The following is a 461,373-nucleotide window of genomic DNA, read 5'->3' as shown; positions in this document are numbered from 1 at the left end:
CCCCGCTGTGGGCGTGAAATCTGCAGCTCGGGGGCGACTCCGAGCTGCAGATTTCACGCCCACAGCATCGGGTGGGGCGCGCGGAGATCAGCGACGCCGGCGGAACGCGATCGGGTCCTCCGCGAACCGTGCGAACACGGCACGCTCCTCGGGCGAGATCCGGCGCGGACGACCCGAGGCGGCGTCGATCACCACGATCGTCGTCACGGCCCGGGTGTACGGCTCCCGCCCGGACGCCGGGCCGGTCCGCGGGAAACCGCCCTGGGCGCCGTCGTACACCTCGTAGCAGACCTCCAGGGACGCGCCCCCGATCGACCCGATCCACATCTCCACGCGCACGGGGTCGCGGGAGAAGCCGAGCGGACGCAGGTACTCGATCTGCTGACCAGCCACGAGCGTGTGCGAGGTGGCGTGCGGACCCGTGTCCAGGATCGCCGTCGGCCAGGGGTCCTCCGACTCGGGGTGCTGCCAGAACGCGGTGATGCGGGCGTCCTCCAGCAGGCGGAACATCGCGACGTTGTTGACGTGCTGGTAGGCGTCCAGGTCGGACCAGCGCAGCGAGACGGGCACGTGCAGACGAGTCATGGTCGGCATCGTCGCACGACGACGCACGCCGTCGCGGACCTCAGGCCGCGGCGACGGCCGCCGCCTCCCGGCAGGTCGCCAGCGCCTCCATCTCCGCGGCGACCGGCCGGCGCACCTCGACCTCGGCGACCTCGCTCACCGAGGCCCGCAGCCGACGGCGGACGCGTCCGGCCCGCCGTCGGGCACCGATCGCCGCCGCCCCCCGTGACACCAGCGCCAGCAGCAGACCGGCGAGGATCCCGCCCAGGGCCAGCACCGTCGGCCAGGGGACGTCGAAGGTCCCCCCGCCCCGGGCCGTGAGGTCCACCGTCACCACGGGCATCAGCAGGGGCGGCAGCTGGAAGTACAACAGCACCGCCGAGACGCCGAGCCAGAGCAGTCCCACGACGGCGGCGGCGAGCAGCAGCCACTGCAGCACGCCGACCACCCGCCACCACACCGGCCGCCGCTCGGCCTCCAGCCGCGTGCCCGCGACGGCCTGGTCCAGGGCGTCCGGGAGCCGCTCGATCGCCGTCGTCCCGCGGTCCCGTGCGGCCAGCACCCACGCGTCGGGGGCGCCGGCCGTGACCTGGTCCACGTAGGAGCGCACTGCGGTGGCCGTCGCGGCGCGCACGCTCGGGCGGGTCTGCGGCAAGGACGTCCGCGCCAGGTCGGGCCGGTCGGCCGGCACCCGCAGGTCGTCCCGCCGCAGCCCGAGGCGACGCAGCGGGTCCTTGCGGGCCCGGGCGATCCAGCGGGTCACGGGCCACCCGGTGGCGATCCGCGCGTCCCGCCGTGCCGCCGAGCGCACCGCCTCGACGACCGTCGTCGCTCCGGCCGCGTCCTCCAGGGCGTCCACCAGCGCACCCTGCGCGCGGTCCGCGGCCCGGGCGGGCGGCGCCTGCCCGCCGGCAGCGGCGACCCGGCGACCGACCGCCTGCAGGTCCCCGGTCAGCCGCGCGGCGGCCGCTTCGCGGCGCCGTGCCGCCTCGGCCAGCAGACCGCGCAGCTCGTCGACCCCCTGACCGGTGCGGGCCGAGACGCCCAGGACCCGGGCGCCGGCGAGGCCGTCGTCGGCCACGAGCCGACGCAGGTCGGCGAGCACGGCGTCGGTCTCGGCCGCGGACAGCCGGTCGACCTGGTTCAGCGCGACGACCACGACCTCGGCGCGGCCCGCCAGGGGGCGCAGGTACCGCTCGTGCAGCGCCGCGTCCGCGTACTTCTGCGGGTCGACGACCCACACCAGCAGGTCGGCCCGCTCCACGAGCCGCTCGGCGCGCACCCGGTGCTCGACCACGACCGAGTCGTGGTCGGGCAGGTCGAGCAGCACCAGGCCGGTCGAGATCCCCGCCGGCCGGCTGCGGCGCAGCACGCCCGACGGCGGGGCCTGCCCCGCGACGGGTTCCATCTCGTGACGGCGCGGCACGTCCAGCCAGTCGAGCAGCTCGTCCGCACCCTCGCCCCACACCGCCGCGAGGGCGTGCGCCGTCGTCGGGCGCTGCACGCCGGGCACCGCCAGGTCGGCGTCGGCGACGGCGTTGAGCACGCTGGACTTGCCCGATCCCGTCGCTCCGGCGAGCGCCGCGACGGTGTGCTCGGCGCTCAGTCCCCCGCGTTCGCGGGTGCGTTCCACCACGCCCCGTGCGGAGTCCACCAGCTCGCGGTCCAGCCGCCCCTGCCCGGCCTCGACGGCGCGCTCCAGCGCCGCGGTCCGGGTCGCCAGGTCGGGGGCCTTCATGGGCGGTCCTTCCGTCGCCACCGCTGCCAGAGGCGGGGCCGGGGCGGCTCGTCGGGTGCGGGGGTCTCGGTGTCCCGCCCGGCGAGGGAGCCCGCCACGCGGGGCACGCCGTCGGGGCCGGTGGGCGGTCGGAAGGTGCCGGCGCCGCGCAGCAGACCGCCGCTCCACGGCCGCGTGAGCCCGTCGGCGGGCCGTTCCCGGCCGGTCCGCTCGGTGCGTGCGGCGTCGGCGACCTCGCGCGCGGACTCCCGCAGGCGTTCGCCGTCGGCCCGGTCGGCACCCAGCGCGTCGAGCTGGGCGGTGTAGCGGGCCGACTGCCCCCGCAGCACCGTCTCCACGCGCGCGGTCAGCCGCTCCTTGGCCTGGGCCGCCAGGCGGCGTACCGCGTCGTCGCCGAACACGGCCTCGAGGATCTTCTGCGCGGCCACGGCGGTGCCGCCGGCGATGCCGATCTCGAGGCCGGTCAGGCCGGCGGTGGAGGCGAAGACGACCACCATGAGGCTCACGCCGAGCGCGTTGACGCCGAAGGACAGGGCGCGGGCGGTCCCGCGGCGGCCCTCGCCCTGCTCGCGCACGAGGGCCAGGACGTCGCCCTGCCAGCCACGGATGGCCTCGGCGACCTCTGCGCGCAGGTTCGGGGCGGTGCGGGACAGCTCGAGCCCGTCCAGGAGGGTGGAGCCGGCGACGTCGTCGCGCCAGTCGGCGTAGGTGCGCTCGGCCGCCTGCTCGGCCCCGTCCAGGACGACGGACTCCAGCCCGTGGGCGATGGCCTGCTCGACCTGCGGCGCCTCCTTCGGCCGGCCGCGGAAGAACCGGCCGACGGCGTCGCGCACCTTGCCGACGCCGGCCTCCAGCGAGCGGAAGAACTCCCCGGTGCCGATGAAGTCCTGCCACCGGGCCAGCACCTCCCCCCGCAGCAGGGCACCGTCGGAGGTCGCCGCCTCCACCTGGCGCAGCGCCTCGGCGTGGTGGCGCTCGACGGCGCCGCGCAGCCGCGCGTCGGCGGCCTGCTGGGCGTCGGCGGCGTCGGCCAGCGCCTGCGTGCGACGGACGAGGTCGTCGACCACGCCGTCGCGGGTGGCCGTGATGACGCGGGCCCGGGAGTCGGGGTCCCCGCCGACGCCGGACAGCCAGGTGGCGAGCTCGCCGACGGCGGACTCGGGCAGCAGGCCGTCGATCATGCGCTCGTCCCCCGCCCCGCCCGTCTCCGGCACGACGAAGAGGGCGGCGTCGGCCAGCCCGTGCTCGGTCATGAGGCGACGCAGGTCGCCGGCGACCTCCTCGGCCCCCGGGTCGACCCGGTCCAGGACGAGGGCGACCTGGGCCCGGCGCGACGCGGCGGTGGTGAGCAGCTCCCAGGGCACGGCGTCGGCGTAGCGGGCGGCCGTGGTGACGAAGAGCCACAGGTCCGCGGCGCCGAGCAGCTGGCCGGCGAGCTCGCGGTTGGCCTCCTCGACGGAGTCGACGTCGGGCGCGTCCAGCAGCGCGAGGCCCTGCGGCAGGTTGGCGCTGTGCACCAGACGCAGCGTGCGGGTGGGGCGGCCGTCGTCGTCACGCCCCGAGGACGGACCGGACACGTCACCGTGGGTCGCGACCCGGGCCAGCCCGGGCAGCACGCGTTCGGCGCCGAACCAGCGCGCGTCGAGGGGATGGTGGACGAGCACGGGCGAGCGGGTGGTGGGGCGCAGCACGCCCGGGCTGGTGACCTGCTCGCCGAGCAGGGAGTTGACGAGGGTCGACTTGCCCGCGCCCGTGGACCCGCCGACGACGACGAGCAGGGGTGCGCGCTCGGCGCGCAGCCGGGGCAGCAGGTAGTCGTCGAGCTGGGCGGTCGCGCGGGCGAGGTCCTCGCGGAAGTGGGTGGCTCCGGGGACGTCGAGCGGCAGGCGCAGCGCACCGAGCCGGGCGCGCAGCGACTCCAGGGCGTCGACGAGCACGGCCGTGGCCGCGTCCGTGGTGAGGGCGGCGGCGCTCGGCGAGACGGCGTGGTCGGCGTCGTCCGGGGTGCCGGTGGAGGTCATGTGCCCAGTCTGCCCACCGGGGGCGGTCTCAGCAGGGATCCGACCCCGCCGACGTGTCGCCGGCGGGGTCGGAGACCTCAGTCGCGGGTGAGGCGGCGGTAGGTCACGCGGTGCGGACGCGCGGCCTCGGCGCCGAGGCGCTCGACCTTGTTCTCCTCGTACGAGGCGAAGTTGCCCTCGAACCAGTACCAGTTCGCCGGGTCCTCCTCGGTGCCCTCGTAGGCCAGGATGTGCGTGGCCACGCGGTCGAGGAACCAGCGGTCGTGGGAGACCACGACGGCACAGCCCGGGAACTCCAGCAGCGCGTTCTCCAGCGAGCCCAGGGTCTCGACGTCGAGGTCGTTGGTGGGCTCGTCGAGCAGGAGCAGGTTGCCGCCCTGCTTGAGCGTCAGGGCCAGGTTGAGGCGGTTGCGCTCACCGCCGGAGAGCACACCGGCCTTCTTCTGCTGGTCGGCGCCCTTGAAGCCGAACGAGGCGACGTAGGCGCGCGAGGGGATCTCGACGTTGCCGACCTGGATGAAGTCCAGACCGTCCGAGACGACCTCCCACAGCGACTTGTCCGGGTCGATCCCGCCACGGGACTGGTCCACGTAGGAGATCTTCACCGAGTCGCCGACCTTGAGGTCGCCGCCGTCGAGCGGCTCCATGCCGACGATCGTCTTGAACAGCGTGGTCTTGCCGACGCCGTTCGGGCCGATGACGCCCACGATGCCGTTGCGCGGCAGCGTGAAGCTGAGCCCGTCGATGAGCTGGCGGTCGCCGAAGCCCTTCTGCAGCTTGTCGGCCTCCAGCACCAGGCTGCCCAGACGGGGGCCGGCCGGGATCTGGATCTCCTCGAAGTCGAGCTTCTTGGTGCGCTCGGCCTCGGCAGCCATCTCCTCGTAGCGGGCCAGACGCGCCTTGGACTTGGTCTGGCGGCCCTTGGCGTTCTGGCGCACCCACTCGAGCTCGTCCTTGAGGCGCTTGGACAGCTTGGCGTCCTTCTTGCCCTGCACCTCGAGACGGGCCTGCTTCTTCTCCAGGTACGTCGAGTAGTTGCCCTCGTAGGGGTAGAGGCGACCGCGGTCCACCTCGCAGATCCACTCGGCGACGTGGTCGAGGAAGTACCGGTCGTGGGTCACGGCCAGGACGGCGCCGGGGTAGGTCGCCAGGTGCTGCTCGAGCCACAGCACGGACTCGGCGTCCAGGTGGTTGGTGGGCTCGTCGAGCAGCAACAGGTCCGGCTTCTCGAGCAGCAGCTTGCACAGCGCCACGCGGCGGCGCTCACCGCCGGAGAGCACGGAGACCTCCGCGTCCGGCGGCGGGCAGCGCAGCGCGTCCATCGCCTGCTCGAGCTGGCTGTCCAGGTCCCAGGCGTCGGCGGCGTCGATGGCCTCCTGCAGCTCGCCCATCTCGGCCATGAGGGAGTCGAAGTCGGCGTCGGGCTCGGCCATGAGACCGGAGATCTCGTTGAACCGGTCGACCTTGGCCTTGATCTCGCCGACACCCTCCTCGACGTTGCCGAGGACGGTCTTGGACTCGTTCAGCGGCGGCTCCTGCTGCAGGATGCCGACCGTGTAGCCCGGGGAGAGCCGGGCCTCGCCGTTGGAGGGCTGGTCGAGTCCGGCCATGATCTTGAGGATCGTCGACTTGCCGGCACCGTTCGGGCCGACGACGCCGATCTTGGCGCCGGGCAAGAAGTTCAGCGACACGTCGTCGAGGATGACCTTGTCGCCGTGCGCCTTGCGCGCCTTGTACATGGAGTAGATGAACTCAGCCACTGGCTCGCTTCCACCGTTCGATCGCGCTTCGTCAGGGGTTCCGGCAGGCACGCCGCCTCGCGGCGTGCGGCCGGTGACCCAGCCTACGCGACGGCGGGCTCGTCGGCGGGCTCGGTCTGGTCGTCGGACCCCACGAGCGGGTCCCCGACGTCGTCCTCGCCGTCCGGCGTGCCGGCGTCCGCGGTCGCTCCTCCGTCACCGCGGGGTGCCGGCGGCAGGCCCCACGGGTCGGGCGTCGACGCCGAGCCCTGCGTCGGCCGCTCGGCGGGGGCGTCGTCGTGGACCACCTTGGTGAACCGCGTCAGCCCGCGCGTCGCGTCGGGGCCGACGGCGTCGGCGTCGACGATCAGCGCGAACCGGTCGCGCCCCTCCTTGTCGACCCACTCCTCGGTCGAGGCACGGCCCGTGACGACCACGGGCTGGCCCTGGGTGAGGGACTCGCAGATCGTCCGGGCCGCGCCGCGGAACGCCTTGACGGTGAACCACGTGGTCCGGCCGTCGCGCCACTCCCCCGTCGCCGCGTCCCGGAAGCGGCGGGTGCTGCCCACCCGGAAGCTCGTCCACGGCACCTGGTTGGCCGACAGGTGCAGCACCGGGGTGGTGCCGACGTAGCCGGTCACGGTCGTCCTCGCGTCGCTCATCGCGTCCTCCTGGGATCCTCGGGCCGGCGCGGTGCCGACCGTCGGACCCAGCCTCACGCGGTCGCGTCGGTACGGGCTCCGCTCTCGTCCCGGGCTGTGGACGACGTGGCGAGCTCGTCACCTGTGGGTAGCCGCACGCTGCCGGTCAGCGGCGCCGCCGACGGCAGCTCCCGAGCAGACAGCGCGTAGTCGCGCACCTGGCGGTGCTCGACGAGCACCCGCTGGGTGGGCTCGCCCAGCCGTGTCACCAGCACCTCGCGGATCGCCCGGCGGCCCTGGGTGCGCACCTCCTCGCGCCGCCGCGCCGCACGGCGGCGCCGCAGCACCACCCGCACCACGGCCAGCACCACGGCGGCGACCAGCAGCACCCCGCCGGCGACGGCCAGGACCGGACCCCACGGGTCCGCGATCCCGATCACGTCGCCGAGGGCGAGCCCGCCGACCACCCCGAGCACCACGCCGAGGGCCAGGCAGACCCAGGCCGTGCGCCGCAGCGCCCGCGAGTGCCGGGGTCCGCTCACGTCCAGGTCGACGCCGCGCAGCGCCGTCGTCACCGCGGCACGCAACTGGTCGGCGCTGGCGGCGGACTCCGCGAGCGAGCGCTGCCACCCCGGGCGCAGCGAGGCCCCGGCGCGGGTCAGCCAGCGCGCCCGGGCCAGGGCGATCGTGTCCCGGTCGGGCACCGGCAGCTCGGGCATGCCGTAGCCGTTGCGCACCCCGGCGCCGACCTGGTTGGCGACGGCGTCCAGCCCGGTCGCGCCCACCACCGGCTCCAGCTCACGGTCGACGGCGGCGTCGAGCTGCCACGGCACGTCCGCGGGCGTCTGCGTCAGGAGGGCCTTGCCGGCGGCGTCGAGCTCGGCGGCCGCCCGTCCGGCCGCGACCGAGCGCCGCGCGCAGGCCTCCTCGAGCACCTCGCGCACGCGGGCCACGCCCACGCCGGTCCGGGTCGAGACCGGCTGGACGAGCACGTCGTGGAGCCCGTCGTCGGCGAGCAGCCGTTCCAGGTCCTCCACGAGGTTCTCGCGCTGGGTGTCCGGCACGGTGTCGACCTGGTTGAGGACGACCACCATCGAGGACTCCGACCCGACCTGGTCACGCAGGTAGCCGGAGTGCAGGGCGTCGTCGGCGTACTTCTGGGGGTCCACGACCCACACGAGCAGGTCGACCAGGGGCAGCACCCGGTCCACGACCTCACGGTGGGCCGGCTCGACCGAGTCGTGGTCCGGCAGGTCGAGCAGCACGAGCCCCGCCATCGCCCCGGCGCCGTCGCCCTCGAGGACCTCGGAGTGGGTGATGCGCCGTTCCCGGTCGACGCCGATCCAGTCGAGCAGCGGTTCCGCGGCGTCGGACCAGGAGCAGGCCGTCACCCGCGCCGTCGTCGGACGCTTGACCCCGACGTCCGCGAAGGAGAGCCGGGAGATCTTGTTGAACAGGCTCGACTTGCCCGAGCCGGTGCCTCCCGCGAGCGCCACGACCGTGTGGTCGACCCCGAGGGCGAGACGCTGGCGCACCCCGTCGACGGCGGTCTGCACGCGCTGGGCGGTCACGGAGTCCAGGCGCGGCCCGGCCAGGGCGAGCGCCTCGGCGAGGTCCTCGGTGCGCGCCCGCAGGGTCGCGTCGTGCGAGGCGTTCATGTCAGTCTCCTCAGCTCGGCGAGCCGCAACCGCAGCGCCGTGGCCGCGTCGTCGGTCAGGTCGGGTGAGTCGAGGGCGTCCAGGACGGCGTCGACCTCGCGGTCGACGACGGCGGCGGCCCGGTCGGCGAGGTCGTCGCGCAGGGCGGCGACCTGCTCGTCGAGGGCGTCGCCGAGCACCCGGTCCAGCAGCCGGCGCGCGTCGTCGCTGCCGGCCGCGGCGGCGAGCACCAGCGTGGCCAGCCCCCGGTCGCCGAAGGCCCGCACGGCCGCGGTGACCGGCCCCGGGGCGTCCTCGGCGAGGAGAGCGGCGAGCCGCTCGTCCGCGGCGTCGGCCCAGGCGGTCACGGTGGCCGGCACGGCCGTCTCGCGGTCGGCGGCACGGTCGTCGGGGTCGGGCAGCACCGACGACCCGCCGGGAGGGGCGGACGGTCCGTCGAGAACCGCCCGCAGCCGGTCCGCGACCCGGGCCCCGGACGCGGTCAGCGTGTGCGCGGCGCCCTCGCGGACGTCCGCGCGCAGGACCTCGAGCGCGGCGGAGCGGGCGCGACCGGCCCGGCGCGAGCTGCGCACCTGGTCGCCGCGGAACCGGAGGCGCTCGATCTTGGCCGTGCCGGACAGCTCCCGCCAGCGCGCCTCGACGGCGGCACCGGCCACGACCCCGGCGCCCACCGCGTCGCGGGCGAGCTGCTCTGCGGCCGGCACCTCGGCCTCCACCGCCCGTCGCAGGACGGTGGCGGCACCCGCCTGGGCCTCGACGGCGTCGGCCAGGGAGGTCACCCAGCCGGGCAGCGCGTTCAGGGAGCCCTTGAGGGTGCGCACCACGACGGCGCGGGACCGCTCGGGGCCGGCGAGCATGGTCAGCCAGCGCTTGACCTGCGCGACGGGCTTGTCGTCCAGCAGACCCTCGTGCGGGCCGACGTCGGGCACCACGAACAACGGCGTGTCGACCATGCCGTGCGAGCGCAGGCGACCCATCAGGTCACCGCGGATGGTCACGAGATCCTCGTGCGGGACCCGGTTGAGCACCATCGCGACCGACGCCCCGCGCTCGGTCGCTCGCGCCAGGGCCTGCCAGGGCAGGGCGTCGCCGTAGCGCGAGGCGGTGGTGACGAAGAGCCACAGGTCGGCCGCTTCGAGCAGCTGCTGCGCGGTGGAGCGGTTCTCCTGGACGAACGAGTCGAGGTCTGGAGCGTCCAGCAGCGCCGTGCCCCGGGGCACGCCCGCGTGGTGCACGACGCGGGACAGCTCGGTGACCGGGCCCTCGGCGATGACGTCGGCGTCGGCCGGGTTGAAGGCGAGCACGGGCTCACGGGTCGTGGGGCGCAGCACGCCGGCGGCGGAGACCTCCTCGCCCAGCAGGGAGTTGTACAGCGTCGACTTGCCCGCACCGGTGGATCCCGCGACGACGACGATCGCCGGCGAGCTCAGCTCGGCCAGGCGGGGCAGCAGGTGCTCGTCGAGCTGGGCGAGCAGCCGGTCGCGGGAGCCCTCCGCCTCGGCGGCTCCGTCGATGGGCATCGGCAGCCGCACCGCCGCGACGTCACGTCGGAGGTCCTTGGCGACGTCGTAGACGGTGAGACCGATCTCCGTGTCCGCATCGACGTCGGACCGCCCACCGAGGAGCCGGCCCGTACGCATGGAGGTAGTCACGCGAACATCCTGGCGTGCCGGACGGTCGGTGCCAAACGCGCGCGCCGACCGCCGAGGGTTTCGACCCTGCGCACGGGCGGGTTCAGTCCCCCGTGCCGGAGCCGTCGGCCTTGTGGCCGGTCTCCCGCTCCCAGGCGTCGAGCTGCTGGGTCAGGGCGCGCGCCAGCTCGAAGACCTGCTGGGGCGGGATGCGCACGCGGGACACGACCCGGGCCGGCATGACCCGCCCGCCGGTCTCGGCGCCGGTGGCCTTGTCGACGGCGGCCTTGGCCGGGGACTTCGCCGCGACGAAGTCGAGGACGAACGACGCCGACGTGTGCCACACCGAGGCGAAGTCGGCGGGCACCCCCGTCTCGTGCTCGGTGGGCAGGTCGACCTGGAGCCGGAGCTCGCTGCTGGCCATGACGGTCCTCTCGCGACGGGAGCGGGTCCCCTCGACCGTACCGGGCGGGTCCCCCGTGCGTAGGGTGCGAGACTGAAGTCGAAGGGATCAGCGGAGGCCGACACGGGTGGCCAGGCTGCGGAACCCGGCGGCATCGAGCACTCTCGACCGCTGACCGTTCCTGCTCGGCTCGATCCTCAGGGTGACCGACGCGCCATGATCGCTCGGCCGGATGTAGTAGCACTCATCAGTCTCGGGACAGTAGATGCACACGATGTCGACCGCGGCCTTGTCCGCCGGCTTCGCATGGGTGCCTTGTCGATCGTTCCAGACCGACCGGAAGTGGACCGTGATGGCGCCCAAGCGTGCCGAGCGGTACTTCACTTGAAGCCGATGGAACGCGCCGTCCGCATATGCGACGAGATCGAAGGGTGCGTGCTCCGTCGCAGGGAAGAGCACTATGAAGCCCTGGCCGACGACGTCGGCGTGCGCCTTGGCGACGCCGAGGTCTCCTTTGTCCTTTGTGTGGTGCTGTGCCATCCCTCGAGACTAGTGGACACGTATTCCATCTGTCTGCGCTCTCGGTTAAACTCGCCTCGCTTGCCTCCGTAGCTCAGCTGGACAGAGCGGGTCACTTCTAATGACTAGGTCGCGGGTTCGAATCCTGCCGGGGGCGCACACCACGCCGTAGCCGGGGCCCGACGTATCAGGGCCCGACGCTCAGGGCTCGTGCAGAGCACGGGGCAGGAGTCGACCTCCTCCCCGGCCGCACCCCTCGTCGAACCGAGGAAAAGACCGTGCATCCATGGTGGTCGGCGCGGCATGCTCGAACCACACCGCGGTGACGTCGTCCGGCACCCGCCGGACGCACGGGTGGCCCACTGGCCCGGGCCGATCGACCCACGTCACGAAGGACAGCACGATGCACCCGATCGAGATGCACGCCGTCGCGCGTGCGATCCACACCGAACGCCTGGAGGACGCCGAGCGCGCCCGCCGGGCACGCCGACAACGGCGGTCCCCGGCCGCCCGGCTGTCCGTGAGCAGGGCGCGGCGCCGTGTCCACCGCTTCCTGCGGCGGCTGCGCGTCGAACGGCCCCTCGTCGGACGACCCGCATGACAGGGGTCGGCCGCACCACGGCCGCCCCGCCCCCGTCCCCGAGCGCCCCGGGCGCCCGACCTCCCCGCGGAGGCCAGGCACCCGGGGCGCTCGTCCGTGCGGGGCGCGCCGGCCGTCGGCGGCGGACCGTAGGGTGGTCCCCGTGAGCCCGAGCAACCCGAACGACCGCATCGTGTGGATCGACTGCGAGATGACCGGCCTCGACACCCGGGCCGACGCCCTGGTCGAGGTGGCCGCCGTGGTCACCGACTCCGAGCTCAACGTGCTCGGGGACGGCGTCGACGTCGTCATCCGCCCGCCCGCCGAGGCCCTGGAGCAGATGAACGACTTCGTGCGCGAGATGCACACCACGTCCGGGCTGATCACCGAGCTCGACGGCGGCACCACGCTGGCCGACGCCGAGGCCCGCGTGCTCGCCTACATCCGCGAGCACGTGCCCGAGGCCCGCAAGGCGCCGCTCGCCGGCAACTCCGTGGGGACCGACAAGATGTTCCTCGACCGGGACATGCCCGAGCTCGTCGGCCACCTGCACTACCGGATCGTCGACGTGTCCTCCGTCAAGGAGCTCGCCCGGCGCTGGTACCCGCGCGTCTACTTCGCCTCCCCGCCCAAGGACGGCGGCCACCGGGCCCTGGCGGACATCCTGGAGTCGATCGACGAGCTGCGCTACTACCGCGAGGCGCTGTTCGTGCCCCAGCCCGGCCCCGACACCAAGACAGCCCGCGAGGTCTCGGCCCGGATCAAGGAGACCTCGGTCACGAAGTCCAGCACGGTGTCCTGATCTCGCCGCAGACCATGTACACTTTTCGACGGCCGCAACGCTCCGTGCGTAGCAGTCATGGTGGCTATAGCTCAGTCGGTAGAGCGCCTGGTTGTGGTCCAGGAGGTCGCCGGTTCAAGCCCGGTTAGCCACCCCATCGAGACGGCCCCGACGCCCAGGCGTCGGGGCCGTCGTCGTCCGCGCGAGCGCGCGCCCGGCGCTCCTGGCTACGATCGTCCCGACGCACCGACGCGAGGGAGCCCGATCATGTCCGCACCGTCGTTCGCCGACCCCACGATCGAGACCCACGGTGAGCAGCACCTGGCCGTGGTCCGCGAGACCGTGGCGCTCGCCGACGTCCCCGCACTGTACGACCGGGCGTTCCCGCTGATCTTCGCCGCGCTCGGGCGGGCCGGTCTCGAACCCGTGGCCCCGCCGATGGGCATCAGCCACGGCATGCCGACCGAGACCCTCGACCTGTCGGTCGCCGTCCCGGTCGCCGAGCGCTTCACCGACGACGGCGAGGTCACCGGCGAGACCCGGCCGGCCGGCCGCGCGGCCACGATGCTCGTGCGCGGCGCGTACGACCGGATCGCCCCCGCCTACGAGCACCTCTTCGACTGGGTCGCCGCCCAGGGACTCGTCCCGACCGGGACCGCGTGGGAGCAGTACCTCACCGAGCCGTCGCCGGACGGGGACCCGCAGCAGAACGAGACGCTCCTCGGCGCCGACCTGGTGGACTGAGCGCGCCCGGCCAGCGCCGTTCTCGCTCGCACACCGGGCGCAGGTGTGATCGGCTGGGGCCTCGGACCCCACCGAACGCCCGGAGGCGAGCAGAACCGATGATCGAGTTCCGGTCGGTCACCAAGACCTACCCCGACGGCACCGACGCCGTGGCCGACTTCTCCCTGGTCGTGCCGGCGCACACCACCACGGTGCTGGTCGGCTCGTCCGGCAGCGGCAAGACCACGCTGCTGCGCATGATCAACCGCATGGTGGAGCCGACGTCCGGCACCATCGAGATCGACGGCGAGTCCATCGCCGACCGCGACCCCGTGCGGCTGCGCCGCAGCATCGGCTACGTGCTGCAGAACGGCGGGCTCCTGCCCCACCACCGGGTGGTCGACAACGTCGCCACCGTGCTGCGCCTGGAGGGCACCCCCAAGAACGAGGCGCGCCAGCAGGCCCTGGAGGTGCTCGACGTCGTCGGCCTGGACCGCCGACTGGCCGACCGCTACCCGAGCCAGCTCTCCGGCGGCCAGCAGCAGCGCGTCGGGGTGGCGCGCGCCCTGGCCGCCGACCCGAACATCCTGCTCATGGACGAGCCGTTCGGCGCCGTCGACCCGATCGTGCGCTCCGAGCTGCAGACCGAGACGCTGCGCCTGCAGCAGCAGCTGCACAAGACGATCGTGTTCGTCACCCACGACATCGACGAGGCGTTCCTGCTCGGCGACCAGGTCGTCATCCTGTCCACCGGCGCCCAGGTCGCCCAGATCGGCTCACCGAGCGAGATCATCGAGAACCCGGCCGACGACTTCGTCGCCAGCTTCATCGGCGCCGAGCGGGGCGCACGTGCGCTGCACACCAAGGAGACGGGCCACGGCACCGTGCTCGTGGACGGCACGGGACGCACCCAGGGCCGCCTCGTCGAGGGCGGTCAGGGCGCCGCATGACCTGGGTCGTCGAGAACCTCGACCTCATCGGTCGCCTCACCGTCGAGCACCTGCGCCAGAGCGCCCTGCCGATCGTGCTGGGGCTGGTGCTGTCGATCCCGGCCGGCTGGTTCGCGTTCCGCTTCCGCCTGACGCGGGGCCTGGTGCTCACCGCCGTCGGGCTGCTCTACACGATCCCGTCGCTGGCGCTGTTCGCGCTGCTGCCGCCGCTGCTCGGCATCAGCTTCCTGTCCGAGGTCAACCTGATCATCGCGCTGACGATCTACGCCGTGGCGATCATGACGCGGTTCGTCGCCGACGCCCTGGCCTCGGTCGAACCACAGGTGCGGCAGGCCGCCGACGCCGTCGGGTACGGCACGTGGCGCCGGTTCTGGCAGGTGGACCTGCCGCTGGCCGGACCCGTCGTCCTGGCCGGGCTGCGGGTGACCGCCGTGTCGACGATCTCGCTGTGCACGGTGGGGATCCTCATCGGGATCGACAACCTCGGCTACCTGTTCACGAACGGCTACCAGCGCCAGATCGTCCCCGAGATCCTCGCCGGGGTGGTCGCCGTCGTCGTCATCGCGCTGCTGGTCGACTGGCTGCTCGTGCTCGCCGGGCGGGTCCTGATGCCGTGGACCCGGAAGGGGGCCTGAGATGGAGCTCTTCGCCGAGGCCCTCGCCTGGATCTTCTCCTCCGACGCGCAGTCCGGGTCGCTGCCCCTATCCGAGGCGATCGCCACGCACCTGGCGTTCACGTTCGTCTCCGTGCTCATCGCCGCCGCGATCGCCGTCCCGGCCGGCTGGGTGGTCGGGCACACGGGCCGGGGCCGCGAGGCCGCCGTGGCGCTGTCCGGGGCCGCCCGCGCCGTCCCGTCCTTCGGCCTGGTGCTGCTGCTGGTCCTCGTCTTCGGGGTGACGCACAAGGTCGGCGCGTCCACCACCGCCTTCGTCCTGCTCGCGATCCCACCGATCCTGGCGGGCGCGTACTCCGGCGTCGAGGCCGTCGACCGGCGGGTGGTCGACGGCGCCCGCGCGGTCGGCATGACGCCCCGGCAGGTGCTGGGCAGGGTCGAGATCCCGCTGGGGCTGCCGCTGCTGATCGGCGGTCTGCGGTCGGCGACGCTGCAGGTCGTGGCCACCGTCACGCTGGCCGGATACGTCGGCAGCTGGGGCCTGGGCTTCTACATCGTCCAGGGCATCCAGATCCGCGACTTCGCGCAGATCCTGGGCGCGGCGCTGGTGATCGTGGTGCTCGCCGTGCTGCTCGACCTGCTCTTCGCGCTCCTCGAACGGGCCGTCGTCCCGCGGGGCGTCAGGGCGCGGCACGAGACGTCCTCCTGAACAGGACGAACCGGGCACCGCGTGCTTGACTGGGACGGCTCATGGCCGACCGACGGCACTGGGAGAGAGGGACACAGATGCGCACCACCCGACGCACCACCGCACTCGTGGCCGGAGCCGCAGCGGCTCTGCTGACCCTGACCGCCTGCGGAGGCGACGCCGACCCCCTGGCGCAGGACGCGGGCGACGACGGCGAGGAGATGTCCTCCGACACGATCGTCGTGGGCTCGCAGGCGTACTACTCGAACGAGATCATCGCCGAGATCTACGCCCAGGCCCTCGAGGCCGACGGGTTCACCGTCGAGCGCAACTACTCCATCGGGCAGCGCGACGCCTACATGCCCGCGCTGGAGGCCGGCGAGGTCCAGGTCTTCCCGGAGTACACCGGCAACCTGCTGCAGTACTACGACCCCGAGACGACCGCGACGACCGCGGACGACGTCTACGCCGAGCTCAGCGACGCCCTGCCGGACACCCTGGCCGTGCTCGACCAGTCCCCGGCCACCGACCAGGACTCCTACAACGTCACCGCCGAGTTCGCCGAGTCGAACGGGCTGACCACGATCGGCGACCTCGCCGACCTGGACGGCCTGACCCTCGGCGGCCCGGCCGAGCTGGAGGAGCGTCCCTACGGTCCGGAGGGGCTGGCCGACGTCTACGGCGCCGACGTCGCCTTCGAGGCCACCGGTGACACGACCGTGCAGGACCTTGTGGCCGGCACGGTGGACGTCGCGAACGTCTTCAGCGCCGACCCGCGCATCCAGACCGAAGACCTCGTCACCCTGGAGGACCCGGAGGGCCTGTTCCTCGCCTCCAACGTGGTGCCGCTGGTCAGCAGCGACGTCGCCGACCAGGTGGCCGACGTCATCAACCCGGTCAGCGCCGCCCTGACGCCCGAGGGCCTCGTCGACCTCAACGTCCAGTCCACCGAGGAGCAGCGCTCCAGCGAGGACATCGCCGCCGACTGGCTGAGCGAGAACGGCATCGGCTGACCACGAGTCCGAGGTCGGGCCCTTCCCCCTGCGCGGTCGCGCTCACGGGCGCTGCGCGCCCTCCGCTTCCGGTCTGACGACCGCGCAGGGGGAAGGGCCCGACCTTCGTGCGTCCTGCCTCAGCCGAGGCGGGCGACGATCGCGTCGGCGAGCCGTCCGACCGTTCCGGCATCACCGGCGTGCTTCAGCCACAGCGACGGCTCGGTGAGCTCGAGCTCGATGACCGTCGGGGTGTCGTCCTCGCCGCCGACCAGGTCGACGCGGGCGTAGAGGAAGGGCTCGGTCACCCCGAGGCGCTCGTGCGCGACGGCGATCGCCTGACGGGCGGCGTCGACCTGCGCCGCGGTCGGCTCCACCGGCTGCATCTGCTCCTTGCGGTACAGGCCCTGGGTCGGCCGGCTGGGCCCGGTGAGCAGCGCGTTCTTGCGCACGGCGTGCTGGACCTCGCCCTCGACGAAGATCAGGCAGGTCTCGCCCGCGGTGTCGACGCTGGTGATGTACGGCTGGATCATCACGGCGCGGCCGTCGTCGAGCAACGTCTTGGCGTGCTCGATGGCCAGGGCCCGCGACTCGGCGCTGACCGGCTGGTAGCGACCGGTGTCCTGCGCCCCGGCGGAGACGACCGGCTTGACCACGAAGTCGCCGAAGGCCGGCATCCGCGTGTGGATCGCGCGCTTGCCCAGGTGCCGCTCGGGGTCGAGCCAGATCGTGGGGATGACCGGCACCCCGGCCTCGTCGAGGGTCTGCAGGTAGGTCTTGTCCGTGTTCCAGGCGATGACGTCGGCGCTGTTGGCCAGGTGCGGCACCGAGCGCGCCCACTCGATGAACTCGTCGCGGCGCGGGGAGTAGTCGTACGTGGATCGCACCACGACGAGGTCGTAGGAGGACCAGTCGACGTCCGGGTCGTCCCACACCACGGGCTCGGCGGTGACGCCGCGCGCGGCCAGTGCGGGGACGATCGGACGGTCGTCCGCGTCCAGGTCGGGCAGGACGGAGCAGGTGGCGAGTCCGACTCGCTTCGTCGTGGTGGTCACGGGCCCCAGGCTAGCGGGGTTGTGCGTCGGCGGCGGGTCCGCCCGGTGGCCGGACCACCGCTCTCACAGGCCGAGCTCCTCCAGCAGCCGCAGCCACACCTCGCTGACCGTGGGGAACGGTGGCACGGCGTGCCACAGGGCGTCGAGCGGCACCTCGCCGACGACGGCGACGGTCGCGGCGTGCAGCAGCTCGGCGGCGTCGGGCCCGACGAACGTGGCGCCCACCAGGACGTCGCGCTCGGTGTCCACCAGGACCTGGGCCCGGCCGCCGTGGTCCGGCGAGGTGACGGCGGCCCCGGCCACCGAGGCGAGGTCGTAGGAGACGGCGCGCACGGGCAGCCCGGCGCGCCGGGCCTCGGCCTCGGTGGGCCCGACCCAGGCGACGTGCGGGCGGGCGAACACGGCCTGCGTCTGCGCGCCGTGGTCGGCCCGGGCCGCGTACCGGCTCCATCGCGCGCCCGAGGCCGCGACGATCGCCTCCCGGTCCCCGCCGGACCCGTACAGCGCGGCCACGACGTCGCCGGTGACCCGGGCCTGGTACTTGCCCTGGTGGGTGGTGCCCACGCGTCCGGTCACGTCGCCGCAGGCGAACAGCCACGGCTTGCCGACGACGTCCCGGCCGACCTTCTCCACGGCCGTCGTGTCGTCGATCGTCAGCGGCGCACCGGGCTCGAGCCCGACCGTGTCGAGACCGACGTCGCCGGTGCGGGGTCGGCGTCCGGTGGCCACCAACAGCTCGGCGGCGGTGACGATCTCCGCACCGTCGTCCCCGCCGACCGTGACGGTGACGGGACCGCCCGGGGCCGGGCGCTCCACGCGGCGCGCCGTGGTCCCGAGGCGCACGTCCACGCCGGCGTCGCGCAGCGCCTCGGCGACCATCTCCCCGGCGAAGGGTTCGGCCCCGGCGAGCAGCCCGCCCCGGGCGATCAGCGTCACCTGGGCGCCGAGGTCGGCATAGAGGGTGGCCATCTCCACCCCGACGACGCCGCCACCGAGGATCACCAGCGACGCGGGCACCGCCTCGACGGCGGTGGCCTCGCGCGAGGTCCACGGGTTGGCCTCGGCCAGACCCGGCAGGTCCGGGACGACCGCGGCGCTGCCGGTGGAGACCACGACGGCGCAGCGCGCGAGCAGGCGGTGCGTCTCGCCGGCCGCGTCGTCGTCGACGCCCGTGGCGGGCACGACCTCGACCGTGCGCTCCCCGGCTAGGCGGCCGTGGCCGCGCACCAGCGTGATGCCCACGGAGTCGAGCCACTCCTCCTGGCCGGAGTCGTCGCCCTCGCCGGTCATCTCGTCGCGGCGCGCCAGCACCGCGTCCACGTCCAGCGGTCCGGGGTCGCCCACGCCGGGCGCCTCGCGCGCCGCCTGCCGCGCGGCTCCGGGCGACAGCAGGGTCTTGGAGGGGATGCACGCCCAGTACGAGCACTCCCCGCCCACGAGCTCGGCCTCCACGACGGCGACGGACAGCCCGCCGCGCGCCGCGCGGTCGGCCGCGTTCTCCCCCACGGGGCCGGCACCGATGACGATCACGTCGTACGTCTGCTCCATCCGGGCATGGTGTCGCGTCACGGCCCGTTCTGCAGCGTGGGACGGCCCGCGCCCGCGTGGCGGTGTCCCACGACCGGGGCGCGGGCGACTTGTGCGGACCCGACAACCGCTTGTGGGATCCGTGCACGACGGCGGCACGGGGCTGGGTGACCGGACCGGCGCCCGGCGTACCGTGCGGGCAGCACAGTGGTACCCGTCCCCGCACCGCCCGCGACGAAGGAGCAGCGTGACCGAGACCGCCGCAACCCGCACCCCGGCCCGCTCGACCACCGCCGACGCCGCACGGGTGGCCACCTTCGCGGCACTGATCGCCGTCCTGGGCCTGCCCGGGTCGATCGCGCTGTTCGGCAACGCCGTCCCGGTGACGCTGCAGACCCTCGGGGTGATGCTCGCCGGGGCGATCCTGGGCGCCCGCCGCGGCGCGCTGGCGGTGCTGACGCTGCTCGCCCTGGTCGCGGCCGGGCTGCCGCTGCTCGCCGGCGGTCGGGGCGGTCTCGGCGTGTTCGTGGGACCGTCGGCCGGCTACCTGCTCGGGTTCGTGGCCGGCGCCTTCGTCGTCGGGCTGCTGGTCGAGCGGCAGCGGAGGGTGACGTTCCTGGGCGTGCTCCTCGCCGCGCTCGTCGGCGGCGTCGGCGTGGTGTACGCCGTCGGGATCCCCGTCCAGGCCGTGCTGACCGGTGTGCCCCTGGCCGAGACGGCCCTGCTGTCCCTCGCCTTCGTGCCCGGGGACCTGCTCAAGGCGCTGGCCTGCGCCGCGATCACCGCCGCCGTCGCGCGGGCCTACCCCGCCGCGGTGCGCCGCGGGGGCCGGGAGGGCTGAGTGCCGGTCGCCCACCACGTCCTGCAGCACGCGCACGGCCCCGCCGCGGACCGTGTCGCGGTGCGCTGCGGCGAGCGCAGCCGCACCTTCGCCGAGCTGGCCGCCGACCTCGTCGCGGGCGCCGAGCACCTGGCCGCGACCGGGACGTGCCCCGGGGACCTGGTCGCCCTGTCGCTCGCCGACCCCCTGGACACGCTCGTCGCGCTGCTCGCCGCGGACCGGGCCGGTGCCGTCGGGCTGGTCGGCGACCCGGCCTGGCCGGTGCACCAGCGGGCCGAGGTGCTGCACGCCCTGACCCCCGCCGTCGTCGTGCACGTGCCGCTGCCGCGCGGTCACGGTGCTCCTCCCCCGCCTCCCGGGCCGACCCCGGACGACGCCGCACCCGCGTGGGCGGGGTTCTCCTCGGGCAGCACGGGGCGTCCGCGCGCCGTGCTGCGCTCCCGCGGGTCCTGGACGGGCTCCTTCGAGCACGTCTCGCGCCTGACCGGCACTCGCGCCGGGGATACCGTCCTGGTCACGGGCCCCCTGGCCAGCTCGCTGCACTGCTTCGCGGCGGTGCACGCCCTGGCGGCCGGGGCGTCGGTGGAGCTCGCGCCGACCGTGTCGGCGACGACGGCGGCGCTCGCCGGGGCCGACCTGGCCCACCTGGTCCCCTCCCGGCTCGACGACGTCCTGGACGCCCTCGACGCGGGCGTGCCGTCCCGGCTGCGCACCGTCGTGGTGGGCGGCGCCGGCACGGACCCCGCCCAGCGGGCCCGGGCCCACGCCCACGGCGTGCAGGTCGTGGCGTACTACGGGGCGGTGGAGCTGAGCTTCGTCGCGATCGACACCGGGGACGGGCTGGTGCCGTTCCCCCAGGTCGAGGTGCAGGTCCGGCCGCAGCCGGGCACGAGCCTGGGCGAGGTGTGGGTGCGCTCGCCGTGGACGGCGAGCGGCTACCTGGCCGGGGCGACGGGGCCGCTGCGCACCCGGGACGGATGGAGCACCGTCGGTGACCTGGCCGACCTGCCCGACGGCGGCTCGGCGGCCGCCGGGGACCGCGCGCTGCGGCTGCGAGGCCGTGGCGACGGCGCGATCCTCACCGCCGGTGCCACCGTCGTGCCCGAGGACGTCGAGGCCGCGCTGCGACCCGTACCCGGGGTCCGTGACGTCGTGGTGGCCGGCGCCCCGCACCGCCGGTTCGGCGCCGTCGTCGTCGCCGTCGTCGAGGCCGACGACCACCCCGGGCTGCGCGCCCACCTGGAACGGGTCGCCCGGGCCACCCTCGCCCCGGCCCAGCGGCCCCGGCGCTGGTTCCGCGTCGACGCCCTGCCGCGCACCTCGAACGGCAAGGTGGCCCGTTCCGCGCTCGGTGCCGCCGTCGCGGGCCACGACCCGGCCGCGCAGGTCGGCGACCTCGCGGTGCTGCGGTGAGCGTGGTGGTGGCCGCCCGGCGCACGTGGACCGGCCGGCGCGGCGGCGGGCACGCCGGGGCCGACGAGGCCCGGCTGGCCGCCGCGGTCCTCAGCGCCGCCGCGCACGACGCCGCGCACGACGCAGCGCACGACGCAGCGCACGACGCGGCCGCCGGCCCGGTGGACGAGGTGGTGCTGGGCAACGCCGCGGGCCACGGTGGCAACGTGGCGCGCCGTGCGGCGCTGACCGCCGTCGGCCGGCACGTGCCCGGGATGAGCGTGGACCGGCAGTGCGCCTCCGGGCTCGCCGCCGTGGGCACGGCGGCCGCGCTGGTCGACGCCGGCCACGCCCGCGTCGTGCTGGCGGGCGGCGTCGAGAGCGCCACCCGGGCACCGGGGCGCGCGCACGGCACGCTCGGCTACGACCGCGCGTCCTTCACCGCCCCGCCGTGGGCGGACCCGGAGGCCGGCCGGGCCGCGGACCGGCTCGCCCAGGAGCGCGGCATCTCCCGCGCGCTGCAGCACCGCTACGCCGTGGCCTCGCACGAGCGGCTGCGCGCCGCGCACACGGCCGGGCGGTTCGCCACCGAGACCGTGGCCGTCGGGCCGCTGGACCGCGACGAGCACGCCCGGGCGCTGTCCCCGAGGCTGCTGGACCGGCTGCCGGGGGCCTTCTCCCCCGACGGCACGGTGACGGCGGCCTCGGCCGCACCGGCCGCGGACGGGGCGGCCGCCGTGGTCCTGGCGCCGGACGGCGCCCCGGGGCTGCGGGTCCGGACGGTGGCGACCGTGGCCGGCGACCCCGCGATGCCCCTGCTGACCCCCGTGTCCGCCGTGCGCGCGGCGTGCGCGCGCGGCGGGGTCCGGCTCGAGGACGTGGCCGCGCTGGAGCTCGTCGAGGCGTTCGCCGTGCAGGCGCTCGCGGTGGCCGGGGACCTCGGCGTGGACCCGCTGACCGATCCGCGCTGGAACGCCGACGGCGGGTCCCTGGCGGGCGGGCACCCGTTCGGGGCGAGCGGGGCGGTCGCCGTCGTCCGGCTGTTCTCCCGGCTGGTGCGCGGCGGCGCACCGGCGGGCACGCTCGGGCTCGCCACGGCGGCGGGGACCGGCGGGATCGGCGTCGCCGTGCTCGTGGAGGTGGTCCGGTGACCGGGATCGTGCTGGACGACGTGCACGTGCGCCGCGAGGGCCGGCACGTGCTGCGCGGGGTGTCGGTCCGGCTGACCGAGCACCGGGTGGCGGTGATCGGCGCGAACGGCTCGGGCAAGTCGACACTCGCGCGGCTGCTCAACGGCCTGGTGGCCCCGACGTCGGGCCGGGTGCTGGTCGACGGGCTGGACGTGGCCCGGCACGGCCGCGCCGTGCGCCGGCGGGTCGGGTTCGTGTTCACCGACCCGGACGCCCAGATCGTCATGCCGACCGTCGCCGAGGACGTCGCGTTCTCGCTGCGCGGCTCCGGGCTGTCCCGCGCCGAGGTCGGCGCCCGGGTGGCGGCCGAGCTGGAGCGGCACGGCCTGGCCGGGCACGCGGACCATCCGGCGCACCTGCTCTCCGGGGGCCAGAAGCAGCTCCTGGCGCTGTCCAGCGTGCTGGTGTCCCGCCCGGACGTCGTGGTGGCCGACGAACCGACGACCCTGCTGGACCTGCGCAACACCCGGTTCGTCGCGCAGCGGCTGGCGGCGCTGGAGCAGCGGGTGGTGCTGGTCACCCACGACCTGGACCTCGTGGGCGACTACGAACGGGTGCTGGTGGTCGACGAGGGCCGGGTCGTGGTCGACGACGTCCCGGCCGTGGCGGTGCCGGCCTACCGCGCGCTGATGGGAGCGCCGGTCCGATGACTGCCGGCCCGCCGCCCGCCATGGCACCCCCGAGGACCTCTACGTCCCCGGTGCACCGGCTCGGCGCGGGGACGAAGCTCGCCGGGCTGTGCGTGTGCTCGCTGGCGCTGCTCACCGTGGACGGACCGCGGGGAGCCGCCCTCGCCGTCGTCGGCGTCATGGCGGTGTTCGCCCTGGCCGGGCTGGGACCGCGGGCGCTCTGGGCCCAGATCAGGCCGCTGCGCTGGGTCGTGGTGTGCCTGCTGGCGGTGCAGTGGTGGGTACTGGGGCCCGTCGAGGCGGTGGTGCTGAGCACGCGGCTCGTGGCCCTCGTGGCCCTCGCCGGTCTCGTCACGGCCACCACCCCGACGGCGCAGGTCCTGGACGTCGTGGAGCGCGTGCTGCGGCCGGGGCGCCGGTGGGGCCTCGACCCGGAGCGTGCCGCGCTGGTGCTGGCCCTGACCCTGCGGTCCGTCCCCGTGCTCACCGACCTGGCCGCGCGGGTGCGGGACGCGCAGCGCGCCCGGGGCCGCGAGCGCGACGTGCGGGCCTTCGCGGTGCCGCTGGTGGTGGGGTCGCTGCGGCGGGCCGACGCCCTGGGCGAGGCCCTGGCGGCGCGCGGCCTGGACGACTGAGGTCAGAGCCGGACGTACTCCAGGTCGGTCACGCTGCGCCCGGCGTTCAGACCCTTGCGCTCGAAGCTGGTCATGACGCGACCCTCGAAGCGCGGGGCGCGCCGGCCGGGGCCGTGGGCGTTGCGGAAGCCCTCGGCGGCGTCGAGCACCTCGAGCATCACCTCGCCGTACTCGGCCCAGTCGGTGGCCAACCGCCACCGGCCACCGGGCTTGATCGCGCGGGCCGCCAGCTCGGCGAAGGCGGGGGTGACCAGCCGGCGCTTGTGGTGGCGCTTCTTGGGCCACGGGTCCGGGAAGAACACCCACAGCTCGTCGAGGCTCGCCTCGGGCAGGCCGTGCCCGAGCAGCTCGGCGGCGTCGACCTGCATGATCCGCAGGTTGTCGAGCTCGTGGCCCGGGTCGCCGCCGGCGACGGCCGGGTCGGCCCCGGCGTGCCCCGCGCGCACGATGGTCTGCGCGACGCCCGGACGGTAGACCTCGACGGCCAGGTGGTCGCGCTCGGGGTGCGTCGCCGCGGCGTGCACGACGCACTCGCCCAGGCCGGTCCCGATCTCCAGGACGAGGGGCGCGGTGCGGCCGAACTCCGCGGCGGGGTCGAGCTGCCAGTCCGGGTGCACCGACATGTCGCGGTGCTCGCGCGGGACCTCGATCAGGTAGCGGTGCCGGCGGGTGTCCCAGGCCCTCTGCTGGCCCGCGGTCAGGCGGGCGGTGCGGCGCACGTAGCTCAGCGGACGGCGGTGGTGTCGGGTGTCGACGGAGTCCTCGACCGGGGTGTCCTGCGGGACGTCCGGGTTCTCCTGCGGTGAGTTCGGCACCGGACCAGGGTAGTCGGGCCGGGGCCCGACGCCGTCATCCCGACGAGAGGCCGATGAGGGCCAGCAACGCCTCCCCGTAGGCGTCGGCGGCCTCCGGGGCGTCGAAGGTCCGGCGCTCGCCGAGCAGCTCCACCTCGACGGTGAAGACGTCGTCCTCGGCGTGCAGCGAGCGGAAGGTGCCGCCCAGCAGGTCGCGGAGCTGGTCCTCGCGCGGTAGCCACAGCGTGTCGTCGATGTCGACCGAGTCCAGGGCCCACTCGGTGGTCCCGTTGAAGCCGAGCACCGTGCCGGTGTCGAAGTGGTGCGTCTCGACGACCAGCGTGGAGATGGTGAAGACGTCCTCGCGGAGCTCCGGTGCGTCGATGTGGAACCGGTCGCCGTCGGCTGGCTTCCAGATCAGTCCCGCGTCGCGCAACCGGGTGGCGAGCTCGGTGGAGATCATCTCCCCATCCTGCACCCTGCGTCGCAGGACGGGCGCGCAAGACCTCGACCACTTCTGACAGCGACACGCCAGAACTTGTTCAATCGATGGACAAAGTGCTGCACCGCTCCTAGGCTGCCGACGACCGACGAACAGGCCCGCCTGTCGGGCCGTGACGAAGGAGTCATCGATGTCCGTCAGCCGACGACGTGCCGTCGCCGCAGGAACAGGCCTCACCCTGCTGGCGTCCGCACTCTCCCTCCCGGCCGCCTCGGCGGCACCCGACACCCCGGACCCCGCCGTGACCGGCCCGGTCCCCGCCACGACCGCCGTCGGGGACCCGGCCCACGGGTACCCCTTCCTCGCCACCGACGTCGACCTGGCCGACCACGGCTACGTCGAGCAGGAGTTCTTCCTCTCCGGCGAGGCGACCCGCTACGACGCCGACGGCACCTCCGACGCGGAGGTGATCAGCACCGGCCACGAGTACCGCACCCGGATGGTCGTGCGGCGCCCCACGGACCCGGGCGCGTTCAACGGCACCGTCATCACCGAGTGGTACAACGTCTCCAACCAGTGGGACCAGGAGGTCGACTGGTTCCAGACCCACGAGCACCTCCTGCGCGAGGGCTACGCCTGGGTCGGCGTCTCGGCGCAGCGGGCCGGGGTCCACTCCGGCACCGGACTGCGGTCGTGGAGCCCCGACCGGTACGGCTCCCTCGACCTGACCGACGGCGGCACGGTCACCGACGACACCCTGTCCTGGGACGTCTTCAGCCAGGCCGTCGGCGCCGTCCGCGAGCCCGCCGGCACCGCCCCGCTGGGCCCGCTGGAGGCGGAGACCGTGGTCGCCACCGGTCACTCCCAGTCGGCCGGGCGCCTGTGGTCGTACGTCAACTCCGTCGACCCGGGCGGCGACGTCGTCGACGCGGTCGTGCTGCACGGCGGCGGCGGGCCCCTCCGTGACGCGGTCGAGACCCCGGTGCTCAAGATCAACAGCGAGACCGACGTCGCGATCGACCTGCTGGGCGCGGCCCAGCGCCAGCCGGACAGCGACACGCTGCGCACCTGGGAGGTCGCCGGTGCCTCCCACGGCGACTGGAAGCTCATCACGGACTACGGCCGCCTGCGCATCCGTGACATCGGCACGGCCCCCGGCGGGTACCCGGGCACGCCGCAGACGTGCGACGAGCCGTCCGGCTCCCGCGTCCCGCAGCACATGGTCCAGGGCGCGGCGTACGACCACGTGGCGGACTGGGCGGCAGGTGGGGACGCTCCGCCGTCGGCGCCCGCCATCGACCTCCTCGCGGACGGCTCCGTGGACCGCGACGACCTCGGTCTCGGTCGGGGCGGCATCCGCCTGGCCGCGCAGGAGGTCCCGGTGCGGCTGAACTCGGGACTCAACACCGGCCCCGGCTTCTGCTTCATCGACGGGTCGTCCCGTCCGGTCGACGACGCGACGCTGGCCGCCTGGTACCCGGACGAGGAGGAGTACGTCGACGAGGTCGTGGCCGTCACCGGCGCCGCCGTCGAGGCGGGCTACGTCCCCGCGGACGTCGCGGCCGACCCGTCGTGGTACACCGACGTCGCCGAGCTCGTCCAGCACCGGGTCGAGTCCGGCCTCGTCCGCGAGCAGGTCGGCGCACGGATCGTCGACCGGATGCACCGCGCCCTGGAGGCGGCCGACGACGGCGACTGGAACGCCGCGGACCGATGGGTGCGCCAGGCGCACACGTTCGCCGACCGGCAGGTGCGCGACGACCTCGCGTCGGCGTCCGTGGCGCGCTCCACCGCGGCGGTGCGCGGCGTGCTGGCGCTGACCGTCGACGACTGAGGACGCCACCGGGAACGACGAAGGCCCCCGTCGCCGATGCGACGGGGGCCTCGTTGGTGCGCCATCAGGGACTCGAACCCCAAACCCGCTGATTAAGAGTCAGCTGCTCTGCCAATTGAGCTAATGGCGCGTCACGCCCGGCACGAGATCCTCGACGCCGACCGCGGTACGACGGTCCGGTCACGACGTGACCGGACCGTGCGTGGTGCGCCATCAGGGACTCGAACCCCAAACCCGCTGATTAAGAGTCAGCTGCTCTGCCAATTGAGCTAATGGCGCGTAGCGGTGTGAAACTCTACCAGCACCTCAGCGCGGCGCGGTACCTGGATCCGACCCGCCGGCGTGTGACCTCCGCGACAGCGGTGCAGGTCACAGGTACAGGCCCGTCGCGCCGCTCTCGTCGGACCGCTCGGCGACGGCGTGCACGTCCCGTTCGCGCAGCAGCACGTAGTCGGTCCCGCCGAGCTCGACCTCGGCGCGCTCCTCGGGATCGTAGAGCACGCGATCGCCGACCTCGACCTGGCGGACGTGCTCGCCCTTGGCGACGACCTTCGCCCACGCCAGGCGCTTCGGTCCCGTGGCGGTGGCGGGGATGACCAGACCGGCCGCGGACTGCCGCTCGGCCGAGTCCACCTCGGGGTCGACCAGGACGCGGTCGTGGAGCATGCGGATCGGCAGCGGCTCGGTGGCCTCGCCGCCCGTCGACGCGGGAGAAGGTGCTGCGGAACTCACGAGGGCCACGCTACGCGAGAACCGCCGTCGCCCCCGCATCGTCCGAACGCTCCCAGCACCCGGTCCGGCTAGGCTGAGCGCGGTCCCGTCCCCGCAGCACCAGGAGCTCCCGTGACCCGTCTCGCCGCCGGCGACACCGCGCCCGACTTCACCCTGCCGACCGCCGACGGGAGCACCGTCTCGCTGGCGACGCTGCGACAGAGCGCCGAGCGGGGCGTGGTCGTCTACTTCTACCCCGCGGCCATGACCCCGGGGTGCACGAAGGAGGCCTGCGACTTCCGCGACTCGCTGGACGCCCTGCAGGGCGCCGGGTACGCCGTCGTCGGCATCTCCCCCGACGAGCCCGAGAAGCTCGCCCGGTTCGTCGAGCGCGACGCGCTGACCTACCCCCTCGCCTCGGACCCGGAGCACGAGGTCCTCGAGGCCTACGGCGCGTGGGGCGAGAAGAAGAACTACGGCCGCACCTACGTCGGGGTGATCCGCTCGACCATCGTGGTCGGCGCCGACGGCACCGTCGAGCTCGCCCAGTACAACGTCAAGGCGACGGGGCACGTCGCCCGGCTGCGCACCCAGCTCGGGCTCGACGCCGCCTGAGCCGCCGGCCCCGTAAGATCGGGGTGGCCACGCGCGAGTGGCGGAACAGGCAGACGCGCTGGGTTTAGGTCTCAGTGTCCTCGGACGTGCGGGTTCGACTCCCGCCTCGCGCACCAGCACCATCCCGCGACGCGCGGGCCGTCCCGGCGTAGCGTCAGGGGTGACGGGACGCACGCCGCGCGGTCCGTCGGGGTGGTGAAAGGACCGACGCCATGTCCACGCTGAGCGAGTTCCTCAAGGCCCGGATCTCCGAGCTCCTGTCCCACGAGGGCAAGCACCGCGAGGAGCACGGCCACCCGCCGCTGACGCCGGAACGCGAGGCGGAGCTGCGCGAGCTGCACGCCCAGGCCGACCAGTACGAGCAGGGCCTGTTCGGCCCCGGCCAGGCGTCCTGGGTCGAGGGCCTGATGCGCGAACGCGCGGCCGACTTCTCCGACCACCCGGACTATCGCGACGAGTGGCGGCGCTGAACCCCCGGACGAGCCGCGCCCCAGCACACGTGGGCGTCACCGGTTGCACGTGTCACCACACTCCGTATCGTGTGGTGGTATCGCTCCCACGAGCTCGTCCGGAGTCGGCAACGGGGCCGACAGGGGGCTTCCGGACGGAAGCCGTGACGGAGCACATCAACCATGAGGTGACGCATGTCCACACCCTGGAACGACCCCGTACGCGCGCGCCGGACCGCAGCCCTGGCCACCCTCGCGATCCTGACCGGCGGCCTCGTGGCCACCGCCACCCCGGCCCACGCCGACGTCGTCGACGTGGGCGCCGGCAGCTACACGACCGACACCGTCGGCCCGACACCCCAGGGGTGCGCCGCCGTCGAGGCAGACCCCCGCGCGTTCGTCACGGACGACGCGCCCAGCACCCCGCTGCCCACCAACGACTGGTGGACCTCGCTGGCCTACAAGGTCTTCGACTGCTCGTTCAGCCCACCCCTGCACGCGCACCCGGCGAGCTATCTGCCCTCGGCCGGCGGCCTGGGCATCTCCTACACCACCGAGGCGACCGTCACCGGTGACCCCGCCGGGGTCTCGGAGTACCACTACGAGTACGCCGAGGACCTGCGCGCCGGCGTCGTCGGCCTGGACGCCCCCCACGTGGCCGTCGGGGGCTGGACGGACTGGACGGTCGACCCGGTCTGGGACGACGGCGAGCAGTCGCTGCGCGCCACCATCGGCCACGGGCTGCCGATCTCCTGGTTCGAGGCGACCGGCGGCGACGCCCTGCTGACGCTCGCCGGCTCGCCCGACGTCTGGCTGGACGAGCCGGGCCGCGTCGGCCTGAGCGTCGGCGGCGCCGACTACCTGGCCGTCCTGCCGTCCGACGTGTCCTGGACGACGAGCGGCACGTCGCTGACGGCCCCGGCCGCGACCTTCGCCGTCGCCCTGCTGCCCGACGTCGGACCCGCCGAGCGGGACGACCTCGTCCAGACCTACACCGACGCCGCCCGCTCCCCCGTGACCGGCACCCGGGCCGACTACGCCTACGACGCCGGCGCCGGCGTCGTGCGCACCACGTACCACCTGGAGACCACACCCTGGCCGGGGGCCGACGACGGCGGCACCGTCGCGGCGCTGTACCCGCACCAGAGCGCGTACCTCACCGGGGCGGAGGCCGCCGGGGCGACCTACACGTCGCCGCGTGGCGACATGGCCGTGCTCACCGGGACCGCGCAGTTCACCACGACCACCCCGTACACCGGCGTGCTGACCGAGCTGCCCGCGGTGGCGACGTCGTCGGGCGCCGAGCGCGACCGCCTCGAGGCGCTGCTGGACCAGCTCGGCGACCCCCTGGACCAGCAGAAGGCGGACACCTACTGGACCGGCAAGGCGCTCGGGCGAGCCACCCGCGTCGTGGAGATCGCCGACCAGCTCGGCCGCACGGCTCAGCGGGACGCCGCACTGGCCGACGTCCGCGCGGTGCTGACCGACTGGTTCACCGCCACCGCGGGCAAGACGGAGCAGGTCTTCGCCTACGACGACGGGTGGGGCACGCTCGTCGGGCACCCCGGCTCCTACGGCTCGGACACCGAGCTGAACGACCACCACTTCCACTACGGCTACTACATCGCGGCCGCCGCGACCCTGGCACGGTTCGACCCGCAGTGGACGGCCGACTACGGCGAGATGGTGGACCTGCTGATCCGGGACGCCAACGGGTACGACCGCGACGAGACCCGGTTCCCCTACCTGCGCGACTTCGACGTCTACGCCGGGCACGACTGGGCCTCGGGGCACGGCGCCTTCGCGGCGGGCAACAACCAGGAGTCGAGCTCGGAGGGCATGAACTTCGCCGGCGCCCTGGTCCAGTGGGGCGAGGCCACCGGGGACACCGCGGTGCGCGACGCCGGGGTGTACCTCTACGCGACGCAGGCCGCGGCGATCCAGCGGTACTGGTTCGACGTCGACGGCGCGGCCTACCCCGGGAGCTTCGGGCACCCCGTGGTCGGCATGGTCTGGGGCGACGGCGGGTCGTACGCCACGTGGTTCAGCGCCGAGGCGGAGAAGATCCAGGGCATCAACACCCTGCCGATCACCGGCTCCCACCTCTACCTCGGGACCTCGCCCGCCACGGTGCGTGCCGCGTACGACCACCTGGAGCGGGTCAACGGCGGCCCCCCGACCGTCTGGCAGGACATCCTGTGGCAGTACCTCGCGCTCGGCGACGCCGACCGCGCCCTGTCACTGCTGGAGTCGACGTCCTTCACCCCCGAGGAGGGCGAGACGCCCGCGCACACGTACCACTGGATCGCCAACCTGGCGGCGCTGGGGACTCTCGCGACGGACACCCGCGCCGACGACCCGCTGGCCGCGGCGTTCGACGGCGACCAGGGACGCACGTACGTCGCCTCCAACGTCACCGCCGCCGACCGGACGGTGACCTTCTCCGACGGCACCGTCGTCGACGTCCCGGCCGGCCAGGTGGTGGCCACGGGAGCGCACACCTTCGCCGGCGGCGACGCCACCGGTGGCCCGACGCCGAGCCCGACCCCGGAGCCGTCGGAGGAGCCCACACCGGAGCCCTCCGAGGATCCGTCGCCGACGCCGGACCCGACTCCGGAGCCCAGCCCCGAACCCAGTCCCGGGCCCAGCGAGGAACCGGGTGCAGGGCCGGTGCGCTACCTCGGCGACGACGGCTCCCTGCCCGCACTGGCCGGACCCGAGGGCACCGTCCAGCTCACCTCGGCCGGTGGCCAGAACCACGACGGCACCCCGCACCAGCCCGCCGTCTTCGAGGCCGCCGGACTCACCGGCACCCACACCGGCGAGACGACGTTCTCGCTCGCCGTCGACGCCGGCGACGACGTCGGCCAGGCCGTCCAGGCCCGCGTCAGCTACGACCTCACCGGCGACGGCACCTGGGACCGCATCGAGACCTACGGCTACTTCGCCACCGACCCCGTCCCCGGCGACGAGACCTACACCTCGCAGGGACGCCTCACGACGCAGGACGGCACCCTCGGCGACCTCGACGACGGCACCGTCCGCCTCGAGATCTGGAGCGCCCTGGGCACCGCCACCCCGACCGTGACCACCGGCCCCGACTCCACCCTCACCCTGCCGTTCGACGGCTGAGGGCCGAGGAACGACGAACGGCCGCCCCGGAGACCCGGGGCGGCCGTTCGTGGCGAGACGATGCTCAGTCCTGGTGCTGGCCGTCCTGCGCCGCGGCGATCTGCTCCCGGACGTCGTCCATGTCCAGGTCCTTGACCGCGTCGACGACCTGCTTCAGAGCGGGCGCGGGCAGGGCGCCGGCCTGGTTGAAGACCATGATGCCCTCGCGGAACGCCATGAGCGTCGGGATGGCGGTGACACCGGCGGCGGCGGCGATCTGCTGCTGCGCCTCGGTGTCGAGCTTGCCGTGCACGACGTCGGGGTTCTCCTCGCTCGACGCCTCGAAGACGGGCGCGAACTGGCGGCACGGGCCGCACCAGGAGGCCCAGAAGTCGACCAGCACGATGTCGTTGTCCTTGATCGCCTGCTCGAAGGTGGAGTCGGTGAGCTCGACGGTGGCCATGCGAAGTCCTCTCGTTGGGATGTCCTGCTACGGGTGCGAGCAATGAAACCCCTCGGGGTATTCCCGGACCGCGTGGTCGGACTCCGACCAGTGGATCACACCTGCACGAGCCCTCACCACCGTGCGGCTGGTACAAACGAGGGGTGACCGACACCGCCGAGTTCCCTCCCGACGACGACAACGGACACGAGCCCGGCCCGACCGGCTGGCTCACGCCCGAGGACCTCGCCTCCGTGCGTGCGCAGCTGCCCCTGGTGTACGTCGACGCCATCCCGGTCCGCGTCGACGACTCGGGCGACGTCGTCGCCGTGGGTCTGCTGCTGCGCGCCAGCCCGCTGGGCAACATGACCCGCGCCCTGGTGACGGGCCGGGTGCTGTACCACGAGCGCGTCCGCGACGCCCTGCTGCGCCACATCGAGAAGGACCTGGGTCCGGTGGCCCTCCCCCGGGTGCCTGCCTCCCCGCAGCCGTTCACGGTCGCTGAGTACTTCCCGACCCCGGGCATCACGCCGTTCCACGACCCGCGCCAGCACGCGATCTCGCTCGCCTACGTGGTGCCGGTGACGGGTGACTGCCGCCCGCAGCAGAACGCGCTCGACCTCGCCTGGCTCACGCCCGAGGAGGCGTGCAGCGACACGGTCCAGGCCGAGATGGTCAACGGCCAGGGGGCTCTCGTGCGCCAGGCGATGGCGCACGTCGGCCGTCTCGACTGACCGCGAGGTAGGCAACCTCCTGCCGAGGTAGGCAACCTCTCGGCGAGGTAGCGCGAGGAGCGAGTCGCCTCGCAGGGTCGACGCCTACCTCACGGACTACTTGCCTACCTCGCCGGTGAGTTGCCTACTCGATCGGTGCGGCTGCTCCTGCGATCGGTGTGCCGTTCGGGCGGCACATTCAGACCGGCGCGACGGTGTGCTGCGACCCGATCAGCTGGTACCAGCGTGCCAACCTCATCGGCAACCCGTCCGTGTTCTTCCTGGGTCGTCCCGGTCTGGGCAAGACGTCGGCGGTGATGCGCATGGCGGTCGGCCTGGCCGGCATGGGCGTCAGCCCACTGGTGCTCGGGGACACCCGGCCGGACTACATCCGGATGGTCGAGCAGCTCGGTGGTCAGGTGATCCCGCTCGGTCGCCACCGTGGCTCGCTGAATGTGCTCGATCCCGGGGAGGCCCCCCAGGCGGCGGCCCGACTGCGCTCGGCCGGGTACGACCAGGCCGCTGACGAGGTCCTGGCCGACGCCCAAGGACTGCGTCTGAACATGGTGCTGTCACTGATCACCGTGCTGCGCAAGAGCGAACCGACGGCACGCGAGAGCACAATCCTGTCGCGGGCCATCGACTGGCTTGACGAGCACCACGACGGCGTGCCGTTGATCCCGGACCTGCTGCAGGTGGTGCGTGCCGCGCCGCCCGAGCTGCGGGAGGCAGCGCTGGACCGCGGCACCACCTCGAAGTACCAGGCGATCACCGAAGAGCTCGAGGCCTCCCTCGTGGCGCTGTGCCCCGGTGGAAAGTTCGGCGACGTGTTCGCCCGACCGACCACGCAGCCGATGCGGCGTGACCGCGCCGTCGTCTACGACGTCTCGGCGATTCCGCAGTCCGATGCCGATCTGCGGGCGGTCGCCCTGCTGGCCTCCTGGTCGGCCGGCTTCGCCGTGGTCAAGACGGCCCAGACGCTGGCCGACTTCGATTTGGAGGCGCGTAGGCACTACTTCGTGATCCTCGACGAGCTGCACCAGGCGCTCAAGGCCGGCCCCGGCCTCGTCGATCGCGTCGACTACCTGACGCGGCTGAACCGCACCGTCGGCGTCGGCCTGGCGATGATCACCCACACCATGAAGGATCTGCGGTCCTTGCCCTACGAAGAGGACCGGCAGAAGGCCATGGGGTTCATCGAGCGGTCGGGCCTGGTCGTGTGCGGAGGCCTGCCGTTCAGCGAGATGCCGCTGCTGTCCTCCATCGTGTCGCTGTCGGGCGCCGAGCAGGATCTGCTCGGCGGCTGGCAGGACCCGCCGGCGTGGGACTCCAAGGAGGGCCAGCAAGCACCTCCACCCGGGCGCGGCAAGTTCCTGGTCAAGGTCGGCGGCAGGCCCGGCATCCCGGTCGACCTGGTGCTCACCGCGGCCGAGCGGTCCCTGCACATGAGTGCGGCGCGCTGGACGGATCAGTCTCGCACCGGCCGCATCGAGGAAGGAACGCCAGCATGAGCACCCCGAACAACCGCCGCCGAGACCCCGGCGGCCTGACCGGCGAGATGGCGCTGCTCTGGGTCGGCATCGTGCTGGTCGTGCTGGTCGTCGGATCGCTGTACTTCGCGATGCGGATCGGTCATCGCATCGCCGGTACCGGCGAGACCGTCCCGGCCAACCCCTTCGACGTGTTCTTCGGGATCCTCGACGGCGAGCTCGCGTGGCCGGGCACTCCCGGCTGGTGGGTGCTGGGTGTGGTGGCCTCCGTGATCCTGGTCCTGACCGTCGTGGCCACGGTCGCGATGACTCGGATGCGCCGTCGCCGCTCCCGGGTGGACCGCGCCGCGGCCTACATGGGCCGCGGCCGCGACGTCGCCGACCTGAGCCGCAAGAGCGCCGCCGCCAAGGCTCGCCGCCTGGGCGCCGGCGAGACCCCCGGGGTCCCGATCGGCCAGACCGTCGGCACGGGGCAGCCGCTGTTCGGCTCCTGGGAGGACATGCACATCGACATCTGGGGCCCGCGCACCGGCAAGACGACCTCCCGCGCGGTACCGGCGATCCTCGAGGCGCCAGGGTCGGTGCTGGTGACGTCGAACAAGCGCGACGTCGTCGACGCCACCCGCGACGTGCGCGCCGCGGCCGGGCCAGTGTGGGTCTTCGACCCGCAGGCGATCGCGCGCGAGGAACCGACGTGGTGGTGGAACCCGCTGTCCTACGTCACCGACGAGGTCCGCGCCGCCAAGCTCGCCGAGCACTTCGCCTCCGGGTCCCGCGACCCGGGCGCCAAGACCGACGCCTACTTCGACCCCGCCGGACAGGACCTGCTCGCCGGGCTGCTGCTGGCCGCGGCCCTGGACTCCCGACCGATCACCGACGTGTACTCCTGGCTGACCCGCCCCACCGACGAGACGGCCGTCGACATCCTGCGCGAGCACGGCTTCACCCTGACCTCGGACCAGGTCGCCGGCGTCGTGGCGGCCCCGGATAAGCAGCGCGGTGGCGTGTTCGGCACCGCCCAGCAGATGGCCTCGTGCCTGACGAACCGGCAGGTCGCCCGCTGGGTCACCCCGAACGGGCCGGCCGACGACCGCCCCCAGCTGCGGCCCGAGGACTTCGTGGGCGCCGAAGGCGGCACCCTGTACTCGCTGTCCAAGGAGGGGCGCGGCACCGCCGGACCCCTGGTCACCGCCCTGACCGTCGCCGTCGTCGAAGCCGCTGAAGAGCTCGCTGCCGCCTCCGCCGGCGGCCGGCTGGCCACGCCGCTGCTCGGCGTCCTGGACGAAGCCGCGAACGTGTGCCGGTGGCGCGAGCTGCCCAACCTGTACTCCCACTACGGCTCGCGCGGGATCGTGCTCATGACGATCTTGCAGTCCTGGTCCCAGGGCGTCGAGGTATGGGGAGAGTCCGGGATGAAGAAGCTGTGGAGCGCCTCCAACGTCAAGGTCTACGGCGGCGGCGTCTCCGAGACCGTCTTCCTCGAGGACCTGTCACGCATGATCGGCGACTACGACCGCCTGCAGTCCTCGACGTCGTCCGGTCGGGGACATCGCACCGTCTCCCAGCAGCTGCACCGTGAACGCATCCTCGACGTCGCCGACCTCGCCGCCCTGCCCAAGGGTCGCGCCGTGGTCCTGGCCTCCGGATCACGACCCACCCTGATCCGAACCAAGCCCTGGATGACCGGCCCGCACGCTGCCGCCGTGCAGGCGTCCCTCGACGCCCACGACCCGCAGGCCGCACGCACGATCCAGGAAGCGGAAGACTCGGTCGCCGAGGTGGAGGCCGGCGAACTCGAAAGGACCACGGCATGAGCGACTGGGGCGAAGACGACATCGGCACCCCGGACGACGTCGAGCCGGGCGACGAGGTTGGTGAGCCCGACGAGACCCCGCAGCTGTACTACGGGTCCGTCGACGAGTTCGTGCGCGACTACCTGCGCCACGTCTACCGGCGCCGCATCGACGGCCGCCACCGGTGCTGGGCCGGCCGCTGGTGGCAGCACCCTGAGGCCGTGATCCGGCTCGAAGCGCTCTGGCGGTCCTGGGAACACCTGCGCCTCGACCCCGCCACCGGCATGAGCGTGTGGTGGCGCGACCACGTCGACCATCACATGACCGTCCTGATGGATCCCGACGGTCCGTTCGCCACGGCGACCGAGGGCACCGAGAACGCCTCCAAGCGCGGCGAACCGTTGCCCTACATCGCTCCGCCGGCAGGCATGTTCCCCGACGTCCGTGAGCACCAACCGTGACGGACGTCTGGCCTGGATATGGGGTGTTGCTGGACCCAGCGTCGACGATCAGAACGCGTCGCGGATCGCGCGCTTTGCGCCAACCGAGTCCCATGAGCCCCCTTGACAGCGGCCTCGGAAACTGAGGTACGGTTTCGTTGCTACGAGCGACAATCGTCACGAACGAGAGGATTTGATTACCATCTTGAGAAGCAAAGTGGCTTCCAGCGTTACCCTAGTTGCGGCGGTTGCCGCGCTGGCCCTAGTGGGTCCTGCAAGTGCTGCTCCTGGCACAGACACACCAGACACTTAACAGCAGGCCGCGCCAGCGTCAGCGGTGATTGATCGCCCCGAGGTCGATGATGAGCAGTACTTCCGGGACATCATGGACCGCTACTCGGTACCGACCGCGACCCAAGATGAGTTGTTCGAGAAGCTTGATCGCGGCGTGGCATGGGATGCCAACGATCCCACCGCGGCGCCAGTCTCCGTCGAGACCAACGACGCCCTCGGTAAATCGGAGACCGTCAAGCGCTACGAGGATGGCTCCATCGCGGTCCTCTCCGTTCAGCAGCCGGCGGCGACGGATGGCATCATGCCAAGGCGGTGGCTCGGATGCGGGTACACCGTGCACCGGTCGACGTACAACACCGTCGACGACTGCTTTGTCGATTGGACCAGGGGCACGACGAAGATGAAGTTCGCCGTCGACGCCGAGATTTGGCACTCGGGGCGCGACAAGATTCTACGTGCGCACACTGGCAGCTACCGGTACGCCCAGGGGTGCGCTTCGGCATCGCTCAGCGTCAACCGCAAGACCGAGTCGACATCAGGCGCGCCGGCTCGGGCGTCGATGGTGATGGATGGAGATATCCTCTGCGCTGGTGGGGGGCGCTCGTACACGCTTGTCATTGAGGTGGGGAATGACAGGTTCAGCCACACGGCTGATTTCTAACTCTCACCATTGATTCGAGAATCCGGAGGATAGATGTTCATTTCGGCAGAGTATGACGCCCTCTGGACTCTCGCCGTGGCGGCCATCTTCTCCGCACTAGTTCTGATGGTCTGCGCGATCGCCACCTGGATCGCCCGAGGGGGCAGAGATGGGTTGGGATGGCTTACGCTGGCCGTCTTCGCACCGGTGGTTGGACCCATAATCTTCCTTCGCCGGGCGCGAACTGAGCGGTCGTAGCAACTGTCCGAACTACCGACCAGCCACTGACGAGTCGGGGGCCTCGTGGACGAGGGCCGCTCTCGGACGGCGGCTGTTGTACCCCGCTAGCGGTCGAACTACTGGGGCACAACGACCACCACGTCCGGCTGAGAGACGGAGCGGGCCCGCACCTTCCTTAGGTGCGGGCCCGCTCTTGTGCGTCTCGGGCACCAGACCCCAAGGTCGGGTGAGGGCTAGCGATGGAGGCCGGATCGTCACGGCGGTGGTCGAGTTCGTCTTCGATGACGGCCTCGAGCTCGGCCGCGCTGGGCAGCACGCCGCGGGCGTCTGCCGGCAGGCCTTGGTAGTCCGCGACGGCGACGGGCGCGCTGGTACTGGCCAACGCGTACCGCACCGTCGGGCCCGACTTGCCGGTGCACAGCAGGATCCCGATCGTGGGTGCGTGGATCTCGGGTCGACGGATCTGGTCGTCGACGATCGCGATGTAGGTGCCCAGTTGGCCGACGTGGGCGGGCTCGAAAGGCCCGATCTTGAGTTCGACCACGACGTAGCGCAGTTGCTCGACGTGGAAGAACAGCAGGTCGACGTAGAATTCGTCGACGCGGTCGCTGGCGTCGTCGGGCACGCTCAGGCGCACCTGGCGGCCGACGAATGCCATGCCGCGACCCAGTTCGAGCATCGTGTCTTGCAGCCGGTCCATCAGTGCCTGCTCGACATCGCGCTCGGCGACGCGTTCGACCATCGCCAGGTGCTCGAAGACGTAGGGGTCCCTGACCAGCTGCTGCGCCAGCTCGGAGTCCGGGGCTTCCAGGGCGTCGGTGAAGTTCGTCGGCGCTGCGCCGATGGCGCCGCGCAGGTCCGCCTTGATCTGGTGCTCGAGTAGCGCGCGCGACCAGCCGTCCTCGACCGCCCTCTCGGCGTACCAGTCGCGCTCTTCACGGGTCTTGAGCCGGTCGAGCAGCACCGTCACGTGCCCCCACGGCAATCGTCCAACGGGTTGTTGGACGAACTCCTCCTCCGTGGGCCAGGTCTCCGCGGCCCGCCGCATGTACAGCAGGTTCGACCGTGACCAGCCCCGCTGGTCAGGGAACTCGCGCTGCAGGTCGCCTGCCAAGGGCTTGTCAACTTCTCTGTGTAAGTGCGCAGTTCAGAGGTAGGGGTCGATGCGCTCGGGGTAGGCGAGCGCGAGTTGGGCCAGGGCCTGCTTCCAGTTCGTGGTGACCTGGCCCTCGACGAGCCTGCCGGAGGCCTTGCGCTTGCCGGCTGGCAGGCCGCGTTCCTTGGCCCGGGCGCGGGCGCGCTTGTCCTCGATGGTGCAGATCGCCAGCCACAACAGCTTGCGGACCGCGTCGTCGTTCGGGAAGTGGCCGCGGTTCTTGATGATCTTGCGTAGCTGGTCGTTCAGCGACTCGATCGAGTTCGTGGTGTAGATGACCCGGCGCAGCATCGGCGGGAACGCCAGGAACGGCGTGAACCGCTCCCAGGTGCGTGTAGTCAAGTGTTCTGGCCCCACTTGTCGTCATGAATCTTGGCCCCGGCTGGTGGGGCGGTGTTGGGAGGTGCGGAGCCGGTAGGACTCGGTGCCGGTTTGCAGGATGTGGGCGTTGAAGGTGATGCGGTCGACGATCGCGGCCACGAGGCGGGGGTCGGGGAAGACGGTGCCCCATTCGCTGAAGGGCAGGTTGGTCGCGATGTCGATGGAGGCTTTCTCTTCGCGTTCGGTCATGATCTGGAAGAGCAGTTCGGCGCCGCGGGGGTCGGCGTGGACGTAGCCGAGCTCGTCGAGCAGGAGGAGGTCGAGGCGGCCGTAGCGGGCCACGGTGCGGGCGAGTTGGCGGTCGTCGGCGGCTTCGACGAGTTCGTTGATGAGGTTCGCGCAGGTAACGCACGGCTTTGCCCGTCTGGCAGGCCGCGATGCCGAGTGCGATGAGCAGGTGGGTCTTGCCGGTTCCGGAGTCGCCGAGCAGGACGACGGGCTGGCCGGCCTCGAGGTAGGTGCCGGTGGCCAGGGCGGCCAGGGTCGCGCCGTCGATGGGTGAGCAGCTGGTGTCGAAGTCGGCGAGCCGTTTGGTGCGGGGGAACTTGGCTTCCTTGATCCGTCGTTGCCGGCGGCGTTCGGCTCGGGCGTCGACCTCGGCGGCAAGGACGTCGGCGAGGTAGGCCAGGTGGGACTGTTGTTCGCGCAGGGCGGCGTCTGCGAGGGGCTGCGCTTCGGTGCGCACGGTGGCCAGGTAGAGGTTGCGGGTGGCGACGTTGATCGCGGCCAGAGCGGCGTCGTTGCCGGTCATCGGTCGTTCCCGGCCAGCAGGGCGTCGTAGCTGTCCAAGGTGGGCGCGGGGCGGTCGTAGCGGGCCAGGGCATCGATCTTGGTGACGGTGGCGACCTGGGGTTCAGCGGCGCGGCGGGCGTCGATGATGATCGAGGCGGGGTCCAGGACGTTGCTGGCCAGGGCGGTGCGCATCGCGGCCAGCAGGGACAACAGTGGCGAGCCGGACGAAATCCCGGAGAGCGTGAACTGGGAAGACAGCCAAGTCTTGACAGAGACGACCGGCGGAGTGTCTCTTGAGGTCACCAGCGACAATCCTCCAGCGCACGTGACGATAAATTCTTTCGACGACATTGATTCCAAGGGGATCCCTGTCGGGAATCCTACAACCTTCGAATGCGGCGCATTTGTCGACAGTTGCGCGATCGATGCGGTCGACTCACGGAATGGGGTCCGGCTAACATTGCCGCATCAATTCGTTTCGAGCGATCGGATGATGCTGCAGATGACATGGCTAGAAACTGATGCGGGCGCGGTGAATGACAGGTGGGCCACGTGGAGCGCTACACTAGAACCATGAGTTCCACAGAGCCGGAGGCGCGAGATTCGAACAGCGCTGCATTCATGCATTTGCTGGCCGGTCGCCAAGCTGTAGATTCTCCTGGCCTCGCGGCGCGCAATGGTAGTCTGTTCGCCGCAGTCTGCCTGGCCCGCGGCGAACTAGTCCTCGGCCTCTTTGAGTATCAAGGCGGACGGATTCATTCCCTCGGTTCGGCCTCTACGGATCCACCGACAGAGGTCGGGGAGTACTGCGATGTTTCAATCTGTCGACTGCGACGGCAGCGATGGCGGCGCGCCGCAGCAGCGGCCTATGCAGGACTTGACTCGCGGGGATACGTGTTCGGCGTCGAAGTTAAGCCTGGGCGTGATTTGTGGCGCCTTGAGAGAGTCGACGACAGGGGCGCTTTTCCAGCGTAGGCCATCTGAGAGGTGTTCTCACCAGCGTGATCGTCGGATTCCTCGTTGAAGGCTCGCTCCAGCGCCGTGGCACCGGAGTGAGCCCGGTGCGGTCGATCCGCAGCTGGGCCGCCACCGGCTCGGCGAACCTGGACCAGTGGTGCTGCAGACTCGTTCGGATCACTTACCGTCCCCGCTGCTCGAAGTGGTGATGGCGTCGACCATCTCGCCGGCGACGATGTCGTGGTCCAGCACGGGGGCCAGGCGGTGGGTCAGGTGGGTCGTCGCATGGGCCAGGGTGGCCGGGTTCTGGCTCGCGACGGCGGCGGTGACATGCCGCAGGGCGGCGCTGCCCTCGATGCTGGTCAGGTCGTAGCTGGCCAGGGTGGCGTCGATGGCGACCTCGGCCAGGGTTCGGGCTTGGTGGACCAGTGCGGCCCGCAGGTCGGTGCGCCGGCCCTGCTGGATCAGGTCGGCCGGGTCGGTGTCGGGCTCGAGCTCGGCGACGCGCACGGTGGCGACCTCGTCGGGCGTGAGCAGCCCGACCAGGCGGCAGGTGGCCCGCTGGCCCGCGGTGTCGGCGTCGGTGGCCAGGATCAGCCGGCCCACGCTGTCGGGGTCGATGGCTCGCAGCGCCTCGAGGTGGCCGGTGGTGATGGCGGTGCCACACGCGGCCAGGGGCACGAGGTCGGCGCCGGTGCGGCGCACGGCCTCGGCGTCGAGGGCGCCCTCGACCAGTACCGGTGTTGCGCCGCGGCGTAGTCGCTGTGTGGTCTTGGCGTCCAGCCCGTACAGCGCCCGGCTCTTGTCGTAGACGGCCGTGCTGGTGGTGTTCAGGTACTCCGCCGGCGGCTCGTTTGCATCGTCGCTGGCCGAGTTGCCACGTGCGGTGAATCCGATGATCTGCCCTGCGTCATCGCAGATGGGCAGCATGATCCGGTCCCGGAAGGCATCGCCCACCGAGCCGTTGCCGGCGCGCACGGCCAGGCCGGCGTCGAGCAGCTCAGCCTCGGTGAAGCCTCGCTTGGTCAGCGTGGGCACCAGCCGCGCCCACCCGGCCGGGGCCTGGCCGGCGACCGTGCCGCGCAACCCGCGGGCGGCGAGGTAGTCGCTCACCCAGGCGTCGGCCTGGCCGGCGTGCCAGCGCCAGTAGTCCCAGGCCGCGGCGTTCGCGGCCAGGACCCGTGCCGTGGTGGTCATGGTCTCTACCCTCTCTGCTGCGCCTACGGTCAGGCCGCCCGGGCCACGCGAGCGATCTGGTCGGGTCGAAACCCGCTCCAGTGGTCCTGTCCGGTGCCGTCCTCGACGACGACCACGGGGGCCTCGCTGTAGCCGAGCTCTTCGGTCACGTACTCGTGCGCGGCCGGGTTCTCGGCCAGCTGGACCACGACCGGCGTGACTCCCTTGTCCTGCAGCTTGTCGATCGTCATGCGGCATCGGATGCACGACGGACCAGTGCTGTAGACGGTGACGGTGACCATGTCGCCCTCCTGCGTTCAGTGGTGGGGATCGTTCCTGATAGCGGAGCCAGTGCCGTCAGCAGCGGCCGGCGCGTCAACCCGCAGGGCGACAGGGGAAGAAGTTCTCGGTCGAAATAAGGAGCGCAGCGACGTGGCCGGGAAGTTGTGTCCCAGGCGGCGGGCCGTGGCCCGCTTGCGCGCCGGTCGCGGCGGCAATGATGAAGCGGCAGGAACGATCCGTGCCCTTGATTCCGCGCGGCTCCGTCCGCGCCCGCCGGCGCAAGGTCGAACGTCGTCGCGCGCTGGCCGGCGCGCACACCGTGGCGCTTGAGCACGCGGTTGACCGTGGATCGCGACCACGGGGTCTGCGCGGCGATCTGCCGTTCCGAGCCACCCTCACGAGCCAGCTCGAGGATCACGCGGTCACGCTCGGCGACCTCGTCCTGGGGCGCCGCAGCCGCGGCCTGCAGCGGCTGTGGGGTGTGTGCCGCGGCGATAGTCGGTGCCGTGGCCGGCCCGGTCACCTGCGCGCGGCCGGGGTCGCGTGCGTCGGCGCCCGCGGCGCGAACGGTCCCGCGCTGGACCGACCCGACGGCCAGGTCGTCGAGCCGCGCGCCGTGCCGGTCGGCTGACCTCGCCGGTGAGTTGCCTACCTCGCCGGTGGGTTGCCTACCTCGGCAGAAGGTTGCCTACCTCGCGGGACGGCTCAGGTCGAGCATCGGCCAGTCCGCCAGGTCCGCCCGCATGCGGCGGTCGTGGGTGGCGACGACGACGGCGGCGGACGTGCGCTGCAGCGCCAGCGTCAGCGCGTCCACCAGGTCCACGGACAGGTGGTTCGTCGGCTCGTCGAGGATCAGCAGGTGCGGGGCGTGCAGCAGCGCGAGCGCGACGTCGAACCGCCGCTGCTGCCCGACGCTCAGCTCGCGCAGCGGGCGGTCCAGCTCGTCCTCGGTGAGCAGCCCGAGCGCGGCGACCGGGACCAGGTGGTCCGGGTCCAGCTCCCCGCGGGACAACAGCTCCAGCGCCTCCGCCGCAGAGGCGTCGAACCCGGATCTCCCGGCGCTGCCGCCGTCCGCCGTCCTGCGCTCCTGGGCGACGACCCCGAACCTGACGCCGTCGCGCAGCGTCCGGGCTCCGCGGGCGAGCTCGGCCGTGCCGGCGAGCGCCGCCAGCGCCGTGGACTTCCCGGTGCCGTTCGACCCGACGACGAGCAGCCGGCCCGACGGCGGTACCGCCAACCTGGTGCCCGGCAGGTCCAGCATCGCGGTGCCGTCGGGCGCCTCGACCCGGGGCGAGCGCAGCTCGACCAGCGGTTCGCCGGGGTCCCACCCCGGTGACATCGCCGGCAGGTCCGGGAAGGCGAGCTCCAGGGGCGGCGGCGGGACGTCGAGCGCCTCGGCCTCGAGCTTCTCCACCAGCCGGTCGGCGGCCTTGACGTGGATGCGGGCACGGGTGCCGCGGCGGTGCTTCTGGGAGCCCTTGGGCGGACGCCACTCGTCGGAGAGCCCCTCGTAGGAGCGGTCGCGGCGGAACCACAGCTCCTCGGCACGTTCCTGCTCGACCCGGTAGCGCTGCTGCCAGCGAGCGAGCATCGCCGCCTTGCCGAGCCGGTAGGAGTGGTAGCCGGGCTGGCCGTAGAGCACGGGCCGCCCGTCCATGGAGGGGTCGAGGTCGTAGATCGCGGTAGCGACGTCGTCGAGCAGCTCTCGGTCGTGGGTGACGAGCACGACGCCGCCGCGCCAGGTCCGCAGCTGCTCGGTCAGGTACGCGACGCCGGAGTCGTCGAGGTGGTTCGTGGGTTCGTCCAGCAGCAGCAGGTCGGCTCGTTCGGCCAGCCGGCACGCCAGGCGCACCCGGTAGCGCTGCCCGACGGACAGCGTGTCGAGGCGGCGGTCGAGGTCGCGCACGGCACCGAGGCGGGTCAGGGCCTCGTCGACGCGGCGGTCGGCGTCCCACGCCGCCAGGTGCTCAACGCGGCCCAGCAGCTCGCCGAGCTCGCGCAGGTCTCCGCGCTCGTGGTCGAAGGCCTCGGCGGCACGCTGCAGCTCGCCCGCGAGGGCCCGCAGGTCGGCCAGCGTGGCCTCGACCAGGTCGCCGACGGTGCGGCCGGGTTCTTCGTGGAGCTCCTGGGTCACCAGGGCCACGGAGCCGTGGCGGCGCACCTCGCCGGTCTGGGTCGGCAGGTCGCCGGCCAGCAGGTGCAGCAGCGTCGACTTGCCCGACCCGTTCTCCCCCACGACGCCGAGGCGGACCCCGTCGGAGACGCGCAGGTCCACCCGGTCGAGCACGGGGTGCTCCGGGTAGGCGTAGGAGAGGTCGGTGGCGACGAGCTGCACCGCACCAGCCTAGGCACGGTCGACGTCGTGCCCGGACCACAGGTCGCCGCACTCGACGGCCAGCGCCCCGCGGGCGGCGAGGTAGCGCCCCGCCCCGGCGTCGCCGGTCAGCGTGGCGCGCACCTCGCCCCAGTGCGCCCGTCCCAGGAGCACCGGGTGGCCGGGACGCCCGGAGTAGACGGCGCGCGCCAGGGCGTCGTCGGGCGTCGCCGCCTCGCGTGCGGCCCGGTCGAGCACGCGTCGCACAGCCTCCGGCGGCGCGTCGGGGGTGTCGACCGGGGTCACGACCAGCACCTCGGCGTCGCCACGCGCAGCGGCGTCGAGACCGGCACGCAGCGTGGCGGCCAGCCCGTCGGCCCAGCTCGCGGCGGTGACCGCGCGGGCGGACGGCGGCACGAGCGCGGCGACCTCGGGCCCCCGAGCGCCCACGGCGACGAGCACCTCGTCGCACCCCGCGTCCTGCAGCATCGCGACCGCACGTCGCACCCACGGATCGCCCGACGTCGTGCGCGCCAGGCCCTTGGGGCCGCCGAACCGGGTGCCCGCGCCCGCGGCCAGCACCAGCCCGCAGACCCGCATGAGCCCTCCCTCGTCGACGTGTCATCGGAGCGTAGCCCGCGCGAAACATCCTCTCGGCACACTTAAGTCCATGCTTGAACTTGCCCGCGATCTCCTGCCGCTGGTCCGGTCGTCCGCGCCGGTCGCCGTGGTCACGGTGGCGCGCGTCGCCAGCAGCGCGCCGCGCGGCGTCGGCTCGGCGATGGCGGTCACCGGTGACGGCGCGGTGCTCGGGTCGATCTCGGGCGGCTGCGTGGAGAGCGAGGCGGTCGTGCTCGCCCACGCCGCCATCGCGACCGGCCGGGCGCAGACGGCCCGCTTCGGGTTCGACGACGCCACCGCCCACGCCGCGGGCCTCGCCTGCGGCGGCCAGGTGGACGTGGTCGCCCAGCGCCTCGAACCGACCGACACCCGCACGGTGCGGGCGCTGGAGGACGCCGCGGCGGACCGGCCCGCCAGGCTCGGCCTCGTGGTCTCCGGACCGGCGGCCGGACGCACCGTCGACGTCGAGGCCACCGTCGACGCCACCGCCGCGGCGACGCTCGCCGACCGCGCCAGCCGGCTGCTGCCCGGGGCGTACGGCGGCGAGGACCTGCTGGTGGTGCAGCACGCGCCCCGGGCCCGCCTCGTCCTGCTCGGCGCCGGTGAGCACGCCGCGGCCCTGTGCCACGTGGGCGCGGCGGCCGGGTTCGCGGTGACCGTGTGCGACCCGTGGGAGACCCTGGTGACACCCGCGCGGTTCCCCGCAGCGACGGAGCTCGTCACGGCGATCCCCCACGAGTACCTCGCCGGGCTCGACGAGCACGACACCGACGCCCGCACGGCCGTGTGCGTCCTCACCCACGACGAGCGCCTCGACGTCCCGGCGATCCGGCAGGCACTGTCGATGCCGGTGGGCTTCGTCGGCGCGATGGGGGCGCGCGCCACCGTGACGCGTCGTGCCGCCCGGCTGCGCGACGTCGGCGTCGCCGAGGTCGACCTCGCCCGCCTGCACTCCCCCCTCGGGCTCGACCTGGCCGGGTCCTCGCCCGAGGAGACCGCCCTGTCGGTCCTGGCCGAGATCGTCGCCTCGCGGCACGGGGGCTCCGGCCGCCCGCTGCGCGAGACGGCGGGCCGGATCCACCGCGGTCCGTCGACCGCACCCTCGTGCCGGGTCACCGGCCCGGACCGCACCGCCCTCGGAGGTACCCGCGCATGACCCGCACCATCGTCGAGAACGGCTACGTCGCCACGGTGGACGCCGCCGGCACCGAGCACGCCGTCGGGCACGTCGTGCTCGACGGCGGCGAGGTCGTGGCCGTCGGGGCCGGCCCGGCGCCGGAGCACCTGCGCGCCGGGGCCGAGGTCGTCGACGCCTCCGGCTGCCTGGTCACGCCGGGCCTGGTCAACACCCACCACCACCTGTACCAGTGGCTCACCCGCGGCTACGCCCAGGACTCGATCCTGTTCGACTGGCTCACCGCGCTGTACCCGCTGTGGTCGCGCATCGACGCCGACCTGACCGGGACGGGGGCGGCCGGGGCGATGGCGGTCCTGGCCCGCTCGGGCTGCACCACGGTCGGCGACCACCACTACGTCTTCCCGCAGGGGTCCGGCGACATCGTCGGCGCTCTGGTCGAGGCGGCCTCCCGTGTCGGCGTCCGCCTGCACGCCACCCGCGGGTCGATGGACCTCGGTGCCTCGCAGGGCGGGCTCCCGCCGGACTTCGCCGTCGAGACCACGGACGCGGCCCTCGCGGCGTCCGCCGAGGCCGTCGAGCGGTACCACGACCGCTCCCGCGAGGCGATGGTGCGCATCGCGATCGCGCCGTGCTCGCCGTTCTCGGTCACCCCGGACCTGCTGCGCGAGGCGGCCGTCCTCGCCCGCTCCCTCGACGTGCGCCTGCACACCCACGCCTCGGAGACCGCCGAGGAGGACGCCTACTGCCTCGAGCACTTCGGCACGACACCCACGCAGTACCTGGAGGACCAGGGCTGGCTGGGCCCCGACGTCTGGATGGCGCACGCCGTCCACCTCGACGACCCCGCGATCGAGCGGTACGCCGCCACCGGGACGGGCGTGGCGCACTGCCCGTCCTCGAACGGTCGCCTGGCCGCCGGGATCGCGCCCGTGCGCGCCATGCTCGACGCCGGGGTGGCGGTGGGTCTGGGTGTCGACGGCGCCGCCTCCAACGAGTCGGGCCAGCTCGGCGTCGAGATCCGCGAGTCCGTGCTCATGAACCGGCTGCGCACGGGGGCGGACTCGATGAGCGTGCGCGACGGGCTGCGCCTGGCGACGATCGGCGGTGCGCGCGTCCTGGGACGTCAGGACGAGATCGGCTCGCTCGAGGTCGGCAAGCTGGCCGACGTCGCCGTCTGGCGGGTCGACGGCGTGGAGCACGCCGGCATCCTCGACCCCGTCGCCGCCCTGGGGCTCGGCGCGCTGCCGCCGCTGAAGCGCCTCTACGTGGGCGGCCGCGCCGTCGTCGAGGACGCCGCGCTGGTCACGACCGACGAGCCGACGCTCGCCCACGAGGTGGCGCTCGCCTCGCGCGAGCTGGCCGAGCGGCTCTGATGGACGTCACCTCGGTCACCGGGTTCCGGACCGCCCGCACGCGCGAGGACCTCGCGCTGGACCCCGGGGAGGTCTTCCTCGGGGGCGGCACCTGGCTGATGAGCGAGCCGCAGCCGGGCACCACCGGGTTCGTCGACCTCACCACGCTCGGCTGGCCCGACCTGGAGATCCGCGCCGACGGGCTGCGCATCGCCGCGACCTGCACGATCGCCACGCTGCGGGGCTGGGCCGAGGGACGCGGGCCCGAGCCCGTGCCGGCCGACTGGTCGGCGGTCGCGATGATCCCGGACGCCGCGGACGCGCTGCTGGCCTCCTTCAAGATCTGGAACACCGCCACCGTCGGCGGCAACGTCTGCCGGGCCTTCCCCGCCGCCGCGATGGTCTCGCTCGCGGTGGCCCTCGACGGCGTCGCCGAGGTGTGGACGCCCGACGGCGGCAGCCACCGCCTGCCCGTCGCCGAGCTCGTGACCGGCGCCGGCGAGACCGCCCTGCGCCACGGCGAGGTGCTGCGCGCGATCGAGCTGCCCGCGAGCGCCCTGCGCTCCCGCGCCGGGCTGCACAAGATCGCGCTCGCCGAGCTCGGCCGGTCCGGCGCCGTCGTCTCGGGCCGCCGCGACGCCGACGGCACGTGCGTCGTCGCGGTGACGGCCGCCGTCGGGCGGCCCGCCGTGCTGCGGTTCGCCGCGCTGCCCGACGCCGCCGTGCTCGCTGCCGCCGTCGGCGACCTCGACGGCTACTACACCGACTCCCTCGGCGCGGCCGACTGGCGGCGCGGCGTGAGCATCGTGCTCGCCGAACGCCTGCGCGGCGAGCTCGCCGGCGACCCGGAGCAGGACCCGGAGGACCCCGCATGAAGCTGCACGTCAACGGCACCGGCCACGACACCGACCCCCGCCCCGGGCAGTGCCTGCGCACCCTGCTGCGCGAGCACGGCCACACCGAGGTCAAGAAGGGCTGCGACGCCGGGGACTGCGGGGCGTGCGCCGTCCTGCTGGACGGCGAGCCCGTGCACTCGTGCATCGTGCCCGCCCCGCGCGCCGAGGGCGCGCAGGTCACCACCGCCGCCGGGCTCGCCCCGGGCGACGATCTGCACCCCGTGCAGGAGGCGCTGGTCGAGGAGTTCGGCTTCCAGTGCGGGTTCTGCACGCCGGGCATGAGCGTCACCGCGTCCTGCCTGACGGCCGACGACCTGCCCGACCTCGACCGGCGGCTCAAGGGCTCGCTGTGCCGCTGCACCGGCTACCGCCCGATCCGCTCGGCGATCCGCCGGACCCTCGGCGAGAGCGACGCGCCGCCCTCGCCGGTCGACCCGGCCACGAGCGGGCCCGCGACCACGGGCGAACCCGGCACCGGGGACGACGACGGCACCCCGGCGGCCGGCGTCGGACGGTCGGTCTCGCCCGAGCCCGCGCGCCGCGTGGTCCAGGGCCTGGAGCCGTACACCTTCGACACCCCCGAGGCGACGGGCACGCTGGTGCTGCGCGTCCTCGGCTCGAAGCACGCGCACGCCCGGATCACCGCGATCGACACCGCCGCCGCCCGCGCGCTGCCCGGCGTCGTCACCGTCCTCACCCACGCCGACGCCCCCGCGACACGCTTCTCCACCGCCCGGCACGAGCACCGCACCGACGACCCCGACGACACCCGGGTGCTCGACGACACGGTCCGCTTCGTCGGCCAGCGCGTGGCCGCCGTCGTCGCCGAGACCGCCGAGATCGCCGACGCCGCGCTCGGCCTGATCGACGTGACCTACGAGCCCCTGCCGTTCGTCCTCGACGCCGAGGAAGCGCGGCGGCCGGACGCCCCGGCGGTCCACCCGGACCGGCCCGTCGCCGTCCAGGCCGACCCGGACCGCCCGAACGTGCTCGGCAGCCTGCACGCCGGCATCGGCGGCGACGTCGACGCGGCGCTCGCGGCGAGCGCCGTCACGGTCGGCGGGACCTGGCACACCGGACGGGTGGCGCACGCCCAGCTCGAGACCCACGGCGCGCTCGGCCGGCTCGACGACGACGGACGGCTCGTGATCCGCTCCAGCACCCAGGTGCCGTTCCTCACCCGGAACGAGCTCGCGCACGTCTTCGACCTGCCCCGGGACCGCGTCCGCGTGCACGCCGCTCGGGTCGGCGGCGGGTTCGGCGGCAAGCAGGAGATGTTCGTCGAGGACGTCGTGGCGCTCGCGGTGCTCACCACCGGCCGCCCGGTGTCCTACGAGTTCTCCCGCACCGACGAGTTCCGTCGTGCGGCGCTGCGCCACCCCTTCCGGGTGGAGGTCTCCCTCGGCGCGACGGCCGACGGGACGCTGACGGCGATGAAGGTCGACGTGCTGAGCAACACCGGCGCCTACGGCAACCACGGCATCGGGGTGCTGTTCCACTCGGTGGCCGAGTCGATCAATGTCTACCGCTGCGCGGTCAAGCGCGTCGACGCCGAGTCCGTCTACACCCACGCCGTGCCCTCCGGGGCGTTCCGCGGCTACGGGCTGGGCCAGGTGATCCTCGGCGTGGAGTCGGCGATGGACATGCTGGCGCAGCGGCTCGGGATCGACCCGTTCGAGCTGCGCCGTCGCAACGCGGTGCGCGACGGCGACCCGCTGCTGACCGTCGACGACGAGCCCGAGCCGGACCTGCGGTGGGGCAGCTACGGGCTGGACCAGTGCCTCGACCTCGCGCAGGACGCGCTGCGGCGCGGCAACGGCGTCGAGGCCCCGGCGGGCTGGCGCACCGGGGAGGGCATGGCGATCGCGTTCATCGCGGGGGCGGCGCCCGGCGGGCACCATGCGCACGCCGCGGCGTCGCTGCGCCCGGACGGCACGTTCGCGCTGTCGGTCGGGACGGCCGAGTTCGGCAACGGCACCAGCACGGTGCACCGGCAGATCGCGGCGTCGACCCTGGCGGCGACGCCGGACCGGATCGTGCTGCGCGCCGCGGACACCGACCTGGTGGACCACGACACCGGTGCGTTCGCCTCGGCGGGGACGGTGGTGGCGGGCAAGGCGCTGGCGCGGGCGTGCACCGCGCTGCGCGGCCTGATGATCGACGTCGCGCGGCAGGTGTCCGACGGCGACGCACCGGCGGGGGACGCGGCGCGGCCGGCCGAGCTCGTCGCCGAGGGCGTCCGCGTGGGCGACCGGCTCGTCGGGTTCGCCGAGATCGTGACCGCTGCCGGGGACCCCGAGAGCCGGGAGCTGACGACCCACGGCAGCGACGACGGCAAGGAGCGCAGCCTGGCCTTCAACGTGCACGCGGTGCGCGTCGCCGTCGAGGAGGAGACCGGGTCGGTGCGGGTGCTGCAGTCCGTGCAGGCCGCCGACGCCGGGTTCGTCATGAACCCGGCCCAGTGCCGCGGCCAGGTCGAGGGAGGTGCGGCCCAGGGTCTGGGCAGCGCGCTGTACGAGGAGGTGCTGGTCGACGACCGCGGCGCGGTGACCAACCCGGTGTTCCGCACCTACCGTGTCCCGCAGTCCGCCGATATCCCGGACACCGAGGTGTACTTCGCCGACACCGTCGACACGATCGGGCCGTTCGGCGCGAAGTCGATGAGCGAGTCGCCGTACAACCCGGTGGCGCCTGCCGTCGGCAACGCGATCGCCCGCGCGCTGGGACGGCGGCCGTTCCGTCAGCCGTTCACCCGCGAACGGGTGTGGCGGCTGGCGCAGGAGGCACCCGAGCCCCGGGTGAAGTGATGGCTTCACACCCCTGAAACGCCGCGACCCTCGGGGCGAAACCTCGGGTGGCTACGTTGCCGTTCGTTCCCATCGCACCAGGTCGAGCGGAGTCCCACCCCATGGCAGTCCACAGCAACCTCCCACGCCGCGCCCGGACGGGCGCCGTCGTCGCGGCCGTCGCCGCGAGCACCCTCGCACTCGCCGCCTGCGGCGGCGAGGACACCGCGAGCGGCTCCGGCGAGTCCGAGGACGCCTCGTACGGCGAGATCAGCGTCCAGTACTCCTGGATCAAGAACGAGGAGTTCGCCGGCGAGTTCTACGCCTACGAGAACGGCTACTACGACGAGGCCGGTTTCGACGAGGTCGTGGGCATCTCCGGCCCGGACACCGGCGTCGCCAAGCTCCTGTCCGGCTCCGTCGAGGTCGCCCTGAGCGACGCCGCCTCGATCGGCGCGGCCATCGCCGAGCAGGACGCGCCGCTGAAGATCATCGGCGCCACCTTCCAGAAGAACCCCTTCACGATCCTGTCGCTGGCCGACGGCGCCGACATCTCCTCCCCGGAGGACCTCGTCGGCAAGACGATCGGCGTGCAGGACTCCAACTCCTCGGTGTTCGCGGCGCTGCTGCAGGCCAACGGGATCGACGAGGGCGACGTGACCGTCGTGCCCGTCGACTTCGACCCGACGCCGCTGATGAACGAGGAGGTCGACGGGTTCATGGCCTACCTCACCAACGAGGCCCTGACCGTCGAGCTGGCCGGGTACGACGTCACCAACCTCGCCTACGCCGAGAACGGCGTGCCGTACGTGGCCGAGACGTTCAGCGTCACCGACCAGTACCTCGAGGAGAACCCCGACCTGCTCAAGGCGTTCCTCACCGCCGAGATCAAGGGCTGGACCGACGTCTTCACCGAGCCCGCGGAGGACACCGTGGCGCTCGTCGAGGAGTACTACAACGCGGCGGCGGCCGAGTCCGAGGACGGTCTCGAGGCCGTGTTCGGGGCCCTCGACCCGGTCAAGACCGAGATGGGCCTGGAGGCGGAGAAGGAGCTGATCTCCACCCCGGAGACCGAGGAGAACGGCCTGTTCACGATCTCCGACGAGCTCCAGCAGGAGACCGTCGACTCCCTGGCCGCGGCCGGCTGGGACGTGAGCGTGGACGACCTCTTCGACACCACGCTCATCGACGAGATCTACGCCGAGCAGCCCGAGCTCGTCGACTACCTGCCGTAGGGACCCATGAGCCACGACACCACGTCGGGTGCCCGCCCCTCGGGGCTGCCGCAGGAAGCTGCGGCAGCCCCGGGGGGCACCGGCATCCACATCGACGGACTGACCAAGACGTTCCACACCGGTCGCCGCAAGACGGTGACCGCGCTGCAGGACGCCCACCTGCACACCGACAAGGGCTCGTTCCTCGCTCTGCTGGGCCCCTCGGGCTGCGGCAAGTCGACGATCCTGCGGGTGCTGGCCGACCTCGAGCACCCCACCGCCGGTGAGGTGTTCGTCGACGGCAAGACGCCGGCCCAGCTGCGCCGCGACAGCGAGCTCGGCATCGCGTTCCAGGACCACGCCCTGCTGCCGTGGCGCAGCGTGCTCACCAACATCCGCCTCGTCTTCGAGGTCGCCGGCCGCAAGGTCGACAAGGCCTACGTCGAGGAGCTCATCGAGCTCGTCGGGCTGACCGGGTTCGAGAAGGCCAAGCCCGCCCAGCTCTCCGGCGGCATGCGCCAGCGCGTCTCGATCGCGCGCGCCCTGGCCCTCAAGCCGTCCGTGCTGCTCCTGGACGAGCCGTTCGGCGCGTTGGACGACATGACGCGCCAGAGCCTCAACCTGGAGCTGCTGCGCATCTGGACCGAGAAGCCGGCCACGACGCTGCTCGTCACCCACGGCATCTCCGAGGCGATCTTCCTGTCGGACCGGGTCGCGGTGATGTCGGCCCGCCCGGGACGCATGAAGGAGATCATCGAGGTCGACCTCCCGCGCCCGCGCACCCCCGAGATGATGCGCACCCCGGAGTTCCACGCGCTCGTGGACCGCGCCTCCGAGATCCTGTTCGGTGCGCACGGCGCCGCGGCGGAGGCCTGATGTCCCGGCGTACACGGATCCCCGGCTGGCTCGCGGGCGTCATCGGCGCGGTCGCGCTGGTGGGCGCCTGGTGGCTGTTCTCGGCCACGATCTTCCAGCCGCCGCCCGGCACCACCTTCACGCCGGTCCCCTCCCCGTGGGTGGTGTTCTCCACGATCGCCGACGACGGTCTGGCGGCCTACCGGGGCGTGTTCTCGGTGACGATCACCGAGGCGCTCATCGGCTTCGCCTGGGGCAACGGCATCGCCCTGCTGCTCGCCGCGACGGTGCTGCTCGCGCCCCGCATCGAGACGGTCGTGACCCAGATCGCCGTGGTCAGCTACTGCCTGCCGGTGGTGGCCGTCGGCGGCATCGCCATCGTGGTCCTCGGCGGGGCGCCGCGCCCGGGCGAGCCGAGCGCGACGGCGATCTTCCTCGCGGCCCTGGCGGTCTTCTTCACGACCGTGGTCGGCGCGCTGCTGGGGTTCAAGTCGGCCGACAAGGCGAGCCTCGACGTCGTGCGCGTCTACGGCGGGACCCGGTTCACGCAGCTGCGCAAGGTGCGGCTCATCGCCGCGACCCCCGCGATCCTCAACGCCTTGCAGATCGCCGTGCCGTCGGCGTTCCTCGGCGCGGTCCTCGGCGAGTACATGGGCGGGATCGACCAAGGCGTCGGCATCACCCTGATCCGCCTGCAGGGCGAGCTCGACTCGCCCCGCGTGTGGGCCGTCTTCCTGCTCACCGCCGCCGTCGCCCTGATCGGCTACGGCATCGTCGGCCTCCTCTCGCGCGTGGCCACCCCGTGGGTGGCAGGACGGAGCACGTCATGACCACCGTGTCCTGGCGCCCCGTGGGGCGCGCCGTCCTCAACGCGCTGCTGACCCTGGTGATCGTGCTGGCCCTGTGGTGGGCGGTCGTCAACCTCACCGGCATGTCCCCCTACGTCGCCAAGGGCCCGGCCGACGTCTGGGAGTTCCTCGTCTCCGGCGAGGAGGCCGTGGCGAACCGTGCGGACCTGACACCGCTGCTGACGCAGACCCTGCAGGACGCCGCACTCGGCTTCGTCGCCGGGATGGGCGTCGCCGGCGTCCTCGCCGTGGCGTTCTCGCTGTCGCGCACCGTCGAGGCCGGTGTCATGCCGCTGGCCCTGCTGCTGCGGGCGATCCCGCTGGTGTCGATCGCGCCGGTGATCATCCTCATCACGGGGCGCGGCACCCAGGCCTCGGTCGCCGTCATCGGCTCGATCGTCGTGCTGTTCCCGGCGCTGGCGTCGATCCTGTTCGGTCTCAACCGGGCGAGCGTGCAGAGCCTGGACCTGGTGCACGTCTACGGCGGCTCCCGCCTGACCACGATGCGCAAGGTCAACATCCCCGGCGCCCTGCCGTCGCTGTTCGCCGCGGCACGGGTCTCCGTCCCCGGTGCGGTCACGGGCGCGCTGCTCGCCGAGTGGCTGTCGACGGGCACGGGGATCGGCGGGTCGATCGTGAAGTTCACGGCGTCCGCCCGCTTCGACGACCTGTGGGCGTCGGTCGCGCTCATCACGATCGTCACGCTGCTGCTCTACAACGTGGTCCAGGTGATCGAGAACGTGGTGCTGAACCGCATGGCGATGACGTCCGCGCAGCGCTGAGACGGACGAAGGGACCGGCCGGGCGCGGGGGACGCCCGGCCGGCCCCGGCTGGGGGGGTCAGGCCCGGACGAGCACCTTCATGCGCTTGCCGGCACGCAGGTCGGCGATCGCCTCGGGGACCTCGTCGATCGAGACCTCGGAGACCCAGGCCTCGGACACCTCGTAGAGGCCCTTCGACATCGCCTCGATGACGGCGTCGAAGTCCGCGGGCAGCTGGCCGAGCGCACCGGTGATGGTGGTCTCTCCCATGACGAGGTGGGCCGTCGGGTGGATCTCCATCGTCCGCTCGTGGATCGCGACGACGAGCACGGTGCCGCCCGGGGTCAGCGAGGCCAGGCTCGACGTGACGGCCGGGCCGACGCCCGCGGCATCGTACGCGACGTCGACACCGTCGCCACCGGTGGCCTCGGCCACGCGGGCGGCGAGGTCCTCGGTCATCGGGTCGACGACGTTCGTGGCGCCGACGGCGGCGATCGCCGCGCGACGCTCGGCGCTGGGCTCGGAGACCACGATGTTCTCCACACCCCGGGCGCGCAGCGCGAAGAACAGGCCGATGCCGATCGGGCCGGCGCCGGCGATGAGGGCGCTCCTGCCCGCCTGGACGGGGGCCCGGTCGACGGCGTGCCAGGCGACGGCCATGGGCTCGACGAGCGCGCCGAGCTTGAGGTCGACGTTCTCCGGGAGCCGGTGGCACTTCGCGGCCTGGACGGTCGTGTACTCGGCCATGCCGCCACCGTGCGACGTCAGGCCGTGGAAGCCGATGGTGCGGCAGACGTTCGGGTTGCCGCGACGGCACGCGGTGCACTCGCCGCACGAGTAGACCGGCCAGACGGCGACCCGGTCGCCGACGGCCAGACCCTCGACGCCCTCGCCGACCTCGACGACGGTGCCGGAGAACTCGTGGCCGAGGATCTGGGGCGGGGTGGAGCCCGTCACCGGGTGCGGGTTCTCCAGGTCGAGCCCGGCACCGGCCGGGTCGAAGTACGCGTGGAGGTCGGAGCCGCAGATGCCCGAGTAGGCGTTGCGCAGCTTGACCTCCCCTCGCGCGGGACGGGGTTCGGTCACGTCCTCCACCCGGAGGTCTTCCTGGGCGTGGAGCACTGCAGCCTTCATGGCGGGTCACCTTTCTGCTGACGCCCTCGTCGGGTCAGCGCCACGAGGCTAACATCAATCTGACATGTGTCTGATACATCCGCCTGTGCCACGATGACGCCATGGATCCCCGCCAGGAGCGCACCCGCTCGAGCCTGCGATCGGCGGTCCTCGACCTGGCCGCGCACCGCCCTGTCGGCTCCCTGAGCGTCACGGAGGTCGCCCGCGCCGCCGGCATCACGCGCGACACCTTCTACCGGCACGCGGCGAGCCCGGTGGAGCTGCTGGCGACCGTGCTCGAGGAGGAGCTGCGCAGGATCGACCCCCCGACGCGCGGCGGCGCCGACGAGTTCGTCCGGGCCGAGACCCGGCTCCTGCAGCACGTCGCCGCCCGTCGCGAGATCTACCGCCGCGCCCTGGTCGAGGGCGCCGAGGGCCGGGTCCGGCAGGTCCTGCAGGCCGTCCTGGCCGCGCGCCTCGGCGAGTACCTGCAGGACCATCCCCAGGACGCCCCGGCCGTGCCGGACGGCCTGGGCGACGACGTCACGCGCGAGATCCTCGTCGCCTACTCCGCCGCCGGCACGGTCGAGGCGATCACCGCCTGGCTGCGCGCAGGCGGCGACGAGGACGACATCCCGGCCCTCGCCCGCACGATCGTCGCGGTCGGCCCGCCGTCGTGGAACCGCCCGGTGGGCCGGACACCCTGACCGACGCGCACGCTGACCGGCCGGCTCGCAACGGGTCGTGCTCCGCCCGGCCTCAGCCCCGGTCGGCCGCCAGCTGCAGCACCGACTCCGCCAGCGCGCGGGTGCCGTACGCGACGTCCCCGGCGGAGACCGCCTCGTCCGGGTGGTGGCTGATGCCGTCCGGGTTGCGCAGGAACAGCATCCCCACGTCGGTCACCGACCCGATCGCCATGGCGTCGTGCCCCGCGCGGCTGAAGATCGTCGCCGGGTCGTCGACGCCGCGGCCGAGGGTCGAGACGATGCCCTCGCGGACGACGTCCTGCAGCAGCGGCGCGCAGAACACGGCGGGCGCGCTGTGGACCTCGCGGGCGTGCCACCGCAGGCCGCGACGCCCCGTGATCACGTCGAGCTCACGCTCGATCGACGTCCACACGTCGTCCCGGGCGTCGTCGAACTCACCGCGCAGGTCGAGGCTGAGGCGCGCCTCACCCGGCACGATGTTCACCGCCCCCGGGTAGGCCTCGAGCTGCCCGACCGTGCCGATGATGTGGTGCTCGGCGCGGCAGACGCGCTCGATCGCCAGCGCCGCCTCGCTCGCCCCGAGGAGCGCGTCGCGACGACGGTCGTACGGGGTCCCGCCGGCGTGCCGGGCCTCCCCCTCGACGACGAGCTGGAACCGTCGGGCGGACGCGATCGAGGACACGACGGCGAGCGACTCCCCCCGCTCGTCGAGCTCGGGGCCCTGCTCGATGTGGGCCTCGAGGTAGCCGGCGAGCTCCTCGGGCCGCCGGGCCGCCTCCCCGACGCGACCGGGGTCGAGCCCGAACTCGGCGAAGGCCTCGCGCAGGGTGACGCCGTCGGCGTCGGTGAGGTCCCACCAGTCGGGGTCCCAGGTGCCCGCGACGGCCGAGGAGCCCAGCAGCGCCTTGCCGAACCGGGTGCCCTCCTCGTCCGAGAAGGCGACGACCTCCAGGGCGAACGGCAGCGGGGACCGCCACCCCGTCCCGTCGGGGCCCGGCACGCGCAGCATCCGCACGACCTCCAGACCCATGAGGACGCCGACGATCCCGTCGTAGCGCCCGGCGTCGGGCACGGTGTCCAGGTGGGACCCGAGCACGAGGGCGGGCGCGTCGAGGTCGGGCGCCCCGGACGCGGTCGAGCGTTCCAGCCGCCCGACCTGGTTGCCGGCGGCGTCGAGGCGCGTGGTCATGCCGATCTCGCGCATCCACTGCGCGGCCAGCCGGTTCACGCGGGCGTGCTCCGGGGAGAGGTAGACGCGCTCGATGCCCCCGGCCGTGGCGCTGATCCGGGCGAGCTCGTCGCAGCGGGCCATCACCCGGCGGGCGGCCGCGGCGACGGTGTCGGGGGCGGTCTGCAGCAGCGCTGCCATCACGCGCCTCGGTAGACGTCGGCGGCCGCCTCGGTCCCGCCCCCGGCGGGCACGGAGCACCCGAACCGGCGCAGCACGTCCTCGAGCGCGGCCAGCGTGGCCAGGACGGCGTCCTGCCGAGCGTTGTAGCCCATGGTGCCGATGCGCCACACCCGTCCGTGCAGCGGACCGAAGGAGGTCCCGATCTCGATCCCGTAGTCGGCCAGTAGCGCGGCACGGGCGGCATCGCCGGGGATCCCCTCGGGGATCTCGACGGCGACGACGTTGTGCATCTTGTGCGCGACGTCGCCGAAGACCTGCAGCCCGAGGCCGCGCACGCCCGCGAGCATCGCCTCGCCGGCGAGCCGGTGCCGCTCGACGACGGCGTCCCGCCCCTCGGCCAGGATCACGCGGGCGCACTCGCGCGCCGCGTACAGCATCGACGTGGCCTCGGTGTGGTGGTTGAGACGACGCGGCCCCCAGTAGTCCAGGATCATGCCGAGGTCGAAGTAGTTGGAGCGCACGAAGTCGGTCGCCTCGGGGTCGTCCGGCTCGCGGATCCCGGCCTCGATCCGCTTGCGCGACCGCACGACCTCCTCGGCGCGGGGCGACAGCGTGATCGGCGCCGACCCGGACGGCCCGCCGAGGCACTTCTGCAGACCGGCGGTGGCGGCGTCGAGCCCCCACGCGTCCGCCTCGAAGGCGTTGCCGCCCAGCGAGGCGGTGGCGTCGGAGTAGAACAGCACGCCGTGCTTCTCGCAGAGCGCCCCGACCTCGTCGAGCGGCTGGTTCATCGTGGTCGACGTGTCGCCCTGGACCAGGGCCAGCAGCGTGGGGCGCACCCGCTCGATCGCCTCGGCGATCATCGAGACGGGCACGACCTGCCCCCACGGCACCTCGATGGTGTGCACCTCGGCCATCGCCCGCTCGGCGATCTCGGCGAGCAGCAGGCCGAACCGGCCGAAGACCGGCACCAGCACCCGCTCCCCCGGGCGCACCAGCGAGACGATCGCCGCCTCGATCCCGGCGCGCGAGGTGCCGTCGACGAGCACGGTCGCCTCGTTCGTCGTGCCCCAGACCTGGCGGTACAGCTCCTGGGTCTCGGTCATCGACGCCGTCATGAAGGGGTCGTACTGGCCCACCAGCGGCGCCGACATCGCGCGCAGCACGCTGGGGTACGCCGACACGGGGCCGGGACCCATGAGCAGGCGGGCGGGCGGCTCGATCGGGCCGGGCAGGCCCGGTCGGGGCAGGCTCGAACCAGGCAGGGCGGCGGTCATGCGATCGTTCCTCCGGTCGTGGTGGGGCCGCCGTCGCCGGGCCCGAGGAGGCGGGCGAGCCGACGGGCCAGGCGGACGAGGGCGATGTCGGTGCCGGCGCGCGAGACGAGGCACACCCCGACGGGCGCGGGGCCGAGCAGCGACGGGACGGTGAGCAGGGGCGCGGACAGCGCCGGCAGCCCGGCGACCGCGGCGGGGGTGGTCAGGCGCAGCGTCGCGGCGCGGACGGCGTCGACCCGCTCGCCGCCGCTCGTGCGCAGCGGCGCCGGCCCGGGGACGGTGGGCAGGAGCAGGACCGCGTCCTCGACGAGGGCGTGCACGCGCGCGGCGAGGGGCGACAGCGCGGCCCGTGCGGCGGACTCCTGCTCGGCCGTCACCGCCGCCGCGGCCCGGAAGCGCTCGGCGACGGCGGGGCCGACGGCGTCGGGATGCCGGCGCAGCCACGCTCCGTGGTTGCGCCACGCCTCGGCACCCTGGACGGTCCGGAACGCCGTGAGGTACTCGTCGAGGTCCCCGACCTCGCCGGTGCCGACCGCCGGCGCCTCGGGGTGCCGTGCGAGCGTGTCGACGAGCTCCTCGAGGGCCGCCCGGGTGTCGGGCTCGGCCACGGCGAGCAGCTCGGTGGGCACCACGAACCGCCACGGCAGGTCGTGCCCGGACTCGCCGTAGACGTTCTCGGTCGACTCCGAGCCGTCGTAGCTCAGGCACCAGTCGGCGACCCGCTGCAGCGTGCCGCCGTCGCGCGTGAGCCAGCCGACCGTGTCGAAGGACTGCGCCAGCGGCAGCATCCCCTGCCGCGGCACCAGCCCGTGCGTCGTGCGCAGCCCCCACAGCCCCTGGTAGGAGGCGGGGACGCGGACGGAGCCCGCGGTGTCGGTGGCCAGTCCGACCTCGGCCTGGCCGGTCGCCACGGCGGAGGCCGGCCCGCTCGAGGAGCCACCCGGCAGCGCACCCGGCAGCGCACCGTTGGGCGGCGTGCCGTAGTGCACGTTGTCGCCCGCGACCGAGTAGGCGAGCTCGTCGGTACGGGCGATGCCGCGCAGCGAGGCGCCGCCGCGCAGCAGGTCGGAGACGGCCGGGGCCGTCGAGGTCTCGGCGCGACCGTCGTCGAGGAACGTGGGGTTCCCGGCGCCGATCCTGTACCCGGAGATCGCGAAGAGGTCCTTGACGGCCACGGTCAGCCCGGCCAGCGGCCCCTCCCACGCCCCCTGGTACATCGGGTCGCCGACCGTGCGCCAGACCCGCCGGTCCAGCGCCGTCGCGCGCGGGGTCACGTGCGCGGCGGTGATGAGCCACGTGCCGTCGACGCGCTGCCACACCTGCGTCTGCAGCCCGGTGCCGCCGGAGTCGTAGCGCGAGACGGAGACCAGCAGCGCCACGTCCGGGCCGAGCTCGCGGTGCTCGACGCGCTCGATCCGACGCGGGGGCACGCCGCCGCGGGTCCCGCGGAACGCGGAGATCGCCTCGTGGCCGACGAGCAGCCCGGCGGCGTCGCCGCGCAGGGTGGACTCCCCCGGCGCGAACGCGGCGTCGAGGTGGTCGAGGTCGTTCGCCACGACCGCCGCCTCGTAGCTCGTGAACGCCTCGAGCAGGTCGTCCGGCACCGTGTCGGCACCCCGGATGTCGCTCATGACTCGCTCCCGTCGCTCGGGTGCTCGGCACCGCCGGTGCCGGGCACCCCGTCGAAGTCGGACTCGCGGATGCGGGCGTGCACGCCGCACACGACGTCGACCACCTGCGAGACGTCGAAGTCGGTCGCCGCGCTGAGGTAGGCGTACGCGAGGTGCTCGTCGAGTCCCCACCGGGCCCGCACGAGCGCGATCGCGGCGCGCACGGCACGGCGCATCGCCTCGTCGAGGTCCTCGTCGAGCCCCGTGGGGACGAGGTAGCCGCCGGCCCGCGCCAGGGGCCCCGTCACCTCGCCGAAAGCCGCGAGCGCCTCGGCCCGCGGGACGACGTCGAACCGCAGGGTCGCGCGCAGCGAGGCCTCCAGCGCGGTGAGGGCCACCTCGCCGTCGCCCTGGGCGAAGTGCGGGTCGCCGACGTAGGCGAGCGCCCCGGCGACCTGCACCGGCAGGTACAGCTCGGCGCCCTCGACGAGCAGGTTGATGTCGATGTTGCCGCCGTGCGGGCCGGGCGGCACGGAGTGCGGGCGCTCGTCGCCCGGTACCGCGACGCCCATGATCCCGAGGAAGGGGGCGAGCGGGAACTCCACGACCCGCGGTCCGCCGTCGGTCACCGGGAGCGTGCCGACCGACCGGCCCGCCCGGTCGGCGACGGGGCAGAACACGCTGACGTTGTGCGCACCGCGCGGCAGCTCGCCGGCGAGCGCCCCCTTGCCGTGCCGGTTCGAGACCACGCCGTAGGGCACCCGGGGCCGGAGGCGCTCGACGGTGACCTTCAGGAGGTCGCCGGGCTCGGCCCCCTCGACCCGGACAGGGCCCGTGACGACGTGCGGGCCGTCGCGGTCGGGGTCGCGGGCGACCTCGGCGGTGATCGTGACGGCGTCCTCCAGGACGCTCTCGGGCGGCACACCGTGACTGCCGAAGTACGCCCGGGGGTCCGAGCCCTGGTCCTCGAGCAGGCCCTCGTGGCTCACGGTGTCGACGGTGACGGTCTCGCCGGACGCGATCGTCAGGACGGGGGCGTCGGCCGCGCACGGCAGGCGTCCCCACGACACGGTGCCGGGCGTGGCGGCGAGGTAGTGGTCGCCGGGCAGGTCGCCCCGTCCCGGCTGCAGGATCGGCGTGGTCATGCCGGCACCTCCGTCGGAGCGGCCAGCAGACGGCCCGCGGGGTCGCCGTCGACGACGCCGGTGCCGGCGCTGTCGACGGCGTACACCGGCCGGCCCCGCAGCCACGTGGCGCGGACCCGGCCGCGCAGCGCGCGCCCGTCGTACGCCGTGATCGGGTTCCTGTGCAGGAGAGCGGCGGCGTCGACGACGAACGGGTCGTCGACGCCGAAGACGGCCAGGTGCGCGGGCGCGCCGGGGGCGATCGTCCCCGGCCCGTCGAGGCCCGCGACGCCGGCGGGCCCGGTGGTGAACCACGGCAGCACGGTCTCGAGGGCGACGCCGCGGGCCCGGGCCTCGGTCCACACCGCCGACAGCCCGACCTGGAGCCCGGAGATCCCGCCCCAGGCGAGGCCGAAGTCCCCGTCCCCGGCGCGCTTGCGCTCGACGGTGGAGGGCGAGTGGTCGCTGACGACGGCGTCGACGGTCCCGTCGAGCAGACCCTCCCACAGCAGGTCCCGGTTCGCGGCGTCCCGGATCGGCGGGCAGCACTTGAACTCGGACGCCCCGTCGGGGACCTCCTCGGCCGTGATCGTCAGGTAGTGCGGGCACGTCTCGACGGTCAGGTCGACGCCGTCGGCCCGGGCCGCGCGGATCACCGGCAGGGACCCGGCGTCGCTGAGGTGCAGGACGTGGACCCGCGCGCCGTGGCGCCGCGCTGCCTCGACGACGGCCGTGACGGCGGCGGCCTCGCTGGCGGGCGGCCGCGACCGCAGGAACGCGTCGTAGCCGCGGCCGAGGGCCCCGCCGCCGTGCAGGAGCCCCGGGTCCTCGGCGTGCACGATGAGTCGCGAGCCGAGCCGGGCGACCTCCGCGGCCGCCGCGTCGAGCCCGTCGGCGTCGAGGTGGCCGAACTCGTCCACGCCGGACGGCGCCAGGAAGCACTTGAACCCGTACACCCCGGCCTCGTGCAGGGGGGCGAGGCGTCCGAGGTTCTCGGGCACCGCGCCGCCCCAGAACCCGACGTCGACACGCGCCGCGGGCGCGGCCACGGCCCGCTTGACCGCGAGCGCGTCGGCCGTGGTCGTCGGCGGCAGGGAGTTCAGCGGCATGTCCACGATGGTGGTGACGCCGCCGGCGGCCGCGGCGGCGGTCGCGGAGCCGAAGCCCTCCCACTCGGCGCGCCCCGGGTCGTTGACGTGCACGTGGGAGTCGACCAGTCCGGGCAGGAGCACGGCGTCGTCGGGGACCACGACGGTCTCGGCCCCGGGGACGGGCGCGTCGGCGTCGAGCACGTCGGCGATCCGGCCGTCCTCGACGACGACGGCGGCCGGCCGGAAGGCGCCGGCGACGAAGGCCCGCTCGGCGCGGAACACCTGCCGGGCGGCCGTCACAGGATCGACGGTGCGGTCGTGGCGGCGGTCGGGATCACGGGCATGCGTCCTCCAGGGCCGGGCGTGTCGGGCGCCGGACGCGAGACCGTCCGGTCCGGACCATCCTGGCGTGAAGTTATTGCTTAACGCCATCCCCCGCGTTTCGGCGTGGTTACGCCTCCTCCGCCTCGGCCGTGGCCGACGGCTCCACGGTCAGCCAGAGCGCCACCGCGACGACGTCGCCGTCGTTGACCACGCGGTGCGGCCGGCTGGCGGCGAAGGACAGCGAGTCGCCCGGTCCCAGCCGGACGGCCCCCTGCGCGAACTCGAAGACGAGCTCGCCGGACACGACGTGCCCGCTCTCGTACCCGGTGTGCACGAGCATGGAGCCGTCCTCGCTCGAGGAGGCCCCGGGCGGGTAGGTGGACTCGAACCAGGTCACGCCCGGCAGCGGCGCCGGGGACAGCCGGCGATAGGTGACCCCCTGCCCCAGCTGCGCCGGCGAGTCCGCCTCGCGCGTGGCGACCAGGACGCCGGGCAGCGGCTCGGAGACGTCGGTGACGTCGTCGTCCACGCGCGGGACGGACACCGCGACGTCGTCGAAGATCGCCGACACCGGTACGCCCAGGATGCCGACGAGCTCGACCAGACGCTGGACCGACGGCTTCATCACCCCGTTCTCGATCTGGGAGAGGGCGCTGGACGAGACGCCGAGCTCCTGCGCGACCGACGCCAGCGACCGACCGCTCGCGGTGCGCAGCCGACGCAGTCGGCCGCCGATGCGGGCGGGGAGCAGGGTCTCGTCCACGGTGTCTCCTGTCGGCGGGGGCTGCACGCATCGTAGGCCGCCCGCCGGAGCGCCGCCGCCACGTGGGCCTCGGCGCCGCGCGACGGCACCGCAGGTCACGTCGCCGTCATCGGTCCGAAACCGCACCGCAGCGTGCGGGACGTACGTTCCGGTGACGAGAGGAGCCTGCTGTGCACATCGACGAGTTCGACACCCTGGACGACGCGCCCGCCCGCGAGGTCGTGTCCGTCTGGGCCGCCGTCCCCCCCTGGGTCGACGCCGTGGTCGCCGGGCGACCGTACGGGTCCGTCCGGGCGCTGGCCGACCGCGCCACCGCGCTGACCCGCTCGTGGGACGGCGCCACGCTGGACGCGGCGCTGGCCCACCACCCGCGGATCGGCGAGAGGGCCGCGGGCGACGGCGCCGAGGCCGCGGCCTCGCGCCGGGAGCAGGCGAGCATGGCCGACGCCGGCGCGGACGTCGAGACGCGGATGGCCGCGGGCAACCGGGCCTACGAGGAGCGGTTCGGCCGCGTCTTCCTCGTGCGTGCCGCGGGGCGGTCGCCGCAGGAGATGCTCGCCGAGCTCGAGCGGCGCCTGGGCAACGACGAGGCCACCGAGACCGCCGAGGCCTGCGACCAGCTCGCGCAGATCGCGCTGCGGCGGCTGCACGACACGATCACCGAGGAGACGACCCGATGAGCCACCTGACGACCCACGTGCTGGACGCCGGCACGGGCGAACCGGCCACGGGGCTGCGACTCGAGCTGACCGACTCCCACGGGCAGCGCATCGACGACACGGACACCGACGACGACGGCCGCGCCGACCTCGGCCCGAACCTGCTGCCCTCGGGGACCTACACGCTCACCTTCGACACCGGCACGTACTTCGCCGAGCGGGAGGTCGAGACCTTCTACCCGTCGGTGGCGGTGACGTTCGTCGTGACGCCCGAGGGCGCGGGCAGGCACTACCACGTGCCGCTGCTGCTGAGCCCGTTCGCCTACTCGACCTACCGCGGGAGCTGAGCGATGAAGATCATCGTGATCGGGGCGGGCGTCGGCGGCACCAGCGCCGCCATCGCCCTGCAGCGGCTGGGGCACGAGGTCGTCGTCTACGACCGGATGCGGGAGAACAAGCCCGTGGGTGCCGCGCTCTCGCTGTGGTCGAACGGCGTCAAGGTGCTCAACTGGCTGGGCCTCGGCGACCAGGTCGCCGCGCTCGGCGGCGCCATGGACGACATGGCCTACCTCGACGGGCACACCGGCGAGACGCTGTGCCGGTTCAGCCTGGCGCCGGTCACCGAGCAGACGGGCCAGAAGCCGTACCCCGTGGCGCGCGCCGACCTGCAACGCCTGCTCATGGAGAGCTTCGGGACCGAGAAGATCCACCTGGGCAGGCGGCTGGTGTCCGTCGCCGACGACGGCGAGCAGGTCACCGCGACCTTCGCCGACGGGTCCACCGACACCGCCGACCTGCTCGTCGGGGCCGACGGCGCCCGGTCCGTGGTGCGCGACCACGTCACCGGCGCGCACGAGGGCGGCGAGCGCATCGAGCGCACGTACTCGGGCTACACGAACTTCAACGGCCTGGTCGCCGCCGACACCGCCGTCGGGCCGAAGAACCAGTGGACGACCTACGTCGCCGAGGGCAAGCGCGCCGCCGTCATGCCCGTGGCCGACGGGCGGTTCTACTTCTGGTTCGACGTGCCGCAGCCTGCCGGACTGCCGTACGACGCCTCGGACGGCGCGGCGCCGCTGCACGAGTCGTTCGGCCACTGGGCGCCCGGGGTCCGGACGCTGCTCGGGGCGATCGACCCGGACCGGTCCCTCAACCGGGTGGAGATCTGGGACATCGACCCGTTCCACACCTGGGTCCGCGGACGCGTCGCGATCCTCGGCGACGCCGCCCACAACACCGCCCCGGACATCGGGCAGGGCGCCTGCCTGGCCCTGGAGGACTCCTTCGCCCTGGCGATCAGCCTGGCGACGAACACGGTGAGCGTCGAGGACTCGCTGCGGCGCTACGAGCACAGCCGCACCGGGCGGGCCGCCGACCTCGTGGAGCGGGCCCGCGCGCGCGGCGCAGAGACGCACGGCGAGGACCCCGAGCGGACCGCCGCCTGGTACGCGAGCCTGCGGGGCACCGACGGCAGCGCCATCATCCGCGGCATCGTCGGCAACATCACCGGCAGCCCGGTCAACCTCGGCGCCGGCCCCCTCTGACGCCCGCGCTCCGGCGAGAACCTGTGTCGCCGAGCGGCGGCACGACGAAGGGACGGGGCTCCCTGCTCCGCGCGGTCGTCGGACCGGAAGCGGAGGGCGCGCAGCGCCCGTGAGCGCGATCGCGCGGAGCAGGGAGCCCCGTCCCACCGAGAGGACGAGCTACTCGGTCTCGGCCGCCGGCGACGTCACCCGCCTCGCCGGGTACCGCAGCTCCTCGACCATCTCCTGGACGTGCTCGGTCGGTGGTGTCGTCAGCTTGGAGACGACGATCGTCACGATGACGTTCACCAAGGCGCCGAGCGCGCCGATGCCCTCCGGCGAGATGCCGAACAGGTAGTCGTGGGACGACGTCCCGAACACCTCGAGGGTGTAGAGCATGTACGCCCCGGTGAACGCCAGGCCGGAGATCATGCCGGACGCCGCCCCGACGGCGTTGGCGCGCTTCCAGAAGATCCCCAGCACGAGGATCGGGAAGAACGTCGACGCCGCCAGCCCGAAGGCGAAGGCGACCACCTGGGCCACGTACGCCGGCGGGTTGATGCCGCCGTAGATCGCCACGAGCACCGCGGCACCCATCGCGATCCGCCCGACGAGCAGGCGGCGCGAGTCCGACGTCGGCTTCTTGACGACCCGGAAGTACAGGTCGTGCGACACCGAGGAGGAGATGACGAGCAGCAGGCCGGCCGCCGTCGACATCGCGGCGGCCAGGCCGCCGGCCGCGACCAGCCCGACGATCGGTGCCGGCAGCCCGGCGATCTCCGGGGTGGCGAGCACGAGGATGTCGTTGTTGACGATGAGGTCCGCCCCGGAGGCCGGGTCGTTGCTCAACGTCGTGATCGTCGACGCGGAGTCGGAGACCGTCACCAGCCCCGTGGCGGCCCAGTTGTTCACCCAGGCCGGCAAGGCGTCCACCGCCACCCCGTTGACCGACTGCATGAGGTTCAGCTTGGTGAACGCGCCCACGGCCGGAGCCGTGGTGTAGAGCAGGCCGATGAACACCAGCGCCCACAGCGCGCTGAACCGCGCACCGCGCACCGACTTGGTGGTGTAGAAGCGGATGATGACGTGCGGCAGACCCGCCGTGCCGATCATCAGCGACAGCGTCACCAGGAACACGTCGAGCTGGGGCCGCACGGCGAACGCCTCGGTGTACTGCTCGAGGCCGAACTCCTGGCTCAGCGCGTTCAGCTCGTCGAGGATCTGCCCGAACGTCACCTGCGGGACCGGGAAGCCGGTCATCTTCTGCGCGATCGTCCACGCGGGGATGAGGTAGGCGACGATCATCACCGTGTACTGGGCGACCTGGGTCCAGGTGATGCCCTTCATCCCGCCCAGCACCGCGTACAAGAAGATGACGCCCGCGGCCACGGCCACGCCGCCCTCGATGGTGAGGTTGAGGAACCGGCTGAACACGATGCCGCCGCCGCGCATCTGCCCCACCACGTAGGTGAACGACACGATGATCGCGGCGACCGCGGCGATGAGCCGCACGTACTCCGAGTACCGGTCGCCGACGAACTCGGGGACGGTGAACTTGCCCCACTTGCGCAGGTAGGGCGCGAGCAGCAGGGCCAGCAGCACGTACCCGCCGGTCCAGCCCATGAGGTAGACCGAGCCGTCGGAGCCGAGGAAGGCGATGAGGCCCGCCATGGAGATGAACGACGCGGCGGACATCCAGTCCGCGGCGACGGCGGCGCCGTTGGCCACGGCGGGGATGCCCTGGCCGGCGACGTAGAAGCCCTTGGTCTCCCGGACGCGGCTGCGCCAGGCGATGGTCAGGTAGGTCCCGAAGGACAGGCCCACGAAGACGAGGGTCCAGATCTGGATGTCGCTCACAGTCGGTTCCCCTCCTCGTCACGCTCGGCCACGCCGTACTCGTCGTCGAGCCTGTCCATGCGCAGCGTGTACACGAGGATCAGGACGATGAACGTGTAGATCGAGCCCTGCTGGGCGAACCACAGCCCCAGGGGGAAGCCGAAGACCTCGATGGTGTTGAGCTGCTCGATGAACAAGATCCCGCACACGAACGAGACCAGGAACCAGATGCTGAGCAGGACGATCATCAGCCGCAGGTTCTTCTTCCAGTACTCCTGACGCCACCCGTTGTGGGGCGGCGGCCCAGGATCCGGCGAGCTCCCTCGCTCGGTGTCGACCATCGGACGCTCCCTTCGTCGCGTTTCCCCCGGACGTCGTCGTCCGGGGCACGTCCGTCCTCGTACGCACCCGAGCGAATCGCACCCGTGAGCAGGGTCACAAGACCTTCACAGGCGGGCGGCGGGGTCCGTCCCGCGAACGGTCGGACGGCGGCACCGACCGGTCCCCCGCCGGTGCCGGCACCGTTCGGGCGGCCACGTCGACCGCCCGCGGGACGGTTCGCACCGCTCACCGACTCCCGGGCCGCACGGCGGCGCACGCGACCTACAGTCGGACCCATGGCCTCGACGACGAGCACCTCCCTGGGCAACCTGCTGCGCGCCGGCGGTCGGACGCCGGCCCGACGGACCCGGGTGTTCCACCCCGGCAGTCTCGGCATGCTGCTGGGGGCGCTGGCCGTGATCGTCGGCAGCCTGCTGCCGTGGGTCATCACGCCGGTCGGCACCCTGAGCGGCACGGCCGGCCCGGGCCTGTGGACGCTGTGCGCGGGGTTCGTCGCCGTCGCCGGGGCCGTCATCCCCCGCCGCTGGGTCGCGGTCTCGCACAGCCTCGTCGCCGGTGGCGCGGTCGCGTTCGTCGTGGCGTGGCAGCTGCTGCGCCTCGGTCAGGTCAGCGCGGCCACGGACTCCTGGGGCCAGGCCATGCCCGGCATCGGGCTGATCATGGCGGCCGGCGGCGCCGTCGTGCTCCTGGCCACCGGGGTCCGGCTGCTGCGCACGGCCCCCGCGCCGACGTCGTGACCGCCCCGGGACTCCGGCTTCCGCCCGGGGCCGCGGCTCCGTAGGCTTCTCCGTCATGGACGACGACGACGTCGGGACCCGGGACACGCCTGCGGAGGTGGACGCGGCCTTCCGCACGCTGCGCCGCGTCTCGGTCGGGTACTTCGTCGTGTTCCTGCTCGGCGTGGCGGCCTTCCCCGTGCTCACCCTCACGCTGGACTGGTGGTCGCAGGCCCGCCTGGTGGGCGGCATGAGCCCGGGCTTCCTCGTCGCCGCGTTCGGCCTCTACCTGTTCTTCGCCGTCCTGGGGATCGCGGCCGCACGGCTGTCCTCGGCCGTCGAGCACCGGATGCTGGGCGCGGCCGAGCAGGGGCCCGACGGCGCGGACGCGGCCGAGGAGGACACCCCTTGACGCTGTCCAGCGGCCTCACCCTGGCCGCCGTGCTGGCCCTGGTGACCGTCGTGGCGGTCGTGATGCGCCCGCGCGGGACCTCGACCGTCGACTTCTACCTCGCCGGCCAGCGCGTGGGGGTGGCGACCAACGCCTGGGCCATCTGCGGCGACTACTTCTCGGCCGCGTCCTTCCTCGGCGTCGCGGCCGCGGTGTACGCCACGGGTCTGGACGGCGCCTGGTACGCCGTCGGGTTCGCCGCCGGGTTCGTGCCCGTGCTGCTGTTCGTCGCCGCGCCGCTGCGCCGGTTCGGGGAGTTCTCCATCCCGGACTTCCTGGGCCGGCGTCTCGGCTCGGAGCGGGTCCGGCTCGTGGCGGTCGGGGTCGTCCAGCTCGTCATCCTGTCCTACCTGGTGCCGCAGACCGTCGGGTCGGGCATCACCTGGGAGCTGCTGGTCGGCCAGGGCGTGGCAGGTCTGAGCCCCTACGCCACCGGCATCGTGGTCTCCACCGCGGTGGTGGCCGCGCTGGTCTCGTTCGGCGGCATGCGCGGCACCACGTGGACGCAGGCGGTGCAGTTCCTGCTGCTGCTCGGCGCGCTGCTGTGGCTCGCCGCCACCGTGCTCGGCGAGGGGTTCCACTACGGCGACGCGGTCGAGCGGATCTCCACCGCCCCGCTGGGCAACCCGGCCCCCGACGGCGGCCTGGCCACCGAGCCGAACGCGCTCCACCCGGGCGAGCCGGCCGTGTTCGGCGAGCCCGGCGCCCGGTACGACGTGCTCGGCCAGCTCGCCCTCATCGTCACCCTGGCGATGGGCACCGCCGGGCTGCCGCACGTGATGAACCGCTACTTCACGTCCCCGACCGGGACGGCCGCGCGCACCACGACCGTGTGGGTGCTGTGCCTGGCCGGCGTCTTCTACGCCGTGGCGGTGATGCTGGGCACGGCGGCCCGCGAGCTGATCCCCCGCGCCGTGGCCGACAACGCGTGGCTCGAGGAGCTCACGGTCGACGGCGTGCTGACGGTCCCCGAGCACGCCCTGCCGGTGCTGGGACGCATCTACGGCGGCGACGCCGGTCTCGGCGTGGTCGCCGCCGGCGCACTCATCGCCGTGCTGTCGACCATCGCCGGCCTGCTGCTGGCCGCCGCGACCTCGTGGGGCCACGACGTCTACGAGCGGCACATCAACCCGCGTGCGACGCAGCGCCAGGCCGTGCTGGCCGGCCGGGTCACCACGCTGACCACGGCGTGCCTCGCGGCCGGCCTGGGGCTCCTGCTCAGTCCCACGACGTTCTCCGCCTCGACGCCGTCCATCGTGGCCACCATGGTCACCTGGGCGTTCGCCATCGCCGGGTCGGCGCTGACCCCCGTGTTCCTGCTGTCGATCTGGTGGCGCCGCACGACGGCGGCCGGCGCCGTGGCGGGGATGTCGACCGGCGTCGCGGTCGCCGTGGGGATGCTCGTCGCCGGGACCGTCGCCGACGGCTCCGTGTGGCCCGACCTGCTGCTCACCCCGACCCTGCTCGCCGCGCCGGTGACCACGGTCGTGACCGTGGTGGTGTCCCGGCGCACGGCTCCCCCGCCGGACGTCGAGCGGTCGTGGCTGATCATGCACGGCACCGCCGCGGACCGGCACGCCGTGGCACTGGCCCGCCTGGTCCTGGCCGAGACCCGGCGACGACGGCGGGAGGTGCGGCGTGCGCGGCGGTAGCTGGCTGCTGGCGGTCGTCCTCGCCGTCGCCTGGGGGCTGGTGTACCTGGTCACCCAGGTGCTGGTCACGCCCCCGCTGGACGTGCTGGCCACCGTCGCCGCCGGCCTCGTGGTGAGCACCGTCGTCGTGCTCGGCTACCCCTCGGCGCTGCGCGGCCCGCGCTCCGGGGCCACGGCCCGCACCCGCGCGTGGCGGCCCGCGTCCCGCCCGCAGGACCCGCGCGGGATGCGCGACGGGCTGACCATCGCCGCCGCCGGCCGGTCCGTGCCGCTGCGCCACGGCCTGACGCGCGACGCGGCCCGCCGCACCGCCCAGCTCATCCGCCCGCTGCTCGGCGGGGACGCCATCGCCATCACCGACACCGAGCAGGTGCTCGCGTTCGTCGGACCCGGCAGCGACCACCACAAGGTCGGCCAGGCGATGCAGACCCGCGTCTCGCGGCTCGCCCTCGGCAAGGGGCGCACCGTCGTCGTGCACGCCCGCGAGGGCATCGGCTGCCCGGAGCCGGACTGCCCGCTGCGTACCGCCGTCGTCGCCCCGCTGGCCGTGGCCGACCGGATCGTGGGCACGCTGAAGGTCTACCGAACCCAGGACGAGCCGGCCCCGCGCGTGCTCGTCGACGACATGGCCTCGATGCTGTCGCTGCACCTGGAGCTGGCCGAGATGGACCGCGAGCGCCACCTGGCCTCCGACGCCCAGCTCGACGCCCTGCGCGCCCAGATCAACCCGCACTTCCTGTTCAACATCCTCAACACCATCGCCTCGAAGTCGCGCACGGATCCCGAGGAGGCCCGCCAGCTCCTGCTGCGGCTCAGCGACTTCTTCCGCTACGCCGTGCGCCAGGACGGCCACTTCGCGGAGTTCAGCCAGGAGTACTTCTTCGTGCGCACGTACGTCTCCCTGGAGCAGGCGCGGTTCGGCGACCGCCTGCGGGTGCGCTACGACATCGACCCGCAGGTGCTGACCTCGCGGGTGCCGGTGCTGGTCATCCAGCCGCTGGTGGAGAACGCCGTCAAGCACGGGATCGCCGACTCCGTGGACGGCGGCACCGTGCACCTGCGCGCCCGCGTGGACCCGCTGACCCGCACGACCTCGATCCGGGTGAGCGACGACGGCGTCGGCATGCCGCCGGAGACGCTGCAGCGGCTGCTGGCCGGGCGCCGGCCCGACGGCGCCGGCCCGGGAGCACGGCACTCCGGGGTGGGCATGTGGAACATCTCCCAGCGCCTCGACGCGCTGTTCGGGGACCGGTACTCGTTCGACGTCGCCTCGCGGCCGGGCAAGGGCACGACCGTCGACCTGCGGATCCCGCTAAGGTGACGCCCGTGCGACCGAAGGCGCTCATCGTGGACGACGAGGCACCCGCCCGGGCCGAGCTGCGCTACCTGCTCGAGGAGGTCGGGCAGGTGCAGGTCGTGGGCGAGGCCACCAACGGCGAGGAGGCCCTGCTGCTGCTGGACTCCCTCGACTACGACCTGGTGCTGCTGGACGTGCGCATGCCCGGCGGGTCCGGCCTGGAGGTCGCCGCCGCGCTGCGCGACCGTCCGCACCCGCCCAAGGTCATCTTCACCACCGCGTTCCCCGACCACGCCGTGGACGCCTTCGACCTGGCGGCCGTGGACTACCTGCTCAAGCCGTTCGACGCGGAGCGGCTGCAGCGGGCGCTGGAGCGGGCGCTGCGGTCCGACGGCGCGGGGGCCGGCGAGCAGGCCGCGGAGCGCTCCGCGGACGAGGACAGCGCGACGAGCCCGCCCCCGCCCGGGCCCCGATCGCCGTCGACCGGGCCGGCGTCGTCCGGACAGCCGTCGTGGCCCGATGACGCCGAGACCCTGGTGCGCATCCCCGTGCAGAAGGACGGTCGCACCGTGCTGGTCGACGGCGACTCGATCGTGTACGCCAGCGCCGCCCGCGGCTACTCCTACCTCAAGCTGGCCGACGAGCGGCTGCTGGTGACGATGTCGCTCAACGAGCTCGAGCGGCGGCTGCGCGGGCACTTCTTCCGCGCCCACCGCTCCTACCTGGTCAACCTCGACCACGTGCGCGAGCTCGTGCCCGACTTCCAGGGCTCGCTCGTCGTGGTCATGGACGACCGGCAGCGCTCGCGGGTCGAGGTCTCGCGGCGTCACGCCCGCGAGCTGCGGCGCCGGTTCGGCATGTGACGCAGGCCGGACGGGGTGCCCGCCGGCGTACCCGGACGCCCGGTTAGGGTGAGGGCCATGACCACTCGCGCTGACGGCCGTACCCCTGACCAGCTCCGCCCCGTGACGATCACCCGCCACTGGAGCGAGAACGCCGAGGGCTCCGTGCTCATCGAGTTCGGCAAGACCCGCGTGCTGTGCACCGCGTCGCTCACCGAGGGCGTGCCGCGCTGGAAGAAGGGCTCCGGCGAGGGCTGGGTGACCGCCGAGTACGCGATGCTGCCGCGCGCCACCAACGAGCGCAGCCCCCGCGAGTCCGTCAAGGGCAAGATCGGCGGCCGCACCCACGAGATCTCGCGGCTCATCGGCCGGTCCCTGCGCGCCGTCGTCGACGTCTCCGCGCTCGGGGAGAACACGATCGTGCTGGACTGCGACGTGCTGCAGGCCGACGGCGGCACCCGCACCGCCGCAATCACCGGCGCCTACGTGGCGCTGGCGGACGCGGTCGCCTGGGGCACCCGCCAGGGCCTGATCACCGCCCGCGGCAAGACCGTGCTCACCGGGTCGGTGGCCGCCGTCAGCGTCGGCATCATCGACGGCACCCCGATGCTGGACCTGCCCTACGTCGAGGACGTCCGCGCCGAGACGGACATGAACGTCGTCACCACCGGCGACGGGGAGTTCGTCGAGATCCAGGGCACCGCCGAGGGCGTGCCGTTCGCGCGCCACGAGCTCGACGCGCTGCTCGACCTGGCCGTGGCGGGCACCACCGAGCTCGCGAAGGCCCAGCAGGCCGCGCTGGCCGAGGACGCCTGAGATGGCCGGCACCGCGGCGTCGGCCCCGCACGGCGCACGGCTCGTGCTGGCCACGCACAACCGCAAGAAGCTCGTCGAGCTGCTGGCGATCCTGCGCGCCGAGCCGGGACTCGACGCGCTGCCGGACGACGCCGTCGTCACCGCCGGGGACCTGGAGGCCCCCGAGCCCGTCGAGGACGGCGTGACGTTCGCCGAGAACGCGCTGATCAAGGCCCGCGCCCTGGCGGCCGCGACCGGCCTGCCTGCCGTCGCCGACGACTCGGGCCTGAGCGTCGACGTGCTCGGCGGGGCGCCGGGGATCTTCTCGGCCCGCTGGGCCGGGCGGCACGGCGACGACGTCGCGAACCTGGAGCTGCTGCTCGCCCAGCTCGGCGACGTCCGCGACGAGCACCGCGCGGCGGCGTTCGTGTGCGCGGCGGCGCTGGTCACCCCGGACGGGCGTGAGGAGGTCGCGCTCGGCGAGATGCCCGGCGTGCTGGTCCGTTCCCCGCGCGGTGAGGGTGGTTTCGGCTACGACCCGATCCTCGTGCCGGCCGAGCAGCCCGCGGGTCCGGACGGTTCACCGGGGACGCGCACGTCGGCCGAGCTGAGCCCGGAGGAGAAGAACGCGATCAGCCACCGCGGCAAGGCGTTGCGGTCGCTCGCGCCGGCGGTCGCCGCCGCGCTCTGACGGCCGGGCTCCCCCGGGACCGTTGTGGGCATGAAATCTGCAGCTCTCCGGTGCCGGCGAGCTGCAGATTTCATGCCCGCACCGGGTGTGCGGTGACGGGCCGGGTCAGGACGCGCCGGGTCAGGGCGCCGGGTCAGGAGGCGGCGCGGCGGCGCTGCGCGAGGGTGGCCAGCAGGCGCCAGCCGATCATCGTCAGCGCCAGGAAGCCCGCCGTGACCAGCGTGAACGTCCAGGCAAAGCCGCCGGTGAACAGCGGGCGCAGCAGCACGCCGAGCGCCACGGTGGCGAACCAGATCGCCACCCCCGTGGGCCAGGGCTGCGCCGGGGCACGCCAGGCGCGCGTCGCCAGCCAGCCGACGGCCAGGCCGATCACGAACGGCGCGGCGACGGCCACGAGGTGCCAGGCGGAGCCGGCCGAGGCGTGGCTCGCCGTCCCGACGAGAGTGAACACGAGGACGCAGACCAGGTCGCACACGACCGCGGGCCAGGCGGGAAGCTTCTGCACGGCGTCGAGGCTACCGGGCGCCGTTGTGGGCATGAAATATGCAGCCTCGAGACCGTCGAGAGCTGCAGATTTCATGCCCACGACGGGGGCAGCGCTGCCGCGGGCGCGTCAGAGGGTGTGCACGCCGTCCGCGACCGCGACCTCGATCGGACCGTCGAACTCCCCGCGCGCCTCGGCCAGCGTCTCAGCAGGGTCCGTCCACGCCGGCAGGTGCGTCAGCAGCAGCCGGCCCACCCCGGCCTCGGCCGCGACACGGCCCGCCCGGCGACCCGTCAGGTGGATGCCGCGCTGCACGCCGTCGTCGCGCCCCTCGAGGAACGCCGCCTCGCACAGCAGCAGGTCCGCGCCCCGCGCCCCCTCGACCAGTCCGGGGCACGCGTCGGTGTCGCCGGAGAAGACCAGGGTCGCGCTCTCCCCCGGACGCTCCGACGACGGCCCGGTCACCCGCACGCCGTAGGCCTCCACGGGGTGGTTCACGGTGAACGGCTCCAGCGTCAGCGGACCGACCTGCACCGCCGTCCCCGGCCGCCAGGTCCGGAAGACGTACTCGGTGGCCATGTCCTCGTCCGGCTCCAGGCCGTACATCGCCGCCGCACGCTCCTGCGTCCCCGACGGGCCGTGCACGGGCAGCTCGCGCGGCACCCCCGTGCGGGCGACGCCGCGCTCGGGGTGGTACTTGAGGTAGACGTACAGCCCGCTCAGGTCCGAGCAGTGGTCCGGGTGCAGGTGCGACAGGCCGATCGCGTCGACGTCCACCGGGTCGACGTGCCGCTGCAGCGGCCCCAGCGCGCCCGACCCCAGGTCCAGCACGACGTTCCAGGTCCGCTCGCCGTCGTCGGCCTGCACCAGGTAGCAGGACGCGGGCGAGTCCGGGCCCGGCAGCGAGCCGGACACACCGACGGTCACGAGTCTCATGCGATGCCCTCCCTGCACGATCGCTGCGGTGCCTCGCTCCGGCACACCTCGTCCCTCGCCGTCCCTCCGCGGGAGCTCCTCGCGCTCATGCGATGCCCTCCCTGCACGATCGCTGCGGTGCCTCGCTCCTCGCGCTCATGCGGCCTCCACCAGGTCGACCTCCGGTCCGAGGAACCGGCGGGCCAGGTCCGCGAACGGCGCCGGGCTCCCGGTCGCGGCGAACCGGTGCACGGGCTCCGCCGCCGCCGGCGACCGCTCGAGGTCGTGCGCCACGAGCTTGCGGTACACGTCCTGGGCGGTCTCCTCCGCCGAGGACACCAGGGTCACGTCCTGGCCCATCACGTACGAGATCGGGCCCGCCAGCAGCGGGTAGTGCGTGCAGCCCAGCACGAGGGTGTCCACGCCGGCCGCCTTGACCGGGTCGAGGTAGCGGTGCGCGATGTCGAGGACCTCCGGTCCCGACGTCGTGCCCTCCTCGACCAGCCGCACGAACTCCGGGCACGCCTGGCTGGTCACCTCGATCCCCGGGGTGACGGCGAACGCGTCGTCGTAGGCCAGGGACTCCACCGTGGCCTGCGTGCCGATCACGCCGATGCGTCCCGAGCGGGAGGCGACGACGGCGCGGCGCGCGGCCGGCAGGATCACCTCGACCACCGGGATGCCCCGGCGCACGGTGTACCGCTCCCGTGCGTCGCGCAGCGCGACCGCCGAGGCGGAGTTGCAGGCGATGACGAGCATCTTCACGCCGTCGTCGACCAGCCGGTCCATCACCGCGAGCGCCATCGCGCGCACGGCGGCGAGCGGCTTGGGCCCGTAGGGGCCGTTCGCCGTGTCGCCGATGTAGTGCAGCTGTTCGTGCGGGAGCTGGTCGAGGATCGAGCGGGCGACCGTGAGACCACCCACCCCGCTGTCGAAGATCCCGATCGGGGCGTCGTTCACGGCTGGCAGCCTAACGTCGCAGCGCGCTGAGCACCGGTTTCGTGAGCGGTGCCACGCGTGGCACGCGCCACAGCGCCGCCCCGCCGCCGCCGCTCACCCCGCGCTGCGACGGGCCCGCAGGTCGGCGAGGAGCTCGTCCATCAGCGACTCCTGGGCGAACCCGGCGGCGACGAACACCCCGCCCCAGTAGACCCGCTGCTCGGCGTCCATCGCCGCGCCCTCGTCGTCGTCCGGGTCGTCGTCGGCGGGGTCGAGGTCGTCCTCGTCCTGCTCGGGGCCGAGCCCGGCCAGGACCTCGGTGTGCAGGTGCTCGACGTCCGCGTCGTCGTCGAGCCCCAGCCGCTCGGCGAGCACGAGCCGGACGTCGGTCAGGGCGGCGGCGAAGTCCTGGGCGTCGTCGCGTGCGACCAGCACCTGGTCGCCGTCCCCGGCGTCCGTCACGGGTTCCGTGGAGGGGTCCACCGTCTCGGCGAAGGCGTGCAGCCGGGCGACCTTGCCCGCGGCCAGGTCGGTCTGGGTCAGGTGCCGGAACTCCGCGGCCGCCTCGGCGTCCTCGCGGTGGGCGTCCGGCAGCAGGCGCTGGACGGCCGGGTCCCGGGGCACCCGGGCGACGCCGGTGAACGCCACCTCGGCCTCCGTGGCGTCGTCGGGCAGCCCGGAGTCCGCGCTCAGGAGACCGGCGACGTCGCGGGCGACCCGGGCCAGCACCTCGCGCTCGACCGGCTCCCAGGTCGCGACGTACCCGGCCGGGGTGGACCGGAAGGGTGTCATGCGCCCTCCCCCGAGCCGCCGGGGGCGTCCGACTGCTGCATCGTGGCCCACAGCCCGAACCCGTGCATCGCCTGCACGTCGACCTCCATGCGCTCCTTGGGCCCGGTCGAGACGACGGCCCGCCCCTCGTGGTGGACCTGCAGCATCAGCCGGCGTGCCTTGGCCTCGGGATACCCGAAGTAGCTCTCGAAGACGTAGGACACGTAGCTCATGAGGTTGACCGGGTCGTTCCACACGATCGTGACCCACGGGTCGGCGAGGCGGGACACCTCCTCGGTGCTGGTGTCCTCCTGCGTCGCCGAGACCGTCATGGCACCACCCTACGGGGAGCGGCGACCGGGGGTCCGGACGCACGCGCCGCGCGGTTGGTCCTGCCCGATCCGGCCCCCGACCCGTACCGTAGGGGCATGACCGACGAGCGACGGGGCAACGGCGTCCCGGCGACGAGCCCGCTGACCGTCCCGCAGTCACTCCCCGCCGCACCTTTGCCGACACTGAGACCTTCCCTGGCCCTGCTCACCGACCGCTACGAGCTGACGATGCTCGCCGCCGCGCTCGCCGACGGCACCGCCCACCGGCACTGCGTGTTCGAGGTGTTCACCCGCCGCCTGCCCGCCGGACGCCGCTACGGCGTCCTGGCCGGGACCGGACGGGTGCTGGAGGCGCTGGCCGCGTTCCGGTTCGGCGACGCCGAGCTGGGCTTCCTCGAGCGCCACCGCGTGGTCGACGACCGCACCCTGGACTTCCTGCGCGGGTTCCGGTTCACCGGCACGATCACCGGGTACGCCGAGGGCGAGACGTTCTTCCCCGGCTCGCCTGTGCTGCAGGTGGAGGGCACCTTCGCCGAGGCGGTGCTGCTGGAGACCCTCGTGCTGTCCATCCTCAACCACGACTCGGCCGTCGCCTCGGCCGCGTCGCGCATGACCAGCGCGGCCGTGGACCGGCCCGTGATGGAGATGGGGTCGCGACGCACCCACGAGCAGGCCGCCGTCGCCGCCGCCCGGGCCGCCGTCGTCGGCGGGTTCGTCGGCACGTCGAACCTCGAGGCCGGCTACCGCTACGGGCTGGAGACCATCGGCACCGCCGCGCACGCCTTCACCATGCTGCACGACGACGAGGCGTCGGCCTTCGCCTCCCAGGTCGCCTGGCACGGGGTCGGGACCACGTTGCTGGTCGACACCTACGACGTGCGTCGCGGCGTCGAGCGGGCGATCGAGGCGGGCGGGACCGGGCTGGGCGCCGTCCGGCTCGACTCGGGCGACCTCGGCGCCATGGCCATCGAGGTGCGCGCTCAGCTCGACGAGCTCGGGGCGACCGGGACCAAGATCGTGGTGACCTCCGACCTCGACGAGCACGCCATCGCCGGCCTCGCCGCCGCTCCGGTGGACTCCTACGGCGTGGGGACCTCGCTGGTGACCGGTTCCGGTACACCGACGTGCGGCATGGTCTACAAGCTCGTCGCCCGCTCCGACGCCGCGGGGCGGATGCAGCCCGTGGCCAAGGCCTCCGCCCACAAGTCGGACCGGGGCGGGCGCAAGGCCGCCGCCCGACGCCTCGACGAGGACGGTCGCGCCCTCGAGGAGGTGCTCTACACCGGGCCCGACGAGGACGTGGTCGCGTGGGAGCCGCGAGCCGGGGGGTCCGGGGACGACGGCGGGCGGCTGCGCCCGCTGCACGTGCCGCTGGTGACCGACGGCGCGACGGACTCGCGATGGGTCGGCGCCTACGGGGTGCAGAACGCTGCCGAGCGGCACGCGTCCTCCCGCGGCGAGCTGCCGCGCGGGGCGCGCCGGCTCTCGGCCGGGGACCCGGCGATCCCCACCGTCGTCGAGTCGCTCGACTGAGCGTTCCGGCCTGACGGCGGGTGCCGGTGGACCGGCGGTCGCCCGGGCGCGACGCCCGGACGACCGCCGACGGTGCTCAGACGTCCGACTCGGCGGCGGCCGGGGTCGGTGCGGTGCCGGTGTCCGCACCGGCCGGGCGGTAGCCCCACATGACGAGCAGGTACAGGCACCCCCCGAGGACGGCGCCGATGACCCACGCGAACCCGCTGAGGACGGCCAGGGCGGGCACCCACACGGCGGCGACGGAGAACACGCCCGCGATGCCGATCGCGGCCAGGGCCCGGACGTTCCATCCCCGGCGGTAGTAGTAGCGGCTCTGCGGGTCCATGCTGAACAGGTCGGCGACCTTCAGGCTGCGCCGCTGGATGACGTAGTAGTCGGCGACGAGCACGCCGTAGAGCGGGGCGAGGATCGCCCCGAGCGTGTCGACGAAGGTCGGCAGCCCGATCTGGCTGATGGTCGCGACCCACAGGGCGCCCACGACGAACCCGACCGCCGCCGTGACGTAGCCGCCCCGGCGGAAGCTGATGCGCTGCGGTGCCAGGTTGGACAGGTCGTAGGCCGGCGGGATGAAGTTCGCGACGAGGTTGATCCCCACGGTGGCCACGACGAACGTCAGCGCCGCGACGATGGTGAGGAAGACGTTCCCCACGAGCCCGACGATGTCGGCGGGGTTGGTGAGCGGGTCCCCCTGGCCGTCCTGCAGCACGATGTACGCGCCCGCGGTGATGAAGAGGCTGAGGAACGTGAAGAACGTCAGGCTCACCGGCAGACCGAGGAAGTTGCCCCGCCGCATCGCCTTCTCGCTGCGCGAGAACCGGGCGAAGTCGCCGAAGTTGATCACGACGGCGGAGAAGTAGGCGATGATCGTGCCGATCACCCCGACGAAGGCGCCGACGGCCGCCCAGCCCTCGACCGAGTCGTTCGTGAAGATCGACCCGACGGCGGGGAGCAGCCGGTCACCGGCCTGGACCCAGATGGCGACGAGCAGCGTGATCATCACGAGGTAGACCGCGGGCCCCGCGAAGTTCAGGAACCGCTCGATCCAGGAGATCCCCCGGACGAACAGCACCACCTGCAGCGCGGCGACGACGACGTAGGAGACCCAGTCGACGAGGTCCATGCCGAGGAACACCGCCAGCTGCGGGTCCCCGAAGATCGCGTCGAGCGCGAGGGCGACGGCGGTGGACGCGAAGTACGTCTGCGCGCCGTACCAGAAGATCGCCACGATCCCGCGGACGAGGGCCGGGAACTGGGCTCCGCGCACCCCCATGCTGGACCGGGCCATCACGGCGTAGGGGATGCCGTACTTCACGCTCGGCTTCCCCGTGAGGTTCACGAGCCAGTTCACGAAGAACCCGGCGATGACGATGGCGGCGAACACCCACCACCCGTTGATGCCGGCGGTGATGAACAGGCTGGCGGCCAGCGTGTAGCCGGCGAGGCTCTGGACGTCGTTCGTCCAGACGTTGAAGATCTCGAACGCCCCCCAGCGCCGACGCTCCTGCGGCAGCGGGCCGAGGTCGTCGTTGTGCAGGGCCGGGTTCGGGTCGGGTCCGACGTGCGTGTCGAACTCCTCCGCGGGCAGGGTCGCGGTCATGGCAGTCTCCAGGGGCAGCGGGGCGGGAGCGGGATGCTCGTCGTCGACGACCTCGTGAGCACCTGGATTCAAGTTATGACTTAACCACGCACCGGCGGTTTCTCGCGGGTAACACCTCTGTGACAGTCGTGAGCCGCCCCCGGCTCACCGCTTGCCGACGAACCAGCCCCGCACCATCTCCACCCGGGAGTCGAGCTGGTCGGCCGTGGCCAGGGGCACCTCGGGACCGCCGCACCGGCGGCGCAGCTCGGCGTGCACCTTGCCGTGCGGGGTGCCGCTCTTGCGCGCCCACGCCGAGACCAGCTTCGACAGCTCCTTGCGCAGGGCGGCGGCCCGGCGGTGCTCCTGCTCGGACTGCTGCAGGGCCGCCTCACGGTCCGTGGCACCGCCGCGCCCCTGGGTCTGGGCCGCCTGGCGCTGACGCAGCAGCGTGGAGACCTGGTCCGCGTCCAGCAGGCCGGGGATGCCCAGGAAGTCCTGCTCGGCGTCGGACCCGAGCTCGCCACCGGTGCCGAACTCGCCGCCGTCGAACAGCACGCGGTCGAAGGAGGCCTGGGCGTCCAGCGCCTCGAAGGAGCCGGTCAGCTCGCCCGAGGCCTTCTCCTCCTTGTTCGCCGCGGCCAGCAGGGCGGCCTCGGGGTCGTACTCGATGCCCTGCTCCTCGGCGGTCTGGGGCCGGTCGAGGGCGTGGTCCCGCTCGGCCTCGAGCTCGTTGGCGAGCCCCAGCAGCAGCGGCACGCTGGGCAGGAACACCGAGGCGGTCTCGCCGCGCTTGCGGGCACGGACGAACCGGCCCACGGCCTGGGCGAAGAACAGCGGCGTCGAGGTGCTGGTGGCGTAGACGCCGACGGCGAGACGTGGCACGTCGACGCCCTCGGAGACCATGCGCACGGCGACCATCCAGCGCTGCGTCCCGGCCGCGAACTCGTCGATGCGCTCGCTCGCGCCGTCGTCGTCGCTGAGCACGACCGTCGGCGAGGTGCCCGTGATCCGGGCCAGGTGCCCGGCGTAGGCACGGGCGTCGGTCTGGTCGGAGGCGATGACCAGCCCGCCGGCGTCGGGCACGGCGCGACGCATCTCGGTCAGGCGCCGGTCGGCGGCCGCGAGCACCGACGGGATCCACTCGCCGCGCGGGTCCAGGGCGGTGCGCCAGGCCTGGGCGTGCATGTCCTTGGTCATGTCCTCGCCGAGGCGGGCGCTGACCTCGTCACCGGCCCGGGTGCGCCAGCGCATCTCGCCCGAGTACGTCATGAACAGCACCGGCCGCACCACGTGGTCGCGCAGCGCGTCGCCGTAGCCGTAGATGTAGTCGGCCTTGGAGCGCCGGATCCCCTCGGCGTCGGCCTCGTAGGTGACGAACGGGATCGAGGCGGTGTCCGACCGGAAGGGCGTGCCGGTCAGGGCGAGGCGTCGGGTCGCGTCCTCGAAGGCGTCCCGGATGGCGTCGCCCCAGCTCAGCGCGTCCCCGCCGTGGTGCACCTCGTCGAGGATCACCAGGGTGGGGGCGGCCTCGGTGCGGGCGCGGTGCAGCGCCGGCTTGGAGGCGACCTGGGCGTAGGTCAGCGCGACGCCGTCGTAGTGGGCGCCGTGCCGGCCCTGGGCGTTCTTGAACGACGGGTCGATGCGGATGCCGACCCGCGCCGCGGCGTCGGCCCACTGGTGCTTGAGGTGCTCCGTGGGCGCGACGACCGTCACGCGCCGGACGACGCCGGCGTCGAGCAGCTCGGTGGCCACGCGCAGCGCGAACGTCGTCTTGCCCGCGCCCGGAGTGGCGACGGCGAGGAAGTCGCGCGCCGACCTCTGGTGGTACAGCTCGAGGGCCTCGGCCTGCCAGGCGCGCAGGTTCGACGCCGTGCCCCACGGTGCGCGGCGCGGGTAGGCCGGGCTGAGGTGGGACGCGGCCGAGACCGACGGGGACTGCGGGAGCGGCTTGGTCGGTTCGGCAGCGGCGGCGAAGAGGTCGACGGACTCGGACTCGGGAACCGGCGAGCTCACGACTCGGAGTCGGAGTTTCCGTCGTCGCCGTCCTGCGGGTCGCGCAGGCCGTCGTAGATCTCCTTGCACACGGGGCACACGGGGAACTTCGACGGGTCACGACCGGGAACCCAGACCTTGCCGCAGAGCGCGATCACGGGCTTGCCGGACATCGCCGACTGCATGATCTTCTCCTTGCGCACGTAGTGCGCAAACCGCTCGTGGTCGCCCGGTTCGGCGGACTGCTCCCGCGTGTCCGGGCGCTCCAGCACGCTCGTCCCCGAGCCGGTGTCCTGCGAGGGGTCGGCGGGCGGGGTGGAGAGGGGCTCGCTCATGGGCTCCATCCTACGTGCCACCCACCGACACCCCGCCGAGAGAGGCGGCGCTGTGGCGAGGTAGGCAATCCTCCGGCGAGGTAGGCAACTCTGCGGCGAGGTAGGCCAGAGCCTCGAGAGCTTGCCTACCTGGCGGAGAACTCGCCTACCTCGCCGCAGAGTTGCCTACCTGGTGGGGAAGTTGCCTACCTGGTGGGGAAGTTGCCTACCTGGTGGGGAAGTTGCCTACCTCGCCGGGCGGGGGCTCGCTCAGAGGCCCTGCCAGTCCGGCTTGGAGGCGTACGTCTGGCGGTAGTAGTCGGCCAGCTGCAGACGCGAGGCGGCCGCCTCGTCCACCAGCACCGTGGCGTGCGGGTGTAACTGCATCACCGTCGCCGGCCATAGCGCCGAGACCGGGCCCTCGACGAGCTGGTGCACCGCCTCGGCCTTGTGCTTGCCCGTGGCCAGCAGCACCAGGTGACGAGCCTCCATGATCGTGCCGAGACCCTGAGTCAGACAGTGCGTGGGCACCCGCTCGACGTCACCGTCGAAGAACCGGGCGTTGTCCACCTGCGTCTGGCGCGTCAGCGTCTTGATCCGCGTGCGCGAGGCCAACGAGGACCCCGGCTCGTTGAACGCGATGTGCCCGTCGGTCCCGATCCCCAGCAGCTGCAGGTCCACTCCCCCGGCCGCCCGGATCGACTCCTCGTAGGCCGCGCACGCCGCCGGCAGGTCCGACGCCAGCCCGTCCGGGCCCCGGACCTGGTCGGCGGGCCAGTCCACCCGCTCGGCGATCTCGGTCGCGATGACGTTGCGGTACCGCTCCGGGTGATCGGCGGCCAGACCCACGTACTCGTCGAGCATGAACCCCCGCGCCTCGGCGAAGGACAGCCCCTCCTCGGCGTGACGGCGGGCCAGCTCGTCGTAGACCTTCAGCGGGCTCGAGCCCGTGGCCAGCCCCAGCACGGTCCGGGGACGACGACGCAGCAACGACTCGATCGCGTCGGCGGCCAGCGCCGCCAGCTCCTGCTCGGGAGCGATGACGACCTCCATGGAGGCCTCCTTCCTGTGTCGGTCACTCCTCCTCGACGGCCGGGCCGTCGAGGAGCGGGGTGATGAGCGCGTCGTACTCCCGGGCGACCGTCGCGACGTCGGCGCCGCGGGCGATCTCCTTGAACATGTCCTCGTACAGGCCGCGGGACTCGATCTCGGCCCATCCCGGCGCCGGCGGGGTGAGCTGGGAGGCCTCGGCCGTCTCCACCAGCGTGCGCCCGAACTTGTCGCCGGTCATCACGTCGGTGAGCTCGGTGTTCGCCGGGCCGAGGCCCGACTCGCCGAGCATCGTCTGGTACTCGTCGCCGTACACGATCCGCAGCAGGTCCTCGGACAGCTCGGCGTTGCGGGTCAGCGCCGAGACCGCCAGCACGGACCCGCCGGCGAACACGGGGGCGACCCCGCCGTCGACGCCGGGCAGCGGGAAGATGCCCCAGGTCTCGTCGTCGGCCATGCCGTCGCGGACCTCGGCGCCGTCGTCGTTGCGCACCCAGTCCCCGAGCTCCCACCGCGCCCAGGAGGGCGCCATCATCGCGGCGGCGGCCGGCTCGCCGGACTCGACGCCGTCGTTGAGGAACGCCCAGTAGCCGGTGTCGACCTCGGTCGCCGGCAGGTAGGAGGCGCTCTCGTACACGTCCTGCCAGGCCTCGAGCCCGGCGACGGTGTCCCGGTCGGACAGCGTCGAGACCCACGAGCCGCCCTGCTTGACCGCCAGCTCGCCGCCGTGGGCGAACACCCACGAGATGCCGTTGCGCCAGTCCTGGCCGCCGATGGCGAACCCGGCCCGGTTGCCGGTCGTCAGCTCGGCGACGGCGTCGCCGAACTCGTCGAGCGTGTCCGGCACCTCGACCCCGGCCTCGCGCCACACGTCCTTTCGGTAGAAGACGTAGCGCGAGCCGAAGTAGTACGGCAGGGCGTAGACGGTGCCGTCGACCGACCCGGCCTCGACGAACGACGGCAGCAGGTCGTCACCGCCCAGCTCGGCGTACAGCTCCGGGGAGACCGCCCGGAAGTCGCCCGCGTTGGTGAACGTCGGCGCCTGGGTGTTGCCGAGCTCGACGACGTCGGGGGTGGCGGCCGGGTCCTCCAGCGCCTCGTCGAGCTCGTCGACGAGGGTGGGCCACTGCTTCTCCTCGATGGTCAGCGTCGCACCGGGGTTGCGCGCCTCGAACGTCGTCTCGAGGTGGTCGCGCAGCTCGTCGCCGGTGTCCGAGCCCACGAGCCACAGGACGATGTCGTCCGAGCTCTCGGGCACGACCTCCTCGGGTCCGCAGGCGGTCAGGGAGGCGGCCAGGACGCCGGTGGCGACCGTCGCGGCCAAGGTCCGTCGGATGCGCACGGGTGGAGGGTTCCTCTCGGTCGTGTCGCACCGGCGGCGAGGGGTGGTGCCACCGGTGCGGGGTGCTGGTTCGGGGTGGAGCCGGGGTGCGGCTCAGCGCAGGTCGGGCACCCGCGCGGCATACCCGCGGCCGACGACGGCGGCACCGACGGCCCCGACCGGCACGCGGCCCGGGGCGAGCCGGACGCGGCCGGGCAGGTCGAGGCTGCGCAGGAACGCCGACGCCGCGGACTCGTCCTCGAGCGCCTCCTGCACCACGCGCAGCAGCGGCTCGCCGAGCTGGGAGACGCCCCCGCCGAGGACGACGTAGCGCACGTCGACGCTCAGGACGAGCATGCGCACGGCCGCGGCCACCGAGCGCGCGTACCGGTCGCGCACCGCGACGGCTGCGGGGTCTCCGGCGTCGGCGGCCTCGAAGAGCTCGACCGGCGCGGGGCGTCCCGTGGTCGTCGGCCAGGCGGCGGTGACTGCGGACCCCGAGGCGTACAGCTCGAGGCAGCCGCGCTGCCCGCAGGCGCACGGCGGACCCGACGGGTCGACCGGGACGTGCCCGATCTCCCCCGCCGCCCCGTGGCTGCCGCGGCGCAGCCGGCCGTCGAGCACGATGCCGGCCGCGAGCCCGGTGCCGAGGGCGAGGAAGGCCAGGTCGGTCGAGCCCGTCGTCGGCTCGTTCGTCTCGACGAGGTGGGCCGCCCCGACGGCGGCGACGTTCAGGTCGTTCTCGACGCCGACCCCGACGCCGCCGAGGCGCGCCGAGAGCAGGGTGGCGAGCTCGAGGGGCTCGCCGTCCAGGCCGAGGTTGACCGCGTGCCGCACCGTGCCCTCGTCGGCGTCGACGAGGCCGGGGATGCCGACGCCGACGCCGGTGATCTCCTCGACCGGGACCCCGGCCGCCCGGGCGACGCCCTCGACGGCGCGGACCGCGCCGTCGAGGACCCCGTGGTGGCCGCGCGAGGTGGCGAGCCGCGTCTGTGCCATGACGGTCCCGTCGGGGGCCAGCACGACGGCGAGCGTCTTGGTGCCGCCGATGTCCAGGCCCACGCTGAGACCGGGTGACGCCACCGGCGTCACCGTGCTGCTCTCGCCCACGTCAGCCCTTCACCGCACCCGAGACGAGGCCCGAGGTCATCCGTCCCTGCACGAACAGGAAGAAGATGATCACGGGGACCGCGATGAGCGTGGAGGCCGCCATGACCTCGGCCCAGTTGATGCCCCGGTTGGCCGACGCCGACAGGAAGCTGCGCAGCCAGATCGGCAGCGTCTGGGCCGACTCGGCCGGCAGGATCACCAGCGCGGTCGTGAACTCGTTCCACGCCTGCAGGAACGCGTAGACGCCGGAGGCGATGAGGCCGGGGGCCAGCAGGGGGAACGTGATCCGGATGAAGGCCTTCGGGCGGGAGAGGCCGTCGACCATCGCGGCCTCCTCCAGCTCGATCGGGACGCCGGCGACGAAGCCGCGCAGCATCCACACCGTGAACGGGACGAGCATCGCGACGTAGAGCACGGAGATGCCGATGACCTGGTTGAGCAGCCCGAGGCTGGACATCATCTGGTATTGGGCGATGAACAGGCCCTCGGCCGGCAGCATCTGGATGAACAGCACCGCGAGGATGAAGCTGGTGCGGCCGCGGAACCGCCAGCGGCTGATCGCCAGGGCGGCGAGGAACGCGAAGGCCAGCACGAGGGCGATCGTCAGGAAGGTGACCATCACGCTCATGCCGAGGGCGTTGAGGAACCCGGAGTCGGTCAGCACCGAGGACAGGTTCGTCAGCGTGAAGTGGACGGGGAAGAAGTTCGGGGTGTCGGCACCGAGGATCGCGTCCGGCGTGAGCGCCGAGTTCATCATCCAGTAGACCGGGAAGACCCACACCAGGGCCAGCAGCAGCCCGAGCCCGCTGAGGAGGATCTTGCCGGGGCGGACCCGACGGCGGCGCACCGGGCGCAGGCCGCTCGCGGGGGCCGTGGGGGCCGGGGTGTCCGTGTCCGTCACGACGGCGCTCATGCCGCGTCCTCCTTCATGAGATAGCGGACGTACGGCCCCGACAGGACCATCGTCAGCACCAGGACGAAGAGCGAGACGGCGGCGGCACCGGCGAAGTCCTGGCTGCCGACGCCGAGCTCGTAGATGTAGTTGCCGAGCAGGTTCGTCTCGGAGATCGGGGCGCCGGCGTCCTGCAGGAGCCGGATCTGGGCGAAGACGCGCAGGTCCCAGATGATCTGGAGCAGCAGCACGATCGCGATGACGGGCCGCACCAGCGGCATGATGATCCGCCACAGGATCTGGCGGGAGCCGGCGCCGTCGATGCGGGCGGCCTCGAGGACCTCCTCGGAGACCTGGGTGAGGCCGGCGTAGATGGACAGGGCCACGAACGGCACCGACATCCAGATGACGATGAAGGACGCCACCATGAAGAACGTCCACACGTTGCCGAGCCAGTTGTACCCGTCGAGGTTCTCCTGGCCGAGCTGGACGAACAGCCAGTTCACGACGCCGTTGCGGTCGTCGAAGAGCCAGCGGAAGACGGTCACGGCCGCGACCAGCGGCGTGGCCCAGGCGAGCAGCAGGGTGATCTGCATCGTGATGCGCACCCAGCCGTGCACGGACCGCATGAGCACGGCGAGGCCGAGCCCGATGCCGACGGTCAGCAGGGCGTTGACGAGGCAGAACGCGATGGACTTCGCGACGACGGACCAGACCTCGGTGTCGGTGAAGATCCGGGCGTAGTTGTCCAGCCCGACGAACTCCGGCGGAGCGCCGAACTGCTGCATGAGCCCGAACTCCTGCAGCGAGGTGACGATCTGCCAGTAGACGGGGTAGCCGAGGCCGACCAGGAGGGCGGCGACCGCAGGGATCAGCAGGAGATAAGGCGTGGCCGGCTTGCGCCGACGGCGGATCGCGATGCCGTCCGATGCCGTGCTCGCGCCGGTGGTCGTGGTCATGCGGTCCTCCTTCCCGGTCATGGGAGGGGCGGGGTGGCGGCCTGGTCGTGCGGCGCCACCCCGCCCTTCAGGGTGTTGCGTGCGGTGCGACGAGCTCGGTCGTCAGCCCGCCTGGCCGTTGAGCATCGGCGTGATCGTCTCGTCGTACTCGGCGGCGAGCTCGGCCACGTCACCACCCTCGGCGATCTTCTGGAAGAGCTCCTCGTAGACCGAGGCGCCCTCGACGGCGGCCCAGCCCGGCGCGGCCGGCGTGAGCTTGGAGCTCTCGGCGGTCTCGACGGTGATCTCGCCGAACTTGTCCGTCTCCATGATGGAGTTGAACTCGGTGTTGGCCGGCCCCAGACCGTTCTCGGCGAGCATGGTCTGGTACTCGTCCGAGTAGATGATGCGCATCAGGTTCTCGGACAGCTCGGGGTGCTGCGACTGGGCCGAGATGGCCATGTTCGAGCCACCGGCGAAGACCGGGGCCACGCCGCCGTCGACGCCCGGCAGGGCGAAGATGTCGAACTTCTCCGCGTCGGCCATGCCGTCGCGGACCTCTTCACCCTCGTCGTTCTCGGTGAGGTCACCGATCGACCAGCGGGCCCAGCCCGGCGCCATGATGGTCGCCGCGTCCGGGGCGCCGCCGTCGGCCGTGTCGTTGAGGAAGTCCCAGTAGGCCACGTCGCGGTCGGTGGCCGGCAGGTTCGAGGCGCCCTGGTAGACGTCCTGCCACTGCTCGAGACCGGCGATCGTGTTCTCGTCCGAGAGGGTCGAGACCCACTCCTCGCCCTCCTTGACGGCGAGCTCGCCGTCGTGGGCGAAGATCCAGGAGATGCCGTTGCGCCAGTCCTGGCCGCCGAGGGCGAAGCCGGACATGTCGTCGGTGCGGAGCTCCTTGACGGCCTCGCCGAACTCGTCGAGCGTGGTCGGGACCTCGAGACCGGCGTCCGACCAGATGTCGGCGCGGTAGAACATGTAGCGCGAGCCGAAGTAGTACGGCAGGGCGTAGACCGTGCCGTCGACCGTGCCGGCCTCGACGAAGGACTCGAGCAGGTTGTCCCCGCCCAGCTCCTCGTAGAGCTCCGGCGAGATCTCGCGGAACGCGCCGGCGTTGGTGAAGGTCGGGGCCTGGGTGTTGCCCAGCTCGACGACGTCGGGGGTGTTCTCGGCGTCGGGCAGCGCGGTGGTCAGCTTGGTGACCAGGTCGCCCCAGTCCTGCTCCTCGATCGTCAGCGTCGAGCCCTCGTTCTCGGCCTCGAACGTGTCGATGAGGTACTCGCGCAGCTCGTCCGGGGTGTCGCCACCGGCGACCCACATCGTCAGGTCGGCGGCCTCCGGCGCGGCGTCGGTGGTCTCCTCCGCGTCGCTGCCGCTCTCCGCACCGGCGTCGGTGGTGTCGCTGCTGCACGCGGTCAGCGCCAGGGCCAGGGTGATCGTCGACGCCGCGGTGGCGGCGACGAGTCGAGTTCTCTTCACGGGGTGGTTCCTTCCACTGGGTTGCAGGACGGCATCGTTCGCACCGCCCGTGGGGTGTCGTTCGGGTCGGTCAGGAGACACCGAGCTGCGCGCCGAGGACGAGCACGGCTGCCCCGGCCAGGACGACGTCGTCGTCGAGGGCGGCCATGCGCAGGTCCAGGCCGGCCGAGGTGGCCGGCATCGTGCGCTCGGTGATGGTGTCGCGAGCCGCTGCGCGCAGCGGCTCCGCGAGGAGCTCGGGCGGTCCGGAGAGGATGACCTCCCCGAGGTTGAGGGCGCTCACGACGGGCGCGAGGGCCTTGCCCAGGGTGCGTCCGACGTCGGCCAGCACGGCGTCGACCTCCGGTCGCTCGAGCCCGTCCACGGCCCGGCGCAGCGCCGGGGCGGACAGGATGGTCTCGAGGCAGCCGCGGCGGCCGCAGGCGCAGGGCTCGCCGCCGTCGTCGACGACGGTGACGTGCCCGAGCTCGCCGGCGGCGTCGCCGGACCCGTGCACGCGGGAGCCGTCGACCATGACCCCCGCGCCGACGCCCTTGCCCACGGTCAGCATGAGCATGGAGTCGCCGGCACCGCCGTAGGTGTACTCGGCCAGCGCCGCGGAGTTGGCGTCGTTGGCCACGTGCACCGGCAGGCCGAGCCGGTCGGTGAGCAGCTCGGCCAGCGGCAGGTCGTACCACTCGACGTTCGGCGCCTCGACCACGCGGCCGGAGGCGTCGACGACGCCGGGCGAGCCGACGCCGATGCCGATGACCGGGCGCGTGGCACCCGCGACGAGCCGCCGGGCGAACCGGGCGAGCAGGTCGACGAGGTCCTGGCCCCGCCGACCGTCGACCGGCAGCGACTGACGCTCGACGGCCTCCCCCGTCAGGGTGAGAACCGCGCCGCGCAGCACGGTGTCGTCGGAGAGGTCGAGACCGACGATCTGGTAGGCGTCGGTCCGCATCCCGACGAGGATCGCGGGCTTGCCGACGCGACGCCCCGGCTGGGTGCCGAGCTCCTCCACGAGCCCCTCGGCGAGCAGGACGCCGACGAGGTCGGAGACGGTCACCCGAGTCAGGCCGGTGGACCGCGCCAGGTCGGCCCGGGAGGTCGGACCCTCGTGGAAGAGCTGCTGGAGCACCAACGACCGGTTGTGCGCCCGAGCATGCTCGGGGAGCACCTTCGAGGTGGCTCGCAGGCCGCTGCCCAGTCCTCGTCGGCCGGTGCGCGTCGTCGTGGTCGTCATGTTTGTTAGTAGAGCGTCCTTACAGAGTCGCTGTCTATCGTATGCACTCCTTCGTTATTTGATCGTTACCGTGCGTTCATCCCAGGGGGTGGACACAGGTCACGGTCCTGGCACGGTCCCATCACGATCGATGCGGAACGGCAGATCACCGCTGGTCAGGGCCCTAGAGTCGTGGTCATGCCGACCCGAGCCCTCGGCCGCCGAGCCACCGCCCTGACCGTCGCCGCGATGCTGACGGTGGGCCTCGCGGCCTGCACCGGCTCCGACGACCGGGTCTCCGCCGGCGTCGACGCCGCCGTCACCGAGGAGTCGGACGGCCGCGCCGCCGCCGACGAGGCGGCCGCCGTCGCCGGGGAGACCGTGGTCGCTCCGGAGCGCGACTCGTCCGCGGTCGTCGACCGCGAGGTCGTCGTCACGGGCTGGATCGAGCTGACCTCGCCGGACCCGTCCCGCACGACGGCGGAGCTGACCCGGATGGTCGAGCAGGCGGGCGGACGTGTCGAGCAGCTCACGGAGTCGCCCGACCACGACGGCGAGCCCGGGGCGGCGTCGATGACCGTGCGGATCCCTGCCGCGCGCACGACCAGCGCCGTCGACGCGATCTCCGACCTCGCGACCGTCCAGCAGGTCGAGATCTCCCGGGACGACGTCACCAGCCAGGGCCAGAACCTCGACGCCCGCATCTCGGCACTGACCACCTCCACCGGCCGTCTGACCGAGCTGCTCTCCGAGGCCGGCTCGACCGAGGACCTGCTCGAGGTGGAGCGCGAGCTCGCGTCGCGTCAGGCCGAGCTCGACTCGCTCGTCGCGCAGCGCGAGGCGCTCAGCGACCGGGTGGCGATGTCCACCCTGCACATCCAGATCACGCCGCTCACGGCCCCGGTCACGGCGCCGTCGAGCGGGTTCACCGACGGTCTGGAGACCGGTTGGAGCGCCCTGGTCGCCTTCGTCCAGACGGTGGTCCTGGTCTTCGGCGTCCTGCTGCCGTGGCTCGTGCTGGCCGGCGCCGGGTTCCTCGTGTTCTGGATCGTGCGCCGGCGTCGGGCGTCCTCCGCCCCGCCGTCCGGCCCGGGGGGTGCCGACGACGGCGCCTCGCCCGAGGACCCGCACGATCCGGCACCGGTGGCGGGCTCTCCGGACCGCGAGCCCGAGCTGGTGCGCTGAACGACCCCGGGTTTCAGTTCACCGCAGGGCACGCACGACGACGGCCGGACGCGGCTCGGGCCGGACGCGGCTCAGGCCGGCCACGGACACGGCTCCCGGACACGGCAACGGCCGGAGGGAAAGCCCTCCGGCCGTTGCGTCCCGGTCGGTCGTGTCCGGGTCAGTCCGTGGTGCTACGGGAGTCCGTCTCCGCCTCCGTCGTCGTGGACGTGGCCGTCGGCGTGGCACCGGTCGAGGACGGACCCTCCTCCGTCGTCGACCCGACGGCCGGAATCCCCTCACCGGACGTCGCGGTCGACCGCGACCGAGCCGACGCGTTGTGCTGGGCCGCACGCTCCGCCGTCGCCCGCGCGCCCGCGGTGGCCCGGCCCATGAACCGCCATCGGGCCATCACGCCGGCGAACTGCGCCTCGACGGCGGTATGGCGCTCGGTCCGCAAGGACTTGTAGAGGCTGAACACCATGAGGAAGTTCAGGATGAAGATCGGTAGCCCGATCACCGTGATGACCTGTTGCAGCGCCGCCAGGCCGTCCCGACCCGTGACCCCGCCCAGGATGATCAGCGACGCGGCCAGCATGCCCTCGCTGACGCCCCAGAACACCCGCTGACGGGTCGGCCCGGACTCCGAGGTGCCGACGCACAGCATGTCGACCACGAGCGAGGCCGAGTCCGAGGACGTGGCGAAGAACAGCGCCACCACGATCACCGCGATGCCGGAGATCAACGTGGCCGCCGGATAGTTCTCGAAGAAGGTGAACATGGCCAGGGCGACGTTGTCCGCGACCGCCGCCGAGATCTCTCCCCCGCTGCCGCCGATGCCGTCGAGCTCCATCGCCGACCAGCCGAAGATGACGAACCACACCAGCGTGAACAGCGACGGGGCGACCAGGACGCCGCCGACGAACTGCCGGATCGTGCGCCCCTTCGAGATGCGGGCCAGGAACACGCCCATGAACGGCGCCCACGTGACGGTCCACGTCCAGTAGAAGACCGTCCAGCCGCCCTGCCAGCCCCATCCGTTCTCGTCGGTGAACTGCGCCATCGCGTCGTTCCAGAACGACAGGCCGATGAGGTCCTGCACGTAGACGCCGGCGCTCTCGGGGATCTGACGGAGCAGGAACAGCGTGTCGCCCATGATCAGCACGAAGACCATCAGCCCGACGGCCATGAGGATGTTGATGTTCGACAGGCGCCGCACGCCCTTGTCCAGCCCGGCCACGATCGAGCTCACCGCGACGATCGTCAGCACCGTGATGACGCCGACCTGCAGCAGGGTGCCGTTCTCGACGCTCGGGAACAACGCGTTGACGCCGGCGCCGACCTGCGACGTCCCGAGCCCGAGGGAGACCGCCAGCCCGAACAGGGTGCCCAGGACGGCGAAGATGTCGATCGTCTTGCCGATCGGCCCGTGGATGCGCTCCTTGAGGAACGGGTAGAACACGGAGCTGACCCGCAGCGGCAGCTTGTAGCGGTAGACGAAGTAGCCGAACGCCAGGCCCGGGAGCGTGAAGATCGCCCAGGTGTGCAGGCTCAGGTGGTACAGCGAGATCGACATCGCGTCGCTCGCCGCCTCGGCGGAGTACGCGGCGACGTCGTCGAAGGGCGGCGAGGAGAAGTGCGAGATGGGCTCGGCGACGCCCCAGAACATCAGCACCGTGCCGATGCCGCCGGCGAAGAGCATCGCGAACCACGACAGGTTCGAGTACTCGGGCCGCGAGTCGTTGTCGCCCAGCCGGAGGTTGCCGTACTTGCTCAGGGCGACATAGGCGAGGAACACCAGCCAGAACGACACCCCGAGGATGAAGAACCAGCCCAGGTTCGTGACGATCCACTCCCGTGCCACGCCGAAGGCGTCACCGATCTGCGTGGGGAAGATCAGCAGCAGGAGCAGGAAGAGGATCATGAGCCCGGCCGACGTGAAGAAGATCGTCGGGTTGGTCTGCAGGCCCAGCCTCCTCGCGAGCGTATCGAGCTTTCCTTCAGCCATGGCCGACCTCTCTTCGCACTCGAGCGGGTGATCCCCGTCACGCCGGGATCCAACCACCTTGGCGAAGCCGGACCGTGCTGTCCACCGCTGGCGCGAAGTCCGCGTGTCGCACCGCCGGCCGGAGCGGCCCCGGGCACGACGAAGGCCCACCTGACGCGATGTCAGGTGGGCCTTCGTCGTGACGAGTGGAGCTGCCGGGAATCGAACCCGGGTCCGGTGACGCTGTTCCAGGACTTCTCCGGGCGCAGTCTGCTTCGATTTTCTCGGCCCCCGCACTCACGCAGACAAGGTGCGGACGGGCCCAGTCACCTGCGAGTCCCCGCCGCCCCGGTGACGAGGGCGACGAGCAGTGGCTCTCTAGATGACGTGAGCTACCGGGTCGAGAGCGCTCCCGGGCTCACGGACTTCGGAGCTCGCTCAGGCGGCGAGGGCGAAGTCGGTGCGCTTGTTATCGGCACCTATGGGTTTGCAGGCAGCGTTGACGAGATGAGCCTGCCTCCTCGGCCCGCTTCCCCTGGAATCACGACCACCGTCGAAACCGATCAGCCCCTATGGATTTGTCAAGATCCGTGCCGGCCACGGCGTACCGCCGCCAGCGTGTCTCACTGTAGTGGATGAACAGCGCACGTCGCACAGATATTTCCGCCCGCCGCGCCGTCGTCGGACCACGCGGGCACGACCCCGCGGGTCGGGTCAGGTGAGCAGCTCCTGGCGCCGCATCGCGCGCTGCGCCTCGCGCATGTCCTGCTTCTCGCGCAGCGTCTGCCGCTTGTCGTACTCCTTCTTGCCGCGCGCCAGGGCGATCTCGACCTTGGCCCGGCCGTCCAGGAAGTACAGGCGCAGCGGGACGATCGTCTTGCCCTTCTCGCGGGACTTCACCCCGAGGCGGTCGATCTCCTCACGATGCAGCAGCAGCTTGCGCCGTCGCCGCGGTGCGTGGTTGTTCCAGGTGCCCTGGAAGTACTCGGGGATGTGCGCGTTCTCCAGCCAGGCCTCGTCGTGGTCGACGGCGACGTAGCTCTCGGCCAGCGACGCGCGTCCCATGCGCAGGGCCTTGACCTCGGTCCCGGACAGGACGATGCCGGCCTCGAGCACGTCCTCGATCACGTAGTCGTGACGGGCCTTCTTGTTGTTCGCCACGAGCTGGCGCGGGTCCGCGGACTGCTGCTTCTTCTTGGCGCCCTTGGCCTTGTTGGACACGGTCTCCTCCTCCCAGGTAGCGCGACAGTCCAGGATACGCACCCCCGGCGCCCGGACCAGCGCATTTTCGCTCAGGGCGGCACGCGGCCCGCCCCCGAGGTCAGTTGAGCCAGCCGCCCATCGGGTCGACGGTGCTGCCGTTGACCCACACCTCGAAGTGGAGGTGGCACGCGCCGGAGGACCCGGTGCTGCCGGAGTACCCGATGACCTGTCCCTTGGAGACCTTCTGGCCCACGGACACCACGTCGCGCGACAGGTGCAGGTAGCGGCTCATGACGCTGTCGCCGCGGTGCCTGCCGTGGTTGATCAGGACGTTGTTGCCCGGGCCGGAACCGTAGTACGCCTGCTCCACGTACCCGCTCTGGGAGGAGTAGATGGGCGTGCCGCAGTAGCTGCGGATGTCGGTGCCGGCGTGCAGCCGGGTGTAGCCGTACATCTCCAGGTACCGCATCCCGTAGCTGCTGGTGACGACCCGGTAGTTCGTGGGCCAGCCGAGGAACGGCCCCGAGGACGACGACCCGCCGCCGGAGCTGGAACCCCCGCCCCCGCCGGAGCTCGAGCCACCGCCGCCCGAGCTGGATCCGCCGCCCCCGCCGGAGCTGGAACCGCCGCCTCCGGAGCCACCACCGCCCCCGGAGCTGGAGCCGCCCCCACCGCCGCCGGAGTTCTGGTTCTGCTCGGCGCGCTGCTCGGCCCGGCGCTCGGCCTCGCGCTCGGCCTGCCGCCGGGCCTCGGCCTCACGGCGCTGGCGTTCCTCCTCCTCGCGGCGCTGGCGCTCCTCCTCGAGCCGGCGGTCGCGCTCGGCCTGCTGGGCGATGATGTCCTTGATCTCGGACTGGAGCTGGGCGCGCTCGTCCTCGTTCTCCTCCAGCTCGGCGATCGTCTCGTCCCGCTGGGAGGCGATCGACGCCTTGAGCCGCTGCTGCTCCTCGATCAGCCGCTCGACCTCGGCCTTGCGCTCCGCCGCCTGCTGCTCGGCCTCCTGAGCGGCGACGACGTTGGCGTCGGCCTCCGCCTTGAGGTCGGCGATGGTCTCGCGGATCGCGTCGAGACGGGCCTGCTGGTTGCGGGCGACGGTCTCCGCCTCCTGCAGCTCGGCCACCGACCGCGAGCGGCTGCGCGCCGCCGAGGACGTCACGGACACGTCGCGGAGGAACTCCTCGGTCGACTGCGCGCCGGTGACGAGCCCGATGGTGCTCACGTCGTCGCCGCGCCGGTACGCCTCGCGCGCCATGGCCGCGACGTCGCCCCGCGCCTCCTCAGCCTTGCCCTCTCCCGCGACGATCTGCTCCGAGACCGTCTTCTCCTCCTCCTCGGCGTCGGCCAGCCGGTCGGCGAGGACGGCGGCCTTGCGCCGCGCCTCGGCGAGGGCTGCCTGGGCCTCGGCGAGCTCGGCCTGGGCGACGGGCAGCCGGCCCTCGACCTCGTTGAGGTCGAGCACGGCCTGGGCGAACTCGGCGTTGGTGTCCTCCAGCTCGTGCTGCAGGTCCTGCCGCTCCTGCCGCTTCTGGCGCTGCTCCTCCTCGGCGGCCGCCCGCTGGTCGTCGAGCTCGTCGGCGACGACCGGCGCGGTCGGGCCGATCAGCAGCAGGGTCGCGAGCACCCCGGCGAGGGCGCGGCGCAGGCGGACGACGTCGGGCACGGCGGATCACACCCTCGTGTAGCGGTGGAGCGTCACGGCGGAGGACACGGCGGCGACCGCCACGGCCAGCCCCAGCAGCAGCGGGGCGATCGTGAGCACGTCGGCCGTGGTGACGTGCTCGACCCAGTCGACCGACTCCGCGAGCCAGTCGATCACCAGGTACTGCACGGCCGCCCACAGCCCGATCACGGCCAGCACGGCGCCGAGCAGCGCCGCGAGGGCGCCCTCGAGCATGAAGGGCAGCTGGACGAACAGCGTCGAGGCACCCACGAGCCGCATGATGCCGGTCTCCCGCTGCCGGGAGACGGCGGAAAGCCGGATGGTCGTGATGATGAGCAGGGCGGCGGCCACGAGCATGACGACCGCCAGGCCGACCGCGACGAGCGAGGAACGGTTCAGGGCCAGGAACAGCGGTTCGAAGATCGCGCGCTGGTCCTCGACCACCTCGACGCCGTCCCGCCCCGAGAGGACCTCGTCGACCACCTGGTACTGCTCGGGGTCGGCGAGCTGGAGACGGAAGGACGCCTGCATGTCTTCTTCGGTCAGCTGGGTGCCCTGGTAGCCGTCCGGGTACTGGGCGGAGAACGCCTCGAACGCGTCTTCCTTCGACTCGAAGTAGACCGTGGACACCACGTCGTCGAGCTCGGTGCTGATCGTGCGCTCGACGGTGCTGATCTGCTCCTCGGTCGCCTCTCCCCCGGCGCAGGTCGACGCCGTCGACCCCTCCGGGCAGAGGAAGACCGACACCTCGACCAGGTCGTACCAGTCGCCCTGGAGCTTGTCGATCTGCATCTGGAGCAGCGCCGCGGCCCCGACGAACGTCAGCGACACGAACGTGACGAGGACGACCGAGACCACCATCGTGGCGTTGCGGCGCAGTCCGCGGAAGACCTCGCCGAGGATGAACTGCAGGCGCACCGCTCAGGCCTCCTCGGCCCGGGACGCCATGGCACCCGACATCTCGCGGGAGTCCTCGTCGACCTCGACCGGCGGGGGGTCGACGCCCCGGGCGGCCGCCTGCTCGGCAGCGCGCTCGGCCGCGACGTCGCCCGGTTCCGGCCGCACGGAGATGCGGCGGGCGGGCACCCCGCGACCGGGGGCGTCGAGGACGGCGACGGGTCCGACCTGGGGCAGGATCTCCTCGCGACGGCCGTAGGCGGCCTCGACCTCGTCGCGCACGATGCGCCCGGTGGACAGCTCGACGACGCGTCGACGCATCTCGTTGACGATCTCGTCGTCGTGCGTCGCCATGACCACGGTGGTGCCGGTGCGGTTGATGCGGTCCAGCAGGCGCATGATGCCCTGCGAGGTGGTGGGGTCGAGGTTGCCGGTGGGCTCGTCGGCGAGCAAGATCTTGGGCCGGTTGACGAAGGCGCGCGCGATGGCGACGCGCTGCTGCTCCCCACCGGACAGCTCGTGCGGCCGGCGCTTCTCCTTGCCGTCCAGGCCCACCCACTCCAGCACCTCGGGCACGGTGGTGCGGATGTGGTGGCGGGGACGGCCGATGACCTGCAGGGCGAACGCGACGTTCTCGTAGACGGTCTTGTTCGGCAGCAGCCGGAAGTCCTGGAACACCATGCCGATGCCGCGGCGCAGGCCGGGCACCCGCCACGGCGAGAGGCGCGTCAGGTCACGGCCGGCGACGTAGACGCGCCCGCCGGTCGGGCGCTCCTCGCGCAGCACGAGGCGCAGGAACGTCGACTTCCCGGAGCCGGAGGCCCCCACGAGGAACACGAACTCGCCGCGTTCGACGTCGACGGAGACGTCGTCCAGCGCAGGGCGCGCCCCCCGCGCATAGACCTTCGAGACGTTCTCGAACCGGATCACGACGTACCTCCCCCTGGGCGGCGTCGTCGCACGCGTCGGCGACCGCCCGCTCCGAGACTCGCACGCCGCGACGGGCGCGGGGAGACAGACACGCGGCGTGTCGTGGTGACGCGTCGGTTGCTTGCCGCAATCGCCCGGGATTGACCGTTTTTCGCGGGTCGCTGCCGCGACGGTCGACGCTGCGCGCGACCCGGCGGCTCAGGAGAAGGTCAGTCGTCCGCCTGGTTGCGCCGCCACCGGATGCCGGCCTCGATGAAGTCGTCGATCGCGCCGTCGAACACGTTCTGGGTGTTGCCGGACTCGTGCTCGGTGCGCAGGTCCTTGACCATCTGGTACGGGTGCAGCACGTAGGAGCGCATCTGGTCGCCCCAGCTCGCCTTGATGTCGCCGGCGAGCTCCTTCTTCTTGGCGGCCTCCTCCTGCTGACGGATCAGCAGCAGGCGGGACTGCATGACGCGCAGCGCGGCGGCACGGTTCTGGATCTGCGACTTCTCGTTCTGCATCGACACCACGGTGCCGGTCGGGATGTGCGTCATGCGCACGGCCGAGTCGGTGGTGTTGACCGACTGACCACCGGGGCCCGAGGAGCGGAAGACGTCGATCTTCAGCTCGTTCTCGTCGATCTCGATGTGGTCCGTCTGCTCGATGAGCGGGATGACCTCGACCGCGGCGAACGACGTCTGGCGACGGCCCTGGTTGTCGAACGGCGAGATGCGCACCAGGCGGTGCGTGCCGGCCTCGACCGACAGGTGCCCGAACGCGTACGGGGTGTTCACCTCGAACGTGGCCGACTTCAGACCGGCCTCCTCGGCGTAGGAGGTGTCCATGACCTTGGCCGGGTAGCCGTGGCGCTCGGCCCAGCGCAGGTACATGCGCATGAGCATCTCGGCGAAGTCCGCGGCGTCGACGCCGCCGGCGCCGGCGCGGATCGTCACGACGGCCTCGCGGGCGTCGTACTCGCCGCTGAGCAAGGTGCGCACCTCGAGGGAGTCGAGCTCCTTGCGCAGCGCGGCGACCTCGGTCTCGGCCTCGGCGAGCGAGTCGGCGTCGTCCATCTCGTGGCCGAGCTCGACGAGCGTCTCGACGTCGTCGATGCGGCTGCTGAACTTCTTGACCCGGTCGAGCTCGTCCTGGGCGTGCGACAGGGCCGAGGTGACGCGCTGCGCATTCTCCTGGTCGTCCCAGAGGTCGGGAGCGGCCGCCTGCTCGGAGAGCTCGGCGATCTTCGCCTCCAGGGCAGAGGGGTCGCTCACCGACTCGATGGACTCGAGGGTGGAGCGGAGCCCCTTGATCTCGGCGGGGAAGTCGATAGTGGCCACGAGGAACCAGCCTACCTTTCGCTCACGCCTCTCCCGGCACCGGACGCTCGAACATCCGGGCCGTCGTGCGGGCGCTCGGCTGACCGGCGTCGACGTCGGCGCCCGCCGCGACGAGGACGTCGACGACGGCCGGGTCACCCTTGAACACCGCGCCGGCGAGCGGGGACTGGCCGCGCTCGTTGAGCCGGTCGACGTCGGCTCCCCGCTGCGCGAGGCCCCGGACCAGATCGGCGTGGCCGTGGTAGGCGGCGAGCATGAGCAGGGAGTTGCCGTGGACGTCGGCGAGGTCGACGGGGACGCCGTCGTCGACGAACTCCAGCAGCAGGTCCGCGCCGGCGCGGGCGAGGTCGAACATCTGGTCCAGGTCGACGGGCAGCCGGTCGTCGCTCATGGCTCGACAGTAGTGGACCGGCCGCTACATCCACCGGCCGCGCTTGAAGACGACGTACAGCACCACGGAGAAGGTCAGCATCAGGCCGACCGCCAGCGGGTAGCCGAACGCCCAGTGCAGCTCGGGCATGACCTCGAAGTTCATGCCGTAGACGGCGGCGACCAGGGTCGGGGCGAAGAGGATCGCGGCCCAGCCGGAGATCTTCTTCATGTCCTCGTTCTGGCGCTGCGCGACCAGCGTCGCGTTGACGTCGAGGATCTGCCCGAGCGCCTCGCGGTACTCCCGCACGCGCGCGTCGGCGCGGGTGAGGTGGTCCGAGACGTCCTGCAGGTAGGCCTGCAGCTCGGCGGCGACGGCGTACTTCGCGAAGCCCGCCCGCAGCGACTCGAGCACCTCGGTCAGCGACGTCGTCGCGTGCTGCATGTCGATCACCTCCTGGCTGAGGCGGTAGATGCGTTCGGCCACCGCGGCGTCCCCGCTGAAGACCTGCCGCTCGATCTGCTCCTTGTCGATCCCGACGCCCTGCAGCACGGGCGCGTACCCGTCGACGATCGCGTCCAGCAACCGGTAGGCGACCGCCTCCGGCCCGAGCCGGAGCAGGTGCTCGTCGGCGAGCAGGGTGCCCACCGTCCTGTCGGCGCGGACGGTCTCCTCGTCGAGTCCGGCGGCGGGTGTGCCGTCGATCCAGCGACCGTCCTGACACAGGACCGCCACGGCCCCCGGCCGCACGAGGACGTGGAACTCCCCCAGGACCACGTCCTCCTCGGCGTCGACGTACCAGGCCGACCGTACGACGAGGAACAGGATGTCCCCGTAGCGCTCGAGCTTCGGCCGCTGGTGGGCGTGCAGCAGGTCTTCGACGACCAGCGGGTGCAGGTCCCACGCCTCGGCCAGCTCCCGCACGGCGGGCTCCGTCGGGCGCGGGTAGAGGGACATGGTCATGCGGTCGTCCGCGGAGTCGGCGAACCGCAGGCCGTCGGCCACGCTCGCGCCCGGCGGCGCCGGCGACGGACGGCCGTCCTCGACGTACCGGGTCAGGTGCGGCACCTCGGCCGGCGCCGACGGCGGCGCGGCCGCGGCGCGTCGCCGCAGCAGGTCCCGACGGCGCGACGGCGTGGCACCGGTGTCCTCGTGCGTCATGCGACCCCTTCCCCTCGCGGGCAGCCTACGCAGCGACGTACGTCTCAGCAGCGCAGACACCGGCGTGGGCGCCGCCGCCCGGGCCGTCCGACCTGGTGAGGTGTGCGGATGCGTCGCACACTCACCGGCCTGATCGCCGTCCTGCTCGCCGCCGCCGTCACCGTCGTGGCCACCGACCTCGACGAGCGGCTGAACCTCGACCTCGGCCTCGGGGAGATGGTCTCCGAGGCGGCGGGCGCCGTCCTCGGCGACGGCGACCTTGCGACCGGCGACTCCGGCGACGACTCGTCCGCCGTCCCGGACGGGTCGGTGGACGTCGAGCAGGTCACCGCCCAGCTCGACGGGATCACCGTCAAGGGCAAGGCACCGCAGACCGGCTACGACCGCGACGAGTTCGACCACTGGACCGACCCGGACGGCAACGGCTGCGACGCCCGCAACGACATGCTCGCCCGCGACCTCGTCGAGGAGACGGTGGACGACGACGGCTGCACCGTCCTGACCGGCACGATGGAGACCGAGCCGTACACCGGGGAGACGGACCGCGCGTTCGAGCGCGGCAGCGACGACCTGGCGCTGTCCCTCGACGCCGAGCACCTCGTCGCCCTGCAGAACGCGTGGATCTCCGGCGCGCACGCCTGGAACGAGGACCGCCGCGAGGAGTTCGCCAACGACCCCGCCAACCTTCTCATGGTCGACCCCAGCGAGAACCGCGCCAAGGGCGCGGCGAACGCGGCCGAGTGGCTGCCGCCGAACAGGTCGTTCCGCTGCCAGTACGTCGCGGCGCAGATCGACATCAAGGCCGACTACGACCTCGCCGTCACGCAGCCCGAGAAGGACGCCATGACGCGCGTGCTCGAGTCGTGCTGACCCGCGCCGTGCGACCCCGAGCGATCGGAGAAGAATGGACACCGTGAGCGACGCACCGGACGGGACGACGGCCTCCAGGACGAGACGACGCGCCGCGGTGGCCGTGCTCGCGGCGCCGGCGGTCGCCGGCCTCACCGCCGCGGCCGGCGTGGTCGCCACCGGTGCGCACCGGCGGCTCGGCACCACCGAGGCAGAGACGCGCGTCTGGCTGCCCGGCGACGAACTGCTGGAAGGCGGCGTCGTCCAGGCCGACCGGGCGTGCACCATCGCGGCCCCACCGCCGGACGTCTGGCCGTGGATCGCCCAGCTCGGCCAGGACAAGGCCGGCTTCTACTCGTTCGAGGCGCTGGAGAACCTCGTCGGCTGCCGGATCACCGGCGCGACGACGATCCACCCCGAGTGGCAGGACGTCCAGGTCGGCGACGCCTTCCGTCTCCACCCGGACCTGGCGCTGCGGGTGGCCGAGGTCGTGCCCGGCAGCCACCTGGTGGTGACCTCCCAGAGGGCCGACGGCGCACCCGAGGGTCACGACTTCACCTGGGCGTTCCACCTCGAGTCGGTCTCCGTCGGGCCGGCGCCGGCCACCCGGCTGCACCTGCGCGAGCGGTACGAGTCGAAGCGCCCGGTCGACCGGGCCGTGTCCGAGGCCCTCAGCCTGGTCAGCGCCGCGATGAGCCGGCGCATGATGCGCCGGCTCGCCGAGCTGGCGGCCGCTCCCCCAGCTCGGACGTGACGGTCAGCCGCTCACCCCGGCACCGGCCCCATCGTTCCCACGGCGCTAGACGGTCGCGCCACGTTCGTCGAGCCACTCCGCGAGATCCTTCCACGCCCAGGCGTAGGCCTTGAGGATCGCGGCGACGTCATGCTCGGAGGCTCCGGCGGCCTGTGCCTCCTGGCACGCGAGGAAGGAACCTTGAGCGACCGCCGCCTGAATCCTCGGACGGGCGTTGCGCAGGGCATCCGTAGGGGTCATGACAGGCAGAGTAGGGGCGGCGTCCGACAACACGAGCGGACGCATATGCACGGCACGACGCCTCTATCCTCCGGTCGGGTGCCGCTGCCGCGCACTCACCACGGCGAGCAATGCCGTGCCGCAGTCCTTGCGCGCGACTGCATCTGCGGCCACCGACACCACCGGATTCCCGCCCTACCAGGCGGGCGCAGCTGGATTCCCGACGACAGCGACCCGGCGGCGCGTCCATCATGCAGTCACCGGCTGCCGGATGATCGTCCGCAACCGTTCAGGCGCGACCCGCCGCGGGTCGGACAGGTAGATCTCGTGGTGCCGTCCGGTCAGCTCCCGTCCCGAGGCCTCGACGAAGGAGTGCAGCGCGTCCACCGTCGGCGCCTCGGCGGAGTACGGCCCGACGTGGAGCACCTGGGCGGCCTCGCCGTCACCGAAGTGCTCCAGCCGGACGGGAGCCGGCAGGTCGCGTGCCGCCGTCGTGCGCTCGACGAGGTCGGCCGCCGGGACCGCCGCGACGTCGTCGGGCAGGCTGATCATCATCGTCCAGAGCCACGCCGAGCGCGGCAGCTCGCGGAACCGCTCGATCTCCTCGGCCCACCACAGGCCCTCCAGCGGCATCACCGTGTACGCGGTCCCGGTGGCCTCCTTGACGGCGGCACGCAGGGCGTAGGCCACCGGGTACAGGCTCGTCACCGCGGCCAGGTACGCCGGGCCACCCGGCGCTCCCGCGCCGTCGACCAGCAGGTAGGGCCGGGGCGGCACGGTCATGAGCTCCGGCTCGCGCGGCGCGGAGTACAGGGAGCGCCAGGTCTTCTTCGGGTCGACGGCGGTCACACCTCCAGAATCCCGTCCGGCGCCATGGGTCGCACGCCGTCGGTGGACAGGCCCGATCTGTCGGTTTCCTCGTACCGTGCCGCGGGGCCTGGGCGTCGGCCAGAACTCTCAGGCGGGGAACACGCCGCTGGAGAGGTACCGGTCGCCGCGGTCGCAGACCACGAAGACGATCGTCGCCCCCTCGACCTCCTCGGCCACCTGCAGGGCGGTCCAGCACGCGCCGGCCGCGGACACACCGCCGAAGATGCCCTCCTCGCGGGCCAGCCGGCGGGCCATCGCCTCGGCGTCGGTCTGGGTGACCTCCACGGTGCGGTCCACCGCCGACGGGTCGAAGATCCTCGGCACGTACTCCGGTGGCCAGGCGCGGATCCCGGGGATCCGCGAGCCCTCCGCGGGCTGGGCCCCGACGATCTGGACCTCGGGGTTGCGCGACTCCAGGAACCGCGAGACCCCGGTGATCGTGCCGGTGGTGCCCATCGCGGACACGAAGTGCGTGATCCGTCCGTCGGTCTGGCGCCACAACTCCGGGCCCGTGCCGACCTCGTGGGCACGGGGGTTGTCCGGGTTGCCGAACTGGTCCAGGACCCGGCCGCGGCCCTCCCGCTCCATCCGCGTCACGACGTCGCGGGCCTCTTCCATGCCGCCCTTCGCCGAGGTGAGCACCAGGTCGGCTCCGTACGCCTTCATCGTCTGGATCCGCTCGGTGGAGGCGTCCTCGGGCATCACGATGACGAGGGGGTAGCCGCTGATCGCCGCCGCCATCGCCAAGGCGATCCCGGTGTTGCCGGACGTGGCTTCCAGCAGGGTGTCGCCGGGGGCGATCTCCCCTCGCTCCTCGGCGCCCCGGATCATGCTGATCGCCGGCCGGTCCTTCACCGAGCCGGCCGGGTTGTTCCCCTCGAGCTTGGCGAGCAGCACGTTGCCGCGGCGTTCGTTCTCCGGCCCCGGCAGGCGCTGCAGACGCACCAGCGGGGTGCCGCCGATGACGTCCTCCATCGTGGGGTACGACGCGGGGTTGCTCACCCGCCGGAGTCTACGGCGACGGTCGCCGAAGACTCGCAGCCGACTGCTCGACCTCGCCGCAAGGATGAGGGAGCCTACGTCCACCACGGGGGCGTCGACGTGGCACGACGATCACGCGGCGACCGCGAACGGTGCGGCGCGTCCGTCCGCCCCGACGATCAGCACTGTCCGTGCACGGCGCCCCCTACCCCGCCCGTGCGGTCGCCGTGGCCGTCACGGTGACGCCCTCGCCGAAGGAGTCGGTGAACCACCGCACCAGCGGCGGGTGGGAGCTGCCGACGAGGCTGACCCGGGCGCTGCGACCGTCCGGCGTCACCGCCTCCGTCACCCGGACGCCGCGCAGGCCCGGGGCGGACGACGTCGGCTGTGCCGCCAGGTGCTCGACGACCGCCGCGCGCACGCCGGCGTCGGTCAGGGTCAGCACCCCGGAGGAGTCCGGCGCCGCGGCCCCGCCGTAGTAGGTCGCCTGCGACATCGAGTCCGCCCCGGCCACCGCGAGGGAGTCCGCCAGGTCGAACAGGTGCTTGCGGTCCAGGTGCACCGACGCCGCCGAGGCGACCATGCCGACCAGCATCAGACCCACCGCCACGAACCCGGCCGTGAGCAGCATGATGCGACCCTCCTCGCGCCGGGCCGTCACGGGCGGGCCGCCACGTGCTCCTCGACCGGTGCCACGTGCGCGGCCTCGACCGGGATGCTCAGCGGCACCCAGTCCTGCAGTGCCGCCGGCGCCAGGGGCAGCGGCACCTCGTAGCGCACCCGGACACCGACCGTCGCCCCCGGCGTCAGGCACGGGTTCTCCGAGCACTCCAGCTGCAGCAGGTCAGCGCCGTCGACGGCGAAGCCCTGGTCGGCGAGCGCCACCTCGGTCGCGGCGCGGGCATGGACGGCCCCCTGCGCCGCGGAGTCCGCCGTCACCACGGCCCGCGCGGCATCCCGGGCGGCGCCCTCGACCGCGAACCCGGCGGCGTGGAGCTGGCCCAGCGTCACCACCAGGTAGACGAGCGGGACGAGCAGCAGCACACCGACGCCCAGGAACTCGACGACCGCCGCTCCCTCCTCGCCGGACGACGCCGTCCTCGTGCGCGCGGGCCCTGTGGTCGTGGACGGTCCGGTCACGACGCCTCGTCCACGGCATGACCGTCGACGGTCATCGCGCCGGTGGGCCCCAGGATCCCCACGACGGGCAGCGGAGCGCTGACCGTCACCCGGATCAGGTCCAACCCGTCGCGGCTGGTCCGCCCGACGGCGATGTCACCGGCATACCGGTCGCTGAGCGCCGAGCTCAGCAGGTCGTGCGTGCGCTGCGCGCCGGCCGACAGGTCACGGTCGGTCCGCGCCGCGAGCCGGGCACCCTCGGCCGCCGCGTCGATCACCACGGCCCGCACGTGCAGCGCCAGCGCGACCTGGACGACGCCGAGGAAGAGCGTGACGAGCAACGCCGAGACGAGCGCGAACTCGACGACGGCCGATCCCCGTTCGTCCTCGGTACGGCGCGCGGTCGACGACTCGCGCGACGTCGGCCGGCGCCGCCTCACAGACCCGTGACGCTCTCGATCGCCTGGGTGAACGCGTCCTCGAGCAACGGTCCGGCCAACGCCCACAGCGCGACGACCAGGCCGGCCGTCATCAGCGTGACGAGGACCCAGCCGGGGACGTCACCCCGCTCGGGGTCATCGGCAGCAGGCCGATCGCGTACGGGCCCGTCGGTCTGAGGAGTGGTCATGTTCGTCCTTTCGTCGGTGTCACAGTCCGATCTGCAACGTGGCCAGCGAGGGGAAGACGGCGAAGACGACCGTGATCGGCAGGATGAGGAACACCACCGGGACCATCATGGCGACCTCCTTCTTGCCTCCGGCCTCCATGAGGGCGCGGCGCCCGGACTCCCGGACGTCCTGCGCCTGGGCCCGCAGGACGTCGGCGAGCGGGGTGCCGCGCTCGAGCGCGACGGCCACTCCCTCGGCGAACCGCGTCAGGGACGGCAGGCCCGTGCGGTCGGCCATGGCGGTGAGGGCCACGGTGATGGGCGCTCCCGCCCGGACGTCCGCGAGCATCGTCGCGAGCTCTCCGGACAGCTCGCCGCGCGCCGTGGCCGCGACGCGCTCGAGAGCCGGCACCGGCCCCTCGCCGGCGGTGACGGCCAGTGCGAGGAGCTCGGCGACGGTGGGGAACTCGGCGAGCATCCGTTCCTCGCGACGCCGGGCGGCGCCCGAGAGCCGCTGGTCGCACCCGACGAAACCGGTGGCGCCCGCCAGGAGCACCAGGGCGGCCAGCACCACGACGGAGGAGCCGCGGGTCGCGGCGAGCACGACGGACAGGAGCAGCCCGCCGGCCAGACCCAGCGTGGTCCAGACCAGCTGACGGGCACGGAACTGCTCGACCGTCTCGCGCAACCCGGCCCGGTCGAGCCGACGCTGGACGTCCTCCCGCGTGGAGCCGAGGCGTTCGAACCATCCGGCCGCGTCCGCGACCCACGGGGCGACGAGACGGTCGACGACCCCGAACGGCGAACGGGTCACCTGGTCGCGCAGCAGGCCGGAAGTGGCGTCGCGACGACGCAGCGCCGGGGCGAGGCGTTCGTCCAGCGAGATGCGGCGGCCGCGGACCCCGGCCAGCGCGAGCAGCAGCCCGACCCCGGCGAGGAGGCCCAGCAGGGCGCCGGTCACGGCGAGCGTCATCGCAGCACCCGCCCTTCTTCCGGCAGGCGTCCGATCCGTCGCATGACCCGGTAGGCCACCACCGAGCACCCGGCACCGGTGAGCAGCACGGCCACCCCGGCCGCGGAGTTGTACGCCTGTGCGGTCTCGGGTCGGCTGGCCAGGAGGGCCAGCACGACCCACGGGCCGGCGGCCGCCACCCGCGCACCGTTGACGGTCCAGGACTGGCGCGCCTCCAGCTCTCCGCGGGTCCGCAGGTCCTGGCGCAGAAAGCTCGACAGGCTGCGGAGCAGCCGTCCGAGGTCGGTGCCACCGACCTCGCGGGTCAGCCGGAGCGACTCGATGATCCGGTCGGCGACAGGGTCCGCGAGCCGGTCCTTGAGCAGGTCGAGGCACTCGCCGAACCGACCGGTCGCGCGGTGGTCCGCGGCGAACTGCGCGAACGGCTCGCGCAGGGCCTCGGGCCCACGCTCGCCGAGCTGGGCGACGGCCTCCGGGAGGGAGAGACCGGCCCGCACGCCCGAGGCGAGGTGGTCCACGACGTCCGGCCAGACCTCGCGCAGGTCCTCGCGTCGTCGACGGGCTCGCGTGCGGACCAGCGCCTCGGGTGCCACCGCAGCCATGACCGCGAAGCAGGCGGCGATGGCCGGTGACCGGGTCAGGGCCAGCCCCACGAGCAGCACGACGACCGCGATCCCTGCGCTGACCGCCCACAGTGCTCCCGGCGTGACCGTCGGCGCGCCGGCCTGGACGAGGAGGTCCTGCACAGCCTGGTACCGGCGACCGCGCCGTCGTCGGCGGTCGGGCCGCTCCCAGCAGGACCACCAGAGACAGAACAGCCCGGCCCCGCCGACGAGACCGACGACGACCCCCATCAGCGCTCACCGGCCAGCAGGGCGTGCACGTCGACACCGAGGCGTTCGTACTTCTCGACACCGGCCGGGAAGCCGTCCCCCCGGACGAGGTCGCCGCCGAAGCGGGCCGGGCGACGACGGAAGAGCTGCGCCGTCTCGACGCGTCCTTCCTCGACACGACCGGTGATCGCGACGATCTCGCGGCACTGCCGCACGCCGTCGGGCGTCACTCCGAGGTGGACCACGACGTCGAGCGCGGACGCGACCGTCGGGGTGACGAAGCGGTCCGAGATGTTCTCTCCGGCGAGCAACGGCAGCGTGCACATCTTCGTGACCGCCTCGCGCGCCGAGTTCGCATGCACGGTGCCCATCCCGGGAACACCCGCGTTCAGGGCGATGAGCATGTCGAGGCTCTCCGCCTCCCGCACCTCGCCGATGACGATCCGGTCCGGCCGCATCCGCAGGGCCTCCTTGACCAGGCGCCGCAGCGGGATCTCCCCGGTGCCCTCGAGGCTGGGCTGCCGGCACTGCATCGCGACGTGGTCGCGCACCGGCAGCCGCAGCTCGAAGACCTCCTCGCACGAGACGACGCGCTGACCGGCCGGGGTGGACCCGGCAAGCGCGTTGAGCATGGTGGTCTTGCCGGCCTGCGTGGCTCCGGCCACCAGGATGTTCGCGCCGGCCCGCACGGCCGCGTCGAGGAAGCCGGCAGCGTGCGCCGTCAGCGATCCGAGCCGCACCAGGTGGTCGAGATGGTGCGCCCGCACGACGTGCTTGCGGATGTTCACCGCCAGGTGCTCGCGCGTGACGTCGGGGATCACGACGTGCAGCCGCTCCCCGCCCGGGAGCGTGGCGTCCACGAACGGCGAGCTCAGGTCGAGCCGCCGACCGCTGGACTTCAGCATCCGCTCGACGAGGTCGCGGACCTGCTGAGCCGTGAGCAACGTCGTCGTCAGCTCGCTCACGCCACGCCGGGCGACGAACACCTGGGCCGGGTTGTTGATCCACACCTCCTCGATCTCCGGGTCGTCGAGGTAGGGCTGCAACGGCCCGAACCCGCCGAAGGCGTCGACGAGCGCCCGCGTGGTCCCGACCGCATCCACCAGGGGCGGCACGACACCGGCCGTCGCGCGGTCGCTGTAGTCGGCGACGGCCTCGGCCACCAGCCGGTCGAGGCCGTGCCGGTCGGTCACGGGATCGATGCCGCGCCGGCGCACGAGCTCACGGACCTCGCCCGTCAGCAGGCTCCCCGCCTCGTCGCGGGTCAGGACGTCGGTGTCCACCCGTAGTACCTCTCCGTCGGGACAATCGGGCTTTTCCACTCAAGCGTGACCGAGCGTAGCGAAACTCGCACCGACCGCGCCTCCGGTCATCCACCTTGTGGACAACGGGCCAGTGTGCACTACTCCGCGACGGCGAGGGTCAGCTCGTAGACGTCGATCGGCTGGCCGTCCACGACCATCTCGAGGACCAGCGGGCTCTCCCCCGGCGCCACGCCGGTGATGGTGAAGCGCCAGGCCGGCAGGAACGAGTGCCGCACCTCCGGGTCGACCTCGCTGAAGTCCCCCGGCGAGCGCGCCGGTCCGAGCGCGACGGGACCGACCACCGCGATCACCGTGCTGTCGTGGTCCGCGATCTCCCACGCCACGTCCGGGTGGAGGGCGTTCGCATGCAGGACCAGCTCGCTCTCCTCCCCGACGCCCAGGTCCACCTGCTCACCGTGGTTCAGCGCCTGGAGGTACTGCGGCTGGTAGGAGAACAGCTCCCCGCCGCAGCGGTTGGCCACGGCGGCGGTCCCAGCCGCGCAAGCGTCGTCGACCACGTCGACCGTGTACTCCGCGACGTCGACGCGTTCGCCGTCGACGACGAGCTCGAAACGCAGCGGCGTCCGGCCCACCTCGACCCCGACGAATCCGAAGACGGTCGTCGACAGGTGCGGGTCTCCCGGATCGTCCGACCCCGGAGGCGGCACCTCGTGCTCGCTCGTGGTCAGCCGCAGCACCGCCTCGTCCACCTCGACGAGCTCCCACGCCTGGCCCGGGCGGACGTTGTTGCCGTCGAGGCCGACCCAGAGCTCCTCCTCCGGCTCGACGGCGGCGAGCCACCCGTCGTCCCAGGCGGACAGGTCCACGGGCAGGTCGCGGTAGTCGGCACCGAGACATCCTCCGGTCAGGACGAGCGCCCCCGCGGTCAGCACGACACCGACAGTGCGTCGTCGGACCCCGGGATCCGTCGTCACCGCGCCCGCGCCTCGATCTCGCGCTGGAACGTCTCCAGCGCGTTGCGCACGTCCTTGTCCGAGTGCACGAACAGCGCGTCGAGCGCCTTCAACCACCGCGGCGCGTCCCAGGCATAGGTGAGACGAGTACCCGTGCCCTCCGGCTCGAAGGAGAGCATGTGGATCGGACCGGCCCCGGCGTGGTCGACGATCCGCTCACCGACCACGTACTCCTCCCGGGTCAGCCGCGTCACCTGATCCCTACCCAGCTCGCGATAGGTGATCGCGTACGAGGTCACCCCGCCGTCCGGGACCGTTCGACCGAGACGACCGAGGCGTGATGGTTCTCGGCCAACCCCGCCACGAAGTGCACCGGGTCCTCGAGATAGTCGAAGACGTCCGCCACGGGGGCATCGACGTGGATGTGCAGCGTGTGCTTCTCACCGGCCATGACGCGCCTTCTTCCCTGCTGACTCCACGCTAACGCCGCCCCGGGGCACTCACCCGATGACCAGCCGACGCCGGCGAACGGCTCAGCGCGCCGGGCCCCTGCATGTCACGAATCGATAACGTCCTGGCCTCCGGCTGTCATCGCGGACGGCTTGGTGGCGACCCACAGAGGGAGGGGGCAGGAAGCCTGCTCCGACGCGACCGAAAGGGCGTTCGACACCACAGCAGAACATCGAATGGCACACTGTTCGGCGCACGCAGCCGAACGGTGCGATTCTCTCTGCACCGCGACGGAAGATATTTCGTACCAGGCATTCTTCGAGCGCACCGGACGCCCGATAGCGTCCGGATCTCAGCGCCATCTGCGCCGATTACGCGTCCGACCTCGGCAAGTGCGCCGAGTACGCCATCAGTCCGCCGGCGGCATCCGCATTTCGAGGGGACTACCGCTGACGCAGCAGCAGGCATAGCACTGGTCAGACATTCCATGCACAGATCGCGACTCAGGAATGGAGGTCCTGCGGTGATGGAGGACGTCGTACCACTCGCCCTGGCTTCGCTCGTCGGTGGCGTCCTCGGGAGCATCTCGGCGCACGAGCATTTCGAACGGGCACGGATTCGCTCGCGCACGGCGATGCTGGCTCTCGTATCCGTCATCTTCCTGGTGGGTGCGACGTCGCCGCTCACCATCGCTCTGGTGGCAGGAGCCTTTCTGGGGATGACCATCGAGATGTTTGCCGGATCGAGCACACCCAGGAGTCGGGACGGGAGTGCCGACGGCAGTCATGACGCGAACGCCACGGCAGTGCAGGGGGAGGCACGGTCGACCCCGCGCCGCGGGCGCCTCGGTAGGGTCGAGCGCATGACGTCCACACCTCGGTGGCGCCAGGTCGCCGCCGCCACCGGCCTGCTGTCCGACGACGGGGCGATCGCGCAGACGATCTTCGCCGAGATGACCGTGCTGGCGAACCGCACCGGCGCGGTCAACCTCGGCCAGGGCTTCCCGGACGTCGACGGCCCGGACTGGATCAAGGAGGCAGCCAAGGCCGCCATCGACGCCGGCCGCAACCAGTACGCCCCCGGCGACGGCGTGCCCGAGCTGCGCCGCGCCATCGCCGACCACCAGCGCCGCCGGTACGGCCTCGACGTCGACCCGGACACCGAGGTGCTCGCCACCACCGGGGCGACCGAGGCACTCACCGCCGCGATCCTCGCCCTGACCGGCCCCGGCGACGAGGTCATCACCCTCGAGCCGTTCTACGACTCCCACGCCGCCGCCATCGCCATGGCCGGCGCCACCCACGTCCCCGTGCCGCTCACGGCCGACCTGCGCCTGGACGCCGAGGCCCTGCGCGCCGCGGCCACCGACCGCACGGCGCTGATCCTGGTCAACACCCCGCACAACCCGACCGGCACCGTCCTGACGCGTGCCGAGCTGGAGCAGGTCGCCGCCGTCGCCCGCGAGCGCGACACGGTCGTGCTGACCGACGAGGTCTACGAGCACCTGGTCTACGACGACGCCGAGCACGTGCCGATGGCGACGCTGCCCGGCATGGCCGAGCGGACCCTCACCGTGTCGAGCTCGGGCAAGACGTTCAGTCTGACGGGCTGGAAGGTCGGCTGGCTGCACGGTCCGGCCGAGCTGGTCACGGCGGTGCGCACGGTCAAGCAGTTCATGACCTACACCTCGGGCTCGGCGTTCCAGCCGGCGATCGCCCAGGCGCTCGGTGACGACGAGGCGCCCCGGGCCCTGGCGGCGTCGCTCGCCGAGCGCCGCGACCTGCTGTGCGCGGGCCTGGAGCGGGCCGGGTTCGACGTCGTCGTCCCGCAGGGCACCTACTTCGTGGTGGCCGACGGCGCGGCGCACGTCGAGCGGCTCGGTCTCGCCGACGGCCACGACCTGTGCCTGCGCCTGCCCGAGCTGGTCGGGGTGGTCGGGGTGCCGGTCTCGGCCTTCTGCCGGGCCGGGTCGACGGCGGCCGAGACGTTGCGCTCGCGCGTCCGGTTCACGTTCGTCAAGCGTCCCGAGGTGCTGCGCGACGGCGTGGAGCGGCTCGAGGGCCTGCGCTCGGCCGTGGCGCGCTGACGTCGCGACTCTCCTGCGCGAACCGGGTCAGCAGGCGGGACAGGTCGGTCACGTCCTGCTCGTCCCACCCGGCCACGACGGCGCCGAGCCGGGCGATCCGATACGTCTCGGCGCGCTCGGTCAGCGTCCGTCCGGCTTCCGTCGCCTCGACCCAGGACTCGCGGCCGTCGTGCGGTGACGCCGTCCGCGCCACGAGCCCGGCCTGCTCGGACCGGGTGACGAACCGGCTGGCGGTGGAGTGGGCCACGTCGAGCCGCGCGGCGAGGTCACGCACGCTCGCCGGCTCGTCGCGCAGCGCGTCGAGCACCAGCAGGGAGGACAGCTCGATCGCACGTCCGTCGTCGTCGACGACGGCGGGAGCCGCGGTGAACCGGCGCAGGTCCAGCAGCGCACGATCGAGGGCGACGAGGGCGGGTTCCGTCGACATATATGTATGCTACATACATCAGGAGGTGAGGGACGTGACGATCCTCGTCACCGGGGCGACCGGGACCGTGGGCTCCGCCGTCGTCCGCGAGCTGCGGGACGCCGGGGCCGACGTCCGGTGCGCCACGCGCGGCACCCCGACACGTCCCGACGAGGTCCGGTTCGACGTCACCGACCCGGCGACCTGGCCCGAGGCGTTCGCGGGCGTGGAGGCGATGTTCCTGGTGCGGCCACCCGCGATCGGCAACGTCCGTCGCGACCTCCTGCCCGCCGTGGCCGCGGCCCGGGACGCCGGCGTCGGGCACGTCGTCTTCCTGTCGCTGCAGGGTGCCGAGCGGAACAAGGTCGTCCCGCACGCGACCGTCGAGTCGTGGCTGCGCGAGTCCGGGCCGGACTGGACGTTCGTGCGCGCGTCGTTCTTCTGCCAGAACCTGTCCACGACCCACCGGACCGACATCCGCGACCGCGACGAGATCCTCGTACCCGCCGGCCGCGGCGCGACCGCCTTCGTCGACGCCGACGACGTGGCTGCCGTGGCCGCCGCCGCGCTGCAGGACCGCGCCGGCCATGCCGGCCGCGCGTGGACCGTGACCGGACCACGCGCCCTGACCTACGGCGAGGTGGCGCAGATCCTCGGTGCCGAGCTCGGCCGCACGATCGACTACCCGCGTCCCGGTCTGCTGCGCTACGCCCGTCACGCCCGCCGCACGCTCGGCATGCCGTGGCCGATGGTCGCCGTCACCGCCGCGATCTACACCACCGCGCGCCTGGGCCTGGCCGCCGGGCTCAGCGAGGACGTGCGCACCGTGCTGGGGCGCGCGCCCCGCGACCTGACCGACGTCGTGCACCGCGACCGCGACGCTTGGCTCCGCGCCCCGACGAAGGAGACCTGATGAGGATCGCCCTGATCGGCGCCACCGGCCGGACCGGCCGCCACGCCCTGACCTCCGCCCTCGGTCGCGACCACGACGTGACCGTGCTGGTCCGCGACCCGGCCCGGCTGCCGGGTGACCTTGCGACGACGGTCCGTACCGTCGTCGGCGACGCCACGGACCCGGACGCGTTGCGCGACCTGCTCGACGGCGCCGACGCCGTCGTCTCGGCGCTCGGGCCGACCGAGAAGCAGAGCGACCTGCACACCCGTACCGCCCGCGCCCTGGTCGAGATCATGTCCCCCTCCGGCCCGCGGCGGTTCGTCGGCGTCAGCGGTGCCGGGATCGACGTGCCCGGCGACGACAAGGCCGGCAAGGACAAGGTCATCAGCTGGCTGATCCGCACCCTCGGTGGCGCCGTCGTGCAGGACAAGCCTGCCGAGTACGCGGTGTGGGCCGGATCCGACCTGGACTGGACGCTGGTCCGCCCGCCGCGCCTCGTGGACGGCCCCGCGAGCGCCGGTCGGCTGGAGCACGACGCGCATCGCTCGACACGGTCGACGACGATCCGACGGGCCGACCTCGGCGCCTTCCTCGTCGACGTGGTCGAGCAGGACCTGTACCGGCGGCTCGCGCCGTTCGTCGCCACCGCGCACTGACCGGCACCTGCCGGCGCGGGCCGCCGACCCGGGAGGTCAGCGGCCCGTGACCAGCGAGACCGCCACGGCCAGCATGACCAGCGCGATGACGCCGTCGACCACCCGCCAGGCTCCCGGCCGCCGCAGCAGCGGCGCGAGCAGCCGCGCGCCGTACCCGAGGACGCTGAACCACACGAGGCTCGAGACCATGGCGCCCGCGCTGAACAGCCACCGGTCGTCGCCGTAGGTGGCCGCCACCGATCCCTGCAGCACCACGGTGTCGAGGTAGACGTGCGGGTTGAGCCAGGTCAGCGCGAGGGTCGTCAGCAGCACCGGGCGCAGCCGGCGCCCGGCGTCGTCGACGGTCGCCTCCCCCGCAGCGGTCAGCCCCTCCTCGCCGCGCCAGGCCCGCCGCGCCGCGAGCGCCCCGTACCCGAGCACGACGGCGGCCCCGGCCCACCGTGCGACGTCGACCACCGCGGGGTGCTGCTCGACGAGGGCCCCGAGGCCCGCTCCCCCGGCGGCGTACAGCACGGCGTCCGAGGCGGCGCAGACCAGCACGACGACGCCGACGTGCTCGCGACGCACCCCCTGGCGCAGCACGAACGCGTTCTGGGCGCCGATGGCCAGGATCAGGGACAGACCGAGCCCGAAGCCCGCGAGGAAGACCAGCACGTCGAGCACGCTACGAACACCCCGTGATGAAGTCCATCTACTGTTTCTGTGCCTGGTGAAGGGATACTTCAGGTATGCGATGGGAGTCCGGACAGCTCGCGGCCCTGGCGGCGGTCGTCAGCGAGGGGTCGTTCGACGCCGCCGCCCGCGTCCTGCACGTCACGCCGTCGGCGCTCAGCCAGCGTGTGCGCGCCCTGGAGAGCGCCGCGGGCGCCGTGCTGGTCCAGCGCACGCGTCCGGTGCGTCCCACCGGTCCGGGTCGGACCCTGCTGCGGCTCGCCCGGCAGGTCGAGCTGCTCGGCAGCGAGGCCGCCGCCGAGCTCGGCCCCGCCGACGACGGCGATCGCCCGGTGACCGTCCCGCTCGCGGTGAACGCGGACTCGCTGGCGACGTGGCTGGTGCCGGCGCTGGCCGCCGTCGACGGCGTCGTGTTCGACCTGCACCTGGCCGACCAGGACCGCACCGTCGACCTGCTGCCCGCCGGGGAGGTCATGGCGGCCGTGACGTCCCAGCGGACGCCGGTGCAGGGCTGCACCGCGGTGCCGCTCGGCGTCACGCGCTACCAGCCGCGGGCCGACCGGGAGTTCGCGGCCCGGTGGTTCCCGCACGGGCCGACGCCCGAGGCGCTGGACGCCGCGCCCATGGTCGTCTTCGCCCGCACCGACGACCTGCAGGACGCCTGGCTGCGGCGGGTCGCGAACGCCGCCGGCACCGCCGTGCCCGACCCGCCGCGCCACCACGTGCCCGCCACGGCCGACTTCCTCGCCGCCGTCCGGCACGGACTCGGCTGGGGCATGTGGGGGCCGCTCCCCCGCCCGGGCGCCCGGTTCGAGGTCCTGGAGGCCGGCGAACCGGACGTCGTCGCGCTGAGCGACGACACCGTGGACGTCCCGCTCCACCTGCAGCAGTGGCGGCTGCGCTCGACCGTGCTGGACCGGGTCACCGCGGCGATCCGCACGGCGGCGTCCCGGTCGCTGCCGCTCGCGCCCGCCTGACGGGACCGTCGGTCCGTTCGGACTCGGCCGGCCGGGGTCAGCCAGCCGGGGTCAGCCGGCCGGACTCAGCCGCAGACGCCGGGCAGCAGCGACGGACTCGGCGACGGGCTCGGACCGTCGCCGCCGTCGGCGCTCACCGAACCGCCCTGGCCGCCACCCCCGGAGCTGCTGCCGGCTTCCTCGCCCGCGTCCGGACCCTCCGCGTCGGCCGAGCCCTCGGCGCCGTCACCGTCACCGCCGTCCGGTCCGGCCTCGACCTGACCGTCCTGGGCGGACGCGCTGGGGCTCGGGGACGGCTCGCCGTGCAGCGGGACGTCGTCGGCGAACCTCTCCCACAGCTCGGCGGCCTCCCAGGTCCACACGACGCGGTTGGAGTCGGTGGGGGCGTCCGCCACGGGGACGGACTCGAAGACGATGCTCGACGGGTCGACGTTGCGCAGGCTCCACGCCAGCCCGGCCAGCGCGCTGGGGCTCGCCAGATCCGGGCTGGTGGACATCGCCTGCAGGGCGGCACGGACCATGCGGTACAGCTGCGGGGTGTCGGTGATGACGTTCTGGGCCAGGACCTCGCGGAGCATGGAGTCGACGAACGCCTGCTGCCGCTCGATGCGCTGCAGGTCGCTGCCGAGCTCGAGACCCATCCCCTCGCCCTTGCGGACGCGCAGGAACTGGATCGAGGTCTCGCCGTCGAGCACCTGCCGTCCCGCGGCGAGGTCGAGGTCGCTGTACCGGGAGTCGCCCACGACCGGCTCGGGCAGGCACATCGGCACGCCGCCGAGCGCGTCGACGATGTCGACCACGCCGGTCATCTTCACCACGACGTGGTCGTCGATCGTCAGGCCGGTCAGCGACTCGACGGTCAGGATCGTGCAGGCCGCGGCACCGGTGACGTCCTGCTCGGGGCCACCGCCCAGCGCGAACGCCATGTTGAACATCGCGTTGTTGTGCGGCGCCGTCGAGCTGCCGTCGGGCCGCGGGCAGGACGGGATGTCGACGAGCGAGTCGCGCGGGATCGAGACCGCCTCGATGCGTGACCGGTCGCCGCTGATGTGCACCAGCAGGGTCGTGTCCGAGTGGAACTCGTCGCCGGAGCCGGCGATCTCCGCGTTCTCGGCGTCGCGGAAGTCGGTGCCCATCACGAGGATGTTCCGGTCCTGGCCGGCGAAGGGGTCGCTCGGGTCGGCGGGCTCCTCGGAGCTCTCGGCCTGCGGCTGCGGGACCGGCCGGTCCCGGCCGATCAGCGCGTCGACGTCGGACACCTCGATCTGCGACTGCAGGTCGACGTAGGCGGCGATGGAGGCGGTGCCGACGAAGGCCAGCACACCGGTGAGCACGAGGGCGACCCAGCGCAGGACACGATGCCCGGCCTGGTGTCCCGCGTGCCGGGGACTGGATTCCTTCACTCGTCCACCTTAGACCGAGCGCTTGCCTCAGGCCGTCATGTGGGCCGGCGGCGGGTCTCAGGCGAGCTGGACCCAGCCTCCGCGGCGGAAGGCCGGCGTGGCGAACGCCAGGACGGCGATCGCGGCGGTCCATGCCGCGAGCATGACGGCGGTCATCGCGACCGCGTCACCGCCGAGCGCGCCGGCGAGCGGCGAGACGACGCCGGCGACCCCGGACTGCACCGCGCCGATGACCGCCGCAGCCGTACCGGCCCGCTCCCCGTGCCGGGACAGCGCGATGGCCGAGGCGTTGGCGGGGATGAGCCCGGTGAAGGCCAGCACGCACCACAGGGCGACGAGCAGCCCGACGAGGCCACCGGCCCCGGTGACGGCCACGACGACCAGGACGACGGCGAAGAGACCCTGCAGCACGAGCGCGGTGCGCAGGATCCGGATCGGGGCCACCCGCCGCACGAGCGCCGCGTTGAGCTGGGCGGACGCCACGAGCCCCACCCCGTTGAGCGCGAAGAGCAGGGAGAACTGGCCGTGGCTGAGCCCGTAGACCTCCTGGAAGACGAACGGCGACGTCACGACGTAGCTCATGAGCACCGCCATCCCGAGCCCGGGGAGCAGCGCGAGGGCCATGAAGTGCCGGTCGCGCAGGAGGTGGCCGTAGCCGCCGACGACGGATCGCGCGCCCCCCGTGGCCCGACGCTGGGCGGGGTGGGTCTCGGGGAGGAACTTCCACACGATGACGCCCATCGTCACGCCGATCAGGGCGAGGAAGCCGAACACCCAGCGCCAGGAGGCGACCTCGGCGACGGCGGAGCCGAAGGTCGGGGCGAGCAGCGGGGCGATCCCGATGATGAGCATGAGGCGGGAGAGGATCCGCGCGGCCTCGGCGCCGACGAACCGGTCGCGCACGATCGCCATGGCCGCGACGCCGCAGGCGGCGTTGAAGAACCCCTGGAGGAGCCGGAGCACGACGAGGACGCCCATACTCGGCGCGACGGCGCAGAGGAGGGAGATGACGACGTGCATGCCCAGCCCGATCATCAGGGGCTGCCGGCGTCCGTACCGGTCGGACAGCGGCCCGATGACGAGCTGGCCGGCGGCACCGCCGACGAGCATGATCGAGACCGACAGCGCCGCGAAGGACGAGCTGGACCCGAGGTCGGCCGCGACCTCGGGCAGCGAGGGCAGGTACATGTCGACCGTGAAGGCCGGGATCGCCGCCAGCGCACCGAGCATGACGACCCAGCGGAACGACGAACGGGCGCGCTGGGGCACGGCGGTCTTCTCGGGCATGGCCGCCATCGTATCGAAACGATACGACGAGTACGAGGGGCCGCGCGGTGAGGCGCCTCACCGCGCGGCGCCCGGAGCCGGCCGGTGCGCGGCTGTCACCGGGGCGCGGGACGATGAGGTCATGTGCGGCCGTTTCGCGTCCTTCACCGACGCCCAGGACCTCGCCGACGAGCTCGCCGTCGCCGAGATCGCCGAGGACGCCCGCCTGCTCGGGCCGCGCTGGAACGTCGCCCCGACCGACCCGGTGCGGATCGTCGTCGAGCGCCCCCGGCGCGAGCCCCTGCCCGACGGCGGCACCACGGCCGGGGAGATCACCCGCTCCCTGCAGGTCGCCCGGTGGGGCCTGGTGCCGTCCTGGGCGAAGGACCCCGGGATCGGTCCGCGCATGATCAACGCCCGCCGCGAGACCCTGCTCGACAAGTCCGCGTTCGCCAGGCCGCTGGCCGTCCGGCGCTGCCTCGTGCCCGCCGACGGCTACTACGAGTGGCGGAAGCTCGAGGTGCCGTCCGCGACCCGGAAGACCCCCAAGCAGGCGTACTGGATCCACCCCGCGGACGGCGGCGTCGCGGCCTTCGCCGGGCTGTACGAGTTCTGGCGCGACCGCAGCCGCGCCGACGACGACCCCGCACGGTGGCTGGTGTCCACCACCGTGATCACCACGGCCGCGTCCGACGGGCTCGAACGCATCCACGACCGCATGCCCGTGGCCCTGCCCCGCGCGGCGTGGGACGCCTGGCTGGACCCGTCGGTCGGCGCGCAGGACGCGAACGCCCTGCTCGAGGACGCCTCCGCGCCCATGAGCACCTACCCGGTCGGCGCACGGGTCGGCAACGTCCGCTTCGACGACGCCGGGCTCGTCGCGCCCGACCCCGACCCCCAGGACCCCGACCTCGTGCTGCTGTGAGCGCCGCAACCCGGACGGCGCCGCCGCACCCCCGGCACGGGACGTAGGTTGAGGCCATGACCGCGACCATCGACGACCTCCTCGCCGCGCTGCGGGCCGGGAAGACCATCACCGGCGGCTCACCCCTGCACGAGGTGATGCACCGAGCCAGCCAGGAGGCCATGCTCGTCACCGCCGAGCTCAACGGCCCGTACCAGCCGCCCGAGCGTGTCCGCGAGCTGCTCTCCCGACTGACCGGCGCACCCGTCGACGACTCCGTCACGCTGTTCCCGCCGTTCACCGCGGACTTCGGCCGCGGCATCCGCCTCGGCAAGCGGGTGTTCGTCAACTCCGGGTGCAGGTTCCAGGACCAGGGCGGTGTGACCATCGGGGACGACTGCCTCGTCGGGCACAACGCCGTCCTGGCGACCCTGAACCACGACCTCGACCCGAGCCGCCGGACCGACCTGCACCCCGCTCCCATCGTGCTGGGACGCAACGTCTGGGTCGGCGCGAACGTCACGATCCTGCCCGGGGTGACCGTGGGCGACGACGCGGTGATCGGTGCCGGCTCGCTCGTCACCAAGGACGTCCCCTCCGGCGTGGTCGTCGTCGGGTCCCCGGCGCGGGTCGTCCGCTCCGTGCAGCCCGGCTGAGACGGGCGCTACCCCGTGTAGGCCCGCTGCAGGCGGACCGGCGTGATCTCCCCCAGCCCCTGCACGTCCTGCGGGGGCTGGGCCGTCAGGGCGTACTTCGCCGACGAGCTGAGCAGCGCCGCCGTCGGCGGGTCGACGAGCACGGACGCCGGCTCGGCCAGCTCCGAGATGCGCGAGGCCAGGTTGACGTCCGGCCCGAACACGTCGCCGAAGCGGGACAGCACCCGGCCCCACACGAAGCCGACCCGCACCGGGATCTCCTCCTCGCTGGAGTGCGGGGCGGCCAGCCCGAGCGCGCACTCGGCCCCGGTGGCGACGTCGTCGGCCACGAACAGCACCGCGTCGCCGATCGTCTTGACCACGCGGCCGCCGGCCTCGGTGATGACGTCGCGGGCGCGGGACTCGAAGAGCTGGACGTACTCGGACAGCTCCTGCGAGCCGAGCCCGGCCGTGCGCTTCGTGAAGGACACGATGTCGGCGAACCCGATCGCGCGGCGGAGCGGCAGCTGGTCGCCGGGCAGCTCGGTGCCGTGCGAGCCGCCGAACTCGGTGGCGAACCGGCCCATCAGCGCCGCGAGCTGGCGGCGCCACGCGTGCTCGAGCTGGCGGGCCAGCACGTCCGCGAACCCCGGGATGCGGTCCAGCGCCGCCAGCCGGGCGCTGACGTCGTCCAGGTCGAACCGCCGCCCTAGATGCTCGACGAACGCCTCCACCTGCCACAGGGCGAGCCGGTCCGAGGTGTGCCCCAGCGAGCGCACCAGCGTCATCTGCGCCTGCTGGTCCAGCTCGCCGGCCGCGATGAGCTCGCCGATCTCCCGCAGCGACTCCAGGTCGGCCGCGGTGAACCGCGCCTCGGCGGGGTGCGTCACCGGCAGCCCCAGCCAGCGCCAGTAGTTCTCCACGAACTCCGGGGACAGCCCCGTCCCCTCCACGAGGTCGGCGAAGGTGTAGATGCGGGGACCGCCGAGGATCGCCTCGTCGGTCCGCCGCGCGGTGTCGGCACGTTCCTGAGCAGCGCGCTCGCGCGGTTCCTGAGGGGTCTGGCTGGTCACGGGGCCACTGTAACGGGGGTCACCTGGGCGGAACCTGGACGTCCGCGGCGCGAACCCGCCGCGCCGCCTCAGACGCGCCGCAGGTGGTGCACGTCGCCCGCGGTGACCACGCGCTCGCCGGTCGCGGTCGCCAGCACCAGGGCGCCGTCGTCGGCCACCCGGACGGCCTCGCCCTCGACGGACCCCGCTCCGCCAGCGAGCTCGGCGCGCACCGTCCGGCCGAGGGTCGCGCTGACCTCGGCGTACTCGCCGGCGAGACCCGCCTCGACCGCGTCCCCGCCGGCGGCCTCCCACCGGGCCACGAGCGTGAAGAGCTCACCGGTCAGGCCCACGAGCAGCTCCCCGCGGTCCAGGTCCCGGCCCGCGAGCGCCACGGAGGTCGCCGTCGGCACGGGCATCTCCTCGGCGCGCTGGTCCACGTTGAGCCCCACGCCGACCACGACGACGGGTGCGTCGTCGGCGTCCCCGGGATCGCCGGGTGCGGTGACGGGCGCGGCGTCGGGCACCACCTCGGCGAGCACGCCGGCGACCTTGCGGAACCGGCCCAGCCCCTCGACCGCCGTCGGGGCCGGGAGCAGCACGTCGTTGGGCCACTTGACCTGGGCCCGCACCCCCTCGGCGCGCAGGGTGCGTGCCAGCGCGAGCCCGGTCAGCAGCGGCATCCACCCGAGCTCGTCGGCGGCGACGTGCGGTCTCAGCAGGAACGAGACCGTCAGCGCGGCGCGGGCCGGCGTCTCCCACGCCCGGCCGGCGCGCCCACGCCCGGCCTGCTGGTGCTCGGCGACCAGCGCCGCCGGGATCTCGGCGCCGGCCCGCGCCCGGGCGACGAGGTCGGTGTTGGTCGAGGCGGCGGTCGCGACGACGTCGACCCTCGCCAGCGGTCCGGTGGGCTCGAGCAGGGCGGGCCGCAGGGCGGCGACGTCGAGAGGTGGGCGCGTCATGCCTCCATCGTGGTACCTCGCACCGGCCCCGCGGGACGGACGCGACGGGATTGTAGGAAACCTCCAAGAACGCCGGGGGCGACAGAGCCTGTCGCGCATCGCCCCGCAGGCCCCGGGCACCTAGGGTCACAGGGGTGAAGACCACTGCCGAGAAGCTCGCCGAGCTCGACCGACGCCGCGCGGCCGCGGTCACCGAGCCCGAGGAGAACGCCCGGACCAAGCAGCACGCGCGCGGCAAGAAGACCGCCCGCGAGCGCATCGACGACCTGCTCGACGAGGGCAGCTTCACCGAGCTGGACGCCCTCGCGATGCACCGCAGCCGCAACTTCGGCATGGACGCCAAGCGGCTGCCGGGTGACGGCGTCGTCGTCGGCCACGGCACCATCGACGGCCGCCAGGTCTGCGTGTTCTCCCAGGACTTCACCGTGTTCGGCGGGTCCCTCGGCGAGGTGCACGGCGAGAAGATCGCCAAGGTCCAGGACCTCGCGCTGCGCATCGGCGTGCCGATCATCGGCATCTCCGACGGCGGCGGCGCCCGCATCCAAGAAGGTGTGGCCGCGCTGACGCAGTTCGCCGAGATGTTCCGCCGCAACGTCGCGGCCTCCGGCGTCGTCCCGCAGATCTCGCTCATCCTCGGCCCGAGCGCCGGCGGAGCGGTCTACTCCCCCGCCCTGACCGACTTCGTCGTCATGGCGGACCAGACGTCGAACATGTTCATCACCGGCCCGGACGTCATCAAGACCGTCACCGGCGAGGACGTCGACTTCGAGACCCTGGGCGGCGGGCACACGCACAACGCCACCTCCGGCGTCGCTCACTACCTGGGCGCCGACGAGGACGACGCGATCGACTACGTGCGCCACCTGGTCGGCTACCTGCCGCAGAACAACCTCTCCGACGCCCCCACGTTCGCGCCCGAGGCGGAGACCGAGCTGGACGTCACCGCCGACGACGAGGTGCTGGACACGATCGTCCCCGACGGCGACAACCAGCCGTACGACATGCGCGCCGTCGTCGAGACCGTGCTCGACCCGGACTCGTTCCTCGAGGTACAGCCGCTGTACGCGCAGAACGTGCTCGTCGGGTTCGGGCACGTCGAGGGCCAGAGCGTCGGCATCGTCGCCAACCAGCCCCAGTCGATGGCCGGCACCCTGGACATCGCCGCCTCGGAGAAGGCCGCGCGGTTCGTGCGCACCTGCGACGCGTTCAACATCCCCGTGCTGACGTTCGTCGACGTGCCCGGGTTCCTGCCCGGCGTCGGCCAGGAGCACGACGGCATCATCCGCCGCGGCGCCAAGCTCATCTACGCCTACGCCGAGGCCACGGTCCCGCTGGTCACCGTCATCACGCGCAAGGCCTACGGCGGCGCGTACATCGTCATGGGCTCCAAGCAGCTCGGCGCGGACGTCAACCTGGCCTGGCCGACGGCGCAGGTCGCCGTCATGGGCGCCTCCGGTGCGGTGAACATCCTGCACCGCCGGGCACTGAAGGCCGCCGGCGAGGACGGTCAGGACGTCGAGGCGGAGCGCGGCCGGCTGACCGACGAGTACACCGAGGCCATCGTCAACCCGTGGGACGCGGCCGAGCGCGGCTACGTCGACGCGGTCATCCGGCCCTCCGAGACCCGCGTGCAGGTGGTCCGGTCACTGCGTGCCCTGCGCACCAAGCGCGCCAGCCTCCCGCCGAAGAAGCACGGCAACATCCCGCTGTGAGGCGGCCATGAACCGCCGACGTTCTGAGAAGATCGACCGATGAGCCACGAGGACGCCACCCACGGTCCGGCACCGCTGGGCGACGTGGACCCCGAGCCGATGCACCGCGCCGTGGAGACGCTCGCCGCGGCGCTGCACCAGTACGTCGACGCCGCCGTGGGGGTGCGGGCCGAGTTCGGGGCGACCGAGGCGGACGAGGACCCGCGCATCCTCGCGCTGGAGAACCGGGTCGGCACGCTCAACGCCTCGCTGTTCGACACGCTGCACGACGCGCTCGGCATGCACCCGGACCTGACGACGTCGGTGTGGGAGCCCGAGCCCGGCAGCCAGCCGGAGGAGAGCGGTGAGGAGGACCTGCCCGAGGGCACGATCTCCGCGGAGGTGTTCTACCTCGGGTTCGTGGTCGCGGACCCGCCGCCGGGAGCCTCGATGACGCTGAACGGCGTCATCGAGCTGCTGGACGAGGCCGGTCAGGACGCCGCGACACGGATGGCCGAGGGCGGGTACCAGGTGATGGAGTGGGCCGCCTCGCGCGGTCTGGCACCGGGTTTCGGCAACGACCCCGACGACGAGGAGGACGCATGACCCCGCAGGTACGCGTGGTGCGCGGAGCACCGGACGACCTGGAGGTGGCCGCGCTCGTGGCCGGGCTGGCGGCCGTCACCGCGGACGACGAGCTGCCCGACGACGTCGCGCCCGTGGACGAGTGGACCAACCACGCCCGCAACCTGCGCGGCAACGGGGCGGCCACGGCCCGCAGCTTCGGCGGCCGGGCCGGCCGCCACAACATGGACGCCTGGCGCTGGAGCTTCCGGTCGTGAGCGTGCGCTGGCAGCAGGTCGACTCCGTCGCCGACGTCGAGGCGCCGCTGGGCGACCTGCCCGACCCGGAGAAGCCCGGCTGGGTGCGCCGGTGGCTGTGGGCACCCGCGCTGGCGGCCTCGGTCGCCGTCTACGTCACCCAGCGGCTCGTCGAGAACCCCTCGGGCGAGCTCGAGATGTGGCTGATGCTCGCCCTGCTGGCCCTGCTCATGGTCACCGCGGTCGCGGCGCTGGTCCGCTACCGCGACGACCAGCACGTCGCCCGCGAGACCCGCGACGTCGAGGCGCTGCGGCGCGACGCCCGGGCCACGACGGGGTCGGTGACCGTCTCCGAGCGTCCCGTCGGCGACGGCGTCATGCTGCGGGGGCTGCTCACCTACCCCTGCGAGGACGACACGGCCGAGGACACATGGTCGCTGCTCGTGGCCGACGGCGACGCCCCGGGCCCCCGCCCCGGCGACCCGGCCGCCGTGTGGTGGGCCCCGGGCTCGGACACCGTCGTGGCGCGGTACCACCGCGGCTGGGCGGACGAGCTGCGCCGTCGGGCCTGAGCCTCCCTCCGTCACGATCGAGCGTCTCTGTTCCTCCGGAACCAGGCGCTGATTCGGGAGGAACAGAGACGCTCGACGCCTTCGGCACCCCGACCGACGCCCGCTAGCTTGTCGGGGTGCGCGATCTCGACCGGACCGGCTGCCCGAACGTCCGCGACCTGGGAAGTCTTCCCACGTCACTCTCCGCGACCGGGGCCACGCTCCCTGGTCGGATCGCCCGTGGGCCGCGGCAGCAGCTGCGCTCGACGTCGCCGACCTCGCCGCACTGCCCAAGGGGCGCGCTGTCGTCCTGGCCTCCGGATCACGTCCCACGCTGATCCGCACCCAGCCGTGGATGACCGGACCGCATGCCGCCGCGGTGCAGGCCTCCCTCGACGCCCACGACCCGCAGGCCGCGCGCACGATCCACGAAGCCGAAGAATCGGTCGCCGAGGTGGAGGCCGACGAGTTCGAACGGACCACGGCGTGAGCGACTGGGGCGAAGACGACATCGACACCCCGGATCGACGGCCCACCGTAGCGAGCGCCTGGTGGCGCGACCACGCCGACCACCAGATGCCCGCGCTCTTGGACCCAGACGGCCCATTCGCGCTGGCGACCGAAGGCAACGAGAACACCTGCACGCACGGCGAACCACTGCCCTACGTCGCGCCGCCAGGCGGCATGTTCCCCGACGTCCGTGAGGACCAGAGGTGACATGACGTCGCAGACCCCGGAACGCTGCGCAGAAGTGGTGGCCCTGCACACAGCAGGGCCACCACTCTCATGCCACGTCAGGATTCGTCAGTGCGCAGTTTCCCGCTACTCCGCTTTCGCAGGACCGCAGATATTGTTCCTGCGAAGACCAGTGCCCAGAAGATCTCCCAGGCCCATTCGGATCCGTCGGCTATGCGCGTCCCGTAAACGACGGCGACCGCCGTTGCGCAGACCAGCACCCCAAGGACGACGGCGAACACGCGACGGGTGGATATCATCCTGAGCGACACAAAGAATGCCACTCCGCAGACACTGGCGATGAGGTAGTCGATCACGTGCAGACCTCACCTTCGGTGAACTTGACCTCACCGGGGAGGCTCACCTCGAGATGAGGGGTGCCCAGTTCAGGATCTGAGATCTTGACAGTCCCGGGTCCGCTCGGGTTGGGGGAGCACGTGACCTCGGTCACGGCTCCGCCCGCTTGAGCGACCATGGGCTCGGCTCGCTTGGCGTGTCCCGCTTTCGCCGCTTCCGTTCTGGCGGGGAACGACAACGCTGCCCTGATCGGGTGCGACCTCGGCGATCTTCCGGGCCGGCTGATCGACATCGTCCAGTGGCTCGGCGACAGCCACAGTTGTCGACGCAATGAACGCAGCCGACGCGGCGCCCATGACGGCGCGTCGGATCCTCTTGAATTCCAGCTTGACTCCTCAGATCTGGCTTGAGTGTCTTCTAGCAGGCAACCCTAGTTCCCGGGCGGTGGCGTCGCGGCGCTGCGGGCTGTCGTACGTCGTGTGGGACTCATCCCGGGAAGCCGCTGCCGCTGCTTCGCGCTGTTCGGCCTCGACCGCTGCGCGCAGGCGCTCGTCCGGGTCGGGCTCGTGCTCGACCGCGGCACGGGTCACCGCGGCCGCGCGGTCCTGCCGGTCTGCTTCCTGCACGAGTTGCTGGGCTTCGGCGTTCTCAGCGGCGCCGCGCGTGCGCTCGGCGTCCGCTGCTGCCCCTGCGATTGAGCGTCTCTGTTCCTCCGGAACGAGGCGCTGATTCCGGAGGAACAGAGACGCTCGACGCCGTCGGATAGCCTCGGGCACGTGACCCACGACACCCCCGGCGCCCCGACCCCGAGCGCCACCACCAGCGCGCCCCGCACCCCCACCGCCCTCGACGCCGCGGCCGACGCCTACGTCCGCCGCTTCGCCGCCCTGGAACCGATCGCCGCGTCCTTCATGGGCCTGCCCGGGCACGACCACGAGCTGCCCGACCTGTCCCCCGCCGGTCACGAGGCGCGCGCGGACCTGGACCGGGCGCTGCTGCGCGAGCTGGACGAGCTCGAGGCCGCCGGCAAGACCCCCGTCGACGACGTCGACCGGGTCACGCTGGCCGCGATGCGCGAGCGCGTGGGCCTGTCCCTCGAGCTGCACGAGGCCGGTGAGCCCCAGGCGAGCCTGAACAACATCGAGTCGCCGGTCCAGCAGCTGCGCGACCTGTTCGACGTCGTCCCCACCGGGACCGTCGAGGCGTGGGAGAACATCGCCGCGCGCCTCAACGCCGTCCCGGAGGCGCTGGCCGGCTACACCGCGTCGCTGCGCCTCAGCGCCGAGCAGGGTCGCGTGGCAGCGATCCGTCAGGTGCGCGCCGCCACCTCCCAGGCCCGCGACCTCGCCGGTCCGGAGTCGACGTTCACCGCCCTGGTGCGGGGCGACGACGCCGCCCGCGTGCTGGACGACTCGGCCGCCTGCAGCCTCGTGCGGGCCGAGCTGGAGCGGGGTGCCGCCGCCGCGTGCGCGGCCTACGGCGAGCTGGCGGACTTCCTGGAGCACGGGCTGGCCCCGCAGGCGCCGGAGCAGGACGCCGTCGGCCGCGAGCGCTACGCCCTGTTCTCCCGCGAGTTCCTCGGCGCCGAGGTCGACCTTGACGAGACCTACGAGTGGGGTCTGGCCGAGCTGGCCCGCATCGTGGCCGAGCAGGAGGCCGTCGCGCGCGAGATCGCCGGCCCCGACGCCACCGTGTCCGACGCCGTGGCCGTGCTGGACGCCGACGCCGACCGGCAGCTGCACGGGACCGACGCGCTGCGCGCCTGGATGCAGACCACCGCCGACGCCGCGATCGAGGACCTGGCCGGCACCCACTTCGACATCGAGGGCCCGGTGCGCACGATCGAGTGTCGCATCGCCCCGACGCAGACCGGCGGGATCTACTACACGCCGCCGAGCGACGACTTCTCCCGCCCGGGCCGCATGTGGTGGTCCGTCCCGCCGGGGGTCACCGAGTTCACCACCTGGCGCGAGACGACGACGGTCTACCACGAGGGGGTCCCCGGCCATCACCTGCAGTGCGCCGCTGCAGTCTCGGCCAAGGACAGCCTGAACTCCTGGCGCCGGCTGGCCTGCTGGGTCTCCGGCCACGGCGAGGGGTGGGCGCTGTACGCCGAGCGCCTCATGGCCGACCTCGGTCACCTGGACGACCCGGGCGACCGGCTCGGGATGCTGGACGCCCAGCGCCTGCGGGCGGCCCGCGTCGTGATCGACCTCGGGGTGCACCTCGGCAAGCCGTGCCCCGAGGAGTGGGGCGGCGGCACGTGGGACGCCGACAAGGCCTGGGGATTCCTGACCTCGAACGCCGACATGGACGCCGAGTTCCTGCGCTTCGAGCTGGACCGGTACCTCGGCTGGCCGGGCCAGGCGCCGTCGTACAAGGTGGGCCAGCGGCTGTGGGAGCAGATCCGCGACGAGGCCCGCGCGACCGCGGAGGCGCACGGCGAGGAGTTCGACCTGCGCGCGTTCCACGCCCGCGCGCTGGGCCTCGGGTCGGTCGGGCTGGACGTGCTGCGCGAGGCGCTCGCCTGACGTGCAGGGTGTCGTCACCGGCTTCGCCATCATCGGCGTCGTCATCGTCGCCGGGTACGTGGCTGCGCGGCTGCGCATCGGCGGGCCGGGCGCCCGCGAGGCGCTGAACCGGGTCGGGTTCTTCATCGCGTCCCCGGCGCTGCTGTTCACGGTGGTGGCCGACGCCGACCTCGGTCGGCTGCTCGCGGCGCCGCTGCTGGTGCAGCTCACGGCGGCGTTGACCGCCGCGGCCGTGTTCGTCGTCGTGAATCGGCTGTGGTGGCGGCTGCGGGTCCCGGAGGCGACGATCGGTGCGCTCGGGTCCGGGTACGTCAACGCCGGCAACATCGGGCTGCCCGTGGCGATCTACGTGCTCGGCGACGCCACGGCGGTGGTGCCGGTGATCGGCCTGCAGCTGCTGATCGTCTCGCCGCTGGTGCTGCTCCTGCTGGACTCGGCCACGAGCCGGAAGGTCTCGCTCGGGTTCGTCGTCAGCCAGCCGGTGCGCAACCCGATCATCCTCGGCGCGCTGGCGGGCGCGGCCGTGTCCCTGACCGGGGTGACGGTGCCGGACATCGTCCTGGCGCCGCTGGAGATCCTCGGCGGGGCGGCGGTGCCGATGATCCTTCTGGCCTTCGGCATGTCGCTGCACGGGTCGCGGCCGTTGCGGGGCGAGGAGGGCCGGGCGCCCGTGGTCGTGGCCACCGTGCTCAAGGCGCTGGTCATGCCCGCGGTCGCGTTCGCCGTGGCCCGGTTCGGGTTCGGCCTGGACGACGCCGCGGTCGCCACGGCGGTGACGCTCGCCGCGCTGCCGACGGCGCAGAACATCTACAACTACGCCGCCCGGTTCCGCCGCGGCGAGGTGCTGGCCCGCGACACGGTGCTGATGACGACGCTCGCCTCGCCGGTGGTGATGATCGTCGCGGCCGCCCTGCTCACCTGATCCAGCACCCGTCGCCTGTTGTGGGCGTGAAATCTGCCACCCTGAAGCGTTTCACCACTGCAGATTTCATGCCCACAACGAGGGCAACGGGGTGGGGCGGGGGCGAGTAGGGTGCCGGACGTGACGCGACTCGTGCTGGCCAGCCAGTCCCCCGCCCGCCTGTCCACGCTGCGCAGCGCCGGGGTCGACCCCGGCGTACTGGTCAGCGGCGTGGACGAGGACGCGGTGCTGGCCGCCGCCCGCGAGCGCTACCCGGACCTGCCGCCGTCGGACGCCGTGCTGACGCTCGCGCAGGCCAAGGCCGAGGAGGTCGCCCACCGCCTCGAGGACGGCGACTCGGGCCACGACCAGGACGGCGCCACGCCCGCCGGTCTGGTGCTCGGCTGCGACTCGATGCTGGAGATCGACGGCGAGGTCGTCGGCAAGCCCGCCGACGCCGACGAGGCCCGCGAGCGCTGGCGGGCGATGCGCGGACGCTCCGGCGTGCTGCACAGCGGTCACTGGCTCGTCGACACCCGCGACCCGGACGACGGCGGCACCGGCGCGACGCTCGGCGCCACCAGCTCGACCACTGTCTGGTTCGCCGACCTCGACGACGACGAGATCGACGCCTACGTCGCCACCGGCGAGCCGCTGCACGTCGCGGGCGCCTTCACGATCGACGGACTCGGCGGCCCGTACGTCGACCGGCTGGAGGGCGACCACCACGGCGTGGTCGGGGTGTCGCTGCCGCTGCTGCGCGCGCTGCTGGCCGAGATCGAGGTGCCGTGGCGCACGCTGCGCGACGGCAACCGCACCGGCACGTCCACCAGCACCGCCTGAGCACCCCGCCCGCCTGACGAATCCGCCAACGCACGCCCCCGCTCCGGGGCGCCGGACCCCCGGTCCATGTGGGATGTGCACAAACGCCCGCGATCCGCGTTGGCACCCGGCACAGACTTCCGGACGGGGCCCGCACGGAGTACCGGCGCACGGGTCGGCGCGCGTTACCGTGAGCCGTGCCCTCCATCAGCAAGGTCTTCATCGCCAACCGTGGTGAGATCGCCGTCCGCATCGCCCGTGCCTGCGCCGACGCCGGCATCGCCTCCGTCGCGGTCTACGCCGACCCGGACCGGCAGGCGCTGCACGCCCGGCTCGCCGACGAGGCGTTCGCGTTGAACGGCGCTCGCGCCGCCGACACCTACCTGGACGTGGACAAGCTGCTCGACGTCGCCCGCCGCTCGGGCGCCGACGCCGTGCACCCCGGCTACGGGTTCCTGTCCGAGAACGCCGGGTTCGCCCAGGCCGTCATCGACGCCGGGCTGACCTGGATCGGCCCGCCGCCGTCGGCGATCGAGTCGCTCGGCGACAAGGTCAGCGCCCGGCACATCGCCCAGCGTGCCGGAGCCCCGCTGGTCCCCGGCACGAAGGACCCCGTCGCCGACGCCTCGGAGGTCCGCGCGTTCGCCGCCGAGCACGGTCTGCCGATCGCCATCAAGGCCGCCTACGGGGGCGGCGGCCGCGGCCTGAAGGTGGCGCGCACGCACGAGGAGATCGACGAGCTGTACGACTCCGCCGTGCGGGAGGCCGTCGCGGCCTTCGGCCGGGGCGAGTGCTTCGTCGAGCGCTACCTCGACCGGCCCCGGCACGTGGAGACGCAGTGCCTGGCCGACACGCACGGCAACGTCGTGGTGGTCTCCACCCGCGACTGCTCCCTCCAGCGCCGGCACCAGAAGCTCGTCGAGGAGGCCCCCGCGCCGTTCCTCACCGCCGAGCAGGAGGCCGAGCTGGACCGCGCCTCGAAGGCCATCCTGCGCGAGGCCGGGTACGTGGGCGCCGGCACCTGCGAGTTCCTCGTGGGCACCGACGGCACGCTGTCCTTCCTCGAGGTCAACACCCGCCTGCAGGTCGAGCACCCCGTGACCGAGGAGGTCACCGGCATCGACCTGGTGCGCGAGCAGCTGCGGATCGCCGACGGCGCCGAGCTCGGCTACGAGGCCACCACCGTGCGCGGCCACAGCCTGGAGTTCCGCATCAACGGCGAGGACCCGGCCGCCGGGTTCCTGCCCGCCCCGGGCACCGTGTCCACGCTGCGCTGGCCGTCCGGGCCGGGCGTGCGCGTCGACACGGGCGTCGTCGAGGGCGACAGCATCTCGGGCCTGTTCGACTCCATGATCGCCAAGCTGATCGTCACCGGCGCCACGCGCACGCAGGCCGTGCAGCGGGCCCGTCGGGCGCTGCGCGAGCTGGAGGTCGCCGGCATCCCCACGGTCGTGCCGTTCCACCGTGCCGTGCTGGAGGCGCCGGACTTCGTCCCGGCCGCCGGCGAGGACGCCGGGGCGGACGACTTCGCCGTGCACACCCGGTGGATCGAGACGGACTTCGCCGACGAGCTGGCCGCCCTGTCCCCCGCCGCACCGGCACCGGTCGCCGACGAGGAGGAGCCGGCCGAGGCGACCCCCGAGCGCGTCGTCGTCGAGGTCGGCGGGCGCCGTCTCGAGGTGGTGCTGCCGGCCGGTCTGGGCATGGCCGCGGGCCGGGCCCGCCGCGCCGACGCCGCCCGCCCGCGCCGGGCGCGCCGCAACGGGCGGGCCGCCGCCGCCGGGAACGCCGGCACCACCCTGGCCTCCCCCATGCAGGGCACCATCGTCAAGGTGGCCGTCACCGAGGGCGACGAGGTCGCCGAGGGCGACCTCGTCGTCGTGCTCGAGGCCATGAAGATGGAGCAGCCCATCACCGCCCACCGTGCCGGCACGGTGACCGCAATCAGCCTGGAGCCGGGCGCGGGCGTCTCGGCGGGCACGGCGATCTGCGAGATCTCCTGACCGGTGCGTCTGCCGCCCGGTGTCCCGCACCACCGTCACCCCGGTGACGGCTGGGTGACCTGCGGGGACCACCGGCACTGGGGCCTGCACGGCGCCGCCGGACTGTTCCTCGTGCGCCACGACGTCGCGGCGTCGTCCGAGGCGACCCACGTCGTGCTCCAGCACCGCGCCACGTGGTCGCACGAGGGCGGCACCTGGGGCATCCCGGGAGGCGCCGTCCAGCCGACCGAGTCCGCCGAGACGGGGGCGCTGCGCGAGGCCGCCGAGGAGGCCGGGATCGACCCGGCGATCGTGCGTGTGGTCGGCGAGCACGTGCTCGACCACGGCGTGTGGACCTACACGACCGTCGTCGGCCACGTCACCGCCGGCGTCGAGCTGGTCCCGGCGGCGACCGACCACGAGAGCATCGAGGTGGCCTGGGTCCCGGTGTCGGCCCTGGCCACGCTGCCGCTGCACCCCGCCTTCGCGCAGGCCGTACCGCGCCTGCTCACGATAGCCTCACGAGGATGAGCCCGACCGCGCGCGACCGGCACTCGCTGCTGCTCCTCGCGCTGGTCACCGTGATCGTCGCCGAGCTCGTTCGGGCCAGCGGCCCCCTGCTGGACCACGCCTTCGCGGCGGGGGTCACCACGGCCGCGCTGGCCGCGCTGGCGACCTATCTCGCCCCGGCCGTGCTCGTCGCCGCTCTCACCGCCGGCCGCCCCGTGTCGGGACGCACCGTGCTGGTGGCCGTGTCTCTCCTGGTGGCCGCCCGCGTCGGGCTGCAGGCTCTCGGAGCCCGGATCGCCGCCGTCCCGCCGGCCCCCGGGCTCGGCGAGCTGCGCTTCTACGGGGGGCTGGGCACCGTCGCGCTCGGGTTCGCCACGCTCGTCCTGGTGGCCGCGTTCGCCTCCGGGACGTCCGCGGAGCCGGCCGACGACGGCGCTCCACCGCCCGGGCCCGGGTCGCTCGTCGCCCGCGGCGTGACGCTGGGGCTGCTCGGCGCGGCGGCGGTCGCCGTGCTGCAGGGCACCTGGGACGCCGTGTGGCGGTCGGACGCCGCGAGCTGGGCGGTCACCGGGCTCCTGGGCGCCGGGGCGCTGGTCGTCGCGGTCCGGCTGCGCCGTCGCGGGCACCGGCCGGGGGCGCGCGGGCTCTGGCTGCTGGGCTCCTTCCTCGCGCTCGGCGTCCAGGCGTTCGCCAACCCCGCCTTCGTCGCCTCGACCACGGGACTGCCGCTCGCCGCGGCCTCAGGTGCCACCGCCGTGGCGGCGCTGGGGGTCGGCGTGGCGCTGTCGGTCCACCGGCCGGCGGTCGGCCCCTGGGCGGCCGCCGTGACGTTCGTCGGCGGCACCTGGCTGCTGTTCCTCACCGTGCCCCTCCTGGCGGACCCCGCCCCGGTCTGGTCGTGGGCCCTGCTCGTGGTGGCCACGGCGCTGCCGGCGGCCGGGGCGCGCACGCTCGCCGCGGCCTGGTCCCGGCCCACCCGGGTGCTGCGCGGCCGGCGGCTCGTGGGCGTCACCGCGGCCGCCGGGCTCGGTGCCGCCCTGCCGCTGCTGGTGTACCAGCTGCACTTCGAGGTCCCGCTGCCGGTGCCCGCGGGCCTGGTGCCCGTGGTCGCGGCCGCCGTCGTGGCGCTGCCCGCCCTCGTGGGGTCACGTCGGCTCGCCCGGCTGGCCCCCACCGCCGGACCGCTGCTGACGGGCGCCGTGGCGCTGCTCGCTGCGGCCGGCACGGTGACGGCCCTCGCGACCGGACCCGGCGCCGAGAGGGGGCCCGCGCAGGACGTCGCGGACGACGACGCGCTGACGGTGCTGTCGTGGAACGTGCACTACGGCGTCGGGCCGGGGCCGTCGGTGCGCCTGGGCGAGATGGCCGACGTCGTCGAGGACTCCGAGGCCGACGTCGTCGCCCTGCAGGAGGTGTCCCGCGGCTGGGTGCTCGGCGGCGGTGCCGACATGCTCTCGTTCCTCGCCGACGCGACCGGGATGGAGCACGCCTTCGTCCCCGCCGCGGACCGGCGCTTCGGCAACGCGCTGCTGTGGGACCCGGAGCGCGTCACGGCCTCCGACGTCGACCGGGTCGCGCTGCCGTTCGGCGACGGCCCGCAGGACCGCTCGGCGCTGGCCGCGACGTTCCGCCCGGCCGGCGGCGGGACCACGGCGGACGGCGTCCGCGTCGTGGCCACGCACCTGCAGCACCGCGAGGAGAACCGCACGACCCGGCTCGAGCAGCTCGACGCGCTCTTCGACGCCGAACCGGTCGACGGTCCGTACGTGCTGGCCGGCGACCTCAACGCCGAGCCCGGGTGGCCCGAGATCACCGCGCTCGAGGAGCGCGGCCTGGTCAGCGGGCAGGACGCCGTCGGCGACCCCGCCGCGCTGACCTCGCCCGCCGTGGACCCCCGCTACCGCGTGGACTGGGTCCTCGCCTCCGAGGACCTGACCTTCACCGCGTTCGAGGTGCTCGACGTGACGACCTCGGACCACCGGCCGCTCGTCGCCACCGTCGCCCCGGCGGGCTGAGCGGCAGCAGCACCGCCGGGACGAAGCGGCCGGTCAGACCGTGAGCTGGCCGTGCAGCACCCGGGCGGTCTCGCCGATCGTGCCGGTCAGCGACGGGTACACGGTGAAGGCGTCCGCCACGTCGTCGACCGTCAGCCGGTGCGAGACGGCCAGGGTGACGGGGAAGATCAGCTCGCTCGCGCGCGGGGCGACCACCACGCCGCCGAGCACGACACCGGCCTCCGGGTGGGCGAACAGCTTGACGAAGCCGTCGTGCACGCCGTGCATCTTCGCGCGCGGGTTGCGCGCCAGCGGCAGCGTCGTGGTGATGTAGCGCGACCCGCGCTCGCGCAACCGCGCCTCGGACTCCCCCACCGTGGCGATCTCCGGCGCGGTGAAGATGTTCGCCGCGACGTTGCCCAGGCGCAGCGGCGCGACGGCGTCACCCAGGGCGTGCGCCATGGCGACGCGGCCCTGCATCGCCGCCACCGAGGCCAGCGGCAGCACCCCGGTGCAGTCGCCGGCCGCGTAGACGCCGCGCACCGAGGTGCGCGAGACCCGGTCGACCTCGATGTGGCCCGACGACCGGACCTCGACGCCGGCCTCGGCCAGCCCGAGGTCCTCGGTGTTCGGCACGCCGCCGACGGCGATGAGCACGTGGGATCCCTCGACCACCCGGCCGTCCTCCAGCGTGACGGCCACGCCGTCCTCGGTCCGCTCGGCCGCGGCGGCCCGCGAGCGCGACATGACCGTCATGCCGCGGGACCGGAAGACCCCCTCGAGGAGCTCGGCGGCGTCCTCGTCCTCGCCGGGCAGCACGCGGTCGCGCGAGGACACCAGCACGACGTCGGAACCGAGCGCCTGGTAGGCGCCGGCGAACTCGGCGCCGGTGACGCCGGAGCCGACGACGATCAGCCGCTCGGGCAGCTCGTCGAGGTCGTAGAGCTGGGTCCAGGTCAGGATGCGCTCGCCGTCGGGCGCGGCGGTGGGCAGCGTGCGGGGCGTGGCCCCGGTGGCGATCAGCACGATGTCGGCGTCGAGCGTGCGCTCCGCTCCGCCGTCGGACGGCGTGACGACCACGCGGCTGGGGCCGTCGAGCCGGCCGGAGCCCTCGACGACAGCGACGCCCTCGCGCTCCAGGCGGGCGCGGATGTCGGCCGACTGCGCGGCGGCCAGGGCCAGCACACGGGTGTTGACCGCCTCCAGGTCGACGAGCGCGCGGCGTGCCTCCTGGTCGTCGCCGGGCGCGACCGGCGTCTTGCCGGAGCGGATGCCGAGCTCGGGCGCCGACTCGGCCAGGGTCAGCCACTCGGCGGTCGCGATGAGCGTCTTGGACGGGACGACGTCGGTCAGGACGGCGGCGCCGCCGAGCCCGTGCCGCTCGACGACCGTCACCTCGGCTCCGGCGCGGCGAGCCACGAGTGCGGCCTCGTAGCCTCCAGGGCCGCCGCCGATGACGACGACGGTGCGGTTGGGTCCGGCAGGGGCATTCTTCTCGGCCATCACGGGTGCCATTGTGTCAGCCCCGGCGGAGGGGCGCGGGCAGGGATACCCTCGGGTCCATGAGCACCACACCTGCTACGACGCCGGATCTCGACGACCCGGCGACCGACCCGTTCGACGTCGCGCGGGCCGCGGCCGACCACATCGCCGAGGTGACGGGAGTCAGCGGCCACGACGTCGCCCTCGTCCTCGGGTCCGGCTGGGGCGGGGCCGCCGAGCTCGTCGGCGACGTGGTCGCCGAGGTCCCCACGCACGAGATCCCGGGGTTCGCGCGGCCCTCCGTGGTCGGACACGCCGCGACGACGCGCTCCATCCGCGTCGAGCGGCCCGACGGCTCGACCCGCAACGCCCTGGTGATCGGCGGCCGCACGCACCTGTACGAGGGCCGCGGGGTCCGCCGGGTGGCGCACGGCGTCCGGACCGCGGCGGCGACGGGGTGCACGACGGCGGTGCTCACCAACGGCTGCGGCGGCCTGCACATGGCCTGGCGCCCCGGGCAGCCCGTGCTGATCAAGGACCACCTGAACCTCACCGCGACCTCCCCGCTGGAGGGGGCCACCTTCGTCGACCTCACCGAGGTGTACTCGGAGCGGCTGCGCGACGTGGCGCGGTCGGTCGACCCCGAGCTGCCGGAGGGCGTGTACGCCCAGTTCCCCGGCCCGCACTACGAGACCCCGGCCGAAGTCCGCATGGCCGGCGTGCTCGGCGCGGACCTGGTGGGGATGTCCACGACGCTGGAGGCGATCGCGGCGCGGCACACCGGCATGGAGGTGCTGGGGATCTCCCTGGTGACCAACCTCGCCGCCGGTGTCAGCCCGCACCCGCTGTCGCACGACGAGGTGCTGGAGGCCGGCCGGGCGGCCGGCCCGCGGATCAGCGACCTGCTGGCCCGCATCGTCCGCGAGATCTAGGGGGACCAGGATGACGGAGTCCTTGGACGAGCTGCTCGCCCGTGTCGAGCACTGGATCCGGCACGACGTCGACGACACGGACGTCGACGAGCTGACCCGGCTCGTCGGGTACGCGGCGGCCGACGGCGGCACCCGGCACCCGTCGGCGCTCGCGGAGCTGCGCGACCGGTTCGACGGCACGCTGGAGTTCGGCACGGCGGGGCTGCGCGGCACGATGGCGGCCGGCCCGAACCGGATGAACAGCGCCGTCGTCGTGCGCACCGCCGCCGGGCTCGGCTCCTACCTGCACGAGGCGCTCGGCGCCGGGGCGGGGCCGCGCGTGGTGGTCGGCTACGACGCCCGGCACCGGTCCGCGGACTTCGCGCGCCGGACCGCCGAGGTGCTGACGGCGGCCGGGGTCGAGGTCCTGCTGCTGCCGGCCGCGCTGCCCACCCCCGTGCTCGCGTTCGCCGTCCGGCGTCTGGAGGCCGACGCGGGCGTGATGGTCACCGCGAGCCACAACCCCGCGGCCGACAACGGCTACAAGGTCTACCTCGGCGGACGGGTGGTGACCGACGAGGGACAGGGCGCCCAGCTCGTCTCCCCGTACGACGAGCGCATCGCCGCCCACGTCGCGGCCGTCGGCCCGGCGGACGAGGTGCCGCGCCACGCCGAGGGGTGGACGGTGGTCGGCCGCGAGATCGTCGGCGACTACCTGGCCGCCCTGGCTCCGCTGCGCACGGCCGCCCCCGAGGCCGCCTCCCGGCTGACGATCGTGACGACGTCGCTGCACGGCGTGGGCGGGCCGCTGCTGGCACGGGCGCTGGCCGACGCCGGGTTCACCCGCGTCATCCCCGTCGAGGAGCAGGTCGCCCCGGACCCCGACTTCCCGTCGGTGGCCTTCCCGAACCCGGAGGAGGCCGGCGCGATGGACCTCGCGCTGGGGCTCGCGATCGACTGCGGCGCCGACCTCGTCATCGCCAACGACCCGGACGCCGACCGGTGCGCCGTCGCCGTGCTGGACGTCACCCAGGGAACCCACCAGGGGGTCGAGACGGCCCGGTCCAGCGGCTGGCGGATGCTGCACGGCGACGAGGTGGGCATCCTGCTCGGCAGCGAGGCCGTGGCCCGCGCGGTGGGCCGGCCCGGGGCGACGGTCGCCAGCTCGGTCGTGTCCTCGCGGGCGCTGTCCCGCATCGCCCGGGACGCGGGCGTGGAGCACGCCACGACGCTGACCGGGTTCAAGTGGATCTCCCGCGCCCCGGAGCTGGTCTTCGGCTACGAGGAGGCTCTCGGCTACTGCGTGGACCCGGAGAACGTGCGGGACAAGGACGGCATCAGCGCGGCCGTCGTGGTCGCCTCGCTCGCGGCCCGTCTCAAGGCGGCCGGCCGGACGCTCATCGACGACCTCGACGACGTCGCGCGGGCGCACGGGCTGTTCGTCACCGGGCAGCTCTCGGCCCGCTTCAGCGACCTGAGCGAGATCCCCGCGGCGATGTCCCGCCTGCGCTCGGACCCGCCGCGCGAGCTCGGGGGGGCGCCCGTGCGCGTGGTCGCCGACCTGGCGGACGGCTACGAGGGCCTGCCGCCCACGGACGGCGTGCTGCTGCTCGCCGAGGACGACACCCGCGTCGTCGTGCGCCCCTCGGGCACGGAGCCGAAGCTGAAGTGCTACCTGGAGGTCGTCACCCACGTGGCCCCGGACGCGACGCCGCTCGACGTCGGGACGGCCCGCGTCGCGGCGCGGGAGCGCCTGGGTGACCTGTCCAAGGAGATGAACGCGGCGCTCGGGTTCTGACCCGCTCCCCGTTCTCCGCTCCTCCCTCTCACGCCGAGATCGACGCACGGTGCGTCGAGATCGACGCACGGTGCGTCGATCTCGGCGCGGGTGCGTCGATCTCGCGGTCAGGGGGTGGCGAGGGCGGCGTCGTCCTGCTCGACGGCGGCGGTCCAGTCCTTCTTCGCGGCCCGCCAGGCCTCGTCGTCGTGGCCGCGCCGCCAGTACCCCGACGCCGAGAGCCGCTCGCGCGGGACGCCGAGCACGGAGCGGGCCCAGCGGCGCAGCGTCCGCACGCACCCCGCCTCGCCGTGCAGGAACGCGTGCGGGACGCCGTCGGGCAGCTCGCCGGCCGCGTGCAGCCGCTGCACGGTGTCCTCCAGGGTGGCGTCACCGCGGTGCACCCACGTGATCGTCACGTCCGCGGCGGAGTCGACCCCCTGCTCGTCCTCCGGTCCGGGGACCTCGACGACGGCGTGGGCCCGCGCGCCCGCGGGGAGCGCCTCGAGCGCCGCGGCGACGGCGGGCCAGGCCGAGTCGTCACCGACGAGGAGGTGCCACGGCGCCTCGGGGTCGGGGGCGTAGCCGCCACCGGGTCCGAGGAACGTGACCTGCTCCCCCGGTCGCGCGACCGCGGCCCAGGGGCCGCCGAGGCCCTCGTCGCCGTGGACCACGAAGTCGAGGTCCCACTCGGTGTCGCGGACCGCGCGGATCGTGTAGGTGCGCACCACGGGTCGGGCCCCCTCGACCGGCGGCGGGCCGACGACGAGCTTGACGTACCGGTCGGTGAACTCCGTCGGGTCGAGGCCCGGCAGGTCTCCGCCGGTCAGAGTGATCCGCACCATGTGCGGGGTCAGCCACCGCACGGCGCCGACGGTCGCGGACTTCGGGGTGCGCTTGCCGGCGGGCGGGCCGCTGCGGCGCTCGGTCGTCTCAGTCATCGTAGGTAAGCCTAACCTACCTTTGGCGCACGCCGTGGTCGGACGCCCGTCACGACCGCTGCAGCCGACGGACGCCCGTGACCGCCAGCCAGAACGCCACCACGACGACGGTCGGAGCCGACCCCGCACCGAACCGCGCCAGCAGCCGCGCAGGAACCACCCCACCACCATCACCACGGACAGATCGCCCGTCGGACCCGCCATCGGCGCGCACTCAGCCGCACCGACGCCGGGGCGAGCACCTGGACGGTGCCGTAGGTCTTGGAGACGCTCTCGACGTCGACCGGTGCATCGCTCACGGCGCCGAGGCTACCGAGCCCCGGCCCGCGGGCGGATCACCCGACGCGGCGGGTCAGTACCCGCCGTCGTCCGCCGCGCCCGCGGCCGCGGTCCCCTCGTCGAAGCCCGCGAGCACCGCGGCGGTGCCCGACAGCCCCAGGCGCGTCGCGCCCGCGGCGATCATCGCCTGGGCGTCGGCCAGGGTCCGGACGCCGCCCGAGGCCTTGATCCCCAGGCGACCGCCCACGGTGGCGGCCATGAGCTCGACGGCGTGCACCGAGGCGCCCCCGGTGGGGTGGAACCCGGTGGACGTCTTGACGAAGTCCGCGCCGGCGGCCTCGGCCGCGCGGCAGGCCGCGACGACCTCGGTGTCGGTCAGGGCCGCGGACTCGATGATGACCTTGAGGATCTTGTCGGACGGCACGGCGGCGCGCACGGCGGCGATGTCGTCCTGGACGACGTCGAAGCCTCCGGCCTTTGCCGCGCCGATGTCGATGACCATGTCGACCTCGTCGGCACCGTCCAGCACCGAGCGGGCGGCCTCGGCGGCCTTGATCTCGCTGGCGTGCTTGCCCGAGGGGAAGCCGCACACGGTCGCCACGGCGAGACGTCCGCCGGCGGCCTCGACCGCGTGGGCGACGAAGGTGGGCGAGACGCACACGGAGAAGACCCCGAGCGCGGCGCCCTCGGTCACCAGGGCGGAGACGTCGGCCGCCGTCGCCTCCGGCTTGAGCAGCGTGTGGTCGACGTAGCGGGCCAGTGCCGCGCGGTCGGTCGGGACGGCGGTGCCGGTGCCCGGCGTGCTGGTGTCGTCGCTCATCGCAGAGCCCCCTCGATCTTCTGGTAGCCGGGCAGGATCAGGTCGTCGACGAGGTCGCGGCGCTCGTCGTGGTGCAGGAACGCGCTCCACGCCGCCGTCATCGTGACGTCGGCGAGGTCGTCGATCGTCCAGCCCGCCTCCGAGACGAGCAGTCGCATCTCGTGCGACATCGACGTGCGCGACATCAGCCGGTTGTCGGTGTTGAGCGTGACCGCGAAGTCCAGCTCCTTGAGCCGGGTGATCGGGTGCTCGGCGATGGTGGACACGCCCGGCGCCGCCGCGGTCTGCAGGTTGGAGACCGGGCAGACCTCGAGAGCGATCTGGTGGTCCCGGACCCAGTGCGCCAGGCGGCCCAGCGTCGCGGAGCGGTCATGCTCCGAGAACGTGATGTCCTCCATGATCCGCACGCCGTGGCCCAGCCGGTCGGCCTGGCCGAGGTGCACCGCCTGCGCGATGGACTCCAGACCGGCGGCCTCGCCCGCGTGGATCGTCGTCGGGAAGTTCTGCTCGGCCAGGAAGCGCCACACCTCGGCGTGGCGGTCGGGGGCGAAGCCGTCCTCGGGACCGGCGATGTCGAACCCGACCACGCCCGCGTCGCGGTATGCCACGGCCAGCTCGGCGACCTCCATCCAGCGGTCGGTGTGGCGCATGGCGGTCACGAGCTGGCCGACCCGGATGGTGCGGCCCTGCTCGGCGGCCTCGCGCACACCGGCGTCGATGCCGTGCTGCACCGCCTCGACGGTGTCGGGCAGCGACATCCCGCGCTGCAGGTGCTGCTCGGGGGCCCAGCGCTGCTCGGCGTACACCACGCCGTCGGCCGCGAGGTCGAGCACGGCCTCGCGGGCGACGCGGGCCAGGGCCTCCGGCGTCTGCATGACGGCGATCGTGTGGTCGAAGGTCTCGAGGTACCGGGGCAGCGAGCCGGAGTCGGCGGCGTCGCGGAACCAGGTCGCCAGGGCGTCGGCGTCGCCGACGGGCAGCTCGTGACCGACGGCGTCGGCCAGCTCGAGCACGGTCTGCGGGCGCAGCCCGCCGTCGAGGTGGTCGTGCAGCAGGACCTTGGGCAGATCGCCGATGGCGTCGAGGAGGGCTTGCGTCATGGGCCCCAACCTACCTGCGCCGACGGGCCGTCGCCGGGCCCCGGGACCGGCTCGTGAGCGGGCTCACGCGGACAGGTCGTCGCCGGGTGCCTCCGGGTCGTCGGTCGGCACCTCGATGTCCTGCTCGACGACGTCGGCCTCGTTCGCCGACCCGTCCAGGTCGGGCCGCGGGAACCCCGGGTGGTACTCCTCGGCCTCGGACTCGTGCTGCGGCTGCTCGGGCGCGGACCCCGCCTCGTCGAGCAGGCTGGTGGTCTCCTCGGGCGTCTCCAGGCCGGCGTCGCGCCAGGCGTCGTTCGGCGTCGTGCTCATCTCTCCATGGTGACGCGCCGAGCGGCTCGACGCGAGCAGGGAGGTCAGTGCAGCCGGTCCAGCACGATCGGGGGCCGGGACACGGCGGTGCCGCCGGGCGCCACCGCCCAGCCGCCGTCGAGGGCGTCGAGCGCGCGCTCGAACCGCTCCGGGGTGTCGGTGTGCAGGGTGAGCACCGGCGCACCGGCGGCCACGTGCTCACCGGGCCGCGCATGGATCTCGACGCCGGCGCCCGCCTGCACGGGGTCCTCCTTGCGCGACCGTCCGGCACCGAGACGCCACGCGGCCACGCCGACGGCGTAGGCGTCGAGCTCGCTGACCACGCCGTCGCGGTCGGCGACCACCTGGTGCGTGTGCCGCGCGGTCGGCAGGGGTGCGTCCGGGTCCCCGCCCTGGGCGGCGATCATCCGCCGCCAGACGTCCATCGCCCGCCCGTCGGACAGGGCGCGGCGGACGTCGTCCTCGTCCGCCGGACGGCCGGCCGCGGCCAGCATCTCCACGGCGAGCGCGACGGTGAGGTCGACGACGTCGTCCGGTCCGCCGCCGTCGAGCACCTCGACCGACTCGCGCACCTCGAGGGCGTTGCCGGCCGTGCGACCGAGCGGGATCGACATGTCGGTCAGCAGCGCCACGGTACGGACCCCGGCGTCGGTGCCGAGCTCGACCATGGTGCGCGCGAGCTCGCGCGCCTGCTCGAGGTCCTTCATGAAGGCGCCGGACCCGACCTTGACGTCCAGCACGAGCGCACCGGTGCCCTCGGCGATCTTCTTGGACATGATCGAGCTCGCGATGAGCGGCACGGCCTCGACGGTGCCGGTGACGTCCCGCAGCGCGTAGAGCTTCTTGTCCGCCGGCGCGAGGCCCGCCCCGGCGGCGCAGACGACCGCGCCGACGTCGTCGAGCTGGGCGAGCATGTCCTCGTTGCTCAGCCCGGCACGCCAGCCGGGGATCGACTCCAGCTTGTCCAGCGTTCCCCCGGTGTGCCCGAGCCCGCGTCCGGACAGCTGCGGGACCGCGACCCCGAAGGCCGCCACCAGCGGTGCCAGCGGCAGGGTGATCTTGTCCCCCACGCCGCCTGTGGAGTGCTTGTCCGCCGTGGGGCGGGACAGCGAGGAGAAGTCCATGCGCTCGCCGGAGGAGATCATGGCGTGCGTCCACCGCGAGATCTCGCCCCGGCTCATGCCGTTGAGCAGGACCGCCATGGCCAGGGCCGACATCTGCTCCTCGGCCACCACGCCGCGGGTGTAGGCGTCGATCACCCAGTCGATCTGGGCGGACGACAGGTGGTGGCGGTCCCGCTTGGTGCGGATGACGTCGACGGCGTCGAACGGTTCGCTCATCGGTCCAGGTCCTCCGGTCCGAACGCCTGCGGCAGCAGGTCGGACATGGTGACGACGCCGCGGGGCGTCTCGACGATCAGGTCGGGGCCGCCGTGCTCCCACAGCAGCTGGCGGCAGCGGCCGCACGGGGTGATGACGCGGCCGCGACCGTCCACGCAGGTGAAGGCGGTCAGCCTGCCGCCGCCGCCCGTGACCAGCGCGGAGACCAGGGAGCACTCCGCGCACAGGGTGACGCCGTAGGCGGCGTTCTCCACGTTGCAGCCCACCAGCAGGCGCCCGTCGTCCGCGTAGGCGGCGGCGCCGACGGCGTACCCCGAGTAGGGCACGTAGGCGTGGCGGGTCACGTCCGTGGCGGCGGACCGCAGGGCGTCCCAGTCGACCGAGGACGGCACCGCGCTACTCCTTCGTGTACGGCGTGGCGAGCGCCGCCGGCGGCCGCGACCGGCCCACGAGCCCGGCGACGGCGAACAGCGTGACCACGTAGGGCAGCATCAGCATGAACTGGCTGGGCACCGGGGACCCGACGACGGAGAGCACGTTCTGCAGGTTGGTGGCGAACCCGAACAGCAGCCCGGCCAGGGCCGCCCGCACCGGGTTCCACTTGCCGAAGATCATGGCGGCCAGCGCGATGAAGCCGGCGCCGGCGGTCATCTCCCGGCCGAACTGGTTGATCGACACCACGGTGTAGAACGCACCGCCCATGCCACCGACGGCGCCGGCGATCAGCAGCGCGCGGTACCGGGTGCGCAGCACCTCGATGCCGACGGTGTCGGCCGCCCGCGGGTGCTCGCCGACGGCCCGCAGCCGCAGCCCCCAGCGGGTGCGGAAGAGCCCGTACCAGACGAGGAACACCACGACGGGCATCAGGTAGACCACGATCGTCTGGTCGAACAGCACCGGGCCGACGACCGGGATCCGCTCGAGGAACGGGATCGGGATCTGCTCGAAGCGGGTCGTGGAGTTCAGCGTCTCGGTGTTCGGCACGAGCACCAGCGAGTAGAAGAAGCTCGTCAGGCCGATCACCAGCACGTTGAGGACGACACCGACGATGATCTGGTTGACGCGGTAGGTGATGGTGAAGACCGCCAGGACGAGACCGACCAGGGCCGCGGCGATCATGGCCGCCAGCAGGCCCACCCACGGGCTGTTGGTCAGCGAGCCCGCCACGGCGGCCGTGAAGGCACCCGCGAGGAGCTGGCTCTCGATGGCGATGTTGATCGTGCCGGAGCGTTCGCCGATGACACCGCTCAGCGAGCCGTACACCAGCGGCACCGACAGGGCGATCGCCCCGCCGAGGAGCCCGACGACGGACAGGTCGCGCGGGCTGCCGGCGGCGGCCCAGGCCAGGAAGCCGACCAGCAGCGCGGCGGCGTACACGCCGGTGGCCCACAGCGGGGTCCTGCGCTGCGCGCGGGTGGCGACGACGGAGACGACGAGCAGCGCCGCGGCGACGGCGGCGCACACCCAGGCGGTCGCCATGCCGGGCAGCACGTAGACCGGCAGCTGGAAGAAGTCGGTCGGCGTCGACAGCGAGAACCGTGCGCTGCCCTCGCGCGGGGCGAGCAGGAGCAGCAGGGCGTACAGGGCGAGGACGACCGCCAGCGCGATCGAGGTCTTCCACGAGACGGTGGTGACGGTGCGGGGAGCGTCCGACGTCCCGGTGGGGGCGCCGTCGACGGTGGGCGCGCTCATGCCGCCGCCTCCTTCCTCGCGGCCTGCGACCGCTTCTTCCTCGGCTTGCCGCCCGGCTGCGGGAGCCGGAACACGGCCCGCACCAGCGGCGGCGCGGCGATGAACAGCACGATGAGGGACTGCACGACGAGCACGATCTCGATCGGGATGCCCTCGGCGGCCTGCATCGCCGAACCACCGGCCTTGAAGGCGCCGAACAGGATGCCGGCGCCGAGCACGCCGATCGGGTTGGAGTTGCCCAGCAGGGCGACGGTGATCGCGTCGAAGCCGATCCCGGCGTCGATGTCGGCGCCGAACCCGGTGGTCACGGTCCCCAGCACCTGGGTCACACCGGCCAGCCCGACCAGCGCACCGGCGACGAGCATGACCGAGACGGTGGACCGCGAGACGTCGATACCGGCGACGCGGGCGGCCCGCGGGTTCTCGCCGACGGCGCGGTAGGAGAACCCGACGGCCGACCGGTTGAGGATCCACCACACCACGGCGACGGCCACGAGGGCGAGGATGAAGCCCCAGTGCAGCGTGTACCGCTCCCCCAGCAGCGGCGGCAGCTGGGCGGACTCCGGCGTCGGCGGCGTCTTCGGGTTCGCCGAGCCGGGCGCCTGCATGAGCCCGGGCGTCGCCAGGAAGTACGACAGCAGGTACAGCGCGACGTAGTTGAGCATGATCGTCACGATGACCTCGTGAGCACCGGTGCGGGCCTTGAGCAGGCCGGCGATGCCGGCCCACAGGGCACCGGCCAGGATGCCCGCGACCAGGGCGAGGATCAGGTGGATCGGGAAGGGCAGGCCCGTCACGCCGAAGCCGACCCAGCCGGCCGCGGCGGCGGACATCAGCATCTGGCCCTGACCACCGATGTTCAGCAGGCCGGCGCGGAACGCGATCGCGACACCGAGACCCGCGGCGATCAGCGGCGTCGCGTTGTTCAGCGTCTGCGTCAGCGGCCGGATGCCGGCGGCGAACGTGTCGGCCCGGAAGTTGTAGACCGCGCCCTGGAACAGTGCCGAGTAGGCGCCGCCCACGGCCTCGCCGACCGCCGCGAAGGTGTCGGCGGGCCGGGTGAAGAAGTAGGCCGACGCTTCCTGGACGGCCTCGTCGGTGACGATGATCATCAGCGACCCGGCGATCACGGCCAGCAGGATCGCACCGAGCGAGACGGCCCAGCCGCCGGAGATGATCCGCCGGAAGGCGTCCTGCCAGCGCTGGTCGTCGGACTCCTGGTCGCCCTCCTCGCGGGCGCGGTCCTGCGCCAGCGCCTCGGCGAGCCCGGGGTCGGTGGAGGCGTCGACGTGCTCGATGTCCTCCTCGAGCCGGTTGTCGGACGAGTCGGCGGAGTGCCGGTCCGGGGTCTCGCTCACGCCGATCCCTCCTCGCGTGTCCGCTGCGGTGCCGGAGCGAGCGCCCGCAGCGAGCCTGCGAGCGCAGGGCGATCGCGACCAGCGAGCATTGCTCCGATTGCCTCGTACCTCGCCACCCCTGCGCGGGGGCTCCTCGCGCTCACGCGGCGTCTCCTTCGCTCTCGGGCGCGACGCCGGCCATCATCAGGCCGAGCACGTCGCGCGGGGTGTCGGCGGGCACGATGCCGACGACGCGACCGCGGTACATGACCATGATCCGGTCGGCCAGGGCCACCGCCTCGTCGAGCTCCGTCGACACCACGATGACCGGGATCCCCTGGTCGCGGGTCTCGACGATGCGCTTGTGGATGAACTCGATGGAACCGACGTCGACGCCGCGGGTGGGCTGGGCGGCCACGAGCAGGCGCAGGTCGCGGGACAGCTCGCGGGCGAGGACGACCTTCTGCTGGTTGCCGCCGGACAGGCGGCCGACGGGCAGGTCGATGCCGGTGGTGCGCACGTCGAACTCGTCGACCTTCTCGCGCGCGAACTCGTCGCGCAGGCCGAGCTGCAGCGAGCCCGCGCGGACGAACGGCGCGCCGTCGGTGCGGTCGAGGATGAGGTTCTCGGCGATCGTGAACTCGCCGACCAGACCGTCCGTGCTGCGGTCCTCGGGGACGAAGCCGACGCCGGCGTCCAGGACCTTGCGGACCGACCGCCCGCGCAGCTCCTCGCCGTCGAGACGGATCGAGCCCTGCAGGTCCGGGTGCAGACCGATCAACGCCTCGGTGAGCTCGGTCTGCCCGTTGCCCTGCACACCGGCGATGACGAGGATCTCGCCTCCGCGCACCGAGAAGCTGACGTCGTCGACGACGATCTGGCCGTCGGGGCGCGCGACGACGAGGTTCTCCACGGCCAGCTCGTTCTCGCCGTGGCGGGCCGCCTCCTTGTCGACCGTCAGCTGCACGGCGCGGCCGACCATGAGGGAGGCGAGCTCGTTGTCCGGGGCGGTCGGGTCGGCCTCGCCGACGACCTTGCCGTGCCGGACCACCGTGATGCGGTCCGCGACCTCGCGGACCTCACGGAGCTTGTGGGTGATGAAGACGATGGCCTTGCCCTCGTCCTTGAGCTGGCGCATGATCGCCATCAGCTCGTCGGTCTCCTGCGGCGTGAGCACCGCCGTGGGCTCGTCGAAGACGAGCACCTGCGCGTCCCGGCTCAGGGCCTTGATGATCTCGACGCGCTGCTGGACGCCGACCGGGAGCTCCTCGACGACCGCGTCCGGGTCCACGTGGAAGCCGAACCGGTCCGCGGTGCTGCGGACGGTCTCCCGCGCGGCGGACAGGTCCAGGATGCCCGGGCCCGACGTCGTCTCGTGGCCGAGCATGACGTTCTCGGCGACGGAGAACACCGGCACGAGCATGAAGTGCTGGTGCACCATGCCGATCCCCGCGTTCATCGCGTCGCCGGGGCCTTCGAAGTCCTGCACCTCGCCGTCGAGGAGGATCTCGCCCTCGTCGGCGTCGTACAGGCCGTACAGGACGTTCATCAGCGTGGACTTGCCCGCGCCGTTCTCGCCCAGCAGACAGTGGATCTCGCCCGGTTCGACCACCAGGTCGATGTGGTCGTTGGCCACCAGCGCGCCGAAACGCTTGGTGATCCCACGCAGCTCGAGCCTCATCGCGGTCCGTCCCGCCCTTCCCTCACGGTTCTGGTGGCCAGCCTAGGTCGCACGGCGTGGCGGGACACGGTGAGCGCACCGTGTCCCGCCACGCCGGCGGTCATCCCGTCAGCGGGTCACTCGTCCAGGTAGGAGGTGACCTCGAGCTCGCCGTCGATGATCTGCTGCTGCAGGTCCTCGACCTCGCTCATCAGCTCGGGGTCGACCTCGTCCTCGAACTCGTGCAGCGGGGCCAGGCCCACGCCCTCGTTCTCGAGGGTGCCGATGTACGGCTCCGGGTCGAACTCCTCGGTGGCCGCGGTCATGAGGGCGTCGTGCGTGGAGACGTCCATCTTCTTGAGGATGGAGGTCAGCACGTACGGCTGGGTGCTCGGGTCGGTCTCGTAGAAGTCCGCGTCGACGCCGACGAGGGCGACGTCACGGCCGGAGTCCTCGATGGCGGCGATCGCCGACTGGTAGATCGGACCGCCGACGGGCAGGATCACGTCGACACCCTGGTCCAGGATGTTCGTCGCCGTGGTCTTGGCGGTCTGGTTGGCCTCGAAGCCGCCGGTGAACGAGCCGTCCTCGCCGCCGGAGTAGCCGATGACCTCGACCTCGGCGTCGTTGGCCTCGTTGTAGTACTCGACGCCCTGCTTGAACCCGTCCATGAAGATCGTCACGGTCGGGAACGGCTGACCACCGAACGTGCCGACCTTGCCGGCCTCGGAGTAGCCGGCCGACAGGTAGCCCGCGAGGAACGCGGCCTCGGCCGTGTTGTACAGCAGCGGCTTGATGTTGTCGGCGTCCGCCTGACCGTCAAAGTCCGCGTCCGCGGCGTCGTCGACCAGGAAGTAGTCGATCTCGGGGTTGGCGTTCGCGGACTCGATGGTGTCCGCCGACAGGGCGAACCCGACCGAGACGATCGCGTCGCAGCTCTGGTCGACCAGCGACTGCAGGTTCGGCTGGAAGTCGGTCTCGGACTGCGACTGGACGTCGATGACGTCCTGGCCGAGCTCCTCGGCGGCAGCCTGGGTGCCCTCGTAGCTGAGCTGGTTGAAGCTCTTGTCGTCGAAGCCGCCCTGGTCGGAGACGATGCACGGCTGGTAGTCGACGGACTCGCTCTCCGCCATCTCCGTCTCGGTGGTCTCCTCGGTGGGGGTCTCCTCCGGGGCCGCGCCGCACGCCGCGAGAGTCAGTGCCGCCGCGCCGGCGAGGGCGGTGAACTTGATCGCACTCTTCACCTGTCGCTCCTGTCGATGAGGGTGGGTGAGCACGGGCGCTCGCCCGTCTCACGATCAGAGATGGACAGACTAACCACGCGCGGGCTCAGGACATGCCACGAGCACCTACCGTGGCCGAGTCGTTATCGAATGGGAACACCGTCGGAATGAGCCAGGTCACACCACGGCGGTCTCACCGGCAGGTTCTCATCCGAGAGCGACGCGCGCCAGCACACGGGCACCGATCGCGATCGCCCGTTCGTCGACCCGGAGGTCGCCCTGGTGGATGTCGTACCGACGCTCCCCCGGGATCGCCGTGCCCAGCCGCGCCATCGCCCCCGGCACCTTCGTCAGGTACCAGGCGAAGTCCTCCCCGCCGAGCGACTGCTCGGTGAGCACGACGCCGTCCTCGCCGAGCACGGACGCACCCGCCGCCTCGAGGGCGGCGGTGACGTCGGCGTCGTTGTCCACCGGCGGGACGCCCCGGACGTGGTGCACGCTCACCTCGACGTCGTACGGGGCGACGACCTGCTCGACGGCGTCGAGCAGCACCTGACCGGCCCGCTCCCAGGCCCGGACGTCCAGGCAGCGCAGCGTGCCCTTGGCCACGCCGGTGGCGGGGATGGCGTTGTGCGCGTTGCCCGCCTCGACCGCACCCCACGTCAGGTTGACCCCGGAGCGGGGGTCCAGCCGGCGCCCCAGGACCGCCGGGACCTGGGTGATGACCTGGCCGAGGGCGTAGACGACATCGCCCGTCAGGTGCGGCCGGGAGGTGTGACCGCCGCTCGAGGACAGGGTCACCGTGACCAGGTCCGAGGCGGAGGTGATCGGGCCGATGCGCGTCCCGAGCTGCCCGACGTCGAGCTTCGGCTCGGTGTGCACCGCCACGATCCGCGCGACGCCGTCGAGCACGCCCTGGGCGAGCACGTCGTGGGCGCCGCCCGGCATGATCTCCTCGGCCGGCTGGAAGATCAGCCGGACCCCGGACTCCAGCAGCCCCTCCTCGGCGAGCCGGGCCAGCGCCAGGCCGGCCCCGAGGACGACGGCCGCGTGCACGTCGTGGCCGCAGGCGTGCGCCACGCCCGGCACCGTCGAGGCGAAGTCGCACCCGCACAGGTCGTCCAGCGGCAGCGCGTCGATGTCGGCGCGCACCGCCGTCCGCCCCCGCCCCGGCACCTCGGGACCGATGTCGCACGTCAGCCCGGTGCCCTCCAGCAGCCGGGGCTGCAGCCCGGCCGCCCGCAGCCGCTCGGCCAGCACCGCCGTCGTGCGGAACTCCTCGCGCGCCGTCTCGGGATGGGCGTGCAGGTCGCGGCGCACCGCCACGAGCTCGTCCTCCAGCGTCGCGACGACCTCGTCCAGGCGCGCCCGGGTCGCGGCGCTCACAGCAGGTCCTCCCGCCCGTGGGCGCGGACGGCGTCGACCATGCTGCGCACCTGCTGGGCGCGGGCGCGGGTCGTGACCAGCACGGCGTCCGGGGTGTCGACCACCACGACGTCGTCGATCCCGAGCAGCGTCACGGTCCGGCCGCTCGCGGGCACCACGACGGACCCCGCGCTCTGGACTCGGACCACGTCGGCGCTGTCGCCGAGCACCTTCGACCCGGCGTCGTCGTCGGCCGGCAGCAGGGCGGCCAGGGAGTTGAAGTCCCCCACGTCGTCCCACCCGAACGGCCCGGGGACCATCGCGACCCCGCCGGCGGCCGCGACCGGCTCCGCCACGGCGTGGTCGATCGCGATCTTCTCCAGGCCGGGCCACGTCTCGGCCAGCACCCGGTCGCGGTCCGGGGTGTCCCAGGCGGCCGCGATGCGGCGCAGACCGTCGTGCAGCGCCGGGCGCTGCTCGGCGAGGTGACCGAGCAGCACGTCCGTCGCGGCGACGAAGATCCCCGCGTTCCAGCGGTACTCGCCCGAGGCGAGGTACGCCCGCGCCGTCTCGGCGTCCGGCTTCTCGGTGAATCCGCTGACGTGCACGGCGCTGGGCGCCCCCGCGATCCCCAGCGGGTCGGCGCCGTGGACGTACCCGAACGCCGTCGACGGGCGCGAGGCGGCGATGCCCACCGTCGTCACGTAGCCGGCCCGGGCGGCCTCCACGGCCTCGCGGACGGACCGCTCGAACTCCCGGGTGCCCGAGATCACCTGGTCGGCGGCGAAGGAGCCGAGGACGACCACCCCGTGACGCTGCTCCAGGACGGCCGCCGCCAGGCCGATCGCCGCCATGGAGTCCCGGGGGGACGGTTCGGCCAGCACCTGGTCCGCACCGAGCTCGGGCAGCTGGTGGCGCACGGCGTCCGCGTGCCGGGTTCCCGTGACCACGACGATGCCGTCACGGCCCGCCAGCGGTGCGAGACGGTCGGCGGTGCCCTGGAGCAGGCTGCGCCCGGAACCGCTGAGGTCGTGCAGGAACTTGGGGGCACCCGCCCGCGACACCGGCCACAACCGGGTCCCGGAACCTCCGGCGGGAATGACGGCACGGAATCCGGGGATGGCGGAAGAGGGCATGGACGCAGCATAGTGACGCCTGTCGAACCCGTGACGTGTCGCCTGTGGCGTCGATCACAGAATCCACGCGGGAATGCCGTTTTTCCGGCGGCCGTGACCCGATCGCGACCGGGTGTCACTACAGTGTCCTCACGTAACCCGCCCGCATCCGCCAATGGAGGCCCCCCGTGCCGACTGCCCCCGCTGGCACGCTCTACCGCGGCCGTGAAGGTATGTGGTCCTGGGTCGCGCACCGCGTGACCGGCGTGTCGATCTTCTTCTTCCTGCTCGTGCACGTGCTCGACACGTCGCTCGTGCGCGTCTCGCCCGAGGCGTACAACGCCGTCATCGGCACGTACCAGACCCCGATCATGGGGCTGGGCGAGGCCGGCCTCGTGGCCGCGATCGTCTTCCACGCGTTCAACGGTCTGCGCATCGCACTCGTCGACTTCTGGTCGAAGGGCCCCCGCTACCAGCGCGTCATGCTCTGGGTCGTCCTCGGTCTGCTCGTCGTGACGATGGCCGGATTCCTGCCCCGCCACCTGATGAACGTGTTCGGAGCCAGCTGATGACCACCCAGACCGACATCCCCACTCCGCGTTCCCCGTACGTGCGCCGCAAGACTACCCGGGGCAACTTCGAGCTGTACTCCTGGGTCTTCATGCGGGCCTCCGGCGTCGTCCTCGTGGTGCTCGTCTTCGGCCACCTCTTCGTGAACCTCATGGTCGGCGACGGCGTCAAGGCCATCGACTTCGCCTTCGTCGGCGGCAAGTGGTCGAGCCCGTTCTGGCAGATCTGGGACCTCCTGATGCTCTGGCTCGCCATGATCCACGGCACCAACGGCGTGCGGACGATCATCAACGACTACGCCCAGCGGGACCTCACCCGCGGCGTGCTCAAGAGCCTGCTGTACCTGGCGTTCACGATCACCGTGGTGCTCGGCACGCTGGTGATCTTCACCTTCGAGCCCTGCCCGCCCGGCGCACCGGCCGAGCTGCTCGCCTCGATCTGCACGGCCTGAGCCCGCGCACCCCCAGCCCGCTGAACCACCACCGTCCGCAGGAGGCATCGGAACCGATGCAGACCCACCAGTACGACGTCGTCATCGTCGGCGCAGGCGGCGCCGGCATGCGCGCGGCGCTCGAGGCGTCGAAGGGCGCCCGCACCGCGGTCATCTCCAAGCTGTACCCCACGCGTTCCCACACCGGCGCCGCCCAGGGCGGCATGTGCGCCGCCCTGGCGAACGTCGAGGAGGACAACTGGGAGTGGCACACCTTCGACACCATCAAGGGTGGCGACTACCTCGTCGACCAGGACGCCGCGGAGGTGATGGCCAAGGAGGCCATCGACGCCGTGCTGGACCTGGAGCGGATGGGTCTGCCGTTCAACCGCACGCCGGAGGGGCGGATCGACCAGCGCCGATTCGGCGGGCACACCCGCAACCACGGTGAGGCCGCCGTGCGCCGCGCCTGCTACGCCGCGGACCGCACCGGCCACATGATCCTGCAGACGCTGTACCAGAACTGCGTGAAGCAGGACGTCGAGTTCTACAACGAGTTCTACGTCCTGGACCTGCTCACCGACCACGACCTGACCACGGAGGACATCGAGGACGGCGCCGAGGTCAACGCCACCGGCGTGGTCGCCTACGACCTGGCCACCGGCGAGCTGCACGTCTTCCAGACCAAGGCGGTCGTGTTCGCCACCGGCGGCGCGGGCAAGATCTTCAAGACGACGTCGAACGCCCACACCCTCACCGGTGACGGCATGGCGCTGGCCTACCGCCGCGGCCTGCCGCTGGAGGACATGGAGTTCTTCCAGTTCCACCCGACGGGTCTGGCCGGCCTGGGCATCCTGCTGTCGGAGGCGGCCCGCGGCGAGGGCGGCATCCTGCGCAACGCCGACGGCGAGCGGTTCATGGAGCGCTACGCACCGACCATCAAGGACCTGGCGCCCCGCGACATCGTCGCCCGGTCGATGGCCAACGAGGTCCGCGAGGGTCGCGGCGCCGGCCCGAACAAGGACTACGTCCTGCTCGACCTGACGCACCTCGAGCCGGCGCACATCGACGCCAAGCTGCCGGACATCACCGAGTTCGCCCGCACCTACCTCGGCATCGAGCCGTACACCGAGCCGGTGCCCGTCTACCCCACCGCGCACTACGCGATGGGCGGCGTGCCCACGAACATCAAGGGCGAGGTCCTGCGCGACGGCCACAACGTCGTCAAGGGGCTGTACGCCGCCGGCGAGGTCGCCTGCGTCTCCGTGCACGGGTCCAACCGCCTCGGCACGAACTCCCTGCTCGACATCAACGTCTTCGGCAAGCGCGCCGGCCGCTCCGCCGCCGCGTACGCGCAGACCGTCGAGCAGCACCTGCCGATCGTCGAGGGGCCGACGGCCCGGGTCGAGGCGCAGCTGTCCGAGATGCGCGACCGCCCCGACGGCGAGCGCGTCGCCGACGTGCGCCAGGCGCTGCAGGAGACGATGGACGCCAACGCGCAGGTCTTCCGCACCGACGAGTCGCTGAACAAGGCCGCCGCCGACATCCGCGAGCTGCAGAAGCGGTACCGCAACGTGTCGGTCCAGGACAAGGGCTCGCTGTTCAACACGGACCTGCTGGAGGCGATCGAGCTGGGCTTCCTGCTCGACATCGCCGAGGTCACCGTCGTCGCCGCGCTCAACCGCCGCGAGTCCCGCGGCGGTCACTACCGCGAGGACTTCCCGGACCGGGACGACGACAACTACATGCTGCACACGATGGCGTACCGCCGTCCGACGTCGGCTCCCGACGCCGCCGACGGGCACGTCGCGGGCTACTTCGACCACGTCGAGGACTTCGGGGACTACAAGGTCGTCCTGGGGTCCAAGCCCGTCACCATGACGCGCTACGAGCCGATGGAGCGGAAGTACTGATGACTGCTGTTCTCGAGAACTCGACCGACACCTCCGGCTCCGAGGCGCAGGCCGGCGCCGTGTCGTCCTTCCAGGTGACCCTGAAGATCCGCCGGTACAACCCGGAGGTCGCCGCCGAGGCGTACTGGGAGGAGCACACGGTGACCGCGCACGGCACCGACCGTGTGCTGGACGCCCTGCACAAGATCAAGTGGGAGCTCGACGGCTCGCTGACGTTCCGGCGCTCCTGCGCCCACGGCGTGTGCGGCTCGGACGCGATGCGGATCAACGGCCGCAACCGTCTGGCCTGCAAGACGCTGCTCAAGGACATCAACCCGGACAAGCCGATCGTCGTCGAGGCCATCAAGGGCCTGCCGGTGCTCAAGGACCTCGTGGTCGACATGGAGCCGTTCTTCGCCTCCTACCGCGAGATCATGCCGTTCCTCATCACGTCGGGGAACGAGCCGAGCCGGGAGAACATCCAGTCCCAGGCCGACCGCGACCGGTTCGACGACACCACCAAGTGCATCCTGTGCGCGGCGTGCACGTCGTCCTGCCCGGTCTTCTGGACCGACGGCCAGTACTTCGGCCCGGCGGCGATCGTCAACGCGCACCGGTTCATCTTCGACTCCCGCGACCAGGGTGGCACCCAGCGCCTGGAGGTCCTCAACGACAAGGAGGGCGTGTGGCGCTGCCGCACGACCTTCAACTGCACCGAGGCCTGCCCGCGCGGCATCGAGGTCACCAAGGCGATCCAGGAGGTCAAGCGGGCGATGATCACCCGCGCCTTCTGACTCTCACGTCTCGGCGGGAGAGGGAGAGCCCCGCACGGTCGCGTTCACGGGCGCTGCGCGCCCTCCACTTCGGGGACGACGACCGTGCGGGGCTCTCCCTCTCCCGCTGTCGTCGTCTCACCCAGGGAGGCAATCCTCCGGCCAGGGCGGCGGCAGGTCCGGCGAGGTAGGCAACCCTCCGCCCAGGGAGGCAACCTTCCGGCGAAGTAGGCAACGTTCCGGCGAAGTAGGCAACGTTCCGGCGAGGTAGGCAACGTTCCGGCGAGGTAGCACTCCTGGCGGTGAGGTAGCGCGGGTCCGACGCCGCGCGCGATCAGGAGTAGATGCCGCGGCGTACGCCACGGACGACCGGACTGTACGGCTTGCCGCTGCCGGCTCCCTGGGCGACCAGCCGGTCGACCTCCTCCTGGTGGCGCATCGCCGCGAGCTCCGCCTCGGCGCGGGCGATCTCGTCCATCCGCGGCGGGTCGTACATCCAGGCGCAGACCATCAGCAGCATCCGGGACAGGAAGTTGGCCAGCAGCAGGATCGTCCCGATGGTCACGAACGAGCCGAGCACGACGTTGCTCGACACGCTCGAGGTCACCAGCGACGTCCCGGCGTAGCGCAGGGCACCCGAGGCCAGCCCTGCCAGGAGGCACCCGATCACGAGGTCGCGAGTGCGCCGGGGCCGTACCTGCCCGACCACCCGGACGATCAGGTACACCACGACGGCGTCGAGCACGACGGCGACCCCCAAGCTCCCGAAGCGGAGCAGCTGGCCGAGGGCCTGGGTTTCCCCGAACCAGTTCTCGAACTGCGTCTCCACCGTGGTGGCCAGGATGCTGGCGGCCGCCGTCACGACGATCATGGCGCCGAGGACGACGAAGCCGACGAGCTGCCAGACCTTGGCCATCACCGGGTTGACCCCGACCACGGGGGCGTCGAACATCGAGCGGATCGAGTGGCGCAGGGCACCCATGAAGCTGATCGCCGTCCACAGCAGCACCACGGTGGCGATGAAGGTCGCCACGTTCCAGATGTTGGTGACCACCAGGTCGTCGGGGTTCAGCTGGTTCTCACCGTCACCGATCAGGCCGGGTAGCCACAGCTCGATCTGGTCGGTCACCGCCGCCATCAGTTCGGGCCGGCTGCCCAGGGTCGCCGAGAACACGGAGAACCCGATCGTCAGGCTCGCACCGATGGCGAAGATCGCCGAGTAGGCGATCCCGCCGGAGAGCAGGTTCCCGCGGCGGGCCATGTACCACTGGACGGCACGGACCTCACGCCGGTCCTTGACCCAGCCGACCAGGCGGGTCGCCCGGTCCTTCCACCGATCGATGCGCTCCGACACGGTCTCGACCCTAGCGGCGGTCGGCGGAGTCGGCAGCGCACGACGTGCGACGACGCCCGGGTCGGCGGATCAGCGCATCCGGAGGTACTCGCGCCCGCCGCGCAGCTCGTAGGAGCGCTGCGGACGCCACACGCCGTCGTCGCCGTGCTCGTACTGCCAGATTGCCGACACGTCGAAGACGGCCTCGAAGTCGGCCATCTCCGTGAAGGCCCGGTCGAGGGCGTCGTCGGGGACCTCGTGGGCGATGGTGACGTGCGGGTGGTAGTTGAACCGCAGGTCCTGGGCGAGCACCCCGGACCTGGTCTGCTGCTCGAGCAGCTCGCACTCGGCGATGCCCTCGGCGAGCGAGACGAAGACGACCGGCGAGACGGGTCGGAACGTCCCGGTGCCGCGCAGGTGGACCCGGAAGGGCGGCATCTCGTCCGCGATCTTGCCGAGGTGCTCCCCCACCGACGGCATGTCGGCACGGTCCACGACCGTCGGTCCGATGACGGTGATGTGCGGCGGGATCACCTGGGCCAGCGGGTCGTCGAACTCCGCCCGGGCTTCCTGCAGGCGCGCGGCGTAGGGATCCGGCACCGCGATCGCGATACCGATCCGGAGCTGGTCAGGGCCTCGTGCCGGGATCCTCACCGGTGACCCCGGGGCAGCAGGCCGAAGCGGTCGAAGAGCCGGTCGCGCACGCCGCCGGCGATCTCCCGGGCCCGGGCGGCACCGTCGTCGAGCACCTTGTCCAGCTCGGCGGGGTCGGACAGGTAGGTGTTCGCCCGCTCCTGGAACGGCTCGAGGAAGGCCACGACGGCGTCGGCCAGGTCGACCTTGAGGTACCCGTAGCCGCGGCCGTCGTACTCGGCGGCGATGTCGTCGACCCCGCGGCCGGTGACGGCGGAGTAGATCGACAGCAGGTTGGAGATGCCGGGCTTGGCCTCGCGGTCGAAGTAGACGGCGTAGGAGTCGTCGGCGTCGGTGACGGCCGACTTGATCGCCTTGGCAGCCTTCTTCGGGTTCTCCAGCAGCCAGATGACCCCCTTGCCTCCCGCGTTCGACTTCGACATCTTCGCGGTCGGGTTCTGCAGGTCCTGGATCTTGGCGGTGGCGGTGACGATGTGGGCGTCGGGCACGACGGCGGTGCCCGCCCCGAAGCGGGCGTTGAGGCGCTCGGCCAGGTTCCGGGTCAGCTCGAGGTGCTGGCGCTGGTCCTCGCCGACCGGGACGAGGGCGGCGTCGTAGACGAGGATGTCGGCCGCCATCAGCACCGGATAGGTGAACAGCCCGACCGTGGTCCCCTCGGTCCCCTGCCGCGCCGACTTGTCCTTGAACTGGGTCATCCGACTGGCCTCGCCGAACCCGGTCTGGCAGCTCAGCAGCCAGGCGACCTCGGTGTGCTCCGGCACGTGCGACTGCACGAACAGGGCCGACCGGGCCGGGTCGACGCCGCCGGCCAGGTACTGCGCGGCCGTCGCGCGCGTCCGCTCCCGCAGCGCCGCGGGGTCCGGGTTGACGGTGAGCGCGTGCAGGTCCACCACGCAGTAGAGCGCCTGGTTGTCGTCCTGCAGGGCCACCCACTGCGTCAGGGCACCCAGGTAGTTGCCCAGGTGCAGCGACGAGTCGGTCGGCTGCATGCCGGACAGGATGCGAGGACGGGATCCGGACTGCGCGCCCGGTGCGGTGGGGAGGTCGGACATGGTCTTCATTCTGGCAGGTCTGGCGGGTGCGCCTGAATCACCCGGGATGTCGGACGTGTCGGTCTCGCGAGGGAGCGCGGTCGCTACGTGGCTTCGTCGTCGAACGGAGCCGGACCGGACGACGACGGCCCGCTCGGCGCTGCGGGCACCGCGGCGGACCCGGCACCCGCGACACCGGCCACCCCGGCGGCACCGCCACCGGCCGCGCGGGCGGTGCGGCCCGCGGCGCTGCGGTTCGCGGCGCCGCGCGTCGGCGCCGGGTCGTCGTCCAGCAACGCTTCCTTGACGATGCGCCGCGGGTCGTACTGCCGCGGGTCGAGCTTCTGCCAGTCCACGTCGCGGAGCTCGTCGCCGAGCTCGTCGTCGACCCGGCTCTTGGCGTCCCGCAGCAGCACCTTGCCCTGGCGGACCAGACCGCCGAGCTGTGCGGCGTAGCGGGGCAGGCGCTCGGGCCCGATGAGCACGAGCGCCAGCACGATGATGACGACGAGCTCGCCCCCGTTGATCCCGAAGACTCCCACGGCGAACAGCCTAGCCCGTGGCGCGGCGCGACCGGTACGGCGCCGGCGTCACTCGCTCGCCCGCTCCTGCAGCACGACGCGCACCTCGCGCTCCTCGCCGTCGCTGCGGACGCGCAGGGTGACGGCGTCACCCGGCTGACGTGCACGGATCGCCACGATGAGCTCGTTGCTGCGGGACACCGGGCGGCCGTCGATCGCCAGGATGACGTCACCGGCGCGGACCCCCGCCAGGTCCGCCGGACCGTCCGGCGTCACGGGCGGGATGCCCTGCTGGGCCTCGGACGACACCTGGACGCCCTCCCCGGAGTAGGAGGTGTCCAGCAGCACGCCGATCACGGGATAGGTCGCCTGACCGGTCTCGATGAGCTGCTCCGCCGTCGTGCGGGCCTGGTTGGCCGGAATGGCGAACCCGAGGCCGATGCTCCCGGTGGCCTGCGTGGCACCGGGCGGCTGGGCGATCGCGGAGTTGATGCCCACGACCTCGCCGTCGGCGTCGACGAGCGGCCCGCCGGAGTTGCCGGGGTTGATCGCGGCGTCGGTCTGGATGGCGTCGATGAACGCGGTCGTCGCCTGGTCCCCGGCCTGCACGGGACGGTGCAGCGCACTGACGATCCCGGCGGTGACCGTTGAGTCGAGGCCCAGCGGTGCGCCGACGGCCAGCACGGCGTCCCCGACCACGACGTCGTCCGAGTCGCCCAGCACGAGCGGCGTCAGCCCGTCGACGTCGATCTTGACCACGGCCAGGTCGTAGTCGGGGGTGCTCCCGACGACCTCGCCCGCGTGCTCGGAGCCGTCGGAGAGGACGACGACCACGTCGCCGCCCCCTCCGCCGGCGGTGACCACGTGGTCGTTGGTCAGGATGTAGCCGTCCTCGCGCAGCACGAAGCCCGAGCCCGAGGACCCGCGCCCCCCGGCACCGGAGATCTCCAGCGAGACCACCGACGGCAGCACCTCGGCCGCGATGGCCGCGTGCGAGTCCACCGGGCGGGAGTCGTCGGCGCCGTCGTCCTGCGACCCGGGGCTGACCGGCAGGTCGGCGCTGACGGGGGCCTCGTCCTGGGCGCCGCCGGCGATCCGGTCGCCGAGCACGCCACCGACCAGGCCGACCGCGAGCGCCAGGACCAGGATCACGGCCGTGCGTCCGGCGCCGAGCCGGGCCGGCCGCCGGGACGCCGGTGCGCCCCCGGCCGGGGTGCCCGCGGGCTGCGGCGCCGACGGCGGCACGGACGGCGGGGTGTCCGCAGCCGGGGCCGACGACGGCGCGGCGGCCGGGGCCGACGACGCGGGCGCGGGCTGCGCGGCCACCGGCGGTGCGGGGTCGGGCCGGCGGGCCGGGGGCTCCGGGGAGGCGAAGAGGTCGGGATCCTGGGGTGTCATGGAAGGGTGAGAGCTCCTGTCACGGTCGACCAGCCACGAGTGATCTGGGGCAGGACGCCCCCGTCGTAGTCACGTTCGGGGAAAGCAGCGACGACCTCGGACAGGACGTCGTCGGGGGCGTCCGTCGTGACCTCCACGACGACGTCGCCGGCCTGCCAGGCGACGTGCCAGGGGTCCTGGGACAGCACGACGACGTCACCGCGCCCGGCGACCTCGGTCCGCGCCGTCGACCCGGTCCCTGCCGCCAGCCGGCCCTGCTGCTGGCGGACGACCACGGGCCCGTCGGGGCCGGTCAGGTCGATCTCGCACGACGTCGGGCCGGTGCGCACGGCCACCACCTCGTACCCCGGCGGCAGCGACGACGGCGCCACGAACCCCGCACGGCCGAGCCCGGCCTCGGTCACCGTGTCGCCGGACGTGCCGCCCGCCCCTGCCAGGGTGGTCAGGGCGGCGACGCGCGAGGTGTCGGGTGTGACCACGGGTGCCTGGCCGAGCACGAACAGGGCACAGCCCAGCACACCTGCTCCCCCGGCACCCACGAGCGCGACCCGGCGGCGGCGCCGTCGTCGCTCCGCGCCCAGGACGTCGCCGGTCAGGGGCGGGTGCCACGCCTCGGGTGCGGCCCACCCGGTGTCCCGGTCGGGGGCCCGCAGGGGGTCGCCGTCGGCGGGCGGGATGGAGGCCGAGAGGTCCAGGAGCCGCTGGGTCAGCTCCGCCGTCGGGGTGACGTCCCCGGCGGCGGCGAGGTGCCGGCGCGCGGACCGTGCCGTCTCGAGCTCGGCGGCGCACAGCGAGCAGCACGCGACGTGCGCCAGGGCGCGCTCGGCCTCGGCCGGCGGCAGCTGGCCGTCGGCCAGCGCGCTGACGCGGTCGCCGAGGTGGGCGCTCATCGCCGCACGTCCTCGCGTCGGTGCTCCAGCGCGTCGCGCAGCTGGGCCCGCGCGCGGTGGATCCGTGAGCGCACCGTGCCGATCTTGATGCCCAGGGTGACCGCGATCTCCTCGTAGCTGAGACCTTCGATGTCGCATAGGACGACGGCGGCGCGGTACTCGGGTCGCAGGCCGTCGAGGGCGGCCTGGACGTCGTGGTCGAGGTTGCCGTGCTCGAAGCCGCGCTCGGGCCGGCCGCGGTCGTCGGTGGACTGGACCCGCGAGGCGTCCTCGCCCATGGCCTCGAAGCGGATCCGCTTCTTGCGGCGGACCTGGTCCAGGAAGAGGTTGGTCGTGATGCGGTGCAGCCAGCCCTCGAAGGTGCCGGGGGTGTAGCTGGACAGCGACCGGAACACCCGCAGGAACGTCTCTTGCGTCAGGTCCTCGGCGTCCTGCCGGTCACCGGTCAGACGGTAGGCGAGCCGGTACACGCGCGCGGAGTGCTCCCGGACGATCTCGTCCCAGGTCGGGGGCACCCACGAGGCGGTGTCGGACTCCACGGTCTTGGTCATCACGGTCATCGTCCCATGCGAACGTGTGAGCAACCTGAGAGGTTCCCACGTACGATCTGCCCAGCGATCAAGGGGGCCGTGTCATCTTCACCGAGGCGGAGGCCCAGGACGACCGCGGGGTCGCCTGGACGTTCAGCGAGTCGTTCCTCACTGAGGACGCCACGCTGCTGCGCGCCCGGGAACGGGCGGCCTCGCTGGGGTGCGCGACGGTCTCCCCCGGGACCGGGGCGCTGCTGCGGGTCGTCGCGGCGGCGGCGCAGGCGCGGACCGCGGTCGAGATCGGCAGCGACGCGGGCGTCACGGCCCTGTGGATGCTGCGCGGCATGCTGCCGGACGGCGTCCTGACCACCATCGACCCGGACGCGGCGCGGCAGCGCGCCGCGAAGACGGCGTTCGCGGACGAGGAGGTGGCGTCCTCGCGCACGCGGGTGATCACCCGCCCACCGCTGGACGTGCTGCCGCGACTGACGGACGGCGCCTACGACCTGGTGCTGGTCGCGGTCGACCCCCTCGTGCTGGCCTCGCACGTCGAGGCGGCGGTCCGGCTGCTGCGCGAGGGGGGCGTGCTGGGGATCGTCGACCCGGCGCTCAGCGGGCGGGTCGCCGACCCGACGCGGCTCGAGGCACCCACCGTGGCGGTCCGGGAGACGGCGCACGCCGTCCGCGCGGACGAACGCCTGGTGCCGGCGATGGTCCCGACCGGCGACGGGCTGCTGCTCGCGGTGCGCCGCGCACCGCGGCACCCGTCCGCCTGAACGACGAGGCGGGCGCGCGACGGGAGCCACACCCGTCCCACGCCCGCCTGTCACGGGAGTGCTGCAGACGTCGTCAGCCGACGACGCCCTGGAGGGCCTCGCCCAGCTCGCCGGCCTCGGTCGCGTTCAGCTCGACGACCAGCCGACCACCGCCCTCCAGCGGAACACGCATGACGATGCCGCGTCCCTCCTTGGTGACCTCGAGGGGCCCGTCGCCCGTCCGCGGCTTCATCGCAGCCATGTGTGGCTCTCCATTCCGTTGTCCGGTTCCTCCGCCCCCGCACCCGCACGGTGCCGGATGAGGTGCGTCTCACCATTCTACTGTCCGCCTCGGGCGACCAACGTCAGGCCAGGCCGCGACGCGCGACCCGTGGAGGCGCCTCGTCACGGACCGCCGCCACCATCTCCAGGGCGTGCCGCGTGGCCGCGACGTCGTGGCTGCGGAACACGCGGGCACCGTGCCAGGCGGCGAGCGCCGTGGCCGCGAGGGTGCCGGCCAGCCGGTCGTCGGGAGGCAGGTCGAGGGTCTCGCCGACGAAGTCCTTGCGGCTGAGCGCCATGAGCACCGGGTACCCGAGGGCGGTCAGCGCATCGGTCCGGCGCAGCAGGTGCAGCGAGTGCCAGGTGTTCTTGCCGAAGTCGTGCGTCGGGTCGACGAGCACGGACGACGGCGGCACGCCGCAGGCGACGGCACGGTCGGCGGCCGCACGCAGCGTGGCGAGCACGTCGCGGGTGACGCCGTCGCGCGGGTCGCCGCCGTCGGCTCCCTCCGGCGTCGGGTAGGACACGCGGTACGGGTCGGTGCGGGGCAGGGCTCCTCCGGTGTGGGAGCAGACGACGCCGACCCCGGCGGCGCCGGCGACCTCGACGAGACCCGGGTCGTGGCCGGCCCAGGTGTCGTTGATGAGGTCGGCACCGGCCTCGATCGCGGCCCGGGCCACCTCGGCGCGCCACGTGTCGACGCTGAGCAGCAGGTCGGGCAGCTCGGCCCGGACCTTCGCCACGAACGGCACGACCCGCTCGATCTCCTCGGACTCGCTCACCGCGGGCCCCGTACCGGCGCGCACCCCGCCGACGTCGAGGATCGCGGCCCCGTCGGTCCAGGCGGCGTGGGCGGCGTCCAGGGCCGCGCCGTCGTCGGCCAGCCGCGCCGGGGCGTAGAAGGAGTCGGTGGTGCGGTTGACGATCGCCATCACCACGGGGCGCAGCACGCCGTCGGCGTCCCGGCCGACCTCGCGGCCGCGCAGGACGAGCGGCGCCCCCGCCGGTGGGATCACGTGCGGAACTCGGCGGCCAGCGCCCGCCCGCGTTCGATGACGTGCGAGACGGCCTCCTCGGCCGTGTCGGTCACGTGCAGCAGGTCCAGGTCGGCCGGGTTGATCATGCCGCGGTCGACGACGGCGGTGCGCAGCCACTCGAGCAGCCCGCCCCAGTAGTCGCTGCCGACCAGCACGACGGGGAAGCCGGTGACCTTGTGCGTCTGGACGAGCGTGAGGGCCTCGAAGAGCTCGTCGAAGGTGCCGAAGCCACCCGGCAGGACGACGAACCCCTGGGCGTACTTGACGAACATCGTCTTGCGGGCGAAGAAGTAGCGGAAGCTCACGCCGCGGTTGACGTGCGGGTTCATCCCCTGCTCGAACGGCAGCTCGATCCCCAGCCCGATGGACGTGCCACCGGCCTCGGCCGCGCCCTTGTTGGCGGCCTCCATGATGCCGGGGCCCCCGCCGGTGATCACCGAGTACCCCGAGGAGACGAGCAGCTTGCCGATCTGCTCACCGAGCACGTAGTCCGGGTGGTCCGGGGCGGTGCGTGCCGAGCCGAACACCGAGACCGCCGGGCCGACCTCGGCCAGCGCCCCGAAACCCTCGACGAACTCGGCCTGGATACGCATCACGCGCCACGGGTCCGTGTGGACCCACTCGGTCCCCTCCCCCGGAGCCAGCAGCCGCTGGTCCGTGGTCGAGTCCGGGATCTGCGTGCCCCGCAGCAGGACCGGTCCCTTGCGGTATCCGCGGCCGGATTCCGGGACGCCGTCGTCGGTACGTTCGCTCATACCTCGAGCGTAGGCCGACCCGACCGGTGGTGGCAGCGGGTGAAGTCTGCGCCCCGGGGTGTGTGCCCGCGGCGACTATGGTTACGCTCCACTTGGATGTGACATTCGCCACCTCTGCCGATGGCGGCAGCCCGGACGGGTCAGACAGGAATCAGATGCGCACCAGGAGTTCCCACCGCACGGACGCCACCGCTCCCCGTTCCCGGTTCTCCGGCCCCGTCGCCGCTCTCGCCTCGGCGGCGCTCGCCCTGGGCTCCGTGGTCGCGCTGAGCACGCCGGCGTCCGCCGTCGACAGCTCCTTCGAGATCGACGGCAACCAGATCACCGAGGGCGGCATCGACTGGCAGACGGTCGGTCCGGACGTCGTGCCCGACCCGATCGGCAACCTCGACACGACGACGTTCGCCGGCTCCAACGTCGAGGACCCGATCAACCCCAACAACGGCTGGCCGAACTGGGGCACCGGCAACCCGGCCACCAACTCGGGCAAGTCCGACCTCGGCAACGTCCTGGTGTACAGCGAGATCGCCGAGGAGGGCGGGGACTACACCCAGTGGCTGCACCTCGGCTGGGACCGCGACGGCGACTCCGGCACGGTGAACTACTACGTCGAGCTCAACCAGGAGCCCAACCTCGACGCGATGAACCCCGACCGGAGCGTGGGTGACATCCGGATCGTCGTCGAGGAGGACGGCAACAGCGACCTCGCCTGCGTCGGCGTCGACACCTGGGACGGTGCGGACTGGACCGATCGGCAGGCGTGCACGGGCGACGTGGCAGCCGTGGCGGTCAACACCGGCCCGATCGTCGACTACTTCGACTCGCCCAACGCCGTGGCCGGGATCATCACCGCCGACCGGTTCGTCGAGGCGTCCCTGAACCTCACCGAGCTCGGCATCGGCGACGTCTGCCCGGCTGCCGGCTTCAGCACGCTGAACATGCGCACCCAGACCGGCGAGTCGCAGCTGTCCGCGCTCAAGGACCTCGCCGCCGGGGACATCGACGTGCCGAGCCTGTGCTCGGACCTGACGATCCTCAAGGAGGACGAGGGCGGCACCCCGCTGCCCGGCGCGACCTTCACGATCAGCCCGAACCCGGTCGACCCGGCCGGTGACGACCCGCTGGAGTTCACCACCGGCGAGGACGGCACCTTCACCTTCGACGATCTCGGCGAGGACGCCTGGGGGGTGGAGTACACGGTCAACGAGATCGCCGCCCCGGACGGCTACCTGCTGCCGCCCCCCGACGAGCGGTCGCAGACGATCACGATCGGCCCCGCGGAGTCGGCGTCGCTGACGTTCGTCGACCCGATGCCGTGGGAGCCGCTGGAGATCGACGTCACGGCCGAGCAGTTCGTCACCCGCACCTGGGAGAACGACAAGCAGGTCGACGGCGACGACGTCCTTCTGCTGCCGGCCGACCAGGAGTCCGTCGAGCTCGACTACGTCGTCGAGGTGTTCTGGAGCGACACGATGCTCGAGGAGGGCGGCCGTACCGTCACGGTCACGGTCGACAACCCCAACGAGGACCCCGTCACCGGCAACCTGAGCGTCGACCTCAACGGCGAGCTCTGCAGCTACGCCGGCACCGACCTCGACGCGTGGGAGAACGAGTTCGCCCCCGGTGAGACCGTCCTGGACGTCGTCTGCGACGACCCGCCGCTGAACGGCGAGGTCGACGCCACCGTCACCTGGGACCGCGGCGTCTACCCGCAGACCCAGGACGACGTCGACGACCCGGAGAACGCTCCCCAGGGCGAGGCGACCGACAGCACCCTGATCGTCACCACCGACAACGGGCTGCCGGCCGTGGACGTCTGGGACGACTTCACCAACCCCGACCTGCCTCCGACGTACCTCGGCACGGTCCAGGCCACCGAGGACGCGGGCTCCGAGGAGTTCCCGGTCTCCCAGGTGATCGAGGTCCCGCTGGGCGAGTGCATCGAGGTGGTCAACGACGGCTACATCGTCGAGGTGGAGGCCGGCGCCGACGGCGACCGCATCGATTCCGCCACCGAGGTCGTCGACATCTGCCGCGAGGAGGGGGCCGAACTGACCATCTCCAAGGTCGACGAGGACGAGCAGCCGTTGCCCGGTGCGACTTTCGAGATCAGCCCGAACCCGGTCGACCCGACCGGTGACGACCCGCTGACGTTCAGCACCGGGGAATCCGGCGAGTACACCTTTGAGGACGTCGTCTCCTTCGGCGAGTACACCGTCACCGAGACGATCGCCCCCGCGGGCTACTTCCTGCCGGCCGAGCGTAGCCAGGTGGTCACGCTGGCGCCGGGGTCCGACGAGACGCTCACCTTCGTCGACCCGCTGATCTGGGAGCCGCTGGACCTGGAGCTGTCGGCGGAACAGTTCGTCACCCGGACCTGGGCGAACGACAAGGAGGCGGACACGACCACGATCGACCTCCGTGCCGACGAACCCTCGGCCACGATCAACTACACGATCGAGGTCATGGAGAGCGACACCTTCCTCGACCCGGACGCCGACCCGGCCCGTGCGGTCACGGTCACGGTCGACAACCCCAACGCCGACCCCGTCACGGGCATGCTCACGGTCGAGCTCGACGGCGACTTCTGCTCTGACGAGGGCACCGACCTGGACGAGTGGGAGAACGAGTTCGCCGGCGGCGTGAACGAGTTCACGGTCGACTGCCCCAACCCGCCGCTCTTCGGCCAGATCGAGGCGACGGTCACCTGGGACCGCGGGGAGTACCCGCAGACCCAGGACGACGTCGACGACCCGGAGAACGCCCCGCCGGGTGAGGCGTCCGACGGCATCAGCCTCGAGGAGGTCACCACCGACAACGGCGTGACGTCGGTGGACGTCTACGACGAATTCACCAGCCCCGACGAGGCGCCGGAGTTCCTGCAGACGGTCACCTCGACCGGCTCGGCGGAGACCACGACCATCGAGTTCTCGCAGGAGTTCGAAGTTCCCCAGGGCGAATGCCTCGTCGTCGACAACACCGCGTACATCGTCGAGACCGGCGACGGCGCCGACGGTGACCGGATCGACGATGACAGCGCCTCGGTGACGATCTGCCGTGACGCCCCCGCCGAGCTGAGGATCGTCAAGGCCGCCCAGAAGATCACCGAGGACGAGGACGACGTCTACCTCCCCGGTGCCACCTTCGAGATCATGCCGAACCCGCTCGACCCGGAGAGCGAGGACCGCCTGGTCGTCGTGACCGGTGAGGACGGGACGTACACGATCGAGGAGATCGCCGACTTCGGCGAGTACACGGTCACCGAGACCGAGGCTCCCGAGGGCTACCTCCTGCCGGCGAACCCCACCCGGACGGTCGAGCTGCTCGAGGGCGAGACCACCGAGGTCTCCTTCGTCGACCCGCTGGTCTGGGAGCCGCTGAACATCGAGGTGATGGGCGAGGGTGAGCAGTTCGTCAGCCGCACCTTCACCGTCGACAAGGAGGCCGAGACGCACCCGACGACCCTGCCGGCCGACCAGGCCCAGACCACCGTCGAGTTCGTCGTGCAGGTCGTCCAGGGTCCGACGACCCTCGACGACGCCACTCTGCAGGCCTCGGTGGAGGTGTCCAACCCGAACGACAACCCGGTGATGGGTACCGTCGCCGCGACGTTCGAGGACGAGGCCTGCCTGATCGACGCCGAGGACGCCGACGAGGCGACGGACGGGCTCCAGTTCTTGTTCCCGTCCGGCGACAGCCTCATGACGCTCACGTGCGAGAACGTGAACGACTTCGAGGGCACCCTCGCGGCGACCGTCACCTGGGACCTCGCGGAGTACCCGCAGACCCAGGAGCAGCTCGACGGGCCGGAGAACGCCGGGGAGGGCAGCGCGTCCGACGCGATCGACATCGACCCGGCCGTCGTCGACAACGGCCCGACGTCGGTGGAGGTCTGGGACGACTTCTCCACCCCGGACCTCGCCCCGACGATGCTCGGGACCGTCGACGCGACGGAGCCCGGAGCGGTGACCGAGTTCCCGGTCAGCACGACGGTCACGGTCGGCCAGGGCGAGTGCCTGGACGTCACCAACGAGGCCTACCTCCTCGACGGGGACACCGAGCTCGACCGCGACTCGGCCTCCGTGGAGATCTGCCGCGACGTCCCGGTGACGCCCCCGCCGACGCCGCCGCTGCCGCAGACCGGTGCCGACACGGCGATGGCGGTCATCGCCACCCTGCTGCTCATCGGTACCGGCGCCGGGATGCTCTACCTCCGACGCCGTAGCCACGGCTGATCCGCTCCCACCGACGCCGGTGGCACCGTCCCGCGGGGTGGTGCCACCGGCGTCGTCGCCCATCCGGTGGTGCGATCGGTACCCGTCGTGTCGGGGTGCGGACACATGGTCGGGTCACGGACAGATCACGTTGTGACGGGAGCGGGTGATTTATGGGCGAAACCCTGTCCGATCTGTGAAGGACGCGGATAGGCTCCCCGCGGACGTGATGCTTTGTCGTGCCTGTTGAATCTGGGCCTACGACATATCGGACAGGGGATCTTGGATGCGCAGCAGGAAATCGACCCGCGACGCCGCGAACATTCGACCCAGAGGCCGGTTCTTCCGGCCTCTCGCCGCGTTCACGGCCACGACGCTCGCCCTCGGGTCCGTCGTCGCCCTGGGCACCAGTGCACAGGCCGTCGGCAGCGACTTCGAGATCGACCGCAACCAGGTCAACAACGGGGGCTTCGACTGGGAAGATCTCACTGTCGGTGACGACAACTTCGACGTCGTCCGCGATCCCGTCGGCAACGCCGACACCTCCACTTTCGGGGAGGGGACGAGCGAGAGCGACTACCCCGTCTGGCTAGAGGGTTCCGACGGCAACGCCTCGGGCAAGTCCGACATCGGCAACGTGCTGGTGTACTCCGACATCGAGGACGCCACGCTCGACCAGTGGCTCTTCCTCGCTTTCGACCGCGGAAGCGGGACGGGCACCGGCCGGTACTACATCGAGCTCAACCAGCTCGAGCAGAGCGGCATCGTCCCGACCCGCACGGACGGCGACCTGCGCATCTCCATCGGTGACCGTGGCATCCGAGGGCTGGCCTGCCAGACGGTCGACGTGTGGAGCGGCGGTGCCTGGACGACCGGACCCGACTGCTCCGGATTCGACGTCAGGGCCAACCTCGCGCCGATCGCAGACTTCTTCGACTCCCCCAACGTCAACGACAGCGGCAACATCCCGATCAACCGATTCGTCGAGATGAAGTTCAATCTCACGGAACTCGGCATCGGCGGGCTTTGCCCCAGCAATGGCTTCGCCGGCCTGCACATGCGGTCGCAGGAGGGCAACTTCAACGGCGACACGAGCGCCATCAAGGACTACGCCGTCGGAACGATCGACGTGCCGAGCCTGTGCTCGGACCTGACGATCATCAAGGAGAGCGAGGACGGCGTCCCGCTGCCGGGTGCGACCTTCGAGATCACCCCGAACCCGACGGGTGAAGGCCCCGACCCGCTGGAGTTCACCACCGGTGAGGACGGCACCTACACGTTCGAGACGATCGGTGAAGAGTTCTGGGGCACCGAGTTCACCGTCACCGAGACCGAGGCGCCGAGCAACTACCTCCTGCCCGCCGACCGCGACCAGACGATCACCATCGACGCCGGTGAGTCGGCCTCGCTGACCTTCGTCGACCCGACTCCGTGGGAGCCCCTGGAGATCGACGTCGACGGATCGGCCGAGCAGTTCATCACCCGGACGTGGACCAACGACAAGCAGGTCGACGGCGAGGACCAGATCGACCTGCCGGCCGACCAGTCGTCGGTGGAGCTCGAGTACACCATCGAGGTCTCCGAGAGCGCCGAAGAGGTCACCGACGAGTCCCGCGCCATCGAGGTCGTGGTGGACAATCCCAACGCGGAGAACGTCGTCGGCACGCTCGACGTCACGATCGACGGCCAGGCCTGCACCGTCGACGGAGCCGTGGACGTCGACCCGGTGACCGACGGGCTGCAGCTCGACTTCGGCCCGGACTTCACCGGCTTCGACGTCACCTGCCCGAACCCTCCCCTCGACGGCACCGTCGAGGCGACCGTGACCTGGGACCTGGGCGACTACCCGCAGACCCAGGACCACATCGACGACCCCGACAACGCGGGCACCGACTCCGCCGGCGACTCGGTCGAGATCACCGCCACCGTGACCGACGAGGGCGTGCAGTCCGTGGACGTCTATGACGACTTCGTCAACCCCGACCTCGAGCCCGAGCTCCTCGGGACGGTCGTGGCCACCGGGGCCGAGAACACCACCACGTTCGACGTCACCCAGGTGATCGACGTCGGCCTCGGCGAGTGCATCCAGGTCGTCAACGACGGCTACATCGTCGAGACCGGGGCCGGCGCCGACGGCGACCGGATCGACGAGGCCCAGGAGGTCGTGACCGTCTGCCGCGAGAACCCGGCGGACCTGACCATCCTCAAGGCGAACTCCGACGGTCTGCTCCTGCCGGGCGCGACCTTCACCATCAGCCCGAACCCGGTCGACCCGGCCGGTGACGACCCGCTGACGTTCAGCACCGGGGAGACCGGTGAGTACACCTTCTCCGACGTCGTCTACTTCGGTGAGTACACCGTCACCGAGACGGTCGCCCCCGAGGGCTACCTGCTCCCCGCCGACCGCGACCAGGTCGTCACGCTCGAGCCGGGCGCCGACGAGTCCCTCACCTTCGTCGACCCGCTGGCCTGGGAGCCGCTGGAGCTGGACCTGACCGCCTCGCAGTTCGTCACCCGGTCGTGGACGAACGACAAGTCCGCCGACCAGACCACCATCGACCTGCGGGCCGACGAGGAGTCGGCCACGATCAACTACACGATCGAGGTCATGGAGAGCGACACGGTCCTGGACGAGTCGGCCGACCCGTCCCGGTCGGTCAGCGTCACGGTCACCAACCCGAACGCGGGCGCCGTGACCGGGACGCTGGACGTCGACCTCGACGGCGCCGTCTGCACGCTCGAGGGCGACGACGCCGACGAGCTGTCGTACGAGTTCCCCTCCGGCGAGACCGTCCTGCAGCTCGACTGCCCGAACCCGCCGCTGTTCGGCGAGGTCGAGGCGACCGTGACCTGGGAGCTGGCGGACTACCCGCAGACCCAGGACCACATCGACAACCCAGGCGACGCCGGAACCGACTCGGCCACCGACACCCTCGACCTCGCCGATGCCACCACCGACAACGGACTGCTCTCGGTCGACGTCTGGGACGACTTCACCAACCCGGACTCGGAGCCCGAGTACCTCGGTACCGTCGACGCCACCGGCAGCGCCGACACCAGCACCTTCCAGTTCCCGAAGGATTTCACGGTCGCCCAGGGTGAGTGCCTCCAGGTCGACAACACCGCCTACGTGGTCGAGGAGGATGCCGGCGCCGACGGTGAGCGCATCGACGAGTCCAGCGCCTCGGTGACGATCTGCCGCGACGCCCCCGCCGAGCTGACCATCGTCAAGGTCGGCGAGGACGGGACCCCGATCCCGGGCGTCACGTTCGAGGTGAGCCCGAACCCACTCGACCCGGCCGCCGAGGAGCCCCTCACGGTCGTCACCGGCGAGGACGGGACCTACACCGTCGAGCAGGTCGCCGACTTCGGCGAGTACGACGTCACCGAGGTCTCGGTCCCGGCCGAGTCCGGCTATCTCATGCCTCCGCCGGGTGACCGCACGCAGACCGTCGAGCTCGTCGAGGGCGAGACCACCGAGGTCGAGTTCACCGACCCGCTGGCCTGGCAGCCGCTGACGGTCGACGTCTCGGGCGGGCAGTTCGTCACCCGGACGTGGACCAACGACAAGCAGGTCGACGGCAACGACACCGTCCTGCTGCCGGCCGACCAGGAGTCGGTCACGCTCGACTACACCATCGAGGTCGTCGAGAGCGACACGGTCCTGGACGAGTCCGAGGCCTCGCCCCGCTCGGTCACCGTCACGGTCACCAACCCGAACGCGGGCGCCGTGACCGGCACGGTGGACGTCGACCTCGACGGCACCGTCTGCACCCTCGAGGGCACCGACCTGGCCGGCTGGGAGAACGAGTTCGCCCCCGGTGCGACCGTGCTGACGGTCGACTGCCCCGACCCGCCGCTGTTCGGCGAGGTCGAGGCGACCGTGACCTGGGACCTCGCGGACTACCCGCAGACCCAGGACCACATCGACAACCCGGACGACGCCGGCACCGACTCGGCCTCCGACACCCTCGCCCTCGCCGAGGAGACCACCGACAACGGACTGCTCTCGGTCGACGTCTGGGACGACTTCGTCAACCCGGACTCGGAGCCCGAGTACCTCGGCACCGTCGACGCCACCGGCAGCGCGAACACCACCACGTTCGACGTCAGCCAGGAGATCGACGTCCCGCTCGGTGAGTGTGTGGAGGTCGTCAACGACGGCTACCTCGTCGAGGCCGAGGCGGGCGCCGACGGAGACCGGATCGACTCCGCCACCGAGGTCGTCGACGTGTGCCGCGAGGCGCCCGCCGACCTGACCGTCTTCAAGGTCGACGAGGACCAGCAGCCGCTGGCCGGTGCGACCTTCACCATCAGCCCGAACCCGGTCGACCCGGCCGGTGACGACCCGCTGACGTTCAGCACCGGGGAGACCGGTGAGTACACCTTCTCCGACGTCGTCTACTTCGGCGAGTACACCGTCACCGAGACGGTCGCCCCCGAGGGCTACCTGCTCCCCGCCGACCGCGACCAGGTCGTCACCCTGGCCACCGGGTCCGACGAGGCCCTCACCTTCGTCGACCCGCTGGCCTGGGAGCCGCTGACGGTCGAGGTCTCGGCCGAGCAGTTCGTCACCCGAACCTGGACCGACGACAAGCAGGCCGACGCCACCACGATCGACCTGCGGGCCGACGAGGAGTCGGCCACGATCAACTACACGATCGAGGTCATGGAGAGCGACACGGTCCTGGACGAGTCGGCCGACCCGTCCCGGTCGGTCGCCGTCACGGTCACCAACCCGAACGCGGGCGCCGTGACCGGCACGGTGGACGTCGACCTCGACGGCACCGTCTGCACCCTCGAGGGCACCGACCTGGACGGCTGGGAGAACGAGTTCCCCTCCGGCGACACCGTCCTGATGGTCGACTGCCCGAACCCGCCGCTGTTCGGCGAGGTCGAGGCGACCGTGACCTGGGACCTCGCGGAGTACCCGCAGACCCAGGACCACATCGACAACCCGGACGATGCCGGGACCGACTCGGCTACCGACACCCTCGACCTGGCCGAGGCCACCACCGACAACGGCCTGCGCTCGGTCGACGTCTGGGACGACATCACCAACCCCGACGCCGACCCGGAGCTCCTCGGCACCGTCGACGCCATCGACAGCGCCAACACGACGCCCTTCGATTTCTCGAAGGAGTTCGAGGTCGCCCAGGGTGAGTGCCTCCAGGTCGACAACACCGCCTTCCTGGTGGAGACCGGCGCCGGCGCCGACGGCGAGCGCATCGACGAGTCCAGCGCCTCGGTGACGATCTGCCGCGACGCCCCCGCCGAGCTGACCATCGTCAAGGTCGGCGAGGACGAGACGGAGCTCGAGGGAGCCACCTTCGAGATCACGCCGAACCCGCTCGACCCGGCCGCCGAGGAGCCCCTCACGGTCGTGACCGGCGAGGACGGCACGTACACCGTCGAGCAGATCGCCGACTTCGGGACCTACCTGGTCGAGGAGACCGTCGCGCCCGAGGGCTACCTGCTCCCGGCGGACCGCACCCGGTCCGTCGAGCTCGTCGAGGGCGAGACGACCGAGGTCGAGTTCATCGACCCGCTGGTCTGGGAGCCGCTGGACATCACGGTCGAGGGTGAGGGCACGCAGTACGTCAGCCGCACCTTCACGGTCGACAAGGAGCCGGGCACGCACCCGGTCACCCTGCCGGCCGACCAGGAGGAGACCACGGTCGAGTTCGTCGTGCAGGTGGTGGAGGGTCCGACGACCCTCGACGACGCCACGCTCTCGGCGGCCGTGACGGTGTCCAACCCGAACGACTACGCGATGACGGGCACCGTGGTGGCGACGTTCGAGGACTCCGCCTGCCTCGTCGACGCCGAGGACGCCGACGGGATCGCCGACGGCCTCCAGTACTCGTTCGGACCGGGCGAGACGGCGATGGCGCTCACCTGCGAGAACGTCGACGACTTCGTCGGCACCCTCGAGGCGACCGTGACCTGGGACCTGGCGGCCTACCCGCAGACGCAGGACCACATCGACACGCCCGCCGAGGCCGGTGAGGACGAGGCCACGGACTCCCTCGACATCGACCCGAGCGTGATGGACAACGGTCCGACGTCGGTGGAGGTCTGGGACGACTGGATCGTCCCGGACTACGCGCCCGTGCTGCTCGGGACGGTCGACGCCGATTCGGCCGGGGCCGTCACGGAGTTTCCGGTCGCCCAGAGCGTCTCGGTCGAGCAGGGCCGCTGCGTGCTGGTCACCAACGAGGCCTACCTCCTCGACGGGGCCCGCGAGCTCGACCGTGACGGCGCGTCCGTCCAGGTCTGCCGCGACGTCCCGGTGACGCCGCCGCAGCCGCCGCTGCCGCAGACCGGCACGAACACGGCCCTGGCCGCGATCGGTGCGCTGCTGCTCATCGGTACCGGTGCCGGGATGATGTTCGTCCGTCGCCGCACCCGGGGCTGAGTCCCCGACACCGACGACGCCGGTGGTACCGCCCCTCGGGGCGGTACCACCGGCGTCGTCGTGTCAGCAGGTCGTGGTGCGTCGCTCGCGTGCGGCTACGCGCCCACGAGCCAGGCCCGCAGGGCGTCCCGGCAGACGCCGAGCTCGGCGACCCGCACGCGCTCGTCGTCGGCGTGGGCCAGCAGCGCGTCGCCGGGGCCGAAGTTCACGGCGGGGATCCCGAGCTCGGCGAAGCGCGCCACGTCGGTCCAGCCGTACTTGGGCTTCGGCGCTCCCCCGGTCCGGTCCAGGACGGCGGCGACGAACTCGGCGGCGAGCGGGTCGTCGAGTCCGGGCCGGGCGGCCGGCGAGGCGTCGGTGACGACGACCTCGTAGCCGTCGAACAGCTCCCGCAGGTGCTGCTCGGCCTCCGCCAGCGTGCGCGACGGCGCGAAGCGGTAGTTGACCGTCACGGTGCAGGCGTCGGGCACGACGTTGCCGGCGATGCCGCCGCGGATGCCCACGGCGTTGAGGCCCTCGCGGTACAGCAGCCCGTCGACCTCGACCTGCACGGCCTCGTAGCCGGACAGGAGGGTCAGGATCGGGGCGGCCCCGTGGATGGCGTTCTCGCCCCGCCAGGACCGCGCCGAGTGTGCCGCCACGCCGCGGGTGGTCACGTCGACCCGGATCGTGCCCTGACAGCCTCCCTCGATGTCGGCGGACGTCGGTTCCCCGAGGACGGCGAAGTCCCCGGCCAGCAGGTCCGGGCGGTTCCGCGCGAGCCGCTTGAGCCCGCTCTTGGACTCCTCGACCTCCTCGTGGTCGTAGAACACGTAGGTCAGGTCCGCCACCGGCGCTGCACCAGGACGCCCGAGCTCCACGGCCAGCGCCAGCATGACGGCGACCCCGGCCTTCATGTCGACGGTTCCCCGGCCCCACAGCTCGCGGTCGTCACCCTCACCGGCCAGCCGCGTCGGCAGGTTGGGCGGGTCGGTCAGCGGCACCGTGTCGAGGTGGCCGGCGAGCACGACCCGGCGGTCGCGCCCGAGCGTGGTGCGGGCGACGACGGCGTCACCGTCGCGGTGCACCTCAAGGTGCGGCTGGTCGCCCAGCAGCGCCTCGACAGCGTCCGCGAGTGCGGCCTCGTCGCCCGAGACAGACTCGATGTCGCAGATCGCGGCGAGCAGGTCGACGAGATCGGAGCTCGGGAGCGTCGCGGGGTCCGTCAGGGTCGCGGGAAGTCGTGTCTGCGCTTCGGTCACCCCGTCATCGTGCCACCTCTCGCGGATAGGCTGGTGCCCATGACGACGCCCAGCACCTCTCCCCGTACCGCCTGGGGCCTCGGCCTCGCCACGGTCGCCGACGACGGCAGCACGCTCGACGTCTGGTACCCGTCGCCCGCGCTCGGCACGGCCCCGGACGACGTCGACGTCCCCGTCGACCTCGCCGCGCTCACGCGCCGTGACGACGCCCGCCGCGTCGACGTCTCGGTGGTGCGCACCGAGATCGACCTGGACGCCCCGCCGGCGGACACCGCGGACGCCTACCTGCGCCTGCACCTGATCTCCGCGCGGCTCGTCCAGCCGCACGGGCTCAACGTCGAGGGCATCTTCGGCAAGCTGACCAACGTCGTGTGGACGTCGCGCGGTCCCTGCGCGGTCGCCGACTTCGAGATGACGCGCCTGCGGCTGCGTGCCGCGACGGACGCCCCGGTCACGGTCTACGGCGTGGACAAGTTCCCCCGCATGGTCGACTACGTGGTGCCGACCGGCGTGCGCATCGCCGACGCCGACCGCGTCCGCCTCGGGGCGCACCTGTCCGAGGGGACGACGGTGATGCACGAGGGCTTCGTGAACTTCAACGCCGGCACCCTGGGGTCCTCCATGGTCGAGGGCCGCATCTCCGCGGGTGTCGTCGTGGGCGACGGGTCCGACGTCGGCGGCGGCGCCTCGATCATGGGCACGCTGTCCGGCGGGGGCAAGGAGGTCATCTCCCTCGGCGAGCGCTGCCTGCTCGGCGCCAACGCCGGTCTCGGCATCGCGCTCGGCGACGACTGCGTGGTCGAGGCCGGTCTGTACGTGACCGCCGGGACCAAGGTGACGGTCCTCGACGAGATGGGTGACGAGGGCGAGCCGCGCGTGGTCAAGGCCCGCGACCTGTCCGGCCGCGACGGTCTGCTCCTGCGCCGCAACTCCCGCACGGGTGCCGTCGAGGCGCTCACGCGCCAGGGTGTCGGCGTCGAGCTGAACGCCGCGCTGCACGCCAACTGATGGCCGCACGACGGCGCTCGGCCGCGCGATCGGCCGGCGCCGTCGGAGCGGTGCTCACCGTCGGCCTCGCGGCCGTCCTCGGGGTGCTGCTCCTGCTGTGGGCCCGCGACGACGGTCCCCGTGCCGCCGAGCGGTGCACCGCCCGTCTCGACGGCACGGACTGGCCGCTCACGACCGAGCAGGCGGAGAACTCCGCCCTGATCGTCGGCTCGACGATCCGTCGGGGCCTGCCCGCGCGGGCGGCGACCATCGGGGTGGCCACGGCGCTGCAGGAGTCCCGGCTGGTCAACATCGACTACGGCGACCGGGACTCGCTGGGCCTGTTCCAGCAGCGACCCTCGCAGGGCTGGGGCACCCCGGAGCAGGTCATGGACCCGGTGTACTCCACCAACGCCTTCTACGACGGTCTCGTCGAGGTCGAGGGCTGGCAGGACGCCGAGGTCACCGTCGCCGCGCAGGCGGTGCAGCGGTCGGCCTTCCCCGACGCGTACGCCCAGCACGAGACCCGCGCGCGGGCCTGGGCGTCGTCGTTGACGGGCCACTCCCCCGGCTCGGTCACCTGCGACGTGCCGCCGGCGGACCCGCAGGCCTCGCACGTCGCCGTGGCCGAGCGGATCGACCGCGACCTCGGGCTCGACGGCCGGACGGTCCGCGGCGACGGCGCGACGACGAGGATCGACGCGACGGCACTGCGCTACGACGACACGACCCGGTCGACCTGGGCGGTGGCCCACTGGGCGGTCGCGACGGCGGAGGCCACCGGAGCCGTCGAGGTCCGGGCCGACGGCCGGGTCTGGACCCGCGAGTCCGCCGCCTGGACGGCCCTCGGCCCCGACGAGAACGGCCTGCGCGACGGTGTCGTCCGCGTCCGGGTCGTCGAACCCACCGCCTGACCCCCTCCGGCTACCGCTTAACCCGCGCAGGCGAGAGGGGGCACGCCCCACGGCGTCGTCAGTCGCGAAGTGCAGGTCACGCGCCGGTCGCGCAGGCGAGAGGGGGCACGCCCCACGGCGTCGTCAGTCGCGAAGTGCAGGTCGCGCAGCGACCGTGAACGCGACGCCGTGGGGCGTGCCCCCTCTCGCGGGCTGATCAGCGCTGGTCGAGCGCCACGTAGTCCCGCTCGGTCGGCCCGGTGTAGATCTGCCGCGGACGGCCGATCTTCGTCTGCGGGTCCTTCATCATCTCGCGCCACTGGGCGATCCAGCCGGGCATCCGGCCCATCGCGAACAGCGGGGTGAACATGGCCGGCGAGAAGCCCATGGCCTTGTAGATGAGCCCCGTGTAGAAGTCGACGTTCGGGTAGAGCTTGCGCTCGACGAAGTAGTCGTCGTTGAGCGCGATGTCCTCGAGGCCCCGGGCGATGTCGAGCAGCTCGTCCTTGGCACCCAGCTCGTCGAGCACGGCGTCGGCGTGCTTCTTGACGATGGCGGCGCGCGGGTCGTAGCTCTTGTAGACCCGGTGGCCGAAGCCCATGAGCCGGACGCCGTCCTCCTTGTTCTTGACCTTCTTCATGAAGGTCTCGACGGAGTCCTCGCCGGAGCGGATGTTCTCCAGCATGAGCAGCACGGCCTCGTTGGCACCGCCGTGCGAGGGGCCGGACAGGGCGTTGATGCCGGCCGACACCGACGCGTACAGGGTCGCGTTGGACGAGCCGACGACGCGAACGGTCGACGTCGAGCAGTTCTGCTCGTGGTCGGCGTGCAGGATGAGCAGCTTGTCCATCGCCGAGACGAGCGTGGGGTTGGCCTGCCACTCCTCGTAGGGGCGGGCGAAGGTCATGCGCAGGAAGTCGTCGACGTAGCCGCGCGCCGCGTCCGGGTAGAGCAGCGGCTCGTCACGCATGGACCGGTGCACGTAGGAGGTGATGGTGCGGATCTTGGCGAGGATCAGGACCGTCGCGAGCTCGACCGCCTCGTCGTCGTGCGGGTCGAGCGACTCCGGGTAGTAGGTCGCCAGCGCGTTGACCGCCGAGGCCATGATCGCCATGGGGTGGCCGCCGCGCGGGAAGGTGCCGAGGAAGGTGCGGAACGCCTCGGGCACGAGGGTGTGCCGGTTGATCCGCTCGGTGAACGCCTCGAGCTCGGCGGGGGTCGGCAGCTCGCCGTGGATGAGCAGGTACGAGACCTCGAGGAACGACGAGGAGTCGGCGAGCTGCTCGATCGGGTAGCCGCGGTAGCGCAGGATCCCCTGGCCGCCGTCGATGTAGGTGATCGCGGACTCGCAGGAGGCGGTGTTGGTGAACCCGGGGTCGACGGTCACCATGCCGGTGTCCTTGAGCAAGGAGGACACGACGATCCCGTCGTTGCCTTCCGTCGCCGGCACCACGGGCAGTTCTCGGCTCGTGCCGTCGACGCTGAGCTCGACCGTGGCGGTCTGCTGGGTGGACGTCATGTCTTCCTTCCCTGACGGGCCCTCGGCCTCCGTCGTCGGAGGCTCCGGCACGTGAACTCGTGGCATGGTCACGGACTACCTGACGTGCCCGCCTGGGCGGTGTCACCACAGAGCAGCCTCGGCCTGCAGGTCAAACTACCCCCCTCATCCCATGCGGTTCCAATCGTCGCGTCAAGACGATGTGATCCGCGCCACAGCATCGGTCACGGCCTGGTCCGACGCGGTCAACGCCACGCGCACGTGCGACGCGCCGGCCGCCCCGTAGAACTCGCCGGGACCGACCAGGATGCCGAGCCGCGCGAACCGTCGGGCCAGGTCCCGCGACGTCGCGGCGTCCGCCGCGTCGGCCGGACGCGTCCACAGGTACAGACCGGCCGCGGAGTGGTCGACGGCGAAACCGCCCTGGTGCAGCGCCGGCAGCAGGGCGTCCCGACGCCGGCGGTACCGCTCGCGCTGGGCGTCCACGTGGGCGTCGTCGGACAGGGCGACCCGGAGCGCGGCCTGCACCGGCGCGGGCATGATCATCCCGAGGTGCTTGCGGGTGGAGACCAGGTCGGCGACCAGCCGCGGGTCCCCGGCGACGAAGGCGGCCCGGTACCCGGCGAGGTTCGACTGCTTGGAGACCGAGTAGGCGACGAGCAGGCCGTCGAGCGAGCCGTCCGTGACCCGCGGGTCGAGCAGGCTCGGCACCCGGCCGACCCCGTCCGCGCCGGCCCACGGCTCGTCCCAGGCGAGCTCGGCGTAGCACTCGTCGGACACGACGACGGCGCCGGTCTCGCGCGCCGCGGCCACCACGGCGCGCAGGTGCTCGACGTCGGCCACCGCACCGGTGGGGTTGGACGGCGAGTTGACCCACACCAGACGGACGTCCTCGCGCCCGGCCCAGGTGGCGACGTCGTCGGCCGGCAGCGCGGTGGCCCCCGCGAGCCGCGCCCCCACGTCGTAGGTGGGGTACGCGATCTCGGGGTGGACGACGACGTCGCCGGGGCCGAGCCGCAGCAGGGAGGGCAGCAGCCCGACCAGCTCCTTGGACCCGACCGTCGGCATGACGCCGTCCGGGTCGAGACCCGGCACGCCGCGGCGCCGCGCGAACCAGTCCACGACCGTCTCGCGCAGCGCGGCGGTGCCGTGCGTCGTCGGGTAGCCCGGAGCGTCGGCGGCGGCCGTCAGCGCGTCCTGGACGACCCGCGGGGTGGGGTCGACGGGCGTCCCGACGGACAGGTCCACCATCCCGCCGGGGTGCGCCGCGGCCGTCGCACGGACGTCACCGAGGGTGTCCCAGGGGTAGGGCAGGTCGCGCAGGTCGGCGAAACCCATCGGGGCCCGCGTCAGCCCTGCGGGGGCAGGGCGGCGATCATCGGGTCGTCCTTCTCGATGACGCCCATCTTGGCCGCGCCGCCCGGGGAGCCGATGTCGTCGAAGAACTCGACGTTCGCCCGGTAGTAGTCGGTCCACTCCTCGGGGACGTCGTCCTCGTAGTAGATGGCCTCGACCGGGCACACCGGCTCGCAGGCGCCGCAGTCCACGCACTCGTCCGGGTGGATGTACAGCGAGCGCGACCCCTCGTAGATGCAGTCCACGGGACACTCCTCGATGCACGCCTTGTCCTTGAGGTCGACGCACGGCTGAGCGATCACGTAGGTCACTGCAGTTCCCTTCCAGGGGATCGGCGGAGCGGCTGCTCCGGTCTTTCGGGGGCTCACTCTAGTATCGCTCACGTGAGAATCTCGCACGCCGCCGGCGGATCGTCCGCCTGGCGAGACTGGACGGCCGGGACCCGGGTCGTCGTGCGGCGTCGGCTCTCGGCCGAGGAGACCCGGCGCAGCGGGAAACGGTCCACGGACGTCATCGGCCTGGTGGTGACGTCCGACACGTCGGGCGTCACGCTCCGCCGTGACCCCGCGCGGCCGTCGGCGCCGGGTGCGGGGACCGAGGTCCGCATCGAGGCTGAGGAGATCGAGGCCACGCGGGTGCTGCCGCCGCGGCCCGAGCGCCGACCGCCCCGCAGGTCCGACTGACCCACGCCGCGGCCCGGGTCGGCGGCGTCGGGCCGACGGCGTCGGGCCGACGACGTCAGGGCGACGGCGTCAGGTGGATCGCCCGCCCGTCCAGACCGGTCACGACGGCGCCGCCGGTGCACCGCTCCACGAGCAGAGCGGGCCACCCCGCGCCCCGGGCCAGCGTCTCGGACGGCCCCGGCGCAGGGGCCGGGGAACCGGCTGCGGCACGACGCTCGACGCGCAGGTCGTCCGCGGCGTGGAAGAAGTCGTGCACCGAGGCGTTCGACTCCAGCCGGTGCACCACGAGCTCGAGGTCGCGCACCACCTTGCGGAGCGCGGGCGCCACCCAGGCCGCGTTCTCGGTCACCATCGCCTCCGTGCGGGCCGGGTCCGTCAGAGCGACCCGCGTGCCGTCCCGGAAGCTGCCCGCCGCCAGCAGACGCGCCACCGGCCCGACCGGCGCGCCGGCCACCGCGTTGAGGAGCTGGGTCGCCACGACGTGCGGCACGTGGCTGACCAGGGCGGCCGCCTCGTCGTGCACGTCGTCCGTGAGCACCACCGCGCGGCCCGCGCACACCCCCGTGACCCACGCGAGCACCGTGGCGACCCGGTCCGGGTCGACCGCCACGGCGTCGTCCACCGTCACCGCCCACACGACACCGTCGAGCAGCGCGACGTCGGAGGCGTCGAACCCGCTGTGCTCGGTCCCGGCCATGGGGTGCGCGCCGACGTACCGCGCGGCGAGGCCGGCCGCGGCGACCGCGGCCCGCACGGGGCTCTTGACGCTGCCGACGTCCGTGACGGTCGCCGTCGCCGGTGCGTGCGCGGCCACGTGCTCGGCCACCGTCGTCATCGCCCGCAGCGGCACGGCCAGCACCACGAGGTCGGCGGCGTCGACACAGCCCGCGACGTCGTCCGTCACCGCCAGTCCGGCCCGCCGGGCCGCCGCACGCGCGGACGGGGAGGCGTCGGTCGCCACGACGTCCGCCCCGCGCGCCGCGAGCAGGCGCGCCAGGGACCCGCCGATCAGGCCCAGCCCGACGACGGCGACCCGGCCGTGCGGCGGCGTCCGCGTCCCGGTCACCACAGCAGCCCCTGGTCCACGACCTCGTCCGGGTCGCCGGCGCGCACCGACCCCGTCGGGGCCTCGTCCGCCAGCGCACCGTCGAGACCGCCCTCCCCCGGCGCCGCGGGGTAGGCGCCGAGCACCTTCAGCGCGTCGCCGGCGGCCAGCAGGTCGCCGAACAGGTCGCGCACGGCCGGCTCCCACGGGGCGGCGTCGAGGGTCACGACGAACACGTACTGCCCCTCGCGCGCCTTGAGCGGCCGGGTGACCAGGCTCGACATGTTGACCCCGCGCACGGCGAAGGCGTCGGTGACGCGGGCCAGCACCCCCGGACCCGTGATGGTCGGCGTGACCGCCAGCATCGTGCGCCACGTCGCGCCGTCGTGCCCTGCCCCGAGCCGGTCGCGGGCACGGTCCCGGCGGTCCAGGACGAGGAACCGGGTCCGGGCGCCGGCGAAGTCCGCCACGGACTCCGCAAGGGTGTCCAGCCCGTACAGCTCGCCGCACAGGGGCGGCCCCAAGGCCACCTGGTGGTCCCGCACGTCCCGGCAGGCGGCCGCGTTCGACGCGGCGGGCACGGGCGTCAGGCCGCGCGCCGCGACGAAGCGGGCGCACTGCGCCAGGCCGTGCGGGTGCGCCGTCGCCTCGACGAGCTCGCCGTGGCCGGGACGCACGAACGCGTCGAAGGTGATGTCCAGGACGACCTCGTCCACGGCGACCACGTCCGCGCTGGCCAGGAGGGCGTCGACCGACGGCACGACGTAGCCCTCCACCGAGCTCTCGATCGCCACCACACCGACGGCGGCCTGCCCCGAGGCCACCGCGTCGTGCACGGCCGGCACGTCCGCGCAGGGCACGACGTCGGCCCCCGCGTCGGCGCGGTCCGTCCACCAGCGGGCGGCCTGGTGGGTGAAGGTGCCTTCCGGCCCCAGGTAGGCGACCCTCACGCGCCGACCCACCGGGGGGTGAGCGCCTCCGGTCCGGGCGCGAACCGGTCGCCCGGCAGGACCGCCAGCGTGCGGTGCGACACCGACCGGGCGTCCAGCTCGGCGACCAGGGCGTCGAGCACCGCCACGTCCGGGCAGCGGAAGGAGCTGAAGAACACGTGCGGACCGTAGGTCGAGGGGTGGCTGCGCAGGTGCTGCAGGTCCACCCCCGCGTCGGCGAGGAGGCCCAGCGTCTGGCGCAGGGAACCGCGGTGGTCGTCGCTCGGCCCGAACGCCAGCCAGACCTGGGCGGGGGCGGAGAACTGCGGCCAGGCGCCCCGCGCCTCGAGCAGCCCGTACCAGACCGGGGGCTGCTCGCCCAGGTGCTCGCTGCCGGGGACCTCGGTCCACCCGGCCGGCACCCGGGAGCGCTCCAGCACGAGCGAGCCCTGCTCCCCCGCCAGGGCCGCGCGCTCGGCCACGGGCGTCGCCGTCGGCACGAGGCGCGGGCTGACGCCCATGCTGCGCAGCACGTCGGCGCAGTCGCGCATGCCCGCCTCGTCGACCACGACCTGTCCGCCGACCACGCCCGGCGGCGCGACCCAGACCCACTGGGTCCCCACGGTGGCGGCGGCGGTGACGATCAGCCGCGGGTCGCCGTCGAGCAGCGCCTGCTCCAGGGCGGGCGAGGGCTGCTCCGGGTGACCGAGGTGCACGACGGCGGCCAGGTCGTCGATGCCGGCCACCGTCGCCAGCGCCTGGGGCATCGTGCCGAGGTCGAGCAGCTCGGTCGACTCGTCGGGGACCGCGGAGATCACCGCCGACCCCGCGGCCACGCCGGACCAGCCGGCGTCGTGCGCGGCGAGCGCGGCGTGCGCCGACGACTCGCGGGAGATCCGCCCGAGCATCAGTCGTCCCCGTCCTCGTCGTTCTCCTGCTCCGGCGGGGTGCAGGTCACCGCGTCGTCCGGCTTGTACCGCCAGAAGTCGGACTCGTCCTTGACCAGGTCGCCGTCGAGGTACACCTTGCGGTACACGGTGATGGCGAACCCGGGCTGCCCGCCCGGGTAGGGCTCGCAGTCGGGGCTGCTGGACATGTCGACCTCGGAGACCGGCTCGACCTCCTGCCTGCCGGAGTCGGAGGTCTCGACGTCGTAGTACTCCGTCGACCAGATCTTGACGTGCAGCCGCCCGCCGGAGACGTAGCTCTGCAGCAGCGCCCCGTACGGGGTGTCGTTGCGGAACTTCATGTCGATCGCGCCGACGTAGATCGTGGCCTCGCGCCCCGCCGGGTAGCGGCTGAACCAGTAGCTGTGCTGACGGTGCTCGACGTCGTCGAAGCCCGCGAAGAAGCCCGCGTTGTAGCTGGTGGTGGCCATCTGCGACAGCCCGCCGCCGACGGCGTCGACGTGCACGCCGTTGCTCACCACGCCGGCGGCGAAGTAGCCGTTGGAGACCTCGATGGGCGAGAGCGTGTCGATGAGGGAGAACGTCTCGTCCGGGCGCACCAGGGTGCCGTTGACCAGCTCGGCGCCGCGCACGAGGTTCCTGGTGCGCACGGGTTCGCTGGTCAGCGGCGTGGAGAACTCCGAGACGACCTCCTGCACGCCCAGCTCCTCCAGCGAGGCCCGCGTGTCCTCCGGGTCCTCCTCGACGAGCTCGACCTGCGTGGCACGTCCGGGAGACAGCGCGGCGCCGCCGACGGCGTAGGCGACCTGCTCGGGGTCGAGGGTGGTGCCCGCCTCCCCGCCGACGATGACCGGCTCGCCGCCGGAGAACTCGAAGTGGGCGTCGTTCGGCTCGCGCAGCAGGTCGTTCGTCCGCTCGACGATCGCGGACGTCAGCCGGTCGCCGTCGAACTGCGCCACCAGAGCGCCGTCCTGCGGCACGAACGACGTGGACCGGGCCAGCACGCGCGCCGGGAGCTCCGGGTTCTGGGTGTCGACCTCCACGGTCACCGGCCCCGAGACGACCTCCTCGGCCTCGGCCAGGGCGGCGTCGGTGTCCGCCTGGTCGATCGTCGGCTCGACCGGCTCGGTCGGCAGGTCGACGGGTCCGTCGGTCACCAGCCAGGCGGAGACGATCGCGTCGTCGGCGGCGTCCTGGACGACCTGCGTGCCCGCGGCCGCCTCGGTCGCCACGGCCTCGCCGTCGGCGAACCGGACCGTGCCGTCGACGGGCTCGGTCGCCAACGACTGGGCCACGCCGCCGACGGCGGTCCGCAGCGTGGGGCGGTCGACACCCACCACCGGGGGCACCTCGTCGCCGCCGACGAGGTGCTCCAGCAGCCGCGACGGGTCCAGGGTGAAACCGGTCAGGTCCTCCACCGTGCCGGCGGAGTCGAGGCTCAGCCCCGCCTCGGCCGGGTCGATCGTGCTCGTGGACTCGCCGGCGCGGACGGTGACCGGCTCGGCGGCGCGGGGGCCGAGGCCCTCGTCCAGGGCCGTCACGGCCTCGGCCGTGGGCAGGCCGCCGATGTCGACACCCGCCACGGTGGTGCCCTTCGGCACGCTGTCGGCGACCAGCCACTGCGCGCCCACGTACAGGCCCGCGAGGACGACGACCCCGGCCAGGGCGCCGAGCAGCACCTTCGGGGTGCGGCTCGGCGCACCATCACCCTGCAGGCCCTCCAGGGGGGTCGCGCCACCGTCCGACGGCGGGACCGCCGGGGACTGCTCGCCGGCCGGGCTCCCGGCGCCGGCGGCGGACGTCGCGGACACCGCCGGGATGGCCTCGGTCGGGGCGGCGGGGGGCGTGCTGGACGGTGCCCGCACGGTGGCCACGGAACGGGGCTGCTCCCAGGCGCGCACGCTGGGCTCGTAGGGGACGTCCGGGTCCTCCGGCGCGTCCTGCGCGGGCGCGTCCGGCGTCCCGGCGGACGGGGAGCCCGCGGTCCCGGCGGGCGAGGCGTCGCCGGCGTCCGGTTCCTCCCAGGCCCGCACCGCAGGCTCGTACGGGCTGTCCCCGGCGGCGGGGGCGTCGCCCGGCGACGAGGCCGAGTTCTGCGACGCGCGCACCTGGTCGTCACCCTCGGTCGGCTGGCCCATCGACACGCTCCGTGCTGGTCTCTCGTGGGGGCCCCACGACCCCCGGGACGTCCTGGACGCGGCGGACGCCACGCGAGTAGGCATCCTACTCGGCGCAGGTCACCCGGCGTCGGCGTCGTCCACGAACCACCGTCGCGGCAGGAACGCCGCGACGGCGAAGAGGAGCAGCCCCCCGTACGTCCACACGTACCCGACGGTGTCGGCCGGGACCAGGACGTCGCCGCCCGGGCCCTCGGCGGCGAGGAGCTGCACGGTCACCAGCCAGCCCGCACCGCAGGCGAGCAGCGTGCCGACGCCGGCCCACGCGCGGCAGAGCACGGCCGCGGAGAGCGTCAGGGCGAGCGCGAGCGCGAGGCCGAGCGGCAGGTCCCACCACGCCATGCGGTGACCGACGGTGCCGATGAGCCCGACGACCCCGCCGAGCAGCAGGCCGAGGACCAGTCGCCAGACGACCAGCAGCACCCCGCTGCGGCGCGGTGCACTCGGGGAGTGGTGGGGCGGGGTGGGGATCACCGGACAGACCTTACCGGCGCACGCGGGCGGTGGACGCGGCGAGCACGGGCGCGAGCTCGCCGTTGCTCAGGGCGTAGTGCGCCACGACGCCCGGCAGGGAGACGGCGGCGACGTGCTGGACCTGCGTGGCGTGGGCGGCCAGCGCGGCGAGCAGACGGTCCAGGACCGGCTCCACCGCGACCGAGACCACCTCGTCGCGGGCGAGCTCCGCGGGGTCCACGACGAGCGGCGGCGGGTCCGCGTCCGGGTCGGGCAGCGTCAGGTCCGCCGCGCGGGCCAGCCGCACCGCGTCCGGGGCGGTGGACAGCGCGGCGCGCGCGGCGCGCCACCGGTCGGCCGGGGCCACGACCTCCCAGCGCTCCGGGACCGTCCAGGGCTCCCCGACGACGTCGGCGGCCGGGTCGGCGGCGAGCTCGAGGGCCCGCACGGTCAGCTCGTAGGTGCGCACGTGGTCGGGGTGGCGGTACCCGCCGCCCGCCTCGTAGGTCACCACGACGGCCGGACGACGGTCGCGCAGCACCGCGGCGAGGCGGGACGCGGCGGCCTCGAGCGGCACCCGGCTCAGCGCCGCCGGTCCGGAGTCCGGCGCCGGACCGGCGATGCCGGGGGCCACCCAGGCCATGCCCGAGTCCTCGAAGCGGCCCGACGTGCTCGCGGGGGGCGTCACGGGCGGCACGGTGTCGAGGAACACGTGGTCGGGCACGCCGAGCGCCTCGAGCGCGGCCGCCAGCTCCCGCTCGCGGTGGACGGCGAGCGCCGGGCCGTCGCCCTCGAGGTGCGCGAGACCCGTCGGGTGCGCGACGGTGTCGATGACCTCGCCGCGCTCGCCGCGCGTGCACGTGACCACCGTCGCCGCCGCTCCGGCGGCCGTCCAGGCGGCCAGCAGCGCGCCGGTGGCCAGCGTCTCGTCGTCCGGGTGCGCGTGGACCGCGACCAGCGGCCCGACCGACGGGTCGGCCGGGCGGGCCGCCGCCGTCGAGGTCTCCCCCGCGTCCTGCATCGGCAGGGTCAGGCGCGCTTGGCCCGCGCCGCGGCCCGCGCACGCGCCGTGGCGTCGAGGTTGACCTTGCGGATGCGCACGATCTCCGGGGTGATCTCGACGCACTCGTCCTCGGCCGCGAACTCCAGCGACTCCTCGAGGGTGAGCTTCTTCGGCGGCACCAGGTTCTCGAAGCTGTCGGCGGTCGAGGACCGCATGTTCGTCAGCTTCTTCTCCTTGGTGATGTTGACGTCCATGTCCTCGTTGCGGGAGTTCTCGCCGACGATCATCCCTTCGTAGACCTCCTGGGTGGGGTCGACGAAGAACGTGCCGCGCTCCTGCAGGTTGATCATGGCGAACGGGGTGACCGAGCCGGCCCGGTCGGCGACCAGCGAACCGGTCAGCCGGGACTCGATGGGGCCGTGCCACGGCTCGTAGCCCTCGGCGTAGGACGAGGCGATGCCGGTGCCGCGGGTCTCGGTGAGGAACCGGGTCCGGAAACCGATGAGGCCACGGGCCGGGACGACGAACTCCATGCGCACCCAGCCGGTGCCGTGGTTCGCCATCGTCTCCATGCGGCCCTTGCGGGCGGCCATGAGCTGCGTGACGGCGCCGAGGTACTCCTCGGGCACGTCGATCGTCATGCGCTCCATCGGCTCGCAGGTCTTGCCGTCGACCTGCTTGGTGACGACCTGCGGCTTGCCGACGGTCAGCTCGAAGCCCTCGCGGCGCATCTGCTCGACGAGGATCGCCAGCGCGAGCTCGCCGCGGCCCTGGACCTCCCACGCGTCGGGGCGGTCGGTGGGCAGCACGCGCAGCGAGACGTTGCCGATGAGCTCGGCGTCCAGCCGGTCCTTGACCTGGCGGGCCGTGACCTTGTGGCCCTTGCCGCCCTTGCCGGCCAACGGGGAGGTGTTGATGCCGATCGTCATCGAGATCGCCGGGTCGTCGACGGTGATGCGCGGCAGCGGCCGCGGGTCGTCGGCGTCGGTGAGCGTCTCGCCGATCATGATGTCGGCGATGCCCGCCACGGCGACGATGTCGCCCGGCCCGGCGGACTCCGCGGGCACGCGGTCCAGCGCCTTGGTCTCGAGCAGCTCGGTGATCTTCACCTGGCTCAGGGTGCCGTCCTGGCGCGCCCACGCGACCGTCTGGCCCTTGCGCAGGGTGCCGTTGTGGACGCGCAGCAGCGCGAGACGGCCGAGGAACGGCGAGGCGTCCAGGTTGGTCACGTGCGCCTGCAGCGGCATCGTCTCGTCGTACGTCGGTGCCGGGACGGTCTGCAGCACGGTGGAGAACAGCGGCTCGAGGTCCTCGTTCGCCGGCAGCTCGCCGTCGGCGGGCTGCTCGGTGGAGGCGCGCCCGGCCTTGGCCGAGGCGTAGACCACGGGCACGTCGAGCACGGCGTCGACGTCGAGGTCGGGGACCTCGTCCGCCAGGTCGCTGGCGAGCCCCAGCAGCAGGTCGGTCGTCTCGGCGACGACCTCGGTGATCCGCGAGTCGGGCCGGTCGACCTTGTTGACCACGACGATGACGGGCAGCTTGGCGGCGAGCGCCTTGCGCAGCACGAAGCGGGTCTGCGGCAGCGGGCCCTCGGAGGCGTCCACGAGCAGCACGACACCGTCGACCATGGACAGGCCGCGCTCGACCTCGCCGCCGAAGTCGGCGTGGCCCGGCGTGTCGATCACGTTGATCGTCACGCCGTCGGCCTCGCCGACCTCGGCCGCCGACGGTCCGGCGTACCGGATCGCCGTGTTCTTGGCGAGGATCGTGATGCCCTTCTCCCGCTCCAGGTCACCGGAGTCCATGACGCGGTCGTCGACCTGCTGGTGCGCCGCGAAGGCGCCGGCCTGCCGCAGCATGGCGTCGACCAGGGTGGTCTTGCCGTGGTCGACGTGGGCGACGATCGCCACGTTGCGCAGGTCGGAGCGCACAGACATCAAGGGTTCTCTTTCCGTGGGAGGGGCGGCACCCGGGAACCCGGGGCCGGTCCATCCTACCCGGAGGTGTCCGTCTCCGGCCCGGGTGCTCGACGGCGCCAGCTCCGCGGACCCCGGCGACGTGCGGCGGCCGAGGTCCCGTTGCCGTCGGAGTCGGCGTCCGCCACGACCGGGACCTGCCCGGTCATCTCCGACAGCTGGGTGTTGACGTGCTCCGTCACGTGCTCGGTCACGTGCTCCGTGACGTGCTCGGTCACCTCCTGCTTGAACTCACGCCGCCGCAGCCGTCGCTCGGTGCGCACGATCGCCTTGTGCTCGGCGTCCAGCGCCTTCCACACCGAGACGGCCATGGCGACCAGCACCACCGAGAACGGCAGGGCCGTGAGGATCGACGCCGTCTGCAACGTCGCCAGACCCCCGGCGTAGAGCAGCGCCGCGGCGACACCACCCTCGAGGATCGCCCAGAACAGGCGGCTCCACAGCGGCGGGTTCTGGTCGCCGCCGTTGGCCAGCATGTCCACGACGAACGACCCCGAGTCCGAGGACGTCACGAAGAACACCACGACGAGGATCATGGCGATGACGGCCAGCCACGCACCGCCGCCCGGCAGGGTCTCGAACAACTGGAACATCGCGGTGTCGGAGTTCACGGACCCGGTCTCGGCGTCGAGCATCGACCCCGGCTCGATCATCTCCTGCCGCAGCGCGGTCCCGCCGAAGACGCTGAACCAGACGGTCGTGACCAGCATCGGGACGATGAGGGTGCCGAGGACGAACTCACGCACGGTCCGCCCGCGCGAGATGCGGGCGATGAACAGCCCGACGAAGGGCGCCCAGGAGATCCACCAGCCCCAGTAGAAGATCGTCCAGCTCGACTCCCAGGCGAGGCCGTCCGCCCCCTGGAAGGCGAGGGTGTCGAAGGTCATCTGCATGACGTTCTGGAGGTAGAAGCCGAGCGACTGGACCCACTCGCGCATCACGTAGAGCGAGGACCCCATGATCAGCACCGTGACCACCAGGACGCCCGCGAGCATCATGTTGCCGTTGGACAGCCACTTGATGCCGCGTTCGAGACCGGACGCCACCGAGAGCGCGGCGACCGCGGTGATGGCGGCGATGAGCCCCATCTGCAGCGCGACGGTCGACTCGGCGACGCCGAGGTACTCGAGCCCGGCCGACAGCTGCAGCACACCGAGGCCGAGCGAGGTGGCCACGCCGAACACCGTGCCGAAGATCGCCAGCACGTCGATGACGTTGCCGAGCCAGCCCTTGACGCGCTCCTCGCCCAGCAGCGGCTCGAGGGCCCACCGGATCGACACCGGCCGGCCCTTGCGGTGGATCGCGTAGGCCAGGGCCAGGCCGATGACGACGTAGATCGCCCAGGCGTGCACGCCCCAGTGCAGGTAGGTCTGGCCCATCGCCTGCCCGGCGATCGAGGCGTCGTCACCGGTGACGCCCGGCTTCGGGTCGGTGTAGTGCCACAGCGGCTCCGCGACGCCGTAGTAGACCAGCCCGATCCCCATGCCGGTGGCGAACAGCATCGCGAACCACACGGGCAGCTTGAAGTCGGGGGTCTCCTCGTCCTTGCCGAGGGTGATGTCGCCGAATCGGCTCAGGCCGACGTAGATCGCGAAGATCACGAAGGCCGCCACGATGAGCACGTAGTACCAGCCGAAGCCGTTGATGACCTTCGACTGTAGGGTGGACATGACCTCGGCGGTCGCGTCGGTGGCGAAGATCCCCAGCAGGACGAAGAGGAGGATCAGTCCGCCCGCTGGGTAGAAGACGGCTGGGGCGAGGGTTGATCGGCGCGTCGGCATGACTCACAGACTGTCGGGATCGGGCGGAAGGGGCAAACGCAGGACGCCGTGACCCGGGTGGGTCGACGGCGTCCTGCGGCGTCGCGATACGTGCGCGTCGTGTCGGGCGGGGCGGGTCCTGCGGGGTCAGCCGCCGGCGACGTTCCCCACCAGATGAGCACCCGGGATGGCCTCGAGGAGGTCACGGGTGTACTGCTGGCGCGGGTTGTCGAAGACCTCGTCGGTGGTGGCCTGCTCGACCACCTTGCCGTTCTGCATGACCACCACGTCGTCGGCGATCTGCCGGACGACGGCCAGGTCGTGGGTGATGAACAGGTAGCTCAGGCCCAGGTCGGTCTGCAGCTCGTCGAGCAGGTCGAGGATCTGCGCCTGGACGAGCACGTCGAGGGCGGAGACCGCCTCGTCGAGCACGACGACCTCGGGCTTGAGCGCCAGGGCACGCGCGATGGCGATGCGCTGGCGCTGGCCGCCGGAGAGCTCGTTCGGGAAGCGGCGCATCGCCGACTGCGGCAGCGAGACCATGTCCAGCAGCTCGCGGACCCGCTTCTCGCGCGACTTCTTCGACCCCACGTTGTGCAGCTTGAGGGGTTCCTCGATGGAGCGGTAGATCGAGAACATCGGGTCCAGCGACCCGTACGGGTTCTGGAAGACCGGCTGGATCCGCCGTCGGAAGGCGAACGCCTGCTTCGGGTTGAGCGTCGACACGTCGGTGCCGTCGAACTCCACGGTGCCCGACGTCGGCTCCAGCAGCCCCAGCACCATGTTGGCGGCCGTGGACTTGCCCGAGCCGGACTCGCCGACCAGGGCGAGCGTCCGCCCGCGCCCGAGGGTGAACGAGACGTCGTCGACCGCCGTGAAGTCCGTGGACGACCCGGGGCGGGCCCCGCGGATCTGGAACACCTTGGTCAGGTGCTCGACCTTGACCGCCTCGTTCGAGGCCGGCGGCTTCTCGCCCAGGTGGTGCGCGTGCAGCTCGGCGGACTCCTGCCCGGACACGTGCGCCGTCTGGATCCGGCGCGAGGCCAGCGACGGCGCCGAGGCGACCAGACGCTTCGTGTACGGGTGCTGCGGGTCGGCGAGGATCTGCTGGGCCGGACCGGACTCGACGACCTGCCCCTTGAACATCACCACGAGGTGCTCGGCCCGCTCGGCGGCGAGCCCGAGGTCGTGGGTGATGAACAGCACGGCGGTGCCGAGGTCCCGGGTCATGTCACCCAGGTGGTCCAGGATCTGGCGCTGCACGGTCACGTCGAGGGCCGAGGTGGGCTCGTCGGCGATGAGCAGCTGCGGCCGCGAGGCCAGACCGATGCCGATGAGCGCGCGCTGACGCATGCCGCCCGAGAACTCGTGCGGGTACTGGCGCGCCCGGCGCTCGGCGTCGGGCAGACCGGCCTCGGCGAGCACGTCCGCCACGCGGGTGCGCAGCTCGGCCTTGGAGCCCTTGAACCCGTTGGCCTTCAGCGCCTCGGTCACCTGGGTGCCGATGCGCCAGACCGGGTTGAGGTTCGACATCGGGTCCTGCGGCACCATGCCGATCGCGCGGCCCCGCAGGGCCTCGGTCTCGGCCCGGGGCGCGCCGACGAGCTCGCGGCCGTCGAACATGATGGACCCGCCGGTCACCTTTCCGGTCCCGGGCAGCAGGTCGATGATCGAGGCGGCCGTCGTCGACTTGCCCGATCCGGACTCGCCGACGATGGCCACGTTCTGGCCCGGGTACACGGTGAGGTTCGCGCCGCGCACGGCGTGCACCTCGCCGACCCCGGTGGTGAAGGAGATCTGCAGGTCGCGGATCTCCAGGAGGGGCTTGTTCGGGTCGGCGACGGCGGGGGCGGACTCGGGCGTCGCGTTGCCGTCGCTCACGGGGAACTGTGTCGTCATCGCTTCCGCGCCTTCGGGTCGAGGGCGTCGCGCACCACGTCGCCCATCATCATGAAGCCGAGCACTGTCACGGCCAGGCCGCCTGCCGGGTAGAGCAGGATCTCGGGGTCGGTCCGGATCGCGCCCTGGGCGGCGCTGATGTCGCCGCCCCACGAGACCACGTCCGGCGGCAGGCCGATGCCGAGGAAGCTCAGCGTCGCCTCGGCGACGATGAACTGGCCCAGGGCCACGGTCGCGTAGACGATGATCGGCGCCGCCGAGTTGGGCAGCACGTGCCGCACCAGGATCTGCCCGCGGCCCATGCCGAGGGACTTCGCCGCGGTGACGAACTCGTTGTTCTTCACCGAGAGCACGGTGCCGCGCGTGATGCGGGCGATCTGGGTCCAGCCGAAGACCGCCAGCACGAAGGCGACCAGGAAACTCGTGCGGTTGGTCGCGATCGACATGATGACGATGGCGCCGAGCACCAGCGGGATGGCGAAGAAGATGTCGGTGATCCGGCTGAGGATCGTGTCGAACCACTTGCCGTAGTACCCGGCGATCGCGCCGATCGTCGTACCGAGGATCACGACCATCGAGGTCGCCAGCACGCCGACGACGACGGAGGCCCGGGCGCCGTACATCGTCCGGGAGTAGATGTCGCAGCCCTGGCGGTCGAACCCGAACGGGTGGCCGGCCTGCGGGCCCTCGAGCGCGCGGGCCAGGTCGCAGGCGCGCGGGTCGATCGAGGTGAACAGGCCGGGGAAGGCCGCCACCAGCACGACGATGACGATGACCGTCCCGGACACCCAGAACAGCGGGCGCCGGCGCATCTGGTGCCAGGCGTCGCGCCAGAGGCTGGTGGGCGTCTCGTCGGTCGCGACGGCGTCGACGGCGCCGAGGCCGCCCTCGTCGGCCGGCGCGGTGAAGTGTTCCTGGCCGGGGCGCGGGGCCGGGGTCGGGGTCGCCGACCGGCCCACGGGTTCGTAGCGGTTCTCAGGCATAGCGGATCCTCGGGTCGAGGGCGGCGTAGAGCAGGTCCACCAGGAGGTTCGCCCCGATGTAGACCAGCACCAGCACGGTGGTCAGCGACACGACGGTGATGCTCTCGCCGCGGATGATCGCGTCGTAGAGCGTGCCGCCGACGCCGTTGATGTTGAAGATGCCCTCGGTGATGATCGCCCCGCTCATCAGGGCGCCGATGTCGGCGCCGAGGAACGTCACCACGGGGATGAGGGAGTTGCGCAGCACGTGGCGTCCGGTGACCTGCGAGCGACGCAGACCGCGGGCGCGCGCCGTGCGGACGTAGTCGGCGGACAGGTTCTCCGCGACCGACGTGCGCGTCAGGCGCAGCACGTAGGCGAAGGACACCGCGGCGAGCACCATGGCCGGCATCAGCAGACTGACGAAGTCGGGATCTCGTCCCGCGGTGACGGGCAGCCAGCCGAGCCGGACGCCCACGACGATCTGCATGACGAAACCGACGACGAACGTCGGCACCGCGATGAAGAAGAGGCTGACGACCAGGGCGGTCGCGTCGAAGATGCCGCCCTTGCGCATCCCGGCGACCAGGCCGAAGCCGATGCCGAAGACCGCCTCGATGACCAGCGCCATGAGGGCGAGCTGGATCGTGACGGGGAACGCGTTGGCGATCACCTCGGTGATCTCGCGGCCGCGGAAGTCGACGCCGAAGTCGAGCGTCACCACGCCGCGCAGGAAGAGAAGGTACTGGATGATGAAGGGTTGGTCCAGGTTGTACTGGGCGCGGATCTGCTCCTGCACAGCTTCGGGCAGACCACGCTCACCACCCAGGCCGGCGATCGGGTCACCGGGCCGCAGGAACACCAGCGCGTACAGCAGCAGGGTGGCCCCCAGGAACACAGGGATCACCTGCAGCAGCCTGCGTCCGAGATACCAGAGCATGCGATTTATCTCCTCGTGTGCCCAGGGGGTCCCCCCAGGCTACGGGTTTCCTCGAACCGCGACCGTGCGGGGACGCGGACAGCGGTGGGGCGGGGGTGCTGTGGTGCGCACCCCCGCCCCCTCGCGACGAGTGGTCGACGTCAGACGGTACCCGACGCCGCGACCGCTCGGGAACGACGACGGACGGGGCACCCGCCGAGGCGGGTGCCCCGTCCGTGTCAGCGGATCACTCCTTGGTGATCTGGTACAGGATCGGGTCGCTGTCCCAGCCGAACTCGACGTTCTCGACGGTCTCCGCGTAGCCGCCGGTCGCGTTCTGGTACCACAGCGGGATGCCCGGGACGTCCTGGAACAGGATCTCCTGGGCCTCCTTGTAGAGCTCGGTCGCGGTGGCCGTGTCCTCGGCGGCGGCCGCCTCGGCGAGCAGGGCGTCGAACTCCTCGTTCGAGTAGTTCATGTCGTTCGAGCCGGCCCCGGTGCCGTAGATCGGGCCCAGGAAGTTGCTCATCGACGGCCAGTCGGCCTGCCAGCCACCGCGGAAGATGCCCTCGACGGACTCGTCGTCACGCGCGTTGAGGAACTCGTCGAAGGTGGTGTACGGCGCGAACTCGCAGCCGATGCCCAGGTCGGTGCGGATGGTGTTGCAGGCCGCGTCGATCCAGTCCTGGTGGTCCGAGTCGGCGTTGGACGCGATCTGCAGCGTGTAGTCGCCGATCGGGTCCATCTCCTCGGCCTGCTCCCACATCTCGGCAGCGCCCTCGGGGTCGTAGTCGAGGATCTCGGAGCCGGGGATGTCGTCGGAGAACCCGTCGATGACCGGCGAGGTGAAGTCGCTGGCCGGGGTGCGCGAACCGCTGTAGAGCGTCTCGGTGATCGTCTCGCGGTCGATCGCCATGGAGATGGCCTGGCGGCGCATGACGCCGGCCTCGCCCTGGAACTCGGGGAGCCACTCGGGCACGTTGACGACCTGGATGACGGCCGCCGGCTGGTTCACGGCGCGCTCACCGAGCTCGTCCTCGAAGGTCGCGAAGGCCGAGGACGGCACGTTCGGCAGCACGTCGAGGTTGCCGTCGAGCATGTCGTTGTACGCCGTGTCCTCCTCGACGTACGCGACCATCTCGAGCCCGCCGTTGGCCGGCTGGCGCGGACCCTCGTAGCCCTCGCGGGGCACGAGCGTGATGAGGCTGTCGTTCTCCCACGACTCGAGCTCGTACGGGCCGTTGCCGATCGGCTCCGAGCCGAAGCCCTCCGGGTCCTCGAAGAAGGCCTCGGGCATCGGGTTGAACGCCGAGTAACCGAGCCACAGCGGGAAGTCCGAGGCGGGCTGGGAGAGCTCGGCGGTGAAGGTCGTCTCGTCCACGACCTCGACGGCGATGTCGGACGGCTCCTCGAAGCTGAAGCCGGCGAAGCCGTTGAAGAAGTACTGCTGGTTCTGGGCGTTGTCCAGGTTCGCGACGTACTTCCACGCGTCGACGAAGCTCTGGGCCGTGACGGGGGTGCCGTCGGAGAAGGTCCAGCCGTCCTGGATCGTGATCGTCCAGTTCTGGTTGTCCTCGGACTCGATGGACTCGGCGACCTCGTTCTCGATCGCACCGTCCGCGTCGTAGTAGACGAGACCGGAGTAGATGTTCTTGACCACCAGACCGCCGTAGACCTCGTTGGTCATGCCGGGGGTCAGCGGGTTCTGGGGCTCGCCGCTGCTGATGGAGACGACGCCGGTGCTGTCGCCCTCCGCAGCCGCGGTCGAGTCGCCTTCGTCGGAGCTGCCAGAGCCGCCGCAAGCCGAGAGCAGCAGGGCCGAGGCCAGGGTGAAGGCCCCGATGCCTGCCATACGTCCGCGAGGTGTCACGTGTCCTCCTGAGTTGATGTGCACGCCGTCGGAGGGGTGCTCCGACGCGAGGGGTGCGGGCGCGGATCTGCGTCCGCAGCACAAGATGCGCCCAGGAGCCTAACCCCTCATCGTGTCCCCGGTCACCCTTCCTGGCGACCGATACCACGATCGTGACCCGATCGGAACCCGCTCGACATCTGAGAGCGGGTGAAAACGCTGTCCCGTGGCAGGACGGCGGGATCAGGCCTCGGCGGTCGCGCCGTCGTGCAGGTCCACCACCCGGTCCGCCCGCCGGACCAGCTCCGGGTCGTGCGTCGTGACGACGGCCGCGACCCCCGCGGTGTGCACCAGCTCGGCCAGCACGTCCATCACGCGCCGCCCGGTCGCCGTGTCGAGCTGACCGGTGGGTTCGTCCGCGAGCAGCACCCGGGGGGCCGCCACCAGGGCACGCGCGATGCCGACGCGCTGCTGCTGGCCGCCGGAGAGCTCGTAGGGCCGCTGGTCGGCGTGGTCGGCGAGTCCCACCCGGTCCAGGGCGTCCGCCACGCGCGCCGCCCGCTCGGCCGGGGGGACCCGGCGCAGCCGGAGCGGCACCTCGACGTTCTCCGCGGCGGACAGCACCGGCAGCAGACCGAAGGACTGGAAGACGTAGCCGACCTCGTCGCGCCGCAGCGCCAGCACCTCGTCCGGGTCCAGCGCCGTCAGCTCGCGGTCGTCCAGCCACACCCGGCCCGACGACGGCGCGTCCAGCCCGCCGAGCACGTTGAGCAGCGTGGTCTTGCCCGACCCCGACGGACCGCGCACCACGAGCAGCTCGCCCGCCGCGACCGCCACGGACACCCCGCGCAGGGCGTGCACCTCGCCGGCCCCGCGGCCGAACGTGCGGCGCACGTCCTCGGTCCGCAGGACCGGCGTCGTCCCCGGCGTCGTCACCGTCGTCGGCATCAGCTCTCCTCCCCCGTGGACCCGCGGGCGTCCTCGCGGGTGTCGCCACGGGTCTCGTCCTGCGTGTCGTCGCTGTCCCGCCGGACCTGGACGTGGTCCTCCTGCAGCCGCAGCCGGACCCGGTCGCGCAGGTCCAGGGCCTCGACGACGTCGTGCGGCAGCTGCAGGCGCCCGACCCGGTCCAGCACCGCGAACTCCTCCGCGACGTCGCGCCGCACGCCGTCGGCGTCCGTGGCGGTCCGGCGCAGCACCTCGGTGGAGGTGCGGCCGTCACGGATCTGCACGGTGCGGGCCACGTGCTCCGACACCGTCGGGTCGTGCGTGACGATGAGCGTCGTCGTGCCCGTGGCCGCGTTGACCGCGCGCAGCGCCTCCAGCACGTCCGCGCTGGTGGCCTCGTCGAGCTCGCCGGTCGGCTCGTCGGCGAGCAGCACGCGCGGGCGGTTCGCCACCGCGACGGCGATCGCGACCCGCTGCTGCTGCCCGCCGGACATCTCGGCCGGGTACCGGTCGGCGACGTCGGCCACCTGCAGCAGGTCGAGCAGCTCGTCGGTGCGCGCGGCCCGCTCGGTGCGGCGGCCGCCGCCCAGGTCGAGCACGAGGCGGACGTTCTCGGCCGCCGTGAGGTACGGCAGAAGGTTGCGGGAGGTCTGCTGCCAGACGAACCCGACCGTGCGGCGCTGGTAGACGACCCGGTCCCGGCGCCCCATCGTGAGCAGGTCCGTGCCCGCCACGACGGCCGACCCTCCGGTGGGGGTGTCCAGCCCGGACAGGATGCCCAGCAGCGTGGACTTCCCCGACCCGGAGGCACCCACGACGGCCACCAGGTCGCCGGCCTCGACCTCCAGGTCCAGGCCCTGCAGGGCCTGGACCTCCACGCCGTCGGTGGCGAAGATGCGCACCAGCCCGCGGCACAGGATCTCGCTCATACCTCGCTCCTCGTCATCAGTCCGTCACCGTCCGCCACGTCTCGGCACCCCGGCGCCGCCCCACCGACCCGGCCACCAGCGTGCCGGCGACCACCGCGACGAGCAGGCCCCCGGCGAGCGCCGCGGGCCCCCAGGGGTCGACCACCAGCGCGGGCGACGCCGCACCCCCGGTCAGCGGGGTCAGGTCGACGACCGCCAGCACGAGCGCCGGCACCAGCACGCCCACGACGCCGCCCGCCAGCAGCGCGGCGACCGCCCAGGGCCCGACCTCCCACGCCACCAGCCCGCGCTCGGCCCGGCGGGGCAGGCCGAGGGTGCGCAGCACGGCCAGCACGCGGGTGCGGGCCGGCGTGGCCAGGACGAGCATCAGCGTCACGGTCGCCACGCACAGCAGCGCCGAGAGCGCGACGGCGACGGTGAACGCCGTCGCCAGACCGGCGGCGGCCGGCGAGGACAGCAGCGCCTGCTCGCCCTCGCGCGGGTCGTCGACGACGGCGGTGGGCAGCAGCGCGCCGATCTCCGCCTCGACCGGGGCGGGGTCCGGAGCCTCGGCGTCGGCGGCGTCGGTCAGGCCGACCAGCGCGAGGCGCGCGGTCCCCGGTGCGATCCCCACCCGGTCCCCGGCCGCGGTCGCGTCGACCAGCAGGGCGCCCGACGACGGCGGCAGGCCGGGCAGGGCGTCGACGCGGTCCACGACGACGACCTCCGTGCGAGCGCCCCCGGGCCCGGACAGCACCTGTCCGTCGGTCACCTGCCCGGCCGCAAAGCCGACGGCGACGACAGGGAGTCGTCCGTCGTCGGTGGCCGCGAGCCGGTCCAGCCCGTCCGGCGCTCCCGGCACGTCCTGCTGCACCCGCGCGAGCTCGGCGGCGTCGGTGGTCCACGCGGTCACGGGACTGCCGCTGCCGACACGGCCGAGCGCGAACCGGCCGGCGTCGGCGACGGGCGCGACCGCGGCCACGCCGTCGATCCCGCGCAGGGAGTCGGCCGTCGGGCCGTCGACGACCGGACCAGCCACCCGCAGGTCTCCCCCGACCTCCGCCCAGGCCTCGTCGGTGACGCCCTGGCGCACCGTGCCGGACAGCACCACGGACGACAGGGCGACACCGACGGCGAGCACCAGCGCCACCGCGGGCAGCGGACCCCCGGCCGGGTCCCGGCGCACGCGCGCCGCCCCGAGGAACGGCACGAGTCCCGACCCCCGTGCGGCGAGGCGTTCCACCGCGCGCGCCACGGGCGGCACGAGCCGGAACGTGACCAGCGCGACCGCGACGCCGACCAGCAGCGGGGCCACGGCCAGGAGCGGGTCGACACCGCTGCCGGTGCCGGTCGGGCCCGTCGAGGAGCCCGTCGCGGCGACGACGCCCCGGTCCACCGCGAGCCACGACGTCCCGGCCGCGGCGAGGACGACGCCGGCCTCCACCCCGAGGCGCAGGTGCCGACGTCGGGCGGGGACGGCCCCGAGGTCCGCGCGGCCGGCCCGCAGCCCGGCGGCCGGGGTCACGGCGGCCAGCACGAGCGCCGGGCCGAGCCCGCACAGCACCGCCGCGCCGACCTGCACGGACGTCACGGTCCCGGGCACCACGGCGAGCCCGGCCGCGAACCCCAGCGCGGCCGCGGGCAGCCCGACGACCAGGCCCTCGAGCGCGACCACCCCGCGGACCCACGTCATCGACGCACCCCGCGCCCGTGCGAGCGCCAGCGTCGCGCGGCGCCGGTCGACGACCAGCCCCGCGGCAAGCACGAGAACGGCGGCCAGCGCGCCCAGCGGTCCGACGGCGAGCACCGTGACGATCGCGTCGACGCCGGCGCGCTGGCCCAGCGCGGTCTCCAGCACGTCGAGCAACCCCGTGGCCGGTTCCAGCACGGCGCTGTCGCCGTCGACGACGGTGGTGGTCGTGGCCGTCAGGCCGCGCAGCTGGGCGAGCAGCGCCGGCGCGTCCTGCGCGGCGACGCCAGAGGTGTCGACCGGGAACCAGACACGCGCCGACGGCGCGGGGACCCAGGAGCCGAGCGTGGCCGGGTCGGCGAAGACCCCCGCCGTGACGATCTTGCCGATGTTGGGGTCGAACACGATCTCTGGAGTCGTCGTGCGCGGGACGTGCGCCCAGTAGTCGGCGTCGGCGTCCTGCGGTTCCCAGAGGCCGACGACGTGCAGCGGCGGCAGCAGCGGCTCGTCGGTGGCGTGCACCGAGTCGAGGGCCCAGTCGAGCTCGGCGGCGACCGCGGTCGAGACCGCCACCTCCATCGCGGTGGGCTCGAACTCCACCACGCCGTCGGACCCGGGCAGCATCGCCGTCGGGTCGGCGGGGACGGGCGTGGCGGCCGGCCAGCGCCCCTCGACCACCTGGACCTGCGCCGACGCCGACGGGCCCGCCTGCAGCACGATGCCCGGCGCGGCGACGTCGTTGCCCTCGACCCGCTCCACCCCGGTGCGGTCCGCCGCGACGACCAGGTCGGGCTCGCCGAGGACGCCGGACAGCGGGGCCGGTCGCGCGGCGGCGAGGTCGCGCAGCCCGGCGAGGTAGCCGTCGAGGTCGGGCACCGGCGGGTCGACCTCCCCGTCGGCCGGACCCTCGCGGTGCACGCCGCCGTAGGCGTCGTAGTCCTCGCCGTAGCCGGGGAAGACGGGCGTCGTGGCGACGACGTCGGACGTCAGGGCGGACGTCTGCGCCGTGACGTGCGCGAGCTGGTCGGCGTGCACCGCGGCGACCGCCCGCGGCACCGTGGACAGGGTGCCGGCGGCGAGGACGGTCACCGCCGCCAGGGCCAGCACGGCGCCGGCCGCGGTGCGCAGGTGCCGGCGCACCAGGAGCATCAGGCTCATCGCACCTCCGCCCGGTAGGTCGTGTCGCGCGCCTGCGCGGCCACCCGGGAGGCGACCACGGCGCCGACCAGCAGCACACCGGCCACGGCCGCCAGGAGCAGCGGGACCAGCACCCCGGCGTCGACCACGAGGTCCGGCGTCGTCCCGCCCCGCACCACGGCGTGCGCGAGACCGGGCACGGTGACGGCCGCGAGGACCGCCCCGGCCAGGACGCCGGCGCCGAGACCGACGCCGCCGAGCACGACGAGCTCGCCGGCACGCCCCCTGCCCTGCTGCCGGGGGCCCACGCCCAGCGCGCGGAGCACGGCGACCTCGCCGCGTCGCGCGGCCAGGGTGGTCACGGCCACGACGGCGAGGCCGAGGACGGCGAGCACGGTCGCCCCGGCGGCCGCGAGGACGACGGCGAGCCGGACCGGTGCCCCGGCGTCGGACGCGGTGACGTCGGCGACGGTCCGGACCACGACGCCGGGGCTGCCGCCGCCGGCGACGGTGGCGTCCGTCGGACCGAGGAGCTGCGCCACGTCGTCGGCCAGGCGGTCGACGGCGGCGGCGTCGCCGGGATCGTCCGCCGCGACCCACGCCTCGGCGGGCCGGGGCAGCTGCCCCGTGGTGGCGAGCAGCGCGGCGTCCAGCGTCCCGAGATCGACCCAGGCGGACTCGGCCGTCGACTCCCCGGGCACCGCGTCGGTGGTCGCGGCGACCCGGAGGACCACCTCGGCACCGGCCACGGTGGCCTCCAGCTCGTCCCCCACGGCGGCGTCCCAGCGCTGCGCCGCCGCGTCGGTGACCACCGCCGGGACCACCGGGCGGGACGTCGCCCCCGGTCCGTCGGCGGCCAGCAGGCGCAGCCAGGTCCCGTCACGGGAACCGAGCGTCAGGTCGGCGCCGAGGGCGCCGTCGTCGGAGGAGCTCGGGGCGGTCCCTGCGGCGGCCCAGCGGGTCCCGGCGACGTCCACGGGGACCTGCGCGCCCTCGACGTCCGCGTCGAGTCCGGTCACCGCGACGGACACCTCGGTAGGCACCAGGACGCCGGGCAGGTCCAGCTCGAGCGCCGCGACCCGCAGCTCGGAGGCGTCGGCGAGGGTGGCGGGGACGGTGACGACCAGCTCGGTTCCGGCGGGTCCGTCCGTCAGGGTCAGCACGCCGGCGTCCACGACGGCCAGGGCTCCGTGCGCGTCGACGAGCCACACCGTGACGGCGACGTCCAGCGCCTGCTCGGACCGGTCGCGGGTCCCGAGGGGCAGGGCTGCGGGGTCGGCCACGGCGGTCCCCGTCAGGTCGATCGTGAGCCCCGTCGTCCCGGACGGCAGGACGGGCGCGGCGGCGAACGGCTCCGTGCCGCGCAGCGGGGCGACGGCCGCGGCGGCCTCGACGGGACGGACCGCGCCCGGCGCGGCGTCGGCCGGCATCGCGACGAGCCCGAGCGGGTCGCCCTGCACCGTCGCGCTCCGGGCCAGGACCGGCACGGCGCCCGCCGCCCCGTCCAGGTCCGCGAGCCGTGCCGTGCGGACCGGGAGTCGGTCGGGCGCCAGCCGTGCCCCGGCGCCGTCGGCGGCCCGGACGTCGGTGCCGAGCTGCTGGGTGGCCAGGTCGGCCCGTGCCTGCGGGGCGGTGCCCGCGTAGGCCGCGGCCAGCACGGCGGATCCCCCGGCGAGCACCAGCAGCACCACCGGCACGACGGCGACCCGCAGACCTCGGGAGACCTGGCGTGCGGCCAGCACGGCGGTCGCACCGCGACCCCCCGCGGCGAGCCGTGCTCCGGCCCGCGTGAGCGGACCCAGGAGCGCCAGCGCGAGCAGGCCCAGCGCGGCGAGCGCCAGCGCCGGCCCCGCGGCGGCGAGAGGGTCCCAGGTCGTGGCGCCGTCCGCCACGACCAGCGGCGACCCGAGGGAGCGCAGACGCCACATGCCGGCGACGGCGAGCAGCCCGACACCGGCGACGGTGCCGGCGGCCGCGGCGCGCTGCAGCCGTCCCGACCGGTCGGCGAGCCGACGGCGCGCGACGGCGCGTGCCCGGGAACCGGCCACGACGGTGAGCGCGGTCGTGCCGGCGACCACGGTGGCCAGGCACCCCGCGACCAGCACCGTCGGAGCCGGCGAGGCGGTGCCGGCGACGCTCAGGGCACCGGCGGCGGCCGCGGAACCCGCTGCGGCGGCGAGCAGGCACACGGCCGCCGCCTCTCCGAGCGCAGCGGCCGTCAGCCGGCCCGGGTCGGCGCCGCGGGCGACGAGGATCTCGGTCTCGCGCTCCCGCGCCTGGGCCAGCAGCCGGGCGACCTGCACCAGCGCCACCAGGGCCACCAGGACGAGCAGGGCGACCGGCACCGTGAGGACCGCCCGGGCAGCGGCCTGGGCCTCCTGCTCGGCGGCCGCGCGCTGCGCCAGGTCGCCCTCGACGGTCAGGCCGCGGACGGCCACCGCGTCGTCGGCGCGCAGCACACCGTGCAGGGCGTCGCCGCCCGCGGCGAACCCGGCGAGGTCGGCGGGCAGGACCTCCGTCACGACAGGAGTCAGCGTCCACTCCACGAACGGGGTGTCGTCGCCGTCGGGGCGTTCGGTGCGGTCGACGCGCAGCGGGGCGTCGCCGAACAGGTCGGCGACGGTGGAGCGCACCCGGGCGTCCTGGGCCGCCGGGTCCTCGGCGACCCGCGTGGTCACCTGCAGCGACGCCGTCGAGCCGTCACCGAGGGCCGTGCGGGCGGCGTCCGTCGTCGTGGCGGCGACCGCCCCCGCGGTCACCCCGCTCGTCGCCGCGATCGCGGCGACGAGCAGGGCGACCAGCGCGAGCAGGCCGCGGTGCGCGACGGCACGCCGCCACGCGGACCGCAGCATGGGGCCGTCAGGCCCCTTCGCGCAGGCGGATCTCGGAGACCTCGTCGCCCCACTCGGCGAGCAGCCGGTGCCGCTCCTCGCGACGCTCCTTCTGCTCGGTCGGGTCCGGCACGGGTGCTGCGGCGAGGAGTCGCTTGGTGTACTCCTCCTGCGGGGAGCGCAGCACGCGGTCGCGGGTCCCCTTCTCGACGATGCGGCCCTCCTGCATGACGACCACCTGGTGGGCGAGCATGTCGATGACGGCCAGGTCGTGGCTGACGAACAGGCACGCGAACCCGAACTCGCTCTGCAGGTCCAGGAACATCTCCAGCACGGCGGCCTGGACCGACACGTCGAGGGCCGACGTCGGCTCGTCGGCCACCATGAGCTCCGGCTCGAGGGTGAGCGCCCGCGCGATGGAGACGCGCTGGCGCTGACCACCGGACAGCTCGTGCGGGTACCGGTTGTAGTACGACCGGGGCAGCTCGACGGCGTCCAGCAGCTCCATGACCCGCTTCTGCCGCGAGGCCGCGTCGCCGATCTTGTGCACGGCCAGCGGCTCGTTGATGGCCTCGCCCACCGGGAAGCGCGGGTTGATCGAGGCCGCCGGGTCCTGGAACACGACGCCGATGCGCCGGCGCAGGTCCTTGAGCTGCTTCTTGCGCATCGCGCCGAAGTCCTCGCCGAGGATCCGGACCGACCCCGAGCGCGCCGGGATGAGGCCGAGGGCGCACTTGGCGATCGTGGACTTGCCCGACCCGGACTCGCCCACCAGTCCGACGATCTCGCCCGCACCGACGGTGAAGGAGACGTCGTCGACCGCGCGGAACGGCGGCTTGCCGAGCCGGTGGTACTCGATGACCAGCTGGTCCAGCTCGAGCGCCGGGGTCTCGGCGTCGGCACGCTCGGTCTCCACCGAACGGGCCACCGCGGCGTCGTCCTGGCCCCGGCCCTCGCCGAGGTGCGGCACCGCCTTGAGCAGCCGCTTGGTGTAGTCGTGCTGCGGGTCGGTCAGCACCTGGGCGGCGCTGCCGGTCTCGACGAGGTCGCCCTTGAACATCACCGCGACGCGGTCGGCCATGTCGGCCACCACGCCCATGTTGTGGGTGATGAGCAGGATGCCGGTGTCGAGCTTGTCCTTCAGCGAGCGCAGCAGGTCGAGGATGTCGGCCTGCACGGTGACGTCGAGGGCCGTGGTCGGCTCGTCGGCGATGATCACCTTGGGGTCGCAGGAGATCGCCATGGCGATGACGACGCGCTGGCGCTGACCGCCGGACAGCTCGTGCGGGTACTGCTTGAGGCGCCGCTCGGGCTCCGGGATACCGACCATGTCGAGCAGCTCGGCGGCCCGGGCCATCGCCTGCTTGCCGAAGGCGATGCCGTGCAGCTGCAGGGCCTCGGTGAGCTGGTCGCCGATGGTGAGCACCGGGTTGAGCGCGGTCATCGGCTCCTGGAACACCATGGCGATGTCGTTGCCGCGCATCTTGCGCAGCCCCGCCGGGTCCAGGTCGCCGACGACCTGGTCGCCGACCTGGACCCGTCCCGAGACGCGGGCGTTGCCCGGCAGCAGACCGAGCGCCGTCGTCGACGTCACGGACTTGCCGGACCCGGACTCGCCCACCAGGGCGACGACCTCACCGGGACGCACCTCCAGGGAGATGCCCTTGACGGCGTGGACGTCGCCGAACTCGGTGCCGAAGGTCACCTCGAGGTCGGTGAAGGACAGCACGGCGTCGCCGGGGGTGGTGGCGTCCGGCGCGGAGGAGAGATCGAGGGTGGTCATCAGGCCTTGGTCCTGTTCTGGCGGGGGTCGAACGCGTCGCGCAGACCGTCGCCGATGAAGTTCACGCTCAGGGCGATGGCGAGGATCATCAGCCCCGGCCACCAGAAGAGCCACGGACGCGTGGTGAACGCCGTCTGGTACTGCTGGATCAGCAGGCCCAGCGAGGTGTCCGGTGCCTGCACGCCGTACCCGAGGAAGCTGAGCGCCGTCTCGAGCAGGATCGCCGCCGAGATGGCCAGCGTCGCCGAGACGATGATCGTCCCGATGGCGTTGGGCAGGATGTGCTTGAAGATCGTCCGGCTGCTGCTCGTGCCGACGGCGTAGGCCGCCACGACGAACTCGCGCTCGCGCAGGGACAGCACCTCGCCGCGCACCAGGCGGGCGAGACCGGTCCAGGTGACGAGGCCCAGCATGAGGGTCAGTCCCCAGATGCCCCAGGAGCTGGCCATCTTGCCCAGCACCGCGGCGAGCACGAGCAGCGGGATGACGAGCAGCAGGTCCGTCATGCGCATGAGCACGGCCTCGACCCAGCCGCGGAAGTAGCCGGCCAGGGCCCCGACCAGCGTGCCGATGACGGTGGAGATGATCCCCACGCCGAACGCGATGATGAGGGACTTCTGGGTCCCGAGCATCACCAGGGCGAAGTAGTCCTTGCCGCCGGTGTCCTGACCGAACGGGTGCTCCCAGCTGGGGGCGCCGTCGCCGATCTTCGGGTACTGCAGCTCGGGCACCTTGTCCCACCAGCCGGGGATCGGACCGATGCCGATCGAGGTGAAGGCGACAAGGATCACGAGCGCCATGACCGCCATCGAGATGATGGCTCCCTTGTGGCGGAAGAACCGCATCCGCACGAGCTGGCCCTGGCTGTAGGACTTCTCCTCGGCCGGCGGATTCTTCAGGTCAGTCATGGTGCGCTCCGCGGGTGTGGTGCGTACGGGGTCCGGTCATGGGTCTCACCGCCGGATCCGTGGGTCGAGGTAGGCGTAGGCGATGTCGGCGAGCATGTTCATCAGCACCGCCGCCGTTCCCGTGACCAGGAAGAAGGCCATCACCGGGTCGGGGTCGACCCGGTCCAGGCCCTCCTGGAACATGGCGCCCATGCCCTTCCAGCCGAAGACGCGCTCGGTGATCACCGCGCCGCCGATGAGGCCCGCGAAGTCGAAGGCGACGATCGTGGTGATCGGGATCAGGGCGTTGCGGAACGCGTGCTTGGTGATGACCGCCCGCTCGGACAGGCCCTTGGAGCGCGCCGTGCGGACGTAGTCCTGGTTCATCACCTCGAGCATCGAGGACCGCGTGTACCGGGAGTACGAGGCGACCGAGACCAGGGTCAGCACGATCGTCGGCAGGATGAGCTGCATCCCGGAGTCCAGCACCGACTCCCAGAAGTCACCGCTGAAGTTCGGCGTCTGCGACCCGATCGTGGAGATCGGCCGCGACTTGAGCTCGAGGAAGCCGGCCCAGTGCGCCACCAGGATGTCGAAGACGATCACCCCGGAGGTGATGACACCGGTGACCGCGGAGATGAACATCGCCTGCTTGCGGGCGTAGCCGCCCCAGGCGGCGCCGATCGCGATCGACACGACGATCGCCAGCACGAACAGGCCGATCAGCTGCAGCCACGTGGGCTCCAGCAGGACCCCGGCGAAGACCAGGTAGCTGAGCGTCCCGACGACGGCGGTGGTCAGCGCCGCGTAGAGCACCCGTCGGTTGCCCAGCCCGGCCACGAGGGCGGTGACGAGCACGGCCGCACCCAGCGAGGTGAGCAGCACCATCGCGAGCCCGAAGAACGGGTTCCGGTACCAGTCGAGCACGTTCAGCACGTACAGCAGCACGGCGACGAAGGTGAAGGTGGCCGCCCCGGTGTAGAGGCGTCGGCGCCAGGGGCCGCCCAGCACGGCGGGGATGATCGCCGCCGCGACCAGGGCGAAGCCGAGGATCATCGGTGGTTCCATGTCGCCGCTGGCGATCCAGTCGTTGAAGCGGATCGCGCCGTACTCCTTGAGGAGCACCGCCGCCCAGAACACAGGCAGCGAGAAGAAGAGGAAGGCGAGGAACGTGACACCGTAGTCGAAGCCGGTGTACTGACGGATCGCGGAGACGATACCCGCGGCGATGCCGACGACGATCGCCAGCAGGGTCGCCAGCGTCACGAGTCGGAGCGTCGAGCCGGCGGCCTGCGCCGTCAGGTCGAGGACGTTGGCGCCGTTGACCGTCGTCCCCAGGTCGCAGCTGCCGGTGAAGCAGCCGCCGACGCCGGAGAGCCACTCCCAGTAGCGCTCGTACCACGGCAGGTCGAGGCCCATCTGCTCGGTGCGCAGGGCCATGAGGCTCTCGCGGTTCTCGGCGTTGGACTCGCGCAGATCTGCCAGGGGGTCGCCCGCGTTGATCGTCAGCACGAAGATGAGCAGCGACGCCGCCCACAGCACGAGGAACGAGATCCCCAGTCGTCGAAGGATGAACTTGAGCACGCTGTGCCCCTTTTCGGTCAAGGCAGGCGTGTGGGGGCAGGGAGGTCATCCCTGCCCCCACACGGTGCCTGTCAGGCGGTCAGGACGTCAGGAGGCGCGAGACCACTGCTCGGCGTTCCAGACGATCCCGTCCTGGGCCGCGGTGAAGCGGACGTTCTCCAGGTCGGCCGAGTGCGCGACGACACCCGGGTGAGCGAACAGCGGGATGCCGTACAGGGTGTCCCACAGCTCGGACTCGATCACCTTGGTCTGCTCCAGGTGGACGGACTCGTCGACCGTCGAGGCCAGGGTTTCCCAGGCCTCGTCGACCGTCTCGTTGGAGTACCCGCCGAAGTTCTGCGGGCGACCGGAGGCGTAGATGTTCTGGCCGGAGGCGATCTGACCGGAACCGGCCCAGGCGAACAGGGCGATCTCCCAGTCACCGGTCTCCAGCGCACCACCGGCGGCGAAGAACTCCGGGTCACCGGCGTCGACGATGTTGAAGCCCACCTGGTCGCAGGACGACTTGATGGCGGCGACCTCGTCGGCACGACGCGGGTTCGGCGCGGAGTAACCGATGCGGATCTCGGTGCCCTCCTCGAGACCGGCCTCGGCGAACTTCTCCGTGGCCATCTCCAGGTCGACCTCGTCGTAGCGGCCGTCGTAGGACTCGGCCGTGACCTCCTCGTACTTCTCGGTCTGGTACGGGAAGACCTCGCGGGCGTTCATGACGACCGCGTTCTCGTCGATCGGCGCGATCAGGTCGTCGACGATCTTCTGACGCGGCACGCAGTAGGCGAAGGCCTCGCGGGCGGCCAGGTTGTCGGCGAAGACCGAGCTGTCGCCGAAGTTGTAGTCCAGGTGCTCCCAGATCAGGGTCTGACCGGTGAGGACCTCGACGGACGAGCCGATCTGCTCGAGCTGCGGGATCGTGTCGACCGTGGCCTGCGGCTCGATGACGTCGAGGTCACCGTTCTGCAGCGCCTGCACGTGGGTGTCCGCGGCCGCGAAGCGGAAGGTGAGCTCCTTCGTCGCGGGCGGGGTGCCCCAGTAGTTCTCGTTCTCGGTCAGCGTGATGGACTGACCGGCGATCCAGCCGTCCTCCTTGAGCATGTACGGACCGGAGACCGGGACCAGCGCCGGGTCCGGCAGCTCGCCCGGCGTCGAGGACAGCCAGCCGGTGTTCCAGAACTCGGCGGCCGGCTCGAGGACCGACATGTCGAGCTCCTCGATGGCGGTGACGAGCTCCTCGACGGTGACGCCGGCCTGCTCGGCCACGACGTGCGCCGGGAAGGCCCCGGAGACGTTGAGCTGCCAGTCGGCGTAGACGCGCTCGTAGTCGTACTGGAACGACTTGGCGTCCGCCGAGTCCGCCTGCGGGCCCTCGGGGACGTAGTCGCCCAGGGTCAGGCCGCTGACGTTGTTGAACAGCGGCTCCTCCGAGGCGTCCTCGGTGATCGTGCCGTCGACCGTGACCGCCTGGGTCGCCCAGTCGAGCAGGTAGTCGGCGTAGGTGATCGGGGTGCCGTCGGACCACGTCGCGTCGTCGGCGAGGGTGTACTGCACCTGCAGCGGGTCCTCGGACACGGCCTCGAACGAGCCATACTCCTCGTCCTGGCAGACGGTGCCGTCGACGCCGAAGTACATGAAGCCGCCGATCATGCGGTCGTTCACGACAGAGTTGTACGTCGAGTAGGTGTCGGGCAGGTTGCCGTTGTAACCGGCCCACTGCACCTCACCGGCCGAGTACTGGATCTCGCCGTCGGCCGACTCGGTGACACCGGTGTCGACCTTGCACGAGTCCGTGATCTCTTCGGTGTCGGCGGTCTCTTCGGCCGCCGTGGTCTCCTCGGTCTCCGGCTGGTCGTCCGACGCCGGGCTCGAGCAGGCCGACAGCAGGAGAGCGCCGGTGGCGACGGCCGCGACGGCCGCGCTTGCACGCCTGATCTTCACTGGGGTTCCTCCTCATGGGAAGGGCCCCCCGCCAGGTTCGGCGGCCGCCCGGGTCACGAGTGGCCGACCTCACCGCCAGGGGGTCCGTGGTGTTCGCCACACCGTACCCAGCGAGCAGAAGGCGAAATTGCCACTTTCCGAGATTGACTGGTGATCGTTATGGATCTGAGACTGCCAAGAATCATTGGGAACGAACTGGGCGGTTGCGCCGAAACGGCGGAGAAACACCACCCGGAATTCCATCACACAATCGTCCTATTCCCGTGTTATGGAAAAGGGTCGTCACGCGGAGGGCGCTTTTCGGTCTCATTCTGATGACGACGCCATATTCGCGACCCTACGGTGGATCCGCGGCTCCCGCCGGGTGAATCTCGCCCCCCGGACACCGTCGTCCGGAGCAACCGGTCCTGTGGCCGACGAGCCGCGAGCGGGCGCGGACGCCGCCGCCTATCCTGGAGCTGCCTGAGAATCCGGGCGGACCCCACGACCTGACCCGGCCGCCGCGGTCTCCGTCGCGGCCGGAGAGGCGGCGACATGTCGGCAGGGACAGCGATCGACCTCGACGCGGAGGTCGAGGCGATCCGTCACCGCCGAGCGGCGGTCGGGATCGCCCTCGGCATGGTGGAGGACGGCGTGACGACACAGGTCGCGACGAGCGGCCTCGCCGACCTGGCCACCGGATCCACCGTCTCGGCGGACACCGCCTTCCGCGTCGCGTCGATCACCAAGACGTTCACCGGCGTCGCCGTCATGCAGCTCGTCGAGCGTGGCCTCGTCGACCTCGACGCCCCGGCGAACGACTACCTGCGGGGCTACCGGCTCGAGCCGCCGGCGCCGACGGACCGGCCGGTCACGGTGCGGCAGCTGCTGACCCACACCGCCGGGCTCCCCGAGACACTCTCGCTGCGTCACGCCGTCCGCCCCGACTTCGGGGAGAGCACACCGGCCGACGTCCCCGCGCCGTCCCTGCGCGACTACTACGGCGGTGTCCTGCACGGCGTGGCCGAACCCGGGACGCGGTTCTGCTACACCAACCACGGTCCCGCGACCCTCGGCCAGATCGTCGAGGACATCACCGGCGCCCCGCTGGCCGACCACCTCGCGGTGCACGTCTTCGCGCCGTGGGGCATGACCAGCACGGACCTCGACCAGTCCCGCCCCGGGGACCCGCGTCGCGCCACCGGCTACCGGCTGACGGCACGGGGGCCCCGCCCGGTGCCGGTGACGAACATGGCCACCGTCGGCGCGGCAGCCGCCTGGTCGACGCCGGTCGACATGCTGCGGTACGCCGAGGCGCTGGTCGGCGGCGGGGCGAACAGGCACGGCCGCGCGCTGGCGCCCACGACTGTCGCGGACATGGTCGCGCCGCACTACCAGCCCGACCCGCGGATCCCCGGGATGGGCCTCGCGTTCTTCCGCGGGCGCCTGGGCGACCACCCGACCGCCGAGCACCAGGGGATCATCCCCGGCTTCGACTCCGCCCTGGTCCTCGCCCCGGACTCACGGACCGCCGTCTTCGTGGTGGTGACCGGAGCGCGACTGGGCATGTTCTGGGTCCCCGACGAGGCCAACAGGCTGGTGCGCAGGCTCCTGGGCCTTCCGCCCGCCACGGCGCGGACCGACGTGGCGCAACGACCCGAGGTCTGGGACCGGGTCTGCGGCACCTACACGCTCCCCAGCACCCTCAGCGACCTGCGCCTGCGTTCGATCGTCGGCGCCGGGATCCAGGTGCTCGTCCGCCGGGGCCGCCTCGTGCTGCGGTGCCTCCACCCCGTCCCGTTCCTCTACCGCGGCGTCGAGCTGGTCCCCGACGACCCGGCGGACCCCTTCTCCTTCGCCATCGACCTGACGGCCGCCGGGCTCTCCCCCATCCGGGTCGTCTTCGCCCCCGATCCCGAGTCGGGCCGGACGGCGATGCACCTGGAGATCATGCCGCTGACGGCGTACCGACGTGGACGTGCCACGACGTGAACGTCCGCGCGCGACAACCAGCCGCTCACCGACACCCGGCGCCGGCTACTCCGACTCGTACTTGAACGACAGCTGGAGCCTGGTCCGGTAGACCAGCTCCCCGTCATCTCCCACGACGACGTCCTGCTGGGTCACCTCGGCCACTCTGACGTCGCGCAGCGATCCCTTCGCGGTCCTGATGGCGCCCGCCGCAGCGTCCTCCCAGGAGGAGGAGCTCGTCCCGATCACGTCGATCACCCGGTACACGCTCATGACAACCTCTCACCGTCAAGAGTTGGATCCGTCCAAGATCGTTGTCTCCTCGGACCTTTCCATGATGTCAGGTACCGCCCTGCACGCTGTGCGGGGACGGGGGGAAGCCGTCGCGGATGCCACGACCACCGGACGTGACGGCCACGAGGAGGTCGGCGGGACCCGTGCATCCCGACCGACCTGACACCGGATCAGCACGTCACGCGATCCGTCGACAGCGCTAGACGTTGAAGCGGAACTCCACGACGTCGCCGTCACGCATGACGTAGTCCTTGCCCTCGACACGCGCCTTGCCCGCGGCCTTGACGGCGGCGACGGACCCGGCCTCGACGAGGTCCTCGAAGGAGATGACCTCGGCCTTGATGAAGCCGCGCTCGAAGTCGGTGTGGATGACGCCGGCCGCCTGCGGGGCGGTCCATCCCTTGCGGATCGTCCACGCGCGGGCCTCCTTGGGGCCGGCGGTGAGGTACGTCTGCAGACCCAGCGTGTCGAAGCCGACATGGGCGAGCTGGTCCAGGCCGGACTCCTCCTGGCCGGTCTCGGCGAGCATCTCGGCGGCCTCGTCCGGCTCGAGCTCGACGAGCTCGGCCTCGAACTTGGCGTCCAGGAAGATCGCCTCGGCCGGGGCGACGAGCTCGCGCATCTTCGTCTGCATGGCCTCGTCCGCCAGCCCGGCGTCGTCGGTGTTGAAGACGTAGATGAACGGCTTGGCCGTCATGAGCTGCAGCGGGGCCACCTCGGTGAGATCGAGGCCGGCGGCGGCCGCGCCCTGGAAGAGGGTGGTGCCCTCCTCGAGGATCTCCTGGGCCTTCTTCGCCGCGGCGAACAGGACGGGGTCGCCCTTCTTGATCTTGACCTCCTTCTCCATGCGCGGCAGCGCCTTCTCGAGCGTCTGGAGGTCGGCCAGGATGAGCTCGGTGGAGATGGTCTCGATGTCGCCGGAGGCGTCGGTGGAACCCTCGACACGGATGACGTCACCGTCGTCGAACGCGCGGGTCACCTGGCAGATGGCGTCGGCCTCGCGGATGTTGGCCAGGAACTGGTTGCCCAGCCCCTCGCCCTCCGAGGCGCCCTTGACGATGCCGGCGATGTCCACGAACGACACCGTGGCCGGCAGCACGCGCTCCGAGGAGAAGATCTCCGCAAGCTTGCCCAGCCGCTCGTCCGGCAGCGGGACCACCCCGACGTTGGGCTCGATCGTCGCGAACGGGTAGTTCGCCGCGAGCGCGGAGTTCCGGGTCAGTGCGTTGAAGAGCGTGGACTTGCCGACGTTGGGCAGGCCGACGATGCCGATAGTGAGAGCCACGTCGCCCCATCCTACGCGCCGTGCGCGCCCGCCCCGCCCTCAGTCGACGGTGATCTCGCGGTGCCAGGACTCGGTGACGTACTTCGTGCGCCACCCGAGCTTCGTGTACAGCGACTCGGCACCCGTGGGGCTGTCGGCGTCCACCTCGAGGCCCACGCGGTTGCGGCCCCGGGAGGCGGCGTCGGCGATGACGGCGTGCAGCAGGGCGGTGGCCACCCCGCGGCCGCGAGCCTCGGCCAGCGCGCCGATGTAGTCGATGTAGGTCCCGCGCACCCCGGAGGCGTCGGGGGCCAGCTCCGAGCCCACCAGGGCACCGGCCGGGAACGGGTCGGCGTCAGGGTCCTCCGGGTCGTCTGCGCAGGCGAGCCACCAGTGGTCCCAGCGGTGGCCCGGGTCCTCGCGCAGCCGCTGCACGAACTCGGTGAAGTACTCCTGGTAGGAGTTGAAGTGGTCCGTGAAGGCGGTCTCGAGCACCTGGTGCACGGCGTTGAGGTCCTCGGCGACCGGCATGCCGTTCTCGTGCTGCGCGACCCGGCGGATCTCCACCCCCGGCTTCGGCTCGGGGAAGACCCCCGGCTCGGCCTCGTCCGGCGTGACCGGCCGCGTCATCTGCCACCACGTGCGCACGTGGGTGAACCCGGCGTCGGCGAGCCAGCCGCGCAGCCGCTCGTCCCCGGCGAAGGCACCGGCGTCGAGCTGCGTCGCGGACTCGCCGCGCAGCTGGGCCATCTCCCGCCCGACGGCGGCGAGCTCGTCGTAGCACCAGGCCGCCAGCCGGTCCTGGGTCTCGCGGGGCAGCGACCGGTCGATCTCGATGCCGAGCACGGTCCGGCCCGCCGCCCGGTCGTGCGCGTGGGCCCAGGCGCGGAGCTCGCCGTCGGCGTCCTGGACCGCGAGGTGCCGCCGGGTCCACGAGGCGGCGCCGGCGATCTCGTTCTCGATCTGGGCCGTGTCGGGGGTGTCGGAACCGGTGTGCGGAGCCGCCTGGAGCGCCCGCAGCGCGCCCAGCCGGGGCACGTCGGCAAGGTCCGGAACCACCACCGTCCAGCCCTCGGGCAGCGTCACGGAAGGTCGGTCGTTCTCGGGATTCACATCCCCCAGTCTCTCAGGTCGGGCCGACACGCCCGAGTGCGGGGGTCGTCAGGCGAACGACCTGACCTGCGCGAGCAGCTCCGGCAGGCGCCGCTCGTACACGCGGGCGCCCCACCGCACGCCGACCACGACGGCGGCCGTCGCGGTCGCGACCCCCACCCCGGCCGCGGCCAGGGACAGCGGCACACTCGCCAGGAGCACGGCCGCCACGGCCAGCGCCGTCGTCGGCAGCGTCAGCGCAGCGATGACGGCGAACGCGGCCATCTGCGCCACCACCGTCGCCGTCGTCGCGCCCTGGGGCGTGGAGAAGGCGCTCTGTCCCGGCTTGGGCACCGGGTACACCAGCCGGGCCGACGCCACGCTCGACGTCCCCAGCGCCGCCCCCAGCACGCCGAGCGCCAGCCCGAGCACGGCCGGCAGGGCGACCCAGCGGTCCGCCACGGCGGCGCCGACGACGGCGAGCGCGACGACCAGCGGGACGCCCACCACCAGCACGGGCAGGGCGCGACCCCACCGGTCGGCACGGCCCGGCACGCCGGAGGCCACGTGGAGCGCGAAGGCCGTGCTGTCGTAGCCGACGTCGTCGGACACGGCGAAGCCCAGCAGGAACGCCACGACCGGGGCCGCGAGCAGCAGCAGGCCCGCCCCGGCGCCGGTGGTCAGCCCGAGCACGACGGCGACGGCGGGGAGCAGCGGCACCAGCGCCAGCGTGGTGGCGTACCGCGGGTCGCGCACCCAGTAGGTGGCGCACCGTGCCGCCACCGCACCCGTCGGCGTGGCAGGCAGGCGGCCGAACCAGCCCAGACCCCTCGCGGTCCCGCCCGCGCGGCCGCCGCGAGGGGCGACCAGCGCCCGGGCCAGGGCGCGGTCCCAGACGACCACGAGCAGGACCAGGGCCCCGACCGCGATCCCGAGCCGTGCCGCGGCCAGCCCCCAGGCGCCGTCGTGCACGGCCCCCGGCAGCGCCCACGGGGCTCCCAGCGGGGTCCAGGCCAGGAGCTCGGCCGCCGGTGCGACGACGGCGGGCACCAGGTCGCCCGGTCCGGACACGGTCACCTCGCCGCCGTCGCCGCGCGTGGGGGACGTGACCCAGGCGAAGAACGGTCCGACCGCAAGCAGCGGCACGACGGCGGCGACCATGAGCACCTCGCGGTGGCGCCGCGAGTCCAGCAGCGGGGCGAGGAGCGTCGTGACGGCCCGCGCACCGAGCACGCACAGCGCCACCGCCACCGCGGCGCTCAGGAGCGCCGCGGCCACGGCGGCCGGGTCGGTCACCCAGGCGAAGGCGACGCCGACGGCGCCGAGCACCGTGACCAGGGCCGGTACGGAGACCAGCGCGGCGACGGCCAGGCCGGCCAGGAGCCGACGGCGCGGGATGGCCAGGGGCGCGAACCGCTGCGGGTCGAGCGTGGAGTCCAGGCCGAAGGCGAACAGCGGCACGACCCACCAGGCCACGACGACGGCGGACCCCGCCACGGTGAGGACCTGGCCGGTCACGACCGGGTCGGCCAGGCCGCCGGCGACCGCGGCCGTCACCGCGAGCGTCACCACCGACAGCCCGTACAGCGTCGCCACGACGAGCCCGACCGCCTGCCAGACGCTGCGGCGCAGCGTGTTGCCCAGGAGCGTCAGCCTGAGTCGGACGAGGTGCGCAACCACTCCAACCCTCCCGACTCCTGACGGCCGCCGACCAGGGCGACGAACCGGTCCTCCAGGCTCTGCCCGCCGCGCACCGCGTCGACGGTCCCGGCGTCGAGGACGTGCCCGCCGGCGATGATCGCGACGTGCGAGCACGTGCGCTGCACGAGGTCCATCACGTGGCTCGAGACGACGACGGTGCCGCCGCCGTCCACGTAGCGCTGCAGGATGGCGCGGATGTTGGCGGCGCTGACGGGATCGACGGCCTCGAAGGGCTCGTCGAGCACGAGCACCCGCGGCGCGTGGATCATCGCCCCGGCCAGCGCGATCTTCTTGGTCATGCCGGCCGAGTAGTCGACCACGAGCGTGTCGCGGTCCGCGAGCAGGTCCATCGCGCGCAGCAGGTCCTCGCCGCGCCGGGCCACCGTGTCCCGGTCGAGGCCGCGCAGCAGGCCGGAGTAGGTGAGCAGCTGGGCCCCGGTCAGCCGGTCGAACAACCGCACACCGTCCGGCAGGACGCCGAGGAGCGGCTTGGCCTCGTCCGGACGGGCCCACAGGTCGGTGCCGAGCACGTGCACCGTGCCGAAGTCCGGCCGCAGCAGGCCGGTGGCCATCGACAGCGCCGTCGTCTTGCCGGCGCCGTTGGGGCCCACGAGCCCGAAGAACGAGCCGGCCGGCACGTCCAGGTCGACGCCGGAGACGGCGATCTTGTCCCCGAAGCGTCTCCACAGGCCGCGCAGGCTGAGGGCTGCCGCCGGGTCCGGCGGGGCGGTGGGGTGCGTCACGCGCCCACCGTATCCGCCCGTCGGACCTGGTCACGGTGCGTCGGCCGGGTCGTGTCGGTGCCCCGTGGCAGCCTGGCAGGCATGGAGACGACGTCCGCCCTGCTGCTCTCGCTCGGCACCCTGGCCGTGGGGGTGCTCCTCGGCTGGCTCTGGCACGCGCTGCGCACCACGGGCCGGCACCGGTCCCAGGAGATGGAGTCGGTACGCCTGCACAGCGAGCTCGAGTCGGTCCGCCGGGAGAGCGCCCACCTGCGTGAGCAGGTCGAGGCCGCGCGGGACGACGGCGACCGCCGGGTCGCCGAGGCCCAGGAGCGCCACCAGCGCGAGACGAACGCGGTGCGCGAGCAGGCCGACCGGCAGCTCGCCGAGGTCAAGGGCGACCAGGAGCGCATGGCCCAGCAGTTCCGCTCCCTGGCCGGTGAGGCGCTGTCCTCGTCCAACAAGCAGTTCCTGGAGCTGGCCGAGCAGCGGCTCAAGCAGTCCACGGTCCGCCACGACGAGACGCTCGCCCAGCGCGAGGAGGCGTTCAAGGCGCTCGTCGACCCGATCGGGAAGAGCCTGGAGAAGGTCCGCACGGAGGTCGCCGAGCAGGAGAAGCGGCGCATCGAGTTCGACTCCCGCCTCACCGAGAACATGCGCAGCCTGGCCGACGTCTCCGGCGAGCTGCGCAAGGGCACGAGCGACCTGGTCACCGCGCTGCGGTCCTCCCAGGAGCGGGGCGCCTGGGGCGAGCTGCAGCTGCAGCGGGTCGTCGAGGCGGCGGGCATGATCGAGCAGGTCGACTTCGACGTCCAGGTGCACGCCACCAACGACGACGGCGAGACCCTGCGCCCGGACCTCGTGGTGAACCTCGCCGGCGGCAAGCACATCGTCGTCGACTCCAAGGTGGCCTTCCTCGGCTACCTGGAGGCCCAGCAGTCCGAGGACCCGGCGGTCCGCGACCAGCGGCTCGCGGCGCACGTGCGGCACATGCGCAAGCACGTCGACGACCTGGCGTCCAAGCGGTACTGGGACCTGTTCGACAACGCCCCGGAGTTCGTGGTCATGTTCGTGCCCGCCGAGTCGTTCCTGTCGGCGGCCCTCGAGCGGGACCCGGCCCTCATGGAGGACGCGGCCCGCAAGAACGTCATCCTGGCCAGCCCCGTGACGCTGCTGGCGCTGCTGCGCACGGTGGCCTACTCGTGGCGGCAGCAGGCCCTCGCGGACAACGCCCAGCGGGTGCTCAAGGTCGGCAAGGAGCTGCACTCGCGACTGGTGACCATGACCGACCACGTCACCAAGATGGGCAAGTCGCTCGACGGGGCCACCAAGAACTACAACAAGATGATCGGGTCGCTCGAGCGCAACGTGCTCACCTCGGCGCGCCGCATGGTCGAGCTCGACGTGGTCGACGCCAAGGACGAGATCGACGAGATGAAGGGCCTCGAGGAGACGACCCGCCCCATCACCAAGCCCGAGCTGCTGGCCGCCGACGAGGGCGGGGTCGTCGGGATCGGCCAGGTGAGCATCGACGACGACCGGTCCGCGGTGGAGACGCTGGTCGACTCCGACCGCCGGGCGCTGCAGCGCGCCCAGGAGACGTCGACGCAGGACGACGAGTCCGCCGCGGGCTGAGACCCCGACGGTTCCGGGTTCGCGGCGCTCGGGCCGGGCCGGCCCGAGCGCCAGGGCTCGGGCCGGGCCCTCCGACCGGGGTCAGGCCGGCTGGATCGGGAGCTGGCGGGCGTCGCGCGGCGGACGCAGCTCGCGCGGCAGCGAGAACACCAGGTCCTCGGTCGCGGTGCGCACCTCCTCCGCCTCGCCGTAGCCCCGCTCGTCGAGCTGGCGCAGCACGTCGTCGACGAGGATCTCCGGCACGGACGCCCCGGACGTCACGCCGACCGTGCTCACGCCCTCGAACCAGGCGTCCTGGATCTCGGTGGCGCGGTCCACCCGGTAGGCCGTCGTCGCGCCGGCGTCGAGGGCGACCTCGACCAGCCGCACGGAGTTCGACGAGTTCGCCGACCCCACGACGATGACCAGGTCGCACTCCGGCGAGAGCTTCTTGACCGCCACCTGGCGGTTCTGGGTCGCGTAGCAGATGTCGTCGCTGGGCGGGTCGGCCAGGCTCGGGAACCGCTCGCGCAGGCGGCGCACCGTCTCCATCGTCTCGTCGACGGACAGCGTGGTCTGCGACAGCCACACGACGTTGTCAGGGTCCGGGACCTCGACGACGTCCGCCTCCTCGGGCGAGTTCACCACGATGGTGTGCTCCGGCGCCTCGCCGGCGGTGCCCTCGACCTCCTCGTGGCCGTCGTGGCCGATGAGCAGGATCGTCTTGTCCGCCTTGGCGAACCGCACCGCCTCCTTGTGGACCTTGGTCACCAGCGGGCAGGTGGCATCGATGGTCTGCAGGTCCCGCGAGGCGGCGGACTCGCGCACGGCCGGGGAGACGCCGTGGGCGGAGAACACCACGCGCGCCCCGCGCGGGACCTCGTCGGCCTCCTCGACGAAGATCGCGCCGCGTTCGCTCAGCGTCTCCACCACGTGCTTGTTGTGCACGATCTCCTTGCGGACGTACACGGGGGCGCCGTAGTTCTCCAGCGCCTTCTCGACGGCGACCACGGCACGGTCGACGCCGGCGCAGTAGCCGCGCGGCGCCGCGAGCAGCACGCGCTTGGTCGGGGTCGGTCGGACGGGGGCCGGTGCGGTCGCAGTCACGGTGCCAGTGTAGGAGCCCGGTGTGGAGGGTCGGTGACGGACGGCCCGACCCGTCGCGGTCGCTGTGGGTGCCGTGGGGCATGCTGGGTGCCGTGACCGACGCGACCGGACCCGACACTCCTGGCCACGACGTCCAGCCGCTGCCCGAGCGGGCCGCCGAGACGACGGCCGAGCGCCCCTGGCCCGTACGCCTGCTGTCGAGCAAGATCCGCGACTACGTCGCCCGCATGTCGCCCGTGTGGGTCGAGGGTCAGGTCATCGAGCACACCTACCGTCGCACCTCGGGGATGCAGTTCCTCACGCTGCGCGACACCGACGTCGAGGCCTCCCTGCCGGTGAACATGCTCACCCGCGCCTTCGACGGCCTCGACGCGCGGCCCGAGGTGGGCGACCACGTCGTGGTGCACGCCAAGCCGGAGTTCTGGATCAAGGCGGGCCGGATGTCGCTGCGAGCGGCGGCCATCCGGCAGGTCGGCGTGGGCGAGCTGCTCGCCCGGATCGAGCAGCTGCGCCGCGTGCTGGCCGCCGAGGGGCTGTTCGACGTCGGTCGCAAGCGTCCCCTGCCGTTCCTGCCGGCCGTCGTCGGCCTGGTCTGCGGGCGGGAGTCCAAGGCCGAGCACGACGTCGTGGTGAACGCCCGCGCCCGCTGGCCCCAGGTGCGCTTCGAGATCCGCGAGGTCGCCGTCCAGGGCGTCAACGCGGTGGCGGAGGTCTCGCAGGCGGTCTCCGAGCTGGACGCCGACCCGTCCGTCGAGGTGATCGTCCTGGCCCGTGGGGGCGGCTCCGTCGAGGACCTGCTGCCGTTCAGCAACGAGGCGCTGGTGCGCCGCGTCTCCGCGTGCACGACGCCGGTGGTCAGCGCGATCGGCCACGAGACCGACACCCCCCTGGTGGACCTGGTGGCCGACCACCGGGCGTCGACCCCGACGGACGCCGCCAAGTGCGTCGTCCCCGACGTCGCGGAGGAACGGCAGCGGGTCGCCCAGGCGCGCCAGCGCATGCGCGGCGCCGTCCAGGGACTGCTGCAGCGCGAGCAGCACGGCCTCGACGCCGTGCGCTCGCGCCCGGTGCTCGCCCGCCCGGAGACGATGGTCGAGGGCCGCGAGGCACAGGTCGCCGAGCGGCTCCGGCACGCCCGGCACCTGCTGCAGGCGGCTCTGCTGACGGCGTCCGGCGACGTCGGTCGGCTCGCCGCGCAGGTGCGTGCCCTGTCGCCCGCCTCCACGCTCGAGCGGGGCTACGCCGTCGTGCAGCGCGGCGACGGTGCGGTGGTACGGGCCGCGGACGAGGTCTTTCCCGGTGACGGCGTCCACGTACGGCTCGCCGCCGGCGCCCTGGACGCCGAGGTCACCTCGACCACGCCCTGACCCTGCGCCGCACCCGCCGACGTTGTGGGCATGAAATCTGCAGTCGCCACCGCCTGCTGACCTGCAGATTTCATGCCCACAACGAAAGGGTGGGTGCGGGGACGAGAGGTCAGCGGACGCGCTCGACGCGGTCCTCGTCCCACACCGGCTCGGGGGTCTCCCGGACCCGGCCGTCCGCACCGAAGACGAGGAACCGGTCGAACCCGCGGGCGAACCAGCGGTCGTGGGTGACCGCCAGGACGGTGCCCTCGAAGGCCTCCAGACCCTCCTGCAGCGCCTCGGCGCTGGCCAGGTCGAGGTTGTCCGTCGGCTCGTCGAGCAGCAGCGCCGTGCACCCTCCGAGCTCGAGCTGCAGGATCTGGAAGCGGGCCTGCTGGCCCCCGGACAGCCGGTCGAACGGGCGGTCCGCCGTCCCGTGGAGCTCGTAGCGGCGCAGCGCGGCCATGGCGGCCCCGCGGTCCCGGGCGTGGTCGGCCCAGAGGATCTCCACGAGGGTCCGCCCCGCGAGCTCGGGGTGGGCATGGGTCTGGGCGAAGTGCCCGGGCACCACCCGTGCCCCGAGCCGCCACCGGCCCGAGTGCGCGACGTCGTCACCGGCCAGGAGCCGCAGGAAGTGCGACTTGCCGGAGCCGTTGGACCCCAGCACGGCGACCCGCTCGCCGTAGAACACCTCCAGGTCGAACGGCTGCATGAGGCCGGTCAGGCCCAGCGCCTCGCAGGTGACGGCCCGGGTACCGGTCCGTCCCCCGCGCAGCCGCATCCGGACCTGCTGCTCGCGGGGAGGCTCCGGCGGCGGCCCGGCCTCGGTGAACTTGCGCAGCCGCGTCTGGGCCGCGCGGTACCGGGAGGCCATGTCGGGGCTGTTCGCGGCGGCCTGCCGCAGGGTGAGCACGAGCTTGGTGAGCTGCGCGTGCTTCTCGTCCCAGCGCCGGCGCAGCTCCTCGAACCGCGCGAACCGCTCCCGGCGTGCCGCGTGGAAGGTCGCGAACCCGCCGCCGTGCACCCACGCGTCCGATCCGTCCGTCCCGGGTTCGAGGGCGACGATGCGGTCCGCGACGCCGGCCAGCAGCTCGCGGTCGTGGGACACGAGCAGCACGGTCTGGCGCGTGGCCCGCAGCGCGTCCTCGAGCCACCGCTTGCCGGGCACGTCGAGGTAGTTGTCCGGCTCGTCGAGCAGCAGCACCTCGTCGGGCCCGCGCAGCAGCGCCTCGAGGACGAGGCGCTTCTGCTCGCCGCCCGACAGGGTGCGGACCTCGCGGTACTGCGCCCGGTCGAACGGCACGCCGAGCGCCGCCGTCGTGCACACGTCCCACAGCGTCTCGGCCTCGTAGCCGCGCACCTCAGCCCAGTCGGCCAGCGCCTGGGCGTACCGCATCTGCGCCGCCTCGTCGTCGACCGCCAGCAGGGCGTCCTCGGCGGTCTCGACGGCGCGGGCGGCCTGTCGGATCCGGTCCGGCGCGACGGAGGCCAGGAGCTGGCGCACGGTGGTGGCGTCGCGCACGGAGCCGACGAACTGCGACATCACGCCCAGGCCGCCGGAGGCCGTCACCATCCCGGCGTCGGGCCGGAGCGCACCGGTCAGGATGCGCAGCAGGGTGGTCTTCCCGGCGCCGTTGGGGCCGACGAGCGCCGTCGTGCTGCCCTCACCGACCCGGAAGGAGACGTCGTCGAGCAGCCCGCGTCCGTCCGGCAGCACGTAGGAGACGTGCGCCACCTCGAGGTGACCCATGGACCGATCGTCGGGGCCGGCCCGCGCGAGGGCAACCGAATTACGCGACCCGGGCGACCCGGGCGACGGTGCCCGGCCGTTGGACCGGTGGGCACGATGTCGGACCGGTGCGGTTCACTGGTGTCGTGACCGACGCAGACCTCACCCCCGCCCCGGCCGACGCCCCCGACGTCGGCACGCTGACGTACGAGCAGGCGCGCGACGAGCTGGTCCAGGTCGTCTCCCGGCTGGAGGCCGGCGGCGAGCCGCTGGAGACGTCGCTCGCCCTGTGGGAGCGCGGCGAGGCCCTGGCCGCCCGCTGCCAGGAGTGGCTCGACGGAGCGCGCGAGCGGCTCGCCGCCGCCCAGTCGGCCTCGAGCGCCGAGACCGCCGCACCGGACGGACAGGGCTGATGGCCGGCCACGTCCTCGCCGTCGGGGAGGCGCTGGTCGACGTCGTCCACCGACCCGACGGCACGAGCGCCGAGCACCCGGGCGGCTCGCTGGCCAACGTCGCGCTCACGCTCGGCCGCCTCGGACGGGACGCCCGGCTGGCCACCTGGCTCGGGCGGGACGAACGCGGCGACACCGTGCGGTCCTGGCTGGCCGCCTCGGGCGTGACGCTGGCGCCGGGCAGCGACGGCGCGGCGCGCACGTCCGTGGCGCAGGCAACGCTGGACGACGCCGGGACCGCCACCTACGCGTTCGACCTCGACTGGCAGGTACCCGTCGGGACGGCCGCGGACGCCGGGACGCTGGCCGTGCACACCGGCTCGATCGCGGCCGTGCTGGAGCCGGGCGCCGCCGACGTCCGCACCGTGGTCGAGGCCGCGCGCGCGACGTCGACCATCACCTACGACCCGAACGCCCGTCCCGTGCTCATGGGCGACGCGGCCGGGGCCCGTGCGCGCGTCGAGGAGCTCGTCCGGCTGGCCGACGTGGTCAAGGTCAGCGACGAGGACCTCGCCTGGCTCGCACCGGAGACGGCCGCCTTGGACGTCGCCCGCGCCTGGGTGCACGACCTCGGCGCGGCGCTGGTGGTCGTCACCTTCGGCGGGGAGGGCTCGACGGCGGTCACGGCGACGGGCGAGGTGCACGTGCCGTCCCGACCGGTCGAGGTCGTGGACACCGTCGGGGCCGGGGACTCGTTCATGGGCGCCCTGCTCGACGGCCTGTGGTCGGCCGACCTGCTCGGGGCCGACCGCCGCGAGGCACTGGCTACGATCGACCACGCCACGGTCGAGCGGCTGCTCTCGCGCTGCGCCGCCGTGGCGGCCGTGACCGTGTCGCGTGCGGGAGCGAACCCGCCGTGGAACGACGACCTGGAGGATGCATGACCCCGAAGGAAGCCTGGGCCGCGCTGCGGGCCGGCAACGAGCGCTTCGTCCACGACGAGCCGGCCGAGAGGTCGCAGATGTCGGTGCGTCGCGCCGAGCTGACCGCCGCGCAGCACCCGCACACCGTGGTGTTCGGCTGCTCCGACTCGCGGGTGGCGGCGGAGATCATCTTCGACCAGGGCCTCGGGGACGTGTTCGTGGTCCGCACGGCCGGGCACGTGGTGGACACCACGGTCCTGGGGTCGATCGAGTACGGAGTGGAGGTCCTGGGAGCGCCGCTGATCGTGGTCCTGGGGCACGACTCGTGCGGCGCGGTCGGCGCGACGGCGCACACGCTGCGCACCGGCGAGCAGCCGCCCGGGTTCGTCCGCTCCGTCGTCGACAAGGTGATCCCCTCGATCGCCGAGCTCTCCGGCTCGCCCGACGAGTCCGAGGACGAGGACGAGGCGGTCCTGGCCGACCGGCTGCGCACGGCGCACGTGCGGCACACCGTCACGACGCTGCGGGGCTACTCCCGCGCCCTCGACGCGGCCGTCACGGAGGGGCGCACGGCGATCGTCGGCGTCGAGTACGACCTCGCCGAGGGGTCCGCGCGGCTCGTCGAGGTCGCCGGTGACGTGGGCGAGGAACCGCTGCGCTGAGCGCGTGACTCCTCTCACACGCGGCGGCGGGGTCGGGTGCGGCACGATAGACGCATGACTTCCGACACCGCCGCCGGTGGCGCCGACGCGCCCGCGACCGAGTACCGCATCGAGCACGACACGATGGGCGAGGTCCGTGTCCCCGCCCACGCTCTCTACCGCGCCCAGACGCAGCGTGCGGTCGAGAACTTCCCCATCTCCGGCACGCCGCTGGAGCGCAGCCACATCGAGGCGCTCGCCCGGGTGAAGAAGGCCGCGGCGCTCACCAACGCCGAGCTCGGCGTGCTCGACCAGGACGTCGCGGACGCCATCGCCGCCGCCGCCGACCAGGTCGCCTCGGGCGAGCTGGACGGCCACTTCCCGGTGGACGTCTTCCAGACGGGGTCGGGCACCTCGTCGAACATGAACACCAACGAGGTGCTGGCCACGCTGGCCACGCGGTCCCTGGGCCGCGACGTGCACCCGAACGACCACGTCAACGCCTCGCAGTCCTCGAACGACGTCTTCCCGACGTCGGTGCACGTGGCCGCCACGGCCGGCGTCGTCCGCGACCTCGTCCCGGCCCTGCAGCACCTCGCCGAGGCGCTGTCGGCCAAGGCCGAGGAGTACGCCGAGGTCGTGAAGTCGGGCCGCACGCACCTGATGGACGCCACGCCGGTCACGCTCGGCCAGGAGTTCGGCGGGTACGCCGCCGCGGTGCGGTACGGCATCGAGCGCGTCGAGGCCGCGCTGCCCCGCGCCGCCGAGGTCCCTCTGGGCGGGACGGCCGTGGGCACGGGCATCAACACCCCGGCCGGCTTCCCGCAGCGCGTCATCGAGCTGCTGCGCGAGGACACGGGGCTGCCGCTGACCGAGGCCCGCGACCACTTCGAGGCCCAGTCCGCCCGGGACGGCCTCGTCGAGCTGTCCGGCGCGCTGCGCACCATCGCCGTGTCGGTCACCAAGATCTGCAACGACCTGCGCTGGATGGGGTCCGGCCCGAACACGGGTCTCGGCGAGATCGCCATCCCGGACCTGCAGCCGGGGTCGTCGATCATGCCGGGCAAGGTCAACCCGGTGATCCCCGAGGCCGTGCTCATGGTCGCGGCGCGCGTCGTCGGCAACGACGCGACCGTCGCGTGGGCCGGCGCCACGGGCACCTTCGAGCTCAACGTCCAGATCCCGGTGATCGCCCAGGGCGTGCTGGAGTCGATCCGTCTGCTGTCCAACGCCTCGCGCGTGCTGGCCGACAAGACGGTCGCCGGCCTGACGGCCAACGTCGACAGGGCCCGCGCCTTCGCCGAGTCCTCGCCGTCGATCGTCACGCCGCTCAACCGCGTGATCGGCTACGAGGCCGCGGCCAAGGTCGCCAAGAAGGCGGTGGCCGAGGGGATCACGGTCCGCGAGGCCGTGGTGGCGCTCGGGTTCGTCGAGCGGGGCGAGGTCACCGAGGCCCAGCTCGACGCAGCGCTCGACGTGCTGTCCATGACGCGCCCGCCGCAGGCCTGAGCCGCGCCCGGTGCCGCGGACGACGCCGCGGCACCGGGACGGCCCGGTCCGCGACGGCAACCCGGTCAGTAGTCCTGCGGGTCCAACCGACGCAGGACGACGGCCAGGAGCCGGGCCAGCTCGGCCCGCTCCGCCGCCGACAGGTCCGCGACGGCCGCCCGCTCGTGCTCGACCTGCCGCGGGAACAGCTCGTCGACCACCGCACGACCGCGGTCGGTCAGCGCCACCACGACACCGCGGCGATCGCGCTCGTGGACGGCGCGCTCCACCAGCCCGTCGCGCTCCAGCCGCCCGAGCCGCTTGGTGATCGACGCCCCGGGCGACCCCGTCATGGTGGTGATCTCCCCCGCGCGCAGCGGGCGATCGGCGCGCCGCAGCGCCGTCAGCACGTCCAGCTCGGCCCGCGAGACGTCGTGGGCCGCGAGCTCGCCGGCCAGCGCGGCCTCGAGCAGGCCCGCGATCCTGCGGATCCGCGCGCCGGTCTCCGCCGGCGCCGTGTCGACGTCCGGCAGCAGCTCGGCCCACCGGGCCCGCACCCTCTCGATGTAGTCCACCCGCCCAGGATAGGGACGACGCCGCAGTAGTTCCCTGGTGATTTACTCGTGAACTATCATGGCAGGACATGCGCCTCGCCTCCTCCCCCGTCGTCACCACCGCACGCGACGTCCTCGACACCCAGCACCTGCGCGCCGCACTGCGCGTCAGCCCCGCCGACGCCACGCTGGCCGCGGCCCTGCGCTGCGGCGCGGCCGTCGGGCTCGCCCTGGCCGTCTGCGCCGCGACCGGCCACCGTGACCTGGCCGGCTTCGCGGCGCTCGGAGCGCTGGCCTCCCTGTTCGGACGGTTCGACCCGTACCGCCGCCGGGCGGCCGTGCTCGCCCTGCTCGGCGGCCTCCTGACGACCGCCCTCGTGGCGACCTCCGCCCTGACCGCCGCCGGGGCGGCACCGGCCGTCACCCTGCTCGCCGTCGCCGCGATCGCCGGCGCCACGACCGTGCTCTGCCGGCTCGTCCGCACCGGGCCGCCCGGCGCCACGATCGTCGTGTTCGCCGCCGCGGGAGGGCTCGCCGGACCCCTCGGCTGGCCCGACGTGGCCGAGCGTGGCGGAGCGGCCCTCGTCGGTGCGGCGATCGCCTGGACCGTGGGCATGAGCGGCTACCTCGCGCGACCGTCGGCACCGGCCCGGCTGGCCGTGCGGCGGGCCGCGGACGCCGTGCGGCGGGCCGCCGGACCCTCCGTCGACACCGCCGGCGACCTGCGCCACGGCGACGCCGTACGCACCGCCCGCGCCGCGATCGACACGGCGCGGGCGGCCCTCGCCGACGACTCGTCGCACCGCCGGACGCGCGGGACCGCCCGGTCGCTGACCACCGAGCTCGACGCCGTGGAACGGGTGCTCGACGACACCGCCGGCGGTCCGGCACCGGACCGCCCGCGGCCCGCCCGGACGAGCCTGCGCGAGCAGGCCGTCCGCGAGGCGCGGTCCTCCTCGTGGCGGCTCACCGGCGTCCGCGTCGTCCTGGCGAGCCTGGGCGCCGGTCTGCTGGCGACGGCCGGCGGTCTGACCCACCCCGCCTGGGCCCAGATGGGGGCCACGGCGACGCTGCAGGGGACGACGGCGCAGCACGCGGTCGTCCGGGCTCTGCAGCGGGCGGCGGGGACCGCCGTCGGCGCGCTCGTCGCCTGGCTCCTGCTCGACGCCGACCTCGGCTTCGCCGCGACCTGCGTGCTCGTCGTGGCGCTGCAGGTCGTCACCGAGCTGGTCGTCGGCCGCCACTACGGGCTCGCGATGCTGACGATCACCCCGATGGCGCTCCTCATGACCTCGCTGGCCGCGCCCGCCGACGCCGGCGGGATCGCGCTGGCACGGGCCCTCGACACAGTCCTCGGCGCCGCCGTCGGGGTCGGCGCCGTGGTCCTGGTCCACCCGCGCCGTCGCCGTCGGGGCCCCGCCGGCGACGGCCCGGACCCCGACGGCTCGGTAGGACTCAGATCTCCAGGCCCTCGAGCATCTCGGTGACGAGCGCCGCCACCGGCGAGCGCTCGGACCGGGTCAAGGTGATGTGGGCGAACAGCGGGTGCCCCTTCATCGCCTCGATCACCGCGGCGACACCGTCGTGGCGCCCGACGCGGAGGTTGTCCCGCTGGGCGACGTCGTGGGTGAGCACGACCCGCGACCCCTGCCCGATCCGGGACAGGACCGTGAGCAGCACGTTGCGCTCGAGCGACTGGGCCTCGTCGACGATGACGAAGGCGTCGTGCAGGGACCGTCCGCGGATGTGCGTCAGCGGCAGCACCTCGAGCATCTCGCGGTCGATGACCTCGTCGACGACGTGCGGGGAGACCAGGGCACCGAGGGTGTCGTAGACGGCCTGGGCCCACGGGTTCATCTTCTCCGACTCGGACCCCGGCAGATAGCCCAGCTCCTGCCCGCCGACGGCGTACAGCGGACGGAAGACGAGGATCTTGCGGTGCTGCCGGCGCTCGAGCACCGCCTCGAGGCCCGCGCAGAGGGCCAGGGCCGACTTGCCCGTCCCGGCGCGCCCGCCCATCGAGACGATGCCGACGTCCGGGTCGTTGAGCAGGTCGATGGCGACCCGCTGCTCGGCGGAGCGGCCGTGCACCCCGAACACGTCCTGGTCGCCGCGCACCAGCCGGATCCGCTTGTCGGCCGTGACCCGGCCGAGCGCCGACCCGCCCCCGCCGTGGATGACCAGTCCGGTGTGGCACAGCAGCGGGGAGGCCTCGGCCATGACCTCCGGGGCGAGGGACGCGAGCTCGAGCTCGGTCCCGTCGTACAGGGCGGAGAGCTGGTCGTCGGTGACGGCGATCTCGCGCATCCCGGTCCACCCGGAGTCGACCGCGAGCTCGTGGCGGTACTCCTCGGCCCGCAGCCCGACGGCGGAGGCCTTCACCCGCATGGGCAGGTCCTTGGACACCACGGTGACGTCGCGGCCCTCGGCCGCGAGGTTCGCGGCCACCGCCAGGATGCGGGTGTCGTTGTCCCCGAGCCGGAACCCGGCGGGCAGCACCTCCGGGTCGCTGTGGTTCAGCTCGACCCGCAACGTCCCGCCGTCGTCACCGATGGGGATCGGGGCGTCCAGGCGACCGTGCGTGATCCGCAGGTCGTCGAGGGCCCGCAGGGCGCTGCGGGCGAAGTAGCCGAGCTCGGCGTGGTGCCGCTTGGCCTCGAGCTCGGTGACGACGACGACGGGCAGCACGACGTCGTGCTCGGCGAACCGGTGGATGGCGCGGGGGTCGGACAGCAGCACGGACGTGTCGACGACGAACGTCCGGGGGTGGGCGGTGGGATCGGTGTGGGCCACGATGTGCTCCCTCGTGCAGAGCGGAACGGCGGGTGGGGCGGGCGACCGGCCTCGCGCACGTCGTGCACCAGGACCGGGGCCGGCCCTCCTGCACGGAGCATGCACTCCATCGGTTGGCCTCCCGGGGACACCCTGGGTGGGTGTCCTGCCGGTCACGCTACGTCCCGTCGGCCGTGAGCAGGGTCACACCGGCGGCGTGGCGCGAAGGTGTCATCCAGAATTCACACGGCCGTGACCCGCGGGGCACGATGGAGCCGTGACGAGCTACGTGGTGCTGCTGCGCGGGGTCAACCTCGGCCCGCACCGCCGGGTCGCGGCGGCCGACCTGCGCGCCGCGGCCGCCGAGGCAGGTCTCCGCGACGCCCGCACGTACGCGACCAGCGGGAACCTCGTGGCGTCGTCGGGCACGGACGCCCCGGACGACGCCCCGGGCGTCGCCGCGGGGGTGGGCGCCGCGCTGGCCGCGACCCTGGGTGCGCCGGTGCCGCTGCTGGCGGTGTCCGCGGCCCGGCTGACGCACCTGGTCGCGGCGAACCCCTTCCCCGGACCCGCGCAGGACGACCCCTCCCACCTGCAGCTCCACCTCGGCCCCGACCCGGTGGACGCCGACGGCGTGGCACGGCTCGCGGCCGACCACGACGGCCCGGAACGGCTGGCGACGGCCGACGGCGCGCTGTTCGTGCACTACCCGGACGGCATCGGACGCAGCCGCCTGACGAGCGCGCGCCTGGACCGCGCCACCGGGACGTGGACCACGGGTCGCAACTGGCGCACGGTGCTCCGCCTCCGGGGGATGACCGACGACACGCCCTGACCACCGGGCGCGCGAACGGTGCGCGGGTAGCATGAGCCTCTGGCGAGCCGGGAAGTCTGGTCGGTGAAGTCGGCTGGAACGCCGGCCCGTGCCCATCGACGACCCAGGAGCATGCCCTGAGCCACGACACGACGACCCAGTCCTTCGGCACCCGCCTGGCGACCTTCCTCCGCCGGGAGACGACCGGTGGTGCCCTCCTCATCGGTGCCGCCGTGATCGCGCTGATCTTCGCCAACTCACCGTGGCGGGAGGCCTACGAGACGCTGTCCCAGACGGTGGTGGGCCCGGCGTACATCGGCCCCGTGTACATCCACCTCGACCTGACGCTGGCGAAGTGGGCCGCCGACGGCCTGCTCGCGATCTTCTTCTTCACGGTCGGCCTGGAGCTCAAGCACGAGTTCGTCGCCGGCTCGCTGCGCAGCCCCAAGCAGGCCGGCGTCCCGATGCTGGCCGCCGTGGGCGGAATGGCCCTGCCGGCGATCTTCTACGTCGTCGTGGTCCTCACGCTCGGCAGCTCGGAGGCCCTGCACGGCTGGGCCATCCCCACCGCCACCGACATCGCCTTCGCGCTCGCGATCCTGGCGGTCTTCGGCAAGGGCCTGCCCGTGGCGATCCGCACCTTCCTGCTCACGCTCGCGGTGGTCGACGACCTGCTGGCGATCATCATCATCGCGGTCTTCTACACCAGCGAGATCAACGGCGCCTGGCTGGGCGGCTCGCTCGTCGTCGTCGCGGTCTTCGCCTGGTACGTCCGCACCCGGTCGCCGAAGTGGTGGATCCTGGTCCCGCTGTTCGTCGTCGCCTGGGCGTTCATGCACGCCTCGGGGGTGCACGCCACGATCGCGGGTGTGCTCATGGGCTTCGCGGCCACGGCCCGTCCGATCCACGGCGAGCGCGAGACGCGGACGCACCACTACGAGCACGCGGTGAAGCCGTGGTCCCAGGGCCTCGCCCTGCCCGTCTTCGCCTTCTTCTCGGCCGGCGTGAACCTGGTCGACGGCGGCGGGCCGGCCGAGATCCTGGGCCAGCCGGTGGTGTACGCGATCGTCGCAGGCCTGGTGCTCGGCAAGCTCCTCGGCATCCTGGGCACGACCTGGCTGGTCACCCGCGTGACCCCGTTGCGGCTGGCCCAGGGCATCGGAGTACGCGACCTGCTGCCCGTCGCCTTCCTGGCGGGCATCGGGTTCACGGTCTCGCTCCTCATCGCCGAGCTGTCCTTCGAGGAGGGCTCGGAGTACACGCTGGGGGCCAAGGCCGCCATCCTCATCGCGTCCGTCGTCGCCGCCACGCTGGGCGCCCTCACCCTGCGGTGGGACGCCAAGCAGGAGCGCGGCCCGGACATGAACCGCGACGACCTGCCCGACGAGGTCACCACGGTCATCGGCGACGAGGAGGACCGCAGGGAGCACTGAGGCGGGCGCCGGCCGCGTCGTCCCGACCGCCCGGCCCGCCCCGTCGAAGGCCGTCGCCCACCACGGGCGGCGGCCTTCGTGCTGCCCGGGCGGCGGGCTGCACGACCGGTTCGTGACGGGATCGTGACCCGATCCCGGGGCCACCGTCTTGACATCCGGACGCGTCGCCCGACAAGATCCTCATACCTGAATCACCTGTCATGTTTGGCGGGTGAGAACCCAACGAAGGGCAGAGTCATGCGGGTCACGAAGAAGTCCCTCGCACTGGCCACCACTGCCGTCACGGTGTTGGCGCTCGCTGCGTGCGCACCGGCGGACGGCGGGGTCGGCGGCACCGACGACGGCGGCGAGAGCGCCGCGGCCGAACCCGTCGAGGTCGGCATCATCTACTCCAAGACCGGACCGCTCGCCGCCTACGGCGAGGCCTACCACCAGGGCTTCGAGGCCGGCCTCGACTACGCGACCGACGGCACCGGCGAGGTCGACGGGCAGCCGATCGAGGTCACCTACCTCGACGACGCCGGCGACCCGGACAAGGCCGTCAACCACGCCAAGGACATCATCGGCCAGGGCGTGCAGATCATGGGCGGCACCGTCTCCTCCGGCATCGCGCTCAAGCTCGCCGAGCAGGCCGAGCAGAACCAGGTGCTCTACGTCTCCGGCCCCGCCGCCGCCGACGCGATCACCGGCATCAACGACTACACGTTCCGCTCCGGCCGGCAGTCGCTGCAGGACGTCGCCACGGCCGGCACGTTCGTCGAGCCCGACGGCGCGAAGGTGCTCGTCTTCGCCCAGGACACCGCGTTCGGCCAGGGCAACCTCGCCGCCGTCGACGGCGTCCTCGGTGCCCAGGGCGCCGACGTCGACAGCATCCTCGTGCCCGAGGACGCCACCGAGTTCACGCCGTTCGCCCGTCAGGTGATCGACGCCGACCCCGACCTCGTCTTCGTCGCCTGGGCGGGCGCGTCGTCGGGCGCGATGTGGCAGGGCCTCGACCAGCAGGGCGTCCTCGACGCCACCACCGTGGTCACCGGCCTCGGCGACGCCGCCACCTACGACGCCTACGGCGACGCCGCGGCCAAGGTCGACTTCCTCAACCACTACTTCCCCGGCGCACCGGACAACGAGGTCAACGACGCCATGGTCACGGCGGTCGAGGAGGCCGGCGGGACGCCCGACCTGTTCACGCCCGACGGCTTCGTCGCGGCGCAGATGATCGTGCACGCGATCGCCGAGGGCGGCGACGACGTCGACGCCATGGTCGGCGCGCTGGAGGGCTGGACGTTCGACGGCCCCAAGGGCTCGACGACGATCCGCGAGACCGACCACGCGGTGCTGCAGCCGATGTACCAGGTCGGCCTGGTCGAGACCGACGGCTCCTGGATGCCCGAGCTCGTCGACGAGGTGCCCGCCGACGCGGTCGCCCCGCCGGAGGCCGACTGACGATGCCGCACCACCAGCCCGGCACGGACCGCACCGTGCCCGCCCTCGCCACCCACGGCCTCGGCCTGCAGATCGGTGGCGCGCAGATCCTGCACGACGTGACCCTCGAGGTCGCGCCGGGCGAGATGATCGGCGTCATCGGCCCCAACGGTGCCGGCAAGACGACGCTGTTCAACCTCGTCTCGGGGGTCCTGCGCCCCACGACGGGCACGGTCCGCATCGACGGCCGCGACGTCACCGGCGACCCGGTCGCCCGACGGGCCCGTGCCGGGCTGGGCCGCACCTTCCAGACCTCCAGCGTCTTCCCGCGTCTGGACGTGCTCGAGAACGTCCGGCTCGCCGCCCAGATGCACCTGGGCCGCAGCCTGTCGGTGCTGGCGTTCCCGCACCGGCGCGACGCCGCCACCCGGCGTGCCGTCGAGCACCTCGCCGAGGTGGGCCTGGAGCACCGCCTCGGCGTCGCCGCCGGCGACCTCTCCCACGGGGACAAGCGCAAGCTGGAGATCGCCGTCCTGCTGGCCACCGACCCGAGCGTCATCCTGCTCGACGAGCCCATGGCCGGGGTCTCCTCCTCGGACGTGCCCGGGCTCAGCGAGGTCATCCGCCGGCTGCACCGCAGCGGCCGCACCGTGCTCATGGTCGAGCACCACATGGACGTCGTCCTCGGGCTCGTGGACCGGGTCGCCGTCATGCACCACGGCGAGCTGCTCGCCTACGACACACCGGAGGCCGTGATGTCCGACCCCACCGTCCAGAGCGCCTACCTGGGAGACGTCGCGTGACCGAGCCGATCCTGCGCGTGACGAACCTGCGCGCCACCGTGGCCGGCCAGCAGGTCGTCGAGGACGTCACCTTCGACGTCCCCGCGACCGGCGTCACGGCCGTCCTCGGCCGCAACGGCGTCGGCAAGACGTCCACCCTCAAGGCGCTCCTCGGTCTCTACGCCCGCACCGGCGAGGTGACCCTCGCCGGCGAGCGCATCGACCGGCTGAGCACCGACCGCATCGTGCGCCGCGGCGTCGGCTACGTCCCGGAGGACCGCGAGGTCTTCGCGGGCCTGACCGTCGCGGAGAACCTGCGCCTGGCCGAACGGGACGCCGCCCCGCGCCGCGAGCTCGTGGCCGACCTGTTCCCCGACCTCGTCAAGCGCTCCGCGCAGCGCGCGGGCACGCTCTCCGGCGGTCAGCAGCAGATGGTCTCCCTGGCCCGGGCGCTGCTCAACGACAACCGCCTCCTCCTCGTCGACGAGCCGACCAAGGGCCTGGCGCCCAAGATCGTCGGGGAGGTCGCGACGGCGCTCGCCGAGGCAGCCGCGACCGCTCCTGTGCTCCTGGTCGAGCAGAACCTCGAGGTCATCGAACGGCTCGCCACCACCGTGGTCGTCATCGACGCCGGCCGCGTGGTCCACACCGGCGACGCCGCAGAGCTGCTCGACGACCCCGACCGCATCCAGCGCCTGCTGGGCGTGCACACCTCGGAGAACGCCGCATGAGCACGATCGTCCTGCTGCTGATCACCGGGCTCGGCCTCGGTGCGCTGTACTTCCTCGTCGCCTCCGGGCTGTCGCTCATCTACGGGCTGATGGGCGTGCTGAACTTCGCCCACGGATCGTTCCTCACCCTCGGCGCCTTCGCCGGGTGGGAGGTGGCCCGCCGGCTCGGCGCCGACAGCTGGGCCGTCTTCGGCCTCGCGCTCGTCGTCGGCGCCGGCGTCGGGGCCGCGTTCGCCGCCCTCACCGAGCTGCTGCTGGTCCGGCGCCTCTACGAACGCCACATCGAGCAGGTCCTGGTGACCGTCGGCCTCGCCCTGGCGACCGTCGCCCTGTTCGAGGGGGCCTGGGGCTCGGACCCCGAGTTCATCGAGGGTCCCGCCTGGCTGCGCGGCACCACCGACGTCGCCGGCGCCCCCGTCCCCAACGACCGGTTCCTCGCGATCGGCGCGGCCGTCCTCGTCCTCGTCGGCATCGTGCTGTTCCTGCGCTACACGCGCTTCGGCCTGATCATCCGGGCCGGCGTGGAGAACCGCGCCATGGTCACGGCGCTCGGCATCGACGTCCGCAAGGCGTTCACGCTGGTCTTCGCCGTCGGCGGCGCGGCCGCGGGCCTCGGCGGGGTGCTCGCCTCCCAGTACTTCGGGTACGTCTCGCCGCACCTGGGCGCCCAGCTGCTCATCTTCGCCTTCATCGTCACCGTCATCGGCGGGCTCGGGTCGCTGACCGGCGCCGCGGTCGCCGCCGTCCTCGTCGCGGTCCTGCAGCAGTTCGCCAACTACTACTGGGGCTACGGCGACCTCGTGGTCGTCCTGCTCCTGGCGCTCGTGCTGCTCGTCCGTCCCTCCGGCCTCCTCGGGAGGAGAGCATGACCACCACGCCGACCACCCAGCAGTCCTCGCCCCGGTCCGACGAGACCGCCCCGCTGCCCGCCGACGACGGTGGCACGGTGCCGGCACGACGCCGCTGGCTCCCGCCGGCCATCGGGCTCGGGCTCGTCGTCCTGCTCGCCTGCCTGCCGCTGCTCGCCATCTCCCTGCCCGGCGTGCTGCCCGGCCCCACCTACACCCCGGGCACCCTGCAGGTCCTCGCCCTGGCGCTCCTCGTCGGGGCCCTGGCCCTGAGCTACCACCTGCTGTTCGGCGTCGCCGGGCTGCTCAGCTTCGGGCACGCGCTGTACTTCGCCGTCGGGGTCTACGGGCTGGCGATCGTGCTGGACCGCACGGACCTGCCGCTGCTGCCGGCCGCCTGCGTCGTGCTCGTCGGCGGCATCGCCGTCGCGCACCTCGTGGGGGCGATCTCGCTGCGGGTCACCGGGATCTCGTTCGCGATGGTCACCCTCGCGTTCGCCCAGGCGGGCAACGTGCTGGTCCGTCGCAACCCGGCCGGTGCCACCGGCGGCGAGGAGGGCCTCGCCCTGGACACCGCGCACGTCCCCGACGCCCTCGTGGGCGTGGCGAACACGCGCAACCTCTACTGGCTCGCCCTGGCCGTCCTGGTCGTCGTCTACGCGATCGTGCTGTGGGTCGAGCGCTCCCGCGCCGGCCACGTGGCCGCGGCGACCCGCGAGAACGAGATGCGCGTGCGCGTCGTCGGCGGACGCCCCTACCTGGTCAAGCTGCTCGTCTTCGTCGTCGCGGCCACCCTGGCCACCGGGGTCGGCATGGCCTACCTGCTGCTGCAGTCCGGGGCCGTCCCGCGGGTGACGTCGGCCGACTTCACGCTCACCCTGCTCGTCATGGTCGTGCTCGGCGGAGTCGGGTCGCGGTGGGGCGCCGTCGTCGGCGGCGTGCTGTACACGCTGCTCGACCAGCGACTCGGTGCGCTGGCCTCCTCCGAGGCGATCGCCGGGCTGCCGTCCGTCCTGCGCGTGCCCCTGAGCGAACCGCTGTTCATCCTGGGAACGTTGTTCGTCCTCGTGGTGCTGTTCCTGCCCGGCGGGATCGCCGGCGCGGCGCAGCGGCTGGCCCACCGGTCCGGCCGGGACCGGCAGCGCGAGGCCGCACGGGAGACGATCGAGGAGTCGGCATGACGGGGCTGCACACGCTGGGGCGCTGGACGCGCGACCGGGCGACGTCGACACCGCACCGCGTCGCCGTCGACGACCGCGGGGTGACGCTCACCTACGCCGAGCTCGACGACCGGGCCACGCAGCTCGCCGGCGCGCTGCGCGCCGCGGGCTACGGCGTCGGCGACCGCGTCGCCACCGTCACCGGCAACAGCGCCGACCAGGTCGTGCTGTTCTTCGCCTGCGCCCAGGCAGGCCTCGTGCTCGCCCCGCTGTCGTGGCGCTCCTCCCCCCGCGAGCTCGCGGACCAGATCGACCGCGCGGACCCGGCCCTGGTCCTCGTCGAGCAGGAGTTCGCCACCCTGGCCGCGGCGGCGCTCGACCGGCTCGTCCTGCCGCCGCGGTCCACCGGGCTGGGCCGCTCCGGCGTCGAGGCCGCGGTGCCGCCGCCCTCGCGACGCCGGGACGAGGGCCCCGGCGAGCAGCGCGACGTGCAGGACGACGACCCGTTGCTGCTGCTGTTCACCTCGGGCACCGCGGGCCGGTCCAAGGGCGCCGTGCTGACCCACGCGAGCTGCTTCTGGACCAACCTGGCCTTCTCGCGCACGGTCGAGATGTCGCACGACGACGTCGTCCTCAGCGTCCTGCCGCAGTTCCACGCGGGCGGGTGGAACATCCAGCCCCTGCTGGCCTGGTGGAGCGGGGCCACCGTCGTGCTCGAGCGCACCTTCGAGCCCGAGCGGGTGCTCCGTCTGATCGCCGAACGGCACGTCACCACCATGATGGGCGTGCCCACCCAGTACCTGCTGCTGGCCGAGCACCCCGGCTTCGCCCGCACCGACCTGTCCTCGCTGCGCACCGCCGTCGTGGGCGGGGCGCCGATGCCGGAACCGCTGCTGCGCACGTGGCACCGCCGCGGCGTCGCCCTCACCCAGGGGTACGGCCTCACCGAGGCCGGACCCAACGTCCTGTGCCTGCCCGACGACGAGGCCCGCGAGCGCCCCGGGTCGGCCGGCAAGCCGTACCCGCACGTGGACGTCGCGATCGCCGACCCGGCCACCGGCGAGCACCTGGACGGCGCCGCCACCGGCGAGCTGCTGGTGCGGGGGCCGGGCCTGTTCGCCGGGTACTTCCGCGACCCGCAGGCCACGGCGGAGGCGTTCGCGGGCGGCTGGCTGCGCACCGGGGACCTGGTCGAGCGGGACGCCGACGGCTACCACCGGATCGTGGACCGCCTCAAGGACCTGTTCATCGTCGGCGGGGAGAACGTCAGCCCGGCCGAGGTCGAGGCGGTGCTGCACCGGCACCCCGGCGTCGCCGAGGCGGCCGTCGTCGGGGTGCCCGACGACCGGTGGGGCGAGGTCGGGCACGCCTTCGTCGTGCCCCGGGCCGGGTACGCCACGGACGCCGAGGAGCTGGAGGCGTACTGCCGCGCCGAGCTCGCGCACTTCAAGGTCCCGCAGCGGTTCGCGCTCGTCGACGCGCTGCCCCGCACGTCCCTGCACAAGATCCCCCGGCACGCCCTGCGTGCCCGCACCGAGGAGGCCCGATGAGCAACGCGCCGCGCACCGCCCGCGGGAACCGGACCCGCGCGAAGATCCTCGCCGCCGCCGAGCAGGTGTTCGCGGACCTGGGCTACCACGACGCCTCGATCGTGAAGATCACCGAGGCCGCCGGCGTCGCGATGGGCACCTTCTACCTGTACTTCGAGGGCAAGCACGCCGTCTTCGTCGAGCTCGTGGACGACCTCAACCAGCGCGTGCGCCAGGCCATGTACGAGGCGAGCTCCCAGGCGTCCAACCGCCTGGAGGCGGAGCGAGCCGGGTTCCGCGCCTTCTTCCGGTTCACCGCCGAGCACCCCGCGCTGTACCGGGTGGTGCGGCAGGCCGAGTTCGTCGCACCGGACGCGTTGCGCCGCCACTACCAGCGCATCGTCGAGGGGTACGTCACCGGACTGGACAAGGCGCGGGCGAACGGCGAGGTCGGCGACGTCGACCCCACCGTGGCCGCCTGGGCGCTGATGGGCATCGGCGAGATCGTCGGGATGCGCTGGGTGCTGTGGGGCGGGGCCGACGGCCCGGCCGACGGCGGCGGGCCGGGGCAGGACGACCGGCTCCCGGAGATCCCCGAGGACGTCTTCGCCCAGACCATGCAGTTCATCGAACGGGCGCTGGCGCCCCAGGAAGGACCGTCCGCATGAGCACCGAGACGTACCTGGACGGCCGCCGCGCCGTCGTCACCGGCGGCGGCAGCGGGATCGGCGCGGCCTGCGCGGCGGCGCTGGCCGCCCGCGGGGCCCACGTGGTCGTCGCGGACCGCGACGCCGAGGCGGCGAAGCGCGTCGCGGCCGACGTCGACGGGGAGGCCTGGGTGGTCGACCTGGCCGACACCGCCGCGCTGGACGACCTGACGCTCGACGCCGACGTGCTGGTCAACAACGCCGGCATCCAGCGGGTGAGCCCGATCGAGGAGTTCGACCCCGACGCGTTCCGGCTCATCCAGCGCATCATGCTCGAGGCGCCGTTCCTGCTGGTCCGGGCGGCCCTGCCGGGGATGTACGAGCGCGGCTGGGGCCGCATCGTCAACCTCTCCTCCGTGCACGGGCTGGTCGCCTCGCCGTTCAAGTCCGCCTACGTGGCGGCCAAGCACGGCCTCGAGGGCCTGTCGAAGGTCACCGCGCTGGAGGGCGGCCCGCACGGGGTCACCAGCAACTGCGTCAACCCGGGCTACGTGCGCACGCCGCTGGTCGAGAAGCAGATCGCCGACCAGGCCCGGGTGCACGGCATCGACGAGTCCGAGGTGCTGGAGAAGGTGCTGCTGACCGAGTCGGCGATCAAGCGGCTCACCGAGCCGGCGGAGGTCGGCGAGCTGGTCGCCTGGCTCGCGGGGCCGTCCGCCCGGATGGTCACGGGGGCCTCGTGGACCGTCGACGGCGGCTGGAGCGCCAAGTGACCGCCGCGCCGGACGCCGTCGCGCTGCGGCACGTCGTGCCCGGGCACCGCTACCGGACGCTCGACGTCCCGGTCGACGGCGGTGCGCTGCGGGTGGGCGTGTGGGACCCGGTCGACGCCGACGGCGTCGTCGCGCCCGACGCCCCGACCCTGCTGGCGGTGCACGGCATCACCGCCTCGCACCTGGCCTGGCCGCTGCTGGCCGGGGAGCTGCCCGGCGTGCGGGTCGTGGCGCCGGACCTGCGCGGCCGGGGGCGCAGCCGCGACCTGCCCGGTCCCTGCGGCATGACCCGGCACGCCGACGACGTCGCCGCGGTGGCCCGGGCCGTGGCCGACGGCCCGGTGCCGGTGCTCGGGCACTCCATGGGTGGCTTCGTCGCCGTGACCCTCGCCGACCGGCACCCCGACGTCGTGGCGGGCCTGCTGCTCGTCGACGGCGGCGTGCCCCTGCCCGAGCCGCCCGGGCTCGATCCCGCGGCCACACCGGCCGAGCGCCTGCGGGCCGTGCTCGGCCCGGCGGCCGACCGGCTGCGGCGCACGTTCCCCGACGCGGAGGCCTACCAGTCCTTCTGGTCGCAGCACCCGGCGTTCACCGCCGTGTGGGGGCCGGCCGTGCTGGACTACGTCGACTACGACCTCGTGGCCACGCCGGACGGCCTGCGCCCGGCGTCGAACCCGGAGGCGGTGGCCGCCGACGCCCTCGACCTGCACGACGGCGGGCCGGTCGCGGGCGCCCTGGCCCGCCTGGAGCGGCCGACGACGCTGCTGCGGGCTCCCCGCGGACTGCTGGACGAGCCGAGCCCGCTGTACGACCCCGCGCACATGGCACGCTGGACCCAGCGGGCCCCGGCGCTGCGGCCCCGCGACGTGCCGGACGTCAACCACTACACGATCATCATGGGCCGTGACGGCAGCGCCGCCGTCGCGGCGGAGACGCGCGCCCTGCTGGGCGCCCGCACCGAGGAGGTCCGATGAGCACACCCCTTCCCCCGGCCGCCGAGCCGACCGGGCTCGACAAGGTCGTCGGCAGCGCGGCCGAGGCCGTGGCCGACATCCCGGACGGCGCCTCGCTCGCCGTCGGCGGGTTCGGCCTGTGCGGCAACCCGATCGCCCTGATCGAGGCGCTGCTGGCCCAGGGCACGAGCGACCTGTCGGTCGTGAGCAACAACTGCGGCGTCGACGACTGGGGTCTCGGCGTCCTGCTGAACGCCGGACGCCTCCGCAAGATGACGTCGTCGTACGTCGGCGAGAACAAGGAGTTCGAGCGCCAGTTCCTCACCGGCGAGCTCGAGGTCGAGCTCACCCCGCAGGGCACGCTCGCCGAGAAGCTGCGCGCCGGCGGCGCGGGCATCGCCGCGTTCTACACGCGCACCGGCGTCGGCACGCAGGTGGCCGACGGCGGTCTGCCGCGCCGGTACGACGGCGCCGGCGGGATCGCGGTCGGCAGCCCCGCCAAGGAGATCCGCACCTTCCCCGTGGCGGCGGCCGACGGCGTCCACGACCAGGAGTTCGTCCTCGAGGAGGCGATCAGCACCGACTTCGCGCTGGTGCACGCCGCCAAGGGCGACCGGTTCGGCAACCTCGTCTTCCACCGCTCGGCGCGCAACTTCACGCCGCTGGCCGCGATGGCCGGCCGTGTCTGCGTGGCCCAGGTCGAGGAGCTGGTCGAGCCCGGCGAGATCGACCCCGACGACGTCCACCTGCCCGGGGTGTTCGTGCACCGCATGGTCGTCGTCGGCCCCGACATCGAGAAGCGGATCGAGCGCCGCACGGTGCGCGAGGACGCGTCCCCGGACGGCACCGCAGACTCCAGCAACGGCACGACCGCACGGAAGGAGGGCTGAGCGATGGCGCTCACCCGCGACGAGATGGCCGCCCGCGCCGCCCGCGAGCTGCTCGACGGCTGGTACGTGAACCTCGGCATCGGCCTGCCCACGCTGGTGCCGAACTACGTGCCGGCGGACAAGCACCTGGTGCTGCAGAGCGAGAACGGCATCCTGGGCGTCGGCCCGTTCCCCACCGAGGACGAGGTCGACCCCGACCTCATCAACGCCGGCAAGCAGACCGTGACCACGCTGCCCGGCGCGGCGATCTTCGACTCGGCGACGAGCTTCGCCATGATCCGGGCCGGCAAGATCGACGCCGCGATCCTCGGGGCGATGCAGGTCTCGGCCACGGGCGACCTCGCGAACTGGATGATCCCCGGCAAGATGATCAAGGGCCCCGGGGGCGCCATGGACCTCGTCCACGGTGCCGCCCGGCTCATCATCGTCATGGAGCACACCGCCCGGGACGGGTCGCCGAAGATCGTGCACGAGTGCTCGCTGCCGCTGACGGGCCGGGAGGTGGTGCACCGCATCATCACCGACCTCGCCGTCCTCGACGTCACCCCCGACGGCCTCGTGCTGCGCGAGCTCGCCCCCGGCGTGACCGAGGAGGAGGTCCGCGAGCGCACCGAGCCGGAGATCACCGTCGAGCTGGACGACTCCCCGCTGGCGGCGGCACCGCACGCCGTGCGCCCGCCGGCGGCCGTCGGGGGCACCGCGTGAGCGGGCGTCCGGTCCACCGCAGCGACGTCACCACGTCCCGGGGCACGTTCCACGTGCGCGACACCGGCCCGGGCGGTGCGGCGACTCTGCTGTGCGTGCACGGCAACTGCTCGTCGTCGGCCTTCTTCGCCCGCCTGCTCGCGGCGCTGCCCGACGACGTGCGCGGCGTGGCCGTGGACCTGCGCGGGTTCGGCGACAGCGAGCCGTTGCCGATCGACGCCACGCGCGGGATGCGCGACCTCGCCGACGACGTGGCAGCGGTGGTCGCGGCGCTGGGGCTGGACTCCCCCGGTGCTCCCCCGCTGACGGCGCTCGGCCACTCGGCCGGCGCCGGGGTGGTGCTGCAGCTCGCGATCGACGACGCCGTGCGGTTCGCGGCGCTGGTGCTCGAGGCGCCGATGTCCCCGTACGGGTTCGGGGGCACCCGGGACCTGGCGGGGACGCCGACGTCCCCGGACCACGCCGGGTCCGGCGGCGGCACCGCCAACCCGGACTTCGTGGCCGCCATCGCCGCGGGCGACCGCTCCCACGAGCCGGGGTCGCCCCGCGGCGTCCTGCGCGGGGTCTACGTCGCCGACCCCGCCACGATCGCCGACCAGGAGGAGGAGCTGCTGGACTCCGTGCTCAGCACCCGCACCGGGCCGGACCACTACCCGGGCGACCTGACGCCGTCGGACCGCTGGCCGTCCGTGGCGCCGGGGACCCGCGGCATGAACAACGCGATCTCCCCGCGCTACCTCGACCTGTCCGGGTTCGCCGCGGTCACCCCGCAGCCCCCGGTGCTGTGGGTCCGCGGCGACGCCGACGCGATCGTCTCGGACACCTCGGCGCTCGACCTGGCCCAGCTCGGGGCGCTGGGGGCCGTGCCCGGGTGGCCCGGGGTCCAGGCGTGCCCGCCGCAGCCGATGGTCGGCCAGACCCGGGCCGTGCTGGAGGACTACGCGGCCCGCGGCGGGGCGTACCGTGAAGTCGTGCTCTCCGGCGTGGGCCACTCGCCGCACCTGGAGAGCCCGGACGAGGTGCTCGCGCTCGTCGTGGACGCCGTGCGCGCCCCCGTCCGGACCATCGAGCCCGTGGCGGCCGCCGGCGATCCCGGCCCCGCCCTCGACGACGAGGAGCGAGCCTCATGACCAGCACGACCGACCTGCGACCCGACGACGTGGTCGTCGTCTCCGCCGCCCGGACCCCGCAGGGGCGCCTCGGCGGCTCCCTCGCCTCGCTCTCGGCGGTGCAGCTCGGCGCCGTGGCGGCCCGGGCCGCGCTGGAGCAGGCGGGTGCGCTCGCCGCCGACGTCGACACGGTGGTCTTCGGCCAGGTGCTCCAGGCCGGCGCGGGGCAGAACCCGGCCCGGCAGACCGCCGTCGCCGCCGGGGTGTCGATGACGGTGCCCGCGGTGACCGTCAACAAGGTGTGCCTGTCCGGGCTCACCGCCGTCGTCGACGGGGCCCGGCTGCTGCGCACCGGCGAGGCGTCCGTGGTGCTCGTCGGCGGCCAGGAGTCGATGACGAACGCCCCGCACCTGCTGCCGGGCGCCCGGGCGGGCTTCCGCTACGGAGACGCCACGCTCCTCGACGCCGTCTCCCGCGACGGGCTGTCCGACGCGTTCGACGGCCAGGCGATGGGCCTGAGCACCGAGGAGCACAACACGGGCTCGGTGCACGTGGACCGCACCGAGCAGGACGCGGTGGCGGCGGCCTCGCACCAGCGGGCCGCCCGCGCCGCCAAGGACGGTGTGTTCACCGCCGAGCTGGCGCCGGTGGAGGTGCCGCAGCGCAAGGGCGACCCCGTGGTGGTCTCCTCCGACGAGGGGGTGCGCGCGGACACCACGTCCGAGAGCCTGGCGCGGCTGCGCCCGGCGTTCTCCGCCGAGGGCACGATCACGGCGGGCAACGCCTCGCAGATCTCCGACGGCGCCGCCGCGCTGGTGCTGACCACGCGCTCGCGCGCCGAAGCGGTCGGCGTGCCGGTGCTGGCGACCGTGCGCTCGGCCGGGCAGGTGGCCGGGCCGGACACCTCCCTGCACTCCCAGCCGGCGAACGCCATCACCGCGGCGCTGAGCCGCGAGGGCTGGACGGCCGAGGACCTCGACCACGTCGAGATCAACGAGGCCTTCGCCGTCGTGTCCGCGGCGTCCGCCCGCGTGCTGGGGCTGCCGGCGGAGATCGTGAACCCGCACGGCGGCGGCATCTCGCTCGGGCACCCCATCGGGGCGTCCGGCGCACGCCTGGCCGTGCACGCCGCGCACGAGCTGGCCCGCCGCCGGGCCGACGGCGAGACCGGCGTCCGCGCCGCCGTCGCGCTGTGCGGGGGCGGCGGACAGGGCGAAGCGCTGCTGCTGGAGGCCTGACCCCGGCCCGCTGTGGGCATGAAATCTGCAGTCCTCCACCGATAGAGGACTGCAGATTTCATGCCCACAGCGGGTTGGCCGTCAGCGGGTTGGCCGTCGGCGGGTTGGCCGTCGGCGGGTTGGCCGTCGTCAGCGCACCAGGGACCGCAGCTGGCGCAGCGCCACGGACAGCGTGGCGATACCCGGATCCTCCACGCCGGACGCGGTCACCAGGGCGTCGAGCGCCCGGCCGGCGGCCGCGCCCCCGTCCTCGACCCAGGCGTCGATCCGCTCGACCGCGGAACCGGACTCCGTGGCCTCCAGCACCGAGGCGGTCAGGGCGATCGTGACCGCGTAGAGGTCGTCGCGCAGCGCGGCGCGCGCCATCGAGTCCCAGCGGTCGTCCTGCGGCAGCGCGGAGACCCGGGTGAGCATGTCCGGGACCCCGAGCCGGCCGGACAGCGCGAAGTACGTCTGCGCCACCTCGTCCAGGTCCCAGCCGCGGGTCTCCGCGAGCTCGGCGACGTCGAGCAGGGGCAGCGCCCCGAGCAGGCTCGCGCCGCGACGGGCGAGCTCCGGGCCGCACCCCGCCGCCTCCAGGGCCTCGACCTGCTCGGCGTACTGACGCAGCTCCTCGCCCTGGAACAGCTCGCCCAGCCGGGAGCCGTAGGTGCGCACGGGCCCGGCGAAGGCCTCGATCTCGGCCCCGACGTCGAGCCCGTCGGAGCGGTGGTGCACGAACCACCGCGCGGCGCGGTCGAGCAGCCGGCGGAACTCCAGGTACAGGTCGGTCTGCACCGCGGTGGCCACGACGTTGTCGGTCGCCTCGACGGCCTCCACGAAGCCCCGCAGGTCGAAGATCTCGCGGGCCGCGACGAAGGCGCGCGCGATCTGGTCGGTCGAGGCCCCCGTCTCGTCCGTGGCCCGGTAGGCGAAGGTGATGCCGCCGCGGTTGACCATCGAGTTCACCACGGCGTTCACGACGATCTCGCGCTGCAGCGGGTGGGCGGCCAGGTCCTCGCCGTACTCCTCACGCACCGGCGCCGGGAAGTACGCGGCCAGGGTGCGCTCGAACCACGGGTCGTCGGCGAGGTCGGTCGCGTTGAGGTCCTCCTTGAGCGCGAGCTTCGCGTAGGCCACCAGGACGGCGAACTCCGGCCGGGTCAGGCCCTGCTCCTGCTCGACGCGCCGGGTGATCTCGGCGACGTCGGGCAGCACCTCCAGCGCGCGGTCGAGCTCTCCGCGCTGCTCGAGCCAGTCCATGAGGCGGGCGTGCACCGGCAGCATGACCGCGGCGTTCGCCCGCGAGTTGCCCAGCAGCACGTTCTGCTCGTAGTTGTCGCGCAGCACCTGCTCCGCGACCTCGTCGGTCATCGACTGCAGCAGCTTGTTGCGGTCGGCCAGGTCCAGGCGGCCGTCGCGCATCACGGCACCGAGCAGGATCTTGATGTTGACCTCGTGGTCCGAGGTGCCCACCCCGGCGGAGTTGTCGATGGCGTCGGTGTTGATCTGCACCCCCGCCATGGCCGCCTCGATGCGGCCCCGCTGGCTCACGCCGAGGTTGCCGCCCTCCCCCACGACCCGCACCCGCAGGTCGCCGCCGTCGACGCGGATCGCGTCGTTGGCCCGGTCGCCGATCTCGTCGTGGGACTCCGCGGCGGCCTTGACGTAGGTGCCGATGCCGCCGTTCCAGAGCAGGTCCACGGGCGCCAGGAGCACGGCGCGCTTCAGCTCGGTCGGGGTGAGGGCGGTGACGCCCTCGGGGAGGCCCAGCGCCTCGGCGATCTGCGGGGTCACGCGGACCGACTTGGCCGACAGCGGGAACACGCCGCCGCCGGGCGAGATCAGGTCGGCGTCGTAGTCCGCCCAGGTGGACCCGGGCAGCTCGAACAGCCGCTGCCGCTCGGCGAACGACATGGCGGCGTCCGGGTCGGGGTCGACGAACACGTGCCGGTGGTCGAAGGCGGCCACGAGCCGGATGTGCTCCGAGAGCAGCATGCCGTTGCCGAAGACGTCGCCGGACATGTCCCCGACCCCGACGACCGTGAAGTCCTCGGACTGCGTGTCGTGGTCGAGCTCGCGGAAGTGCCGCTTCACGGACTCCCAGGCGCCGCGGGCCGTGATCCCCATGGCCTTGTGGTCGTACCCGTCCGACCCGCCGGAGGCGAAGGCGTCGTCGAGCCAGAACCCGTACTCGGCGGAGATCTCGTTGGCGATGTCGGAGAAGGACGCCGTGCCCTTGTCGGCGGCGACCACGAGGTAGGGGTCGTCGCCGTCGTGGCGCACGACCCGCTCGGGCGGCACCACCTCGGTACCGTCCCGGTTGTCGGTGAGGTCGAGCATCCCCCGGATGAACGTGCGGTAGGCGGCCCGGCCCTCGGCGAGCCACGCCTCGCGGTCGCCCGGGTCCGGCAGCTGCTTGGCGACGAACCCGCCCTTGGACCCGGTCGGCACGATCACCGCGTTCTTGACCATCTGCGCCTTGACCAGGCCCAACACCTCGGTGCGGAAGTCCTCGCGCCGGTCGCTCCAGCGCAGGCCGCCGCGGGCCACCGCCCCGAAACGCAGGTGGACACCCTCGACCTGCGGGGAGTAGACCCAGATCTCGGCCATGGGGTGCGGGCGGGGCAGGTCCGGCACCCGGGCACAGTCGAACTTCATCGACACCCACGGCGTCGGGGCTCCGTCGGCGTCCCGGGTGTAGAAGTTGGTGCGCAGCGTGGCACGCACGACCCCGAGAAACGCCCGCAGGATGCGGTCGTGGTCCAGGCTGGCGACGTCGTCGAGGGCCGCCAGCAGGGCGTCGGCGGCCCGGTCGACCTCGGCGTCGCGGTCGACGTCGAGGTCCGGGTCGAAGCGCAGCGCGAACAGCCGCACCAGGTCGGTGGCCAGGTGCGGGTGGGCGATGAGCGCCGCGTCGATGTACTCCATCGAGAACGCCGACCCCGTCTGGCGCAGGTACCGCCCGATCGCCCGCAGGACGACGATGTCGCGCCATGCCAGGCCGGCGTGCAGCACCAGCGCGTTGAGGGCGTCGCTCTCGGCCTCGCCGGACCACACCGCCCGGAAGGCCTCCTCGAGCGCCTCCGCGGCGCCGTCGGCCTCCCACAGCGCGGGGTCGGGGGCGGTGATGCCGAAGTCCGACAGGTACCGGGTGCCGCCGTCGGCGAGCCGGATCGTGTAGGGGCGCTCGTCGAGCACGTCGACACCCAGGTCGGTGAGCATCGGGAGCACGCGGGTCAGCCGCTGCTCCTGCAGGGAGGCGACCGTGAGCCGCCGCACGCCGTCGTCGGCGTCCTCCGGGGCGTACAGGTGCACCGCGATCGGGTCGTCCGGGCTCAGGGAGTCCAGGCGCCTGATGTCCCCCACCGCCGCCGCCGGCTCGACCTGCTCCTTGTAGGCCTCGGGGAAGGCGGAGCCGTAGCGCGCCAGGACCTCGGCGGCCTCCTCCTCGCCGTGCGTGTGGTGCAGGGCGTCGACCAGGGCGGCCGACCAGGTCCGCACGGCGTCCTCGAGCCCGCGCTGCAGCTCGTCCTCGTCGACGTCCGGGATCCCCGTGCCCCGGGGCAGGCGGACCACGAAGTGCAGCTGCGCCAGCGGCGAGTCGTCCACGCGGGTGGTGTGCTCGACGCGCTCGGCGGAGAAGGTCTGGTGCAGCAGCGCCTCGATCCGCAGCCGCACCGCCGTGGTGTAGCGGTCTCGCGGCAGGTAGACCAGGGCCGAGACGAAACGACCGAACTCGTCGGGACGCAGGAAGATCCGCGACCGGCGCCGCTCGCGCAGGCGGCTGACCTGGCTGGCGACGGCGTACAGGTGCTCCGGGGTGTCCTGGAAGAGCTCGTCGCGCGGGTACTGCTCCAGGACCTGCAGGAGGTCCTTGCCGGAGTGCGAGGTCGGGGCGAGCCCCGAGGCGGCGAGCACGGCGCGCGCCTTCGCGGCCACGATCGGCAGGGTCAGCACCGAGGAGGCGTAGGCGGCCGAGGTGAACATCCCCACGATGCGGCGCTCGCCGGTGACGTTGCCGGCGTGGTCGAAGGTCCGCACGCCGACGTAGTCGAGGTAGACGTCGCGGTGCACCGTCGCGCGCGAGTTGGCCTTCGTGATCGTCAGCAGCCGCGGCTCGCGGGCGGTGCGCCGGGCCTCGGGGCGCAGGTGCACGATGTCGGTCGTCGGCTTGCGCAGGATGCCCAGACCGGTGTGCGTCAGCGGACGCAGCACGTCCTCGCCGTCGCGCTCCTCCAGGACGTACTCGCGGTAGCCGAGGAACGTGAAGTGGTCCTCGGCGAGCCAGGTGAGGAACTCGATCGTGGGCGCGACCGTGTCCGGGTCGGCCGTGGGGGGCGGCTGGACGCGCAGGTCGGTGCAGATGTCGAGGCAGGCGCGGCGCATCGCCGCCCAGTCGTCGACGGACGCGTGGACGTCGGCGACGACGTCGCGCAGCCGCGCCTCGAGGGCGTCGCGGTCCTCGGCGTCGGTGATGCGGTCGGTCTCCAGGTGCATCCACGACTCGGCGCGTCCGCCGCGCGACGCGATCTCGAGCAGCCGGCCGGACTCGTCGCGCTGCGCCCCGACCACGGGGTGCTGCATGAGATGGACCGTGCCGCCGTGGCGGGCGACGGCCCCGTCGACCGAGTCGACCAGGAAGGGCGCGTCGTCGGTGCAGATGTCGACGACGGTGCGGCGCGACGTCCAGCCGTCCTCGCGCAGGGTGGGGGTGAACGCCCGCACCAGGGTCTCGCCGGGTTCGCGCTGTTCGGCGAACCGGCAGGTCGAGGCGACGGCACCGACGATGTCACGGGGCTCGCGCTCCGTGGCGTCCTCGTCGGTCCAGGCGCTCAGCAGATGGGTGGCACAGCGCCGCAGCTCGGCCGGGAGGTCGTCCACGGCATCCTGGATCTGCGGGCTCGGCACAGCGTCGTCGGTCATGAACCTCTTCGTTCTCCGTCGGGACCGTGACCCGGGTTGCGGGTCGTCCCGATGCTATCGCCGCGACGCCGCGTCGCAGGCTCAGCCGGCGGCCGGGGCGTGCCGCTCCAGGAACTCGTAGACCGCCGTCGTGTCCACGCCGGGGAACGCCCCGGACGGCATGGCCGCGAGCATCGAGGCGTGCGGGCGGGCGCTGGGCAGCGCGTGGCCGTCCCAACGCTCGGCCAGCGGCCGCGAGGGCTGGCGGCAGCAGGACTCGTCCGGGCAGCGCGAGGTGGACCGCGCCGTCGTCTCCCGGCCCAGGAACCACTTCACCTCCGCGTACGGCACGCCGACGCTGACGGAGAACCGGCCGTCGGGGGTGTCGGAGACCCGCGAGGTGCACCAGTACGTCCCGGTGGGGGTGTCGGTGTACTGGTAGTAGGGGCTGAGGCGGTCCTCGACGTCGAACACGACCCGGGCCGTCCACTGCTTGCACACGTGCTGGCCCTCGACGGTGCCGAGCGCGTCGGCGGGGAACCGCACCCCGTCGTTCTCGTAGGCCTTGTGGATCGCCCCGGACTCGTGGACCTTCATGAAGTGCACGCCGATACCGAGGTGGCGGGTGGCCAGGTTGGTGAACCGGTGCGCGGCCGTCTCGTAGGAGACGGCGAAGGCGTCGCGCAGGTCCTCGAGGGAGATCGCCCGGGCGTCCTTGGCCTCGCGCAGATGCTTGACCGCCTCGCGCTCGGGCAGAAGCAGCGCCGCGCACAGATAGTTGGCCTCGACCCGCTGGCGCAGGAACTCGCCGTAGTCGCGGGGCTCGGCGTGATCCAGCACGTGCGAGGCGAGCGCCTGGAGCAGCGCCGACCGGGCGTCGGAGCGGCCGCGGATGCCGTTGCTGGGCAGGTAGACCCGGTGGTGGCGCTGGTCGATGACGGCGCGGGTCGAGTGCGGCAGATCCGACTCGTAGTGGATCGTGAAGCCCAGGTGCTTGGCGATGTCGACGGCCGCGCGCTGCGGCACCGGACCGCGGGTGTGCCCGACGTCGTCCAGCAGCGTGCGGGCGACGATCTCCAGGTCCGGGAAGTAGTTGTCCTGCGCGCGCATGTCGGCGCGCAGCTCGGTGTTGGCCCGCCGCGCCTCCTCCGGGGTGAGCGCCCGCTCGGAGTGCAGCCGTTCCAGCTCGGCCTGCAGGGAGACGATCGCCTCGAGGGCGTCGGTCGGCAGCGACTTGCCGACCCGCACCGGTTTCACCCCGAGCGCGGAGAAGAGGGGCCCTCTTTGCACCCGCTCCAGCTCGATCTCCAGGGCGTCCCGGCGCGAGGGGGGCTCGGGCGAGAGCAGGTCGTCCACGCTCGTGCCCAGCGCCTTCGCCACTGCCTGCAGCCGCGCGATGGTCGGTTCGCGCTTTCCGTTCTCGAGCATGGAGATCTGCGACGGGGCACGTGAGACAGCGTCCCCGAGCTCACCGAGGGTCATGCCCCGCTGCAGGCGCAGGTGCCGGATGCGTCGCCCGATCGTCAGCGCGTCGGGCTCGGACTCGGCCGGGGGCGGCGCGGGGGGCGTCGCCGGCGGCCGTGACGTCGTCGTGAGGGCCATGCCCCAGAGTGACATGCGCCACTCCTTCTGCCAAGGAGAAGAACCCGGAAAGTTCTCCCCTGAATGGCTCGCCACGGGGGTTGCGCAGGCCGCAGAGTCGATATCGACAGGCACCGCGGCCACCGGAACAACACCGGCGGACCGCACGACGAAAGGCGACGACGATGACCGCGACCCTCGAGACCGAGACCCCGACCACCGGCACCCCGACCACGGCGCCGACCGCCCGTCCCGGCGACCAGGTCACCACCGCCGCGGCGCTCGCCGAGCAGTGGGCGACCGACCCGCGCTGGGCCGGCGTCACCCGGGACTACACGGCCGAGGACGTCGTCGCGCTGCGCGGTTCGGTGGGCGAGGAGCACACGCTGGCCCGGCGCGGGTCCGAGCTGCTGTGGGAGCTGCTGCACACCGAGGACTACGTCAACGCCCTCGGCGCGCTGACCGGCAACCAGGCCGTGCAGCAGGTCAAGGCCGGCCTCAAGGCCATCTACCTGTCCGGCTGGCAGGTGGCCGGCGACGCCAACCTCTCCGGGCAGACCTACCCCGACCAGTCGCTCTACCCGGCGAACTCGGTGCCCGCCGTCGTGCGGCGCATCAACAACGCGCTGCTGCGGGCAGACCAGATCGACGTCTCTGAAAACGCAGGGAACGGTCCCTCACGCAACTGGCTGGCCCCGATCGTGGCCGACGCCGAGGCCGGGTTCGGCGGGCCGCTCAACGCCTACGAGCTCATGAAGTCGATGATCTCCTCGGGTGCCTCCGGCGTGCACTGGGAGGACCAGCTCGCGTCCGAGAAGAAGTGCGGCCACCTCGGCGGCAAGGTGCTCATCCCCACCAAGCAGCACGTGCGCACCCTCAACGCCGCACGGCTCGCCGCCGACGTCTCCGACGTGCCGAGCGTCATCATCGCCCGCACGGACGCCGAGGCGGCCACCCTGATCACCTCCGACGTCGACGAGCGCGACCAGCAGTTCCTCACCGGGGAGCGCACCTCGGAGGGGTTCTACAAGGTCCGCAACGGCATCGAGCCCTGCATCGCCCGGGCCCACGCCTACGCCCCGTACGCCGACCTCATCTGGATGGAGACCGGCACCCCCGACCTCGACCTGGCCCGCCGGTTCGCCGAGTCGGTCAAGGCCGAGTTCCCCGACCAGATGCTGGCCTACAACTGCTCGCCGTCGTTCAACTGGAAGAAGCACCTCGACGACGACACCATCGCGACGTTCCAGCGCGAGCTCGGCGCCATGGGCTTCACGTTCCAGTTCATCACCCTGGCGGGCTTCCACGCCCTCAACCACTCCATGTTCGATCTGGCCCACGGTTACGCCCGTGAGCAGATGACGGCCTACGTGCAGCTGCAGGAGGCCGAGTTCGCCTCCGAGACCCGCGGCTACACCGCCACCAAGCACCAGCGGGAGGTGGGCACGGGGTACTTCGACCGCGTGTCGACGGCGCTCAACCCCGACGCCGCCACCCTCGCCCTCGCCGGCTCCACCGAGGCCGCTCAGTTCTGACTCACCCCCGTGCCGCGAACGTCCCGGTCGTGCGGGCATCCCGCCCGACACCCCGCACGACCGGGACGCCCGGCCCTCCCGATCAGGAGTACGTCATGACCACCATCGCCGACCCGCCCCGCACGCAGTCCCCCCGCTCGACCGGCTCGCCCGCCACGCCCCCGCGCGGCATCGCCCTGGCCGACTCGGCCACCGTGGCCGAGGGCACGATCGACGTCGTCGGCCCGATCGAGCCGGGCTTCGAGGAAATCCTCACCCCGCAGGCGCTGGAGTTCCTGGCGCTGCTGCACGACCACTTCGCCGACGCGCGGTGCGAGCTGCTGCTCACCCGCCAGCGGCGCACCCGGCAGATCGCCGACGGCGCCGACCCGGACTTCCTGCCCACCACCCGGCCCGTGCGGGACGACCCGTCCTGGCGCGTCGCCGGCTCGACCGGGGCGCCCGGACTGTCCGACCGCCGCGTCGAGATCACGGGGCCGACCGACCCGAAGATGACCATCAACGCCCTCAACTCGGGCGCGAAGGTCTGGCTGGCCGACGCCGAGGACGCCTCGAGCCCGACCTGGGCCAACGTCGTCGGCGGCCAGCTCTCGCTGCGCTCGGCGATCCGGGGCGAGCTGTCGTTCGACGGCCCGTCGCCCGACGGCGGTCGTACCCCCGGCAAGCACTACGCGCTGCGGACCTCGGAGCTGACCGAGATGCCGACGATCGTGTTCCGCCCGCGGGGCTGGCACCTGTTCGAGTCGCACCTGGCCTACACGGGCACGGACGGCTCCACCCAGCCGGCGTCCGGGTCGCTGGTCGACTTCGGTCTGTACTTCTTCCACAACGCCCGCGAGCTGATCTCCCGGGGCCGTGGACCGTACTTCTACCTGCCCAAGCTGGAGAGCCACCGCGAGGCCCGGCTGTGGAACGAGGTCTTCGAGCTGGCCCAGCACGCCCTGGACATCCCGCAGGGCACGATCCGGGCCACGGTGCTCATCGAGACCCTGCCGGCCGCGTTCGAGATGGAGGAGATCCTCTACGAGCTGCGCGACCACTGCGCCGGGCTGAACGCCGGGCGCTGGGACTACCTGTTCAGCGTCATCAAGTGCTTCCGCTCCCGCGGCGACTCCTACGTCCTGCCCGACCGGGCGCAGGTGACGATGACGGCCCCGTTCATGCGGGCGTACACCGAGCTGCTGGTCGCCACGTGCCACCGGCGCGGGGCGCACGCCATCGGCGGCATGAGCGCCTTCATCCCCGACCGTCGCAACCCGGAGACCACGGAACGTGCCTTCGCCCAGGTGAGCCGCGACAAACAGCGCGAGGCCGGCGACGGATTCGACGGCTCCTGGGTCGCGCACCCGGACCTCATCTGCATCGCCCGCGAGGCGTTCGACGAGGTGCTGGGCGAGCGGGAGAACCAGGTCGAGCGGCTGCGCGACGACGTCACGGTGGGCCAGGCCGAGCTGCTCGACGTCGCCTCCGCGCGGCGCGAGGGCGCGACCATCACCGAGTCCGGGCTGCGCACCAACATCTCCGTCGGCGTGCGGTACATCGCGTCCTGGCTGCGGGGCACCGGCGCCGCGGCGCTGGACAGTCTCATGGAGGACGCGGCGACGGCGGAGATCTCGCGGTCGCAGGTCTGGCAGTGGATGCACTCGGGGACCCGCACCGAGGACGGGGTCACCATCACCCGCGAGCTGTGCGAGTCCATGCTGCAGGAGTTCCTGCGGACGACGCCGCGGACCCCGGGTGACCGGCTCGACGAGTCCGTGACGATCTTCCGCGAGGTCGCGATGGGCGACGAGTTCCCGCCGTTCCTCACCACGAGCGCGTACGCGCGGTTCTTCGGCTGAGCGGCACCGCTCCGCCGACGTCGGCTCCGGCCACCCCTCCGGAGCCGACCTCGCGTCCCGGGCCGCTGCCCAGGGCGCCGAGCACAGCACGGCGGCCCGTCACCGACCGGTGACGGGCCGTCGTCGCGTGCTCGGCCGGCGCGCCTCACAACCGGCCGTCGTCGAACACGACCTCCACGGTCTCGTACCCCAGCCCGCCGAGCAGCGCCTCGAGCGTCTTACGCGTGTTCTCCTCGGCACGGCTCGTCAGACCGCTCGCCTCGGCCGCTTCGGTAAGCAGGCCCTCCGCCTTCAGCAGCGTCTCCTGCCGGCTGCCCACGTCGTCGGCGAAGAAGTCCTCGGCACGGTTGATCAGTCCCCGCGACTCCGAGAGCGCCCGGCTCTGCTCGAGATCGATCCGCGGCTCCGCCAGTGCCGGCTCCGGCAGCATGACCGTCGCCGTGGCCCCGTCCTCGGACACGACCACCGAGTCGTCGCCGAGCTCGCGGAAGTCCACGTACACCTCGACGGAGCCGTCCGCGAGGAAGATCGTGCGCTCCCCCATCAGCCAGTCCGGCACGTACTTCGTGTCCTGCTCCAGGTCGAGGACCACCTGGTAGCTGCCTTGAGCCGCGACGAAGCGAGCCAAGTTCTGGATGCTGACCAGCACGGGGCGTTCGGAGCGGTCGACTTCTTCGGTCTGGAAGGGGTTCAACGCCGCCGGGAGCGAGATCGCCTCGGAACGGACGGCACCCCACACGACGGCGCCCAGCAACACCAGCACGGCGACCATGCCCAGCAGAGTGCCCAGGAACGCGCGGACGAAGCCTCCGGCTCGGGAACGTGGTGGGTCTATCGCCACGACCGGCTCGATGTCGGCGACTGACGACTTCTCGGGCACCTGTTCTCCTGCCTGGCGGCTCGACTCGTGGTGCCAGATGCTCCCGGGTCCTCCGTCGTCGGTCCCGTCCCGGGCCGGTGCCCGTCAGTGCGTCTGGCGTCGTTCCCGGACAATCTAGGCCTTGTCGGTCGAGTGAATGCCTCTGCGACCGGGTGAAACGTGGTGCAGCGGTGGCCCTCTGATCGGGTGCTGGGCAGCGGATTTCACCCGCTTGCCCGGCCCGATCCCCGAGGCCGTGGGCGGTACGTTCGGCCGGGCAAAGGATCGGCGCGGACGCTGTCGGGCAGTGGCCGGCCGCACGTGCACGACGTCAGCGAGGCAGAGTGACGAACGACGACATGGTGCTCACCGACGAGTTCGAGCATGCCCTGGGCATCCTGGATGCCGGCGGCAGCCTGTTCCTGACGGGGCGCGCCGGGACGGGCAAGTCGACCCTGATCCGGCACTTCATGGCGACCACCGACCGGCGCCTCGTCGTCGCCGCGCCGACCGGCATCGCCGCGCTCAACGTCGACGGGTACACGCTGCACCGGCTGTTCGGGTTCGGCACCACGACCGGGCTCGACGACGTCCGTCACGGCGGCTACAAGCCGGGCCGGTTCGCGACGACGCTCGCGAACCTGCAGACGCTGATCGTCGACGAGGCGTCGATGGTGCGCGCCGACATGTTCGACATGATCGCCGCCGCGCTGGAGCGCTTCGGTCCGGCACCCGGGACGCCGTTCGGCGGCGTGCAGGTGGTCCTCGTCGGCGACCTGTTCCAGCTCCCGCCGGTGGTGCCCGACGGCGAGGCCGGCTACCTCGATCAGCACTACGACACGCCGTACTTCTTCTCCGCCGCGGCGTTCGATCGTGACAGATTCCCGACGGTCGCCCTGACCACGGTCTTCCGCCAGCTGGGCGACGACCGCATGACCGCGACCCTCAACGCGATCCGCGAGGGAGTCCTGCTCGAGCACACCCGCGCCGAGCTGAACGAACGCTCGGACGCGGAGTTCTCCCCGCCCGACGAGGAGTTCTGGCTGACCGTGGCGCCCACCAACCGGATCGTGGCCAAGCGCAACCGGGAGCACCTGGAGCGGCTGACCACCGAGGAGTTCACCGCGACAGCCCTCGAGTCGGGGGACCTGTCGCTCTTCGATCCGCCGGTGGAACGCCGGCTGCGGTACAAGGTCGGCGCGCAGGTCATGCTGCTCAGCAACGACCCGGCCGGCCGCTGGGCGAACGGCAGCATCGGCCGGATCCTCGACGTCGACCCGCCCGACGGCGCCGCGGTGGACGACGTGTCCGTCACCGTCGAGCTGCGCGGCGGCAGCGTGGTCGACGTCGAACCGCACACGTGGCAAGCCACGCGGCCCGTGGTCGAGGGCGGGTCGCTGCGGCACGAGGTGATCGGCACGTATACCCAGCTGCCGTTCAAGCTGGCCTGGGCGATCACGATCCACAAGAGCCAGGGGCAGACGCTCGACCGGCTCGTGGTGGACCTGACCGGCGGGGCGTTCGACTACGGCCAGGTGTACGTCGCGCTGAGCCGTTGCACGTCGTTGGACGGGCTCGTGCTGACCCGACCGGTGCTGGCCAAGGACCTCAGGACAGATCGTCGGGTCGTGCGCTTCCTGCATGCTGCGACGGCCTCGCAGCGCGAGCAGCGCTACTGCGCCGTCAGCGTGCTGGCCGTCGGGGACGAGGGTCGCCTCTCCCGGCCGCGGCCGATCGAGATCGGGGTCGCGTTCGACGACGGCACGTCCGTGAGCACGCTCGTCAACCCGCAGCGGGATCTCGGCAGCGCGCGAGCCGACCACGGCATCACCGTGGACGACGTCGTCCTGGCCCCCACGCTGGACGAGGCCTGGTCGGTGCTCGCACCACTGCTCGAAGGCTGCACACCGGTCGGCGTCGACACCGACGCGGCGTTGGGGCTCGTCGACTTCGAGCTCAAGCGGCTGGGCCGCGTCGAGCCGCTGCCGCTCGGCGTCGACCTGTCCGACGGCGAACTGACCTCCGAGGAACAACGGGCGCTCCGCACCGGGACCGCCGGCGATCGCGCCCGTGCCGCGCTGCGTGCCCACGAACGGCACGCGCTGCCTGCCGACGGCACGCCGTTCGGACGGCGCGACGACGACGCGGAGGCCACCAGCTACCTGCTGACGCGCGAGCCGGGCGCTCCCGCTCCGCGGCCTGCCGACTCACCGCACCTCGCCACGCTGCTCGACGTCAGCCAGGCGCTGAGCGCCGTCGTGCTCGACGACGGCGCGACGGCCGTTCCGACGGGAGCGCTCGCCGATCAGGCATCTTCCACGCTGCGGCGGGCCGTGGTCGACCGTCTGGCCGCTGTGGCCGAACGCTCCGCCGGGCTGCCTGTCGGCATCGTCAAGCGGTTGCGGCGGCTCGAGTCACTGCTCGACACGTCGTTCGTGGACGACGTCGTCGGCCCCTCAGGCGGCCCGGATGCGGTGGGCGAGCACTTCGGCCCGGGGGTGCGCGTCTGCTTCACCGGGGAGGCCCAGGGGCCGGACGGGTCCTCGTGGACCCGCGCCGACATGACCGACCTGGCGCTGGCCCGCGGCCTGGAACCCGTCAAGACCGTCACCAAGACCAAGTGCGACGTCCTGGTGGTCGCGGAAGCCGGCACGATGTCGGGCAAGGCACGCAAGGCGGCCGAGCTCGGTAAGCCGGTGCTGCCAGCGGAGGAGTTCTTCGCCTGGACTGGGCTCTGCGCAGGCTGAGCGTCGGCGCCGCCGACCGGTCACCCACAGGCCGCCCCGCACACCGCACGACCCCGCACCCTGTGGACAGTCCCCGCACGAGCCCCGCGACTCCGGCAGCGTCGGAGCATGGACACCACGACACCCCCGCAGCCCGTCCGCCCCGGTGACCTGGTCCTGACCGACGACGACCGGCTCGCCCTCGCCACCACCCTCTCCGCCGCGGCGCTGCCTCGATCACGCACGCTGTGCCTGACGTGGATCGATGCGGAGGACCGCGCCTCGGCCGTGGCGGTACCGGTCCGCGACGTCCCCGAGAAGCCCGACGTCGACGACGCCCGCCGCTTCGGCATGGTGATCGCCTCGGTCACGGAGCAGTCCGCCGCGGGCGGGAGCGTCGTCGCGGTCCTGTGCCGCCCCGGCGACGACACGATCACCGACGCCGACCGCGCCTGGAACGCGGCTCTGCGCGAGCAGGCGGCCACGCACGGGTTCCGGCTGCACGGCCTCTTCGTCGGCTCGGCGTCGGCGGTGCGCCCGCTCGCGATGGACGACGCCGGATGGCTAGCCTGACGGACCATGGCACCCCCTCGGAAGTCCGATCCCGCCGGCGAGGTCTTCGGCGACGTGGTGGCCGACCACGTCCGTCGCGTCGAGCAGCGCATCCCCCGGGCCCTCGCCGACGAGGACGACGCCGTGCACCGGCTGCGGACCGCCGTGCGTCGGCTGCGCACCGTCCTCGCGGTCTACCGGCCGGCGTTCGAGCGCGACCAGGTGAAGGACCTGCGCCGACGTCTCGCCGAGCTGGGCGACGTCCTCGGAGAGGCCCGCGACCTCGAGGTGCGGCGGGCGGACGTCGAGTCGGTCGGCGGCGCCGCGAGCGTCCCGCGCCAGGCCCGGGAACGGATCGTCGAGGACCTCGACCGTCAGCACGCAGCCGCCCACGCCCGGTTCGTGGAGTACGCCGGCAGCCCGACCATGGCGGTGACGACGGCGGAGCTGATCCGCTGGGTGCAGGAGCCCCCGCTCGGCAAGGCCGCCGACCGGAAGGCCGCCACGGTGGCACGCAAGCGCCTGCGCAAGGCGGTCCGCCGGGCCGAACGGGCAGCAGCCGAGCTGGATCTGGCCGCACTGACCGACGCCACGGCCGAGGACGTCGCCACGTCCGAGAACCTCGAGGACCTGCTGGCCCGCGCCCACGAGGTGCGCAAGGCCGGCCGACGCGTCTCCCAGGCGACCCGCGCGGTGACGCGCAGCCCCACCAGGGTGCTGGGATCGTCGGCCAAGGACCTCGGCGCCGCCGGCAAGACGATCCAGTCGACGCTCGGGGACCATCGCGACGCGATGCTGCTCGCGACCCTCGCGCGCGAGCACGCCGACCGGGCGGAGGCCGCCGGGGAGGACCGCGGGCCGTACGACCGGCTCGCCCGAGCGGCAGTCCGGCGGGCGCGCTCAGCCCTCGAGGCCGTCCCGGAGGCGCTCGAGCACCTGCTGTCGACGACGCCGTAGCGAACGGGTCACCAGACGTCGGCAGACGTCGTCATTTTCCGCCCGAAACCGGATCTTCCAGGCTCGGCCTCGACCGATCCTGGCCAAAGCTCTGGACTTCCGGGGCCGCCCACCATATTTTTTCCGTGACAGGCGCCACATCCCGGCCTGTCCGGAGGTCCTGCCCGGATCCCCGCCGCACCCGACACCGACCCATCGAGGAGCCGCCGAGAGCGCACCGGCCCCGCCGGCCCGTGCGCACCGCACCGGAAGGGAGCAGGACCGTGGCCGACGTGCTGGTCCTCAACGCCGGCTACGAGCCGCTGCACCGTGTGTCGGTCAAGCACGCCATCACGATGCTGGTGCGCGAGGTCGCGGTGGTCGAGGAGTCGGTCGACGGGATGTCCTTCGGTCCGTACCCGCTCCCCCGCGTCCTGCGGCTCGTGCGCTACGTCGCGATGCGGTGGCTGTACCGCGGCGGGCGACCCACCGTCACCAAGGACGGCGTGAAGCGGCGCGACGGCGCGTGCGCCTACTGCGGCGGGCCGGCCCAGACGGTCGACCACGTGGTGCCCCGGTCCCGCGGCGGCGACAGCTCGTGGCTGAACCTCGTCGCGGCCTGCCGCGCCTGCAACCACCGCAAGGCGAACCGGACACCGCTCGAGGCCGGGATGCCCCTGCGGCTCACACCGCGCATCCCGACCCCCGAGCACGGGATGGTCCGGCGACGCCCGCGCGCACGGCCGCTCGCCGCCTGACCGGTCAGGCCCACCGGCCGACCGGTCAGGCCCACCGGCCGACCGGTCAGGCCGACCGGTCAGGCCGGCCGGTCAGGCCGGCCGGCAGGGCTCAGATCCCGTGCGTCGGCTCCCAGCGACCGTCGGTCTCGGGTGCCGGCTCGGTGGCCGAGCCCGCGGTCAGCGGGTCGTCCTGCACCGTCGCCATGGCACCGGTGACCGGCTGCGGGACGGCGGGGCCGTCGGCGTCGAGCATCCGCGAGGCGACCACGGTGCTGCCGAAGTTGGCGTGGCAGTCGGTGCAGTACCACTCCGGCGTCGGCACCGGGACCTCGAACCCGCCGTAGACGACGTCCGGCTCGGCACTGACGACGTCGTCGGAGAAGGTCATGCCCCACACGATGCGCTTGGTCTTGCCGCGCACACCGCAGCCGGGGCACTGCGGTCGCAGCCGGTTGCGCTGCGCGATCACCGAGTGCTCGTGCATCAGCTCGTGGCAGTGCGCGCACAGCAGGTGAATGTCGCGGATGACCTGCTCCAGCGTGCGGCCGCCGGCCGTCGTCGTGCCCAGGCGCACGGCACCGTCGTCGTGCGCCTGCATCTCGCGCACGTCGACGAACTGCTCGCAGGTGGCGCAGCGCTCCTCGCGGCGCAGCGCCCACCCGGTCACGGCCCGGTGGCCGATGATGCGCAGCGCGTGCACGTCCGGGGCGGCGTCCCCGGCCCCGCAGTCGCCCGGGTCGATGGTGTGCACCGGACCGTCGTGGAACTGGTTCGCGACGCCGTCGAGCACGGCGCGAGCGTGCTCGGCGGGCAGCCAGCCCGAGGAGCCGATGTAGGAGTCGGCGCCGTCGAACAGGTCCGCCCACACGATGGGCCGGTCGGGGCCGAAGAGCTCGTCGGTGACCCAGGAGTCGCCGTCGGAGGACCCCATGAGCTCCACCGCCGCCACGACACCGGCGTCGCCCAGCACGGTCACGACGACGTCGCCGCGCTTGGGGCCGTCGGGCCCGCCGGGCAGGTGGTGCTCACGAGAACGCGTCGCGATGGCGACGGACTCGCGCAGCCAGTCGGTGGACCAGTTCAGGTACACGGACGGCACGAGCCACGCCGGGAGCGACGACACGGACGGGAGGGCCTCTGGTTCGGTGCTCACGGCATGCAACATAGCGGGTCGACGGCGCCGCGCGACACCCCGACCCGTGCTCTGCTCACTCCCGCCCGTACAGGCGCCGCAGCTCGACCTTGGCCTGCTCGAGGACCTCGCGCCGCTCGGGCGGCAGGGTGCGGCCCGCCCGGTTGAGGTAGAACGTCAGCATCGACATCGCCGAGGCGTACGGCGAGGTCTTGCGCCGTTCGCTGGCCTCGGCCGACCGGCGCAGCGACTCGGCGATCCGCGCCGGGTCGTCGAGCGTGAAGACGTCCTGCTCGAGGTCGAGGGCGTCGGAGTGCTCGGTGACGTCCTGCGACCACCGTGCGCCGTGGCCGCCGTCGTGCGCGGGTGCCATCCCTCGACGCTACCCCCGGGCCGGGCCCAGCGTCGCGAGCTCGGCGTCGGTGAGCAGCCGCGAGCGGATGAGGAACCGCACCCCCTCCGGCGCCTCCACGCTGAACCCGGCACCGCGGCCGGGCACGACGTCGATCGTCAGGTGGGTGTGGCTCCAGTACTCGAACTGCGCGCGGCTCATCCAGACCGGCACGACGAACTCCTCGCCGTCGTCGGAGAGCGAGAGGTCGCCCAGGTGGACGTCAGCGTCCGAGGTGAGGAAGTCGCCGGCCGGGTAGCACATGGGGCTCGACCCGTCGCAGCAGCCGCCGGACTGGTGGAACATCAGGTCGCCGTGACGACGCCGCAGCCGAGCCAGGAGCTCGGCTGCGGCGTCGGTGACGGCGACGCGGGCGGGTCGCTCGGACCCGTCGTCGTCGATCATCACGCCCCCTGCGGTCTAGAAGAACCCGTCCCGCACGCCGGAGTAGCTGACGAGCAGGTTCTTCGTCTGCTGGTAGTGGTCGAGCATCATCTTGTGGTTCTCGCGCCCGACGCCGGACCCCTTGTACCCGCCGAACGCCGCCGCCGCCGGGTAGGCGTGGTAGCAGTTCGTCCAGATCCGGCCGGCCTCGATGTCCCGCCCGGCCCGGTACGCCGTCGTGCCGTTGCGGGTCCACACCCCGGCGCCGAGCCCGTAGAGGGTGTCGTTGGCGGTCTTGATCGCGTCGTCGTAGTCGGCGAAGTCGGTCACCGAGACCACGGGCCCGAAGATCTCCTCCTGGAAGATGCGCATCGAGTTCTTGCCCTCGAACACCGTCGGCTGCACGTAGTAGCCGCCGGACAGGTCCCCGCCGAGGTCGGCGCGTGCGCCGCCCGTGAGGATCTTGGCGCCCTCGGCCTGGCCGATGTCGATGTAGGACAGGATCTTCTCGAGCTGGTCGTTGCTGGCCTGCGCCCCGACCATCGTCTCGGTGTCCAGGGGGTTGCCCTGGATCGCCGCCTCGGTGCGCTTGAGGGCGTCGCCGACGAACTGGTCGTAGATGTCGGACTGGATGAGCGCCCGCGACGGGCACGTGCAGACCTCGCCCTGGTTGAAGGCGAACATCGTGAAGCCCTCGAGGGCCTTGTCGTAGAAGTCGTCGTGCGCGGCCGCGACGTCGGAGAAGAACACGTTCGGGCTCTTGCCGCCGAGCTCGAGGGTCACCGGGATGATGTTGGCCGAGGCGTACTGCATGATCAGCCGGCCCGTCGTCGTCTCGCCGGTGAAGGCGATCTTGCGGATCCGCGACGACGACGCGAGCGGCTTGCCCGCCTCGGCCCCGAACCCGTTGACGACGTTGACGACGCCCGGCGGCAGCAGGTCGCCGATGATGTCCATCAGGTACAGGATCGAGGCCGGGGTCTGCTCGGCCGGCTTGAGCACGACGGCGTTGCCCGCCGCGAGGGCCGGGGCCAGCTTCCAGGTGGCCATGAGGATCGGGAAGTTCCACGGGATGATCTGCCCGACGACGCCGAGCGGCTCGTGGAAGTGGTAGGCGATGGTGTCGCCGTCGATCTCGGAGATCGAGCCCTCCTGGGCGCGGATCGCGCCGGCGAAGTACCGGAAGTGGTCGACGGCCAGCGGGATGTCGGCGCCGAGCGTCTCGCGCACGGCCTTGCCGTTCTCCCAGCTCTCGGCGACGGCGATCTTCTCGAGGTTGGCCTCGATACGGTCGGCGATGGCGTTGAGGACGTTGGCGCGCTCGGTGACGGACGTACGGCCCCAGGCGGGGGCGGCGCCGTGCGCGGCGTCCAGCGCGCGCTCGATGTCCTCGGCGTTGCCGCGGGCGACCTCGCAGAAGGTCTGCCCGGTGACGGGGGTGGGGTTCTCGAAGTACTCCCCGCTCGCCGGGGGGACGTACTCGCCGCCGATCCAGTGGTCGTACCGGCTGCGGAACTCCACGATCGACCCGGTCCGTCCCGGTGGGGTGTAGACGGTCATGGTGTGCTGCCTCCTCGCAGTGCGACGACGCCTCGTCGCGTCGTGGGCACGACGTTAGGCAGGCAGCGTTGCAGCGGCGTTGCAGCCCTGCGGGCGGTCGGCCGGCGGTCAGGCGTGCTCGGCGCAGCGCCGGTTCAACGCAGCGCGGCGTCGACGACGGCGAGGTGGGCCCGGGCTCGGGCCCACCGGGGTCCGCCGGGTTCCGAGCGGGCCACGAGCGCGCGCCAGGCCTCGACGTCGTCGGCGCCGTCGTCGGTCCGTGTCCAGGCGTCCAGCACGGCGGGATCGGCGGTGCCGAGCACGGCGGAGCGGAGCTCGGCGGACAGCTCGACCCGGATCCGTTCGACGCCGGGGGCGAAGGACCGCGGCAGCAGCGGTCCGGTGTAGGCGGCCACGGCGGCGGCGACGTCCCCGGCGGCCAGGCGCTCGCGCACGACGTCGACGTCGCGGCGCACGCCGGGGGCGAGCTGGTAGGGCCGCGACCCGGTCACGAGGCTCCCGGCGGCGCGGCGCAGGCGGGAGATCTCGGCGCGGACCGTCACCTCGGACAGCTCGCCGGGGTGCAGCAGCACGGCGAGCTCCTCGGCGGTCAGGCCCCGGGGGTGCTCGCCGAGCAGGGCCAGGATCTCGGCGTGCCGGCCGGAGAGGCGGTGCTCGCCGTCGGCCGCCTGCCACGCGGGGCTGCCGAGCAGCCGGACGGTGGGGCCGACGCCGCCGGCCGCCGCGCGGGCGGCGCCGTCGCGGGCGGCGAGCTCGCGCTCGAGGCTGGCCACGGTGGCACGTACGAGGGACAGGGCCACGTGCGAGCCGGCGGCACGTCCCCCGGTGACGTCGAGGACACCGAGGACGCGCCCGTCGGGGCCCTGGATCGGTGCGGCGGCGCAGTTGAGGCGCTGGACCGGGCGGGAGAAGTGCTCGGCGCCGAGCACCTGGACCGGCCGCCGGGTGGCCAGGGCCGTGCCGGGGGCGTTGGTGCCCACGTCCTCCTCGCGCCAGACGGCCCCGGCGACGAACCCCACGCTCTCCGCGGTCCCCCGCGTGCGGGTGTCGCCCTCGACCCACAGCAGGCGTCCGGTGTCGTCCGAGACGGCCACGACGAGCCCGTCGTCGCGGGCGGCCTCGCCGACGAGGTCGCGCACGGCAGGCATGAGGGCGGCCAGCGGGTGGGCGGCGCGGTAGGCCTCGAGCTCGTCGGCGGCGAGCCCGAGCGTGACGCGCGGGGTGTCGGGGTCGACGCCGCAGGACCGGCTGCGCCGCCACGACGCGGCGACCAACGGGTCCAGCCCGGCCGGGAGCGCGCCGGTGTCGAGGAACGTGTCGTAGGCGCTGCGCACGGACCGTCGGTCGCGGCGGACCGGGACGGCGGGCGAGAGCGCGCGGGCGAGGTCGCCGTGCGGTGTGGCGGGCCGATGCCCCATGGAGCCTCCGACGTCGTTGTCCGGTGGTGCAGACAGTGTAGATCGGCGGGAGGCGGCCGAGGCGGGCCACGCCGCACGTCGTCTCACATGCTGGTCCCACATGGTGGAACTGCGGTGTCCGGGCTGGTCGTCCGCGGCCTAGGGTGAGGCCCGGACCATCCCGGACCAGGAGGAATCATGCCCGCACCGCTCGACCCCACCCCGCGGCTCCAGGAGTACGCCCACCCGGAGCGCCTCGTCACCACCGAGTGGCTCGCCGAGCACCGCGACGACCCGGGCCTCGTGGTCGTCGAGTCCGACGAGGACGTGCTCCTGTACGAGACCGGCCACATCCCCGGCGCCGTGAAGGTCGACTGGCACACCGACCTGCTGCTGCCCGTCGAGCGCGACTACCTCGACGGCCCCGGCTTCGCCGAGCTCCTCGGCTCCAAGGGCATCGCCCGTGACACGACCATCGTGCTCTACGGCGACAAGAACAACTGGTGGGCCGCGTACACCGCCTGGGTCTTCACCCTCTTCGGCCACGCCGACGTCCGACTCCTCGACGGCGGCCGCAACCTGTGGGTGGCCGAGGGCCGCGAGCTCACCACCGACGCCCCGACCCCGACGCCGGCCGAGTACCCGGCCGTCGAGCGCGACGACGTCACCTTCCGCGCCTTCAAGGAGGACGTGCTCGCCCACCTGGGCCACGGCCCGCTCGTGGACATCCGCTCGCCGCAGGAGTTCACCGGCGAGCGGCTGCACATCCCCGACTACCCGGAGGAGGGCGTGCTGCGCGGCGGGCACATCCCCACCGCGCACAACGTGCCGTGGGCCACCGCCGTGTCCGAGGATGGCACGTACAAGCCCCGGGCCGAGCTCGAGGCGATCTACCAGGCGGGCGGCCTCGGGATCACCGACGAGGACAAGGTCATCACGTACTGCCGGATCGGCGAGCGGTCCAGCCACACGTGGTTCGCCCTGCACTTCCTGCTCGGCATCCCGGACGTGCGCAACTACGACGGCTCCTGGACCGAGTGGGGCAACGCGGTGCGCGTGCCGATCGTCGCGGGCGAGGAGTCCGGCGAGGCTCCCGCGGCCTGACCCTCCTCCCCCGGAGGCCCGCACTCCCCCGGCGCTCCCCCGGCGAGGTAGGCATCCTTCCCGCGAGGTAGGCAACCCCGGGCCGAGGTAGGCAACCCCGGGCCGAGGTAGGCAACCCCGGGCCGAGGTAGGCAACTTCTCGGCGAGGTAGGCGGCTCGCCTACCTCGCCGAGAAGTTGCCTACCTCGCGGGACCGTTGCCTACCTCGCGGGACCGTTGCCTACCTCGCGGGACCGTTGCCTACCTCGCGGGACCGTTGCCTACCTCGCGGACGCACGCTACGAGAGACTGGACCCATGACCGACGACGCCGCGCAGCCCACGCCCGAGCTCCCCGAGCAGCTCGCCGAGATCCGCGAGGACTTCCTCGCCCTGACCGAGTCCGAACGGCTGCAGCTCCTGCTCGAGTTCTCCCGCGAGCTGCCGGACCTGCCCGCCCGGTACGCCGACTCGCCCGCCCTGCTGGAGAAGGTCGAGGAGTGCCAGTCCCCCGTGCACGCCTTCGCCGAGGTCAGCGACGGCGTCGTGCACTTCCACGCCACCGCGCCCCCGGAGGCCCCCACGACGCGCGGGTTCGCCTCGATCCTCGCCCAGGGGCTGTCCGGGCTCACGCCCCGGCAGGTCCTGGACGTCCCCGAGGACTTCCCCCTGCAGCTCGGTCTGACCCGGGCTGTCTCCGCGCTGCGGCTCAACGGGATGACGGGCATGCTCACCCGCGCCAAGCGCCAGATCGTCGAGCAGCTCGCCGCCGCCTGACCCGGCGCGTCGCACACCGCCCGCCCCGGCGCCCCGCGACCGGCCCGCCGAGGACCGGACCCGTACCCTGAACCCCGTGAGCCTCGTCAGCGTCCTGCTCCTGCTCGCCGGGTTCGTGCTGCTCGTCGGCGGCGGCGAGGCCCTCGTCCGCGGGGCGGCGTCGCTGGCCCGCACCCTGGGCATGTCCGCCCTCGTCGTCGGCCTGACCGTCGTCTCCTTCGCGACCTCCAGCCCCGAGCTGGCCGTCAGCGCCGGTTCCGCCCTGACCGGCTCGCCCGGGCTCGCCGTCGGCAACGTCGTCGGCAGCAACATCGCCAACATCCTGCTCGTGCTCGGGGTCGCGGCGATCGTCGTCCCGCTGGCGGTCACGCACCGCCTGGTGCGTACGGACATCCCCGTGATGGTCGGGATGTCCGTCCTCGCGCTCGTGCTGTCCCTCGACGGGACGATCAGCACCACCGACGGCGTCCTCCTGCTCGGCCTGCTCGCCGCCTACCTGGCCGTGACCACGATCGTCGCCCGCCGCGCGCAGACCGACCTGCCGCGCGAGACCGCCGACGACGACTCCCTCGCCCGGTTCCGCACCAGCCGGGCCCGGTCGGTGGGGATCGACGTGGCGCTCGTGGCCGTCGGGGTGGCGCTGCTGGTCGTCGGCGCCCGCTTCCTCGTGGACGGGGCCACGCAGATCGCCTCCGCGTTCGGCGTGAGCGACCTGGTGATCGGCCTCACCGTCGTCGCGATCGGCACCTCCCTGCCCGAGCTCGCCACCAGCGTCATCGCCGTGCGCCGCGGCGAGCAGGAGATGGCCGTGGGCAACATCGTCGGCAGCAACATCTTCAACATCGGCGCGGTCCTCGGTCTGACCGCCGTCGTCGCGCCGGGCGGCATCGACGTCGCCCCGGCCGCCGTGAACCTCGACCTGCCGGTGATGATCGCCGTGGCGCTGGTCCTGCTCCCCGTCGCGTTCACCGGGCAGGCGGTCGTGCGCTGGGAGGGCGTGCTGTTCGTCGTCCTCTACGTGACCTACCTCGCCTACGTGCTGCTCGCCGCCACCGACCACGACGCCCAGGGCCCCTTCGGCGGCGCGATGTTCGGCTTCGTGCTCCCGGTCACCGGCGTGTGGCTCGTGGCGCTCGCGGCCTACGAGCTCGGACTGCGCCGCGGCCGCCGTCAGGTGTGACACAGTGGGCACATGACGGTGCTCGTGGCCTATCGCGCCTGCCCGCACGGCGAGGCAGCTGTCCGGACCGCGCTGGAGGAGTCGCGTCGACGCGACCTGCCGCTCCAGGTGCTCGTGCTCGACGAGCAGGATCCCGACGCCGGCCCCTCGGCCGCGCTCGCCGCCGTCCTCGGCGACGCCGCCGTGGAGATCGCCTACCGGGACGAGCACACCGAGCCCGCGGACGCGATACTGGACCGCGCGGACGACGTCGGGGCGAGCCTCGTCGTCGTGGGCTCGCGCAAGCGCTCCAGCCAGGGCACGTTCCTCATGGGCACGACGACGCAGCGCGTGCTGCTCGACGCCTCCGTGCCGGTCCTCGTGGTCAAGGACGCCTACGACTCCTGAGCGGGTCCGTCAGCGCACGACCAGCCGCCGCTCGTCGTCGCGCCACGCCTCGACGGGCACGGCGGGCACCTGGTCCACACCGCCGGCCTCGTCCACCCAGCGCTGCAGGTTCGGCGCGTGCTCGGCGTACCCGTCGCGCTCCACGTAGCGCACGACGGGCCCGGCGACGCACACCCCGTCGCCCCACACCCCGCCGTCCCGGCGGGCGAGCACGCGCAGGCCGTGGCGGAAGACCTCCCGGCCATCCACGCTCCCGCTGCCCGGCAGCAGGCGCTTGGCCCGGTTGATCAGCCGGAACAGCAGCCGGGGCCGCACGTCCAGGACGAGCTCCTCCTGGTGCGTGCACTGCGACGACCACAGCGCGTCGTCGACGACGACGCCGACCTTGCGCAGCTCGTCCACCATCCACTCCAGCGCGGCGTCGGACAGCCCGCACCGCGGTCCGCCGCCCCCCACGTCGCCGTGGCCGCCGACGAACCAGACCTGCTGGACGCGGCCCTCCGGGCTGTCGGCCGGGACCTCCCACAGGCACGGCGCGTAGGACAGCCGGCGCTCGTCGACCGCGAGGGCCTGCCGCGCCACCTCGACGTCGTCGCCGAGCCGGACGTCGTGGAACCGGTAGCGGCGCCGCGTGAGCCCGGGGACGCCGAGGGTGCCGACGGTGTCGAAGACGCCCAGGAACCGCACCGGCGTCCCGGCGTCGCCGCCGTGCGAGTGCTCGCGCCGGAAGGCGGCGCGCTTCTCCTCGCGGGCGAGGCGCGCGGCGTCGTCGTCGGCCGGCTCGCGGTACAGGCGCACGGCGTCGTGCAGCGCACCGGCCGCGAGCGCCTCGCGGGTCAGGAGGCCGACGGCCCCGACCATGCCGACCACGCTGCGCGCGGTGTAGGCGCCGCGGGAGTAGCCGAGGACGACGATCTCGTCGCCGGGCGCGTAGTTCATCGCCAGGAACCGGTAGCCCTCGACGACGTTCTGGGTCAGCCCCGAGCCGAACGCGCCCCCGAGGACCTTGTCGAGGAGGTACCCCTGCGAGCCCACCCCACCGAGGTACTCGACGATCTGGACGACACCGTCGGCGACCGGGCCGCGGTCCAGGACGCGGGCGATCTTCTCGACGTTGGACACGTACTGGTTCGCCGCGTGGTTCCAGGTCCCGTCGCAGCACAGGATCAGGCGCTTCATCGTCACCACTCCCCTCGCCTACCCAGAGCGTCGCGCGGCGGCGGGTGATACGCACGCGCTCGCGGCGCCCGGCCCGGGTGGGGCTCGGCGCCGGCGGTCGTCAGCGCAGGCGGCGCAGGAACTCCCGGGTGCGCTCGCGCTGCGGGTCGTCGAGGACCTGGGCGGGGGTGCCCCGCTCGTGCACGCGCCCCTCGTGCAGGAAAACCACCTCGTCGGCGACCTGGCGGGCGAAGTCCATCTCGTGGGTGGCCACCAGCATCGTGGTGCCCTCGGCGCGCAGGTCCCGCAGCAGGTCCAGCACCTCGCCGACCAGCTCGGGGTCGAGGGCGGAGGTGACCTCGTCGAGCAGCAGCAGCTCGGGGCCCCCGACGAGGGCCCGGGCGATCGCCGCCCGCTGCTGCTCCCCGCCGGAGAGCTGGTCCGGGTAGCCGTCCGCCTTGTCCGCCAGCCCGACCCGGGCCAGCATCGCCCGGCCCGCCTCCTCGGCGTCGGCCCGCGGCCGGCGGTGCACCAGGCGCGGGGCCAGCGTGACGTTGTCCAGGACGGTCAGGTGCGGGAACAGGTTGTACTGCTGGAAGACCATCGCGAGCCGGGCCCGCACGGCGTCGGCGTCCACCCACGGGTCGGCGACGTCGACGCCGTCGAGGAGCACCTGGCCGTCGTCGACGTCCTCGAGCAGGTCGACGACCCGCAGGAGCGTCGACTTGCCGGACCCGGAGGAGCCGACCAGCACCACGCACTGGTGCTCGGCCACGTCCAGGTCGATGCCGTCCAGCACGACGCGGCGACCCGCGCGTCGGCCCGGACCGGCGGGGAAGGACTTGCGCACCTCGCGCAGGCTGAGCAGCGGCGCCGCGGTCATCGGACCACCCCCGCCCCGCTGACGCCGCGCAGCGAGCCGCGCCAGCCCTGGCGCGCCGACCAGGCGTCCACGAGCCGGGTCAGCGGGATCGAGACCAGCAGGAACAGCGCGCCCGCGACCACGTACGGCGTGAAGTTGTAGTCGCCGGTGGTGGCGATCTGCGCGGCCCGGATCGCGTCCACGGCGCCGAGGATCGAGATCAGCCCGGAGTCCTTCTGCAGGGAGACCAGCATGCTCGCCACGGGCGCCGAGACGTTCCGGACCGCCTGCGGCAGCACGACCCGGCGCACCGTCTGGCCGCGGGTCAGGCCCAGCGACCGGGCGGCGGCCACCTGCGAGGGGTGCAACGCCTCGATCCCGGAGCGGAAGATCTCGGCGAGGTAGGCGGTGTAGGTGAGCACGATGGCCAGGCCCCCGAGGAACGCCGCGCTGACCGGCAGCCACTCCAGCCGCAGGGCCGGCAGCCCGAACCCGACCAGCAGCAGCACCAGCAGCACCGGCACGCCGCGGAAGACGTCGACGTAGAGCACCGTCAGCACCCGCACGGGGAACAGCGCGGGCAGCCGCGAGGTGCGCACGACGGCGAGGAGCAGCCCGACGGTCAGTCCGACGACGGAGGCCACGACCCACACGCGCAGGTTCAGCCAGAGCCCCTCGGCGACCTCGGGCAGGACCTCCCAGGCCCGCTCCGGGGAGAAGAACGCCTCCCGGGCCCGCTCCCAGCCGGGGGCCGTGGTGACGACGGCGACGACGGCGGCGAGCACGACGGCGGTCGCCACCGCGGCCACGAGCAGGGCACGGCGGTGCTGGGCCCGGCGGTAGTCCTGCCGGGCCCGGGCCCGCGCCGACGGCGGTCGGCCCTGGTTCGCGCCGCTCATGCCCGCCGCGCGGTCAGGACAGCTCGGGGATGTCGTCCGACTTCAGCCACTCGGTGCGCAGCTCGTCCAGGGTGCCGTCCGCCTCGAGGGCGTCGACGGCCTGCGAGACGCACCCGGTCAGCGCCGAGTCCTTGTCCAGCACGAGCCCGAGCTGCTCCGGCTCGCCGACGTCGGGCAGCGTGCCCACGACCTGCGTGTCCGGGAAGTACACGGTCGAGGCGGCCACGCCCTGGTCGACGTCCATGACCATCGCGTCGACGGTGCCGGAGGTCAGTGCGGTCATCCCGTCGCCCGCGGCGCTGAACGGGGTGATCTCCACCACGTCGCCCCAGGCGGCCTCGGCGGCGTCGAGGGAGGTCTGGGCGGCGGTCACGCCGATGCGGGCGCCCTCCAGGTCCGCCAGGCTCGACGCGTCGGCGTACTCGCCGTCGTCGGCCACGATGACGCCCTGGTGGCTGGTCAGGTACGGGCTGGAGAAGTCGACGGCCTCGGCGCGCTCCTCGGTGATGGTGGTCTGGTAGGCGGCCAGGTCGAAGGGCTTGATCGCCGGGGAGATGATCTGCTCGAACGTCACCGTCTCCCACACCACGTCGTCCTCGCCGTAGCCGAGCTCGTCGGCGACCGCGTAGACCAGGGCGGACTCGAAACCTTCCCCGCTGGTGGGCTCACCGACGTACCACGGCTCGAACGGCTCGCCCGCGCCGACGGTCAGGGTGCCGTCGGTCAGGGTGGGCAGCTCGCCGGCGGCGCAGGCGTCGGCCGTGGCCTCGGCCGAGGTCGCGCCGGCCTCCTCGGCGTCCGGGGCGTCGTCCGTCGAACAGGCGGCCAGCCCGAGCAGGACGACGGGGGCCAGCACGGCGACGGATGCGGGACGAGCTCGCACGAGGTTCCTCCAGAGATGGGGCGACGGCGCCGATCGCCGTCGATGACCGGCACGAGCCTATGCGCGGCGCACCGCACCGGGAACCGCCCGGCGCTGTGCGTCCGGTCACCCCGCTCAGTCGTGCACGTGCGCCGGCACCCCGGTCGAGGCGGTGATGTCCTCCTCGGCCTGGCCCAGCAGCGCGTCGGCCAGCCGGCGCAGCGCCCGGCCCGCCGCCACCTCGTCGCCGATGACCGGGATCTCCGTGTCGTGCGGGTCCTTGCGGGCGTGGCCCACGGACCGCAGGGGCACGTCGGAGTGCTCCCCGGGGCCGACGACGAGCACGGCCTCGGCCGTCGTGCTGCCGGAGGCCTCGACCAGGGACACCTGGATGGTCCACGTGACCGCCCGCGCGGTGCGCACCTCGTCGTCCTCGGCGGCGTCGCCGTCGTCGTGCTGCACGAGCGAGTCCGGGCCCGGGTAGACCAGCGACTCCTCGCCCGTGTCCGACCAACGCACCTGGTAGGGCGGCGAGCCGTCGTCGTGCGGGCAGTCCACGACGATCCCGTCCCGTACCGCACCGCCCACCACGCCGGACGCCGTGATGATCCTGTCCCCCACCGACGCCTTCATGCCGCTCGCCTCCGTCTCGCCGTCGAGCTCCGGAACCTGTCCTTCCATGGTGCGCCTCGCGGCGCGGGCACGCCAGGGGCGGCGGACGCCACGTCGCTCAGTGCGAGCGCAGGGCGTCGATCAGCTCGTCCTTGCGCATCGTGGAGCGCCCCTCGACGTCGAGCTCGGCCGCGCGCTCGCGCAGCTCGTCGACGGTCCAGTCCTCGTAGGCCGGGGCCTCGCCGCCCTCGCGGCCGACGTCGCTGCGACCGCGGTTCGCCGCCGCGTTGGCGATGCGGGCGGCCTTCTCCTTGCTGTTGCCCTCGTCGCGGAGCTTCTCGTACAGCTCCTCGTCCTTGACGCTGGGGCCCGGGTCTCGCTCGGGCATCGTTCCCTCCTCCGGTCGGGGCGACGCGGCCGGGCGGCGGCTCCACCACGTCACGCCCATCGTCGGACGCACGACGGCGCGCCGCACCTCGGGAGACCGGCGTGCGGCGTGCCGTCCTACGACGAGGCAGGCAGCGTCGCGAACAGCTCCCAGGCGACGAGCGGCGCATCGAGGTGCTCGGTCCCGCCGCCCATCATCCGTGGCAGCACGGTGACCGGGTTGGGCACACCGTGGCCGCCGCCCTCGACGGTGTAGAGCAGCACCGGCACCTCGGTCCCCGCACCGTAGGCGGTCAGCGTGACGGCACCGTCCCGGCCCGGCTCGCCGCCGACGAGGGTCTCCTCGCGCTGGTCCTCCACCCCGTTGACGGCCGCGAGCGCCGCGGCGGTGTCCGGGGCGGACCGGACGGATCCGAGATCCTGGCCGAGCATGCCGGCAGGTCCTCCGTCGTACGGGTTGACCGGGTCGCCCGTCCCCTCGACCAGAACGGTCGGGACGGGCTCCTCGATCGGCGCGCACCCCCAGTCGTCCGCGACGGGCAGGTTCGCCGCGTTGGCCTCGATCCCCGCGAACGTGCCCGGCGACTCGGCCGCCATCCGGAAGAGCATGTGTGCCCCGTTGGAGTAGCCGACGCCGAACGTGCGCGACGTGTCGAGCGCGTAGGTGGCCGCGACGTCGTCGACCAGGGCCTCGAGGAACGCGACGTCGTCGACGCCGTCCAGGCGGGCCGGGTAGGGCGTCGACGTACGGCAGCCGTGCCAGGTCTGCTCGTAGCCGTCGGGGTACACCACCACGAACCCCTCCTCGGCGGCGAGCTCGTCCAGCCGGTACCCGGTGACGGCACGCATGCCGTCGCCGTCGGCGCGGGACCCGTGCAGGACGACCACGAGCGGCGCCCCGGCCTCGAGGGTCTCGGGGACCACGGCGGTGTAGGTGCGTTCGCGGCCGTCGACCTCGAGGGAGCCTGTCGAGACGTCCGCGGCGAGGTCGGGCTCGACCGGGGTCGGGGCGTCGGCGAGGTAGAGGCCCGCCCCGCCGAGGAGGAGCAGGACGGCGACGAGCACGGCGACGACGACGGTCAGGGCACGGCCGAGACGTGATCTCTCGGGGAGCAGCGGCCGTCCCCGGTCCACCGCGAGCCAGGGAGCGAACGCCCACCACAGGATCGCGACCACCGAGGCACCCGCCACGATCCCGGCCAGTGCGTCGCTGAGCCAGTGCGCGTTGATGAGCGTGCGCTGCCACACCATGCCGGCCGCGAGCAGGACACCCACGACCCACCACCACCGGCGCGCGGCCACGGGCAGCAGGGCGGCGACGGCGACGACGAACGCGCCCATCGTCACCGAGTGACCCGAGGGGAAGGACCCGTGGTCGGTCGGGAACAAGGGACCGACGAGCCCGAGCGCCTCGTCCGCGACGGGGCGCTCCCTGTTGACCGTGTGCTTGACGAGCTGGGAGGCCACGACCGCCGACCCGACGATCGCCGCCCACCAGAACAGGGCGGTGCGCCAGCGGCGGACCAGCAACAGCAGAGCCGGCCACACCAGCAGGAGCACGACCGCGCCCACGCCCGCGCCGAGGTGCTGGAAGAGCATGGGCAGCGGCCCGTCGACCGCGGACACGGTCGAGGCGCCCACCGCCCGGCGCCAGGCGTCGTCGAGGGCCTGCGTGGGCGGGGTGTCACCGGCGAGGTACATCGTCAGGGCCAGCAGCAGGAAGAGCGTCGTCCCGACGAGGCCGAGCACCAGCGCTCGGCGGGGACGGGTCGCTGCACGCTCGGGCACGGCAGCGGGTCGGGCAGTCATCGTCGACCTCCGTCAGCGGTGGTTGAGGAGAGCAGGAAGCGTGGGTCCGGGGGCCGGCCGTGCGCGGCCGGCCCCCGGAGCCCTGTCAGGACGACGTCATCGCGGTCGACCGCGCCACGGTGTGCAGGATCGTGTGCACGCGCTCGCGCAGAGCCTGGCCGACGCCGACGGGGTCGGCCTCCACCGCCTCGGTGAGCGCCTCGACGGTCGCGTCCGGGAACACGGCGAGCATCCAGTCGTTGCCGGAGCGCGCCGCGAGCTCCGGGTCCATCCAGGCGCCCAGCACGGCGTCGGTCGAGACGAAGCCGTCGAAGCCCCACTCGCCGCGCAGCACCTCCTGCAGCAGGCCCTCGTGGCCGCCGGCCCAGCGGCCGCCCAGGTTGATGAACGAGCTCATGGCACCCGCCGGGTCGGCGTCCTTGACGGCGATCTCGAAGGGCTGCAGGTACAGCTCGCGCAGGGCCTGCTCCGAGACGGACACGTTGATGCCCGAGCGCGCGTTGACCTCCTGGTCGTTGAGGACGAAGTGCTTGATCGTGGTGAGCACGCCCCGGTCCTGCGAGCCCGAGACCATCGCCGCGGCCATCTTCCCCGTCAGCAGCGGGTCCTCCGAGAAGTACTCGAAGCCGCGCCCGCCCATCGCCGTGCGGTGCAGGTTCATGCCGGGCGAGTACCAGACGTCGATGCCGTAGGCGTTCGCCTCGGTGCCCACCGACTCGCCCAGCGCGTAGGCCATCTCGTCGTTCCAGGTCGACGCCACGACCACCTCGGTCGGGTAGGCCGCCGCCTCGAGCGGCGAGAAGAGCGAGTTGAGGCCGGCCGGGCTGTCCAGCATCGTGATCGACGGGACGCCCAGGCGCTCGATCGCGACCGACTGGTACGCACCGTACGAGAACAGGTCGATCTGCTCCTCCAGCGTGAGCTGGTCGAGGAACGCGTCCCACGCGGGGTCGTCGTGCTCGAGCCCCACCATGTCTGCGAGCACCAGGCCGTTGTCCGCGCCGGAGGTCGGCACGTCGCCCTCGACCGGGTCGATCTGCGGGTCCATGAGCGCGAGCTCCTGGTCCGAGACCGTCTCGGTGCCGTCCGGGGCGACGGGGTAGGTGCCCTCCCAGTCGTCGCGGGAGAGCGAGGCGAGGTCCCCCTCCACGTCGGCGAAGCGGTTCTCGTACGCCGTGCCGGTGTCGGCGTCCTCGGCGTACACGACGTCCTCGGCCACCTCGGTGGTGACGGAGGCGACCGGCGTGTGCACGTCGGTGCGCGCCGAGATCTCGTAGTCGCCGGCCTCCAGCACGTAGGCGCCGCCCGCGGCGGTGTCCCACGACGCCATGTCGCGCACGGCGAAGTCGACCGTCACGATCTCCGAGGCACCGGGCTCGAGCTCCGAGGTCTTGGCGTAGCCCGCGAGCTCGATCGCGGACTTCTCGATGCCGCCGGGGGTGTACGGCGCGGAGAAGTAGACCTGCACCACGTCCTTGCCCGCGACGTCACCGGTGTTGGTGACGGTGACGTCCACGGTCACGGTGTCCTCGGTGACGACCGGCTCGGCGACGTCCCACGCGAAGTCGGTGTAGCTCAGGCCGTACCCGAACGGGTACTGCACCGCCGCCGCGTATCCCTCCTCGTCGTCGAGGTACCGCGTCTCGTAGTAGCGGTAGCCGACGTAGATGCCCTCCTCGTAGTCGAGGAAGCCGCGCGAGACGTCAGTGTACGTGTAGTCGCCGAAGTTCTCGGTGGCGGGCGCCGAGGAGACGTCGTAGGCGTAGGTGTCGGTGAGGTGGCCGGACGGGTTCACCGCGCCGGTCAGCACCTTGGCGAGCGACGTCGCACCCTGCGGGCCGGGTGTGCCCATCCACACGGCGGCGGTGATCTCCGGGTACTCGTCGAGGAAGCCGAGCTCCATCTGGTTGCCGGAGTTCACGACGACGATCACGTCGTCCTGCACGGACGTCACCTTGTCGAGCAGGTCGCGCTGCGCGTCGGTGAGCCGGAGCTGCTCGGCGGTGAAGTCGGAGCCCTCCGAGCCGTCGTTGCCGACCACGACGATCGCCGTGTCGGAGAACTCCTGCGCCTGGGCCAGGACGTCGTCGGTGAGGTAGTCGGGCGCGGGCTCGTCGTCGTCGCCGCCGAGCACGCCCTGGGCGATCTGCACGAAGGCGTTGCCCGAGCCGTCGGTGTGCTCGGCTCCTGCCTCCTCCATGGCGGCGTAGAGCTCGGTGTTGTACTCGGCCCCCTGCGCCTCGAGCGCCTCGTAGAGCGTGGGCGCGCCGGCGGTGTTCGAGCCGCCGGAGCCGCCGCCCCCGAGGCGGAGGTTGAAGGAGGCGAACGAGAAGACGTTGACGCCGCCGTCGAGCGGCAGCGCGTCGCCGTCGTTCTTCAGCAGGACCATGCCCTCGTCGGAGACGGCCTCCGCGACGCCGACCGCGGCCTCACGCGCCGCGACCGCCTCGGCGGTGGTGTCGGTGAACTCGAGCGAGGCGACGCGGGCGAGGCCGGTCGCGTACGGCGCGGCCAGCGCTCCGACCCCGACCACGGCGACGGCGACGACGCCCCAGCCGACGGCACGGCGCGGACGGTGCTTGACCTTGCGGTAGACACGCTCGTGGCGCTTGGCCCGGCGCCGCTCGGCGCGGTTCATGTCGGCCCGGGCCTCGGCGCGTCCGGCCTTCGCGGCCTTCTTCGCCTCGCGCGCGGCGGCCGTGTCGGCGGCTCGGGCCGCCCGGCGCTCGGCGGCCGGCATGGCCTTGAGCTCGGCCCGGCGGGCCCGGCGCACCGCGCGCTCCTCCCGGACGCGCGCGACGGCCGCCTTCTTGATCTCGCTGCGTGTTGCCATGTCTCTCTCAGTTCTCGCGTGGTGCGCGCCCGCTCCGTCGACGAGCGCGCCAGGCCGACACCACCCGGCGCACGCCGGCGAGGAATCGACGGTTGACCATGAGCAGCAGGCCGTCGAGCATGTCGTCGTCGACCCTCCCGCCGCTCATGCGTGCGACCGACCGGAACGGCAGGTCGAGCACGAAGCGTGTGTTGTTCGCCGCGTGCGGTCGGCCCAGCGCCATGAGCAGCGCGCCGGTGCCGTCGATCGCGGCGTGGAGCAGGCTCGCGAAGCCGCCGCGCCCCCGGGCCTGGGCGATGATGTCGTCGCGGTTCAGCGGTCGGCCCGTCTCCCACCGCGACGGCGGCAGGGGCCGGCCGAGCAGCGCCTCGAACTCCGCGTCGTCGACGCGGGCGATCTGGCCGGTGAGATAGTGCGGCAGGTGGTCGGCGTCGGGGGTCGTCCAGTCCTCGCCCACCACCGCGAGCGGGGCCCGCAGACGCACGTCGCGCGACGACGCGCCGGCCAGGACGGTGTAGGTGCCTCCGACCGTGCGCCACCGGTGGGCCTCGGCGTCGTAGACGTCGAAGGCGTGCTGTGCGTAGACGATCTCGACGGTCTCGCTCTGCCCGGGCTCGAGCGGGACGGTGGCGTACCCGACGAGCTCGCGGGGGGCGCGGAGCTCGCCGGCCGCCGCCCCGGGTGCCTCGGCGTAGAGCTGGACCGTCTCGGTGCCGGCGCGGTCGCCGGTGTTCGTCACGGTGACGCGGGCCGACGTCGGACCGGCGACCAGGTCGGAGTGGTCGAACGTCGTGTAGCTCAACCCGTGCCCGAAGGGGTACCGGACGGGGGCGCCGACCTTGTCGAACCAGCGGTAGCCCAGGTAGATGCTCTCGCGGTGCTCCGAGGTGGCCTCGGTCAGTCCGAACGTCGCCGAGGACGGGATGTCCTCGCCGCGCAGCGGGTACGTCTCGGCGAGCCGCCCCGCGGGGTTCGCCACGCCGGTGAGCAGGTCCGCGACGGCACGGCCGCCGCCCTGACCGGGCAGGTAGGCGTGCAGGATCGCGTCGACGTCGTCGGCGAAGGGCAGCTCGACCGGCGCGCCGCCGGAGAGCACGACCACCACGCGCTTGCCGAGCGCCACGATCTCGCGCGTCAGGGCGAGCTGGTTCGCGGCGAGGCGCAGGTGGGTCCGGTCGACACCCTCCGCCTCGGCGGACTCGTCGAGGCCCAGGAACAGCAGCACGACGTCGGCACGGGCGGCCAGGCGCACGGCGCGGTCCCGACGGCGCCGTGACGGCTTGTCCCGGCGGGCGAAGCCGGGCTCGAAGCCGACGACGTCGAGGTCGGACGCCCGCAGCGCCTCGAGGGCGTCGTCGACCCGGGTGGGGTTGACGAGCGAGCTGCCGGCACCCTGGTAACGGGGCCGGGCGGCGAAGTCGCCGACGACGGCGACGCGGCCGGCGCCCGGACCGAGCGGCAGGGCGTCGCCCTCGTTGCGCAGGAGTACGAGCGAGCGCCGAGCCGCCTCGACGGCGAGCTCGTGGTGGGCGGCGCGGTCGACCGCCTCGTCGTCGACGCGCGCGCCCGCCGTGCGGTCGAGGAGGGTGAGCAGCTCGTCGACGCGCGCGTCGAGCACCGCCTCGTCCAGGCGCCCCGACTCGACGGCACGGACGATCTCGCGGTCGGTGACGCCGTCGGTCGAGGGCATCTCGAGCGCGTTGCCCGCGAGCAGACCCGCGACGCGGTCGTTGTTGCCGCCCCAGTCGGTCACGACGAGGCCGTCGAAGCCCCACGTGTCTCGCAGGACACCGGTCAGCAGCTCGCGGTGCTCGTTGGCGTAGGTGCCGTTGACCTTGTTGTACGAGCTCATCACGGTCCACGGACGACCCTCGGTGACGGCGATCCGGAATCCCTCGAGATAGAGCTCGTGCAGAGCACGCTCGTCGACGACCTCGTCGATGCTCATCCGGTGGGTCTCCTGGCTGTTCACCGCGAAGTGCTTGACGCACGCCGCGACGCCACGGGACTGGATGCCGCGGACCATCGCCGCCGCCAGGGTGCCCGCGAGCAGCGGGTCCTCGGAGAAGTACTCGAAGTTGCGCCCGGCCAGCGGGTTGCGCTTGATGTTCAGACCCGGGCCCAGCAGGACGCTGACGTCCTCGGCGGCGGCCTCGGCCCCCAGGGCCGTGCCGACACGCTCGACGAGACCGGGGTCCCAGCTGTTCGCCAGGGTCGCGGCCGGGGGGAAGCAGGTCGCCGGGATGCTGGCGTTCAGGCCCAGGTGGTCCGCGGCGCCGCCCTGCTTGCGCAGGCCGTGCGGCCCGTCGGTGAGCATGGCCGACGGCACCCCGAGCCGGTCGACCGCCGTCGTGTTCCAGAAGTTCGCACCGGAAGCGAGGGAGGCCTTCTCCGCGAGGGTCATCTCGGTACGCAGCTGCCGGAGGCCGGGGCCGCCGCGCGCGTGTCGACTGTCGGAGGAGGTCATGGCTCGATACCTTTGATCAAGTTCCACCATTCGGTGGATTTCTGTGACGACCATAGCAATGTCCACCGCTTGGTGGAAAATCGGAGTCCGCCGACAGGGCTCGGAAGGAGGCCCCGTGCCCGAGGAGAGCACCACGGGACGCGCGGAGGGGTACGCCACCGGACGCGCGACCAAGCAGTCGATCGTGGAGAGCGCGGCGACCGCGTTCTCCCAGACGGGCTTCTACGGCACGTCCTTGCGCGGCATCGCCCGCGAGGCGGGCGTCGACCACTCCACGCTCCTGCACCACTTCGGCACGAAGACCGCCCTGCTGCTGGCCGTCATCGAGTGGCACGACGCGCAGCAGATGCCGTCCGAGCTCCCGCAGGACCTCTCGGCCGAGTTCATCGCGGACGGCTTCGCCGCCACGGCCGCGCGCAACGCCGAGACACCGGGTCTGGTGCAGCTGCTGTCCGTGCTGACGGCCGAGGCCGGCGCCGAGGGCCACCCGGCCCGTGAGACGCTGCAACGCCGCCACGACGTCGTCACCGCCCTCATCGCGTGGACCATCCGGACCCAGCGCGAGTCGCTGGGCCTCACCCACGACCCCCTCACTCCCGAGGACCGCGCCGCCGTCATCGTCGCGACCTGGGACGGGCTGCAGATGTACGACGCCCTGCACCCCGGTCGCCTCGACGTGCCCGCGCTGGTCGGACGCTCGCTGCGCGACGCCTTCGGGCTCGACTGACCCTCGCCGCAGCGGGTGTATCGCGCCCTGGGACTGCCCGTGGCCCGACGACGTCGCTACGGTGACCAGCATGGACCTGCGGGAGCGGGGCACCCAGCTCGCGGCGCTCGACGAGCTGCTCGGCGACGCACGGACCGGACGGGGCGCCGTCGTGCTCGTGCCGGGCGAGGCCGGCGCGGGCAAGTCCGTGCTGCTGGCCGCGGCGGAACGCCGCACCCCGTGGGCCCGCTGGGCATGGGGACACTGCGACAGCCTGGCGACGCCCCGCCCCCTGGGGCCCCTGCACGACGTCGCCGACAGCCTCGGCGGCGACCTCGCCGCGGCGCTGCGGCGCGGCGCCTCACGCGACGAGCTGTTCGACGCCGCGATCGACGCGGTGACCGCCGCGGAGCCCGGAGCGCCCGTGGTGCTGGTCGTGGAGGACGTGCACTGGGCCGACGAGGCCACCGTCGACCTGGTCCGCTTCCTCGCACGCCGCCTGCGCGACCGCCCCGCCGTGCTGGTCCTGACCTACCGCGACGACGAGGGCTCCCGGTCGGCACGGACCGCGACCCTGGGAGAGATCGGCGCCCTGCCGCACGCGCACCGGGTCGACGTGCCACCGCTCAGCGCCTCGGCGGTGGCGGTCCTCGCCGCCGAGGCCGGACTGGACCCGACCGCCGTGTTCGAGCTCACCGGTGGCAACGCGTTCTTCGTCGCCGAGGTCGTGCGCTCGGGCCGCGCGAGGCTCCCGACCTCGGTCCGGGACGCCGTGCTGGCGCGGGCGGACCGCCTGGGCGCCGAGGCCCGGCGGACGCTGGACACCGCCGCCCTCGTCGGCCGCCGGGTCCCGCCGGACCTGCTGCTCACGGCCACGGACGCCGACCCGCGGGCGGTCGACGAGATGCTGACGTGCGCCGTCGTCCGCTCGGGACCCGACGGGTTCGCCTTCCGCCACGAGCTCGGCCGGCTCGCGGTGGCCGAGGCCCTGCCCGCGCACCGCGCCCGGGAGGTGCACGCCCGGATCCTGGCCGCCTACCAGGGCCGGCCCGAGGACGACGCGATCCGCGCCTTCCACGCCGAGGCGGCCGGGGACGCCCCCGCCACGCTGCGGCACGCGACGGCGGCCGCCGAGCTGGCCGACCGGCTCGGGTCCCACCGGGAGGCGCTCGCCCAGTACGAGCGCGCCCTGCGTGCCGCGCCGGCGGACGACCCGGCGCTGCGAGCACGGCTGCACGACGCCGTCGGGGTCCAGGCCGCGCACCTCGACGAGATCGACCGTGCCGTGCGGGGGCACGAGACGGCGCTCGGGCTGTGGCGCGCCGTCGGTGACCGGCGCCGCGAGGCGGTGACGCTGGCCCGGATCGGCTCGATGCGGTACCGGGAGGGCCGCGGGCGGTCCGCCACCGCGCTGCTCGAGGAGGCCGCGGAGCTGGTCGACGACGTCGACTCCGCGGAGACGGTGGACGTGCTCGCCTCGTTGGCCGCCCGCCGCATGCTGCAGGCGCGCAGCGCCGAGGCCGTGGAGCTGTGCCGCCGGGTGCTGCCGGCCGCGGAGCGGCTCGGCCTCGTCGAGGAGCAGGCGGAGGCCCTCAACACCCTCGGCTGCGCCCTCGCTCCCCTGGGCGGGGACTGGGAGACGCCGCTGCGCCGGTCCCTCGACCTCGCCGTCGAGCACGGTCTGGCGCCGGCCGCGGCCCGGGCGTCGGTCAACCTGCTCAACGAGCTCGTCGACGCCTCCCGGCACGCCGAGGCCGACCAGGTCTTCCAGGACGGCGACCGGTACTGCGCCCGGCACGACCTCGACTTCCTGCGATGGTGCCTGCGCCGCGAACGGTGCCGCGCCCTGACCCTCACGGGACGCTGGGACGAGGCGCGCGCCCTGTGCCGCCGGATGGTCGACGACTGCCCCTCACGGTGGAACCGGACGCACGTCACGGCGACCGCGGCGGTGCTGCAGGCGTACCTCGACCCGGCCGCCGCGGCCGCGATGCTCGAGGCGGCCCGGCCCGCCGTGCGCGAGATCGGCGAGACCCAGCTCCGGATGCCGCACGCCGTCGCGCGGGCGGAGACGTGCTGGCTCGCGGGCGACGTGGACGCCGCCCGGGCCGCGCTGAGCGAGGTCGCGCCGCTGCTGGACGGGGCCGGCCCCGGCGACACGGCCCGTTTCCTGCTCTGGTCGGATCGCCTGCGGCTGCCGCACCCTGCCGCCGCCGGCGCCCCGCCGGACCCGGTCGCGGCCGAGCTGGACGGCGATCACGCCGCCGCGGCCCGGGCCTGGGACGCCGCCGGGAGCCCCTACGGCGCCGCACTGGCGCTGTCCTGGTCCGACGACCCGCACCACCTGCGCGAGGCCGTCGACCGGTGGCGGCGGCTCGGGGCGACCGCCGGCGTCCGCGCGACGCGTCGCCGCGCTCGCGAGCTCGGGCACCGGTCGGTCCCCGCCGGGGCACGCCGGGCGACGCGCCGGCACCCGGCCGGCCTCACCGCACGCGAGAGCGAGGTCCTGCGGCTGCTCGCCGAGCACCGGACCAACGCCGAGATCGCCGACGAGCTGGTCCTCAGTGTGCGGACGGTCGAGCACCACGTGGCCTCGGTGCTGGCCAAGCTGGGCGTGCCGACCCGGCGGGACGCGGCCGCCCGGGCACGTCGGGGCGATCTGCTCACCGGGCTCGACGCGCCCACCGCACATCCCGGGTAGCGACCCCGGCACAAACATGGGTGGTGACCACCGATCCGCGCCGGGCCGGGACGCGGTGTGCTGGACGGACCGCCAGGGCGGCGGGCACGAGACGAAGGAGAGCACGATGGCTCTGTTCATGGACGTCCACACCCTCGGATCCGGCGTGACGATGGAGGACGTCGCCCAGGCGCACGTCGCCGACCTGCAGAAGCAGGGCGAGCACGACGTGCAGTACCTGCGGTACTGGGTCGACGAGTCGGCGGGCAAGATCTTCTGCCTGGCCGACGCCCCCTCGGCCGACGCCGCGGCCACGGTGCACCGGGAGGCGCACGGCCTGGTCGCCGACGAGATCTACCCGGTCCAGGAAGGCGTCTGACGGGCGGACCACCGGGCACGTCGTCGGCCCCCGACCGGAGAACCGGTCGGGGGCCGACGGCGCTCGGGACGCCCGCACGGCCCGGCGGGGCCGGGGTGTACCGCCGGTACCCGTCCCGTCACGGTCTGGGCCGGCCGGTCCCGCTCGGCGAACCTGGTCGGGCAGCCGCGGGGCCGAGGTCCCCGCCGCGCGGACCACCGTCGCCGACGCCCGAGGACATCATGACCACCACACCCGCAGCCCGACCGGCCACCGCCGTCGTCCAGCGCCGGCTCACCGACGGGAAGGCGTACGACCCGGCGGACACCACCCATCTCCGGATGAACTTCGCCTGCCCGCGCTCCCGTCTCGACGACGGCCTCGCCCGTCTGCGCCGGGCCGTGCAGGAGCTGCCGGACGTCCCGTCGGGCTGAGTACGGCGGCGGCGGTACTGCGACAATGCGGAGGTGCCCTCCACCGAGACACCGGTCCCGATGCCCGGCAGGCGCGAGCGGAACCGTGCGCAAAGGTCCCACCGGATGGAGCGAGCGGCGCTCGCCCTGGCGCTCGAGCACGGCCTGGACCAGGTGACCGTCGAGATGATCTGCGAGGCGGCCGAGGTCTCGCCCCGCACGTTCTACAACTACTTCGGCACCAAGGAGGCCGTGCTGCTCGGCCCGGCCCCCGCGCCTCCCGCCCCGAGCCTGCTCGAGGAGTTCCTGCACGCCGAGGGACCGCTGTTCGAGGACGTCGTCGCCGTGCTCGTCGCGGCCTTCCTGGCCGCCACGCACGACGCCGAGCTGATGACGCTCCGACGTCGGCTCTTCGACCGGGAGCCACGCCTCCAGGCGCTCCAGCACGCCCGCTGGGCCCCCCAGCGGCAGGTGCTGACCGACCACGTGGTCCGGCGACTCGCCGTGCAGCAGCCCGACCTCTCCCCCGACGCCGCCCGCGACGAGGCCCGGGTCGTCATGGGCGTGGCGACGAGCACCTACCCGATCCTCAGCCGGCTCTGGCTGGAGGGCGGGGAGGGAGCGCCCGACCCGCACCGCTACGTAGCCGCGGCCGTCGACGGCGTCCGGCGCGCCGTGACCGCGCGTCGGTGAGGTCATCGCTTCCCGACCGACGGCGGGCTGGTCAATAAATGCATACTCTGCAAAAGTGCACACTGTGCACTCAGAGTCGTCCGCCCCGAGCCCATCCTCCCGACCGGTCCCGCGCCGTCGGTCCCGACGGGGCGTCGTGCCGATGTTCGCCGGCCTCCTGACGGGCATGATGCTGTCCTCGCTGAGCCAGACGATCTTCGCGACAGCCCTGCCCACGATCGTCGGCGAGCTCCGCGGCGTGGACCAGATGCTGTGGGTGACGACGGCCTACATCCTGGCCGCGACGGTGGTGGTCCCCGTCTACGGCAAGCTCGGCGACCTGGTCGGTCGCAAGGGCCTGTTCGTCGCGGCGATCGGCATCTTCGTCGCGGGCTCGCTCGCGGGCGGGTTCGCCGGGTCCATGCCGGTGCTCGTGGCGGCCCGAGCCGTCCAGGGCCTCGGAGGCGGCGGTCTGATCGTCCTCGCCCAGGCGATCGTCGCCGAGGTGGTCCCGGCCCGTCAGCGCGGGAAGTACCTGGGGATCATGGGGGCCGGGTTCGCGGTGTCGTCGGTCGCGGGCCCGCTGCTCGGGGGCTGGTTCACCGAGGGTCCCGGATGGCGCTGGGGGCTGTGGGTCAACGTCCCCCTCGGCCTCGCGGCGATCGTGCTCGCGAGCGTGTTCCTCCAGCCGTCCGCGCGGCGCCCGGAACGCCCCCGCATCGACGTGGCCGGCATGACGCTGCTGGCCCTGACGACCACGGCGCTCGTGCTGATCACCTCGTTCGGCGGGCGGTCCGTGGAGTGGGTCTCGCTGCCGATCGGTGGTCTCGCCGCGCTCGCCGTGGTGGCGGGCGTCGCCTTCGTCCTCGTCGAGCGACGGGCCGTGGAACCGGTGATCCCGCTGCGGCTCTTCTCCGACCGCACCTTCTGCCTGGTGACGACGGCGGCGCTGCTGACCGGGGTCAGCATGTTCGGCGTGCTCGGCTACATGCCGACCTACCTGCAGATGGTCGGCGGCGTCGACGCCACCGAGGCGGGCCTGCTCACCACGCCGATGATGCTCCTGATGCTCGTCACGTCCACCGTGGCGGGCGCGCTGGTGTCGCGGACCGGGCGCTACCGGGCCTTCCCGGTGGCGGGTAGCGGCGTCATGGCCGTCGCTCTGCTGCTGCTCTCGACGCTCGAGCCGGGCACCTCGGTGCGGATCGCCTGCGGGTACCTCGCACTGTTCGGCGTGGGCCTCGGCCTGACCACCCAGATCCTGGTGCTGATCGTCCAGAACGCGTTCGCGCTGCGCATCGTCGGCACGGCCACGGCCGCGACCAACTACTTCCGGCAGGTCGGCGCCTCGATCGGGACCGCCGTCGTGGGCTCCCTCTTCACCGCCCGCCTGACGACGCTGCTCGCCGAACGCCTGCCGCCGGGGGCGACGACGGGACCGAGCGAGGCCGGCTCGTTCACCCCCGCCGCGGTCGCCGGGCTGCCCGGGCCGACGCGCGACGTCGTCACGACCTCCTACGCCGACGCGATGACCCCCGTGTTCCTCGTGCTGCTGCCGCTGGCTCTCGTCGCCGCGGTCCTGCTGCTGTTCGTGCGGGAGGCGCCGTTGCGCACCACCCTCGACGAGGAGGTCGGCGGGGGCGCGACCGGTCCGGACCGGGAGGGGGGTACTCGGGGGACCCCTCTGCGCAGCCTCTCCCACCGACGGGCCGAGCGGTGCTGAGGTGGTCCGGCACGACGACCGCGGCGAGAGGATCCCGAGCATGAGCACCGCACGACGGACGACCCGCACCCGGACGATCATGGCCGGGCTCGGCGTGACCCTGCTCAGCGCGTGCAGCCCACCGGACCCGTCCCCCGACGTCGAGGGGCGCGAGGCACCGAGCGCCACGGGGACGCACTCCCCCGCCGCGCCGGCACCGGGCGCCACCCCGTCGGGGTGGGAGGCCGTGCCCGACGGGTACTCGACGCCGGCCGAGCAGCGCGGCAGCCTCGTGGAGCTGACCTACACCACGACCCACACCGTCGCGCAGGACGGCGCCCAGGACAAGGACGCACTCGTCTACCTCCCGCCGGGCTACGACCCGGACGACGACGTCACCCGGTATCCCGTCCTCTACCTCATGCACGGGCTCGGAGGGGACCAGTACTCCTGGACGGGCCGTCCGGACCGGCCGACGCCGTTGCCGTCGATCTTCGACCACGCGATCACCGACGGGAGGATCGACCCCGTCATCGTCGTCACCCCGACGTACGACCCGAGCCCGGACTCCTTCGGCACGGCGGTCGCCGCGTTCCACCAGGAGCTGGTCGAGGACCTCGTGCCCGCCGTGGAGAGCACCTACCCCACCTTCGCGGAGACCGTCGACGCCGACGGCCTGCGTGCGTCGCGCGAGCACCGTGCGTTCGGCGGCTTCTCCATGGGGGGCGTGACGACGTGGTACCTGCTGGAGCACGCGCCGGACGTCTTCGCCGGCTTCCTGCCCATGGCCGGCGACAGCTGGAACGTCGTCATGTTCGGCGGGCTCGAACGGCCCGAGGAGACGGCCGCGAGCCTCGCCCGGGGCATCACCGGAGCCGGGTACGGGACCGAGGACCTCGACGTGCTCGCGGCCACGGGGTCGGGGGACTTCACGACCCCGAACATGGAGGCACAGATCCCCGCGATGGCCGAGCACCCGGAGGCCTTCGACCGCACCGACGACGGCTTCGAGGACGGCAACCTCGTGTACCACGTGGTCCCCGGCAACGCCCACGACTACCCCTGGGGGTACGAGTACGTCTACAACGGCCTGCGGATGCTGCCGGCGCTGCGGGACTGACGCCGCCGCCCCCCGCGCGGAGCCTTCCCCGCCGTCGGACGAGACGGCCACCGCGATGACGGGTACCAGCGGTAACTCCCTCGGCACGGTCCGGCGACCTAGCCTGGCCGTATGACGAGCCGTGACGACGTCCGCGAGTTCCTGTCGAGCCGACGCGCCAAGGTCAGCCCGGAGATGGTCGGCCTGCCCGCGGTCGGTCCACGGCGCGTGCCGGGCCTGCGGCGGGGCGAGGTCGCGACGGTGGCGGGCGTCAGCGTCGAGTACTACACGAAGCTCGAGCGCGGCGACCTGCGCGGGGTCTCCGACGAGGTCGTCGAGGCGATCGCCACCGCCCTGCGCCTCGACGCCGCCGAGCGGTCCCACCTGGTCGACCTCGCCCGGACCGCGAACGCCGGGACCCGGGCACGCCGCCGTCCGGCACCGCGCACCAGCCTGCGACCGAGCCTTCGCCACCTCGTGGACTCGATCACGACGGGGGCCGCCGTCCTGGGCAACCTGCGCGGCGACGCCGTGGCGACCAACGAGCTCGCCCGCGCGCTCTACGACCCCGTCTACCGGTCGCAGCCGGAGCCCCTGAGCTTCCCGCGGTTCACCTTCTTCGACCCGGCCGCGCGGGAGTTCTACCCGGACTGGGCCGAGATCGCCGACTCCTCGGTGGCGAGCCTCCGCACCATCGCCGGCCGCCACCCGTTCGACAAGGAGATCACCGACCTCGTCGGCGAGCTGTCGACGCGGTCCGAGGAGTTCCGCACCCGCTGGGCACGCCACGACGTGCGCCTGCACATCGAGGGGATCAAGCGGATGCGGCACCCGGTGGTCGGGCTGCTGGAGCTCGAGTACAACACCCTCGGCCTGCCCGGCGACGAGGGCCTCGGGATGACCGTGTACACCGCCGCCCCGGGGTCCGAGGCGCAGGAGAAGCTGGCCCTCCTCGCCAGCTGGTGGGCCTCGGAGAAGGCCGCGAGGACCCCCGGAGCCACGACGGCGTCGGAGCGCTGACGCCGCCACCACCGCCCGGGGTGCACCGGGCCCGCCGGTGCGCCCCGACGCATCGCCGCGACCACACCGACCGAAGGAGTGACGCATGATCCTGTCCGAGCACTACACGCTGTCCAACGGGGTCGAGATCCCGAAGCTGGGGCTGGGGACCTGGTTCATCAACAACCGGGACGTCGTCCGGGCCGTCCAGGACGCCGTCGACGTCGGCTACCGCCACATCGACACCGCTCAGGCCTACCGGAACGAGAAGGGCGTCGGCGAGGCGGTCCGCGCCAGCAACGTGCCGCGCGAGGACCTCTTCGTCACCACCAAGCTCGTTGCCGGCGCGAAGTCCTACCGCAAGGCCGTCGCCGGGATCGACCGCTCCCTGCGGACGCTGGGCCTGGACCACATCGACCTCATGATCATCCACAGCCCGCAGCCCTGGTCGTCCTTCCGGGGCGACAACCGGTACCTCGAGGAGAACCGCGAGGTGTGGCGCGCGCTGGAGGAGGCCTACGACGACGGCAAGCTCCGGGCGATCGGGGTGTCGAACTTCGACGAGCAGGACCTGGACAACATCCTCGGGACCGCCACGGTCGCGCCGATGGTCAACCAGGTCCTCGCCCACGTCAGCAACACCCCGCACGAGCTGATCGACTACTGCCAGAGCCGGGACGTCCTGGTCGAGGCCTACTCACCCGTGGCCCACGGCGAGCTGCTCACGAACGACCAGGTCGCCGAGATCGCCGCGCGGTACGACGTCTCGGTCCCGCAGCTCTCCATCCGCTACGACCTCCAGCTCGGGCTGCTGCCCCTGCCGAAGACCGCGAAGGTCGCGCACATGAGGAACAACGCGGACCTGGACTTCGTCATCTCCGACGAGGACATGGACACCCTCCGCCACGTCGACCGGATCGAGGACTACGGCGACGCGAGCGTCATGCCGGTCTACGGCGGCCAGATGAACCTGCGCTCGATGGCTCGCATGATCCGGCACTCGATGCGGCGCTGACCGCACGACGGGCACCGTCCGGACATGACGAAGGCCCCCGACCGAAGATCCGGTCGGGGGCCTTCCCGTGGTAGCGGGGGCAGTGTCTGGTCTCAGGACATCGGAATGGGGTGTCTCACGTCATCGGCATAGCGTGTCTCGGGTCATCGGCATGGGGCGTCGGGGCGATGCTCGATCGTGTCGAATCGCAGACTCGTGATCACCGCGGTCCTGGCCGGCGCATCGCAGAGCGAGGTAGCCCGCCGCTACGACGTCTCCCAGGGGTGGGTTTCACGACTCATGGCCCGCTACCGCGCCGAGGGCGAAGCAGCGTTCGAACCCCGTTCGCGGCGACCACACTCCTCCCCCCGCTCCACCTCCGAGCCCGTCAGGCAACAGATCCTGGCCCTGCGCAAGAGCCTTGCCGAACAAGGCCACGACGCAGGCGCCGAGACCATCGCCTGGCACCTGAACCACCACCACGACGTGATCGTCTCGCGGTCCACGATCCACCGGATCCTGACCCGACACGGCGCCGTGACCCCCGAGCCTGCCAAGCGCCCCCGCAGCTCCTACATCCGCTTCGCCGCCGACCAGCCCAACGAGACCTGGCAGTCCGACTTCACCCACTACCGCCTGACCCACCCGGGCGGCCGGCCCGGCAGCGACGTCGAGATCGTCACCTGGCTCGACGACCACTCTCGCTACGCCCTGCACATCACGGCTCACCGGCGCGTCACCGCCGCAATCGTGCTCGACACCTTCATCCAGGCCTGCGAACAGCACGAACACCCGGCATCAGTGCTGACGGACAACGGCATGGTCTACACCGTGCGATTCGCCGGCCGACCCGGAGGACGCAACCATCTCGAGCACGAGCTCTACCGCCAGGGCATCATCCAGAAGAACGGCCGCCCCAACCACCCCACCACCCAGGGCAAGGTCGAACGCTTCCAGCAGACGATGAAGAAGTGGCTGCGAGCCCAGCGCCACCAGCCGGCCACCCTTGCCCAGCTCCAGGCCCTGCTGGCGCAGTTCGCCGAGTACTACAACCACGCCCGACCCCACCGGGCCCTGCCCCACCGCTGCACACCCGCGACCGCCTACGCCGCCACACCCAGGGCCACGCCCCACCCCCACGCACGCACCGACAGCCACGACCGCCTCCGCCGCGACAAGATCGACAAGACAGGCTGCGTCACCCTGCGCATCGCCGGCAAGCTACGCCACATCGGCATCGGACGACCCCACGCCGGAACCCACGTCCTGCTCCTGATCCACGACCACGACGTGCGGGTCATCAACGCCGCGACCGGCGAGATCCTGCGCGAGCTCGCCATCGACCTCACCCGCGACTACCAGCCACGGGGCACCAACACCCGAAAATGACAAAGGCCCGAACCCACAAACGTGGGTTCGGGCCTTGCCGATGTCCTGAGACATCACATGGTAGCGGGGGCAGGATTTGAACCTGCGACCTCTGGGTTATGAGCCCAGCGAGCTACCGAACTGCTCCACCCCGCGGCGATGTCTTTAACTCTAGGACAGCGAATCGAGCGAAGTCCAATCGATCCGGGCGGATGGGACGCACGTCACAGCACGCCCCGTCCGCCCGGACCGGAGGACTCAGGGGTTCAGCTCACCCTCGGCCGCCAGCGCCTCCTCGAGCGCCGCCTGCAGACGCTCCTGCGCCTCGCCGTAGGCGGCCCAGTCGCCGTCCTGCAGCGCCTGGTTGCTGTCGGTGAGCGCCTCGTTGGCGTCCTGCAGCGCCGCGTCGAGCCGGGCCTGCGGCGACCCGTCGGTGGCGTCACCGGTGTCCTGCGTCTCGGTGGGCTCCGGCGTCGGCTCCGTCGTCTCCTCGGGAGTCGGCTCCGCCGTCGGCTCCACCGGCTCGCCGGTCTCCGGGTCCACCCGGTCGGTGGGCACCTCGGACTCGGCCTCGTCCGCGTCCCCGGCCTCGGCACCCGAGTCGCCGCCGAACACCTGGTCCAGCGCCTCGTCGAGCGTCTCGGCATAGCCGGTCTGGTCGCCGAAGGCCACCAGCACGCGACGCAGCAGCGGGAACTGCGTCCCCGAACCGGACTGGATGTAGACCGGCTGGACGTACAGCAGACCGCCGCCGACCGGCAGCGTCAGCTGGTTGCCGCGCACGACCTCCGAGTCGCCGCGACCCAGGATGTTCAGCTGCTCCGAGATCGTCGGGTTCGAGTTGAAGTTGTTCTGCACCTGACCGGGGCCGGGCACCGTCGAGTCACGCGGCAGCTCGAGCAGCCGGAGCGTGCCGTAGCCCTCGTCGACCTCCCCGTCGGTCGACCCGGCGTCGGCGTCCGCCGCCAGGTACCCGGTGAGGATCTCCCGGTCGGTGAAACCACCCGGGATGAAGGTGCTCGTCAGGGAGAACGCGGGGTCCTCCTCGCCCGGCATCTGCAGCGTCAGGTAGTACGGCGGCTGCTTGGAGGCCAGCGTGTCGTCACCGCCCACCGGGTCGTCCGGGGTCCGCCACTCGTCCGAGCCGGCGAAGAACTGCTGGGCCTCGGTGACGTGGTAGCGCTCGAGCAGGGTGCGCTGCACCTTGAACATGTCCTCGGGGTAGCGCACGTGCGACATCAGGTTGCCGGACATCTCCGAGATCGGGCGCACCGAGTCCGGGAAGACGTCGTTCCAGGCCTGCAGCAGCGGGTCCTCGTCGTCCCAGGCGTACAGCGTCACCGAGCCGTCGTAGGCGTCCACGGTGGCCTTCACCGAGTTGCGGATGTAGTTGACCTCGGGCGGCGCCTCGACCGGCAGGCCCTGGGCCGCCGCCGTCAGCGAGTCCGTCGTGGCCTCCTGCATCTGCGTACTCGCGGAGTACGGGTACGCGTCCGAGGTGGTGTACGCGTCCACGACCCACTTCACGCGGCCGTCGACGACGGCCGGGTAGACCTTGTTGTCCAGGGTCAGCCACGGGGCGACCTTCGCGACGCGCTCCTGCGGGTCGCGGTGGTACAGGATCTGCGAGACCTCGGTGACACGGTCGGAGAAGAAGATCTCCTCGTCGCCGAACCGCAGCGCGTAGAGCAGCCGCTGCATGAAGGTCCCGATGTCGGGACCGGCCGTGACCTCGTCGGTCGGGAAGCTGTACAGCTCCTGCTGACCACCCTCGGCGTCCGCCTGGTAGTCCAGCTCCCACGGGTCGGTGCCCTCGGGGGCGCCCACGATGGAGTACGGCGGGGCCTCGGGGCTGAAGTAGATGCGCGGCTCGTACCCGCCGGAGAACATGTCCGTCAGCGCGCCCTGGGTGGGGATGCCGCCCTCGAAGAACGCCGGCTGACCGTCCGGGCCGGGCTGGTTGCCGTAGGCCGCCACGACGCCGAACCCGTGGGTGTAGACCGTGCGGTCGTTGGTCCAGTTCCGGTCGGCCAGACCGCTGAGGTTCAGCTCGCGCACCGCGATGACGGTGTCGCGGGACTCGCCGTCGATGTCGTAGCGGTCGACGGCCAGGTTGTCCGTGAAGTTGTAGTACTGCTTGTTCTGCTGCAGCTGGCGGAACGAGGGGCTGACGACCTGCGGGTCGAGGAGCCGCACCTGGGTGGTCGTGCCCGCGTCGTCGCGCAGCTGGCCGGCCTCGGCCTCGGTGGTCGCCTCGTACTGCTGCGACTCGACCTCGTCGATGTCGAACGCGTCGAGGGTCGCGTCGATGTTGCGCTGGATGTACGGCGCCTCGAGCGACTGGGCGTTCGGGTCGACCTGGAACCGCTGCACGATGGCCGGGTAGATGGCCCCGATCGCGATCGCGGAGACGACCATGAGTCCCACGCCGATCGCCGGCAGCCGCCAGGTGTCCCGGAAGGCGGCGACCACGAAGAGGATCGCGACCAGCACGGCGACGCCCGTGAGGATCTCCTTGGACGGGATGACCGCGTGCACGTCGGTGTAGTTGGCGCCGTCGTACCGCTCGTGCCGGCTGGTGAGGATCGAGTACCGGTCCAGCCAGTAGTTCGCGGCGATGAGCAGCATGATCAGCGTGCCCAGCACGGCCAGGTGCACGCGCGCCGCGGTGGTGGTGCGCGGCGAGCCGTCGGTGATCGCGCCGATGCGGACGCCGCCGTAGAGGTAGTGGGTCACCACGGCCGCGATGGCCGAGATGACGAGCACCGCCATGAGGAAGCTGACCACGAAGCGCAGGGCGGGCAGCGTGAAGACGTAGAAGCCGACGTCGATGCCGAACTCGGGGTCCGCGCTGCCGAACGACTGCCCGTTGAGGGCCAGCAGGACGGTCTCCCACTGGGCCGACGCCGCGACACCGGCGAAGAAGCCGATGAGCACGGGGCCCGCGTACGTCACGACCTTGCGCAGCGGCTCGACCGCCTCGCGGTACTGGTCGAGGGTCGCCTGCTCGGGCGTCGACGGGGCGTAGACCGGACGCGTCCGGTAGCCGATCGCGAACGAGCTGTAGACGGCGGTCGCCATGAGCAGGAACCCGACGGTGAACAGCACGCCGCGGGAGATCCAGTGCGTCCAGACCACGTTGGCGTACCCGACCTGGGTGAACCACAGCACCTCGGTCCAGAAGTTGGTCAGGAAGAGCAGCACGACCACCAGGGCAGCCAGCACCACCAGGGTGATGAGCAGCGGGCTGCGACGTCGGGCCGGGGGCGGACCGTCTGGACGTCGGGGCGGAGCGAAGGACACGGTGCGGGCACCTCATTCGTGCTCGGGTCGGGACACGTGCGTCGGACATCGGGACAACGTCCCGGCGTCGTTCCAGGTTCCCACGTTTCCGACACGTCGGGCGACCACAACACTCACGAGTCGGTCACGATCGGCGCCGGCGCCGGATCCGCCCCGTCAGGCGCCCGCGGCGTCGGCCTCGCAGGTGGGCAGACCGGACGTCTCTCCGGCACCGATCGCCCCCATCGCGTCACGGGCCTCGGCGAGGGTGCTCACCGACACGACCCCGAGCCCGTCGGGGACGTGGCCGGCCACCTGGGGGCAGTTGTCCGACGGCGCGAGGAACCAGCCGGCCCCGTCCCGCAGCGCGCCGTACATCTTCTGCTCGATCCCCCCGATGGGCCCGATCCGCCCGTCGACGTCCACCGTGCCGGTCCCGGCCACCACGGCGCCCCCGAGCTCGTCCTCCGGGGTCAGCAGGTCCACGATCCCCAGGGCGAACATGCTGCCGGCGCTCGGGCCGCCGATGTCCTCGAGCTGGATCGTGACGTCCACCGGGAAGTCGTACTCGGGGTCGAGGAGCACGCCGAGCAGGGCCCGGTCGTCACCCTGGCCGGTGGTGACCGTGAGGTCGGCGGGCTCGCCCTCGCGCTCCACGCCCAGCACGACGTCGTCGCCCGGCGTCACGTCGTCGAGCGCGGCCAGCAGCTGCGGATAGGTGTCCACGGGCTTCCCGTCCAGGGCGACGATGACGTCGCCCTCCTCGACCACGCCCTCGGCCCCGGTGCCCTCGGCCGCGGCGACGACCGTCATCGTGGTGGGGACCTCGTAGCCGAGCTCGGTCAGCGCCGCGACCGACGCGGACTCCTGGGAGCTGAGCATCTGGGCCTGGCCCTGCTCCTGCTGCTCCTCGGAGGTGATCGGCTCGGGGAAGATCGCCTCGACGGGCTGCACCGACCGCTCCTGCGAGGTCCAGCCCCACAGCACGTCGCCGAAGAGCACGTCGCCGCCCGGTCCGCCGAAGACCGAGACCGTGGTCAGGCGCAGCTCGCCCGAGGCGGGGTAGGTCTCGGCGCCCGAGATCTCGATGAGGGGCACCTCCGTGGCGCTCTGCCCGTCACCGGCGTCCTGGGCCCCGAGGGTGTCCTCGGTCGGCCCCGGCGTGCGGATCGCGTACGGGGCGGGCGTCACCATGAGCACGGCCGCCAGGATCGCGGTGGCCAGCAGCGAGGCGACGAGCGTCACCGACCGCGGGCTCATCCGGCGGTGCGGCACGCCCTCGCGGGCGCGGGGCACGTCGATCGGGGCCAGGGCCTGCCCGTAGCTCGCGTACGGCTGATGACTGCGGTCCTCGAAGCTCACCGCTCCATCATCACCGATGTCCGGCGTGCGCCGTGAGCGAAAGCCGGAACCCGGGCAGCGCCCCCGACGTCGGACACGGATACCGTGAGCGTGCGGCGGACGCCGCACGCGGAAGGAGCCGAGGACATCCCATGAGCGACCTGCCCGACGACCACGACGACCGCGAGCAGATGCTGCGGGACGCACTGCGCGGCATCTTCGGCGACCGGACCGACGAGGTGCTGAGCCAGATGCGGGCGCAGGGGCTGGACCCTGCGGCCCTGATGGGCGGCGCCGCCCCCGACCCGGCGACCATGCAGCGGCTGATGTCCCAGCTCCAGCGGGTGTTCACCTCCTCCGAGGGCCCCGTGAACGCCGAGGTCGCGCACGACCTGGCGCGCCAGGTCGCGGTCGCCGAGGGCGACCCGTCCCTGACCGGCGGGCAGGCGAAGTCGGCGACGGAGGCCCTGCGCGTCGCCGAGCTGTGGCTCGACGCCGTCACCGATCTACCGCCGTCGGGCGGTCCGACCCGGGCCTGGAGCCGCAGCGAGTGGGTCGAGGCGACCCTGCCGGCCTGGCAGCGGCTGGTGGCGCCCGTCGCGTCCTCCGTCGCGGACGCGCTGGCCACGGTGCTGCGCGACCAGCTCGGCGACGAGGGCGCGGGGGCGCTGGGCATGCCCGGCATGCCCGTGTTCCCCGGGGGCGGGCTGGGCGACCTGGACCCGGCCTCGATGATGCGCGGGCTCGGGTCCGCGGTCTACGGCATGCAGGTCGGCCAGGCCGCGGGCACGCTGTCGCGCGAGGTCTTCGGCTCGACCGACGTCGGCCTCCCGCTGCTCGAGGACCACGCCACCGTGCTGCTGCCCACCAACGTGGCCGCCTTCGCCGAGGGGCTCGACACCCCCTACGACGAGGTGCAGCTCTACCTGGCGCTGCGCGAGGCGGCCCACGCCCGGCTGTTCGTCCACGTCCCCTGGCTCCGGGCGCACCTGCACGCCCTCGTGGAGCAGTACGCCCGCGGGATCACCATCGACCTCGACGCGCTCGAGGAGCAGGTGCGCGGCGTCGACATGTCCGACCCGGAGGCGCTGCGGGGCGCGCTGTCCGGCGACGTGTTCGGGCTGCACAACACCGACGAGCAGAAGGCGACGCTGCTGCGGCTGGAGACCGCGCTCGCGCTCGTCGAGGGCTGGGTCTCGGAGGTCGCGGCGACCGCGTCCCTGGCGCACCTGCCGCACTCGGTGCCGCTGCGCGAGATGATCCGGCGACGTCGCGCGGCGGGCGGCCCGGCCGAGCACACCTTCAAGTCGCTCGTCGGCCTGGAGCTGCGTCCGCGCCGTTCCCGGGACGCGGCCGCGCTCTTCGCGCACCTGCTGGCCACCGGCGGGCCCGAGTCCCGCGACGCCGTCTGGGACCACCCCGACCTGCTGCCGGGCACCGAGGACCTCGACGACCCGGCCGGCTACCTGGACCGTCGGCGGGAGCAGGCCGAGGAGCAGTCGGACGTGGACGCGGCCCTGGCGCAGATCTTCGGCGAGTCCGACGACGACCGGGGGCCGGACTCGGACGGCCGCGCGGAGGACTCCGGGTCCTGACCCGGGCCGGTCAGCCGGCCGACGACCCGGAGTCGGCGTCGTCGTCCGGGGCACCGTCCCCGGCGAAGGACACGCCCTCGAGGAACCCGCGCGCCCGCTCGGTGCGGGGATAGGACTCGAGCAGGCGCCAGAAGTCGGGGCCGTGGCCGGCGTGCAGCAGGTGTGCCAGCTCGTGCAGGAGCACGTAGTCGATGACCCACTCCGGCATCCCCTGCAGGCGGGTCGACAGCCTGATGGAACCGTCCACGAGCGTGCACGAGCCCCAGCGGCGCTCCTGGTTGGACACCCAGCGCACGCTGGTGGGCCGCGCCCGGCCGTCGAGGTACTTCACCGAGAGCTCGTGCGCCCGCTCGACGAGCTCGTCGTCGGACGGGCGGCGACGCCGCTCCTTGTCCTCGAGGCGAGCGAGCATCTTGGCCACCCACTCGCGCTCCTGGGCCTGGGAGAAGCGCGCGGGGATCGCGACGACGGTGCGGTCTCCGTCACGAAAAGCGCTCACCGTGGCGGTCCGACGGCGGCTCCGTCGGACCTCGACGGACGCCAACGTGTCCCGGGCCACCCCACGAGAATACCGGGAACACGTCAAGACTGTGTGACAGCACACACCCGAACCGCCCGATCCGGACCCGTCCACAGCACTGTGGACGGACGCGGCGGGCTCGCGCACCACCGTGCCAGGTTGTCGTCATGGCCTCTGCCGACACCTCCGCTCCCGCCCGCCGACTGCGGCTGCGCCGGGGGACGCCGGTCCTGGACCGCGGCTCCGGGACGCTCCAGCTCGGGTCGGACCACCGGTGGTCGCTGCTGGTCTCCGGGCTGTCCGACGCCGAGCGGACCTGGTTGCACGAGGCCGCCGCCGCGCGCCACGGCGACCTGGAGCACGGCGCCGCCCGGCACCGGGTCGCGCCGGAGCGACGCGCCCGGATCCTCAGGCTGCTGGCCGACGCCGGCTTCCTCGTCCCGCCGGCCGCCCCCGCCGCGTCGGTCCGGGCCGCGGCCGGCGGTGCGGCGGACGCGCCCGCGCTCGCCGCGCTCCGGGTCGACGGCGACGGGCTGCGCACCCTCGCCGGGCGGGCACGCTCCCGGGTGGCCGTGGTCGGGCTGGGGCGGCTCGGAGCGCTGCTCGCGGCACACCTCGCCACCGCCGGGGTCGGCACCGTGCTGCTCGACGACGACTCCCCCGTCCAACTCGTCGACCTGGGAGTCGGCGCCTACGACGAGGTCGACGTCGGGCACCGGCGCGCGTCGCGCCTGCGGCGCCGGCTGGCCGAGCAGCACCCCGGGACGCGCGTGGCGACGACGTGGCGTGACGAGGCTCCGCCCGACGCGGTGGTCGTCTGCACCGGTGCAGGCCGACCGGAGGACTTCGCCCGGCTGATGAGTCACGGCATCGCCCACCTGCCGGTCGTGGCCGGCGAGGCCGGTCTGGAGATCGGGCCGTTCGTGCGACCCGGCGGGACGGCCTGCATGGCCTGCCGGTTCCACCACGACGTGGACGCCGACCCCGACTGGCCGCGGCTCGTCGGCCAGCTCGCCGGATGGGCCCTGCCCGCCGGGCACGAGACGGTGCTGGCCACGACCGGGGCCGCCCTCGCCACCGGTCAGGTGCTCGCGCACCTCGACGGCGGTCGGCCCGCCGCGGCGGGCGCGGTGCTGCAGGTCGGGCTGCCGGACGCCCTGGCACGGGTCCGCCCGCTGTCGCCGCACCCGGACTGCGGGTGCACGGCGCCCGCGCCTCCCCCGGTCCGCCGGGTCCCGGCGACGCGGCCGGCGCACCCGTAGACGGAGGCGGCGCACCGGTCGGGGTGCGCCGCCTCAGGGGTCGACGACGAGCACGGCTCAGGCCGCCTGCTCGCTCTTGCGTGGCCGGCCCCGGCCCCGCTTGCGGGCCACGACGACACCGTCGACGAACACCTCGCCGCCCCAGACGCCCCAGGGTTCGTTGCGGTCGAGGGCGCCGGCCAGGCAGCCCGCCTGCAGCGGACAGGTCCGGCACAGGGCCTTGGCCCGCTCGACCTCGCTGGTGTGCTCCGCGAACCAGAGCTCGGGGTCGTTGGTCCGGCACGGCAGCAGCTCGGCGAACTGCCGGTCCAGCGCGGCCGCCTCGGCCGGGTCCTGGGTCACGGGTTGGTGGGGGGTCCACTGGCGGCTGCCGCCGGCGGGGGTCGCATCGACCAGCCGCTCGTCCAACAGCTGTGCGAGACGCACGATGTTCCTCCGTCAGGTCCTGGGTGTGGTGTGAACGTCGGTGTTCAGGACCTGCGGGTGGTCCCCTGGGGTGCAGGGGGCCGGTTCGTCCGGCCGACGATGGCCGTCTCCTGGTCAGGAATGACGAAGGCCGCGGGTCCCGGGTGGACTCCGCGGCCTGGACCGGTCAGTGGACCGGATGCCTCCAGGGAGCGGAGCCGGGTGCGAGATCGACGAGAGCAACGCCTGCTCCGCCGCGCGTGCGCAGACGCACAGCCGGAACGACAGTGATGAAGGCGTACTTCTCCCCCGTCGCGATGCCGGTCGCGCCGATGTTCTGCGTCATCGTGTTCATCTCGTGCCCACCTCCTCACTGGTCTCGGGCGCCCACCTCTCGGTGGTCACCGCAACGAACTCGGTCTCCACGAGCATAGACCGCCCCGGGGTGCTCGCCACATCTTTTTCGGAACTTTTCTCGGCAACGTCCTCCCGGCTGCCCGCGGGCCCTCCGCGGGTGCCGTCAGGAGGCCTCGGACGCCCCACGCACCAGGTCGAGCAGGGTCTCGCCGTAGCGGTCGATCTTGGCCGGTCCGATGCCGTTGATCCGCGCCAGCTGGGCGGTCGAGGACGGCCGCAGCTCGGCGATCGCGGCCAGCGTCGCGTCACCCAGGATCGTGAACGCGGGCTTGTCGACCTCGCGGGCCACGGACAGCCGCCACTCGCGCAGGGCGTCGAACAGCGCCACGTCGGCCTCCCCGGAGAGCTGGGACCGGGCCTGCCCGCGAGCGCCCCGCCCGGCACCCCCGCGCCGCCCGCGCCCGTCGTCGGGCCACAGACCGTCGAGGAACCGGGTGCGCTTGCGCGAGGCGCGTCCGCCGGGGTTGCGGGACCGGGCGTAGGAGATCTCCAGGTGCTCGCGCGCCCGGGTGATCCCGACGTACAGCAGCCGGCGCTCCTCCTCGACACCCTCGGGGGTCTCGGCCAGGGAGATCGGCATGAGTCCCTCGCTCATGCCCGCGAGGAACACCGCGTCCCACTCGAGCCCCTTGGCCGAGTGCAGCGAGGCCAGCGTGACGCCCTCGACCGTCGGTGCGTGCTGGGAGGCCGCCCGTTCGGCGAGCTCGTCGACCAGCATCGGCAGCGTCGCCGGCGCGTCCTCCGGCGCGGCGGCGGCCAGGTCGTCCGCGAGCGCCACCAGCGCCTGCATGGCCTCCCAGCGCTCGCGCGCCGCGCCCCGGGCGTGGGGCGGCTCGCCGGACCAGCCGGCCGAGACGAGCACGTCGCGCACCTGCTCCGGCATCGGCTGGTCGGGGTCGGCGGAGCGCGCGGCACCCCGCAGCAGCACGATGGCGTCGCGGACGTCCTTGCGGGTGAAGAAGCGTTCGCCGCCGCGCACCTGATAGCTGACGCCGGCCTCGGACAGCGCCGACTCGAAGGAGGCCGACTGCGCGTTGGTGCGGTACAGCACGGCGATCTCGCTGGGCCGCACGCCGTCGGCGACGAGCCGCGCGGCCCGCGCGGCGATGCCGGCCGCCTCGGCCTCGTCGTCGTCGTGGGTGGTGAAGGAGACCGCCGGCCCCGAGGGGCGCTGCGCCACGAGCTCCAGCGCCCCGGTGACCCGGCCGCGACGCAGCAGGTCGTTGGCCAGGGAGACCACCTGCGGGGTGGAGCGGTAGTCCCGGACGAGCTTGACGACCTGGGCGTCGCGGTACGTGCGCGTGAAGTCGAGCAGGTAGTGCGGCGTCGCACCGGTGAACGAGTAGATGGTCTGCGACGGGTCGCCCACCACGCACAGCTCGCGCCGGTCCCCCAACCACTGGTTCAGCAGGAAGTGCTGCAGCGGCGAGACGTCCTGGAACTCGTCGACGACGAAGTGGCGGTACTGGGAGCGCACCTGGTCGGCGACGTGCGGGTGCGAGCCGAGCATGTCGGCGAGCATCAGCAGCACGTCCTCGAAGTCGATGACCCCGCGCTCGGTCTTGACGTCCTCGTAGGCGCTGATGAGGCGCGCCACCGTCTGGTGGTCGTAGCCCGACGGCGGCGGTCGGTCGTCGGCCGCGGCGGCCCGCACGTAGTCCTCGGCGGTGACGAGCGACACCTTGGACCACTCGACCTCGCTGGACAGGTCGCGCACGGCGACGCGGTCGACGCTCGCCCCCACGCGCCGCGCGGCCTCGGCCACCGCCGGTGCCTTGTGCTCGAGGATCTGGGGCGGCGCGCCGCCGACGATGCGCGGCCAGAAGTAGCCGAGCTGGCGCAGGGCGGCCGCGTGGAACGTGCGCGCCTGCACGCCGTGGGCACCCAGGTCGCGCAGGCGGGTGCGCATCTCCCCCGCCGCCCGGGCGGTGAAGGTCACGGCGAGCACCGACGTCGGCGGGTAGGCCCCGGTGCGCACGCCGTAGGCGATCCGGTGGGTGATCGCCCGGGTCTTGCCCGTGCCGGCGCCCGCGAGCACGCAGACGGGACCGGTCAGCGCGAGCGCGACGTCGCGCTGCTCGGGGTCGAGGGCGTCCAGGATCGCGTCGGGATGAAGCGGGGCGCCCGGTGAGTTGGTCGTGAGGGACATCGTCTGCGATTGTCGCAGCCGATCCCGACACCGACCCCGGTTTCCCCAGGAGGACCACGATGACCCTCGCCCCGACGCTGCCCGAGCCCGGCACCATCACGATGTACTCCACGCCGTGGTGCGGCTACTGCCGGCGCCTGCGCACGCAGCTCGACTCCGAGGGCATCGGCTACACGGTGATCGACATCGAGGAGCAGCCCGAGACGGCCGCGTACGTCGAGCAGGTCAACGGCGGCAACCGCACCGTGCCGACGGTCGTCTACCCCGACGGGTCCGCCGCGACCAACCCGTCGCTGGCCGACGTGCGCTCCGCCCTGTCCTGATGCGTCCCGGAGCTGCCGGGGTCACCAGGTGCCCGGCAGCTCCGCGCCGTACCACTCTTCGATGAGGGCCCGGGCGATCGAGTGCCGCCCGGGCAGCAGCAGCTCGCGGGAGGCGGCCGCGTCGTACAGCTCGTCGCGCGCGAACCAGCGCGCGTCGGTGACCTCCTCGTCGTCGGTGCGCACCTCGGTCCCGATCGCCCGCGCCCGGAAGCCGAGCATGAGCGAGGCCGGGAACGGCCAGGCCTGCGAGCCCCGGTAGACCACGTCGCCGGGCTCGGTGCCGACGACGACGCCGGACTCCTCGGCCACCTCGCGACGCACCGTGTCCTCCAGCGCCTCGCCCGCCTCGACGAAGCCGGCCAGCGTCGAGAACCGTCCCGCCGGCCACGTGGCCGCGTGCCCGAGCAGCAGCCGGTCGGCGTCGTCCACGACGGCCATGATGACCGCGGGGTCGGTGCGCGGATAGGTCTCGCGCTCGTCCACCGGGCAGTGGCGCGCCCAGCCGCCCTGGACCACGAGGGTCGGTGTGCCGCAGCGACCGCAGCGTCGGTGCGTGGCGTGCCAGCCCGCCAGGGCCACGGCCTCCACCGACAGGCCGTGCACCAGGACCGTCGCGTCGTCGTCCTCCGCCAGCGCCTCGGCCTGGCCGGAGGTCAGCTCGCGCAGCCCCGACCACCCGTCGGCGCCCTCCGGCGGTGCGAGGCCCTCGTCGTCGGGCAGCAGCAGCGCCGCGTAGGACGCGCCGTGGTCCTCGCCGAGGTAGACCCAGGTCCCCTCGGGCAGCCCGCCCGGGGCGAGCAGCGCCGCGCGCGGCGACTCGTGGCCGACGACGGCGAGACGCTTGCGGTGCAGGACCAGCACCCGGGTGTCAGGTCCCCGCCGCAGCCGGTCGACGAGGTCGCTCTCGGAGCGCCGGTGCGCGGCGCGGTCGTGGCGGGTGCGGGAGAACGGCAGCTCCAGGGGGTTCACGCCTGCGACCGTACGCCAGGACACGCCAGCGGACGCACCGCTGCGGCGCCGGTACGGCCCATTACGGTGGGACCGTGCCCCGAAGTCCCCTCGCTCTCGCCGCGCTCGCCACGGCTGCCGTGCCCGGCCTCGACGCGCGGTCCGTGCACCCCGACGACGTGCCGGGCGACTACGACGTCGCCATCGTCACGACCGGGGACGGCGCGGAGTGGCTGGTCCGCGCACCGTCGACGACGCTCGCCGGCGCCGCCCTCGAGGCCGAGATCGAGCTGCTCGAGTCGCTGCACCTGTACGTCGAGGCGGGCGTGCTGCCCTTCACCGTGCCCCGCGTCGCCGGGTCGGCGCTGCTGCCCGAGGGCGGTCGCGCCGTCGTCCACCGGCGCCTGAGCGGCAGCCCCCTGGACGTCGCCGCGCTGCGCCCCGGGCCGGGGCTCGCCGCCGACCTGGGGCGCACGCTCGCCGCGGTGCACGAGCTGCCGGTGGCGGTCGTCGAGGCGTGCGGGCTGCCCTGCTACACAGCGGCCGAGTACCGCGAGCGCCGCCTGGTCGAGCTGGACGAGGCGGCCGCGACCCGGCGCGTGCCGACGCGGCTGCTGCGCCGGTGGGAGGCCGCGCTGGAGGACATCAGCCTGTGGCGGTTCCAGCCGGTCGTCGTGCACGGGGACCTCGCCCCCGACCAGGTGCTGGCCTCCGGGAACCGGGTGGGCAGCATCAGCGGGTGGTCGGAGGCGCGGGTCGCCGACCCGGCCGACGATCTCGCCTGGCTGCTCGCCGCGGCGCCGCCGGAGTGCGTGGACGCGATCATGGAGGCCTACCGGCTGCGCCGGACCGAGCTGGCGGACCCTCGCCTCGTCGACCGCGCCCTGCTCGTGGGCGAGCTGGCCCTGGCCCGGTGGCTCATGCACGGGGTGCGCCGCGGCCTGCCGGACGTCGTGGCCGACGCGGAGTCGATGCTCGCCGACCTCGACGAGGCCACCCGGGAGGACACCCCCGCGTGACGCTGTGGGCGTGAAATCTGCAGGTCCTCAGCGGTGCCTGCCTGCAGATTTCCCGCCCACAACGGTCAGGAGAGGGCGACCAGGAGGGCGAGCACGGCGAGCACCACGGTGACGGGTGTCATCAGGAGCCGCTCGGGACGGCTGCGGGAGATGGCGTTGGGCACGATCGACAGCGCGAACCACCCGACGACCACCCACATCGCCACGCGGGCGACGCCGTCGGGCAGCACGTCGATCATGCCCGCGCGGTCCAGCGCGACGACGGAGACCGCCGCGTAGACCAGCACGGCGACCAGGCTGCCGACGCGGAGCCGCGCCGGGAGCACCCGGTGGCGGCCGCCCCAGACGAAAGCACCCAGCGGGGCGCCGCAGGCGACCAGCACCTGGAACAGAGCGAGCAGTGCCAGGACGACGACGAGACCCACGGCTGCGACCACGGGAGCAGCCTAGGAGCCGCGGACGAGCGCTTCCAGCCCGGCCTCGTCGAGCAGCTCGGCGGGCCGCACCGTCGTCCCGGAGGTGACGTAGACGAACGCCGCGCCGACCTTCTCCACGGGCAGCCCCTTCCAGCGCGACCACGCCAGCCGGTACGCGGCGAGCTGGACCTCCCGCTGGGCGCGGTCGGCGGGGTCGGTGGGTTCGCGTCCCGTCTTCCAGTCCACGACGACGACGGCGGGCGGCTCGCCGGGTGCCGGCGGCGGTGCGTCGGGATCGACGAAGACGGCGTCCATGCGCGAGCGCACCATGACACCGCCGATGGGCGTCTCCACGTCCTGCTCGACGGCGACCGGGGTCCGCGCCGCCCAGGGCGTCTGCTCGAAGCGCCGGCGCAGCTCGTCCAGGGCGAGGTCCGTGGCGGTGTCCTGCTCGTCGGCACCGGGCAGGTCGTCGACGTCCACGAGGGAGGCCGCGGAGTAGAACTGCTCGACCCAGGCGTGGAACAGCGTCCCGCGGCGGGCGTGCACCGTGGGTTCGGCGGGCACCGGCCGGCGCAGCTGGCGCGCGAACTCGTCCCGGTCGCGGGACAGGCGCACCAGCCCGGAGGCCGAGACGTGCGCGGGCATCTCGACGGTGGGCTCGTCGTGCTCGGCCTGCTCGGCGAGCAGGATCCGGGACAGCTCGACGAGGTCGTGCCCGGCGACGTCGCGCAGCGCGCCGTCGTCCGGCACCGCGCCCTGCCGGGCCGCCTCGGTGACGCGGGCGGCGGTGGCACGCAGGACGTCGCGCGGGGAGACCTCCGGACCTGCGGTGTCCCGCGGCGCCGGCCACACGCCGGACCGCTCGAGGTCGTCCCGGGGGTTGCCGTCCGTGGCGTCGGGCAGCGCGTGCCAGCCGCTGGTGTCGACGAGGCCCTCGGCGGCGAGCTCGACCAGGAACGGCGAGACCTGGCGCGGCCGGGACCCCGTCCCCCACCAGTGCGCGGTGCAGAAGAGCTCGCGGCGGGCCCGGGTGAAGGCGACGTAGGCGAGCCGGCGCTCCTCGGCGAGCTGGTGGGCCCCGCAGTCCAGGACGAACTCGTCCCGGCGGGCGACGAGGTCCTTGGTGTCTTCCGCCTCGTCGAGGCGGAAGACGGGCAGGTCGTCCGCGTCGCCGCGCAGCGGGTAGGGCAGCTCGCCGAGGCCCGTAAGCCAGCCGGAGTCGGTGCGACCCTTCGACGTCTCGGCGATGGTCGGGAAGACGCCGTCGACCAGTCCGGGCACCGCCACGACGTCCCACTCCAGGCCCTTGGCGGCGTGCGCGGTGATGATCTGCACCGCGTCGGGGTCGGGCTCCCGCACGGGCATGTCCAGTCCGCGCTCCTGATCGTCGGCCACGCCCAGCCAGGCCAGGAACGCACCCAGCGTCGCCAGGTCGGCGGACTGCGCGAACCCGGCGGCGACGTCGCGGAACGCGTCCAGGTGCTCGCGGCCCCGGCGGCTCACCCCCTCGGCGGCCGTCGCACCGCCGGTGGCGACCAGCCCGTCGGCGAGGATCTCCGCGGTGGCGACCTCGACGTCGAGCCCGAGCGCCCGCTCGGCGACGACGACCAGCTCGGGCAGGGACAGGTACGTCAGGGAGCGCAGCCCGCGCAGCAGCCGGGACAGCGCGGCCAGCCGGGCATGCCCGTCGGGGGTGAGCACGCGGCCGTCCCGGGCGGCCCGGCCGGGTTCGGGCAGGTCGTCCAGGGCGTCGACGAGGGAGCGGTGGTCGACGACGTCGCCCTCCACGACCGTGGGGTCGTCCGTCTGCGGGCCCCCGAGCCCTTCGGACCCCTCGGATGCTGCGTCGGTGCGCGACGGGGAGGGCCGCGGGGCGTCGCGGCGCGCCAGGTCGGCGGCCCAGGATCCCAGCGCGTGCAGGTCGGCGGCCCCGAGGTTCACGCGCGGCCCGGTCAGCAGCCGCAGCAGCGAGTCGCCCCGCGAGGGGTCGTGGACGGCCTCCAGGAGCGCGACGACGTCGACCACCTCGGGCGTGCTCAGCAGGCCGCCCAGGCCGACCACCTCCACGGGCAGGCCGCGCCGGCGCAGCGCCGTCTCCAGGGCCGGGAACTGCGACCGCACGCGGCACAGCACCGCGGCGGTGACCCGGTCGGAGGCGTCCGGGCGGCTCGACCGACGCCAGCGGGCGGCCACGAAGTCCGCGACAGCCTCGGCCTCCTCCTCCAGGGTGGCGGCCACGTGGGCGGTCACGGACCCCGTGCCGGCGCCGGGGCGCAGGTCCAGCGGGGGCACCCGGACAACACCGGCCCCGTTCTCCTCGCGCAGCGGGCGGGACGCCACGTTGGCGGCCTGCAGGACGGCGTCGTCGTTCCGCCACGACGTGCTCAGGTAGCGCACGGCGGCCGTGCCGCCGTCGGCGTGCCGGAACCGGTCGGGGAACCGCGACAGCCCGGACGCGGAGGCCCCGCGCCAGCCGTAGATGGACTGGTGCGGGTCTCCCACGGCGGTCACGGGGTGGCCCCCGCCGAACAGGCCGGCGAGCAGCTCGACCTGCGCGTGGGAGGTGTCCTGGTACTCGTCGAGCAGCACGACGCGGTAGCGCGCGCGTTCGCCCGCGCCGACCGCGGGCACGGTGCGCGCGAGCTCGGCGGCGAACGCCACCTGGTCGCCGAAGTCGAGGGAGTCGGTGTGGCGCTTGCGACGCCGGTACTCGGCGACGAGGTCGAGCAGGCGGGCCCGTTCGGCCACCGAGCCGATGAGCGCCTCGACCTCCTTGGTGCGCTGCCGCTGGCGCGGACCGAGCGGCAGGTTCTCGAGACGCTCGACGACGTCCTCGAGCGCCGCGCGGGCCTCGTCGACGTCACGCAGGTGCTCCCCCAGCGCCCCGGACAGCGACAGCACGGCCCCGACCACGGTGCTGACCGCCTTCTCGGTGCCCAGGTCGCCGTCCCAGGACTCGACGATCTCCGCCGCGAGCTGCCACTGGTTCGCCTCGCCGAGCAGCCGCGACCCGGGCTCGACGCCGAGGCGCAGCCCGTGGTCACCCACCAGGGAGGCGGCGTACGCGTGATACGTGGCGACGGTCGGGCGGGCCAGCAGGTCCAGGTCGGACGACGACCCGCCCCGCGCCCGCGCGAGCTGCCCGAGGCGGGACTGCACCCGCGCGGACAGCTCGCCGGCCGCCTTGCGGGTGAAGGTCAGGCCCAGCACCTCCTCGGGCTCGACCAGCTCGTTGGCCAGGAGCCACACGACGCGGGCCGCCATCGTCTCGGTCTTGCCCGACCCGGCGCCGGCCACGACCAGCACCGGCTCCAGCGGCGCCTCGATGACGGCCACCTGCTCGTCGGTGGGGGCGGGACGCCCGAGCAGCCCGGCGATGTCCCGGGCCGACAGCCGCGGCGCCGCGGGCTGCGCGTCCTCGTCGTCCGGGCCGGCCAGCGCGGGGAAGCCGAGCTGCGTGCTGCGGTCCTGCTCCGGCAGGGCGGACCAGGCGGCGTCGTCGAGCAGCAGCTCCTCGTCGCGGCGCGGCCGGCCGGCGTCCGACGTCGTCACGAGATCACGCTCCGTCCCTCGGTCTGCACGGGGCAGCTGCGCCGCACGGGGCACATGGTGCACAGGTCGTTCTCCCGGGCGGTGAACGCCGAGGCGGCCATGGTGTCGGCGGCCTGCTCGACGAGCGCACGCGCCCAGCTCGACCCGTCGGGCTCGACCTCCAGGGCCGGCTGGGTGCGCAGGGTGGCACCGCGGGCGCCGTTGGCGACGTAGACGAGCCGCGCCCCCGCGCTGCGGACGCCGTCGGGGAGCTCCAGGGCACCGGACTCGACGGCGAGCTGGTACGCACCGAGCTGCGGGTTCTCCGCCGCCTTCGCCTGCGCGGGCATCGACCGGCCGGTCTTGAGGTCGGCGACGACCACGCCGTCGTCGTCGGGCTCGACCCGGTCGATCTTGCCGCGCAGGCGCGCACGGCCGACCGTCAGGTCGAACGCGGGCTCGACGAGCAGCGGCTCACCGTGCTCGGCGGTGTAGGCCGCCAGCCGCTCGATCATGGCCTCGGCGCGGCGCCGGAGCTGGCGGGTGGGCCATCCCTCGGGCAGCGCGAGCTCGGGCCAGCGGCGGTCGAGCTCGGCGCGCAGCACCGACAGCGACGCGGCGGGGTGCTCCTCGGCGATGCTGTGCACCAGCGTGCCGAGGCTCTGGTGCGTGGCGTCGGGCGCGGTGCCCCCCGCGGACTCGAAGGCCCAGCGCAGCGCGCAGGAGTCCACCGTGTCGACCTTGGAGGGCGAGACGGTCACCTCGTCCTCGGGTCCCCACAGGGGCGCGTCGCTGGAGGCGTGCGCGACGCCGTACCAGGTCCGCGGGTCGGCCTCGGCGATCCCCGCCTCCGCCAGCCGGGCCAGCAGCGCGGCCGCCGTCCCGGCGGAGGTGTCCGCGTCAGCGGCGCCCCCGTCGGCACCCTCGCCCTCGTCGGCACCCGCGCCGGCGCCGGTGCCCGCGTGGGCGTCGGCGGCGGGCTCCTCGCCCGTGTCGTCCCCCGCGGCGAGCCGCGCCGTGGCGGCCCGGACCAGCTCCGCCCGCGCGGCCGCGACGATCCCACGCAGGTCCAGCGGCGGGCCGACGCCGACGCGACGAGGGTCGGGACCCTCGCCGTCGTCGCCGCGGGGGTCGACGAGGTCGCAGAACACCGAGGGGCTGTCCTCGGCGTCCTCGACCGCCGTGACGAGCAGCCGGCGGCGGGCCCGCGAGGTGGCGACGGCGAAGGCGCGCAGCTCGTCGGCGAGCACCTGGGCCCGCGCCTCCTTGCCCACGCCGTGGGCGTCCGCGGACCGGCCGGCGAGCAGCTCCACCAGCGCCTGCGAGCCGAGCAGGGAGTCGCGCAGCCGCAGGTCGGGCCACACGCCGTCCTGGACGCCGGCGACCACGACGACGTCCCACTCCCGGCCCGCGGCCCCGGCCGGTGTCAACGCCTCGACCGACCGGGTCCCGGTCGCCGAGGCCGCGAGCGAGTCGGCCGGGAGGTCCTGGGAGGCGAGGTAGTCGACGAACGCCCCGACCGGCGCGCCGGGCATCCGCTCGACGTACGTCTCGGCCGCGCGGAACAGCGCGAGCGTGGCGTCCAGGTCCCGGTCGGCCCGCACACCGGCCGGACCGCCCGCGAGCGCCAGGTCGCGCCAGCGGTCCGCGAGGCCCGTGGCGGCCCACACGGCCCACAGCACGGTCTGGGCGGTCGCCCCCTCGACGGCGGCGGCGTCCCGGCCCGCGGCGAGCACCCGCGCCACGGCGAGGGGCCCGCGGCGCACGACGGCCGGCAGGGTCGCCGCACGGTCCGGGTCGCCGAGCACCTCGACCAGCAGCGCGTCCGACGAGCGCCCGCCCCCGCCCGAGAGCTCCTCGGCCCGCAGCGCGCGGCGCAGCCTCCGCAGCGCGACGACGTCCAGGCCGCCGACCGGTGAGGTGAGCAGCAGCGCCGCGGTCTCCGGGTCGAGCAGCGGCGGCGGTTCCGGGGAGCCCTCGGCCAGGATCCGGTCCAGGGGTCCCGGTCCGGCGCAGACCCGCAGGGCGGCGAGCAGCGGCACGACGGCGGGCTCGTCGCGCAGCGGAACGTCCGATCCGAGCAGGGCCACCGGCACCGAGGCCGCGACGAGGTCACGCCGCAGGGAGGCCAGCCGGTCGCCGCTGCGGGCGACCACGGCCATGCGCTCCCAGGGGGTGCCGTGCAGCAGGTGCTCCGCCCGGAGCTCACGGGCGATGTACGCGGCCTCCTGGGCGGCGCCGGCGAGCACGGCGACGTCGGCCCGCGCGGCGTCGTCCGGCCGGGTGTCGCCGTCCTCCGCTCGGGTGTCGCCGTCGTCCGGCCGGGCGGCCGCGCCACGGTGCAGGGCTCCCGAGACGGTCGCGACGCGGGACGTGACCGCGCGCGTGACGTCGCGCAGCCGCTCGGGCTGACGCCACGCGCTCCCCAGGACGACGGTGCGCGCGTCGAAGGCCCCGACCTCGCCCCGGCGCGCGGCGGCACGGCCGACCAGCCCGGGCACGGCACCGCGGAAGCCCTGCACCGCGACGTCCGGGTCGGCGAGGAGCGCGAGCCGGGCGCCGTCGTCGTGCAGCACGCCGAGCAGCCGCGCGGTGGCCACCGTGGCCTCCTGGTAGTCGTCAACCACGACGAGGTCCCAGCGCGGCGCGGGGGTGTCGGGGAGCTCGTCGCGCCAGGTGGCCAGCGCGTGCGCCGCCTCGTCGACGACGACGGCCGGGTCGTACCGCTCCCCGGCGTCCGGGGTGCCGAGGCGCAGCGCCATGACGTCCAGGTACTCCTCGTACAGGCGCGCCCCGAGCTCCCACTCGGGCCGCTCGTGGCGGCGGCCCAGCGCGGCGAGGTCGGCGGGGGCGAGCCCACGCTCGGCGGCCCGCATCAGCAGGTCGCGCAGCTCCTGGCGCAGCCCGCGCAGGCCCAGCGACTCCTCGGGCAGCCCGTCGGGCAGCGGCAGCGGGGTCCCCTCCCCCGCGAGCCGGCCCTCCAGGAGCTCGGCGAGCACGAGGTCCTGCTCGGGCCCCGAGACCAGGGTGGGCGCCGGTTCGCCCAGCGCCCCGGCCCGGGTGCGCAGCACCGAGAACGCCGCCGACGCCGCGGTGCGCACCATCGGCGCCCCGATCGTCCGGTCCGCACCGGCGGCCACCTCGTCGCGCAGGCGAGCCGCCGAACGCCGGGTCGCGGCGAGCACGAGGACGCGGGCCGGGTCCAGACCGTCACGGATCGCCCGCACGGCGATCTCGCGCGCGACCGTCGTCCGGCCCGTGCCCGGCGCGCCCACGACGAGGCAGGCGGGCGCCGTGAGCGCCTCGGCGACCGCGGCCTCCTGCGTCTCGTCCAGCACGACCGCGGCCCCGGCGTCCTGCGCGGGGGCCGGCGGCACCAGGCGGACCGCGGCGCGGGCAGCGCCGGTCGGGACGCCGGGCGAGGGGGCGGTGGCTGTCACGGGGACGATTCGACCACGACCCTCCGACACCCCGTCGGCGTTCACCCTGCGCGGACGGCGCCGCCGACCCACCCCCCGGGTGCATAGGATCAGGTCAGCCAGATCCACCCGGCGTCGCAGGCGCGACGCCGATCGCGAAGGAGACAACGTGGAGATCACGATCGGTGTGCAGAACCTGAACCGCGAGCTGGTGGTGGAGACCGACCAGAAGCCCGAGGAGGTCGCCGAGGCTGTCCGCGCGGCGCTCGAGGGTGGCAAGCCCTTCGAGGTCAAGGACACCAAGGGGCGCCAGATCCTCGTGCCGTCGTCCGTGCTCGGCTACGTGGAGATCGGCAGCGGCGAGCAGCGCCCGGTCGGGTTCGGCTCGCTCTGACGCCGCGGACCGCCTCCGGCGACGCGGCCGGGACGACGGCGGGACGGCGGCCGTCCCGCCGTCGTCGTCCCGCTAGGCCGCGAGCCGGAGCCGGTCCATGCGCCGCGTGTGCTCGGCGGTGAGCCGCGCGACGAGCCACGTGCGCGCGCCGTCGGGCTCGACCTCGTCGGCGCCGTGGGCGGCGGGGGCCCGTGCGGCAAGCTCGTCGAGACCCGGGTGCTGGTCCAGCAGCACCGTCACCAGGCTCAGCGCCTCGCCCACCACACGCCGCCCCCACAGGGCCAGGCGCGAGGCCAGCACCTCGTCGCCGGCCCCGAGACGGCCCAGCACCTCGATGGCCTCGGCGTCGGCCCCCGCCTCCGCGCCCGCTGCCGGACCGGGTGCGGGCCGGTCGAGCACCTCGCGCAGCTTCTTGCCGACGGGGTCCTCCACGCCGGCCGCCAGGGCGCGGCAGAAGTCCTGGGCGACCCCGTGCCCGACGACGCCCTTGAGCACGCCCTCGGCCCAGTCGTCGGTGCGGGTCCGGGTGTCGAACTCGGTCAGCGCGTCGGCGAAGGGGGCCATGACCTCGGCCGCCGAGCCCTCGACCACGGCCAGGACGGCCCGCTCGCGGTCGAGCGCACGGTCGGCGCCGTCGGCGAGTGCCTGGCGGACGGCCAGGTCGGGAGCGTCCACCGACCGGGTGGCGAGCAGCCCGAACTCGGCCAGCTCGGAGTAGGCGGCGAAACCCACCAGGTCGACGACGGCGGCGGGCACGGCGGAAGGGCGCTGGCTGCTCACCGGACCAGGATAGGTGTCCCCGTGTCGAACGCCTCACCCGCCGGCGGGGTGCGTCCGATACCATAGCCGAGTACCTCGGTTGCCCGGTCGTCTCGATGCTGACCTGACGCGCACACCGCGCGACGTACTTCCGCGATCGGCTGCCGACCACTCCGGCGCAGCGTGCGATCCGCGGCCCGACCGCGAGGTCCGTGGCGCCGACGACATGTGAAGGCACCAGTGACCACAGACACCACCGCCGAGAACGCCCCCACGGCGCCCGGCACCAGCGACCCCGACTACTCCACCCCGGCGGCGATCCAGGCGCAGGACGTCAGCTTCGCCGACTTCGGGGTCCGCCCCGAGATCGTCGAGGCCCTGCGGGACTCCGGCATCACCCACCCGTTCCCCATCCAGGCCATGACCCTGCCGGTCGCGCTCCAGGCGCACGACATCATCGGCCAGGCCAAGACCGGTACCGGCAAGACCCTCGGGTTCGGTGTGCCGCTGCTGCACCGCGTCGCCGCCCCGGGCGAGCCCGAGTACGACCTGCTGCCGGCCCCCGGCAAGCCGCAGGCGATCGTCGTCGCCCCGACCCGCGAGCTCGCCGTCCAGGTCGCCAAGGACCTCGAGTCGGCCTCGACCCGCCGCTCGGTCCGCATCGTCCAGATCTACGGCGGTCGCGCCTACGAGCCGCAGATCGAGACGCTGAACAGCGGCGTCGAGGTCGTCGTCGGCACGCCGGGGCGCATCGTCGACCTGATGAACCAGGGCCACCTGAACCTGTCCCGCGCCGCCACCGTCGTCCTCGACGAGGCCGACGAGATGCTCGACCTCGGGTTCCTGCCCGACGTCGAGAAGATCCTGGCGCGCACCCCCGCCGTGCGGCACACGATGCTGTTCTCGGCGACCATGCCCGGCCCCGTGGTCTCCATGGCCCGCCGGTACATGAAGCAGCCGACGCACATCCGCGCGGCCGACCCGGACGACGACGGCGCGACGGTGAAGAACACCCGCCAGGTCGTCTACCGCGCCCACGCGCTGGACAAGGTCGAGGTCCTGGCCCGGATCCTGCAGTCCGAGGGCCGCGGCCGCACCATCGTCTTCACCCGGACCAAGCGCACCGCCGCGAAGGTCTCCGACGAGCTGCGCACGCGCGGGTTCGCCGCCGGCGCCATCCACGGCGACCTCGGCCAGGGGGCCCGCGAGCAGGCGTTGCGTGCGCTGCGCCACGGCAACATCGACGTGCTGGTGGCCACCGACGTCGCCGCCCGCGGCATCGACGTCACCGACGTCACGCACGTGATCAACTACCAGTGCCCCGAGGACGAGCGCACCTACCTGCACCGCATCGGCCGCACCGGCCGTGCCGGCAACAAGGGCACCGCGATCACGTTCGTCGACTGGGACGACGTGCCCCGCTGGCAGCTCATCAACAAGGCGCTCGACCTCGGCTTCCCCGAGCCCGTCGAGACCTACTCCTCCTCGCCGCACCTGTACACCGACCTCTCGATCCCCGAGGGCACCAAGGGCCGGCTGCCGAAGGAGAAGCGCCGGCTCGGCGGCCTGGAGGCCGAGGAGCTCGAGGACCTCGGCGAGACCGGCAAGCGCTCGGGCGGCCAGGACCGTCAGGGCGGTCGCGGTGGTCAGGGTCGCGGCGGGCAGGGCGGCCAGGGTGGCCAGGGTGGTCGCGGCGGCTCCCGTGGCGGACGCTCCCGCGGCGGCAGTGGCGGCCGTGGTGGCCAGGGTCAGCGGTCCGACGGCGCTGCCCGCCCGGAGCAGTCCGGCCCCGCCGGCCAGGGCTCCGACCAGGCCGCGAACGGCGAGGGTGGTCAGCGCCGTCGTCGCCGTCGTCGTCGCCGCAGCGGTGCCGGCGAGGGCCAGGGCGGCAGCGCGCCGTCGGCCACCACCGACTGACGAGTCACCCGTGCGCCCGGCCGACGGCCGGGCGGACCGGTCCCCGGAGGGCGGGGCCGCGGTACTCCCGCGGCTCCGCCCTCTGTCGTACGCCGGTCGTACCGTGAGGGCATGCAGCTCACGTTCACCGCGCCCCTGTGGCAGTGGGACGCGCGCCAGGACGACGCCTGGTGGTTCGTGACGGTCCCGCCCGACGAGTCCGACCTGCTCGCCGAGGTGCCTCTGCCTCCCCGCGGCTTCGGGTCGATCCGCGTGCAGGTCACGGTGGGCACCACGACGTGGCGCACCTCCGTGTTCCCCTCGAAGGAGCAGTCCGGCTACGTCCTGCCGATGAAGAAGGCCGTGCGGCGCGCGGAGGGGCTCGCCCCCGGGGAGCCGGTCGAGGTCACGCTGACACCGCTCGACCTCTGACGTGCCCGTCCGCGCCGCCCGGGTCCGGCCCGTCACGCGGTGGCGATGAACTCCATGACGGCGTCCGCGATCTGCTGGACGGCGATGGCGGCCAGCAGGATGCCGGCGATCCGCGTGATGAGGGTGACCCCGGAGTCCTTGAGCACCCGGTGCAGCACCTCGGCGAACCGCATGGCCAGGTAGAGCGAGACGTGCACGAGCACGATGGCCAGCGCGATCGCGACCACCGACGGGACCCAGTCGTCCTCGGTGTTCGCCTGCTGGACGAAGACCATCGTCGCCACGATCGCGCCCGGCCCGGCGAGCAGCGGTGTCCCCAGCGGAACCAGCGCGACGTTCGCCCCCGGGGTCGCCGCCGTCGCCTCGCCGTTCTCGAAGTGCCCGGTCAGCAGCTGCATCGCCACGATGAGCAGCAGCAGACCGCCCGACGCCTGCAGGGCGGCCAGCGAGATGCCCATGTACGACAGCAGCTGCTGGCCGAACAGCGCGAAGGTCACGATGACGCCGAACGCGACCGTCACGGCCTGCAGCGCCGCCCGGCTGCGCTGCTTGGCCCCCATGGTGGAGGTCAGCGCCAGGAACACCGGGATGGTGCCGGGCGGGTCCATGATCACCCACAGCGTGACGAACGCCTGGGTGAAGAGGGTCAGCTCGATCACCTGGTCCACGGGCGCAGCACCTCCAGCGTTCCTCGGTCCTCGATCTCGGCCAGCACCGCGGGGTCGGTCCGGTGCTCACCCAGACGGTTGTGCTTGCCCGCCCCGTGGTAGTCGCTCGACCCGGTGACGAGCAGCCCCAGCTCGCGCGCGAGGTCGCGCATCCGCGCACGGTCGGGGTCCGTGTGGTCGCGGTGGTCGGCCTCCAGCCCGGCCAGCCCGGCCTGCGCCAGCTCGGCGATGGTGTCCTCGGTGACCACCCGGCCACGGGTGCCCGCACGCGGGTGCGCCATCACGGGCACACCGCCGGCGGCCAGCACCGCGCGCACGGCGTCGGCGGTGTCCGGCGCGTAGTGCGGCACGTAGTACGGGGCGCCGGGGTGCAGCATCGTCGCGAAGGCCTCGTCGCGGTGGGCGACCACGCCCGCCGCGACGAGGGCGTCGGCCAGGTGCGGACGCCCCACCGTGGCCCCGTCGTGGGTCTGCGCCACGACGTCGTCCCACGTCAGGGGGAAGTCCTCGGCCAGCCGCTCGGCCATGCGCCGGGCACGCTGCACGCGGTCGTCACGCGTCCGTTCCAGCTCGGACCGGAGCGTGGGGTGCTGCGGGTCGTGCAGGTAGGCGAGCAGGTGGACGCTGACGCCGCCGGCCGGGGTGTGCGCGCGCGTCGAGATCTCGACGCCGCGCACCAGCGCCACGTGCGTGTCCGGCACCGCGGCGGCCGCCTCGTCCCAGCCGGCGGTGGTGTCGTGGTCGGTGAGGGCGACGACGGTCACGCCGGCCGCGGCCGCGGCCTCCATGACACCTCGTGGCGTGTCCGTGCCGTCCGAGGCGCAGGAGTGGGTATGGAGGTCGATCACCCGCCAAGTGTAGGGACGCGCCGCCATGCCCTCACACGCTCTCCACGCGCTCCTCGGACCACCGGCGCACCGGCGGAGGAGGATGGGGAGCGTGACTGTTCCGCTGATGTCCCGCACCGACACGCCGACGCCGACCCAGCAGGTCGGCGTCGTGCTCGTGCACGGCATGCGCCAGGACGCCTCGGCCTGGCGGGACCAGGTGGCGCACCTCGAGGACCTCGGCCATGCCGCCGTCCCGGTCGACCTGCCCGGGCACGGCCGCCACCTGGCCGAGCGCTTCTCCTTCCGGCGCGCCTGGGAGCACCTGGACGACGCCGTCGCCTCGTTCCCGCAGGGCACCCCGGTGGTGCTGGTGGGCCAGTCGCTGGGCGGCTACGTGTCGCTGGGCTGGGCCGCCGACCGCGCGCACGACGTCACGCGGCCGCTGCTCGGCGTCGTGGCCTCCGGGTGCAGCACCGAGCCGCGCGGCAAGCCCGTCCGGCTGTACCGGGACGTGGCCGACGGCGTCGCCCGTGCCGGGCAGGCCGTCCGCCGTCGGCTGCCCGGGTCCGTCCCGACGACGGACGACCGGCCCGGATGGGACCTCGTCACCGACGCGCTCGGCGAGCTGGCCGGCCGGTCGGCGCTGGCGGACCTCGGCACGATGACGGTGCCGGTGTGGCTCGTCAACGGCTCGCGGTGCCATCTGCGCTGGCAGGAGCAGCGCTTCGCGCGGGCGGCCGACCGGGGGGCACTTGTCGTCGTCCCCGGGATCGGACACGACGTACATCTCGACGCACCCGACGAGTACAACCGGGTGCTGAGCCGCGCCCTGGCCGACTTCGCGCGCCGGTGACCCTGGCGGACCACGCGGGCGGCAGCCGGGCGCGGCGAGGTGCGAGACTGGCACCATGAGCGACACCACCCCGGTCGACCGGCCCGCGGACGAGCAGATCACCGAGCGCGGGAGCAACCGGTCCCAGCGCCCCACCTCGGAAGCCTTCAAGCAGTTCATCACCTCGCAGTGGGGTCCGCGGCAGGACCTCGGCGTCACGCCCGGCCGCGCCGCGCCGTTCACCGCGGCCCGCCGCGCGCGCCTCTCCGCGCGATTCCCCGGCACCCGGCTGGTCCTGCCGGCCGGGCCGCTGAAGCAGCGCTCGAACGACACCGACTACCGGTTCCGGCCGCACTCGGCGTTCGCGCACCTGACCGGGTTCGGCACCGACCAGGAGCCGGACGCCGTGCTCGTGCTGCACCCCACCGCCGAGGGCGAGGGTGACGGCGGGTCGCACCACCACGCCGTGCTGTACGTGCGCCCCCTGGCCCCGCGGGACACCGAGGAGTTCTACGCCGACGCCCGCTACGGCGAGTTCTGGGTGGGCGCCCGGCCCACCCTCGACGACGTCACCACCACCACCGGCGTCGAGGCGCGGCACGTCGACGAGCTGCGCGAGGCCCTCGCCAAGGACGTCGGCGCCGACGGCGTGCAGGTCCTCGTGATCGCGGAGGCCGACGACGAGATCACCGCCGTGATCGAGGCGATCCGCACCGAGGCCGGCACCGAGGAGTCCGCCTCCGACGACGCGCTGGCCGAGGCGGCCTCCGAGCTGCGCCTGGTCAAGGACGAGCTCGAGATCGAGCTCATGCGTGAGGCCGTGGACCGCACGATCGACGGGTTCGCGGAGGTCGTCCGGGCCCTGCCGCGCGCCGTCGAGCACCGCCGCGGCGAGCGCGTCATCGAGACCACGTTCGACGCGCACGCCCGGCTCGAGGGCAACACGGTCGGCTACGAGACCATCGCCGCGGCCGGCGAGCACGCCACCACGCTGCACTGGATCACCAACGACGGCGTCGTGCGATCCGGCGAGATGGTGCTGCTCGACGCCGGTGTCGAGATCGACGAGCTGTACACCGCCGACGTCACGCGCACGCTGCCCGTGGACGGCGAGTACACCGACGTCCAGCGCCGCATCTACACCGCCGTGCTCGACGCCGCCGACGCCGCGTTCGCCGTGGCGAAGCCCGGCGCGAAGTTCCGCGACATCCACGCCGCCGCGATGGAGGTCATCGCCGCCCGGCTCGAAGAGTGGGGGCTGCTGCCGGTGAGCGCCGAGGAGTCGCTGTCCCCCGAGGGCCAGCAGCACCGTCGCTGGATGGTGCACGGCACCTCGCACCACCTGGGTCTCGACGTGCACGACTGCGCACAGGCCCGCCGGGAGATGTACCTGGACGGCGTGCTCGAGCCGGGGATGGTGTTCACCATCGAGCCGGGGCTCTACTTCAAGGCCGACGACCTGGCCGTGCCCGAGGAGTACCGCGGCATCGGGGTGCGCATCGAGGACGACGTCCTGGTCACCGCCGACGGCAACGAGAACCTCTCCGCGGCGCTCCCCCGGCGCCCCGAGGACGTCGAGGCCTGGATGGCGCGCGTACGCGCCTGAGCTCCCCGCTGCCCTGAGCCCTGAGCCCTGAGCCCTGAGCCCTGAGCCCTGAGCAGTCTCTCCGTTCGGTCGTCCGGAACGGGTTCGGTCAACATGTCGACCGAACCCGTTCCGGACGACCGAACCGACCGGATTGGGTCGTCAGGTCGGCGCCGGAAGCACGGGATTCACCCGGAATCGCGCCGCCACCTCCGGAGGAAACCTCCGCGCGACGGCGCCCACGACCCGCGGTACGCCCGACGGCTGCGTCGCCAGCACCCGGACCGGGACCACTCCCGCCTCGCGCAGGTCGTCGGAGCGCTTCTTCTCCCGCAGCAGCTCCGCGGTGCCGGACCGCGCGTACTTGATGCGACCGTCGAACTCGACGTACACGCCGTGCTCGGGCCAGCCGAGGTCGCAGCGGTAGAGACGGACCCGGGTCCTGACGGGCGCCTGGGTGATCGGACGGGGCATCCCGGCGCGCAGGCACACGTAGCGTGTCCAGGTCTCCCAGGGGGACTCCGACCCGCCGTCGGCATGGTCGAGGACCCAGCGCGCACGTGCCCGGCCCTGGCGACGACGCGAACGCCGCAGCACATGGTGCGCCGCCGTCAGGTCCAGGGGTGGGTCCAGCCGCAGTGCGGAGTCGGCGACGACCAGTGCCTGCAGAGGATGCGACGTCAGGGCGCAGTCGACGACCGTCCGGGCCAGCGTCGTCACCTCGAGTCCCCGGAGGCGGAGCAGCTCCTCCGCAGGGACGGTGCCGAGATGCCACTGCACGTCTCGTGAGGCGTGGCCCGAGCGCCGGTACGGTCGCATCACGTGCACCCGCTCCGGGCGGTGCCAGAGCGAGCAGCCCAGCAGCACAGCAGCGGTCTCGTGGCTGAACACGGGGTCGCGCAGCTGACGCCGCAGCGCCAGGACGTGGTCCGTCAGGCCGATCTCGCCGTCGGCCCGCGCCCGATAGGCGCCGTAGCGGACCTTGACGACCTCGCCGGCCCGGACCGACCGGGTCAGTGCGGCCCGGTAGGTGTCGCCGGCCAGGGTGATCTCGTCGGAGGGGCTCATCCGGCCACGGTGCCGCGCCTGCCGGACATGCGGTGGCGCGAGCCGACAGGATCCGGCCCGTGGTGTGGACAGCCGGTGCTGTGGGTGGCCCGCACGGCGCACCGTTCGGTCGGGTGGAACGAGTTCGGTCAGGATCCTGACCGAACTCGTTGCGACGGACCGAACTCACCACGGCGGCGCGGCCGGATCCCGAACCGGCAGGTGGCGGCTCGGACGGCGCCCTGGCGGACGCGGAACCGGCGCTCAGCGCTCCGGCGGCGGCGCGTACGGGTCGTCGGGGTCCGAGGACGGCGGCGGGGCCGTCGGCGTGGAGGTCGACGACGGCGACTCCCCGCCCTGCGGCGGCACCGCGGGCGGCAGCTCGTCGGGGCCCGGCTGCGGCTGCGAGGGCCCCTCGCCGCCGGCGACGGCCGACGTCGACGATCCCGACCCGCCCGGGGTCGCGGCCGGACCTGGTTCCCCGCCGGGCCGCATCGCGCCGTAGCGCGGGGCGCCGTCGGGCATCGTCCATCGCGGGTCCGGGGACGACGGGGCCGCGGGAGCGGCCGGCCGCTCCCGGCGCCGGGGCTTGCCCAGCCCGCCCGGTGCGTTCTGCAGCATGGTCCGCGCCTCGGCCGCGTGCTCGGTGGCGCACAGCAGGGCGTACGTGGACGCCACGATCTGCGACTGCGACGTGAAGTCCCGCCGCCCGCCGGTGAAGGCGTAGGAGAGCACGGAGAACATCAGTCCGAACCCGGCGCCGAGCGCCAGCGCGACGAGCAGCACGCTGGTCTCGCCCGCGGCGAAGAACATCAGGAGCAGGCCCACGAAGAAGCCGAACCAGGCGCCGGACAGGGCGCCGGCCAGCGCCACCCGGCCGTACGTCAGCCGGCCGGTGACGCGCTCGACCATCCGCAGGTCGGTGCCCACGATGGTGACGTGCTGGACGGGGAACTTCTCGTCCGAGAGGTAGTCGACGGCCTTCTGCGCCTCGAGGTACGAGTCGTAGGCGGCGACCTCGTCCCCCTGAGGCGGCGTGGGGACCCGAGGCAGGGGATTCGAACGGCTCATGCTCATTCGCCCAGTATTTCGCACCCGGCGGCCCAGGGCCACACTCACCCCGCGAACCTCGTCTCAGAGGCCCTGCCAGTCGGGCTTGGAGGCGTACGTCTGGCGGTAGTAGTCGGCCAGCTGCAGACGCGAGGCGGCCGCCTCGTCCACCAGCACCGTGGCGTGCGGGTGTAACTGCATCACCGTCGCCGGCCACAGCGCCGAGACCGGGCCCTCGACGAGCTGGTGCACCGCCTCGGCCTTGTGCTTGCCCGTGGCCAGCAGCACCAGGTGCCGGGCCTGCATGATCGTGCCGAGACCCTGAGTCAAGCAGTGCGTGGGCACCCGCTCGACGTCACCGTCGAAGAACCGGGCGTTGTCCACCCGCGTCTGACGCGTCAGCGTCTTGATCCGCGTGCGCGAGGCCAACGAGGACCCCGGCTCGTTGAACGCGATGTGCCCGTCGGTCCCGATCCCCAGCAGCTGCAGGTCCACTCCCCCGGCCGCCCGGATCGACTCCTCGTAGGCCGCGCACGCCGCCGGCAGGTCCACCGCCAGCCCGTCCGGACCCCGGACCTGGTCGGCGGGCCAGTCCACCCGCTCGGCGATCTCGGTCGCGATGACGTTGCGGTACCGCTCCGGGTGGTCGGCGGCCAGACCCACGTACTCGTCGAGCATGAACCCCCGCGCCTCGGCGAAGGACAGCCCGTCCTCGGTGTGACGGCGAGCCAGCTCGTCGTAGACCTTCAGCGGGCTCGAGCCCGTGGCCAGCCCCAGCACGGTCCGGGGACGACGACGCAGCAACGACTCGATCGCGTCGGCGGCCAGCGCCGCCAGCTCCCGCTCGGGAGCGATGACGACCTCCATGGAGGCCTCCTTCCTGTGTCGGTCACTCCACCTCGACGGCCGGACCGTCGAGCGACACTGAGCTCTCGACGACGTCCGCGGCGATCTCGAGCAGATGTCGGTAGGACCGTCCGGTCGCACGGCTCATGCCGATCTCGCAGGCCCGGTTGCACGACGCATGTTCGGCACCGGCCAGACGCGACACCTCGGCAGCCTCCGCGGCCGTCGCCGCGGCAGTCAGCTCCGGGTGGAGCATGCCGCGATCACCGGCGAACCCGCAGCATCCCCAGTCGACGGGCACGTGGACGTCGCGCGCGACGGCACTCGCCAGCACACGCAGGTCACCGTCGAGCCCTGCACGGGTCGAGGAACAGGTCGGGTGCACCGTCACCGAGTCGACGCGACGATCGTCGTCGATGTCGAGGCGGGGCAGCACGTGCTCGACGGCGAACGTAACGGCGTCGACGACGCGAGCGGCTCTCGGGTCGCCCGAGGCACGCGCGGTCGCCATGACACCTGCTACACCCTCCGTGCACGAGGTGGCGTCGACCACGACGGGTAGGTCCCGCCCGGTCCATCGCCGTGCCGCCCGTCGAGCACGGTCGACGGCATCGAGGACGCGCTCGGCCATGACACGATGCCCGTCGTCGAAGCCCTTCGACGACCACGGCGTGCCGCAGCACAGCGCGTCGACGTCGTCGAGCGGCACGAGGCCGACGCCGGCAGCGCGGCACAGCACGGCGAGCGCGGTCTGGACGCCGCCGGACGCGGTGGCCGGAGCGAACATCGCACCCTGGCAGGAGGGCAGGAAGATCGCCGCCGGCTCGCCCGGCAGCCCCCTGCCCCCGTCGGTCCGGCTGCGAGGTCGGCCGCCTGCCGGCAAGTCAGGCGTCCACCACGGCACGTCGTCGGCTCCCGCGACGGCTCGTGCCGCGCGGTTCGGGACCTGGACGAACGGCGCCGGGAGCCGAGCAGCGGTGCTCAACGTGGCACGGGCGACCGTGGTCGCCGCGCCCCAGTGCGATGCTGCGGCGCTCCATGCACGCTGCTCGGACCGGCCACGCTGCTCCTGCCGCAGCCTCTTGACGAGGGCACCGGTGTCGATCTGGACGGGGCAGGACGTCGCACACATGCCGTCAGCCGCGCAGGTGTCCACGCCGTCGTAGCCGAACTGCTCGTCGAGCTCGGCGACCAGGGCGCCGTCGCCACGTGCCTCGGCCCGGGCACGGGCACGCCGCGCCACGATGCGTTGCCGTGGCGTGAGCGTCAGGTCCCGGCTCGGGCAGACCGGCTCGCAGTAGCCGCACTCGACGCACCGGTCGACCTCGGCGTCGACCGGCTCGACCGGCTTGAGGTCCGTGAGGTGTGCGCGCCGGTCCGTGGTGAGCACGACCCCGGGATTGAGGATCCCGGCCGGGTCGAAGGCACGTTTGACCCGCCACAGGACGTCCACCAGGGCGGGCGAGTACTGCCGCTCCACGAACGGTGCCATCGCACGGCCGGTGCCGTGCTCGGCCTTGAGGTTGCCCCCGTGCCGGAGCACCAGCTCGACGAGGTCGTCGGTGAACGCCGCCAGCCGCGACACGGCTGCCGGGTCCTCCGTGTCCTGCGTGAGCATGAAGTGCAGGTTTCCGTCCTTCGCGTGCCCGAAGACGACGGGGTCGACGTAGCCGTGCACGGCCAGCAGGTCACGGAGCTCGCGACAGGTATCCGCGAGCTCGGCGACGGGCACCACAATGTCCTCGAGCAGAGCCGTGGTACCCGGCGGCCGGGCCCCCGCGACGGTCGCGTAGAGCCCCTTGCGCACCTTCCAGAGCGCGCTTCGTTCGGCATCGTCACGGGTCAGGCGGAGCGGCAGGACCGTCGGGAGACCGTCGAGCACCCCCTCGGCGGCTCCGACGGTCTCGGCGAGCAGGTCCGCGTCGTCGGCGCGGTACTCGACCAGGATCGCCGCGTGCTCGTCGACAGGGAAGCCCGTGACCGACTCGGGGGCCCCCGGGGACCGCCGGGCGACGCGCAACGAGGTCGAGTCCATGAACTCCAGCGCTGCCGCCCCGGTGCCCACCAGCGCGGGCAGTGCGCGGGTCGCGTCATCGACCGACTCGAACACCAGCAGCCCTGTCGCGGCGGCCCCCTGGACCTGGACAGTGCGGAACACGGCCTCGGCCACGAAGCCGAGCGTCCCCTCGGAGCCGACCAGCAGGTGCGCCAGCAGGTCGACCGGGTCGCTGTAGTCGCAGAAGGCGTCGAGCGCGTAGCCCATCGTGTTCTTCATGGCGAACCGTCGACGGATCTCCTCCGCAACGACCGGGTCGGAACGCACCCGGTCGCGCAGGGTCTCCAGCTCCGCGCACAGCGCCGGCTCCTCGGCGCGCAGCCGGTCCGTCGCTCCGGGCGCCCCGGTATCCAGGACGGTTCCCGAGGCGAGCACCACGACCATCGACTCCAGGGTGCGATAGCTGTTGTGCTCCGTCCCCGCCGCCATCCCGGACGAGTTGTTGGCGATCACGCCGCCGATCGTGCACGCCGCCTCGCTGGCAGGGTCGGGACCGAGCGCGCGGCCGAACGGCGCGAGCCGGGCGTTCACCGTGCGCAGCGTGGCGCCGGGCTGGACGCGGACCCGTCGTCCGTCGTCGAGCACCTCCACTCGCCGGAACCCGCGTCGGGTGTCGACCAGGACGCCCGCTCCGGCGGCCTGCCCGGACAGGCTCGTGCCGCCGGATCTGAAGGTGACCGGCGTGGCGTGCGCACGGGCCGTCGTCATCGTCCGTGCCACGTCGCCGGCGTCCTCCGCCACGGCGACGACCTCCGGGACGAGCAGGTAGTGGGAGGCATCATGAGCCCGCGCGTGGCGATCGAGCGCCCTGGTCAGCACCCGCTCGGTGCCGAGCGTCCGGCTCAGGTCGTCGGTCAGTCCCATACGAATCCCTCCTGCGTCACGATCGTGCCTCGCGCCGCACGGCGCGCGAGGTGCATCGCTCCGTCGAGCGGGTCCCCGGCCGGCGGGCGGACGACGACGTCCGGACGGCGCTGCGCGACGCGTGCGGAGAACCCGGCGGACAGGTCGCCTCCCGCCCTGGCCAGGCCACCGGTGAGGGCGACCCGGGGCGTCGTCTCGGGATCGAGAGCGGCGAGGACGCTGTCGGCCGCCTCGCGGCCCGCCTCCGTCAGGAGCGCCCGGGCAGCCTCGTCCCCGGTCGCCGCCGCGGCGACGACGTCGGGGGCGAAGCCTGCCAGCACCGCCGCACGGTCGGCCCGCGGGTAGAGCTGGGCCGGCCAGGTGACCGGCTCGCCGAGTCGGCGGCGGCCGGCCGCGAGCAGGGCGGACCCGGCGTCGTCGACCCCGTCGTACGCTCGCAACGCTGCCTCCAGACCCCGACGTCCCAGCCAGGCGCCCCCGCCCCGGTCGCCGAGGAGATGACCCCAGCCGTCGACACGCCGCCACCGACCGTCCGCACCCCGGCCGATGGCGACCGCCCCGGTGCCGAGCGCCACGACGGCCCCCTCGGCTCCTGCCAGGGCGCCAAGGTGCGCGGCGACGGCGTCGATCGCGACGACGACGGGCGCGTCCAGCGCGGTGCGGACCTGCTCGGCGACCGCCGACGGGCTCTCGACCAGGGAGGCGAGCCCGGTGGCGCCGACCCCGACGCCGGTGACCTGCGACAGCTCGACGGGCCACCGCGTCGCAGCCTCCCGCAGGAGGTGCTGCAGCAGCCCAGGGACGGTCGCGCCCGTCTCCCCCACGGCGATCGGCGGACCGACGAGCTCCTCCCGGGGGCCGTCGTCGCCGCGGTTCAGCGCCACCCGGCTCCCGGACCCGCCGAGGTCGACACCCATCGTGATCACGAGCGTGCCTCCGGTGCGCGGCCGTACGCGGCCGTCAACGCGTCCCGGACCGAACCGGACCAGGTGCCGAGGAGCTCGCGCGACCGGTCGACACCGATCCCGCCGAGCGCCACGACGATCGCCGTCTTGAGCTCGCCGTCGGTGCGGTCCAGGAGCTCGCGGGCGGCGGTGTCGTCCAGTCCGGTCGCCTCGCGCAGGATGCGGACGGTCCGTTCCCGCAGCTTCGCGTTCGTCGCCACCACCGAGACCATGAGGTTCTTCCACGTGCGTCCGACCGCGATCATGAGCGCGGTGGAAAAGCCGTTCAGCACGAGCTTCTGCGCCGTGCCGGCCTTCAGCCGTGTCGAACCGGTGATCACCTCGGGGCCGGTCGGCAGCACGATGTTCGTGTCCGCCAGACCCTCCAGGGGGGCCTCCGGGTTGCTCGAGACCAGCACCGTGTACGCGCCGGCGGAACGCGCGGCCGCGAGCGCTCCACCGACGTACGGCGTCGAGCCGCTCGCCGCGAGCCCGATCGCGAGGTCGTCGGCGGTCAGGCCCGCCGCCTCCCGGCGTCCGTCCGCTTCGGAGTCCTCGGCGTTCTCCACGGCCTGCACGAGCGCTGCCTCGCCACCCGCGACGTGGCCCTCGACCCGTCCGGGCTCGAGGTTGAAGGTGGGCAGGAGCTCGCTGGCGTCGAGCACCCCGAGGCGTCCCGATGTCCCTGCGCCGAAGTAGTGGACGGTGCCGCCCCGCCGGAAGCGTTCCGCGGCGACGTCCACGACGTGGGCGAGGTCGGGCAGCACCTGCCCGACGGCGTCGACGGCGTGCCGGTCCTCGGCGTTGAGCAGACGCAGGACCTCCGCGGTGCTGAGATCGTCGAGCCCCTCGGACCGGGGGTTGCGGGACTCGGTGGGCGGGAGGGTGCGCGTCATCGCACGGTCTCCCGGTCACGCGCGGCGACGGCAGCGGCCGGGTGACGCAGCGACAGCAGCCCGCCGACGGCGAACGTCACCAGCACCCCGAGCAACGGGTACCACTGCCAGGCGACCCAGACCTCTCCCGTGACGAACTTCTCCATCACGAAGAAGAACGCGTTGACGGCGACCGCCACCACGAAGGCCACGTTGGCGTCGACCGCGTCGGCACGCTTGTTGACGATGCCGAACACGAAGGCACCGAGCAGCCCGCCGTAGGTGATGCCGGCGATCCCCAGCGCCAGGATGACGATGCTGCCTTCGTCGGACCGGAAGAACGCCGCGGGGACGATGAAGGCCAGGCCCCAACCGATCGTGGCCCAGCGCCCGACGCGGAGTCCCTGCGCGTCCGTGACGGGCGACTTCTTGAGCCGGCCGTAGACGTCCGTCACCGTCGACGAGGACAGCGCGGACAGCGAGGAGGACAGGGTCGACATCGCTGCTGCGAGGATGCCCGCGAGCAGCAGGCCCGAGACGCCCTGCGGCAGCCCCTCGATGATGAACAGCGGGAAGATCTCGTCGTCACGGGTCAGGCCGAGCTGCGCGGGGGTCTGCTGCTCGTAGTAGCCCCACAGGGCGAGGCCGACGACGAGGAAGACGGCGAACTGGACGAAGACCACGACCCCCGACCAGATGAGCGCCTTCTGCGCCTCGACCTTCGTCCGGCACGCCAGCAGTCGCTGGACCACGAGCTGGTCGGCGCCGTGGGAAGCCATCGCGAACACGGCACCGCCGACGAGCGAGGGCACGAACGACGACGCGTCCGAGATCGGGTTTCCGGAGAAGACGAACATCGAGAGCTTGCCGGCCTCCGCGGCGTCCGTGAACCAGCCGCCGCCGGTGGTGGCGGACACGACGACGATCGTGAGGACTCCCCCGAGCACGTAGAGGAACATCTGCGCGACATCGACCCACACCACGGCCTTGATGCCACCGATGAACGTGTAGAGGATCGTCACGACCGCGAGCACGACGATGATCGTGAAGTAGTTCGTCTCGATCCCCATCCCGTCGAGGATCAATTTCAGCGGGATCGCCGCGGCCAGCACGCGCACGCCGTCGGCCATCAGCCGAGTGACGAGGAAGGTGATGCCCGCCGTCGTCTGGGTGCTCTGGCCGAACCGCTTGCCCAGGTAGGCGTAGGCCGTGACCATCTCGCCGTCGTAGTAGCGCGGCAGCATGAAGAACGCCACGATGACGCGACCGATGATGTAGCCGATCGCCACCTGCAGGTAGGAGATGTCCCCGAGGAAGCTCATCACCGGGATCCCGACCACCGTCAGGGCGCTGGTCTCGGTGGCGACCACGGACAGGCAGACCGCCCACCACGGAAGGTTCCGGCCGCCGAGGAAGTAGTCCCGCAGCCCGGACTGCCGTCCGCTGAGCTTGAGACCGAGCCAGGCGGTCGCGGCGAGGTAGGCGATGATGACCAAGAGGTCGACTGTGTGCAGCACTCCGTGCTCCTTCGTCAGGGATGCGGTCAGGGAGGGGTCGGGCTCAGCGGGCGACGCGCAGTCGCACCGGGGGGCGGGGGATCGGGTCGGGCAACCGGAGCGGACCCGATCCGGGGGTCAGGCGCCCGGCGAGCGTGGCGTGCCGCGCACCGGTCACGGCCGGGGTGGTGGCGGGGACGCCGTGCCACGTCATCCATCCGAGGAGGGCCATGAGGCAGGCTTCCTTCGCACCTTCGGGCAGGCCGAGAGTCTCGTCCGTCGTCGAGAGCGGCACCCGGGGACCGAGCTCCTCGCGCAGCGCAGCCATCAGCGACGGGTTGCGCGTACCGCCGCCGGAGGCGACGACCGTCCGGACGTCGTGCTGGCGGCACGCGTCGGCCACCGTGCGGGCGGTGAGCCGGGTGAGCGTAGCGATCACGTCGAGATCCGACACGTCCCGGCGCCCGTCCAGGTACCGGTCGAGATAGCCGCCGTGGAAGAGCTCCTTGCCGGTCGACTTCGGGGTCGCGCGACCGTAGTAGGGCTCGGCGAGCAGGTCGTCGAGCAGCGCGGGGTCGACCTGCCCTCGGGCTGCCAGCGCTCCGTCACGGTCGTACCCGCGCCGATCCCCGGTGATGCGCCGGGCCATGAGGTCGATCAGCGCGTTCGCCGGTCCCGTGTCGAACGCGACCAGGTCACGGCCCGGGGCGACCACGGTGAGATTTGCGATGCCGCCGAGGTTGAGCAGCGCAGAGGGCTCCTCGGCCCCCGCAAGGAGCAGCCCGTCGAGGATCCCGGCGAGCGGAGCGCCTTGGCCGCCCGCGGTGACGTCGCGCGCACGGACGTCGGACAGCACGGGCGCTCCCGTCGTCTCGGCGACCCAGGCAGGCTGGCCGATCTGCCACGTGCCCGTGACCCGTCCGTCCACCACGTCGTGCCGGATCGTCTGTCCGTGCATCACGACGAGCTCGCACGAGAGCCCGGTCGTCCGGCACAGCTCGTCGACAGCCGCCGCACAGGCCTGGCCGAGCCGCGTGTCGACGCTGCTGACCAGGTCGAGCGGCACGTCGCCAGGCGCGATCAGGCGCAGGATGTCGAGCGCGAGCGCGTCGTCGAAGGCCACCTCACGCGTCGCCAGAACACGCATCACCAGCGCGTCGTCCGTCGTTTCCTCCGGGCCGATCTCGACCAGGGCCACGTCGAGCCCGTCCGCCGAGGTACCACCCATCGTCCCCGCGACGATCATGCCGATCCTCCGTCCCGGCCGACGCGCACCGGCAGCTCGGTGCGGATCTTGTAGCGGTCACCGCGGTAGACCGACCGGACGAACTCGACCACGTCACCGTCGGGATTCCAGGAGGTGCGCTCGAACTGCAGGGCCGGCGAGTGCACGGGCACGTCGAGGTCGCCGGCCTCCTGGTCGTCCAGCACGGTGGGCTCGATGGTCTGGACGCCGCGCGCGACGACCTGGCCGTAGCGGGAGTCCAGCAGCTCGTAGAAGGAGCCGCCCTCGAGGTCCTCCGCCACGAGCCCGGGCACGAGACTCCGGGGCACGTGCAGCTCCTCGAGGGCCATCGGCACGTCGTCGGCCAGCCGGAGACGGGTGATCTGCACGACCTCCTCCGCCGGGTCGATCTGCAGCCTGCGCCCGATGCGGACGCCGGCGCTGCCGACCTCGAAGGCCAGCACCCGAGAACCTGCCCGCAGCCCCCGCGCGCGCATGTCGGCAGTGAACGAGGTCGCCATCAGCCCCTGGTCCACCTTGGGTCCGAGGGCGAACACGCCCGCACCGTGCCGGCGCCGGACGACACCGCGCGCCACGAGCTCGTCGATGGCGCGCCGCAGGGTCATGCGCGAGACGCCGAGCTCAGGAGCGAGATCGCGCTCCGGCGGCAGCTGCTCTCCGGCAGCCATCTGTTCGAGGCGGTCGAGGATCTGGTCCCGGACGGCGTGGTACTTGGTCACCGGTTCATTCAGGCACACACTCACCCCATAAATCAAGACCACTGGACTAGTTTTCTCCCGATGGGTCCGGACGGTCGGTCGCGGTCCGTAGGATCGAGGCATGAGCACCACCGATCTCGAGGCCCGCGTCCGCGACGCCCTGTCCGGGGTCGTCGACCCGGAGATCCGCCGCCCCCTGACCGAGCTGGACATGATCCGCTCGATCGAGGTCGAGGCCGCGCAGGACCCCGCGGACGGCGCCCACGTCACCGTGGGGGTGGACCTCACCATCGCCGGGTGCCCGATGAAGAACACGCTCGTGACCGACGTGACGGCGGCGACCCGCGCGGTCGAGGGCGTCGGCCGGGTCGACGTCGACCTGGGCGTCATGACCCCCGAGCAGCGCCAGTCGCTGCGGTCCCGGCTCCGGGGCGGCAGCGGGGACCCGAGCATCCCGTTCGCGCAGCCGGACAGCCTGACGAAGGTCTACGCGGTGGCCTCGGGCAAGGGCGGGGTCGGCAAGTCGAGCGTCACGGCCAACCTCGCCGCGGCGATGGCGGCCGACGGGCTCACCGTCGGGGTCGTCGACGCCGACATCTACGGCTTCTCCATCCCCCGCATGCTCGGCGTCGACCGGCAGCCCACCCGGGTCGACTCCATGCTGCTGCCGCCGATCGCGCACGGCGTCAAGGTGGTGTCCATCGGCATGTTCGTGCCCCAGGGCCAGCCGGTCGTGTGGCGCGGGCCCATGCTGCACCGCGCGCTCGAGCAGTTCCTCTCCGACGTGTTCTGGGGCGACCTGGACGTGCTGCTGCTCGACCTGCCGCCCGGCACCGGCGACATCGCCATCTCGGTCGCCCAGCTCCTGCCCGGCAGCGAGATCCTCGTGGTCACGACCCCCCAGACGGCCGCCGCCGAGGTTGCCGAGCGGGCCGGGTCGGTGGCCACCCAGACCTCGCAGGGCGTGATCGGCGTCGTCGAGAACATGTCGTGGCTGGAGCAGCACGACGGCACGCGCCTCGAGGTCTTCGGCGCCGGCGGCGGGAGCACCGTCGCGCAGCGGCTCAGCACCGTCGTCGGGCAGGACGTCCCGCTGCTCGGCCAGGTGCCGCTCGACGTGGCCGTGCGCGAGGGTGGTGACGAGGGCACCCCGGTCGTCCTCAGCGACCCGGAGGCTCCCGGGGCCCGTGTGCTGCGCGACGTCGCCCGGCAGCTCGCCGGGCGGGAGCGTGGCCTGGCCGGCCGCCGGCTCGGGGTCACCCCGGTCGGCTGAGCCCCCGGGCGGTCCCGGTGACCGGTCCGCCGGTCGCCGGGTGTCCGCTCCGCGGACCGGTGGCCGGACGTCCCGCCGGGACAGCGTGCCGGTCCTCCATACTGGGGGCCATGACGTCTCCCGAGTGGCTCGAGTCCTGGTCCGCCGACGACGGCGCCGCACGCGTCCGCACCCTGTTCCGCGAGGTCTTCGGCAGCGACGCCGACCTCGACGGGGTCTGGTCCGCGCCGGGCCGCGTGAACCTGATCGGCGAGCACACCGACTACAACGCCGGCCTGGCCCTGCCGGTGGCTCTCCCCCACCGCACGTACGTGGCGCTGCGGGGCCGCCCGGACGACGTCGTGCGGCTCTCGTCCGCGCAGGCCCGGGGCGAGACCTGGGAGACCCGCCTGGCCGACGTCGCCCCCGGTGACACCAAGGGCTGGGGCGCCTACGTGGCCGGCGTGGCCTGGGCGCTGCGCGCCGCGGGGCACGACGTCGGAGGCTTCGACGCCGTCGTGGACTCCTGCGTCCCGTTCGGTGCCGGCCTGTCGTCCTCCGCGGCGCTCGAGTGCGCCGTCGCGGTGGCGCTCGACGCCGTGCACGGGCTCGGCCTCGCGGCCGACGACGCCGGTCGCGCCGACCTGGCCGCCGCGTGCGTGCGTGCCGAGAACGAGATCGCCGGGGCACCGACCGGCGGCATGGACCAGGCGGCGTCGCTGCGCTGCTCGACCGGCCACGCGCTCCTGCTCGACTGCCGGCCGGGCCTGTCCGCGCTGGAGTCGGCCGACGCCGTCCCGTTCGACCTCGCCGGGGCCGGTCTGACCCTGCTCGTGGTCGACACCCGCGCCGAGCACGCCCTGGTGGACGGCCAGTACGCCGCGCGACGCGCGTCCTGCGAGCGCGCCGCCGACACGCTCGGCGTCGGCTCGCTCCGGGAGATCTCCCCGGGCGATCTCGAGGAGCAGCTGACCCGGCTCGCGGAAGCCGACGACGGCGACGTGTTGCGCCGGCGGGTGCGTCACGTGGTCACCGAGATCGCCCGCACCGAGGACTTCGCGGCTCTCGTGCGCGACGGACGCGTCGACGAGGTCGGGCCGCTGATGAACGCCTCGCACGTCTCGTTGCGCGACGACTACGAGGTCTCGGCCCGCGAGCTGGACCTCGTCGTCGACACGGCGCTCGCCGCCGGCGCGCTCGGGGCCCGGATGACGGGTGGCGGCTTCGGCGGCTCGGCGATCGCGCTGGTGCGCGCCGATCAGGTCGACACGGTCGCGGCCGCCGTGCACGAGGCGTTCGTCGCCGCCGGTCTCACGGCTCCCGGGTTCCTGCTCGCGCCGCCGTCGTCCCCGGCGCACTGAGCACGCCCGGGGCGGCGGTCGGACCGCCTCGGCCGGACCGTGGCGGCCGAACCCGGCGGGAGGGACCGGCGCGTCAGGCCGGGGAGTCCTCCGCCGGCGACGGGCCCAGGTCGTCGGACGCCGGTGCCGCTCCCGGCGCAGGCTCGTCGTCGGGCCGACCGCTACGCAGCTGCTGCAGCGCGTCCTCGAAGAACTCCCCCACCTCGCGCCAGCGCACGGTGGCGTTGGCGAGATGCTCCTCGAGCCGGTCGATCTCGGCGTGCTGGGCCTCCTGCAGGCGCCGCTCGGCCAGCTCTCGACGCACCTCGGCCAGGCGGGCCTCCGCCTCGGCCACGACGCGGGCCAGCTCCTGCTCCAGCGCGGCGATGTCCTCGCTGCGCTCCGTCGAGGACCGGTCGGGCCGGTCGTGCGGCGTGGTCACAGGACGGCGGTCAGGGCGATGAGCGCCATCGGGACGCCGACGAACACACCGAGCACCCAACCGGCCGCCCAGAGCTTGTTCGTGGCGGCGACGTCGCCCAGCCACACGGCTCCGCGGAGCGGCACCTGACGCAGGAGCGGCAGACCGAAGATCACCAGCGCGGCGAAGACGTTGAACAGCACGTGCACGAACGCAGCCTGCAGCGCGAGCTCGCCCTCGGCACCGGTGAAGGCGAAGGCGGCGATGAGCGCGGTGATCGTGGTGCCGATGTTGGCGCCGACGGTGAACGGGTAGACCTGCTTCAAGGAGAAGGTCCCCGAACCGGCCAGCGGGATCATCAGGCTCGTCGTCGTCGAGGAGGACTGGACCATCATCGTCACGGCCGCGCCGCTGGCGACGCCGCTGATCGGGCCGCGGCCCACGGACGCGTGGAGCATCTCGGCGGCCTTGCCCACCATGAGCACCTTGAGCAGGCGTCCGAGCCAGTTGATGACGCCGAGGATCAGGCCGATGCCGAGGACGATCATGAGCACGCCGTGCCACGGGTCGGGCAGGAACGAGGTCCCGGCCTCGAGCAGGTTCGCCAGCGGCTCGGTGACCGTGTCCACGGCGGTGCCGACCGCGGAGAAGGCGGTCGCGACGAATCCGCCGTCACCGCCCGAGGTGGAGGCGGCGAGCCAGGAGGAAGCACGCTGCAGCAGGCCGAACGCCATCTCGAGCGGGAGGAAGATCGCGACGGCGAGCAGGTTGAAGAAGTCGTGCACGGTCGCCGCGGAGAAGGCCCGCCGGAAGCTCTCCCGGTCGCGCGCCATGCCCAGGCTGACCAGCGTGTTGGTCAGCGTGGTGCCGATGTTGGCGCCCATGAGCATCGGGATCGCGATCTCGATCGGGAGCCCGCCGGCCACGAGACCGACGGTGACCGAGGTCGTGGTCGAGCTCGACTGGGTGGCGGCGGTGAACAGCACGCCGACCATGAGGGCCACGAACGGGTTCGACGCGAACGCGAAGAGGTCCTCGGCCGCGCTGCCCGTCGACGCCTTGAACCCGGAGCCGATGAGCTCCACGGCCGTGATGAGCACGTAGACGCCGGCGACGACGCCGAGCCAGTTCGCGGTGCGCAGCGGCCGGCCGGTCAGCCCGAACCGTTCGAAAGGACTGCGCAGACGCTTCGGCTCGACCTGCGCGTCGTTCGCGGCGGTCAAGGACGTCTGGGGGACGACGTCGGTCATGTAGCGGCTCCCGTCAGGGTGGAGGCGGCTCCCCGCGGAGCCGCCTCACGTCATGGCACTCCTGAGAGAACCAGTCGTGGATGACGCCATCCCAGCCGTCAGGTAAACAGAAGATGAACACGCACGGTTTCGTGCATCACACGTTCACCTGACCTCGTCAGCCGAGGTCGTAGGTCGCCACCACCGGGGCGTGGTCGCTCCACCGCGCGTCGTAGGACGGCGCCCGGTCCACCTGCACCTTCACGGCCCGGTCCGCGAGCGGCGGGTTGGCGAGGTGGTAGTCGATCCGCCAGCCCCGGTCGTTGTCGAACGCCTGCCCCCGCCAGGTCCACCAGGTGTACGGCCCCGGCCCCTCGCCGCCGTGGGCGCGGCCCAGGTCCGTCCAGCCCGCCTCGAACCAGCGGTCGAGGTACGCCCGTTCGTCCGGCAGGAACCCCGAGCTCTTCAGGTTGCCCTTCCAGTTCGCGATGTCGACCTCGCGGTGGGCGATGTTCACGTCACCCGCCACCAGGACCGGGTCCGACCCCGCGGCGAGCGCGTCCAGCCGCCGGGAGACCTTGTCGAGATGGGCGTACTTCGCGGTCATCGTGTGCTCCTGGCCGGGCTTGGCGGACCCCGAGTGGAGGTAGGCCGAGACGACCGTGAGACGGCCCCCGTCACCGAGCTCGAGGTCGGCCTCGAGCCAGCGCCCGCTGTCGACGTCGGGCTCGGCGACGTCGTCCGCCTCGACGCCGTCGCGCACCGCGGCGAGGGGCAGCCGCGAGACCACCGCGACACCCGCCCGTCCCTTGAGCCGGCTCGGCACGTGCGCGACGTGGCGGTCGGCGAAGTGGGCCCGGACCAGCTCGTCGGGAGCACGGACCTCCTGCAGGAGCAGGACGTCCGGATCCCACCGGGCGATCCAGTCGTCGATGCCGCGGCGGACGGCGGCTCGGATCCCGTTGACGTTGGCGGTGGCGACAGTCAGCACGCGCGCCATCCCACCACACGTCGCCGACGCCGTCAGCGACGCGCCTCACTCACCGCGGTGGGCGGCCTCCAGCGTCGCGACGTCGATCTTGCCCATCTGCAGCATGGCCTGCACGGTGCGCTGGTTCGCGGCCGTGGTGTAGTCGCCGCACAGCTCCTCGAGCTGGCGGGGGATCACCTGCCAGCTCACGCCGAAGCGGTCCGTGCACCAGCCGCACGGCCCGGGCTTGCCGCCGTCGGCGGTCAGGAGGTCCCAGTAGTGGTCGACCTCCGCCTGGTCGTCGCAAAGCAGGTAGAGGCTGAACGCCTCGTCGAGCTGCAGCGCGGGTCCGGCGTTGAGCCCCACGACCTCGAGCCCGCAGACGGTGAACTCGACGATGAACGGAGCGCCCGCCGTCGCTCCCGGGATGCCCTCCGATGCCGTCAGCACACGGTCCACGCTGGAACCGGGGATGTGGTCGGCGTAGAACGCCGCCGCCTCGAGCGCCCGGTCGTTCCCGAACCACAGGTGCGGTCGCACGGTGATCATGTCGTCCCTCCTCGGCACGGCCCCGCGGGTCGGGGCATGCAGGGGGGACGACGACGCCGCACGGAACTCATCGCACCGGCCGGGGAACGACCTACCGGATGCGGAATTGTCTGGAGTGTCGCATCATCGCAGCGGGCCGTCCGCGGCGACCGCCCGTCCACCACCTCGCGACGTCGAAGGAGCATCTCCATGCGCACCACACGCCTCTGGGCCACCGCCGCCACGGCCGCGTTGGCCGTCGGCACCCTGACCGCCTGCGGCGGCGACTCCCCCGAGGAGAACACCGCCGACGCCTGCACCGACTGGGACACCTACACGGCGGCCCTCGGCGATCTCGTCGGCACGCTCGGGTCCGAACCGACCGTCGGCGAGGTCGAGGACGCCCGCGACGCCGTCGACGACGCCTGGGACGACCTGGAGGAGTCGCTGGGCGACGTGGCCGAGGACCGCGCCGAGGAGCTGGAGAACGCCTGGGACGAGCTGAGCGACGCCGTCGACGACCTGGACGACGACGCCACGCTGGGCGAGGCCGCGCAGCAGATCTCCGCCCAGGCTCAGGAGGTGCAGTCCGCGAACACGGACGTCACCGCCGAGCTCGGCTGCGAGTAGGACGCCGGACTCGACACGACGGGCGGCTCCCGCCCGTGTCGCGGTCGTCGATCCCGAAGCGGAGCGCCCCAGGGCGCGTGAACGCGATCGCGACACGGGCAGGAGTCACCACGTCGACGCCGACCGACCTCAACCGGCCTGACGCTCGGCGGTGTCGACGACGTTCGCCAGGAGCATCGCCCGAGTCATCGGGCCCACTCCCCCGGGGTTCGGCGAGTACCAGGCCGCCTGCTCGCGGGCCTCGGGCGCGATGTCGCCCACCACCCGCGACTTGCCGGTCTCGGGGTCGGTGCGCCGTGAGACGCCGACGTCGATGAGCACCGCACCCGGCTTGACCATGTCGGCGGTGACGATGCCCTCGACCCCCGCCGCCGCGATCACGACGTCGGCCCGGCGCACCAGGTCCGGTAGGTCACGGGTGCCGGTGTGCGTCAGCGTCACGGTGGCGTTGACGGACTTGCGGGTCAGCAGCAGCCCGATCGGGCGGCCCACCGTCACGCCGCGGCCGAGGACCACGACCTCCTTGCCCGCCCAGTCGACGCCGTGCCGCTCGACCAGCTCGACGATGCCGCGCGGCGTGCACGGCAGCGGGGAGGTGATGTCCCCGCTCACGCGCAGCACGAGCCGGCCCAGGTTCGTCGGGTGCAGCCCGTCGGCGTCCTTGGCCGGGTCGACGAGCTCGAGGACGCGGTTCGTGTCGATCCCCGGCGGGAGCGGGAGCTGGACGATGAAGCCGGTGCAGGCCGGGTCGTCGTTGAGGCGCGCGACGGCGGCCTCGATGTCGGCCTGCGTGGCGTCGGCCGGCAGGTCCTCGCGGAGGGACTCGATGCCGACCTCGGCGCAGTCGCGGTGCTTGCCGGCGACGTACCACTGGGAGCCGGGGTCGTCGCCCACGAGCAGCGTGCCCAGGCCCGGCGTGATCCCCTGCTCGCGCAGCGCGGCGACACGCCCGCGGAGCTCGTCCTTGATCGCGGCGGCGGTCGCCTTGCCGTCCAGCTTCTGCGCGGTCACTGGGACAGCCCCGGGTAGAGCGGGAAGTCCGCGGTGAGCTTCGCGACGCGGGCCTTGAGCGCCTCGGCGTCGGCCGCGGTGCCCTCGCGCAGGGCGGCGGCGATGATGTCGGCCACCTCGGTGAACTCGGCGTCGCCGAACCCGCGGGTCGCCAGCGCCGGGGTACCGATCCGCAGACCCGAGGTCACGCGCGGCGGGCGCGGGTCGAACGGGACCGCGTTGCGGTTCACCGTGATGCCGACCGAGTGCAGGAGGTCCTCGGCCTGCTGGCCGTCCATCGCGGAGTTCCGCAGGTCCACGAGCACCAGGTGGACGTCGGTGCCGCCGGTGAGCACCGACACCCCCGTCTCGGCGACGTCGGCCTGGGCGAGACGGTCGGCGATGATGCGCGCGCCGCGGCGGGTGCGCTCCTGACGCTCGACGAACGCGTCGGTGCCCGCGATCTTGAACGCCACCGCCTTGCCGGCGATGACGTGCATGAGCGGGCCGCCCTGCTGGCCGGGGAACACCGCGGAGTTGAGCTTCTTGGCGTGCTCGTCCGAGGACAGGATGAAACCGGAGCGCGGGCCGCCGATGGTCTTGTGCACGGTCGAGGAGACGACGTCGGCGTGCGGCACCGGCGACGGGTGCAGACCCGCGGCCACGAGGCCGGCGAAGTGGGCCATGTCGACCCAGAGCTTGGCGCCGACCTCGTCGGCGATCTCGCGGAAGGCCGCGAAGTCGAGCTCGCGCGGGTAGGCCGACCAGCCGGCGATGATGACGTCGGGGCGGTGCTCCAGGGCCCGCTTGCGCACCTCGTCCATCTCGATCCGGTAGGTCTGCGGGTCGACGCCGTACCCGGCGACGTCGTAGAGCTTGCCGGAGAAGTTGATCTTCATGCCGTGCGTGAGGTGGCCGCCGTGCGCCAGCTCGAGACCCATGATCTTGTCGCCGGGCTTGATGAGCGCGTGCAGGACGGCGGCGTTCGCCTGGGCGCCGGAGTGCGGCTGGACGTTGGCGTACTCGGCGCCGAACAGCGCCTTGGCCCGCTCGATCGCGAGGTTCTCCGCGATGTCGACCTGCTCGCAGCCGCCGTAGTAGCGGCGACCGGGGTAGCCCTCGGCGTACTTGTTCGTCAGCACCGAGCCCTGTGCCTGCAGCACGGCGCGGGGGACGAAGTTCTCCGACGCGATCATCTCGAGGGTGTCGCGCTGCCGGGCCAGCTCGCCGTCGAGGACGGCGGCGATCTCCGGGTCGACCTCGGCGAGAGGGGCGTCGAACGTGGGGTCGGGAGTGCTCATGGGGGCGTCTCCTGCTGTGTCGGCGGTTCCACGGTTGTCGTTACCGACCGGGCCCAGGCGACCGACCCGTCGTCAGCACAGCATGTCGCTCCCCGGTGGTGATCCACCTGCACGCCAGTCACGACGCCCCCGATCCTAGCAGCGCCGGACCGGCCCGTCGGGGCGTGGGCCGAACACACGGGGCCGGTCCGGCCCGGTCAGGGCTCCGGCACCGTCGTCGTCGCCACCGGCCAGCCGTCGTCCCAGCCGAGCCGCTGGATCGCGAGCCGATGGGCGCCGGCGTTGTCGCCGTCGTAGAAGTGGTAAGCGAGGTAGCCCTCCGAGAGGGACTGCCCTCCCGGGCCGATCAGGGAGTCGCGCGACCCGAGCACGAGCGTCCCGCCGCCGTCGGCCATGTCCACGCCGTCGGCGTCCACGAAGGGACCGGTGACGTCGCGGGAGCGCCCGACGTGGATCGAGTAGGTCGAGCTGACGCCGGAGCAGCACTTCCCCCACGAGACGAACAGGTAGTACCAGCCGTCCCGCTCGACGACGTACGGCGCCTCGATCGGGTTGTTCGTGACGCCGGGCCGGCTCGCCACCTGCACGGGGTCGGCGTCCTCCGCCGGCATCCCCGAGGGCCGGTCGAGGGGCAGCACGTGGATGCCCTCCCAGAAGGAGCCGTAGAACAACCACGGCGTGCCGTCGGCGTCCGTGATCACCCCGGGGTCGATGGCGTTGTAGGGGTCGCCGGCCTGCGAGCGCCAGACCGCGCCCTGGTGGGTCCAGCCGTAGTCCGGGTCCTCCGGGTCCAGCGTGGACCCGGTGGCCAGTCCGATGGCCGACGTGTTCGAGCCGAAGGTCGAGGCCGAGTAGTACAGGTACCAGGTGCCGTCGTGCTCGACGAGCTCCGGCGCCCAGAAGTGCTCGACACCGTCGATCGAGTCGCGGACCCACTGCGGGTCCTCGTCGGTCGACCAGGCCGTCCCGGCGGCCTCCCAGGTGGTCCCGCCGTCGTCGGACCGGTGGACCAGCGGGGCGCCCCGGGACTTGCCCGGGGCGCCGGTGGAGTAGACGAACCAGGGCTCGCCCTCGTCCCCGACGACGAGCGCCGGGTCGTGGGTGGCCAGGTCGCCCTCCAGGGCCAGCGGCTCGGGCTCGCTCGCCGTCTGCCAGGGCCGGAGCGCGGCGAGCGCGACCCCGGCACCGATCACGACGACGGCGACGAGGCCGACGACGGCGCGCCAGCGGCTCACGCCGCGGGCCCGAGCCTGACGATGCTCCACGACACCGGCGGCAGGACGGCGCCGAGCCGACCGTCGGCGACCTGCGCGGTCGCGTTGGGCCGGGGTGCGACCGACGAGTCGTCGTCGGCGGTGGCCGTCCAGGTGTGGTCGGGGTTGGACAGGGTGAGCGCCTCGACGACCCGCAGCCCCTCGAAGCCGCGCAGGTCGACGTCGAGCGTGACCTCGTCGGTGACCGACCGGTTCGTCGCCAGCACCACGACCTCCCCGGTCCCGGCGTCGTGGGTGGCCACGGCGTCGAGCACGGGGACCTCGCCGAAGCGGGCCGTGTCGGTCGTCGGCGCGTCGATCGCCAGACGCAGCACCTCGCCCGCCGCGTGCCGGGAGGTCAGGGCGAACGGGTGGAAGATCGTCTGCTTCCAGCTCCGGCCGCCCGGCTCGGTCATGATCGGCGCGATGACGTTGACGAGCTGGGCCTGCGAGGCCGCGTGCACGCGGTCGGTGTGCCGCAGCAGGCTGATGAGCAGGTTGCCCACCACGACGGCGTCGGCCACGTTGTACCGGTCCTCGAGGAGCACGGGTGCGACCGGCCAGTCGTCGCCCGACGGCGGACGGGACTCGGCGCGCTTCTGGTACCAGACGTTCCACTCGTCGAACGAGATGTGGATCCGCTTGGTGTGCTTGCCGGCTGCCCGCACGGCGTCGGCGGTGGCCGCGACGGAGTCGACGAAGTGGTCCATGTCGACGGCCGACGCGAGGAACGAGGCGAGGTCGCCGTCCTCCTCGTAGTAGTAGGCGTGCGCCGAGACGTGGTCGACGTGCTCGTACGCCTCGGTGAGCACCGTGTGCTCCCAGGCGCCGAAGGTGGGCATGCCGGAGTTGGACGACCCGCACACGACCAGCTCGAGGTCCGGGTCGATCATGCGCATGGCCCGCGCGGTCTCGGCGGCGAGGCGGCCGTACTCGGCGGCGGTCTTCGCGCCGATCTGCCACGGCCCGTCCATCTCGTTGCCCAGGCACCACATCGACACGCGGTACGGCTCCTCGGCGCCGTTCGCTCGACGGAGGTCGCTCCAGGCGGTGCCGCCGGGGACGTTGCAGTACTCGAGCAGGTCGAGCGCCTCCTGCACGCCGCGCGTGCCGAGGTTGACGGCCATCATGGGCTCGACGCCGGTGCGCTCGGCCCAGCGCATGAACTCGTCGACCCCGACCAGGTTGGGGTCGGTGGAGTGCCAGGCCAGGTCGAGACGGCGCGGGCGGTCCTCGACCGGGCCGATGCCGTCCTCCCAGCGGTAGCCGGAGACGAAGTTGCCGCCCGGGTAGCGGACGGTCGAGACGCCCAGCTCTCGGGTGAGCTCGACGACGTCGCCGCGGAACCCGTCGGCGTCGGCGGTCGGGTGCTCGGGGTCGTGGATCCCGGTGTAGACGGAACGGCCCAGGTGCTCGACGAACGAACCGAACGTGCGACGACGCACGGGTCCGACGACGAAGGCCGGGTCGACGGTGACGGATGCGGACAGCATGATTCCTCCCCCGCGGTGGGGACGACGATGGGTCCGGTGGGCACCGCGGGAGCGGTGCCCACCGGGGCGTGGGGTCGGGTCGACTACTTGATCGACCCGAGGGAGAGCCCGCCCTGCCAGTACTTCTGCAGGCCGAGGAACGCGGCGATCAGCGGGATGATCGACACCAGCGCACCGGTGACGATGAGGTTCCACACCTGCTCGCCGCCGGCACCGGCGTTCGACAGGGCCTGCCACTGGTTCAGGCCGACCGTCACCGGCAGCAGGTCGGTGTCGCGCAGCACGGCCAGCGGGAGGAAGAAGTTGTTCCAGCTGAACACCGTCGCGAGCAGCAGCACCGTCACCATGGCGGGACGCAGCAGCGGCAACGACACCCGGAAGAAGAGCCGCAGCTCCCCGGCGCCGTCCACGCGGCCCGCGTCGAGCATCTCGTCCGGGATCGCGTCCTGGGAGTAGACGCGGATCAGGTAGACGCCGATCGGGCTGAGCAGGGAGGGCAGGATGACCGCCCACATGGTGTTGATCAGGCCGATGTCGCTGAGCAGCACGAACGTGGGGATCGTCAGCGCCGTCAGCGGCACCATGACGGACCCGAGCAGCACGGTGAAGTAGGCACCACGCCCCCGGAACCGGTACTTGGCCAGGCCGTACCCGGCGAAGACCGCCAGCACGGTGGCGCCGACCCCGCCGGCGAAGGCGTAGACGAACGAGTTGCGCAGCCAGATCCAGTAGATCCCGCCCTGGTGCTCGAAGAGCCCGCGGATGTTCTCGACGAGGTTGAACTCGTCGTTGAACCACAGCGCCCCGCCGGACCCGACGAACAGCCCGCTGTTGGACTTGGTCGAGCCGACGATGAGGAACCACAGCGGGATGACGAAGTACAGCGCCATGATCAGCAGGAACGCGTGCGAACCGATCCGCCGGCTGTTCTTGGAGCTCGCGCGCCGGGTACGACGCGACGGGGCCTGGGTCGTCTCGAGGTCCGTAGTCATGACTTCAGTCCGCTCTGCTTGCGGGTCAGGTACAGGAAGAGGTACGACCCGATGAACACGAAGATGCCCAGTGCGAAGGCGATCGTGGACGCGTAGTTGAACTGGCTGTACGAGAACGCCAGCGAGTACGCGTACATGTTCGGCGTGTAGTCCGGCGGGATCGCGCCCTGCGCGACCGAGCGCAGCACCGTGGGCTCGGTGAAGAACTGCAGCGTGCCGATCAACGAGAAGATCACGACCATGACCATCGACGACGACACCATCGGCACCTTGATGCGCAGCGCGATCTGGGCGCCGTTCGCGCCGTCGATGCGGGCGGCCTCGTAGACCGAGGGGTCGATGGTCCGCAGGGCGGCGTAGATGATGATCATGTAGTAGCCGACCCACTGCCACGTCACGATGTTCACCAGCGAGGTGAAGATCATCGACGAGCTGAGGAAGTCGGGCGCCGCGAGGCCGAAAAGCCCGAAGAGGTCCTGGGCGGGCCCGAAGCGCGGGCTGTAGAGGAAGCCCCACATCAGGGCGCCGATGACCGCCGGGACGGCGTACGGAACGAAGATGAGCAGCCGCGAGGCCTTGCTGAGCTGCGTGGCGAGCGTGTCGAGCACCAGCGCGCACAGCAGCGCGACGCCGATCTGGATCGGGACCATCACGGCCACGAACCGTGCCACCAGCAGCAGCCCGTCGAGGAAGATCGGGTCGGTGAAGGCGCGGACGTAGTTGTCGATCCCGACGAAGACCGACTCACCGCCGGTGGCGATCCCCTTGTTGTGCAGGCTCATCCAGAACGCGTAGGAGAGCGGCACGATGAGGAACAGCACGAAGACGATGGTGAACGGGGTGGTGAAGATCCATCCCCACCACTGCCGCTTGCTGTCGATGGTGCTGGTGGACGAGCTCCTGCGGAGCTTGCCGCCGCGTGCACCCGCAGCCGCGGGTCCGGCAGTCTGGTCGACTGCCGTCGACGACGTTGTCATGGTTTCTCCCTGCGCGATCCTGCGTGAGAGGGAGGGCCGCCGGCCCGGTCGCCCGGACCGGCGGCCCTGCCATCACTTGACGGTGAAGCCCTGCTGCTGGGCGTAGGTCACCAGGGCGTCCTGGATGGTCTGCAGCGCGCCGGCGGCGTCGCCGCCGGACTCGACCATGTCGTACAGCGCCTGCGTCTGCTGGTCGTAGGCGTAGACCTGGAACGGGCTGAAGGAGAAGCCCTCGTAGCCGTTCGCGGCCTCGATGAAGACGTCCTTGTTGATCTGCTGCCCGCCGAAGAACTCGTACTCCTTCTCGACGAAGAAGTCCGACTCCAGCGCCTCGAGCCACTGCGGGAACAGCGCCGCCTCGTCGATGCCGAGCTCCCAGGCGTCCATCGTGCCGAACAGCTCGCTGGCGACGGTGTAGGACAGCTCGGGGTCGGCGGCCTGCTCGGTCACGGCGAAGGTCGAGCCGCCCCAGTTGACCTGGACCGGGTTCGCCGGGTCCCACTGCGGCAGCGGTGCCGCCTTCCACTCGGCGCCCGAGTCGGCGTCGGACAGACCCTGCAGGTAGCCCGGGCCCCACGCGGCGGCGAGGTAGACGGCGTAGGTGCCGTCGACCAGGCTCGTGTTGTAGTCGGAGGTGAAGGCGTCGTCGGTGGCGACCAGGTCGGACTCGATGAGGTCGTTCCAGTAGGACAGGACCTCCTCGGCCTCCGGCGTGGCGACGTCGATGCCGATCTCGGCCGGGTTCGCGTTGTCGTACTCGAACGGCGACCAGCCGTTCTGGGCGAACAGCGCGTAGTTCAGCGCATTGCCGTTGGTCGGGTAGTTCGTGATGTAGCCGTCGTAGCCGGCGTCCCGCAGGTCCTGGGCCGCCTGGGCGAACTCGTCCCACGTGGTGGGGGGCTCGACGCCGTACTCGTCGAAGATGTCGGCGCGGTACAGCATGCCCATCGGGCCGCCGTCCACGGGGACGGCGTAGACCGAGTCGCCGTTGGAGACGTCCGACCAGGAACCGGTGGTGAACTGGCTCTCCAGCTCGCCGGCACCGTACTCCGACAGGTCGACCAGCGAGTCGAGGATCGTGTAGGTCGGCAGGATCTCGGACTCGAGCATGATGACGTCGGGCGCACCGCTGCCGGCCTCGATGGTCGTCGAGAACTTGTTGTACTCGTCGGCGCCCTGACCGGCGTTCGTCCAGCAGACCTGGACGTCGTCGTGGGTCTCGTTGAAGAGGTCCACGACCGACTCGAAGGCGGGGTACCAGGCCCAGACGCTCACCTGGGGAGCGTCGGCGTTCAGGATCTCGTTCGTGCAGGTCGCGTCCTCGCCGCCGGCGGCGGACCCTGCGTCGGTCTGGCCGTCCTCGGACCCGCCGGACGAGCAGGCGGTGAGGATCGCACCGGCCGCCACGGTGGCCGCGACGGCTGCTGCTCCACGTCGCTGTGAGATGCGCATTCGAAGTTCCTCCTTGATGTGCGCGGGGGCCGCCTTGGCCTCCGGCGAAAGGTCACCGACCGCGGTGCCTTCTCTCCAACGTTGTAGATCGGAGTAGGACCATTTTTACACCGTTGTACATCCGGTCCGCAACCCCCTCGTGCCGTCGTGACCCGATCGTCACCGCACCACGGCGCGCGCCGTGCCGGCCGCGCGTGTCAGTGCACGTCCTGCCCCAGCAGGCACGACTCCCGGGCGACGATGCGGAAGTCCGCGACGACGCGTCGAGGCGCGACCGTGGATCCGGCGATGCGCTCCAGCAGCAGGTCCACGGCGGTGCCGGCGATCTGCTCCCGCCCGGGGTCGACCGTGCTCAGCAGCGGCTCGGAGTAGCGGGCGTCGTCGATGTCGTCGAAGCCGATGACCGCCACGTCGCGCGGCACCGCGACGCCCCGGGTGTGGAGCACGTGCAGCGCACCGAGCGCGAGGGCGTCGTTCATGGCGAAGACGCCGTCGAGCTGCACCCCGGCGTCGAGCAGCCGTGTCATGGCCTCGGCGCCGGTCGAGCGGTGCCAGAGCCCGGCGTCGGCGACCAGGTCGGGGTCGAAGGGTAGCCCCGCCTCGGCGAGCGCCTTGCGGTACCCGTCGAGGCGCAGCCGGGCGGACCCCATGGTCTCGCCGGGGTGCGCACCGACCGTCGCGATCCGGCGGCACCCGCGCTCGACGAGATGCAGGGTGGCCGCCCTGGCCGCCTCGACGTTGGCCATCGTGACGTGGTCGACCGGGCCGAACATGCGCTCGCCGAGGAGGACCATCGGGTAGTCGACCTGGAGCCGCTCGGTCTCCTCGGGCTCGAGGGCCAGCGGGGAGAACAGCAGCCCGTCGGTGAGCCGACGGTGGGGCGAGTCGAGCGCCTGGAGCTCGCGCTCCCGCTGCGCGCCCGTCTGCTCCAGCAGCACCACCACGCCGCGGGCCTCGGCGGCGCGCATGACGGAGTCCGCCAGCTCGGCGAAGTACGGCAGGGACAGCTCCGGCAGAGCCAGCCCGATCATGCCGGTGCGCCCCTGGCGCAGGTTGCGGGCGGTCGTGTTGAGCCGGTAGCCCAGCTCGTCGATCGCGTCCTGGACACGACGCCGCGTCTCGGGCCGGATGTGCGGGTACCCGTTGACGACGTTCGAGACGGTCTTGATCGAGACGCCGGCCCGTTGCGCCACGTCGTGCATGGTCACTGCCATGTGACTCTCCTCCTGGTCGACGCGCCACAGCGTAGGCCACTCGATGCCGGCTGGTGCGTCGCCCGATGACTGTGATTAACTCTACATCGTTGTAACCAAAGGCGGTACCACCCCGCTCCGTTCGCAGAGGAACAGACATGGCTGACGCCCGCATCACCCTCCACCCCGACTTCCGGCGGGGCACCGTCGACCGGCGCCTGTTCGGCTCGTTCGTCGAGCACCTCGGCCGCGCCGTCTACACCGGCATCTACGAGCCCGAGCACGCGCAGGCCGACGAGCACGGCTTCCGTCGCGACGTCGCGGACCTCATCACCGAGCTCGGCGTCCCGATGGTGCGCTACCCCGGGGGCAACTTCGTGTCCAACTACGTCTGGGAGGACGCCGTCGGCCCGGTGGAGGAGCGCAAGCCCTTCCTGGACCTGGCCTGGCGCACCGTCGAGCCCAACCTCGTGGGCACCGACGAGTTCCTGCAGTGGGCCGAGCGCGAGGGCATCGAGCCGATGATGGCCGTCAACCTCGGCACCCGGGGCGTCGACGCCGCCGCGGCCCTCCTCGAGTACTGCAACGGCGAGGCCGGCACCCGCTGGGCCGACCTGCGCATCGCCAACGGCCGCACCGAGCCCTACGGCGTGAAGCTCTGGTGCCTCGGCAACGAGATGGACGGCCCCTGGCAGATCGGCCACAAGGACGCCCACGAGTACGGCAAGCTCGCCGCCGAGGCCGGCAAGGCGATGAAGCTCGTGGACCCCTCCATCGAGCTCGTCGTCTGCGGGTCCAGCTCGATGCAGATGCCGACCTTCGGCGAGTGGGAGCGCGTCGTGCTGTCCTACACGTACGACATCGTCGACCACATCTCGATGCACGCGTACTACGAGGAGCACGGCGGCGACCGCCGGTCCTTCCTCGCGTCCGGCACGGCGATGGACCAGTTCATCGACCGCGTCGTCGCCTCGGCCGACGCCGTCGGGGCCGAGCGGCGGTCGGACAAGAAGATCACCATCTCCTTCGACGAGTGGAACGTCTGGTACCTCGAGACCCGGTTCCCCGGCGAGTCCAACCTGCCCATCCAGCGTGACGCCCCGCGCATCATCGAGGACGTCTACTCCGGGCTGGACGCCGTCGTCGTGGGCGACCTCCTGGTCACCCTGCTCAACCACGCCGACCGCGTCCCGGTCGCCGCGCTGGCGCAGCTCGTCAACGTCATCGCCCCGATCATGACCGAGCCCGGCGGGGAGGCGTGGCGTCAGCCCACCTTCCACCCGTTCGCCACCACCGCGCGGCTCGCCCAGGGCACCGCGCTGGACGTGCGCGTCGAGGCGCCGTCGTACGAGACCACGCGCCACGGCGCGGCCCCCACCGTCACGGCGGCCGCGACCGTCGGCGACGACGGCGCGCTGGGGCTGTTCCTCACGAACCGCACCGACCGAGTCGTCGAGGTCGACCTGGCGCACGTCGGCGCCGCGCTCGCGCTCACCGAGGGTCACCAGATGGTCGCCGACCACGAGCCGGCCGTGCACGGTCCCGAGCACGCCGCGAAGGTGGCCGAGACGTGCTGGTCCTCCGTCGACGTGGCGTCCGCCGTCACGGGCACCGCGGGCGGGACGACGACCGTGCGCCTCGCGCCGGAGTCCTGGACCGCGTTCTCGGGGACGTTCGCCCGCGCCTGACGGCACCGCGGGAACCGCACGAGATCGACCCTCCCGGATCGGGTCCCACCGCCTGGCGGTGGGACCCGATCCGGGAGGGTCGATCTGGTCGAGGCGACGGGACGATCAGGCGGGAGCGAGCTCCAGCTCCTCGTCGCGGCCGCGCTCGGCCTTCTGGTCCTCGTAGCGGCGCACGACGCGGCTGACCGTGGAACGGGAGGCCGAGACCTTCTCCGCGATCTCGCGCTGCGTCAGCCCCTCGGTGGCGAGCTCGACGATGAGCCGGTCGCGCTCCGCCGTCGGCGACGCGTCGGTGCCCTGCACCCCGCTCTCGTCCGACGCCCCGGGGTCGGGCGCCTCGGCCCCGTCCACCGGGTCCATGGTCGTCGTCTCGGTGGTCGACTCGCTGGTCGACTCGCTGGTCGACTCGCTGGTCGACTCGCTGGTCGACTCGCTGCTCGGCGCCGCCGCGTCGTCGGCCGCGTCCTGCGTGGTGGTCGTCGCCGAGGAGCCCTCGGCCGGCTCGTGCACCGAGGACCAGTCCGGCACGTCGGCGCTCGGCGCCGTCGGGGCGGCGGCGCGGTCGGCGAGGTCGAACACCTCGACGCGACGGGTGTGGCCCGTCTCCGGCAGCGGCTCGGTCCGCTTCGTGGTGCCGGCGGAGGCCTGCCCGGTCGTCGCCGGGCTGGGGACCGGAGCGGTCGCCTGCTCCTCGGGCGCGGCGGGAGCCTCGACCGGCACGGCGGGCTCGTGCATGGCGAAGGCCTGGCGGACGCGCGACTCGAACGCGGGCAGCTCCTCGAACGCCGTTGCGGGCTCGTAGGGCTGCTCGCCGGCGGCGTCGAACGGCGTCGCGGCCCGTGCCGGAGCAGGTCGTCCGTCCTCGGCGCCGGCCGGGGCGGGCGCCGCGGCAGGTGCAGGTGCGGGCTCGTCCGACCAGCCCGTGACACCACGAACCATGCCGCGCTTGACCGAGCTCGCCCCGATGGAGTCCAGCCGGCTGCCGTGGCGCTCGGCGGCCTCGAGGCGCTGGACCCAGACCTGCATCCGACGCTCGAAGTCCTCGACCGTGAGCAGCTTCAGGGCACGGTCGCGCGCCGCCCGCTGGCGCTGGTGCGCCGCCCGGACCTTCTGCGTCCCGCGGCGGTTGCCGCTGTTGTCGAGCCGCGCGTCGCGCCACTCCTCCAGCGCGGTGACGTACTGGTGCACCCGGTGCTCGCGTCGGCGCTCGTCGAGCGTGTGGCCCGTGACGAGGTGCCGCTCCCCCACGAGGGCCAGGTGCCACATCAGGGCGGCGACCAGCGGCGGCACGAACCGGAAGACCACCATGTACGGCGTCGACTCGTTGGGCACCGCGATCTCGTGCAGCGCGGCGAACACGCCGGACGTGCCGGACAGGATCCACGTCAGGGTCAGCAGCACGCCGTAGGGCCGGCCCTCGAGCGCGGCGTTGCGGGCCATGAGCGCGACGGCGACCAGGCTGACCTCGAGGAAGCCGGCGAGCGCATAGGCCTCGAGGGGCGCCATGTTGGCGACCTCGAGCCCGAACAGGACCATGCCGCTGTAGGCCAGCGCGGTCGCGATGAACGCGGCGATGACCACGGCCACCATGGGCAGGTGCCGACCGCGGTAGCGCACTCTCGGCGGGGCATCGCCTGCGGTCGAAGCGGGCATGTCCTGCTGAGTCACGTCTGCCTCCGAAATATCGTGATGAGGCTATATATCAGCAGTTGCAGCGCACGGAAGTCAACGTTCCGTCCGCGACCCGACTCGCCGCCGGGCGAGAGGACGTCACGTTCCGTCCGCAAACCTCTCACATCCCGTGCGAGAGACCGTCGATCTCGCGGCGTCGTCGTCCGAGGGGCGTCCGTCACCACGTCGAGCGCCTCTGCTCGTGCCACCTCCTCACCAGTTGTGGGCGTGAAATCTGCAACTCCGGAGCACTCCGGAACCGCAGATTTCACGCCCACAACGTCATGCGTGGCACGAGGCCGGGATCACTCCACGGGTGCGATGGCGTCGCGGAACGCCGGGAAGTTCTCCTCGTGTCTACTCCTCGATGAGCGTGACTCGGTGCGGGGCGGATTTCCGCTCCGCCACCGGTGCTCGGCGTCGAACACCGGTGTCGAGCAAGAGCGCGAACAGCTCGCCTGCGAGTGTTAGCGATCACATCCTGCGTCGTGACACCTCCTTGGTCGAGATGGCGGGAACACCCGGCCTCCGCCGCGGGACCGCGGCGGAGGCCGGGAAGACGGTCAGGTCTTGCGGAGGCTGAGCACCCGCTGCAGGACGACGAACACCAGCAGCAGCACGCCGATGAAGATCTTCGTCCACCAGGAGCTCAGCGTGCCCTCGAAGGTGATGATCGTCTGGATCAGGCCCAGCACCAGGACACCGAGCACCGACCCGAGGACGAAACCGGTGCCACCGGTGAGCAGGGTGCCGCCGATGACGACCGCGGCGATCGCGTCGAGCTCCATCGCGACACCGGTCAGCGAGTACCCGGACCGCGAGTACATCGCGAAGAGCAGACCGCCGAGACCGGCGCAGGTGCCGGAGATCACGTAGACCAGCACCTTGGTGCGCGCCACGGGCAGACCCATGAGCTGGGCCGACTGCTCGCCGCCGCCGATCGCGTACACCGTCCGCCCGAACTGCGTGTAGTGCAGCAGGTAGAAGGCGACCGCGATGACGACCAGCGCGATGATCACGCTCGTGGTCATCCGCCACTGGCCGCCGATCCAGGTGTCCCAGCCGGCGAGCGCCACGAACGCCTCGTCGGTGATCGGGATCGACTCCGGGGCGATGACGAAGCAGAGCCCGCGGGCGAAGAACATCCCGGCCAGCGTCGCGATGAACGGTTGCACCTCGAACACGTGCACCATCAGCCCGATGAGGAGCCCGATGATCGAGCCGATGAGCACCGCGCCGGGGAGGACGACCGCCACGGGGAGGCCGGCGTCCAGCAGGAACGCGGTCGAGACCGCCGACAGGGCCAGCACCGCCCCGACCGACAGGTCGATGCCGCCGGTCAGGATGACGAACGTCATGCCCACCGCGAGCACGATGAGGAACGAGTTGTTGATGAACAGGTTCGCCAGGACTCCGGTCGACAGGAAGTTCTCGTAGCGCACGCCGCCGATCGCGAGGATCAGGGCGAGCACCACGAAGGTGCCGAGCACCGGCAGGTACCGCCGGTCGACGCGCAGCCGTCGCGTGAGCGCCGGCAGCCGCGACCCGTTCCCTCCCGGCCCGTCGGGGCCGGACGGGGTCGCCGTCTTCTGGGGCGTCGTCGCGGTCATCAGGCCGCCACCTCCTCGGGCTTCGCCACGCGCTGCCGTTGGCGGGCGGCGAGTCTCTCGCGGACCCTGGGCGACTGCAGCAGGGTCACCGCGATCACCACGAGCGCCTTGAACAGCGGGGTGACCAGCGGGGAGATCCCCACGATCGTCACGGTCAGGGTCAGGGTCGTGATGATGAGCACGCCGACGAGCGTCCCGGACAGCGAGAACTTGCCGCCCTGGAGCGAGGTGCCGCCGATGACGACGGCGAGGATCGCGTCGAGCTCGATGAACAGGCCGGCGTTGTTGGCGTCGGCCGCCATGACGTTGGACGCCAGGATCAGTCCGGCCAGCCCGGAGAAGAGCCCGGACAGGGCGAACACCGTCCACACGATGGTGCGCGCCCTGACGCCGGCCAGCCGGCTCGCCGACGGGTTGATGCCGACGGACTCGACCAGCATGCCGAGGGCGGTGCGGCGGGTGATCAGCGCGACGACGACGTAGACGCCGTAGGCGATGAGCGCCGCCGCGGGCAGCCCGAGCCAGAACCCGGCGCCGAGCGTCTTGAAGGGCGCGCTGTTCACCGTGGTGATCTGCCCCTCGGTGATGAGCATCGCCACGCCGCGTCCCGCGGTCATGAGGATCAGGGTCGCGATGATCGGCTGGATGCCCACCACCGAGACCAGGAACCCGTTCCACACGCCGAGCAGCAGGCACAGGCCCAGGGCGATCGCGATGGCGACGAGCACCGTCGTCACCGAGCCCGGGTTCGGCGAGGTCGCGATGAAGCTCAGCGACAGCGCCCCGGCGATCGCGACCACCGCGCCGACGGAGAGGTCGATGCCGCGGGTGGCGATGACCAGGGTCATGCCCAGCGAGACCAGCAGCAGCGGCGCCGAGTTGCGCAGGATGTCGATCGGCGCGCCGAACAGGTGCCCGTCGAGGATCGACACGGCCAGGAAGTCGGGGCTGTACAGGGTGTTGGCCACCAGCAGCGCGATCAGCGCCACGACGGGCCAGAAGATGGTGTGGTGCGCGAGGCGCCGCAGCCCGCCCGGGCCTGCGGTGCGCGTCGACGCTCCCATGGTCGCAGGCATCAGTGCCCACCTCCGCTCGCGATGAGGGTGACGACGTCGTCGACGCCGACGTCCTCGGAGTTGACGATCTCGGCCACCTTCTGCCGGTCGCGCATGACGCCGATCCGGTGGCTCAGGCGCAGGACCTCCTCCAGCTCGGCCGAGATGAACACGACGGCCATGCCCTGGGAGGCGAGCTCGGCGACGAGCTTCTGGATCTCCGCCTTGGCCCCCACGTCGATCCCGCGGGTGGGCTCGTCGAGGATGAGCAGCTCGGGGGCGGTCGCCAGCCAGCGGGCGAGCAGCACCTTCTGCTGGTTGCCGCCCGAGAGGTTCCGCAGCAGCGCGTCCGGGTTCGCCGGGCGCACGTTGAGCGCCGCCATGTACTTGTTGACGATCTCGTCGACCTGCCGGCGCGGCAGCCGCCGCATCCAGCCGCGGCCGGCCTGCAGGCCGAGGACGATGTTCTCGCGGACCGTCAGGTCGCCGACGACTCCTTCGGCCTTGCGGTCCTCCGAGGAGAACGCGATGCCGCGGGAGATCGCCGAGCGCGGGTTCCGCAGCCGCGTCAGCACGTCCTTGATGCGGGTGGAGCCGGCGTCGGCGCGGTCGGCGCCGGCGAGCAGCCGCGCGACCTCCGTGCGCCCCGACCCCAGCAGCCCGGCGAGCCCGACGACCTCGCCGGCGTACACCTCGAGGTCGAACGGCTGGACGTCGCCCTTGCGGCCCAGACCGACGGCCTGGAGGAACGGGACGGTCCCCTGCTCGACGTCGACCGCGTGATCGGTGGAGACCTGCAGGTCGTCGAGCAGCTCCATCGAGCGCCCGATCATCGTCGAGACCAGCTCCAGCCGGTCGAGCTCGCTCGTGCGGTACTCGCCGACCCGCTGACCGTTGCGGAGCACGGTCATGCGGTCGGAGATCTCGTAGACCTGCTCGATGAAGTGCGAGACGAACAGGATCGCCACGCCCTGGTCCCGCAGCCGCCGCACGACGGCGAAGAGCTGGGCGACCTCGTCGGCGTCCAGGCTGGACGTCGGTTCGTCGAGGATCAGGACCTTGGCGTCGACGACCATGGCGCGGCTGATCGCGACCAGCTGCTGGATGGCGATCGAGTGCGAGCCCAGCGACGAGGCGGGGTCGAGGTCGAGACCCATGGTGGCCAGGTAGTCCGACGCGGCGCGCCGGGTGGCCCGCCAGTCGATCGCCCCGAGCCGGCGCGGCTCGTGGCCGAGCATGATGTTCTCGGCGACCGTGAGGTTCTCGCAGAGGTTGACCTCCTGGTACACCGTCGCGATCCCGGCGTCCTGCGCCTCGCCCGGTCCCGAGAAGCGGTGCGGGGCGCCGTCGACGACGATCTGGCCGGCGTCGATGCCGTAGACACCCGTGAGTGCCTTGATGAGGGTGGACTTCCCGGCCCCGTTCTCGCCCATCAGGGCGTGCACCTCACCGGGGAAGAGCCTGAAGTCGACCTGGTCGAGCGCCTTGACGCCCGGGAACTCGATGGAGATCCCGGACATCTCGACGACCGGCCGGTCCGCGCTCGTGGAGCTCGTCATCGTTGACCTTCCGTGGGACGCGGCGGGGTGCGGAGCTCCGCACCCCGCCGCGGGTCGATGCCCCGGGGCGCGGACCCGCCGCGCCCCGGGAGGGGTCGATCAGTACTCGCGGGAGGGCAGGGCCTCGACCGCGGCCTCCTGGTCGAAGGTCTTGTCCTCGACCACGATGCGCTTCTCGACCTCCTCGCCGGCGACGACCTTCTGGGCCACCTCGGCCAGGTCCGGTCCGAGCAGCGGGTTGCACTCGACGATGTAGTTGATCTTGCCGTCGGCCAGGGCCTGCATGCCGTCCTTGACCGCGTCGATCGTGATGATCTTGATGTCCTCGCCCGGCGTCATGCCGGCGGCCTCGATGGCCTCGATGGCACCCAGGCCCATGTCGTCGTTGTGGGCGAAGACGAGGTCGATCTCGTCGTACTTCTGCAGGAAGCCCTCCATGACCTGCTTGCCCTCGGTCCGGGTGAAGTTACCGGTCTGGGAGTCGATGACCTCGATGTCGCTGCCCGAGATCGCGTCGGCGAAGCCCTCCTTGCGGTCGATCGCCGGGGCGGAGCCGGTCGTGCCCTGCAGCTCGACCATCTGGTAGCCCTCGCCGTCGTACTGCTCGACGGCCCACTCGCCGGCCATCTCGCCCTCGAGGACGAAGTCGGAGCCGATGAAGGACTCGTAGAGGGTGTCGTCCTCGGTGTCGACGGCGCGGTCGGTCAGGATCACCGGGATGTCGGCCGCCTTGGCCTCCTCCAGCACCGGGCCCCAGCCCGTCTCGACGACCGGGGAGAACGAGATGACGTCCACGCCCTGGGCGATGTAGGACCGGATCGCCTGGATCTGGTTCTCCTGCTTCTGCTGGGCGTCCGAGAAGCTCAGGTCGAAGCCGTTGTCCGCGGTCAGCGTGTCCTGGATGGACTTGGTGTTCGCGGCGCGCCAGCCCGACTCGGCGCCGACCTGGGAGAAGCCGATCGAGATGAGCTCGTCGCCGGCCTCCTCCGTCTCGCCGCCGTCGTAGGACGTGGTCTCCTCGCCCTCGGCAGCAGGGGCCTGCTCGCTGCTGCACGCACCCAGGGCCAGCAGGGCCGTCGCCGACAGGGCTGCCACCGTGCCGCGCATCCACATCTTCCGTGCCATGTTCGTCCTCCTCTTCGAGACGCCGGGTGACCGGTGGGTCCGGCCTGCGGGTCAGCTCTGACCCTCCGACAAGGCATGCGTTGTGATCGCTAACATAGCGAAGATGTGACCGGTCACAAAGAGGGTTCCCTCGATCGGACGTCACGATCTCGTAACGCAACCGTCACGGACGACGGTCGGTCCCGCGCGCCCGCACGGGGACGCGATCAGGCGTCGTCGCCGGTCACGAGCCCGTCCAGCTCCGCCGCGATCATCTCCACGACCGTGTCCACCGTGACCCCGGGACCGTTGCTCAGTTCGCCGATCTTCTCCCGGTCCTTGAGGACCACGATGCGGTCGCTGAGCCGCACCACCTCTTCGAGCTGGGAGGAGATGAAGACGACGGCCACCCCCTCGCCCGCCAGCTTGGCGACGCGACGCTGGATGTCCAGCTTGGCCCCGATGTCGATGCCGCGGGTCGGCTCGTCCAGGATCAGCACGTGCGGCCGGGTGGCCAGCAGCCGGGCCAGCACCACCTTCTGCTGCGTGCCTCCCGACAGCTCGCCCGCCGGCCGGTCGAGGTCCTCGGGCGACAGGTGCAGCGCGTGGAGATAGGTGTCGACCACCGCCGCCTGCTCGGCGCGGGACAACGGGCGGGTCCAGCCGCGCAGCGCCTGCAGGGCCAGCACGATGTTCTCGCGGACCGTCAACGCCGCGACGATGCCTTCGTGGCGCAGGTTCTCGGTCGACACCGCGATCCGGTGCCGCAGGGCCGAGGCCGGACCCCGGAGCTGCACCGGGGCGCCGTCCAGCCAGAGCTCGCCCCGGTCGGCACGCTCGACGCCGCTCATCAGGCGGGCGAGCTCGGTGCGTCCCGACCCGCGCAGACCGGCGAACCCCACGACCTCTCCCCGGCTGAGGTCGACGTCGGTGGGCTCGAGCGTGCCGCGGCGCCCGATCGAGGCCGCCCGCAACGTCACGGGACCCGACTGCGCGTAGTGGTGCTCCAGGCGCTCGGAGTGCAGGGCCTGGAGCGCGTCGATGTCCTCGCCGATCATCTTCGAGATCAGCTCGGCCCGCTCCACCTGCGCCGTGTCGTACTCGGCCACCACCCGGCCGCCCCGCAGCACCGTCATCCGGTCGCTCACCTCGAGCACCTGCTCCAGGAAGTGGGAGACGAACAGCACCGCCACGCCCTGGTCGCACAGACGCCGGACGACGCCGAGCAGACGTGCGGCCTCGGCCTCGTCGAGACTCGACGTCGGCTCGTCGAGGACGAGCACCCGAGGCTCCAGGACGATCGCGCGGGCCACGGCCACGAGCTGCTTGGTCGCCGGCGACAGCGCCTCCAACGGCGTGCGCGGGTCGACGTCCTCGATCCCCAGCGTCGCCAGGGCGGCCGAGGCGCGCTCGCGGCTGCGCGACCAGCTGATGCCGAACCGTCCTCGCACCTCGTGGCCGATCATGATGTTCTCGGCCACCGACAGTTGCGGGCTCAGGTGCGACTCCTGGAAGACCGTCGCGATCCCCTCCGCCCGGCTGTCGGCGACGCTGGTCGGCGTCAGGGGCTCGCCGCCGACCAGGACGGTGCCCGCCACGATCGGCACGGTGCCCGTCAGCGCACCGATGAGGGTGGACTTGCCGGCACCGTTCTCCCCCATCAGCGCGTGCACCTCGCCGGCGTGCACCGTCAGGTCCGCCCCGTCGAGCACCCGCACCCCCGCGTAGTCCACGGTGATCCCGGACATCTCGACGACGGGGCGTGCCGTCGTCGGCGTGGACGCGTCCCGGGCGGCCATCAGCCGGCCTTCCTCGGCGGCGCGCTGGAGTCGCGCGCCACGATCTCGGCGGGGATGCGCGTCACGGCCGGGATCTCCCGCTCCTCGATCGCCGCACGCAGGACGTCGACGACGGAGACCCCGAGCGCGTCGAAGCCCTGTCGCACGGTGGTCAGCGGCGGGATGACGTGCCGTGCCAGCGGGATGTCGTCGAACCCGACCACGCTGAGGTCGTCCGGCACGGAGAAGCCCCGCTCGTGCAGCCCGTGGACGAGCCCGACCGCCATGTCGTCGTTCGCGACGAAGACCGCCGTGTACTCCGGGAGCTCGCGGATCCCGCGCGCGAAGTCGTAGGCGAAGTCCGCCGTCCAGTCCCCCACGACGATCGGTCGTTCACGGATCCCCCAGGACTTCGCCCGCGCGTGGAAGGCACGCTCGCGGGCGCGCGCGTCGAGCCAGTCGAGCGGGCCGGCCACGTGCAGGATGTCGCGGTGCCCGAGCGAGACGAGGTGGTCGACGGCGAGCACGGTGCCCGCCTGCTGGTCGACGGTCACCGTGAGGAACGTCGGGTCCTTGTCGGGTTTGACCACGAGGACGGGGACACCGACGGAGATGCGGCGCAGCGCCGCGATCGACGACGAGCGGGGAGCGACGACGCACAGCGCGTCGACGCCCAGCATGATCAGGTGGTCGACGGCCTCCTGGGGGGTGATCTCCTCCCCGGCCCGCAGCAGCACCGAGCTGACCTCGTAGCCCGAGGCCCGGGCGGCGGACTCCACGGCGTACAGCGTGCTGACCGGCCCGTGGGTCACCGCGCTCTCGACGAGGACGCCGATGCGGTGGCTGCGCTGGGTGGCGAGGGCGCGGGCCGTCATGCTCGGGCGGTAGCCGAGCTCCGCGATGGCTTCCTCGACGCGGCGCCGGGTGGCCTCGCGGATGTTCGGGTGGTCGTTGAGCACCCGCGACACGGTCATGTGCGACACGCCGGCGAGCTGGGCGACCTGCCGGATGTTCGGCTTGTCGACTCCGGGACTCACCATGCAGGGCCTCCATCGGTTCCCGCCGGACGACCGAGAGGCGGCGGTGCGTCGACAGGATACCGCCGTCGACCTTCCCCCCGACGCATCGAGCGTGCCGGGTTCCTCCTCCCGATCAGGTCATGAGGGAGAACCCGGCACGCTCGATGCCGGCGCAGGGGGTCAGAGCCCCTGGGCGAGCTTGTAGTAGACCTGGTTCCAGCGCACCTGGTCCGCGAAGCCGCGCCGCGTGGTGCTCTCGTCGATGACGAGCAGCTCGGTGCCCGAGATCTCGGCGAACATCTCGAACGCCTCGATACCGACGGCGGTCGACATCACGGTGTGGTGCGCACCGCCGGCGGTCAGCCAGGACTCGGCCGACGTCGCGAAGTCCGGACGCGGCTTCCACACGGCACGGGCCACCGGCAGGTTCGGCAGCTCCTGGGCCGGCGGGACGACGTCGACGACGTTGGCGGTCAGGCGGAAGCGGTCGCGCATGTCGGCCAGCGACACGACGACGGCGCCCTCGGTCGCGTCGGTGTCGAACACCATGCGCACCGGGTCCTCCTTGCCGCCGATGCCGAGCGGGTGGATCTCGACCCGGGGCTTCGCGGTCGTCAGGGTCGGGCAGATCTCGAGCATGTGCGCCCCGAGGATCAGCTCCGACCCCGGCGTGAGGTCGTAGGTGTAGTCCTCCATGAGGGAGGCGCCGCCCGGCAGCCCCTCGCCCATGACCTTCGCGGCGCGGACCAGGACGGCGGTCTTCCAGTCGCCCTCGGCGCCGAACCCGTAGCCCTTGGCCATGAGGCGCTGCACGGCGAGACCCGGCAGCTGGCGCAGCGCGCCCAGGTCCTCGAAGTTCGTCGTGAACGCCTTGGCCCCGCGCTCGACGAGGAACGCCTCCATGGCGAGCTCCTGGCGGGCCGCGTAGCGCAGCGACTCGTGCCGCTCTCCCCCGGCCTGCAGCTCGGCGGCCACGTCGTAGAGCTCGGCGTACTCGGCGACGAGCGCGTCGACGTCGGACTCGGCGACCGCCTCGACCGCGGCGACGAGGTCGTTGACGCCCCAGGTGCTGACGTTGACGCCGAACTGCAGCTCGGCCTCGGTCTTGTCGCCCTCGGTGACGCCGACGTTGCGCATGTTGTCGCCGAAGCGGACCAGCTTCAGCTCCTGGGTGGCCAGGCGGCCGGCCGCCGCGCGGACCCAGGTGCCGACGCGACGCTGCACGGCCGGGTCGGACACGTGACCCACCACGGTGGTCCGGGCGACGCCGAGGCGGGTCAGCATGTAGCCGTACTCGCGGTCGCCGTGCGCGGCCTGGTTGAGGTTCATGAAGTCCATGTCGATCTCCGACCAGGGGAGCTCGACGTTCGCCTGCGTGTGCAGGTGCAGCAGCGGCTTGCGCAGGGCGTCCAGGCCGGCGATCCACATCTTGGCCGGGCTGAAGGTGTGCATCCAGGTCACGACGCCGAGGACGCCGTCGTCGCTGTTCGCCTCCAGCATTGCGCGGCGGATGGCGGCGGAGTCCTTCAGGACCGGCTTCCACACGACCTTCGCGGGGACGTCGCCCGACGCGTCCAGCGCGGCGGCGACCTCCTGGGACTGCTGGGCGACCTGCTCCAGCGTCTCGGGACCGTACAGGTCCTGGCTGCCGGTGAGGAACCAGACCTCGCGGTCACCGTAGGGCTTGCTCATAGGGGCGTCCTTTCGAAGAGAATCACGAGCCGACGGCGCCGTCAGCGCTGGCCGTAGACGTTCTGGTAGCGGTCGTACAGGGAGTCGACGTACTGCTGCTCGATCGGCAGCGGCTCGCCGATCTGGCGGGAGACGTGCACGGCGCGCGCGACCTCCTCGCAGAGCACCGCGGCCTTGACGGCGGCCTTGGCGTCGCCGCCGATGGTGAACGGGCCGTGGTTCTTCATCAGCACGGCCTTGGAGCGGGACCCGCGCAGGGTCTCGACGATGCCGCGACCGATCGAGTCGTCGCCGATGATCGCGAACGGGCCGACGGGGATCGGGCCGCCGAACTCGTCGGCCATCATCGTCAGCACGCAGGGGATCTCCTCGCCCCGGGCGGCCCACGCCGTGGCGTAGGTCGAGTGCGTGTGCACCACGCCGCCGACCTCGGGCATGTGCGCGTACACGTAGGCGTGCGCGGCGGTGTCCGACGACGGCGCGCGGTCGCCCTCGACGAGGTTGCCCGCCAGGTCGCACACGACCATGGCCTCGGGGGTGATGTCGTCGTAGGAGACGCCGGAGGGCTTGATGACGAGGAGATCGCCCTCGCCGTCGGGCCCGGCCTCGGGGTCCCGCACCCGCTCCGAGACGTTGCCGGCCGTCCACACGACGAGCTCCCAGCGGGGCAGCTCGGCGTGCAGGGTGGCGACCTTCTGCTTGGCGGCGTCGACGGCGGTGCGCAGGTGAGCCGGCACCTCGGTCAGGGATGCGTCGTTCGACATGGGGTTCCGTTCCGTTCGGGGGTCGTCAGAGGGCTTCGGTGGCGGCCCGCTCGACGGCGAGCCCTGCGGAGTACCGGTCGAGGTAGGCGGCGAACCCGGCGACGTCCCCGGCGTCGGGCTGGGCGACGTCCACCGCCGCGTCGGCGAAGACGCGGTCGGTCAGGTAGCCGTCCAGGGTGAGGCCCGGCTGCTCGGCGGCGGCCCGGGTGAAGGCGGCGAGCACCGCGATCCCCCACGCGCCGCCCTCGGAGGCGGTCTGCGCGACGGCGACCGGGGCGTCGACGGCGGCGGCCAGGAAGCGCTGGGCGACCCCGGCGGTCCGGAACATGCCGCCGTGGGCGAACATGGTGTCGATGGCGACGCCCTCGCCGTGCAGCACCTTCATGCCGAGCGCCAGCGTGCCGAAGGCGCCGTAGATCTGGGTGCGCATCATGTTGGCCAGCGTCAGCCGGCTGTCCGGGGTGCGGACGACGAGCGGACGCCCCTCCTCGAGGCCGGTGATGGGCTCCCCGGCGAGGTAGTTGTAGGCCAGCAGCCCGCCGCCGTCGGCCTCGCCGTCCAGCGCGGCCGTGAAGAGCGCGCCGAAGACGTCGTCCGCCGCGCTCGGGTGACCCAGCGCCGCGGCGAACTCGGAGAACACCCCGGCCCAGGCGTCGAGCTCGCTCGCGCCGTTGTTGCAGTGCACCATCGCCACGAGGTCCCCGGCGGGGGTCGTGACCAGGTCCAGCTCGTGGTGCACGCTCGTCAGCGGCTTCTCGAGCACGACCATCGCGAAGATGGAGGTGCCGGCGCTGATGTTGCCGGTCCGCGGCGCGACGGCGTCGGTCGCGACCATGCCGGTGCCCGCGTCACCCTCGGGCGGGCACAGCACGATGCCCGGCTGCAGCTCGCCGCTGGGGTCCAGCAGCGCGGCGCCCTGAGGGGTCAGGTGCCCGGCGTCGGCGCCGGCGACCAGGACCTCGGGCAGGAGCCCCTCCACGTGCAGGCCGGGGCGCTTGGCCGCCACGAGGTGGCGGAACTGCTGCAGCAGGCGCTGGTCGTAGTCGCGGGTCGCGGGGTCGACCGGGAACATGCCCGAGGCGTCGCCGACGCCCAGGACGTGCCGGCCGGTCAGCACCCGGTGGACGTACCCGGCGAGCGTCGTGAACGAGGCGATCTGCGGCACGTGGGGCTCGTCGTCGAGGATCGCCTGGTACAGGTGCGCGATCGACCAGCGCAGCGGGATGTTGTAGCCGAACAGCTCGGACAGCTCCGCGGCCGCCGTGCCGGTGTTGGTGTTGCGCCAGGTGCGGAACGGCACCAGCAGCTCGTCGTCGGCGTCGAACGCGAGGTACCCGTGCATCATCGCCGAGACACCGAGCGCGCCGTAGGTCGTGGGACGCACGCCGTACCGCTGCTCGACGTCGGCCACCAGCGCCGCGTAGGCACCCTGCAGGCCGGCGTGGACGGCGTCCAGCGAGTAGGTCCACAGCCCGTCGGCCAGCTCGTTCTCCCAGGCGTGGGAGCCGCTGGCGAGCACGTCGTGGTCCGGCCCGATGAGGGCCGCCTTGATGTTGGTCGAGCCGAGCTCGATGCCGAGCGTGGTCCGCCCGGCCTGAATGGCGTCCCGGATGTCGGTCGCCTCGTCCTGCCGCGTCATCGCCGTGTCACTCCTCGCTGTCGTCCCTCAGATGTTAACGCTCACATGGGGTCCTGCTCAAATGTCCCGGCCAGGGCGCCCCGGCCGTCCGGTCAGGGGGGCGGAGGCGCCGTCGACGAGCGCACGACGAGCTCTGGCTCGATGCGCTGGACCGCCACGGGCTCCCCCTCCAGGGAGCTGAGCACCATCGCCACCGACCGGGCGCCGAGCTCGGCGAACGGCTGCCGCACGGTCGTCAGCGGCGGCACGAAGTACGCCGACCCCGCGACGTCGTCGAACCCCACCACGGAGACGTCGTCGGGGACCCGCAGCCCGCGCTCCCACAGCGCGCGCAGCACGCCGAGGGCGAGCTGGTCGTTGCCGGCGAAGACCGCCGTCGGTCCCTCGCCCGACCCGACCGCCTCGGCCAGGTCGCGGCCGGCCGCGTAGCCGTCCCCCGCGGACCAGGAGCACTCGCGCGGCCGGGCGGGCTGGATCCCCCGCGCCACCAGGGCCTCGCGCCAGCCGGCCCAGCGCTCACGGGCGTCGAACCAGTCCTGCGGCCCCGCGACGTGGACCACGTTCGCGTGGCCCAGGTCGAGCAGGTGCTCGGTGGCCAGGCGCGCACCGGCCCGCTGGTCGACGGCGACCGACATCGTCGACGACGCCGGCCCGTCCGACGTCGTCGCGCCCTCCAGCGCCGCCACCACGACCACCGGGACCGGTGCGCGGAACGACTCCACCGCGGAGGCCACCGCCGCGTGCGGGGCGATGACGACGATCCCGTCGACGCCCTGGGCCATGAAGTGCTCGAGCGCCTGGTGCATCGACGCGGTGTCGTAGCTGCGCAGCGTGGCGACCGAGACGAAGTAGCTCCGGTCCCGCGCCGCCTCCTCGACGGCGATGAGCGTGCTGGTCGGGCCGAAGAGCGCCGACCCCGTGGTCACGACACCGAGGGTCGCCGACCGTGACGTCACCAGGGCACGTGCCGCGCTGTTGCGGCGGTAGCCGAGCTCGTCGATCGCAGCCTGGACCCTCTCCCGCGTGGCCTCGCGCACGCTCGGGTGCTCGTTCAGCACCCGCGAGACGGTCTGGTGGGACACGCCGGCGAGCGCGGCCACGTCGGCCATGGACGGTCGGCGCACCGACCGTGCGGCCGCCGGGCCGTTCACGGCCGTTCGGCGGGCGGGCCTGCCGGCCGCTCGGCGGCGTTGCGCGCGTCGACCTCGTGCAGCACGCGGCGCAGGTAGGTGTAGGTCAGCTCGCCGGCGGCCTCGTCGTACTGCGCCTCGTAGCCGTGCTTGGTGTACATCGCCAGGTTCTGCTGGGAGTCCTTGCCGGTGAAGGCCCAGATCTCCGAGACGTCCTCGGGCAGGTGGTCCAGGATCGCGAACAGCAGGGTCGTCCCCAGCCCGCGTCCCTGCTGGTCCGGAGCGACCGCCAGCCGGCCGAGCGTGGCACGGCCGTCCTCGAGCTCGACGCGGATCGAGCCGACGAGGCGCTCGCCCGTCCAGGCACCGATGGTCACCACGTCGTCGCGCGCCATGTCCTCGCGCAGCTCGTGCAGCGTCTGCGTCAGCGGCGGGATGTTCGGGTCACCGTAGACCTGCGCCTCCGAGACGAACGCGGCACGGCGCAGCGTCAGCAGCTCGCCGGCGTGGGAGTCGTCGACGAGGGCGATGCGGGTCGGCGCCTCCGGGTGGGCGGACCCGTCCCCGGGGCGACCGGACGTGGCGGTGGTGTCGCTCATGGGTCCATCGTCGCAGAACTGGGCGACAATGGCGTGCGTGACCACGCAGCCGACACCTCCGCCCGCCGCGCCCGCCACCGCACCGCCCACCGAGTGGGTGCTGACGCTGTCCTGCCCCGACCGGCCGGGCATCGTCCACGCCGTCAGCGGGATGCTCGCCCAGCACGACGGCAACATCACCGAGTCCCAGCAGTTCGGCGACCCGAGCTCCGGACTGTTCTTCATGCGGGTGCAGGTCCAGTCGCACGCCTCGCGCGAGGAGCTGGAGAGCGCGCTGGCCGCGGTCGCCGGCCGGTTCGAGATGTCGTGGCGCCTCGACGTCGTCGGACGCCCCGTGCGCACGCTCGTCATGGTCTCCCGGGCGGCGCACTGCCTGGTCGACCTGCTCTACCGCGAGCGCGACCAGGGTCTGCCCATCGACGTCGTCGGGGTCGTGGGGAACCACCCCGACCTCGCGGACATCGCCGACTTCTACGGCAAGCCGTTCCACCACGTCCCGGTGACGGCGGCGACCAAGACCGAGGCCGAGGACCGGCTGCGGGCCCTGGTGACCGAGCTCGACGTCGAGCTGGTGGTGCTCGCCCGGTACATGCAGATCCTCTCGGACGAGCTGTGCCGCGACCTGGCCGGCCAGGTCATCAACATCCACCACTCGTTCCTGCCGTCGTTCAAGGGTGCGCGGCCCTACGCCCAGGCGCACGACCGCGGCGTGAAGCTCATCGGGGCGACCTCGCACTACGTGACCGGCGACCTGGACGAGGGACCGATCATCGAGCAGGACGTCGAGCGGGTCGACCACTCCCGGGCCGTGCGCGACCTCGTGGCCCTGGGCGAGGACGTCGAGCGGCGCACGCTCGCCCGCGCGGTGCGGTGGCACGCCGAGCACCGGGTGCTGCTCAACGGCCACCGCACGGTCGTCTTCCACTGACCGTCGGCGTCCGGGCGAGCGAGGGCCCGGGACGCGCGGGACCGAGGTGAGGACGCCTCGGAGGGGCGGTCGTCAGCCGCGAAGTGCAGGTCGCGCAGCGACCGTGAACGCGACCGCCCCTCCGAGGCGTCCTCGCCGACCGGGCCTCAGCCGACCGAGACCTCGACGAGCGTCTTCCACGGGTCGTCGAAACGGAGCGTCCGTCCGTCGTCGCGCACGGGGACGCGCGCGTGCCGCAACCGGTCGCGCAGCGCGTCGACGTCGTCCTGGCCCGGCACGGTGAGCGCCACCTGACCGAGCCCCAGGGACGCCGCCCGCGGCCCCGCCCCGGCGCTGTTCCACGTGTTGACCGCCAGGTGGTGGTGGTAGCCGCCGGCCGCGACGAACAGCGCACCGGGCAGGTCCGCCATGATCTCGAACCCGAGGGTGTCGACGTAGAACTGCCGGGCGGTCGGGACGTCGCCGACCTGCAGGTGGACGTGCCCCACCTGGGCGCCCTGCCCGGCGGCGCCGTCCAGCGCCGACTCGCTGAGGTGCTGCTGCAGGTAGGCGTTCGGGTCGAACCAGTCCGTCCCCATCGCCACCCGGCCGCCGGACCGCTGCCAGGTCTCGCGCGGCCGGTCCCAGTACAGCTCGATGCCGTTGTCCTCGGGGTCGGTGAAGTAGAACGCCCGGGAGACCCAGTGGTCGGCGTTCCCGACGAACCGGGACAGCGGGTGCCGGGCGGCGTGGGCCACCGCGGCCGCCAGCGCCTCCTCGGTGTCGAACAGGACGGCGGTGTGGAACAGGCCTGCCTGGTGCCGCGACGTCGCCGGCAGCCCCGGCGTGTGCTGCAGCACGACGACGGGCGTGCGCCCCCGCCCCAGGACGACGCGGTCGGGCGCTCCGAGCCCGGGCAGCTCGGTGAGCGCGATCGCCTCCCGGTAGTACGCGCTCATCGCGGCGAGGTCGCCGACGTGGAGCGTGACGGCTCCCATCGTGGTCTCGGGGGCGAGGAGATCCTCGGGACGACCGGTCGCGGGGTGCATGAACGGCTCCTGGGTGCTGGGGCGGGTCGGGCGTGAGGCGGTGCGGGGACTCAGAGCAGCGCGAACCCGGTGGTCCACGAGGTCTTCTCGCCGGCGGCCAGGGTCAGCTGCAGGAAGCCGAGCGCCTCGAGCTCTCGGGCTCGCGCGAGGGAGCCGGCGTCGACGACGCGCACGGCCGAGCCGTCGAAGGCCGCGGTGAAGGCGGTCTTGGCGTCGGCGTCGTCGCCCGCGACGAGCACGGTGGTCGGCACGTCGCCCACGGTGCCGGTGGCGAGGGTGGCGGCGAAGTTCGTGTTGAACGCCTTGAGCACGGAGGCACCGGGGAGCGCGGCGGCCAGCTCGGCGGCCAGCTCGGCGGCCGCCGAGGAGTCCGCAGGCACGACCAGGGAGTCGAAGGTCGAGAAGTCGAGCGGGTTGGTGATGTCGACGACGGTCCGGCCGGCGAGCTGGTCGCCGTAGGTGGCCACGACGTCTTCCAGCGCGGGGTACGGCAGGGCGAGGACCACGACGTCACCGGTCAGCGGCTCGCCGAAGGCGGTGGCGGTCACGGCCGGGTCGACGGCCTGCGCCGCGGAGACGTCGCGGGTCACGACCTGGACCGGCGTGCCGGCGGCGAGAGCGAGGCGGGCGATGGCGGCACCCATGTTCCCGGCGCCGATGATGCTGATGCTGCTCATGACTCTTCTCCTTCGGTGGGACGTCGACCCGATTGGTTGACGCTACAACAAAGATAGGACGCTATAGTTGTCGTGTCAACCATTATGGGAGGGAGACATCTCCATGGACGACGGTGCACCCCCGCGCTGGCTCGACGACGAGCAGATGCGCAGCTGGCTCCGCCTGCAGGCCGTGATCGGTCTGCTGCCCGCCCTGCTGGACCAGCAGCTGCGGCGCGACGCCCACCTGACCCACTTCGAGTACCTGACGCTGGCGATGCTGTCCGAGGCCCCGGACCGGTCGCTGCGCATGAGCGACCTCGCCCGGCTCACCAGCGCCACGCTGCCGAGGCTCTCGCACGTCGCGCGGCGGCTCGAGGAACGGGGCTACCTGGACCGCGGGCCCGCGCCCGACGACCGGCGGGCCACCGTCGCGCACCTGACCGAGGACGGGTGGGACAAGGTCGTCGCGAGCGCACCCGGCCACGCCCGCACGGTGCTGGAGACCGTCTACGACGACCTCGACCCCGAGGACCTGCGAGCCCTGACCCGTGTCCTCGACGCGATCCTGGCGCACGTCGACCCGCACGACACGTTCGGCCTCGCCGACCACGAGCGCCGCTGAGACGACGACGTCCCGGGGACCGGGCCGGCACCCCGCGGGGGTGCGGCACCGGACGCCCGGGACGACGTCGGTCGGTGTCAGCCGGCCGAGATCTCCTCCTCGGTCAGGTAGCCGCTGGCCACCAGGACCTCCTCGATGTCCCGGCGGTACACCGTCTCGATGTCCAGGGTGTAGGTGGGCACCACCTTGACGCGGTTGTCGTAGGTGGTGGTGTCGGTGACCTCCGGCTCCCCGCCCTCCAGGTACGCCAGGGCCGCGTCGACCGCACGGTCGGCGAGCACCCGGGTGTCCTTGAAGATCGTCGAGTGCTGCATGTCCTGACGCATCAGCTGCACCGAGCCGGCCTCGGCGTCCTGACCGGTGACGACGGGGAGCCCCTCGCCGAGGGTCGGACCGATCCCCCACAGCCCGAGGGCCGCGATGACCCCCCGGGAGATGCCGTCGTACGGGGAGAGCACCCCGTGCAGCTCGGTGCCGTCGTCGTAGTACTGGGACAGCAGGCTGCCCATCCGGTCACGGGCGGTGTCCTCCGACCAGCGGTAGGTCTCGGCGAACGCGACCTCGGTCTGGCCGGACGGCACCCGCAGCGTGCCGTCGTCGAGGTAGGGCCGCAACGTGTCCATCGCGCCCTCCCAGAAGATCAGCGCGTTGTTGTCGTCCAGCGACCCGGCGAACAGCTCGATGTTGTAGGGCCCGCCGTCGCCCGTGGGCGCCCCGTCGGCGTCGACGACACCGAGCCCCCGCAGCAGGGCCTGGGCCTGGGCGACCCCCACGCCGTAGTTGTCGAAGGTGACGTAGTGGTCGACGTGCTCGGAGTCCAGCAGGAGCCGGTCGTAGGCGATCACCGGGATCCCCGCCGCCTCGGCCGCGGCCAGCTGGTCCACGAGCCCGGCGCCGTCGACGGCCGCGACGATCAGCAGCTCCACGCCGTCGTCGATCATCTCCTGGACCTGGTCGGCCTGCCGGTACTGGGCGATGTCGTCCCCGGCGTACCGCAGGTCGACCTCGTACCCGGCCCCCTCCAGGCCGTCGGCCAGCGTCTCGCCGTCGGTGATCCATCGTTCGGAGGACTCGGTGGGCATCGCCACACCGATCGTCTCCGTCCCGTCGAGCACCCCGCAGCCCGACAGGGCGAGCACGCCCGTGCTGACCAGTGCGGCAGCCGCTGCTGCCACTCGTCGCGTCATCGCGTTCCTTTCGCTCGGCCCGCCCGTCCCTGGGCGGGCCCGTCTCGTTCCTCGTCGTCAAGAAACCACGCAGCGCGACGTCACGGTTCACGCACCGTCACGCGGTGGGCGACGGCGGCACCGCCGTCGGACCCGTCGGTGGCGCGGGCGGTCGCCCGGCCCCGGCGGGACAGTGTCAGGCCGCTCCGGTGATGGCGGCCAGGATGGACTCGTGCGACGCCGTGGCCGGGAAGGAGCCGTTGTTGCGCCCGTGGCGCAGCACCTCGATGCGGTCCGCGACGGCCCGGACGTCGTTGAGGTTGTGGCTGATGAGGATCACGCCCAGCCCCAGGTCGCGCAGGCGCTGGATGTGGGTCAGCACCTCACCGGTCTGCGCCACCGACAACGCCGCCGTGGGCTCGTCGAGCACCACGATGCGCGGGTCGCCGATGAGGGTGCGGGCGATCGCGACGGCCTGCCGCTGCCCCGCCGAGAGCTGACGGAGCGTGGTGCGCACCGAGGGGATCCGCACCGTCAGCCGTTGCAGCAGCCGGCGGGTCTCGACCTCCATCTCCCCCTCGTGCATCAGCCCGAGGCGGTTGCGCTGCTCGCGGCCGAGGAACACGTTGGCGGTGACGTCGAGGTTCTCGCAGACGGCCAGGTCCTGGAACACGCTGGCCACGCCGAGCTCGTTGGCCGCCGACGGCGAGGAGATGGTCACCGGCCGACCGGCGATCTCGATCTGCCCGGCGTCGGGGGACAGCACACCGGCCACGACCTGCGCCAGCGTCGACTTGCCGGCACCGTTGTCCCCGACGAGCGCGACCACCTCGTGGGCGTGCACCTCGAGGTCCACGCCCACCAGCGCCTCGACGGCACCGAAGTACTTGCTCACCTCGTGCAGGGCGAGCAGGGGCGTGCGGGACTGTGGCGGCCTCATCGTCCAGCCATCTCCTCGTCGGTGCGGTCATGTCGGTCGAACACGTCGGTGTGCTCGAGAGCGAGCGCGACGGCGCCCACCAGCTCGGCCCGCGTCCCCAGCGCGGAGGGGACGACCTCCGGGCCTCCGGCCTGGTTGAGCACCGTGCGCCGTTCGAGCGCCGCACGCAAGGGTGCCAGAAACGTCTCCCCCGTCGCTGCCAGCTCACCGCCGACGACGACGCCCTGGATGCCCAGACCCGTCGCCAGGGCGGCGACGACACCGCCGACACGTTCTCCCGCGTCGGCCACGATCTCCCGGCATCCCGGGTCGTCGTCGCCGGCCAGGCGCACGACGTCGCGCAGGGAGAGGTGGCCGTGACTGGTCTGCAGAGGCTCCAGCAGCGCCGGCAGGCCGACCACGGTGTTCAGGCAGCCCCGGCTGCCGCACAGGCAGATGCGTCCGGCCGGGTCGACCTGGACGTGCCCGATCTCCCCGGCCGTGCCGTCGACCCCGCGGTGCACCGTCCCGCCGATGACGAGTCCGGCCCCGACACCGTGCGCGACGCTGACGTAGATCATGTCGCGCCACGGTCGGCCCACGCCCATCGTCGACTCGGCGAGCGCACCGAGGTTCGCGTCGTTGTCGACGTACACGGGCCGGGCGAGCCGCTTCTCCAGCACCTGGCCGATCTGGACGGCGTCCCAGCCGCGCAGCACACCGCGGACGCTGAGCATCCCGGTCGTGGGATGGACCGGCGCCGGGACGCCGAGCCCGATGGTGAGCAGCTCGTCGAGGGTCGACCCGATGCGGTCGAGCAGGTCGACGACGAGGAGGGCGGCGCGGTCGAGGCTCGTGTCGGAGCGGTGGTCGGCGGGCAGGGGCAGGCTCTGCTCGGCGAGGATCTCGTGCGCGACGTCGGCGATCGCCACCCGCATCGTGCGGTACCCGACGACGACGCCGGCCACGAGGCCGACCCGGTGGGCGAGCGTGACGAGCTGGGCCCGCCGGCCGGACCGGACGGTGTTGCGGACCTCGACGACCTCGGCGGCCACGAGCTCCTTGACGATGGTCGACACCGTGGCCGCGGACAGCCCCGTGGCGCCCGTCAGCTCCACCTGGGTGAGACTCCCGTGCTTCTTGACCGCGTCGACCACTCGAGCACGGTTGGCCTCCCGCAGCGACGACTGCGTCCGCGCCATGGCCTGCCGTCCCTTCACGAGCGGTGAGTCTAGGCGTCGACGACGGGCGGCCGGGGGACCTCGCCCCCGACCGCCCGCCGTCGTGCCGGATCAGCGTGCCGAGGCGGCGCGCTTCTTGTTCCAGATGTCGAAGGCGACGGCGAGCAGGAGCACGAGGCCCTTGACCACCTGCTGCATCGACTGCGGCACACCCATGAGCTGCATGCCGTTGGACATGACCGCCATGATCAGACCACCGATCATCGCGCCCCCCACGCGGCCGATACCGCCGGTGGTGGAGGCACCACCGATGAAGCAGGCGGCGATCGCGTCGAGCTCGAACATGTTGCCGGCGCCCGGCTGGGCGGCGTTCATGCGCGAGGAGTACACGATGCCGGCCACGGAGGCCAGGACGCCCATGTTGACGAAGACCCAGAAGTTGATCCGGCGGACCTTCACACCGGACAGCTCGGCGGCGTGCCGGTTGCCGCCGACGGCGTAGATGTGCCGGCCGAAGACGGACTTCTGCGTCACCAGCGCGTAGACGATGATCAGCACCGCCAGGATGATGAGCACCAGCGGGAGCCCGCGGTAGGTGGACAGCTGGTAGCCGAACCACATGACCACGGCCGCGACGAGGACGATCTTCAGCACGAACAGGCCCAGGGTCTCGACCTGCTGCTGGTAGGCGATCTTGCCCTGGCGGCTGCGCCACTGGCTGACGGCGTAGCCGGCCACCGCGATGCCGAAGATGACCAGGGTGAAGACGTCGAAGCCCATCCCGCCGAGCAGACCGTTGAGGAACCCGTTGGCGATCTCGTAGTAGGTCCCGCCGAACGGCGAGAGCGAGACGTTGTCGAGCACCAGGTAGGTCAGGCCGCGGAAGAGCAGCATGCCGGCGAGCGACACGATGAACCCGGGGATGCCGACGTAGGCCACCCAGAATCCCTGCCAGATGCCGACCAGCAGGCCGACGACGAGGGCAGCGAGCACACCGACGTACCACGGCATGCCCATCCTGATGACGACCACCGCCGACACGGCCCCGGTGAGGGCCACCACCGATCCGACCGACAGGTCGATCTGTCCGGCGACGATCACCATCACCATCCCGATCGCGAGGATCAGGATGTAGGAGTACTGCAGGATGATGTTCGTCAGGTTGTTCGCGCTGAGGAAGTTGGGGTTCAGCGCGGCGAAGAGGATCACGAGCGCGGCGAACGCGATGAAGATGCCGCTCTCGCGCAGGTGCCGGGTCGCGAGGTCCCGGGCTCCGGCGATGACGTTCATGAGATCGATTCCTTCGTGGGCAGGGGCTGGTCGCGCTCGAGGGTCATGAGCTCCATGAGTCGTTCCTGGGTCGCCTCGGCGACCGGGAGCTCACCGGTGATCCGGCCGAAGGCCAGCGTGTACACGCGGTCGCAGATGCCGAGCAGCTCGGGCAGCTCCGAGGAGATGACGATGACCGCCTTCCCGGCGGCGACCATCTTGTTGATGATCGTGTAGATCTCGTACTTGGCGCCGACGTCGATGCCGCGCGTCGGTTCGTCGAGGATGAGCACGTCCGGGTCGGTGTACAGCCACTTGGACAGCACGACCTTCTGCTGGTTGCCGCCGGACAGCTTGCCGACGTTCGCCAGCACGTGGGGCGTCTTGACGTTGAGCGACTCGCGGTACTCCTCGGCGACCTTCAGCTCCTCGTTGGCGTTGACCCACCCGCCGGGCGCGAGCTGGCGCAACCCGGCCGAGGAGATGTTGTGCCGGATGTCGTCGAGCAGGTTGAGCCCGTACCGCTTGCGGTCCTCCGTCGCGTACGCAATCTTGTGGCGGATCGCCTCGGACACGTCCCGGACCTGGACGGCCCGGCCGTCCTTGTAGACGGTTCCACGGATGTTCCGCCCGTAGCTGTGCCCGAAGACGCTCATGGCGAGCTCGGTGCGGCCGGCACCCATGAGGCCGGCGATCCCGACGACCTCGCCGGCACGGACGTTGAAGGAGGCGTCGGAGATCACCTGGCGCCCGGCCTGGGTCGGGTGGTCCACGCTCCAGTTCTCGATCCGCAGCACCTCCTCGCCGATCTCCGGCGTGCGGTGCGGGTAGCGGTTCTCGAGGTCACGACCCACCATGCCGCGGATGATCCGGTCCTGCGTGGAGTCCGGCTCGGACATGTCGATCGTCTCGATCGTCTCGCCGTCGCGGATGATCGTCGTGCGGTCGGCGATGTCCGCGATCTCGTTGAGCTTGTGCGAGATGATGATGCAGGTGATGCCCTCGTCCCGCAGCGCTCGCAGCAGGTCGAGCAGGTGGGCCGAGTCCGTGTCGTTCAGGGCGGCGGTCGGCTCGTCGAGGATGAGCAGCCTGACCTTCTTCGACAGCGCCTTGGCGATCTCGATGAGCTGCTGCTTGCCCACGCCGAGCTGTTGCACGGGCGTCATGGGGTTCTCGTGCAGCCCGACCCGCTCGAGCAGCTCGGCGGCGCGGTGGTTGGCGTCGTTCCAGTCGATCAGCCCGAGGGGGCCGCGCTTCTCGTTGCCGAGGAAGATGTTCTCGGCCACGGAGAGGTACGGCACCAGGGCGAGCTCCTGGTGGATGATGACGATGCCCTGGTCCTCGGAGTCGTTGATCGACCCGAACCGCACCGTCTCGCCCTCGAAGACGATCTCGCCGTCGTAGCTGCCGTGGGGGTAGACCCCCGAGAGCACCTTCATCAGCGTCGACTTGCCGGCACCGTTCTCGCCGCAGATCGCGTGGATCTCCTGCTCGCCGACGTCGAGGTCGACTCCGGACAGCGCCTTGACGCCCGGGAACTCCTTGGTGATGGAGCGCATCTCCAGGATCGTGCTCATGTGCGCCCTCGTCCCTCCTTCTGGGTGTGCCCGCGGACCGGCGACGCCGACCGCGGTCCCTGGCCGGGCCCGCTCCCGCCACCGCGGTGGCGGGAGCGGGCCCGGTGGTCAGGATCGGATCACTCGGCCTGGCCGGCGTCGATCTCGTCCTGGGTCCAGTAGCCGCTGTCGACCAGCAGCTCGGTGATGTTGTCCGCGTAGACGGTGTCGACCTCGAGGAGGTAGGACGGGACGACCTTGACGCCGTTGTCGTACGTCTCGGTGTCGTTCGCCTCGGGCTCCTCGCCCGCGAGGAAGGCCTCGGTGGCGACCACGGCCTGGTCGGCCAGCTTGCGGGTGTCCTTGAAGATCGTGGACTGCTGCACGCCGTCCTGGATCAGCTTGACCGAGGCGATCTCGGCGTCCTGGCCGGTGACGACGGGCAGGCCGTCCTCGATGGTGTCGCCGAAGCCGGCGCCCTTGAGGGCGGTGATGATGCCGCGGGAGAGGCCGTCGTACGGGGACAGCACGCCGTGCAGCTCCGTGTCACCGGAGTACGTGGAGGTGATGAGGTCCTCCATGCGCTTCTGCGCGGTCTCCTGCTGCCAGCGCAGGATGGCGGCCTGGTCGAACTCGGTCTGGCCGGACGGGACCTCGAGCGCACCGCTGTCGAGGAACGGCTGGAGCGTGTCCATCGCGCCGTTCCAGAAGAAGGTCGCGTTGTTGTCGTCGGGCGAACCGGCGAAGAGCTCGACGTTGAACGGGCCCTCCTCGTCGGTCGGGTTGCCGTCCTGGTCGGTGAGACCCAGCCCGTACAGGAGAGCGGTCGCCTGGGCGACGCCGACCTTGTAGTTGTCGAACGAGACGTAGAAGTCCACGTGCTCGCTGCCGTTGATGAGGCGGTCGTAGGAGACCACCGGGATGTCTGCGGCGGCGGCGGCCTCGAGCTGGCTCGTCAGGGCCGTGCCGTCGATCGCGGCGATGATCAGCGCGTCGACGCCGCCGGTGATCATGGCGTCGATCTGCTGGGTCTGGGTGGGGATGTCGTCGCCCGCGAACTGCAGGTCGACGCCGTAGCCGGCCTCCTCGAGGCCCGACTGCACCGCGTTGCCGTCGGCGATCCACCGCTCCGACGTCTCGGTGGGCATCGCGACGCCGACGCTCAGGTCGCCGCCTTCGGCCGTGGAGTCCCCGCTGTCGCTGCTGCCGCTGTCGCTGCCCGCGCCTTCACCCGCGCAGGCGGTGAGGGTGAGCGCCAGCGCCGCACCCGCGGCGACCACGCCCATCTTCTTGCCGAGTCGCATCCTCGCGCTCCTTCTCGTCGTCGAGGGTCCCCCCGGCGGCGACCTTCACCACCGGTGCCCACGGAGGGCCGGACCGAAGCCACCGTCGCGGTGACCGAAGACCACTGTGCTGACTTCGGGACTCGAAGTCAATGCCGGAACGGCGCGAGAGAATCACGATCTGGTTACAAAGTGAGCGTTCACACCGCCGCCGCAGGGTCCGATTTGACCGGATAACGCTGTCCGTTGGGTTCGGTGCTCGAACTTATGCCGGGGTGTCACCCCCGAAGCCGCCCCAGATGATGGCACGCCACCCGGCCCCGGTGCCATGCTCAGACATGGACTCGGTGACGGTGTCCGGGCTGACGATCACGTACCGCCGGGCGGGGTCCGGTGCCCCGCTGGTGCTCCTGCACGGCGGTTTCGGGTTCGACAGCCGGTCCTGGGCCCCGCAGCTCGACACCCTGGCCGACGCCTACGACGTCGTCGCCTGGGACGCCCCGGGCGCCGGCGGCTCCGACGACCCGCCGGAGGACTTCACCCTCGGCGACTACGCCGACGTGCTCGCCGGCTTCGTCGCGGCTCTGGAACTGGGCCGACCCCACGTCCTGGGACTGTCGTTCGGCGGCGGGGTGGCGCTCGCCCTGGCGGCACGGCACCCGGACGTGCCGCGCTCCCTCGTCCTCGCCGGCGCCTACGCCGGCTGGTCGGGTTCGCTCCCGCCCGACGAGGTCGACCGCCGGCTCCGACGCGCCGCCGACGACGTGAACCGCGACCCGCACGAGTGGCTGCCGGAGTACCTGCCCGGCCTGCTGACCCCATCCGCACCGGACGCTCTGCGGAGGCGGACCCTCGACCTGATGTCCGGGGTCCACCCGCGCGCGAGCCTCACCATGCTCGAGGCCATGGCCGACGCCGACCTGCGTGACGCCCTCGGGAGCGTCCGCGTGCCCACGCTCGTGCTGCACGGCGAGCTCGACGTCCGCGCGCCGCTGCCCGTTGCCACCGCCCTCCACGAGGCGATCCCCGGCGCCCGCCTCGTCGTGCTCCCCGCGGCCGGTCACCTGAGCAACCTCGAGACTCCCGAGGCCTTCACACGCACGGTCCGGGCCTTCCTGGCCGGTGTCCGCGGCTGAACCCCGCCGGGGAGCACGACGGCGGGCGTGCCTGCTGCCAGGCTCGCCCGCCGTCCGTCCGGTCCCGCTGTCAGCCCTGCGGCTCGACCAGCACCGCGACGGTCCGCGCCGGCACCGTCACGCTCCCGGCGTCACCGTCCCAGGAGGTCTCCTGGACGACGGGGTCGACGCCGCCGGCCTGCACCGGCGAGAGCGCGAAGCCCCGTCCGGCGAGGTCCGGCAGGTCGATCGTGGCCGCCTCGGGCGAGGCGTTGAACACCACGAGCGCCCCGTCGAGCGCCGGGTCGACGTCGGCACCGACCGTGTCGTCGATCGCCATGACGATGACACCCGGGACGGCGTCCGGGCCCGAGCCGGGGAAGGAGACCTTCTCACCGATGAGCTCGGCCGACCCCAGCCGGAACAGCTGCGTCGACGAGCGCAGCTCGAGGAGCTCCCGCGCCTGGGCCGAGGCCGTGGCGATGTGCTCCGGCGTCGGCTTGAGCGCCGGGTCGGCCAGCAGCGGCGCCATGAGCGGCCACTTCTCCTCGTTGTCCGCGGCCATCGGCAGACCGCGGGCGAACCCGTTGTCCTGGCCCGACCAGTCGATGGCGTTGAACCAGTCGCCGGAATCGTAGGAGTTGCGGTCCAGCGACTTCGAGCGGAGCAGGTCCGTGCCGGCGTGCCAGAACGACGGCGTCTGGGCCAGTGCCGCCGTGCCGAGCGAGACGGTGTTCATCCGGACGCGGTCGTCCATGGACGTCGCCTGCGGCAGCTTGAGCGTGAGCAGGTCGAACAGCGTCTCGTTGTCGTGGGCGTCGACGTAGGTGACGACCTCCTCCGGGGACTCGGCGTACCCGGCCGGGGAGCCGCGGTAGTCGAGGTCCTCGCCCCGGGTCATCTCGCCGTCCGAGGTGAGGAACGTGTAGTCCCGCAGGTTGCCGGCCAGCCCCAGGCGGACCAGGTCCGTCTGGTGGGCGAGGTCGGCCGCCTCGTCGTCCCCGCCGTCGTTCACCGTGCCGGGCTCGCCGGTCCGGGCCTCCCGACCGTTCGGGTCGGTGAACAGCCCGGTGCCGAAGCCCTGGGTGAACGTCGACGGACCGTCGACGGGCGAGCCGCCGTGCACGGCGTCGCGGAGCCGGTCGCTGAACGTCCCGATCCCCGTGCCGCCGAGCTGGCCCTGCGTGGCCTGCGTGAACAGGGCGTTGTTGGCCACCTCGCCGAAGTTCCAGCCCTCGCCGTACAGGTAGACGGCCGAGCCGTCCACGCCGTCGGAGTCGACCGTCAGCGCGTCGAGCGCCTCGCGGACGGCGAGCATGTTCTCGCGCGAGTGGTGACCCATGAGGTCGAACCGGAAACCGTCGACCTTGTAGTCGCGGGCCCAGGTGACGACCGAGTCGACCATGAGCTGCTCGGCCATGGCGTGCTCGGTGGCGACGTTCTGGCAGCAGGTGCTGGTCTCGACGGCGCCCGTGGTCGCGTTCAGCCGGTGGTAGTAGCCCGGCACGACCTTGTCCAGCACCGACTTCTCGGCCTGGCCGCTCTGGGCGGTGTGGTTGAACACCTGGTCGAGGACCACCTGGAGCCCGGCCTCGTGCAGCGAGCCCACCATCGTGCGGAACTCGGCCACGCGGGCCCCGCCCTCACGGTCGACGGCGTAGGAGCCCTCCGGCGCGGTGAAGTGGTACGGGTCGTAGCCCCAGTTGAAGGCGTCCTGGCCCTGCACCTCGGCCACGGCGGCCTGCTGCTCCGTGGAGTCCGGGGCGAACCCGGACAGATCGCCGGTGGTCTTCTGGTCGGCCGGGTCCTCGGTGATCGAGGCGATGTCGAACGTCGGCAGCAGGTGCACCGTCGTCATGCCGGCCTCGGCCAGCTCACGCAGGTGGGTCATGCCGTCCGAGTCCGACTCGGCGAAGGCCAGGTAGGAGCCCCGCACCTTCTCGGGGACCGTGGAGTCCTCGACCGAGAAGTCCCGCACGTGCAGCTCGTAGATCGTCTGGTCGACGGGCCGCTCCACGACGGGCTGGGCGCTGGTGCGCCAGACCTTCGGCCGGAACTGCTTGTCGTCCAGCGACACGACGACCGAGTGCGTCGAGTCGGTGGTCAGCGCGACCGAGTACGGGTCGGTGACGACGTTCGTCTCCACCCTGCCCGGGGTGCCCCCGCCGCCCGGCACGTACACCTCGACGGCGAACTGGTAGCGCGCGCCGTACCAGGGGTACTCCTTGTCCTCGGCCTTGCCGTCCAGCGTCCACGAGCCGTCCGCGGTGCGGGCGGTGTCGAAGCGGTCGGGCTCCGCACCGAGGTCGCGGCCCGCGGGCCAGACCAGCAGGTCGACGTCCTTGGCCGTCGGCGACCAGAGCCCGAACAGGGCCCACTTGAGGTTCGGGTGCACCGTGACGCCGAACGGTCGGCTCGCCGCCTCCTTGGCGTACAGGTCGTCCAGGACGCCCGGCACCTGCACGCCGGTGGCGGCGGTGAGGGTGTCGCCGTCGGTGCGGGTCACCAGCAGCTGGCCGGTGAGCAGCTCCTCGACCGTCGCGCGGTCCAGCGCCTCGCCGTCCGACGTCGGCACGAGCGCCGTGTGGTCGGCGAGCGCCGGGAAGTCCTCGGTCACGCCGTCCGGCAGGTCGCCGGGCTCGAGCGTGTAGGAGGCCGCAACCGCAGGCAGCTCGCCGCCGTCCGGTCCGGTGACGGCTCCGGCGCCGCCGTCCGTCGAGGACGCCGCGACCTCGAGGCCGCCCTTCGGGGCGGTCCAGAGGGTCCAGGTGTCGCCGGTCCCGAGGTCTCCGGGGGCCAGCAGCAGGTCCTCACGCACCCAGTGCGCGGCCTGCTGGCCCAGACCCGCCAACGGCGGGTTCTCGGTGCCGATGGTCAGCTCGTGGGTGGCGATGTCGTAGGAGAACGTCACGGTCTCACTCTCCCCCACGGAGAAGGAGTAGTTCGCGCCGTCACGCGCCCCGTCGACCCCGTAGTTCTCGGCCCAGCTCATGCCGTGGGCCACCTTGACCTCGTAGGCACCGCCCGGCAGGGCGTCGGTGGACCAGGTGTAGACGCCGTCGCCGTCCGGGTCCTTGGCCCAGGTCGCGAGGCACTCGGGCTGCCAGTCGCCGGGGCAGCCGGCCTCGTCCTGGTAGGAGCCGGGCAGCGTGACGATCGGTCCCTGGGCGGTCGAGGAGAAGTCCGTACTCACCGGGTCCCAGTAGAAGGTGACCTCGCCGCCGTCGTGGCTGTACGTGGCGTTGGGGCCGTTCTGCTCGCCCCCGGCGCCGTAGTTGAGGTCCCACGACCCGTTGATCGCGACCTTGTACTCGTAGTCGCCGGCCGGCACGTCGAACGTGCCCTCGTACACGCCGTCGGCGCGCTCGGTGAGGCGGGCGTTCTCGCAGTCCGGCGTCCAGTCCCCGGCACAGCCCATCTCGCTGTTGTGGCTGCCGGGCACGGTCACCATGTCGATGTCGCTCGGGGGCTCCTCCTCGCCGGCCACGCCGGAGACGTCGACCCCCACGGAGGCGAACGTCGAGGCCGCGGCACGGTCGCCGTCGGCGTCGACGGTGACCGCGCGGTACTCGACCAGGGTGCCCTCGCGCAGGCCGGCCGTGGTGTGGAAGACCCGCGGGGTGGTGTCCTCGGCGGTGCCGAGCGGTTGCCAGTCGGTGGTGCCGACCTCGCGCCAGGCGAAGGAGGTCTCCGCCCAGGCGTCGTCGATCGCAGCGCGCACCGGGGCGTCACCGGACACGGCGGCACCGGCCGCCGGCACCTCGACGGCGATCTCACCGGCGGTGTCCGCACCGACCGTGCGGTCGGCGACCAGCACGACGGCGGAGGTCGCCGGGACCGTCACCGTCACCTCGCCCGCGGCGTCGGCCGTGACCTCGCCGGTCTCCCCGTACAGCGCGGTGTACGTGGCGCCCGGGGTAAGGGTGGTGAAGGTGGCCGTGCGCTCCTCGGAGGCGTTGTTCAGCGCGACGAGGTGCTCGATCTTCTCGTCCCGGTCGACGCGGCTGACGGCGTAGACACCATCCGTGCCGTCGTCCGCATCGCCGATGTAACGCTCGATCTGCGCACCCTGCCCCAGCGCCGGCGTGCTCTCGCGCAGCGCCGAGAGGTCGGCGATGAGCGAGTACAGCGGGGCGTCGGTGTCGTACCGGTCCTGGCTGCCGGCGGTCTCGCCGGTGACCAGCTCCTGGTTGGCGTAGGAGTCCACCTGGGTGGCGAACAGCGTCTGGCGGGCGTCCTTGTCGCCGCCGCTGCCGGCGAAGCCCTGCTCGTCGCCGTAGTAGACGACGGGCTGGCCGCGCGTGAGGTACATCAGCTCGTGGGCGAGCTCGTCACGTGCCAGCGGGTCGTCGGTGCTGTTCAGCATGTAGCCGACGCGGCCCATGTCGTGGTTGCCGAGGAAGGTCGGCAGCGCGGCGGCGGAGGTGTCCGGCGTCGTGTAGCGGTCGTCGCCGGCGAACAGCCCGGCGAGGCCCTGGGCGCTGTTGCCGCTGGCGTAGCTGGTGGCCGAGGCCTGGAAGGCGAAGTCGAGCACCGAGCTCATGTCGGTCTCGCGCACGTACGGCGAGAGGAGCTTCGGGTCGGCGTCGTACACCTCGCCGAACATGAAGAACTCGTCCTTGCCGGCGGCGTGGGCGTAGTCGAGGACCTCGGTGGTCCAGGTGTCCCAGAACTCGCGGTTGACGTGCTTGACGGTGTCGATGCGGAACCCGTCGATGCCGAGGTCGACCCAGTCCTGGTAGACCTCGACGAACCCGTTCACCACGGTCGGGTGCTCGGTCATGAGGTCGTCCAGGCCGGCGAAGTCGCCGTAGGTGACGGACTCCCCGCTCCAGGTCGAGTTGCCGCGGTTGTGGTACAGCGTCGAGTCGTTGAGCCAGGCCGGCACCTTGAGGTCGGCGTCGGCGTCGGCGACCACCGGCGTGTAGGGGAACGACGTCGCGGCGTCGAGCTCGGGGAAGTCGCCCGTGCCCGCGTAGTCGGCCGGGTCGAAGGTGTTCCCGGCGGCGTCGGTGTACGGCGAGGTGGCCTGGTCGATGTAGGAGTACTCGCCCTCGGCGTAGTCGACGACGTCGGCCGTGTGGTTGGTGATGATGTCGAAGTACACCTTGATGCCGCGCGAGTGGGCGTCGGCGATGAGCGCCTCGAGCTCCGCGTTGGTGCCCAGGTGCGGGTCGATCTGCGTGAAGTCCGTGATCCAGTACCCGTGGTAGCCGGCGCTGACGTCGTCGCCGCTGCCCTGGACGGGGCGGTTCGTGAACGACGGGGTCAGCCAGATGGCCGTCGTGCCCAGCCCCTCGATGTAGTCGAGGTTCTCGTGCAGACCGGCCAGGTCGCCGCCCTGGTAGAAGCCCTTGTTCGTCGGGTCGAACCCGGACACGAGCGGGTCGTCGCCGAGCCCGGCCGTGTCGTTGGAGGTGTCGCCGTTGGCGAACCGGTCGGTCATGACGAAGTAGAACTGCTCGTCGCCGCCGGCCTGGCGGGCCGGTGGCGCGACCAGCGCGTCGTCCGTGGCGGCGTCGTACTCCCCCGCGAGGCCGAGCGGGGTCAGCGCGGTCAGGTGCGTGGCGTCGTCGTAGGTGACGCGCAGGCGGGTGTCGCCGCCGAGCACGAGGGGGGCGTTGTCGCCGCCGCCGTCGCGGCCGTAGGCCTCGTCCCAGGAGTCGTCGATCGCGACCTTGTACTCGTAGGTGCCGGCGGGGACGTCGAACTCGGCCGCGTAGGTGCCGTCGCCGGCGGGCGCGAGCTCGGTGGCGTCGCACGCCGGGTCCCAGTCGGCGCCGCAGCCCAGCTCGGACTGCAGGTCACCGACGAGAGCGACGGACCGGTCGGCGGCGCTGGCCGCGGGAACACCCGCGAGCGCCAGCCCGCCGGCCACGGCGGGGACGGCCACGGCGAGCGCCGCCAGCGAGGCGACGGCGCGTCGTGGTGCTGCGTGAGGTGGCACCGCGTGTGGTGGCGCAGGGGGGCGGGTGGCACGGGCCATGGAGGACTCCTTCGTCGACCGGGCGCGTCGATCGCGACCTGCGGAGGACTGTACCGTTGCTGCAACCTTGCAGCAACGGTCAGACCCCTGGGCCCGCCGAGCATGGGCGGCGAGGCAGGTCAGCCGGCCAGGTGTCCCCAGCGACGCTCCAGCCCGGCCCACGGCCCCACCTCGACGACGCGTCCCTCCAGCAGCACGACGACGCGGTCGGCGCGGGCGAGCGCCGCGCGCTTCGAGGTCGAGCCGATCACCGTCAGCCCCTGCTCGCGCAGCGCCGTCCACAGCTCGACCTCCGTCGCCGCGTCCAGGGCGCTGGAGACGTCGTCGGCCAGCAGCACCTCCGAGCCGGTGGCCAGGGCCCGCGCCAGGGCGAGCCGCTGCACCTGGCCGCCCGAGAGCCGCACCCCACGGTGCCCCACCAGCGCGTCCGGACCGCCGGCGTCCGCCACGTCCGGCGCGAGCCGCGCGACGTCCACGGGTCCGACGACGTCGCGCGGGTGGTCCAGCGTCACGTTCTCCGCGAAGGTCCCCGACAGCACCCGCGGCACCTGCGCGACGTGGGCCACCCGGGCCGGACGCAGGAAGGTCTCGGGGTCCCGGACCGGCTCACCGTTCCACCGCACCTCGCCCCGGTGCCGCATCAGCCCGGTCACGGCGGCGAGCAGGCTCGACTTGCCCGACCCGACCGGGCCGAGCAGCAGCACGAGCTCGCCCCGCTCCACGGTCAGGTGGACGCCGGACACCCCGATCGTGCCGTCGTCGTGCACCGCCTCGAGGCCCTCGAGGTCCAGCCGCGCGAACGGCGCGGACGACGCCTCCGGCGGAGCGGGAGCCGGGGCGGTGCCCGCGGCCAGGTCGACGCCGTCCGGCAGCCGGGTCAGGTCCGCGCCGGCGGCGAACGCCTGGGTCGCGCGCAGCCACGCGCGGGTCCCCGGCGCCTCGGTGATCACCGCGCCCGCCACGACCCCGAAGTACGCGAACCCGCTCACGGCGGCGGTGACCAGCAGCGTCGTGGCGAGGTCCCACGTCCCGGCGAGCAGCAGCGCCCACGCGGTCACCACGCCCGCCTGCACCATGACCGTCGGGATACCGTCCAGGACGGCCTGCACCCGGTGCTCGCGCACGGCCGCCCCCACGCGCCCGGCGTCGACCTGGCGCAGGTGGTGGTGCACCGCCGGGATGCGGGCCGCGAGCTTGACGGTGCGCGCCGCGTCCAGGGCCGAGACCAGGGCCCGGCCGAACCCCGCCCGCGCCTCGGCGGACCGCGTCGCCGTCCGGCCGGCCACGGGACGACCCACCAGCGCGCACGCCGCCGTCACCGCCATGACGGCGAGCAGCACCAGACCCGCCAGCGCCGAGCCGCTGACGGCCCAGGTGACCAGGACGACGGCCAGACCGTTGAGCAGGTCGACCCAGCGGTCGACGTAGAGCACGAACCGGTCGCCGTCGAGCGCGCGGGCGACCACCTCGCCCGCCGGCGAGCGGCGCAGCCGGTGCCGTCGGGTCTGCCCCACCAGCACGCCGACGCGCACACGCAGCAGCATCTCGATCCACCACGACGGGTACAGCCGCACCGCGACCGCCAGGCACAGCGGCGCGGCGAGCAGCATGACCACCAGGGCGGCGGTCAGGGCGCTCGGCGAACCACCGGCCGCGACCGTCTCGACGACGCGGCCCCACAGGTAGCCCGCGAGCGCCCCCTGGGCCGCGAACAGGCTGCTGAACAGGAACAGCACCGCTCCCGCAGCACCCCAGCGCGGTCGCGTGACCAGGGCGTGCAGCACGCTGCGGGCCAGCCCGGGACCGGCTCCGGGATCGGTCAGCACGGGCGCGTCGCCGACCCGTCGCCGACCCCCGACGGCCCCCGACCGCAGCCCGGGGACCGTGCCGTCGTCGGCCACGCCCTCGCCGGCCACGCGGTCGTCGGGCGCCACGGCTCCGCCGTCGGCAGGGGCGCCGTCGACGAGCGCGTCGTCGCCGGCACCGCTGCCGGCCGCGAGCAGGTCGCGGAACGGGCCGTCCCGGTGGACCGAGTCCTCGTGCAGCCCCTGCTGCACCACCCGGCCGTGGTCGAGCACCACGACGCGGTGCGCGCGCCGCACGGTCCCGAGCCGGTGGGCGACGATCACACCGGTCCGGCCCGCGAGCAGCCGGTCGGCGGCCGCGACGACCCGGGCCTCGGTGTGCGGGTCCATGCGCGCGGTCGCCTCGTCCAGGACGACCAGGTGCACGTCCCGCACGAGCAGGCGGGCGAAGGCCACGAGCTGCTCCTCCCCCGCCGACAACGAGGTCCCGCCGGGTCCGAGGAGCGTGTCCAGCCCGTCGGGCAGCCCGGCCACCCAGTCGGCCAGCCCGAGCTCGCGCACGGCGGCGGTGACGTCGACGCGCGGCAGGTCGGCGAACAGCGTGATGTTCTGCGCGAGCGTGCCCGCGAGGATCTCGGTGCGCTGCGTGACCACGCCGACGCCCGCGCGCAGCCGCTCCAGGTCGGCGTCGCGCACGTCGACACCGCCGAGGAGGACGGTGCCGCGTGGCGGCTCGACCGCCCGGGACAGCAGGGAGGCCAGCGTCGTCTTGCCGGAGCCGGTCCGCCCCACGAACGCGACGGTCTGGCCGGCCGGCACGGACAGCGACACGTCCCGCAGCGCGAACGTGCCCTCGGTGTAGGCGAAGTGCAGCCCGCGCACCTCGATGTCGAGCGGACGGTCGGGCAGCGGCTCGCCGCCGGACGGCTCGGGCTCGGAGTCCAGGAGCTGGCGGATCCGCACCACGGCGCCCAGCCCCTCCTGCAGGTCCGGCAGGTGCTGGGCCAGCCGGTCCACCTGCCCGACGAACAGGGACGTCGCCAGGAACAGGGTGACCAGCCGGTCGACCGGCATGCCGCCGTCCACCGCGAGCGCCACCCCGGCCACGACGACTCCGGCCAGCAGGGCGTGCAGCAGCACGCCGACGCGCGCCAGCAGCCGCGTCTCGACCCGCACCACCGCGAGCAGGGTGCGGTGCACGCGCGCGGACATCTCCGCCAGCCGGCGCAGCGCGAACGCCTGGCCCCCGGCGGTGCGCAGGTCGTCCCGCGCGGCGACGCCCTCCTCGAGCACCGCCGCGTTGTCGGTCCAGGCGCGCTCCTCGACGACCTTGCGGCGGGCGATCTCGTCCAGCAGCGGCCGCACCGTCCACCAGGTCACCGCGCCGAGCAGGGGGAACAGCACCGCGGCCGGCCACCAGGTCGCCCCCGCCACCACCCAGATCGGGACGACGCCGACGACGGTGCGACCCATGCCCCAGAGCTGACGCCGCGCGAGCGCTCCGACGGCGTGGGTGTCGTCGTCGACCCGGTCGAGGATCTCCCCGACAGCCTGCTCGGTGAGGACCCCGAGCGGCTGGTGCAGGGCGGCACTGAGCAGGTCGCCGCGCAGGCGGCCCTCGGCGCGGTCGACGACGCCGGCCCAGGCCACCTGGCCGGCGGCGTCGAGCAGGGCCCCGCCCACCAGGCACAGCGCGAGCAGCGCGACACCCGCCGCCGTCGGGTCCTGGGCGAGACCGCCGGCGACCACCGTGCCGAGCGCCGTCCCGACCGTGCCGATCGCGAGCGCGACGAGGGCCGCGGCGCCGACGGGGCTCCGCAGGCGCCGCCAGTCGAGCCGCCGCGCCGGGTCCTCCGCGACCGCCGGCGGGCGCGCCGGGGGCGCGGGGACGTCGATCATGCTTCGAGGCTAGAGCGGCCGACGACGGCGCTCGACTCCTTTTCCTCGGGCCCCGGGCCCCCGGCGGTGCCGGTCAGACGAGTCCGAGCGACCGCACCGTGTCCCGCTCGGCGACGAGCTCGGCGACGCTGGCGTCGATGCGCTCGCGCGAGAACGCGTCGAGCTCGAGGTCCTCGACCACGTGCCAGGCGCCGTCCGACGACGTCACCGGGTAGGAGCACACCAGGCCCTCGGGCACGCCGTACTCGCCGTGGGAGACCAGACCCGCGCTGGTCCAGTCCCCGGCCGGGGTGCCGTGCACCCAGTCGTGGACGTGGTCGATGGCCGCGTTCGCCGCCGACGCGGCCGAGGACGCCCCGCGGGCGTCGATGATGGCCGCGCCGCGCTTGGCGACGGTGGGGATGAAGTCGTCGGTCAGCCACGCCGTGTCGGCCGTCAGCGTGCCGCCGGGGCTGCCGGCGACGTCGGCGTGGAACAGGTCGGGGTACTGCGTGGCCGAGTGGTTGCCCCAGATCGTCAGGCGGCGCACCTCGGACACCGGTACGCCGGCCTTGTGCGCGACCTGGGACAGCGCCCGGTTGTGGTCCAGCCGCGTCATCGCCGTGAAGCGGTCGTCCGGCACGTCCGGGGCGTGCGAGGACGCGATGAGGGCGTTGGTGTTGGCCGGGTTGCCGACCACGAGGACCCGCACGTCGTCGGCGGCACCGTCGTTGATCGCCGTGCCCTGCGGCCCGAAGATGCCGCCGTTGGCCTCGAGCAGGTCGGCCCGCTCCATACCGGGCCCGCGGGGACGGGCGCCGACCAGCAGCGCGACGTTGGTGCCGTCGAAGGCGCGGGTGGCGTCGTCGTCGATGTCGATGCCGGCCAGCAGCGGGAAGGCGCAGTCGTCGAGCTCCATGGCGGTGCCCTCGGCCGCCTTGACCCCCTGCGGGATCTCGAGAAGCTTGAGCCGCACGGGGGTGTCCGGTCCCAGCATCGCGCCCGAGGCGATGCGGAACAGCAGGGCGTACCCGATCTGACCGGCGGCTCCGGTCACGGTGACGTTCACAGGAGTCCTCATGGGCCCACTCTGGCGTACCCGGCCGTCGTCGTCATCCCCTCCGGACGTCGGATCCGACGAAACACCCGGACCGCGCGGTAGCGTGCACCCCGGACGGCACCGGTCGACCGCGCGACGTCCAGGTCGTGCTCAGGAACCGCTGCCAGCATCGCCGCCGCGTCCCCCGGTGGGCGCCGGCACACTTCACCGACGAGCAAAGGACACCCATGGCCGCGCAGACCGTGACACCGCACGACGTCGAGACGACGCCGCCACCGCCCCGGCTCTTCACCAGGATGGCGGCGGAGGCCTTCGGCACCTTCGTCCTGGTCCTCGGGATCGTCGGGACGGCGACGTTCAACGTCGCCAACGGCGGGCAGATCATGACCGTCGCCCTGGCCGGCGGGATCGCCCTCATCGCCGCCATCGCGGCCGTCGGTCACCTGTCCGGCGGCCACTTCAACCCGGCGGTGACCTTCGGCCTGACGCTGGCCGGCCGGTCCCGGTGGGTCGACCTCGCGCCCTACTGGCTCGCCCAGCTCGTCGGCGGCGCGGCCGCCGGCGCGCTGATGCTCCTCATCATCCCCGACGGCTACGGCGCGCTCGTCGGGTCGGCGTCGTCCGGCGAGGTGCTCGCCGCCACCGCCAACGGCTACGGCGACCACTCCCCGATGAACACGCTCACCCAGGGCGGGGCCACCTTCGACCTCGCGACCGCCGCGATCGTCGAGGTCCTCATCGCCGCGATCTTCGTCGGTGTGATCCTCGGCGTGACCAACGAGCGGGCCAAGATCACCTACCCGGCGGTGGTCATCGGGCTGACCCTGACCGCCCTGCACATCGTGTCCTGGCTGGTCACCAACACCGGGTTCAACCCGGCCCGGTCGCTCGCGTCGGTCGTCTCGCCCGACGCCTGGGGCGAGGGCAGCGTCGGCAGCCAGCTCTGGCTGTTCGTCGTGGCCCCGCTCGTGGGCGCCGCCCTCGCGGCCCTGTTCGCCCGGGCCTTCGCGCCGCTGCCGGCCGCGCCGACGGCGGCCGACGGCTGGGGCGAGCAGCCGGGCACCGCCCCGGCGACCGCCGAGGCGGCGACCGTCGCCGCCGTGGCCTCCGCCACCGCGGCCGCCGTGGTCGCCGAGGAGACCGAGGACTCCGCCGCCAGCGCCGAGGAGGCCGAGGACTCCGCCGAGGCCGAGACCGAGACGCAGGCCGACGAGGACGACAAGCCCACGACGACCTGATCGAGCCGCCCCGCCACGACGGGGCGGGAACCGACGAACGCCGGGTGCTGGTCCGCAGGGACCGCCACCCGGCGTTCGTGTGCGCGGGGTCTCAGACTCCCGGGGCCGTCAGGGCCAGCACGGCGATCACGGTCGCGGCCCCCCAGCACAGGAAGACGTCGAACCCGCGGCTGCGGATCGCCAGGCCGGCGGGTCCGCCCGGCGCCACCGCCCGCCAGGTGCCGGCCACCGCGAGGGTCCCGGCGATCGTCAACGAGCCCAGGCGCGCACCGACGAGCAGACCGAGCAGCACGGCCAGCAGGATCCCGGCGAGCACCACCAGGATCGCCGGCACCGGGTTGGGCGCGTCGCGGCGCTGCCGGGGGCCGGCGTCGAGGGAGTGCCAGGACGGCTGCGGGGTGTCGGGAACCACGGCGTCGAGACTACCTGGCGCGACCCACGCCGGAGCGCCCGGCGGTTAGGTTGGACCGGTGCCCGCGACGAACGACCTCCCCGCCCCTGCCCCCCTCCGGGACGACCCGCACCCGCGACCGCCGCGCTCCGTCGTCGTCGTGGGCGCGGGGCTGGCCGGCGCGCAGACGGCCGCGGCGCTGCGTGCCCACGGCTTCGACGGGCACCTGACCGTCCTCGGCGAGGAGGGGCTGCCGCCCTACGACCGGCCGCCGCTGTCGAAGGAGCTCGTGTCGCGCACCGAGCCGCTGTGGCTGCGCGACGACCTCGGCGTCGACCTGGACGCTCTCGCCGACGAGGTGCGCCTCGCCGACCCGGTCGTCGCCGTCGAGCCGGGCCCGACGCTCACGACGCGGTCCGGCGACCGCCTCGCCCCCGACGCCGTCGTGCTGGCCTGCGGGTCCCGACCGGTGCTGCCGCCCGGCTGGGACGCCGACGTGCTGCACACCGCCGCCGACGCCGACCGGCTGCGCGCCGACCTGCGGCCCGGCACGCGGCTCGTGATCGTCGGGGCGGGCTGGATCGGCGCGGAGGTCGCCGGGGTGGCGGCCGGGGCCGGCGCCGAGGTCACCGTGCTCGAGGCCGGCCCCGCGCCGCTGGCGCGACAGCTCGGCGCCGACGTCGGCGCCCACCTGGCGCCCTGGTACGCCGAGGCCGGCGCCCGCCTGCGTCTCGACGCCACCGCGGCCGCGGTCCGCCGCGACGGCGTCACCCTCACCTCCGGCGAGGAGGTCCCCGCCGACGTCGTCCTCGTGGCCGTCGGCGCCCGACCGGCCACGGCCTGGCTGCGCGGGACCCTGCCGGAGATGGTCTTCGACCCCGCCGGCGGGCTGCTCGTCGACGCCGGCGGTGCGGTCCCCGGGGCGGACGGCGTCTGGGCCGTCGGGGACGTGGCCTCCCGCCCGCACCCCGAGCTCGGCGTCGTGCCCGGGGGCCACTGGTCCGCGGCGCTGCACGACCCGGACGCGACGGCCCGGGCGATGCTGGGCCTGCCGGCCGAGCCGCCGCAGGCGCCCTACGTGTTCTCGCGCCAGCTCGGTCACGACCTGGCCCTCTTCGGGCTGCCCGAGGGGGCGCCGACGGCGTGGCGCGGCACCCCCGGCACGGGGTCGTGGGCGGCGTTCTGGACGGCGCCGACCGTGGGCGGCCCGGAGGACACCGCCGCCGGGCACGACGCGGGCGACGGGGTCGCCGTCGTCCGCGCCGTGCTGCTCGTCGACGCGCCCAAGGAGGTCGGCGCGGTCCGGCGGGCGATGAACCGCCCCGGCCCGCTCCGGATGGATCTCGAGCGGGCCGGGGACCCCGCGGTCAAGCTGCGCACCACCGTCGTCACCTGACCGTCTCGCGCGACGAGCGTGCCGGAATCTCCCCTACCTGGAGCCGATAGAGAACTTTCCGGCACGCTCGTGGCGCGAACGGGTCAGTGCGCGAAGTGGCGCGTCCCGGTCAGGTACATCGTGATCCCGGCGGCCTGCGCCGCCTCGACGACCTCGGTGTCCCGGATCGACCCGCCGGGCTGGACGACGGCGCGCACGCCGGCGTCGAGCAGCACCTGCAGGCCGTCGGCGAACGGGAAGAAGGCGTCCGAGGCCGCGACGGCGCCGCGGGCGCGCTCGGCCGGACCCGACCCGGCGTCGGCGAGGGTGTTGGCCCGCTCCACCGACAGCCGGCAGGAGTCCACGCGGTTGACCTGGCCCATGCCGATGCCCACGGCGGCGCCGTCGGCGGCGAGCAGGATCGCGTTCGACTTCGCGGCCCGCACGGCGCGCCAGGCGAAGGCGAGGTCGGCGAGCGTGGCCTCGTCGGCCGGCTCGCCGGCGGCCAGCGTCCAGGACGCCGGGTCGTCGCCGTCGGCCTGGAACCGGTCGACCGCCTGGACGAGCAGACCGCCGGAGACCGGCCGGGTCTCGACCGGCGCGTCCGGGGCGCCGTCGACGACGAGCAGGCGGATGTTCTTCTTCGCCTGCAGCACCTCGAGCGCCTCCGGCTCGAAGCCCGGGGCCACGACGACCTCGGTGAACACCGGTGCGATCTGCTCGGCCGCCGCCTTCGTGATCGTGCGGTTGGCGGCGATGACCCCGCCGAACGCGGAGACCGGGTCGGTGGCGTGCGCACGGGCGTGGGCCTGGGCGACGTCGGCCCCGACGGCGATGCCGCACGGGTTGGCGTGCTTGATGATCGCCACGGCCGGGTCGGTGTGGTCGTGCGCGGCCCGCCACGCGGCGTCGGCGTCGACGTAGTTGTTGTAGCTCATCGCCTTGCCGTGCAGCTGGGTGGCCTGCGCCAGCCCGGTCGCGCCGTCCGTGCGCGTGTAGAGCGCGGCGCCCTGGTGCGGGTTCTCGCCGTAGCGCAGCACGTCGGAGCGCTCGTAGGTCGCACCGACCACGTCGGGCATGCCCGAGGTCGCGGCCGCCTCGTCCGGGGCGTACGCGCTCGCGAACCAGGCCGACACGGCGACGTCGTAGGTGGCGGTGTGCGCGAACGCGGCGGCGGCGAGGCGCTTGCGCTCGGCGAACGTGAAGCCGCCCGCCTGCGCGGCGGCGGTGACGTCGTCGTACCGGGCGGGGTCGACGACGACGGCGACGCTCGGGTGGTTCTTCGCGGCGGCACGCACCATGGAGGGCCCGCCGATGTCGATCTGCTCGACGACGGCGTCCGGCGCGGCGCCGGAGGCGACGGTCTCGGCGAACGGGTACAGGTTCACCACGACGAGGTCGAACGTGTCGATCTCGAGCTCGCGGAGCTGGTCGAGGTGGTCGGCCTTGCGGGTGTCGGCGAGGATGCCGGCGTGCACGCGCGGGTGCAGGGTCTTGACCCGGCCCTCGAGGCACTCGGGGAAGCCGGTCAGCTCCTCGACGCGCGTGACGGGGACGCCGGCGTCGGCGATCCGCGCCGCCGTCGAGCCGGTGGAGACGAGCTCGACGCCGGCGCCGTGCAGCGCGGTGGCGAGCTCGACCAGGCCGGACTTGTCGTAGACGCTCAGCAGGGCGCGGCGGATCGGGTGGCGCGCGTCGTCGGCGAGCCGGAGGTCGGGGTTCGTGGGGATGCCGGACATCGGGGTGGTCTCCTCGGGGTCGGACCTTCGCGGAAACCCTGGCACCCAGGCGGGCGGCGCGCACGGTGTGGCTCGAACGCGGTGCGGCGGGCTGCCGGGTCGGATCGAGTCGGCCGCTCCCCGGTGGTGGCTCCACCTTCGCCAGTCACGGCCGGGGCCAATCCTACCGGCGCCACCCCGGAGCCACGGAATCGGCCGGCCGCCGCGGTCAGCGCGACAGGGTCGGCGCGGCAGGGTCAGCGCGGCGCGGCGACGACGTCGAACCCGAGCAGGCGCCACGCCCGGACGGCGTACTCCTCGCGCTCCCGGGCGGGTCGACGCGTGAGCGCGGAGGCGACCATCTCGATGCCGAGCAGCACGTCCTCGACGTCGGTGCCGGGCCGCACCTGCCCGCGGGCGAGGGCCTCGTCCAGACGGGAGCGCACGAGGTCGGCGAGCCGTTCGGTCAGGTCCAGCAGCCGGGGGTCGGGCCGGACCTCGGGGGAGCTGGCCGCGAGGTCGATGCTCACCACCGAGTCGATGGCGTGCCGGGTCACCAGCCCGAGCAGGTCCAGCAGCGAGGCGTCGGGGTCCTCGGCCAGCTCCTCGACCGTGCTCACCTGCTCCTCGAACAGCGCGAGCACGAGGGTGAGCCGGTCGGGGAAGTGCCGGTAGAGGCTCCCCTGCCCCACCCCGGCGCGGCGCGCGACGGCGTTGAGCGGAGCGTGAGCACCGTGCTCGGCGAAGATCTCGCGGGCCGCGGCGAGCAGAGCCGCCCGGTTGCGAGCGGCGGCCCGCGGCCCAGGGTTGGACCGCCGCCCGTTCTCACCCACCGAGGTACTCACGGGTGCTACTTTAGACGGAGACATCCGGACACTCTTGTCCGGTCAAGAACTCGGAGGGATCACCATGGCCGACCTCACGCTCCAGCACACCGTGCGCGAGTGGCTCGCCGACCCGGAGGGCAACGCGGCGCTCACCGAGATGCTCGCCGCCCAGGGGCAGTCCACCAAGGCGCTGGCACCCGTCAAGCGCATGAGCTTCGAGAAGCTCATCAAGGTCTCCCGGGGCAAGTTCTCCCGCGAGGTCGCCGAGCAGCTCGTCGAGCAGGTCCGGGCGGCCAAGGCGGCGGGCGGGGCGCCCGTCGCGACGGACACCGCTGCCGCGACCGAGGACGCGAGCGAGAGCGCCGGCACCGCGGCCCCGGAGCCCGCCGAGTTCGTCGAGGAGATCACGCCCGGCCGCTTCTCCGGGCAGACCGTCGTCGTGACCGGCGCGGCCTCCGGCATCGGCCGGGCGACCGCCTCCCGCGTCGCGCGCGAGGGCGGCCGGGTGATCGCCGTCGACATGACGCAGGCCGGCCTGGACGAGCTGGCGGCCGAGCTCGCCGACTCCCTGCCCGCCGGCGCCGAGGTCGTGCCGGTCACCGCCGACATCACCGACGACGCCGCGATCGCCGGGGTCGTCGCGGCGGCCGGGGACCGCATCCACGCCCTGGCGAACGTCGCGGGGATCATGGACCGCTTCGCGGCGGTGCACACCGTGGACGACGCCACGTGGGAGAAGGTCTTCGCCGTCAACGTCACCGGCACGATGAAGCTGATGCGCGCCGTCGTGCCGGGGATGCTGGCCGCGGCCGAAGGCCGCGTCGTCAACGTCGCCTCCGAGGCCGGCCTGCGCGGCTCGGCCTCCGGCGCCGCCTACACCGCCTCCAAGCACGCGGTGGTCGGCCTGACGAAGAACGCGGCATTCATGTACACCGGCACCGGCGTCCGGGTGAACGCGGTCGCCCCGGGCGGCGTGGCGACCGGGATGAGCCCCCAGGACGTCGACGAGTTCGGCATGGGACGCGTCCAGTCGGCGATGGGCATCATGGCCGACATCGCGATGCCGGAGCAGCTCGCGGCGTCGATCACGTTCCTGCTGTCCGCGGACTCGACGAACCTCAACGGCCAGATCCTGGCCTCCGACGGGGGCTGGTCCGCCGCCTGAGCCCACCGCCGGAGACCCACCGCCCGTTGTGGGCATGAAATCTGCAGCTCCCCGACGTCGGGGAGCTGCAGATTTCATGCCCACAACGGAGGGGCGGGGGTGCGGGACGCGTTCCCGGGGGCGGATCAGGCCTCGATCGCGTCGTCCGCCCAGGTCGCGGGCAGCCCGATCCGGCGCACGGGCCGGGCGCACCACACGGCGACCACCGCGGCGCCGAGCACCGCGGCGAGGACGACGAGCGTGGTCGGCAGCCCGGCCGCGGCCAGCAGGCCCCCGCCCACCAGGGGCGACAGCGGCATCGCCACCACGCCGGACAGCTCCATGACCGACGAGAACCGGCCCTGCATCTGCGGCGGGGTGATCGCGGCGGCGTACCCGGCCAGCCCGGCGTTCGCCGCCGGCACCCCGAGCACGCCGAGGCCGAGGGCCGCGACGAGGACCACGAACTCCTGGGTGGTGGCCATGACGACGGCGGACCCGGCCACCATCGCGAGCGAGACCGGCGTCACCACGCCCACGCGCACCCGCGCGACCAGCGCCGGGGCGATCACCGCGCCCACCAGCATCGAGGCCCCCGCCGTCCCGGACAGCAGGCCGATCTGCGCCGCGGGGGTGCCATCCGCGGTCAGGTCGAGCGTGATCGCCAGGAGGAGCGCGTTGATCGCCACGTTGATCACGGCGAACAGCCCCAGGCAGATGCGGAACAGGGGCACCGACCACACGTAGCGCAGCCCCTCGCGCAGGGCGGCAGCCGGGCGGGTCCGCCGCGCCTCGGCGGTGTCGGCGTTGAGCGGCTCGCGCACGAACCACGTGCACACCGCGGTGGCGAGGTGCCCGACGGCGCCGGCGACCAGCGGCGCCGCGTGCGCGATCCCGTAGAGCACGCCGCCGAGCGGGCCGGCGACCAGGGACGCTGCGGCGTCCCTGCCCTGGACCGCGGCGTAGGCGGACGAGAGCTGCTGCGCAGGGACGACGGAGCGGAAGGCGCCCGCAACGGCCGGGTCGACGAACGCCCCGGCCACCGACGAGACGAGCAGGACGCCCGCCAGGTGCACGGCGCCGAGGACCCCGGCCAGCGCGGCGAGCGCGGCGCCGAACCAGGCGAGCGCGGCCAGCGACGCCGACACGACGACGAGCCGGCGCCGGTCGACCCGGTCGGCCACGACGCCGGCCGGGAGCGTGGCGACCAACGCGCCGACGTGCCCGACGGCGGACACCACCCCGGCCTGCCAGACCGAGCCGGTGACCGCGTACGCGAGCAGCGGCACCGCGAACGCCGCGACGCCGGCACCGAACGCCTGGGCGGTGAGTCCCGACATCATCAGCAGGTAGGAGCGGTTGCGCAGCAGGCTGCGCGACCGCTGCCCCGCTGCCGGGTCGGTGGTCGGGGCGGTGGAGGTGGCCGTCATATCCGCAACACTAGTTGCGCACTAGTTGTTGCGCAATAGGTCTTGCGCACTGTCTCTTGCTAGCATCGCCGCCATGGAGGAGACGTTCCTGGTGCAGACCCCGGAGGCGCTCAAGGCGATCGCCCACCCCCTGCGCCAGCGGATCCTCCTGCAGCTCGTCGCGGCGGGCCACGGACGAGCGGCGGACCTGGCACGGTCCGTCGGCGAGCCCGCCAACTCCGTCAGCTTCCACCTGCGCACGCTGGCGAAGGCCGGGATGGTCGTCGAGGCGCCCGAGCTCGCGCGCGACAAGCGCGACCGCGTGTGGCGACCGGCCGCCGAGAGCTACCAGGTCGAACCGGGGACGCCCGGGACGGCGGCGGAGATCCTGCGGCCGACCCTCGACTGGGTCGAGCGGCTCTTCGCCGCGGCGAACGAGGCCGAGCCCGCCGACGACGAGTCGCGGCGACGCACCCTGGTCGTCAACAACGTCTTCCTGACCCCGGACGAGGCCCGGCAGATGAAGGACGAGCTCGTCACCCTCCACGAGAAGTGGGCCCGCCGCACCGTCGGCGCCGCCCGTGACGAGCCCGGGAGTGCGCGGGACGCCTACCAGGTCCTCCTGGCGCTCGGCCCCCGCGACGAGGCCTGACCGGCCGCCGAGGCGGGATCAGCCGATGTGCACGCGTCGGCCCTCGACGCGCAGCCCCTCGCGCGCGACGCGCCCGACGGTCTCCACGAGCAGCGACCGCTCGGCCACCTTGATGCGCTCGTGCAGCGCCGACTCGGTGTCGTCGTCCAGGACCGGCACGGCCGCCTGGGCGATGATCGGGCCGGTGTCCACGCCGTCGTCCACGACGTGCACCGTGCAGCCGGTCATCTTCACCCCGTAGTCGAGGGCGTCACGCACGCCGTGGGCGCCGGGGAACGCGGGCAGCAGCGCGGGGTGGGTGTTGACGACGCGGCCCGGGAAGCGCGCCAGGAAGTCCGGCGCGAGGATGCGCATGAAGCCGGCCAGCACCACCCAGTCGGGCCGGAAGACCTCGACGGCCTCCCCGATCCCGGCGTTCCAGGCGGCCCGGTCGGGGAAGTCGGCGGGAGACACCGCCACGCTGGCCACTCCCCCGTCGCGGGCGAGGTCCAGTGCCCCGGCGGCCGGCTTGTCGGAGACGACACCGACGACCCGGGCACCGTAGGCCTCGTCCTCGTGCGCCGCGAGCAGGGCGGCGAGGTTCGACCCACCGCCCGAGGCGAGCACGACGAGACGTGCGCCGGACGCGGGCGGAACAGGGTGGCCGGACGGTGTCTGCACGCGCCTACCCTACGTGCCGGACGACGCGGTCCCGTCATCCGAGACGGCGGACGCCGCGCGCTCGGACAGCCACGCGCGACCGGCGGCGCCGAGCACCACCAGGGCCGCCCCGCCGCCGATCTCGGCCGCGACCAGACCGCCCGTCACCCAGGCGTCGGCGCCGACCGCGGCGAGCCGGTCCGCACCCGCGGCACCCCCGGCGACCGCCTGCAGCGCGACGGTCACCGCACCGGCGGCGACGCCCGTGCCGACCAGGATCCAGGCCACGTCGCGGACCCGCACCAGGCTCGGCTCCAGCCGGCGCCAGGCGAACCACCCGGCGGCCGCACCGCAGGCCACGACGAGCACGGGTGACCACTGCGCGACCGGCGACGACCAGACCGGCCCGGGCAGCACGCCCAGCAGCGGCAGCCCCGGCAGCGGGCCCGCGGCCGTCGCGGCCGCCGAGAAGGTGCTGTCCGTCCCGACGGCGAACCCCGGGCCGGCGAGCCACGCCGTCGACCAGACGACCAGGTTGGGGACCAGCGCGGCCTGGGTGAGCAGGAGCACCAGCACCGCGAACCAGCTCCCGCCGAGTCCGGCGGCGACGTCCGCGGCGGTCCCGCGCCCGAGCACGACCCAGACCGTCGTCAGCAGGCCGCCGAGCGCGGTCAGCAGCGCCGCCCCGACGAGCCCGGCCCGCAGCCCGAGGCGGGCGGTGTCCGGCAGGTAGGGGTCCAGCCGGGGGGTGAGCCCGGCCAGCAACGGCCCGTCCGGGGCGGAGAACATGCCGAGGGCGGATCCCCCGCCGCCGACCACGAGGCCCCCGAGCGCGGCGGCGAGCACCTGGAGCGCGAGGTCGGTGACGGACAGGGACCCGGGCGTGCCGAGAGCGAGCAGCACCGTGGCGACCACCAGGGTCGCGGCGTAGGTGACGGTGCCGCCGATCCAGGCGGCCAGGGTCGGCACCGCGGATCGCTTCGCGGTGACGTGCGCCGTGAACACCGCCAGGGCCGTGAGCCCGAGGGGGACGACGGTCACCGTCGCGCCGGCCACCGCGAGCGGCACGCCGTGCCCGAGCAGCCACAGCCCGGTGGCCGCGGCGACACCGGCGCCGAGCCCGCCGTCGGACCCGGAGGCGCTCGGGGCGTCCAGGACGGCCGCGACCGCGAGCAGCGCGACGACGGCGTAGGACAGCCCGACGGCCTGCAGCGCGGCCCACACGCCGGACGAGGCCAGCGCGAAGCGGGCCCGGACGGAGCGGGGCCGGTCGGGCTCGACGACGGCGGCGGGGCGGCTGCTGGCGGTGGTGCTCACCGGCCCATCGTCGCCCGGGGACGCCGTCGTCCCGCCGCTCCCACGCCGGGGACGACGACGCCCGCCCGGCCCGGGGCGACCGGGCGGGGCGGGCGTCGTGCGGACGGGCTGGTCAGCCCTGCAGGACCTCGCGCATGAGGCGGGCGGTCTCGGACGGCGTCTTGCCGACCTTGACGCCGACGGCCTCGAGGGCCTCCTTCTTGGCCTGCGCGGTGCCGGAGGAGCCGGAGACGATGGCGCCGGCGTGGCCCATCGTCTTGCCCTCCGGGGCGGTGAAGCCCGCGACGTAGCCGACGACCGGCTTCGTCACGTGCTCGGCGATGTAGGCCGCGGCCCGCTCCTCGGCGTCGCCGCCGATCTCGCCGATCATGACGATCGCCTCGGTAGCGGGGTCGTTCTCGAACGCCTCGAGGGCGTCGATGTGCGTGGTGCCGATGACCGGGTCGCCGCCGATGCCGATGGCGGTGGAGAAGCCCAGGTCCCGCAGCTCGTACATCATCTGGTACGTCAGCGTGCCGGACTTCGAGACCAGGCCGATCGGGCCGGAGCCGGTGATGGTGTGCGGGGTGATGCCGGCCAGCGACTCGCCCGGGGTGATGATGCCGGGGCAGTTCGGCCCGATCATCCGGGTCTCCTTGCCCTCCAGGTAGGCGAACACCTCGGCGGTGTCCTGGACGGGCACGCCCTCGGTGATGACCACGAGCAGACCGATGCCGGCGTCGATGGCCTCGATGGACGCGTCCTTGGTGAACGCCGGCGGGACGAACACGACGGAGACGTTCGCGCCGGTCTCGGCCATGGCCTCCTTCACCGAGCCGAAGACCGGCAGGGTGACGGGGTTGCCGTCGGCGTCGGCGTGCTCGACGGTCTGGCCGGCCTTGCGGGCGTTGACGCCGCCGACGATGTTCGCGCCGGAGGAGAGCATCAGGGCGGTGTGCTTGGCACCCATGCCGCCGGTGATGCCCTGGACGATGATCTTGGAGTCGGAGTTCAGGTAGATCGACATGTCAGTGAGTCTTCGCTTTCCGGCGTCTCAGGCGGTCGCGGCGGCCTTGGCTGCTGCCGTCTCAGCGCCGCCGTCCATGGTCTCGGCAAGGGTCACGAGGGGGTGGTTCGCCTCGGTGAGGATCGCGCGCCCCTTCTCGACGTTGTTGCCGTCGAGACGGACGACGAGCGGCTTGGACGCCTCGTCGCCGAGGATCTCGAGCGCGCCGACGATGCCCTTGGCGACCTCGTCGCAGGCGGTGATGCCGCCGAAGACGTTGACGAAGACCGACTTGACCTGGTCGTCGTGCAGGATGACGTCGAGGCCGGCCGCCATGACCTGCGCGTTGGCGCCGCCGCCGATGTCGAGGAAGTTCGCGGGCTTGACGCCGCCGTGCGCCTCGCCGGCGTAGGCGACGACGTCGAGGGTCGACATGACCAGACCCGCGCCGTTGCCGATGATGCCGACCTCGCCGTCGAGCTTGACGTAGTTGAGGTCGTGCTCCTTGGCCTTCGCCTCCAGCGGGTCCGTCGTGGCGGAGTCCTCGAGCTCGGCGTGGTCCGGGTGCCGGAAGTCGGCGTTGGCGTCGAGGGTGACCTTGCCGTCCAGGGCGATGATGTCGCCCTGCTCCGTCTTGACCAGCGGGTTGACCTCGACGAGGGTCGCGTCCTCCTCGGAGAACACGGTCCACAGCTGCTGGATCGCCGCGGCGACCTTGTCCTTGACGTCGGCGGCGAAGCCGGCGGCCTCGACGATCTCGGCGGCCTTGGCGGCGTCGATGCCCACGGCCGGGTCGACGGCGACGCGGGCCAGCGCCTCGGGCCGCTCGACGGCGAGCTCCTCGATCTCCACGCCGCCCTCGACGGAGCACATGGCGAGGTAGTTGCGGTTGGCGCGGTCCAGGAGCACCGAGAAGTAGTACTCCTCGGCGATCTGCGCACCGGCGGCGATCATGACGCGGTGGACCGTGTGGCCCTTGATGTCCATGCCGAGGATCTCCTCGGCCTTCTGCGCGGCCTCCTCGGGGGAGCGCGCCAGCTTCACGCCGCCGGCCTTGCCGCGGCCGCCGATCTTGACCTGGGCCTTCACCACTACGACAGAGCTGCCGGTGCCGCCCATGAGTTCCTCAGCGCCTGCGCGAGCCTCCTCGGGCGTCGTCGCGACGACGCCCCCGAGCACGGGCACGCCGTGCTTCTCGAAGATGTCGCGAGCCTGGTATTCGAACAGGTCCACCCTGCTGCGTCCTTCCATCGGTTGTGCCCCTGGGTCGGCAGAGGCCGGCCGGAGAGATGTCTCGACGTCAAGACATCCGCGTTCCAGAGTAGTGCGCGGCCGTCAGGCCGCGGCACCCTCACGGCATTCTGCCCCCTGGACGTGACCGATTCCACAGACGGACGAGGGAATCGCTGTCCGGTTCGTCATGGCATCGCGGGCCATGTCCGTCCCGCCCCGGCCGGGCTCAGAGCTTGGTGACCGGGCTGAACCGCAGCAGCAGCCGCTTCGTGCCGTCCGCGCCGAAGTCGATCTTCGCCACCGCGTTCTGGCCCGCACCCTCCAGACCCACGACGGTGCCGACCCCGTAGGCGTCGTGGGAGACCTTGTCGCCCACCGACAGCGACGGGATGTCGGCGTCCTGGCGGGGCGTCGCCGACCCGAACCGGGGACCGGATCCCGTGCCCGTCCGGCCGATCGGCCCGGAGGCGCCGCCGGTGGTCGGACGCGACGCGCCCTCCCGACGTCCGACGCCGGACCCGGCGCGGGGCGCGCGGCCGGCACCGTAGGCACCGCCGCCCCAGCTCGACCCACCGCGCCGCAGCGTCTGGGTCGCGGACTCCGCGCGGCGCCAGTCGACCAGCTCGGTCGGGATCTCGTCGAGGAAGCGGCTCGGGGGGAACTCGTTGGCCATGCCGAACGCCGACCGGGTCCCGGCCCGCGACAGGTAGAGCCGCTCCCGGGCCCGGGTGATGCCCACGTAGGCCAGGCGGCGCTCCTCGGCGAGCTCGGCGTCGTCGTGCAGCGACCGCATGTGCGGGAAGGTGCCGTCCTCCATGCCGGTGAGGAACACCACCGGGAACTCCAGGCCCTTGGCGGTGTGCAGCGTCATCAGCGTCACGACGCCCGGGTCCTCGGCGGGCTCGTCGTCGTGGGTGTGCTCCGCCCCGCCGTCGGCGACGTCCTCGTCCGGGATCTGGTCGGCGTCGGCCACCAGCGACACCCGCTCCAGGAAGTCCGCCAGGTCGCCCTCGGGGTCCATCTCCGTGAACTCGGCGGCCACGGCGTGCAGCTCGGCGAGGTTCTCCACCCGCGTGGCGTCCTGCGGGTCGTCGCTGGCGCGCAGCTCGGCGAGGTACCCGGTGCGGTCGAGGACCGCGCCCAGGATCTCCGCCGGGGTCGAGCCGTCGTCGACCATCGCCTGCAGCTCGGCCATCATCGCCGCGAAGGTCCGCAACGGCTTGAGCGTGCGCGTGGTCATCGCGGGGATCTCGTCGACGCGCTGCAGGGCGGCGCCGAACGAGATCCGCTCGGCGGCGGCGAAGCCGGCCACCAGGGACTCGGCCTTGTCGCCGAGACCGCGCTTGGGCACGTTGAGGACCCGGCGCAGCGAGACGTCGTCGTCCGGGTTGGCCAGCGACCGCAGGTAGGCGACGGCGTCCTTGACCTCGCGGCGCTCGTAGAACCGCGTCCCGCCGACCACCTTGTACGGCAGGCCGACGCGGATCAGGACCTCCTCCAGCGCCCGCGACTGGGCGTTGGTGCGGTAGAAGATCGCCACGTCCCCCGGACGCACCCCGGTGCTGTCCCCGAGCCGGTCGATCTCCTCGGCGACGAACCGCGCCTCGTGGTGCTCGTCGTCGCCGACGTAGCCGACGATCTTCGCCCCGTCGCCGGCGTCGGTCCACAGGCGCTTCGGGCGCCGGCCGGTGTTGCGGGCGATGACCGCGTTCGCGGCCGACAGGATGCTCTGGGTCGAGCGGTAGTTCTGCTCCAGCAGGATCGTGGTCGCGTCCGGGTAGTCCTGCTCGAACTCGACGATGTTGCGGATCGTGGCGCCCCGGAAGGCGTAGATCGACTGGTCGGCGTCGCCCACGACGGTCAGCTCGGCCGGGTCCAGGCCCTGCTCCGCCCCGTCCGGACCGCCGGATCCTTCGGGCGCCCCGCCTGCGGGGCTCGCAAGCTCACTCCTCGCCGGGACGCCGACGAGCTCGCGGACCAGGACGTACTGCGCGTGGTTGGTGTCCTGGTACTCGTCGACCAGGACGTGCCGGAAGCGGCGTCGGTAGTGCTCGGCCACGTTCGGGAACGCCTGCAGCAGGTTGACGGTCGTCATGATGATGTCGTCGAAGTCCAGGGCGTTGGCCTGGGCCAGGCGCGCCTGGTAGCGGCGGTAGACGTCGGCGAGCACGGTGTCGAACGCCGGGACCGAGGAGTCGGCGATGCCGCCGCCGGCCAGCGCCCGCTCGCGCCATCCCTCCTCCGTCGCGTCGGCACCGGCCTGCTGGGCGTAGGCGTCCGGGTCGATGAGCTCGTTCTTCAGGTCGCTGATCTTGCGGGCCAGGGAGCGCGGCGGGTACTTCTTGACGTCCAGGTCGAGCTCGCGGCACACCAGGGTGATGAGCCGCTGGGAGTCGGCCGCGTCGTAGATCGAGAAGCTCGAGCGCAGGCCGAGCGTCGCGGCCTCGCGGCGCAGGATGCGCACGCAGGCCGAGTGGAAGGTGGACACCCACATCCGCCGGGCCGCCGGACCGACGAGCTGCTCGACGCGTTCGCGCATCTCGGCGGCTGCCTTGTTGGTGAAGGTGATCGCCAGGATCTGCCCCGGCCAGGCCCGCCGGGTCGCCAGCAGGTGGGCGATGCGATGGGTCAGCACCCGCGTCTTGCCCGACCCGGCACCGGCCACGATGAGCAGGGGCGACCCCGCGTGCACGACGGCGTCCCGCTGCGGCTCGTTGAGGCCCTGCAGCAGCTCCTCGCCCGCCTCGCCGCCGGCCCCCTCGGGCGCGTGGGGCTCCGTCGTCGGCGCGGTGACCCGGTCCGGCGCCCCGTCGTCGTCCCAGCGCGGGGCGGTCGTGGGCAGGCGCGCGGTGTCGCCGGCGGGTGCCGGATCCAGTCCGGGGAGCGAGAGGCTGTCGAAGAGCGAAGTCATGGCGGCACAAGCCTAGGCCGTCCGACCGACACCGACGGCGAGCCAGCGCGGCGCACCGTCGCTAGGGTCTGCCCATGGACAGTCCCGTGACCAGCGGCACCGACCACGCCGCGGCGCAGACGAGCCTGCAGGACCTGCTGGCCCACCCCCGTCGGCTGGTGAACCCCTCCACCGTGGGCGGGGCGGTGGCCCTCGCCGTCGGCCTCGTCCTCGTGCTGGTCCCGGCCCTGTCCCACGGCCTGACCGAGACCGTCGTCGGGATCGGGCTGCTGACCTCCGGTCTCAACGACCTGTGGACCACGATCCGGCGCGGCCACGTCAGCGCCGCCGGACGGGTGACCGCGGCCGTGCGGGGCCTCGCCTCGCTCCTGCTCGCGCTGGTGTTCCTGTTCTCGGCGACGGCCGCCCTGGCCTTCACGATCCTGCTCGGCGCGCTGTACCTGCTCTTCCGCAGCCTGCTCAACCTGCTCCTCGCGGCGTTCAGCCGGACGAAGCAGAAGCGCGCACCGCGGCTCGCCAGCGGCGGTGTCGGCCTCGCCTTCTCGGTCCTGATCCTGGCCGTCCCCGGTGCCTACATCGACTGGATCGCCGCGGCCGTCGGTCTCGTCGCGGTCTTCGGCGGCACGATCACGCTCGCCTACGGCTACCGCGTCGCCGCCGGCCGCCTCCCCGCGCCCGAGGGGCTCTACCCCTCCTTCACCGAGATCCTCTGGACGTGGGTCGAGCACGTGGACGTGGGTGCCGCGGGGCGGACGAAGCTCGCCGACCAGCTCTACCTCGAGCGCCCCGAGATGACCGCCAAGCAGATCGCCTGGTGGACGATGCTCGTCCTCAGCGTCTGCATCGCCACGCTGGCGGTGCTGCAGGACTCCACCGCCGTCGTCATCGGCGCCATGCTCGTGGCCCCGCTGATGACCCCGATCCTCGGGCTCGCGGCGGCACTGGTCAGCGGCTGGGCCTTCCGCGCCGTTCGTTCCTTCGCACTGATCCTGGCCGGGACCGCGGTCGCGATCCTCATCGCGTTCGTCATCGCGTCCTGGGTGCCGATCGTCGTGCCCTTCGACAGCAACAGCCAGATCACCTCGCGCGTGGACCCGACGCTGCTGGACATGCTGGTCGCGCTCGCGGCCGGTGCCGCCGGGGCGTTCGCCACCGTGGACCGCCGGGTCGCGGCGTCCCTGGGAGGCGTGGCGATCGCGGTCGCGCTGGTCCCGCCGCTGTCGGTGGTCGGCGTGGCGCTGTCCGACGGGCGCCTGCGCGACGCGCTGGGCGCCCTGCTGCTGTTCTCGACGAACTTCGTCTCCATCGTCCTCGCGGCCGCCGTCGTCTTCGTGCTCACCGGGGTCGCCGACCCGCGCCGGCTACGCCGCGGCGGCCGCAAGATCCTGCTGACCATGGCGCCGTTCGTCACCGCGGCGCTGGTGATCCTGCTGCCGCTGCTGCTGACCACCGACGGCCTGCTCAGCACGTCGGCCGACCAGCGCGCCGCCCAGTCCGCGGTCGACGAGTGGCTGCCCGACGACTCCCGGCTCACGCTGACGTCGGTCGCGATCACCGACGGCACCGCGACGGTGCAGCTGTCGGGCTCGCCGGACGACCTGCCGGACCTCACCGACCTGCAGACGTCCCTCGACGACGCGCTCGACGGCAGCTACGCCGTCGAGGTGGCCGTGACGCCGGTCGACGTCCAGCGGGTCCCCGCGGTCTCGCCGGACCCGTCACCGTCGGGGCGGCTCGACCTCGACCTGCCCTGAGGACCACCGGGCACGGGGTCTCGGGCCCCGGCACCGATGAGTCCGGCGGGTCCCCGTCGTCCACCCCTCGACGTCGCGCACAGGGCGCGGGGAGACGGAGGCGGAGACACGACGACACACCTGACCGGGGTCCACACCGTGGCCGTCCCGGTGGCCGATCACGACCGGGCGCTGGACTTCTACGCCGGCACGCTCGACTGCGAGGTGCTCTTCGACGAGGAGCTCCGCCCGGGGACGCGCTGGACCGAGGTGGCCCCGCCGGGCGCGACGACCTCGATCGCGCTGGTCGGCCCGCAGGGCGGCCGGCGGCCCGGGACCGACACCGGCATCCGGCTCGTCAGCACGGACGCCGTCGCCGACCACGCGACGCTCACCGCGGCAGGTGCCGACGTCGGCGAGCTGCTGCGCTGGGACGGGGTGCCACCGATGTTCGTCCTGCGCGACGTCGACGGCAACACCCTCGACGTCATGGAGCTGCCGGGCTGAGCACGCCCGGACGGCGCATCGGGGTGTGCGGGATGCCGTCCTCGAGGTACTCCGGCCCGTCCGGCGCGAACCCGAAGGTCGCGTACCAGCCGACCAGCGGCGACTGGGCCCCCAGCACCACGTCCTGGCCGGGCGCGGCCTGCGTGGCCGCCTCCACCGCCGCGCGCATGAGGACGCCGGACGCCCCGGTCCCCCGCACGTCCGGGTGGCACACGACCCGCCCGACGCGCTGCTCGGTGGTGTCGTCGAGCACGCGCGCCGTGCCCACCACACGCCCCGCGTCGAGCAGCACCACGTGCCGGGTGGCCGGTTCGAGGTCGCGCTCGTCGAGGTCCGGGTACGCGCAGTCCTGCTCGACGACGAACACGTCCAGGCGCAGCCGGCACAGCTCGAAGACGGTGCGCGGCTCGAGGTCGTCGAGGTGACGGGTGAGGATCTCCACGCCGCCATCGTCACACGGCCGGGTCGGCGTCAGGTCAGCACGAGCCCGACGACCCACACCACCGTCGCCAGCAGCCCGCCCACGAGCTGGATGCCGATGGTGATCGCGGTGGCCTGGAGGGCGGCCACGGTGGCCCGCCACGCCGCGGCCCGGTCCCGGCGCCGGAGGTACTCCACGAGCAGCACGGCGAGCGTGAAGAACAGGAACAGTCCGACCACGGGCACGACGAAGAACCCGACGATCCCGGCGACGCCGCCGACGGCGAGGGTCGACCAGGGCACGTCGGCGCGGCGCATGTGGCGGCCCGCCACGAGCCAGTTGCCCGTCTCGGCGGCGACGATCAGCAGCGCGGCGACGGCGAAGCAGGTCCACGCCGTCGGGCCGCCGGTCGCCCAGGCCCACACGAGCAGAGCACTCGCCACCAGGGCGTTGCCCGGCAGCACCTGGACGACGATCCCGACGAGCCCGACGGCGATCGCGAGGCCGACGAGGACCTCGCCCAGGACGCTCACGCGCGCCCCGGGCGCCGGTGCGACGGACCGGCCGGTCGGCGGCAGGTCACCAGAAGACGGCGACGACGATGTTGACGAGCACGAGCGCGCCGATCGAGTGCTTCAGCGCCGGGGCGACGGCTCCGGTGCCGTTGTCGCCCTTGCGACCCTGGCGCTTGGCGACGAAGGCCAGGATCGTGATGACCAGGGCGATCGTCAGCTTGACGCCGATCTTCGCCATCGACGGCCCGAAGTCTTCCCACAGGCCGCCCATCTCCGCGACGCCGACCATCAGGATGCCTGCGACGAGCGCGGTCGCCGCCCCGTGGAAAACGCCGCGGTACAGGCCCGGGCTGCGCAGCGAGGCGAGGTAGCCGCCGAGGACGATGGCCCAGCCGACGAAGTGCAGCACCGTGAAGATGTTGTAGAGGAACTCCATGGCAGGCAGCCTATCGAGGCGCGCGCTCCCGCAAGACCATCCTGACCGTGCGTCGTCTCACGCAGCGTCACCCGGATCCCACGATGCGGACCGGGGGTTTCGCGAGATGGTCACCGCGGGTTAGATTCGTCGCCATGACCACGGCCGCGCCCCTCCGCAGCACGACGACCCGTCGTGCCATGCCGGCGTGCCCGATGCACATGTGCATGTGCAGCTGTCAGTGCTGCTGTCGCTGATCGCGCCCCCTCTCAGCCCCCTCCGCACCTGCGGACCTGAGCACCGGCGCGCGCCGTCGGTCTCGGCCCACCCCCGCTGAGCCCCGTCGTCGCGCGTCCCGCCCCGAGGACCCGAGGAACTCCCCCCAGATGACGACGCAGACCAACCCTCCCGCGCCGCCGAACGCTGCCGGTCGCCCGGCGCGGCCCGCCCGCGCCCCGAAGCCGAACGGCCAGTGGAAGATCGACGGCACCACCCCGCTGAACCACAACGAGGAGTTCAAGCAGGCCGGCCCGCCGCTCGAGGTGCGCGAGCGCATCGAGTCGACCTACGCGCGCGACGGCTTCGACTCCATCGCCGACGACGACCTGCACGGCCGTTTCCGCTGGTGGGGCCTGTACACCCAGCGCAAGCCCGGCATCGACGGCGGCCGCACCGCCACCCTCGAGCCGCACGAGCTCGAGGACCGCTACTTCATGCTGCGCGTGCGCACCGACGGCGCCGAGCTGACGCCGGCCGCCCTGCGCGTCCTCGGCGAGATCTCGGACGAGTTCGGCCGCGGCACCGCGGACATCACCGACCGGCAGAACATCCAGTACCACTGGATCGAGATCGAGAGCATGCCGGAGATCTGGCGCCGCCTCGACACGGTCGGCCTGGAGACGACGACGGCGTGCGGCGACTCCCCGCGCGCCTTCCTCGGCAGCCCCGTCGCCGGGATCGCCACCGACGAGATCATCGACGCCACGCCCGTCATCGACGAGATCAAGCGGCGGCACATCGGCGACCCGGAGCTCGCGAACCTGCCGCGCAAGTTCAAGACGGCCATCTCCGGCCACCCGAGCCTCGACGTCGTGCACGAGATCAACGACATCTCCCTGGTGGGCGTGGAGCACCCCGAGCTCGGCGCCGGCTTCGACCTGTGGGTCGGCGGCGGGCTGTCCACCGCCCCGCGCCTCGGCGAGCGCCTCGGCGTCTTCGTCACCGCCGAGCAGGCACCCGACGTCTGGTACGGCGTCATCCGCATCTTCCGCGACTACGGGTACCGCCGGCTGCGGAACAAGGCTCGCCTGAAGTTCCTGCTCAAGGACTGGGGCGCCGAGCGGTTCAGGGGAGTTCTCGAGACCGAGTACCTCGGGTACGCGCTGCCCGACGGCCCGCCCCCGGCCCCGGCGACCCGCCCGGGCGACCACGTCGGCGTCCACGAGCAGAAGGACGGCGACTACTACGTGGGCGCCGCCCCCGTCGTCGGCCGTGTCGGCGGCGGCACGCTGACCGGCCTGGCCGACCTCGTCGAGTCCGTCGGCGCCCGGTCGGCCCGGCTGACCGCCCACCAGAAGGTCGTGGTCCTCGGCGTGCCCGCCGACCGGGTCGACGAGCTGGTCGACGGCCTCGAGCCGCTGGGCCTGACGGCGCGGCCCTCGTTGTTCCGCCGCAACACCATCGCGTGCACGGGCATCGAGTTCTGCAAGCTCGCCATCGTCGACACCAAGGACACCGCCGCCGGCGTCATCGCCGAGCTGGAGCAGCGCCTGGACGAGCACGCCGAGCAGCTCGACCGGCCGATCTCGCTCAACGTCAACGGCTGCCCCAACTCCTGCGCCCGCATCCAGACCGCCGACATCGGCCTCAAGGGCCAGATCATCACCGTCGACGGCGAGCAGATGGCGGGCTTCCAGGTGCACCTGGGCGGCAGCCTCGCGGGGCAGGGTCACGACGCCGGCGGTCTCGGCCGCACGGTGCGCGGCCTGAAGGTCCCGGCCACCGAGGTCGCCGACTACGTCGAGCGCGTGGTGCGCCGCTACGCGGCGGACCGCAGCGACGGCGAGTCGTTCGCCGAGTGGGCCCACCGGGCGGACGAGGAGGTGCTGCAGTGACGGCCGTACCGGTCTCCCTCGGGGTCGGCCCCACCTCGGCGGCCACCTCCACGGCTCCCGCCGGGGCCTCGTCCCTCGCCGACGCCGCCGCGGAAGCACGCCGCCGCGCCGCCGAGCGGGAGAAGTCCCGGGCCCGCCGCAACGCCCGCGTCGACGGTCGGGAGCGTCGCCGGCGCTCGGACGTCGAGCTGTCGCAGATCGCCGAGCGTGGTCGCCGCGAGCTCGGCGGGTCCGGACCGGGCTCCGCGGACGAGGCGACCGCCGAGGAGGTCATCGCCTGGGCGGTGGCCGAGTTCGGCGACTCCCTCGCGGTGGCGTCCTCGATGACGGACTCCGTGCTGGCCGCGCTGGTCAGCGCCCAGCTCCCCTGGGTGGACGTGCTGTTCGGCGAGACCGGCTACCACTTCGCGGAGACGATCGGGACGCGCGACGCCGTCGCGCACTCCCTCGACGTCACCGTGGTGGACGTGCGGCCGCTGCTCAGCGTCGCCGAGCAGGACGACGCCTACGGCCCGGACCTGTTCGCCCGCGACCCCGAGGCCTGCTGCCGCATGCGCAAGGTGGAGCCGATGCGCCGGGTGCTGTCCGGGTACGAGGCGTGGGCCACGGGCGTCCGGCGGGCGGACTCCGCCTCGCGCGCCACCGCCGAGCTCGTCTCGTGGGACGCGTCGAACAACCTGGTCAAGATCAACCCGATCGCCGGCTGGAGCGACGACCAGCTGGTCGGCTACGCGCTGCGCCACGGGCTGACCGTCAACCCGCTGCTCAACGACGGCTACCCGTCGATCGGCTGCGAGCCGTGCACCCGTCGCGTCGGTCCCGGCGAGGACGCCCGTGCCGGACGCTGGGCCGGGGCGGACAAGTCCGAGTGCGGTCTGCACATCTGAGCCGGCCTGCGCGAGGATCCGACCATGAGTGACCTGTACCCGCTGGGGCTGCGCGTGCGCGACCGGCTCGTCGTCGTCGTCGGCGGCGGGCCGGTCGCGGCCCGCCGCGTCCGCGGCCTGCTCGAGGCCGGGGCGCGCGTCCGGGTGGTGGCCCCCGTCCTCGACGACGAGCTGGCCGCCGCGGCCGCCGCCGGGACGGTGGAGCACGCGGCCCGCGCCTACCGGTCCGGCGACCTGGACGGCGCGTGGGTCGTGCACACCGCCACCGGCGTCGGGGACGTCGACCGGGCCGTGGCGGCCGACGCCGAGGCACAGCAGACCTTCTGCGTCGTCGCCGCCGACGCCGCGGCCGCCACGGCCTGGGTCCCCGCCTCGGCCGGGCTGCCCGGGCCCGAGGGCGACGTCGTCGTCTCCGTGCACGCCGGTCGTGACCCGCGCCGTGCCGCCCGGCTGCGCGACGGCGTCGCGGCGGCCCTGGACGCCGGGGAGCTGCCGCTGCGCCGCGTCCGGCCGACGGACGCACCGGGCCCCGGCCGGGTGGCCCTGGTCGGCGGCGGCCCCGGGGACCCCGGGCTGCTCACCGGACGCGGCCGACGCCTCCTGGCGAGCGCCGACGTCGTCGTCGTCGACCGGCTCGCCCCGCGCAGCGTCCTGACCACGCTCGCCGACGACGTCGAGGTGATCGACGTGGGCAAGACCGCCGGGAACCACCCGGTGCCGCAGGAGCGCATCAACGAGCTGCTCGTCGAGCACGCCCTCGCCGGCCGGCAGGTCGTCCGCCTCAAGGGCGGCGACCCGTACGTGCTGGGGCGCGGCGGCGAGGAGCTCGCCGCCTGCCGCGCGGCCGGGCTCGACGTCGAGGTGGTGCCGGGCGTGACCTCGGCCGTCTCCGTCCCCGCCGCGGCCGGGATCCCGGTGACGCACCGCGGGGTGGCGGCCGGGTTCAGCGTGCTGACCGCGCACGAGGCCGTCGCCTCCGTGCCCGGCGGTCCGGAGCACACCCTGGTGCTGCTCATGGGCGTCACCCGGCTCGCCACGACCACCCGGGCGCTGGTCGAGGCCGGCCGCCCGGCCGACACCCCCGTCGCGGTGGTCGAGGACGGCTTCGGACCGCGCCAGCGGACCACCGTCGGCACGCTGGCCGACATCGCCGAGCGGGCCGCCGCGGCCGAGGTCCGCCCGCCCGCCGTGACCGTCGTCGGCGACGTCGTCCGGCTGTCGCCGGCCTGGGCGGCTCACGTCACGGCCGCGGAGGGTGTGAGCGAGTCGTGACACGCGGTGACACGGTCGACACCGGGACGAACGATCCGACGCGTAGCGTGCCCACCATGGCAGCCCCGACGCTTCTCGCGATCTCCCACGGCACGTCCTCGGACGTCGGCGCGTCCGCCGTCGCCGGACTCGTCGACGCCGTGGCCGACCGGCTGGACGGCGAGGCCCCGGTCCGGGCCGGTTTCGTGGACGTCCAGCAGCCCGACGTCCCGACGTGCCTGGCCGACCTGCGCGAGACCTCCACGGTGCTCGTGCCGCTGCTGCTCTCGGCCGGCTTCCACGTGCACGTCGACCTGCGCGAGGACGTCGACGCAGCCCTCGCGGACGGTCAGCACGTCACGCTCGCCGGGGCGCTGGGCCCCGACACCCGGCTGGTGGACCTGCTCGAGCGCCGGCTCGCCGAGGCGGGGCTGACCGAGGGCGACGTCGTCGTCCTCGCCGCGGCCGGCTCGTCCGACGCCCGGGCGGTCGCCGACTGCGAGCGCACCGGGATCCTGCTCGCCGAGCGCACCGGGCACCCGGTCCGCGTCGGCTACCTCGCCAACGCCACCCCGCAGCTCGCCGACGTCGTCGGGTCCGTCCGCCTCGAGCACCCGGACGCCCGGATCGTCACCGCGAGCTACCTCATCGCGCCGGGCTACTTCCAGACGCTGGCCGAGCGCGCCGGTGGCGACCTCACGACGCCGCCGCTGCTGCCGGCCGACGCCCCGGCGCCCCCCGAGCTGGTCGAGATCGTGGTCGACCGGTACCGCGCCGCACGCTGAGGAGCCGCCGTCCCCGCCGCACCCCGGTGCTCAGAGCAGCCGCCGCGCCGCCGCCCACCGGGTGAGCTCGTTGCGGTTCGACAGCTGCAGCTTGCGCAGCACGGCCGAGACGTGGGTCTCCACGGTCTTGACGGAGATGAACAGGTCGCTCGCGACCTCGCGATAGGTGTAGCCGCGGGCGATGAGCCGCATGACCTGCTGCTCGCGCTTCGAGAGCCGGTCGAGCTCGTCGTCGGCCACCGCGACGTCGCCCGCCGCCGTGCCGAACGCGTCGAGCACGAACCCGGCCAGCCGTGGGGAGAACACGGCGTCCCCGCCGGCCACCCGCACCACGGCGGCCGACAGGTCGGACGCCGAGATGTTCTTGGTGACGTAGCCCCGCGCCCCCGAGCGGATCACCGCCACGACGTCCTCGGCGGCGTCGGACACCGACAGCGCGAGGAACCTCGTCCCGGCGAGCAGGTCGGCGCAGCGGCGCACCACCTCGGCACCGCCGCCGCCGTCGCCGCCGGGCAGATGGACGTCGAGCAGCACCACCGGGGGCCGGTGCTCGTGCACGACGGCGACCGCCTCGTCGACGTCCGCCGCCTCACCGACCACGCGCACCCGCCCGTCGAGGCTCGCGCGCACGCCGGTGCGGAACATGTGGTGGTCGTCGACGAGGACCACCGGAACCGGCGTCTCCGTGGCAGGGCTGGTCATGACCGGGCTCCTTCGGTCTCGGGGGCGGACGACGCCGAGTCGGGCGACGGGGTGGCGCGCGCGTCGGCCGTGCGCGGCACGAGCAGGTGCACCTCGGTGCCCCAGCCGGGCCGGCTGGTCACCTCGGCTGTCCCGCCGCGGCGCCGGACCCGGCCGAGGATCGACTCGCGCACGCCGAACCGGTCGGGCGCGACGTCGTCCACGTCGAACCCGTCGCCCCGGTCCCGCACGAACACCTCGACCGCGGCGTCGGTCACCTCCAGGTAGACGGTGACGGGCGCGGCACCGTGCACGACGGCGTTGACCAGGGCCTCGCGGGTGGCCTGCAGCAGCGCGGTCGTGGTCTCGGTCGGCGGGCAGTCGCCGACGGCGACGGTCTCGACCTCGGCGGCGCGGCCGTCCTCGACCTCCCCCACCAGGGAGCGCAGCTCGGCGGCCAGCGACGTGCCCTCGGCGGGCCGGTCGTCGTACAGCCACTCGCGCAGCTCGCGCTCCTGGGCCCGCGCCATCCGGGCCACCTCCTCGGGGTCTCGGGCCCGGGCGCGGATGAGGGACAGCGTCTGCAGCACCGAGTCGTGCAGGTGGGCGGCGATGTCCGCCCGTTCGGCCTCCCGCGCACGCGCGGCCCGCTCGTCCCCGAGCTCCCGGACCAGGCGCAGCCACCACGGGGCCAGCACCAGGGCCACGCCCACGAGCACGGCCAGCGAGGCCAGCGTGACGGTGAGCAGCTCACCGGGCGGAGTGCCCTGGACGAACAGCAGCAGCACGCCCGCGGTGACCAGCACGAGGCCGCCGGCCAGTCGCAGCAGCATCCCGGACCGCGACGTCGGCACGTCGCCCGCGCGGGCCCGCTGGACGGCGTCGAGCTGGCTCCAGGCCAGGACCGCACCGCCGCCCACGATGAGCAGGGGGAGCCAGGTCGAGGGCAGGTCCCAGCCGGCACGCACGGCGACCAGGACCAGCGCGCCGCCGAGCAGCAGGACGCCCACCAGCACGTCGCGGCGCGACAGCGCCTGGACGGTGCCCGTGCGCCGCAGCCGGGGCGCCAGCCGCGCGACGGCGGCGGGCCGGGCCGCCGCCGCGGCGTCGTGCGGGTCGCCCGCCGGCACCGTGACCCACCAGAAGCCGTACAGCACCAGACCCGTGCCGCCGGACAGGGCCAGCAGGACCATCACGAGCCGGACCACCCAGACGGGCGCTCCGAGGTGCGCGGCGACCCCGGCGCACACGCCGCCGACCCACCGTCCCTGGCGGGGGCGGCGCAGCGGCAGGCGGTCGGGGCCGGGGGACGTCACTCCCTGATCGTGGCACGTCAGGGTGCCGTCCCGCGCCGGATCCGGGGTCGCGGCAGGCCGAATCAGGGTTGGTTCAGGGGCACCCCCGATGCCCGGACGCACCGCGCGGGAGCAGCATGGAGACATGACCACGAACGAGACCCCACCACCCCCGGACGGCGGCACCGGCCCCGCCGGCGACCCCGGTCCGGGAGCCGCTCCCCCGCCGCCGCGCCCCGCCGGCGACGGCTTCTTCGACTCGTTGCGCCGGATGGGCGTGAGCCGGTCCGAGGACCGCTGGGTCGGCGGCGTCGCCGCCGGCGTGGCCGACCGGTTCGGCCTCGACCCGCTGTTGGTGCGCGGACTCCTCGTCCTCAGCTTCTTCGTCACCGGGGCCGGGCTCGTGCTCTACGGCGTCGCCTGGCTGCTGCTGCCCGAGCGCTCCGACGGGCGGATCCACCTGCAGGAGGCGATCCGCGGCACGTTCGACGTGGCCGTCCTGGGCGGCGCGCTGGCGGTCGTGCTGGGCATCGGCTGGGGCGGCGGGATCTGGCCCTGGTGGGGCGGGTTCCCCGAGTGGATCGCCGCGCTGTTCTGGATCGCCTTCTGGGTGGCCGTCGTCTGGCTGGTCGTCCGGCTGGTCCGGTCCCGGCAGCGGGAGCGCGCCGAGACCGTGGCACCGCCCGGGCCCTCGGCGGCCCCGGGGGCGCCCGGAGCGCCCGGAGCGCCGACCGCCGCGTCCGCGCCGACGGCCTCCGAGTCCACCGGGTTCGAGCCCGCGCCCCGGGTCCACTACGCGCCGGCGCCGCCGGCGGGACCGACCAGCCCGGCGCCGGCGGTCCCCACCGCCGGAGCCCCGTCGGGCCCGACGGGTCCGACGGGTCCGGCCGGGCCGACCGGTCCCGCGTGGTCCGGGCCGCCTCCCGCTCCGCGGCCTGTGGTCCGTCCGGCCGGCGCCGGGACCGTGGGGGTCGTGGTCGGGCTGTCCCTGCTGGTGGGTGCCGCCCTGCTCGCGGCCGACGTCGTCGCCGGGCTGACGGTCCCCGTGTGGGGGCTGTGGCTGGGGATCACCGTCGGCATCGTGGGAGCGGCCCTGGTCGTCACGGGCCTGCGCGGACGGCGCGGCGGCTGGCTGACCGCCTTCGCGGTCCTCGGCATCGTCGCGACCGCGCTGACGTGGCCCTTCGCCGACCGCAGCGCGTGGTGGGGCGAGTGGCCGTGGGACGACGGGGCGCAGGTCACGACCTCGTCCGGCACCGCCCTGAGCTCCGGGGTGGTCACGCCCCGGTCCGTGGCCGCGGCCGAGGACGGGATCCGCGTGCAGTTCGGCGAGGCCCGGGTGGACCTCACCGAGCTCGACCTCACCGACGTCGTGCCCGGGTCCCCCGTCGAGGTACCCATCGAGATGACCGCCGGACGCACGGTCGTCGAGATCCCGGCCGACACGGCCGTGACGGCGTCGGTCGACGTCAGCGCCGGCCGGTTCGTCTGGGACGTCGAGGGCGACTACCGCACCGTCGACGGCTTCAGCGGCGGGCCCGCCACCTACACGACCGACGAGGTGGACACCGCGGGCGGCGCCGTGCTGCTGCTCGACGTCGACGCCCGTGCCGGAGAGATCGTCATCGAGGAGGACCGATGAGCACCGAGCCGTACCGCACGCCGGGCGACGAGCCCGACACCACGCGGCAGGACCACCCGACCGTCGAGATCCCGCAGGACGTCGCAGCGACGGCCGCCGACGGCCCGCCGCACGCGGGGTCGCCCGCCACGGCGGACTCGGCCCCTCCGGCTGCCGGCGCCTCGACCGGCACGTCGACCGGCACGTCGACCGGCACGTCGACCGGCACGGCCCCGGTCCCCGGCGCGCCGACGGTGCGCACGGGGCCGCGCGGCAGCACCGTCGTGTGGGGCGTCGTCGTGATCGCCGTCGCCGTCGGGCTGCTCGCCCGGACGGCAGGGGCGAGCGTCGACGCCCAGCTGGCCGCGATCCTCCTGCTCGGCGCCGCCGGACTCGTGCTCGTGGTCGGCTCGGTCGTCGGCGCCGCACGACGGCGTCGCCGCACCCCGTCCTGACTCCGGACGCACGACGGGCCGGCACACCGCGCGGTGTGCCGGCCCGTCGTCGCTCAGCGGGTCCGGGACCCGGGGCTCAGGCGGTCGAGGTCGACGTGGGACCACCCGTGGGGGTGGAGACGACCGCCGCCGAGGAGCTGCCTCCCAGGCGACTGAACGCGTAGCCGACGAGGATGAACATCACGCCCAGGCCGATCACCAGGGCGCAGACGCCGAAGGCGACGACCGACGTGAACAGCGAGGCCCGCAGGAACGACGCGTTCATGACGGTGTCACGCGTCGGGTCCTCCCGGTCGAGCTGGGCGTAGGTCATCCCGCCCGAGGCCTCCATCGCGTGCTGGTTGATGATGTCGGCCTGGGCGTACGCGGTGAACGGTCCGGCGACCTCCTGGCCGGCCGCCATGCTGGCGTCCTCCGAGACGGTGATCTGCTCGTCGGACAGGGTCGACGAGACGATGAACCAGACGACGACGCCGGCGATGATCATGACGATGCCGGCGACGATGGACACGATCCCGATGCCGCGGACACCCTTGGCGGGTCGGACGGTGACAGAGCTGGACATGAGACTGCCTCTCGTAGCACTCGTGCGATGGTTGATGCCCCTGCTCGTCAACGTACCGCGACCGACCCGCGCGCGTCGCGGCGAAACCCTAGGTCACACGGCTGATCGGCCGGTCATTCACCCGCGATGGTGAACGTGGGCATGCCCCAGCCGAGACGGACCGCCAGCAGCCGCACGGTCAGGATCACCGCGATCGGCACCCAGAACACGACCGCCGGGTCGACGTCGAGCTCCAGCAGACCCAGGTGCACCGCCGCGCCGAGCAGCGCCGCGGTGGCGTAGAACTGGGCGTTGCTCAGCACCTCGGGCAGCTCGTTGGCCAGCACGTCGCGGAACACGCCACCGCCGACGCCGGCCACCACGCCGACGACCGCCGCCGAGACCGCGCTCGCCCCGGCGGACAGCGCCACGTTCGTGCCGATGACGACGAACAGGGCCATGCCGGCGGCGTCGGAGACCTCGATGACCTGCAGCCGTCGCAGCACGTCGAGCGTCCGGGTGCGCGCCAGCGGCACCACCAGCAGGGCCGTCGCGGCGCCGACGAGCAGGAACGTCGGCTCGGTGACCCAGAAGACGGGCGTCTCGCCGAGCAGGAGGTCCCGCAGGGTGCCGCCACCCACCGCCACGGTCGCGCCGAGCGCGACGACGCCGACGAGGTCCATCTGCTTGCGGCCGGCGGCGAAGGCACCGGAGATCGCGAAGGCGACGGTGCCGAGGTACTCCAGCACCCGCTGCACGACGCCCAGCGTCGCGGCGACCGTGTCGGACTCGGTCAGGACGGCCGTCGCGAGCTGCTCGGTCACTCCCACTCGATGGTGCCCGGGGGCTTGCTCGTCACGTCGAGGACCACCCGGTTCACCTCGCTGACCTCGTTGGTGATGCGCGTGGAGATGGTCGACAGCACGTCGTACGGCATGCGCGTCCAGTCGGCCGTCATGGCGTCCTCGCTGGAGACGGGACGCAGCACGACCGGGTGCCCGTAGGTCCGGCCGTCGCCCTGGACGCCCACCGAGCGCACGTCGGCCAGCAGCACCACCGGGCACTGCCAGATCTCGCCGTCGAGCCCGGCCTTCGTCAGCTCCTCGCGGGCGACGGCGTCGGCCCGGCGCAGGATCTCGAGCCGCTCGGCCGTCACCTCGCCGATGATGCGGATGCCCAGGCCCGGCCCCGGGAAGGGCTGCCGGGCGACGATCGGCTCCGGGACGCCGAGCTCGCGGCCGACGGCCCGCACCTCGTCCTTGAACAGGGTGCGCAGCGGCTCGACCAGGTCGAACTGCAGGTCGTCGGGCAGGCCGCCCACGTTGTGGTGGCTCTTGATGTTGGCCGCGCCCTCACCGCCGCCCGACTCGACCACGTCGGGGTAGAGGGTGCCCTGCACGAGGAACCGCACCTCGGAACCCTCGCCGTGCACGGCGTGCTCGTGCCCCTCGGCGACGATGTCGCGGGCGGCGTCCTCGAAGACGCGGATGAACTCGCGGCCGATGATCTTGCGCTTCGTCTCCGGGTCGCTGTGACCCTCCAGGGCCTCCAGGAAGCGCTTGCGCTCGTCGCGCACCACCAGGTTGACGCCCGTCGCGGCCACGAAGTCGCGCTCGACCTGCTCCACCTCGCCCTCGCGCAGGAGGCCGTGGTCGACGAACACGCAGGTGAGCTGGTCCCCCACCGCGCGCTGCACCAGCGCCGCGGCGACCGAGGAGTCCACGCCGCCGGACAGACCGCAGACCACCCGGGCGTCGCCCACCTGCGCGCGGATCGCGGCCACCTGGTCGGCGATGACGTTGTCGGGCGTCCAGTCGGGCGCCAGGCCGGCGCCCTCGTAGAGGAAGTGCTCCAGCACCGTCTGCCCGTGGGCCGAGTGCTTGACCTCGGGGTGCCACTGCACGCCGTACAGGCGGCGCCGGCGGTCCTCGAAGGCGGCGACCGGCGACCCGGACGACGTCGCGAGCACCTCGAAGCCCTCGGGCGCCGCGTGCACGGAGTCGCCGTGGCTCATCCACGTGGTCTGGGTGACGGGGGTGTCGGCGAGCAGCATCCCGGCCTCGCACACCTCCACCTCGGTGCCGCCGTACTCGCGGGTACCGGTCTGGGCGACCGTGCCGCCGAGCGCCTGCGCCATGGCCTGGAAGCCGTAGCAGATGCCCAGCACGGGCACCCCGGCGTCGAACAGTTCGGCGTCGACGAACGGCGCCCCCGTGGCGTACACGGAGGACGGGCCGCCCGAGAGGATGATCGCGGCGGGGTCGCGGGCGAGCATCTGCTCCGGCGTCCACGTGTGCGGCACGATCTCGGAGTAGACGTTGGCCTCGCGCACGCGGCGCGCGATGAGCTGGGCGTACTGGGCGCCGAAGTCGACGACCAGGACCGGGCGGGGCGCGGCCTGGGCGGATGCGGTGGCGGGAGCGGTGGCGGGAGACGTCACCGCCTCATCCTATCCGCCGGCACGTGCCCGCTGCCGCCACGACCCGTCACGCCCCGAGCCGCTCGCGCAGCTCGCGCGCGGCCCGCTCGGGGTCGGGGGCAGCGGTGATCGCCCGCACGACCACGACCCGCCGCGCCCCGGCCTCGACGACGGCGTCGAGTCGGTCGGCGTCGATGCCCCCGATGGCGAACCACGGCGTGGTCGGCGCGGTGGCGGCCACCTCGCGCAGCAGGCCGAGCCCGACGGCGGCCCGACCGGGCTTGGTCGGGGTCGTCCACAGGGGTCCGACGCAGAAGTAGTCGACGTCGGGGTCGGCCTCCGCGGCGGCCGCCTGCGCCGCCGAGTGCGTGGACCGCCCCAGGACCGGCCCCGGACCGAGCAGGGAGCGCACGGCCGGCACCGGCAGGTCGCCCTGGCCCATGTGCACCGCGGGAGCGTCGGTGAGCCGGGCCACGTCGGCACGGTCGTTGACCGCCCGCAGCGCGCCGTGCTCGGCGGCGACCCGCGCCACCAGAGCCTGGAGCTCGAGCTCGCGGGCGACGTCGAGGGACTTGTCGCGCAGCTGGACCGCGTCGACGCCGCCGCTCAGCGCGGCGTGCAGGAAGTCCTCCAGGTCGCCGCGGTCCTCGCGGGCGTCGGTGCACAGGTAGAGGCGGGCGTCGGCGAGGCGGCTGCGAGGAGCGGGAGTCGTCATCGTGAGCGAGTCTAGGGACGGTCGACGGGCGAGTAGGGTGACCGGAGCACGGGAGCCCGCAGGGGCTGAGAGGGCGCACGGCGCCGACCGTCGAACCTGATCTGGATCATGCCAGCGAAGGGAGCACCGTGGACCGTCACTCGTCGGCGCCGCACGGCGTCCGCGACCTCGTCGTGGTCGGCGGCGGCATCATCGGCCTGGCCGTGGCCTGGCGGGCCCTCGAGGGCGGCCTGAGCGTCACCGTCCTGGACCCGGACCCCGGCGACGGGTCCACGCACGCCGCCGCGGGCATGCTCGCGCCGGCCACCGAGGCCGAGTTCACCGAGGACGCCGCGCTGCACCTGCACCTGGCCGGGGCCGCACGCTGGCTCCCGTTCGCCGCCGACCTGGAGGCCGCCGCCGGCCGCGGCGTGGGGCTGCGCGAGTCCGGGACGCTGACGCTCGGCTACGACGAGACCGACGTCGCCCTGCTGCGCCGGGTCCTGGCCCTGCACGGCCGGCACGGGGTGGACTCCGAGGAGCTGACGATCGCCGAGGCGCGCCGGCGCGAACCGCTGCTCGGCCAGCGCGTGCGCGGAGCCGCCTGGGTCCCCGGCGACCACGCCGTCGACCCCCGGGCCGTGCACGCCGCGCTCTGGCGCGTCGTGGCCGCCCACTCCCGCGGCGCCGTCGTGCCGCGTGCCGCGGTCCGGCTCGAGCAGCAGGACGGCCGGGTCGTCGGGGCCGTCGACGACACCGGCGACCGGCACCGCGCCGGCTCGACCGTCGTCGCCGCCGGGTGGGCGTCCGCCCCGCTGCTGGCGGAGGTGCCCGGCGTGGCGGTCCCCGTGCGTCCGGTCAAGGGCCTCACGCTGCGGCTGCAGGCGGACCCCGAGCTGGCACCGCGCCACGTCGTGCGCGGTCTGGTCCAGGGCCGGCCCGTGTACGTCGTCGGACGCGAGCCCGCGACCGAGGGGCCGTGGGCCGGGCACTGCGAGCTGGTGATCGGCGCGACCTCCGAGGAGAACCCCGACGACCGTCGCGCACCCGCCGGCGGCGTGTTCGCCCTCCTGCGCGACGCGCGCGCCCTGCTGCCCGCGATCGACGAGGCCGCACTGGTCGAGGCCACCCCGCGGGCCCGGCCGTCCACGCCGGACAACCTGCCCCTGGTGGGCGCGACGCACGTGCCCGGACTGCACCTGGCCACCGGCCACTACCGCAACGGCATCCTGCTCGCGCCGCTGACCGCGGAGGTCGTCGTGGCCGGGCTGACCCGCTCCTGGTTCGCCGTCGACGTCGCCACGACGGACCCACCGGCCGTGCTCGCCGCCCTGCGGGCGACGGACCCCCGCCGGTTCCCGCCCCGCGCACCCGACCCCCGCACCCCCGACGGAGCCCCCCGATGAACCCCGCCCACCAGCACGTCGACCCCGCCGCCCTTACCGCGCCGGGTCCCACCGCACCCGCGAGCACCGCCCGGGTGAACGGCGAACTGTACGACCTCGGCCCGACGGGCGAGCTGCCCGTCACCGAGCTGGTGACCCGCCTCGTGCCCGGGCACGTCGTCGACGGGGTGGCCCGCGGGGTCGCCGTCGCCGTCGACGACGTCGTCGTGCCGCACGGCACGTGGCGGACCGCCGTCGTCCGCGCCGGGGACCGCGTCGAGATCGTCACCGCCGTCCAGGGCGGCTGAGGAGGAGCCATGACCACGACCGGAACGACCGACCTGCGCACGGACTTCGGCGCCCCGCTCGTCGTCGCGGGGACCGAGATCGCGTCCCCGCTGGTGATGGGGACGGGCGGTGCCGCCAACCTGCTGACGCTGGAGGAGGCCCTGGTCGCCTCCGGCACCGCCCTGACGACGGTGGCCATGCGCCGCGTCGCGCCGCGCGCCGGCGGCGAGGCGGCCCGGGACGCCGGGATCTGGGGTCTGCTCGAGCGCCTCGGCATCCGCGCCCTGCCGAACACGGCCGGCTGCTTCTCGGTGCGCGAGGCGGTGCTCACCGCGCAGCTCGCCCGGGAGGCCTGCGGCACGAGCTGGGTCAAGCTCGAGGTGATCGCCGACGACGTCACGCTCCTCCCGGACCCGGTCGGGCTCGTCGAGGCCGCCGAGGAGCTCGTCCGCGACGGGTTCGTCGTCCTGCCCTACACGAACGACGACCCGATCCTGGCGCGTCGCCTGGAGGACGTCGGCTGCGCAGCCGTGATGCCTCTCGGCGCGCCGATCGGGTCCGGGTTGGGCATCCTCAACCCGCGCAACATCGAGGCGATCGCCGATGCCGCGCACGTACCGGTGATCCTCGACGCCGGCATCGGCACCGCCTCGGACGCCGCGCTGGCGATGGAGCTCGGCTGCGCCGGCGTGCTCCTCGCCACCGCCGTCACCCGGGCCGAGGACCCGGTGCGCATGGCCCGCGCGATGCGGCTCGCCACCGAGGCGGGCCGGCTCGCGGCGGGCGCCGGCCGCATCCCGCGGCGCGAGGGTGCGCTGGCCAGCTCACCGGCGGAGGGCCGGCTGGACCTGTCGCTGTAGCGGCGGCTCAGCCGAGCAGCGCCGGCACCCCGCCGACGACGGAGCGCGCGTCGACGCCCTCCGCCCGGGCCACCCGCGCGACCCGGGTCGACCGGGGGCCGGCCGCGCACACCAGCAGCACCGGCCGGTCGGTGGGCAGGGCGTCCAGGGCGCCGCGCGCGACGTCGTCGGGCCCGCCGGCGGCCGTGCCCAGGAACGTCCCGCTGGGCACGAGCCGGGCGCCGTCCACGGGGCGGACCCGCGCCTCCCACTCCTCGCGCACGTCCACCAGGACCGCGGGCCGGTCGGCCGCGAGCAGGGTGCGGGCGTCGGCGGCGCTGACCTCCAGGTCGCCCGGGACCGCCGTGCGGCCGGGTCCCGGGACGGCCGGGGCCAGTCCGCAGAACGCGGCGTAGGCGTCGTCGCCGGCCAGCAGCTCGGTGACCGGCTCCCGGCCGGGGTCCGGGCGGACGACGAGCTCGCGCCAGTCGGCGGCGAGCGCGTCGTGCACGGCCAGGCGGCCGTGCAGCGGCTCCCCGACGCCGGTGACCAGCTTGACGGTCTCCGTGGCCATCGCCGAGCCGACGGTGCCGCACATCGCACCGAGCACGCCGCCGGTGGCGCAGTCCGGCACGACGCCGGGCGGCGGCGGCACCGGGAAGACGTCCCGGTAGGTGACGCCCCGGCGCACGCTCCGGGCGCCGTCGGCCGTCACGTACCGCGGGGCGCCCCAGAAGACGCTGACCTGGCCGTCGAACCGGTCGATGGACCCCCACACCACCGGGACGCCGAGGATCTCGGCCGCGTCGGAGACCAGGTAGCGGGTCGGGAAGTTGTCGGCGCCGTCGAGCACGACGTCGTACCCCCGCAGCACGTCCAGGACGTTGTCCGGGGCGAGGCGCAGCACGTGCTCCACCACCTCGACGTGCGGGTTGACCTCCGCGACCGTCGCCCGTGCCGAGACGGTCTTGGACCGGCCCAGGTCGGACTGGCCGTGCAGGACCTGACGCTGCAGGTTGGTGACGTCCACGGCGTCGTCGTCGACGATCCCGATCGTGCCCACGCCCGCCGCGGCGAGATAGAGCAGCGCCGGGCTGCCGAGCCCGCCGGCGCCGACGACCAGCACGCGCGCGGCCGCGAGCCGCCGCTGGCCGTCCGGGCCGATGCCGGGCAGCGCCAGGTGCCGGGCGTACCGGTCCAGCTCGGCGCCGGTGAGCTCGCGGGTCGGCTCGACGAGCGGGGCGAGCCGCCCGGGGGTGCCCTCCGTGCCGCCGTCGTGCACCGTCACGCCCCGTACCGCTGCGCGAGCGCCGCGAGCTTGGCGTCGGCGTCGGCGTGCACCCGCTTCTCCAGGACGAACGACATCACCGGGACGACGCCCGCGAACACCATCGTGGTCAGCCGGCCGAAGCCCCAGCGCATCTTGGCCCACAGGTCGAGCACCGTGACCAGGTAGACGACGTAGATCCACCCGTGCGCGAACGGGACCCAGCCCATGTAGTCGATGACGGCCTGCACCGGCACGAGGTACTTGAAGACCATCTCGACGCAGAGCACGAGCAACATCACACCGGTGATGATCGCCAGCACCCGGTAGCGGGCCAGGGCGCCGCGCGCCTTGCGGATAGCGGTCGCGGCCTGCTCGGTCGTCGCGGTCGGGGCGTTCTGCTCGGTGCTCACGGCACCAGGATAGGCGCGGAAAAACCGGTGCCGGACGTCCTCGGCGACGCTTACCCTGGTCGACCGTGCGCCCCCTTCCCCTGCCCGACCCGGGCACGCCTCCGCTGTCCTCCGCGGCGCGCCTGCTCACCTGGCAGGCGTGGCGTCAGCGCGACGTGCTCGTCAAGGCCGTCACCGCGGGCACCGTCTCCCTCCTGGGCGCCGCGTCCGCGCCGCTGCTGCTCGGACGCGCGGTCGACTCCGGGCTCGCCTCCGGGTTCGGCGGCGAGCTGTTCCTGTGGTGCGGCTGGATGCTCGTCGCGGCCGTGGCGATCGTCGTCTCCGGCGTGTTCAGCCACACCTACGACGTCGAGAACTGGCTGCGGGCGTCCTTCTCCTTCACCACGCTGGTCGGCACCAAGGCCACCCGCTCCGGGCACGCCGTCACGCAGAAGCTGCCCACCGGCGAGGTCGTCGCCGCCGTCGCCAACGACGCCCTGCGGGCCGGCGACATGTTCGCCATGTCCGGGCGGTTCGTCGGCGGGGTGCTCGCCTACGCCGCCGCCGCGGGCTACCTGCTCTGGCAGAACCTGGCGCTGGGGCTCGTGGTGGCGCTCGGCATCCCCGTCGTGGCCGCCGTGCTCGGGCTGCTCGTGCGCCCGCTGCAGCGGCGCCAGCAGACCCACCGCGAGTCGGTCGGCCGGCTGACGGCCCTCGGCTCCGACACGGTCTCCGGGCTGCGGATCCTGCGCGGCATCGGTGGCGAGGAGGTCTTCTCCGGTCGCTACGCCCGCCAGTCGCAGGAGGTGCGCCGCCGTGGTGTCCAGGTCGCCGGGGTCCAGTCCGTCCTCGACGGTCTGCAGGTGCTGCTGCCCGGCCTGCTCGGCGCCCTGGTGCTCTGGCTGGGCGCCCGCGCCGTCGTGCGCGGCGAGCTGACCTCCGGCGAGCTCGTGACCTACTACGGGTACACCGCGTTCCTCGCCTGGCCCGTGCAGATGGCCACCCAGATGCTGCAGGCGTCGACGAACGCCGTGGTGTCGGCCCGCAAGATCCTCGGCGTCCTGCGCGTGGACGAGGCGACGCCGCAGGCCGCCACGCCGTCCGCCGACCCGCCGTCGGGCAGCGACCTGGTCGACCACGCCTCCGGGCTGGTGCTGGCGCCCGGGGAGGTCGTGGCGCTCGTGTGCCCCGACCCCGACGTCTCCGCCGCCGTGGCCACGCGCCTCGGACGGTTCGACGACGCCGCCGAGGCCGGCACGCCCGTCAGCCTCGGCGGGGTGCCGCTCGCCGCGCTCGACAAGGAGGCGCTGCGTCACCGCGTGGTCGTCTCCGAGGCCACGCCGCACCTGTTCTCCGGCATCCTCGGCGAGCAGCTCGACGCCCGCGGCCGCGCGGGCGAGGCGGAGCTCACCGCGGCGATCCTCGCCGCCGACGCCCGCGACGTGCTCGACTCCGTGCCCGGCGGCCTGACCGGCGAGCTGCCCGAGAAGGGCCGGTCCCTGTCCGGCGGCCAGCGGCAGCGCGTCGCGCTGGCCCGCGCGCTGCTCACCGACCCCGAGATCCTCGTGCTCGTCGAGCCCACCAGCGCCGTCGACGCCCACACCGAGGCGCGGATCGCGGAACGCGTCGCCGCGGTGCGGCGCGGCCGGACCACCCTGGTCGTGACCGCCAGCCCCCTGGTGCTCGACCACGTCGACCGGGTGCGTCTGCTCTCGCCGGCGGGCCGCGTCGTCGCGACCGGGACCCACGCCGAGCTGCTCGCCCGCCGCGACGACGACGGCGCCCGCTACCGCGCCGTCGTCGGGCGCAGCATGGCCGAGCCCGACCCCGGGACCACGCTGGAAGGAGCCGCGCGATGAGCGCCACCACGACGCCGCCGGCGGACCGACCGGCACCGTCGGAGCCGTCGAGCCGGCTGCCGATCGCCGACCGGCACGAGGTGCGGCGCACCGTCGGTCGGCTCTTCCGCAGCCACCGGGGCCGGCTGGGCGTGATCGCCGTCCTGCACGCCCTCGCCGCCGTCGCCGGTCTCACCGGACCGTTCCTCATGGGCCGCTTCATCGACGAGGTCGCCGCCGGCACCACCCTGGCGCGCGTCGACCAGATCGCGCTGGTCCTCGTGTGCGCCGTCGTCGTGCAGGCCGTCGTGACGCGGTACGCCCAGCGGCTGTCCATGGTGTTCGGCGAGCAGGTCTTCGCCGAGCTGCGCGAGGAGTTCATGGCCCGGGTGACGCGGCTCCCGCTGTCGACGGTCGAGAAGGCCGGGACCGGGGACCTGGTCGCCCGGACCACCAACGACATCAACAAGCTGCAGCACGCCGTCCGCTTCGGCGTGCCGCGCGTGCTGGTGTGCGTCGTGACGATCGGGCTGACGCTGGTGGCGTCGTTCCTCACCGACCCCCTCACGGCGCTCGGCCTGCTCGTCGGCGTCCCGCTCATCGTCGTGGCCGTGCGTTGGTACCTGCGCCGGGCGACGCCGGGTTACCTGCGCGAGTCCGCCGCCTACGCGACGGTCAACGGCACCATCACCGAGGCCGTCGAGGGGGCGCGCACCACCGACGCCCTGTGGCTCGGCTCGCGGCTGCGGCGGCGGCTGCGCCGCGACCTGTCCGAGGCGTTCGCCGCCGAGAACTACACCCTCGGGCTGCGCCTGCGCCTGATCCCCGCGCTCGACACGGCCGTGGCCGTCGCCCCGATCGCGGCGATCGTCTGGGGCGCCTGGCTGGTCTCCCAGGACCTGACGACCGTCGGCGCCGTCGCGACCATCGCGTTCTACGCCCACCAGATGGGCGGGCCGGTGTTCGACCTCGTGTTCTGGCTGGACGAGCTGCAGGTCGCCGCGGTGGCGCTGGCCCGCGTGGTCGGCGTCGGCCTGGTCGGTCCGGACCGGGTCGCCTCGGGCGAGGTGCCGACGTCGGACGAGGTGCGCGCCCACGAGGTCCGGTACGCCTACCGCGAGGGTCGCGACGTGCTGCACGGCGTCTCGGTCGACCTGCGCCCCGGGGAACGGCTGGCAGTGGTCGGCCCGTCCGGGTCGGGCAAGTCCACGCTGGCGCGGATGCTCGCGGGCATCCACCCGCCCACGGGCGGCTCGGTGACCGTCGGGGGCGTGCCGCTGGTCGACCTGCCGCTGGAGGACCTGCGCGGGCAGGTGGCGCTGGTGACCCAGGAGCACCACGTGTTCGTCGGGACGCTGGCGGAGAACCTGCGGCTGGCCGACACGGGCGCGTCCGAGGCGGCGCTGTGGGAGGCGCTGGAGGCCGTCGACGCCCGCGGGTGGGCCTCCGCGCTGCCGGCCGGGCTGTCGACCGAGGTCGGCTCCGGCGGGCACCCGCTCTCCCCGGCGCAGGCCCAGCAGGTGGCGCTGGCCCGGCTGGTGCTGCTGGACCCGCACACGCTGGTGCTGGACGAGGCCACGTCCCTGCTCGACCCGCGGGCCGCCCGGCACCTCGAGCGGTCGCTGAACGCGGTGCTCACGGGACGCACCGTCGTGGCGATCGCCCACCGGCTGCACACCGCCCACGACGCCGACCGGGTGGCCGTCGTCGACGGCGGGCGGATCACCGAGATCGGGCCGCACGAGGAGCTGGTGTCCGCCGACGGCGAGTACGCCCGCCTGTGGCGGTCCTGGCAGGCCGAGTGACCCCCCGTTCGCGGATCGAGCGTGCCGCGATCTTCCCTACCTACACCGGCTGAGGAAGAACCCGGCACGCTCGACGTCGTAGGCAACGTCGTCACCGACCGGCCGGGGGCTCCACCCGTGCCGGCGGAGGAGCACCGAGACCTCGGTCGCCACCACTCCGGTCCGGGCATCGCGCCCCGTGTACCGCCGCAGGATGGTCCGGGTGGTGACCAGCCGGTTCTGTCGCTCGCGGTCCGCGAACAGAGCGTCCACCCGGTCGTGCACGTCCCGGCCGTCGATCTCGACGATGAGCAGGCCTCCGCCGGGCAGCACCCAGGCGAGGTCGAGCCGGTACCAGCGGTCGCCGGCCCATGCCCACAGCTGGACGGCGTCGGGCGGGAAGCCTGCGTCGGCGCACGACACCCGTGCCCACGACTCGGCCGGCGACTCGGCACGGGCATCCGACTCCACCCACCAGCTCCAGCTCAACCGAGCACCACGACGACCGACGGTGGTACTGCGGGCCCACTGCAGCTCGGCGTCGGACAAGAGCCTCTGACGTCGTGCCGAGTCGATCACCGCGACGGCGTCGATGTGGTTCAGGCTCGGGACGGCGAGGCCCGGCGCCTGAGGTACCGGCATGCACGGGATGCCCTGGACCTGCACCGGTTCTGAGACCAGGATCCGGCGGACACGGACGGGGCCCGCCGACTGCCGGGGCTGTGCCCGGGCGACCGCGACCTCCCACGGGATCTCGACGGGAGTGCCGCGCACCCCTTGGAGCACGATCGCGCCGAGGCCGACGGCCATGCCCGACGGCTGCGAGAGCGGACCGACGAGAGCGCTGCGGCGACGCCGCTGGTCGAGCCTTTCCGACAGCGACGCCGGTTCGGGCACGCCCACGTCGTAGACCCCGCGGACGACCCGCTCCCACTCCGTGGACTCCAGCCGACGGCTCACATGCCGAGACGTCATCCCGCCGTCGAGGCACTGCGCCCTCGACAGCAGCCCGGCCTGCCGGTGCGCGAGCGCGCGGAGCTGCGGTGGTACGGACCGGGCATGACGAGGCATGGCGCCCAGCAGAGCAGGAGCCGGCGGTCCCGCGCCGACGTCATCCACAGGCCCTCATCGGGCGTGCTGGGTTCTTCCCTACCTGCGACGGTTGAGGAAAGACCCAGCACGCTCGATGCGCGAGGAGGCGGGTCAGGAGGAGGGCAGGCCGGCGATGCCGGTGCCGATCGGGTCGTCGTCGCGACGCCCCTCACGATCTCCCGGACGCCTGTCGCGGCGGCGTTCACGGCGCCCGCCGGCCATCTCGTCGCGCACGAGCCGCACCCACAGGGCCACGGCGAACAGCCCGAAGACCCACCACTGCAGCGCGTAGAAGAAGTTCTGCAGGTCCACGTCCGTCCCGCCGTCGAGCACCGGCCGCGGCAGCGGCGCAGGGCCGCCCGACGCGGCCGACGGCTGCGCCGGGTCGGAGGACGTCAGCACGGCGTACGCCGCGTAGATCGGTCCGTCCCAGGTGTTCGCCAGCGCCGAGGACGCGATGTCCTGCGTCAGCGGCGGACCGTCGGCGTTGGCGGGCACCTCGCCGGTGCGGGCGGTCGACTCCGAGGCCTGCAGCCACCCGGTCACGCGCACCTCGCCGGCGGGCACCTCGAGCGCCTCGGCCCCCGGGTCGGGCGAGTCGACCCAGCCGCGCACCACCGGCAGCACCGGGGGCCCGGACAGGTCGGCCCAGGACGCCCCCGCGGTGCCGTCGTCGGACACCCGCAGCGGCGTGAGCACCAGGTAGCCCTCGACCCCGTCGAGGGAACGACCGGTCACGAGCATCTGGCCGTCGGGCTCGTAGGTGCCGGAGACCCAGGCCTCGCGCCCGACGAGCTCACCGGGCAACGCCGACTGGGGAGGAAGCAGCTCCCCGAGCGAGGCCGGTCCGGCCGCCGCCTGCTCGGCGGCCTCCTGCTCGGCGGCGAGGCTCGCGCGTTCGTAGGCGCGGTCGATCTGCCAGACGCCGAGGCGGCCGCACACGGCGGCGGCGAGCAGGAGGAGCAGCAGGACGACGAGCATGCGTGGCTGGCGGGCGACCGCCCAGAACGATCGTCGGGCGGGCAGGGCGTCGGGCACGGCACCACGGTATCCGCGGCACGCGCCGCACCGAGAATCCGGTATGGTAAGACCACAGGGTCACCAACCAGACGGACGTGACGAAACGGTCACGGCCGACGCCTCGTTCTCCCCCTGCACTTCGGCCCCGGGTGCGATGGAATGAGGTCACCAGCACGAGCCCTGACATCCCCAGCGGAGGAGCGGCAGATGAGCACGACGACCACGACCACCACGACCTGGGCGGAGACCGGAGTCGCCGAACTGTCGGACACCGACGTCGAGCGCATCGACCAGTGGTGGCGAGCGGCCAACTATCTCTCGGTCGGCCAGATCTACCTGCTCGACAACCCCCTCCTGCGCGAGACGCTGACGCGTGACCACGTCAAGCCCCGCCTCCTCGGTCACTGGGGCACGACGCCGGGGCTGAACTTCCTGTACGCGCACCTGAACCGCGCGATCCGCGAGCGCGAGCAGTCCACCATCTACGTCACCGGTCCCGGCCACGGCGGTCCCGGCCTCGTGGCCGCCTCGTACCTCGAGGGCACCTACTCCGAGACGTACTCCGACATCACCCGCGACGACGAAGGCATGCGCCGGCTCTTCCGGCAGTTCTCGTTCCCCGGCGGGATCCCCAGCCACGTCGCCCCGGAGACGCCCGGGTCGATCCACGAGGGCGGCGAGCTCGGGTACGCCCTGTCGCACGCCTACGGCGCCGCCTTCGACAACCCGGACCTGCTCGTCGCCGCCGTGGTCGGCGACGGCGAGGCGGAGACCGGCCCGCTGGCCACGAGCTGGCACTCCAACAAGTTCGTCAACGCGCGCACCGACGGCGTCGTGCTGCCGATCCTGCACCTCAACGGCTACAAGATCGCCAACCCGACGGTGCTCAGCCGCATCAGCGACGACGAGCTGCGCGACCTGATGATCGGCTACGGCCACACCCCGTACTTCTTCACCGGCGGGTTCGACGGCGAGGACCACGCGGCCGTGCACCGCCGGTTCGCCCAGCTCCTCGACGAGGTGATGGACCACATCGCCCGCATCAAGGCCGACGCCGCCGCCGGCAACGACGAGCGCCCGGCCTGGCCGATGATCGTCTTCCGCACCCCGAAGGGCTGGACCTGCCCGCCGGAGATCGACGGGAAGAAGACCGAGGACTCCTGGCGCGCGCACCAGGTACCGCTCGCCAGCGCCCGCGACACCCCCGAGCACCTCGAGGTGCTGCACCAGTGGCTGGAGTCCTACGGCCCGGGCGAGCTGTTCGACGACAGCGGCCGGCTCCGCGAGGAGATCGCCGCCCAGGCCCCGACCGGCGAGCTGCGCATGAGCGCCAACGCGCACGCCAACGGCGGGCTGCTGCTCAAGGACCTGCGGATGCCCGACTTCCGGGACTTCGCCGTCGACGTCCCTGAGCCCGGCGGCGCCGTGGCGGAGTCCACGCGCGTGCTCGGCACCTGGCTCAACGACGTCGTCCGCCGCAACCCGGACAACTTCCGCATCTTCGGTCCGGACGAGACGGCGTCGAACCGGCTGCAGGCCGTGTACGAGACGACCGACAAGCAGTGGAACGCCGACTTCTACGGCCCCGACGTCGACGAGCACATGGCGCGCGCCGGACGGGTCATGGAGATGCTGTCCGAGCACCAGTGCCAGGGCTGGCTGGAGGGCTACCTGCTCACCGGGCGCCACGGGCTGTTCACCAGCTACGAGGCGTTCATCCACATCGTCGACTCGATGTTCAACCAGCACGCCAAGTGGCTCAAGGTCACCAACCACATCCCGTGGCGGCGGCCCATCGCGAGCCTGAACTACCTGCTGTCCAGCCACGTCTGGCGCCAGGACCACAACGGCTTCAGCCACCAGGACCCGGGGTTCATCGACCACGTGGTCAACAAGAAGGCCGAGATCGTGCGGGTCTACCTGCCGCCGGACGCCAACACGCTGCTGAGCACCTACGACCACTGCCTGCGCAGCCGGCAGTACGTGAACGTGGTGGTGGCCGGCAAGCAGCCCGCCCCGCAGTTCCTGTCGATGGACGACGCGATCGCGCACTGCACCCGGGGCCTGGGCATCTGGGAGTGGGCCGGCACCGAGACGCCGGGCGAGGACCCCGACGTGGTGCTCGGCTGCGCCGGCGACGTCCCCACGCTCGAGGTGCTGGCGGCCGCGGACATCCTGCGCAACGAGCTGCCGGACCTCAAGGTCCGCGTGGTCAACGTCGTGGACCTCATGCGACTCCAGGACGAGACGGAGCACCCGCACGGCATGTCCGACAAGGACTTCGACGGCCTGTTCACGCCGGACCGGCCGGTGATCTTCAACTACCACGGCTACCCGTGGCTGATCCACCGACTCACCTACCGCCGGCGCAACCACCCGAACATCCACGTGCGCGGGTACAAGGAGGAGGGCACCACCACGACGCCCTTCGACATGGCGATGCTCAACGACATCGACCGGTACCACCTGGTGCTCGACGTGATCGACCGGGTCCCCGGGCTCGGCTCGAAGGTCGCGGGCCTGCGCCAGCGCATGGTGGACCAGCGCCTGGCGGCCCGCCAGTACACCCGCTCCCACGGCGAGGACATCCCCGAGGTGCGCGACTGGGTGTGGCCGGGTGCGCGCCGCGTGGTCGGCGAGGGCGCCTCCGGCATGGAGGACACCGGCGGCGACAACGAGTGACCGACGGCGCGTGACCCGGTGCGGCGGCGGGCCTGTGCCCGCCGCCGCACCGGACCGTCGCCGGCGTGACGCACCTGACGCCCTGAATCGGTGCAGCGCGCGTCCCGATGCGGTGGAATGGGGATGACCACCGCCCCGTGCAGAGGAACAGGCAGGCAGTGAGCACTCGGAGCATCTACATCGCCTCCCCCGAGGGGGACACCGGCAAGTCCACGGTCGCGCTGGGGGTGCTCGACCTCCTGGTCCGGCAGGTCCAGCGCGTCGGCGTCTTCCGCGCCGTCTCGCGGGTGCCGGAACGCCCCTCGGCGTCCGGCAACACCCTGCGGGACCACGTGCTGGAGCTCATGCTCGCGCACGACGGCGTCGACCTCAGCTACGCCGAGACCGTCGGGGTCACCTACGACGAGGTCCACGCCGACCCGGACGCCGCCCTGTCGCGCATCGTGGACCGCTACCACCGGGTCGCCGCGCAGTGCGACGCGGTGGTGGTCCTCGGCACCGACTACACCGACGTCTCGGGCGCCACGGAGCTCGCGTTCAACGCCCGCGTGGCCGCGAACCTCGACTCCCCCGTGCTGCTGGTGGTCTCCGGCCGCGACCGCGGCATCGAGGACGTCACCACCCTGACCCGCCTGAGCCTGGCCGAGCTGCGCGCCAACCACGCCCAGCCGCTGGGCGTCGTCGTGAACCGCGCCGAGGGAGCGGTCCGCACGGCCGACGCCGCGACCCGGGCGGACTTCTCCGGCGACCACCTGCCGACCTGGGTGATCGGCGAGGAGCCGTTCCTCGGCGCCCCGACGATCGCCCAGCTCGCCGACGCCGTGGACGGCACGCTGCTGCTGGGCGACCGCGACCTCATGGCCCGCGAGGCCACCGAGGTCATCGTCGGCGCGATGACGTTCGAGCACATGCTCGGCCACCTGAGCGACGGCGCCGTGGTCATCACACCGGGTGACCGCACCGACGTCGTCCTCGGCCTGCTGGCCGTGCAGGCGGCCGACCGGTTCCCGTCCCTGGCCGGCCTCATCCTCACCGGCGGGCTGCGCCCCACCGGCCGTTCCGGTCAGCTGGCGTCCGCGCTGCAGCCGCACGTGCCGATCATCGCCACGGCGATGGACACCTACGAGGTGGCCCGCGTGGCCTCGCGCACGCGCGGCATCATGTCCACCGAGGCCCAGCGCAAGCACGACCTCGCCCGCGCGATGTTCGAGCAGAGCGTCGACGCCGACGAGCTCCTGGCGCGCCTCGAGGTCGAGCGCACCCCCGTGGTGACGCCGCTGATGTTCGAGCACGAGCTCATCGAGCGGGCGCGGGGCGACCGCCGCCGCGTCGTCCTGCCCGAGGGTGACGACGACCGCATCCTGCGGGCCGCGTCCACGGTGCTGGCGCGCGGCATCGCCGACCTGGTGATCCTGGGCGACGAGGCCGCGATCCGACGCCGGGCCACCGAGCTGGGCCTGGACATCTCCGCCGCGCAGGTCATCTCGCCGACCGACCCGGAGCACGTGGAGCAGTTCGCCGCCGAGTACGCGGAGCTGCGCGCCCACAAGGGCATGACCCTCGAGCGGGCCCGCGAGATCGTCACGGACGTCTCCTACTTCGGCACGATGATGGTCCACCTGGGCCTGGCCGACGGCATGGTGTCCGGCGCGGCCCACACCACGGCCCACACGATCCGGCCGTCGTTCGAGATCATCAAGACGCAGCCCGGGACGTCGGTCGTGTCCTCGGTGTTCCTCATGTGCCTGCCCGACCGCGTGCTCGCCTACGGCGACTGCGCCGTCAACCCGGACCCGACGGCCGAGCAGCTCGCCGACATCGCTGCCTCCTCCGCCGCCACCGCGGCGCAGTTCGGCGTCGACCCGCGGGTGGCCATGCTGTCGTACTCGACGGGGACGTCGGGTTCCGGCGCGGACGTGGACAAGGTCCGCACCGCCACCGAGCTGGTGCACGAGCGCCACCCGGAGATGTCGGTGGAGGGCCCGATCCAGTACGACGCCGCGGTGGACGCCTCGGTGGCGGCCTCCAAGCTGCCCGACTCCGCGGTGGCCGGCAAGGCCAGCGTGTTCATCTTCCCGGACCTGAACACCGGCAACAACACCTACAAGGCGGTGCAGCGCTCCGCCGGGGCCGTGGCGATCGGCCCGGTCCTGCAGGGGCTGAACAAGCCGGTCAACGACCTCTCGCGCGGGGCGCTCGTGGCCGACATCGTCAACACGGTCGCGATCACCGCGATCCAGGCCCAGTCGACCTCGAACGGAGAGTCCGCATGAGCATCCTGCCCGCCTCGGAACGACCGAACCCCTACAGCGCGTACGGGGCGCACGGTTCGGTGCTGGTGCTCAACTCGGGCTCGTCGTCGCTGAAGTACCAGCTGGTCAACCCGGTGGGCGGCGAGGCGATCGCGGCCGGCACCGTCGAGCGCATCGGCGAGCCGAGCGGGATCGTGACGCACACCTTCGCGGGGAACAGGACGCGCCGCGAGCTGGAGGTCGCCGACCACGGCGCGGCGCTCCGGCTCGCCCTGGGGATGTTCGACGAGATCGGCCCGGCGCTGCACGGGGCCGGGATCTACGCCGTCGGGCACCGGGTGGTGCACGGCGGGGCGGAGTTCTCCGGCCCGGTGGTCGTCGACGACGACGTCATCGACCGGATCGAGTCGCTGGTGCCGCTCGCCCCGCTGCACAACCCGGCGAACGTCCAGGGCATCCGCGTCGCGCGCGAGCTGCTCGGCGACGTGCCGCACGTGGCGGTGTTCGACACGGCGTTCTTCCAGGCTCTGCCCGCGGAGGCGTACACGTACGCCATCGACCGCGAGGTCGCGCGCGAGCACGACGTGCGCCGCTACGGGTTCCACGGCACCAGCCACCAGTACGTGGCGGGCAAGGTCGCCCGCGTGCTGGGCCGGCGGGTCGAGGACCTCAACACCATCGTGCTGCACCTCGGCAACGGCGCGTCGGCCTCGGCGGTGCGCGGCGGCGTGCCGATCGACACGTCCATGGGTCTGACGCCGCTCGAGGGGCTCGTCATGGGCACCCGCTCGGGGGACATCGACCCCGCGGTGGTCTTCCACCTGGCCCGCAACGCGGGGATGGACATCGACGAGCTCGACACGCTGCTGAACAAGCGGTCCGGCGTGCTCGGCCTGTCCGGCGTCAACGACTTCCGCGAGCTGCACCGGCTCGTCGAGGAGGGCGACGAGGACGCCGCGCTGGCCCTCGACGTGTACGTCCACCGGCTGCGCAAGTACGTCGGCGCCTACACGGCGCTGCTGGGCCGGGTCGACGTCATCGCCTTCACCGCCGGCGTGGGCGAGAACGACGCGGTGGTGCGTGCCGCCGTCTGCGCCGACCTGGAGGCGCTGGGGATCGCCGTCGACGACGACCGCAACGCCGCCCGGGGCGAGGAGCGCATCATCTCCCCCGACTGGACGAAGACGCTGGTCATGGTCATCCCGACGATGGAGGAGCTGGCGATCGCCCGGCAGAGCGTCGAGGCCGTGGACCGGCTGCACCCGTCGGCGGCGGTCGCCACCGGCTGACGGCCGGTCCGACGGGCCCGCCAGGGCCCGCGACTCCGCGGAGCGTGGGTGCCCGTCCGGGGCACCCACGCTCCGCCGTGTCGTGGCTCAGGATCCGGCTCAGGCCATGCCCCGGGTCGCCCGACCCTGCGCCTCCGCTCCACGCCGCGCCTCGTCCCTCGGCCCCCACGCTCCGCTCCGCCTCCGGGTCAGGCGACGGCGAACACGATCCCGGCGATCGCGAAGCCCATCACGCCGATCCCGGTCTCCATGACGGTCCACGTGCGCAGCGTGGTGCGGACGTCCATGTCGAAGAACCGGCCCACCAGCCAGAAGCCGGAGTCGTTGACGTGGCTGAGCACGACGGACCCGGCCGCGACGGCGACGACGACGGCGGCGAGCTCGACCGCGCCGTAGCCCCCGGCCGCGACGGCGGGCGCGATCAGGCCGGCGGCCGTGGTCAGCGCCACGGTCGCCGAGCCCTGCGCCACGCGCAGCACGGCGGCGATGAGGAAGCCGGCCACGATGACCGGCAGCCCGAGGTCGCCGAGGACGTCCGCGAGGGCGTCCCCGATGCCGCTGGCCCGCAGCACGCCGCCGAACATCCCGCCGGCGCCGGTGATGAGGATGACCGAGGCGACCGGGCCGAGGGCGGAGTCGAGGGTCTTCTCCAGGGCGGTGCCGCCCACCCCCCGTCGGCGGCCGAGCGCCCAGGCGGCGACGAGGACCGTGATCAGCAGCGCGACCGGCGTCGACCCGACCAGGCGGGCGACCGCGACACCGGTCGAGTCCGCGTCCACCCAGCCGACGGACGCCGCGGTCTCCAGGCCGGTGTTGGCGAAGATCAGCACCAGGGGCAGCAGCAGGACCGTGACGACGGTGGCGAACCGCGGCGGGTTCGCGATCTGGGCCTCGTCGGCACGGCCCAGGATCTGGGGCACGGGCAGCTCGATGCGTCGGCCCGTGAAGTGTCCGAACAGGTAGGCGGTGAGGTACCAGGTGGGGATCGCCGCGAGCAGACCGACCAACAGGACGATCCCGACGTTCGCCCCGAGGAACTCCGCGGCGGCGACGGGTCCGGGGTGAGGCGGCACGTAGATGTGCATGACGGAGAACGCACCGGCGACGGGCAGCCCGTAGAGCAGCAGCGACCCGCCGAGCCGGCGGGCGACGGCGAACACGATGGGCAGCATGACCACGAGGCCCGCGTCGAAGAAGATCGGGAAGCCGAACATCAGGGACGCGACGCCGAGGGCGAGCGGTGCGCGCCGCTCGCCGAACCGGGCGATGAGCACGTCGGTCAGGACGGTGGCGCCGCCGCTGGTCTCGACGAGACGCCCCAGCATGGCGCCGAGTCCGACCAGCAGCGCGACGGCGGCGAGCGTCGAGCCGAACCCGTCGAGCAGCACGTCAATCACGCCGCCGGCCGGCAGTCCGGCGGCCACGGCGGTGAGCAGGCTGACCAGGACGAGCGCGACGAACGCGTGCAGCCTGACCTTGATGATGAGCACGAGCAGCAGGGCGACGGCGCCCGCGGCGATGCCGAGCAGCGGCCCGGCGGTGAGGGTCTGGGTCCAGTCGTCGGTGGTCATGGTGTCCTCGTCGACATCGGGGGTGGGAAAGGGAGGGTGGTGCGGTGGTGGACGCGTCAGCCGCGGTCGAGCAGGTCGGCGACGGCGTCGACGATCGTGTCGGGCGTCTCGGTGATGCTGAGCGTCAGGCCGTGCTCGTCGTCGGCCAGGGACTCGAGCGCGGCGAGCTGGGACGGCAGGAGCGATCGCGGCATGAAGTGCCCCGTCCGGCCCTCCATCCGTTCGGCGAGCAGCTCGGGCGGCCCGTCCAGGTGCACGAACAACACCTGGCCGTGCGCGGCACGCAGCACGTCGCGGTAGGCCCGCTTGAGGGCCGAGCAGGTGACGACACCCGGCCGGCCCGCGTCCGCCTCGGCGCTGAGCCAGTCACGGATCGTGGCCAGCCACGGGGCCCGGTCGGCGTCGGTCAACGGGGTGCCGGCGCTCATCTTGGCGATGTTCGCTGCGGGGTGGAACTGGTCGGCCTCGGCGTAGGTGACGCCGAGGCGTGCGGCGAGGAGCGTGGCGACGGTGGTCTTGCCGGAGCCGGCGACGCCCATGACGACGACGTGCGGGACGGCGGTGGGGTCGGGCGGGCGGTGCGCCGGGGTGGTGACGTCGGTGTCCATCGGATCGACTTCCGTGTCGGGGTGGATGCGTCCCACGAGCATGCCTCATAGGTATCACCTTTGACAACCCATTGGTGTCACCAATTGCCGGTGGCGCGGACGTCGGTAGGCTCGCCCCATGCCGTCCGCCGCCCTGCACAGCCCCGTGCTCGACGCCGTCGGCCGGTCCATCACCAGCGGGGACGTCCCGGCCGGCGCGGTCCTGACGCTCGAGTCGATCGGCGTCGAGCACGACGTCTCGCGCACCGTCGCCCGCGAGGTGATGCGGCTGCTCGAGGGCCTCGGCCTCGTCCGGTCCCGCCGCCGGGTCGGGCTCGTCGTGCTGCCCATGGAGGACTGGAACGTCCTGGACCCGCGGGTGATCCGCTGGCGGCTGGCCGGCCCCGGGCGCGACGCCCAGCTCCGCACGCTCACCGAGCTGCGCCACGCCGTCGAGCCGCTCGCGGCCGCCGGTGCGGCACGCCACGCCTCCGACGCCGAGCGCGCCGAGCTCGTCGACCTCGCGGCCCGCATGCGGGTGCTCGGGGTCCGGGGCGACCTCGAGGACTTCCTCGCGCTCGACATCCGGATGCACGAGCTGCTGCTGCGTACCAGCGGCAACGAGATGTTCGGCGCCCTGGCAGGCGTCGTCGCCGAGGTCCTGTCGGGTCGCACCCACCTGGGCCTCATGCCGGCCTCCCCCGCCCCGGAGGCGCTCGACCAGCACGAGGCGGTGGCCCGCGCGGTCGCCGCCGGGGACGCCCCGGCAGCCGAGGCGGCCATGGCCGCGATCGTGGGCGAGGTGCGTCGGTCGCTGGAGGCCACCCCGGACGAGGCCTCGTCGTGACGGTGCTCGTCGACCCGCCGACGTGGCCGGCGCACGGCCGTCGCTGGTCGCACCTCGTCTCGGACCGCTCCCTGCACGAGCTGCGGACGTTCGCCCGCGCGGCCGGCATCCCCGACCGCGCCCTCGACGTCGACCACTACGACGTGCCCGACGAGCGGTTCGAGGACCTGGTGGCGGCCGGGGCCGTGCCCGTCACCGGTCGCGAGCTCACCCGGCGGCTGGCCGCGTCCGGTCTGCGGGTGCCCGGCCGGGAACGGGCCCGGGCAAAGCCCGCCGCGCTGCGCGCCCGGTGGGCGCGGCTGTGGACGGCCGACGGCGGGACCCTCCCGGCGGGCGCCGTCGAGGTCGGCGAGGAGCTGATCGACCGCTGGGGCGAACCGCACCGGGTCTACCACGCGCGTCTGCACCTGGCCGACACCCTCGACGCCCTCGAGGAGCTGGCCCCCGAGGTCCCGGAGGTGGGCGGCCCGGCAGCACGACGCGCGGCGCTCGCCCTGTGGTTCCACGACGCGGTGCACGACGGCGCGACCCCGGCCGACGAGGAGCTCTCCGCCGCGCTGGCCCGCACGCTGCTGCCGCGGTGCCACGCCGCTGCGGCGGACCTCCCCGGACCCGCGGCCACGGACTCCCCCGGACGCGGGCTCGCGGACCCGGAGCAGGTGGAGGAGGTGGCCCGGCTGGTCCTGGTGACCGCCGACCACGACCCGGACCCCGCCGACCTGATCGGGGCCCTGGTCAGCGACGCGGACCTGGCGGTGCTCGGCGGTTCCCCGGCGCGGTACGCCCGCTACACGGCCCAGGTGCGGGCCGAGTACGGCCACGTCGACGACGCCGACTTCCGCGCCGGCCGCGCCGCCGTGCTCGAGCAGCTCCTGGCCCTGCACGCCGGACCGGGGCTGTTCCGGACGGAGCCGGGACGACGCCGCTGGGCCGATCGGGCCGGGGCGAACCTGCGCGACGAGCTCGCCACGCTGTCCGCGTGAGGCCCCGGACCGGCCGAGCCTCCCGGCCGGCCGGGCCCTGGACGGCGCCTCAGGGCAGCCGCAGCCGCCGCATCACCCGCAGCGCACCGGTGAGCACCCGGCTCGGCACGTCCCCGCCGAGCGCGTACAGCGAGTCCACCGAGAGCCCGACGTGGTGACCGCGCTGGGCGACGACGCTCTGCGCCTCGGTGACCGCCTCGACGGCCTCCCGGCCGTGCCGGCGCCCCAGCCCCGACGCCTTCATGCCGCCCATCGGCGCGGCGGCGGACCCCCAGGCCTGCAGGTACCCGTCGTTGACCACGACCGTGCCGGACTCCACCTTGGCGGCCAGCCGCCGGGCACGCGGGACGTCACGGGACCAGATCGAGGCGTTGAGGCCGAAGTGCGTGTCGTTCATGACCCGCAGCGCCTCGTCGTCCCCGCCCACGCGCGTGACCGCCACGACCGGGCCGAACGTCTCCTCGTGGTGGCAGACCGCGTCCTCGGGGACGTCGTCGAGCACGGTCGGGGCGTAGAAGTACGGCCCGACGTCGCTGCGGTGCACGCCGCCGACCAGCGCCCGGGCCCCCTTGGCCAGGGCGTCGTCGACGTGCGCGGAGACCCGTTCGAGCTGGACCGCGGAGACCAGCGAGCCGACGTCGGCCGAGTAGTCCAGCCCGGCGCCGAGCGTGAGCTCGCGCACCGCCGGGACGAACCGCGCGAGGAACTCGTCGGCGATCCGCTCGTGCAGGACGAGTCGCTCGATCGACATGCACAGCTGGCCGGCGTTCGTGAAGCACGCCCGCAGCACCCCGGGCACCGCGCGGTCCAGGTCGGCGTCGGCCGCGACGTACAGCGGGTTCTTGCCGCCGAGCTCGAGGGTGGCGCCGACGAGCCGCTCCCCCGCCCGGGCGGCGACCTTCCGCCCGGTGGCGGTGGAGCCCGTGAACGCGACGTGGTCGACGTGGTCGATCAGTGCGGCCCCCACGTCCCCGGCCCCGGCGACGACGGCGAACAGGTCGTCCGGCAGCCCTGCCTCGGCGAGCAGCTCGGACGCCCACAGCGCCGACAGCGTGGTCTGGGGGTCCGGTTTGACGACGACGGCGTTCCCGGCCAGCAGGGCGGGGATCGCCTCGGCCAGGGCGAGGGTCAGCGGGAAGTTCCACGGGGCGATGACGCCGACGACGCCGACCGGCCGGCGGTGCACCCGCACCCCGGTCAGCACCGACAGGGCGCCCGGCTCGCGCCGGTCGGCGAGGTAGCGCCGGGCCCGCGTGACGTAGTGGCGGCAGGTCTGCGCGACGTCGGCGACCTCCTCGAACGCGTTGCGCCGGGACTTGCCCGACTCCATCTGGATCAGGTCGAGGATCTCGGACTGCCGCTCCAGCACGAGGGCGCCGAGCCGGTCGAGCACGCGGGCGCGGTCGCGGACGGGCTGCGCGGCCCAGTCGTGCTGCGCCGCGCGGGCACGGCGGGTGGCCTCGACGACGTCCCCCGGCCCGGACAGCGGGATCGCCGCCAGCGGGGCGCCGGTGAAGGGGAGCGTGCTGCGGTGCGTCCCGCCGTCGTGCGAGGTCACGACCCGCCGGACCAGCGGGGCCACGATCTCGGGTTCGAGGACGTAGGTGGAGGCGGGCAGCTCCGGGTCGATGAGTTCCACCGGAGCGCCGTCGCTCTCGTGCGCGGTTGCCATGAGCGACAGCCTACGTGCGGGGGGTGACGAGCCGGTAAAGGCCAGGTCGGCAGCGCGTGACGTTCGCCGTCAGCCCGTCCCGTCGAGCGTGCGGCCGTCGGTGCGGAGCACCAGGAGTCGGCCCTCGTGCGCGCGACGCGGAACCCGTGCGGCCGGCGACCGGGTCGCCGTCGGCTCGCTCACCGCGGCTGGTACGGCGAGACCACGACCTCCACGCGCTGGAACTCCTTGAGGTCCGAGTAGCCCGTGGTGGCCATCGCGCGGCGCAGCGCGCCGACGAGGTTCGTCGTGCCGTCGGCGCGGCGCCCCGGGCCGAAGAGGATCTCCTCCAGCGTGCCGGCGGTGCCGACCTCCACGCGCTCGCCGCGCGGGAGCTGGGAGTGGTGGGCCTCAGGACCCCAGTGCCAGCCCTGGCCGGGCGCCTCGGAGGCGCGGGCGAGGGCCGCGCCGAGCATGACGGCGTCGGCGCCGCAGGCGATCGCCCGGACGATGTCGCCGGAGTGCCCCACACCGCCGTCGGCGATGACGTGCACGTAGCGACCGCCGGACTCGTCCAGGTAGTCGCGCCGGGCCGCGGCGACGTCGGAGACCGCCGTGGCCATCGGGGCGTGGATCCCGAGCCCGACGCGGGTGGTGTGCGCGGCACCGCCGCCGAACCCGACCAGCACGCCGGCCGCCCCGGTGCGCATCAGGTGCAGCGCGGCGGTGTAGGAGGCCGCCCCGCCGACGACCACGGGGACGTCCAGCTCGTAGATGAACCGCTTGAGGTTGAGCGGTTCGGCGTTGCTCGAGACGTGCTCGGCCGAGACCGTCGTGCCGCGGATGACGAACAGGTCGACCCCGGCGTCCAGGACGGTCTGGTAGTGCTCCTGGATGCGCTGCGGCGACAGCGCGCCGGCCACGGTGACGCCCGCGGCGCGGATCTCCTTGAGCCGCTGGGTGATGAGCTCGGACCGGATCGGCTCGGCGTAGATCTCCTGCATGCGGCGCGTCGCCTCGTCGGCGGGCAGCGCGCGGATCTCCGCGAGCAGCGGCTCCGGGGACTCGTAGCGGGTCCACAGGCCCTCGAGGTCGAGCACCCCCAGGCCGCCGTGGTTGCCCAGGGCGACCGCGGTGGCGGGGCTCATGACGGAGTCCATCGGCGCCGCCATGATCGGCAGGTCGAAGTGGTAGGCGTCGATCTGCCACCCGGTGGAGACGTCCTTCGGGTCGCGCGTCCGGCGGGAGGGGACCACCGCCACGTCGTCGAAGGAGAAGGCGCGACGCCCGCGCTTGCCACGTCCGATCTCGATCTCGTTGCTCACGCGGGCCAGCCTACCGGCCGTCGCGGGTCGCGGTCCCTGTCGGAGGCTCGTGGCATCGTCACCGACGAGAGGCCACGAGAGGGGATCGAGATGGACGACACCGGTTGGACGGGCGGACCGCTGCTCGGTTTCGACACCGAGACGACCGGCGTCGACGTGCACGACGACCGCATCGTGACCGCGGCGGTCGTGGTGCGCACGGCGACGTCGACGGAGGTGCGCACCTGGCTGATCGACCCGGGGGTGGAGATCCCCGCCGAGGCGGCGGCGATCCACGGCGTGACGACGGAGCACGCGCGGGCGCACGGCGTGGCCCCGGCCGGCGCTCTCGACGAGATCGCCGCGGTCCTCACCGCGCACCTGCGCGACGGCGTCCCGGTGGTGGCCTACAACGCCTCGTTCGACCTGACGCTGCTGGACGCCGAGCTGGCGCGCCACGGGCTGCCGACGGTGCCCGAGCGCCTCGGACGGCCGGTCTCCCCCGTGCTGGACCCGCTCGTCATCGACCGCTGGCAGGACCGCTACCGCCGCGGCAAGCGCCGCCTGGGCGACCTGTGCGAGCTGTACGGCGTGGTGGGCGACGGCGAGCTGCACAGCGCCGACGTCGACGTGCTGGCCACGCTTGACGTGCTGGACGCTCAGGTGCTGCGGTTCCCCGCGCTGCGCTCGGTGGCGCTCGACGCCCTGCACTCGGCCCAGCGCGACGCGCACCGTGCCTGGGCGGAGAGCTTCAACGCCTGGCGGGACCGCCAGGGGCTCCCCGGCCCGGGCGCGTCGACCACCTGGCCGACCACGCCGCGCGCCGCCGGCTGACCGGCGGCGCGGGCGCGGAGCGCGGGACGCGCCCGGGACGCGGGTCAGCCGACCGTGTAGTTCGGTGCCTCGACGGTCATCTTGATGTCGTGCGGGTGGGACTCCGCCAGCGAGGCCGACGTGATGCGCACGAACTGGCCCTTCTCCTGCAGCTCGGGCACGGTCCGCGCACCGACGTAGAACATCGTCTGATGCAGGCCGCCGACGAGCTGGTGCGCCACGGTGCCGAGGGTGCCCTTGTACGGCACCTGCCCCTCGACGCCCTCGGGCACGATCATGTCGTCGCTGGTGACCTCGGCCTGGAAGTAGCGGTCCTTGGAGTAGGACTTCTTGCCGCGCGAGGACATCGCCCCCATCGAGCCCATGCCGCGGTAGGCCTTGAACTGCTTGCCGTTGATGAGGATGGTGTCGCCCGGCGACTCCTCGGTGCCGGCGAGCATGGAGCCGAGCATGACGGCCTCGGCGCCGGCGACGATGGCCTTGCCGATCTCGCCCGAGTGCCGCATGCCGCCGTCGGCGATGACGGGCACGCCGGCCGGGCGGGCCGCGCGGGAGGCCTCGTAGATCGCGGTGATCTGCGGGACGCCCACGCCGGTGACGACGCGCGTGGTGCAGATCGACCCCGGGCCGACACCGACCTTGATGCCGTCCGCACCGGCGTCGACGAAGGCCTGGGCGCCCTCCTTGGTGGCCACGTTGCCGCCGATGACCTGCACGTGCCGGGTCGCCGGGTCGGACTTCAGCGTGCGCACCATCTCGATGAGCATGCGCACGTTGCCGTGGGCTGTGTCCGCGACGAGCACGTCCACCCCGGCGTCGACCAGCGTGGTGGCCCGCTGCCAGGCGTCACCGAAGTAGCCGATGGCGGCACCCACCATCAGGCGCCCCTGGGAGTCCTTGGAGGCCTGGGGGAACTGCTCGGACTTGACGAAGTCCTTGACGGTGATCAGGCCCGCGAGCCGGCCCTCGTCGTCGACGAGCGGGAGCCGCTCGAGCTTGTGCTTGCGCAGCAGGGCCGTGGCGTCCTCGCGCGAGATGCCGGAGTGGCCGGTGATCAGCGGCTGCGGCGTCATGACCTCGGACACCGTGGTGGTGGCCCACTCCGCCACCGGGGTGAACCGCAGGTCGCGGTTGGTGACGATCCCGACGAGCTTGCCGGCCGCGTCGAGCACCGGGAACCCGGAGACGCGGTACTCGCCGGCACGCTGGTCGAGCTGCTCGAGGGTGGCGTCCGGGCCGATGGTGACCGGGTTGGAGATGATGCCGGTCTGGGTCCGCTTCACCAGGTCGACCTGGTAGGCCTGGTCCTCGATGGACAGATTGCGGTGCAGCACGCCGAGGCCGCCCTGGCGGGCCATCGCGATCGCCATGCGCGACTCGGTCACGGTGTCCATCGCGGCGGAGACGAGCGGGGTCCGCAGCGAGATCTCCCGCGTCAGCCGCGAGGTGGTGTCGATGTCCGACGGCGCCAGGTCCGAGTAGCCGGGGAGCAGCAGGACGTCGTCGTAGGTCAGGCCGAGGAAGCCGAACGGATCGTGGGCGGGCGAGGTCGTCTCCGTCATGTCACGAGTCTACGGCGCGCGCACGAGGCCCCGTCAGCGTCGTCCGTCACACCCTTCCGGTCCCGCGGCCACCGGGCGGGTCACGCCCCGACGACCGCCAGCACCTCGTGCAGCAGCCCGGTGAAGGAGCGCACGCGCTGGACCTGGGGGGTCAGCGGCAGCTCGCTGGCGGCGTCGTCACGACGCAGCCCGACGAAGATCGGCAGCTCCGCGAAGCCCTCGTGCACGGCGTGCACGACGTCCAGGTCCGGACGCCGCTGCCCCGTCGCCAGGACCAGGGCGGCGGGACGCACCATGGTCACCAGCTCGAGCGACCGGCGGATGCTGGCCGGGCCGGTGACGATCCGAGCGGTCTTGCCCTTGGCGGTCAGCGCGGCGGCGAGCGCGTGCGCCGAGAGCGGCACGGTCTCGTCGGGCGCGGCGAAGATGAGCACGATGTTGCGCATCCGGCTGGGGTGGTTGGCCGGCGGGCCGCCGTTCTGGACCACCTGCTGCTCGAAGGCGTCGGTGAACGAGCGCAACGCCTGCAGCGCGGCCGTGGCCAGCACGATCTCGGGGACCGCGCCGGGACCGGCGAGGACGGTGCGCTCGGCGACACGGCTCCAGGCCGGCTCCATCAGGTGGGCCCACCACGCGGCGGGGTCGCCGTTCGGCGGGATGCGCACGAGGTCGTCGCACCGGGCCTGGTCGTAGGAGAGCGCGGCGTCGACGACGGCCGACACCTTGCCGGAGGCCTGCTGCGCGTGCGCCGAACCGTTGCTCTGGCCGGCACCCCGTGGGGCGCTCTGCCCGCCTCCGGGCAGGGCGCGCAGGTGGGCGCGGCCGGCGCGGCCGGCGTCGTCCGGGGACTCCTCGGCGGACTCGGTCGACGCGTCCTCGCCGGGCGGGCTCGGGGGCCCGGACCGGCGGGCCTCCTCGAGCTCGTCGACGTCGGCCTCCAGGGCGGCCTGGGCGGCGTCGACAGGGGCGACGCCCTCCAGCGTGAGGCGCCGCATGACGAGCAGTCGAGCCACGTCCTCGGGCGTGTAGCGCCGGTGCGAGCCGGCCGTCCGGTCGGACGGCCCGAGGCCGTAGCGGCGGTCCCACGTGCGCAGCGTGGCGGGCGCGACGCCGAGGCGCCGCGCGACGGCCGCGACCGCCAGCCCGGGGCCCGACGGACGCGACCCCCCAGCATCCTGGGCGGGTCGCGAAGGGGTCATGCCTCGATTCTGCCCACGGTGACCCGGGACCGCCACCGCGCCCGGCGGCGCGTCCGGTCGCCGTCGAGAAATCGACATCGAACCTGGCCATGGCGCGATAGCAAGCGGTTCACACCCTGGTCACACTGATTCATCCCGGGTGTCGCCGATCGCGTCGACCAGGGGGTTGAACAACTTCTGCCCAACTTGTAGGTTGTTCGCCATGACGGAGATTTCGCGGTTGCCAGGGCCGGTCATGGAGTTGTGGGAGTGGCAGTACCAGGGGTCGTGCCGCGACGCGGACGACACCCTGTTCTTCCATCCGGAGGGTGAGCGCGGGTCGACCCGTCGACGACGTGCGGAGGCCGCCAAGGCGATCTGCCGCAGCTGCCCGGTGATGATGGAGTGCCGCGAGCAGTCGCTGCGGGTCCGCGAGCCCTACGGCGTCTGGGGCGGGCTCAGCGAGGACGAGCGCTCGGCGATCCTCAGCGGCCGCGACCGCGAGCGCAAGAAGGTCGGCTGACCCTCGGCCCGACAGCCCCGGACCGGCGCGACCCCCTCGCCCGCGCCACCGTCCGAGCACGACAAGAGCCCCGCACCGATCTCGGTGCGGGGCTCTCGTGCGGGCGGGCCGGTCGTCCGACGACCGGGGTCGACGGACGGACCCGCCGCCTGCGTCAGGTCGTCAGCCGACCACGACGGCGAGGATGTCGCGCGCGGACAGGACCAGGTAGTCCTCCCCGGCGTACTTGACCTCGGTGCCGCCGAACTTGCTGTAGATGACCTTGTCGCCGACCTTCACGTCGACCGGGACGCGCTCGCCCTTGTCGTTGAAGCGGCCGTCGCCCACGGCCAGGACCTCGCCCTCCTGGGGCTTCTCCTTGGCGGTGTCCGGGATGACCAGGCCGGAAGCGGTCGTGGTCTCGGCCTCGACGGCCTTGACGACGATCCGGTCCTCGAGCGGCTTGATGGGGACCGACACGTCGGACCTCCTTGTTCGCGATGACTAGCGTTGACTGGGTCGCGCCCGGCCGCTGTCCGTCGTCGCGGGTGCCGGCACAGCGCGTGCGCTGGGACCAAATCTAGGCAGCCATTAGCACTCTGACAAGTCGAGTGCCAAAGACCGCGCCCCGCACCCGGCCTGAGACGATGGCCCGATGGACGCGGCCTCGCTCAGCAAGCTTCTCAGCCCCGAGGGCTGGACCCTGCTCAACGACCTCCCTCCCTACGACGAGTCGCAGGCGATGGCCCTGGCCACGCGGCTCCGCGCCGAGGGGGTCGACCCCGACCTCGCCGCGGCCGCCCTGACCCAGTCTCGCCTGCGCGCCCGCGCCCGAGCCAAGCTCGGTCCGTTCGCCGACGGGATGCTGTTCACCCCGGACGGCCTGGAGCAGGCGACCCGGCTGACCGTCGCCGCCCTGCACGCGCGCCGCTACCTGGCCGCCGGCGTGCACAAGGTCGCCGACCTGACCTGCGGCCTGGGCGCGGACGCGCTCGCCTTCGCCGGCGTGGGACTCGACGTGCTGGCCACCGACGTCGACGAGGTGACCGCCGCCCTGGCCACCGTCAACCTGCGCGCCTTCCCCGAGGCCGAGGTCCGGCACGGCGACGGGCTGGCGCTGGACCTGGTCGCCGAGGGCGTCGACGGCGTGTACGCCGACCCGGCCCGCCGCACGCGCGGCGGGAAGCGGGTCTTCGACCCGTCCGCGTGGGCGCCTCCCCTGGATGCCGTGTGGGCGCTGCGCGAGCAGGTGCCCGCCGTCGGCATCAAGGTCGGCCCCGGGATCGGCCACCAGGGGCTGCCCGAGGACGCCGAGACCCAGTGGGTCTCTCTCGACGGCGACGTGGTCGAGGCCGGGATCTGGTTCGGCCCGCTCGCCCCCGACGGCCCGGGACGCACCGCCCTGGTGCTGCGCACCGAGGACGGCGGCACCGCGGCGCGCGTCGTGCGCCCCGGGGCCGAGGGCGCCGACCTGAACCCCGACGTCGGGCCGGTCGGGAGCTACCTGTACGAGCCCGATGGTGCGGTCGTGCGCGCGGGGCTGGTGGCCCACGTCGCCGCCGAGCTGGGCGGGCGGCTCGTGGACCGCAGCATCGCCTACGTCACGACCGACACCCCCGCCGGTCCGCCGCCGTCGGGCACCGCGGCGCCCGCGACGGGCTACCGGGTGCTCGACGTCATGCCCTTCAACCTCAAGCGGCTCAAGTCCTACCTGCGCGAGCGCGGCGTGGGGCGCCTGACGGTGAAGAAGCGCGGCACGGCCGTCACCCCCGAGCAGCTGCGCGCCCAGCTCTCCCTGACCGGCGACGCCGAGGCCACGCTGGTCCTCACCCGGGTCGCGGGGCGTCAGCACGTGCTCGTCGTGGAGCCTCTGCCGAGGTAGACGCCCTTCAGCCGAGGTAGGCAACATCCCGCTGAGGTAGGCAACATCCCGCTGAGGTAGGCAACATCCCACCGAGGTAGGCGACGTCCGGCCGAGGTAGGCAACCGGACGCCTCGGGGCGCGCCGGGCACCCCGGCCGTGGAAGCATGGCGCCATGGTGCTGGAGTTCGAGACCTCCCGGCGGTCGAGCGTCGGCCTGGAGTGGGAGCTGGCCCTGGTGGACGCCGACTCCGGCATCCTGCGCCAGGTGGCCCCCGCCGTCATGGCCGAGCTGGGCCCGGACGCGCGGGCGCGGCACGTCAAGCCGGAGTTCCTGCGCAACACCGTCGAGATCGTCTCCGACGTGTGCGACACCGTCCCGGGAGCCATCGCGGACCTGGAGAACGGGGTCGCCCGCGTCCAGGAGGTCATCCGGCCGATGCGGGCGGAGCTCATGGGCTCCGGCACCCACCCCTTCGCGCCCTGGTCGCAGCAGCAGGTGACCGACAAGGAGCGGTACGCCACCGTTGTCGACCGCGCCCAGGTGTGGGGCCGTCAGCAGGTGGTCTACGGCGTGCACATGCACGTCGGGGTGGAGGACCGCGCCAAGGTGCTGCCGATCGTGCGCTCGCTCCTGGTCTACGTCGCCCACCTGCAGGCCCTGTCGGCGTCGTCGCCGTACTGGGACGCCGCGGACACCGGCTACGCCTCGATGCGTGCGCTCATCTTCCAGCAACTGCCCACGGCGGGGCTGCCCTACCAGTTCACCGAGTGGGCCGAGCTGGAGCGCTACACCGCCGACATGCTCAAGACCGGCGTCATCGACGACTTCACCGAGGTGCGCTGGGACATCCGGCCGGCCCCGCACTTCGGCACCGTCGAGGTGCGCATCTGCGACGGCACCTCCAACGTCGCCGAGCTGGCCTCCCTGGGCGCCCTGGTGCACTGCCTCGTCGAGCACTTCTCCACCCTGCTCGACGAGGGCCGCGCGCTGCCCACCATGCCGCGGTGGTACGTCCACGAGAACAAGTGGCGCGCGGCCCGGTACGGCATGGACGCGATCATCATCCTCGACGCCGACGGCAACGAGGAGCTGATCACCGACGCCCTGCCCCGGCTGCTCGAGGAGCTGGCCCCCGTGGCGGAACGGCTGGGGTGCGCGGCAGAGCTCGACGGCATCCGCGAGATCGTGCGCCTCGGCGCCTCCTACCAGCGCCAGCGCGCGGTGGCGGCGGCCCACGGCGGCGGGCAGCGGGGCCTGGAGGCCGTGGTCGGGGCGCTGGTGGCCGAGCTGCACGCCGGCCGGCCGCTCGACCCGTCCGTGCTCGGCCGCGGCGCCGCGACCTAGACCGTGATCGTCGTCAGCGGCATCGAGGAGTCCACCGCGATGTCCAGGTCCGACGGCGGCAGCCCGGCGCGCACGACGGCGGACCCGAGTGCCGCGATCATCGCCCCGTTGTCGGTGCAGTAGCGGATCGGCGGGATCCGCAGGTCGATGCCGGCCTCGGCGCAGCGCTCGGCCGCCATGTCGCGCAGCTGGCTGTTGGCGGAGAACCCGCCGCCGATGATGAGGGTGTCGACGTCGTGGGCGCGGCAGGCGGCGATGGTCTTGGCCGTGAGCACGTCCGCGACCGCCGCGGCGAAGGAGGCGGCGACGTCGGCCACGGGGACCTCCTTGCCGGCGTCCTGGCAGGACTCGACCCAGCGGGCCACGGCCGTCTTGAGCCCCGAGAAGCTGAAGTCGTAGGCGTGCCGGGCCTGGTCCTTGCGCGCCGTCAGCCCGCGCGGGAACCGGATGGCCTCCGGGTCGCCCTCGCGCGCGAGCCGGTCGATGTGCGGGCCGCCCGGGTAGGGCAGGCCCAGGAGGCGGCCGACCTTGTCGAAGGCCTCCCCGGCGGCGTCGTCGAGGGTGGAGCCGAGCTCGGTGACGTTCGTGGCGATGTCGTCGACGAGCAGCAGCGAGCTGTGCCCGCCGGAGACGACCAGCGCCATGGACCGCTCGGTGAAGGGACCGTCGACGAGCTGGTTCACCGCGGCGTGGCCGATGACGTGGTTGATCCCGTACAGCGGCTTGCCGAGCCCGATCGCGAGGGCCTTGGCCGCGCTGGCGCCGATCGTCAGCGGACCGACCAGGCCGGGGCCGGCGGTCACGGCGACCGCGTCGACCTCGGACAGGTCGACGTCGGCCTCGCTCAGCGCGCGGCGGATCGTGGGGGTCATCGCCTCGAGGTGGGCGCGGCTGGCCACCTCCGGGATGATCCCGCCGTAACGGGCGTGCTCGTCCATCGAGCTCGCCACCGCGTCGAACAGGAGCGTGTCGCCGCGCACCAGGGCGACACCCGTCTCGTCGCAGGACGTCTCGATGCCGAGGACCAGGGGTTCAGGCATGGGCCACATTCTGTCACCCGGTCCGGGTGGGTCGACGTCGAGTGGTGACCCGGCCCACAGCCCCGACCGGAATCGTGCGAACGCATGGACGGTTCCCCCGAGCATGACCGACACCGTGCTCGAGACCGCCCCCCTCGCCATCGACGAGACAGCGGCGGACCGGCTCTTCCGCCACGCCCGTTCGACGTCCCTGTGGACCGACGCCGAGATTCCCGACGCCCGGTTGGAGGCCGCCTGGGACCTCGCCAAGCTCGGCCCGACGGCGATGAATACGCTGCCGCTGCGGATGCTGATCGTGCGCACGCCCGAGGCGAAGCAGCGCCTGATCGAGCACATGGGCGGCGGCAACAAGGCGAAGGTCGACGCCGCCCCGGTGTCCCTCGTCCTGGCCGCCGACCCCGCCTTCCACGAGCACCTGGACGAGCTCTTCCCGGTCTACCCGGGCGTCCGCGAGCAGCTCGCCCCGGCGACCGCGGTCCGCGAGGAGATGGCACGCAAGAACGCGCTGCTGCAGGCCGGCTACCTCGTCGTCGCGCTGCGGGCCGCGGGTCTCGCCGCCGGCCCGATGGACGGCATGGAAACCGACGGGATCGACCGGGAGTTCTTCGCCGAGTCCGGCTGGCGGTCGCTGATGGTCGTCAACGTCGGCGAGGCCGACGGCGAGGGTGCGCCGCACCCTCGCAACAAGCGCCTCGACCTGGAGCAGGTCTCCCGCATCCTCTGAGTCTCGTCACCCCACGGCTCCCCCGTGTCGTTGTGGGCATGAAAAATGCGGTCTTGAACTGGTTCAAGACCGCATTTTTCATGCCCACAACGACACGCCCACGACGACGGGCCGACGGGCGCGGTGAGGCGGCGGACGGTCAGCCGGTGGCGACGGGTCGGCCCGGGTCGTTCGACCACTGCGACCACGACCCGGGGTACAACGCCGCCGTCACGCCGACCGAGGCCAGCGCCGCGACCTCGTGCGCGGCGGTGACGCCCGACCCGCAGTACACCCCGACCGGGGCGGACCTCGTCACGCCGAGGGCGGCGAACCGCGCTTCCAGCTCGTGCGGCGACCGGAACGTGCCGTCGTCGTCGAGGTTGCCCGTCGTGGGCGCCGAGACGGCACCGGGGATGTGCCCGGCCTGCGGGTCGACCGGCTCCACCTCGCCCCAGTAGCGCTCGGCGGCCCGCGCGTCGAGCAGCACGCCCGACGTCGCCAGGTCGGCCGCGTCGTCGGCGTCCAGCACGGGCATCCCGCCCGGGTGCACGACGACGTCGCCCGGCACGCGCGTGGTCAGGCCGACCTCGAGCGGGTGGCCCGCCCGCCGCCACGCCTCGAGACCGCCGTCGAGGATCCGCACCGCGTGGTGCCCGAACCAGCGCAGCAGCCACCAGGCGCGCGCCGCGGACGTCCCGCCGACGTCGTCGTACACCACGACCCGCGAGTCCGTCCCCACACCCCAGGAGCGGGCCGTGCGCTGGAACTCCGCGGCCGAGGGCAGCGGGTGACGACCGCTCGCCGGGGAGGGCACCGAGGCGAGCTCGGTCTCCAGGTCGACGTACACCGCCCCGGGCAGGTGCCCCTCCTCGTAGCGGTCCCGGCCGTCCGTCCGGCCCAGCGCCCAGCGCACGTCGAGCAGCACCGGGGCCCCGCCGAAGGGGTCCTCGAGCCCACCGAGCTGCAGGTCGGCGGCCAGCACGTCCGCGTCGACCAGGACCTCGCCCCGGTGCTCCGCCCCGGGCGGCGTCACGCGGCGCCGCCGGCGGGTCCGGACGAGGTGCGGGCCTCCGGAGCGGTGGACGCGGCCGCGGCCGACAGGTCCAGCCGCATCGTGTAGGCGTCCTTGTCCTCGGGCTGGTAGTAGCGCTTGCGCAGGCCGAGCTGCTCGAACCCGAACCGGCCGTACAGCGCCAGCGCGCGGTCGTTGTCGACGGCGACCTCGAGCAGCAGCGCGCTCGACCGCAGCTGCCGGGAGCGGTCCACCAGCGCCTGCAGGAGCTGTCGGCCCACGCCGCGGCCCTGGTACTCCCGCGCCGTGCCGATCGTCATGACCTGGGCGACGTCGCCGTCGAACCACAGGCCGGCGTAGCCCACCACGGGCCGCCGACCCGGGCCGAGACCCAACGCGTCGGGTCCGTCGAGCTCCGCGACGACGTACCAGCGTCCGAGCCCCGCCAGCTCGTCGGCGAGCATGCCGTAGGTCCAGGCGCCCGGACCGAAGAGCTCGTGCTCGAGCTGCAGGATGCGGTCGAAGTCGGCGCTGGCCAGCGGTCGCAGCCGCACGGACACCGGACGCTGCGTCATGCCCCGCTCCCGGCGGCACGCAGGATGCTCCGGTTCCCGGTGGGCTCCTGGACGTCCGGGCGCCGCAGGTACAGTGGCTCCGTCGGCTGCTCCACGCCCGCGGCGCGGCGGGCCAGCGCCAGCCGGGCGAGCACGGTCGCGTCCGGCAGGACGGGGGCGTCCTCCTCGGCCGGTAGGCGGTCCGGGTAGAGGCTGGTGCCCTCCCCCACGACGGCGAGCCGTGCGCCGTCCGCCGCGGGGGCGTCGAGGTGGGCGTCCGCGACGGCGGCGGCCGTGGCGACCTCGGGTCCGCTCAGCACCTCGACGACGGGGAGGCCGTGCGGCCCCTCGTGCGCGACGACGCGGTACCGAGCCCAGTAGACCTCCTTGCGCCGGGCGTCGGTCGCCACGAGGACCTCGTCGCCGGGGTCCAGTCCCAGGTCGGCGACGGCCTCGACGGCGAGCGCGTCGACGCTCGGGACGCCGAGGACCTCGATGCCCAGGGCGAGCGCCAGCGTGCGGGCCGTGACCAGGCCGACCCGCAGACCGGTGAACGGCGCGGGCCCGGTGCCACCGACGACGGCGGTCAGGTCGGTCCGCTCCAGCCCCGCAGCAGCCAGCACCTCGGCGATCAGCGGGGCGAGGGACTCGGCGTGCCGACGGCGCTCGTCGGCGGTGCGGACGGCGAGGCGGCCGCCGTCGTCGTCGACCAGGGCGACGGAGACGGCGGCGGACGTGTCGATCGCGAGAACTGCCACGGCACCAGCCTACGGCGAGCAGCCGCCCCGTCAGACCTTGCCCGGGCGCGGGCGCGGCACGAGCCGGGACAGGTCCACGCCCTGCCAGCGCGGGCCGACGGCGCGCACGGTCGCGCGCCGGACGCCGGCCTCGGGGTGCTCGGTGTCGACGTCGCCGCCGCGCGGGCGCTGCAGGTCGACCTCGAGCCGGTCGTCGGTGAGCGCCTCGGCCAGCCCGCGGCCCCACTCGACGACGGTGACGGACTCGTCCAGCGACGAGTCCAGGTCGAGGGCGTCCAGCTCCTCCAGGCCGCCGAGGCGGTAGGCGTCCACGTGCACCAGCGCCGGACCGGTGGTCCCGTCCTGCCGCGGCAGCGGCGGGTGCTCGCGCGCCACGATGAAGGTGGGGGACGCGACCTGGCCGCGCACGTTGAGCGCTCGGCCCAGCCCCTGGGTCAGGGTGGTCTTGCCCGCGCCGAGATCGCCGGTGAGGATCACCAGGTCCCCGGCCCGGAGGATCCCCGACAGCGCCCCGCCCAGCGCCCGCGCGTCCGCGGCCTCGGGCAGGTCCAGCTCGACCTGCGCGACGACGTCACTCACTGCTGTGCCTCTCCTTCGGTCGTGCGGTCCGTCGTGTTCGACCCGGCGGTGCCGACGTACGTCCGCGGCACCCGCGGAGCCAGACGCGTCACGATCTCATAGCTGATGGTCCCCGCGGCGTCGGCCCAGTCCTGGGCGTTCGGCAGCGGTGCCCCGTGCGCCACGCCGTCCGACGCGCCGAACAGGGTCACCACGTCGCCCGCTCGTTCGGCGGCCCCCGGCCCGAGGTCGAGGACGAACTGGTCCATGCAGACCCGGCCCGCCACGCGCAGCACCCGGCCGGAGCCGTCCGCGCCGACGGCGACCGGTCCGCCGGGACCGGCCGCGCCGCCCGAGCCGTGCCGCGGGACGCCGTCGCCGTAGCCCACCGGGACCAGGCCCACGGTCGTGTCCTGGGTCGTGGTGTACAGGTGGCCGTACGAGACGCCCTCGCCGGCGGCGACGTGCTTGACGTTCGCCAGCCGTGCCTCGAACGTCATCGCCGGGCGCAGCCCGTACCGGCCGGGTGGCCCGAGGAGCGGACCGGGCGAGTTGCCGTAGACCGAGATCCCGGGCCGGACCAGGTCGTAGTGCAGCCCCGACAGGGTGAGCGTGGCCGCGGAGTTCGCGAGGTGCCGCACCTCGGGCCGCAACCCGGCACCGGCCATCTCCTCCAGCGCGGCGTCGAAGGCCGCCGCCTGGCGGTCGATCGACGGGTGGCCGGGCTCGTCGGCGCAGGCCAGGTGCGAGAACACCCCGACGACGTGGATCTCCCCCGACGATTCCAGCCCGGCCGCCCGGAGGGCCACCCGCGGCAGGTCGCCCATCGCGACGCCGTTGCGCGACAGGCCGGTGTCGACCTTGACGTGCACCCGGGCGACCCGGCCGGCCGCCCGCGCACCGGCGGCGACCTCGTCCAGCGCCCAGGGGGCCGCCACGGTGACGTCGACGCCGGCCGCGATCAGCTCGGCGAACGGCGCCCCCGGCGTCAGGAGCCAGACGAGCACCGGCACGTCGGGGCCCAGTCCGGCACGCAGGGCGAGGGCTTCCTCGGCGGTCGCCACCCCGAGCCAGTGCGCCCCGCCCGCGAGCGCCGCCCGGGCCGCGGGGAGCATGCCGTGGCCGTAGCCGTCGGCCTTGACGACGGCCATCAGGTCGGCCGACGGCGCGTGGTCGCGCAGCGCGGAGACGTTGTCGCGGATCGCGTCGAGGTCGACGATCGCGCGGGCCGGGGTGCCGTCGTCGAAGGCGGGAGTCGTCACGGTCGCGATTCTCTCACCGGACCCGGCCCCACCGCTGTGGGCGTGAAATCTGCAGCTCTCGGGGGCCAGGAGCTGCAGATTTCACGCCCACAACACTCAGCGGGGGTGCCAGGCGGACAGGTTGCGCCGGGAGGTGAAGCGGCGTGACCGGCCGGTCAGCGGGTCGACGAAGGTGAGCGAGCGGGCCAGGAGCTGCAGCGGCGGGCCGTCGTCGGCGTCGTCGTCGGACCCGGCGCGCAGCACGGGCCAGAACGGGTCGTGCCGGATCGGCAGCCCGAGCGAGGCCATGTGCAGCCGGAGCTGGTGGGTCTTTCCGGTGTGCGGCTCGAGACGGTACAGGCCGAGCCCGCGGTCCGGGTCCCGGTCGACGAGGTCGATCCACGACTCCGCGTTGACCTCGCCGGGCACCTCCTCGGCCCGCACCGACCCGCGGCGCTTGACGATGCGCGACCGGACCGTCCGCGGGAAGGCGGTGCCGCCGTCGTCGGCCGCGGGGAGCGGGGCGACCGCCTCGTAGACCTTGTGCGCGCGGCGCTCCTGGAAGACGAGCTGGTACGGGCCCCGGACCTCGGGCCGGACCGTGAGCACGAGGACGCCGGCGGTCGGCCGGTCGAGGCGGTGCGCGGGGACGAGCTCCGGCAGGTCGAGCTGGCGCCGCAGGTGGGTCAGCACGGTGCGGGTGACCCACCGGCCGCGCGGCATCGTGGCGACCCGGTGCGGCTTGTCCACCACGAGCAGGTCCTCGTCGCGGTGCAGCACCTCGATCTCGGCCAGCGCCGGGACGTCGGGCTCGTCGGCCGGGGGGTCGCGGTAGAGGTAGACGAAGCCCCGCGGCCGGTACGGCGTGTCGTCCGTGACCCGGGTGCCGTCACCGGTGACGACCTCCCCCGCGGCGATCTTCTCGCGCAGGCGGGCCGCGTCGTGCGGGAAGCGGTCCAGCAGGTACTGGGCGGCCGTCGCGAACCGTGCCACGGAGGCCGCGTCGTGCGGCAGCACGAGCCGGGTGGGGTTCAGGCCGTCGCGCACCGGCAGGGGCGGGACGTGCTTGCGCGGGGACGGCATGGCTCCATTGTCGGGCCCCGCCACCCGTCGTCACGACTCCGTAAGGCGTCGCACCCTGGGTTCGCGGCCCGCGCGGACGCAGACTGGGGACATGCGAACCACACGAGGGGCGGCGACGGCCGCCGCGACCCTGGCCCTGCTGCTCGTGGCCGGCTGCGCCGCCGAGGAGACGCCGACCGGCGCCGGCTCGACCGCGGACACCACGACGGCCTCCGAGGAGCCGATGGACGACGAGACGCTGATGGACGACGAGACGTCGGGCTCCGACGACACGTCCGCGGACGAGAGCGCCGACAGGGCGGACGACGCGGACCTGCCCGCCGTCTACGACTTCTCCGCGACGACGCTCGAGGGCGGCACCTTCGCCGGCTCCGAGCTCGCCGACGCGCCCGCCGTGCTGTGGTTCTGGGCGCCGTGGTGCCCGACCTGCCGGGCCCAGATCCCCACGGTGACCGGCCTGGCGGAGACCTACGGCGAGGACGTCGCGGTCGTGGCCGTCGGCGGCCTCGACGACGCGGAGGCGATCAGCGACATGGCCGCGGACGACATCGCCGGACCCACCCACCTCGTCGACGACGCGGGCGAGGTCTGGCAGCACTTCGGCATGACGCAGCAGTCGACCTTCGTCGTGCTCGACGCCGACGGCGAGATCGTCCTCGAGGGGTCCGTGCCGGAGTCCGAGCTCGAGTCCGTCGTCGCCGACCTCGCGGGCTGACGTGGGCGAGGGGTTCGCGCTCGCCCTCGGGGCCGGCCTGGTGGCGGCGGTCAACCCGTGCGGGTTCGCGCTGCTGCCCGCCTACCTCGCCACCCTGGTGCGGCCCGACGACGGCCGGGCGTCCGCCGTCGGCCGCGCCCTGCGCTCGACGGCGGCGCTCACCCTCGGGTTCGTCGCCGTGTTCGGCACCTTCGGGCTCGTCGTGGCGCCGGTGGCCAGCTCGGTCCAGCGCTGGCTGCCCGTGTTCACCCTCGTGCTCGGCGTCGTGCTCGCCGCCGCCGGCGCGTGGGTGGTCGCCGGGCGGGAGCTGCCGGGACTGCGGGTGCTGCGCACCGGGACGGGTCGTCCCCTGACGGACCGCTGGTGGTCGGTGGTGGGGTTCGGCGCCTCGTACGCCC

Annotated in this window: 404 protein-coding genes, 6 tRNA genes, 1 other RNA gene, 2 pseudogenes and 2 riboswitches (1 of these 415 running past the window's edge); of the genes and pseudogenes, 167 read left to right on the top strand and 246 right to left on the bottom strand. The window is 73.2% G+C overall.

The features are described from left to right. Window positions 1-87: 87 nt before the first annotated feature. The 9 genes from PO879_RS05710 to PO879_RS05670 form a co-directional block, all read right to left on the bottom strand. On the bottom strand, window positions 88-585 hold the full coding sequence (locus tag PO879_RS05710; protein WP_278236957.1) for a thioesterase family protein: 498 nt from the start codon (window positions 583-585) through the stop codon (window positions 88-90). Window positions 586-625: 40 nt separating this feature from the next. Continuing rightward, window positions 626-2,302: a GTP-binding protein HSR1 gene (locus tag PO879_RS05705; protein ID WP_278236956.1), complete on the bottom strand. Its 1,677-nt coding sequence runs from the start codon at window positions 2,300-2,302 to the stop codon at window positions 626-628. Continuing rightward, window positions 2,299-4,323 (bottom strand): dynamin family protein, encoded by a 2,025-nt coding sequence (locus PO879_RS05700; RefSeq protein WP_278236955.1) that lies wholly within the window; start codon window positions 4,321-4,323, stop codon window positions 2,299-2,301. Before PO879_RS05700 ends, PO879_RS05705 begins: the two co-directional genes overlap by 4 nt. A 77-nt stretch (window positions 4,324-4,400) precedes the next feature. Then, the gene (gene ettA, locus PO879_RS05695) at window positions 4,401-6,083 is read right to left on the bottom strand and encodes an energy-dependent translational throttle protein EttA (RefSeq protein ID WP_278236954.1); all 1,683 of its coding nucleotides are present in this window, start codon (window positions 6,081-6,083) and stop codon (window positions 4,401-4,403) included. 83 nt (window positions 6,084-6,166) lie between these two features. After that, window positions 6,167-6,724: a single-stranded DNA-binding protein gene (locus PO879_RS05690; protein WP_278236953.1), complete on the bottom strand. Its 558-nt coding sequence runs from the start codon at window positions 6,722-6,724 to the stop codon at window positions 6,167-6,169. A gap of 53 nt (window positions 6,725-6,777) precedes the next feature. After that, window positions 6,778-8,361: a GTPase gene (locus tag PO879_RS05685; RefSeq protein ID WP_278236952.1), complete on the bottom strand. Its 1,584-nt coding sequence runs from the start codon at window positions 8,359-8,361 to the stop codon at window positions 6,778-6,780. Next, the gene (locus PO879_RS05680) at window positions 8,358-10,013 is read right to left on the bottom strand and encodes a GTPase (protein ID WP_278236951.1); all 1,656 of its coding nucleotides are present in this window, start codon (window positions 10,011-10,013) and stop codon (window positions 8,358-8,360) included. The genes PO879_RS05685 and PO879_RS05680 overlap by 4 nt, the downstream gene beginning before the upstream one ends. Before the next feature lie 82 nt (window positions 10,014-10,095). Next, entirely contained in the window at window positions 10,096-10,416 is a 321-nt protein-coding gene (locus PO879_RS05675) for a DUF3467 domain-containing protein (RefSeq protein WP_278236950.1), read from the bottom strand. A gap of 87 nt (window positions 10,417-10,503) precedes the next feature. Beyond that, window positions 10,504-10,935 (bottom strand): group I intron-associated PD-(D/E)XK endonuclease, encoded by a 432-nt coding sequence (locus PO879_RS05670; protein ID WP_278236949.1) that lies wholly within the window; start codon window positions 10,933-10,935, stop codon window positions 10,504-10,506. Window positions 10,936-10,997: 62 nt separating this feature from the next. Between PO879_RS05670 and PO879_RS05665 the strand changes: the two genes are divergently transcribed. The 9 genes from PO879_RS05665 (at window position 10,998) to PO879_RS05625 (ending at window position 16,263) form a co-directional block, all read left to right on the top strand. Further along, window positions 10,998-11,071: transfer RNA gene (locus PO879_RS05665), tRNA-Arg, on the top strand. Between the two features lie 246 nt (window positions 11,072-11,317). Further along, the gene (locus PO879_RS05660) at window positions 11,318-11,515 is read left to right on the top strand and encodes a hypothetical protein (protein ID WP_278236948.1); all 198 of its coding nucleotides are present in this window, start codon (window positions 11,318-11,320) and stop codon (window positions 11,513-11,515) included. A gap of 142 nt (window positions 11,516-11,657) precedes the next feature. Further along, window positions 11,658-12,296, top strand: coding sequence for an oligoribonuclease (gene orn / locus PO879_RS05655; protein ID WP_278236947.1), 639 nt, complete (start codon window positions 11,658-11,660; stop codon window positions 12,294-12,296). A gap of 60 nt (window positions 12,297-12,356) precedes the next feature. Continuing rightward, window positions 12,357-12,432 (top strand) — tRNA-His (locus tag PO879_RS05650). A 110-nt stretch (window positions 12,433-12,542) separates the two neighbouring features. Then, window positions 12,543-13,019, top strand: coding sequence for a GyrI-like domain-containing protein (locus PO879_RS05645; protein WP_278236946.1), 477 nt, complete (start codon window positions 12,543-12,545; stop codon window positions 13,017-13,019). A 98-nt stretch (window positions 13,020-13,117) separates the two neighbouring features. After that, the gene (locus PO879_RS05640) at window positions 13,118-13,948 is read left to right on the top strand and encodes an ATP-binding cassette domain-containing protein (protein ID WP_278236945.1); all 831 of its coding nucleotides are present in this window, start codon (window positions 13,118-13,120) and stop codon (window positions 13,946-13,948) included. Continuing rightward, complete coding sequence (locus tag PO879_RS05635) at window positions 13,945-14,583, top strand: ABC transporter permease subunit (RefSeq protein WP_278236944.1); 639 nt, start codon at window positions 13,945-13,947, stop codon at window positions 14,581-14,583. Before PO879_RS05640 ends, PO879_RS05635 begins: the two co-directional genes overlap by 4 nt. Before the next feature lies 1 nt (window position 14,584). Then, window positions 14,585-15,271, top strand: coding sequence for an ABC transporter permease subunit (locus PO879_RS05630; protein WP_278236943.1), 687 nt, complete (start codon window positions 14,585-14,587; stop codon window positions 15,269-15,271). A 77-nt stretch (window positions 15,272-15,348) separates the two neighbouring features. Continuing rightward, a complete protein-coding gene (locus PO879_RS05625; protein ID WP_278236942.1) occupies window positions 15,349-16,263 on the top strand; it encodes an ABC transporter substrate-binding protein in 915 nt (304 codons plus the stop codon). 119 nt (window positions 16,264-16,382) lie between these two features. Here the strand turns inward: PO879_RS05625 and PO879_RS05620 are convergent, their stop codons facing one another. Both PO879_RS05620 and PO879_RS05615 read right to left on the bottom strand, forming a co-directional pair. Continuing rightward, window positions 16,383-17,297: a hypothetical protein gene (locus PO879_RS05620; RefSeq protein WP_278236941.1), complete on the bottom strand. Its 915-nt coding sequence runs from the start codon at window positions 17,295-17,297 to the stop codon at window positions 16,383-16,385. Between the two features lie 63 nt (window positions 17,298-17,360). Beyond that, window positions 17,361-18,845: an NAD(P)/FAD-dependent oxidoreductase gene (locus PO879_RS05615; RefSeq protein WP_278236940.1), complete on the bottom strand. Its 1,485-nt coding sequence runs from the start codon at window positions 18,843-18,845 to the stop codon at window positions 17,361-17,363. Between the two features lie 226 nt (window positions 18,846-19,071). Between PO879_RS05615 and PO879_RS05610 the strand changes: the two genes are divergently transcribed. From PO879_RS05610 to PO879_RS05590, 5 genes are read left to right on the top strand one after another with little or no spacing between them, the layout of a single operon-like run. Beyond that, a complete protein-coding gene (locus tag PO879_RS05610; RefSeq protein ID WP_278236939.1) occupies window positions 19,072-19,665 on the top strand; it encodes a biotin transporter BioY in 594 nt (197 codons plus the stop codon). Beyond that, window positions 19,666-21,078, top strand: a complete 1,413-nt coding sequence (locus tag PO879_RS05605) for an AMP-binding protein (RefSeq protein ID WP_278236938.1) — start codon at window positions 19,666-19,668, stop codon at window positions 21,076-21,078. Further along, a complete protein-coding gene (locus tag PO879_RS05600; protein WP_278236937.1) occupies window positions 21,075-22,208 on the top strand; it encodes an acetyl-CoA C-acyltransferase in 1,134 nt (377 codons plus the stop codon). Before PO879_RS05605 ends, PO879_RS05600 begins: the two co-directional genes overlap by 4 nt. 5 nt (window positions 22,209-22,213) lie before the next feature. Beyond that, window positions 22,214-22,897, top strand: coding sequence for an ABC transporter ATP-binding protein (locus tag PO879_RS05595; RefSeq protein ID WP_278237460.1), 684 nt, complete (start codon window positions 22,214-22,216; stop codon window positions 22,895-22,897). A gap of 50 nt (window positions 22,898-22,947) precedes the next feature. After that, window positions 22,948-23,511: an energy-coupling factor transporter transmembrane component T gene (locus PO879_RS05590; RefSeq protein WP_278236936.1), complete on the top strand. Its 564-nt coding sequence runs from the start codon at window positions 22,948-22,950 to the stop codon at window positions 23,509-23,511. 2 nt (window positions 23,512-23,513) lie between these two features. Here the strand turns inward: PO879_RS05590 and trmB are convergent, their stop codons facing one another. Both trmB and PO879_RS05580 read right to left on the bottom strand, forming a co-directional pair. After that, the gene (gene trmB / locus PO879_RS05585; RefSeq protein WP_278236935.1) at window positions 23,514-24,326 is read right to left on the bottom strand and encodes a tRNA (guanosine(46)-N7)-methyltransferase TrmB; all 813 of its coding nucleotides are present in this window, start codon (window positions 24,324-24,326) and stop codon (window positions 23,514-23,516) included. Between the two features lie 34 nt (window positions 24,327-24,360). Beyond that, complete coding sequence (locus PO879_RS05580; protein ID WP_278236934.1) at window positions 24,361-24,768, bottom strand: pilus assembly protein CpaE; 408 nt, start codon at window positions 24,766-24,768, stop codon at window positions 24,361-24,363. Window positions 24,769-24,937: 169 nt separating this feature from the next. Between PO879_RS05580 and PO879_RS05575 the strand changes: the two genes are divergently transcribed. Then, window positions 24,938-26,581 (top strand): alpha/beta hydrolase domain-containing protein, encoded by a 1,644-nt coding sequence (locus PO879_RS05575; protein WP_278236933.1) that lies wholly within the window; start codon window positions 24,938-24,940, stop codon window positions 26,579-26,581. A gap of 54 nt (window positions 26,582-26,635) precedes the next feature. Here PO879_RS05575 and PO879_RS05570 read toward each other — a convergent pair. The 3 genes from PO879_RS05570 to PO879_RS05560 form a co-directional block, all read right to left on the bottom strand. Further along, window positions 26,636-26,711 (bottom strand) — tRNA-Lys (locus PO879_RS05570). A gap of 73 nt (window positions 26,712-26,784) precedes the next feature. Beyond that, a tRNA-Lys gene (locus PO879_RS05565) sits at window positions 26,785-26,860 on the bottom strand. Between the two features lie 90 nt (window positions 26,861-26,950). Continuing rightward, window positions 26,951-27,247, bottom strand: coding sequence for a co-chaperone GroES (locus PO879_RS05560; protein ID WP_278237459.1), 297 nt, complete (start codon window positions 27,245-27,247; stop codon window positions 26,951-26,953). A gap of 177 nt (window positions 27,248-27,424) precedes the next feature. Here PO879_RS05560 and bcp point away from each other — a divergent pair, with 177 nt between their 5' ends. The 4 genes from bcp (at window position 27,425) to PO879_RS05540 (ending at window position 31,488) form a co-directional block, all read left to right on the top strand. After that, complete coding sequence (bcp, locus tag PO879_RS05555) at window positions 27,425-27,907, top strand: thioredoxin-dependent thiol peroxidase (protein ID WP_278236932.1); 483 nt, start codon at window positions 27,425-27,427, stop codon at window positions 27,905-27,907. 31 nt (window positions 27,908-27,938) lie between these two features. After that, a tRNA-Leu gene (locus PO879_RS05550) sits at window positions 27,939-28,023 on the top strand. A gap of 96 nt (window positions 28,024-28,119) precedes the next feature. Then, a complete protein-coding gene (locus tag PO879_RS05545; protein ID WP_278236931.1) occupies window positions 28,120-28,377 on the top strand; it encodes a hypothetical protein in 258 nt (85 codons plus the stop codon). Between the two features lie 174 nt (window positions 28,378-28,551). After that, on the top strand, window positions 28,552-31,488 hold the full coding sequence (locus PO879_RS05540) for a glycosyl hydrolase (protein ID WP_278236930.1): 2,937 nt from the start codon (window positions 28,552-28,554) through the stop codon (window positions 31,486-31,488). Window positions 31,489-31,552: 64 nt separating this feature from the next. On the opposite strand, the gene trxA is transcribed toward PO879_RS05540, so the two are convergent. Then, window positions 31,553-31,930 (bottom strand): thioredoxin, encoded by a 378-nt coding sequence (gene trxA / locus PO879_RS05535; RefSeq protein WP_278236929.1) that lies wholly within the window; start codon window positions 31,928-31,930, stop codon window positions 31,553-31,555. A 143-nt stretch (window positions 31,931-32,073) separates the two neighbouring features. Here trxA and PO879_RS05530 point away from each other — a divergent pair, with 143 nt between their 5' ends. The 5 genes from PO879_RS05530 (at window position 32,074) to PO879_RS05510 (ending at window position 37,300) form a co-directional block, all read left to right on the top strand. Then, on the top strand, window positions 32,074-32,643 hold the full coding sequence (locus PO879_RS05530) for an NUDIX hydrolase family protein (RefSeq protein WP_278236928.1): 570 nt from the start codon (window positions 32,074-32,076) through the stop codon (window positions 32,641-32,643). 302 nt (window positions 32,644-32,945) lie between these two features. Further along, window positions 32,946-34,133, top strand: a complete 1,188-nt coding sequence (locus PO879_RS05525; protein ID WP_278236927.1) for a type IV secretory system conjugative DNA transfer family protein — start codon at window positions 32,946-32,948, stop codon at window positions 34,131-34,133. Further along, window positions 34,130-35,926: a type IV secretory system conjugative DNA transfer family protein gene (locus tag PO879_RS05520; RefSeq protein ID WP_278236926.1), complete on the top strand. Its 1,797-nt coding sequence runs from the start codon at window positions 34,130-34,132 to the stop codon at window positions 35,924-35,926. The genes PO879_RS05525 and PO879_RS05520 overlap by 4 nt, the downstream gene beginning before the upstream one ends. Then, window positions 35,923-36,366 carry a DUF4913 domain-containing protein gene (locus PO879_RS05515; RefSeq protein ID WP_278236925.1) on the top strand — a complete coding sequence of 148 codons (444 nt, stop codon included), beginning with the start codon at window positions 35,923-35,925 and terminating at the stop codon, window positions 36,364-36,366. Before PO879_RS05520 ends, PO879_RS05515 begins: the two co-directional genes overlap by 4 nt. 316 nt (window positions 36,367-36,682) lie before the next feature. After that, window positions 36,683-37,300 carry a hypothetical protein gene (locus PO879_RS05510; RefSeq protein WP_278236924.1) on the top strand — a complete coding sequence of 206 codons (618 nt, stop codon included), beginning with the start codon at window positions 36,683-36,685 and terminating at the stop codon, window positions 37,298-37,300. A gap of 394 nt (window positions 37,301-37,694) precedes the next feature. Here the strand turns inward: PO879_RS05510 and PO879_RS05505 are convergent, their stop codons facing one another. From PO879_RS05505 to PO879_RS05480, 6 genes and pseudogenes are all read right to left on the bottom strand, one after another. Then, window positions 37,695-38,633, bottom strand: a complete 939-nt coding sequence (locus PO879_RS05505) for a PDDEXK nuclease domain-containing protein (RefSeq protein ID WP_278236923.1) — start codon at window positions 38,631-38,633, stop codon at window positions 37,695-37,697. 33 nt (window positions 38,634-38,666) lie between these two features. Then, window positions 38,667-39,002 (bottom strand): annotated as a pseudogene (locus tag PO879_RS05500) (transposase); the annotation flags it as partial. A gap of 36 nt (window positions 39,003-39,038) precedes the next feature. Beyond that, window positions 39,039-39,807, bottom strand: a pseudogene (gene istB / locus PO879_RS05495) (IS21-like element helper ATPase IstB). Further along, window positions 39,804-39,998: a hypothetical protein gene (locus PO879_RS05490; protein WP_278236922.1), complete on the bottom strand. Its 195-nt coding sequence runs from the start codon at window positions 39,996-39,998 to the stop codon at window positions 39,804-39,806. Before PO879_RS05490 ends, istB begins: the two are co-directional and overlap by 4 nt. Window positions 39,999-40,922: 924 nt before the next feature. Beyond that, window positions 40,923-41,942, bottom strand: coding sequence for a toprim domain-containing protein (locus PO879_RS05485; RefSeq protein WP_278236921.1), 1,020 nt, complete (start codon window positions 41,940-41,942; stop codon window positions 40,923-40,925). 29 nt (window positions 41,943-41,971) lie between these two features. Beyond that, window positions 41,972-42,223: a glutaredoxin family protein gene (locus PO879_RS05480; RefSeq protein WP_278236920.1), complete on the bottom strand. Its 252-nt coding sequence runs from the start codon at window positions 42,221-42,223 to the stop codon at window positions 41,972-41,974. A gap of 218 nt (window positions 42,224-42,441) precedes the next feature. On the opposite strand from PO879_RS05480, the gene PO879_RS05475 reads away from it, so the two are divergent. Further along, entirely contained in the window at window positions 42,442-42,834 is a 393-nt protein-coding gene (locus PO879_RS05475; protein WP_278236919.1) for a hypothetical protein, read from the top strand. Window positions 42,835-42,891: 57 nt separating this feature from the next. On the opposite strand, the gene PO879_RS05470 is transcribed toward PO879_RS05475, so the two are convergent. Together PO879_RS05470 and PO879_RS05465 are read right to left on the bottom strand one after the other, a co-directional pair. After that, entirely contained in the window at window positions 42,892-44,538 is a 1,647-nt protein-coding gene (locus PO879_RS05470; RefSeq protein ID WP_278236918.1) for an ATP-binding cassette domain-containing protein, read from the bottom strand. 9 nt (window positions 44,539-44,547) lie between these two features. After that, entirely contained in the window at window positions 44,548-45,117 is a 570-nt protein-coding gene (locus PO879_RS05465) for a nucleotidyltransferase family protein (protein WP_278236917.1), read from the bottom strand. A gap of 70 nt (window positions 45,118-45,187) precedes the next feature. Here PO879_RS05465 and PO879_RS05460 point away from each other — a divergent pair, with 70 nt between their 5' ends. The 8 genes from PO879_RS05460 (at window position 45,188) to PO879_RS05425 (ending at window position 55,009) form a co-directional block, all read left to right on the top strand. Then, window positions 45,188-46,294, top strand: coding sequence for an XdhC/CoxI family protein (locus PO879_RS05460; protein ID WP_278236916.1), 1,107 nt, complete (start codon window positions 45,188-45,190; stop codon window positions 46,292-46,294). Continuing rightward, entirely contained in the window at window positions 46,291-47,649 is a 1,359-nt protein-coding gene (locus PO879_RS05455; RefSeq protein WP_278236915.1) for an 8-oxoguanine deaminase, read from the top strand. The genes PO879_RS05460 and PO879_RS05455 overlap by 4 nt, the downstream gene beginning before the upstream one ends. Further along, a complete protein-coding gene (locus PO879_RS05450; RefSeq protein ID WP_278236914.1) occupies window positions 47,649-48,503 on the top strand; it encodes an FAD binding domain-containing protein in 855 nt (284 codons plus the stop codon). The genes PO879_RS05455 and PO879_RS05450 overlap by 1 nt, the downstream gene beginning before the upstream one ends. Beyond that, a complete protein-coding gene (locus PO879_RS05445) occupies window positions 48,500-51,331 on the top strand; it encodes a molybdopterin cofactor-binding domain-containing protein (protein ID WP_278236913.1) in 2,832 nt (943 codons plus the stop codon). Before PO879_RS05450 ends, PO879_RS05445 begins: the two co-directional genes overlap by 4 nt. 101 nt (window positions 51,332-51,432) lie before the next feature. Beyond that, window positions 51,433-52,545 (top strand): ABC transporter substrate-binding protein, encoded by a 1,113-nt coding sequence (locus PO879_RS05440; RefSeq protein ID WP_278236912.1) that lies wholly within the window; start codon window positions 51,433-51,435, stop codon window positions 52,543-52,545. A gap of 45 nt (window positions 52,546-52,590) precedes the next feature. Beyond that, window positions 52,591-53,400: an ABC transporter ATP-binding protein gene (locus PO879_RS05435; RefSeq protein WP_278237458.1), complete on the top strand. Its 810-nt coding sequence runs from the start codon at window positions 52,591-52,593 to the stop codon at window positions 53,398-53,400. Continuing rightward, window positions 53,400-54,209, top strand: coding sequence for an ABC transporter permease subunit (locus PO879_RS05430; protein WP_278236911.1), 810 nt, complete (start codon window positions 53,400-53,402; stop codon window positions 54,207-54,209). The genes PO879_RS05435 and PO879_RS05430 overlap by 1 nt, the downstream gene beginning before the upstream one ends. Next, window positions 54,206-55,009, top strand: coding sequence for an ABC transporter permease subunit (locus tag PO879_RS05425; RefSeq protein ID WP_278236910.1), 804 nt, complete (start codon window positions 54,206-54,208; stop codon window positions 55,007-55,009). Before PO879_RS05430 ends, PO879_RS05425 begins: the two co-directional genes overlap by 4 nt. 58 nt (window positions 55,010-55,067) lie before the next feature. Here the strand turns inward: PO879_RS05425 and PO879_RS05420 are convergent, their stop codons facing one another. Beyond that, entirely contained in the window at window positions 55,068-56,123 is a 1,056-nt protein-coding gene (locus PO879_RS05420) for a 2,3-butanediol dehydrogenase (protein WP_278236909.1), read from the bottom strand. Between the two features lie 101 nt (window positions 56,124-56,224). Between PO879_RS05420 and PO879_RS05415 the strand changes: the two genes are divergently transcribed. Then, window positions 56,225-56,809 (top strand): TetR/AcrR family transcriptional regulator, encoded by a 585-nt coding sequence (locus tag PO879_RS05415; protein WP_278236908.1) that lies wholly within the window; start codon window positions 56,225-56,227, stop codon window positions 56,807-56,809. Window positions 56,810-56,861: 52 nt separating this feature from the next. On the opposite strand, the gene PO879_RS05410 is transcribed toward PO879_RS05415, so the two are convergent. The 6 genes from PO879_RS05410 to PO879_RS05385 form a co-directional block, all read right to left on the bottom strand. Further along, window positions 56,862-58,178 carry an allantoate amidohydrolase gene (locus PO879_RS05410; protein WP_278236907.1) on the bottom strand — a complete coding sequence of 439 codons (1,317 nt, stop codon included), beginning with the start codon at window positions 58,176-58,178 and terminating at the stop codon, window positions 56,862-56,864. After that, window positions 58,178-59,437, bottom strand: a complete 1,260-nt coding sequence (locus PO879_RS05405) for an alanine--glyoxylate aminotransferase family protein (RefSeq protein WP_278236906.1) — start codon at window positions 59,435-59,437, stop codon at window positions 58,178-58,180. The genes PO879_RS05410 and PO879_RS05405 overlap by 1 nt, the downstream gene beginning before the upstream one ends. Next, entirely contained in the window at window positions 59,434-61,068 is a 1,635-nt protein-coding gene (locus tag PO879_RS05400) for an AtzH-like domain-containing protein (RefSeq protein ID WP_278236905.1), read from the bottom strand. The genes PO879_RS05405 and PO879_RS05400 overlap by 4 nt, the downstream gene beginning before the upstream one ends. Next, window positions 61,065-62,192 (bottom strand): acetamidase/formamidase family protein, encoded by a 1,128-nt coding sequence (locus PO879_RS05395; protein WP_278236904.1) that lies wholly within the window; start codon window positions 62,190-62,192, stop codon window positions 61,065-61,067. Before PO879_RS05395 ends, PO879_RS05400 begins: the two co-directional genes overlap by 4 nt. Continuing rightward, the gene (gene allB / locus PO879_RS05390; RefSeq protein ID WP_278236903.1) at window positions 62,189-63,562 is read right to left on the bottom strand and encodes an allantoinase AllB; all 1,374 of its coding nucleotides are present in this window, start codon (window positions 63,560-63,562) and stop codon (window positions 62,189-62,191) included. Before allB ends, PO879_RS05395 begins: the two co-directional genes overlap by 4 nt. 151 nt (window positions 63,563-63,713) lie before the next feature. After that, entirely contained in the window at window positions 63,714-64,349 is a 636-nt protein-coding gene (locus PO879_RS05385) for a cupin domain-containing protein (protein WP_278236902.1), read from the bottom strand. A gap of 170 nt (window positions 64,350-64,519) precedes the next feature. Between PO879_RS05385 and uraD the strand changes: the two genes are divergently transcribed. The 3 genes from uraD to hpxO are packed head-to-tail and all read left to right on the top strand — an operon-like array spanning window position 64,520 to window position 66,552. Then, window positions 64,520-65,029: a 2-oxo-4-hydroxy-4-carboxy-5-ureidoimidazoline decarboxylase gene (uraD, locus tag PO879_RS05380; RefSeq protein ID WP_278236901.1), complete on the top strand. Its 510-nt coding sequence runs from the start codon at window positions 64,520-64,522 to the stop codon at window positions 65,027-65,029. Further along, window positions 65,026-65,355, top strand: coding sequence for a hydroxyisourate hydrolase (gene uraH / locus PO879_RS05375; protein ID WP_278236900.1), 330 nt, complete (start codon window positions 65,026-65,028; stop codon window positions 65,353-65,355). Before uraD ends, uraH begins: the two co-directional genes overlap by 4 nt. 3 nt (window positions 65,356-65,358) lie before the next feature. Continuing rightward, the gene (gene hpxO / locus PO879_RS05370) at window positions 65,359-66,552 is read left to right on the top strand and encodes an FAD-dependent urate hydroxylase HpxO (protein WP_278236899.1); all 1,194 of its coding nucleotides are present in this window, start codon (window positions 65,359-65,361) and stop codon (window positions 66,550-66,552) included. Window positions 66,553-66,711: 159 nt separating this feature from the next. Here the strand turns inward: hpxO and PO879_RS05365 are convergent, their stop codons facing one another. Both PO879_RS05365 and PO879_RS05360 read right to left on the bottom strand, forming a co-directional pair. Then, entirely contained in the window at window positions 66,712-68,388 is a 1,677-nt protein-coding gene (locus PO879_RS05365; RefSeq protein WP_278236898.1) for a sodium:solute symporter family protein, read from the bottom strand. After that, the gene (locus PO879_RS05360; RefSeq protein WP_278236897.1) at window positions 68,385-68,708 is read right to left on the bottom strand and encodes a DUF4212 domain-containing protein; all 324 of its coding nucleotides are present in this window, start codon (window positions 68,706-68,708) and stop codon (window positions 68,385-68,387) included. The genes PO879_RS05365 and PO879_RS05360 overlap by 4 nt, the downstream gene beginning before the upstream one ends. 276 nt (window positions 68,709-68,984) lie before the next feature. Between PO879_RS05360 and PO879_RS05355 the strand changes: the two genes are divergently transcribed. From PO879_RS05355 to rdgB, 7 genes are read left to right on the top strand one after another with little or no spacing between them, the layout of a single operon-like run. Beyond that, entirely contained in the window at window positions 68,985-69,446 is a 462-nt protein-coding gene (locus tag PO879_RS05355) for a hypothetical protein (RefSeq protein WP_278236896.1), read from the top strand. 55 nt (window positions 69,447-69,501) lie between these two features. Then, a complete protein-coding gene (locus PO879_RS05350; protein ID WP_278236895.1) occupies window positions 69,502-69,837 on the top strand; it encodes a hypothetical protein in 336 nt (111 codons plus the stop codon). Further along, a complete protein-coding gene (locus PO879_RS05345) occupies window positions 69,834-71,528 on the top strand; it encodes a cation acetate symporter (protein WP_278236894.1) in 1,695 nt (564 codons plus the stop codon). Before PO879_RS05350 ends, PO879_RS05345 begins: the two co-directional genes overlap by 4 nt. Next, window positions 71,515-72,849 (top strand): histidine kinase, encoded by a 1,335-nt coding sequence (locus tag PO879_RS05340; protein ID WP_278236893.1) that lies wholly within the window; start codon window positions 71,515-71,517, stop codon window positions 72,847-72,849. The genes PO879_RS05345 and PO879_RS05340 overlap by 14 nt, the downstream gene beginning before the upstream one ends. 5 nt (window positions 72,850-72,854) lie before the next feature. Beyond that, the gene (locus PO879_RS05335; protein ID WP_278236892.1) at window positions 72,855-73,688 is read left to right on the top strand and encodes a LytTR family DNA-binding domain-containing protein; all 834 of its coding nucleotides are present in this window, start codon (window positions 72,855-72,857) and stop codon (window positions 73,686-73,688) included. A 57-nt stretch (window positions 73,689-73,745) separates the two neighbouring features. Next, window positions 73,746-74,483 (top strand): ribonuclease PH, encoded by a 738-nt coding sequence (gene rph / locus PO879_RS05330; RefSeq protein ID WP_278236891.1) that lies wholly within the window; start codon window positions 73,746-73,748, stop codon window positions 74,481-74,483. Window position 74,484: 1 nt separating this feature from the next. After that, on the top strand, window positions 74,485-75,153 hold the full coding sequence (gene rdgB, locus PO879_RS05325; RefSeq protein WP_278236890.1) for an RdgB/HAM1 family non-canonical purine NTP pyrophosphatase: 669 nt from the start codon (window positions 74,485-74,487) through the stop codon (window positions 75,151-75,153). 133 nt (window positions 75,154-75,286) lie between these two features. Here rdgB and PO879_RS05320 read toward each other — a convergent pair whose 3' ends face one another. The 5 genes from PO879_RS05320 to clpS form a co-directional block, all read right to left on the bottom strand. Beyond that, window positions 75,287-75,658, bottom strand: coding sequence for a DUF3054 domain-containing protein (locus PO879_RS05320; RefSeq protein ID WP_278236889.1), 372 nt, complete (start codon window positions 75,656-75,658; stop codon window positions 75,287-75,289). 108 nt (window positions 75,659-75,766) lie between these two features. Beyond that, a complete protein-coding gene (locus tag PO879_RS05315) occupies window positions 75,767-76,573 on the bottom strand; it encodes an MBL fold metallo-hydrolase (RefSeq protein ID WP_278236888.1) in 807 nt (268 codons plus the stop codon). A gap of 135 nt (window positions 76,574-76,708) precedes the next feature. Beyond that, entirely contained in the window at window positions 76,709-77,512 is an 804-nt protein-coding gene (murI, locus tag PO879_RS05310; RefSeq protein WP_278236887.1) for a glutamate racemase, read from the bottom strand. 93 nt (window positions 77,513-77,605) lie between these two features. After that, window positions 77,606-78,283, bottom strand: a complete 678-nt coding sequence (locus tag PO879_RS05305; protein ID WP_278236886.1) for a DUF2017 family protein — start codon at window positions 78,281-78,283, stop codon at window positions 77,606-77,608. Further along, window positions 78,280-78,594 carry an ATP-dependent Clp protease adapter ClpS gene (clpS, locus tag PO879_RS05300; RefSeq protein WP_278236885.1) on the bottom strand — a complete coding sequence of 105 codons (315 nt, stop codon included), beginning with the start codon at window positions 78,592-78,594 and terminating at the stop codon, window positions 78,280-78,282. Before clpS ends, PO879_RS05305 begins: the two co-directional genes overlap by 4 nt. A gap of 96 nt (window positions 78,595-78,690) precedes the next feature. Here clpS and PO879_RS05295 point away from each other — a divergent pair, with 96 nt between their 5' ends. Beyond that, window positions 78,691-80,127, top strand: coding sequence for a nicotinate phosphoribosyltransferase (locus PO879_RS05295; protein ID WP_278236884.1), 1,437 nt, complete (start codon window positions 78,691-78,693; stop codon window positions 80,125-80,127). Window positions 80,128-80,203: 76 nt separating this feature from the next. On the opposite strand, the gene PO879_RS05290 is transcribed toward PO879_RS05295, so the two are convergent. From PO879_RS05290 to PO879_RS05245, 10 genes are all read right to left on the bottom strand, one after another. After that, window positions 80,204-81,727: an NCS1 family nucleobase:cation symporter-1 gene (locus tag PO879_RS05290; RefSeq protein ID WP_278236883.1), complete on the bottom strand. Its 1,524-nt coding sequence runs from the start codon at window positions 81,725-81,727 to the stop codon at window positions 80,204-80,206. Between the two features lie 144 nt (window positions 81,728-81,871). Further along, entirely contained in the window at window positions 81,872-83,722 is a 1,851-nt protein-coding gene (locus tag PO879_RS05285) for a DEAD/DEAH box helicase (protein ID WP_278236882.1), read from the bottom strand. Then, entirely contained in the window at window positions 83,719-84,036 is a 318-nt protein-coding gene (locus tag PO879_RS05280; protein ID WP_278236881.1) for a DUF3039 domain-containing protein, read from the bottom strand. The genes PO879_RS05285 and PO879_RS05280 overlap by 4 nt, the downstream gene beginning before the upstream one ends. A gap of 249 nt (window positions 84,037-84,285) precedes the next feature. Further along, a complete protein-coding gene (gene nagB, locus PO879_RS05275; RefSeq protein WP_278236880.1) occupies window positions 84,286-85,068 on the bottom strand; it encodes a glucosamine-6-phosphate deaminase in 783 nt (260 codons plus the stop codon). 22 nt (window positions 85,069-85,090) lie between these two features. Next, window positions 85,091-86,407 (bottom strand): extracellular solute-binding protein, encoded by a 1,317-nt coding sequence (locus PO879_RS05270; RefSeq protein ID WP_278236879.1) that lies wholly within the window; start codon window positions 86,405-86,407, stop codon window positions 85,091-85,093. Between the two features lie 93 nt (window positions 86,408-86,500). After that, window positions 86,501-87,496, bottom strand: coding sequence for an ROK family protein (locus PO879_RS05265; protein WP_278236878.1), 996 nt, complete (start codon window positions 87,494-87,496; stop codon window positions 86,501-86,503). Window position 87,497: 1 nt separating this feature from the next. Next, complete coding sequence (locus PO879_RS05260; RefSeq protein WP_278236877.1) at window positions 87,498-88,409, bottom strand: carbohydrate ABC transporter permease; 912 nt, start codon at window positions 88,407-88,409, stop codon at window positions 87,498-87,500. After that, window positions 88,406-89,347 (bottom strand): sugar ABC transporter permease, encoded by a 942-nt coding sequence (locus tag PO879_RS05255; protein ID WP_278236876.1) that lies wholly within the window; start codon window positions 89,345-89,347, stop codon window positions 88,406-88,408. The genes PO879_RS05260 and PO879_RS05255 overlap by 4 nt, the downstream gene beginning before the upstream one ends. Before the next feature lie 102 nt (window positions 89,348-89,449). Then, complete coding sequence (locus PO879_RS05250; protein WP_278236875.1) at window positions 89,450-90,805, bottom strand: extracellular solute-binding protein; 1,356 nt, start codon at window positions 90,803-90,805, stop codon at window positions 89,450-89,452. 70 nt (window positions 90,806-90,875) lie between these two features. Continuing rightward, the gene (locus tag PO879_RS05245) at window positions 90,876-92,030 is read right to left on the bottom strand and encodes an ROK family transcriptional regulator (protein ID WP_278236874.1); all 1,155 of its coding nucleotides are present in this window, start codon (window positions 92,028-92,030) and stop codon (window positions 90,876-90,878) included. 177 nt (window positions 92,031-92,207) lie between these two features. Here PO879_RS05245 and PO879_RS05240 point away from each other — a divergent pair, with 177 nt between their 5' ends. Then, window positions 92,208-93,194, top strand: coding sequence for a DUF4349 domain-containing protein (locus PO879_RS05240; protein ID WP_278236873.1), 987 nt, complete (start codon window positions 92,208-92,210; stop codon window positions 93,192-93,194). Between the two features lie 160 nt (window positions 93,195-93,354). Here the strand turns inward: PO879_RS05240 and PO879_RS05235 are convergent, their stop codons facing one another. The 9 genes from PO879_RS05235 to PO879_RS05195 form a co-directional block, all read right to left on the bottom strand. Next, complete coding sequence (locus PO879_RS05235; RefSeq protein WP_278236872.1) at window positions 93,355-95,181, bottom strand: BCCT family transporter; 1,827 nt, start codon at window positions 95,179-95,181, stop codon at window positions 93,355-93,357. Between the two features lie 183 nt (window positions 95,182-95,364). Then, window positions 95,365-95,731: a transfer-messenger RNA gene (ssrA, locus tag PO879_RS05230) on the bottom strand. Between the two features lie 143 nt (window positions 95,732-95,874). Next, a complete protein-coding gene (smpB, locus tag PO879_RS05225; protein WP_278236871.1) occupies window positions 95,875-96,381 on the bottom strand; it encodes an SsrA-binding protein SmpB in 507 nt (168 codons plus the stop codon). Window positions 96,382-96,481: 100 nt separating this feature from the next. Beyond that, the gene (locus PO879_RS05220) at window positions 96,482-98,023 is read right to left on the bottom strand and encodes a M23 family metallopeptidase (protein WP_278236870.1); all 1,542 of its coding nucleotides are present in this window, start codon (window positions 98,021-98,023) and stop codon (window positions 96,482-96,484) included. Window positions 98,024-98,029: 6 nt separating this feature from the next. Beyond that, complete coding sequence (ftsX, locus tag PO879_RS05215; protein ID WP_278236869.1) at window positions 98,030-98,941, bottom strand: permease-like cell division protein FtsX; 912 nt, start codon at window positions 98,939-98,941, stop codon at window positions 98,030-98,032. A 3-nt stretch (window positions 98,942-98,944) separates the two neighbouring features. Beyond that, a complete protein-coding gene (gene ftsE / locus PO879_RS05210; protein WP_278236868.1) occupies window positions 98,945-99,850 on the bottom strand; it encodes a cell division ATP-binding protein FtsE in 906 nt (301 codons plus the stop codon). Between the two features lie 209 nt (window positions 99,851-100,059). Further along, on the bottom strand, window positions 100,060-101,169 hold the full coding sequence (prfB, locus tag PO879_RS05205; protein ID WP_278236867.1) for a peptide chain release factor 2: 1,110 nt from the start codon (window positions 101,167-101,169) through the stop codon (window positions 100,060-100,062). A gap of 22 nt (window positions 101,170-101,191) precedes the next feature. After that, window positions 101,192-101,560: an ankyrin repeat domain-containing protein gene (locus PO879_RS05200; RefSeq protein WP_278236866.1), complete on the bottom strand. Its 369-nt coding sequence runs from the start codon at window positions 101,558-101,560 to the stop codon at window positions 101,192-101,194. Between the two features lie 24 nt (window positions 101,561-101,584). Continuing rightward, window positions 101,585-102,700, bottom strand: a complete 1,116-nt coding sequence (locus tag PO879_RS05195) for a magnesium and cobalt transport protein CorA (RefSeq protein WP_278236865.1) — start codon at window positions 102,698-102,700, stop codon at window positions 101,585-101,587. Window positions 102,701-102,808: 108 nt separating this feature from the next. On the opposite strand from PO879_RS05195, the gene PO879_RS05190 reads away from it, so the two are divergent. Together PO879_RS05190 and PO879_RS05185 are read left to right on the top strand one after the other, a co-directional pair. Next, the gene (locus PO879_RS05190; RefSeq protein ID WP_278236864.1) at window positions 102,809-103,570 is read left to right on the top strand and encodes an HNH endonuclease family protein; all 762 of its coding nucleotides are present in this window, start codon (window positions 102,809-102,811) and stop codon (window positions 103,568-103,570) included. 43 nt (window positions 103,571-103,613) lie between these two features. Continuing rightward, complete coding sequence (locus PO879_RS05185; RefSeq protein WP_278236863.1) at window positions 103,614-104,303, top strand: SRPBCC family protein; 690 nt, start codon at window positions 103,614-103,616, stop codon at window positions 104,301-104,303. A 45-nt stretch (window positions 104,304-104,348) separates the two neighbouring features. Here the strand turns inward: PO879_RS05185 and PO879_RS05180 are convergent, their stop codons facing one another. The 13 genes from PO879_RS05180 to PO879_RS05120 all read right to left on the bottom strand — a co-directional run bounded on the left by PO879_RS05180 (window position 104,349) and on the right by PO879_RS05120 (window position 112,574). After that, window positions 104,349-104,543, bottom strand: a complete 195-nt coding sequence (locus tag PO879_RS05180) for a hypothetical protein (RefSeq protein ID WP_278236862.1) — start codon at window positions 104,541-104,543, stop codon at window positions 104,349-104,351. Between the two features lie 228 nt (window positions 104,544-104,771). Then, window positions 104,772-105,371 carry a GyrI-like domain-containing protein gene (locus PO879_RS05175; protein WP_278236861.1) on the bottom strand — a complete coding sequence of 200 codons (600 nt, stop codon included), beginning with the start codon at window positions 105,369-105,371 and terminating at the stop codon, window positions 104,772-104,774. A gap of 108 nt (window positions 105,372-105,479) precedes the next feature. Continuing rightward, window positions 105,480-106,367 carry a cysteine synthase CysM gene (cysM, locus tag PO879_RS05170; RefSeq protein ID WP_347568623.1) on the bottom strand — a complete coding sequence of 296 codons (888 nt, stop codon included), beginning with the start codon at window positions 106,365-106,367 and terminating at the stop codon, window positions 105,480-105,482. Between the two features lie 211 nt (window positions 106,368-106,578). Continuing rightward, window positions 106,579-107,004, bottom strand: a complete 426-nt coding sequence (locus PO879_RS05165; protein WP_278236859.1) for a hypothetical protein — start codon at window positions 107,002-107,004, stop codon at window positions 106,579-106,581. Window positions 107,005-107,030: 26 nt separating this feature from the next. Next, on the bottom strand, window positions 107,031-107,513 hold the full coding sequence (locus PO879_RS05160) for a pilus assembly protein (RefSeq protein ID WP_278236858.1): 483 nt from the start codon (window positions 107,511-107,513) through the stop codon (window positions 107,031-107,033). Further along, window positions 107,510-107,932 carry a TadE/TadG family type IV pilus assembly protein gene (locus PO879_RS05155; RefSeq protein WP_278236857.1) on the bottom strand — a complete coding sequence of 141 codons (423 nt, stop codon included), beginning with the start codon at window positions 107,930-107,932 and terminating at the stop codon, window positions 107,510-107,512. The genes PO879_RS05160 and PO879_RS05155 overlap by 4 nt, the downstream gene beginning before the upstream one ends. Next, entirely contained in the window at window positions 107,929-108,120 is a 192-nt protein-coding gene (locus PO879_RS05150; protein ID WP_278236856.1) for a hypothetical protein, read from the bottom strand. Before PO879_RS05150 ends, PO879_RS05155 begins: the two co-directional genes overlap by 4 nt. A gap of 19 nt (window positions 108,121-108,139) precedes the next feature. After that, complete coding sequence (locus PO879_RS05145; protein WP_278236855.1) at window positions 108,140-109,072, bottom strand: type II secretion system F family protein; 933 nt, start codon at window positions 109,070-109,072, stop codon at window positions 108,140-108,142. Continuing rightward, window positions 109,069-109,926 carry a type II secretion system F family protein gene (locus PO879_RS05140; protein ID WP_278236854.1) on the bottom strand — a complete coding sequence of 286 codons (858 nt, stop codon included), beginning with the start codon at window positions 109,924-109,926 and terminating at the stop codon, window positions 109,069-109,071. The genes PO879_RS05145 and PO879_RS05140 overlap by 4 nt, the downstream gene beginning before the upstream one ends. After that, window positions 109,926-111,188 (bottom strand): ATPase, T2SS/T4P/T4SS family, encoded by a 1,263-nt coding sequence (locus tag PO879_RS05135; protein ID WP_278236853.1) that lies wholly within the window; start codon window positions 111,186-111,188, stop codon window positions 109,926-109,928. The genes PO879_RS05140 and PO879_RS05135 overlap by 1 nt, the downstream gene beginning before the upstream one ends. A 119-nt stretch (window positions 111,189-111,307) precedes the next feature. Continuing rightward, complete coding sequence (locus tag PO879_RS05130) at window positions 111,308-112,102, bottom strand: hypothetical protein (protein WP_278236852.1); 795 nt, start codon at window positions 112,100-112,102, stop codon at window positions 111,308-111,310. A gap of 38 nt (window positions 112,103-112,140) precedes the next feature. Continuing rightward, window positions 112,141-112,377: a hypothetical protein gene (locus tag PO879_RS05125; RefSeq protein ID WP_278236851.1), complete on the bottom strand. Its 237-nt coding sequence runs from the start codon at window positions 112,375-112,377 to the stop codon at window positions 112,141-112,143. 41 nt (window positions 112,378-112,418) lie between these two features. Then, window positions 112,419-112,574, bottom strand: a complete 156-nt coding sequence (locus tag PO879_RS05120; RefSeq protein ID WP_278236850.1) for a hypothetical protein — start codon at window positions 112,572-112,574, stop codon at window positions 112,419-112,421. Between the two features lie 861 nt (window positions 112,575-113,435). Here PO879_RS05120 and PO879_RS05115 point away from each other — a divergent pair. Beyond that, entirely contained in the window at window positions 113,436-114,659 is a 1,224-nt protein-coding gene (locus PO879_RS05115) for an aminotransferase class I/II-fold pyridoxal phosphate-dependent enzyme (protein WP_278236849.1), read from the top strand. Here PO879_RS05115 and PO879_RS05110 read toward each other — a convergent pair. Continuing rightward, window positions 114,589-115,086, bottom strand: a complete 498-nt coding sequence (locus tag PO879_RS05110) for a MarR family transcriptional regulator (protein ID WP_278236848.1) — start codon at window positions 115,084-115,086, stop codon at window positions 114,589-114,591. The two genes, PO879_RS05115 and PO879_RS05110, sit on opposite strands and share 71 nt — an antisense overlap. Before the next feature lie 34 nt (window positions 115,087-115,120). On the opposite strand from PO879_RS05110, the gene PO879_RS05105 reads away from it, so the two are divergent. Both PO879_RS05105 and PO879_RS05100 read left to right on the top strand, forming a co-directional pair. Continuing rightward, a complete protein-coding gene (locus tag PO879_RS05105) occupies window positions 115,121-115,978 on the top strand; it encodes an NmrA family NAD(P)-binding protein (protein WP_278236847.1) in 858 nt (285 codons plus the stop codon). Further along, a complete protein-coding gene (locus PO879_RS05100) occupies window positions 115,978-116,616 on the top strand; it encodes an NAD(P)H-binding protein (RefSeq protein WP_278236846.1) in 639 nt (212 codons plus the stop codon). The genes PO879_RS05105 and PO879_RS05100 overlap by 1 nt, the downstream gene beginning before the upstream one ends. Window positions 116,617-116,652: 36 nt before the next feature. On the opposite strand, the gene PO879_RS05095 is transcribed toward PO879_RS05100, so the two are convergent. Next, window positions 116,653-117,270, bottom strand: coding sequence for a LysE/ArgO family amino acid transporter (locus tag PO879_RS05095; RefSeq protein ID WP_278237457.1), 618 nt, complete (start codon window positions 117,268-117,270; stop codon window positions 116,653-116,655). Between the two features lie 74 nt (window positions 117,271-117,344). On the opposite strand from PO879_RS05095, the gene PO879_RS05090 reads away from it, so the two are divergent. Continuing rightward, on the top strand, window positions 117,345-118,265 hold the full coding sequence (locus PO879_RS05090) for a LysR family transcriptional regulator ArgP (RefSeq protein WP_278236845.1): 921 nt from the start codon (window positions 117,345-117,347) through the stop codon (window positions 118,263-118,265). A gap of 65 nt (window positions 118,266-118,330) precedes the next feature. On the opposite strand, the gene PO879_RS05085 is transcribed toward PO879_RS05090, so the two are convergent. Next, the gene (locus tag PO879_RS05085) at window positions 118,331-119,668 is read right to left on the bottom strand and encodes an LCP family protein (RefSeq protein ID WP_278236844.1); all 1,338 of its coding nucleotides are present in this window, start codon (window positions 119,666-119,668) and stop codon (window positions 118,331-118,333) included. 57 nt (window positions 119,669-119,725) lie between these two features. Beyond that, the gene (locus PO879_RS05080; protein ID WP_278236843.1) at window positions 119,726-120,955 is read right to left on the bottom strand and encodes a multidrug effflux MFS transporter; all 1,230 of its coding nucleotides are present in this window, start codon (window positions 120,953-120,955) and stop codon (window positions 119,726-119,728) included. Between the two features lie 121 nt (window positions 120,956-121,076). Here PO879_RS05080 and PO879_RS05075 point away from each other — a divergent pair, with 121 nt between their 5' ends. Both PO879_RS05075 and PO879_RS05070 read left to right on the top strand, forming a co-directional pair. Beyond that, window positions 121,077-121,859 carry an SOS response-associated peptidase gene (locus tag PO879_RS05075; protein WP_278236842.1) on the top strand — a complete coding sequence of 261 codons (783 nt, stop codon included), beginning with the start codon at window positions 121,077-121,079 and terminating at the stop codon, window positions 121,857-121,859. Window positions 121,860-121,915: 56 nt separating this feature from the next. Next, window positions 121,916-122,494 carry a DapH/DapD/GlmU-related protein gene (locus PO879_RS05070; RefSeq protein ID WP_278236841.1) on the top strand — a complete coding sequence of 193 codons (579 nt, stop codon included), beginning with the start codon at window positions 121,916-121,918 and terminating at the stop codon, window positions 122,492-122,494. Between the two features lie 8 nt (window positions 122,495-122,502). On the opposite strand, the gene PO879_RS05065 is transcribed toward PO879_RS05070, so the two are convergent. Together PO879_RS05065 and PO879_RS05060 are read right to left on the bottom strand one after the other, a co-directional pair. Then, window positions 122,503-123,546: an adenylate/guanylate cyclase domain-containing protein gene (locus tag PO879_RS05065; RefSeq protein ID WP_278236840.1), complete on the bottom strand. Its 1,044-nt coding sequence runs from the start codon at window positions 123,544-123,546 to the stop codon at window positions 122,503-122,505. Between the two features lie 68 nt (window positions 123,547-123,614). Further along, window positions 123,615-124,487 carry a biotin--[acetyl-CoA-carboxylase] ligase gene (locus PO879_RS05060; RefSeq protein WP_278236839.1) on the bottom strand — a complete coding sequence of 291 codons (873 nt, stop codon included), beginning with the start codon at window positions 124,485-124,487 and terminating at the stop codon, window positions 123,615-123,617. 134 nt (window positions 124,488-124,621) lie between these two features. Here PO879_RS05060 and PO879_RS05055 point away from each other — a divergent pair, with 134 nt between their 5' ends. The 6 genes from PO879_RS05055 to PO879_RS05030 all read left to right on the top strand — a co-directional run bounded on the left by PO879_RS05055 (window position 124,622) and on the right by PO879_RS05030 (window position 128,267). Beyond that, window positions 124,622-126,199 carry an acyl-CoA carboxylase subunit beta gene (locus tag PO879_RS05055; RefSeq protein WP_278236838.1) on the top strand — a complete coding sequence of 526 codons (1,578 nt, stop codon included), beginning with the start codon at window positions 124,622-124,624 and terminating at the stop codon, window positions 126,197-126,199. Between the two features lie 39 nt (window positions 126,200-126,238). After that, window positions 126,239-126,784: a hypothetical protein gene (locus PO879_RS05050; protein ID WP_278236837.1), complete on the top strand. Its 546-nt coding sequence runs from the start codon at window positions 126,239-126,241 to the stop codon at window positions 126,782-126,784. After that, the gene (locus tag PO879_RS05045; protein WP_278236836.1) at window positions 126,781-127,020 is read left to right on the top strand and encodes an acyl-CoA carboxylase epsilon subunit; all 240 of its coding nucleotides are present in this window, start codon (window positions 126,781-126,783) and stop codon (window positions 127,018-127,020) included. Before PO879_RS05050 ends, PO879_RS05045 begins: the two co-directional genes overlap by 4 nt. After that, window positions 127,017-127,571, top strand: coding sequence for a hypothetical protein (locus PO879_RS05040; protein ID WP_278236835.1), 555 nt, complete (start codon window positions 127,017-127,019; stop codon window positions 127,569-127,571). Before PO879_RS05045 ends, PO879_RS05040 begins: the two co-directional genes overlap by 4 nt. 334 nt (window positions 127,572-127,905) lie before the next feature. After that, window positions 127,906-128,040 (top strand): hypothetical protein, encoded by a 135-nt coding sequence (locus PO879_RS05035; RefSeq protein ID WP_278236834.1) that lies wholly within the window; start codon window positions 127,906-127,908, stop codon window positions 128,038-128,040. Further along, entirely contained in the window at window positions 128,037-128,267 is a 231-nt protein-coding gene (locus PO879_RS05030; RefSeq protein WP_278236833.1) for a DUF4913 domain-containing protein, read from the top strand. Before PO879_RS05035 ends, PO879_RS05030 begins: the two co-directional genes overlap by 4 nt. A 77-nt stretch (window positions 128,268-128,344) precedes the next feature. Here the strand turns inward: PO879_RS05030 and PO879_RS05025 are convergent, their stop codons facing one another. Beyond that, window positions 128,345-128,602, bottom strand: a complete 258-nt coding sequence (locus PO879_RS05025; protein WP_278236832.1) for a hypothetical protein — start codon at window positions 128,600-128,602, stop codon at window positions 128,345-128,347. Between the two features lie 459 nt (window positions 128,603-129,061). On the opposite strand from PO879_RS05025, the gene PO879_RS05020 reads away from it, so the two are divergent. The 7 genes from PO879_RS05020 (at window position 129,062) to PO879_RS04990 (ending at window position 137,343) form a co-directional block, all read left to right on the top strand. Next, window positions 129,062-129,280 carry a hypothetical protein gene (locus PO879_RS05020; protein WP_278236831.1) on the top strand — a complete coding sequence of 73 codons (219 nt, stop codon included), beginning with the start codon at window positions 129,062-129,064 and terminating at the stop codon, window positions 129,278-129,280. Window positions 129,281-129,358: 78 nt separating this feature from the next. Then, entirely contained in the window at window positions 129,359-131,113 is a 1,755-nt protein-coding gene (locus PO879_RS05015) for a DUF885 domain-containing protein (RefSeq protein ID WP_278236830.1), read from the top strand. 1 nt (window position 131,114) lies between these two features. Then, entirely contained in the window at window positions 131,115-132,035 is a 921-nt protein-coding gene (locus tag PO879_RS05010) for an AEC family transporter (RefSeq protein ID WP_278236829.1), read from the top strand. A 120-nt stretch (window positions 132,036-132,155) separates the two neighbouring features. Beyond that, entirely contained in the window at window positions 132,156-132,857 is a 702-nt protein-coding gene (locus PO879_RS05005) for a Maf family protein (RefSeq protein WP_278236828.1), read from the top strand. Between the two features lie 176 nt (window positions 132,858-133,033). Beyond that, window positions 133,034-134,839, top strand: a complete 1,806-nt coding sequence (locus PO879_RS05000) for a biotin carboxylase N-terminal domain-containing protein (RefSeq protein WP_278236827.1) — start codon at window positions 133,034-133,036, stop codon at window positions 134,837-134,839. 3 nt (window positions 134,840-134,842) lie between these two features. Further along, the gene (locus tag PO879_RS04995; protein ID WP_278236826.1) at window positions 134,843-135,349 is read left to right on the top strand and encodes an NUDIX hydrolase; all 507 of its coding nucleotides are present in this window, start codon (window positions 134,843-134,845) and stop codon (window positions 135,347-135,349) included. Beyond that, entirely contained in the window at window positions 135,346-137,343 is a 1,998-nt protein-coding gene (locus PO879_RS04990) for an endonuclease/exonuclease/phosphatase family protein (RefSeq protein ID WP_278236825.1), read from the top strand. Before PO879_RS04995 ends, PO879_RS04990 begins: the two co-directional genes overlap by 4 nt. Before the next feature lie 33 nt (window positions 137,344-137,376). Here the strand turns inward: PO879_RS04990 and PO879_RS04985 are convergent, their stop codons facing one another. Next, complete coding sequence (locus PO879_RS04985) at window positions 137,377-138,825, bottom strand: NAD(P)H-quinone dehydrogenase (RefSeq protein ID WP_278236824.1); 1,449 nt, start codon at window positions 138,823-138,825, stop codon at window positions 137,377-137,379. A gap of 59 nt (window positions 138,826-138,884) precedes the next feature. Between PO879_RS04985 and PO879_RS04980 the strand changes: the two genes are divergently transcribed. After that, a complete protein-coding gene (locus PO879_RS04980; RefSeq protein WP_278236823.1) occupies window positions 138,885-139,736 on the top strand; it encodes a purine-nucleoside phosphorylase in 852 nt (283 codons plus the stop codon). A gap of 10 nt (window positions 139,737-139,746) precedes the next feature. Next, the gene (locus PO879_RS04975) at window positions 139,747-141,513 is read left to right on the top strand and encodes a phospho-sugar mutase (protein WP_278236822.1); all 1,767 of its coding nucleotides are present in this window, start codon (window positions 139,747-139,749) and stop codon (window positions 141,511-141,513) included. Window positions 141,514-141,620: 107 nt separating this feature from the next. On the opposite strand, the gene PO879_RS04970 is transcribed toward PO879_RS04975, so the two are convergent. The 13 genes from PO879_RS04970 to PO879_RS04910 all read right to left on the bottom strand — a co-directional run bounded on the left by PO879_RS04970 (window position 141,621) and on the right by PO879_RS04910 (window position 154,697). Continuing rightward, complete coding sequence (locus PO879_RS04970) at window positions 141,621-142,433, bottom strand: siderophore-interacting protein (protein WP_278236821.1); 813 nt, start codon at window positions 142,431-142,433, stop codon at window positions 141,621-141,623. A 170-nt stretch (window positions 142,434-142,603) separates the two neighbouring features. After that, window positions 142,604-142,732 carry a hypothetical protein gene (locus PO879_RS04965; RefSeq protein WP_278236820.1) on the bottom strand — a complete coding sequence of 43 codons (129 nt, stop codon included), beginning with the start codon at window positions 142,730-142,732 and terminating at the stop codon, window positions 142,604-142,606. 53 nt (window positions 142,733-142,785) lie between these two features. Beyond that, on the bottom strand, window positions 142,786-143,532 hold the full coding sequence (deoC, locus tag PO879_RS04960; RefSeq protein WP_278236819.1) for a deoxyribose-phosphate aldolase: 747 nt from the start codon (window positions 143,530-143,532) through the stop codon (window positions 142,786-142,788). Next, window positions 143,529-144,632 carry an adenosine deaminase gene (locus PO879_RS04955; protein WP_278236818.1) on the bottom strand — a complete coding sequence of 368 codons (1,104 nt, stop codon included), beginning with the start codon at window positions 144,630-144,632 and terminating at the stop codon, window positions 143,529-143,531. The genes deoC and PO879_RS04955 overlap by 4 nt, the downstream gene beginning before the upstream one ends. Window positions 144,633-144,695: 63 nt before the next feature. Further along, entirely contained in the window at window positions 144,696-144,944 is a 249-nt protein-coding gene (locus PO879_RS04950) for a hypothetical protein (RefSeq protein ID WP_278236817.1), read from the bottom strand. Between the two features lie 44 nt (window positions 144,945-144,988). Beyond that, window positions 144,989-146,284 (bottom strand): thymidine phosphorylase, encoded by a 1,296-nt coding sequence (locus tag PO879_RS04945; protein WP_278236816.1) that lies wholly within the window; start codon window positions 146,282-146,284, stop codon window positions 144,989-144,991. After that, complete coding sequence (locus PO879_RS04940) at window positions 146,281-146,676, bottom strand: cytidine deaminase (protein ID WP_278236815.1); 396 nt, start codon at window positions 146,674-146,676, stop codon at window positions 146,281-146,283. The genes PO879_RS04945 and PO879_RS04940 overlap by 4 nt, the downstream gene beginning before the upstream one ends. Before the next feature lie 4 nt (window positions 146,677-146,680). Beyond that, window positions 146,681-147,976 (bottom strand): ABC transporter permease, encoded by a 1,296-nt coding sequence (locus tag PO879_RS04935; protein ID WP_278236814.1) that lies wholly within the window; start codon window positions 147,974-147,976, stop codon window positions 146,681-146,683. Next, window positions 147,973-149,229, bottom strand: coding sequence for an ABC transporter permease (locus PO879_RS04930; RefSeq protein WP_278237456.1), 1,257 nt, complete (start codon window positions 149,227-149,229; stop codon window positions 147,973-147,975). Before PO879_RS04930 ends, PO879_RS04935 begins: the two co-directional genes overlap by 4 nt. 244 nt (window positions 149,230-149,473) lie before the next feature. Then, window positions 149,474-150,994 (bottom strand): ABC transporter ATP-binding protein, encoded by a 1,521-nt coding sequence (locus PO879_RS04925; protein WP_278236813.1) that lies wholly within the window; start codon window positions 150,992-150,994, stop codon window positions 149,474-149,476. A gap of 116 nt (window positions 150,995-151,110) precedes the next feature. Continuing rightward, window positions 151,111-152,217 (bottom strand): BMP family ABC transporter substrate-binding protein, encoded by a 1,107-nt coding sequence (locus PO879_RS04920; RefSeq protein ID WP_278236812.1) that lies wholly within the window; start codon window positions 152,215-152,217, stop codon window positions 151,111-151,113. A gap of 186 nt (window positions 152,218-152,403) precedes the next feature. Beyond that, window positions 152,404-153,582: an amidohydrolase gene (locus PO879_RS04915; RefSeq protein WP_278236811.1), complete on the bottom strand. Its 1,179-nt coding sequence runs from the start codon at window positions 153,580-153,582 to the stop codon at window positions 152,404-152,406. Continuing rightward, on the bottom strand, window positions 153,579-154,697 hold the full coding sequence (locus tag PO879_RS04910; RefSeq protein ID WP_278236810.1) for a mannose-1-phosphate guanylyltransferase: 1,119 nt from the start codon (window positions 154,695-154,697) through the stop codon (window positions 153,579-153,581). Before PO879_RS04910 ends, PO879_RS04915 begins: the two co-directional genes overlap by 4 nt. A 167-nt stretch (window positions 154,698-154,864) precedes the next feature. Here PO879_RS04910 and sdhC point away from each other — a divergent pair, with 167 nt between their 5' ends. The 4 genes from sdhC to PO879_RS04890 are packed head-to-tail and all read left to right on the top strand — an operon-like array spanning window position 154,865 to window position 158,362. After that, a complete protein-coding gene (sdhC, locus tag PO879_RS04905) occupies window positions 154,865-155,245 on the top strand; it encodes a succinate dehydrogenase, cytochrome b556 subunit (protein ID WP_278236809.1) in 381 nt (126 codons plus the stop codon). Next, a complete protein-coding gene (locus PO879_RS04900; protein ID WP_278236808.1) occupies window positions 155,245-155,697 on the top strand; it encodes a succinate dehydrogenase hydrophobic membrane anchor subunit in 453 nt (150 codons plus the stop codon). Before sdhC ends, PO879_RS04900 begins: the two co-directional genes overlap by 1 nt. Window positions 155,698-155,753: 56 nt before the next feature. Beyond that, the gene (gene sdhA / locus PO879_RS04895; RefSeq protein WP_278236807.1) at window positions 155,754-157,589 is read left to right on the top strand and encodes a succinate dehydrogenase flavoprotein subunit; all 1,836 of its coding nucleotides are present in this window, start codon (window positions 155,754-155,756) and stop codon (window positions 157,587-157,589) included. Then, the gene (locus tag PO879_RS04890) at window positions 157,589-158,362 is read left to right on the top strand and encodes a succinate dehydrogenase iron-sulfur subunit (RefSeq protein WP_278236806.1); all 774 of its coding nucleotides are present in this window, start codon (window positions 157,589-157,591) and stop codon (window positions 158,360-158,362) included. Before sdhA ends, PO879_RS04890 begins: the two co-directional genes overlap by 1 nt. 313 nt (window positions 158,363-158,675) lie before the next feature. Here the strand turns inward: PO879_RS04890 and PO879_RS04885 are convergent, their stop codons facing one another. The 7 genes from PO879_RS04885 to sigE form a co-directional block, all read right to left on the bottom strand. Beyond that, the gene (locus tag PO879_RS04885) at window positions 158,676-159,695 is read right to left on the bottom strand and encodes a YhjD/YihY/BrkB family envelope integrity protein (protein WP_278236805.1); all 1,020 of its coding nucleotides are present in this window, start codon (window positions 159,693-159,695) and stop codon (window positions 158,676-158,678) included. Between the two features lie 69 nt (window positions 159,696-159,764). Continuing rightward, window positions 159,765-160,274, bottom strand: coding sequence for a 2'-5' RNA ligase family protein (locus PO879_RS04880; RefSeq protein WP_347568615.1), 510 nt, complete (start codon window positions 160,272-160,274; stop codon window positions 159,765-159,767). 50 nt (window positions 160,275-160,324) lie between these two features. Continuing rightward, the gene (gene trpS / locus PO879_RS04875; RefSeq protein WP_278236803.1) at window positions 160,325-161,380 is read right to left on the bottom strand and encodes a tryptophan--tRNA ligase; all 1,056 of its coding nucleotides are present in this window, start codon (window positions 161,378-161,380) and stop codon (window positions 160,325-160,327) included. Between the two features lie 83 nt (window positions 161,381-161,463). Further along, entirely contained in the window at window positions 161,464-161,901 is a 438-nt protein-coding gene (locus tag PO879_RS04870) for a twin-arginine translocase TatA/TatE family subunit (protein WP_278236802.1), read from the bottom strand. A 48-nt stretch (window positions 161,902-161,949) separates the two neighbouring features. Further along, entirely contained in the window at window positions 161,950-163,278 is a 1,329-nt protein-coding gene (locus tag PO879_RS04865; protein WP_278236801.1) for a trypsin-like peptidase domain-containing protein, read from the bottom strand. Continuing rightward, window positions 163,275-164,168, bottom strand: coding sequence for a zf-HC2 domain-containing protein (locus tag PO879_RS04860; RefSeq protein WP_278236800.1), 894 nt, complete (start codon window positions 164,166-164,168; stop codon window positions 163,275-163,277). The genes PO879_RS04865 and PO879_RS04860 overlap by 4 nt, the downstream gene beginning before the upstream one ends. Next, complete coding sequence (gene sigE, locus PO879_RS04855; RefSeq protein ID WP_278236799.1) at window positions 164,165-164,728, bottom strand: RNA polymerase sigma factor SigE; 564 nt, start codon at window positions 164,726-164,728, stop codon at window positions 164,165-164,167. The genes PO879_RS04860 and sigE overlap by 4 nt, the downstream gene beginning before the upstream one ends. Window positions 164,729-164,775: 47 nt before the next feature. On the opposite strand from sigE, the gene PO879_RS04850 reads away from it, so the two are divergent. After that, complete coding sequence (locus tag PO879_RS04850) at window positions 164,776-165,474, top strand: class I SAM-dependent methyltransferase (protein WP_347568622.1); 699 nt, start codon at window positions 164,776-164,778, stop codon at window positions 165,472-165,474. Window positions 165,475-165,547: 73 nt separating this feature from the next. Here PO879_RS04850 and PO879_RS04845 read toward each other — a convergent pair whose 3' ends face one another. From PO879_RS04845 to PO879_RS04835, 3 genes are all read right to left on the bottom strand, one after another. Further along, window positions 165,548-165,715: a DUF3117 domain-containing protein gene (locus PO879_RS04845; RefSeq protein WP_171247429.1), complete on the bottom strand. Its 168-nt coding sequence runs from the start codon at window positions 165,713-165,715 to the stop codon at window positions 165,548-165,550. Window positions 165,716-165,818: 103 nt separating this feature from the next. Then, window positions 165,819-166,751, bottom strand: coding sequence for a dihydropteroate synthase (folP, locus tag PO879_RS04840; RefSeq protein WP_278236798.1), 933 nt, complete (start codon window positions 166,749-166,751; stop codon window positions 165,819-165,821). Continuing rightward, the gene (locus PO879_RS04835) at window positions 166,748-167,527 is read right to left on the bottom strand and encodes a TIGR00730 family Rossman fold protein (protein WP_278236797.1); all 780 of its coding nucleotides are present in this window, start codon (window positions 167,525-167,527) and stop codon (window positions 166,748-166,750) included. The genes folP and PO879_RS04835 overlap by 4 nt, the downstream gene beginning before the upstream one ends. 155 nt (window positions 167,528-167,682) lie before the next feature. Here PO879_RS04835 and PO879_RS04830 point away from each other — a divergent pair, with 155 nt between their 5' ends. Both PO879_RS04830 and PO879_RS04825 read left to right on the top strand, forming a co-directional pair. Then, window positions 167,683-171,762, top strand: a complete 4,080-nt coding sequence (locus PO879_RS04830; RefSeq protein WP_278236796.1) for a prealbumin-like fold domain-containing protein — start codon at window positions 167,683-167,685, stop codon at window positions 171,760-171,762. 265 nt (window positions 171,763-172,027) lie between these two features. Then, the gene (locus tag PO879_RS04825; RefSeq protein ID WP_278236795.1) at window positions 172,028-178,159 is read left to right on the top strand and encodes a prealbumin-like fold domain-containing protein; all 6,132 of its coding nucleotides are present in this window, start codon (window positions 172,028-172,030) and stop codon (window positions 178,157-178,159) included. 95 nt (window positions 178,160-178,254) lie between these two features. Here the strand turns inward: PO879_RS04825 and dapE are convergent, their stop codons facing one another. Further along, window positions 178,255-179,367 (bottom strand): succinyl-diaminopimelate desuccinylase, encoded by a 1,113-nt coding sequence (gene dapE / locus PO879_RS04820; protein WP_278237454.1) that lies wholly within the window; start codon window positions 179,365-179,367, stop codon window positions 178,255-178,257. A gap of 72 nt (window positions 179,368-179,439) precedes the next feature. Here dapE and dapD point away from each other — a divergent pair, with 72 nt between their 5' ends. Continuing rightward, a complete protein-coding gene (gene dapD / locus PO879_RS04815; RefSeq protein WP_278236794.1) occupies window positions 179,440-180,408 on the top strand; it encodes a 2,3,4,5-tetrahydropyridine-2,6-dicarboxylate N-succinyltransferase in 969 nt (322 codons plus the stop codon). Next, window positions 180,408-181,301, top strand: coding sequence for a hypothetical protein (locus PO879_RS04810; protein WP_278236793.1), 894 nt, complete (start codon window positions 180,408-180,410; stop codon window positions 181,299-181,301). Before dapD ends, PO879_RS04810 begins: the two co-directional genes overlap by 1 nt. 196 nt (window positions 181,302-181,497) lie before the next feature. Here the strand turns inward: PO879_RS04810 and PO879_RS04805 are convergent, their stop codons facing one another. The 3 genes from PO879_RS04805 to fdxA form a co-directional block, all read right to left on the bottom strand. Then, window positions 181,498-182,799, bottom strand: a complete 1,302-nt coding sequence (locus tag PO879_RS04805; protein WP_278236792.1) for a citrate synthase — start codon at window positions 182,797-182,799, stop codon at window positions 181,498-181,500. Between the two features lie 171 nt (window positions 182,800-182,970). Next, a complete protein-coding gene (gene dapC / locus PO879_RS04800; protein WP_278236791.1) occupies window positions 182,971-184,116 on the bottom strand; it encodes a succinyldiaminopimelate transaminase in 1,146 nt (381 codons plus the stop codon). 11 nt (window positions 184,117-184,127) lie between these two features. Beyond that, window positions 184,128-184,445 carry a ferredoxin gene (gene fdxA / locus PO879_RS04795; protein ID WP_278236790.1) on the bottom strand — a complete coding sequence of 106 codons (318 nt, stop codon included), beginning with the start codon at window positions 184,443-184,445 and terminating at the stop codon, window positions 184,128-184,130. Window positions 184,446-184,517: 72 nt separating this feature from the next. Between fdxA and PO879_RS04790 the strand changes: the two genes are divergently transcribed. Beyond that, window positions 184,518-184,817, top strand: a complete 300-nt coding sequence (locus PO879_RS04790; RefSeq protein ID WP_278236789.1) for a hypothetical protein — start codon at window positions 184,518-184,520, stop codon at window positions 184,815-184,817. 55 nt (window positions 184,818-184,872) lie between these two features. Here the strand turns inward: PO879_RS04790 and PO879_RS04785 are convergent, their stop codons facing one another. The 20 genes from PO879_RS04785 to PO879_RS04690 form a co-directional block, all read right to left on the bottom strand. Next, complete coding sequence (locus PO879_RS04785) at window positions 184,873-185,883, bottom strand: prephenate dehydrogenase/arogenate dehydrogenase family protein (RefSeq protein ID WP_278236788.1); 1,011 nt, start codon at window positions 185,881-185,883, stop codon at window positions 184,873-184,875. Then, window positions 185,880-186,812, bottom strand: a complete 933-nt coding sequence (locus PO879_RS04780) for a prephenate dehydratase domain-containing protein (protein ID WP_278236787.1) — start codon at window positions 186,810-186,812, stop codon at window positions 185,880-185,882. The genes PO879_RS04785 and PO879_RS04780 overlap by 4 nt, the downstream gene beginning before the upstream one ends. Beyond that, window positions 186,809-187,699, bottom strand: a complete 891-nt coding sequence (locus PO879_RS04775) for a hypothetical protein (protein ID WP_278236786.1) — start codon at window positions 187,697-187,699, stop codon at window positions 186,809-186,811. The genes PO879_RS04780 and PO879_RS04775 overlap by 4 nt, the downstream gene beginning before the upstream one ends. Further along, window positions 187,699-189,837, bottom strand: coding sequence for a VanW family protein (locus PO879_RS04770; RefSeq protein WP_278236785.1), 2,139 nt, complete (start codon window positions 189,835-189,837; stop codon window positions 187,699-187,701). The genes PO879_RS04775 and PO879_RS04770 overlap by 1 nt, the downstream gene beginning before the upstream one ends. Before the next feature lie 99 nt (window positions 189,838-189,936). Next, window positions 189,937-190,350, bottom strand: a complete 414-nt coding sequence (locus PO879_RS04765) for a DUF6113 family protein (protein WP_278236784.1) — start codon at window positions 190,348-190,350, stop codon at window positions 189,937-189,939. Window positions 190,351-190,360: 10 nt separating this feature from the next. Next, window positions 190,361-191,350 (bottom strand): PIG-L family deacetylase, encoded by a 990-nt coding sequence (locus tag PO879_RS04760; protein ID WP_278236783.1) that lies wholly within the window; start codon window positions 191,348-191,350, stop codon window positions 190,361-190,363. A gap of 8 nt (window positions 191,351-191,358) precedes the next feature. Continuing rightward, window positions 191,359-193,269: a translational GTPase TypA gene (gene typA / locus PO879_RS04755; RefSeq protein WP_278236782.1), complete on the bottom strand. Its 1,911-nt coding sequence runs from the start codon at window positions 193,267-193,269 to the stop codon at window positions 191,359-191,361. Between the two features lie 56 nt (window positions 193,270-193,325). Beyond that, window positions 193,326-195,089, bottom strand: a complete 1,764-nt coding sequence (locus tag PO879_RS04750; RefSeq protein WP_278236781.1) for a BCCT family transporter — start codon at window positions 195,087-195,089, stop codon at window positions 193,326-193,328. 126 nt (window positions 195,090-195,215) lie between these two features. Continuing rightward, the gene (locus tag PO879_RS04745; RefSeq protein WP_278236780.1) at window positions 195,216-196,967 is read right to left on the bottom strand and encodes an ABC transporter ATP-binding protein; all 1,752 of its coding nucleotides are present in this window, start codon (window positions 196,965-196,967) and stop codon (window positions 195,216-195,218) included. Further along, window positions 196,964-197,950, bottom strand: coding sequence for an ABC transporter permease (locus PO879_RS04740; RefSeq protein ID WP_278236779.1), 987 nt, complete (start codon window positions 197,948-197,950; stop codon window positions 196,964-196,966). The genes PO879_RS04745 and PO879_RS04740 overlap by 4 nt, the downstream gene beginning before the upstream one ends. After that, complete coding sequence (locus PO879_RS04735; protein WP_278236778.1) at window positions 197,943-198,869, bottom strand: ABC transporter permease; 927 nt, start codon at window positions 198,867-198,869, stop codon at window positions 197,943-197,945. The genes PO879_RS04740 and PO879_RS04735 overlap by 8 nt, the downstream gene beginning before the upstream one ends. Window positions 198,870-199,095: 226 nt before the next feature. Then, window positions 199,096-200,700, bottom strand: coding sequence for an ABC transporter substrate-binding protein (locus PO879_RS04730; RefSeq protein WP_278236777.1), 1,605 nt, complete (start codon window positions 200,698-200,700; stop codon window positions 199,096-199,098). 240 nt (window positions 200,701-200,940) lie between these two features. After that, on the bottom strand, window positions 200,941-201,645 hold the full coding sequence (locus tag PO879_RS04725; RefSeq protein WP_278236776.1) for an ABC transporter ATP-binding protein: 705 nt from the start codon (window positions 201,643-201,645) through the stop codon (window positions 200,941-200,943). Continuing rightward, window positions 201,645-202,574, bottom strand: coding sequence for an ABC transporter ATP-binding protein (locus PO879_RS04720; RefSeq protein ID WP_278236775.1), 930 nt, complete (start codon window positions 202,572-202,574; stop codon window positions 201,645-201,647). Before PO879_RS04720 ends, PO879_RS04725 begins: the two co-directional genes overlap by 1 nt. A 16-nt stretch (window positions 202,575-202,590) precedes the next feature. After that, window positions 202,591-205,401 carry an FtsX-like permease family protein gene (locus tag PO879_RS04715; RefSeq protein ID WP_278236774.1) on the bottom strand — a complete coding sequence of 937 codons (2,811 nt, stop codon included), beginning with the start codon at window positions 205,399-205,401 and terminating at the stop codon, window positions 202,591-202,593. Further along, window positions 205,398-208,232 (bottom strand): FtsX-like permease family protein, encoded by a 2,835-nt coding sequence (locus PO879_RS04710; protein ID WP_278236773.1) that lies wholly within the window; start codon window positions 208,230-208,232, stop codon window positions 205,398-205,400. The genes PO879_RS04715 and PO879_RS04710 overlap by 4 nt, the downstream gene beginning before the upstream one ends. Window positions 208,233-208,239: 7 nt before the next feature. Further along, on the bottom strand, window positions 208,240-209,994 hold the full coding sequence (locus PO879_RS04705; protein ID WP_278236772.1) for an ABC transporter ATP-binding protein: 1,755 nt from the start codon (window positions 209,992-209,994) through the stop codon (window positions 208,240-208,242). Further along, a complete protein-coding gene (locus PO879_RS04700; RefSeq protein ID WP_278236771.1) occupies window positions 209,994-210,902 on the bottom strand; it encodes an ABC transporter permease in 909 nt (302 codons plus the stop codon). Before PO879_RS04700 ends, PO879_RS04705 begins: the two co-directional genes overlap by 1 nt. A gap of 45 nt (window positions 210,903-210,947) precedes the next feature. Continuing rightward, entirely contained in the window at window positions 210,948-212,465 is a 1,518-nt protein-coding gene (locus tag PO879_RS04695) for an ABC transporter permease (RefSeq protein WP_278236770.1), read from the bottom strand. An 87-nt stretch (window positions 212,466-212,552) separates the two neighbouring features. Next, window positions 212,553-214,397 carry an ABC transporter substrate-binding protein gene (locus PO879_RS04690; RefSeq protein WP_278236769.1) on the bottom strand — a complete coding sequence of 615 codons (1,845 nt, stop codon included), beginning with the start codon at window positions 214,395-214,397 and terminating at the stop codon, window positions 212,553-212,555. Window positions 214,398-214,931: 534 nt separating this feature from the next. Between PO879_RS04690 and PO879_RS04685 the strand changes: the two genes are divergently transcribed. Next, window positions 214,932-216,368, top strand: a complete 1,437-nt coding sequence (locus PO879_RS04685) for a serine hydrolase domain-containing protein (RefSeq protein ID WP_278236768.1) — start codon at window positions 214,932-214,934, stop codon at window positions 216,366-216,368. A 45-nt stretch (window positions 216,369-216,413) separates the two neighbouring features. Here PO879_RS04685 and PO879_RS04680 read toward each other — a convergent pair whose 3' ends face one another. The 5 genes from PO879_RS04680 to PO879_RS04660 all read right to left on the bottom strand — a co-directional run bounded on the left by PO879_RS04680 (window position 216,414) and on the right by PO879_RS04660 (window position 221,441). Then, the gene (locus tag PO879_RS04680) at window positions 216,414-216,605 is read right to left on the bottom strand and encodes a dodecin family protein (protein ID WP_278236767.1); all 192 of its coding nucleotides are present in this window, start codon (window positions 216,603-216,605) and stop codon (window positions 216,414-216,416) included. Window positions 216,606-216,840: 235 nt separating this feature from the next. Continuing rightward, window positions 216,841-217,926: a redox-regulated ATPase YchF gene (gene ychF / locus PO879_RS04675; RefSeq protein WP_278236766.1), complete on the bottom strand. Its 1,086-nt coding sequence runs from the start codon at window positions 217,924-217,926 to the stop codon at window positions 216,841-216,843. A gap of 39 nt (window positions 217,927-217,965) precedes the next feature. Continuing rightward, window positions 217,966-218,991, bottom strand: a complete 1,026-nt coding sequence (locus PO879_RS04670; protein WP_278236765.1) for a GNAT family N-acetyltransferase — start codon at window positions 218,989-218,991, stop codon at window positions 217,966-217,968. Between the two features lie 75 nt (window positions 218,992-219,066). Beyond that, complete coding sequence (locus PO879_RS04665; protein WP_278236764.1) at window positions 219,067-220,677, bottom strand: hypothetical protein; 1,611 nt, start codon at window positions 220,675-220,677, stop codon at window positions 219,067-219,069. Then, the gene (locus tag PO879_RS04660; protein ID WP_278236763.1) at window positions 220,647-221,441 is read right to left on the bottom strand and encodes an ABC transporter ATP-binding protein; all 795 of its coding nucleotides are present in this window, start codon (window positions 221,439-221,441) and stop codon (window positions 220,647-220,649) included. Before PO879_RS04660 ends, PO879_RS04665 begins: the two co-directional genes overlap by 31 nt. An 81-nt stretch (window positions 221,442-221,522) precedes the next feature. On the opposite strand from PO879_RS04660, the gene rmuC reads away from it, so the two are divergent. After that, complete coding sequence (gene rmuC / locus PO879_RS04655) at window positions 221,523-223,055, top strand: DNA recombination protein RmuC (protein ID WP_278236762.1); 1,533 nt, start codon at window positions 221,523-221,525, stop codon at window positions 223,053-223,055. Window positions 223,056-223,136: 81 nt separating this feature from the next. On the opposite strand, the gene PO879_RS04650 is transcribed toward rmuC, so the two are convergent. Further along, window positions 223,137-224,141, bottom strand: coding sequence for a 4-hydroxy-3-methylbut-2-enyl diphosphate reductase (locus PO879_RS04650; protein ID WP_278236761.1), 1,005 nt, complete (start codon window positions 224,139-224,141; stop codon window positions 223,137-223,139). 92 nt (window positions 224,142-224,233) lie between these two features. Here PO879_RS04650 and xseA point away from each other — a divergent pair, with 92 nt between their 5' ends. After that, window positions 224,234-225,508 (top strand): exodeoxyribonuclease VII large subunit, encoded by a 1,275-nt coding sequence (xseA, locus tag PO879_RS04645; protein WP_278236760.1) that lies wholly within the window; start codon window positions 224,234-224,236, stop codon window positions 225,506-225,508. A gap of 109 nt (window positions 225,509-225,617) precedes the next feature. Here the strand turns inward: xseA and PO879_RS04640 are convergent, their stop codons facing one another. Beyond that, the gene (locus PO879_RS04640; protein ID WP_278236759.1) at window positions 225,618-227,237 is read right to left on the bottom strand and encodes an ATP-binding cassette domain-containing protein; all 1,620 of its coding nucleotides are present in this window, start codon (window positions 227,235-227,237) and stop codon (window positions 225,618-225,620) included. 125 nt (window positions 227,238-227,362) lie between these two features. On the opposite strand from PO879_RS04640, the gene PO879_RS04635 reads away from it, so the two are divergent. The 4 genes from PO879_RS04635 to PO879_RS04620 are packed head-to-tail and all read left to right on the top strand — an operon-like array spanning window position 227,363 to window position 230,681. Further along, window positions 227,363-227,629, top strand: a complete 267-nt coding sequence (locus tag PO879_RS04635) for an exodeoxyribonuclease VII small subunit (protein WP_278236758.1) — start codon at window positions 227,363-227,365, stop codon at window positions 227,627-227,629. Next, complete coding sequence (locus PO879_RS04630; RefSeq protein WP_278236757.1) at window positions 227,629-228,552, top strand: carbohydrate kinase; 924 nt, start codon at window positions 227,629-227,631, stop codon at window positions 228,550-228,552. Before PO879_RS04635 ends, PO879_RS04630 begins: the two co-directional genes overlap by 1 nt. Beyond that, on the top strand, window positions 228,549-229,193 hold the full coding sequence (locus tag PO879_RS04625; RefSeq protein ID WP_278236756.1) for a carbonic anhydrase: 645 nt from the start codon (window positions 228,549-228,551) through the stop codon (window positions 229,191-229,193). Before PO879_RS04630 ends, PO879_RS04625 begins: the two co-directional genes overlap by 4 nt. Window positions 229,194-229,247: 54 nt before the next feature. Beyond that, a complete protein-coding gene (locus tag PO879_RS04620) occupies window positions 229,248-230,681 on the top strand; it encodes a class II fumarate hydratase (protein ID WP_278236755.1) in 1,434 nt (477 codons plus the stop codon). A gap of 65 nt (window positions 230,682-230,746) precedes the next feature. Here the strand turns inward: PO879_RS04620 and PO879_RS04615 are convergent, their stop codons facing one another. Beyond that, on the bottom strand, window positions 230,747-231,235 hold the full coding sequence (locus PO879_RS04615; RefSeq protein WP_278236754.1) for a MarR family transcriptional regulator: 489 nt from the start codon (window positions 231,233-231,235) through the stop codon (window positions 230,747-230,749). A 68-nt stretch (window positions 231,236-231,303) separates the two neighbouring features. On the opposite strand from PO879_RS04615, the gene PO879_RS04610 reads away from it, so the two are divergent. Then, a complete protein-coding gene (locus PO879_RS04610; RefSeq protein ID WP_278236753.1) occupies window positions 231,304-232,701 on the top strand; it encodes an FUSC family protein in 1,398 nt (465 codons plus the stop codon). Here PO879_RS04610 and PO879_RS04605 read toward each other — a convergent pair. Continuing rightward, window positions 232,670-234,007 (bottom strand): PhoH family protein, encoded by a 1,338-nt coding sequence (locus tag PO879_RS04605; protein WP_278236752.1) that lies wholly within the window; start codon window positions 234,005-234,007, stop codon window positions 232,670-232,672. The two genes, PO879_RS04610 and PO879_RS04605, sit on opposite strands and share 32 nt — an antisense overlap. A gap of 256 nt (window positions 234,008-234,263) precedes the next feature. On the opposite strand from PO879_RS04605, the gene PO879_RS04600 reads away from it, so the two are divergent. From PO879_RS04600 to PO879_RS04530, 15 genes are all read left to right on the top strand, one after another. After that, complete coding sequence (locus tag PO879_RS04600) at window positions 234,264-234,821, top strand: DUF1697 domain-containing protein (protein ID WP_278236751.1); 558 nt, start codon at window positions 234,264-234,266, stop codon at window positions 234,819-234,821. Between the two features lie 212 nt (window positions 234,822-235,033). After that, complete coding sequence (gene nhaA, locus PO879_RS04595) at window positions 235,034-236,233, top strand: Na+/H+ antiporter NhaA (protein ID WP_278236750.1); 1,200 nt, start codon at window positions 235,034-235,036, stop codon at window positions 236,231-236,233. Between the two features lie 237 nt (window positions 236,234-236,470). Further along, window positions 236,471-237,676, top strand: coding sequence for a substrate-binding domain-containing protein (locus PO879_RS04590; RefSeq protein ID WP_278236749.1), 1,206 nt, complete (start codon window positions 236,471-236,473; stop codon window positions 237,674-237,676). Window positions 237,677-237,678: 2 nt separating this feature from the next. After that, the gene (locus PO879_RS04585) at window positions 237,679-238,458 is read left to right on the top strand and encodes an ABC transporter ATP-binding protein (protein ID WP_278236748.1); all 780 of its coding nucleotides are present in this window, start codon (window positions 237,679-237,681) and stop codon (window positions 238,456-238,458) included. Then, window positions 238,455-239,168, top strand: a complete 714-nt coding sequence (locus tag PO879_RS04580; RefSeq protein WP_278236747.1) for an ATP-binding cassette domain-containing protein — start codon at window positions 238,455-238,457, stop codon at window positions 239,166-239,168. The genes PO879_RS04585 and PO879_RS04580 overlap by 4 nt, the downstream gene beginning before the upstream one ends. Then, the gene (locus PO879_RS04575; protein WP_278236746.1) at window positions 239,165-240,037 is read left to right on the top strand and encodes a branched-chain amino acid ABC transporter permease; all 873 of its coding nucleotides are present in this window, start codon (window positions 239,165-239,167) and stop codon (window positions 240,035-240,037) included. Before PO879_RS04580 ends, PO879_RS04575 begins: the two co-directional genes overlap by 4 nt. Further along, a complete protein-coding gene (locus PO879_RS04570) occupies window positions 240,034-241,197 on the top strand; it encodes a branched-chain amino acid ABC transporter permease (RefSeq protein ID WP_278236745.1) in 1,164 nt (387 codons plus the stop codon). Before PO879_RS04575 ends, PO879_RS04570 begins: the two co-directional genes overlap by 4 nt. Next, entirely contained in the window at window positions 241,194-242,726 is a 1,533-nt protein-coding gene (locus PO879_RS04565; protein WP_278236744.1) for an AMP-binding protein, read from the top strand. Before PO879_RS04570 ends, PO879_RS04565 begins: the two co-directional genes overlap by 4 nt. Beyond that, window positions 242,723-243,373 carry a TetR/AcrR family transcriptional regulator gene (locus PO879_RS04560; RefSeq protein ID WP_278236743.1) on the top strand — a complete coding sequence of 217 codons (651 nt, stop codon included), beginning with the start codon at window positions 242,723-242,725 and terminating at the stop codon, window positions 243,371-243,373. The genes PO879_RS04565 and PO879_RS04560 overlap by 4 nt, the downstream gene beginning before the upstream one ends. Further along, on the top strand, window positions 243,370-244,125 hold the full coding sequence (locus PO879_RS04555; RefSeq protein WP_278236742.1) for a 3-hydroxybutyrate dehydrogenase: 756 nt from the start codon (window positions 243,370-243,372) through the stop codon (window positions 244,123-244,125). The genes PO879_RS04560 and PO879_RS04555 overlap by 4 nt, the downstream gene beginning before the upstream one ends. Further along, window positions 244,122-245,099, top strand: coding sequence for an alpha/beta hydrolase (locus tag PO879_RS04550; RefSeq protein WP_278236741.1), 978 nt, complete (start codon window positions 244,122-244,124; stop codon window positions 245,097-245,099). Before PO879_RS04555 ends, PO879_RS04550 begins: the two co-directional genes overlap by 4 nt. Then, window positions 245,096-245,968: a CoA transferase subunit A gene (locus PO879_RS04545; RefSeq protein ID WP_278236740.1), complete on the top strand. Its 873-nt coding sequence runs from the start codon at window positions 245,096-245,098 to the stop codon at window positions 245,966-245,968. The genes PO879_RS04550 and PO879_RS04545 overlap by 4 nt, the downstream gene beginning before the upstream one ends. A 3-nt stretch (window positions 245,969-245,971) precedes the next feature. Beyond that, window positions 245,972-246,673 (top strand): 3-oxoacid CoA-transferase subunit B, encoded by a 702-nt coding sequence (locus PO879_RS04540; RefSeq protein WP_278236739.1) that lies wholly within the window; start codon window positions 245,972-245,974, stop codon window positions 246,671-246,673. Next, window positions 246,670-247,803 (top strand): alpha/beta hydrolase, encoded by a 1,134-nt coding sequence (locus PO879_RS04535; protein WP_278236738.1) that lies wholly within the window; start codon window positions 246,670-246,672, stop codon window positions 247,801-247,803. Before PO879_RS04540 ends, PO879_RS04535 begins: the two co-directional genes overlap by 4 nt. Next, window positions 247,800-249,020, top strand: coding sequence for an acetyl-CoA C-acetyltransferase (locus tag PO879_RS04530; RefSeq protein ID WP_278236737.1), 1,221 nt, complete (start codon window positions 247,800-247,802; stop codon window positions 249,018-249,020). The genes PO879_RS04535 and PO879_RS04530 overlap by 4 nt, the downstream gene beginning before the upstream one ends. A gap of 129 nt (window positions 249,021-249,149) precedes the next feature. Here the strand turns inward: PO879_RS04530 and PO879_RS04525 are convergent, their stop codons facing one another. Next, complete coding sequence (locus tag PO879_RS04525) at window positions 249,150-253,925, bottom strand: NAD-glutamate dehydrogenase (RefSeq protein ID WP_278236736.1); 4,776 nt, start codon at window positions 253,923-253,925, stop codon at window positions 249,150-249,152. An 81-nt stretch (window positions 253,926-254,006) separates the two neighbouring features. Beyond that, window positions 254,007-255,521, bottom strand: coding sequence for a helix-turn-helix transcriptional regulator (locus tag PO879_RS04520; RefSeq protein WP_278236735.1), 1,515 nt, complete (start codon window positions 255,519-255,521; stop codon window positions 254,007-254,009). 149 nt (window positions 255,522-255,670) lie between these two features. Here PO879_RS04520 and aceA point away from each other — a divergent pair, with 149 nt between their 5' ends. Together aceA and aceB are read left to right on the top strand one after the other, a co-directional pair. Beyond that, window positions 255,671-257,020, top strand: a complete 1,350-nt coding sequence (gene aceA / locus PO879_RS04515) for an isocitrate lyase (RefSeq protein WP_278236734.1) — start codon at window positions 255,671-255,673, stop codon at window positions 257,018-257,020. Between the two features lie 95 nt (window positions 257,021-257,115). After that, the gene (gene aceB, locus PO879_RS04510; protein ID WP_278236733.1) at window positions 257,116-258,861 is read left to right on the top strand and encodes a malate synthase A; all 1,746 of its coding nucleotides are present in this window, start codon (window positions 257,116-257,118) and stop codon (window positions 258,859-258,861) included. Window positions 258,862-259,006: 145 nt separating this feature from the next. On the opposite strand, the gene PO879_RS04505 is transcribed toward aceB, so the two are convergent. Next, the gene (locus PO879_RS04505; RefSeq protein ID WP_278236732.1) at window positions 259,007-259,633 is read right to left on the bottom strand and encodes a DUF4230 domain-containing protein; all 627 of its coding nucleotides are present in this window, start codon (window positions 259,631-259,633) and stop codon (window positions 259,007-259,009) included. Window positions 259,634-260,064: 431 nt separating this feature from the next. Between PO879_RS04505 and PO879_RS04500 the strand changes: the two genes are divergently transcribed. The 4 genes from PO879_RS04500 (at window position 260,065) to PO879_RS04485 (ending at window position 264,692) form a co-directional block, all read left to right on the top strand. After that, the gene (locus PO879_RS04500) at window positions 260,065-262,467 is read left to right on the top strand and encodes an AAA family ATPase (RefSeq protein WP_278236731.1); all 2,403 of its coding nucleotides are present in this window, start codon (window positions 260,065-260,067) and stop codon (window positions 262,465-262,467) included. Window positions 262,468-262,575: 108 nt separating this feature from the next. Next, window positions 262,576-263,019, top strand: a complete 444-nt coding sequence (locus PO879_RS04495) for a hypothetical protein (protein ID WP_278236730.1) — start codon at window positions 262,576-262,578, stop codon at window positions 263,017-263,019. 6 nt (window positions 263,020-263,025) lie between these two features. Next, window positions 263,026-263,955: a CHAD domain-containing protein gene (locus tag PO879_RS04490; protein ID WP_278236729.1), complete on the top strand. Its 930-nt coding sequence runs from the start codon at window positions 263,026-263,028 to the stop codon at window positions 263,953-263,955. Window positions 263,956-264,218: 263 nt separating this feature from the next. Further along, window positions 264,219-264,692 (top strand): HNH endonuclease, encoded by a 474-nt coding sequence (locus tag PO879_RS04485; protein ID WP_278236728.1) that lies wholly within the window; start codon window positions 264,219-264,221, stop codon window positions 264,690-264,692. Between the two features lie 91 nt (window positions 264,693-264,783). Here the strand turns inward: PO879_RS04485 and PO879_RS04480 are convergent, their stop codons facing one another. The 5 genes from PO879_RS04480 to PO879_RS04460 all read right to left on the bottom strand — a co-directional run bounded on the left by PO879_RS04480 (window position 264,784) and on the right by PO879_RS04460 (window position 269,559). Next, a complete protein-coding gene (locus PO879_RS04480; protein ID WP_278236727.1) occupies window positions 264,784-265,827 on the bottom strand; it encodes a hypothetical protein in 1,044 nt (347 codons plus the stop codon). A gap of 55 nt (window positions 265,828-265,882) precedes the next feature. After that, window positions 265,883-266,179: a DUF3175 domain-containing protein gene (locus PO879_RS04475; RefSeq protein WP_278236726.1), complete on the bottom strand. Its 297-nt coding sequence runs from the start codon at window positions 266,177-266,179 to the stop codon at window positions 265,883-265,885. A 9-nt stretch (window positions 266,180-266,188) separates the two neighbouring features. Further along, window positions 266,189-266,602, bottom strand: coding sequence for a DUF779 domain-containing protein (locus PO879_RS04470; protein ID WP_278236725.1), 414 nt, complete (start codon window positions 266,600-266,602; stop codon window positions 266,189-266,191). A gap of 15 nt (window positions 266,603-266,617) precedes the next feature. Continuing rightward, window positions 266,618-268,141 carry an aldehyde dehydrogenase family protein gene (locus PO879_RS04465; RefSeq protein WP_278236724.1) on the bottom strand — a complete coding sequence of 508 codons (1,524 nt, stop codon included), beginning with the start codon at window positions 268,139-268,141 and terminating at the stop codon, window positions 266,618-266,620. 134 nt (window positions 268,142-268,275) lie between these two features. After that, window positions 268,276-269,559: a GAF domain-containing protein gene (locus tag PO879_RS04460; protein WP_278236723.1), complete on the bottom strand. Its 1,284-nt coding sequence runs from the start codon at window positions 269,557-269,559 to the stop codon at window positions 268,276-268,278. Window positions 269,560-269,736: 177 nt separating this feature from the next. Here PO879_RS04460 and PO879_RS04455 point away from each other — a divergent pair, with 177 nt between their 5' ends. The 4 genes from PO879_RS04455 (at window position 269,737) to PO879_RS04440 (ending at window position 272,964) form a co-directional block, all read left to right on the top strand. After that, window positions 269,737-270,642, top strand: coding sequence for a sulfurtransferase (locus PO879_RS04455; protein WP_278236722.1), 906 nt, complete (start codon window positions 269,737-269,739; stop codon window positions 270,640-270,642). 296 nt (window positions 270,643-270,938) lie between these two features. After that, the gene (locus tag PO879_RS04450) at window positions 270,939-271,397 is read left to right on the top strand and encodes a SufE family protein (protein ID WP_278236721.1); all 459 of its coding nucleotides are present in this window, start codon (window positions 270,939-270,941) and stop codon (window positions 271,395-271,397) included. A gap of 76 nt (window positions 271,398-271,473) precedes the next feature. Further along, window positions 271,474-272,577, top strand: a complete 1,104-nt coding sequence (locus PO879_RS04445) for a calcium/sodium antiporter (RefSeq protein WP_278236720.1) — start codon at window positions 271,474-271,476, stop codon at window positions 272,575-272,577. A gap of 12 nt (window positions 272,578-272,589) precedes the next feature. Next, window positions 272,590-272,964, top strand: a complete 375-nt coding sequence (locus PO879_RS04440; protein WP_278236719.1) for a universal stress protein — start codon at window positions 272,590-272,592, stop codon at window positions 272,962-272,964. 9 nt (window positions 272,965-272,973) lie between these two features. Here PO879_RS04440 and PO879_RS04435 read toward each other — a convergent pair whose 3' ends face one another. The 9 genes from PO879_RS04435 to PO879_RS04395 all read right to left on the bottom strand — a co-directional run bounded on the left by PO879_RS04435 (window position 272,974) and on the right by PO879_RS04395 (window position 284,790). Continuing rightward, on the bottom strand, window positions 272,974-274,143 hold the full coding sequence (locus tag PO879_RS04435) for a DUF2235 domain-containing protein (RefSeq protein ID WP_278236718.1): 1,170 nt from the start codon (window positions 274,141-274,143) through the stop codon (window positions 272,974-272,976). Window positions 274,144-274,243: 100 nt separating this feature from the next. Continuing rightward, entirely contained in the window at window positions 274,244-275,005 is a 762-nt protein-coding gene (locus PO879_RS04430; RefSeq protein ID WP_278236717.1) for an amino acid ABC transporter ATP-binding protein, read from the bottom strand. Further along, window positions 275,002-275,883: an amino acid ABC transporter permease gene (locus tag PO879_RS04425; RefSeq protein ID WP_278236716.1), complete on the bottom strand. Its 882-nt coding sequence runs from the start codon at window positions 275,881-275,883 to the stop codon at window positions 275,002-275,004. The genes PO879_RS04430 and PO879_RS04425 overlap by 4 nt, the downstream gene beginning before the upstream one ends. 13 nt (window positions 275,884-275,896) lie before the next feature. Beyond that, window positions 275,897-276,766 carry a transporter substrate-binding domain-containing protein gene (locus PO879_RS04420; protein ID WP_278236715.1) on the bottom strand — a complete coding sequence of 290 codons (870 nt, stop codon included), beginning with the start codon at window positions 276,764-276,766 and terminating at the stop codon, window positions 275,897-275,899. Between the two features lie 114 nt (window positions 276,767-276,880). Further along, window positions 276,881-277,426: a dsRBD fold-containing protein gene (locus PO879_RS04415; RefSeq protein ID WP_278236714.1), complete on the bottom strand. Its 546-nt coding sequence runs from the start codon at window positions 277,424-277,426 to the stop codon at window positions 276,881-276,883. Between the two features lie 49 nt (window positions 277,427-277,475). After that, window positions 277,476-277,745: a Rho termination factor N-terminal domain-containing protein gene (locus tag PO879_RS04410; RefSeq protein ID WP_278236713.1), complete on the bottom strand. Its 270-nt coding sequence runs from the start codon at window positions 277,743-277,745 to the stop codon at window positions 277,476-277,478. A 116-nt stretch (window positions 277,746-277,861) separates the two neighbouring features. Then, window positions 277,862-279,553 (bottom strand): phosphatase PAP2 family protein, encoded by a 1,692-nt coding sequence (locus PO879_RS04405; protein ID WP_278236712.1) that lies wholly within the window; start codon window positions 279,551-279,553, stop codon window positions 277,862-277,864. Between the two features lie 85 nt (window positions 279,554-279,638). Further along, a complete protein-coding gene (locus PO879_RS04400) occupies window positions 279,639-282,386 on the bottom strand; it encodes a glycoside hydrolase family 3 protein (RefSeq protein WP_278236711.1) in 2,748 nt (915 codons plus the stop codon). A gap of 7 nt (window positions 282,387-282,393) precedes the next feature. After that, window positions 282,394-284,790, bottom strand: a complete 2,397-nt coding sequence (locus PO879_RS04395; protein WP_278236710.1) for a glycoside hydrolase family 3 C-terminal domain-containing protein — start codon at window positions 284,788-284,790, stop codon at window positions 282,394-282,396. Window positions 284,791-284,968: 178 nt separating this feature from the next. Here PO879_RS04395 and PO879_RS04390 point away from each other — a divergent pair, with 178 nt between their 5' ends. From PO879_RS04390 to PO879_RS04345, 10 genes are all read left to right on the top strand, one after another. Continuing rightward, window positions 284,969-285,580, top strand: a complete 612-nt coding sequence (locus PO879_RS04390; RefSeq protein WP_278236709.1) for a TetR/AcrR family transcriptional regulator — start codon at window positions 284,969-284,971, stop codon at window positions 285,578-285,580. A gap of 70 nt (window positions 285,581-285,650) precedes the next feature. Continuing rightward, entirely contained in the window at window positions 285,651-288,260 is a 2,610-nt protein-coding gene (locus PO879_RS04385; RefSeq protein ID WP_278236708.1) for an AAA family ATPase, read from the top strand. A gap of 106 nt (window positions 288,261-288,366) precedes the next feature. Beyond that, window positions 288,367-288,618, top strand: coding sequence for a DUF4242 domain-containing protein (locus tag PO879_RS04380; RefSeq protein ID WP_278236707.1), 252 nt, complete (start codon window positions 288,367-288,369; stop codon window positions 288,616-288,618). 221 nt (window positions 288,619-288,839) lie between these two features. Next, entirely contained in the window at window positions 288,840-289,031 is a 192-nt protein-coding gene (locus PO879_RS04375) for a hypothetical protein (RefSeq protein ID WP_278236706.1), read from the top strand. Between the two features lie 105 nt (window positions 289,032-289,136). Continuing rightward, the gene (locus PO879_RS04370) at window positions 289,137-289,703 is read left to right on the top strand and encodes a TetR/AcrR family transcriptional regulator (RefSeq protein ID WP_278236705.1); all 567 of its coding nucleotides are present in this window, start codon (window positions 289,137-289,139) and stop codon (window positions 289,701-289,703) included. A 55-nt stretch (window positions 289,704-289,758) separates the two neighbouring features. Next, complete coding sequence (locus PO879_RS04365) at window positions 289,759-291,405, top strand: MDR family MFS transporter (RefSeq protein WP_347568614.1); 1,647 nt, start codon at window positions 289,759-289,761, stop codon at window positions 291,403-291,405. Window positions 291,406-291,445: 40 nt separating this feature from the next. Continuing rightward, window positions 291,446-292,504, top strand: a complete 1,059-nt coding sequence (locus PO879_RS04360) for an alpha/beta hydrolase-fold protein (RefSeq protein WP_278236704.1) — start codon at window positions 291,446-291,448, stop codon at window positions 292,502-292,504. A 111-nt stretch (window positions 292,505-292,615) separates the two neighbouring features. Continuing rightward, window positions 292,616-293,503 carry a helix-turn-helix transcriptional regulator gene (locus tag PO879_RS04355; protein WP_278236703.1) on the top strand — a complete coding sequence of 296 codons (888 nt, stop codon included), beginning with the start codon at window positions 292,616-292,618 and terminating at the stop codon, window positions 293,501-293,503. Window positions 293,504-293,588: 85 nt separating this feature from the next. Beyond that, window positions 293,589-294,497 (top strand): aldo/keto reductase, encoded by a 909-nt coding sequence (locus PO879_RS04350; RefSeq protein WP_278236702.1) that lies wholly within the window; start codon window positions 293,589-293,591, stop codon window positions 294,495-294,497. 195 nt (window positions 294,498-294,692) lie between these two features. Continuing rightward, window positions 294,693-295,865 (top strand): IS481 family transposase, encoded by a 1,173-nt coding sequence (locus PO879_RS04345; protein ID WP_278236701.1) that lies wholly within the window; start codon window positions 294,693-294,695, stop codon window positions 295,863-295,865. Window positions 295,866-295,923: 58 nt separating this feature from the next. On the opposite strand, the gene PO879_RS04340 is transcribed toward PO879_RS04345, so the two are convergent. The 3 genes from PO879_RS04340 to PO879_RS04330 all read right to left on the bottom strand — a co-directional run bounded on the left by PO879_RS04340 (window position 295,924) and on the right by PO879_RS04330 (window position 300,488). Further along, window positions 295,924-296,000, bottom strand: a tRNA-Met gene (locus PO879_RS04340). A 102-nt stretch (window positions 296,001-296,102) separates the two neighbouring features. After that, on the bottom strand, window positions 296,103-299,147 hold the full coding sequence (locus tag PO879_RS04335; RefSeq protein WP_278236700.1) for a UPF0182 family protein: 3,045 nt from the start codon (window positions 299,145-299,147) through the stop codon (window positions 296,103-296,105). Between the two features lie 156 nt (window positions 299,148-299,303). Continuing rightward, on the bottom strand, window positions 299,304-300,488 hold the full coding sequence (locus tag PO879_RS04330; protein WP_278236699.1) for a PDZ domain-containing protein: 1,185 nt from the start codon (window positions 300,486-300,488) through the stop codon (window positions 299,304-299,306). A gap of 131 nt (window positions 300,489-300,619) precedes the next feature. On the opposite strand from PO879_RS04330, the gene PO879_RS04325 reads away from it, so the two are divergent. After that, window positions 300,620-302,062 (top strand): zinc-dependent metalloprotease, encoded by a 1,443-nt coding sequence (locus tag PO879_RS04325; protein ID WP_278236698.1) that lies wholly within the window; start codon window positions 300,620-300,622, stop codon window positions 302,060-302,062. A gap of 10 nt (window positions 302,063-302,072) precedes the next feature. Here PO879_RS04325 and PO879_RS04320 read toward each other — a convergent pair whose 3' ends face one another. Further along, entirely contained in the window at window positions 302,073-302,621 is a 549-nt protein-coding gene (locus tag PO879_RS04320; protein ID WP_278236697.1) for a M48 family metallopeptidase, read from the bottom strand. 128 nt (window positions 302,622-302,749) lie between these two features. Between PO879_RS04320 and PO879_RS04315 the strand changes: the two genes are divergently transcribed. Beyond that, window positions 302,750-303,844 carry a ThiF family adenylyltransferase gene (locus PO879_RS04315; RefSeq protein WP_278236696.1) on the top strand — a complete coding sequence of 365 codons (1,095 nt, stop codon included), beginning with the start codon at window positions 302,750-302,752 and terminating at the stop codon, window positions 303,842-303,844. Between the two features lie 57 nt (window positions 303,845-303,901). On the opposite strand, the gene PO879_RS04310 is transcribed toward PO879_RS04315, so the two are convergent. From PO879_RS04310 to PO879_RS04300, 3 genes are all read right to left on the bottom strand, one after another. Continuing rightward, window positions 303,902-304,186 (bottom strand): WhiB family transcriptional regulator, encoded by a 285-nt coding sequence (locus PO879_RS04310; protein ID WP_332902946.1) that lies wholly within the window; start codon window positions 304,184-304,186, stop codon window positions 303,902-303,904. 250 nt (window positions 304,187-304,436) lie between these two features. Continuing rightward, window positions 304,437-304,595: a hypothetical protein gene (locus tag PO879_RS04305; protein ID WP_278236694.1), complete on the bottom strand. Its 159-nt coding sequence runs from the start codon at window positions 304,593-304,595 to the stop codon at window positions 304,437-304,439. Window positions 304,596-304,769: 174 nt separating this feature from the next. Next, window positions 304,770-306,815 (bottom strand): ATP-dependent DNA helicase UvrD2, encoded by a 2,046-nt coding sequence (locus PO879_RS04300; protein WP_278236693.1) that lies wholly within the window; start codon window positions 306,813-306,815, stop codon window positions 304,770-304,772. Window positions 306,816-306,874: 59 nt separating this feature from the next. Between PO879_RS04300 and PO879_RS04295 the strand changes: the two genes are divergently transcribed. Continuing rightward, window positions 306,875-307,138, top strand: coding sequence for a mycoredoxin (locus PO879_RS04295; RefSeq protein WP_278236692.1), 264 nt, complete (start codon window positions 306,875-306,877; stop codon window positions 307,136-307,138). 21 nt (window positions 307,139-307,159) lie between these two features. Here the strand turns inward: PO879_RS04295 and nudC are convergent, their stop codons facing one another. After that, window positions 307,160-308,107 carry an NAD(+) diphosphatase gene (gene nudC, locus PO879_RS04290; protein WP_278236691.1) on the bottom strand — a complete coding sequence of 316 codons (948 nt, stop codon included), beginning with the start codon at window positions 308,105-308,107 and terminating at the stop codon, window positions 307,160-307,162. A 74-nt stretch (window positions 308,108-308,181) separates the two neighbouring features. Here nudC and PO879_RS04285 point away from each other — a divergent pair, with 74 nt between their 5' ends. After that, window positions 308,182-309,105: a macrolide 2'-phosphotransferase gene (locus tag PO879_RS04285; RefSeq protein ID WP_278236690.1), complete on the top strand. Its 924-nt coding sequence runs from the start codon at window positions 308,182-308,184 to the stop codon at window positions 309,103-309,105. Window positions 309,106-309,170: 65 nt separating this feature from the next. On the opposite strand, the gene PO879_RS04280 is transcribed toward PO879_RS04285, so the two are convergent. The 3 genes from PO879_RS04280 to PO879_RS04270 form a co-directional block, all read right to left on the bottom strand. After that, a complete protein-coding gene (locus tag PO879_RS04280) occupies window positions 309,171-309,542 on the bottom strand; it encodes a hypothetical protein (protein WP_278236689.1) in 372 nt (123 codons plus the stop codon). A gap of 9 nt (window positions 309,543-309,551) precedes the next feature. Further along, window positions 309,552-312,962 carry an ATP-dependent DNA helicase gene (locus PO879_RS04275; protein ID WP_278237452.1) on the bottom strand — a complete coding sequence of 1,137 codons (3,411 nt, stop codon included), beginning with the start codon at window positions 312,960-312,962 and terminating at the stop codon, window positions 309,552-309,554. Between the two features lie 110 nt (window positions 312,963-313,072). Continuing rightward, a complete protein-coding gene (locus PO879_RS04270) occupies window positions 313,073-316,495 on the bottom strand; it encodes an ATP-dependent DNA helicase (RefSeq protein WP_278236688.1) in 3,423 nt (1,140 codons plus the stop codon). Between the two features lie 148 nt (window positions 316,496-316,643). On the opposite strand from PO879_RS04270, the gene PO879_RS04265 reads away from it, so the two are divergent. After that, on the top strand, window positions 316,644-316,868 hold the full coding sequence (locus PO879_RS04265; RefSeq protein WP_278236687.1) for a DUF3107 domain-containing protein: 225 nt from the start codon (window positions 316,644-316,646) through the stop codon (window positions 316,866-316,868). A 72-nt stretch (window positions 316,869-316,940) separates the two neighbouring features. Here the strand turns inward: PO879_RS04265 and PO879_RS04260 are convergent, their stop codons facing one another. After that, on the bottom strand, window positions 316,941-317,648 hold the full coding sequence (locus PO879_RS04260; RefSeq protein ID WP_278236686.1) for a ferritin-like fold-containing protein: 708 nt from the start codon (window positions 317,646-317,648) through the stop codon (window positions 316,941-316,943). 297 nt (window positions 317,649-317,945) lie between these two features. On the opposite strand from PO879_RS04260, the gene PO879_RS04255 reads away from it, so the two are divergent. Together PO879_RS04255 and PO879_RS04250 are read left to right on the top strand one after the other, a co-directional pair. Then, window positions 317,946-319,544 (top strand): DEAD/DEAH box helicase, encoded by a 1,599-nt coding sequence (locus tag PO879_RS04255; protein ID WP_278237451.1) that lies wholly within the window; start codon window positions 317,946-317,948, stop codon window positions 319,542-319,544. A 111-nt stretch (window positions 319,545-319,655) separates the two neighbouring features. After that, complete coding sequence (locus PO879_RS04250; RefSeq protein ID WP_278236685.1) at window positions 319,656-319,955, top strand: DUF1905 domain-containing protein; 300 nt, start codon at window positions 319,656-319,658, stop codon at window positions 319,953-319,955. 32 nt (window positions 319,956-319,987) lie between these two features. Here the strand turns inward: PO879_RS04250 and PO879_RS04245 are convergent, their stop codons facing one another. Beyond that, complete coding sequence (locus PO879_RS04245) at window positions 319,988-320,623, bottom strand: MarC family protein (RefSeq protein WP_278236684.1); 636 nt, start codon at window positions 320,621-320,623, stop codon at window positions 319,988-319,990. Then, window positions 320,611-321,471 (bottom strand): PHP domain-containing protein, encoded by an 861-nt coding sequence (locus PO879_RS04240; protein ID WP_278236683.1) that lies wholly within the window; start codon window positions 321,469-321,471, stop codon window positions 320,611-320,613. Before PO879_RS04240 ends, PO879_RS04245 begins: the two co-directional genes overlap by 13 nt. Window positions 321,472-321,562: 91 nt before the next feature. On the opposite strand from PO879_RS04240, the gene PO879_RS04235 reads away from it, so the two are divergent. Both PO879_RS04235 and PO879_RS04230 read left to right on the top strand, forming a co-directional pair. Then, entirely contained in the window at window positions 321,563-322,306 is a 744-nt protein-coding gene (locus tag PO879_RS04235) for an alpha/beta fold hydrolase (protein ID WP_278236682.1), read from the top strand. 55 nt (window positions 322,307-322,361) lie between these two features. Beyond that, the gene (locus tag PO879_RS04230) at window positions 322,362-323,891 is read left to right on the top strand and encodes an aminopeptidase P family protein (RefSeq protein WP_278236681.1); all 1,530 of its coding nucleotides are present in this window, start codon (window positions 322,362-322,364) and stop codon (window positions 323,889-323,891) included. Between the two features lie 141 nt (window positions 323,892-324,032). On the opposite strand, the gene PO879_RS04225 is transcribed toward PO879_RS04230, so the two are convergent. The 9 genes from PO879_RS04225 to PO879_RS04185 form a co-directional block, all read right to left on the bottom strand. Then, entirely contained in the window at window positions 324,033-324,938 is a 906-nt protein-coding gene (locus PO879_RS04225; protein WP_278236680.1) for a hypothetical protein, read from the bottom strand. A 243-nt stretch (window positions 324,939-325,181) separates the two neighbouring features. Continuing rightward, the gene (locus PO879_RS04220; protein ID WP_278236679.1) at window positions 325,182-325,994 is read right to left on the bottom strand and encodes a general stress protein; all 813 of its coding nucleotides are present in this window, start codon (window positions 325,992-325,994) and stop codon (window positions 325,182-325,184) included. A 57-nt stretch (window positions 325,995-326,051) separates the two neighbouring features. Further along, complete coding sequence (gene nagB, locus PO879_RS04215; protein ID WP_278236678.1) at window positions 326,052-326,834, bottom strand: glucosamine-6-phosphate deaminase; 783 nt, start codon at window positions 326,832-326,834, stop codon at window positions 326,052-326,054. Between the two features lie 22 nt (window positions 326,835-326,856). Then, window positions 326,857-329,733 carry an FAD-binding and (Fe-S)-binding domain-containing protein gene (locus PO879_RS04210; RefSeq protein WP_278236677.1) on the bottom strand — a complete coding sequence of 959 codons (2,877 nt, stop codon included), beginning with the start codon at window positions 329,731-329,733 and terminating at the stop codon, window positions 326,857-326,859. Next, window positions 329,724-330,650, bottom strand: a complete 927-nt coding sequence (locus tag PO879_RS04205; protein ID WP_278237450.1) for a BadF/BadG/BcrA/BcrD ATPase family protein — start codon at window positions 330,648-330,650, stop codon at window positions 329,724-329,726. Before PO879_RS04205 ends, PO879_RS04210 begins: the two co-directional genes overlap by 10 nt. 5 nt (window positions 330,651-330,655) lie before the next feature. Beyond that, a complete protein-coding gene (gene murQ, locus PO879_RS04200; protein ID WP_278236676.1) occupies window positions 330,656-331,573 on the bottom strand; it encodes an N-acetylmuramic acid 6-phosphate etherase in 918 nt (305 codons plus the stop codon). Beyond that, window positions 331,570-333,069, bottom strand: coding sequence for a sodium:solute symporter (locus tag PO879_RS04195; RefSeq protein ID WP_278236675.1), 1,500 nt, complete (start codon window positions 333,067-333,069; stop codon window positions 331,570-331,572). Before PO879_RS04195 ends, murQ begins: the two co-directional genes overlap by 4 nt. Window positions 333,070-333,112: 43 nt before the next feature. Further along, entirely contained in the window at window positions 333,113-334,294 is a 1,182-nt protein-coding gene (locus PO879_RS04190; protein ID WP_278236674.1) for an anhydro-N-acetylmuramic acid kinase, read from the bottom strand. Further along, window positions 334,291-335,013: a GntR family transcriptional regulator gene (locus PO879_RS04185; RefSeq protein WP_278236673.1), complete on the bottom strand. Its 723-nt coding sequence runs from the start codon at window positions 335,011-335,013 to the stop codon at window positions 334,291-334,293. The genes PO879_RS04190 and PO879_RS04185 overlap by 4 nt, the downstream gene beginning before the upstream one ends. A 100-nt stretch (window positions 335,014-335,113) precedes the next feature. Between PO879_RS04185 and PO879_RS04180 the strand changes: the two genes are divergently transcribed. Next, the gene (locus PO879_RS04180; RefSeq protein ID WP_278236672.1) at window positions 335,114-336,265 is read left to right on the top strand and encodes an Mrp/NBP35 family ATP-binding protein; all 1,152 of its coding nucleotides are present in this window, start codon (window positions 335,114-335,116) and stop codon (window positions 336,263-336,265) included. Window positions 336,266-336,375: 110 nt separating this feature from the next. Further along, window positions 336,376-337,605: a galactokinase gene (gene galK, locus PO879_RS04175; RefSeq protein ID WP_278236671.1), complete on the top strand. Its 1,230-nt coding sequence runs from the start codon at window positions 336,376-336,378 to the stop codon at window positions 337,603-337,605. A gap of 73 nt (window positions 337,606-337,678) precedes the next feature. Here galK and PO879_RS04170 read toward each other — a convergent pair whose 3' ends face one another. From PO879_RS04170 to PO879_RS04155, 4 genes are all read right to left on the bottom strand, one after another. After that, window positions 337,679-338,026 carry a hypothetical protein gene (locus tag PO879_RS04170; RefSeq protein ID WP_278236670.1) on the bottom strand — a complete coding sequence of 116 codons (348 nt, stop codon included), beginning with the start codon at window positions 338,024-338,026 and terminating at the stop codon, window positions 337,679-337,681. Further along, on the bottom strand, window positions 338,023-339,255 hold the full coding sequence (locus tag PO879_RS04165; RefSeq protein WP_278236669.1) for a Na/Pi symporter: 1,233 nt from the start codon (window positions 339,253-339,255) through the stop codon (window positions 338,023-338,025). Before PO879_RS04165 ends, PO879_RS04170 begins: the two co-directional genes overlap by 4 nt. Window positions 339,256-339,412: 157 nt before the next feature. After that, entirely contained in the window at window positions 339,413-340,225 is an 813-nt protein-coding gene (locus PO879_RS04160; protein ID WP_278236668.1) for an exodeoxyribonuclease III, read from the bottom strand. A 45-nt stretch (window positions 340,226-340,270) separates the two neighbouring features. Then, window positions 340,271-340,753 carry a VOC family protein gene (locus PO879_RS04155; protein ID WP_278236667.1) on the bottom strand — a complete coding sequence of 161 codons (483 nt, stop codon included), beginning with the start codon at window positions 340,751-340,753 and terminating at the stop codon, window positions 340,271-340,273. A gap of 189 nt (window positions 340,754-340,942) precedes the next feature. Here PO879_RS04155 and PO879_RS04150 point away from each other — a divergent pair, with 189 nt between their 5' ends. Further along, a complete protein-coding gene (locus PO879_RS04150; protein ID WP_278236666.1) occupies window positions 340,943-341,362 on the top strand; it encodes a hypothetical protein in 420 nt (139 codons plus the stop codon). A 129-nt stretch (window positions 341,363-341,491) separates the two neighbouring features. Here the strand turns inward: PO879_RS04150 and PO879_RS04145 are convergent, their stop codons facing one another. The 8 genes from PO879_RS04145 to PO879_RS04110 all read right to left on the bottom strand — a co-directional run bounded on the left by PO879_RS04145 (window position 341,492) and on the right by PO879_RS04110 (window position 351,034). Further along, window positions 341,492-342,373 carry a bifunctional methylenetetrahydrofolate dehydrogenase/methenyltetrahydrofolate cyclohydrolase gene (locus PO879_RS04145; RefSeq protein WP_278236665.1) on the bottom strand — a complete coding sequence of 294 codons (882 nt, stop codon included), beginning with the start codon at window positions 342,371-342,373 and terminating at the stop codon, window positions 341,492-341,494. Next, window positions 342,370-343,653, bottom strand: coding sequence for a serine hydroxymethyltransferase (gene glyA / locus PO879_RS04140; RefSeq protein ID WP_278236664.1), 1,284 nt, complete (start codon window positions 343,651-343,653; stop codon window positions 342,370-342,372). The genes PO879_RS04145 and glyA overlap by 4 nt, the downstream gene beginning before the upstream one ends. 44 nt (window positions 343,654-343,697) lie before the next feature. Next, window positions 343,698-343,785, bottom strand: a riboswitch (ZMP/ZTP riboswitch). A gap of 65 nt (window positions 343,786-343,850) precedes the next feature. Further along, the gene (locus PO879_RS04135) at window positions 343,851-344,888 is read right to left on the bottom strand and encodes an arabinan endo-1,5-alpha-L-arabinosidase (RefSeq protein WP_278236663.1); all 1,038 of its coding nucleotides are present in this window, start codon (window positions 344,886-344,888) and stop codon (window positions 343,851-343,853) included. Further along, complete coding sequence (locus PO879_RS04130; protein WP_278236662.1) at window positions 344,885-346,399, bottom strand: alpha-N-arabinofuranosidase; 1,515 nt, start codon at window positions 346,397-346,399, stop codon at window positions 344,885-344,887. The genes PO879_RS04135 and PO879_RS04130 overlap by 4 nt, the downstream gene beginning before the upstream one ends. An 83-nt stretch (window positions 346,400-346,482) precedes the next feature. Continuing rightward, window positions 346,483-347,391, bottom strand: a complete 909-nt coding sequence (locus tag PO879_RS04125; protein WP_278236661.1) for a carbohydrate ABC transporter permease — start codon at window positions 347,389-347,391, stop codon at window positions 346,483-346,485. Next, window positions 347,388-348,368, bottom strand: coding sequence for a sugar ABC transporter permease (locus PO879_RS04120; RefSeq protein ID WP_278236660.1), 981 nt, complete (start codon window positions 348,366-348,368; stop codon window positions 347,388-347,390). Before PO879_RS04120 ends, PO879_RS04125 begins: the two co-directional genes overlap by 4 nt. 72 nt (window positions 348,369-348,440) lie before the next feature. Further along, a complete protein-coding gene (locus PO879_RS04115) occupies window positions 348,441-349,820 on the bottom strand; it encodes an extracellular solute-binding protein (protein ID WP_278236659.1) in 1,380 nt (459 codons plus the stop codon). Window positions 349,821-350,017: 197 nt separating this feature from the next. Continuing rightward, window positions 350,018-351,034, bottom strand: coding sequence for a LacI family DNA-binding transcriptional regulator (locus tag PO879_RS04110; RefSeq protein WP_278236658.1), 1,017 nt, complete (start codon window positions 351,032-351,034; stop codon window positions 350,018-350,020). A 137-nt stretch (window positions 351,035-351,171) separates the two neighbouring features. Between PO879_RS04110 and PO879_RS04105 the strand changes: the two genes are divergently transcribed. Next, entirely contained in the window at window positions 351,172-352,701 is a 1,530-nt protein-coding gene (locus PO879_RS04105) for an alpha-L-arabinofuranosidase C-terminal domain-containing protein (RefSeq protein WP_278236657.1), read from the top strand. Window positions 352,702-352,806: 105 nt separating this feature from the next. Here the strand turns inward: PO879_RS04105 and PO879_RS04100 are convergent, their stop codons facing one another. The 12 genes from PO879_RS04100 to PO879_RS04045 form a co-directional block, all read right to left on the bottom strand. Then, window positions 352,807-354,291: a helix-turn-helix domain-containing protein gene (locus PO879_RS04100; RefSeq protein WP_278236656.1), complete on the bottom strand. Its 1,485-nt coding sequence runs from the start codon at window positions 354,289-354,291 to the stop codon at window positions 352,807-352,809. Between the two features lie 644 nt (window positions 354,292-354,935). Beyond that, window positions 354,936-355,982 (bottom strand): galactofuranose ABC transporter, permease protein YjfF, encoded by a 1,047-nt coding sequence (gene yjfF / locus PO879_RS04095; RefSeq protein WP_278236655.1) that lies wholly within the window; start codon window positions 355,980-355,982, stop codon window positions 354,936-354,938. Then, complete coding sequence (locus PO879_RS04090) at window positions 355,982-357,058, bottom strand: ABC transporter permease (protein ID WP_278236654.1); 1,077 nt, start codon at window positions 357,056-357,058, stop codon at window positions 355,982-355,984. The genes yjfF and PO879_RS04090 overlap by 1 nt, the downstream gene beginning before the upstream one ends. Further along, a complete protein-coding gene (locus tag PO879_RS04085) occupies window positions 357,058-358,596 on the bottom strand; it encodes a sugar ABC transporter ATP-binding protein (protein ID WP_278236653.1) in 1,539 nt (512 codons plus the stop codon). The genes PO879_RS04090 and PO879_RS04085 overlap by 1 nt, the downstream gene beginning before the upstream one ends. 99 nt (window positions 358,597-358,695) lie before the next feature. Continuing rightward, window positions 358,696-359,721, bottom strand: coding sequence for an ABC transporter substrate-binding protein (locus PO879_RS04080; protein ID WP_278236652.1), 1,026 nt, complete (start codon window positions 359,719-359,721; stop codon window positions 358,696-358,698). A 206-nt stretch (window positions 359,722-359,927) separates the two neighbouring features. Continuing rightward, window positions 359,928-361,499: a sugar ABC transporter ATP-binding protein gene (locus PO879_RS04075; RefSeq protein ID WP_278236651.1), complete on the bottom strand. Its 1,572-nt coding sequence runs from the start codon at window positions 361,497-361,499 to the stop codon at window positions 359,928-359,930. Further along, on the bottom strand, window positions 361,499-362,518 hold the full coding sequence (locus PO879_RS04070) for a LacI family DNA-binding transcriptional regulator (RefSeq protein WP_278236650.1): 1,020 nt from the start codon (window positions 362,516-362,518) through the stop codon (window positions 361,499-361,501). Before PO879_RS04070 ends, PO879_RS04075 begins: the two co-directional genes overlap by 1 nt. A gap of 159 nt (window positions 362,519-362,677) precedes the next feature. Beyond that, complete coding sequence (gene araA, locus PO879_RS04065) at window positions 362,678-364,189, bottom strand: L-arabinose isomerase (protein ID WP_278236649.1); 1,512 nt, start codon at window positions 364,187-364,189, stop codon at window positions 362,678-362,680. Window positions 364,190-364,230: 41 nt separating this feature from the next. Next, window positions 364,231-364,953, bottom strand: a complete 723-nt coding sequence (locus tag PO879_RS04060) for an L-ribulose-5-phosphate 4-epimerase (protein WP_278236648.1) — start codon at window positions 364,951-364,953, stop codon at window positions 364,231-364,233. A 25-nt stretch (window positions 364,954-364,978) separates the two neighbouring features. Then, the gene (locus PO879_RS04055) at window positions 364,979-366,592 is read right to left on the bottom strand and encodes an FGGY-family carbohydrate kinase (protein WP_278236647.1); all 1,614 of its coding nucleotides are present in this window, start codon (window positions 366,590-366,592) and stop codon (window positions 364,979-364,981) included. Between the two features lie 92 nt (window positions 366,593-366,684). After that, window positions 366,685-367,701 carry a LacI family DNA-binding transcriptional regulator gene (locus tag PO879_RS04050; protein WP_278236646.1) on the bottom strand — a complete coding sequence of 339 codons (1,017 nt, stop codon included), beginning with the start codon at window positions 367,699-367,701 and terminating at the stop codon, window positions 366,685-366,687. Window positions 367,702-367,739: 38 nt separating this feature from the next. Then, window positions 367,740-368,321 carry a GNAT family N-acetyltransferase gene (locus PO879_RS04045; protein WP_278236645.1) on the bottom strand — a complete coding sequence of 194 codons (582 nt, stop codon included), beginning with the start codon at window positions 368,319-368,321 and terminating at the stop codon, window positions 367,740-367,742. 37 nt (window positions 368,322-368,358) lie between these two features. Between PO879_RS04045 and purU the strand changes: the two genes are divergently transcribed. Next, a complete protein-coding gene (purU, locus tag PO879_RS04040; protein WP_278236644.1) occupies window positions 368,359-369,249 on the top strand; it encodes a formyltetrahydrofolate deformylase in 891 nt (296 codons plus the stop codon). A gap of 146 nt (window positions 369,250-369,395) precedes the next feature. On the opposite strand, the gene PO879_RS04035 is transcribed toward purU, so the two are convergent. Then, window positions 369,396-370,277 carry a VOC family protein gene (locus PO879_RS04035; protein ID WP_278236643.1) on the bottom strand — a complete coding sequence of 294 codons (882 nt, stop codon included), beginning with the start codon at window positions 370,275-370,277 and terminating at the stop codon, window positions 369,396-369,398. Window positions 370,278-370,327: 50 nt separating this feature from the next. Beyond that, window positions 370,328-370,954: an NAD(P)-binding domain-containing protein gene (locus tag PO879_RS04030; RefSeq protein ID WP_278236642.1), complete on the bottom strand. Its 627-nt coding sequence runs from the start codon at window positions 370,952-370,954 to the stop codon at window positions 370,328-370,330. A 103-nt stretch (window positions 370,955-371,057) separates the two neighbouring features. Here PO879_RS04030 and PO879_RS04025 point away from each other — a divergent pair, with 103 nt between their 5' ends. Beyond that, on the top strand, window positions 371,058-371,558 hold the full coding sequence (locus PO879_RS04025) for a MarR family transcriptional regulator (RefSeq protein ID WP_278236641.1): 501 nt from the start codon (window positions 371,058-371,060) through the stop codon (window positions 371,556-371,558). Window positions 371,559-371,635: 77 nt separating this feature from the next. Here the strand turns inward: PO879_RS04025 and PO879_RS04020 are convergent, their stop codons facing one another. The 6 genes from PO879_RS04020 to chvE form a co-directional block, all read right to left on the bottom strand. Next, entirely contained in the window at window positions 371,636-372,745 is a 1,110-nt protein-coding gene (locus PO879_RS04020) for a sugar-binding protein (RefSeq protein WP_278236640.1), read from the bottom strand. A gap of 175 nt (window positions 372,746-372,920) precedes the next feature. Next, window positions 372,921-373,664: an ATP-binding cassette domain-containing protein gene (locus PO879_RS04015; protein ID WP_278236639.1), complete on the bottom strand. Its 744-nt coding sequence runs from the start codon at window positions 373,662-373,664 to the stop codon at window positions 372,921-372,923. Continuing rightward, window positions 373,661-374,863: an ROK family transcriptional regulator gene (locus tag PO879_RS04010; RefSeq protein ID WP_278236638.1), complete on the bottom strand. Its 1,203-nt coding sequence runs from the start codon at window positions 374,861-374,863 to the stop codon at window positions 373,661-373,663. The genes PO879_RS04015 and PO879_RS04010 overlap by 4 nt, the downstream gene beginning before the upstream one ends. Before the next feature lie 72 nt (window positions 374,864-374,935). Next, window positions 374,936-376,114 (bottom strand): multiple monosaccharide ABC transporter permease, encoded by a 1,179-nt coding sequence (gene mmsB, locus PO879_RS04005; protein ID WP_278236637.1) that lies wholly within the window; start codon window positions 376,112-376,114, stop codon window positions 374,936-374,938. Further along, a complete protein-coding gene (mmsA, locus tag PO879_RS04000; RefSeq protein ID WP_278236636.1) occupies window positions 376,111-377,670 on the bottom strand; it encodes a multiple monosaccharide ABC transporter ATP-binding protein in 1,560 nt (519 codons plus the stop codon). The genes mmsB and mmsA overlap by 4 nt, the downstream gene beginning before the upstream one ends. Before the next feature lie 119 nt (window positions 377,671-377,789). Next, window positions 377,790-378,953 carry a multiple monosaccharide ABC transporter substrate-binding protein gene (chvE, locus tag PO879_RS03995; protein WP_278236635.1) on the bottom strand — a complete coding sequence of 388 codons (1,164 nt, stop codon included), beginning with the start codon at window positions 378,951-378,953 and terminating at the stop codon, window positions 377,790-377,792. Window positions 378,954-379,270: 317 nt separating this feature from the next. Between chvE and PO879_RS03990 the strand changes: the two genes are divergently transcribed. Further along, entirely contained in the window at window positions 379,271-380,068 is a 798-nt protein-coding gene (locus PO879_RS03990; RefSeq protein WP_278236634.1) for an alpha/beta fold hydrolase, read from the top strand. Window positions 380,069-380,138: 70 nt separating this feature from the next. Here the strand turns inward: PO879_RS03990 and pulA are convergent, their stop codons facing one another. From pulA to PO879_RS03975, 3 genes are all read right to left on the bottom strand, one after another. Continuing rightward, window positions 380,139-385,994, bottom strand: coding sequence for a pullulanase-type alpha-1,6-glucosidase (pulA, locus tag PO879_RS03985; protein WP_278236633.1), 5,856 nt, complete (start codon window positions 385,992-385,994; stop codon window positions 380,139-380,141). A 158-nt stretch (window positions 385,995-386,152) separates the two neighbouring features. Then, window positions 386,153-389,737 carry an ABC transporter ATP-binding protein gene (locus PO879_RS03980; protein WP_278236632.1) on the bottom strand — a complete coding sequence of 1,195 codons (3,585 nt, stop codon included), beginning with the start codon at window positions 389,735-389,737 and terminating at the stop codon, window positions 386,153-386,155. Window positions 389,738-389,810: 73 nt separating this feature from the next. Further along, a complete protein-coding gene (locus PO879_RS03975) occupies window positions 389,811-390,797 on the bottom strand; it encodes a malate dehydrogenase (RefSeq protein ID WP_278236631.1) in 987 nt (328 codons plus the stop codon). A 206-nt stretch (window positions 390,798-391,003) separates the two neighbouring features. On the opposite strand from PO879_RS03975, the gene PO879_RS03970 reads away from it, so the two are divergent. After that, window positions 391,004-392,014: an aquaporin gene (locus PO879_RS03970; RefSeq protein WP_278236630.1), complete on the top strand. Its 1,011-nt coding sequence runs from the start codon at window positions 391,004-391,006 to the stop codon at window positions 392,012-392,014. Between the two features lie 91 nt (window positions 392,015-392,105). On the opposite strand, the gene PO879_RS03965 is transcribed toward PO879_RS03970, so the two are convergent. Beyond that, window positions 392,106-392,426 carry a DUF3017 domain-containing protein gene (locus tag PO879_RS03965; protein WP_278236629.1) on the bottom strand — a complete coding sequence of 107 codons (321 nt, stop codon included), beginning with the start codon at window positions 392,424-392,426 and terminating at the stop codon, window positions 392,106-392,108. Window positions 392,427-392,484: 58 nt separating this feature from the next. Here PO879_RS03965 and PO879_RS03960 point away from each other — a divergent pair, with 58 nt between their 5' ends. Beyond that, window positions 392,485-393,801, top strand: a complete 1,317-nt coding sequence (locus PO879_RS03960; protein ID WP_278236628.1) for an NAD(P)/FAD-dependent oxidoreductase — start codon at window positions 392,485-392,487, stop codon at window positions 393,799-393,801. Window positions 393,802-393,884: 83 nt separating this feature from the next. Here the strand turns inward: PO879_RS03960 and purH are convergent, their stop codons facing one another. Both purH and PO879_RS03950 read right to left on the bottom strand, forming a co-directional pair. Next, on the bottom strand, window positions 393,885-395,519 hold the full coding sequence (gene purH / locus PO879_RS03955; protein WP_278236627.1) for a bifunctional phosphoribosylaminoimidazolecarboxamide formyltransferase/IMP cyclohydrolase: 1,635 nt from the start codon (window positions 395,517-395,519) through the stop codon (window positions 393,885-393,887). A 236-nt stretch (window positions 395,520-395,755) separates the two neighbouring features. Further along, entirely contained in the window at window positions 395,756-396,343 is a 588-nt protein-coding gene (locus tag PO879_RS03950; RefSeq protein ID WP_278236626.1) for a TetR/AcrR family transcriptional regulator, read from the bottom strand. Between the two features lie 64 nt (window positions 396,344-396,407). Between PO879_RS03950 and PO879_RS03945 the strand changes: the two genes are divergently transcribed. Then, window positions 396,408-397,490 carry an SDR family NAD(P)-dependent oxidoreductase gene (locus PO879_RS03945; protein WP_278236625.1) on the top strand — a complete coding sequence of 361 codons (1,083 nt, stop codon included), beginning with the start codon at window positions 396,408-396,410 and terminating at the stop codon, window positions 397,488-397,490. 125 nt (window positions 397,491-397,615) lie between these two features. Here the strand turns inward: PO879_RS03945 and PO879_RS03940 are convergent, their stop codons facing one another. Further along, window positions 397,616-398,899 carry an MFS transporter gene (locus tag PO879_RS03940; protein WP_278236624.1) on the bottom strand — a complete coding sequence of 428 codons (1,284 nt, stop codon included), beginning with the start codon at window positions 398,897-398,899 and terminating at the stop codon, window positions 397,616-397,618. A gap of 73 nt (window positions 398,900-398,972) precedes the next feature. On the opposite strand from PO879_RS03940, the gene PO879_RS03935 reads away from it, so the two are divergent. After that, entirely contained in the window at window positions 398,973-399,530 is a 558-nt protein-coding gene (locus PO879_RS03935) for a helix-turn-helix domain-containing protein (protein WP_278236623.1), read from the top strand. A gap of 18 nt (window positions 399,531-399,548) precedes the next feature. Here PO879_RS03935 and purN read toward each other — a convergent pair whose 3' ends face one another. The 5 genes from purN to pcrA all read right to left on the bottom strand — a co-directional run bounded on the left by purN (window position 399,549) and on the right by pcrA (window position 406,615). Further along, window positions 399,549-400,190, bottom strand: a complete 642-nt coding sequence (gene purN / locus PO879_RS03930; RefSeq protein WP_278236622.1) for a phosphoribosylglycinamide formyltransferase — start codon at window positions 400,188-400,190, stop codon at window positions 399,549-399,551. A 9-nt stretch (window positions 400,191-400,199) separates the two neighbouring features. After that, window positions 400,200-401,486 (bottom strand): DUF6350 family protein, encoded by a 1,287-nt coding sequence (locus PO879_RS03925; RefSeq protein ID WP_278236621.1) that lies wholly within the window; start codon window positions 401,484-401,486, stop codon window positions 400,200-400,202. A gap of 112 nt (window positions 401,487-401,598) precedes the next feature. Beyond that, the gene (gene sucD / locus PO879_RS03920; protein ID WP_278236620.1) at window positions 401,599-402,492 is read right to left on the bottom strand and encodes a succinate--CoA ligase subunit alpha; all 894 of its coding nucleotides are present in this window, start codon (window positions 402,490-402,492) and stop codon (window positions 401,599-401,601) included. 27 nt (window positions 402,493-402,519) lie between these two features. After that, window positions 402,520-403,704 carry an ADP-forming succinate--CoA ligase subunit beta gene (sucC, locus tag PO879_RS03915; RefSeq protein ID WP_278236619.1) on the bottom strand — a complete coding sequence of 395 codons (1,185 nt, stop codon included), beginning with the start codon at window positions 403,702-403,704 and terminating at the stop codon, window positions 402,520-402,522. 226 nt (window positions 403,705-403,930) lie between these two features. Then, on the bottom strand, window positions 403,931-406,615 hold the full coding sequence (gene pcrA, locus PO879_RS03910) for a DNA helicase PcrA (protein WP_278236618.1): 2,685 nt from the start codon (window positions 406,613-406,615) through the stop codon (window positions 403,931-403,933). 74 nt (window positions 406,616-406,689) lie between these two features. Here pcrA and PO879_RS03905 point away from each other — a divergent pair, with 74 nt between their 5' ends. Further along, complete coding sequence (locus tag PO879_RS03905) at window positions 406,690-408,369, top strand: DUF389 domain-containing protein (RefSeq protein ID WP_278236617.1); 1,680 nt, start codon at window positions 406,690-406,692, stop codon at window positions 408,367-408,369. Between the two features lie 138 nt (window positions 408,370-408,507). Beyond that, window positions 408,508-408,855, top strand: a complete 348-nt coding sequence (locus PO879_RS03900; RefSeq protein ID WP_278236616.1) for a VOC family protein — start codon at window positions 408,508-408,510, stop codon at window positions 408,853-408,855. On the opposite strand, the gene PO879_RS03895 is transcribed toward PO879_RS03900, so the two are convergent. From PO879_RS03895 to PO879_RS03885, 3 genes are read right to left on the bottom strand one after another with little or no spacing between them, the layout of a single operon-like run. Then, window positions 408,836-409,297 carry a GNAT family N-acetyltransferase gene (locus tag PO879_RS03895; RefSeq protein ID WP_278236615.1) on the bottom strand — a complete coding sequence of 154 codons (462 nt, stop codon included), beginning with the start codon at window positions 409,295-409,297 and terminating at the stop codon, window positions 408,836-408,838. The genes PO879_RS03900 and PO879_RS03895 overlap by 20 nt on opposite strands. Before the next feature lie 29 nt (window positions 409,298-409,326). Further along, window positions 409,327-409,809 (bottom strand): DUF456 domain-containing protein, encoded by a 483-nt coding sequence (locus tag PO879_RS03890; RefSeq protein WP_278236614.1) that lies wholly within the window; start codon window positions 409,807-409,809, stop codon window positions 409,327-409,329. 46 nt (window positions 409,810-409,855) lie between these two features. Then, the gene (locus PO879_RS03885) at window positions 409,856-410,227 is read right to left on the bottom strand and encodes a hypothetical protein (RefSeq protein ID WP_278236613.1); all 372 of its coding nucleotides are present in this window, start codon (window positions 410,225-410,227) and stop codon (window positions 409,856-409,858) included. A gap of 365 nt (window positions 410,228-410,592) precedes the next feature. Between PO879_RS03885 and PO879_RS03880 the strand changes: the two genes are divergently transcribed. Genes PO879_RS03880 through PO879_RS03865 form a run of 4 tightly spaced genes read left to right on the top strand, consistent with a single transcriptional unit; the run spans window position 410,593 to window position 415,243 of the window. Next, entirely contained in the window at window positions 410,593-412,320 is a 1,728-nt protein-coding gene (locus PO879_RS03880) for a nitrite/sulfite reductase (RefSeq protein ID WP_278236612.1), read from the top strand. Next, window positions 412,317-413,207 carry a phosphoadenylyl-sulfate reductase gene (locus tag PO879_RS03875; protein ID WP_278236611.1) on the top strand — a complete coding sequence of 297 codons (891 nt, stop codon included), beginning with the start codon at window positions 412,317-412,319 and terminating at the stop codon, window positions 413,205-413,207. Before PO879_RS03880 ends, PO879_RS03875 begins: the two co-directional genes overlap by 4 nt. 24 nt (window positions 413,208-413,231) lie before the next feature. Continuing rightward, the gene (gene cobA / locus PO879_RS03870) at window positions 413,232-414,479 is read left to right on the top strand and encodes a uroporphyrinogen-III C-methyltransferase (protein ID WP_278236610.1); all 1,248 of its coding nucleotides are present in this window, start codon (window positions 413,232-413,234) and stop codon (window positions 414,477-414,479) included. A 56-nt stretch (window positions 414,480-414,535) separates the two neighbouring features. Next, window positions 414,536-415,243, top strand: coding sequence for a CbiX/SirB N-terminal domain-containing protein (locus tag PO879_RS03865; protein ID WP_278236609.1), 708 nt, complete (start codon window positions 414,536-414,538; stop codon window positions 415,241-415,243). A 30-nt stretch (window positions 415,244-415,273) separates the two neighbouring features. Here the strand turns inward: PO879_RS03865 and PO879_RS03860 are convergent, their stop codons facing one another. Together PO879_RS03860 and PO879_RS03855 are read right to left on the bottom strand one after the other, a co-directional pair. Next, window positions 415,274-415,945: a response regulator transcription factor gene (locus PO879_RS03860; RefSeq protein WP_278236608.1), complete on the bottom strand. Its 672-nt coding sequence runs from the start codon at window positions 415,943-415,945 to the stop codon at window positions 415,274-415,276. Further along, on the bottom strand, window positions 415,942-417,240 hold the full coding sequence (locus PO879_RS03855) for an ATP-binding protein (protein ID WP_278236607.1): 1,299 nt from the start codon (window positions 417,238-417,240) through the stop codon (window positions 415,942-415,944). The genes PO879_RS03860 and PO879_RS03855 overlap by 4 nt, the downstream gene beginning before the upstream one ends. Before the next feature lie 124 nt (window positions 417,241-417,364). On the opposite strand from PO879_RS03855, the gene PO879_RS03850 reads away from it, so the two are divergent. Beyond that, complete coding sequence (locus PO879_RS03850) at window positions 417,365-418,861, top strand: PspC domain-containing protein (RefSeq protein ID WP_278236606.1); 1,497 nt, start codon at window positions 417,365-417,367, stop codon at window positions 418,859-418,861. Further along, window positions 418,858-419,295, top strand: coding sequence for a hypothetical protein (locus PO879_RS03845; RefSeq protein ID WP_278236605.1), 438 nt, complete (start codon window positions 418,858-418,860; stop codon window positions 419,293-419,295). Before PO879_RS03850 ends, PO879_RS03845 begins: the two co-directional genes overlap by 4 nt. A gap of 76 nt (window positions 419,296-419,371) precedes the next feature. On the opposite strand, the gene PO879_RS03840 is transcribed toward PO879_RS03845, so the two are convergent. From PO879_RS03840 to thiE, 4 genes are all read right to left on the bottom strand, one after another. Then, the gene (locus PO879_RS03840; protein ID WP_278236604.1) at window positions 419,372-419,860 is read right to left on the bottom strand and encodes an aromatic ring-opening dioxygenase LigA; all 489 of its coding nucleotides are present in this window, start codon (window positions 419,858-419,860) and stop codon (window positions 419,372-419,374) included. 113 nt (window positions 419,861-419,973) lie between these two features. Next, window positions 419,974-420,663 carry a trimeric intracellular cation channel family protein gene (locus PO879_RS03835; RefSeq protein WP_278236603.1) on the bottom strand — a complete coding sequence of 230 codons (690 nt, stop codon included), beginning with the start codon at window positions 420,661-420,663 and terminating at the stop codon, window positions 419,974-419,976. Beyond that, on the bottom strand, window positions 420,660-422,279 hold the full coding sequence (gene guaA, locus PO879_RS03830; RefSeq protein WP_278236602.1) for a glutamine-hydrolyzing GMP synthase: 1,620 nt from the start codon (window positions 422,277-422,279) through the stop codon (window positions 420,660-420,662). The genes PO879_RS03835 and guaA overlap by 4 nt, the downstream gene beginning before the upstream one ends. Window positions 422,280-422,325: 46 nt before the next feature. Beyond that, window positions 422,326-422,973, bottom strand: a complete 648-nt coding sequence (gene thiE, locus PO879_RS03825) for a thiamine phosphate synthase (RefSeq protein ID WP_278236601.1) — start codon at window positions 422,971-422,973, stop codon at window positions 422,326-422,328. Between the two features lie 38 nt (window positions 422,974-423,011). Continuing rightward, window positions 423,012-423,113: riboswitch (TPP riboswitch) on the top strand. On the opposite strand from thiE, the gene thiO reads away from it, so the two are divergent. From thiO to PO879_RS03810, 3 genes are all read left to right on the top strand, one after another. Further along, complete coding sequence (thiO, locus tag PO879_RS03820) at window positions 423,102-424,358, top strand: glycine oxidase ThiO (RefSeq protein ID WP_278236600.1); 1,257 nt, start codon at window positions 423,102-423,104, stop codon at window positions 424,356-424,358. It overlaps the preceding riboswitch by 12 nt. Beyond that, window positions 424,355-424,645: a sulfur carrier protein ThiS gene (gene thiS / locus PO879_RS03815; protein WP_278236599.1), complete on the top strand. Its 291-nt coding sequence runs from the start codon at window positions 424,355-424,357 to the stop codon at window positions 424,643-424,645. Before thiO ends, thiS begins: the two co-directional genes overlap by 4 nt. Window positions 424,646-424,654: 9 nt before the next feature. Further along, window positions 424,655-425,485, top strand: a complete 831-nt coding sequence (locus PO879_RS03810; RefSeq protein ID WP_278236598.1) for a thiazole synthase — start codon at window positions 424,655-424,657, stop codon at window positions 425,483-425,485. Between the two features lie 7 nt (window positions 425,486-425,492). On the opposite strand, the gene PO879_RS03805 is transcribed toward PO879_RS03810, so the two are convergent. After that, complete coding sequence (locus PO879_RS03805; RefSeq protein ID WP_278236597.1) at window positions 425,493-426,752, bottom strand: ThiF family adenylyltransferase; 1,260 nt, start codon at window positions 426,750-426,752, stop codon at window positions 425,493-425,495. After that, a complete protein-coding gene (locus tag PO879_RS03800; RefSeq protein ID WP_278236596.1) occupies window positions 426,749-427,144 on the bottom strand; it encodes a DUF3817 domain-containing protein in 396 nt (131 codons plus the stop codon). Before PO879_RS03800 ends, PO879_RS03805 begins: the two co-directional genes overlap by 4 nt. A 65-nt stretch (window positions 427,145-427,209) precedes the next feature. On the opposite strand from PO879_RS03800, the gene PO879_RS03795 reads away from it, so the two are divergent. Together PO879_RS03795 and PO879_RS03790 are read left to right on the top strand one after the other, a co-directional pair. Then, a complete protein-coding gene (locus PO879_RS03795) occupies window positions 427,210-428,982 on the top strand; it encodes an ABC transporter ATP-binding protein (protein ID WP_278236595.1) in 1,773 nt (590 codons plus the stop codon). Then, window positions 428,979-430,766 carry an ABC transporter ATP-binding protein gene (locus PO879_RS03790; RefSeq protein WP_278236594.1) on the top strand — a complete coding sequence of 596 codons (1,788 nt, stop codon included), beginning with the start codon at window positions 428,979-428,981 and terminating at the stop codon, window positions 430,764-430,766. Before PO879_RS03795 ends, PO879_RS03790 begins: the two co-directional genes overlap by 4 nt. Before the next feature lie 36 nt (window positions 430,767-430,802). Here PO879_RS03790 and PO879_RS03785 read toward each other — a convergent pair whose 3' ends face one another. Together PO879_RS03785 and PO879_RS03780 are read right to left on the bottom strand one after the other, a co-directional pair. Further along, window positions 430,803-431,705, bottom strand: coding sequence for a hypothetical protein (locus PO879_RS03785; protein ID WP_278236593.1), 903 nt, complete (start codon window positions 431,703-431,705; stop codon window positions 430,803-430,805). Between the two features lie 243 nt (window positions 431,706-431,948). Beyond that, on the bottom strand, window positions 431,949-432,875 hold the full coding sequence (locus PO879_RS03780; RefSeq protein ID WP_278236592.1) for an SURF1 family protein: 927 nt from the start codon (window positions 432,873-432,875) through the stop codon (window positions 431,949-431,951). Between the two features lie 189 nt (window positions 432,876-433,064). Between PO879_RS03780 and PO879_RS03775 the strand changes: the two genes are divergently transcribed. From PO879_RS03775 to PO879_RS03765, 3 genes are all read left to right on the top strand, one after another. Further along, the gene (locus tag PO879_RS03775) at window positions 433,065-435,539 is read left to right on the top strand and encodes a phosphoketolase family protein (protein WP_278236591.1); all 2,475 of its coding nucleotides are present in this window, start codon (window positions 433,065-433,067) and stop codon (window positions 435,537-435,539) included. A 107-nt stretch (window positions 435,540-435,646) separates the two neighbouring features. Beyond that, window positions 435,647-437,812: a phosphate acetyltransferase gene (gene pta / locus PO879_RS03770; protein WP_278236590.1), complete on the top strand. Its 2,166-nt coding sequence runs from the start codon at window positions 435,647-435,649 to the stop codon at window positions 437,810-437,812. After that, window positions 437,809-439,080: an acetate kinase gene (locus tag PO879_RS03765; protein ID WP_278236589.1), complete on the top strand. Its 1,272-nt coding sequence runs from the start codon at window positions 437,809-437,811 to the stop codon at window positions 439,078-439,080. Before pta ends, PO879_RS03765 begins: the two co-directional genes overlap by 4 nt. Window positions 439,081-439,268: 188 nt before the next feature. Here the strand turns inward: PO879_RS03765 and PO879_RS03760 are convergent, their stop codons facing one another. Then, window positions 439,269-440,651, bottom strand: a complete 1,383-nt coding sequence (locus PO879_RS03760) for a GntP family permease (protein WP_278236588.1) — start codon at window positions 440,649-440,651, stop codon at window positions 439,269-439,271. 56 nt (window positions 440,652-440,707) lie between these two features. Then, window positions 440,708-441,259: a gluconokinase gene (locus PO879_RS03755; RefSeq protein ID WP_278236587.1), complete on the bottom strand. Its 552-nt coding sequence runs from the start codon at window positions 441,257-441,259 to the stop codon at window positions 440,708-440,710. A gap of 118 nt (window positions 441,260-441,377) precedes the next feature. Between PO879_RS03755 and PO879_RS03750 the strand changes: the two genes are divergently transcribed. Then, complete coding sequence (locus PO879_RS03750) at window positions 441,378-442,085, top strand: FCD domain-containing protein (RefSeq protein WP_278236586.1); 708 nt, start codon at window positions 441,378-441,380, stop codon at window positions 442,083-442,085. Continuing rightward, window positions 442,082-443,068 (top strand): DUF4031 domain-containing protein, encoded by a 987-nt coding sequence (locus PO879_RS03745; RefSeq protein ID WP_278236585.1) that lies wholly within the window; start codon window positions 442,082-442,084, stop codon window positions 443,066-443,068. The genes PO879_RS03750 and PO879_RS03745 overlap by 4 nt, the downstream gene beginning before the upstream one ends. Before the next feature lie 49 nt (window positions 443,069-443,117). Here the strand turns inward: PO879_RS03745 and PO879_RS03740 are convergent, their stop codons facing one another. Continuing rightward, entirely contained in the window at window positions 443,118-444,740 is a 1,623-nt protein-coding gene (locus PO879_RS03740; protein ID WP_278236584.1) for a succinic semialdehyde dehydrogenase, read from the bottom strand. Window positions 444,741-444,919: 179 nt separating this feature from the next. Continuing rightward, complete coding sequence (locus PO879_RS03735) at window positions 444,920-446,044, bottom strand: GuaB3 family IMP dehydrogenase-related protein (protein ID WP_278236583.1); 1,125 nt, start codon at window positions 446,042-446,044, stop codon at window positions 444,920-444,922. A 90-nt stretch (window positions 446,045-446,134) separates the two neighbouring features. Here PO879_RS03735 and PO879_RS03730 point away from each other — a divergent pair, with 90 nt between their 5' ends. After that, window positions 446,135-446,857 carry an exonuclease domain-containing protein gene (locus PO879_RS03730; protein ID WP_278236582.1) on the top strand — a complete coding sequence of 241 codons (723 nt, stop codon included), beginning with the start codon at window positions 446,135-446,137 and terminating at the stop codon, window positions 446,855-446,857. A 44-nt stretch (window positions 446,858-446,901) separates the two neighbouring features. On the opposite strand, the gene guaB is transcribed toward PO879_RS03730, so the two are convergent. After that, a complete protein-coding gene (gene guaB / locus PO879_RS03725) occupies window positions 446,902-448,419 on the bottom strand; it encodes an IMP dehydrogenase (RefSeq protein ID WP_278236581.1) in 1,518 nt (505 codons plus the stop codon). A gap of 80 nt (window positions 448,420-448,499) precedes the next feature. Next, window positions 448,500-449,618 carry a MerR family transcriptional regulator gene (locus PO879_RS03720; protein WP_278236580.1) on the bottom strand — a complete coding sequence of 373 codons (1,119 nt, stop codon included), beginning with the start codon at window positions 449,616-449,618 and terminating at the stop codon, window positions 448,500-448,502. A 202-nt stretch (window positions 449,619-449,820) separates the two neighbouring features. On the opposite strand from PO879_RS03720, the gene PO879_RS03715 reads away from it, so the two are divergent. Continuing rightward, window positions 449,821-450,120 carry a WhiB family transcriptional regulator gene (locus tag PO879_RS03715; protein WP_278236579.1) on the top strand — a complete coding sequence of 100 codons (300 nt, stop codon included), beginning with the start codon at window positions 449,821-449,823 and terminating at the stop codon, window positions 450,118-450,120. 162 nt (window positions 450,121-450,282) lie between these two features. On the opposite strand, the gene groES is transcribed toward PO879_RS03715, so the two are convergent. Next, window positions 450,283-450,579 carry a co-chaperone GroES gene (groES, locus tag PO879_RS03710; protein WP_172152756.1) on the bottom strand — a complete coding sequence of 99 codons (297 nt, stop codon included), beginning with the start codon at window positions 450,577-450,579 and terminating at the stop codon, window positions 450,283-450,285. Between the two features lie 175 nt (window positions 450,580-450,754). Here groES and PO879_RS03705 point away from each other — a divergent pair, with 175 nt between their 5' ends. Both PO879_RS03705 and PO879_RS03700 read left to right on the top strand, forming a co-directional pair. After that, window positions 450,755-451,981, top strand: coding sequence for a class I SAM-dependent methyltransferase (locus PO879_RS03705; RefSeq protein WP_278236578.1), 1,227 nt, complete (start codon window positions 450,755-450,757; stop codon window positions 451,979-451,981). Window positions 451,982-452,135: 154 nt separating this feature from the next. Next, window positions 452,136-453,308, top strand: coding sequence for a glutamate--cysteine ligase (locus PO879_RS03700; RefSeq protein ID WP_278236577.1), 1,173 nt, complete (start codon window positions 452,136-452,138; stop codon window positions 453,306-453,308). On the opposite strand, the gene tsaD is transcribed toward PO879_RS03700, so the two are convergent. Beyond that, window positions 453,305-454,348 (bottom strand): tRNA (adenosine(37)-N6)-threonylcarbamoyltransferase complex transferase subunit TsaD, encoded by a 1,044-nt coding sequence (gene tsaD / locus PO879_RS03695; protein ID WP_278236576.1) that lies wholly within the window; start codon window positions 454,346-454,348, stop codon window positions 453,305-453,307. The two genes, PO879_RS03700 and tsaD, sit on opposite strands and share 4 nt — an antisense overlap. A 103-nt stretch (window positions 454,349-454,451) precedes the next feature. Between tsaD and PO879_RS03690 the strand changes: the two genes are divergently transcribed. Continuing rightward, window positions 454,452-455,072 carry a malonic semialdehyde reductase gene (locus tag PO879_RS03690; RefSeq protein ID WP_278236575.1) on the top strand — a complete coding sequence of 207 codons (621 nt, stop codon included), beginning with the start codon at window positions 454,452-454,454 and terminating at the stop codon, window positions 455,070-455,072. 139 nt (window positions 455,073-455,211) lie between these two features. Here PO879_RS03690 and PO879_RS03685 read toward each other — a convergent pair whose 3' ends face one another. The 6 genes from PO879_RS03685 to PO879_RS03660 all read right to left on the bottom strand — a co-directional run bounded on the left by PO879_RS03685 (window position 455,212) and on the right by PO879_RS03660 (window position 460,260). After that, on the bottom strand, window positions 455,212-456,036 hold the full coding sequence (locus PO879_RS03685) for a sulfurtransferase (RefSeq protein ID WP_278237449.1): 825 nt from the start codon (window positions 456,034-456,036) through the stop codon (window positions 455,212-455,214). A gap of 47 nt (window positions 456,037-456,083) precedes the next feature. Next, complete coding sequence (gene rimI, locus PO879_RS03680) at window positions 456,084-456,641, bottom strand: ribosomal protein S18-alanine N-acetyltransferase (protein ID WP_278236574.1); 558 nt, start codon at window positions 456,639-456,641, stop codon at window positions 456,084-456,086. Further along, window positions 456,638-457,378, bottom strand: coding sequence for a tRNA (adenosine(37)-N6)-threonylcarbamoyltransferase complex dimerization subunit type 1 TsaB (gene tsaB / locus PO879_RS03675; RefSeq protein WP_278236573.1), 741 nt, complete (start codon window positions 457,376-457,378; stop codon window positions 456,638-456,640). The genes rimI and tsaB overlap by 4 nt, the downstream gene beginning before the upstream one ends. A 30-nt stretch (window positions 457,379-457,408) precedes the next feature. Beyond that, the gene (gene tsaE, locus PO879_RS03670) at window positions 457,409-457,957 is read right to left on the bottom strand and encodes a tRNA (adenosine(37)-N6)-threonylcarbamoyltransferase complex ATPase subunit type 1 TsaE (protein ID WP_278236572.1); all 549 of its coding nucleotides are present in this window, start codon (window positions 457,955-457,957) and stop codon (window positions 457,409-457,411) included. After that, window positions 457,954-459,198 carry an alanine racemase gene (alr, locus tag PO879_RS03665; RefSeq protein ID WP_278236571.1) on the bottom strand — a complete coding sequence of 415 codons (1,245 nt, stop codon included), beginning with the start codon at window positions 459,196-459,198 and terminating at the stop codon, window positions 457,954-457,956. Before alr ends, tsaE begins: the two co-directional genes overlap by 4 nt. Window positions 459,199-459,294: 96 nt before the next feature. Continuing rightward, window positions 459,295-460,260 carry a pseudouridine synthase gene (locus tag PO879_RS03660; RefSeq protein WP_278236570.1) on the bottom strand — a complete coding sequence of 322 codons (966 nt, stop codon included), beginning with the start codon at window positions 460,258-460,260 and terminating at the stop codon, window positions 459,295-459,297. Window positions 460,261-460,351: 91 nt separating this feature from the next. Here PO879_RS03660 and PO879_RS03655 point away from each other — a divergent pair, with 91 nt between their 5' ends. Continuing rightward, on the top strand, window positions 460,352-460,975 hold the full coding sequence (locus PO879_RS03655; RefSeq protein WP_278236569.1) for a redoxin family protein: 624 nt from the start codon (window positions 460,352-460,354) through the stop codon (window positions 460,973-460,975). Window position 460,976: 1 nt separating this feature from the next. Then, window positions 460,977-461,373: the beginning of a cytochrome c biogenesis protein CcdA gene (locus PO879_RS03650; protein ID WP_278236568.1), read on the top strand. It continues 443 nt past the right edge of the window; only the first 397 of its 840 coding nucleotides appear in the window; its start codon is at window positions 460,977-460,979; its stop codon lies off the right edge, out of view.

Origin of the sequence: Isoptericola sp. AK164 (assembly GCF_029643425.1) — a bacterium.
GTDB lineage: Bacteria > Actinomycetota > Actinomycetes > Actinomycetales > Cellulomonadaceae > Isoptericola > Isoptericola haloaureus.
The sequence above is the reverse complement of the archived record's forward strand: the minus strand, read 5'-3'. Positions and strand labels throughout refer to the sequence as shown.

Coding starts and splice junctions, on each gene's coding strand:
- PO879_RS04520 (WP_278236735.1), bottom strand. CDS start 255,521: ATGTCACTCTGGGGCATGGCCCTCACGACGACGTCACGGCCGCCGGCG.
- PO879_RS04950 (WP_278236817.1), bottom strand. CDS start 144,944: ATGAGCACGACGCCGAACGACGCCTGGCGCGACGCCGGCCTGGAGACG.
- PO879_RS04585 (WP_278236748.1), top strand. CDS start 237,679: ATGCCGCACCACCAGCCCGGCACGGACCGCACCGTGCCCGCCCTCGCC.
- PO879_RS05350 (WP_278236895.1), top strand. CDS start 69,502: ATGGACGACGACGACGTCGGGACCCGGGACACGCCTGCGGAGGTGGAC.
- PO879_RS04620 (WP_278236755.1), top strand. CDS start 229,248: ATGACTTCCGACACCGCCGCCGGTGGCGCCGACGCGCCCGCGACCGAG.
- yjfF (WP_278236655.1), bottom strand. CDS start 355,982: ATGACCGCGACGACGCCCCAGAAGACGGCGACCCCGTCCGGCCCCGAC.
- PO879_RS05150 (WP_278236856.1), bottom strand. CDS start 108,120: ATGACCACTCCTCAGACCGACGGGCCCGTACGCGATCGGCCTGCTGCC.
- PO879_RS03700 (WP_278236577.1), top strand. CDS start 452,136: ATGGTGCTGGAGTTCGAGACCTCCCGGCGGTCGAGCGTCGGCCTGGAG.
- PO879_RS04540 (WP_278236739.1), top strand. CDS start 245,972: ATGGCGCTCACCCGCGACGAGATGGCCGCCCGCGCCGCCCGCGAGCTG.
- PO879_RS05430 (WP_278236911.1), top strand. CDS start 53,400: ATGTCCCGGCGTACACGGATCCCCGGCTGGCTCGCGGGCGTCATCGGC.
- PO879_RS05540 (WP_278236930.1), top strand. CDS start 28,552: ATGTCCACACCCTGGAACGACCCCGTACGCGCGCGCCGGACCGCAGCC.
- PO879_RS04150 (WP_278236666.1), top strand. CDS start 340,943: ATGCGCACCACACGCCTCTGGGCCACCGCCGCCACGGCCGCGTTGGCC.
- PO879_RS05060 (WP_278236839.1), bottom strand. CDS start 124,487: ATGACGCGCCCACCTCTCGACGTCGCCGCCCTGCGGCCCGCCCTGCTC.
- PO879_RS04450 (WP_278236721.1), top strand. CDS start 270,939: ATGACCGACGACGCCGCGCAGCCCACGCCCGAGCTCCCCGAGCAGCTC.
- PO879_RS04640 (WP_278236759.1), bottom strand. CDS start 227,237: ATGGGTCACCTCGAGGTGGCGCACGTCTCCTACGTGCTGCCGGACGGA.
- PO879_RS05035 (WP_278236834.1), top strand. CDS start 127,906: ATGACCGGACCGCATGCCGCCGCGGTGCAGGCCTCCCTCGACGCCCAC.
- PO879_RS05140 (WP_278236854.1), bottom strand. CDS start 109,926: ATGGGGGTCGTCGTCGGTCTCGTCGGCGGGGCCGGGCTGTTCTGTCTC.
- PO879_RS03970 (WP_278236630.1), top strand. CDS start 391,004: ATGGCCGCGCAGACCGTGACACCGCACGACGTCGAGACGACGCCGCCA.
- PO879_RS05075 (WP_278236842.1), top strand. CDS start 121,077: ATGTGCGGCCGTTTCGCGTCCTTCACCGACGCCCAGGACCTCGCCGAC.
- PO879_RS05120 (WP_278236850.1), bottom strand. CDS start 112,574: ATGGCCGGTGAGAAGCACACGCTGCACATCCACGTCGATGCCCCCGTG.
- PO879_RS04155 (WP_278236667.1), bottom strand. CDS start 340,753: ATGATCACCGTGCGACCGCACCTGTGGTTCGGGAACGACCGGGCGCTC.
- PO879_RS03760 (WP_278236588.1), bottom strand. CDS start 440,651: ATGACCACCGACGACTGGACCCAGACCCTCACCGCCGGGCCGCTGCTC.
- PO879_RS04835 (WP_278236797.1), bottom strand. CDS start 167,527: ATGAGCGAACGTACCGACGACGGCGTCCCGGAATCCGGCCGCGGATAC.
- PO879_RS05260 (WP_278236877.1), bottom strand. CDS start 88,409: ATGAGCGCCGTCGTGACGGACACGGACACCCCGGCCCCCACGGCCCCC.
- PO879_RS04740 (WP_278236779.1), bottom strand. CDS start 197,950: ATGCCTGAGAACCGCTACGAACCCGTGGGCCGGTCGGCGACCCCGACC.
- PO879_RS04865 (WP_278236801.1), bottom strand. CDS start 163,278: ATGACACCCCAGGATCCCGACCTCTTCGCCTCCCCGGAGCCCCCGGCC.
- PO879_RS05280 (WP_278236881.1), bottom strand. CDS start 84,036: ATGAGCGAGCCCCTCTCCACCCCGCCCGCCGACCCCTCGCAGGACACC.
- PO879_RS04530 (WP_278236737.1), top strand. CDS start 247,800: ATGACCAGCACGACCGACCTGCGACCCGACGACGTGGTCGTCGTCTCC.
- nagB (WP_278236880.1), bottom strand. CDS start 85,068: ATGGAGGTCGTCATCGCTCCCGAGCAGGAGCTGGCGGCGCTGGCCGCC.
- PO879_RS05255 (WP_278236876.1), bottom strand. CDS start 89,347: ATGACCACGACCACCGGCGCGAGCACGGCATCGGACGGCATCGCGATC.
- PO879_RS04565 (WP_278236744.1), top strand. CDS start 241,194: ATGACGGGGCTGCACACGCTGGGGCGCTGGACGCGCGACCGGGCGACG.
- PO879_RS04925 (WP_278236813.1), bottom strand. CDS start 150,994: ATGAGGCTCGAGCTGCGTGGGATCACCAAGCGTTTCGGCGCGCTGGTG.
- PO879_RS05445 (WP_278236913.1), top strand. CDS start 48,500: ATGAAGCTGCACGTCAACGGCACCGGCCACGACACCGACCCCCGCCCC.
- PO879_RS04090 (WP_278236654.1), bottom strand. CDS start 357,058: ATGCCTGCGACCATGGGAGCGTCGACGCGCACCGCAGGCCCGGGCGGG.
- PO879_RS04115 (WP_278236659.1), bottom strand. CDS start 349,820: ATGCGCATCTCACAGCGACGTGGAGCAGCAGCCGTCGCGGCCACCGTG.
- PO879_RS04220 (WP_278236679.1), bottom strand. CDS start 325,994: ATGAGCATGAGCCGTTCGAATCCCCTGCCTCGGGTCCCCACGCCGCCT.
- PO879_RS05180 (WP_278236862.1), bottom strand. CDS start 104,543: ATGACCCCTACGGATGCCCTGCGCAACGCCCGTCCGAGGATTCAGGCG.
- PO879_RS03660 (WP_278236570.1), bottom strand. CDS start 460,260: ATGCCGTCCCCGCGCAAGCACGTCCCGCCCCTGCCGGTGCGCGACGGC.
- PO879_RS05235 (WP_278236872.1), bottom strand. CDS start 95,181: ATGGCTGAAGGAAAGCTCGATACGCTCGCGAGGAGGCTGGGCCTGCAG.
- PO879_RS05675 (WP_278236950.1), bottom strand. CDS start 10,416: ATGGCCAGCAGCGAGCTCCGGCTCCAGGTCGACCTGCCCACCGAGCAC.
- PO879_RS03845 (WP_278236605.1), top strand. CDS start 418,858: ATGAGCACCGAGCCGTACCGCACGCCGGGCGACGAGCCCGACACCACG.
- PO879_RS03720 (WP_278236580.1), bottom strand. CDS start 449,618: ATGACCCCTTCGCGACCCGCCCAGGATGCTGGGGGGTCGCGTCCGTCG.
- uraH (WP_278236900.1), top strand. CDS start 65,026: ATGAGCCACCTGACGACCCACGTGCTGGACGCCGGCACGGGCGAACCG.
- PO879_RS04315 (WP_278236696.1), top strand. CDS start 302,750: ATGGCCTCTGCCGACACCTCCGCTCCCGCCCGCCGACTGCGGCTGCGC.
- PO879_RS05045 (WP_278236836.1), top strand. CDS start 126,781: ATGACCCCGCAGGTACGCGTGGTGCGCGGAGCACCGGACGACCTGGAG.
- PO879_RS05100 (WP_278236846.1), top strand. CDS start 115,978: ATGAGGATCGCCCTGATCGGCGCCACCGGCCGGACCGGCCGCCACGCC.
- PO879_RS04380 (WP_278236707.1), top strand. CDS start 288,367: ATGGCTCTGTTCATGGACGTCCACACCCTCGGATCCGGCGTGACGATG.
- PO879_RS04555 (WP_278236742.1), top strand. CDS start 243,370: ATGAGCACCGAGACGTACCTGGACGGCCGCCGCGCCGTCGTCACCGGC.
- PO879_RS05630 (WP_278236943.1), top strand. CDS start 14,585: ATGGAGCTCTTCGCCGAGGCCCTCGCCTGGATCTTCTCCTCCGACGCG.
- PO879_RS05670 (WP_278236949.1), bottom strand. CDS start 10,935: ATGGCACAGCACCACACAAAGGACAAAGGAGACCTCGGCGTCGCCAAG.
- PO879_RS04385 (WP_278236708.1), top strand. CDS start 285,651: ATGGACCTGCGGGAGCGGGGCACCCAGCTCGCGGCGCTCGACGAGCTG.
- PO879_RS04350 (WP_278236702.1), top strand. CDS start 293,589: ATGATCCTGTCCGAGCACTACACGCTGTCCAACGGGGTCGAGATCCCG.
- pcrA (WP_278236618.1), bottom strand. CDS start 406,615: ATGACTTCGCTCTTCGACAGCCTCTCGCTCCCCGGACTGGATCCGGCA.
- trpS (WP_278236803.1), bottom strand. CDS start 161,380: ATGTCCGACCTCCCCACCGCACCGGGCGCGCAGTCCGGATCCCGTCCT.
- PO879_RS04300 (WP_278236693.1), bottom strand. CDS start 306,815: ATGTCCCTCACGACCAACTCACCGGGCGCCCCGCTTCATCCCGACGCG.
- PO879_RS04570 (WP_278236745.1), top strand. CDS start 240,034: ATGACCACCACGCCGACCACCCAGCAGTCCTCGCCCCGGTCCGACGAG.
- PO879_RS04630 (WP_278236757.1), top strand. CDS start 227,629: ATGGCCGGCCACGTCCTCGCCGTCGGGGAGGCGCTGGTCGACGTCGTC.
- PO879_RS04060 (WP_278236648.1), bottom strand. CDS start 364,953: ATGTCGAACGACGCATCCCTGACCGAGGTGCCGGCTCACCTGCGCACC.
- PO879_RS04050 (WP_278236646.1), bottom strand. CDS start 367,701: ATGGCCGACGTGGCCGCGCTCGCCGGCGTGTCCCACCAGACCGTCTCG.
- PO879_RS04375 (WP_278236706.1), top strand. CDS start 288,840: ATGACCACCACACCCGCAGCCCGACCGGCCACCGCCGTCGTCCAGCGC.
- PO879_RS04075 (WP_278236651.1), bottom strand. CDS start 361,499: ATGGCCGCCCGGGACGCGTCCACGCCGACGACGGCACGCCCCGTCGTC.
- PO879_RS05640 (WP_278236945.1), top strand. CDS start 13,118: ATGATCGAGTTCCGGTCGGTCACCAAGACCTACCCCGACGGCACCGAC.
- PO879_RS04125 (WP_278236661.1), bottom strand. CDS start 347,391: ATGACTACGGACCTCGAGACGACCCAGGCCCCGTCGCGTCGTACCCGG.
- PO879_RS04970 (WP_278236821.1), bottom strand. CDS start 142,433: ATGACTGAGACGACCGAGCGCCGCAGCGGCCCGCCCGCCGGCAAGCGC.
- PO879_RS05700 (WP_278236955.1), bottom strand. CDS start 4,323: ATGACCTCCACCGGCACCCCGGACGACGCCGACCACGCCGTCTCGCCG.
- sigE (WP_278236799.1), bottom strand. CDS start 164,728: ATGACCGTGATGACCAAGACCGTGGAGTCCGACACCGCCTCGTGGGTG.
- PO879_RS05295 (WP_278236884.1), top strand. CDS start 78,691: ATGACCGACGAGCGACGGGGCAACGGCGTCCCGGCGACGAGCCCGCTG.
- PO879_RS05645 (WP_278236946.1), top strand. CDS start 12,543: ATGTCCGCACCGTCGTTCGCCGACCCCACGATCGAGACCCACGGTGAG.
- PO879_RS04900 (WP_278236808.1), top strand. CDS start 155,245: ATGACCACCCAGACCGACATCCCCACTCCGCGTTCCCCGTACGTGCGC.
- PO879_RS05410 (WP_278236907.1), bottom strand. CDS start 58,178: ATGGCAGCGCTGCTGCAGACCGCCCCCGACACCGTCGCCGCGGCCGCC.
- tsaD (WP_278236576.1), bottom strand. CDS start 454,348: ATGCCTGAACCCCTGGTCCTCGGCATCGAGACGTCCTGCGACGAGACG.
- rimI (WP_278236574.1), bottom strand. CDS start 456,641: ATGACGCAGCGTCCGGTGTCCGTGCGGCTGCGACCGCTGGCCAGCGCC.
- typA (WP_278236782.1), bottom strand. CDS start 193,269: ATGTCTGTGCGCTCCGACCTGCGCAACGTGGCGATCGTCGCCCACGTC.
- PO879_RS03775 (WP_278236591.1), top strand. CDS start 433,065: ATGAGCACGACGACCACGACCACCACGACCTGGGCGGAGACCGGAGTC.
- PO879_RS05710 (WP_278236957.1), bottom strand. CDS start 585: ATGACTCGTCTGCACGTGCCCGTCTCGCTGCGCTGGTCCGACCTGGAC.
- PO879_RS04685 (WP_278236768.1), top strand. CDS start 214,932: ATGTCGGCAGGGACAGCGATCGACCTCGACGCGGAGGTCGAGGCGATC.
- cysM (WP_347568623.1), bottom strand. CDS start 106,367: ATGGAGGACGTCATCGGCGGCACCCCGCTGGTGCGTCTGCAGCGCCTG.
- PO879_RS04015 (WP_278236639.1), bottom strand. CDS start 373,664: ATGAGGCCGCCACAGTCCCGCACGCCCCTGCTCGCCCTGCACGAGGTG.
- PO879_RS05460 (WP_278236916.1), top strand. CDS start 45,188: ATGCTTGAACTTGCCCGCGATCTCCTGCCGCTGGTCCGGTCGTCCGCG.
- PO879_RS04105 (WP_278236657.1), top strand. CDS start 351,172: ATGGCTGACGCCCGCATCACCCTCCACCCCGACTTCCGGCGGGGCACC.
- PO879_RS05515 (WP_278236925.1), top strand. CDS start 35,923: ATGAGCGACTGGGGCGAAGACGACATCGGCACCCCGGACGACGTCGAG.
- PO879_RS04935 (WP_278236814.1), bottom strand. CDS start 147,976: ATGAGCGCGCCCACCGTCGACGGCGCCCCCACCGGGACGTCGGACGCT.
- PO879_RS05315 (WP_278236888.1), bottom strand. CDS start 76,573: ATGAGACTCGTGACCGTCGGTGTGTCCGGCTCGCTGCCGGGCCCGGAC.
- PO879_RS04810 (WP_278236793.1), top strand. CDS start 180,408: ATGGCCGCACGACGGCGCTCGGCCGCGCGATCGGCCGGCGCCGTCGGA.
- PO879_RS03975 (WP_278236631.1), bottom strand. CDS start 390,797: ATGAGGACTCCTGTGAACGTCACCGTGACCGGAGCCGCCGGTCAGATC.
- aceB (WP_278236733.1), top strand. CDS start 257,116: ATGACCACCATCGCCGACCCGCCCCGCACGCAGTCCCCCCGCTCGACC.
- PO879_RS04370 (WP_278236705.1), top strand. CDS start 289,137: ATGGAGCGAGCGGCGCTCGCCCTGGCGCTCGAGCACGGCCTGGACCAG.
- aceA (WP_278236734.1), top strand. CDS start 255,671: ATGACCGCGACCCTCGAGACCGAGACCCCGACCACCGGCACCCCGACC.
- PO879_RS03655 (WP_278236569.1), top strand. CDS start 460,352: ATGCGAACCACACGAGGGGCGGCGACGGCCGCCGCGACCCTGGCCCTG.
- murQ (WP_278236676.1), bottom strand. CDS start 331,573: ATGACGCGCACCCTCCCGCCCACCGAGTCCCGCAACCCCCGGTCCGAG.
- PO879_RS03860 (WP_278236608.1), bottom strand. CDS start 415,945: ATGACCAGCCCTGCCACGGAGACGCCGGTTCCGGTGGTCCTCGTCGAC.
- PO879_RS04730 (WP_278236777.1), bottom strand. CDS start 200,700: ATGGCAGGCATCGGGGCCTTCACCCTGGCCTCGGCCCTGCTGCTCTCG.
- galK (WP_278236671.1), top strand. CDS start 336,376: ATGACGTCTCCCGAGTGGCTCGAGTCCTGGTCCGCCGACGACGGCGCC.
- PO879_RS05575 (WP_278236933.1), top strand. CDS start 24,938: ATGTCCGTCAGCCGACGACGTGCCGTCGCCGCAGGAACAGGCCTCACC.
- PO879_RS05525 (WP_278236927.1), top strand. CDS start 32,946: ATGGCGGTCGGCCTGGCCGGCATGGGCGTCAGCCCACTGGTGCTCGGG.
- PO879_RS03880 (WP_278236612.1), top strand. CDS start 410,593: ATGACGACGCAGACCAACCCTCCCGCGCCGCCGAACGCTGCCGGTCGC.
- PO879_RS04545 (WP_278236740.1), top strand. CDS start 245,096: ATGAGCACACCCCTTCCCCCGGCCGCCGAGCCGACCGGGCTCGACAAG.
- PO879_RS04735 (WP_278236778.1), bottom strand. CDS start 198,869: ATGCTCTGGTATCTCGGACGCAGGCTGCTGCAGGTGATCCCTGTGTTC.
- PO879_RS04035 (WP_278236643.1), bottom strand. CDS start 370,277: ATGCACCCCGCGACCGGTCGTCCCGAGGATCTCCTCGCCCCCGAGACC.
- PO879_RS04030 (WP_278236642.1), bottom strand. CDS start 370,954: ATGAGCAGCATCAGCATCATCGGCGCCGGGAACATGGGTGCCGCCATC.
- mmsB (WP_278236637.1), bottom strand. CDS start 376,114: ATGAACGTCATCGCCGGAGCCCGGGACCTCGCGACCCGGCACCTGCGC.
- PO879_RS04360 (WP_278236704.1), top strand. CDS start 291,446: ATGAGCACCGCACGACGGACGACCCGCACCCGGACGATCATGGCCGGG.
- PO879_RS05635 (WP_278236944.1), top strand. CDS start 13,945: ATGACCTGGGTCGTCGAGAACCTCGACCTCATCGGTCGCCTCACCGTC.
- PO879_RS04750 (WP_278236781.1), bottom strand. CDS start 195,089: ATGCCGACGCGCCGATCAACCCTCGCCCCAGCCGTCTTCTACCCAGCG.
- PO879_RS03980 (WP_278236632.1), bottom strand. CDS start 389,737: ATGATCGACGTCCCCGCGCCCCCGGCGCGCCCGCCGGCGGTCGCGGAG.
- PO879_RS05425 (WP_278236910.1), top strand. CDS start 54,206: ATGACCACCGTGTCCTGGCGCCCCGTGGGGCGCGCCGTCCTCAACGCG.
- PO879_RS04190 (WP_278236674.1), bottom strand. CDS start 334,294: ATGATCGTCGCGGGGACGATGGGTGGTACCTCGGCGGACGGGCTCGAC.
- PO879_RS05405 (WP_278236906.1), bottom strand. CDS start 59,437: ATGACCGCCGCCCTGCCTGGTTCGAGCCTGCCCCGACCGGGCCTGCCC.
- PO879_RS04460 (WP_278236723.1), bottom strand. CDS start 269,559: ATGGGGCATCGGCCCGCCACACCGCACGGCGACCTCGCCCGCGCGCTC.
- PO879_RS04425 (WP_278236716.1), bottom strand. CDS start 275,883: ATGAGCGGCGCGAACCAGGGCCGACCGCCGTCGGCGCGGGCCCGGGCC.
- PO879_RS05290 (WP_278236883.1), bottom strand. CDS start 81,727: ATGACCGCGACCCTGCCCGCGGAGGAGTTCGACACGCACGTCGGACCC.
- PO879_RS05190 (WP_278236864.1), top strand. CDS start 102,809: ATGCGTCGCACACTCACCGGCCTGATCGCCGTCCTGCTCGCCGCCGCC.
- PO879_RS04610 (WP_278236753.1), top strand. CDS start 231,304: ATGCGCCTCGCCTCCTCCCCCGTCGTCACCACCGCACGCGACGTCCTC.
- PO879_RS04410 (WP_278236713.1), bottom strand. CDS start 277,745: ATGCCCGAGCGAGACCCGGGCCCCAGCGTCAAGGACGAGGAGCTGTAC.
- PO879_RS04830 (WP_278236796.1), top strand. CDS start 167,683: ATGCGCACCAGGAGTTCCCACCGCACGGACGCCACCGCTCCCCGTTCC.
- PO879_RS03990 (WP_278236634.1), top strand. CDS start 379,271: ATGGACTCGGTGACGGTGTCCGGGCTGACGATCACGTACCGCCGGGCG.
- PO879_RS04860 (WP_278236800.1), bottom strand. CDS start 164,168: ATGAGCGCCCACCTCGGCGACCGCGTCAGCGCGCTGGCCGACGGCCAG.
- PO879_RS04975 (WP_278236822.1), top strand. CDS start 139,747: ATGACGGAGTCCTTGGACGAGCTGCTCGCCCGTGTCGAGCACTGGATC.
- PO879_RS04415 (WP_278236714.1), bottom strand. CDS start 277,426: ATGGAAGGACAGGTTCCGGAGCTCGACGGCGAGACGGAGGCGAGCGGC.
- PO879_RS04055 (WP_278236647.1), bottom strand. CDS start 366,592: ATGACGCGGCAGGACGAGGCGACCGACATCCGGGACGCCATTCAGGCC.
- PO879_RS03935 (WP_278236623.1), top strand. CDS start 398,973: ATGGAGGAGACGTTCCTGGTGCAGACCCCGGAGGCGCTCAAGGCGATC.
- PO879_RS03865 (WP_278236609.1), top strand. CDS start 414,536: ATGGCAGCCCCGACGCTTCTCGCGATCTCCCACGGCACGTCCTCGGAC.
- sdhA (WP_278236807.1), top strand. CDS start 155,754: ATGCAGACCCACCAGTACGACGTCGTCATCGTCGGCGCAGGCGGCGCC.
- mmsA (WP_278236636.1), bottom strand. CDS start 377,670: ATGAGCACGATCCTGGAGATGCGCTCCATCACCAAGGAGTTCCCGGGC.
- PO879_RS04080 (WP_278236652.1), bottom strand. CDS start 359,721: ATGGCACGGAAGATGTGGATGCGCGGCACGGTGGCAGCCCTGTCGGCG.
- PO879_RS05400 (WP_278236905.1), bottom strand. CDS start 61,068: ATGAGCGACATCCGGGGTGCCGACACGGTGCCGGACGACCTGCTCGAG.
- thiS (WP_278236599.1), top strand. CDS start 424,355: ATGAACCCCGCCCACCAGCACGTCGACCCCGCCGCCCTTACCGCGCCG.
- PO879_RS05450 (WP_278236914.1), top strand. CDS start 47,649: ATGGACGTCACCTCGGTCACCGGGTTCCGGACCGCCCGCACGCGCGAG.
- PO879_RS03810 (WP_278236598.1), top strand. CDS start 424,655: ATGACCACGACCGGAACGACCGACCTGCGCACGGACTTCGGCGCCCCG.
- PO879_RS05415 (WP_278236908.1), top strand. CDS start 56,225: ATGGATCCCCGCCAGGAGCGCACCCGCTCGAGCCTGCGATCGGCGGTC.
- PO879_RS05660 (WP_278236948.1), top strand. CDS start 11,318: ATGCACCCGATCGAGATGCACGCCGTCGCGCGTGCGATCCACACCGAA.
- PO879_RS04845 (WP_171247429.1), bottom strand. CDS start 165,715: ATGGCTGCGATGAAGCCGCGGACGGGCGACGGGCCCCTCGAGGTCACC.
- PO879_RS04745 (WP_278236780.1), bottom strand. CDS start 196,967: ATGACGACACAGTTCCCCGTGAGCGACGGCAACGCGACGCCCGAGTCC.
- PO879_RS04435 (WP_278236718.1), bottom strand. CDS start 274,143: ATGAAGCGCCTGATCCTGTGCTGCGACGGGACCTGGAACCACGCGGCG.
- PO879_RS03730 (WP_278236582.1), top strand. CDS start 446,135: ATGGACGACACCGGTTGGACGGGCGGACCGCTGCTCGGTTTCGACACC.
- PO879_RS04395 (WP_278236710.1), bottom strand. CDS start 284,790: ATGACCCTCGCGGAGAAGGCCTCCCTCGCTTCCGGTGCGAACTTCTGG.
- PO879_RS05145 (WP_278236855.1), bottom strand. CDS start 109,072: ATGACGCTCGCCGTGACCGGCGCCCTGCTGGGCCTCCTCGCCGGGGTC.
- PO879_RS04045 (WP_278236645.1), bottom strand. CDS start 368,321: ATGAGCGACACCACCGCCACGTCCGGTCGCCCCGGGGACGGGTCCGCC.
- PO879_RS04505 (WP_278236732.1), bottom strand. CDS start 259,633: ATGGTCGCCGTGCTGGTGTTGCTGGGCGCCGTCGTGTGGGGTGCCGTC.
- PO879_RS04805 (WP_278236792.1), bottom strand. CDS start 182,799: ATGACGTCCACCCAGCAGACCGCCACGGTCGAGCTCAGCGTCGACGGC.
- thiE (WP_278236601.1), bottom strand. CDS start 422,973: ATGACGACTCCCGCTCCTCGCAGCCGCCTCGCCGACGCCCGCCTCTAC.
- PO879_RS04295 (WP_278236692.1), top strand. CDS start 306,875: ATGACCCTCGCCCCGACGCTGCCCGAGCCCGGCACCATCACGATGTAC.
- PO879_RS04205 (WP_278237450.1), bottom strand. CDS start 330,650: ATGGGTGTCGACCTCGGCGGGTCCGGGAGCCGGGTGGCGCTGAACCGC.
- PO879_RS04120 (WP_278236660.1), bottom strand. CDS start 348,368: ATGACAACGTCGTCGACGGCAGTCGACCAGACTGCCGGACCCGCGGCT.
- PO879_RS04400 (WP_278236711.1), bottom strand. CDS start 282,386: ATGGCAACACGCAGCGAGATCAAGAAGGCGGCCGTCGCGCGCGTCCGG.
- PO879_RS04625 (WP_278236756.1), top strand. CDS start 228,549: ATGACCCCGAAGGAAGCCTGGGCCGCGCTGCGGGCCGGCAACGAGCGC.
- PO879_RS04890 (WP_278236806.1), top strand. CDS start 157,589: ATGACTGCTGTTCTCGAGAACTCGACCGACACCTCCGGCTCCGAGGCG.
- PO879_RS05115 (WP_278236849.1), top strand. CDS start 113,436: ATGACGTCCACACCTCGGTGGCGCCAGGTCGCCGCCGCCACCGGCCTG.
- PO879_RS04325 (WP_278236698.1), top strand. CDS start 300,620: ATGAGCGACCTGCCCGACGACCACGACGACCGCGAGCAGATGCTGCGG.
- PO879_RS04700 (WP_278236771.1), bottom strand. CDS start 210,902: ATGACTGACCTGAAGAATCCGCCGGCCGAGGAGAAGTCCTACAGCCAG.
- trxA (WP_278236929.1), bottom strand. CDS start 31,930: ATGGCCACCGTCGAGCTCACCGACTCCACCTTCGAGCAGGCGATCAAG.
- PO879_RS04955 (WP_278236818.1), bottom strand. CDS start 144,632: ATGACGCAAGCCCTCCTCGACGCCATCGGCGATCTGCCCAAGGTCCTG.
- PO879_RS03705 (WP_278236578.1), top strand. CDS start 450,755: ATGGACGCGGCCTCGCTCAGCAAGCTTCTCAGCCCCGAGGGCTGGACC.
- PO879_RS04100 (WP_278236656.1), bottom strand. CDS start 354,291: ATGGTGGCCGTGGTCATCGCCGCGTTCATCGCGACCGCGCTGGCCTAC.
- PO879_RS04465 (WP_278236724.1), bottom strand. CDS start 268,141: ATGACCGTCTACACCCCACCGGGACGGACCGGGTCGATCGTGGAGTTC.
- PO879_RS05110 (WP_278236848.1), bottom strand. CDS start 115,086: ATGTCGACGGAACCCGCCCTCGTCGCCCTCGATCGTGCGCTGCTGGAC.
- PO879_RS04250 (WP_278236685.1), top strand. CDS start 319,656: ATGCAGCTCACGTTCACCGCGCCCCTGTGGCAGTGGGACGCGCGCCAG.
- PO879_RS05705 (WP_278236956.1), bottom strand. CDS start 2,302: ATGAAGGCCCCCGACCTGGCGACCCGGACCGCGGCGCTGGAGCGCGCC.
- rmuC (WP_278236762.1), top strand. CDS start 221,523: ATGGAGACGACGTCCGCCCTGCTGCTCTCGCTCGGCACCCTGGCCGTG.
- PO879_RS03790 (WP_278236594.1), top strand. CDS start 428,979: ATGAGCGCCACCACGACGCCGCCGGCGGACCGACCGGCACCGTCGGAG.
- dapD (WP_278236794.1), top strand. CDS start 179,440: ATGACGACGCCCAGCACCTCTCCCCGTACCGCCTGGGGCCTCGGCCTC.
- PO879_RS03740 (WP_278236584.1), bottom strand. CDS start 444,740: ATGGCAACCGCGCACGAGAGCGACGGCGCTCCGGTGGAACTCATCGAC.
- chvE (WP_278236635.1), bottom strand. CDS start 378,953: ATGCGACTCGGCAAGAAGATGGGCGTGGTCGCCGCGGGTGCGGCGCTG.
- PO879_RS04760 (WP_278236783.1), bottom strand. CDS start 191,350: ATGCAGGACGCGGGGGAGACCTCGACGGCGGCGGCCCGCCCGGCCGAC.
- PO879_RS04825 (WP_278236795.1), top strand. CDS start 172,028: ATGCGCAGCAGGAAATCGACCCGCGACGCCGCGAACATTCGACCCAGA.
- PO879_RS03945 (WP_278236625.1), top strand. CDS start 396,408: ATGGCCGACCTCACGCTCCAGCACACCGTGCGCGAGTGGCTCGCCGAC.
- sucD (WP_278236620.1), bottom strand. CDS start 402,492: ATGTCGATCTACCTGAACTCCGACTCCAAGATCATCGTCCAGGGCATC.
- PO879_RS04225 (WP_278236680.1), bottom strand. CDS start 324,938: ATGAGCCCCTCCGACGAGATCACCCTGGCCGGCGACACCTACCGGGCC.
- PO879_RS05615 (WP_278236940.1), bottom strand. CDS start 18,845: ATGGAGCAGACGTACGACGTGATCGTCATCGGTGCCGGCCCCGTGGGG.
- PO879_RS05305 (WP_278236886.1), bottom strand. CDS start 78,283: ATGACACCCTTCCGGTCCACCCCGGCCGGGTACGTCGCGACCTGGGAG.
- PO879_RS05395 (WP_278236904.1), bottom strand. CDS start 62,192: ATGACCACGCCGATCCTGCAGCCGGGACGGGGCGACCTGCCCGGCGAC.
- PO879_RS04590 (WP_278236749.1), top strand. CDS start 236,471: ATGCGGGTCACGAAGAAGTCCCTCGCACTGGCCACCACTGCCGTCACG.
- PO879_RS04025 (WP_278236641.1), top strand. CDS start 371,058: ATGGACGACGGTGCACCCCCGCGCTGGCTCGACGACGAGCAGATGCGC.
- PO879_RS04355 (WP_278236703.1), top strand. CDS start 292,616: ATGACGAGCCGTGACGACGTCCGCGAGTTCCTGTCGAGCCGACGCGCC.
- PO879_RS03850 (WP_278236606.1), top strand. CDS start 417,365: ATGACCACGAACGAGACCCCACCACCCCCGGACGGCGGCACCGGCCCC.
- PO879_RS05195 (WP_278236865.1), bottom strand. CDS start 102,700: ATGACGCACGAGGACACCGGTGCCACGCCGTCGCGCCGTCGGGACCTG.
- PO879_RS04440 (WP_278236719.1), top strand. CDS start 272,590: ATGACGGTGCTCGTGGCCTATCGCGCCTGCCCGCACGGCGAGGCAGCT.
- cobA (WP_278236610.1), top strand. CDS start 413,232: ATGAGTGACCTGTACCCGCTGGGGCTGCGCGTGCGCGACCGGCTCGTC.
- PO879_RS05560 (WP_278237459.1), bottom strand. CDS start 27,247: ATGCTCCACGACCGCGTCCTGGTCGACCCCGAGGTGGACTCGGCCGAG.
- PO879_RS04180 (WP_278236672.1), top strand. CDS start 335,114: ATGAGCACCACCGATCTCGAGGCCCGCGTCCGCGACGCCCTGTCCGGG.
- PO879_RS04110 (WP_278236658.1), bottom strand. CDS start 351,034: ATGGCAGTGACCATGCACGACGTGGCGCAACGGGCCGGCGTCTCGATC.
- PO879_RS03905 (WP_278236617.1), top strand. CDS start 406,690: ATGGACAGTCCCGTGACCAGCGGCACCGACCACGCCGCGGCGCAGACG.
- PO879_RS04405 (WP_278236712.1), bottom strand. CDS start 279,553: ATGACTGCCCGACCCGCTGCCGTGCCCGAGCGTGCAGCGACCCGTCCC.
- PO879_RS05050 (WP_278236837.1), top strand. CDS start 126,239: ATGAGCCACGAGGACGCCACCCACGGTCCGGCACCGCTGGGCGACGTG.
- guaB (WP_278236581.1), bottom strand. CDS start 448,419: ATGACGGAGACGACCTCGCCCGCCCACGATCCGTTCGGCTTCCTCGGC.
- PO879_RS04470 (WP_278236725.1), bottom strand. CDS start 266,602: ATGATCGACGACGACGGGTCCGAGCGACCCGCCCGCGTCGCCGTCACC.
- PO879_RS05420 (WP_278236909.1), bottom strand. CDS start 56,123: ATGAAGGCTGCAGTGCTCCACGCCCAGGAAGACCTCCGGGTGGAGGAC.
- PO879_RS05580 (WP_278236934.1), bottom strand. CDS start 24,768: ATGATCTCCACCGAGCTCGCCACCCGGTTGCGCGACGCGGGACTGATC.
- clpS (WP_278236885.1), bottom strand. CDS start 78,594: ATGACGGTCTCGGCGACGCAGGAGGACACCAGCACCGAGGAGGTGTCC.
- PO879_RS04020 (WP_278236640.1), bottom strand. CDS start 372,745: ATGACGCGACGAGTGGCAGCAGCGGCTGCCGCACTGGTCAGCACGGGC.
- PO879_RS05685 (WP_278236952.1), bottom strand. CDS start 8,361: ATGAACGCCTCGCACGACGCGACCCTGCGGGCGCGCACCGAGGACCTC.
- hpxO (WP_278236899.1), top strand. CDS start 65,359: ATGAAGATCATCGTGATCGGGGCGGGCGTCGGCGGCACCAGCGCCGCC.
- PO879_RS05480 (WP_278236920.1), bottom strand. CDS start 42,223: ATGGTCACCGTCACCGTCTACAGCACTGGTCCGTCGTGCATCCGATGC.
- PO879_RS04475 (WP_278236726.1), bottom strand. CDS start 266,179: ATGGCACCCGCGCACGACGGCGGCCACGGCGCACGGTGGTCGCAGGAC.
- PO879_RS05070 (WP_278236841.1), top strand. CDS start 121,916: ATGACCGCGACCATCGACGACCTCCTCGCCGCGCTGCGGGCCGGGAAG.
- PO879_RS04490 (WP_278236729.1), top strand. CDS start 263,026: ATGGCACCCCCTCGGAAGTCCGATCCCGCCGGCGAGGTCTTCGGCGAC.
- PO879_RS04085 (WP_278236653.1), bottom strand. CDS start 358,596: ATGACGAGCTCCACGAGCGCGGACCGGCCGGTCGTCGAGATGTCCGGG.
- PO879_RS04165 (WP_278236669.1), bottom strand. CDS start 339,255: ATGACCGACGTCGTCCCCCAGACGTCCTTGACCGCCGCGAACGACGCG.
- PO879_RS05245 (WP_278236874.1), bottom strand. CDS start 92,030: ATGACGACCACGACGACGCGCACCGGCCGACGAGGACTGGGCAGCGGC.
- PO879_RS04705 (WP_278236772.1), bottom strand. CDS start 209,994: ATGACCACCCTCGATCTCTCCTCCGCGCCGGACGCCACCACCCCCGGC.
- PO879_RS04770 (WP_278236785.1), bottom strand. CDS start 189,837: ATGGGCCAGCCGACCGAGGGTGACGACCAGGTGCGCGCGTCGCAGAAC.
- PO879_RS04070 (WP_278236650.1), bottom strand. CDS start 362,518: ATGGTGAGTCCCGGAGTCGACAAGCCGAACATCCGGCAGGTCGCCCAG.
- PO879_RS04985 (WP_278236824.1), bottom strand. CDS start 138,825: ATGGCCGAGAAGAATGCCCCTGCCGGACCCAACCGCACCGTCGTCGTC.
- deoC (WP_278236819.1), bottom strand. CDS start 143,532: ATGAGCGACGACACCAGCACGCCGGGCACCGGCACCGCCGTCCCGACC.
- PO879_RS03885 (WP_278236613.1), bottom strand. CDS start 410,227: ATGGAGTTCCTCTACAACATCTTCACGGTGCTGCACTTCGTCGGCTGG.
- PO879_RS05485 (WP_278236921.1), bottom strand. CDS start 41,942: ATGACCACCACGGCACGGGTCCTGGCCGCGAACGCCGCGGCCTGGGAC.
- PO879_RS05455 (WP_278236915.1), top strand. CDS start 46,291: ATGACCCGCACCATCGTCGAGAACGGCTACGTCGCCACGGTGGACGCC.
- PO879_RS03940 (WP_278236624.1), bottom strand. CDS start 398,899: ATGACGGCCACCTCCACCGCCCCGACCACCGACCCGGCAGCGGGGCAG.
- rdgB (WP_278236890.1), top strand. CDS start 74,485: ATGGCCGGCACCGCGGCGTCGGCCCCGCACGGCGCACGGCTCGTGCTG.
- PO879_RS04945 (WP_278236816.1), bottom strand. CDS start 146,284: ATGAGCGAACCGTTCGACGCCGTCGACGTCATCCGCACCAAGCGGGAC.
- PO879_RS04720 (WP_278236775.1), bottom strand. CDS start 202,574: ATGAGCGAGATCCTGTGCCGCGGGCTGGTGCGCATCTTCGCCACCGAC.
- PO879_RS04230 (WP_278236681.1), top strand. CDS start 322,362: ATGAGCGACACCACCCCGGTCGACCGGCCCGCGGACGAGCAGATCACC.
- PO879_RS05200 (WP_278236866.1), bottom strand. CDS start 101,560: ATGAGCGACGACCGGCTGCCCGTCGACCTGGACCAGATGTTCGACCTC.
- PO879_RS05080 (WP_278236843.1), bottom strand. CDS start 120,955: ATGCCCGAGAAGACCGCCGTGCCCCAGCGCGCCCGTTCGTCGTTCCGC.
- pta (WP_278236590.1), top strand. CDS start 435,647: ATGCGGTGGAATGGGGATGACCACCGCCCCGTGCAGAGGAACAGGCAG.
- PO879_RS05165 (WP_278236859.1), bottom strand. CDS start 107,004: ATGCTGCTCACGGCCGGGTTCGTGGCGGTGGGTCTGATGCTGGTCGGC.
- PO879_RS05360 (WP_278236897.1), bottom strand. CDS start 68,708: ATGGTCGACACCGAGCGAGGGAGCTCGCCGGATCCTGGGCCGCCGCCC.
- PO879_RS04710 (WP_278236773.1), bottom strand. CDS start 208,232: ATGCTGCGGTCCGCGTGGCGGCGTGCCGTCGCGCACCGCGGCCTGCTC.
- PO879_RS04910 (WP_278236810.1), bottom strand. CDS start 154,697: ATGCCCTCTTCCGCCATCCCCGGATTCCGTGCCGTCATTCCCGCCGGA.
- purH (WP_278236627.1), bottom strand. CDS start 395,519: ATGTCCGGCATCCCCACGAACCCCGACCTCCGGCTCGCCGACGACGCG.
- PO879_RS04525 (WP_278236736.1), bottom strand. CDS start 253,925: ATGACCGACGACGCTGTGCCGAGCCCGCAGATCCAGGATGCCGTGGAC.
- PO879_RS03840 (WP_278236604.1), bottom strand. CDS start 419,860: ATGTCCAGCTCTGTCACCGTCCGACCCGCCAAGGGTGTCCGCGGCATC.
- PO879_RS04980 (WP_278236823.1), top strand. CDS start 138,885: ATGAGCACCACACCTGCTACGACGCCGGATCTCGACGACCCGGCGACC.
- PO879_RS05440 (WP_278236912.1), top strand. CDS start 51,433: ATGGCAGTCCACAGCAACCTCCCACGCCGCGCCCGGACGGGCGCCGTC.
- PO879_RS04990 (WP_278236825.1), top strand. CDS start 135,346: ATGAGCCCGACCGCGCGCGACCGGCACTCGCTGCTGCTCCTCGCGCTG.
- PO879_RS05090 (WP_278236845.1), top strand. CDS start 117,345: ATGCGATGGGAGTCCGGACAGCTCGCGGCCCTGGCGGCGGTCGTCAGC.
- PO879_RS04775 (WP_278236786.1), bottom strand. CDS start 187,699: ATGCTCGGGCGGATCTCCCGCGAGTCGTCGGCGCACGCCGCGCTCGCC.
- PO879_RS05465 (WP_278236917.1), bottom strand. CDS start 45,117: ATGCGGGTCTGCGGGCTGGTGCTGGCCGCGGGCGCGGGCACCCGGTTC.
- PO879_RS04455 (WP_278236722.1), top strand. CDS start 269,737: ATGCCCGCACCGCTCGACCCCACCCCGCGGCTCCAGGAGTACGCCCAC.
- PO879_RS05520 (WP_278236926.1), top strand. CDS start 34,130: ATGAGCACCCCGAACAACCGCCGCCGAGACCCCGGCGGCCTGACCGGC.
- rph (WP_278236891.1), top strand. CDS start 73,746: ATGACCACTCGCGCTGACGGCCGTACCCCTGACCAGCTCCGCCCCGTG.
- PO879_RS03765 (WP_278236589.1), top strand. CDS start 437,809: ATGAGCATCCTGCCCGCCTCGGAACGACCGAACCCCTACAGCGCGTAC.
- PO879_RS04575 (WP_278236746.1), top strand. CDS start 239,165: ATGAGCACGATCGTCCTGCTGCTGATCACCGGGCTCGGCCTCGGTGCG.
- PO879_RS03690 (WP_278236575.1), top strand. CDS start 454,452: ATGACCGACACCGTGCTCGAGACCGCCCCCCTCGCCATCGACGAGACA.
- PO879_RS04305 (WP_278236694.1), bottom strand. CDS start 304,595: ATGACGCAGAACATCGGCGCGACCGGCATCGCGACGGGGGAGAAGTAC.
- araA (WP_278236649.1), bottom strand. CDS start 364,189: ATGAGCAAGCCCTACGGTGACCGCGAGGTCTGGTTCCTCACCGGCAGC.
- PO879_RS05545 (WP_278236931.1), top strand. CDS start 28,120: ATGTCCACGCTGAGCGAGTTCCTCAAGGCCCGGATCTCCGAGCTCCTG.
- PO879_RS03750 (WP_278236586.1), top strand. CDS start 441,378: ATGCCGTCCGCCGCCCTGCACAGCCCCGTGCTCGACGCCGTCGGCCGG.
- PO879_RS03715 (WP_278236579.1), top strand. CDS start 449,821: ATGACGGAGATTTCGCGGTTGCCAGGGCCGGTCATGGAGTTGTGGGAG.
- PO879_RS04725 (WP_278236776.1), bottom strand. CDS start 201,645: ATGCCGACGACGGTGACGACGCCGGGGACGACGCCGGTCCTGCGGACC.
- PO879_RS04130 (WP_278236662.1), bottom strand. CDS start 346,399: ATGCTGTCCGCATCCGTCACCGTCGACCCGGCCTTCGTCGTCGGACCC.
- PO879_RS05240 (WP_278236873.1), top strand. CDS start 92,208: ATGCCGACCCGAGCCCTCGGCCGCCGAGCCACCGCCCTGACCGTCGCC.
- PO879_RS04430 (WP_278236717.1), bottom strand. CDS start 275,005: ATGACCGCGGCGCCGCTGCTCAGCCTGCGCGAGGTGCGCAAGTCCTTC.
- nagB (WP_278236678.1), bottom strand. CDS start 326,834: ATGGAGGTCGTCATCGCTCCCGAGCGGGAGCTGGCGGCGCTGGCCGCC.
- PO879_RS03755 (WP_278236587.1), bottom strand. CDS start 441,259: ATGGACACCGACGTCACCACCCCGGCGCACCGCCCGCCCGACCCCACC.
- PO879_RS05625 (WP_278236942.1), top strand. CDS start 15,349: ATGCGCACCACCCGACGCACCACCGCACTCGTGGCCGGAGCCGCAGCG.
- PO879_RS04495 (WP_278236730.1), top strand. CDS start 262,576: ATGGACACCACGACACCCCCGCAGCCCGTCCGCCCCGGTGACCTGGTC.
- PO879_RS05355 (WP_278236896.1), top strand. CDS start 68,985: ATGGCCTCGACGACGAGCACCTCCCTGGGCAACCTGCTGCGCGCCGGC.
- glyA (WP_278236664.1), bottom strand. CDS start 343,653: ATGAGCACTCCCGACCCCACGTTCGACGCCCCTCTCGCCGAGGTCGAC.
- PO879_RS04210 (WP_278236677.1), bottom strand. CDS start 329,733: ATGGGACTGACCGACGACCTGAGCCGGACGCTCGGCACCGAGCGGGTG.
- PO879_RS05690 (WP_278236953.1), bottom strand. CDS start 6,724: ATGAGCGACGCGAGGACGACCGTGACCGGCTACGTCGGCACCACCCCG.
- dapC (WP_278236791.1), bottom strand. CDS start 184,116: ATGGGTTTCGCCGACCTGCGCGACCTGCCCTACCCCTGGGACACCCTC.
- PO879_RS04715 (WP_278236774.1), bottom strand. CDS start 205,401: ATGAGCCTGATGCTCCTGGTGCGCCGGCACCTGCGCACCGCGGCCGGC.
- PO879_RS04560 (WP_278236743.1), top strand. CDS start 242,723: ATGAGCAACGCGCCGCGCACCGCCCGCGGGAACCGGACCCGCGCGAAG.